Annotated in this window: 412 protein-coding genes, 1 tRNA gene and 24 pseudogenes (2 of these 437 cut by a window edge); 205 read left to right on the plus strand and 232 right to left on the minus strand. The window is 58.7% G+C overall.

What is annotated here, in order from left to right; translation table 11 throughout:
* On the minus strand, positions 1-177 hold the 5' portion of the coding sequence (locus MO767_RS00265) for a response regulator transcription factor (RefSeq protein WP_282478897.1). 507 nt of this gene lie to the left of the window's left edge; only the first 177 of its 684 coding nucleotides appear in the window; its start codon is at positions 175-177; its stop codon lies beyond the left edge, outside the window.
* Between the two features lie 279 nt (positions 178-456).
* Between MO767_RS00265 and MO767_RS00270 the strand changes: the two genes are divergently transcribed.
* A complete protein-coding gene (locus MO767_RS00270) occupies positions 457-1,383 on the plus strand; it encodes a hypothetical protein (protein ID WP_282478898.1) in 927 nt (308 codons plus the stop codon).
* A gap of 176 nt (positions 1,384-1,559) precedes the next feature.
* On the opposite strand, the gene MO767_RS00275 is transcribed toward MO767_RS00270, so the two are convergent.
* Both MO767_RS00275 and MO767_RS00280 read right to left on the minus strand, forming a co-directional pair.
* Positions 1,560-2,171 (minus strand): glutathione S-transferase, encoded by a 612-nt coding sequence (locus tag MO767_RS00275; RefSeq protein ID WP_282478899.1) that lies wholly within the window; start codon positions 2,169-2,171, stop codon positions 1,560-1,562.
* 76 nt (positions 2,172-2,247) lie between these two features.
* On the minus strand, positions 2,248-3,168 hold the full coding sequence (locus tag MO767_RS00280) for a MurR/RpiR family transcriptional regulator (protein WP_282478900.1): 921 nt from the start codon (positions 3,166-3,168) through the stop codon (positions 2,248-2,250).
* A gap of 311 nt (positions 3,169-3,479) precedes the next feature.
* On the opposite strand from MO767_RS00280, the gene iolC reads away from it, so the two are divergent.
* From iolC to MO767_RS00350, 14 genes are all read left to right on the plus strand, one after another.
* On the plus strand, positions 3,480-5,417 hold the full coding sequence (gene iolC, locus MO767_RS00285; RefSeq protein ID WP_282478901.1) for a 5-dehydro-2-deoxygluconokinase: 1,938 nt from the start codon (positions 3,480-3,482) through the stop codon (positions 5,415-5,417).
* Between the two features lie 157 nt (positions 5,418-5,574).
* Positions 5,575-6,468, plus strand: coding sequence for a myo-inosose-2 dehydratase (gene iolE / locus MO767_RS00290; RefSeq protein ID WP_282478902.1), 894 nt, complete (start codon positions 5,575-5,577; stop codon positions 6,466-6,468).
* Entirely contained in the window at positions 6,465-7,274 is an 810-nt protein-coding gene (iolB, locus tag MO767_RS00295; RefSeq protein WP_282478903.1) for a 5-deoxy-glucuronate isomerase, read from the plus strand. Before iolE ends, iolB begins: the two co-directional genes overlap by 4 nt.
* A gap of 44 nt (positions 7,275-7,318) precedes the next feature.
* Positions 7,319-8,821, plus strand: coding sequence for a CoA-acylating methylmalonate-semialdehyde dehydrogenase (locus MO767_RS00300; protein ID WP_282478904.1), 1,503 nt, complete (start codon positions 7,319-7,321; stop codon positions 8,819-8,821).
* Between the two features lie 25 nt (positions 8,822-8,846).
* Positions 8,847-9,668 carry a TIM barrel protein gene (locus tag MO767_RS00305; protein ID WP_282478905.1) on the plus strand — a complete coding sequence of 274 codons (822 nt, stop codon included), beginning with the start codon at positions 8,847-8,849 and terminating at the stop codon, positions 9,666-9,668.
* Between the two features lie 161 nt (positions 9,669-9,829).
* Positions 9,830-11,761 (plus strand): 3D-(3,5/4)-trihydroxycyclohexane-1,2-dione acylhydrolase (decyclizing), encoded by a 1,932-nt coding sequence (gene iolD / locus MO767_RS00310; protein ID WP_282478906.1) that lies wholly within the window; start codon positions 9,830-9,832, stop codon positions 11,759-11,761.
* 39 nt (positions 11,762-11,800) lie between these two features.
* A complete protein-coding gene (locus MO767_RS00315; protein ID WP_282478907.1) occupies positions 11,801-12,811 on the plus strand; it encodes a Gfo/Idh/MocA family oxidoreductase in 1,011 nt (336 codons plus the stop codon).
* A gap of 144 nt (positions 12,812-12,955) precedes the next feature.
* A complete protein-coding gene (locus MO767_RS00320; RefSeq protein ID WP_282478908.1) occupies positions 12,956-13,816 on the plus strand; it encodes a sugar phosphate isomerase/epimerase in 861 nt (286 codons plus the stop codon).
* 36 nt (positions 13,817-13,852) lie between these two features.
* Entirely contained in the window at positions 13,853-14,905 is a 1,053-nt protein-coding gene (locus MO767_RS00325) for a Gfo/Idh/MocA family oxidoreductase (protein ID WP_282478909.1), read from the plus strand.
* A gap of 156 nt (positions 14,906-15,061) precedes the next feature.
* Positions 15,062-15,988 carry a sugar ABC transporter substrate-binding protein gene (locus tag MO767_RS00330; protein WP_282478910.1) on the plus strand — a complete coding sequence of 309 codons (927 nt, stop codon included), beginning with the start codon at positions 15,062-15,064 and terminating at the stop codon, positions 15,986-15,988.
* A 70-nt stretch (positions 15,989-16,058) separates the two neighbouring features.
* Complete coding sequence (locus MO767_RS00335) at positions 16,059-17,624, plus strand: sugar ABC transporter ATP-binding protein (RefSeq protein WP_282478911.1); 1,566 nt, start codon at positions 16,059-16,061, stop codon at positions 17,622-17,624.
* Positions 17,625-17,681: 57 nt separating this feature from the next.
* The gene (locus MO767_RS00340; RefSeq protein ID WP_282478912.1) at positions 17,682-18,704 is read left to right on the plus strand and encodes an ABC transporter permease; all 1,023 of its coding nucleotides are present in this window, start codon (positions 17,682-17,684) and stop codon (positions 18,702-18,704) included.
* Between the two features lie 328 nt (positions 18,705-19,032).
* Positions 19,033-19,437, plus strand: coding sequence for a TraR/DksA family transcriptional regulator (locus MO767_RS00345; RefSeq protein WP_007907888.1), 405 nt, complete (start codon positions 19,033-19,035; stop codon positions 19,435-19,437).
* A 200-nt stretch (positions 19,438-19,637) separates the two neighbouring features.
* Positions 19,638-21,242: a methyl-accepting chemotaxis protein gene (locus MO767_RS00350; protein WP_282478913.1), complete on the plus strand. Its 1,605-nt coding sequence runs from the start codon at positions 19,638-19,640 to the stop codon at positions 21,240-21,242.
* A gap of 115 nt (positions 21,243-21,357) precedes the next feature.
* Here the strand turns inward: MO767_RS00350 and MO767_RS00355 are convergent, their stop codons facing one another.
* The 3 genes from MO767_RS00355 to MO767_RS00365 form a co-directional block, all read right to left on the minus strand.
* The gene (locus tag MO767_RS00355) at positions 21,358-21,597 is read right to left on the minus strand and encodes a DUF2789 domain-containing protein (protein WP_282478914.1); all 240 of its coding nucleotides are present in this window, start codon (positions 21,595-21,597) and stop codon (positions 21,358-21,360) included.
* A 131-nt stretch (positions 21,598-21,728) separates the two neighbouring features.
* On the minus strand, positions 21,729-21,959 hold the full coding sequence (locus MO767_RS00360; protein WP_008151675.1) for a hypothetical protein: 231 nt from the start codon (positions 21,957-21,959) through the stop codon (positions 21,729-21,731).
* Positions 21,960-22,115: 156 nt separating this feature from the next.
* Positions 22,116-22,364 carry a hypothetical protein gene (locus tag MO767_RS00365; protein ID WP_282479336.1) on the minus strand — a complete coding sequence of 83 codons (249 nt, stop codon included), beginning with the start codon at positions 22,362-22,364 and terminating at the stop codon, positions 22,116-22,118.
* Between the two features lie 413 nt (positions 22,365-22,777).
* On the opposite strand from MO767_RS00365, the gene MO767_RS00370 reads away from it, so the two are divergent.
* From MO767_RS00370 to MO767_RS00385, 4 genes are all read left to right on the plus strand, one after another.
* Positions 22,778-23,248: a hypothetical protein gene (locus tag MO767_RS00370; protein ID WP_282478915.1), complete on the plus strand. Its 471-nt coding sequence runs from the start codon at positions 22,778-22,780 to the stop codon at positions 23,246-23,248.
* Complete coding sequence (locus tag MO767_RS00375; protein WP_282478916.1) at positions 23,248-23,451, plus strand: hypothetical protein; 204 nt, start codon at positions 23,248-23,250, stop codon at positions 23,449-23,451. Before MO767_RS00370 ends, MO767_RS00375 begins: the two co-directional genes overlap by 1 nt.
* Positions 23,452-23,569: 118 nt before the next feature.
* Positions 23,570-24,586 (plus strand): ABC transporter substrate-binding protein, encoded by a 1,017-nt coding sequence (locus tag MO767_RS00380; protein ID WP_282478917.1) that lies wholly within the window; start codon positions 23,570-23,572, stop codon positions 24,584-24,586.
* A gap of 129 nt (positions 24,587-24,715) precedes the next feature.
* Positions 24,716-25,153, plus strand: a complete 438-nt coding sequence (locus MO767_RS00385) for a DUF3995 domain-containing protein (protein ID WP_282478918.1) — start codon at positions 24,716-24,718, stop codon at positions 25,151-25,153.
* A gap of 28 nt (positions 25,154-25,181) precedes the next feature.
* Here the strand turns inward: MO767_RS00385 and MO767_RS00390 are convergent, their stop codons facing one another.
* The 7 genes from MO767_RS00390 to MO767_RS00420 form a co-directional block, all read right to left on the minus strand.
* Positions 25,182-25,544: a Na+/H+ antiporter subunit G gene (locus MO767_RS00390; RefSeq protein ID WP_282478919.1), complete on the minus strand. Its 363-nt coding sequence runs from the start codon at positions 25,542-25,544 to the stop codon at positions 25,182-25,184.
* Positions 25,541-25,819, minus strand: coding sequence for a K+/H+ antiporter subunit F (locus MO767_RS00395; RefSeq protein ID WP_008151692.1), 279 nt, complete (start codon positions 25,817-25,819; stop codon positions 25,541-25,543). Before MO767_RS00395 ends, MO767_RS00390 begins: the two co-directional genes overlap by 4 nt.
* Positions 25,816-26,304, minus strand: a complete 489-nt coding sequence (locus MO767_RS00400; protein WP_282478920.1) for a Na+/H+ antiporter subunit E — start codon at positions 26,302-26,304, stop codon at positions 25,816-25,818. Before MO767_RS00400 ends, MO767_RS00395 begins: the two co-directional genes overlap by 4 nt.
* The gene (locus tag MO767_RS00405) at positions 26,301-27,983 is read right to left on the minus strand and encodes a monovalent cation/H+ antiporter subunit D (RefSeq protein WP_282478921.1); all 1,683 of its coding nucleotides are present in this window, start codon (positions 27,981-27,983) and stop codon (positions 26,301-26,303) included. Before MO767_RS00405 ends, MO767_RS00400 begins: the two co-directional genes overlap by 4 nt.
* The gene (locus MO767_RS00410) at positions 27,980-28,324 is read right to left on the minus strand and encodes a Na+/H+ antiporter subunit C (protein ID WP_007986256.1); all 345 of its coding nucleotides are present in this window, start codon (positions 28,322-28,324) and stop codon (positions 27,980-27,982) included. The genes MO767_RS00405 and MO767_RS00410 overlap by 4 nt, the downstream gene beginning before the upstream one ends.
* Positions 28,324-31,242 carry a monovalent cation/H+ antiporter subunit A gene (locus tag MO767_RS00415; protein ID WP_282478922.1) on the minus strand — a complete coding sequence of 973 codons (2,919 nt, stop codon included), beginning with the start codon at positions 31,240-31,242 and terminating at the stop codon, positions 28,324-28,326. The genes MO767_RS00410 and MO767_RS00415 overlap by 1 nt, the downstream gene beginning before the upstream one ends.
* Positions 31,243-31,478: 236 nt before the next feature.
* Positions 31,479-32,483, minus strand: coding sequence for a DMT family transporter (locus MO767_RS00420; protein ID WP_282479337.1), 1,005 nt, complete (start codon positions 32,481-32,483; stop codon positions 31,479-31,481).
* 15 nt (positions 32,484-32,498) lie between these two features.
* On the opposite strand from MO767_RS00420, the gene MO767_RS00425 reads away from it, so the two are divergent.
* The 7 genes and pseudogenes from MO767_RS00425 to MO767_RS00455 all read left to right on the plus strand — a co-directional run bounded on the left by MO767_RS00425 (position 32,499) and on the right by MO767_RS00455 (position 36,702).
* The gene (locus tag MO767_RS00425) at positions 32,499-33,062 is read left to right on the plus strand and encodes an XRE family transcriptional regulator (protein WP_282478923.1); all 564 of its coding nucleotides are present in this window, start codon (positions 32,499-32,501) and stop codon (positions 33,060-33,062) included.
* A gap of 155 nt (positions 33,063-33,217) precedes the next feature.
* On the plus strand, positions 33,218-34,420 hold the full coding sequence (locus MO767_RS00430; protein ID WP_282478924.1) for an SfnB family sulfur acquisition oxidoreductase: 1,203 nt from the start codon (positions 33,218-33,220) through the stop codon (positions 34,418-34,420).
* 10 nt (positions 34,421-34,430) lie between these two features.
* Positions 34,431-34,868 carry an acyl-CoA dehydrogenase gene (locus MO767_RS00435; RefSeq protein ID WP_282478925.1) on the plus strand — a complete coding sequence of 146 codons (438 nt, stop codon included), beginning with the start codon at positions 34,431-34,433 and terminating at the stop codon, positions 34,866-34,868.
* A pseudogene (locus tag MO767_RS00440) lies at positions 34,819-34,974 on the plus strand (hypothetical protein); the annotation flags it as partial. The gene MO767_RS00435 and the pseudogene MO767_RS00440, both read left to right, overlap by 50 nt.
* Positions 34,975-35,023: 49 nt before the next feature.
* A pseudogene (locus MO767_RS00445) lies at positions 35,024-35,167 on the plus strand (acyl-CoA synthetase); the annotation flags it as partial.
* Positions 35,168-35,251: pseudogene (locus MO767_RS00450) on the plus strand (ABC transporter ATP-binding protein); the annotation flags it as partial.
* Between the two features lie 23 nt (positions 35,252-35,274).
* The gene (locus MO767_RS00455) at positions 35,275-36,702 is read left to right on the plus strand and encodes an FAD/NAD(P)-binding protein (protein ID WP_282478926.1); all 1,428 of its coding nucleotides are present in this window, start codon (positions 35,275-35,277) and stop codon (positions 36,700-36,702) included.
* A 76-nt stretch (positions 36,703-36,778) separates the two neighbouring features.
* On the opposite strand, the gene MO767_RS00460 is transcribed toward MO767_RS00455, so the two are convergent.
* The 8 genes and pseudogenes from MO767_RS00460 to MO767_RS00495 form a co-directional block, all read right to left on the minus strand.
* On the minus strand, positions 36,779-37,003 hold the full coding sequence (locus tag MO767_RS00460; protein WP_282478927.1) for a hypothetical protein: 225 nt from the start codon (positions 37,001-37,003) through the stop codon (positions 36,779-36,781).
* A 174-nt stretch (positions 37,004-37,177) separates the two neighbouring features.
* Positions 37,178-37,384: pseudogene (locus tag MO767_RS00465) on the minus strand (transporter substrate-binding domain-containing protein); the annotation flags it as partial.
* A gap of 145 nt (positions 37,385-37,529) precedes the next feature.
* Positions 37,530-37,832 (minus strand): phage infection protein, encoded by a 303-nt coding sequence (locus tag MO767_RS00470; protein ID WP_282478929.1) that lies wholly within the window; start codon positions 37,830-37,832, stop codon positions 37,530-37,532.
* Positions 37,833-38,187: 355 nt separating this feature from the next.
* Positions 38,188-39,161 (minus strand): annotated as a pseudogene (locus MO767_RS00475) (IS5 family transposase).
* Positions 39,162-40,061: 900 nt separating this feature from the next.
* A complete protein-coding gene (locus MO767_RS00480; RefSeq protein WP_282479338.1) occupies positions 40,062-40,688 on the minus strand; it encodes a glutathione S-transferase in 627 nt (208 codons plus the stop codon).
* A gap of 1,517 nt (positions 40,689-42,205) precedes the next feature.
* Positions 42,206-42,610, minus strand: coding sequence for a hypothetical protein (locus MO767_RS00485; RefSeq protein ID WP_282478930.1), 405 nt, complete (start codon positions 42,608-42,610; stop codon positions 42,206-42,208).
* Positions 42,611-42,977: 367 nt separating this feature from the next.
* Positions 42,978-43,229: a glutaredoxin 3 gene (grxC, locus tag MO767_RS00490; protein ID WP_282478931.1), complete on the minus strand. Its 252-nt coding sequence runs from the start codon at positions 43,227-43,229 to the stop codon at positions 42,978-42,980.
* Between the two features lie 27 nt (positions 43,230-43,256).
* Positions 43,257-43,775, minus strand: a complete 519-nt coding sequence (locus tag MO767_RS00495) for a carboxymuconolactone decarboxylase family protein (RefSeq protein WP_282478932.1) — start codon at positions 43,773-43,775, stop codon at positions 43,257-43,259.
* Between the two features lie 129 nt (positions 43,776-43,904).
* Between MO767_RS00495 and MO767_RS00500 the strand changes: the two genes are divergently transcribed.
* Positions 43,905-44,723: an AraC family transcriptional regulator gene (locus MO767_RS00500; RefSeq protein ID WP_282478933.1), complete on the plus strand. Its 819-nt coding sequence runs from the start codon at positions 43,905-43,907 to the stop codon at positions 44,721-44,723.
* A gap of 265 nt (positions 44,724-44,988) precedes the next feature.
* Here the strand turns inward: MO767_RS00500 and MO767_RS00505 are convergent, their stop codons facing one another.
* From MO767_RS00505 to MO767_RS00530, 6 genes are all read right to left on the minus strand, one after another.
* A complete protein-coding gene (locus tag MO767_RS00505; protein WP_282478934.1) occupies positions 44,989-45,129 on the minus strand; it encodes a DUF2256 domain-containing protein in 141 nt (46 codons plus the stop codon).
* A complete protein-coding gene (locus tag MO767_RS00510) occupies positions 45,126-46,664 on the minus strand; it encodes a cryptochrome/photolyase family protein (RefSeq protein WP_282478935.1) in 1,539 nt (512 codons plus the stop codon). Before MO767_RS00510 ends, MO767_RS00505 begins: the two co-directional genes overlap by 4 nt.
* A 26-nt stretch (positions 46,665-46,690) precedes the next feature.
* On the minus strand, positions 46,691-46,996 hold the full coding sequence (locus MO767_RS00515; RefSeq protein ID WP_282478936.1) for a DUF6482 family protein: 306 nt from the start codon (positions 46,994-46,996) through the stop codon (positions 46,691-46,693).
* Positions 46,997-47,009: 13 nt separating this feature from the next.
* Positions 47,010-47,720 carry an SDR family NAD(P)-dependent oxidoreductase gene (locus MO767_RS00520; protein ID WP_282478937.1) on the minus strand — a complete coding sequence of 237 codons (711 nt, stop codon included), beginning with the start codon at positions 47,718-47,720 and terminating at the stop codon, positions 47,010-47,012.
* A 37-nt stretch (positions 47,721-47,757) separates the two neighbouring features.
* A complete protein-coding gene (folE, locus tag MO767_RS00525; protein ID WP_282478938.1) occupies positions 47,758-48,318 on the minus strand; it encodes a GTP cyclohydrolase I FolE in 561 nt (186 codons plus the stop codon).
* Positions 48,319-48,472: 154 nt separating this feature from the next.
* Positions 48,473-48,937, minus strand: coding sequence for a DUF393 domain-containing protein (locus MO767_RS00530; protein ID WP_282478939.1), 465 nt, complete (start codon positions 48,935-48,937; stop codon positions 48,473-48,475).
* Between the two features lie 238 nt (positions 48,938-49,175).
* Between MO767_RS00530 and MO767_RS00535 the strand changes: the two genes are divergently transcribed.
* Positions 49,176-49,769 carry a KUP/HAK/KT family potassium transporter gene (locus MO767_RS00535; RefSeq protein WP_282478940.1) on the plus strand — a complete coding sequence of 198 codons (594 nt, stop codon included), beginning with the start codon at positions 49,176-49,178 and terminating at the stop codon, positions 49,767-49,769.
* 39 nt (positions 49,770-49,808) lie between these two features.
* Here MO767_RS00535 and MO767_RS00540 read toward each other — a convergent pair whose 3' ends face one another.
* Positions 49,809-50,705, minus strand: coding sequence for a LysR family transcriptional regulator (locus MO767_RS00540; RefSeq protein ID WP_282478941.1), 897 nt, complete (start codon positions 50,703-50,705; stop codon positions 49,809-49,811).
* 291 nt (positions 50,706-50,996) lie between these two features.
* Here MO767_RS00540 and MO767_RS00545 point away from each other — a divergent pair, with 291 nt between their 5' ends.
* Positions 50,997-51,908, plus strand: coding sequence for an SDR family NAD(P)-dependent oxidoreductase (locus MO767_RS00545; RefSeq protein ID WP_282478942.1), 912 nt, complete (start codon positions 50,997-50,999; stop codon positions 51,906-51,908).
* Between the two features lie 4 nt (positions 51,909-51,912).
* Positions 51,913-52,269 carry an NAD(P)-binding domain-containing protein gene (locus MO767_RS00550; RefSeq protein ID WP_282478943.1) on the plus strand — a complete coding sequence of 119 codons (357 nt, stop codon included), beginning with the start codon at positions 51,913-51,915 and terminating at the stop codon, positions 52,267-52,269.
* 200 nt (positions 52,270-52,469) lie between these two features.
* Here the strand turns inward: MO767_RS00550 and MO767_RS00555 are convergent, their stop codons facing one another.
* Complete coding sequence (locus tag MO767_RS00555; protein ID WP_282478944.1) at positions 52,470-53,210, minus strand: response regulator; 741 nt, start codon at positions 53,208-53,210, stop codon at positions 52,470-52,472.
* 184 nt (positions 53,211-53,394) lie between these two features.
* On the opposite strand from MO767_RS00555, the gene MO767_RS00560 reads away from it, so the two are divergent.
* Entirely contained in the window at positions 53,395-53,658 is a 264-nt protein-coding gene (locus tag MO767_RS00560; RefSeq protein WP_282478945.1) for a DUF2790 domain-containing protein, read from the plus strand.
* A 114-nt stretch (positions 53,659-53,772) separates the two neighbouring features.
* The gene (locus tag MO767_RS00565) at positions 53,773-54,831 is read left to right on the plus strand and encodes an alpha/beta hydrolase (RefSeq protein WP_282478946.1); all 1,059 of its coding nucleotides are present in this window, start codon (positions 53,773-53,775) and stop codon (positions 54,829-54,831) included.
* Between the two features lie 68 nt (positions 54,832-54,899).
* On the opposite strand, the gene ppnN is transcribed toward MO767_RS00565, so the two are convergent.
* On the minus strand, positions 54,900-56,273 hold the full coding sequence (ppnN, locus tag MO767_RS00570; RefSeq protein ID WP_282478947.1) for a nucleotide 5'-monophosphate nucleosidase PpnN: 1,374 nt from the start codon (positions 56,271-56,273) through the stop codon (positions 54,900-54,902).
* A 211-nt stretch (positions 56,274-56,484) separates the two neighbouring features.
* On the opposite strand from ppnN, the gene MO767_RS00575 reads away from it, so the two are divergent.
* Positions 56,485-57,012 (plus strand): DUF3087 domain-containing protein, encoded by a 528-nt coding sequence (locus MO767_RS00575; protein WP_282478948.1) that lies wholly within the window; start codon positions 56,485-56,487, stop codon positions 57,010-57,012.
* A 209-nt stretch (positions 57,013-57,221) separates the two neighbouring features.
* On the opposite strand, the gene MO767_RS00580 is transcribed toward MO767_RS00575, so the two are convergent.
* The gene (locus MO767_RS00580) at positions 57,222-58,175 is read right to left on the minus strand and encodes a LysR substrate-binding domain-containing protein (RefSeq protein ID WP_046048144.1); all 954 of its coding nucleotides are present in this window, start codon (positions 58,173-58,175) and stop codon (positions 57,222-57,224) included.
* A 121-nt stretch (positions 58,176-58,296) separates the two neighbouring features.
* On the opposite strand from MO767_RS00580, the gene MO767_RS00585 reads away from it, so the two are divergent.
* From MO767_RS00585 to MO767_RS00610, 6 genes and pseudogenes are all read left to right on the plus strand, one after another.
* Positions 58,297-59,466 carry a M20 aminoacylase family protein gene (locus tag MO767_RS00585; RefSeq protein WP_282478949.1) on the plus strand — a complete coding sequence of 390 codons (1,170 nt, stop codon included), beginning with the start codon at positions 58,297-58,299 and terminating at the stop codon, positions 59,464-59,466.
* Between the two features lie 39 nt (positions 59,467-59,505).
* Positions 59,506-60,294: an ABC transporter substrate-binding protein gene (locus MO767_RS00590; RefSeq protein ID WP_282478950.1), complete on the plus strand. Its 789-nt coding sequence runs from the start codon at positions 59,506-59,508 to the stop codon at positions 60,292-60,294.
* A gap of 92 nt (positions 60,295-60,386) precedes the next feature.
* Positions 60,387-61,076: pseudogene (gene hisQ, locus MO767_RS00595) on the plus strand (histidine ABC transporter permease HisQ).
* Positions 61,073-61,786: an ABC transporter permease gene (locus MO767_RS00600; protein WP_282478951.1), complete on the plus strand. Its 714-nt coding sequence runs from the start codon at positions 61,073-61,075 to the stop codon at positions 61,784-61,786. Before hisQ ends, MO767_RS00600 begins: the two are co-directional and overlap by 4 nt.
* 21 nt (positions 61,787-61,807) lie before the next feature.
* Positions 61,808-62,575 (plus strand): ATP-binding cassette domain-containing protein, encoded by a 768-nt coding sequence (locus tag MO767_RS00605; RefSeq protein ID WP_282478952.1) that lies wholly within the window; start codon positions 61,808-61,810, stop codon positions 62,573-62,575.
* A 178-nt stretch (positions 62,576-62,753) separates the two neighbouring features.
* Positions 62,754-64,331 carry a sensor domain-containing diguanylate cyclase gene (locus tag MO767_RS00610; RefSeq protein ID WP_282478953.1) on the plus strand — a complete coding sequence of 526 codons (1,578 nt, stop codon included), beginning with the start codon at positions 62,754-62,756 and terminating at the stop codon, positions 64,329-64,331.
* Positions 64,332-64,333: 2 nt separating this feature from the next.
* Here the strand turns inward: MO767_RS00610 and MO767_RS00615 are convergent, their stop codons facing one another.
* The 3 genes from MO767_RS00615 to dapA are packed head-to-tail and all read right to left on the minus strand — an operon-like array spanning position 64,334 to position 66,584.
* Entirely contained in the window at positions 64,334-65,251 is a 918-nt protein-coding gene (locus tag MO767_RS00615; protein ID WP_282478954.1) for a LysR family transcriptional regulator, read from the minus strand.
* Between the two features lie 22 nt (positions 65,252-65,273).
* Complete coding sequence (locus tag MO767_RS00620) at positions 65,274-65,648, minus strand: DUF2784 domain-containing protein (protein WP_282478955.1); 375 nt, start codon at positions 65,646-65,648, stop codon at positions 65,274-65,276.
* Between the two features lie 60 nt (positions 65,649-65,708).
* Entirely contained in the window at positions 65,709-66,584 is an 876-nt protein-coding gene (gene dapA / locus MO767_RS00625; RefSeq protein WP_282478956.1) for a 4-hydroxy-tetrahydrodipicolinate synthase, read from the minus strand.
* 418 nt (positions 66,585-67,002) lie between these two features.
* On the opposite strand from dapA, the gene MO767_RS00630 reads away from it, so the two are divergent.
* From MO767_RS00630 to MO767_RS00640, 3 genes are read left to right on the plus strand one after another with little or no spacing between them, the layout of a single operon-like run.
* Entirely contained in the window at positions 67,003-67,701 is a 699-nt protein-coding gene (locus tag MO767_RS00630; protein ID WP_282478957.1) for an AzlC family ABC transporter permease, read from the plus strand.
* Positions 67,701-68,012 carry an AzlD domain-containing protein gene (locus MO767_RS00635; protein ID WP_165353329.1) on the plus strand — a complete coding sequence of 104 codons (312 nt, stop codon included), beginning with the start codon at positions 67,701-67,703 and terminating at the stop codon, positions 68,010-68,012. The genes MO767_RS00630 and MO767_RS00635 overlap by 1 nt, the downstream gene beginning before the upstream one ends.
* Before the next feature lie 60 nt (positions 68,013-68,072).
* Positions 68,073-68,231 (plus strand): hypothetical protein, encoded by a 159-nt coding sequence (locus tag MO767_RS00640; RefSeq protein WP_170206228.1) that lies wholly within the window; start codon positions 68,073-68,075, stop codon positions 68,229-68,231.
* 58 nt (positions 68,232-68,289) lie between these two features.
* Here the strand turns inward: MO767_RS00640 and MO767_RS00645 are convergent, their stop codons facing one another.
* The 3 genes from MO767_RS00645 to MO767_RS00655 form a co-directional block, all read right to left on the minus strand.
* Positions 68,290-68,517: a DUF6555 family protein gene (locus MO767_RS00645; protein WP_140682244.1), complete on the minus strand. Its 228-nt coding sequence runs from the start codon at positions 68,515-68,517 to the stop codon at positions 68,290-68,292.
* Positions 68,518-68,608: 91 nt separating this feature from the next.
* Positions 68,609-68,878 carry a hypothetical protein gene (locus tag MO767_RS00650; protein ID WP_282478958.1) on the minus strand — a complete coding sequence of 90 codons (270 nt, stop codon included), beginning with the start codon at positions 68,876-68,878 and terminating at the stop codon, positions 68,609-68,611.
* Positions 68,879-69,139: 261 nt separating this feature from the next.
* Positions 69,140-69,820, minus strand: coding sequence for an SOS response-associated peptidase (locus MO767_RS00655; protein WP_282478959.1), 681 nt, complete (start codon positions 69,818-69,820; stop codon positions 69,140-69,142).
* A 265-nt stretch (positions 69,821-70,085) separates the two neighbouring features.
* Between MO767_RS00655 and MO767_RS00660 the strand changes: the two genes are divergently transcribed.
* From MO767_RS00660 to MO767_RS00670, 3 genes are all read left to right on the plus strand, one after another.
* Positions 70,086-71,033, plus strand: coding sequence for an ABC transporter substrate-binding protein (locus tag MO767_RS00660; RefSeq protein WP_282478960.1), 948 nt, complete (start codon positions 70,086-70,088; stop codon positions 71,031-71,033).
* A 99-nt stretch (positions 71,034-71,132) separates the two neighbouring features.
* Positions 71,133-72,032: a polysaccharide deacetylase family protein gene (locus tag MO767_RS00665; RefSeq protein ID WP_282478961.1), complete on the plus strand. Its 900-nt coding sequence runs from the start codon at positions 71,133-71,135 to the stop codon at positions 72,030-72,032.
* A gap of 119 nt (positions 72,033-72,151) precedes the next feature.
* Positions 72,152-72,394, plus strand: a complete 243-nt coding sequence (locus MO767_RS00670; protein WP_282478962.1) for a DUF1652 domain-containing protein — start codon at positions 72,152-72,154, stop codon at positions 72,392-72,394.
* Here the strand turns inward: MO767_RS00670 and MO767_RS00675 are convergent.
* The gene (locus tag MO767_RS00675; RefSeq protein ID WP_008154539.1) at positions 72,391-73,275 is read right to left on the minus strand and encodes a LysR family transcriptional regulator; all 885 of its coding nucleotides are present in this window, start codon (positions 73,273-73,275) and stop codon (positions 72,391-72,393) included. The genes MO767_RS00670 and MO767_RS00675 overlap by 4 nt on opposite strands.
* A 127-nt stretch (positions 73,276-73,402) precedes the next feature.
* Here MO767_RS00675 and MO767_RS00680 point away from each other — a divergent pair, with 127 nt between their 5' ends.
* The 8 genes from MO767_RS00680 to MO767_RS00715 all read left to right on the plus strand — a co-directional run bounded on the left by MO767_RS00680 (position 73,403) and on the right by MO767_RS00715 (position 80,859).
* Positions 73,403-74,551 (plus strand): muconate cycloisomerase family protein, encoded by a 1,149-nt coding sequence (locus tag MO767_RS00680; RefSeq protein ID WP_282478963.1) that lies wholly within the window; start codon positions 73,403-73,405, stop codon positions 74,549-74,551.
* Between the two features lie 10 nt (positions 74,552-74,561).
* Positions 74,562-74,852, plus strand: a complete 291-nt coding sequence (gene catC, locus MO767_RS00685; RefSeq protein ID WP_282478964.1) for a muconolactone Delta-isomerase — start codon at positions 74,562-74,564, stop codon at positions 74,850-74,852.
* A 55-nt stretch (positions 74,853-74,907) separates the two neighbouring features.
* A complete protein-coding gene (gene catA, locus MO767_RS00690; protein WP_282478965.1) occupies positions 74,908-75,837 on the plus strand; it encodes a catechol 1,2-dioxygenase in 930 nt (309 codons plus the stop codon).
* Between the two features lie 109 nt (positions 75,838-75,946).
* Complete coding sequence (locus MO767_RS00695) at positions 75,947-76,906, plus strand: AraC family transcriptional regulator (protein ID WP_046053499.1); 960 nt, start codon at positions 75,947-75,949, stop codon at positions 76,904-76,906.
* Positions 76,907-77,187: 281 nt separating this feature from the next.
* Positions 77,188-78,552, plus strand: coding sequence for a benzoate 1,2-dioxygenase large subunit (benA, locus tag MO767_RS00700; protein ID WP_282478966.1), 1,365 nt, complete (start codon positions 77,188-77,190; stop codon positions 78,550-78,552).
* Positions 78,549-79,037, plus strand: coding sequence for a benzoate 1,2-dioxygenase small subunit (gene benB, locus MO767_RS00705; RefSeq protein WP_282478967.1), 489 nt, complete (start codon positions 78,549-78,551; stop codon positions 79,035-79,037). Before benA ends, benB begins: the two co-directional genes overlap by 4 nt.
* A gap of 10 nt (positions 79,038-79,047) precedes the next feature.
* Positions 79,048-80,061, plus strand: coding sequence for a benzoate 1,2-dioxygenase electron transfer component BenC (gene benC / locus MO767_RS00710; RefSeq protein ID WP_282478968.1), 1,014 nt, complete (start codon positions 79,048-79,050; stop codon positions 80,059-80,061).
* 24 nt (positions 80,062-80,085) lie between these two features.
* Complete coding sequence (locus MO767_RS00715; RefSeq protein ID WP_282478969.1) at positions 80,086-80,859, plus strand: 1,6-dihydroxycyclohexa-2,4-diene-1-carboxylate dehydrogenase; 774 nt, start codon at positions 80,086-80,088, stop codon at positions 80,857-80,859.
* Positions 80,860-80,864: 5 nt separating this feature from the next.
* Here MO767_RS00715 and MO767_RS00720 read toward each other — a convergent pair whose 3' ends face one another.
* Positions 80,865-81,227 carry an NUDIX hydrolase gene (locus MO767_RS00720; protein ID WP_282478970.1) on the minus strand — a complete coding sequence of 121 codons (363 nt, stop codon included), beginning with the start codon at positions 81,225-81,227 and terminating at the stop codon, positions 80,865-80,867.
* A 211-nt stretch (positions 81,228-81,438) separates the two neighbouring features.
* Between MO767_RS00720 and MO767_RS00725 the strand changes: the two genes are divergently transcribed.
* The gene (locus MO767_RS00725) at positions 81,439-81,642 is read left to right on the plus strand and encodes a DUF2188 domain-containing protein (protein WP_282478971.1); all 204 of its coding nucleotides are present in this window, start codon (positions 81,439-81,441) and stop codon (positions 81,640-81,642) included.
* Positions 81,643-81,700: 58 nt separating this feature from the next.
* Here MO767_RS00725 and osmE read toward each other — a convergent pair whose 3' ends face one another.
* Positions 81,701-82,057, minus strand: a complete 357-nt coding sequence (osmE, locus tag MO767_RS00730) for an osmotically-inducible lipoprotein OsmE (RefSeq protein WP_282478972.1) — start codon at positions 82,055-82,057, stop codon at positions 81,701-81,703.
* A 13-nt stretch (positions 82,058-82,070) separates the two neighbouring features.
* Positions 82,071-82,310, minus strand: a complete 240-nt coding sequence (locus tag MO767_RS00735) for a hypothetical protein (RefSeq protein WP_149630398.1) — start codon at positions 82,308-82,310, stop codon at positions 82,071-82,073.
* 170 nt (positions 82,311-82,480) lie between these two features.
* Between MO767_RS00735 and MO767_RS00740 the strand changes: the two genes are divergently transcribed.
* Both MO767_RS00740 and MO767_RS00745 read left to right on the plus strand, forming a co-directional pair.
* Positions 82,481-82,699, plus strand: a complete 219-nt coding sequence (locus MO767_RS00740) for a hypothetical protein (protein ID WP_129443501.1) — start codon at positions 82,481-82,483, stop codon at positions 82,697-82,699.
* Positions 82,700-82,769: 70 nt separating this feature from the next.
* Positions 82,770-83,105 (plus strand): hypothetical protein, encoded by a 336-nt coding sequence (locus tag MO767_RS00745; RefSeq protein ID WP_282478973.1) that lies wholly within the window; start codon positions 82,770-82,772, stop codon positions 83,103-83,105.
* 3 nt (positions 83,106-83,108) lie between these two features.
* Here MO767_RS00745 and MO767_RS00750 read toward each other — a convergent pair.
* Positions 83,109-83,291, minus strand: a pseudogene (locus MO767_RS00750) (transcriptional regulator); the annotation flags it as partial.
* A 1-nt stretch (position 83,292) separates the two neighbouring features.
* Between MO767_RS00750 and MO767_RS00755 the strand changes: the two are divergent.
* The 4 genes and pseudogenes from MO767_RS00755 to MO767_RS00770 form a co-directional block, all read left to right on the plus strand.
* A pseudogene (locus MO767_RS00755) lies at positions 83,293-83,613 on the plus strand (NAD(P)/FAD-dependent oxidoreductase); the annotation flags it as partial.
* 158 nt (positions 83,614-83,771) lie between these two features.
* Entirely contained in the window at positions 83,772-85,061 is a 1,290-nt protein-coding gene (locus MO767_RS00760) for an FAD-binding oxidoreductase (RefSeq protein WP_282478974.1), read from the plus strand.
* Positions 85,062-85,086: 25 nt separating this feature from the next.
* The gene (locus MO767_RS00765; protein ID WP_008154577.1) at positions 85,087-85,641 is read left to right on the plus strand and encodes an XRE family transcriptional regulator; all 555 of its coding nucleotides are present in this window, start codon (positions 85,087-85,089) and stop codon (positions 85,639-85,641) included.
* Between the two features lie 24 nt (positions 85,642-85,665).
* Positions 85,666-87,012 (plus strand): glutamine synthetase family protein, encoded by a 1,347-nt coding sequence (locus MO767_RS00770; RefSeq protein WP_282478975.1) that lies wholly within the window; start codon positions 85,666-85,668, stop codon positions 87,010-87,012.
* Positions 87,013-87,348: 336 nt separating this feature from the next.
* Here MO767_RS00770 and MO767_RS00775 read toward each other — a convergent pair.
* The 5 genes and pseudogenes from MO767_RS00775 to MO767_RS00795 all read right to left on the minus strand — a co-directional run.
* Positions 87,349-88,368 (minus strand): annotated as a pseudogene (locus tag MO767_RS00775) (cytosine permease); the annotation flags it as partial.
* Positions 88,369-88,373: 5 nt separating this feature from the next.
* On the minus strand, positions 88,374-89,051 hold the full coding sequence (locus MO767_RS00780) for an isochorismatase family cysteine hydrolase (RefSeq protein ID WP_282478976.1): 678 nt from the start codon (positions 89,049-89,051) through the stop codon (positions 88,374-88,376).
* Positions 89,052-89,142: 91 nt separating this feature from the next.
* Positions 89,143-89,295, minus strand: coding sequence for a hypothetical protein (locus MO767_RS00785; RefSeq protein WP_282478977.1), 153 nt, complete (start codon positions 89,293-89,295; stop codon positions 89,143-89,145).
* A 63-nt stretch (positions 89,296-89,358) separates the two neighbouring features.
* Positions 89,359-90,402 carry an LLM class flavin-dependent oxidoreductase gene (locus MO767_RS00790; RefSeq protein WP_282478978.1) on the minus strand — a complete coding sequence of 348 codons (1,044 nt, stop codon included), beginning with the start codon at positions 90,400-90,402 and terminating at the stop codon, positions 89,359-89,361.
* A gap of 102 nt (positions 90,403-90,504) precedes the next feature.
* The gene (locus MO767_RS00795; protein WP_128872071.1) at positions 90,505-90,990 is read right to left on the minus strand and encodes a flavin reductase family protein; all 486 of its coding nucleotides are present in this window, start codon (positions 90,988-90,990) and stop codon (positions 90,505-90,507) included.
* A gap of 324 nt (positions 90,991-91,314) precedes the next feature.
* On the opposite strand from MO767_RS00795, the gene MO767_RS00800 reads away from it, so the two are divergent.
* On the plus strand, positions 91,315-92,721 hold the full coding sequence (locus MO767_RS00800) for a cytosine permease (RefSeq protein ID WP_282478979.1): 1,407 nt from the start codon (positions 91,315-91,317) through the stop codon (positions 92,719-92,721).
* A gap of 164 nt (positions 92,722-92,885) precedes the next feature.
* Here MO767_RS00800 and MO767_RS00805 read toward each other — a convergent pair.
* From MO767_RS00805 to MO767_RS00820, 4 genes and pseudogenes are all read right to left on the minus strand, one after another.
* Positions 92,886-93,035 (minus strand): annotated as a pseudogene (locus MO767_RS00805) (glutathione-dependent formaldehyde-activating protein); the annotation flags it as partial.
* Positions 93,036-93,358: 323 nt separating this feature from the next.
* On the minus strand, positions 93,359-93,787 hold the full coding sequence (locus MO767_RS00810; protein WP_282478980.1) for a hypothetical protein: 429 nt from the start codon (positions 93,785-93,787) through the stop codon (positions 93,359-93,361).
* Positions 93,788-93,874: 87 nt separating this feature from the next.
* Entirely contained in the window at positions 93,875-94,360 is a 486-nt protein-coding gene (locus MO767_RS00815; RefSeq protein ID WP_282478981.1) for an adenosine-specific kinase, read from the minus strand.
* A 137-nt stretch (positions 94,361-94,497) separates the two neighbouring features.
* A complete protein-coding gene (locus MO767_RS00820; protein WP_282478982.1) occupies positions 94,498-97,986 on the minus strand; it encodes a hypothetical protein in 3,489 nt (1,162 codons plus the stop codon).
* Between the two features lie 123 nt (positions 97,987-98,109).
* Between MO767_RS00820 and MO767_RS00825 the strand changes: the two genes are divergently transcribed.
* From MO767_RS00825 to MO767_RS00835, 3 genes are all read left to right on the plus strand, one after another.
* A complete protein-coding gene (locus tag MO767_RS00825) occupies positions 98,110-99,042 on the plus strand; it encodes a GlxA family transcriptional regulator (RefSeq protein WP_282478983.1) in 933 nt (310 codons plus the stop codon).
* Positions 99,043-99,145: 103 nt separating this feature from the next.
* Complete coding sequence (locus MO767_RS00830) at positions 99,146-100,114, plus strand: nitrilase-related carbon-nitrogen hydrolase (protein WP_282478984.1); 969 nt, start codon at positions 99,146-99,148, stop codon at positions 100,112-100,114.
* A gap of 2 nt (positions 100,115-100,116) precedes the next feature.
* Complete coding sequence (locus MO767_RS00835) at positions 100,117-100,401, plus strand: hypothetical protein (RefSeq protein ID WP_282478985.1); 285 nt, start codon at positions 100,117-100,119, stop codon at positions 100,399-100,401.
* 63 nt (positions 100,402-100,464) lie between these two features.
* Here MO767_RS00835 and MO767_RS00840 read toward each other — a convergent pair whose 3' ends face one another.
* The 4 genes from MO767_RS00840 to MO767_RS00855 are packed head-to-tail and all read right to left on the minus strand — an operon-like array spanning position 100,465 to position 102,651.
* Complete coding sequence (locus tag MO767_RS00840; protein ID WP_282478986.1) at positions 100,465-101,163, minus strand: dienelactone hydrolase family protein; 699 nt, start codon at positions 101,161-101,163, stop codon at positions 100,465-100,467.
* A 37-nt stretch (positions 101,164-101,200) separates the two neighbouring features.
* On the minus strand, positions 101,201-101,824 hold the full coding sequence (locus MO767_RS00845) for a glutathione S-transferase family protein (RefSeq protein ID WP_282478987.1): 624 nt from the start codon (positions 101,822-101,824) through the stop codon (positions 101,201-101,203).
* Positions 101,825-101,874: 50 nt separating this feature from the next.
* Positions 101,875-102,390, minus strand: a complete 516-nt coding sequence (locus MO767_RS00850; protein WP_201187607.1) for a DoxX family protein — start codon at positions 102,388-102,390, stop codon at positions 101,875-101,877.
* A gap of 57 nt (positions 102,391-102,447) precedes the next feature.
* Positions 102,448-102,651, minus strand: coding sequence for a hypothetical protein (locus MO767_RS00855; protein ID WP_282478988.1), 204 nt, complete (start codon positions 102,649-102,651; stop codon positions 102,448-102,450).
* A 278-nt stretch (positions 102,652-102,929) separates the two neighbouring features.
* Between MO767_RS00855 and glsB the strand changes: the two genes are divergently transcribed.
* Complete coding sequence (gene glsB, locus MO767_RS00860; protein WP_149630625.1) at positions 102,930-103,838, plus strand: glutaminase B; 909 nt, start codon at positions 102,930-102,932, stop codon at positions 103,836-103,838.
* A 2-nt stretch (positions 103,839-103,840) separates the two neighbouring features.
* On the opposite strand, the gene MO767_RS00865 is transcribed toward glsB, so the two are convergent.
* Positions 103,841-104,632 (minus strand): N-acetylmuramidase domain-containing protein, encoded by a 792-nt coding sequence (locus MO767_RS00865; protein WP_282478989.1) that lies wholly within the window; start codon positions 104,630-104,632, stop codon positions 103,841-103,843.
* A 166-nt stretch (positions 104,633-104,798) separates the two neighbouring features.
* On the opposite strand from MO767_RS00865, the gene MO767_RS00870 reads away from it, so the two are divergent.
* Together MO767_RS00870 and MO767_RS00875 are read left to right on the plus strand one after the other, a co-directional pair.
* On the plus strand, positions 104,799-106,301 hold the full coding sequence (locus tag MO767_RS00870) for an aldehyde dehydrogenase family protein (RefSeq protein WP_282478990.1): 1,503 nt from the start codon (positions 104,799-104,801) through the stop codon (positions 106,299-106,301).
* Between the two features lie 169 nt (positions 106,302-106,470).
* Positions 106,471-106,821 carry a BON domain-containing protein gene (locus MO767_RS00875; RefSeq protein ID WP_282478991.1) on the plus strand — a complete coding sequence of 117 codons (351 nt, stop codon included), beginning with the start codon at positions 106,471-106,473 and terminating at the stop codon, positions 106,819-106,821.
* A 78-nt stretch (positions 106,822-106,899) separates the two neighbouring features.
* Here MO767_RS00875 and MO767_RS00880 read toward each other — a convergent pair whose 3' ends face one another.
* Together MO767_RS00880 and cynS are read right to left on the minus strand one after the other, a co-directional pair.
* On the minus strand, positions 106,900-107,562 hold the full coding sequence (locus MO767_RS00880; protein WP_282478992.1) for a carbonic anhydrase: 663 nt from the start codon (positions 107,560-107,562) through the stop codon (positions 106,900-106,902).
* A 204-nt stretch (positions 107,563-107,766) separates the two neighbouring features.
* The gene (cynS, locus tag MO767_RS00885; RefSeq protein ID WP_008043963.1) at positions 107,767-108,234 is read right to left on the minus strand and encodes a cyanase; all 468 of its coding nucleotides are present in this window, start codon (positions 108,232-108,234) and stop codon (positions 107,767-107,769) included.
* 124 nt (positions 108,235-108,358) lie between these two features.
* Here cynS and cynR point away from each other — a divergent pair, with 124 nt between their 5' ends.
* Positions 108,359-109,264: a transcriptional regulator CynR gene (gene cynR, locus MO767_RS00890; RefSeq protein ID WP_282478993.1), complete on the plus strand. Its 906-nt coding sequence runs from the start codon at positions 108,359-108,361 to the stop codon at positions 109,262-109,264.
* Here cynR and MO767_RS00895 read toward each other — a convergent pair.
* From MO767_RS00895 to MO767_RS00920, 6 genes are all read right to left on the minus strand, one after another.
* Complete coding sequence (locus MO767_RS00895) at positions 109,250-109,552, minus strand: hypothetical protein (protein ID WP_056741688.1); 303 nt, start codon at positions 109,550-109,552, stop codon at positions 109,250-109,252. The two genes, cynR and MO767_RS00895, sit on opposite strands and share 15 nt — an antisense overlap.
* A 126-nt stretch (positions 109,553-109,678) precedes the next feature.
* On the minus strand, positions 109,679-110,008 hold the full coding sequence (locus MO767_RS00900; protein WP_282478994.1) for a hypothetical protein: 330 nt from the start codon (positions 110,006-110,008) through the stop codon (positions 109,679-109,681).
* 519 nt (positions 110,009-110,527) lie between these two features.
* Positions 110,528-111,031 carry a GNAT family N-acetyltransferase gene (locus MO767_RS00905; protein ID WP_282478995.1) on the minus strand — a complete coding sequence of 168 codons (504 nt, stop codon included), beginning with the start codon at positions 111,029-111,031 and terminating at the stop codon, positions 110,528-110,530.
* Between the two features lie 48 nt (positions 111,032-111,079).
* On the minus strand, positions 111,080-111,709 hold the full coding sequence (locus MO767_RS00910; RefSeq protein ID WP_282478996.1) for a glutathione S-transferase: 630 nt from the start codon (positions 111,707-111,709) through the stop codon (positions 111,080-111,082).
* A 78-nt stretch (positions 111,710-111,787) separates the two neighbouring features.
* Positions 111,788-113,737 carry a DNA topoisomerase III gene (locus MO767_RS00915; protein ID WP_282478997.1) on the minus strand — a complete coding sequence of 650 codons (1,950 nt, stop codon included), beginning with the start codon at positions 113,735-113,737 and terminating at the stop codon, positions 111,788-111,790.
* A 118-nt stretch (positions 113,738-113,855) separates the two neighbouring features.
* Positions 113,856-116,087 carry a C1 family peptidase gene (locus MO767_RS00920; protein ID WP_282478998.1) on the minus strand — a complete coding sequence of 744 codons (2,232 nt, stop codon included), beginning with the start codon at positions 116,085-116,087 and terminating at the stop codon, positions 113,856-113,858.
* Between the two features lie 317 nt (positions 116,088-116,404).
* Here MO767_RS00920 and MO767_RS00925 point away from each other — a divergent pair, with 317 nt between their 5' ends.
* Complete coding sequence (locus tag MO767_RS00925; RefSeq protein WP_282478999.1) at positions 116,405-116,773, plus strand: DUF427 domain-containing protein; 369 nt, start codon at positions 116,405-116,407, stop codon at positions 116,771-116,773.
* A gap of 786 nt (positions 116,774-117,559) precedes the next feature.
* Here the strand turns inward: MO767_RS00925 and lldD are convergent.
* The 3 genes from lldD to MO767_RS00940 form a co-directional block, all read right to left on the minus strand.
* The gene (gene lldD / locus MO767_RS00930; RefSeq protein WP_282479000.1) at positions 117,560-118,702 is read right to left on the minus strand and encodes an FMN-dependent L-lactate dehydrogenase LldD; all 1,143 of its coding nucleotides are present in this window, start codon (positions 118,700-118,702) and stop codon (positions 117,560-117,562) included.
* Between the two features lie 95 nt (positions 118,703-118,797).
* Positions 118,798-120,420, minus strand: coding sequence for an MFS transporter (locus MO767_RS00935; protein ID WP_282479001.1), 1,623 nt, complete (start codon positions 120,418-120,420; stop codon positions 118,798-118,800).
* Between the two features lie 80 nt (positions 120,421-120,500).
* On the minus strand, positions 120,501-122,150 hold the full coding sequence (locus MO767_RS00940) for a GMC family oxidoreductase N-terminal domain-containing protein (RefSeq protein WP_282479002.1): 1,650 nt from the start codon (positions 122,148-122,150) through the stop codon (positions 120,501-120,503).
* Between the two features lie 121 nt (positions 122,151-122,271).
* On the opposite strand from MO767_RS00940, the gene MO767_RS00945 reads away from it, so the two are divergent.
* Entirely contained in the window at positions 122,272-123,168 is an 897-nt protein-coding gene (locus MO767_RS00945) for a LysR family transcriptional regulator (RefSeq protein ID WP_282479003.1), read from the plus strand.
* A gap of 89 nt (positions 123,169-123,257) precedes the next feature.
* Here MO767_RS00945 and MO767_RS00950 read toward each other — a convergent pair whose 3' ends face one another.
* Complete coding sequence (locus tag MO767_RS00950) at positions 123,258-124,361, minus strand: DNA alkylation repair protein (protein WP_282479004.1); 1,104 nt, start codon at positions 124,359-124,361, stop codon at positions 123,258-123,260.
* On the minus strand, positions 124,358-126,181 hold the full coding sequence (locus tag MO767_RS00955; RefSeq protein WP_282479005.1) for a monovalent cation:proton antiporter-2 (CPA2) family protein: 1,824 nt from the start codon (positions 126,179-126,181) through the stop codon (positions 124,358-124,360). The genes MO767_RS00950 and MO767_RS00955 overlap by 4 nt, the downstream gene beginning before the upstream one ends.
* A gap of 155 nt (positions 126,182-126,336) precedes the next feature.
* Here MO767_RS00955 and MO767_RS00960 point away from each other — a divergent pair, with 155 nt between their 5' ends.
* Entirely contained in the window at positions 126,337-127,242 is a 906-nt protein-coding gene (locus MO767_RS00960; protein WP_282479006.1) for a LysR family transcriptional regulator, read from the plus strand.
* Here MO767_RS00960 and MO767_RS00965 read toward each other — a convergent pair.
* Complete coding sequence (locus MO767_RS00965; protein ID WP_282479007.1) at positions 127,232-128,008, minus strand: substrate-binding domain-containing protein; 777 nt, start codon at positions 128,006-128,008, stop codon at positions 127,232-127,234. The genes MO767_RS00960 and MO767_RS00965 overlap by 11 nt on opposite strands.
* Before the next feature lie 20 nt (positions 128,009-128,028).
* Positions 128,029-129,333 (minus strand): MFS transporter, encoded by a 1,305-nt coding sequence (locus MO767_RS00970; RefSeq protein WP_282479008.1) that lies wholly within the window; start codon positions 129,331-129,333, stop codon positions 128,029-128,031.
* Between the two features lie 212 nt (positions 129,334-129,545).
* On the opposite strand from MO767_RS00970, the gene MO767_RS00975 reads away from it, so the two are divergent.
* The gene (locus tag MO767_RS00975; RefSeq protein WP_282479009.1) at positions 129,546-129,854 is read left to right on the plus strand and encodes an RcnB family protein; all 309 of its coding nucleotides are present in this window, start codon (positions 129,546-129,548) and stop codon (positions 129,852-129,854) included.
* A 12-nt stretch (positions 129,855-129,866) separates the two neighbouring features.
* Here the strand turns inward: MO767_RS00975 and MO767_RS00980 are convergent, their stop codons facing one another.
* A complete protein-coding gene (locus MO767_RS00980; protein WP_282479010.1) occupies positions 129,867-130,940 on the minus strand; it encodes a sensor domain-containing diguanylate cyclase in 1,074 nt (357 codons plus the stop codon).
* Positions 130,941-131,105: 165 nt separating this feature from the next.
* Here MO767_RS00980 and MO767_RS00985 point away from each other — a divergent pair, with 165 nt between their 5' ends.
* Positions 131,106-131,444, plus strand: coding sequence for an FKBP-type peptidyl-prolyl cis-trans isomerase (locus tag MO767_RS00985; RefSeq protein WP_282479011.1), 339 nt, complete (start codon positions 131,106-131,108; stop codon positions 131,442-131,444).
* Positions 131,445-131,550: 106 nt separating this feature from the next.
* On the opposite strand, the gene MO767_RS00990 is transcribed toward MO767_RS00985, so the two are convergent.
* Complete coding sequence (locus tag MO767_RS00990; RefSeq protein ID WP_282479012.1) at positions 131,551-131,790, minus strand: pyocin S6 family toxin immunity protein; 240 nt, start codon at positions 131,788-131,790, stop codon at positions 131,551-131,553.
* A 15-nt stretch (positions 131,791-131,805) separates the two neighbouring features.
* Positions 131,806-133,038, minus strand: coding sequence for a colicin E3/pyocin S6 family cytotoxin (locus MO767_RS00995; RefSeq protein ID WP_282479013.1), 1,233 nt, complete (start codon positions 133,036-133,038; stop codon positions 131,806-131,808).
* A 136-nt stretch (positions 133,039-133,174) separates the two neighbouring features.
* Here MO767_RS00995 and MO767_RS01000 point away from each other — a divergent pair.
* Positions 133,175-133,327 (plus strand): annotated as a pseudogene (locus MO767_RS01000) (FKBP-type peptidyl-prolyl cis-trans isomerase); the annotation flags it as partial.
* 96 nt (positions 133,328-133,423) lie between these two features.
* Here MO767_RS01000 and MO767_RS01005 read toward each other — a convergent pair.
* On the minus strand, positions 133,424-133,732 hold the full coding sequence (locus tag MO767_RS01005) for a hypothetical protein (RefSeq protein ID WP_282479014.1): 309 nt from the start codon (positions 133,730-133,732) through the stop codon (positions 133,424-133,426).
* Between the two features lie 240 nt (positions 133,733-133,972).
* Positions 133,973-135,004 carry a D-cysteine desulfhydrase family protein gene (locus MO767_RS01010; RefSeq protein WP_282479015.1) on the minus strand — a complete coding sequence of 344 codons (1,032 nt, stop codon included), beginning with the start codon at positions 135,002-135,004 and terminating at the stop codon, positions 133,973-133,975.
* Between the two features lie 158 nt (positions 135,005-135,162).
* On the opposite strand from MO767_RS01010, the pseudogene MO767_RS01015 reads away from it, so the two are divergent.
* The 3 genes and pseudogenes from MO767_RS01015 (at position 135,163) to dmeF (ending at position 137,310) form a co-directional block, all read left to right on the plus strand.
* Positions 135,163-135,988, plus strand: a pseudogene (locus MO767_RS01015) (LysR family transcriptional regulator).
* A gap of 116 nt (positions 135,989-136,104) precedes the next feature.
* Positions 136,105-136,380, plus strand: coding sequence for a metal/formaldehyde-sensitive transcriptional repressor (locus MO767_RS01020; protein ID WP_033054491.1), 276 nt, complete (start codon positions 136,105-136,107; stop codon positions 136,378-136,380).
* Positions 136,381-136,392: 12 nt separating this feature from the next.
* On the plus strand, positions 136,393-137,310 hold the full coding sequence (gene dmeF / locus MO767_RS01025) for a CDF family Co(II)/Ni(II) efflux transporter DmeF (RefSeq protein WP_282479016.1): 918 nt from the start codon (positions 136,393-136,395) through the stop codon (positions 137,308-137,310).
* A 7-nt stretch (positions 137,311-137,317) separates the two neighbouring features.
* Here dmeF and MO767_RS01030 read toward each other — a convergent pair whose 3' ends face one another.
* The gene (locus MO767_RS01030) at positions 137,318-138,439 is read right to left on the minus strand and encodes a cytochrome P450 (RefSeq protein WP_282479017.1); all 1,122 of its coding nucleotides are present in this window, start codon (positions 138,437-138,439) and stop codon (positions 137,318-137,320) included.
* Positions 138,440-138,521: 82 nt separating this feature from the next.
* Here MO767_RS01030 and MO767_RS01035 point away from each other — a divergent pair, with 82 nt between their 5' ends.
* Complete coding sequence (locus MO767_RS01035; RefSeq protein WP_282479018.1) at positions 138,522-139,286, plus strand: winged helix-turn-helix domain-containing protein; 765 nt, start codon at positions 138,522-138,524, stop codon at positions 139,284-139,286.
* Here MO767_RS01035 and MO767_RS01040 read toward each other — a convergent pair.
* Positions 139,283-139,891, minus strand: a complete 609-nt coding sequence (locus tag MO767_RS01040) for a LysE family translocator (protein ID WP_282479019.1) — start codon at positions 139,889-139,891, stop codon at positions 139,283-139,285. The genes MO767_RS01035 and MO767_RS01040 overlap by 4 nt on opposite strands.
* A 105-nt stretch (positions 139,892-139,996) precedes the next feature.
* Between MO767_RS01040 and MO767_RS01045 the strand changes: the two genes are divergently transcribed.
* A complete protein-coding gene (locus MO767_RS01045) occupies positions 139,997-140,914 on the plus strand; it encodes a LysR substrate-binding domain-containing protein (RefSeq protein ID WP_282479020.1) in 918 nt (305 codons plus the stop codon).
* Here MO767_RS01045 and MO767_RS01050 read toward each other — a convergent pair.
* The 6 genes from MO767_RS01050 to MO767_RS01075 form a co-directional block, all read right to left on the minus strand.
* A complete protein-coding gene (locus tag MO767_RS01050) occupies positions 140,899-141,426 on the minus strand; it encodes a serine acetyltransferase (protein WP_282479021.1) in 528 nt (175 codons plus the stop codon). The two genes, MO767_RS01045 and MO767_RS01050, sit on opposite strands and share 16 nt — an antisense overlap.
* 163 nt (positions 141,427-141,589) lie before the next feature.
* The gene (locus MO767_RS01055) at positions 141,590-142,609 is read right to left on the minus strand and encodes a branched-chain amino acid aminotransferase (protein ID WP_282479022.1); all 1,020 of its coding nucleotides are present in this window, start codon (positions 142,607-142,609) and stop codon (positions 141,590-141,592) included.
* A 188-nt stretch (positions 142,610-142,797) separates the two neighbouring features.
* Positions 142,798-144,180 carry a dihydrolipoyl dehydrogenase gene (gene lpdA / locus MO767_RS01060; protein ID WP_282479023.1) on the minus strand — a complete coding sequence of 461 codons (1,383 nt, stop codon included), beginning with the start codon at positions 144,178-144,180 and terminating at the stop codon, positions 142,798-142,800.
* A gap of 3 nt (positions 144,181-144,183) precedes the next feature.
* On the minus strand, positions 144,184-145,455 hold the full coding sequence (locus MO767_RS01065; RefSeq protein WP_282479024.1) for a dihydrolipoamide acetyltransferase family protein: 1,272 nt from the start codon (positions 145,453-145,455) through the stop codon (positions 144,184-144,186).
* A complete protein-coding gene (locus tag MO767_RS01070; protein ID WP_033054499.1) occupies positions 145,456-146,514 on the minus strand; it encodes an alpha-ketoacid dehydrogenase subunit beta in 1,059 nt (352 codons plus the stop codon).
* 1 nt (position 146,515) lies between these two features.
* A complete protein-coding gene (locus MO767_RS01075; protein ID WP_134421677.1) occupies positions 146,516-147,751 on the minus strand; it encodes a 3-methyl-2-oxobutanoate dehydrogenase (2-methylpropanoyl-transferring) subunit alpha in 1,236 nt (411 codons plus the stop codon).
* A gap of 185 nt (positions 147,752-147,936) precedes the next feature.
* Here MO767_RS01075 and bkdR point away from each other — a divergent pair, with 185 nt between their 5' ends.
* On the plus strand, positions 147,937-148,425 hold the full coding sequence (gene bkdR / locus MO767_RS01080) for a Bkd operon transcriptional regulator BkdR (protein ID WP_033054503.1): 489 nt from the start codon (positions 147,937-147,939) through the stop codon (positions 148,423-148,425).
* A 140-nt stretch (positions 148,426-148,565) separates the two neighbouring features.
* Here bkdR and MO767_RS01085 read toward each other — a convergent pair whose 3' ends face one another.
* Positions 148,566-149,429 (minus strand): MBL fold metallo-hydrolase, encoded by an 864-nt coding sequence (locus MO767_RS01085; protein WP_282479025.1) that lies wholly within the window; start codon positions 149,427-149,429, stop codon positions 148,566-148,568.
* A 160-nt stretch (positions 149,430-149,589) separates the two neighbouring features.
* Between MO767_RS01085 and MO767_RS01090 the strand changes: the two genes are divergently transcribed.
* The 4 genes from MO767_RS01090 to nahK all read left to right on the plus strand — a co-directional run bounded on the left by MO767_RS01090 (position 149,590) and on the right by nahK (position 155,796).
* Positions 149,590-150,396 carry a sulfite exporter TauE/SafE family protein gene (locus MO767_RS01090; protein ID WP_282479026.1) on the plus strand — a complete coding sequence of 269 codons (807 nt, stop codon included), beginning with the start codon at positions 149,590-149,592 and terminating at the stop codon, positions 150,394-150,396.
* A gap of 210 nt (positions 150,397-150,606) precedes the next feature.
* Complete coding sequence (locus MO767_RS01095; protein WP_282479027.1) at positions 150,607-151,791, plus strand: porin; 1,185 nt, start codon at positions 150,607-150,609, stop codon at positions 151,789-151,791.
* 272 nt (positions 151,792-152,063) lie between these two features.
* Entirely contained in the window at positions 152,064-153,230 is a 1,167-nt protein-coding gene (gene nosP / locus MO767_RS01100) for a nitric oxide-sensing protein NosP (protein ID WP_282479028.1), read from the plus strand.
* Positions 153,199-155,796, plus strand: coding sequence for a hybrid sensor histidine kinase/response regulator NahK/ErcS' (gene nahK, locus MO767_RS01105; RefSeq protein WP_282479339.1), 2,598 nt, complete (start codon positions 153,199-153,201; stop codon positions 155,794-155,796). Before nosP ends, nahK begins: the two co-directional genes overlap by 32 nt.
* A gap of 163 nt (positions 155,797-155,959) precedes the next feature.
* On the opposite strand, the gene MO767_RS01110 is transcribed toward nahK, so the two are convergent.
* The 6 genes from MO767_RS01110 to MO767_RS01135 form a co-directional block, all read right to left on the minus strand.
* Complete coding sequence (locus tag MO767_RS01110; RefSeq protein WP_282479029.1) at positions 155,960-156,622, minus strand: response regulator transcription factor; 663 nt, start codon at positions 156,620-156,622, stop codon at positions 155,960-155,962.
* Between the two features lie 56 nt (positions 156,623-156,678).
* On the minus strand, positions 156,679-157,236 hold the full coding sequence (locus tag MO767_RS01115; protein WP_282479030.1) for a PQQ-dependent catabolism-associated CXXCW motif protein: 558 nt from the start codon (positions 157,234-157,236) through the stop codon (positions 156,679-156,681).
* A gap of 136 nt (positions 157,237-157,372) precedes the next feature.
* Entirely contained in the window at positions 157,373-158,164 is a 792-nt protein-coding gene (locus tag MO767_RS01120) for an ABC transporter permease (RefSeq protein WP_282479031.1), read from the minus strand.
* Positions 158,161-158,892 carry an ABC transporter ATP-binding protein gene (locus tag MO767_RS01125; protein ID WP_282479032.1) on the minus strand — a complete coding sequence of 244 codons (732 nt, stop codon included), beginning with the start codon at positions 158,890-158,892 and terminating at the stop codon, positions 158,161-158,163. The genes MO767_RS01120 and MO767_RS01125 overlap by 4 nt, the downstream gene beginning before the upstream one ends.
* The gene (locus tag MO767_RS01130) at positions 158,889-159,863 is read right to left on the minus strand and encodes a YVTN family beta-propeller repeat protein (protein ID WP_282479033.1); all 975 of its coding nucleotides are present in this window, start codon (positions 159,861-159,863) and stop codon (positions 158,889-158,891) included. Before MO767_RS01130 ends, MO767_RS01125 begins: the two co-directional genes overlap by 4 nt.
* A 30-nt stretch (positions 159,864-159,893) precedes the next feature.
* Positions 159,894-161,078: an ABC transporter substrate-binding protein gene (locus tag MO767_RS01135; protein ID WP_282479034.1), complete on the minus strand. Its 1,185-nt coding sequence runs from the start codon at positions 161,076-161,078 to the stop codon at positions 159,894-159,896.
* Positions 161,079-161,406: 328 nt separating this feature from the next.
* On the opposite strand from MO767_RS01135, the gene pedF reads away from it, so the two are divergent.
* The 13 genes from pedF (at position 161,407) to MO767_RS01200 (ending at position 174,772) form a co-directional block, all read left to right on the plus strand.
* A complete protein-coding gene (gene pedF / locus MO767_RS01140; RefSeq protein ID WP_282479035.1) occupies positions 161,407-161,868 on the plus strand; it encodes a cytochrome c-550 PedF in 462 nt (153 codons plus the stop codon).
* A gap of 3 nt (positions 161,869-161,871) precedes the next feature.
* Positions 161,872-162,747 (plus strand): transporter substrate-binding domain-containing protein, encoded by an 876-nt coding sequence (locus MO767_RS01145; RefSeq protein WP_282479036.1) that lies wholly within the window; start codon positions 161,872-161,874, stop codon positions 162,745-162,747.
* The gene (locus MO767_RS01150) at positions 162,747-163,508 is read left to right on the plus strand and encodes a quinoprotein dehydrogenase-associated SoxYZ-like carrier (RefSeq protein WP_282479037.1); all 762 of its coding nucleotides are present in this window, start codon (positions 162,747-162,749) and stop codon (positions 163,506-163,508) included. The genes MO767_RS01145 and MO767_RS01150 overlap by 1 nt, the downstream gene beginning before the upstream one ends.
* A gap of 16 nt (positions 163,509-163,524) precedes the next feature.
* Positions 163,525-164,463 (plus strand): quinoprotein relay system zinc metallohydrolase 1, encoded by a 939-nt coding sequence (locus MO767_RS01155; protein WP_282479038.1) that lies wholly within the window; start codon positions 163,525-163,527, stop codon positions 164,461-164,463.
* Positions 164,464-164,739: 276 nt separating this feature from the next.
* Entirely contained in the window at positions 164,740-166,518 is a 1,779-nt protein-coding gene (locus MO767_RS01160; RefSeq protein WP_282479039.1) for a PQQ-dependent methanol/ethanol family dehydrogenase, read from the plus strand.
* A gap of 264 nt (positions 166,519-166,782) precedes the next feature.
* Positions 166,783-168,303 carry an aldehyde dehydrogenase family protein gene (locus tag MO767_RS01165; RefSeq protein ID WP_282479040.1) on the plus strand — a complete coding sequence of 507 codons (1,521 nt, stop codon included), beginning with the start codon at positions 166,783-166,785 and terminating at the stop codon, positions 168,301-168,303.
* 192 nt (positions 168,304-168,495) lie between these two features.
* Entirely contained in the window at positions 168,496-168,567 is a 72-nt protein-coding gene (gene pqqA / locus MO767_RS01170) for a pyrroloquinoline quinone precursor peptide PqqA (RefSeq protein WP_003253598.1), read from the plus strand.
* A gap of 55 nt (positions 168,568-168,622) precedes the next feature.
* Positions 168,623-169,537 (plus strand): pyrroloquinoline quinone biosynthesis protein PqqB, encoded by a 915-nt coding sequence (gene pqqB / locus MO767_RS01175; RefSeq protein ID WP_282479041.1) that lies wholly within the window; start codon positions 168,623-168,625, stop codon positions 169,535-169,537.
* Between the two features lie 127 nt (positions 169,538-169,664).
* A complete protein-coding gene (gene pqqC / locus MO767_RS01180; protein ID WP_282479042.1) occupies positions 169,665-170,417 on the plus strand; it encodes a pyrroloquinoline-quinone synthase PqqC in 753 nt (250 codons plus the stop codon).
* The gene (gene pqqD / locus MO767_RS01185; RefSeq protein ID WP_282479043.1) at positions 170,414-170,686 is read left to right on the plus strand and encodes a pyrroloquinoline quinone biosynthesis peptide chaperone PqqD; all 273 of its coding nucleotides are present in this window, start codon (positions 170,414-170,416) and stop codon (positions 170,684-170,686) included. The genes pqqC and pqqD overlap by 4 nt, the downstream gene beginning before the upstream one ends.
* Complete coding sequence (pqqE, locus tag MO767_RS01190; protein ID WP_282479044.1) at positions 170,664-171,806, plus strand: pyrroloquinoline quinone biosynthesis protein PqqE; 1,143 nt, start codon at positions 170,664-170,666, stop codon at positions 171,804-171,806. The genes pqqD and pqqE overlap by 23 nt, the downstream gene beginning before the upstream one ends.
* Before the next feature lie 91 nt (positions 171,807-171,897).
* Positions 171,898-173,061, plus strand: a complete 1,164-nt coding sequence (gene ercA, locus MO767_RS01195; protein ID WP_282479045.1) for an alcohol dehydrogenase-like regulatory protein ErcA — start codon at positions 171,898-171,900, stop codon at positions 173,059-173,061.
* Positions 173,045-174,772, plus strand: coding sequence for a NahK/ErcS family hybrid sensor histidine kinase/response regulator (locus MO767_RS01200; RefSeq protein ID WP_282479046.1), 1,728 nt, complete (start codon positions 173,045-173,047; stop codon positions 174,770-174,772). The genes ercA and MO767_RS01200 overlap by 17 nt, the downstream gene beginning before the upstream one ends.
* Here MO767_RS01200 and MO767_RS01205 read toward each other — a convergent pair.
* The 5 genes and pseudogenes from MO767_RS01205 to MO767_RS01225 form a co-directional block, all read right to left on the minus strand.
* Positions 174,757-175,632: an aldose 1-epimerase gene (locus MO767_RS01205; protein ID WP_282479047.1), complete on the minus strand. Its 876-nt coding sequence runs from the start codon at positions 175,630-175,632 to the stop codon at positions 174,757-174,759. The genes MO767_RS01200 and MO767_RS01205 overlap by 16 nt on opposite strands.
* Positions 175,629-176,513, minus strand: coding sequence for an SMP-30/gluconolactonase/LRE family protein (locus tag MO767_RS01210; RefSeq protein WP_282479048.1), 885 nt, complete (start codon positions 176,511-176,513; stop codon positions 175,629-175,631). Before MO767_RS01210 ends, MO767_RS01205 begins: the two co-directional genes overlap by 4 nt.
* Before the next feature lie 53 nt (positions 176,514-176,566).
* On the minus strand, positions 176,567-177,391 hold the full coding sequence (locus tag MO767_RS01215) for an NAD(P)-dependent oxidoreductase (protein WP_282479049.1): 825 nt from the start codon (positions 177,389-177,391) through the stop codon (positions 176,567-176,569).
* Between the two features lie 275 nt (positions 177,392-177,666).
* Positions 177,667-178,962, minus strand: a complete 1,296-nt coding sequence (locus tag MO767_RS01220) for an OprD family porin (RefSeq protein ID WP_282479050.1) — start codon at positions 178,960-178,962, stop codon at positions 177,667-177,669.
* A gap of 165 nt (positions 178,963-179,127) precedes the next feature.
* Positions 179,128-179,268: pseudogene (locus MO767_RS01225) on the minus strand (copper resistance protein CopD); the annotation flags it as partial.
* A gap of 205 nt (positions 179,269-179,473) precedes the next feature.
* Here MO767_RS01225 and MO767_RS01230 point away from each other — a divergent pair.
* The gene (locus MO767_RS01230) at positions 179,474-180,094 is read left to right on the plus strand and encodes a TetR/AcrR family transcriptional regulator (protein WP_008149783.1); all 621 of its coding nucleotides are present in this window, start codon (positions 179,474-179,476) and stop codon (positions 180,092-180,094) included.
* A gap of 107 nt (positions 180,095-180,201) precedes the next feature.
* On the opposite strand, the gene preA is transcribed toward MO767_RS01230, so the two are convergent.
* From preA to hydA, 3 genes are read right to left on the minus strand one after another with little or no spacing between them, the layout of a single operon-like run.
* Positions 180,202-181,476, minus strand: a complete 1,275-nt coding sequence (gene preA, locus MO767_RS01235; RefSeq protein ID WP_282479051.1) for an NAD-dependent dihydropyrimidine dehydrogenase subunit PreA — start codon at positions 181,474-181,476, stop codon at positions 180,202-180,204.
* Positions 181,477-182,844: an NAD(P)-dependent oxidoreductase gene (locus MO767_RS01240; protein WP_282479052.1), complete on the minus strand. Its 1,368-nt coding sequence runs from the start codon at positions 182,842-182,844 to the stop codon at positions 181,477-181,479. It lies immediately after the preceding gene.
* A 59-nt stretch (positions 182,845-182,903) separates the two neighbouring features.
* A complete protein-coding gene (gene hydA, locus MO767_RS01245) occupies positions 182,904-184,343 on the minus strand; it encodes a dihydropyrimidinase (protein WP_282479053.1) in 1,440 nt (479 codons plus the stop codon).
* Between the two features lie 554 nt (positions 184,344-184,897).
* Between hydA and MO767_RS01250 the strand changes: the two genes are divergently transcribed.
* Together MO767_RS01250 and MO767_RS01255 are read left to right on the plus strand one after the other, a co-directional pair.
* Positions 184,898-186,382, plus strand: coding sequence for an NCS1 family nucleobase:cation symporter-1 (locus MO767_RS01250; protein ID WP_282479054.1), 1,485 nt, complete (start codon positions 184,898-184,900; stop codon positions 186,380-186,382).
* 63 nt (positions 186,383-186,445) lie between these two features.
* Positions 186,446-187,729, plus strand: coding sequence for a Zn-dependent hydrolase (locus MO767_RS01255; protein ID WP_282479055.1), 1,284 nt, complete (start codon positions 186,446-186,448; stop codon positions 187,727-187,729).
* 79 nt (positions 187,730-187,808) lie between these two features.
* Here the strand turns inward: MO767_RS01255 and MO767_RS01260 are convergent, their stop codons facing one another.
* Both MO767_RS01260 and MO767_RS01265 read right to left on the minus strand, forming a co-directional pair.
* Positions 187,809-188,222, minus strand: coding sequence for a DUF6691 family protein (locus MO767_RS01260; protein ID WP_282479056.1), 414 nt, complete (start codon positions 188,220-188,222; stop codon positions 187,809-187,811).
* A 2-nt stretch (positions 188,223-188,224) separates the two neighbouring features.
* The gene (locus MO767_RS01265) at positions 188,225-188,659 is read right to left on the minus strand and encodes a YeeE/YedE family protein (RefSeq protein ID WP_282479057.1); all 435 of its coding nucleotides are present in this window, start codon (positions 188,657-188,659) and stop codon (positions 188,225-188,227) included.
* A 172-nt stretch (positions 188,660-188,831) separates the two neighbouring features.
* On the opposite strand from MO767_RS01265, the pseudogene MO767_RS01270 reads away from it, so the two are divergent.
* A pseudogene (locus MO767_RS01270) lies at positions 188,832-189,110 on the plus strand (carboxymuconolactone decarboxylase family protein); the annotation flags it as partial.
* Positions 189,111-189,113: 3 nt separating this feature from the next.
* Positions 189,114-189,500 (plus strand): annotated as a pseudogene (locus MO767_RS01275) (RNA polymerase subunit sigma-24); the annotation flags it as partial.
* 141 nt (positions 189,501-189,641) lie between these two features.
* Here MO767_RS01275 and MO767_RS01280 read toward each other — a convergent pair.
* Positions 189,642-190,100: a hemerythrin domain-containing protein gene (locus tag MO767_RS01280; protein WP_282479059.1), complete on the minus strand. Its 459-nt coding sequence runs from the start codon at positions 190,098-190,100 to the stop codon at positions 189,642-189,644.
* Positions 190,101-190,532: 432 nt separating this feature from the next.
* On the opposite strand from MO767_RS01280, the gene MO767_RS01285 reads away from it, so the two are divergent.
* Together MO767_RS01285 and MO767_RS01290 are read left to right on the plus strand one after the other, a co-directional pair.
* Positions 190,533-192,029 (plus strand): helix-turn-helix transcriptional regulator, encoded by a 1,497-nt coding sequence (locus MO767_RS01285; RefSeq protein WP_282479060.1) that lies wholly within the window; start codon positions 190,533-190,535, stop codon positions 192,027-192,029.
* Positions 192,030-192,158: 129 nt separating this feature from the next.
* The gene (locus MO767_RS01290; protein WP_282479061.1) at positions 192,159-192,407 is read left to right on the plus strand and encodes a DUF1652 domain-containing protein; all 249 of its coding nucleotides are present in this window, start codon (positions 192,159-192,161) and stop codon (positions 192,405-192,407) included.
* Positions 192,408-192,822: 415 nt separating this feature from the next.
* On the opposite strand, the gene MO767_RS01295 is transcribed toward MO767_RS01290, so the two are convergent.
* The 7 genes from MO767_RS01295 to MO767_RS01325 form a co-directional block, all read right to left on the minus strand.
* Positions 192,823-193,938 (minus strand): Gfo/Idh/MocA family oxidoreductase, encoded by a 1,116-nt coding sequence (locus tag MO767_RS01295; protein ID WP_282479062.1) that lies wholly within the window; start codon positions 193,936-193,938, stop codon positions 192,823-192,825.
* 151 nt (positions 193,939-194,089) lie between these two features.
* Positions 194,090-194,857, minus strand: a complete 768-nt coding sequence (locus tag MO767_RS01300; protein ID WP_008149805.1) for an SDR family oxidoreductase — start codon at positions 194,855-194,857, stop codon at positions 194,090-194,092.
* A gap of 32 nt (positions 194,858-194,889) precedes the next feature.
* Entirely contained in the window at positions 194,890-195,957 is a 1,068-nt protein-coding gene (locus MO767_RS01305; RefSeq protein WP_282479063.1) for a phosphotransferase family protein, read from the minus strand.
* Between the two features lie 144 nt (positions 195,958-196,101).
* Positions 196,102-197,061 (minus strand): 2-hydroxyacid dehydrogenase, encoded by a 960-nt coding sequence (locus MO767_RS01310; RefSeq protein WP_282479064.1) that lies wholly within the window; start codon positions 197,059-197,061, stop codon positions 196,102-196,104.
* Positions 197,062-197,315: 254 nt separating this feature from the next.
* Positions 197,316-197,933 carry a TetR/AcrR family transcriptional regulator gene (locus MO767_RS01315; protein WP_282479065.1) on the minus strand — a complete coding sequence of 206 codons (618 nt, stop codon included), beginning with the start codon at positions 197,931-197,933 and terminating at the stop codon, positions 197,316-197,318.
* A gap of 81 nt (positions 197,934-198,014) precedes the next feature.
* On the minus strand, positions 198,015-198,935 hold the full coding sequence (locus MO767_RS01320; RefSeq protein WP_282479066.1) for a DMT family transporter: 921 nt from the start codon (positions 198,933-198,935) through the stop codon (positions 198,015-198,017).
* Positions 198,936-198,990: 55 nt separating this feature from the next.
* The gene (locus MO767_RS01325) at positions 198,991-199,374 is read right to left on the minus strand and encodes a tautomerase family protein (protein ID WP_282479067.1); all 384 of its coding nucleotides are present in this window, start codon (positions 199,372-199,374) and stop codon (positions 198,991-198,993) included.
* A gap of 270 nt (positions 199,375-199,644) precedes the next feature.
* Here MO767_RS01325 and MO767_RS01330 point away from each other — a divergent pair, with 270 nt between their 5' ends.
* Both MO767_RS01330 and MO767_RS01335 read left to right on the plus strand, forming a co-directional pair.
* Entirely contained in the window at positions 199,645-200,925 is a 1,281-nt protein-coding gene (locus MO767_RS01330; protein ID WP_282479068.1) for a serine/threonine transporter, read from the plus strand.
* Between the two features lie 222 nt (positions 200,926-201,147).
* Positions 201,148-202,809: a SulP family inorganic anion transporter gene (locus MO767_RS01335; protein ID WP_282479069.1), complete on the plus strand. Its 1,662-nt coding sequence runs from the start codon at positions 201,148-201,150 to the stop codon at positions 202,807-202,809.
* A gap of 171 nt (positions 202,810-202,980) precedes the next feature.
* Here MO767_RS01335 and acnB read toward each other — a convergent pair whose 3' ends face one another.
* Entirely contained in the window at positions 202,981-205,590 is a 2,610-nt protein-coding gene (gene acnB, locus MO767_RS01340) for a bifunctional aconitate hydratase 2/2-methylisocitrate dehydratase (protein ID WP_282479340.1), read from the minus strand.
* A gap of 408 nt (positions 205,591-205,998) precedes the next feature.
* On the opposite strand from acnB, the gene MO767_RS01345 reads away from it, so the two are divergent.
* Positions 205,999-206,469: a DUF1289 domain-containing protein gene (locus MO767_RS01345; RefSeq protein ID WP_123364374.1), complete on the plus strand. Its 471-nt coding sequence runs from the start codon at positions 205,999-206,001 to the stop codon at positions 206,467-206,469.
* A 23-nt stretch (positions 206,470-206,492) separates the two neighbouring features.
* Here the strand turns inward: MO767_RS01345 and MO767_RS01350 are convergent, their stop codons facing one another.
* The gene (locus MO767_RS01350; protein WP_282479070.1) at positions 206,493-207,356 is read right to left on the minus strand and encodes a universal stress protein; all 864 of its coding nucleotides are present in this window, start codon (positions 207,354-207,356) and stop codon (positions 206,493-206,495) included.
* Positions 207,357-207,515: 159 nt separating this feature from the next.
* On the opposite strand from MO767_RS01350, the gene miaE reads away from it, so the two are divergent.
* Entirely contained in the window at positions 207,516-208,124 is a 609-nt protein-coding gene (gene miaE, locus MO767_RS01355) for a tRNA isopentenyl-2-thiomethyl-A-37 hydroxylase MiaE (protein ID WP_282479071.1), read from the plus strand.
* Here miaE and MO767_RS01360 read toward each other — a convergent pair.
* Positions 208,121-208,609, minus strand: coding sequence for a GFA family protein (locus MO767_RS01360; protein ID WP_282479072.1), 489 nt, complete (start codon positions 208,607-208,609; stop codon positions 208,121-208,123). The genes miaE and MO767_RS01360 overlap by 4 nt on opposite strands.
* A 120-nt stretch (positions 208,610-208,729) precedes the next feature.
* On the opposite strand from MO767_RS01360, the gene MO767_RS01365 reads away from it, so the two are divergent.
* From MO767_RS01365 to MO767_RS01375, 3 genes are all read left to right on the plus strand, one after another.
* A complete protein-coding gene (locus MO767_RS01365) occupies positions 208,730-209,614 on the plus strand; it encodes a LysR substrate-binding domain-containing protein (protein WP_282479073.1) in 885 nt (294 codons plus the stop codon).
* A gap of 100 nt (positions 209,615-209,714) precedes the next feature.
* Positions 209,715-210,839, plus strand: coding sequence for an agmatine deiminase (aguA, locus tag MO767_RS01370; protein ID WP_282479074.1), 1,125 nt, complete (start codon positions 209,715-209,717; stop codon positions 210,837-210,839).
* 3 nt (positions 210,840-210,842) lie between these two features.
* Positions 210,843-211,940: an extracellular solute-binding protein gene (locus tag MO767_RS01375; protein WP_282479075.1), complete on the plus strand. Its 1,098-nt coding sequence runs from the start codon at positions 210,843-210,845 to the stop codon at positions 211,938-211,940.
* Here MO767_RS01375 and MO767_RS01380 read toward each other — a convergent pair.
* The 8 genes from MO767_RS01380 to MO767_RS01415 form a co-directional block, all read right to left on the minus strand.
* Entirely contained in the window at positions 211,915-212,565 is a 651-nt protein-coding gene (locus MO767_RS01380) for a DNA-3-methyladenine glycosylase (protein WP_282479076.1), read from the minus strand. The genes MO767_RS01375 and MO767_RS01380 overlap by 26 nt on opposite strands.
* A 4-nt stretch (positions 212,566-212,569) precedes the next feature.
* Positions 212,570-213,382 carry an isocitrate lyase/phosphoenolpyruvate mutase family protein gene (locus MO767_RS01385; RefSeq protein WP_282479077.1) on the minus strand — a complete coding sequence of 271 codons (813 nt, stop codon included), beginning with the start codon at positions 213,380-213,382 and terminating at the stop codon, positions 212,570-212,572.
* Between the two features lie 41 nt (positions 213,383-213,423).
* On the minus strand, positions 213,424-214,506 hold the full coding sequence (locus MO767_RS01390; RefSeq protein ID WP_282479078.1) for a bifunctional transcriptional activator/DNA repair protein Ada: 1,083 nt from the start codon (positions 214,504-214,506) through the stop codon (positions 213,424-213,426).
* A gap of 80 nt (positions 214,507-214,586) precedes the next feature.
* Complete coding sequence (locus MO767_RS01395) at positions 214,587-215,627, minus strand: DMT family transporter (RefSeq protein WP_282479079.1); 1,041 nt, start codon at positions 215,625-215,627, stop codon at positions 214,587-214,589.
* A gap of 146 nt (positions 215,628-215,773) precedes the next feature.
* Positions 215,774-217,129, minus strand: coding sequence for an ATP-binding protein (locus MO767_RS01400; RefSeq protein ID WP_282479080.1), 1,356 nt, complete (start codon positions 217,127-217,129; stop codon positions 215,774-215,776).
* Positions 217,105-217,770, minus strand: coding sequence for a response regulator (locus MO767_RS01405; protein ID WP_282479081.1), 666 nt, complete (start codon positions 217,768-217,770; stop codon positions 217,105-217,107). The genes MO767_RS01400 and MO767_RS01405 overlap by 25 nt, the downstream gene beginning before the upstream one ends.
* A gap of 108 nt (positions 217,771-217,878) precedes the next feature.
* Positions 217,879-218,316, minus strand: a complete 438-nt coding sequence (locus tag MO767_RS01410) for a hypothetical protein (protein WP_282479082.1) — start codon at positions 218,314-218,316, stop codon at positions 217,879-217,881.
* A gap of 28 nt (positions 218,317-218,344) precedes the next feature.
* Positions 218,345-219,109, minus strand: coding sequence for a hypothetical protein (locus tag MO767_RS01415; RefSeq protein WP_282479083.1), 765 nt, complete (start codon positions 219,107-219,109; stop codon positions 218,345-218,347).
* Between the two features lie 406 nt (positions 219,110-219,515).
* Between MO767_RS01415 and MO767_RS01420 the strand changes: the two genes are divergently transcribed.
* Entirely contained in the window at positions 219,516-220,103 is a 588-nt protein-coding gene (locus MO767_RS01420) for a LysE family translocator (RefSeq protein ID WP_282479084.1), read from the plus strand.
* Positions 220,104-220,113: 10 nt separating this feature from the next.
* On the opposite strand, the gene MO767_RS01425 is transcribed toward MO767_RS01420, so the two are convergent.
* The 3 genes from MO767_RS01425 to MO767_RS01435 form a co-directional block, all read right to left on the minus strand.
* Entirely contained in the window at positions 220,114-223,779 is a 3,666-nt protein-coding gene (locus MO767_RS01425; protein ID WP_282479085.1) for a hypothetical protein, read from the minus strand.
* A gap of 235 nt (positions 223,780-224,014) precedes the next feature.
* A complete protein-coding gene (locus tag MO767_RS01430; protein WP_282479086.1) occupies positions 224,015-224,848 on the minus strand; it encodes an AraC family transcriptional regulator in 834 nt (277 codons plus the stop codon).
* Positions 224,849-224,883: 35 nt separating this feature from the next.
* The gene (locus MO767_RS01435; RefSeq protein WP_282479087.1) at positions 224,884-225,387 is read right to left on the minus strand and encodes a VOC family protein; all 504 of its coding nucleotides are present in this window, start codon (positions 225,385-225,387) and stop codon (positions 224,884-224,886) included.
* Between the two features lie 180 nt (positions 225,388-225,567).
* Between MO767_RS01435 and MO767_RS01440 the strand changes: the two genes are divergently transcribed.
* Both MO767_RS01440 and MO767_RS01445 read left to right on the plus strand, forming a co-directional pair.
* Entirely contained in the window at positions 225,568-226,926 is a 1,359-nt protein-coding gene (locus MO767_RS01440; protein WP_282479088.1) for an FG-GAP repeat protein, read from the plus strand.
* Between the two features lie 159 nt (positions 226,927-227,085).
* Positions 227,086-227,334 (plus strand): transmembrane sensor/regulator PpyR, encoded by a 249-nt coding sequence (locus MO767_RS01445; RefSeq protein ID WP_282479089.1) that lies wholly within the window; start codon positions 227,086-227,088, stop codon positions 227,332-227,334.
* Positions 227,335-227,344: 10 nt separating this feature from the next.
* On the opposite strand, the gene MO767_RS01450 is transcribed toward MO767_RS01445, so the two are convergent.
* Complete coding sequence (locus tag MO767_RS01450) at positions 227,345-228,265, minus strand: LysR family transcriptional regulator (protein ID WP_282479090.1); 921 nt, start codon at positions 228,263-228,265, stop codon at positions 227,345-227,347.
* A gap of 114 nt (positions 228,266-228,379) precedes the next feature.
* Here MO767_RS01450 and MO767_RS01455 point away from each other — a divergent pair, with 114 nt between their 5' ends.
* From MO767_RS01455 to MO767_RS01475, 5 genes are all read left to right on the plus strand, one after another.
* Positions 228,380-229,225, plus strand: a complete 846-nt coding sequence (locus MO767_RS01455; protein WP_282479091.1) for an oxidoreductase — start codon at positions 228,380-228,382, stop codon at positions 229,223-229,225.
* A 322-nt stretch (positions 229,226-229,547) separates the two neighbouring features.
* Entirely contained in the window at positions 229,548-230,003 is a 456-nt protein-coding gene (locus MO767_RS01460; protein ID WP_046048854.1) for a (2Fe-2S)-binding protein, read from the plus strand.
* A gap of 25 nt (positions 230,004-230,028) precedes the next feature.
* Positions 230,029-232,197, plus strand: coding sequence for a xanthine dehydrogenase family protein molybdopterin-binding subunit (locus MO767_RS01465; RefSeq protein ID WP_282479092.1), 2,169 nt, complete (start codon positions 230,029-230,031; stop codon positions 232,195-232,197).
* Between the two features lies 1 nt (position 232,198).
* Entirely contained in the window at positions 232,199-232,777 is a 579-nt protein-coding gene (locus MO767_RS01470; protein WP_282479093.1) for a hypothetical protein, read from the plus strand.
* A 74-nt stretch (positions 232,778-232,851) separates the two neighbouring features.
* Positions 232,852-233,451: a GGDEF domain-containing protein gene (locus MO767_RS01475; protein ID WP_282479094.1), complete on the plus strand. Its 600-nt coding sequence runs from the start codon at positions 232,852-232,854 to the stop codon at positions 233,449-233,451.
* Here MO767_RS01475 and MO767_RS01480 read toward each other — a convergent pair.
* Positions 233,420-233,845, minus strand: a complete 426-nt coding sequence (locus MO767_RS01480; RefSeq protein WP_282479095.1) for a VOC family protein — start codon at positions 233,843-233,845, stop codon at positions 233,420-233,422. The genes MO767_RS01475 and MO767_RS01480 overlap by 32 nt on opposite strands.
* A 111-nt stretch (positions 233,846-233,956) precedes the next feature.
* Between MO767_RS01480 and MO767_RS01485 the strand changes: the two genes are divergently transcribed.
* Entirely contained in the window at positions 233,957-234,817 is an 861-nt protein-coding gene (locus MO767_RS01485; RefSeq protein WP_282479096.1) for a LysR family transcriptional regulator, read from the plus strand.
* A 172-nt stretch (positions 234,818-234,989) separates the two neighbouring features.
* Here MO767_RS01485 and fabI read toward each other — a convergent pair whose 3' ends face one another.
* From fabI to gloB, 8 genes are all read right to left on the minus strand, one after another.
* Entirely contained in the window at positions 234,990-235,784 is a 795-nt protein-coding gene (gene fabI / locus MO767_RS01490) for an enoyl-ACP reductase FabI (RefSeq protein ID WP_008152082.1), read from the minus strand.
* Positions 235,785-235,805: 21 nt separating this feature from the next.
* Positions 235,806-237,416 carry an ABC transporter ATP-binding protein gene (locus MO767_RS01495; RefSeq protein WP_282479097.1) on the minus strand — a complete coding sequence of 537 codons (1,611 nt, stop codon included), beginning with the start codon at positions 237,414-237,416 and terminating at the stop codon, positions 235,806-235,808.
* Between the two features lies 1 nt (position 237,417).
* Positions 237,418-238,437, minus strand: coding sequence for an ABC transporter permease (locus tag MO767_RS01500; RefSeq protein ID WP_282479098.1), 1,020 nt, complete (start codon positions 238,435-238,437; stop codon positions 237,418-237,420).
* 1 nt (position 238,438) lies between these two features.
* A complete protein-coding gene (locus tag MO767_RS01505; protein WP_282479099.1) occupies positions 238,439-239,512 on the minus strand; it encodes a microcin C ABC transporter permease YejB in 1,074 nt (357 codons plus the stop codon).
* A gap of 4 nt (positions 239,513-239,516) precedes the next feature.
* Positions 239,517-241,358, minus strand: a complete 1,842-nt coding sequence (locus tag MO767_RS01510) for an extracellular solute-binding protein (protein ID WP_282479100.1) — start codon at positions 241,356-241,358, stop codon at positions 239,517-239,519.
* Positions 241,355-243,187, minus strand: coding sequence for an extracellular solute-binding protein (locus MO767_RS01515; RefSeq protein WP_282479101.1), 1,833 nt, complete (start codon positions 243,185-243,187; stop codon positions 241,355-241,357). The genes MO767_RS01510 and MO767_RS01515 overlap by 4 nt, the downstream gene beginning before the upstream one ends.
* A gap of 189 nt (positions 243,188-243,376) precedes the next feature.
* A complete protein-coding gene (locus MO767_RS01520) occupies positions 243,377-244,831 on the minus strand; it encodes a transglycosylase SLT domain-containing protein (RefSeq protein ID WP_282479102.1) in 1,455 nt (484 codons plus the stop codon).
* 99 nt (positions 244,832-244,930) lie between these two features.
* Positions 244,931-245,698, minus strand: a complete 768-nt coding sequence (gene gloB / locus MO767_RS01525) for a hydroxyacylglutathione hydrolase (RefSeq protein WP_282479341.1) — start codon at positions 245,696-245,698, stop codon at positions 244,931-244,933.
* A gap of 65 nt (positions 245,699-245,763) precedes the next feature.
* On the opposite strand from gloB, the gene MO767_RS01530 reads away from it, so the two are divergent.
* The 5 genes from MO767_RS01530 (at position 245,764) to MO767_RS01550 (ending at position 250,957) form a co-directional block, all read left to right on the plus strand.
* The gene (locus MO767_RS01530) at positions 245,764-246,522 is read left to right on the plus strand and encodes a methyltransferase domain-containing protein (RefSeq protein ID WP_046054809.1); all 759 of its coding nucleotides are present in this window, start codon (positions 245,764-245,766) and stop codon (positions 246,520-246,522) included.
* A gap of 92 nt (positions 246,523-246,614) precedes the next feature.
* Positions 246,615-247,067, plus strand: a complete 453-nt coding sequence (rnhA, locus tag MO767_RS01535) for a ribonuclease HI (protein WP_008152099.1) — start codon at positions 246,615-246,617, stop codon at positions 247,065-247,067.
* A 120-nt stretch (positions 247,068-247,187) separates the two neighbouring features.
* The gene (gene dnaQ / locus MO767_RS01540; RefSeq protein WP_282479103.1) at positions 247,188-247,946 is read left to right on the plus strand and encodes a DNA polymerase III subunit epsilon; all 759 of its coding nucleotides are present in this window, start codon (positions 247,188-247,190) and stop codon (positions 247,944-247,946) included.
* A gap of 126 nt (positions 247,947-248,072) precedes the next feature.
* Positions 248,073-250,328: an Orn/Lys/Arg decarboxylase N-terminal domain-containing protein gene (locus MO767_RS01545; protein ID WP_282479104.1), complete on the plus strand. Its 2,256-nt coding sequence runs from the start codon at positions 248,073-248,075 to the stop codon at positions 250,326-250,328.
* A gap of 14 nt (positions 250,329-250,342) precedes the next feature.
* A complete protein-coding gene (locus tag MO767_RS01550) occupies positions 250,343-250,957 on the plus strand; it encodes a GNAT family N-acetyltransferase (protein ID WP_282479105.1) in 615 nt (204 codons plus the stop codon).
* Here MO767_RS01550 and MO767_RS01555 read toward each other — a convergent pair.
* A complete protein-coding gene (locus MO767_RS01555; RefSeq protein ID WP_282479106.1) occupies positions 250,923-251,816 on the minus strand; it encodes a LysR family transcriptional regulator in 894 nt (297 codons plus the stop codon). The genes MO767_RS01550 and MO767_RS01555 overlap by 35 nt on opposite strands.
* An 88-nt stretch (positions 251,817-251,904) precedes the next feature.
* Positions 251,905-252,165 carry a hypothetical protein gene (locus MO767_RS01560; protein WP_046048837.1) on the minus strand — a complete coding sequence of 87 codons (261 nt, stop codon included), beginning with the start codon at positions 252,163-252,165 and terminating at the stop codon, positions 251,905-251,907.
* A gap of 176 nt (positions 252,166-252,341) precedes the next feature.
* Between MO767_RS01560 and MO767_RS01565 the strand changes: the two genes are divergently transcribed.
* Entirely contained in the window at positions 252,342-252,902 is a 561-nt protein-coding gene (locus MO767_RS01565) for an NAD(P)H-dependent oxidoreductase (protein ID WP_282479107.1), read from the plus strand.
* 104 nt (positions 252,903-253,006) lie between these two features.
* Positions 253,007-253,134: pseudogene (locus MO767_RS01570) on the plus strand (IS110 family transposase); the annotation flags it as partial.
* Positions 253,135-253,220: 86 nt separating this feature from the next.
* Here the strand turns inward: MO767_RS01570 and MO767_RS01575 are convergent.
* On the minus strand, positions 253,221-254,171 hold the full coding sequence (locus MO767_RS01575; RefSeq protein WP_282479108.1) for a DUF1853 family protein: 951 nt from the start codon (positions 254,169-254,171) through the stop codon (positions 253,221-253,223).
* A 115-nt stretch (positions 254,172-254,286) separates the two neighbouring features.
* Here MO767_RS01575 and MO767_RS01580 point away from each other — a divergent pair, with 115 nt between their 5' ends.
* Genes MO767_RS01580 through pepN form a run of 6 tightly spaced genes read left to right on the plus strand, consistent with a single transcriptional unit; the run spans position 254,287 to position 260,803 of the window.
* Entirely contained in the window at positions 254,287-255,177 is an 891-nt protein-coding gene (locus tag MO767_RS01580; protein WP_007906781.1) for an NAD(+) kinase, read from the plus strand.
* Complete coding sequence (locus MO767_RS01585; RefSeq protein ID WP_282479109.1) at positions 255,177-256,148, plus strand: metallophosphoesterase; 972 nt, start codon at positions 255,177-255,179, stop codon at positions 256,146-256,148. The genes MO767_RS01580 and MO767_RS01585 overlap by 1 nt, the downstream gene beginning before the upstream one ends.
* Complete coding sequence (locus tag MO767_RS01590) at positions 256,145-257,014, plus strand: rhomboid family intramembrane serine protease (protein WP_282479110.1); 870 nt, start codon at positions 256,145-256,147, stop codon at positions 257,012-257,014. The genes MO767_RS01585 and MO767_RS01590 overlap by 4 nt, the downstream gene beginning before the upstream one ends.
* Before the next feature lie 33 nt (positions 257,015-257,047).
* Positions 257,048-257,308, plus strand: a complete 261-nt coding sequence (locus MO767_RS01595) for a DUF1315 family protein (RefSeq protein WP_282479111.1) — start codon at positions 257,048-257,050, stop codon at positions 257,306-257,308.
* Positions 257,305-258,135, plus strand: coding sequence for a DUF2797 domain-containing protein (locus tag MO767_RS01600; protein ID WP_134421605.1), 831 nt, complete (start codon positions 257,305-257,307; stop codon positions 258,133-258,135). The genes MO767_RS01595 and MO767_RS01600 overlap by 4 nt, the downstream gene beginning before the upstream one ends.
* 10 nt (positions 258,136-258,145) lie before the next feature.
* Complete coding sequence (pepN, locus tag MO767_RS01605) at positions 258,146-260,803, plus strand: aminopeptidase N (protein ID WP_282479112.1); 2,658 nt, start codon at positions 258,146-258,148, stop codon at positions 260,801-260,803.
* Positions 260,804-260,943: 140 nt separating this feature from the next.
* Here pepN and MO767_RS01610 read toward each other — a convergent pair whose 3' ends face one another.
* Entirely contained in the window at positions 260,944-264,042 is a 3,099-nt protein-coding gene (locus tag MO767_RS01610; protein WP_282479113.1) for an efflux RND transporter permease subunit, read from the minus strand.
* A 15-nt stretch (positions 264,043-264,057) separates the two neighbouring features.
* Positions 264,058-265,215, minus strand: coding sequence for an efflux RND transporter periplasmic adaptor subunit (locus tag MO767_RS01615; protein ID WP_282479114.1), 1,158 nt, complete (start codon positions 265,213-265,215; stop codon positions 264,058-264,060).
* 267 nt (positions 265,216-265,482) lie between these two features.
* Here MO767_RS01615 and MO767_RS01620 point away from each other — a divergent pair, with 267 nt between their 5' ends.
* On the plus strand, positions 265,483-266,184 hold the full coding sequence (locus tag MO767_RS01620; RefSeq protein WP_008155184.1) for a response regulator transcription factor: 702 nt from the start codon (positions 265,483-265,485) through the stop codon (positions 266,182-266,184).
* A gap of 4 nt (positions 266,185-266,188) precedes the next feature.
* On the plus strand, positions 266,189-267,490 hold the full coding sequence (locus tag MO767_RS01625) for an ATP-binding protein (RefSeq protein ID WP_282479115.1): 1,302 nt from the start codon (positions 266,189-266,191) through the stop codon (positions 267,488-267,490).
* 176 nt (positions 267,491-267,666) lie between these two features.
* On the opposite strand, the gene pncA is transcribed toward MO767_RS01625, so the two are convergent.
* The 4 genes from pncA to MO767_RS01645 form a co-directional block, all read right to left on the minus strand.
* Positions 267,667-268,296, minus strand: coding sequence for a bifunctional nicotinamidase/pyrazinamidase (pncA, locus tag MO767_RS01630; protein ID WP_282479116.1), 630 nt, complete (start codon positions 268,294-268,296; stop codon positions 267,667-267,669).
* 50 nt (positions 268,297-268,346) lie between these two features.
* Positions 268,347-269,123 carry a transcriptional regulator gene (locus MO767_RS01635; protein ID WP_282479117.1) on the minus strand — a complete coding sequence of 259 codons (777 nt, stop codon included), beginning with the start codon at positions 269,121-269,123 and terminating at the stop codon, positions 268,347-268,349.
* Positions 269,120-269,578 carry a sigma-70 family RNA polymerase sigma factor gene (locus MO767_RS01640; RefSeq protein WP_282479342.1) on the minus strand — a complete coding sequence of 153 codons (459 nt, stop codon included), beginning with the start codon at positions 269,576-269,578 and terminating at the stop codon, positions 269,120-269,122. Before MO767_RS01640 ends, MO767_RS01635 begins: the two co-directional genes overlap by 4 nt.
* Positions 269,579-269,671: 93 nt before the next feature.
* Positions 269,672-270,208: a tetratricopeptide repeat protein gene (locus MO767_RS01645; RefSeq protein WP_282479118.1), complete on the minus strand. Its 537-nt coding sequence runs from the start codon at positions 270,206-270,208 to the stop codon at positions 269,672-269,674.
* Between the two features lie 206 nt (positions 270,209-270,414).
* Between MO767_RS01645 and MO767_RS01650 the strand changes: the two are divergent.
* Positions 270,415-270,519, plus strand: a pseudogene (locus MO767_RS01650) (SAM-dependent methyltransferase); the annotation flags it as partial.
* Positions 270,520-270,530: 11 nt separating this feature from the next.
* On the opposite strand, the gene MO767_RS01655 reads toward MO767_RS01650, so the two are convergent.
* The 5 genes from MO767_RS01655 to MO767_RS01675 all read right to left on the minus strand — a co-directional run bounded on the left by MO767_RS01655 (position 270,531) and on the right by MO767_RS01675 (position 275,686).
* Positions 270,531-271,484 carry a D-2-hydroxyacid dehydrogenase family protein gene (locus MO767_RS01655; protein ID WP_282479119.1) on the minus strand — a complete coding sequence of 318 codons (954 nt, stop codon included), beginning with the start codon at positions 271,482-271,484 and terminating at the stop codon, positions 270,531-270,533.
* A gap of 13 nt (positions 271,485-271,497) precedes the next feature.
* Positions 271,498-272,523 (minus strand): alpha/beta hydrolase, encoded by a 1,026-nt coding sequence (locus MO767_RS01660; RefSeq protein WP_282479120.1) that lies wholly within the window; start codon positions 272,521-272,523, stop codon positions 271,498-271,500.
* A gap of 85 nt (positions 272,524-272,608) precedes the next feature.
* Positions 272,609-273,043, minus strand: coding sequence for a YqaA family protein (locus MO767_RS01665; RefSeq protein ID WP_282479121.1), 435 nt, complete (start codon positions 273,041-273,043; stop codon positions 272,609-272,611).
* Positions 273,043-273,489: a DUF411 domain-containing protein gene (locus MO767_RS01670; RefSeq protein WP_008155198.1), complete on the minus strand. Its 447-nt coding sequence runs from the start codon at positions 273,487-273,489 to the stop codon at positions 273,043-273,045. The genes MO767_RS01665 and MO767_RS01670 overlap by 1 nt, the downstream gene beginning before the upstream one ends.
* 205 nt (positions 273,490-273,694) lie before the next feature.
* A complete protein-coding gene (locus MO767_RS01675; protein ID WP_282479122.1) occupies positions 273,695-275,686 on the minus strand; it encodes a methyl-accepting chemotaxis protein in 1,992 nt (663 codons plus the stop codon).
* A 166-nt stretch (positions 275,687-275,852) separates the two neighbouring features.
* Between MO767_RS01675 and MO767_RS01680 the strand changes: the two genes are divergently transcribed.
* Positions 275,853-276,383 carry a hypothetical protein gene (locus MO767_RS01680; protein ID WP_282479123.1) on the plus strand — a complete coding sequence of 177 codons (531 nt, stop codon included), beginning with the start codon at positions 275,853-275,855 and terminating at the stop codon, positions 276,381-276,383.
* A gap of 46 nt (positions 276,384-276,429) precedes the next feature.
* On the opposite strand, the gene MO767_RS01685 is transcribed toward MO767_RS01680, so the two are convergent.
* Entirely contained in the window at positions 276,430-277,425 is a 996-nt protein-coding gene (locus tag MO767_RS01685; RefSeq protein ID WP_282479124.1) for an aldo/keto reductase, read from the minus strand.
* 118 nt (positions 277,426-277,543) lie between these two features.
* Here MO767_RS01685 and MO767_RS01690 point away from each other — a divergent pair, with 118 nt between their 5' ends.
* The gene (locus MO767_RS01690; RefSeq protein WP_282479125.1) at positions 277,544-278,470 is read left to right on the plus strand and encodes a LysR family transcriptional regulator; all 927 of its coding nucleotides are present in this window, start codon (positions 277,544-277,546) and stop codon (positions 278,468-278,470) included.
* Between the two features lie 12 nt (positions 278,471-278,482).
* Here MO767_RS01690 and MO767_RS01695 read toward each other — a convergent pair whose 3' ends face one another.
* The 6 genes and pseudogenes from MO767_RS01695 to MO767_RS01720 form a co-directional block, all read right to left on the minus strand.
* On the minus strand, positions 278,483-279,412 hold the full coding sequence (locus MO767_RS01695) for a GNAT family N-acetyltransferase (protein ID WP_282479126.1): 930 nt from the start codon (positions 279,410-279,412) through the stop codon (positions 278,483-278,485).
* On the minus strand, positions 279,412-280,701 hold the full coding sequence (locus MO767_RS01700; RefSeq protein ID WP_282479127.1) for a phenylacetate--CoA ligase family protein: 1,290 nt from the start codon (positions 280,699-280,701) through the stop codon (positions 279,412-279,414). The genes MO767_RS01695 and MO767_RS01700 overlap by 1 nt, the downstream gene beginning before the upstream one ends.
* Before the next feature lie 68 nt (positions 280,702-280,769).
* Positions 280,770-283,172, minus strand: a complete 2,403-nt coding sequence (locus tag MO767_RS01705) for an aldehyde dehydrogenase family protein (protein WP_282479128.1) — start codon at positions 283,170-283,172, stop codon at positions 280,770-280,772.
* A gap of 1 nt (position 283,173) precedes the next feature.
* Positions 283,174-284,399, minus strand: a pseudogene (locus MO767_RS01710) (acyl-protein synthase).
* A gap of 21 nt (positions 284,400-284,420) precedes the next feature.
* Positions 284,421-285,662, minus strand: a complete 1,242-nt coding sequence (locus MO767_RS01715) for an MFS transporter (protein ID WP_282479343.1) — start codon at positions 285,660-285,662, stop codon at positions 284,421-284,423.
* A gap of 249 nt (positions 285,663-285,911) precedes the next feature.
* On the minus strand, positions 285,912-286,049 hold the full coding sequence (locus MO767_RS01720) for a hypothetical protein (protein ID WP_008155215.1): 138 nt from the start codon (positions 286,047-286,049) through the stop codon (positions 285,912-285,914).
* 150 nt (positions 286,050-286,199) lie between these two features.
* On the opposite strand from MO767_RS01720, the gene MO767_RS01725 reads away from it, so the two are divergent.
* Complete coding sequence (locus MO767_RS01725; RefSeq protein ID WP_008024801.1) at positions 286,200-286,388, plus strand: hypothetical protein; 189 nt, start codon at positions 286,200-286,202, stop codon at positions 286,386-286,388.
* A gap of 19 nt (positions 286,389-286,407) precedes the next feature.
* On the opposite strand, the gene MO767_RS01730 is transcribed toward MO767_RS01725, so the two are convergent.
* Positions 286,408-286,779: a fe2+ zn2+ uptake regulation protein gene (locus MO767_RS01730; protein WP_282479129.1), complete on the minus strand. Its 372-nt coding sequence runs from the start codon at positions 286,777-286,779 to the stop codon at positions 286,408-286,410.
* 207 nt (positions 286,780-286,986) lie between these two features.
* Between MO767_RS01730 and MO767_RS01735 the strand changes: the two are divergent.
* A pseudogene (locus MO767_RS01735) lies at positions 286,987-287,583 on the plus strand (penicillin acylase family protein); the annotation flags it as partial.
* An 8-nt stretch (positions 287,584-287,591) separates the two neighbouring features.
* Here MO767_RS01735 and MO767_RS01740 read toward each other — a convergent pair.
* The gene (locus tag MO767_RS01740; protein WP_282479130.1) at positions 287,592-288,593 is read right to left on the minus strand and encodes a FecR family protein; all 1,002 of its coding nucleotides are present in this window, start codon (positions 288,591-288,593) and stop codon (positions 287,592-287,594) included.
* A 98-nt stretch (positions 288,594-288,691) separates the two neighbouring features.
* A pseudogene (locus MO767_RS01745) lies at positions 288,692-293,460 on the minus strand (DUF6543 domain-containing protein).
* Positions 293,461-293,691: 231 nt separating this feature from the next.
* On the opposite strand from MO767_RS01745, the gene MO767_RS01750 reads away from it, so the two are divergent.
* The gene (locus MO767_RS01750) at positions 293,692-294,732 is read left to right on the plus strand and encodes an Ldh family oxidoreductase (RefSeq protein WP_282479131.1); all 1,041 of its coding nucleotides are present in this window, start codon (positions 293,692-293,694) and stop codon (positions 294,730-294,732) included.
* 94 nt (positions 294,733-294,826) lie between these two features.
* On the opposite strand, the gene MO767_RS01755 is transcribed toward MO767_RS01750, so the two are convergent.
* Positions 294,827-295,144: a DUF883 family protein gene (locus MO767_RS01755; protein WP_282479132.1), complete on the minus strand. Its 318-nt coding sequence runs from the start codon at positions 295,142-295,144 to the stop codon at positions 294,827-294,829.
* A gap of 165 nt (positions 295,145-295,309) precedes the next feature.
* On the opposite strand from MO767_RS01755, the gene MO767_RS01760 reads away from it, so the two are divergent.
* Complete coding sequence (locus MO767_RS01760) at positions 295,310-295,561, plus strand: hypothetical protein (RefSeq protein WP_282479133.1); 252 nt, start codon at positions 295,310-295,312, stop codon at positions 295,559-295,561.
* Here MO767_RS01760 and MO767_RS01765 read toward each other — a convergent pair.
* Positions 295,536-296,471 carry a LysR family transcriptional regulator gene (locus MO767_RS01765; RefSeq protein WP_282479134.1) on the minus strand — a complete coding sequence of 312 codons (936 nt, stop codon included), beginning with the start codon at positions 296,469-296,471 and terminating at the stop codon, positions 295,536-295,538. The two genes, MO767_RS01760 and MO767_RS01765, sit on opposite strands and share 26 nt — an antisense overlap.
* 85 nt (positions 296,472-296,556) lie before the next feature.
* Here MO767_RS01765 and MO767_RS01770 point away from each other — a divergent pair, with 85 nt between their 5' ends.
* Entirely contained in the window at positions 296,557-297,477 is a 921-nt protein-coding gene (locus tag MO767_RS01770; protein WP_282479135.1) for a carbon-nitrogen hydrolase family protein, read from the plus strand.
* On the opposite strand, the gene MO767_RS01775 is transcribed toward MO767_RS01770, so the two are convergent.
* From MO767_RS01775 to MO767_RS01790, 4 genes are all read right to left on the minus strand, one after another.
* Positions 297,470-298,015 carry a GNAT family N-acetyltransferase gene (locus tag MO767_RS01775; protein WP_282479136.1) on the minus strand — a complete coding sequence of 182 codons (546 nt, stop codon included), beginning with the start codon at positions 298,013-298,015 and terminating at the stop codon, positions 297,470-297,472. The genes MO767_RS01770 and MO767_RS01775 overlap by 8 nt on opposite strands.
* A 27-nt stretch (positions 298,016-298,042) precedes the next feature.
* Positions 298,043-298,516, minus strand: coding sequence for an LEA type 2 family protein (locus tag MO767_RS01780; protein WP_282479137.1), 474 nt, complete (start codon positions 298,514-298,516; stop codon positions 298,043-298,045).
* A 57-nt stretch (positions 298,517-298,573) separates the two neighbouring features.
* Positions 298,574-300,046, minus strand: a complete 1,473-nt coding sequence (locus MO767_RS01785; RefSeq protein WP_282479138.1) for a nucleobase:cation symporter-2 family protein — start codon at positions 300,044-300,046, stop codon at positions 298,574-298,576.
* Positions 300,047-300,138: 92 nt separating this feature from the next.
* The gene (locus tag MO767_RS01790; RefSeq protein ID WP_282479139.1) at positions 300,139-301,032 is read right to left on the minus strand and encodes a LysR family transcriptional regulator; all 894 of its coding nucleotides are present in this window, start codon (positions 301,030-301,032) and stop codon (positions 300,139-300,141) included.
* Positions 301,033-301,134: 102 nt separating this feature from the next.
* Between MO767_RS01790 and MO767_RS01795 the strand changes: the two genes are divergently transcribed.
* Positions 301,135-302,226, plus strand: a complete 1,092-nt coding sequence (locus tag MO767_RS01795) for a polyamine ABC transporter substrate-binding protein (RefSeq protein ID WP_282479140.1) — start codon at positions 301,135-301,137, stop codon at positions 302,224-302,226.
* A gap of 13 nt (positions 302,227-302,239) precedes the next feature.
* Positions 302,240-303,199, plus strand: a complete 960-nt coding sequence (gene speB / locus MO767_RS01800; protein WP_282479141.1) for an agmatinase — start codon at positions 302,240-302,242, stop codon at positions 303,197-303,199.
* 50 nt (positions 303,200-303,249) lie between these two features.
* Here speB and MO767_RS01805 read toward each other — a convergent pair whose 3' ends face one another.
* Positions 303,250-304,302, minus strand: a complete 1,053-nt coding sequence (locus MO767_RS01805) for an aldo/keto reductase (protein WP_282479142.1) — start codon at positions 304,300-304,302, stop codon at positions 303,250-303,252.
* Between the two features lie 205 nt (positions 304,303-304,507).
* Here MO767_RS01805 and MO767_RS01810 point away from each other — a divergent pair, with 205 nt between their 5' ends.
* The 5 genes from MO767_RS01810 to MO767_RS01830 all read left to right on the plus strand — a co-directional run bounded on the left by MO767_RS01810 (position 304,508) and on the right by MO767_RS01830 (position 307,966).
* On the plus strand, positions 304,508-305,224 hold the full coding sequence (locus MO767_RS01810; RefSeq protein ID WP_282479143.1) for a YafY family protein: 717 nt from the start codon (positions 304,508-304,510) through the stop codon (positions 305,222-305,224).
* Positions 305,225-305,276: 52 nt separating this feature from the next.
* On the plus strand, positions 305,277-305,618 hold the full coding sequence (locus tag MO767_RS01815; protein WP_282479144.1) for a nuclear transport factor 2 family protein: 342 nt from the start codon (positions 305,277-305,279) through the stop codon (positions 305,616-305,618).
* Positions 305,619-305,644: 26 nt separating this feature from the next.
* Complete coding sequence (zapE, locus tag MO767_RS01820) at positions 305,645-306,763, plus strand: cell division protein ZapE (RefSeq protein ID WP_282479145.1); 1,119 nt, start codon at positions 305,645-305,647, stop codon at positions 306,761-306,763.
* A 16-nt stretch (positions 306,764-306,779) separates the two neighbouring features.
* Positions 306,780-307,361, plus strand: a complete 582-nt coding sequence (locus MO767_RS01825; RefSeq protein WP_282479146.1) for a DinB family protein — start codon at positions 306,780-306,782, stop codon at positions 307,359-307,361.
* A gap of 113 nt (positions 307,362-307,474) precedes the next feature.
* Positions 307,475-307,966, plus strand: a complete 492-nt coding sequence (locus MO767_RS01830; RefSeq protein WP_282479147.1) for a GNAT family N-acetyltransferase — start codon at positions 307,475-307,477, stop codon at positions 307,964-307,966.
* A 47-nt stretch (positions 307,967-308,013) separates the two neighbouring features.
* On the opposite strand, the gene MO767_RS01835 is transcribed toward MO767_RS01830, so the two are convergent.
* On the minus strand, positions 308,014-308,220 hold the full coding sequence (locus tag MO767_RS01835) for a hypothetical protein (RefSeq protein ID WP_282479148.1): 207 nt from the start codon (positions 308,218-308,220) through the stop codon (positions 308,014-308,016).
* A gap of 401 nt (positions 308,221-308,621) precedes the next feature.
* Positions 308,622-308,804 (minus strand): DUF6026 family protein, encoded by a 183-nt coding sequence (locus tag MO767_RS01840; RefSeq protein ID WP_056739988.1) that lies wholly within the window; start codon positions 308,802-308,804, stop codon positions 308,622-308,624.
* 270 nt (positions 308,805-309,074) lie between these two features.
* Here MO767_RS01840 and gnd point away from each other — a divergent pair, with 270 nt between their 5' ends.
* The 3 genes from gnd to MO767_RS01855 are packed head-to-tail and all read left to right on the plus strand — an operon-like array spanning position 309,075 to position 312,393.
* Positions 309,075-310,055 carry a phosphogluconate dehydrogenase (NAD(+)-dependent, decarboxylating) gene (gene gnd / locus MO767_RS01845; protein WP_282479149.1) on the plus strand — a complete coding sequence of 327 codons (981 nt, stop codon included), beginning with the start codon at positions 309,075-309,077 and terminating at the stop codon, positions 310,053-310,055.
* On the plus strand, positions 310,052-311,575 hold the full coding sequence (zwf, locus tag MO767_RS01850) for a glucose-6-phosphate dehydrogenase (RefSeq protein WP_282479150.1): 1,524 nt from the start codon (positions 310,052-310,054) through the stop codon (positions 311,573-311,575). Before gnd ends, zwf begins: the two co-directional genes overlap by 4 nt.
* Positions 311,572-312,393 (plus strand): HAD family hydrolase, encoded by an 822-nt coding sequence (locus MO767_RS01855; protein ID WP_282479151.1) that lies wholly within the window; start codon positions 311,572-311,574, stop codon positions 312,391-312,393. The genes zwf and MO767_RS01855 overlap by 4 nt, the downstream gene beginning before the upstream one ends.
* A 16-nt stretch (positions 312,394-312,409) precedes the next feature.
* Here the strand turns inward: MO767_RS01855 and nhaB are convergent, their stop codons facing one another.
* From nhaB to MO767_RS01870, 3 genes are all read right to left on the minus strand, one after another.
* Positions 312,410-313,912: a sodium/proton antiporter NhaB gene (gene nhaB / locus MO767_RS01860; RefSeq protein ID WP_282479152.1), complete on the minus strand. Its 1,503-nt coding sequence runs from the start codon at positions 313,910-313,912 to the stop codon at positions 312,410-312,412.
* A gap of 78 nt (positions 313,913-313,990) precedes the next feature.
* A complete protein-coding gene (locus MO767_RS01865; RefSeq protein ID WP_282479153.1) occupies positions 313,991-315,280 on the minus strand; it encodes a hypothetical protein in 1,290 nt (429 codons plus the stop codon).
* 238 nt (positions 315,281-315,518) lie between these two features.
* Positions 315,519-315,788, minus strand: a complete 270-nt coding sequence (locus MO767_RS01870; RefSeq protein WP_282479154.1) for a hypothetical protein — start codon at positions 315,786-315,788, stop codon at positions 315,519-315,521.
* 341 nt (positions 315,789-316,129) lie between these two features.
* On the opposite strand from MO767_RS01870, the gene MO767_RS01875 reads away from it, so the two are divergent.
* A complete protein-coding gene (locus MO767_RS01875; RefSeq protein WP_282479155.1) occupies positions 316,130-317,455 on the plus strand; it encodes a sigma-54 dependent transcriptional regulator in 1,326 nt (441 codons plus the stop codon).
* 81 nt (positions 317,456-317,536) lie between these two features.
* Here MO767_RS01875 and MO767_RS01880 read toward each other — a convergent pair whose 3' ends face one another.
* The 9 genes from MO767_RS01880 to MO767_RS01920 all read right to left on the minus strand — a co-directional run bounded on the left by MO767_RS01880 (position 317,537) and on the right by MO767_RS01920 (position 326,136).
* Positions 317,537-318,817, minus strand: coding sequence for a hypothetical protein (locus tag MO767_RS01880; protein ID WP_282479156.1), 1,281 nt, complete (start codon positions 318,815-318,817; stop codon positions 317,537-317,539).
* A 46-nt stretch (positions 318,818-318,863) separates the two neighbouring features.
* A complete protein-coding gene (locus tag MO767_RS01885) occupies positions 318,864-319,604 on the minus strand; it encodes a hypothetical protein (RefSeq protein WP_282479157.1) in 741 nt (246 codons plus the stop codon).
* A gap of 34 nt (positions 319,605-319,638) precedes the next feature.
* Positions 319,639-320,319 (minus strand): C39 family peptidase, encoded by a 681-nt coding sequence (locus MO767_RS01890; protein WP_282479158.1) that lies wholly within the window; start codon positions 320,317-320,319, stop codon positions 319,639-319,641.
* Between the two features lie 62 nt (positions 320,320-320,381).
* On the minus strand, positions 320,382-321,794 hold the full coding sequence (locus tag MO767_RS01895; RefSeq protein WP_282479159.1) for a heme utilization protein: 1,413 nt from the start codon (positions 321,792-321,794) through the stop codon (positions 320,382-320,384).
* 51 nt (positions 321,795-321,845) lie between these two features.
* On the minus strand, positions 321,846-322,418 hold the full coding sequence (locus tag MO767_RS01900; RefSeq protein WP_282479160.1) for an adhesin: 573 nt from the start codon (positions 322,416-322,418) through the stop codon (positions 321,846-321,848).
* Position 322,419: 1 nt separating this feature from the next.
* Complete coding sequence (locus MO767_RS01905) at positions 322,420-322,857, minus strand: hypothetical protein (RefSeq protein ID WP_282479161.1); 438 nt, start codon at positions 322,855-322,857, stop codon at positions 322,420-322,422.
* Positions 322,858-323,186: 329 nt separating this feature from the next.
* Positions 323,187-323,711: an AAA family ATPase gene (locus MO767_RS01910; protein ID WP_282479162.1), complete on the minus strand. Its 525-nt coding sequence runs from the start codon at positions 323,709-323,711 to the stop codon at positions 323,187-323,189.
* Positions 323,708-324,271 carry a nicotinamide riboside transporter PnuC gene (pnuC, locus tag MO767_RS01915; RefSeq protein ID WP_282479163.1) on the minus strand — a complete coding sequence of 188 codons (564 nt, stop codon included), beginning with the start codon at positions 324,269-324,271 and terminating at the stop codon, positions 323,708-323,710. The genes MO767_RS01910 and pnuC overlap by 4 nt, the downstream gene beginning before the upstream one ends.
* Before the next feature lie 230 nt (positions 324,272-324,501).
* Complete coding sequence (locus MO767_RS01920; RefSeq protein WP_282479164.1) at positions 324,502-326,136, minus strand: methyl-accepting chemotaxis protein; 1,635 nt, start codon at positions 326,134-326,136, stop codon at positions 324,502-324,504.
* Positions 326,137-326,429: 293 nt separating this feature from the next.
* Between MO767_RS01920 and MO767_RS01925 the strand changes: the two genes are divergently transcribed.
* Positions 326,430-327,260: an undecaprenyl-diphosphate phosphatase gene (locus tag MO767_RS01925; protein ID WP_282479165.1), complete on the plus strand. Its 831-nt coding sequence runs from the start codon at positions 326,430-326,432 to the stop codon at positions 327,258-327,260.
* On the plus strand, positions 327,257-327,685 hold the full coding sequence (locus MO767_RS01930) for a DUF1294 domain-containing protein (protein ID WP_282479166.1): 429 nt from the start codon (positions 327,257-327,259) through the stop codon (positions 327,683-327,685). The genes MO767_RS01925 and MO767_RS01930 overlap by 4 nt, the downstream gene beginning before the upstream one ends.
* Here the strand turns inward: MO767_RS01930 and MO767_RS01935 are convergent.
* Both MO767_RS01935 and MO767_RS01940 read right to left on the minus strand, forming a co-directional pair.
* Positions 327,682-328,041 (minus strand): MmcQ/YjbR family DNA-binding protein, encoded by a 360-nt coding sequence (locus MO767_RS01935; protein ID WP_282479167.1) that lies wholly within the window; start codon positions 328,039-328,041, stop codon positions 327,682-327,684. The genes MO767_RS01930 and MO767_RS01935 overlap by 4 nt on opposite strands.
* Positions 328,038-328,946: a LysR substrate-binding domain-containing protein gene (locus MO767_RS01940; RefSeq protein WP_282479168.1), complete on the minus strand. Its 909-nt coding sequence runs from the start codon at positions 328,944-328,946 to the stop codon at positions 328,038-328,040. The genes MO767_RS01935 and MO767_RS01940 overlap by 4 nt, the downstream gene beginning before the upstream one ends.
* A gap of 129 nt (positions 328,947-329,075) precedes the next feature.
* Between MO767_RS01940 and MO767_RS01945 the strand changes: the two genes are divergently transcribed.
* Positions 329,076-329,687 (plus strand): FMN-dependent NADH-azoreductase, encoded by a 612-nt coding sequence (locus MO767_RS01945; protein ID WP_046055117.1) that lies wholly within the window; start codon positions 329,076-329,078, stop codon positions 329,685-329,687.
* A gap of 169 nt (positions 329,688-329,856) precedes the next feature.
* Positions 329,857-330,894, plus strand: a complete 1,038-nt coding sequence (locus MO767_RS01950; RefSeq protein WP_282479169.1) for a dienelactone hydrolase — start codon at positions 329,857-329,859, stop codon at positions 330,892-330,894.
* A 125-nt stretch (positions 330,895-331,019) separates the two neighbouring features.
* On the opposite strand, the gene MO767_RS01955 is transcribed toward MO767_RS01950, so the two are convergent.
* Positions 331,020-332,207 carry an MFS transporter gene (locus tag MO767_RS01955; protein WP_282479170.1) on the minus strand — a complete coding sequence of 396 codons (1,188 nt, stop codon included), beginning with the start codon at positions 332,205-332,207 and terminating at the stop codon, positions 331,020-331,022.
* A 203-nt stretch (positions 332,208-332,410) separates the two neighbouring features.
* A complete protein-coding gene (locus MO767_RS01960; RefSeq protein ID WP_282479171.1) occupies positions 332,411-334,000 on the minus strand; it encodes an ABC-F family ATPase in 1,590 nt (529 codons plus the stop codon).
* A gap of 496 nt (positions 334,001-334,496) precedes the next feature.
* Here MO767_RS01960 and lpxO point away from each other — a divergent pair, with 496 nt between their 5' ends.
* On the plus strand, positions 334,497-335,396 hold the full coding sequence (lpxO, locus tag MO767_RS01965) for a lipid A hydroxylase LpxO (RefSeq protein ID WP_282479172.1): 900 nt from the start codon (positions 334,497-334,499) through the stop codon (positions 335,394-335,396).
* 64 nt (positions 335,397-335,460) lie between these two features.
* Here the strand turns inward: lpxO and MO767_RS01970 are convergent, their stop codons facing one another.
* Complete coding sequence (locus tag MO767_RS01970) at positions 335,461-336,309, minus strand: Ku protein (RefSeq protein ID WP_282479173.1); 849 nt, start codon at positions 336,307-336,309, stop codon at positions 335,461-335,463.
* Between the two features lie 203 nt (positions 336,310-336,512).
* Here MO767_RS01970 and MO767_RS01975 point away from each other — a divergent pair, with 203 nt between their 5' ends.
* The 4 genes and pseudogenes from MO767_RS01975 to MO767_RS01990 all read left to right on the plus strand — a co-directional run bounded on the left by MO767_RS01975 (position 336,513) and on the right by MO767_RS01990 (position 339,719).
* Complete coding sequence (locus MO767_RS01975) at positions 336,513-336,869, plus strand: hypothetical protein (protein WP_282479174.1); 357 nt, start codon at positions 336,513-336,515, stop codon at positions 336,867-336,869.
* Between the two features lie 51 nt (positions 336,870-336,920).
* Positions 336,921-338,072 carry a PQQ-dependent sugar dehydrogenase gene (locus tag MO767_RS01980; protein ID WP_282479175.1) on the plus strand — a complete coding sequence of 384 codons (1,152 nt, stop codon included), beginning with the start codon at positions 336,921-336,923 and terminating at the stop codon, positions 338,070-338,072.
* 50 nt (positions 338,073-338,122) lie between these two features.
* A pseudogene (locus tag MO767_RS01985) lies at positions 338,123-338,788 on the plus strand (RimK family alpha-L-glutamate ligase); the annotation flags it as partial.
* 7 nt (positions 338,789-338,795) lie between these two features.
* Positions 338,796-339,719 (plus strand): magnesium transporter CorA family protein, encoded by a 924-nt coding sequence (locus MO767_RS01990; protein WP_282479176.1) that lies wholly within the window; start codon positions 338,796-338,798, stop codon positions 339,717-339,719.
* A gap of 145 nt (positions 339,720-339,864) precedes the next feature.
* Here MO767_RS01990 and MO767_RS01995 read toward each other — a convergent pair whose 3' ends face one another.
* Entirely contained in the window at positions 339,865-340,200 is a 336-nt protein-coding gene (locus MO767_RS01995; RefSeq protein ID WP_282479177.1) for a DUF2834 domain-containing protein, read from the minus strand.
* A gap of 358 nt (positions 340,201-340,558) precedes the next feature.
* Between MO767_RS01995 and ilvA the strand changes: the two genes are divergently transcribed.
* Positions 340,559-341,569 carry a threonine ammonia-lyase, biosynthetic gene (gene ilvA, locus MO767_RS02000; RefSeq protein ID WP_282479178.1) on the plus strand — a complete coding sequence of 337 codons (1,011 nt, stop codon included), beginning with the start codon at positions 340,559-340,561 and terminating at the stop codon, positions 341,567-341,569.
* Positions 341,570-341,575: 6 nt separating this feature from the next.
* On the opposite strand, the gene MO767_RS02005 is transcribed toward ilvA, so the two are convergent.
* Both MO767_RS02005 and eco read right to left on the minus strand, forming a co-directional pair.
* Positions 341,576-341,881 carry an NIPSNAP family protein gene (locus tag MO767_RS02005; protein ID WP_033055038.1) on the minus strand — a complete coding sequence of 102 codons (306 nt, stop codon included), beginning with the start codon at positions 341,879-341,881 and terminating at the stop codon, positions 341,576-341,578.
* A 29-nt stretch (positions 341,882-341,910) separates the two neighbouring features.
* Positions 341,911-342,393, minus strand: coding sequence for a serine protease inhibitor ecotin (gene eco / locus MO767_RS02010; RefSeq protein WP_282479179.1), 483 nt, complete (start codon positions 342,391-342,393; stop codon positions 341,911-341,913).
* 305 nt (positions 342,394-342,698) lie between these two features.
* On the opposite strand from eco, the gene MO767_RS02015 reads away from it, so the two are divergent.
* The gene (locus MO767_RS02015) at positions 342,699-342,968 is read left to right on the plus strand and encodes a DUF1652 domain-containing protein (protein WP_282479180.1); all 270 of its coding nucleotides are present in this window, start codon (positions 342,699-342,701) and stop codon (positions 342,966-342,968) included.
* Here the strand turns inward: MO767_RS02015 and MO767_RS02020 are convergent.
* Together MO767_RS02020 and MO767_RS02025 are read right to left on the minus strand one after the other, a co-directional pair.
* A complete protein-coding gene (locus MO767_RS02020) occupies positions 342,965-343,360 on the minus strand; it encodes a hypothetical protein (RefSeq protein WP_134419984.1) in 396 nt (131 codons plus the stop codon). The genes MO767_RS02015 and MO767_RS02020 overlap by 4 nt on opposite strands.
* 91 nt (positions 343,361-343,451) lie before the next feature.
* Positions 343,452-343,721 (minus strand): DUF2790 domain-containing protein, encoded by a 270-nt coding sequence (locus tag MO767_RS02025; protein WP_046047138.1) that lies wholly within the window; start codon positions 343,719-343,721, stop codon positions 343,452-343,454.
* 509 nt (positions 343,722-344,230) lie between these two features.
* Here MO767_RS02025 and MO767_RS02030 point away from each other — a divergent pair.
* A complete protein-coding gene (locus MO767_RS02030) occupies positions 344,231-344,527 on the plus strand; it encodes a hypothetical protein (RefSeq protein ID WP_282479181.1) in 297 nt (98 codons plus the stop codon).
* Positions 344,528-344,592: 65 nt separating this feature from the next.
* On the opposite strand, the gene MO767_RS02035 is transcribed toward MO767_RS02030, so the two are convergent.
* From MO767_RS02035 to MO767_RS02140, 22 genes and pseudogenes are all read right to left on the minus strand, one after another.
* Positions 344,593-346,380 (minus strand): DUF2235 domain-containing protein, encoded by a 1,788-nt coding sequence (locus MO767_RS02035; RefSeq protein ID WP_282479182.1) that lies wholly within the window; start codon positions 346,378-346,380, stop codon positions 344,593-344,595.
* A complete protein-coding gene (locus tag MO767_RS02040; RefSeq protein ID WP_282479183.1) occupies positions 346,377-346,859 on the minus strand; it encodes a hypothetical protein in 483 nt (160 codons plus the stop codon). Before MO767_RS02040 ends, MO767_RS02035 begins: the two co-directional genes overlap by 4 nt.
* A gap of 138 nt (positions 346,860-346,997) precedes the next feature.
* Positions 346,998-347,405, minus strand: coding sequence for a DUF3304 domain-containing protein (locus MO767_RS02045; protein ID WP_282479184.1), 408 nt, complete (start codon positions 347,403-347,405; stop codon positions 346,998-347,000).
* On the minus strand, positions 347,402-348,241 hold the full coding sequence (locus MO767_RS02050; RefSeq protein WP_282479185.1) for a DUF4123 domain-containing protein: 840 nt from the start codon (positions 348,239-348,241) through the stop codon (positions 347,402-347,404). The genes MO767_RS02045 and MO767_RS02050 overlap by 4 nt, the downstream gene beginning before the upstream one ends.
* On the minus strand, positions 348,238-350,331 hold the full coding sequence (locus MO767_RS02055; RefSeq protein ID WP_282479186.1) for a type VI secretion system tip protein VgrG: 2,094 nt from the start codon (positions 350,329-350,331) through the stop codon (positions 348,238-348,240). The genes MO767_RS02050 and MO767_RS02055 overlap by 4 nt, the downstream gene beginning before the upstream one ends.
* Before the next feature lie 234 nt (positions 350,332-350,565).
* Entirely contained in the window at positions 350,566-351,219 is a 654-nt protein-coding gene (locus tag MO767_RS02060) for a DUF2931 family protein (protein WP_282479187.1), read from the minus strand.
* Positions 351,212-354,694 (minus strand): type VI secretion system tip protein TssI/VgrG, encoded by a 3,483-nt coding sequence (gene tssI, locus MO767_RS02065; RefSeq protein ID WP_282479188.1) that lies wholly within the window; start codon positions 354,692-354,694, stop codon positions 351,212-351,214. The genes MO767_RS02060 and tssI overlap by 8 nt, the downstream gene beginning before the upstream one ends.
* 371 nt (positions 354,695-355,065) lie before the next feature.
* On the minus strand, positions 355,066-356,010 hold the full coding sequence (locus MO767_RS02070; RefSeq protein WP_282479189.1) for a carbohydrate kinase: 945 nt from the start codon (positions 356,008-356,010) through the stop codon (positions 355,066-355,068).
* Positions 356,011-356,023: 13 nt separating this feature from the next.
* Positions 356,024-357,520 (minus strand): xylulokinase, encoded by a 1,497-nt coding sequence (gene xylB / locus MO767_RS02075; RefSeq protein ID WP_282479190.1) that lies wholly within the window; start codon positions 357,518-357,520, stop codon positions 356,024-356,026.
* A gap of 49 nt (positions 357,521-357,569) precedes the next feature.
* Positions 357,570-359,045: a mannitol dehydrogenase family protein gene (locus MO767_RS02080; RefSeq protein ID WP_282479191.1), complete on the minus strand. Its 1,476-nt coding sequence runs from the start codon at positions 359,043-359,045 to the stop codon at positions 357,570-357,572.
* Between the two features lie 16 nt (positions 359,046-359,061).
* Positions 359,062-360,165: a sn-glycerol-3-phosphate ABC transporter ATP-binding protein UgpC gene (gene ugpC / locus MO767_RS02085; protein WP_282479192.1), complete on the minus strand. Its 1,104-nt coding sequence runs from the start codon at positions 360,163-360,165 to the stop codon at positions 359,062-359,064.
* Between the two features lie 165 nt (positions 360,166-360,330).
* Complete coding sequence (locus tag MO767_RS02090) at positions 360,331-361,161, minus strand: carbohydrate ABC transporter permease (RefSeq protein WP_033055010.1); 831 nt, start codon at positions 361,159-361,161, stop codon at positions 360,331-360,333.
* A gap of 10 nt (positions 361,162-361,171) precedes the next feature.
* Positions 361,172-362,071 carry a sugar ABC transporter permease gene (locus MO767_RS02095; protein WP_282479344.1) on the minus strand — a complete coding sequence of 300 codons (900 nt, stop codon included), beginning with the start codon at positions 362,069-362,071 and terminating at the stop codon, positions 361,172-361,174.
* A gap of 169 nt (positions 362,072-362,240) precedes the next feature.
* Positions 362,241-363,551, minus strand: coding sequence for a sugar ABC transporter substrate-binding protein (locus MO767_RS02100; protein ID WP_282479193.1), 1,311 nt, complete (start codon positions 363,549-363,551; stop codon positions 362,241-362,243).
* 228 nt (positions 363,552-363,779) lie between these two features.
* Positions 363,780-364,685, minus strand: coding sequence for an AraC family transcriptional regulator (locus tag MO767_RS02105; RefSeq protein WP_282479194.1), 906 nt, complete (start codon positions 364,683-364,685; stop codon positions 363,780-363,782).
* 78 nt (positions 364,686-364,763) lie between these two features.
* Positions 364,764-365,645: a phospholipase gene (locus MO767_RS02110; RefSeq protein WP_282479195.1), complete on the minus strand. Its 882-nt coding sequence runs from the start codon at positions 365,643-365,645 to the stop codon at positions 364,764-364,766.
* 191 nt (positions 365,646-365,836) lie between these two features.
* A complete protein-coding gene (locus MO767_RS02115; RefSeq protein WP_282479196.1) occupies positions 365,837-366,700 on the minus strand; it encodes a phospholipase in 864 nt (287 codons plus the stop codon).
* Positions 366,701-366,843: 143 nt separating this feature from the next.
* Positions 366,844-368,139: a glycosyltransferase gene (locus MO767_RS02120; protein WP_282479197.1), complete on the minus strand. Its 1,296-nt coding sequence runs from the start codon at positions 368,137-368,139 to the stop codon at positions 366,844-366,846.
* A 108-nt stretch (positions 368,140-368,247) separates the two neighbouring features.
* A complete protein-coding gene (locus MO767_RS02125; protein WP_282479198.1) occupies positions 368,248-372,018 on the minus strand; it encodes a hypothetical protein in 3,771 nt (1,256 codons plus the stop codon).
* Between the two features lie 199 nt (positions 372,019-372,217).
* Positions 372,218-372,301: pseudogene (locus MO767_RS02130) on the minus strand (response regulator); the annotation flags it as partial.
* A 63-nt stretch (positions 372,302-372,364) separates the two neighbouring features.
* Complete coding sequence (locus MO767_RS02135; RefSeq protein ID WP_282479199.1) at positions 372,365-373,555, minus strand: PhoPQ-activated protein PqaA family protein; 1,191 nt, start codon at positions 373,553-373,555, stop codon at positions 372,365-372,367.
* Between the two features lie 165 nt (positions 373,556-373,720).
* On the minus strand, positions 373,721-374,080 hold the full coding sequence (locus MO767_RS02140; RefSeq protein WP_282479200.1) for a response regulator: 360 nt from the start codon (positions 374,078-374,080) through the stop codon (positions 373,721-373,723).
* A gap of 261 nt (positions 374,081-374,341) precedes the next feature.
* Here MO767_RS02140 and MO767_RS02145 point away from each other — a divergent pair, with 261 nt between their 5' ends.
* From MO767_RS02145 to MO767_RS02165, 5 genes are all read left to right on the plus strand, one after another.
* Positions 374,342-377,812 carry a response regulator gene (locus MO767_RS02145; protein ID WP_282479201.1) on the plus strand — a complete coding sequence of 1,157 codons (3,471 nt, stop codon included), beginning with the start codon at positions 374,342-374,344 and terminating at the stop codon, positions 377,810-377,812.
* A complete protein-coding gene (locus MO767_RS02150; RefSeq protein ID WP_282479202.1) occupies positions 377,812-378,645 on the plus strand; it encodes a protein-glutamate O-methyltransferase CheR in 834 nt (277 codons plus the stop codon). Before MO767_RS02145 ends, MO767_RS02150 begins: the two co-directional genes overlap by 1 nt.
* Entirely contained in the window at positions 378,642-379,235 is a 594-nt protein-coding gene (locus tag MO767_RS02155) for a chemotaxis protein CheB (RefSeq protein ID WP_282479203.1), read from the plus strand. The genes MO767_RS02150 and MO767_RS02155 overlap by 4 nt, the downstream gene beginning before the upstream one ends.
* Entirely contained in the window at positions 379,229-380,410 is a 1,182-nt protein-coding gene (locus MO767_RS02160) for a hybrid sensor histidine kinase/response regulator (protein ID WP_282479204.1), read from the plus strand. The genes MO767_RS02155 and MO767_RS02160 overlap by 7 nt, the downstream gene beginning before the upstream one ends.
* Positions 380,411-380,487: 77 nt before the next feature.
* Complete coding sequence (locus MO767_RS02165; RefSeq protein WP_008146959.1) at positions 380,488-380,865, plus strand: response regulator; 378 nt, start codon at positions 380,488-380,490, stop codon at positions 380,863-380,865.
* Between the two features lie 39 nt (positions 380,866-380,904).
* Here MO767_RS02165 and MO767_RS02170 read toward each other — a convergent pair whose 3' ends face one another.
* From MO767_RS02170 to MO767_RS02185, 4 genes are all read right to left on the minus strand, one after another.
* On the minus strand, positions 380,905-381,837 hold the full coding sequence (locus tag MO767_RS02170; RefSeq protein ID WP_282479205.1) for a halovibrin HvnA: 933 nt from the start codon (positions 381,835-381,837) through the stop codon (positions 380,905-380,907).
* Positions 381,838-382,041: 204 nt separating this feature from the next.
* Entirely contained in the window at positions 382,042-383,712 is a 1,671-nt protein-coding gene (locus tag MO767_RS02175) for an ATP-binding protein (protein WP_282479206.1), read from the minus strand.
* Positions 383,709-385,211: an ATPase domain-containing protein gene (locus MO767_RS02180; RefSeq protein ID WP_282479207.1), complete on the minus strand. Its 1,503-nt coding sequence runs from the start codon at positions 385,209-385,211 to the stop codon at positions 383,709-383,711. Before MO767_RS02180 ends, MO767_RS02175 begins: the two co-directional genes overlap by 4 nt.
* A gap of 116 nt (positions 385,212-385,327) precedes the next feature.
* Positions 385,328-386,383 (minus strand): tetratricopeptide repeat protein, encoded by a 1,056-nt coding sequence (locus tag MO767_RS02185; protein ID WP_282479208.1) that lies wholly within the window; start codon positions 386,381-386,383, stop codon positions 385,328-385,330.
* A 203-nt stretch (positions 386,384-386,586) separates the two neighbouring features.
* On the opposite strand from MO767_RS02185, the gene MO767_RS02190 reads away from it, so the two are divergent.
* From MO767_RS02190 to MO767_RS02200, 3 genes are read left to right on the plus strand one after another with little or no spacing between them, the layout of a single operon-like run.
* Positions 386,587-388,734: an FUSC family protein gene (locus MO767_RS02190; protein WP_282479209.1), complete on the plus strand. Its 2,148-nt coding sequence runs from the start codon at positions 386,587-386,589 to the stop codon at positions 388,732-388,734.
* A complete protein-coding gene (locus MO767_RS02195; protein ID WP_149628059.1) occupies positions 388,724-388,924 on the plus strand; it encodes a DUF1656 domain-containing protein in 201 nt (66 codons plus the stop codon). Before MO767_RS02190 ends, MO767_RS02195 begins: the two co-directional genes overlap by 11 nt.
* 4 nt (positions 388,925-388,928) lie before the next feature.
* Complete coding sequence (locus MO767_RS02200; protein WP_282479210.1) at positions 388,929-389,966, plus strand: HlyD family secretion protein; 1,038 nt, start codon at positions 388,929-388,931, stop codon at positions 389,964-389,966.
* 4 nt (positions 389,967-389,970) lie between these two features.
* Here MO767_RS02200 and MO767_RS02205 read toward each other — a convergent pair whose 3' ends face one another.
* The 4 genes from MO767_RS02205 to MO767_RS02220 all read right to left on the minus strand — a co-directional run bounded on the left by MO767_RS02205 (position 389,971) and on the right by MO767_RS02220 (position 397,020).
* Complete coding sequence (locus MO767_RS02205) at positions 389,971-391,392, minus strand: TolC family protein (protein WP_282479211.1); 1,422 nt, start codon at positions 391,390-391,392, stop codon at positions 389,971-389,973.
* Positions 391,389-394,571: an efflux RND transporter permease subunit gene (locus MO767_RS02210; protein WP_282479212.1), complete on the minus strand. Its 3,183-nt coding sequence runs from the start codon at positions 394,569-394,571 to the stop codon at positions 391,389-391,391. The genes MO767_RS02205 and MO767_RS02210 overlap by 4 nt, the downstream gene beginning before the upstream one ends.
* A gap of 12 nt (positions 394,572-394,583) precedes the next feature.
* Positions 394,584-395,837: a multidrug efflux RND transporter periplasmic adaptor subunit MexE gene (gene mexE, locus MO767_RS02215; protein ID WP_282479213.1), complete on the minus strand. Its 1,254-nt coding sequence runs from the start codon at positions 395,835-395,837 to the stop codon at positions 394,584-394,586.
* Positions 395,838-396,102: 265 nt separating this feature from the next.
* Positions 396,103-397,020 carry a LysR family transcriptional regulator gene (locus MO767_RS02220; RefSeq protein ID WP_282479214.1) on the minus strand — a complete coding sequence of 306 codons (918 nt, stop codon included), beginning with the start codon at positions 397,018-397,020 and terminating at the stop codon, positions 396,103-396,105.
* Positions 397,021-397,288: 268 nt separating this feature from the next.
* Between MO767_RS02220 and MO767_RS02225 the strand changes: the two genes are divergently transcribed.
* From MO767_RS02225 to pgm, 4 genes and pseudogenes are all read left to right on the plus strand, one after another.
* Positions 397,289-398,311 carry a zinc-dependent alcohol dehydrogenase family protein gene (locus tag MO767_RS02225; protein ID WP_282479215.1) on the plus strand — a complete coding sequence of 341 codons (1,023 nt, stop codon included), beginning with the start codon at positions 397,289-397,291 and terminating at the stop codon, positions 398,309-398,311.
* A 579-nt stretch (positions 398,312-398,890) separates the two neighbouring features.
* Complete coding sequence (locus MO767_RS02230; RefSeq protein ID WP_282479216.1) at positions 398,891-400,378, plus strand: hypothetical protein; 1,488 nt, start codon at positions 398,891-398,893, stop codon at positions 400,376-400,378.
* 67 nt (positions 400,379-400,445) lie between these two features.
* Positions 400,446-401,846, plus strand: a pseudogene (locus tag MO767_RS02235) (PLP-dependent aminotransferase family protein).
* A gap of 111 nt (positions 401,847-401,957) precedes the next feature.
* Positions 401,958-403,604 (plus strand): phosphoglucomutase (alpha-D-glucose-1,6-bisphosphate-dependent), encoded by a 1,647-nt coding sequence (gene pgm, locus MO767_RS02240; RefSeq protein ID WP_282479217.1) that lies wholly within the window; start codon positions 401,958-401,960, stop codon positions 403,602-403,604.
* Positions 403,605-403,666: 62 nt separating this feature from the next.
* Here the strand turns inward: pgm and MO767_RS02245 are convergent, their stop codons facing one another.
* On the minus strand, positions 403,667-404,362 hold the full coding sequence (locus MO767_RS02245) for a pirin family protein (protein WP_282479218.1): 696 nt from the start codon (positions 404,360-404,362) through the stop codon (positions 403,667-403,669).
* Positions 404,363-404,643: 281 nt separating this feature from the next.
* Here MO767_RS02245 and MO767_RS02250 point away from each other — a divergent pair, with 281 nt between their 5' ends.
* Positions 404,644-407,118, plus strand: coding sequence for a UvrD-helicase domain-containing protein (locus MO767_RS02250; RefSeq protein WP_282479219.1), 2,475 nt, complete (start codon positions 404,644-404,646; stop codon positions 407,116-407,118).
* 66 nt (positions 407,119-407,184) lie between these two features.
* On the opposite strand, the gene MO767_RS02255 is transcribed toward MO767_RS02250, so the two are convergent.
* Positions 407,185-407,457 (minus strand): DUF1652 domain-containing protein, encoded by a 273-nt coding sequence (locus MO767_RS02255; protein ID WP_008156356.1) that lies wholly within the window; start codon positions 407,455-407,457, stop codon positions 407,185-407,187.
* 274 nt (positions 407,458-407,731) lie between these two features.
* On the opposite strand from MO767_RS02255, the gene MO767_RS02260 reads away from it, so the two are divergent.
* From MO767_RS02260 to MO767_RS02325, 14 genes and pseudogenes are all read left to right on the plus strand, one after another.
* Positions 407,732-408,547 (plus strand): helix-turn-helix domain-containing protein, encoded by an 816-nt coding sequence (locus MO767_RS02260; RefSeq protein ID WP_282479220.1) that lies wholly within the window; start codon positions 407,732-407,734, stop codon positions 408,545-408,547.
* Positions 408,548-408,597: 50 nt separating this feature from the next.
* Positions 408,598-410,001: an FAD-dependent oxidoreductase gene (locus MO767_RS02265; RefSeq protein ID WP_282479221.1), complete on the plus strand. Its 1,404-nt coding sequence runs from the start codon at positions 408,598-408,600 to the stop codon at positions 409,999-410,001.
* Positions 410,002-410,044: 43 nt separating this feature from the next.
* Entirely contained in the window at positions 410,045-410,386 is a 342-nt protein-coding gene (locus tag MO767_RS02270; RefSeq protein ID WP_282479222.1) for a cupin domain-containing protein, read from the plus strand.
* Positions 410,387-410,433: 47 nt separating this feature from the next.
* Positions 410,434-411,519 (plus strand): polyamine ABC transporter substrate-binding protein, encoded by a 1,086-nt coding sequence (locus MO767_RS02275; protein ID WP_282479223.1) that lies wholly within the window; start codon positions 410,434-410,436, stop codon positions 411,517-411,519.
* Between the two features lie 26 nt (positions 411,520-411,545).
* Positions 411,546-412,003 (plus strand): annotated as a pseudogene (locus MO767_RS02280) (transposase).
* 477 nt (positions 412,004-412,480) lie between these two features.
* On the plus strand, positions 412,481-413,938 hold the full coding sequence (locus tag MO767_RS02285; RefSeq protein ID WP_282479224.1) for a serralysin family metalloprotease: 1,458 nt from the start codon (positions 412,481-412,483) through the stop codon (positions 413,936-413,938).
* Positions 413,939-414,005: 67 nt separating this feature from the next.
* Positions 414,006-414,431 (plus strand): AprI/Inh family metalloprotease inhibitor, encoded by a 426-nt coding sequence (locus tag MO767_RS02290; protein WP_282479225.1) that lies wholly within the window; start codon positions 414,006-414,008, stop codon positions 414,429-414,431.
* Positions 414,432-414,618: 187 nt separating this feature from the next.
* On the plus strand, positions 414,619-416,394 hold the full coding sequence (locus MO767_RS02295; protein WP_282479226.1) for a type I secretion system permease/ATPase: 1,776 nt from the start codon (positions 414,619-414,621) through the stop codon (positions 416,392-416,394).
* Complete coding sequence (locus MO767_RS02300; RefSeq protein ID WP_282479227.1) at positions 416,391-417,725, plus strand: HlyD family type I secretion periplasmic adaptor subunit; 1,335 nt, start codon at positions 416,391-416,393, stop codon at positions 417,723-417,725. The genes MO767_RS02295 and MO767_RS02300 overlap by 4 nt, the downstream gene beginning before the upstream one ends.
* A 2-nt stretch (positions 417,726-417,727) precedes the next feature.
* Complete coding sequence (locus MO767_RS02305; RefSeq protein ID WP_282479228.1) at positions 417,728-419,089, plus strand: TolC family outer membrane protein; 1,362 nt, start codon at positions 417,728-417,730, stop codon at positions 419,087-419,089.
* 202 nt (positions 419,090-419,291) lie between these two features.
* Complete coding sequence (locus tag MO767_RS02310; RefSeq protein WP_282479229.1) at positions 419,292-422,249, plus strand: autotransporter serine protease; 2,958 nt, start codon at positions 419,292-419,294, stop codon at positions 422,247-422,249.
* Between the two features lie 212 nt (positions 422,250-422,461).
* On the plus strand, positions 422,462-425,506 hold the full coding sequence (locus tag MO767_RS02315) for an autotransporter serine protease (protein WP_282479230.1): 3,045 nt from the start codon (positions 422,462-422,464) through the stop codon (positions 425,504-425,506).
* Between the two features lie 23 nt (positions 425,507-425,529).
* Positions 425,530-427,218 carry a polyurethanase gene (locus MO767_RS02320; protein WP_282479231.1) on the plus strand — a complete coding sequence of 563 codons (1,689 nt, stop codon included), beginning with the start codon at positions 425,530-425,532 and terminating at the stop codon, positions 427,216-427,218.
* A 95-nt stretch (positions 427,219-427,313) separates the two neighbouring features.
* A complete protein-coding gene (locus tag MO767_RS02325; RefSeq protein WP_282479232.1) occupies positions 427,314-429,167 on the plus strand; it encodes a polyurethanase in 1,854 nt (617 codons plus the stop codon).
* A gap of 133 nt (positions 429,168-429,300) precedes the next feature.
* On the opposite strand, the gene MO767_RS02330 is transcribed toward MO767_RS02325, so the two are convergent.
* Positions 429,301-429,525 (minus strand): YgdI/YgdR family lipoprotein, encoded by a 225-nt coding sequence (locus MO767_RS02330; protein WP_282479233.1) that lies wholly within the window; start codon positions 429,523-429,525, stop codon positions 429,301-429,303.
* 208 nt (positions 429,526-429,733) lie between these two features.
* Here MO767_RS02330 and MO767_RS02335 point away from each other — a divergent pair, with 208 nt between their 5' ends.
* The 4 genes from MO767_RS02335 (at position 429,734) to MO767_RS02350 (ending at position 436,724) form a co-directional block, all read left to right on the plus strand.
* The gene (locus tag MO767_RS02335) at positions 429,734-431,401 is read left to right on the plus strand and encodes a VRR-NUC domain-containing protein (RefSeq protein WP_282479234.1); all 1,668 of its coding nucleotides are present in this window, start codon (positions 429,734-429,736) and stop codon (positions 431,399-431,401) included.
* Complete coding sequence (locus tag MO767_RS02340) at positions 431,398-433,677, plus strand: ATP-dependent DNA helicase (RefSeq protein WP_282479235.1); 2,280 nt, start codon at positions 431,398-431,400, stop codon at positions 433,675-433,677. The genes MO767_RS02335 and MO767_RS02340 overlap by 4 nt, the downstream gene beginning before the upstream one ends.
* A 128-nt stretch (positions 433,678-433,805) precedes the next feature.
* Positions 433,806-434,714, plus strand: a complete 909-nt coding sequence (locus tag MO767_RS02345; RefSeq protein ID WP_282479236.1) for a zeta toxin family protein — start codon at positions 433,806-433,808, stop codon at positions 434,712-434,714.
* Between the two features lie 87 nt (positions 434,715-434,801).
* Positions 434,802-436,724 carry a PAS domain-containing sensor histidine kinase gene (locus tag MO767_RS02350; RefSeq protein ID WP_282479237.1) on the plus strand — a complete coding sequence of 641 codons (1,923 nt, stop codon included), beginning with the start codon at positions 434,802-434,804 and terminating at the stop codon, positions 436,722-436,724.
* Positions 436,725-436,734: 10 nt separating this feature from the next.
* Here the strand turns inward: MO767_RS02350 and MO767_RS02355 are convergent, their stop codons facing one another.
* The 5 genes from MO767_RS02355 to MO767_RS02375 all read right to left on the minus strand — a co-directional run bounded on the left by MO767_RS02355 (position 436,735) and on the right by MO767_RS02375 (position 441,045).
* Positions 436,735-436,980 carry a hypothetical protein gene (locus MO767_RS02355; protein WP_282479238.1) on the minus strand — a complete coding sequence of 82 codons (246 nt, stop codon included), beginning with the start codon at positions 436,978-436,980 and terminating at the stop codon, positions 436,735-436,737.
* Positions 436,981-437,083: 103 nt separating this feature from the next.
* Positions 437,084-437,560, minus strand: a complete 477-nt coding sequence (locus MO767_RS02360; RefSeq protein WP_282479239.1) for a hemerythrin domain-containing protein — start codon at positions 437,558-437,560, stop codon at positions 437,084-437,086.
* Between the two features lie 332 nt (positions 437,561-437,892).
* On the minus strand, positions 437,893-438,189 hold the full coding sequence (locus MO767_RS02365) for a hypothetical protein (protein ID WP_282479240.1): 297 nt from the start codon (positions 438,187-438,189) through the stop codon (positions 437,893-437,895).
* A 188-nt stretch (positions 438,190-438,377) separates the two neighbouring features.
* Positions 438,378-439,721 carry a sodium:proton antiporter gene (locus MO767_RS02370; protein ID WP_282479241.1) on the minus strand — a complete coding sequence of 448 codons (1,344 nt, stop codon included), beginning with the start codon at positions 439,719-439,721 and terminating at the stop codon, positions 438,378-438,380.
* A gap of 169 nt (positions 439,722-439,890) precedes the next feature.
* Positions 439,891-441,045, minus strand: coding sequence for a PatB family C-S lyase (locus MO767_RS02375; RefSeq protein ID WP_282479242.1), 1,155 nt, complete (start codon positions 441,043-441,045; stop codon positions 439,891-439,893).
* A 313-nt stretch (positions 441,046-441,358) separates the two neighbouring features.
* On the opposite strand from MO767_RS02375, the gene fdnG reads away from it, so the two are divergent.
* From fdnG to MO767_RS02410, 7 genes are all read left to right on the plus strand, one after another.
* A complete protein-coding gene (gene fdnG, locus MO767_RS02380; protein WP_282479243.1) occupies positions 441,359-444,424 on the plus strand; it encodes a formate dehydrogenase-N subunit alpha in 3,066 nt (1,021 codons plus the stop codon).
* On the plus strand, positions 444,425-445,360 hold the full coding sequence (fdxH, locus tag MO767_RS02385) for a formate dehydrogenase subunit beta (RefSeq protein ID WP_129444178.1): 936 nt from the start codon (positions 444,425-444,427) through the stop codon (positions 445,358-445,360).
* The gene (locus MO767_RS02390; protein ID WP_149628027.1) at positions 445,357-446,010 is read left to right on the plus strand and encodes a formate dehydrogenase subunit gamma; all 654 of its coding nucleotides are present in this window, start codon (positions 445,357-445,359) and stop codon (positions 446,008-446,010) included. The genes fdxH and MO767_RS02390 overlap by 4 nt, the downstream gene beginning before the upstream one ends.
* Positions 446,011-446,016: 6 nt before the next feature.
* Complete coding sequence (gene fdhE / locus MO767_RS02395) at positions 446,017-446,943, plus strand: formate dehydrogenase accessory protein FdhE (protein ID WP_282479244.1); 927 nt, start codon at positions 446,017-446,019, stop codon at positions 446,941-446,943.
* Between the two features lie 77 nt (positions 446,944-447,020).
* On the plus strand, positions 447,021-448,445 hold the full coding sequence (selA, locus tag MO767_RS02400) for an L-seryl-tRNA(Sec) selenium transferase (RefSeq protein ID WP_282479245.1): 1,425 nt from the start codon (positions 447,021-447,023) through the stop codon (positions 448,443-448,445).
* Positions 448,442-450,349: a selenocysteine-specific translation elongation factor gene (gene selB, locus MO767_RS02405; protein WP_282479246.1), complete on the plus strand. Its 1,908-nt coding sequence runs from the start codon at positions 448,442-448,444 to the stop codon at positions 450,347-450,349. Before selA ends, selB begins: the two co-directional genes overlap by 4 nt.
* A gap of 6 nt (positions 450,350-450,355) precedes the next feature.
* Positions 450,356-450,451, plus strand: a tRNA-Sec gene (locus tag MO767_RS02410).
* A gap of 6 nt (positions 450,452-450,457) precedes the next feature.
* On the opposite strand, the gene MO767_RS02415 is transcribed toward MO767_RS02410, so the two are convergent.
* The 5 genes from MO767_RS02415 to phbB all read right to left on the minus strand — a co-directional run bounded on the left by MO767_RS02415 (position 450,458) and on the right by phbB (position 456,438).
* A complete protein-coding gene (locus MO767_RS02415; RefSeq protein WP_282479247.1) occupies positions 450,458-451,798 on the minus strand; it encodes an OprD family porin in 1,341 nt (446 codons plus the stop codon).
* Between the two features lie 63 nt (positions 451,799-451,861).
* The gene (locus tag MO767_RS02420; protein WP_282479248.1) at positions 451,862-452,515 is read right to left on the minus strand and encodes a hydrolase; all 654 of its coding nucleotides are present in this window, start codon (positions 452,513-452,515) and stop codon (positions 451,862-451,864) included.
* Between the two features lie 140 nt (positions 452,516-452,655).
* Entirely contained in the window at positions 452,656-454,359 is a 1,704-nt protein-coding gene (gene phaC / locus MO767_RS02425; protein WP_282479249.1) for a class I poly(R)-hydroxyalkanoic acid synthase, read from the minus strand.
* A 96-nt stretch (positions 454,360-454,455) separates the two neighbouring features.
* Positions 454,456-455,634, minus strand: coding sequence for an acetyl-CoA C-acetyltransferase (locus tag MO767_RS02430; protein WP_282479250.1), 1,179 nt, complete (start codon positions 455,632-455,634; stop codon positions 454,456-454,458).
* Between the two features lie 57 nt (positions 455,635-455,691).
* The gene (phbB, locus tag MO767_RS02435; protein WP_282479251.1) at positions 455,692-456,438 is read right to left on the minus strand and encodes an acetoacetyl-CoA reductase; all 747 of its coding nucleotides are present in this window, start codon (positions 456,436-456,438) and stop codon (positions 455,692-455,694) included.
* Positions 456,439-456,790: 352 nt separating this feature from the next.
* Between phbB and MO767_RS02440 the strand changes: the two genes are divergently transcribed.
* Positions 456,791-457,828 (plus strand): AraC family transcriptional regulator, encoded by a 1,038-nt coding sequence (locus tag MO767_RS02440; RefSeq protein WP_349016911.1) that lies wholly within the window; start codon positions 456,791-456,793, stop codon positions 457,826-457,828.
* 24 nt (positions 457,829-457,852) lie between these two features.
* Here the strand turns inward: MO767_RS02440 and MO767_RS02445 are convergent, their stop codons facing one another.
* On the minus strand, positions 457,853-459,674 hold the 3' portion of the coding sequence (locus MO767_RS02445; protein ID WP_282479253.1) for a DUF3141 domain-containing protein. 716 nt of this gene lie beyond the right edge of the window; 1,822 of the gene's 2,538 nt are visible here — the last part of the coding sequence; its start codon lies beyond the right edge, outside the window; the stop codon is at positions 457,853-457,855.

The raw sequence follows: 459,674 nt of genomic DNA on the forward strand, positions 1-459,674 counted from the left end.
ATCGAGCTCGGGCAGCATGCGGTCGAGGGTGATCAGGTCGTAGTTGCCGCTGACGGCGCGCGCAAGGCCTTCGCGGCCGTTGTCGACCCAGTCCACGTCGAGGCCGTGGCTGCTCAGTTCGGCGACGATTTCCCGGGCGGTCACGGCGTCGTCTTCGATGGTCAAGATGCGGGTCATAGGGCGGGCCTGATTAGGAGTACTCAACGTTGAGCGGCAGTTTGCCAAGAAATGGGTGCAGGCTTTCTAAATAAAACTTCATGCAGGTACCTTTTTAGTCAATGCATAAAACCCGCTCCTACATACCGCTTCCTTGCAAATTGCATGGCCATTGGAAGTTCAAACTTTCTAAATCACTGAAATTCAAAGATTTATTAAAAGTCAGCGACTGGCACGGTGACTGCAATTCCTCGGTTGAAGAGTTGTAACACCATCTTTCCTGCCTGGAGCGATATAACAATGAATAGATCCTCTGATGGTTTCTATCCCGCCGCAGAAGAAGCGAGCACGCTCTCTGGCGTGTCCTGGGGGGCGATCTTCGCGGGGGCCGCTGCAGCGGCGGCGTTGTCGCTGATCCTCGTGCTGCTCGGCTTTGGCCTCGGCTTTTCGGCGGTGTCGCCGTGGGCCAATGAAGGGGTGAGCGCCAAGGGCCTGGGCATTTCAACGATTGTCTGGCTGGCGGCGACGCAAATCGTGGCTTCCGGGCTTGGCGGTTACATCGCCGGTCGGCTGCGGGTGAAGTGGGCGAACATGCACGGTGATGAGGTTTACTTCCGTGACACCGCCCATGGCTTTCTAGCCTGGTGCGTGGCGACACTGGTGACGGCGACGCTGGTGGTCGGCTCAGTCAGCAGCATTGTCAGCGGTGGCGTGCAAGCCGGGGCGAGCGTGGTTGGCGGCGCCGCGAGTACCGTGGCTCAAGCTGCCGGCACCACTGACAGTGACCAGTACGGTTACTTCGTCGACAGCCTGTTCCGCGATGATCGCCCGGCGGCGATCAGTGATGACGCCGTTCATGGCACCGTGACGCGCATCTTTGTGCGCAGCCTGAGCAACAACGGTCAACTGGCTGCCGAAGACCGCACCTACCTGGCGCAACTGGTCGCCCAACGGACCAACCTCACTCAAGCGGACGCGGAGCGTCGCGTTGATGAAGTGTATGCCCGCACGCAAAAAGCCGTGGCCGACGCCAAACTCGCCGCCCAACAAGCCGCCGACACCGCCGCCAAAATCGCTGCCTGGACTTCGCTGTGGATGTTCGTTGCGCTGCTGATCGGTGCGTTTTTCGCCAGCCTCGCTGCAACCTTTGGCGGCCGTCGTCGGGATGCCGTGGTGTATCTGGAATCCGACGCTTATGTGACCACCACTTCACTGCCTGTTCGCTAACCCAGGAGAACTACCATGCGCTCATTACTGCTGTTCTTTCTCGGCGTACCGATCCCGATCATCATCCTGATCGCCCTGTTCATGCACTGACTTACGCTGGGGCACATGCCTCTGCCGCTTCTGCCTCGGGTAGAAGCGGCGTTTTGCGTTTTGAGGGGCGGAGCAAAGTCAAAAGCTCATTCAATCGGTGTACTGACGAAATCCTCAAGCCCCTCGGCATACTCGGTAAACGCACTAATCTGTGGAAACCGATTCACATCCACCTGATCCGGCACCACCAGATTGGTGAAACTCCACGCCACCGCCAACGTAATCCCGTCTTGAGCAATCGTCCCGTCAGTCTTCAGCGGCTGCATTTCCAGCTCCCGCTCCAGCGCCGAATAGGCTGCCGCCAGTTGCCCTTCGACCCGCTCCACCCACGGTTCAAACTGAATCTCCGCTGGCCGCAGGTTGCGTTCGTAGTAGAGCTGCACGGACTTTTCGCACGCCGCCAGCCCCAGGCCGATCAGGCGCAACGAGCGCAAGCGCTGCTTCAGGTCACTGGGCATCAGGCTGTTGCCAGGACCGGCCAAGGCTTCGAGGTAGTCGAGGATCAACGTCGAGTCGATCAACACCTCGCCGTCGTCCAGCACCAGGGTGGGCGCCTTGACCACCGGGTTGATCTGCTGGAACTGCTCGAAATGCCGAAACACCGAAACCGACTGGTGTTCCAGTGGAATGCCAAGGCGTTTGGCGGAGATGGCGACGCGCCGCACATAGGGTGAATCCAGCATGCCGATCAGCTTCATTGAACCGCTCCTTCAGATGTCCATTTCGGGATGGACAACCTTAGTCTAGCTTCAGCGAGCTGCAAACGGCGTGCTGCTAATCCTCGAAGCCGACCTGTTCGTGAATCTCATCGACCTTCAACTCCAGCCGATACGCCACGGCAATAAACAACGCCTGGCACAGGCACAGCGTCGCACTCAACGAACGGAACGCAAACGAACTGCCTTCGTTGACCAGCAGCACGGTGTTGGCGCGTTTGGCCAGGGGCGAGAGGTTGCTGTCGGTGATGATCAGGGTTTTGGCCTGATGGTGCTGGGCAATTCGCAGGCAGTGCTGGGTTTCCTTGCCGTAGGGCGTGAAGCTGATAGCGATCACCAGGTCATTGGCGCGCACGCTGCGCATCTGCTCGCGGTAGCTGCCGCCGAGCCCCGAAACCAGATGGATGCGCTTGTTGGTGTGTTGCAGGTTGTAGACCAGGTAGTCGGCCACCGCGAACGAACGGCGCACCCCGACCACGTAGATATTGTCGGCATTCACCACCAGGTCGACAGCTTTGTCGAAGGCTTGGTCATCGAGTTCCAGCCCCAGCCGTTCGATGCCCGACAGGGTCGCATTGATGCACTCGCGCGCCAGGTCGCCGCCGCTGGCCTTCTGCGACTTGTTGGCGATCATGCTGCGAATTCGCTGCTGGTAGTTCTGCACCGGCGTGGTCTTGTGGGTATAGGCCTCGCGGAACAGCGCCTGCATTTCGCTGAAGCCACTGAACCCGAAGCGCTGGGAAAACCGCACGATCGCCGACGGGTGCACTTCGCACTCGCGGGCGATGTCGCTGATGCGGTCGACCATGATCCGGTCGCTCTGCTGGCTCATGTAACTGGCGATGCGTTTGAGCTGGCGCGGCAGGCTTTCGTATTCGTCGGTGATCAGTTGCAGCAGACGCTCGGCATTGATCGGGGGGCTGGCGAGATCGCTGTCGGGCGTGCTCTCGGTCGTCGCCGGCTGATCGGTGCGGGTCATAAGGAATCCTTCTGGCTTGTTCTTATAGGGACGACAGAGAGCGTCATCCCCTGACAATAGGTTGGCTGTGCGCAGTCTACAGGGTAGGCCGGAATAAAATCTTGAGCTTGCGGTCAGTGCGAGGTGTGCTGAAACGATGCACTGCCACTGGAACGCTTGTACCGAAGCTTATTGGAAAAAATATTCCACGTAAAAAATATTTAGAATAATTATTGATTGTTCGGTCCCGGACGTTTTAGTCTGCATCCACCAAGCGTGTTCGGCGCGACCATTGCCCCGAACGCAGGCTGATAAAAATAACAGGAGCCAACATGGGCCAGACTCGTTTTGCCAGTGGGCGTCAATTGGATCTGATTTGCCTGGGGCGCCTTGGCGTCGACCTCTATGCGCAGCAAGTCGGGGCGCGGTTGGAAGATGTTTCAAGCTTCGCCAAATACCTCGGCGGGTCGTCCGCCAACATCGCTTTCGGCACGGCTCGGCTGGGCCTGAAATCGGCGATGCTGAGCCGGGTAGGGGACGACCATATGGGCCGCTTCCTGGTCGAATCCCTGGCCCGCGAAGGTTGCGACGTCAGCGGCGTCAAGGTCGATCCGGAACGCCTGACCGCCATGGTCCTGCTCGGGCTCAAGGATCGCGAAACCTTTCCTTTGGTCTTCTACCGCGAAAACTGCGCCGACATGGCACTGCGGGCCGAAGACATCAGTGAAGCCTTCATTGCCTCCAGCAAAGCCTTGCTGATCACCGGCACCCATTTCTCCACCGACGGCGTCTACAAGGCGAGCATCCAAGCGCTGGATTACGCCGAGAAGCACAACGTCAAACGGGTGCTGGACATCGATTATCGCCCGGTACTCTGGGGCCTGGCCGGCAAGGCCGACGGCGAAACCCGTTTCGTCGCCGACCAGAACGTCAGCCAGCATGTGCAGAAAATCCTCCCGCGTTTCGACCTGATCGTCGGCACTGAGGAAGAGTTTTTGATTGCCGGCGGCTCCGAGGACTTGCTCACCGCGCTGCGCAATGTGCGGCGCCTGAGCGCAGCGACCCTGGTGGTCAAGCTCGGCCCGCAGGGCTGCACGGTGATTCACGGGGTGATCCCGGCACGTCTTGAAGACGGTGCCATTTATCCCGGCGTTCGGGTGGAAGTGTTGAATGTGCTGGGGGCTGGTGATGCCTTCATGTCGGGCTTCCTCGCCGGTTGGCTGGAGGATGCGAGCGACGAGCGCTGCTGCCAGTTGGCCAATGCCTGTGGCGGCCTGGTGGTGTCGCGCCATGCCTGCGCCCCGGCCATGCCGACCCGCGCCGAACTCGACTATCTGTTTAACAGCCCGGTGCCGATTACCCGGCCGGATCAGGACGCGGTGTTGCAGCGTTTGCATCAGGTCAGCGTGCCGCGCAAACAGTGGAAGCAACTGTTCATTTTTGCTTTCGACCATCGCGGGCAACTGGTGGAGCTGGCGCACAAGGGCGGTCGCGAGCTGAACGCCATCGGCGAACTCAAGCAACTGTTTATCAAGGCTGTGGAACGAGTCGAAGCCGATTTGCGCAAGCAAGGCATCGAGGCCGATGTCGGGCTGCTGGCCGATCAACGCTTCGGCCAGGACTCGCTGAACGTCGCCACCGGTCGTGGCTGGTGGGTGGCGCGTCCGGTGGAAGTGCAAGGTTCGCGGCCATTGGCCTTCGAACATGGGCGCTCCATCGGCAGCAACCTGATCGCCTGGCCGCAGGAACAAATCATCAAGTGCCTGGTGCAATTCCATCCCGACGACGAGCCGCTGCTGCGACTGGAACAGGAAGCGCAGATCAAGGGTTTGTACCAGGCCTCCCAGGTCAGTGGTCATGAACTGCTGCTGGAAATCATCCCGCCCAAGGATCACCCGTCGACGCATCCGGACGTGTTGTATCGCGCCCTCAAACGCCTCTACAACCTGGGCATCTACCCGGCGTGGTGGAAGATCGAAGCGCAGAGCGCCGAGGAATGGAAACAGCTCGATGAGTTGATTCAGGAACGTGATCCGTACTGCCGAGGCGTGGTGTTGCTGGGGCTGAATGCACCGGCAGCGGCACTGGCCGAAGGGTTTCAACAGGCCAGCCAGAGCCAGACTTGCCGCGGGTTTGCAGTCGGCCGGACGATTTTTCAGGAGCCGAGCCGCGCGTGGATGGCCGGTGAAATCGACGATGAGACGCTGATCCGTCTGGTGCAGGGCACGTTTGTCGAACTGATCGATGCCTGGCGCAGTGCCCGCGCATGACGCAACACCGCAATACCTGTGGGAGCGAGCTTGCTCGCGATGACGGCGGCACATTCAACATTAATGTCGCCTGATACACCGCCATCGCGAGCAAGCTCGCTCCCACAGGGTTTTGTGTCGTTCTTACTGGTTAGGTAAAACAATAAAAGGTGCAGCCATGCCCGCTATTCGAATTGGCATCAACCCGATCTCCTGGAGCAACGACGACCTGCCGTCCCTCGGTGGCGAGACGCCGCTGAGCACCGCCCTGAGTGAAGGCAAGGAAATCGGCTACGAAGGTTTCGAACTCAATGGCAAGTTCCCCAAGGATGCCAAAGGCGTCAGTGACGTGCTGCGGCCATACGACTTGGCCCTGGTGTCCGGGTGGTATTCCAGCCGTCTGGCCCGCCGCTCGGTGGCCGAAGAAATCGACGCCATCGGCAGCCATGTCGAGCTGTTGGCGAAGAACGGCGCCAAGGTGCTGGTGTACGGTGAAGTCGCCGACTCCATTCAAGGCCAGCGCATTCCGCTGGTTGAACGCCCACGTTTCCACACCGAACACGCCTGGCAGGAATACGCCGACAAACTCACCGAACTGGCGCGCTTCACCTTGTCCCAAGGTGTGCGCCTGGCCTACCACCACCACATGGGAGCCTACGTCGAATCCCCGGCCGACATCGACAAGTTGATGGCGCTAACCGGCAGTGAAGTCGGCCTGCTGTTCGATTCGGGCCATTGCTACATGGGTGGCGGCGAGCCGTTACAGGTGCTGCGCAAACACATCGAACGCATCTGCCACGTGCATTTCAAGGACGTGCGCAAACCGGTGGTGCAACTCGCGCGCAACAACCTGTGGAGCTTCCCGGACTGCATCATCAACGGCACCTTCACCGTGCCCGGTGATGGCGACATCGACTTCGGCGCCTTGCTCGACGTGCTGCTGGCGGCCGGTTACCACGGCTGGCTGGTGGTCGAAGCCGAACAGGACCCAGCGGTGGCACCAAGTTATGTCTACGCCAAAAAAGGCTACGACACCCTGCGCGCGTTGCTCGACGAGAGGATTAAGAGATGAGCCTGCTGGTCAAAAGCAATGCCCGTGGCCGGACCATGGTTGAGCTGGGCAAAGGTGAGCTGGAATACGTCGGCTTCGCCGCTTATCGTTTGAGCCTGGGCGAGACCTTGCCGGTGTCGGCCGGTGATAAAGAACTGTGCCTGGTGCTGCTCAGCGGTCGAGTCAGCATCAAGGGTGAAGCGCCAGAGCAGGGTGCGTTCGACTGGGACAACATCGGCGATCGTCAGTCTGTATTCGAAGACAAATCACCCTTCGCCGCGTACTTGCCACCCGGCAGTCAGGCGCAAGTGGTCGCGCTCAGCGATGTGCAAATCGCCGTGTGCGCCGCCCCCGGTTCAACGAGTAACGGCCTCGGCCCACGGCTGATCAAACCCGACACCATGAAGCGCAGCGTGCGCGGCAAAGGCGCCAACACCCGTTACGTCTGCGACATTCTGCCGGACACCGAGCCGGCCCAGTCGCTGCTGGTGGTGGAAGTGCGCACGCCGTCGGGTCACTCGTCGAGCTACCCGCCGCACAAGCACGACACCGACGATTTGCCGCACCAGAGTTTTCTTGAAGAAACCTATTACCACCAGATCAACCCGCCCCAGGGCTTCGTGTTCCAGCGGGTGTACACCGACGACCGCAGCATCGATCAGGCCATGGCCGTGGAAAACAGCGACCTCGTGGTCGTGCCCAAGGGCTATCACCCGGTCAGCGTGCCGTACGGCTACGAGTCGTACTACCTGAACGTGATGGCCGGACCCAAACGCGTCTGGCAGTTCCATAACGATCCGCAGCACAGCTGGCTGCTTGATCTCTGAACTAAAAAGCCCGAATTCCAACCTCTGCACGGAGAACACGATCAATGAGCGACGCCCCGATCATCGGCCATTACATCCACGGTCAAGTGCAAGACAGCAGCAGCGAACGATTCAGTAACGTCTTCAACCCGGCCACCGGCAGCGTCCAGGCACGCGTCGGGCTGGCCAGCCAGAAGACCGTCGACGAAGCCGTCGCCTCGGCCCTGAAAGCCTTTCCGGCCTGGTCCGAACAATCGTCCCTGCGTCGTTCGCGGGTGATGTTCAAGTTCAAGGAATTGCTCGACCAACATCACGATGAACTGGCAGAAATCATCAGCCGCGAACACGGCAAGGTGTTTTCGGACGCCAAGGGCGAAGTCACCCGGGGCATCGAAATTGTCGAGTACGCCTGCGGTGCGCCGAACCTGCTGAAAACCGAATTCAGCGACAACATCGGCGGCGGCATCGATAACTGGAACCTGCGTCAGCCGCTGGGCGTGTGTGCCGGCGTGACGCCGTTCAACTTCCCGGTGATGGTGCCGCTGTGGATGATCCCGCTGGCGCTGATCACCGGTAACTGCTTCATCCTCAAGCCGTCCGAGCGCGACCCGTCCGCCAGTGTGCTGATGGCCCGTCTGTTGAGCGACGCCGGTTTGCCGGATGGTGTGTTCAACGTGGTTCAGGGCGACAAGACCGCCGTCGACGCGTTGCTGCAACACCCGGACATCGAGGCGATTTCCTTTGTCGGCTCGACGCCGATTGCCGAATACATCCACCAGCAAGGCACCGCTCTCGGCAAGCGCGTGCAAGCGCTGGGCGGGGCAAAGAACCACATGATCGTCATGCCCGACGCGGATCTGGATCAAGCGGCGGATGCCTTGATCGGCGCGGCTTACGGCTCGGCCGGCGAGCGCTGCATGGCGATTTCGATTGCCGTGGTGGTGGGCGATGTCGGCGACCAGTTGATTGCCAAACTGCTGCCGCGTATCGATCAACTGAAAGTCGGCAACGGCTTGGAGGCTGACAGCGACATGGGGCCGCTGGTGACCGCCGAGCACAAGGCCAAAGTCGAAGGGTTCATCGACGAAGGCGTGGCCCAGGGCGCGCAGCTGATTGTCGATGGCCGCCACTTCAAGGTGCCGGGCGCCGAGAACGGCTTCTTCGTCGGTGCGACCCTGTTCGATAACGTCACGACCGAGATGAGCATCTACCAGCAGGAAATTTTCGGTCCGGTGCTGGGCATCGTTCGGGTGCCGGATTTCGCCAGCGCCGTCGCGTTGATCAACGCCCACGAGTTCGGCAACGGCGTGTCCTGTTTCACCCGCGACGGCGGCATCGCCCGAGCCTTCGCCCGCACGATCAAAGTTGGCATGGTCGGCATCAACGTGCCGATTCCGGTGCCGATGGCCTGGCACTCTTTCGGCGGCTGGAAGCGCTCGCTGTTCGGCGATCACCATGCTTACGGCGAAGAAGGCATCCGCTTCTACAGCCGCTACAAAAGTGTGATGCAGCGCTGGCCCGACAGTATCGCCAAGGGCCCTGAATTCAGCATGCCGACGGCCAACTAATTCACCGGTGCGGAGAACAACAATAATGAGCAAACCCCTGCGTTTCGCCCTGAACCGTATGGTCGCCCCACGTTTGTCCCTGCCCGCGTTCATCGAGCTGGCGGTGACCCTCAAGGCCGACGCCATCGAAATTCGCAACGACCTTAAAGGCGTCGAGATCGAAGACGGCACCGCACCCGAGCGCGTCCGTGAATTGTGTGCCGCCAAAGGCATCACCGTGCTGTCGATCAACGCGCTGTATCCGTTTGATGTATGGAATGACGAGCGCCGTGCACAGGCCTTGAAGCTGGCCGCTTATGCCCGTGATTGCGGCGCTCAAGGGTTGGTCATGTGTCCGCTCAATGACCGTGCCGACCCGCGTAACGAGGCTGCACGTGCTTCAGGTTTGCGCACAGCGTTGAGTGAGCTGGCGCCGATCCTGCGCGAACACGGCATTCTCGGTTTCATCGAACCGCTGGGTTTCGAAGAGTGCTCGCTGCGCCGTAAACGCACGGCGGTAGACGCGATCAAGGCCATTGGCGGGCTGGATGTGTTCCGTCTGGTGCATGACACCTTCCACCATCACCTGGCCAGCGAACATGAGTTCTTCCCCGAGCTGACCGGGTTGGTGCACATCTCCGGTGTCGAAGATGCCGAGGCACCGTTGGCGAGCATTCGTGACGGGCATCGGGTGCTGGTGGGCGAGGGCGACATCCTGGGCAACGCGGTGCAAATCGACACCTTGCTCAGCAGCGGTTACAGCGGCTACCTGTCGTTCGAACCGTTTGCCGACAGCGTCCATGGCCTGGCGGATATCCAGCAGGCGATCGGCGCGAGCATGGATCACCTACAGAAATCCCTGGCCTGACACCGTTATCAGGCTGATGGAGATCCAATGTGGGAGCGAGCTTGCTCCGGGCGGCGTTCCGACGATGACGGCGGCACATTCAACATTGATGTCACCTGACACACCGCCATCGCGAGCAAGCTCGCTCCCACAAGGTTTCTTCGTTTATTGAAGGATCGGTTATGACCACAACAAGACTGACCATGGCCCAGGCCCTGGTGAAATTCCTCGATAACCAGTACATCGAGGTCGATGGGGTTCAAAGCAAATTCGTCGCCGGGATCTTTACCATTTTCGGCCACGGCAATGTGTTGGGCCTGGGGCAAGCCCTGGAGCAGGACAGCGGCGACCTGATCGTTCATCAAGGTCGCAACGAGCAAGGCATGGCCCACGCGGCCATCGGTTTTGCCAAGCAACACTTGCGGCGCAAGATCTACGCCTGCTCTTCATCGGTAGGGCCGGGCGCGGCGAACATGCTGACCGCCGCCGCGACGGCGACCGCCAACCGTATTCCCTTGCTGCTGTTGCCCGGCGACGTTTACGCCTGCCGCCAGCCGGACCCTGTGTTGCAACAGATCGAGCAGTTCCACGACCTGAGCATCAGCACCAACGACGCGTTCAAGGCCGTGAGCAAATACTGGGACCGCATCAACCGTCCCGAGCAACTCATGACGGCGGCGATCCACGCCATGCGTGTGCTCACCGACCCCGCCGAAACCGGCGCGGTGACCCTGGCCTTGCCACAAGATGTTCAGGCCGAGGCCTACGACTACCCTGATTACTTCCTGCAAAAACGCGTGCACCGCATCGAGCGTCGTCCGGCGACTGAAGCGATGCTGGGTGATGCGCTGGCGCTGTTCAAAGGCAAACGCAAACCGCTGATCATTTGCGGTGGCGGGGTCAGGTACTCCGGCGCCAATGCCGCCTTGCAGGCATTTGCCGAGCGCTTCGATATTCCCTTCGCCGAAACCCAAGCCGGCAAGAGTGCGGTGGTATCCAGTCACCCGCTGAACGTTGGCGGGATCGGTGAAACCGGCTGTCTGGCGGCGAATCTGTTGGCCCGGGATGCGGATCTGATCATCGGTGTCGGCACTCGCTACAGCGATTTCACCACTGCGTCGAAATCCCTGTTCCAGCACCCGGACGTGCAATTTCTCAACCTCAACATCAGCCCCTGCGATGCCCTGAAACTCGACGGCGTGCAATTGCTGGCGGACGCCAAAGTCGGCTTGCAAGCCTTGGCTGAAGCGTTGGGTGATTACCGTTCTGCGTGGGGTGATCAACCGCGTCAGGCCAAGACGCAATTGGACGAGGAAGTCGACCGCATCTATCAGGTCGAATACCAGAGCAAAGACTTCATCCCGGAAATCAACGACCACATGGACCCGGCGGTGCTGCAAGAATTCATCGAGCTGACGGGTTCCTGCCTGACCCAGAGCCGCGTGCTCGGCGTGCTCAATGAAACCCTCGCCGATGACGCCGTGATCGTCGCCGCCGCCGGCAGCCTGCCCGGCGACTTGCAGCGCAGCTGGCGCAGCAAGGGCGTGAACACCTATCACGTCGAGTATGGCTATTCCTGCATGGGCTACGAGGTCAACGCCGCGCTGGGCGTGAAACTCGCCGAGCCGGATCGCGAGGTCTATGCGCTGGTCGGCGACGGTTCTTACATGATGCTGCATTCGGAGCTGGCGACCTCGATCCAGGAGCGCCGCAAGATCAACGTCGTGCTGCTCGACAACATGACCTTCGGTTGCATCAACAACCTGCAGATGGAACACGGCATGGACAGTTTCGGCACCGAGTTCCGGTTCCGCAACCCGCAAACCGGCAAGCTCAACGGCGGTTTCGTGCCGGTGGATTTCGCCATGAGCGCGGCGGCCTATGGCTGCAAGACCTACAAGGTGAACACCGTTGAAGAGCTGCAAGCTGCATTGGCCGATGCGCTATTGCAGACGGTGTCGACGCTGATCGACATCAAGGTTCTGCCCAAAACCATGATTCACAAATACCTGTCGTGGTGGCGGGTCGGCGTGGCGCAAGTCTCCACCAGCGCCCGCACCGATGCGGTGGCCAAGACACTGAATGAACGACTGGCCAAGGCCCGTCAGTACTGATTGCCCTGAACGAACAACAACTAATCTAGGAGTCATTAAATGTCTGTGAAGCTTGGAGTCATCGGCACCGGGGCCATCGGCCAGGACCATATCCGTCGTTGCAGCAAGACCCTGCTCAATAGCCAGGTCGTTGCTGTAACAGACATCAACTTGCAGCACGCGGCGAAGGTCGTTTCCGACCTGAAGCTGACCGCCGAGGTCTATCCCGACGGCCACGCGCTGATCAAGGCGCCGGAGGTCGAAGCGATCCTCGTCACCTCCTGGGGTCCGAGCCACGAAGCGTTCGTGCTGGCGGCGATTGCGGCGGGTAAACCGGTGTTCTGCGAGAAGCCGCTGGCCGTCACCGCTGAAGGCTGCCGCAAGATCGTCGAGGCCGAAGTGGCCCACGGCAAACGCTTGGTCCAGGTCGGTTTCATGCGCCCGTATGACGAAGGCTATCGGGCGCTGAAAGCCGTGATCGACAGCGGTCAGATTGGTGAGCCATTGATGTTGCACTGCGCGCACCGCAACCCGAGCGTGGTTGAAAACTACAAGACCGACATGGCGATCACCGACACACTGATCCATGAGCTGGATGTGTTGCGCTGGTTGCTCGACGACGATTACGTGTCGGTGCAAGTGGTGTTCCCGCGCAAGAGCAGCAAGGCGCTCGCGCATCTGAAAGACCCGCAGATCGTGCTGCTGGAAACCGCCAAGGGCACGCGCATCGACGTTGAAGTGTTCGTTAACTGCCAATATGGCTACGACATCCAGTGCGAAGTGGTAGGGGAGACAGGCATCGCCAAATTGCCCGAGCCGTCGCAGGTGCAGTTGCGCAGCGGGGCGAAGTTGTCCAATGCGATTCTGATGGACTGGAAGGATCGGTTTATCGCTGCGTATGACGTTGAGTTGCAGGCATTCATCGATAGCGTGCGGGCCGGGCAGGTGGGTGGCCCGTCAGCGTGGGATGGCTTCGCCGCTGCCGTCGCCGCAGACGCGTGCATTGAAGCGCAGAACAGCGGGGCGATCGTAAAAGTCGGTCTGCCAGACCGCCCAAATTTCTACGGCTAACGATGATCCCCTGTGGGAGCGAGCTTGCTCGCGATGACGGCGGCGCATTCAACATCTATGTGACTGTCAGATCGCAATCGCGAGCAAGCTCGCTCCCACAGGGGGAGTGTTACGGCTCAGGTATTGATGAAGGAGAACAAAAACATGCGCATCGCACTAGACCCCTACATGTACCGCACTTTGTCCCTGGGCAAGATGGTCGATAAGGTCGCCGAGCTCGGTTACGAACACATCGAACTCTCGCCCCGGGAAGATTTCCTGCCGTTCTACAAAGCACCTCGCGTCGACAAGGCGCGGCTCAAGGAGTTTCGCAAAGCCCTGAGCGACACCGGCGTCAAGCTCTCTTCCCTATTACCGATGTACCACTGGGCCGCTGCTGATGAAGGCCTGCGTGTTGCCGCCGTACGCAATTGGAAACGGGCGATCCAGATTGCCGTGGAGATGGACTGCGAGCTGGTCAACACCGAGTTCACCGGCCAGTCAGACAACCCGCTGGTGTGCGAGAACCAGTTCATGCGCTCCATGGACGAGTTGATCCCGGAGTTCGAACGCGAAGGCATCAAGCTGGATATCCAGGCGCACCCTTACGACTTTTGCGAGCGCAACAATGAATCGGTGGACATCATTCGTGGCCTGGATCGTGAGTGGATCAACTACCTTTACGCGGCGCCGCACACCTTTTTCTATGACGATGGCAAAGGCGATATCGCCTCGATGCTCAAGTATGCCGGGTCGAAGCTGAGCCACCTGATCATCGCCGACACCTACAACCACAAGGCTTCTTCCGGGTTGCGCTACATCGTCAACCCGCCGGGTGTCGTCGCTACCGTGCACCAGCATCTGGACATCGGTCAGGGCGAAGTCGATTGGGAGGCGTTTTTCGGCACCCTGCGCGAGATTCGGTTCGACGGCATTGCCACGGTCTCGGTGTTTGCCTGGGAAGACCGGCCGGATGAATCCAACCGGATGATGCTCGAACGCGTCAAAAGCGAACTCTGTCGCTAAGACCCACAGGGTCCGCGACTATAAGGAGAATATTTCATGCGTATCGGACTTGCCGGTTACGGCCATGGTGGCCGGTTTTTCCATGCTCCGCTGATCAGCAGTTTGCCGGCGGCGACGTTCGTCGGTGTGGTCACCCGTTCACCGGAACGCCGACAATTGCTGGCGGCCGAGCACCCAGGGGTGCCAGCGTTCGACAGCATCGGCCAACTGGTGGAGGCCGGGATCGATGTACTGGTGGTGTCCACGCCGCTCAAGGGGCGTCCGGCGCTGGTGCTCGATGGCATCGAACACGGGGTGGCAGTGGTCAGCGACAAACCGTTCGCCGCTGATGCGCAGCAAGCCCAAACCCTGATCACCATGGCCGAGCGCCAGGGTGTGCAGCTCAGCGTCTACCAGAACCGTCGCTGGGATTCGGACTTCCTGACCGTGCGCAAACTCATCGAATCCAGTGCGTTGGGCCAGGTCACCCGTTTCGAATCGCGGATCGAGCGTTACTCACCGCAGGCGGTGAACAACGGCAGTGGCGGTGGTTTCCTGCGCGATCTCGGTAGCCATCTGGTGGATCAGGCGATGCTGTTGTTCGGCCCGGTGACTCGGGTCTACGCCGAGCTGGATTATCTGGAAAAAGGCCAGGTCTTCGATAACGGCTTCTTTATGGTCCTGACCCATGCCAGCGGCGTCACCTCCCACCTGGGCGGCAGTTGCCTGCAAAACACTCCCGGCCCGCGCTTTCGGGTGACCGGCACCCAAGGTTGTTACAGCGTCGATGGTCTGGACGGACAAGAAGCATCGGCACTCGCCGGGCTCTCGCCGAAATCCGAAGGTGAGCGCTGGGGTGTCGAAGAACATCGCCGCTGGGGCTGGTTCGAACAGGGTGAGGTGCGTGAGCGGGTTCCCTCCGAGCGCGGTTGCTGGAATCAGTTCTATTTACAGCTACAAGCCGCGTTGCAGAGCGGTGGCCCACTGCCTGTGGACGCCCGTGATGCACTGGCGACCACCCGCGTGCTAGACGCTGCGCGACTGAGCGCCGAGCGGCATCAAGTGGTGGAATTGAGCCCGTTCAAAAGCCATGGAATAAAATCAGAATAAAATTCTAAAATGAGTTGATATAGAAATTATTTTCTAATAAAGTCATTTTTAGCGACCTGCCTCGCAACCTGTTTCAACCCTTTTCCCGCTTGCCTGCTTACTGAAATCGTCACGCCTCATCCATAAAACCAACAAGAATGTGGAGAAAGACTTTTCATGAAGACCAAGACCCGCTTCGCCTCACTTGCCTTGTCCCTGATGTTCGCCAGTGGCGCGGCGCTCGCCGATATGAAGATCGGCGTCAGCATGTCCCAATTCGATGACACCTGGCTGACCTACCTGCGCGAATCCATGGACAAGAAAGCCAAGTCCTATCCCGATGGCGTGCAGCTGCAGTTCGAAGACGCCCGCAGCGACGTGGTCAAGCAGTTGAGTCAGGTCGAAAACTTCATCAGCCAGAAGGTCGATGCCATCGTGGTCAACCCGGTGGATACCGCTGCCACCCGTAAAATCACCGAAGCCGCCGTCAAGGCCGGCATCCCGCTGGTCTACGTCAACCGCCGCCCCGATGACCTGAAGCTGCCCAAAGGCGTCGTCACTGTCGCCTCCAACGATATGGAGGCCGGTGAAATGCAGATGCAATACCTGGCCGACAAAATGGGCGGCAAGGGTGACATCGTGATTCTGCTGGGCGACCTCGCGAACAACTCCACCACCAACCGCACCAAGGGCGTCAAAGACGTTCTGGCCAAATACCCGAACATCAAGATCGAGCAAGAGCAGACCGGCATCTGGTCACGGGATAAAGGCATGACCCTGGTCAACGACTGGCTGACCCAGGGCCGCAAGTTTGACGCGGTGGTGTCCAATAACGACGAAATGGCCATTGGTGCCGCGATGGCCTTGCAACAGGCCGGCGTCGACAAGGGCAGCGTACTGATCGCCGGTGTCGACGGTACGCCGGACGGCTTGAACGCAATCAAGAAAGGCAACATGACGGTGTCGGTGTTCCAGGATGCCAAGGGTCAGGCGGACGGTTCGATCGACACCGCCGTGAAAATGGCCAAGAACGAGCCGGTTGAACAGGCCGTGTGGGTGCCATACCGCTTAATCACCCCGCAAAACGTCGACACGTTCAAATAGCCCGTCGGTTCAATAAAAACAATAAGCACGCAAGGTTGCGACCGCGACCTTGCTGATGGAGTACCTGATCATGTTCGCTTCAGCGACTGCTTCGAGCACCCCGTTGGTGGGTATCCAGCCAACTGCAACACCTGTCGATGAGCCGTACCTGCTGGAGATCATCAACGTCAGCAAGGGATTTCCCGGTGTGGTGGCCTTGTCCGATGTGCAGCTTCGGGTACGCCCCGGTTCCGTGCTGGCCTTGATGGGCGAAAACGGCGCCGGCAAATCCACCCTGATGAAAATCATTGCCGGCATCTATCAGCCGGACGCCGGTGAACTGCGCCTGCGGGGCAAACCGGTGGTCTTCGAAACGCCATTGGCCGCGCTCCAGGCCGGGATCGCGATGATCCACCAGGAACTCAACCTGATGCCGCACATGAGCATCGCCGAGAACATCTGGATCGGCCGTGAGCAGCTCAACGGTTTCCACATGATCGACCACCGGGAAATGCACCGTTGCACCGCGAAACTGCTGGAACGCCTGCGGATCAACCTTGATCCGGAAGAGCAGGTCGGCAACCTGAGCATCGCCGAACGGCAGATGGTCGAGATCGCCAAAGCGGTGTCCTATGATTCCGACATCCTGATCATGGATGAACCGACCTCGGCCATCACCGACAAGGAAGTTGCCCATCTGTTCTCGATCATTGCCGACCTCAAGAGTCAGGGCAAAGGCATCATCTACATCACCCACAAGATGAACGAAGTGTTCAGCATCGCCGATGAAGTGGCGGTGTTCCGTGACGGCGCCTACATCGGTTTGCAGCGGGCCGACAGCATGGACGGCGACAGCCTGATTTCGATGATGGTCGGCCGCGAACTGAGCCAGTTGTTCCCGGTGCGTGAAAAGCCGATCGGCGATCTGCTGCTGTCGGTGCGCGACCTGAAACTGGACGGCATTTTCAAGGATGTTTCCTTTGACCTGCACGCCGGCGAAATCCTCGGTATTGCTGGGTTGATGGGCTCGGGACGGACCAACGTTGCCGAAGCGATTTTCGGCATCACCCCGAGCGACGGTGGCGAAATTCGTCTCGACGGCGAAGTGGTGCGCATCAGTGATCCGCACATGGCGATCGAGAAGGGCTTCGCGTTACTGACCGAAGATCGCAAGCTCAGCGGCCTGTTCCCGTGCCTGTCGGTGCTGGAGAACATGGAAATGGCAGTGTTGCCGCATTACGCCGGCCACGGTTTCATCCAGCAAAAAGCCCTGCGCGCCTTGTGCGAAGACATGTGCAAGAAGCTGCGGGTCAAAACCCCGTCGCTGGAGCAGTGCATCGACACCTTGTCCGGCGGTAATCAGCAGAAGGCATTGTTGGCTCGCTGGCTGATGACCAATCCACGGATCCTGATTCTCGACGAGCCGACCCGCGGTATCGACGTCGGCGCCAAGGCCGAGATCTACCGGCTCATTTCCTACCTCGCCAGCGAAGGCATGGCGGTGATCATGATTTCCTCGGAGCTGCCGGAAGTGCTCGGCATGAGCGACCGGGTGATGGTCATGCACGAGGGCGACCTGATGGGCACCCTCGACCGCAGCGAAGCGACCCAGGAACGAGTGATGCAATTGGCCTCGGGCATGTCCGCGGTTCACTAATGGATGCCGGCGCTGGTTGTGGCCAGCGTCGGCGACGCGATAGAAGGGTGAGTGTTTATGAACGCGATACTGGAAAACAAGCCAGCAATGGCACCGGTCAAGAGTCGCCGGCGCTTTCCGACCGAATTGAGTATTTTCCTGGTGCTGATTGGTATCGGCCTGGTCTTTGAAGTGTTTGGCTGGATCGTGCGCGACCAGAGCTTCCTGATGAACTCCCAGCGTCTGGTGCTGATGATCCTGCAGGTGTCGATCATCGGTCTGCTGGCGATCGGCGTGACCCAGGTCATCATCACCACGGGTATCGACCTGTCTTCCGGTTCGGTGCTGGCGCTGTCGGCGATGATCGCTGCCAGTCTGGCCCAGACGTCTGACTTCGCTCGGGCGGTGTTCCCCTCGCTCACTGACTTGCCGGTATGGATTCCGGTGATTGCCGGGCTCGGGGTGGGACTGCTGGCGGGAGCGATCAACGGCAGCATCATTGCCATTACCGGTATCCCGCCATTCATTGCCACCCTCGGCATGATGGTCTCGGCCCGTGGCCTTGCGCGTTACTACACCGAAGGCCAACCGGTGAGCATGCTCTCGGATTCCTACACGGCGATCGGACACGGCGCGATGCCGGTGATCATTTTCCTGGTGGTCGCGGTGATCTTTCACATCGCCCTGCGTTACACCAAATACGGCAAGTACACCTACGCCATCGGCGGCAACATGCAGGCGGCGCGTACCTCGGGGATCAACGTCAAGCGGCATCTGGTGATCGTCTACAGCATCGCCGGATTGCTGGCAGGTCTGGCGGGTGTGGTGGCGTCGGCACGGGCCGCGACCGGGCAAGCCGGGATGGGCATGTCTTATGAGCTGGACGCGATTGCCGCAGCAGTGATCGGCGGCACCAGCCTGGCCGGCGGAGTAGGGCGCATCACCGGCACGGTGATCGGCGCACTGATCCTCGGGGTCATGGCCAGCGGTTTCACCTTCGTCGGCGTCGATGCTTACATTCAGGACATCATCAAAGGCCTGATCATCGTGTTAGCCGTGGTCATCGATCAATACCGCAACAAGCGCAAACTCAAGCGCTGAGCCGCAGATATAACAACCAATGCGCCACGCCTGACCCGCGTGGCGCAGCCGTTTGTCTTCTATATAAAGCCGCTCGATTGAATTTCTTGCTATAAACGCACTCCGATAACCATCGCAAAGACCGCCGTAGAGCACTTTCCGGGCTTGGTCGGACAAATTCGCTGTCTTTTCAGTTGCTGAGGCCTCAAGTCGGCCTTAGACTGCCGCCCCTCGTAAATTGAGTGCCGGGTGGCGCTTGGTATTAAACGGCGCCTTTCCGATGACCACCCCAGGTCCGCCGGAACGCTCCCTAATTCGCCTTAATGCACGTTTTTTTATAGAGATATCAATGACAAAGGACAAGTTGCTGGCCATGCCGGCGGATGACTACATGAATGCCGAGCAACATGCTTTTTTCTCTGAGCTGTTGCAGAACATGAAAGTCGAAACCCATGAGCGCATCGAACAGAACCGCATCGCCATCGAAAGCCTGGACACCCCGGCCGATCCGGCCGACGCGGCTTCTGTTGAAGAAGAGCGCACCTGGCTGGTGAACGCGATCGATCGCGACCAGCGCATGCTGCCTCAGTTGGAACAGGCTCTGGAACGCATCAAGGAAGACAGTTTTGGCTGGTGCGACGACAGCGGCGAGGCCATTGGCCTGAAGCGCCTGCTGATCAGCCCGACCACCAAATACTGCATCGAAGCTCAAGAGCGTCACGAACAGATCGACAAGCACCAGCGTCAGGCCTGATTTCGTAACGCCCCGCATCGCGGGCAAGCCTCACTCTTTCAGGAGCAAGGCTTGCCCGCGATGCTTTTTTTCGTCTGCGAAAAACCCGCGCACTTCTGTTGATCTGCTGCAATGCCCACTACTAATGGACCATAGATAATGGCCTTGTAGTGGCGTTTAATGCCGATACAACAATTAGAATGACTCGGGGGATGACGAAGATGACGCGTGACGGATCTGTGGTTGCAGCAGTGTCTGCACCCGTACTTTTGCCGAAAAACCTTTGGCTGACGCCGACCCTGCAAAGCATCGCCCTGATGCTCTTGTTGTGCGGCATGACGCTGGGCGGCTGGTCGCTTTACCTTGGCCTGCCATTGGCCGTGCTGATTATCTGGCTACCTCGCTTGCGCTCGCGCGCCGTCCCTGAGGCAACCCCCGTCGACAGCGCCAGCGCGATTGCCGAGTTGACTCGCGATCTTTCCTATACCACCAGTCATAACGCGTTGTCTGCCGCCGGTGTGGCCTTTTCGGTCAAGCAGCTGGCCGACAAACTGCAATCGCAGCTCGGTGCGGCGGCGCAGATTGTCAGCAGCGCCGAAGTGATGATCGCGACCGAACAAGCCACCTCGACACTCAGCCGGGAAGCCCTCAGTGCGGCCAGCGAGGCCCATCGGAGCAGCGCGGCTGGACGTACGGAGCTGATCGAGTCGATCGCCCGCATGCATCAACTCAGTCAGCGCGCCAGTAACAGCCGCGAACTGATCGAAGCCCTGAGCCTGCGCAGTGATGATATCCAGCGGGTCACCCTGGTGATCCAGTCCATCGCCAGCCAGACCAATCTGCTGGCATTGAACGCGGCTATCGAGGCGGCGCGGGCCGGCGAGCATGGTCGTGGATTTGCGGTGGTGGCCGATGAGGTTCGCGGTCTGGCCGCGCGTACCGCGACGGCCACCGGCGAAGTCGGGGAAATGGTCGCTGATATTCAGCAACGCACCGCGCAAGTGGTGGAGCAGATCCGTCAACTGTCCAGCGACCTCGACACCGGTGTCGAGCAGGTCGAGCACACCGGTCAGCACCTGGAGAACATTGCGCGTCTGGCAGCCGGCGTCGAAAGCCAGGTCGGGGAAATCGCCAAGGGCGCCGACACCAACCGCGAACAACTCGATAGCCTGTTTCACGCTATCGAACAGATGCGCAGCGACCTGGCGATCAGCGACCAACAGACCCAGCGCCTGGCCCAGGCCGCGGTGCAAATGGAAGGTCAGGCCGAAACCATCAGCGAACGCCTCGCCGAAGTCGGGCTGGATGACTATCACCAGCGGATTTATGACCTGGCCCGCGAAGGCGCGAGTCAGATCACGGCGCGCTTTGAAGCGGATATCGACGAGGGCCGCGTGAGCCTCGATGATTTGTTTGACCGCAATTACCAAACCATTCCCAACACCAGCCCGGCCAAGTACCAGACGCGCTTCGATCGCTACGCCGATCAGGTCTTGCCGGCGATCCAGGAACCCTTGTTGCCGCGTCATGAAGGCCTGGTGTTCGCTATCGCCTGCACGCAGCAGGGCTATGTGCCGACCCACAACAAGGTGTTCAGCCAGCCACTGACCGGTGATGCGCAGGTCGATACCTTGCAGAACCGCACCAAACGCAAATTCGCCGACCGCACCGGGATCCGCTGCGGCAGTCACCAGCAGGCCGTACTGCTGCAAACCTACACCCGCGACACCGGTGAGCTGATGCACGACCTCTCTGTGCCCATCATGCTCAAGGGCCGGCATTGGGGTGGTTTGCGATTGGGTTACAAGCCGGAAAACCCTCGTTGAGACCCATAGATGTAGGAGCTGTCGAGTGCAACGAGGCTGCGATCTTTTGATCTTCGCTTTTAAAACATCAAAAGATCGCAGCCTCGTTGCACTCGACAGCTCCTACAGATGCAGGCTAGTGAGTCTGATGCATCCGCAGGTTCAGGTCGTCGACCACCCGCGCCCAATCCGCGTCTTCACGCAATTGTTCTTTCAGGAATCCTGCTTGCTGCGGGGTCCAGAACGCAGCATCGATGAGTTTCTTGTCGTCGGCCAGTGGTGAATGGCTGGCGATGAAATCGTCGATGGCCTTCTCGCTGGAGTCCAGACCGAGTTGGTCGAACAAGCCTTTCAAGTCATGTATGGGTGAGTCCATGTTCATCTCCTTGAGGGTCGCGTCGAGTGCGAGATCTGAAGTGCGGCTTCATTGCATCTGAGGGAGCCGCGCTTCAGGAGTTCGATGGCGATGTTCAAAAGCAGAAGAGAGCATAGACTGCAAACCGACTATCAGGCTTTCAATGCACCTTCATCGACCGCAACCTTCAGCGCCTTGGCGGCATCCTGGGCGGCAACGGCGGCGACGTCCGAGGTCTTGAACCAGCGATCCTTCTCGACCTGGTGATACGTCACGGTGGTCAGCGGTGGTTTGGCGCGCATGATAATGACGGCCTGGAATTCGCCTTCGACTTCTCTGGCTTCGCCCCGGATAAAAAATTCACCGATATCAAATTCCGTCACGTAGCAGCCTTCCCTTGAAATAATCTGTTGTTTTGAACGCCGCCCACCCTGGGGACGGATTTCATTGGTCGGGCAGTATGGCAGTAGTTGCATGCCGGCGGCTGAGTTAAGTCGCCGGCATGACGAAGCGGCTATGGAAATGAACGGGCGGGACCGTCAACCGCGTAACTCGAGCGAGCGGGCAAGGGCGCAGGCTTCGTTATGATTGCCGCGGAAACCTCTGACGCGGCCGGTGGAAATTTCCTTGATGTGAAAAAAGGCATTGCCGGCCAGAATGACCTGAAAGCGTGGCCGGGCGAGCTCTTCAAGGTAGTATTCATGCGCTTGAAACATCCCTAAGGGCAGTGTCCTCGAGCTGTTCGTATTGGGCGCCTGAGGGTGGGCAAAATGTGTCAACGTGCACATATGAAGTCCTTTTCGTTGTTTTACCGACGTGTGTACGTGGTTTTGGGTAGTCTCGATGAGCATCGCTGCTCTAGAATCACCGTCAGTGCTTGGCGATCGATGTTCATCTAAAGCAATTTTTTGCTGGCGATATGTCGGAAAAGTGCTTTTTTTAAAGAGCTTTTTCCCTAAAGTTGGTAGTCCCGTTTTTCTGGCCGTCGGAAGGGCTTTTTCCTTCAACCTCTGACGAACGCCAGGCAAGACGACGTGAGTGTTGTTCCAGTAGTCTTCTCAAGCCTCGCGATGGATGAGTCCTCTGCTCGTTTCAGGATTTCAACCTGGGCCTTTTTGCGACACCTTCGGCATTGCCGCTTTTTTCTGCTGTGCGCTGTTTTCCTGCGTGCAGCATCATTTTCAGATGTGGGGATGTTTCCTTGGCAGTAAGTAATCTCGATATGCATGCTTTGTTCGTGCTGGGTGATTTGCGCGCAAAGCTGGTTAAACAGTTCCAGTCACGTTTCGTTTACATCACCGAACAGAACGCTGAAGGCATTTATATTGCCGAGATCGACACCGAAGAGGCGCTGGTGGTTGATGACAAACCAGGGCTTAAACTTAAGGTCGGCGATCATTTCAGCGCCTCTGTATTACCCAGTCGCGAAGGCGGCAAGCTGGACATCAAGTTCCGCGAAATCAAACTGACGGTTTACGGCCTGGGTGATTACGCGTTCGTCACCACCGTTGATGGTAACGGGATCGTGTTCAAGGAAGGTCATAGCGTGGTGATGGTGTTCGCCGCCCACCAACAGTTGCAGGAAGGCCTGACCAAAACCCTGAAAGCCGTGACCGCCAAGGCTGCCAAGTGGCGCAAAGGGGAGCTGGTCACCTTCAAGGCCAGCGAATAATGACCCTGGCCCGCGCCGACTTCCACGAACAGAACCAGGCCAGCGCGCAAGCCGACGCCCAGCGGTTGTTCGACCAGAAGGTTGTTTTGCAAGGCGCCTGGCTGGGTTGGGTGGCGTCACAGATCTATACGTTGCGTCCGGCGGAGTACGCCAGCATGGTACGAAGAGCGCTGGCGCGCTTGCAGGAACCTTCCGAAAGCTGATTGACCTCCCTCGAAATCAGGAACCTCTACTACAGTCAGTTGACTGAGTATTCAGAGGCTTTGCGGTCTTCTGCCAGGCCATCCTGCTATTGCTGTGAACAGCACGAGGTGCAAAAGCATGAACGGATTTCAACGGTTGCTGGCTGCTACTCTGGCCACTTTCGGTTTGCTGGCTTCACCCGTTCCGGTGTTCGCTGCCCAGGCGCCGATCCACTTCGCCGACCTGAACTGGGAAAGCGGCAGCCTGATCACCGATATCCTGCGGATCATCGTCGAGAAGGGCTACGGGCTGCCGACCGATACCTTGCCGGGGACGACCATCACCCTGGAGACCGCACTGGCCAACAATGACATTCAGGTCATTGGCGAAGAGTGGGCTGGTCGCAGTCCGGTCTGGGTCAAGGCTGAGGCCGAAGGCAAAGTCGCGAGTCTCGGCGATACGGTCAAGGGTGCTACCGAAGGCTGGTGGGTGCCCGAATATGTGATCAAGGGCGACCCGGCGAAAGGCATCAAGCCGCTGGCGCCGGGCCTGCGCAGTGTCAGCGACCTGCCGAAGTACAAGGACGTGTTCAGCGATCCGGAAACCCCGGGCAAGGGGCGCTTCCTCAATAGCCCGATCGGCTGGACGTCGGAAGTGGTCAACAAACAGAAGCTCAAGGCGTATGGGCTGGACGACAGCTATGTGAATTTCCGCAGCGGTTCAGGGGCAGCGCTGGATGCGGAGATCAGTTCTTCAATTCGACGCAGCAAACCGGTGTTGTTCTATTACTGGTCGCCTACGCCATTGCTCGGCCGCTTCAAACTGGTTCAGCTCGAAGAGCCGCCTTTCGACGCCGACGCCTGGAAAACCCTGACCGACGCCGACAACCCGAACCCGAAACCGACTCGCTCACTGGCCTCGAAACTGTCCATCGGCGTGTCCACGCCATTCCAGAAACAGTATCCGCAGATTGCCGAGTTCTTCAGCAAGGTCGACTTGCCGATTGATCCATTGAACAGGGCGCTGGCCGAGATGAGCGAAAAACACACTCCGCCACGGCAGGCGGCGCAGGCGTTCATGAAGGCGCACCCGGACGTGTGGCAGGCCTGGGTGCCCAAGGATGTGGCCGACAAGGTGACTGCAGAATTGAAGTAAGGGGTGGGCCATGGCGGTGCAAAGTCATCGATCATCACTGATGGCTACCCGCCATTACTGACGAATACCCTTACAAAATAGTTCAATGAAGTTCATCCTGCTGCGACATTTCACGCTGGAAGTCCGAACATGAGCCTATTGATCGCGCAATGGATGGCTGCCATCTTCCTGTTGATCAGCCTGATCCACCTGTTCTGGGCGGCAGGTGGCAAGTTGGGTAGCGAGGCGGCGGTCCCGCGAATATCCGCAGAGGGTGGCGCGGAATCCAGGCTGGCCTTCAAGCCTTCAGGCTTTGCCACGTTGCTGGTGGCGGTCGGGTTGCTGCTGATTGCGATGCTGGTGTGCTTGCGAGTGGGCCTGTATCTGCCGACGGTGCATCACTGGTCGCTGCAATGGGTGATCAGCGCGATTGCGATGCTGATGTTCGCTAGGGCGATCGGCGATTCGCATCTGATGGGGTTCTTCAAGCAGGTGAAGGATTCGAAGTTTGCCCGGCTCGACACCTGGGCTTATTCGCCGTTGTGCGTGGTGCTGGGGGCGGGGTTGTTGGCCGTCGCCTGGATTTGATCTGAGGTAATGCAAGATCTTTTAGCGTCTAACGCCCGCTCTCCGTGCGCCGACTACTCACCTCAGCCGGCACATCATCCCCCGCCATGCGCTTGCGAAACAGCGCCGCCCGCGCCAGCAACAGCGTGGTCACCGGCACCGTCAGCGACAACAGAATCGGAATCAGCCAGGCATGCAGCACCGGCCCGGACTTGAGTGCCGAAAAATAAATGATCGAGGCCAGTGCCACGCACCAGGCGCCCAAGGTCGACGCCAGCGCCGGCGGGTGCATGCGCTGGAAGTAATCTTTCATTCGCACCAGACCAATCGCGCCTATCAGCGCAAACAGGCTGCTGAGCACCAGCAGAATCGCCACCGGAATTTCAACCCATAGAGACAGTTCAGCGCTCATTCGATCACCTCGCCACGCAGCAGGAATTTCGCCAGGGCAAACGAGCCGACGAAACCGAACAGCGCAATCAGCAGCGCTGCCTCGAAGTAAGTGTCACTGGCATAACGAATGCCCAGCGCCAGCATCATCAGCATCGCGATGATGTACAGGTAATCCAGCGCCAGAACCCGGTCCTGGGCCGACGGCCCCTTGAACAGCCGGATCAGCGTCAGAATCATCGCCAGGGAAAAGATGAACAGGCTCAGCAGGATCGCGTTCGACAGCAAGGCGCTCATTCGAAGATCTCCATCAAGGGGCGCTCGTAGGTCGCCTTGAAGTGCTGGATGAACAGCGCGTCGTCATCCAGATCGAAGACGTGCAGCAACAGGATGCTGCGGTCCAGTGCCAGTTCCGACCACACGGTGCCGGGAATCACCGTGCAGATCATCGACAATGCGGCCAGGCCATTGGCGTCACGCAAGTCGAGCGGCACCTTGATGAAGCGCGAACGCGGTGGACGGCGACCGGCGTTGAGCACGCCCCAGGCCACGGAGAAGTTGGACACCACCACATCGCGACCGACAAGAAAGAACAAACCCACAATCACACCCGGCCGACGAATGCGGATCGGCAGTGGCCGCAGCCTGCGCATCATCAACGGCGCGCAAAACCCCAGCACCGCGCCCAGCAGCAGATTGCCGGGACTCATCGACAGGTTCAGCACCAGCCACAACAACCACAGTGCCAGCGACAACCAGGGAGCAGGAAACAGTCGCTTCATGGTTTGGCCTCCGCGATCGCAGCTTTGGCTTCCGGGCTCGGAACCGCACGGGTGCCGAGTACCGCCATCACGTATTGCTGCGGGTTGTTCAAAGCTTGGGCGGCCGCCTGGGTGTAGCGCAGCAGCGGTTCAGCCTTGAAGGTCAGCGTAATGCTCAAGCCCAGCAGCGCAATGATTGGCACGCATTCGAAACGTCGCAGCAACGGCGACGGCCGCTCCTCGGGTGTCCAGAACCGCTGGATGCCCAAACGCGAGAATGCGATCAACGACGCCAGCCCGGACAGGATCAGCAACGCCAGCAAGCCCCACGCGGCATTGGAAACCGGCAAATCGCTGCCATTGCCCAGGCCCAACGGATTGAGCAGGGCGCTGAGCAAGCCGAATTTGCCAATGAATCCCGAGAGCGGCGGCATGCCGATGATCAGCAGGGAGCAGGCAATGAAGCTCAACCCGAGGAACGCCTTGGTCCAGGGAATCACCTGGCCGACCACGGCTTTCTGTTCGTCATCGAGGTTGATGCCTTTGGGCGGCTGCAAGGATTCCATCGGTCGCGGCAGATCGCCGTCATCGAACAACGGCATTTCATTGGCCGAGCGCGAGCGCTCGATCAACTCGGCCAACAGGAACAACGCGCTCAACGCCAGGGTCGAGCTGACCAGATAGAACAGGGCCGCGCCGATCAGGTTGGGCTGGGCGAAACCGATGGCCGACAGCAGAATCCCGGCCGACACCAGAATGCTCAGGCTGGCCAGGCGCTCCAGTCGTTGTGCGGCCAGGATCGCCACCGCAGCGCAGACGATGGTCGCCATACCGCCGTAGATCAGCCAGTCGCCGCCAAAATACGCCGAGGCACCGGCCTGACCGGAGAACAGCAGGGTCCACAAACGCAACAAGGTATAGACGCCGACCTTGGTCATGATCGCGAACATCGCCGCCACCGGCGCGCTCGCTGCGGAATAGGCCGGCACCAGCCAGAAGTTCAGCGGCCACATCCCGGCCTTGGCCAGGAACGCCACGGCCAGAATCCCCGCGCCGGCATGCAGCAGGCCACGATCGGCTTCCGGCACCAGCGGAATTTTCAGCGCCAGGTCGGCCATGTTCAGGGTGCCGGTGACACCGTAGATCAGCGCCGCGCCGATCAAAAACAGTGACGAGGCCAGCAGGTTGATCGAGATGTAATGCAGCCCCGACGACACCCGCGCCCGACCCGAACCGTGGAGCATCAGGCCGTAGGAGGCCGCGAGCAGCACTTCAAAAAACACAAACAGGTTGAACAGGTCCGCCGTCAGGAACGCACCGTACAGGCCCATCATTTGAATCTGGAACAGCGCGTGGAAGCTCGAACCGGCGCCGTCCCAGCGGGCCATGGCGAACAGCAGGGCGCTGACGCCGATGATCCCGGTCAGCACCAGCATCAGCGCCGACAGTCGATCGACCACCAGCACGAGACCGAACGGCACCTGCCAGTTGCCTGGCAAGTACACGCCGATGGAGCCGGGGACGCCCGTCTCCTGAGTCCATTGCAGTAACAGTACGGCAATGCCCAACCCCACCAGGCTGGAAAACAGGTTGATCTTGGCCTTCAGTGGACGGTGTTTTTCCCCCAGCATCAGCATGACGGCGGCGGTCAGCAGCGGCAGCAGAATCGGTGCAGCGATCAGGTGCGGCATCAGATTCATTCTTTAGGCTCCCGGCCATCCACATGGTCGGTACCGGTCAGGCCCCGGGAAGCCAGCAGCACCACCAGAAACAACGCGGTCATGGCGAAGCTGATCACGATGGCGGTCAGCACCAGCGCTTGCGGCAGCGGGTCGGTGTAGTGCAGCAGGTCCTGCGGCACGCCGTCCTTGATGATCGGCTCCTTGCCGATAAACAGGCTGCCCATGCTGAAGATGAACAGATTGACGCCGTAGGACAGCAGGCACAGGCCCATCACCACCTGAAACGTCCGTGGCCGCAGGATCAGCCAGACCCCGGACGCGGCCAGCACGCCGATGGCGATTGCGATGACTTCTTCCATCAGACGGTTCCTTGCGTGGCGACGGATCTGGGCAGGGCAGCGGTCTTGTGACCCCGTACCGATTGGTGGGCGAGCGCGGTGAGGATCAACAGGGTCGAACCGACCACCACGGCGTACACGCCAATGTCGAAAAACAGCGCACTGGCGATGTGAATGTCGCCGAACACCGGCAGTTCGAAATGCCAGGTGTGGGTGGTCAGGAACGGATAACCGACCGCCATCGCCCCGAGCCCGGTGACCGTGGCAAACAGCAGGCCGGTGCCCATCCAGCGCAGCGGTCGCAGGCTCATTTGAGCCTCGACCCACTGCGTGCCGGCGACCATGTATTGCAGGATGAACGCTACGGACATCACCAGACCTGCGACAAAACCGCCGCCCGGTTGATTGTGGCCACGCATGAACAGGTAGACCGACACGATAAATGCGATCGGTAGCAGCAGGCGCACCAGCACCGCCGGCACCATCATGAAGCCGAGCGCGGTGTCGCTGGCGTGGCGCGGGTTGACCAGGTCAGTGACCACGTCCGGTGCCAGCAGACGCTGCTGGGCCGGCAACTGCAGGCTTTCTTTCGGAGGTCGGAAGCGTCGGAGCAGGGCGAACACGGTCAATGCCACCGCCACCAGAACGGTAATTTCACCGAGGGTGTCGAAGCCGCGGAAGTCCACCAGCATCACGTTGACTACGTTGCTGCCGCCGCCCTCGGGCAGGGCACGGCTGAGGTAGAACGAAGAAATGTCGTTCGGGGTCTGGCGCGTCAGCATTGCGTAGGCCAGCAACGCCATGCCGCCACCGACCACGGTCGACAGCAGCAAGTCGCGGATACGGCGGATGCGCGCCTTGCGCAGGCTGCTCGGCAGCGGCGACACCTCTTCGATCCGTCGAGGTAGCCAGCGCAGACCGAGGAGGATCAACACTGTAGTCACCACTTCCACGGCCAATTGCGTCAGCGCCAGGTCCGGTGCCGAGAACCAGACGAAGGTGATGCAGGTCATCAGGCCGCAGACGCTGACCATGGTCAGGGCCGCGAGCCGGTGGTACTTGGCCTGCCACGCCGCGCCGAGGGCACAGGCAATCGCCAGCAGCCAGAGGGTCACGAACACAATCGAACCCGGAATCTTCGGTCGGTCGCCCCAGCTCAGGCTGCTGTGGAGCATCGGGATCAACCCGGCCAACACGGCCGCGAGCACCACCAGGAACAATTGGGTTTGCAGGCGCTTGGTGCTAATTCGCCGCTCGAAACGACGGGCCAGGCGCATCATGATCACCAGGCTGCGTTCGAACAGGCGCTTGCCGTTGAACCGGCCGATGATCGGCGGGTACTTGAAACGCCCGTGTTTGAGCTGATTGCGCAACAGCAGATAAAGCACGATGCCGCAGGACATGGCGATCAGGCTCATGATCATCGGCGCGTTCCAGCCGTGCCAGATCGCCAGGCTGTATTCAGGCAAGGTGCCGCCGACCACTGGCAGGGCAGCAGCGGCCAGCAACGGGCCAACCACCTGCGCCGGGAAAATCCCCACGACCAGGCAGGCGAATACCAAAAACTCCACCGGCGCGCGCATCCAGCGTGGCGGCTCGTGCGGGGTGTGCGGCAGGTCGGTGGCGGTCGGGCCGAAGAACACGTCGACGGTAAAGCGCAGCGAGTAGGCGACGCTGAAGGTACCCGCGACCGTCGCGACGATGGGCAGCGTCATCTCGATCCAGGCCGTGGCATTGATGAACACGGTTTCGGCGAAGAACATCTCTTTGGAAAGGAAGCCGTTGAGCAGCGGCACACCGGCCATGGAAGCGCTGGCGACCATGGCCAGGGTGGCGGTGAACGGGATCAGCTTGATCAGGCCGCTGAGCTTGCGGATGTCGCGGGTGCCGCTTTCGTGGTCGATGATCCCGGCGGCCATGAACAGCGAAGCCTTGAACGTGGCGTGGTTGAGAATGTGAAACACCGCGGCCACAGCGGCCAGCGGACTGTTCAGGCCCAGCAGCAGGGTGATCAGGCCGAGGTGGCTGATGGTCGAGTAGGCCAGCAGTCCCTTGAGGTCGTTCTGGAACATCGCGCAGTACGCGCCGAGCAACAGGGTGCAGGCACCGGCGCCGCTGACGATGTAGAACCATTCTTCACTGCCGGACAGCGACGGCCAAAGCCGTGCAAGGAGAAACACCCCGGCCTTGACCATGGTCGCCGAGTGCAGATAGGCCGAAACCGGTGTTGGCGCCGCCATCGCGTGGGGCAGCCAGAAGTGGAAGGGGAATTGCGCGCTTTTGCTCAGGGCGCCGATCAGGATCAGAGGAAGCAGAATAGGGTAGAGAGCGTGTGCGCGAATCAGATCGCCAGCGGCCAGGACCTTGTCCAGGTCATAGCTGCCGACCACATGGCCGAGCAGCATGACCCCCGCCAGCAGACACAAACCGCCTGCGCCGGTGACCATCAGCGCCATATAAGCACCACGTCGCGCATCGGCGCGGTGGTGCCAGTAGCCGATCAACAGGAAGGAAAAGAGGCTGGTCAGCTCCCAGAAAAACACGATCTGGATCAGGTTGCCGGAGATCACCAGCCCGAGCATGGCGCCCATGAACGCCAGGAAAAACGCGAAGAACCGCGGCACCGGATCGTCCGGCGACATGTAATAGCGGGCGTACAACGAAACCAGCGTGCCGATGCCCAGCACCAGCATCGAGAACAGCCACGCGAACCCGTCCATGCGCAGGACGAAGTTCAGGCCCAGGCTGGGCAACCAGAAAAATTCTTCGCGGATCACGCCGCCATCGGCGATTTGCGGGTACAGCAGGGCGACCTGAACGGTGCCTATCAAGGCAACCAGACCCGCCAACAAAGATTCGGTATTACGCGCGTTGTGCGGCAGCAAGGCTGCCAGACAGCTGCCGATAAAAGGCAGAAGCAGTAGAACTATCAGGGACATAGGCTTCTAATCTGCGGAAGTTTGTGAAGCATCATACGTGCCAGCTCTCGGATCACCAAACGCCAAGCTGTCGCAGAATCCTACAAGGTAGACGGAAAAAACCTGATTCACATTGTTTCGAAGAACTGTGTTTGACCGGTCTGACGCCATCGCGAGCAAGCTCGCTCCCACAAGGTCCAGTGTGGGAGCGAGCTTGCTCGCGATAGCTATTTATCAAGCGCCGAAAATTTCACGGCTTAACCTTGAATTTCCCGCTCCAACTCTTCCTCAGTCGCAGCAGCCTTACCCTTGGTCTTCAACTCACTGACAATCACCGCCGCCACAATCAACCCCGCGCCCACCAACGCAATCGCCGGCAACCGCTCCCCCGCGATCCGCCCGACAATCCCGGCCCACACCGGCTCACCGGCATAAATCAGCGTTGCCCGGGTCGGCGAAACACTCTTCTGCGCCCAGTTCATCGCCACTTGAATCGCCGCACTGGCCGCGCCCAAGCCCAACGCGCTGCATAACAGCAGCCAGGAGAAGTCCGGAATTCTTTCCTGAGTCGGCACCACCATCAAAAACGCCAGCACCGAGGTGACCGCCAATTGCACCACCGTCACTCGTCGCACATCGACCTGGCCGGCATACGTGCTGATCAGAATGATCTCCGCCGCAATCGCCACAGCGCTGATCAACGTGGCGATTTCACCCGGGCTGAAATTGAACGAAGCGCCGGCCGGACCCGACAGCAACATCAACCCGGTAAACGCCAACATGATCCCGATGCTCGGCATCAACCCCGGACGCCGCCCCAGTACCAGCCATTGCAGCAACGGCACGAAGGGCACGTACAACGCGGTAATAAACGCCGACTGACTGCTGGGAATACTCTGCAAACCCACGGTCTGCAAGCCATAACCAAGCATGATCGCCACACCGATAAAGGCCCCGGCCTTGAGTTCGAACAGCGTCAGCTCCCGCAGATGACGCCAGGAAAACAGCGCAACAATGATCGCCGCCGCGGCAAAGCGCAGACCGACGAAAAACATCGGCCCGCTGACGGTCATCGCATGTTGCACCAGCAAGAAGGTGCCGCCCCAGACCATGGTGATCAGCACCAGCACGCACTCGGCCTTGCTGAACCGCGAGAAACGGGAGGAAGTGTGAGGGGTATTCACCGACGTCATGACCTTGCGCGCTACCTGAGGGGGACGCACAATGCGCCGAATGTTGCGCAGTATACTGCCCAACCCCATCAAGTGAGCAATATAGTGCACAAAGATTCTACCCAGCGGGCTTCGGTCCTCCAGCACGTCAGCCTGAACGTTCGACGCTTGCGCCACGCCGCCGACATGAGCCAGGCGACTCTGGCGGAAAAATCCGGAGTCAGCCGCCGGATGCTGGTGGCCATTGAGGCTGGCGAAAAGAACGTCAGCCTGACCACCCTCGACCGCGTGGCCGAAGCGTTGGACGTAGCGTTCAGCGACCTGATCCAGGCCCCGGACGCACGCGACCCGAGCCGCATCAACGAAGTGGCCTGGGCCGGGACGATTCCTGGCAGCAAAGCCGTTTTATTGTCCAAAGCCACCGCCACTCGTGAGGTGGAACAGTGGGAATGGTGTCTGCAACCGGGGGAAATTTACCCGTCGCAACCGGATGCCGAAGGCTGGAGTGAGCAAATCTATGTGTTCGAAGGCTGCCTGACGCTGATGCTGGGCGACACACCACAGGAAATTGTTGCCGGCGAGTTCTATATGTTTGCCAGCAATCAGCCCCACGCCTATCGCAACGATGGGCCGGTGGCGGCTCGGTTTGTGCGAAATGTGGTGATCTAACTGTTTGCGGATCAACACTGGATAGACACTTTGCTGTTTTAAAGCTGCGAGTCTTTCTTGGATAATTATTTAACCTATTGAAAATTAACTAATTTAATTTCAGGCACGACTCCTGCAAAAGCTCTGGTGCACTCACCAGATCCCGGAGTCGGCCCATGACAGCCTCAGCCCAACCCCCTCGCACCGCCCATGTGATCCGCTCGGACGCCGAGGCGATTGCCGTCGCTCACAAGCTCGCCGCACGCTTTGCCATCGAAGCCAGCGTGCGCGACCGCGAGCGACGCCTGCCAGTCGCCGAGCTCGACGAGTTTTCCGCCAGCGGCCTCTGGGGCATCACCGTTCCCAAGGAATACGGCGGCGCTGGCGTTTCCTACGTGACCGTCGCTGAGGTGATCAAGATCATTTCCGCTGCCGACTCGTCCCTCGGTCAGATCCCGCAAAACCACCTCGGCGTGCTCGACATCCTGCTGCAAACCGCTACCGAAGAGCAGAAGCGTTACTACTTCGGCAAAGTCATGCAGGGCTACCGTTTCGGCAACGCCTTCTCCGAATCCAAAAGCAAAAACGCCGGGGACTTCGAAACCCGTATCCGTTTTGATAAAGACAACGCGCAGATCGACGGCGAGAAGTTCTACTGCACCGGCGCCCTGTTCGCGCACATCGTGCCAGCGGTGGCGGTCGATGAAGAGAACAAGGCCTTCATCGCCTTCATCGAGCGCGACACTCCCGGCTTGACTGTTATCGACAGCTGGGATGGTTTCGGTCAGCGCACCACGGCCAGCGGTGGCGTCACCCTGAATGCGGTGAAGGTCTCGCTCAGTGCTGTGATCCCGGCCCACAAGGCCTTCGACGAACCCACGGCCGACGGCCCGATTTCACAAATCATTCAGGCGGCCGTGGATACCGGGATTGCCGTCGGCGCCCTGGAAGAAACCAAACGCTACGCCCGCGAAGCCCGGCCATGGATCGACAGCGGGCAGGATCACGGCTGGCAGGACCCGTTCAGCATCGCTGCGATTGGCGACCTCGAATGGCGAGTCCACGGCACCGAAGCGATCCTTAAAAAGGCCGGACGCGCAATCGACCACGCCTTGCTCAACCCCAACGAAGAAACGGTGGCCCGCGCTTCGGTGGTGGTCGCCCAGGCCAAAGTGCTGTCCGCCGAGATCGCCTTGCTTGCCAGCAGCAAACTCTTCGAACTGGCCGGTACTCGCTCTGTGCTCGGCAAATACAACCTCGACCGCCACTGGCGCAACGCCCGGACGCACACCCTGCACGATCCGGCACGCTGGAAATACCACCTGATCGGCAACTACCTGCTCAACGGCGTGAAGCCTGCGCGCCACGCCTGGAACTGAGGAGCCCACCATGAACGCTTTGACCCAACCGATTGTTGCCGGGCAGCCCCTGGCCAAAAGTCAGCACGACCTGCACAACGCTCGCAGCTTGCTTGATGCGACGTTGCGTTTCGTCCGCCAGCAGGCCCAAGCCACGGATGATCCTTTCGTTATCAGCCGTTTCGGCGATTTGCACATCCGTATTGAAGTCGCCGCCGCGCTGCTCGAACGCGCTGAAAACTTTCTGAACAGCGTGGATGACGACACAGAAATCAGCGTCGCCATCCCCGAGTCGCACCTGGCCAGCGCCGACGCGCTAAATGTTGTCAGCAACGCTGAATTCGAACTCACCGGCCAACGCACCGTGTTGCCCGGATCACTGCATGACCCGCTGCGCTGGAAACTCCACCTCATCGGCAATTTCCGCCTCAACGGCATCCATCCCCCAAGCGTTCGGAGTGCTGTTTGATGGCCCGGGTTTGTGGGCGCATCCGCGGGATCGCGCGTGGCAATACGAGGATCTGAAGTACTGGACCGATCTGGCGAAAATCCTTGAACGCGGCAGGTTTGACGGTTTTGATCGTTCCCACGCGCGAGGAAACGATCAGGATCAGAGGTAAGCCAATAAGCGTGCACGAACTCAAACGTCCGCCAGTCGCGGACACCGCCCAGTGGCGGGTCGATCTGCCCAAGGCTTTGGAGCAATTGCGCCACTGGGCGCAGGTCAGATCCTTGCAACCGGCCTTGCGGCACAAACGTCATGGCCAATTGCTGACGCGACCTACTTTGGTACTGCTTGATGAACCTTCCATGGGTTTGGCGCCTATTATCGTCCAGGAGATTTTCGAGATGAAACATTGATCAGTGAGAACGCCATGACTGAAACCCAAAGCGGACGGGCCACCGACGCCATTCGCCACGCGGACATCCTGATTGTTGGCGGCGGCCTCAGCGGCGCAATGCTGGCGGCGCAGTTGCTGCGCCTGCCGGGCAAACGTCAGGTGCTGGTGATCGAACCCCGCGCCGAGTTGGGACGGGGCGAGGCGTACAGCGCGGTCGAATTGGGCCATACGCTCAACGGCAATGCGGCGCGCATGAGCGTCGACCCGGACAACGCCGACGACCTGACCCAATGGCTGACTGAACACATCGAAGCCGGTGGCTGGCCGGAGTCGGATGAGCAGCATGTGTCGGTCAGCGAATTGTTTCCGCCGCGAGGACTGTTCGGGGTGTACGTGCAGCAGCGCCTGGCCGAAGCGCAAGCGGCGGGGGCGGTCAACGGCTCAACGGTCGAGCATGTGCGGGGCGAGGTGGTTGATCTGCAAACCCGGGCCGATTCGGTGTTGCTGAGCTTGAGTGACGGGCAACGTTTGCAAGGGGCTTACGCGGTGCTGGCCACGGGAATGTTTCCCGCTGCGCGCACGCCACAGACCGAGACCAGCGGCTTGAACGCCGCGGCGCTCGATCCGTGGGATGTTGCCGTCATGCGCCGGTTAGACCCTCAGTCGACGGTACTGATCATCGGTTCGGGCTTGACCATGGTCGATGCCGTGGTGTCGCTGGAACAGGCCGGGCATCGTGGGCCGATCGAGGTGTTTTCCCGTCACGGCTTGCTGCCGCACGTGCGTCGACAACCGCCGGTCTGGGTGGATTTTCTCGCCGATGACCCTGGCATTCGCACGCCGCGACAGCTGGTGCGCGAACTGCGTCGGCATTGCCGGGACGCCATCGCTCAAGGCATCGACTGGCAGGCGCCGCTTGACACAGTACGGGCGCACATTGGCCGGTTGTGGAATCAGGCGACGGACGTGCAGCGGCGGCAGTTCGTGCGGCATGTGCGGCCCTGGTGGGAAAGCCATCACCATCGCTCGCCGCCGTTGAGTGCCGAGCTGGTGGCGCGGTTGCACAAGGAAGGGCGGTTGCGGATTCAGGCGGCGTCGTTCAAAGGGTTGGAGCCGACGGTAGGGGGGCAAGTGAGCATCCGCATTCGGCGTCGGGGTGAGGCAGAAACCAGCGTTGTGAGCGGCGCGGCATTGATCAATTCCAGCGGCATCGAATACGACTGGCGGCGAGTGGCTCGACCGCTGCCACAGCAACTGCTGGCCCGCGGACTTGTCCGGCCGGGTCCGTTGGCGTTGGGGATTGCAGCGGCAGTCGATGGCGCGGTGCTGGGCGCCGATGAACACATCGCCAGCCGTCTGTTCGCCATGGGCCCACCGTTGCGCGGCATGTGGTGGGAAAGCACCGCAGTGACCGACGTCGCGAGCCAGGCCAAGGCCTTGGCGGCGCGGTTGGCGGGCTAAACCTTCAGAAACAACAAACCCCGGATAGATCGGATCTAACCGGGGTTTGTTGTTTAAAGCGGCGCAAAGCCGTTGGTCAATAACGCTGATACTTCGAACCGAACTCAGGGCGGTTTTCAGCGACGTAGAGTTTGCTCGCCTGACTGTCTTTGTGATCAACACTGACGGTGTTCACGTTCAGTGTGGCCGGTTGGCTGACTTTGGCGGCAGCAACGACTGGCGAGGTGGTGTGAGGGGCGGCGATGGCGGAGGTAGCGCCAAGAACCGAAAGGGCGAAACCAAGACCGATGATGCTTTTCATGATGATGCTCCAGAGCGTGGGGAGAAGATGGGCCCACTGTAGTGCTCGAGCGTCGCGATGAAAAAACACCCTGACGCATAGTTGCTATCGAGAGCGTTGATCGATTGTCAGCGGGGTATGTTGTCGCTGAGCCAGCGCTGCTTGAGTTGTTCCAGACGCCCATCGCGGTTCATGCAAGGCGCGCAGCAAAGGGACTTGTTGCAAGTGCACCTGGTCGCCGGCGCGTTCGGCCAGTGCCTGCACCACGTCCACGCCAAACCCCACCAGTTGATTACCTTGCTGAAAATGCAGGGGCGGGTGGTTGTCGGTGAGCATGTTCAGATCGGCCGCGACCGCCGTAAAGGTCAAGAAAGACAACAGGCAACTGGCAATGCGCTTCATGAATCGTCCTTGATGAAATGAATCGCAAATCTTAGTACGGGCGTGCTGAAAATATCCCGAGGAATTGTCGGGCTATTGCGTCAGATCTCAGGACTTATGGGTGTCGTGCATGGGGATCGGCGAGCTCAGCAAAAAGCCCGGGTAATCAATACCGCTGATATTTCGAGCCGAATTCGGCACGGTTTTCCGCGACAACCACACCGCCGCGTACCGCATTGCTCGGGCTGACCGATGCCACACGTTCGCGCAGTTCTTGCAGACGGTCGGCACCGCCTTCGGCCACGCGATTCTCGATCAGACGATCGGAGCCGCCTTCCACCAGCAGTTGTTGAACCTGGCCAGGGGACGCAGCATTGCCGGTGTGGGCCGACGCCAGGCTCGACAGGCCGAGACCACCAACCAGTGCCAGACCGAGTGCCAGGGACGAGACTTTCGAGAAGTTGAACATGGGTGATTCTCCGTGCGTTTAGTTTGAGTGGGTCGGTAGCTGCTGCTATCCGGTGATCACAGTTAAACGCTCGGGTGTATCGGTGATGTGTGCTTGAATGCGGCGAAATCGGCTTTTACGTATCCGTCCGGGGTTCTTATACAGACGGCTACAAAACCCTGTGAAATATCCCCTCTCGTTGTCCCCATTTTTCAGGTTTGCATGTCTTAGGGAAGGTCTGAAATACCCACCGATTTTTGATGCCCTCGCTGCTTGAGGTTCAAAAAATTCCAAGTCGGCCGAAAAACAGACCCATCCTGTCTTTAATTCACGGCTCTTTCCTCTGATCGTGCTGTTTCAGGGCGATCAGCCCGCATTACAGACGCACCTCTCCCGCATTCAACAACCGCTTTCGCACCATCCATAGATTTGACAACGCGAACAAGGTCGTTTGCTGAGCGATGTTTTTCGCCAAACAGCGAAAGCGCACTTTCGTATAACCAAACTGACGCTTGATCACGCGAAACGGATGTTCAACCTTGGCCCGCACCTGCGCTTTGGCGTATTCGATCTTGCGTCGCATGCGCCGATCAAGCTCTTTTTCCATGCTTCTTATAGCTGCTGGGCCGCGCGGCAATTGACCAGATCATGGTGCGTTCCTGATGCTCCGGGCGCTTGTCCACTCCGGTGTAACCCGCATCACCGCACACATAAGCTTCCTCGCCGTGCAGCAACTGAGCGACCTGCGTCACGTCCGCCACATTCACCGCAGTGCCCACCAAGCTATGCACCAACGGACTCAGCATCGACGCCAATGTGCGATTTTATTCCAAAAAAGTATTGGTTTCCTTTCTTGGTTTGATGCATTTCAGGATCGCGCTTACCGTCTTTATTCTTGGTCGAGCTCGGCGCATGAATGATCGTCGCATCGACTACCGTACCTTGGCGCAGCATCAAGCCACGGTCACCCAGATAGCCGTTGATGACCTGCAAGATCCCGCCCGCCAACTCATGCTTCTCCAACAAGCGCCGGAAGTTGAGGATCGTGGTTTCATCGGGAATCCGATCCAGGTGCAGCCCCGAAAACTGGCGCAGAATCGTGGTTTTGTAGAGCGCTTCTTCCATCGCAGGATCGCTGTAACCGAACCAGTTTTGCATCAGATGAACCCGCAACATCGCCATCAACGGATACGCCGGACGGCCACCTTCGCCTTTCGGATAATGCGGCTCGATCAAGGCAATCAGGCCCTTCCAGGGCACCGCCTGATCCATCTCGATCAGAAAGCGCTCGCGGCGGGTCTGCTTACGTTTGCCGGCATACTCGGCATCGGCAAAGGACATCTGTTTCATCGGGGCTCAACCGTTCAGTTTGTGCGAGGTGCGTATTTCACCAAATCTGGAAGTCTTTTTCAGAGTTTCCTTAAGCAAGCCAACCACTTCACCCGCTAATCAGTATTGCAAAAAACGGGGGTGACCATAGATTTATGGAGCGCTTACGGTGCTTTTTGGGGGCAACTGCGAAGTTGCAATCGTCTTGACTCCCTGTTTGCATTTTGGGCTGCTGAGCTCGTATGGACATCAGCAGGCCAAGAAGCAGCTGCATAGTTGGACGATTGACACTACAACTATCTTGAAAACTCCCGTTGGGATGAAGCGAAGAGAGTTTGCTAGCGGCAGTTTCGATTGCAATGGAAAATATGGCTAGGCGGCGTGCACTATTAGGCAATCCATCGCCGTCATTGATGACTGTATCCGTATCCAATGTTGTTTGTCTTGACATGCTGGCTCCGTTATAGATAAGCAATAGTACCTTGGTATGGAAGGCGACAGGGTGCTTTAGGTATTTCGCTCAGTAGTGTCATAAACAATCCCATATCGATTGTCGAAATTGACTAGGCATCTTTTGCGGGCTTGGCCTTCATATTTCTGTGCGAGTTATATAGCATTTTTATTTCTTGCCTGCGGTTATTGCTGTTACTCAAAATTTTGAGTGTGAAGTTTTTAGATTTCATATGGTCGGATTATAACCAACTAAAATATGTGACTTTGGTGTGTTAGAGCAATCGAGCCAAAAACGGAATATTAGTTTCCCGTCAATGAACTGGCCGCTTATAGTAAAATATTGAATGCGTCATTTCTGCCGGTTTTGATATTTTGGGTGTTGGTTCCCGCATTCATAACCACCTCGTACACTACGAGTTTTTAATGGTGAGGAAGGGGAACCTTTAGCAGATTCTTGGACTCGACGACTCAAGCGGTTTGCAAGCCGATAAGGGTGCGCTGCATCGGCACGAATCCCGGGAGCGCTTCGATACGGGCCAGCCAAGAACGTACGTTCAGATAATCAACCAGCGAAACATTGCCCTCTGGGGCATGAGCAATATAGGTATAACCTGCTACATCAGCGATGGTCGGCTGGTCACCCACAAGGTACATCTGGCCATCAAGGTCATGCTCCATAACTTTCAGTAACGCATGGGAGCGCGCAATGGCGTCTTCGGCGTCGCGGTTTGCCCCACGTAAAGTGATCTGTCGTGCGGTAGCCGGCCCATTGTTCATCTGGCCAGCAGCCACCGATAACCAGCGTTGAACGCGTGCTCGATCTGCTGCATCGGATGGTAGAAAGCGACCCTTACCGTATTTGGTGGTGAGGTACACGAGAATTGCATTCGAGTCAGATAGCACGACACCGCCATCGTCAATGACTGGAACCTGGCCAAACGAGTTCATCTTCAGAAAATCGGGGTGCTTATGCGCACCATTGAGCATATCAACGAATACTAACTCAGTTGATAAACCCAGCAAGGACAGTATTAGCTCGACACGATGAGAGTGACCAGACAATGGGTGATGGTACAGTTTGATGGTGTTAGACATAATAAACTCCACTGCTTTGTTGATGGTTTTTTTCAGGGTCAGGGTGACCATGGCATTATCTTGCATTATTCACTTAGTAGACTGCTGTTGCGGCTGTAACGTGGCGATCGTTAGTTTTGAGTCGTAGTGCAGTAGGCTGCAAGGACAGCACGGCAGCGAATATCACTAGCAAAGTGAACTTGTGAACATTTACTCATTGAGCGCACGTGAAACTTAGCCTTTGGCAAGACCAGATTTGAAAGCCATGAGGGCAGAAGACGAACGCCCGAGTTACCAACGGTGTGGGTAGCTTGCACAAGCGCGAGATTGGTGGAGACAGGGCGTGCTGACATGTTGTCTGATCCGATTTAAGTAAGACTGGACAGACTTTAAAGTTTGGGTCACATCAGCGCTAGACCGAATCGTATAGCTTCACTGCTAAGCTAAACTTACGAGTGATTTACTTTCTCGCCCCACTTCCGCGGATCAACACCGCCAGCCAGTCATAACTCGGCACTGTTCGAAACAATTTCGGTGCGGTTGGGGGATAGGTTGTCGAGCTGTTATTCAACGACCATGAACGGTACGTTACTGGTTGTAGAGGCTGGTAGCCTGCCGGAGGTGGAGGCATTCATCAAATACGCCCGCTATGTAAAAGCAGGCTTCTTCACGGATGTACAGTCGCGGTAGGGATGGCAGTTAACTGCTACCCCCCCGCACAAGCCCGTACGTGCGGAGCTACCGCATACGGCTCCTGCCTCTGGTGTTTGACGCAAAGCGATCCTCAGGGTAAGCATGCGTTTCTCGGTCTGCGTATGTAGAGCTCAGCAAGGCGTCCTTAGCGTGAACATTGAAGCCGATTACGCTGGCTGCTACGTTTGAAAGCTTGCCGCAATAGACGGCATACCGTCAGACGAAAACTACCAAGGCGTATAAGGTTCCCCGGAACCGCGTGGTAATTGAAATATTCCGTGACCACCCGAGTAAGCCATTGCCCCTGGATGGTCTCATGACGTCGATGTTTCAGCTTATCCAGAATAGCCATCAGCGTCGCACGCATTCGCTTCTTGGTCGTCAGTCGTAGTATTTGAAAGCCACCGCTTCTGTTGGTACTACAGCAGTGTGTGAACCCGAGGAAGTCAAAAGTCTCCGGTTTACTTATGCATCGCTTCCTACGATTTCTTGCAGCAAAACGATCAAACTCGATGTTGGGACGAGTGTTCGCCGGACACTTACAGTTATCCCGCCATGATCTCGATACGTGTTTGCCTGCGATAAAAGGCGTGAATAGCTCACACCACCCTCGACCCAACGATGGCGGAGGCGACAGGCAGCAATCGAAAGCCGTCCTTCGCGAGTGATTGTTTTGGGCGGAGGGCGTCCACTTATGTTAATGGTCAAATCTGATGTACATGACTGGTACTGGTCACGCTAAATGCAAATAGGCGGGCAAGGCCGCAATTGCCCAGTGAGTCGGCGTTTGACGCGTGTGAATCTGTCATTGGTACACGCCGTTCTCAATTTTCCATATCAGTGACTCAACGGTGCTCATCCCTACGAATGTAGAGAACAGGCTTGCCGGCGTTACTCTGCCCAGCGCGATGTTCGGCTGGGTCAGCCACCGTTGCTTGGCTATTGCCCTCGAACAACCTTAGGGCGTCCTGTATGACTAGCGCCCGGCGAAAAGCATAATCGCTCTCGCTAATGGACAGCTGCTGCGCCTTTTTCCAGCGACGTTGAACCGCGGGAGAAACGTCGAGCAAGGAGAATAGCTTTTTTGTGGATAGGCCCACGACCAGCGCCAGGTCGTCATAGAAGTTCACGTCAAGCCTGTTATGAAGAAGATCCGCGCAGGCATGCAGATCCTGCCGAAGCGCGATGGCACCGGAAAAGCGTTCAGAGGGACAGTGTGCAGGTGGAGCGGTTTCAGTAACGTTGCTCATGGTTTATTTCCCCGTCCTAAATGCCTTCATGTAGGTCGCAAGAGCCGCAGCGGCACCATAACGCCAAAAAAGCCCAAGAACGGTATCGATTTTTCGATCCCGCACAGAGGCTGCGTATTGTCGCTAGATATGTGTGTGAGGCTCCATATGCACCCCGCTAAGAAAGGCTATACCTGTATCAATTTTAGCTTCCCCTGCGCCAACCCTAACGCTGGCACAGATGCTCATATCGTGTGAGCGGTGAAGCAAAATCGCTATCGGCCTGCCGACTATGGGTATAGACAAGGGGGCATTGTAGAGAATTTGGCGGCAGCCCTAGCAAGGATTACCGCCAGTCTACGTAACTCATCAAAACAAATACCTGATCTCAGGATAACAACGACATCAACCCGCCTTTACGATCTAGCTTGGACAGGTCGTCGAAGCCGCCGATGTACGTGTCGTCGATAAAGATCTGCGGCACGGTGCGGCGCCCACTACGTTTGACCATTTCTTCACGCTTACCAGGGTGGGCCTGAATGTCGATCTCTTTCATCCTCACGCCCTTACTGGCCAGCAAGAGTTTCGCGTTGCGGCAGTAAGGGCATGTTTGCGTGGTGTACAGAGTCACAGTTTTCATGGTTGGTTCTCTGTTTTTGGCGCCTACTCAGACATCGATGGCCGGGAAGTCGATATAGGTCAATGCGACGTTGTTGAGGTAGTTGGTCAGCGTCTGCGAAGCCACGTGCGCAATCACCTCGATGATCTTGGCGTCGGTAATACCGGCGGCGCGTGCTTCGGCGATCTGTTCGTTGGTCAGATGGCCACGGCTTTCAGTGATTTGTTTTGCGAGCCGTGCGAAGGCGTCGAGCTTCCCTTCACGGGCGCTAAGTATTTCAGTATTTTTGTAACCCGCTTTACTGGCGAACAGGGTGTGTGCAGCCAGGCAGTAGTCGCAGCCGTTAGCTTGGGAGGTGGCGAGGAAAATCGATTCCTTCTCCAGATCGCTGAGGGACGTTTTGCTCAGGGCAGCCGAGCTTTGCATGTAGTTGGTCAGCACAGCAGGCGCGAGGGCCAGTACGCGGAATACGTTGGGCAGGAAGCCGATTTTCTTTTGAACGCCTTCCAGCATTGGACGGGTGGCGTCAGTAGCGTTTTCCAGGTTAAGCGGGGCAATGCGAGTCATGGTGATACTCCGATAATTGAAGCGCGATGTGCGCTGTACGGAGTCGATATTAAAGATTTATCTGGCTTATTGGGTTCTAAAAATCCAAGATAGGCAACTGATCGTCTAAATCAGTGAGGGAGATCGACCATGGATCGTTTGTCCACATTGCTGACACATTTCGGTGTCAACGCCGGCACCTTTCACAGCGGTGCTTTTTGCGGGATCACGGCTTTTGATGGCAGCCAAACAGCTGGGCATATGCACCTGCTGCAAGCCGGTGAGGTTCACCTCAAGCTGGCCGATGAGCGAGAGCTGCACATCAACCAACCTACCCTTATCTTTTTTCCCCGGCCGTACCGCCATCGTTTATCCGCCAAAGAAGGATCCGGCGCGCAGTTGGTCTGTGCGTCGGTAGAGTTCAATGGGGGCGCGGGTAATGCACTCGCTACGGCATTGCCGGATTACTTGGTGCTGAAGCTAGAAGAGATACCGACCCTGGCGAGCACGCTGCAATGGTTGTTCGACGAGGCATTTGAAGGTACCTGCGGTCGTGAAGCGGTAATGGATCGGCTGTTCGAGCTTTTGGTGATTCTGCTGCTTCGCCACATTCTGGCCAGTCGTAATCAGCAGCCTGGGATGATGGCTGGACTGGCTGATACGCGTCTGGCGCGTTCTCTAAACCTTATGCACGCTGCGCCCGCCAATGCCTGGAGTTTGGCCGAGCTTTCGGCAGCGGCCAATATGTCACGGGCCAGCTTTGCTGATCACTTCAAACGAATTGTTGGACAGTCACCGGGCGATTATTTGGTGAGCTGGCGGATAAGTCTGGCGCAGAAACTTTTACGTGAAGGCAAGCCCATAGCGCTGATTGCCGAGGAAGTGGGCTATGAAAGCTCATCAGCACTGGCTCGGGCGTTTCGTCGAAAAACCGGCGTCAGCCCACGAGAGTGGAGGGGGGAAAGCTAGGGGTTCCAGTTCAGACTGCTCTGCAATCCGTTTCGACCGGTTTTTATTGATTGGGCGTCAAATTCAAGGATTTCAGTTTGGAGATCCCAATCCAGTTCTCCCCCCATTCCGCTGCTGTAACGTGACAAACGCTACTAAAGATCATAGAGATGCTTTAACGAGCATAGAAGATGGCCAGCATTGCAGGTAAGGCACCGGGCTCAACTACCTAGATTTGAGGTTGCTAAGCGGTGTTGTGCTTAATACTCGTATCGAGTATCAAAGCTCAGCTTTCAATACGTCTGTGCCGCCGGCAACGCTCCGAGCAGTAGCGCACCTCAGCCCAGCAGCGCGTCCATTTCTTGCGCCAGGCGAACGGCAATCCGCAGACCGCACAGGTTTTGACCGGGAGTTCACTCTTGTTCAAAACGACTCCCCGGCATCCAGTTTGGCGAGCAGTTTCTGGCCGCGATCCCAGAGCGCTTGCTGCTTGGGTTTAGTCATTCGGTCGAGGTTTTTGTAGACCATGCCCATGCGCTGGTTGCTGCGTAAAAGGTCGCCGTGACGCATGAGGAAATGCCAGTAAAGCGAATTGAAAGGGCAGGCGTCGTCCGTCGTGCTTTCACTGACTTTGTACGCGCAGTGACGGCAGTAGTCAGACATGCGCTTTATGTATTGGCCACTGGCGCAGTAAGGCTTGGAGCCCAGGTAACCGCCATCCGCGTGCATGACCATGCCCAATGTGTTGGGCAGTTCGACCCAGTCGAATGCGTCCATGTAGATCGCCAAGTACCAGTCGCAAATCTGGCTCGGCGCGATGCCGGCCAGCAGCGCAAAGTTGCCGGTCACCATCAGCCGCTGGATGTGGTGGGCATAGGCATGTTTCAAACTTTGGCCGATCGCATGGCCCATGCAGTTCATCTTGGTGTCGCCTGTCCAATAGAACTCTGGAAGCTGCCGGCTGTTGCCAAACAAATTGCCACCGGCGTAATCGGGCATTTTCAGCCAGTAGACGCCCCGTACATATTCACGCCAGCCGATGAGTTGGCGGATAAAGCCTTCGGCAGCGTTTAGCGGAATCCTGTGCGCCCAATACGCCGCCTCGACATCACTGCATAACTGACGCAGGTCCAGGAGGCCGATATTCAGCGCAGCGCTGATCCGCGCATGAAACAGGAAGGGTTCATCATTGGCCATGGCATCTTGGTAGTCGCCGAAGGCTGCCAGGCCCCAATCGAGGAAGTAGTCCCACAACGCCTGGGCATCGGCGTGGGTTACCGGGTAATCAAAGGTGTCGAGGGTGCCATAGTGGTTGGAGAAGTTTTTTTCGACCAGCGACAGCACGTCCTGGGTTATCGCATCTGCCGAAAAGCGCATGGGCGAGGGGGCTCTCAAGCCTTTGGGAAGTGCCTTGCGGTTTTCGGCATCAAAGTTCCAGGCGCCGCCGACCGGGCTGCCGTCGCCGTTGAGCAACAGGCCACTCTTGCGTCGCATCTCACGGTAGAAGAACTCCATGCGCAGCTGCTTTTTGCCTTCGGCCCAGGACGCAAACTCGAGTCGGGTGCAGAGAAAACGGGTATCGGTATGCCACTGGATCGCCAAGCCACAATCTTTCAGCGACTGCTCCAGGCGCCAGTCACCGCACTCTGTGACGAGCAGTTCATCGGGTTGCAGCAGCGACTGCCAGCGCCGTAATTCGCCCGGCACCGAGCCGCTATTGTGTGGATCATCGAGGGTGACGTATTGCACGCGGATACCGCGCTGCTGCAACGCCTCGGCAAAATGGCGCATCGCACTGAAGATCAGGGCGATTTTTTGCGGGTGATGGGGTACGTGGCTGGCTTCCTCCATCACCTCGACTAACAGAACCGTATCGCGCTCAGGATCCAGTCCCTGCAATGAGGCCAGGTCGAAGGACAATTGGTCGCCCAGGATCAGGCAGAGTCGGCGAATTTTGTTCATTTCACCGGATCCCGGCGGAATGTGACTCACCTGGGCGCCGCCAGCGAGAAAGGAATGCGCAACGACTCGATGGGCCCTTCACGTGAGCCGCACATCTCGTCATGGACACATTGCTGCACGAGCGCGCAGGGAAATGGCGGGACGAGCTGCAATAACTCACGCAGGTGATTGATCGAGCGAAGGTGCATAGGCTTCGCTGCATCGTCCAGCAAAGTGAACTGTCCGTGATCCAGCCTGACTCGCGCCAGATAAAAACCGCCCTCCAGCGACAGCAGCTCCAACTCGCGTACTTCGCCATTCGCGGCCCGTTCGGTCAACGCTTGCAGATTCATGGTTCACTCCTGCCTACCAAGGTAGGCGTTCTCCGTTATAAGCAAAAAAATGGCCGCTGTCGGCAGGCGTCAAACGGTCAATCAGTGATAACAACTCATGAGCAGCATTACTTGCCGGCCTGGCTGCAGAGGCGCCATGAAAGGGTTGTGACAGGCCCGAAATGACGGTGCCGGGATGAAGGCTCAATAAGCGGGTCTCAGGACGGGTTCTTGCCAGTTCGATCGCAGCCGTTTTAATCAGCATGTTCAACGCTGCCTTGGAGGCGCGATAGGCATACCAGCCGCCCAAACGGTTATCGCCGATGCTGCCCACCTTGGCGGAGAGCACCGCCATCGCGCCGTGAGGGTCAAGCAAGGGTAGAAAGTGACGCAAAACCAGCGCCGGCCCGAGCGTATTTACTTGGAATATCGCCTGGAGCGCATCCGCTTCAATAGAGGAGTAACTTTTTTCAGGCTTGATGTCTTCGCGATGGAGCAGACCGGCAGCATGCAAAATCAACTGGTACGGGGCTTCTTCAGCTAATTCGGCGGCCGCCCTGGCGATACTGTCGGGCTTTTCCAAATCCAATCCTGGAACACTGTTGCGCCCCAGCTCACGGACAACCGAGCATCGTGGATCTTCCTTCAGCAACTCACAAAACGCCGTGCCGAGCGCTCCACTGGCGCCGATCACCAAGGCACGGTATCCATCGCCAAGGGAGTTCATCTTGATGGAACTGTTCATTTTGCCTCTCCCGCAGACAGACGCGTTTATTTTGGCGTTAACCGAGTCGGCCTATCAGTTGCAGGAACTCGAGACGCGTAGCGGACGACTCGCGAAAGGCGCCCAGCATCACTGATGAGGTCATCACCGAGTTTTGCTTCTCCACGCCCCGCATCATCATGCACATGTGCTTCGCCTCAATGACCACAGCCACGCCGGCGGCATCGGTGATGTGCTGAATGGCGTCGGCAATTTGTTTTGTGAGGTTTTCCTGAATCTGTAAGCGGCGGGCGAACATATCGACCACTCGGGCGACCTTCGACAGGCCCAGTACCCTTCCGGTGGGGATGTACGCAACATGAGCCTTTCCGATGAAGGGCAGCAGGTGATGCTCACACAATGAATACAGTTCGATGTCGCGCACGATGACCATTTCATCGTTTTGCGATTCGAACAGGGCACCGTTGGTCACGTCCTCCAGACTCATCGTGTAGCCGTTGCACAGGTATTGCATCGCTTCGGCTGCGCGCTTGGGTGTGTCCAGCAGTCCTTCACGCTCAGGGTTCTCGCCTACGCCGACGAGAATTTCACGGTAATGCTCGGCTATTGATGGGTTCATTTAGATTCCTCGCAGCCATGCTGCGCTTCATGTGACGACAATCCTTGGCAGTAGGGGCGTTTCTGCTGTGCACGATCTGACGCAGGTAACACGAGGTTCGCGAGATCACCTGTGGCTCAGGTTCTTCGTCAGGCCAATGACAAAACGAAGCTTTCTAGGGCTGCTTTGTTTTAGAAGTGGGTTGCTCGTCGGGTGCGGGTTTTGATTCCGGCACTGCGCATTGGTTATCGACACATCGACGGCGGCCATCCGGGTGAGGTAACCACGCCAAATGGGGACGTAAGCGGCAAAACAGGCGATAACCGAGTGCAAGCAGCGGTTGGAGTGCACGCCATGTCAGCGGCGTGGCCCAAAATCCCAGGCCGGCGGCACGCCAGCTCCATAGGGTGGCGTCCAGGCCGTTAACCCAGCCGCCATCGGCGAAACTGGCATGAAGCGACGCCTGCATTTGCTCGAACGTGAAACCAAGTGCTTTGGCGTGGAACTCAGCACTGTTTATGTCAACAAACAGCAGTCGGCTCTTTGCGGCGTGTCGGCGCAGGATCATAATTTCGCGCGCACACAACGGACAGTTACCGTCAAAGTACAGCGTCAGTGGCCAATGCTCTTTATTGTACATATATGATGTTCTTGTATAGGTTTTGTATAAGATAGACCCAAAAAAACCACCTGACAATGTGCGCCATGCTTGTGCGTGTTTACCACCGGCCAATGCCACCCGCAGCCCGATGCACTCATCAGCCAGACCCTTGGGGGCGGCTTAAGTAGTCTAGGGGGAACCGTGCAGGCTTGGTCATACATGGGATTTCCACGTACGCGGGGGCGCAGAAATCCAGGCCGGGAATGGCAATTAAGGATTGGATGTTTTTTGTTTTTTGTTTTTTGTTTTGAGGCAGGCGGTAAATGAATTGCGTTTGGCTTGTGTCGTGCTGCTCCTCTGGAAAACGCCGCGCTGGCTGGCCATCCCGATGTTGCTCGGTTTTCTGCTGGTAGACAGTCTGTACTTTACGGCCAATGCGCCGAAGATTTTCCAGGGCGGTGCGTTCCCAGTGATCGCCGGCATTGGCCTGTTCATCTCGAAGACCACTGGCAACGAGGGCGGAAAATCCCCGTCGAGCGGTTGGACGAGGCCGCACTGCCTCTGCCGTTGTTCATCAGCAGCGTTCGTTAGCAACCCCCCGTATCGGGTACAAGGTACGGCGTTTTTTCTGACGGCCAGGGCCGATGCCGCTCCCCATGCACTCTTGCACAACCTGTTGCATAACCAGGTGCTGCACGAGCAGGTGGTATTGCTCACCGTAGTGTCCGAAGACAGCGCTCGGGTGACCGCTAACCGAAGGTTTGAGGTAGAAGCCTATGGCGAAGGGTTCTTCCGGGCCAGTCTCTACTTCGGATTTATGGAGGAGCCTCACGTATCCTCCGACGCTGAGAAAATGTTGTACGTTGGCTGACTTCGTGTCCGCATCGTTCCCGTGCAATCCACAACTCAGCTATGGGCTAACGACTTCTCGGACGAGATTGATGAAGGCTCGTAGTCCCGCCGGCATTTGACGATTGGCTGGGTAGTAGAGGCTCAAGCCCGGATACGGTGGCGTCCAATCCTTCAATACGCGTATCAGTCTCCCCGATTCTAGATGGGAGGAGGCGGCAAACTCGTTGGTCCAAGCTATACCTGCGCCTTCAAGGGCTGCCTCTATCATTAAGTGGTGGCTGTCGAGCGTTAACGATCCGCTGACATCTACGGACTGCTCGTCACCGCGTTTCTCAAACTCCCATTTATAAATAGTGCCGCTGGGGAAGCGGACGCGGATGCAGTTATGCGCGATAAGGTCTGCCGGAACCTTTGGTTTTTTGCGGTTTTCGAAGTACTGGGGCGCTCCGACCACCGCAAAACGGAGTGGGGGGGTAATAGGGATTGCAATCATATCCTGTGGGACGCTTTCCGCCAAACGTATGCCTGCATCGAAACCGCCAGCAACGATATCTACCAGGCTTCTATCGGTGACGATGTCCACTCGCATGTCTGGATAGCGGTTCAAGTACTCCAGCACTATCGGAGTCAACACCATCTGCGCGGCACCTTCGGAGGTGTTCAAACGTAGTGTTCCCGCCGGTGTATCACGGAACTCGCCAACTGCTTCCATGGCTGCCGATATTTCGCGCAAGGCGGGTTGGACTCGAATCAAAAACTGCTCACCGGCTTCGGAAAGCGAAACGCTGCGAGTTGTCCTGTGGAACAACCTAACGCCCAGGCGCTGCTCAAGAGCGGCGATTGCATGACTCAGTGCTGATGGCGACATCCCCAGTTCCGCTGCTGCGCGACGGAAGCTGCGATGCGTCGACACTGCAACCACAGCGTTAAGTTCGAGCAGTCCCGATTTCTGCATTGTGCTAATTCCTGCATGTGTTCATACGATATTAGCTCGATTGTTTGCGTTAATGCAGGGGCTTATCTTTATACGAGCGACCTCAACGAGATCGAATCTGCAAGCTGTGAATGGTGATCCCTAGCCCGCGAAAAGTGGGATCTCCCAATCAGAACGGCCGAGATTTTCAACATCACAATGCTGTTGTCGCCCGACCGAAAAATGGCGCGATAGCAATTCCAAACACCGACGTCCGGTGTCCCCGCAGGTCAGATCGTCTTGGCGGGCAAATGCACATGCGAGGAATATTTCATGACACGTATTACGACCCCGTTTGGGTTTCATTCAACTGCGCAGGAAGTTATCGAAGGGGTCGACCTCACGGGTAAGCGGGCAATTGTCACGGGTGGGGCCGCCGGTATCGGCATTGAGACGGCGCGAGCTTTAGTCAATGCCGGTGCGGACGTCACGCTTGCCGTCCGACGCCTGGACGCGGCTGAATTGATAGCTGCCGAGCTGCGTTCGGAAGGTAGGGGCACCGTTGATGTTCGATTAGTTGATCTCGCAGATCTTTCTTCGGTGAAATCGTTTGCTGAGTCTTGGTCAGAGCCACTTCAAATCCTGGTCAATAACGCAGGCATCATGGCACTGCCCGAGCGAGAGTTGACATCGCAAGGATGGGAAATGCAGTTTGCGACCAATTTTCTTGGCCATTTTGCTCTCGTGCTTGGGTTGCAGGACGCCTTGATCAAAGCTGAGGGCGCTCGAATTGTATCGCTGAGTTCAAGCGCAAATCTGTTAGGGCCAGTAGTCTTCGACGATATCAATTTCGACTTCCGCCCTTACGAGCCTTTCGCATCATATTCTCAAGCGAAATCGGCCTGCGCGCTCATAGCCGTAGAGATCACGCGTCGCTGGGCTGATCGTGGCATTTTCGCAAATGCTGTAAACCCAGGGGCTATCGCAACCCACCTTCAGAAGCACACCGGCGGTCTCAAGACACCTGTTGAGCACCAGAAGACCGTGCAACAGGGTGCTGCAACCTCTGTACTACTTGCGGCCTCTCCACTGTTGGAAGGTCTTGGTGGTCGTTATTTCGAAGACTGTAACGAGGCGCATGTGGTCAACAAACGCCCTGCCGATTACATGGGGGTTGCGCCTTACGCCATTGATCCCGATAACGCGAAGCGGCTGTGGGAAGTTGCCACTCGAATGATCGGGTAAAGACATGTCCAAAATAAAAATCATTCGGATTGGATTTATCGGGCTTGGCGACCAGGGTGCTCCGATGGCTCAGGCGATCTCCGAGGCTGGTTTTGAGCTTCACGTTTGGGCTCGACGCCCCCAAACATTTGAGGCCATAGCGGGTACGCCTCACATCGTTGAAAAAACGCTCCAGGCGCTTGCCGCTAATTGCGATGTCGTCTGTCTGTGCCTGACCGATGATAAAGATATCGTCAATCTTCTCAATAGTGGGCTTCGGGATGGGCTTAGGACTGGCACGGTGCTCGTAAACCATGGCACCGGCGATCCGGGAGAAAGTCGCCGTCTGGCGGCTGAACTGTTGGCGCTGATGCGATTTTGACCCAGGTTACTGATTTTAGCTGACCCATTTGCAGCCTCTGAAATCCCACGCAAGGTCATCGATTGCTGAATATTCGAATGGGTCAATGATTTCCGGCGGCTTGGGGGTCAAAATCGCCTCAGCGCCAACATTCTCATGTCAGGTCATCGTGACAACGTGTCAATGCATCGTGACAAATGGGGGTTGTGTGGGGCAGCGCTTCATGACTCTGCGCCAAGCATTTCCACCGGGTAAGAGAACACATAGCCTTCGCTGCGCACGGCCTTGATGTAAGTCGACTCGCGAGAATCATCCTTCAGCCGTTGACGCAGACGGCTCACCAGCAAGTCGATGGAGCGGTCGAACAGATCGGCGTCGCGGCCCTGGGTCAGATTGAGCAGTTGATCGCGGCTGAGCACGCGTTGCGGGTGATCGAGGAACACCCGCAGCAAGCGGTATTCGGCACCACTGAGGGCAACCATCGTGTCGTCTTCGTCCAGTAAATGGCGGGCGGTGGTGTCCAGGCGCCAGCGGCCGAAACCCAGCAACCGCCCGCTTTCGGTGATCAGCAGGTTGGGTGGCAGCATCCGGGTGCGGCGCAACACGGCATTGATCCGCGCCAGCAGTTCGCGGGCGGCGAAGGGTTTGGTCAGGTAGTCGTCGGCGCCCATTTCCAGGCCGAGGATGCGATCGGTTTCGTCGTTGCGCGCGGTGAGCATCAAGATCGGCGTGGCTTTGTGTTTGCCCGAGCGCAATTCGCGGCACAGCAGTAGGCCGTCATCGCCGGGCATCATGATGTCCAGCACGATCAGGTCCACCTGATTGGTTTCCAGAAAGCTGCGCATCTGCCGGCCATCGGCGACCACGGTGGTGCGCAAGCCGTTCTTCTTCAGGTAATTGCCGACCAGTTCGCGAATCTCCCGGTCGTCGTCGACGATCAGGATGTGGTTCACATGTTCCATCGCTCAAACCTCTTGTTGTTCGCTTTGTATCGCACTGTACCTGGCGCCCTTTGAGACACCTTACGCCCTAATACGCCGGGTTCTACGACACATGGCAGATACCTCGGGCCGATTAAATGGGTTCCATCGAGACAAGACGACTTGCCTCACAACCACTACCCATTGCAACCCTGAGGAAATCACCATGAACTGGAACAAACTGATTGCCGCCAGCTTCTTCGCGGTCCTGAACGTTGCAGCGTTTTCGGCCCATGCCGATGTTCAAGCGCCGTCGCAGACAACTTCTCACGGCACCCATCTGGATATCAAGAAAGTGCTTTCCGTCGTCGAAAACGGCGGCGGCAATTGTGGAGTTGTCGATGCCCGCCTGACCTACCTCGATTCCAGCGGCACGCAGAAAGTCCTCGGTTATAGCAAATTCGCAGAGTGTAGCAATCAGGGAGGCTGATCTTTCCACTACGCTCATCGCTGTCGAATTCGACGAACGTGCAGTCGTCTGAATGTCCCACGATGGCTGACTCACGTCGTCCAGAAAACCGGTCAGGACTTGCAGGGAATCACCATGAAGATGAATGTATCTCGCAATAAAACCGCCTCACGTCGTTTCTTTGGTCCGTCGATCCTCGCGTTTGCGCTGATGCAGTTAGGTGCCCTTGGTGCTGCCAATGCGCAAGCTGCGACGCCAGAGCCAGTGGTGGCCAGCGCCGGGACACTCAAAGCGGACTCGTTCGGCCCGCTGAAGCATGTCAACGCCGGGTTGCTGAATGTGGCGTACGCCGAACTCGGCCCTGTCGATGGTCCGGTGGTGATTCTTCTGCACGGTTGGCCCTACGACATTCACAGCTATAGCGAAGTGGCGCCCTTGTTGGCGGCCAAGGGTTACCGGGTGCTGATCCCGTATGCACGGGGCTACGGCGACACGCATTTCCTGTCCGACAAGACTGTTCGCAACGGCCAGCCGGCCGCGTTGGCCAGTGACGTCATCGACTTTATGGATGCGCTCAAGATCAAGAAGGCGGTGCTCGGTGGCTACGACTGGGGCGCGCGCTCGGCGGACATCGTTTCGGCGCTCTGGCCGGAGCGGGTGGAGGCGCTGGTCTCGGTGAGCGGCTACCTCATCGGCAATCAGGCCGCCGGCAAGAATCCGTTGCCGCCCAAGGCCGAGCTGCAATGGTGGTACCAGTTCTACTTCGCTACCGAACGCGGCCAGGCCGGTTATGAAAAAAACCGCCACGACTTCGCCAAGTTGATCTGGGAACTGGCGTCCCCGAAATGGACGTTCGACGACGCCACTTTCGACCGCAGCGCTGCCGCCCTGGAAAACCCTGACCACGTCGCTATCACCATCTTCAACTATCGCTGGCGGTTGGGCATGATTCAGGGCGAACCTCAATATGAAGCGCTGGAGCAGCGGCTGGCCAAGGCCCCGGTCATTACGGTGCCGACCATCACCATGGAAGGTGATGCCAACGGGGCGCCACATCCGGCTGCCGAGGATTATGCCAAGCGCTTCACCGGCAAATATGAGTATCGGTTGATCAACGGTGGTATCGGCCACAACTTGCCGCAGGAAGATCCGCAGGCTTTTGCCAAAGCGGTGATCGACGCTGATCAGCTTTAAGTAGTGGAAACAACAGCGAGCCAAAGCATTAGCTTCGGCTCGCGACGTTACAACTCACATTAGCTTTATTACGCAACCACCTCATAACACGGTACATACGCCGCGCCACCTGGCAGTTTCATCCGGTGCTGGGCGACGAAGGCCTTTAGCAGTTGATCCAGCGGTTGCATCACCGCCGCGTCGCCACGGATCTGGTACGGCCCGTGCTCTTCGATCAGGCGGATGCCCTTGTCCTTGACGTTGCCGGCGACGATGCCGGAGAACGCGCGGCGCAGGTTGGCGGCCAGTTCGTGGGCCGGCAGGTTGCGGCTCAGTTTCAGGTTGGCCATGTTTTCGTGGGTCGGGTCGAAAGGGCGCTGGAAGCCTTCGTCGATCTTCAGCAGCCAGTTGAAATGGAACGCATCATTACGCTCGCGGCGGAACTGTTTGACCGCCTTGAGGCCTTGGGTCATTTGACGCGCGACTTCAGCCGGGTCGTCGATGATGATCTCGTAATGTTGCTTGGCAGCGTCACCCAGCGTCGCGCCGACGAACGCGTCCAGTTGCTCCAGGTACGGCGCGGCATGTTTCGGTCCGGTGAGGACCACGGGGAAGGGCAGGCCGGCGTTGTCCGGGTGCATCAGGATGCCGAGCAGGTACAGGAACTCTTCGGCCGTGCCGGCGCCGCCCGGGAAAATGATGATGCCGTGACCGACGCGGACGAAGGCTTCCAGACGTTTTTCGATGTCCGGCAGGATCACCAGTTCGTTGACGATCGGGTTGGGCGCTTCGGCGGCGATGATGCCCGGCTCGGTCAATCCGAGGTAGCGGCCGCCGTGGATACGCTGTTTGGCGTGGGCGATGGTCGCGCCTTTCATCGGGCCTTTCATCACGCCGGGGCCGCAACCGGTGCAGATGTCGAGGCTGCGCAGGCCCAGTTCGTGGCCGACTTTCTTGGTGTATTTGTATTCTTCGGTGTTGATCGAGTGGCCGCCCCAGCACACCACGATCTTCGGCTCGACGCCGGGGCGCAGGGTGCGGGCGTTGCGCAGCAGGTGGAAGACGTAGTCGCTGATGCCCTGGGAGGTGCTCAGGTCGATGCGTTGGGCGTCGAGTTCGTTTTCGGTGTAGACGATGTCGCGCAGGGCGCTGAAGAGCATTTCGCGGGTGCTGGCGATCATTTCGCCATCAACGAAGGCGTCGGCCGGGGCGTTCAGCAGTTCCAGGCGTACGCCGCGGTCCTGCTGGTGAATGCGGATTTCGAAGTCCTTGTAGGCTTCGAGGATGGTTTTTGCGTTATCGACATGGGCGCCGGTATTGAGGATGGCCAGGGCGCACTGGCGGAATAAGGTGTAGGTGCTGCCGGATCCGGCTTCGCTCAGTTGCTGTACTTCACGTTGAGAAAGGGTTTCCAGGCTGCCTTTTGGGCTGACCGAGGCGTTGATTACTTGTCGTTGGGTCATTCAATGATCCTTAAAACGATGCCATTCATACAGGCAAATGGCATCCGAATAGTATGGTTCCATGAAAGAAGATGGCACGAACTGCGCTGTATCGCCATTTCCCCGTTTGACGATGAAAAGATGAAAAGGAGCCCCAGCATAGCTAAATCCCCTGCAGAGGCGATAATGCCCCGCAGCCTTTTTACCCATGCCCTCAAGGAACCCCGTCGCGATGTTCGAAATCCAGCCGCAGAACCCCGAACGCTATCGAAGCCAGACGCGACGCAGCACGATAATCATAGCCTTGATTTTCCTGGCCCTGGCGATGGTGGTGTCCACCACGGCGGTGGCGTTGTTCGGTGAAGCCGACGGCGACAATCTGCGATTTAACGTCGGCGGCGTATTTGTAGCGGTGCTGCTGATGGCAGCGCTGATGCGCGGCACGTTCTGGACCCAGCCATGGATGGCCCCGGCGGTTTACGGTTGGCAGCTCAAGCGCAGCCTGATGAGCATCACCAACGTCATGCATCAGGTGACGGCGGCGGTGGAGAAGGAGGATCCGACGGCCATGAAGCTGCTGCGTTTCTACCATCTGGGGTTGAGTCAGATGCACGAGTTGGACGGTAACTCCAGTGATCACAGCCAATTGACCCGCGAGATGGATCAGCACAAGGCGCGGATGGAAGCGCTGGGCATCGACACCGAGCAGACCCAATTGAATCCCGCCTGGATCGCGGCCGTGAAGCAGACGCCTCGGTAAGACCTGTGGGCAGAAACCTAATGCCGATCAGTTAAGCCACTTCAGCCGCAACGCATACCATGTAGCAGCCTGCGTCCGGCTGCGCAGCAGTCGTAAAACCTGAGTGCGAGGTTTTTCTGAAACACCGCGTCGTCTGATTTCACGACTGCTGCGCAGCCGAACGCAGCCTCGCAAGCTCGACAGCTGCTACAGGGATAGTGTTGTGGCGCTTAAACCCGCAGACGCAGGGTTTCAAAGAGTTCCCTGTCTTCCTTTTTGGCCGAGCGCGCATGGCGTCGAATGACCTGCAACAGGCAATCGGTAAAGCACAGCGCTGCATTGCTCAGGGAGCCATTGCGGCGGGTCACGATACTCAGCTGCCGGGGTTCAAACTGCTCAGCCAGCTCCAGGGCAACCACCCGGCCGAGGAAAGGCGGGGCAACGCTCACAATGGACGGTCCCCAGGTACACATGTCGGCCCGCTCGACCATCATCTGCAAGATGGCCAGCGAATGAGCCCGAACGATTCGGTTCTCATCGATCTGCGCACCGTGTTTCCAGAACAACGCCTGCATCAGCCCATCGTGTCCGTCCGGCGCGTAGTTCAGCGTCCAGTTCTGCTCCAGTAACTCATGGATTGACCGAGCGTCCTGCCGAGCATGACCCTGACGAACCAGCACCGACGTCTGGTAATCGAGCAAGGTTTCGCAGGCAAACTCCTGGGTCGATTGCGCCGGGTGCAACTGGCCAATCGCAAAATCCATGCTGCCATCACGCAACAACGGCTGGGCCACGGCCATCAGGCTTTCGTACAGCTCCAGGCGGATTTCCGGCATGCGCTCGCGAAACGCCAGGACCACCTCGGGCAAGAAGGTCAGCGCGATCCAGGGCGTGACCCCGACACAGAGCCGCCCCTGGGCTTTGCCGCGCATGTGATCGAGCTCGGTCTGTGCATGCTCCAGTTGCTTGATCACGAGCCGGGCGTGAGTCAGCAATACTTTGCCGTATTCCGTGAAGTTCAGGCCGCTGGGGGTTCGGGTGAACAGCGGTAACTGCTGACTGGTTTCCAGTTCGCGTAGCGCTTTGGTCACGGCGGCCTGGGAGATGTCCAGCGAACGTGCCGCCGCGCGGATGCTGCCGGTTTCGGCGCTGGCAATCAGTGCTTGTAATTGATGGAGTTTCATCTGTTAACTCTAGTGACAACCTAGGGTTGTCATCATAACCAAACTGGGCCTCCCCAGCCCAGAGCCCGTTCCCTAAGATCGGACTCAGCAACCGCTCAGGTCTTATCGAAGGAATACAACAATGATCGCCGACCCAGTCTTGCCGGGTATTGCAGCCATCCAAGAGGAAATGATCGCGTTGCGTCACAGCATTCACGCTCACCCCGAGTTGGGCTTTGAAGAGTTCGCCACCAGCGAGCGGGTTGCCGCGTGTTTGACCCAGTGGGGGTTTGAAGTCTGCACGGGTGTAGGCAAGACCGGCGTCGTCGCCACCCTGAAAAATGGCGAGGGCCGGTCCATTGGTCTGCGCGCCGACATGGATGCACTGCCGATTCAGGAAACCACCGGTTTGCCCTATGCCAGCCGGATCGACGGCGTCATGCATGCCTGCGGCCACGACGGCCATACGGCAACACTGCTCGCAGCCGGCAAACACCTGGCGCAGACCCGGGCATTCAACGGCACTGTGCACCTGATTTTTCAACCGGCTGAAGAAGGGCTGGGCGGTGCCCGGAAAATGCTGGAGGAGGGCCTGCTCGAACGGTTCCCGTGTGACGCAATCTTTGCCATGCACAACGTGCCGGGTTATCCCGTCGGGCATCTGGGGTTCTATAGCGGCCCGTTCATGGCGTCTGCCGACACGGTGAACATCAAAATCATCGGCAACGGTGGTCACGGCGCGGTGCCGCACAAGGCGGTCGACCCGGTGCTGGTCTGCTCCTCGATCGTGATCGCCCTGCAAAGCATCGTCTCGCGCAACGTCAATCCGCAGGAAATGGCGATCATCACGGTGGGCTCCCTTCATGCCGGCAGCGCTTCGAACGTCATTGCGTCCAGCGCCGAGATGAGCCTGAGCGTGCGCGCCCTGACCCCCGAGATTCGCCACTTGCTCGAAGTCAGAATTACCGAATTGGTCAACGGTCAGGCGGCCAGTTTTGGCGCCCGGGCCGAAATCGATTATCAGCATTGTCATCCGGTGTTGATTAACCATCCCGAGCAAACCGCCTTTGCCCGTGAAGTCGCCCGTGACTGGTTGGGAGAAGGGCGGCTGATCGACGATTTGCGGCCCTTCACCGCGAGTGAGGATTTTGCCTTTGTCCTGGAAAAATGCCCCGGCAGTTACCTGGTGATCGGCAACGGCGAGGGCGATAGCGGGTGTCTGCTGCACAACCCCGGCTACGACTTCAATGATGCCTGTCTGCCAATCGGCGCGAGTTACTGGGTCAAGTTGGTCGAACGTTTTCTGGGTTGAGTCGCCGTATTTTCGTTGGGCCTGAGAGGAACAAAAATAATGAACAAGATGATTGCGGCTGTTTCACTGGTGTTGTTGACGGCCACGGGACTGGCCGGCGCGGCTGACTGGTCTGGCAAAGTCCTGAAACTGGGGGTCGACCCCACGTATCCACCGCTGGAATACAAGAACCAGGATGGCACGCTGACCGGTTTCGGGGTCGACATCGCCGAGGCGCTGTGTGCCGAACTGAAGGCCCGCTGCATTTGGGTTGAAAGCAGCTGGGACGGGATGATCCCTGCGCTGCTGGCGCGCAAGTTCGACGCGGTGGCGTCGTCGATGACCGTGACGCCCAAGCGCCTGGAGCAGATTGCGTTCACCGACAAGGTCTCCAATGCGCCGGCCCGGTTGGTCGTCAAGCGTGGATCGGGCCTGCTGCCCACCCTCGAGTCGCTCAAGGGCAAGCGCATTGGTGTGGAGCAGGGTTCGACTCAGGAGGCGTTTGCCAAAGCCGTCTGGGGTTCGAAAGGCATCGACGTGCTCTCCTATCAAAATCAGGACCAGGTGTATGCGGACCTGGTGGTGGGCCGACTCGATGCCTCGTTGCAAGGGGCCATTCAAGCCAACTACGGCTTCCTCACCACCGCGCAGGGCAAGGACTATGAATTTGCCGGTGCCACCCTGGATGCCCCAGCCTTTTTCGGCGTCGGTGACGGCATCGGTTTGCGCAAGAGCGATGTCGAGTTACGCGAAGACTTGAACAAAGCCCTGGCGACGATTCTGGCCAATGGCACGTACGCGCGGATCAATAAAAAATACTTCGATTTCGACGTTTACGGCGCGAAGTAACGCCCCTTCGACCCTTGAAACCGAGCGGTCGCCTGGCCGCTCCATCGCAGCATCCCCCTTCACCTCGACCTAATAAGAACAAGGAGAGTGAAATGCTTCTGGAAGGCTTTGGCCCGCAGATCCTGCTGGGCACCCTGGCCACTATCAAACTGGCGTTATGGTCATTGTTGATCGCGGTCCTGGCCGGGCTGCTCGGCGCCAGTTCCAAGTTGTCTTCCAACCGTTTGTTGCGAGCGCTGGCCATCGGTTATACGACGGTGATTCGCAGCATGCCGGACCTGGTGATCATGCTGTTGCTGTTCTTCAGCCTGCAAATGCTGCTCAACCGGATGACCGATTGGCTGGGCATCGCTCAGATCGACATCGACCCGTTTCTGGCCGGTGTCATCACCCTGGCTTTCATTTATGGGGCTTACTTTACCGAGACGTTTCGCGGCGCTTTCCAGGCGGTCCCGGCTGGCCAGATCGAAGCGGCAAGGGCCTACGGCATGACCCGTGGCAAAACCTTTTGCAAAATTCTTTTCCCGCAAATGCTCCGTCACGCATTGCCGGGCATTGGCAATAACTGGCAGGTGTTGATCAAGTCGACCGCGCTGGTATCGATCATCGGCCTGACCGATGTCATCAAAGCCACGCAGGATGCGGGCAAGGGTTCCCTGTAGTTCTTCTATTTCACGCTGGTCGGCGGCCTGATCTACCTCGCCATCACCACGGTGTCCAACGTTGTCTTGATGTGGCTTGAGCACCGCTACTCGGTGGGTGTCAGGAAGGCTGCGCTATGACCGGCATTCTCGACAATTACTGGCAGGCGTATCTGTGGAGTGACGGGTCACACTTTTCCGGGCTGGCGGTGACCTTGTGGCTGCTTATTCTTTCGGTGGTGACGGGCTTCCTGCTCGCGGTGCCGTTGTCGATTGCCCGTGTCAGCCGCAACCCGCTGATCCGTCTGCCGGTCTGGTGCTACACCTACGTGTTTCGCGGCACCCCGTTGTACATCCAGCTGCTGTTTTTCTACACCGGGGTGTACAGCTTGCATGTGGTTCGATCCCAGGATTTTCTCAATGCGTTTTTCCGTGACGGGTTCAACTGCACGGTGCTGGCGTTCGCGCTCAATACCTGCGCCTACATGACCGAAATTTTCGCCGGTTCCATCCGGGCGACTGCCCATGGCGAAATCGAGGCCGCCAGCGCCTACGGCATGAGCCGGTTCACCCTCTATCGCCGCATCGTTTTGCCGTCGGCGTTGCGCCGGGCCCTGCCGTTTTTCAGCAATGAAGTGATTCTGATGCTGCATTCCACCTCGGTGGCCTTTACCGCCACAGTCCCTGATTTGCTGAAGATTGCCCGGGACGTCAACTCGGCGACTTATGCATCCTTTGCCGCGTTCGGGATCGCCGGGGTGCTGTATGCCACCAGCGCGTTTTTCCTGATCTGGCTGTTTCGTCGTGGCGAACTGCATTGGCTCGGCTACCTCAACCCGCGGACGCACTGACCCCTAACTGGACATGCTCGAATGTATAAATTGATCGTTGAAGATGTGCATAAGAGCTACGGCAGCCATGAGGTATTGAAGGGGGTCTCACTCAAGGCCAGGGCGGGTGACGTGATCAGCATCATCGGCTCTTCGGGGTCGGGAAAAAGTACCTTCTTGCGCTGTATCAACCATCTCGAACAACCGTCCGCCGGGCGCATCATCGTGAATGCCGAAGAGCTGCTCACACGCAAGAACTCAAGGGGGGATTTGTGTGCGGTCGACTCCGTGCAGTTGCAGGGCATGCGCAGCAAGCTGTCGATGGTGTTCCAGCACTTCAATTTGTGGAGCCACATGACGGTGCTGGAAAACATCATCGAGTGCCCGATGAGCGTGCTGGCTGTCAGTCGGGCGGAGGCTCTGGAGCGGGCGCGGCATTACCTCGCCAAGGTAGGTTTGCCGGCAAAGGTCGAGACGCAGTATCCGGTGCAGCTGTCCGGCGGCCAGCAACAGCGCGTCGCCATTGCGCGTGCGCTGGCCATGGAACCGCAAGTGATGCTGTTCGACGAACCAACCTCCGCCCTGGACCCCGAGCTGGTGGGCGAGGTGCTCAAGGTCATGCAGCAGCTGGCAGAAGAGGGGCGCACGATGGTGGTGGTCACCCATGAGATGGCGTTTGCCCGGCAGGTGTCGAACCACGTCATGTTTTTGCATCAGGGCCGGGTGGAGGAACAGGGGGCACCGAATACCGTGCTGGAGCAGCCCCGGAGCGAGCGGTTGCAGCAGTTTTTGGCTGGAAGTCTCAAGTAACGACAAACACTGAATCGTAGCCCTGGCGAGCCGGGGGGTGAGAATAGTTCTCGCGCAAATCACATATCCGGTGTTTGATGAGGCATAGTCGCCTGGCACCAGGCGGCTCATACCCGTCAGGGGTCATAAAAAGGGCGAACGGGAAGATTCGCCGTGTGATCAGCATTCAGGGAGCGTCATGGGTCATCCGTCCGTTAACAATCGAATAGAACAATCCCGTCACGGCGTGCCTTGGGTCGCCGAGCAAGCCGGGGCCACACTCAAGGTTCGCTCTGCGGTGATTCTGCTGGTCGCGGTGTGCCTGTGCATGACGGCTATCGTGATTTGGGAAGCCTGGAACTCGCGTCAATACCATCTGCACGACAAAGAAGTGGCGATGTCCAACCTTGCCCAGACCCTGGCCTCGCAAGCACAGGCGTCGATCAAGCAAGCCGATACGCTGCTGTTTACCCTGGTGGATCGCCTCGAAAACGACGGTATCGACCAGGCCCGAGGAGCCCGTTTGGAGCGTTTGCTCGGTGCCCAGCGCAGTGAACTGAGTCAGATCCATGGCTTGTTTATCTATGACGAAGATGGGCGCTGGGTTGCCAATTCCAACGGCGCCGTCCTGCCCAATGCCAACAATTCCGACCGCGAATATTTCATTTTCCATCGTGATCATCCCGATCGTGGGCCTCACATTGGCCCGTCGATCAAGAGCCGTTCGAGCGGTGAATGGGTCATGACGGTTTCCCGCCGGATCAATCATCCGGATGGCAGCTTTGCCGGCGTGGCGCTGGCAACGATTTATCTCAGCCATTTCCTCGGGCTTTACGACAGCATCGACATGGGCCGTAACGGCGTGATCAATCTGATCGCCGACGACGCCACCATCGTCGTTCGCCGACCGTTCAAAGAAACTGAAGTCGGCATCAGTGTTGCCAAGGGGCCGCTGTTCACGCAACTGTTGCCCAAGGGCAATTCAGGCACGGCAACGGTTACGTCCTATGTGGATGGGGTCGAGCGTGTGGTCGGTTTTCGCAGGGTCGACGGTTATCCGCTGATCATCTTTGCGGCGCTGAATAAAGATGAAGTCCTGGCAGCCTGGCGTAAGGAGGTACTGCTGAGTGCCGGGATCGTCTCGTTATTCCTGGGGTTTCTGGGCGTCCTCGGTTATCGCCTCATTCGCCTGATGAAGCAGCAGAATCATGTGCAGAGCGTGTTGCTGGATGCCCAGGAAAAGCTGATTGAGGTCAACCGCAGTCTAGAGTTGCTGGCGCTAGAGGACGCACTGACCGGACTGTCCAACCGGCGTCAGTTCGATCTGTTCATCCTCGCTGAAATGGGCCGCGCCAGGCGCAACCAGACCCACCTCGCGCTGCTGATGATCGATGTCGATCACTTCAAGAGCTTCAACGATCTTTACGGCCATGTGGCCGGCGATGAGTGTTTACGCAACATCAGCACGATCATCAGGGACAACATCAAGCGTCCCGGCGACCTGACTGCGCGCTATGGCGGCGAAGAGTTTGCGGTGGTACTGCCCGGCACCGACTATGTGGGGGCGTTTCTGGTGGCGGAAAAAATCCGCCGTGCGGTTCAGCAGGCCGGCATCCAGCACAGTCAAGGGGCTGAAGGCACGGTGACGGTTAGCCTGGGCGTCGCCGCTTACAATCCGGCGTCACAAGCCCAGCCCAGCGACCTGGTGGGGGCCGCCGACAAGGCGCTCTACGTGGCCAAGGCCAGCGGTCGGAACATGAGCGTCATTGCCAACTGAATTCAAACAAACCGGTCACTGCCCTGAACCAGTTTGGTGGACAGGTACGATTGCTTGAGTTTTTCCAGCCACCAGCCCAGGGCGCGTCCGTCATGATCGCCACGCCAGCCGGCATACAAAATGTTCGGCTCGCGCGGATCGGCCATCTGTTTTTCAACCAGCGTGCCGTTTTTCAGTAACGAGCCGACCCGATGCTTTGGTAACCAACCCACGCCCAACCCGTCACACTGGGCGAGGATCTTGGCACGCATGGTCGGCACGGCGAGCACTGGTTGGCCGCCGGAGACGCCGTAAGTGCTGCCCTCGGTAACCCTGGACGAATCGGCCACGACAATCGCCCGGTGCTGCGCAACCATGGCGCGTGAAATCGGCTCCTGGGCCTTGGCCAGCGGGTGCCTGGGCGACACCGCGAACACCCATTCCATTTCCCCCAGTTGCATCCAGCGCAAAGTGGGGATGGCTGGTGGTTCGTTGGTGGCGCCGATGATCAAGTCCGCGCGGCCTTCACGCAGGGCTTCCCAAACACCTTTGAGGACTTCCTGAGTGATGCGCAACGGCACGCCGGACTCCAGCGCATCGAACTCGTGAATCACCGGGATCAACGCTTCGAATTCGAGCAACTCATCGGTGACGATCCATAGCCGGCTCTCCCAGCCATTGGCCACTTGCTGCACTCGTTGGGTCAGCCGCGAGACGTCTTGCATCAGTCGCGCCGCCTCGTTCACCAGCAACTCACCCGCCGGGGTCAGCTGCAAGCGGTAGCGACGACGGTCGAACAGCAAGGCGTCAAAGCGTTCCTCCAGTTGCCGCGCCGCGTAGGACACCGTCGAGGGCGCCTTGCCCAAGTGGGCCGCGGCCCGGGAGAGGCTGCCGGTTTCCCGGATGGCTTCCAGCAAGGTGAGATCTTCAATCGACAACATGGGCGCAATCCTCGAATCGGCTTCAGGTTGCCCGACGTAACTTCCACAACCTGATCAACCGAAGGTAGACCAGCACGTTAATCGCCAGCACCACGCTGCCCAGTCCCAGCTGAATTGCCGGTGTCAGGCCCGCCGGATAGATGACCGGCCACACATAATGTTCGATGAAACCGCCGCTATAACCGGTTTGCCCGGCCGCGTCGCGCATGAGGTTTTCCCACTGCGTCAGCGGGCAGGTCAGGTGGAAGACTTCCACCGACACGCCCCACGCAGCCGCGGGCAGGTGCCACCAGATCAGGGGGCGCCATTTGAGCACCAGCAGCCCGCCGAACAGCACGAACAGAATGAACAAAAGGTGAAACAGCACCAGCCCGTCGGCGGCGATTCGGTACAGCATGTCGACTCCCTGACGCGTTATGCGAATCGCTCCATGGTACTCGGGCTGGTTGCTGGCGCTCTATTGATTGTTGCTGTTCAACGCCGCCAGCACTTCCTTCAGACGCACCGCCGTGGTTTCGCTGCTGCGTTGCATCGGCGCGCGCAGTTCGTCGTCGATCAAGCCTTCAATGGCCAGGGCGGTTTTCACCGGGGCGGGGTTGGGTTCGATGAACAGGCTGTGAATCAGCGGCAGCAGCTGGAAGAATGTCGCTCGACCAGCCGCTAACCGGTTGTCGCGGATCTGTTGATACAGCGCCACGAACAGCTCTGGATGAACATGCGCCGAAGCGGCAATGGCGCCTTTGGCGCCCAGACACAAGGCGCTGAAGATCTGGTTATCTTCGCCGCACAGCACGTCGACCTTGCCACTGCCTAGCAGGGCCAGGGTGTTGGCCTGATTGCCACCGCAATCCTTGATCGCGACGATTCGCTCATGGGCGACGATGTTGAGCAGGGTTGCCTGCTCGAACGCCACGCCGGTGCGGTAAGGAATGTCGTAAAGAATGAGCGGAACGCTGGAGGCATCGGCGACGGTTTTGAAAAACGCTTCGAGGCCCGCTTGGGAAGGGCGGATGTAATACGGCGGCGGTACCAGTAAACCGGCCAGTGGACGCTTCAGGATCTCGCTCTGTAATTGCAGCAGCTCGGTCATATTGTTGCCGGCCAGGCCCATGACCACCCGTTCCGCCGGCACCTGCGCCAGCACCGCATCGAGTACCGCCAGTTGCTCGAGTTTGCTCAGTGCCGCCGCTTCCGCCGTGGTGCCGCAGACCACAACGCCATCGACGCCTTTTTCCAGCAGATGACTGACCAGCCGACGCAAGCCGACGAAATCGATCGCACCGTTGCGAAACGGCGTAACGAGGGGAACCCAAATACCTTGAAACGATGACATGCACTGACTCCTGAAGGTTGACCGATTTCGTCACCGTCAGAAGCGTAGAAGGCAGTAAGCAAGGGGAGGGTATCCGTCGCGCTCAATGTCCTGTCAGCTCATCTGACGGGACAGCGCGCCCCGGTCACATGAGCGACTGTTTCTTCGATTTGAGGGCGTGCGCAACGCAACCTTGCGCCTTGGCATTCAAGCCAATGACGACAGTGTTGAGGTTGAAGGTTGCGGACATACTTGCTTACACCCTGAATGAGGCGCTCAGTTTTAAAAGCCGGCGCGGTTTTTGTCAATCGCGAAAATCAGCGAGCTCCGCACGCATCCTGCCGTTGTGCCTGGCCGCGGACCAAGTGCGCAAGATTGTTCAAGCCTTCGGCCATGACTGCTGGCACAGTCTGAAGTCTTTCCCTGGTTGTAGAGCGTTATGTCCAATTCACTCATGCCGCGCAGTGCCTTTCTTCGCGGCGCTGCGGCGATCATGCCGTTGTCCCTGGCCACCGCGCCTTGGGGCCTGCTGGCCGGCTCCATGGCCATCGAGGCCAATCTCACGCCCCTGCAAGGCCAGGGTTTGTCGAGCATCGTATTCGCCGGTGCCGCGCAACTGGTGGCGATCGGCATGCTCAAGGGCGGTGCCGGGATCTTTTCGATTCTGCTGACCACGCTGCTGCTGACCTCCCAGCATTTGCTCTACGGGATGAGCCTGCGTTCGGTGATTTCGCCGTTGCCGGGGCGCTGGCGTCTGGGGTTGGGCTTTTTGCTCACCGACGAGCTGTTCGCCCTGATCAGTGCGCATGACAAACAACAGTTCAACCGCTGGTACGCGTTGGGTGTCGGCCTGACGTTTTACATCGCCTGGAACCTCTTCACGCTGGCCGGCATCGTGCTGGGCAGCAGCATTCCGGGGCTGGAACATCTGGGGTTGGATTTCTCCATCGCGGCGACTTTTATCGCCCTGATCACCCCGGTGGTGCGAAACGTGCCGACCGTGGTGTGCGTGGCGGTGTCGCTGTTCTGCTCGGTGCTGTTCAGCTACTGGCAATGGGGCTCGGCGCTGGTGCTGTCGGGGTTGGCGGGCATGACCGCAGGTTTTATCTGCAACAAATTCTACGGTGAACGCACATGATGGTTTGGGCAGTGATTTTCGGCATGGGGCTATTGGTGTTCCTCAACCGCTATGTGTTTCTGGAGCCGCGGTTGCCCGTGCGCTTGAGCAGCAATGCGCGGCAGTTCCTGGGTTTTGCGGTGCCGGGCATGCTGACGGCGATCTGTGGGCCGATCGTGTTCATGCCGGACAAGCAGCTGAATCTGCAGTGGGATAACCCGTACCTGATCAGTTCGCTGGTGGCGGTGGGGCTGGTGCTTTACACCCGTAATACCTTGCTCAGCATGTTGTTGAGCATGGGGTTCTTCTTTTTGCTGCGTTGGTGGCTCTAAGTCGTTCCCGTCGAAATTGTTCTACGCTTAAAGGAGATCCCTTCAGGAAGAGAGGTGTGCATGGCTAATGATCCAAAGCGTCCGGACCCGGATGAAGAGGTAGATGAACCCACGGAAGAGGAGATCGAGCGGCAGAAGCATGAGATACCGGACTGGAAACACCCCGATGACGGCAAAAGCCTGTCAGACCGCGATGTAGAGATTCCGTTGAAGCCCTGACAGCACATACAAAAAGCCCCGCTATTAAAGCGGGGCTTTTCATTGGGCGATTATTAAATCAGATCGCTTCATTCCAGCGAATGTGCGTAATGCCCAATTGCTGCGCTTTGGTACGCGCGGTTTCGAGGTTGGCGTGTGCGGCGATTTGACGACCGGAGTCGGGATAAGCATGGGCGGAAGCCGAATGTATCGCATCGACATCGGAAAACTGTTCAGCCAGTTTGAAAAAGTGCTGACGAACGCCGTCGAACATATAGTGCACGGCATAGGGGACGAGTTTGCTCATATATTCCTCCTCGGGCCGAAGCTCAGTTATTGAGAGTGGTTCGAGGTCGGGTTCGTTCAGTTCTTTGACTGAATGAACCCGGTCCATCAACTCAAACGTCTTCCAGCAGGAAATCGGGGTGGGAGGCCCTAAAACCAAGGGTTTTGTCAATCCAGGCGTTCAGCTCGTTGACCATGATCGGAGGTTTGCCCGGATAGTTTTCCAGGGTTGCATGAAGAAGATTGCTGATAATTGGGGTTGAACCCAGGTTGCGGGTCTGTATGTATTGCCCGATAAAACAGTCGAGGGGGTAATGTTCTGTCTTCGAAAGATAAACATGCACCGGGACACCGACTTGATTAATTACAAAATCGTCGCGCAATTTAATACTCGGAAAGGATTGTTGTAGGTATTTCCTTGGGTTATTGACTCTTCAGTCAATAGGAGGGTGCCGAGGAAAACGCGGCGCGCATGCTATCCATAGTTATTCGAAATGTATTGAGGTGTCAGACAGGCGGTTGTCAGATTAAATCGCAAATAACGCAAAGTGGTTCTTGGATGAATCAACATGTCTAACGATCAAATACTCAATATGTATCTGTAACTGTTACTTATTTCCGTATTCATGTTGGTATTGATGCGTTTATGGGATTTCATCAATCAGGGCAGCGCCTTGATTTCTTGAATTGCCCACCGCCTTGCCCACCTTGTACCACTCGAAAACCTCGCTGACTTCACCTTGCAACAGCGCCATTTGCTCAGCGCGTTCCTTGGGAGTGGCCGGGTCAAGCCATTCCCGCGCCAGCGACGCCGACAACACCACTGGGCGCCGGTCATGAATGTCGAGCATGCCGCCCGCACTGTCGGCGGTGATGATCACAAAACCATCGTCGGCCCGCGGTTCGCCACCCGGGCCGGGAAACTGTCCGATCGCCGCGCATAAAATTGGCGCCCGGTCCCGTCGGCGGATGAGCCACGGTTGCCTCGTCGAATCCCCGGCGTCGACCCATTCGAACCAGTTGTCGATCGGCACAATCGTGCGGTGCGGCCAGATCGCCCGGAAGAACGGGCCGTGGGCGACTTTTTCGACCCGCGCATTGATCGGAGCCGCACGATCTTTCGCCCAGTGCGGCCGCCATCCCCAGCGCTGAAAATCGGCGTGCAGGCCGCTGCTCTCCAGATGCAGGAGGGCGAGTTGCGTGGTGGGCGCAGCGTTGTAGCGGGCCAGCGGTTCATCACCGACGTGGTTGATCAACGCGTCGGGGATGCTCAGCGCCGCCACGAAATCGTGAATGCCACGGTACTGCGACAGGCGTCCGCACATAGGCTGATTCTCTGATTGAAGAGCTCTGATTGAAGAGCGCTGGCTGGAGATTTCAGCTTAGTTGCTCAGATCACATGGGCGCGCTGCAACTCGGTCAACGCTTTGTGCAGGGGCAGAGAAATGTTCAAGGGAAAACAGTCTGTTTAGTCGCTGTTGCTGGGCAAACACTGTGCGCGGCTGGTCATTAGCTTATGCATTAATCGAATTTTAAAAGCTTCTTGTAAGAGCGTTATGGTCTATCGCAATAACCCTCAAGGAGCCCCCGATGAACCTGTCCCGATTCGTGCGCAGTCTGCTGACCAGCGCACTGTTCGCCGCACCACTGGCTTACGCCGCCGAGCCCGTCGTCCTGCACGTCGGTGATCAGAACTACTACAACATTCGCGCTTCGGTGGAGGCCTCGGGCGTACTGAAAGACGCGCCATATACCGTCGACTGGAAGCACTTCCAGGCCGCCGCGCCACTGGCCGAAGCGCTGAACACCGGCGCGCTGGATCTGGGTTTTCTCGGCGATTCGGGTTTTCTGTTCCTCGCCGCCAAGCAGGCGCCGGTGAAGCTGATCGGTGTGTCGCGGCAGAACCCCGACACCATCGCCTTGCTGGTGCCCAAGGATTCACCGGTCAAAACCATCGCCGATCTGAAGGGTAAGAAAGTCGCTTACTGGCCCGGTGCCTGGAGCCAGCAACTGACCCTGCGCGCCCTGGAAAAAGCCGACCTGCCGGAAGACTACGTCGACTTCATCAAACTGATGCCGATCGATGCCGCCGCTGCGTTGCCGCAGGGCAGTATCGACGCGTTCCCGGTCTGGGAACCTTACATCTCCCAGCAAATTCTGTTCTCCGGCGCCCGGCCGATCCTCACCGCCAAGAACCTGATGCCCGGCCTAAGCGCCATCGCCGCCTCGACACCGTCTATCGACAGCAAACGCGAAGCCATTGCCGACTTTCTGGTGCGTCTGAAAAAGGCTCGGGCCTGGGTCGACAGCCACACCGACGAGTACGCCGATCTCTGGGCGAAGAAAGCCAACCTTGACCAGAACGTCTCGCGCCATTGGTTGCGCCAGGCCCACATGACCGTCGGCCCGGTGGATGCGCAGGCAGCAAAGGATCTGCAAAGCACGGCGGACTTCCTGTTCAAGGTAAAAGCGCTATCGGCTGCGCTGGCGACTGCGCCGATTATCGACAGCTCGTTTCAGCAGGCGTTTGCCCAGTAACCCACGATGCCGGGCAGCACCGGAACCAAACACTGTGTACCCTTATCCAACCTCGGCCCGCAGCGACCTGCGGGCCGACGAAGGATAAATGGGCAAAACATGAAACAGCTGTTCAAGATTTTATCTGCACTCATCATCGCCACAGGGCTGGTTGGGTGCATCGCTTCTCCCATCGAAATGACGCCGCAGACCGAACAGCGTCTGAGCGCGCAACCACCGATCCGTTTCCTGCTGACCTTCGACGACGGTCCCAGCGCCTCGAGTTTCTGGAATCCGACGATGACGGTGCTCGACAGTCTGGCGACGAACCCGGTGCAGCCGAACCTCAAAGCGGTGTTCTTCGTGCAGACCCGTGCCTCACGGGCGGGCGGCAGTGAAATAGGGCGCCAGGTCATGCAGCGCGAACAGGCCGAAGGTCAGATCCTGGGCTTTCACACGGCCACGCCCGGGCACACCAATCATCGCTCCCTGGACCCACAGGAACTGGAACAGTCCCTCACCAACGGCAGCGCCGACATCGCCGCGATCACCGGTGCTCCACCGACCCTGGTGCGCCCGCCATTCTGGAACTACGACAAACGCACTTTCGCGGCCTATCAGCAACACGGCATGCATGTGCTGCTGACCGACCTGAGCGCCAATGACGGCAAGATCTGGGGCTTCAACGCCAGTCCCCGGCGGCGGGCTCACTTCTTGCGCACAATGTCCGAAGTGCGCGAGCGCATCGCCCTTGGCGAGTTGCCGGTGGTGGACGGTGTGATTCCGGTGGTGGTGACCTTCCACGACCTCAATCGCTACACCGCCCGGCATACTCGCGAGTACCTGCAAATCCTGCTCGACAGCGCACAGGCTAGCGGTGTGAAAATCGCCGAAAAGCCGTTTTACGACGACACGGCAGCGCTGCAACGGGCCGCCATGGCGCGCACTGTGCGCGACAGTTCACAGCCGGTTAAATTACCGGGGCTCTGGAATTGGATCTGGGGTGGGGATTCTCACTGAAAGGTCGCCAAAGTGAGAAACAGCTAACACTTATTTTCAGCATTGGCGGGCGCAGGATGGGAAAAGCCCATCTATGCTGAGCAAGTTGGATCCGATTAATGGCCACGGAGGCGCCTGTCATGGTTTCAGTTCCTGAGCTTTGCCGCATTGTTGAATCCGGTTTTCAACCGCTTTCCTGTGCCTGCACGGTGAATCCGGACGGGACGTTACGGATCAAAGTCTACGAACCCGCCAGCGGGCGAATTGATCTGTTGATTACCGGTGTATCGCCCGAACGGCTGACCAGCGTTCGCGATATCTCCAATCTGATTGGCGAGTTGCGCATCGAGATGCGTGCCGGTCGTCGGGCGTTTGCCGGCTAGGCCCGCGGCTGCAGTTCATCAATCATCTGCAAGCAATGATTCAACCCCGGCGATACGTCGCCCACGCGCCTGCTGAGAATAATCGGCGAGGTCGCGTTGTCTTCCAGCAGCGGCGTGAAACCAATGTCGTCGCGGTGCAGCAGTTGCACCGAGGCCGGCACCAGGGTGACGCCGATTCCCGCTCCCACCAGACCGATGGCTGTTTGCAGCTCATTGGTCCATTGCGCCACATGGATGCTCACGCCATAGGATTCGAATAACGCGATGACGTGATCGGCATAGCTGGGCCGCGGGTTGCCGGGGTACAGCACGAACGGTTCTTTCGCCAGTTCGCGAAGACTGATCGGCCCAGCCAGTAATGGGTGACCGGCGGGCAGGGCGGCGACCAGTCGGTCTTCAGTCAAAACAGTCTGGATGATCGCCGGGTCGTCGATGCGGATTCGGCCGAAACCGATATCGATGCGCCCGGCCTTCAGCGCCTGCACTTGCTGCAGCGTGGTCATTTCCGAGAGCCCCAGTTCAAGCTCCAGGGGCTCGCCGCTGCGCAAACGGCGAATCAGTTCCGGCAGCACGCCGTACAGCGTGGACGGCGCGAAACCGATGCCCAGCCAGGTCTTTTCGCCCAGACCGATCCGTCGCGTGTTGTCGCACACCTTGCTCAGTTGCTCGAGCAGGGCGGTGGAGTGCTCATGGAAAAACCGCCCGGCATCGGTCAGCTTCAGCGGCCGCCCGCGTTCCAGCAACAACACCCCGAGTTCATCCTCCAGTTGCTGCATCTGCCGGCTCAGCGGTGGTTGGGCAATGTGCAGAAGTTCGGCGGCACGGGTGAAGTTGAGGGTTTGAGCCAACACCTGAAAATACCGCAGGTGACGCAGTTCCATGGAGCCTCCACATGCAAGTCGGTTGCATACCTTAAAGGTATCAAGTCAGACCAATTCTATATTGGCTTCCCGAAAAAAGCCGTACCAGAATCGGTTCCAGAACTTTAAGAACCTGATGGGTATCGACATGCTTGCAACAGCCATTGAATCGATCGAGACGATCATCGTCGATCTGCCGACCATCCGCCCGCACAAGCTGGCGATGCACACCATGCAGAACCAGACCCTGGTGATCATTCGCGTGCGTTGCGCCGACGGCATCGAAGGCATTGGCGAATCCACCACCATCGGTGGCCTGGCCTACGGCAACGAAAGCCCTGACAGCATCAAGACCAACATCGACAAACACTTCGCGCCGCTATTGCTGGGCCAGGACAGCGCCAACGTGAATGCCGCTATGTTGCGCCTGGAGCGCAGCATCCGTGGCAACACCTTCGCTAAATCGGGTATCGAAACCGCCTTGCTCGACGCTCAGGGCAAACGCCTTGGGCTGCCGGTCAGCGAGTTGCTGGGCGGCCGAGTTCGCGATGCCCTGCCAGTGGCGTGGACCCTGGCCAGTGGCGACACCGACAAGGACATCGCCGAAGCGGAAAAAATGCTCGACCTGCGCCGCCACCGGATCTTCAAACTGAAAATCGGTGCCGGTGAGGTCAACCGGGACCTGGCCCACGTCATTGCGATCAAGAAAGCGCTGGGCGACCGCGCCAGCGTGCGGGTCGATGTCAATCAGGCCTGGGATGAAGCGGTCGCGTTGCGTGCTTGCCGGATCCTGGGAACCAACGGCATCGATCTGATCGAACAGCCGATCTCGCGCAACAACCGCGCCGGCATGACACGCCTGAACGCCATGAGCCCGGCGCCGATCATGGCCGATGAATCCATCGAATGCGTGGAAGATGCGTTCAATCTGGCCCGGGAAGGCGCGGCCTCGGTGTTCGCCCTGAAAATCGCCAAGAACGGCGGCCCACGCGCCGTGCTGCGAACCGCGGCCATCGCCGAAGCGGCCGGTATCGGCCTGTACGGGGGCACCATGCTCGAAGGTGGCATCGGCACCCTGGCCTCGGCCCATGCCTTTGTCACGCTGAACAAACTGGCGTGGGACACCGAGCTGTTCGGACCGCTGCTGCTGACTGAGGACATTCTCAGCGAGCCGCTGGTCTATCGCGACTTTGAGCTGCACGTGCCGAAAACACCGGGGCTGGGCCTGAACCTCGATGAAGAACGTCTGGCGTTCTTCCGTCGTGACAAAACGTCTACTGCCATTCATCAAGCCTGAGGAGAGCATTATGCTGTTCCACGTAAAAATGACCGTAAACCTGCCGGTCGATATGAATCCGCAAGCCGCCGCCAACTTGAAGGCTGACGAAAAAGCCCTGGCCCAGCGACTGCAAGAGCAAGGCAAGTGGCGTCACCTGTGGCGCATCGCTGGGCACTATGCCAATTACAGCGTTTTCGACGTCGACAGCGTGCAGGAACTGCACGACCTGCTCATGCAATTGCCGCTGTTTCCGTACATGGCGATCGAGGTCGACGCGATGTGCCGGCATCCTTCTTCCATTCGCGAAGATGACCGCTGAACCCAGCCTGTTCAGTTCGCTACGCTAATAATTACAAGATGAGGAACCCACCAAAATGAACGTCAAGATTTCCCACACTGCCAGTGTCCAGAAGTTTCTCGAAGAGGCCAGCGGTCTGCTCAATGACGCCGGCGACCCGCGGGTCAAGGCCCTGGTCTACCGCATCCTGCGTGATTCGGTGAACATCATCGAAGACCTGGCCGTAACGCCAGAAGAGTTCTGGAAAGCCGTCAACTACCTCAACGTGCTGGGTGCGCGTCAAGAGGCCGGATTGGTGGTGGCCGGGCTCGGTCTTGAACATTATCTCGACCTGCTGATGGACGCTGAAGATGAACAGGCCGGCAAGGCTGGCGGCACACCGCGGACCATCGAAGGCCCACTGTATGTGGCGGGTGCACCGCTGTCGGAAGGCGAAGCGCGACTGGATGACGGCGTCGATCCGGGTGTGACGCTGTTCATGCAAGGTCGGGTGTTCAACACCGCCGGCGAACCGTTGGCCGGCGCGGTGGTGGATGTTTGGCACGCCAACACCGGCGGCACTTACTCCTATTTCGATACCACTCAATCGGAGTTCAACCTGCGTCGTCGTATCGTCACCGATGCCGAAGGTCGTTATCGCTTGCGCAGCATCGTGCCGTCGGGCTATGGCTGCCCGCCGGACGGTCCGACCCAGCAACTGCTCGATCAACTGGGCCGTCATGGTCAACGGCCGGCGCACATTCACTTCTTCATTTCTGCGCCGGATCATCGTCACCTGACCACCCAGATCAACCTCGATGGCGATCAATACCTGCACGACGATTTCGCCTATGCCACCCGTGACGAGCTGATTGCCAAAATCACCTTCAGCGACGATCAAGCACGTGCGGCGGCCCATGGTGTGAGCGGTCGTTTTGCCGAAATCGACTTCGATTTCACCTTGCAGACCTCCGCGCAACCCGACGAGCAGCAACGCCACGAGCGGGTCCGCGCACTCGAGGACTGATATCCTCGAACAGCGGAACCGGGCCACGAGAAACCGACCGTTTATCTCGTGGCCTTCTGTGTTTCTGGAATGGCCCGACGCAACCTATAACAACAATGAGAGTGACCCGATGATGCAAGCGCAACTGTTGAGTCAGCGCAGCACCGTATTCGACCACGCCGACCCTTACGCGGTGTCGGGCTACGTCAATCAGCATGTCGGTAACCATTGCATTCTGATGCCCCGGGCCGGGCGACCGCTGGCCAGCCTCAATCACCGCAAGTTTGCCAGCCTCGACCTGTGCCGCATCAGCTATGGCGGCAGCGTACGGGTCACCTCCGGTGCGCTGGAAAGCATCTATCACCTGCAAGTGCTGCTGCGCGGCAACTGCCTGTGGCGCGGTCACGGCCAGGAACACTACTTTGCGCCCGGCGAGTTGCTGCTGATCAATCCCGATGATCCGGTGGACCTGACGTATTCCGACGATTGCGAAAAATTCATCCTCAAAGTTCCCACCCCGTTGCTGGAATCCGTGTGCGATGAACAGCGCTGGCGCTATCCGGGGCAGGGCGTGAGGTTTCTGGAGAACCGCTATCAGCTCGATGAGCTGGAAGGCTTTGTCGGTCTACTGGCGATGATTTGCCAGGAAGCCGAGGCCACCGAGCAGATTCCCAAGGTGCAGGAGCACTACGCGCAGATCATCGTCAGCAAGATGCTCAGCCTGATGAAGACCAACGTCAGCCGGGTCAGTCTCGGCTCGCAGACGGCTACATTCGAGGTGATTGCCGACTACATCGCGGGCCATCTCAAACAGGACATCGACAGCGAAGAACTGGCGCGCCAGGCGCGGATGAGTCTGCGGTCGTTGTATGGATTGTTCGAACGCAACGCCGGCACCACGCCGAAAAACTACATCCGGCAAAAACGCCTTGAGCGCATCAACGCCTGCCTGAGCGACCCGACCTGCAACGTGCGCAACGTCACGGAAGTGGCCATGGATTACGGCTTCCTGCATCTGGGCCGGTTCTCCGACAGCTACCGCAAGCAGTTCGGCGAACTGCCGTCCGACACCCTCAAACGCCGCCACTGAAATCCCGCAAAGCACCTGTAGCAGCTGCCGAGCCCGCGAGGCTGCGTTCGAGTGCGCAGCGCTCGCAAAATGGCTCGCAGGGTATGTCAGGCAGACCGAATTGTTCCTTAGCGAGCGCTTCGCACTCGAACGCAGCCTCGCAGGCTCGACAGCTGCTACGTGTGCGTGCGTATTAAGCTGATTGCACTAAACGGATAAAGGTCTGCACCCAGCGGATAGTCCGCCACTTCCCCCCGTCCTAGCATGGCCCTGCCTGAATAAAAACAATGGAGGCGGCGGCCATGACCCTGCGACCCGAATACCTTCACTCCCTGCTCGAAGATGACAAAGAACAGGGCATCTATCGCTGTAAGCGCGAGATGTTCACCGACCCTCGGCTGTTCGATCTCGAGATGCAGCACATCTTCGAAGGCAACTGGCTGTACCTGGCCCACGAAAGCCAGATCCCCAACAAAAACGACTTCTACACCACCACCATGGGGCGCCAGTCGATCTTCATCGCGCGCAACAAGGACGGTGAGCTCAATGCGTTCCTCAATGCCTGCAGCCATCGTGGCGCGACGCTGTGCCGGCACAAGTCTGGCAACAAGAACTCGTACACCTGCCCCTTCCACGGCTGGACCTTCAACAACTCCGGCAAGCTGCTCAAGGTCAAGGATCCGGCCGAAGCGGGCTACCCGGCGAGCTTCAACTGCGAAGGCTCCCATGACCTGACCAAGGTTGCGCGTTTCGAGTCCTATCGCGGCTTCCTGTTTGGCAGCCTCAAGGCTGATGTCGTGCCGTTGGTTGAACACCTGGGCGAGTCGGCAAAGATCATCGACATGATCGTCGACCAGTCCACCGATGGCCTGGAAGTGCTGCGCGGTTCCTCGAGCTACATCTACGAAGGCAACTGGAAACTCACCGCCGAAAACGGCGCCGACGGCTATCACGTCAGCTCCGTGCACTGGAACTACGCGGCCACCCAGAACCAGCGCAAGCAGCGCGAGGCCGGTGATTGCAACCCAACCATGAGTGCCGGCAGTTGGGCCAAGCAGGGCGGTGGCTTCTACTCCTTCGACAAGGGCCACATGCTGCTCTGGACCCGTTGGGCCAACCCTGAAGATCGCCCGTTGTACGAGCGTCGCGATGAACTGGCTCAGGACTTCGGCAAGGCCCGTGCCGACTGGATGATCGAAAACTCGCGCAACCTGTGCCTGTACCCGAACGTGTACCTGATGGACCAGTTCAGCTCGCAGATCCGTATCGCCCGGCCGATCTCGGTCGACCGCACGGAAATCACCATTTACTGCATCGCCCCCAAAGGCGAAAGCGACCACGCCCGTTCGAGCCGGATTCGTCAGTACGAAGACTTCTTCAACGTCAGCGGCATGGCCACCCCGGACGACCTGGAAGAGTTTCGCTCCTGCCAGACCAGTTATCAGGGCAGCGTGACCGCCTGGAACGACATGTCCCGTGGCGCCGAACACTGGATCGAAGGCGCCGATGAGGCGGCCAAGGAAATCGACCTGCATCCGCTGCTCAGCGGTGTGCGCACCGAAGACGAAGGTCTGTTCGTGCTGCAACACAAGTATTGGCAGCAGACCATGCTCAAGGCTCTGGCCGCCGAGCAGTCCGACCTGATTCCTGTGGAGGCCGTGCAATGACCATCACCTATGACGCCGTACGCGATTTTCTCTACCGCGAAGCGCGCTACCTCGATGACCGGCAATGGGACGAATGGCTGGAGTTGTACGCCCCGGATGCAACGTTCTGGATGCCGTCCTGGGACGACAACGACGAGTTGACCGAAGACCCGCAGCGGGAAATCTCGCTGATCTGGTACGGCAACCGCACCGGTCTGGAAGACCGCGTTTTCCGCATCAAGACCGAACGTTCCAGCGCGAGCATTCCGGACACCCGCACCTCGCACAACATCAGCAACATCGAGCTGCTCGAACAGGCCGACGGCTTCTGCAAGGTGCGCTTCAACTGGCACACCCTGAGCTTTCGCTACAAGACCGTCGACAGCTATTTCGGCAGCAGTTTCTACACCCTCGATGTGCGCGGTGAAAACCCGCTGATCAAGGCCAAGAAAGTGATCCTGAAGAACGATTTCGTTCGCCAGGTCATCGATGTCTACCACCTGTGAGGCAGCGGTCATGACTCATTCCATCGCATTCAATTTCGAAGACGGCGTCACCCGATTCATCGACGCCAATGTCGGCGAAACCGTGGCCGATGCCGCGTATCGCCAGGGCATCAATATTCCACTGGATTGCCGCGACGGCGCTTGCGGTACCTGCAAATGCTTCGCCGAGGCCGGCCGTTATGATTTGGGCGAGGAGTACATCGAAGACGCGCTCAGCGCGGAAGAGGCCGAGCAAGGTTTCGTCCTGACCTGCCAGATGCGCGCCCAGAGCGATTGCGTGGTGCGCGTGCCGACCTCATCCGAAGTGTGCCGCACCCGTCAGGCCAGCTATGACGCGACCATCAGTGCCGTGCGCCAGTTGTCCGACAGCACCATCGCGCTGTCGATCAAGGGCGAAGCCCTGAGCAAACTGGCGTTCCTGCCGGGGCAATACGTTAACCTCGGGATTCCCGGCAGCGAGCAGACCCGCGCCTATTCGTTCAGCTCGTTGCAGCGCGACGGCGAAGTCAGTTTTCTGATCCGCAACGTGCCCGGCGGCTTGATGAGCAGCTTCCTTACCGGCATGGCCAAGGCGGGCGACAGCATGAGCCTGGCCGGGCCGTTGGGCAGCTTCTACCTGCGCGATATCCGCCGTCCGTTGTTGCTGCTGGCCGGCGGTACGGGGCTGGCACCGTTCACCGCGATGCTGGAAAAAATCGCCGAACAGGGCAGTGAGCATCCGCTGCATTTGATCTATGGCGTGACCAACGATTTCGATCTGGTGGAACTCGATCGACTCGAAGCCTTCGCCGCGCGAATCCCTAACTTCAGCTTCAGTGCCTGCGTCGCCAACCCGGACAGTCAGCACCCGCTCAAGGGCTACGTGACCCAACACATCGAGCCGCAGCATTTGAACGAAGGCGACGTTGATGTCTACCTGTGCGGCCCGCCGCCGATGGTCGAGGCGGTCAGCCAGTTCATCCGTGAAAAAGGCATCGCGCCGACAAACTTTTACTACGAGAAATTTGCCGCCAGCGCGGCCTGAGCCGTGCTGTTGTGGGAGAGAGACATGAACAGATTCCACGAAAAAGTCGCGCTGATCACCGGCGCTGCCCAAGGCATCGGTCGGCGCGTTGCCGAGCGCATGGCGGCGGAAGGTGCGCGGTTGATTCTGGTCGATCGCTCCGAGCTGGTGTTCGAGGTTCAGCAGCAATTGGGACAAGGCAGTCAGGTGCTGGCGCTGACCGCCGATCTTGAGCAATACAGCGAATGCAGCCGCGTCATGCAAACCGCCGTCGAGCGTTTCGGGCGTCTGGATGTGCTGGTCAATAATGTGGGCGGGACGATCTGGACCAAGCCTTTTGAGCATTACGAAGCGTCGCAGATCGAGGCCGAAGTGCGCCGCTCGCTGTTCCCGACGCTGTGGTGCTGTCATGCCGCGCTGCCGTTCATGCTTGAACAGGGGAGTGGCGCTATCGTCAACGTTTCGTCCATCGCCACGCGCAGTGTCAATCGCGTGCCGTACGGTGCGGCGAAGGGTGGGGTCAACGCATTGACCGCTTGCCTGGCCTTCGAAACCGCCGGTCGCGGGATTCGGGTCAATGCCACCGCGCCCGGTGGCACCGAAGCGCCGCCGCGGGTCATTCCGCGCAACAGCGCCGATCAGAGCGCGCAAGAGAAGGTCTGGTATCAGCAGATTGTCGACCAGACCCTCGACAGCAGTTTGATGAAGCGCTATGGCACGCTGGATGAACAGGCAAGCGCTATTCTGTTTCTGGCCAGCGACGAAGCGTCCTATATCACCGGCATGATCATGCCGGTCGGTGGCGGCGACCAGGGCTGAGCAACTTATAGGCGACGCTGAAACGCTTTGATGATTCTGAGCGTGGCGTCGCTTGTGTTCAGGTTGTGGACCGCGTTCAGCGGATACCAGATGCAATCGAATATTTCGTTTTGCGGGCGGGCCTCATCCGCGTTCGCCACTGAGGCCTCGTACACATGGTGTCGGGTGCTGCCCGTTTGCAACTCCATCAGATACAGCAACCCGTCGACCCCAAGCCCTGTCTCTTCCTGAAGCTCTCGCGTGGCGGCGTCGGCAATGGCTTCGCCACGCTCAACCTTTCCGCCGGGCAGCATCCAGCGACTCCTTGGCTTGCGCACCAGGAGAATGTGCCGGTCCTGCTCGCAAATAACGGTCGCGCGTACTTTCATGTGTTACCTGATTGCCGTTTGTCATGAAACAGTCATAAAAATGCAATATTCGAGCCGAGGCGCCTGTCTCAAGGGTTGGAGTGATGGACGAAGTTGAAAGTGCAACCGGATGTCGGAACCCTGGCGCGACGTCTGGTCCGCACTTCATGGAAGGTCGGGTGTAAGGTATTCAAGTGAATCCAGGATCAACACTGCCGAAATGGAGGTGACTATGAGCGTTCCGATGCTGACCAAAATGCACATGAACGGTTATGACGTACTCAGCGTGAACAACGGCCCATGGCGGGTGTGCACCAAAGGTGACCGGCTTGGAGCCTTTGGCAGTAGAGAGGAAGCATTGGCCTTTGCGGCCGCTCTTCCCGGCTACAAGACCAGAGCAAGTAGGCCTGCACGCAGCCAGAAGTCAGATAAATAGCGCACTTGCAGCCCCGGTTCGCCGGGGCTTTTCTTTGGTTGGGCGCTGAGGTCCGGGGCTAATAACCCCCACCACCACCGGTACTGCGGGAGGGCTCGCGGGCTTTTTGCTGCGCGTTACTCCATTCCGCGCAGGTCATGAAACTTTTATGGTCGACCTTGCCCCTGCCATCGAAACTGACGTTGTACGTCTGCTGATGGCCGGCCTGCGTCAGCTTGTAGTCAAAGCAAGTGCCAGGCTCAACGGTGCGATCCGTTATGGATAAAGGCTGGCCGCCAATCTGCTGGACTTGATCCTTGCTCATGCCGGTCTCGACCTTTGCGACCAACGGCTGATCCCGGTAGACACGCGATTCGGTGCTGCAGGCACCCGAAGCGGCCAGTGCAACGACCAGCGCGCATAGAGCCTTGTGCATCCCAGTGCTCCTGCTATTGAGCTTTCGTTCGAGTGATAATCTTGGCTTTCACTTCCTCGGCATAACCCTTCAGTCGTTCTTCATCTCCCTGAAACAACTCGCACAGCTTTAGGGTTGCTTGCGCATCCACATCGTTGCCGGCCAGGCGTAGCTGCTCTGCGATGCGCAAAAGCTCTACCGCTGACCATCTCAAATCCGACGCAACGCTTTGCAGGTTACGCCGAAGTTCGTTTTCAGATTCGTTAAGCCACATGATGACCTCCTGCCAATCTCTGCTACGAAATTTTAGTCCCATTTCCCGGGTCAGGGCGTTTTGTTCGTCTGAGCCGTTGGTGCAGCCTTTTGTCGGGAAAATGAACGCGAATCCGTAGATCTGATGTCTTAGTGAGGTAGTGACATTTCGCTAGGGCGAGGCAACTTCAAATGACGGCTACTGATGACTTTAGATTTCATGCCCATGAGCTGATGGTTGATCTGGACGCGGCCACCACGGAAATGATGAAACTGATCTCTGCACATCAGTTGAGCGGCCCGGAATGGGAGCGGGTCACTCAATGGCAGCATGAAGCGTATGAAAGATGGATGACTTATCTGAACGAGAGGTCGTATCCGGATCCCGGAGATCACAACGCCCCTTGCTGAGTTCAGTGCAATGGATGGATGTCTGGACAGCGACGCGCTACATTCCCCTTTTTCGGGATAAGGAAGCGTCATGCGCAAATTGATTGGGGGAGTAGGGTTGGCGTTGCTGGCGGGCTGTTCGTTGCCCGCGTCCCTGGTGCCAGGTGAGCCCAATCTCAGCAAGTACAGCAACAAGGCGCCTAAAGACTATGCCGCGTGCGTTCTGCCGGCCTGGCAGCGGGAGATACCCCATACCACCCAATCGGCGATTTCCAATGGCTACAGGGTCACGGCGCCGAGCATCATCACGGCCGACGAGATCGTGGACATCGTGAAATCCAAGGATGGCAGTCACGTATCGCTTTATCAGGGGCCGCCTTGGGCGAAATCCGGGGTGTTGCGCCAGGCAGTGCGTGATTGTCTGTAAGGTTTAGTCGGTGATATTGGTCACCTGGATGATCGGGCCGTCGCTTGCCGGAGTGCTCGCACTGGTTTTCTTTTCCCGACGATCGTTCATCCAGTTGTCCACCTGAGTATTGAATTGTGCCGGCGCTTTTCGTCCGACTTTCCTGGCGAGATCAAGAATGGTCTGCTGGGCGAGGGCGTCTTCCATCGCCGCCAGCGATGACATCGGCAACTTCGCACTGATGACCTGCCAGCACGCTATCTCGCTGGGTCGTCATGCCGGCAACAACGTTGCCGCACAGATTCTGGGCGTGGACCCGACCCCGTACAGCCAGCCTAAATACGTGACCTGTCTGGATCTGGGTGCCTGGGGAGCGGTCTACACCGAAGGTTGGGACCGGCAGGTGAAATTGATCAAGGAGGAAGCCAAGGCGTTGAAGACCCAGATCAACACGATGTGGATCTACCCGCCCGCGGCTGATCGTGTCACTGCGCTGGCTTCGGCGGATCCGATGATTCCTGTCGCCTGAAACGTCGGCAGCGTTGCTTCGATAACGCTGCCGCTTAGAAAAAATCCCGCCCGGGTTTTCCTGGGCGGGATTTTTTTTGTGCCTTGACCGGTTGCTGTTGTGAAATTTAACGTGTACTTTTTCATGAAAATATAAGTATAAAAATTCACGAGGCCTGCATGTTCCAGCAATCTACCCAGCACGTCGCCAGCTATTACGCCCACACCTGCGCCGATCGCTTGGTGGATCGAGCTGTTCTTGAGGGCGAGCAGGATACCGAAGTGTTGATCATCGGGGCTGGCTTCAGTGGGTTGCATACGGCGTTGCGCCTGGCCTTGGCCGGTAAGCGCGTGACGTTGCTCGAAGCCAGTCGGGTGGCCTGGGCCGCCTCGGGGCGCAATGGCGGTCAGGCGATTCTCGGTTGGTCGTGTGACATGCCACCGTTGGAGGCAGCGCTGGGTTATGAGCGCGCTCGCCAGTTGTGGGACAGCATGCGCTGGGCTGCACGGGAGTTACGAGATTTGCCCGCCCGCCATGGTTTTGATTGTGACTATCGGCCCGGCCACCTCTGGACGTCGGTGATGCCGCGTCGGGTGAGTCTATTGACAGACTGGCAACACGAGGCCAGCCACAAGTGGGGCCACGATGGTTTGCAGTTGATTTCGCGCGAGGCGTTGCCTGATTGGGTCGCCAGTGAGCGTTACCAGGCAGGGCTGTTTGATCCTGAAGGCGGGCATTTGAATCCGCTGAAACTGGCGCTCGGCCTAGCCGCTGCGATTGAACAGGCTGGTGGACGTATTCATGAACAGAGCAAGGCATTGAGTTATCACGAAGAAGGCGATCGTTACGTGGTCACCACTGAGCGCGGTCGCATTCGCGCTGACGTGCTGGTGCTGGCGTGCAACGCCTACCTTGATCGGCTCGATCCGAAGCTTTCGAGTTGCGTGTTACCGGTTGGCACTTATCAGGTGGCCACCGCGCCACTTTCAGAGCAACAGGCGACCGCGCTGCTACCCAGCAATGTGTGCGTCACCGACAACCAGTTTGTCCTCGATTATTTCCGCCGCACGCCGGACAACCGCCTGCTGTTCGGTGGTGGTTGCACTTACCTGGGCGGCATGCCGAAGGACATCGCCGCTGCGACACGGCCCTATCTGGAGCGCGTGTTTCCCCAGCTCAAAGGCGTCGAACTGGACTTTGCCTGGGGAGGTCACATCGATCTGACCCTCAAGCGCACGCCTGACATCGGTCGACGTGGCGATCTGTACTGGCTACAGGGTTACTCAGGTCATGGCGTGCTGCCGACTTTGGCCGGGGCGCGCGCCGTGTCCGACGCGATACTTGGCCAGCCGGATGAGCTGGTGTTGTACCAGGGTTTGATCAACGGCAGTTTTCCCGGTGGAAAGTATTTGGCAGCACCATTGGAAGCCATCGGCAAGGCCTGGTATCGGCTGCGCGACTGTATTTGAAGCATCAATTTCTGGAAGCCTTTAGATGGACATGCAAGAAGAAATCTCGGCACTGGCGATCCTGATTCAGGACCTGCGCAAACACAAAAAATACACGTTGAAAGAGCTGGCGGACAAAATCGGTCGTTCGGTCGGCTTTCTCTCGCAAGTCGAGCGGGGGTTGTCACGTCCCACGGTGGCGGACTTGACCGCCATCAGCGAAACCCTCGGCGTGCCGACCACCTATTTCTACAGCTTGCCCAAGCCCATGGCATTGCCTTGGGTGACGCGTCCGGATGAGCGACGCACGCTGTATTACGCCGACGGGATTACCGACATCCTCGTCTCTCCGAAGATGAGGGCGTCCTTTTCAATGCTTGAAAGCCAACTGGAGCCTGGCGCCAGCAGTGGTGATCGGCACATGAACGACAGCTCGGAGCAGGGTGGCTATGTCCTCGAGGGTGAGCTGACGCTGTGGCTGGATGACGATAAACCGGTGACATTGCGCACCGGCGACAGTTTTCAATTGGCCAGTCACACACATTGTCGCTACGGCAACCTCTCGGATCAGCTCGCCCGGGTGCTTTGGGTTTACACCTGATAAAAACAACAAGGAACACTAACGATGGATGCTGTCTGCTCTGATCTGGTTGCTGAGGTTCGCGCGTTTCGTCAGCGCTTCCCGCAGGTGCGTTACGTTGATCTGATTTCCCTGGATATCCCCGGGCATTTTTACGGTAAGCGCTACCCGATAGAAATGCTCGAGAAGGTCGCCGCCGGCAGCGCGCTCAAGCTGCCGCAAAACTGTGTGTTGCTCGGCACGCAGGGTGGCCTGTTCAAAATCGGCGACTACTGTTTCAACGACGGCGACCCGGATGCTCCGCGCCGCCTGGTACCCGGTACGCTAAAGCCCGTGAGCTGGGAAAAACAACTGCTGGGGCAAATGCTGATTACCTCAAGCGGTACTGAAAAGCCTATCGTTTTCGAGCCGCGTGAAGTGTTGGCTCAGGTGCTCGAGCGACTTGGCCGAAAAGGGATTTTCCCCGTAGTCGCGTTCGAACTGGAGTTCTATCTGTTCGATCGCCAGCTTCGTGACGGCTTGCCACAGTTCCCTCGCGATCATCTGACCGACGATGCCGATGATCAGCCGAATATGCACATCGAACGGCTTTCGAGATTTTCACCGGTACTCGATGACATGGTCGAGACGGCGCGGGCGCAAGGCATTGATGCCACGGTAATCACTGCGGAGCTGGGCCCGGGCCAGTTCGAGATCAATTTCGGTCACCTTGACGACGGTCTGCGTGCGGCCGACTGGGCGGCCCTGTTCTGCCGCAGCACACGGGGGGTGGCTCTCAAGCACAACCACCGCGCCAGCTTCATGGCCAAACCCTACTTGCAGCACCCCGGTAGCGGCATGCATGTGCATGTGAGCCTTTACGACGAGGCGGGAACCAACCTGTTGGCGGCTAACGGTCAGCAGGCGCTGCGCCATGCAGTGGCCGGTTGCCTTGAAGTGTTGCCGCATTGCATGCCGATCTTTGCACCGAATCACAACGCAATGCGGCGCTTGAGCGGCACGGTAAATGTCGCGACGCGCGCCAGTTGGGGCTTTGAAGATCGTGACGCCTGCCTGCGGGTGCCTGAGTCGGACGCCAAGAATCTGCGCATCGAACATCGCCTGGCGGGCGCGGATGCCAATCCTTATCTCGTGTTGGCGGCGATTCTGGTCGGGCTGGAGCAAGGGCTGGAAGTGGGTCGTGAACCGATTGCACCCCTCAACGAAGATCGTGGCAGCGGAATCGACTTCCCGCTGGAGATGCTGGAGGCCGTGCGTTCGATGCAAAACAATGCGCAGCTGCGCGAGGGGTTGGGGGCAGAGTTTGTGGATGTCTACTGCGAAAACAAGCGCCAGGACCATTTGGCGTTCCTGCAGGACATCAGCGCGAGGGAGTATCGCTGGTACCTCTAAATCAGTCCTTGTCGTTGCTCGCCCATATAAAATGTGTGGATATTTAATGAGTTAGACGTTTTAGTAACTGAATAGTTAACCAAAACATATTGTTACAGGCGGAAATATTAAGTAATATTCGCCCCGCGTTCACCACCACGGTTTATGCATTTTGAGTCCCAGGCGTCCATCAGCTGCCTGGGATTTTTTTTGCCTGAAATTCGGCTTTATTGATTCGAGCAGCACAACGCCGACCGTGACCGGCGTTGTGCTTCTCAGCGATTTACCGCGACGTTTGACCCACCATCGGCACTCGCTTGGCGAGTTTCATCAGCCAGTAGTAGCTGAGGGCGGGCAGAAGTTGATGAAGTCGTCCTGACTGATGGTGCACAAGGCTGTGGCCACCAGGCTGATCACCAGCATGAACAGGCCGCGTACCCGAGGCGTCACCTTAAGCCGGGCAAAGGGTTCGATCACGGTAATGGTCGACATGAAGGCGCCGTACAGGTTGAACACATTGATCGACACCTGGCCATAGACGATGAAGGCGAACAGCAGCAGCGCGCCGCTGCCAAACAGCCCGGCGACATGGCTGCCGACGTTGCTTGAAAAGTCGGTGATGCCGACGCTGAGGATCGCCCCGAGAATCATCATCCAGGCACCGCCGCTGACCGTCCCGGCATAGCCGTACCAGAACACCTTTGCGGTAGGCGTGCTGCTGGGCAGGTAACGCGAGTAATCGGCCACGTAAGGCGCATAGGACAGTTGCCAGGTCACGGCAATGCTCACCGCCACCAGAAACTTCGACAACGAGAAACCCGTTGGCAGCCACTGTTCGGCCGGAATCGGCAGCTGTAAGGCGAGCACCGTAGCGGCGATGAACACCAACAACGAAAGCAGCGACAGCACTTTCTGCAGGCGATGGATCAGGCGATAACCATAGAGCGCGACAACAAAGCACAACGCCCCGATCAGGTAGATATTGCCGGTGGCCGGCAACGGGCTGACGGACTCCAATGCCTGCGCGGCGAGCAAGGTGTTGCTGACGAAAAATCCCAGGTAGATCAGCATCACGAACAGCAGTGGCAACACCGCCCCCAGCACGCCGAATTGCGCCCGGCTCTGGATCATTTGCGGGATGCCGAGTTTCGGCCCCTGGGCAGAATGGGAGGCCATGAAAATCGCCCCCAGCAGCGAACCGATGATGATCGCCAATGCGCTCCAGAACAGATTGAGCCCCATCACCACTGGCAACACACCGGACGCGATGGTTGTGATGTTCATGTTGGCGCCGAACCAGATGAAAAACAGCGAGCCGGGCTGGCCATGGCGTTCAGTCTCAGGGATGAAATCGATGCTTCTTTTTTCGACTTGCATGGCGATTACTCCTGAGTCCGGACGAGGTGGGTTTGCAAACGGGCGATGGTGCTTTCCAGCTCATGGGGCTGGTGGGCGAACAGGTCCGGGTGCTCGGGGATCAGGCTGAGATACTCGCGATTGTCCAGTGCTCGCAGGCATTCGGCGCAGGTCAGGATCTCCAGGGCGTAGACCCAGTTGGCCATGATCAGCAGCGCTGAGTAATGTCCCGCCCGCGTGGTCGTGGTGCAGGCATCGCTGACCAGGCGAATGTGATAACCCAGGGCGAAAGCATCGAACACCGTGCTGAGTACGCAGACATCGGTCAGCACGCCGCAGACGATCAGGGTATCGACCCCGAGCGCCTTGAGTCGGGCATCCAGGTCGGTGCGATGGAAGGCGCTGTAACGGCCCTTGTCGATAATGAGTTCATCAGGCTGCGACGCCAGACGTTCGATGATTTCCACTTGCCGGGTGCCGGCGCGATAACTGCTCGGGCCGCCATCGGCCGCTCGTGGTTCGCCGCGCGGCAAATCACTGCCGTCGGCCTGATTGATGTGGCGGGTATAGATAACAGGCACCCGCTGACGGCGGGCAGTCTCGAGCAGGGCAGCGATGTTGGCCACCACGGTGTCGAAGTGTTCCAGGACGAAACCGTCCTCCTGTTGCATGTCGATGATCAACAGCGCGTTTTTATTGTTCATTGAGCAAACCTGATCATGGGCCGAAGCACAAAGCACCGGGCACGCCTCGCGATGATGAGACGTGGGTGCGTGAATTCCAGTTCGGATGGGCTCAGTGAACTATTTGCCAGAAACCGTTCTGCTTGGCAGTAACGCTGGCGCGCAGGCGCTTGAAATGCAGATGCGAAGCGGTCCATTCGCCGCGCAGATAAGCCTGCTCGGCGCCGGAGGGAAGGGCGAGTGATGGGCGGCGATCATTGATCATTGGAATCGACCCTACACGTCAGTCTGCCCCCCGGCTTCGCGTCCGAGGGGCAGGGCGGTGGACTCAGCGGAACGCCGGGACCACGTGTTTGATAAACAGCTCCAGGGATTTTTTCTTCTCCGCGTGGGGCAGGCTGTTATCGCACCAGAAGCTGAATTCGTCGACACCCAGTTCCTGGTAATACTTGATGCGCGGGATGATTTCTTCCGGGGTGCCAATCATGGCGGTCTTGTGCAGACTCTCCAGTTCGAACTCCGGACGAGCGGCGAACTTTTCTTCCGGGCTCGGCGCCAGGAAGCCATTGACCGGCACTTCCTTGTTGCCAAACCAGGCATCGAAGGTGCGATAGAACCTGGAGATCGCCTTGGCCCCGACTTTCCAGCCTTCCGGGTCATCGACCGCGTGGACGTGGGTGTGACGCAGCACCATCAGTTGCGGGCGTGGTACGTCCGGGTTGTTGTCCAGGGCAGTCTGGAACTTGTTCTTCAGGTCGAGGACTTCTTCGTCGCCCTTCATCAGTGGCGTGACCATGACGTTGCAGCCATTGGCCACGGCGAAGTTGTGCGAGTCCGGGTCGCGGGCGGCGATCCACATCGGCGGATTGGGCTTCTGGATCGGCTTCGGCACGCTGGTGGAGGTCGGGAATTTCCAGATATCGCCATCGTGGGCGTAATCGCCTTGCCACAGGGCACGCACCACCGGAACCATCTCGCGTAACGCCTGGCCGCCGGAGGAGGCAGGCATGCCGCCGGCCATGCGGTCGAACTCCACCTGATAGGCACCACGGGCCAGACCGACTTCCATGCGACCGTTACTGATCACGTCCAGCAGCGCGCATTCGCCGGCGACCCGCAGCGGGTGCCAGAACGGCGCAATGATGGTGCCGGCGCCGAGGTGAATGGTGGTGGTTTTGGCGGCCAGGTAGGCCAACAGCGGCATCGGACTCGGCGAGATGGTGTATTCCATGGCGTGGTGTTCGCCGATCCAGACGGTGCTGAAACCGCCGGCTTCGGCCATCAGGGTCAGTTCGGTCAAGTCTTCGAACAGCTGGCGGTGGCTGACGCTTTCGTCCCAACGTTCCATGTGCACGAACAGGGAAAACTTCATGACGCTTACCTCGGATCTTTTATTGTTGGCCTGTCGATCGGGAGTCGGCTGGCTGATTATTGGAGTATCGAAATTCGCACTATGCGCAAAATATTATCTGGATCAGGCGAGTACGGGCAGGGCGCCCATCTTGCCGTGGCAATACACCAGTGGCCCGGCGTTGTGCTGGGGCACGATCAGGTTCTTCACCGCGCCGACCATGATCGCGTGGTCGCCCCCTTCGTATTCGCGCCACAGCTCGCATTCGATCACCGCCGTGGCGTTAGCCAGAATCGGGTTGCCCAGCTCGCTCAAGGTCCATTCGATGCCTTGCGCCTTGTCTTTGCCTTTGCGCGCGAAGGCATAGGCTTCGCTCTGCTGGCCGCCAGACAGGACGTGAATGGCAAAGCGTTTGTTCTTGATCAGTACGGGATAGGAGTCGGAGCTGTAGTTGGGGCAGAACAGCACCAGGGCCGGGTCCATGGACAGCGAGCTGAAGGCGCTGGCGGTCAGGCCGACGATTTGGCCGTCGTCATCCAGCGTGGTAATCACAGTCACCCCGGAAGGAAACGAACCCATCACTTGTTTGTAGATGGCGGCATCGATCATGGGACGGTCCTCTGGCGGTGTAATGCGGGTTTTATGTGTTTGTAGGTCTGATGGTATACCGTAATACATAGTTTGCAAGGGCTTTTTTTTTGACCCGATAAACGTACGCCTTCGCTCTTTAAGTCAATGTTTACGGGGCTTTTCGCTAGGTTGTGGGCACGTTTATGCAGTGTGATTGCGGATCAGATGGGCTCTCAAAGACCGGATCAGTCTTGTTAAAAACTTGGAATACCATAATATGGCCTGCATCTGAGGGGCGGCCAAAGAGCTCCCCCGGTTTGGCTTCGTACAACTATAAGATCAGACAAACTAGAGTTCATGCACATGTCCCAGATGTCCCGGCAAGACCCCCTGATCGAGAATCACACGGTCGACTACGTCCCACTCGCGGAACGCCACGGGAAGGCCCGCGACCTTTTCACTTTATGGTTCAGTACCAACATTGCACCGCTGCCCATCGTGACCGGCGCCATGGTGGTTCAAGTGTTCCACCTCGACCTGTTCTGGGGGCTGTTGGCGATTGCGCTCGGGCATATGGTCGGTGGTCTGGTGATAGCCCTGGCGTCGGCTCAAGGTCCGCGCATGGGGATTCCGCAGATGGTGCAGAGTCGCGGCCAGTTCGGCCGTTATGGTGCGCTGCTGATCGTGTTCTTTGCGGCGATCATCTACATCGGCTTTTTCATCTCCAACATCGTCCTGGCCGGCAAGTCCATTGTCGGCATCGCGCCTTCGGTTCCGGTGCCGGCGAGCATCGTTATCGGCGCCCTGAGCGCCACCGCGATCGGGGTGATCGGTTACCGCTTCATTCACACCCTCAATCGCATCGGGACCTGGGTCATGGGCAGTGCCTTGCTCGCCGGCTTCCTTTACATCTTCGCCCACGACCTGCCGGCGGACTTCTTCACTCGGGGCGGTTTCAACCTGTCAGGCTGGCTGGCAACGGTGTCGCTGGGAATCATCTGGCAGATCAGCTTCTCGCCTTATGTGTCGGACTACTCGCGTTACCTGCCGGCGGATATAGGGATCGCCCGTCCATTCTTCGCCACGTATCTGGGCGCGACCCTGGGCACCATTCTGTCGTTCACTTTTGGCGCGGTGGCGGTGCTGGCCACTCCGGAAGGCACCGAAGCGATGGCGGCAGTGAAGCAGTCCACCGGTTGGCTGGGGCCGATCCTGATGGTCCTGTTTTTGCTCAACATCATCAGCCACAACGCTTTGAATCTGTATGGCGCGGTGCTGTCGATCATCACCTCGATCCAGACCTTCGCCAGTCAGTGGACACCGAGCATCAAAGTGCGTGTGATGTTGTCGAGTATTGTGCTGGCGGGTTGCTGCATAGTCGCGTTGGGTGCTTCGGCGAATTTCATCTCGCAGTTCATCGGGTTGATTCTGGCGCTGTTGCTGGTGCTGGTGCCTTGGGCGTCGATCAACCTGATCGATTTCTACCTGATCAAGCGCGGCCATTACGATATCGCCTCGATCTTCCGTGCAGACGGCGGGATTTACGGGCGTTTCAACCTGCATGCGATCGTTGCGTATTTCATCGGGATTATCGTGCAGCTGCCGTTTGCCAATACGTCGTTGTATGTCGGGCCGTACGCCAATCTGGTTGAAGGTGCGGACCTGTCGTGGTTGGTGGGGTTGGTGGTGACTTGTCCGTTGTATTACTGCCTGGCGACGCGTGGACAGGCGCAAGAGAGCAAGGCCGCGAAACTGGGTTACACAAACTAGCGCCCGACTTGAGCTCGTCTGGAATGCCCGGCCTCTGCCGGGCATTTTAATTTGTGGGAGGTTGTGTGTGTATCCGTTTCTTCGGTAATGGCTGATTACGGTTTCGCTTTTACAGCGAGTCACTTTGGAAGAGCCCCAAAGTAACCAAAAGGCTTTGCCCCTCAGCCGCACGCGTGGTTATGCAGAGTTCGTGCGTCGATCTTGACCTCAACCTTGTCGGTCGCACACAGGCATTGCAGGGTGCCACCTGTGAAATTCGCGGCAGTGGGTTGGATACCATTGACCAGTGCAGGGTGAAGTTGCAAGGTGCTCATGCTGGCGTCTCCGTTTCAGGGTGTCAGACAAAAGTGCCTGGGCCGTGCCCCAGACCGGTAGTTCATCGGAACTCGATGACGGCGCGGATAGATTGGCCTTCATGCATCAGATCGAACCGCGGCGGATTTCGAAAAGGACACAGTGCATAAACGAGTGACCTCCTTCGGTGCGACCGGTCGGTTACCCAGATCAAGAATAGTCTGCGATGACGCCTCGAGCGCGGCTCGGGCCAGTGCATGGACATGTGAAGGCAAAGCGGCACGTTTTGCGATTACCCACTATCGGTGGTGTGGCGTGCGAAACAGGCCGGAACTGTCTGGGCTCAACGTGCATATTCAACGTAGGGGCCCAAGTAGAAACCTTGCGTATCCCAGTTGATTCGATAAATCACTTCTTTCCCTGGCTTGATGTTGGCTGCGACAGTTTTGATCGCGACACCCGCACATAATCCAGACTCGGCGAGCCCGGTGCCGAGGTTCACTTCACCGGCAGGCAAAACGAAAGATGCCTTTTGACCGGGACCTATCTTGGCTGCGCGCTGACCATCAATGTAGAACACGATGTCACATCCCGAACCGTCAAAGCCGTCATCACGGAGAACGGTCAGGCGTCCCGGATCGTTCGTATCCTGGCTTTTGAACGCGTACATCGCATTGGCCGGCACAGGCCGCGCTTCAGAAACCCGCATAGGTGACGTTGCGCAACCGCACAAGGCCAGCAAGAGCGCCCCCGTTACGATAATTCTTCGCATAATTTTCCCCGCCAAAAAGCCTCTCGGGCGCAAGGTGTGAGGCGCTGAACGGTGTGGTGTTCAGCGCCCGGTTGTAACGGAAGGTGCTCAAAGCTTGTAGCCGATCTGCCGCAACAGGTTCTTGCGCCAAACGATGTCTTCCTCGCCTTCAATGCCACGGGCACAGAAGCCATCCACCACCCCCAGAATCGCTCGCCCTTGATCTGTCTCGGCGAGAATCACCTCAGTCGGGTTGGCCGTTGCACAAAAAATGCGGCACACCTCTGGAACCATTTTGACGGCGTTCAACACGTTTACGGGATAGAAGCCATCGTCGAGGACAATGATGAAGCTATGGCCCGCACCGATGGCTTGGGCATTGCTCCGGGCCAGTTCGATCATGGCGGCATCGGTGCCAGACCAGCGCACCAGGCATTTGCCGGAAGCTTCGCAAAAGGCCACGCCAAAGCGGATACCTGGCACGGCATTGACCAACGCTTCGTGGATGTCCTCGACGGACTTGATGAAGTGCGTCTGACCCAAAATGAAGTTCGTCGCTTCCGGTTTATCGATTTTCAACGTGATGAGTTGCATCTCGAACGCCTCCTTTCACGATGTCGTTACTCTTCAGCCTAGCGTGAGAACGAACCGGGTGTTGAGCATCGATGCGTTTGATACTTGAACATACAAAGCGCCCGTTTCGGCCGTGGGAAATGTAATACCCGTTGCTGCTAGAACTTCGCATAGTTCAACGCATCGACGATGGCCGAGCCGCCGATGCCGGTCAGTGACAGCAGCAGCGCCCGGATCAGCGGGTCTTCAGCGTAACGTGAGAACGCGCCGGTGCTGAGCGTCGCGACCCGCTCACGGATCATCTTGAACTTGCCGTAGCAGGCCGTCGTTTCAGGTGTTTGCAGCAGGTAGGCGTCAAGTCGTTGTAGTGCAAGCGTGCGGGATTTTTCCGCGGCACGGCGCAGCGATAGCGCTGCGACCAGCAGTACCAGCGCCGTCAGCAGGTAGGAAATGACCAGGCTGGGCGGTGTCGGCCAGTTATCGAACAGGCTGCTGCGCGATGCGAACAGGATCAACATGACCACCGTCGGCGCATAGATCAGACGGTTGACGGCCGAGGTGCGCTTGGCGATCAGTTGCAAATCCACCCACTCGTCGATACACGGGTGCCGAAGCATGCCAAAGGTCTTCTTGTGCTCCATCTGCAACGTGCCTGGCCAGATCGCATGATGTTCGCTGAGATGGCGGATGAATCGCGTCAGCAGCAGGTTGGCATCCATGACCCAAAACACCAGCACCTGGAAAATCAGGGAAGGGATCAGCCAACTCATCATCCACCACATCGATTCGCCGCGAACGGGCATGCCCTCCATGGGCCAGATGACAAACAGCACGCTGGTGACCACGACATAAACCCACGTGGCGAGCATGGCCCGCAGCATTCGGGCGCCGAAGGAGCCGCAGACGCAGTGCTCACCCCAGAAACGTGCGATGACGATCATCTTGCGCCCGTCCGTGCAAGTGACCTGTGCCGGTGCGCAGGACTTTGACCATTCGTCGCTGGCGGTCAGCAGCGGGAAGAAAATCTTCAGCAGGCAGTGCCCCAGTTCGTTGCACCAGTGACGAAACGTCCAGCCTTTACCCCGGCGAATCAAGCGTCGAACCTGTCCCCACAGAGTCATCTCGTATTTGCGCATGTGCAGGCGCAAATGGTACGTGGCTTCGATCTCGGTCCGGTTAATGCGCAGGTTGCGCCAGCCCCATGCCAGTGCCGAGAGGGAGATCAGCACCGCCAGCAGCCGCAGTGCCACGGTTGGCCAGGCACTGATGCCTTCAAACAGAAACATCGGTTCACCCAGTCCGTTGTCCGTCAATGTGCTGCGCATCTGGTACGCCAGCATCAGCGCGAGGATGAACATGACAAGAGGGACCACGATGTACCACGCCCGGGAGTCGTATAAGCCCGTGCCCATGCTGGCTGTCGAGTCCTTGGCCATCGCCAGTTGCCTCGCGGAGCGCCGGGTCAGGTTCGAGGAAATGATCCCCAGCAATATCAGCACGAACGTGAACCAGAGAAACTCCGCATGCCAGAACCGCGTGGCGATGAATGCGCAGGCCGCCGCCACCATGAACAGCGTCATTGGCACGCCGCGAACCCAGGCCAATCGTGCGTCATGCTCAGCTTTGGGACCCTCGATCCGCCACCAGACGATGAACCCTCCGAGTACCAGCAAGGTGACGGTCAGTGGCCCGGCCCAGAAGAATGATTGGGCTTGCTTGAAGCGGTCGCGGATCGACTTGGAGGGTTCAGGGTAGGGCGGTGGTGAAGGATCTTGGAGGCAGCGCAGGGCCATAAGGTCGTGTGGGCGTACGCCCTGATCGGACTGCGATTGGGTCGGTGCTTCGCAATTAGCGGGGCGTGAGGCGGTCAACCGGCTCGCCAGGGGAATGAAGCCGCTGATCCCCACTTCATAGATGCCCGGCGACAGCAGCTCCGATTTGGAATAGTCGAACTTCGCGCGCTTGGCATCGTAGGATTGCGGCGCCAGCGCCGCCAGCACCGAGATGAACACCGCGCTTTGCAAGCTGTCGCGGAACGGCGGCACGTCCTGTTGCAGTGCGCGTGTCAGCGTGAGTCCGTAGGGGGCGGCGAGTATCAGGTTGCGCGTGGTTTGTGCCTGGCCCCGTTGCAACATGCGGGCATCGAGGTCGGTGGAAAAGTACAGTTTGTACGGCATCCGGCTCTTCAGCGCTTGCAGCACCAGGAGCTTGTCGTAGGCATCGACGCCCAGTACGCCAATCGCGCCAATGCCGCTTTCGCCGTTGCGTCGATAGGCCGCGTCCTCGCTGGCGATATGGTCGGCGAGGCGCCGCAGGTAGTCGAGTTGGGAGTTGCCGTCGGATTTCTCCAGTGGACTGAGATCAAGTGGGGTAGGGTCTTTGTTTTTACCGGGATCGGTACTGGCGCTCTTGTCGTTGCTCGCGGATTCTTCCGGGAGGCGTCCGTCCAGGCCGCGCAGATAGCTGAAGCGCAAAATCCACTGATCGACCACATCCCGATGGTTTTTTTCGTCACTGCCCAGGCGGGCATCCCTAGCCACCTGTGTCTTGAAGCTCTCGATCAGTGCGCGGCTGTAGAAACTGTCCCACTCGGAAATCAACGCGATACGGTGACCGCTGCGGCGAAGGTCTCGGGTGCACGGTGAGCCGATCCGTTGCAGCTTGTCTTCGCTGCAACGCACGCCCGTGGCCGGATCCACGCGGCGCAACTTCAGCTCTTCCAGCATCAGTTGCGTCATGGTGCCGTCGTCGCTGACGGTGCGCAGCAACTTCATGGATTGTCTGCTCGCAAGCGGTGGTGAAAGCTTTTGGTACCCGCGATCCAGCGTCTCGTTATCGGCCGTGGCCAGTGGGGAGTAGATTTCGACCTTCGGCGTGGCCTTGCCGATGTCCTGGTCCTGGAACATGTCGCGCAGGACGGTTGAAGTAGAAGGGCCGATGACCTTCAGGACAGCCGTGTCGGGTGGCTCGGAACACGGTTTTGGAGCGCACGCCAAAGCTACTTTGGTTTTCAGGGTCTCGCGCAACGTTTCGAGCAGCTGCAGCGGCGTTGAGCCGAGCGCGTCCTGTTTGAACCAGAACACGATCGTTCGGTCAGGCGGCGGTGGCGCGCCCTCAAGTGCTGTCGGTGGATCGAAGGGGTTGGAGACGAACACTTCATAGGGCGCGTCGACGAAAGCGGTTTTCTGCGGGGTATCCAGCGACAGGTTGGCGGCGAGTCTCAAGCAATGGATGTACTGCTCCTGATCCGGCACCCGGTGGGAATTCTTGAACCCTGCGAGCAGCGCATAACGAATACGCCGGCGCCGTTCGACTTCGTCGGCGTAAGGGCCGCCTTCGACCAGCGCCACCATGATGTCGGGCGCCGGTTTGTCGCCGGACAGGGGAGAAATGGCCGGGCTGCAAACCTGCTCGGCATCCGGGTTCTTGCTGTCCGTGAGCTTCTTGCGATAACGCTCGACCGCGTCGAAAGGGTCTTGCCATAACCGGGCTTCGATGGGCAGTTGCGCCTGGAACTGTGCGCCGATCGGCCGCGGTTCAAGGAACGGTTCGCGGTTGAGGGCGAACATCGATACCACCAGACTCAGGATGACCGCACTGCCTGGCAGCCAGAAGGCCAGGTTAGTGCCAGAACCCTTGTTGTCCATGGCCTGTGCCTCTTGTTCTCGGCCAACTGATTACACTTATGTATAGACCCATTAAGGGCATACAGTGCAAAGTCGATGGCCGTAAATATGTTATGCCACCTTTAAGGTCAAAGAGGTCGCCGAATGCACACCATTGGACTCATCGTTTACCCCGGGTTTCAGGTGTTGGGCCTGGCCATGTGCGCCACGTTCGAGTTGGCCAACATGGCCACCGACGAACCGGCGTACAACATTGCCTTGCTGTCCGAGCGCGGCGGTACGGTGCAGACCTCCGCCGGGTTTGGTGTGGAAACCTCGGCGTTCGACCAGCGCTCGTTCAACACGCTGTTGGTGATGGGCGACAACCTGATCCGTCCGGTATCACCGGGCATGGTGGCGTTTTTGCGCAACGCCAGCCGGACCACCCGGCGTCTGGGCTCGATTTGCACCGGCGCGATTGCGCTGGCCGAAGCCGGTTTGCTCGATGGGCGGCGCGCGACCACGCACTGGTGCCATGCCCCGGCGCTGCAGAAGGCGTATCCGAAGGTGAAGGTCGAGGAAGACCGGATCTTCATCAACGACGGCAACATCTGGACGGCTGCGGGCATGAGCGCTTGTGTCGATCTGGCATTGGCGCTGGTGGAAAAGGATCTGGGCGCGGAAGTGGCGCGGCGGGTCGCCCGGCAATTGGTGGTTTACCACCGGCGCGCGGGAGGGCAGTCGCAGTTTTCGGTGATGCTCGAACTGGAGCCCAAGACCGATCGCATCCAGGCCGCGTTGGCCTATGCCAAGCAGAACCTGAAATCCGCGCTGTCGGTCGAGGAATTGGCTAACGCCGCCAACCTCAGCCCTCGGCAATTCAGCCGTGTGTTCCATGCCGAAACCGGCCAATCACCGGCCAAGGCCATCGAAAACCTGCGGGTTGAAGCGGCGCGTCTGATGATGGAAACCGGTCGGCACCCCATCGACGTGGTGGCGACTGATACCGGTTTTGGCGATCGGGAGCGGATGCGTCGGGCGTTTATCCGGGCATTTGGGCAACCGCCGCAAGTGATTCAGCGAGCCAATCGAGGCTGATGTTCGTTACGTCCTAAAAGGTGGTGTATACGACATTTAAGTCTAAATATTATTGGCGTAATTTGATCTCGTCGAAGTCCACTCCCTCAATGAGATCGCCGCCATGACCATCGTTAAAGCCGCTGCTGTCCAGATCGCACCTGTTCTCTACAGCCGTGAAGGCACTGTAGAAAAGGTCGTTAACAAGATTCGTGAACTCGGCGAGAAAGGCGTGCAGTTCGCCGTTTTCCCCGAAACCATCGTGCCGTACTACCCATACTTCTCCTTTGTACAGTCCCCTTTCAAAATGGGGGCCGAGCACTACAAATTGCTGGATCAGGCTGTGGTTGTACCTTCTGCGACCACCGATGAAATCGGCAAAGCGGCCAAAGAAGCCAACATGGTGGTTTCCATTGGCGTCAACGAGCGCGATGGCAGCACCTTGTACAACACTCAGTTGCTGTTTGATGCTGATGGCACCTTGATTCAGGCACGTCGCAAGATTTCGCCGACCTATCACGAACGCATGATATGGGGCATGGGCGACGGTTCTGGTCTGCGCGTCACCGACAGCGCGGTAGGGCGTATCGGTCAACTGGCCTGCTGGGAGCATTACAACCCGCTGGCTCGTTACGCTTTGATCGAAGACGGCGAACAGATTCACGCCTCGATGTACCCAGGCTCGTTCGCAGGTGCCTTGTTCACCCGACAAATGGAAGTCAGCATCCGCATGCATGCTCTGGAATCGGCTTGCTTCGTGGTTAACTCGACGGCTTGGTTGTACCCGGAACAGCAAGCCCAGATCATGGCCGACACCGGTTGCGAGATCGGTCCGATCTCCGGCGGCTGCTACACCGCGATCATCGATCCACAAGGTGAAGTCGTCGGTGCACTGACCGAAGGCGAAGGCGAAGTGATCGCTGACATCGATCTGTTCCAGATCGAAATCCGTAAACGTCAGATGGACGGCCGCGGTCACTACAGCCGTCCGGAAATACTGAGTCTTAACATCGACCGTACGCCTCATCGCCATGTTCACGAACGCACAGTTCAGCCGAAGCCGGCCGTCATTGCGCAACCGGAAGAGGTGTGATCATGAAAATCATGGCGATCGGAACACTCAAGACCCTGACCCCCGAGCAGCGCGTGGCTTACCTGCCCGCTGAAGTACCCGCGACGTTGCAGCTGTACCTGGATGGCAAGATGGAGCAGTTCTGGATGCGCGACAACGAAGCGGGGGTGATTTTCCTGATGACCGTCGAATCGGTCGAAGAGGCCGACAGGTTGCTCAAGGCACTGCCGCTGGGCGAGGTCGATCTGCTGACGTTTGAACTGATGCCGATCGGGCCGCTGAGTCCGCTGGGGATGCTGATCAAGTAAGCGTCGCACACAAAAAAGGCACCTTTATCGGTTGATGAAGGTGCCTTTTGCATTTGTGTGGCCTTACAGCTCCATGCCCAAAAAGATCAACGTATTGCCATGGGCCTCAGCTGCTGCGCGCTGGTTGTAGCTGTCGCGATGCGAGCAGTTGAAGCCGTGTTCGGCCTCCGGATACACGACAATTTCCACGTTATCGTTGGTATCGAAACGCTCGGCGATTTTCTCCACGGCTTCCAGTGGGATGTGGCTGTCCTGTTCACCGAAGTGCATCAGCAGCGGCACTTCGATTTCATCGGCGCGGTCCAGCTGGTTCTGAATCCCGCCGCCGTAATAGGCGATCGCCACGTCCACCAGCCCATTGGCGGCGGTGTGGTACGAGAGCAAACCACCGAAGCAGTAACCAATCGAGGCGATCCCGCCGTCCAGACCCGGCTGGGCTTTCAAGGCGTCGATGGCCAGTTCGATGTCGGTCTGTGCCTTGCCAACATCGGTGGCGTTCATCAACTCGACGGCACGTTTCCAGCCGGCCTCGTCGTAGCCCAGTTCTATGCGCTCGCCGCTGCGCCAGAACAGGTCCGGTGCGATCACCAGATAACCATCGGCGGCGTATTGTTCGGCGACCGAGCGGATGTGTTCATTCACGCCGAAGATTTCCTGGATCAGCACGATCCCCGGGCCTTTGCGGGTGTGTGGAATGGCCAGGTAAGCGCCAAATTTACCGTCGGCACTGTCGATCTCGATCCATTGGGTGGTCACGCTCATGGTGGCTCCTGTCTACACAAGTGAGTTGGGTTGAAGCTTATTTCGGCTGCGTGGCCTTGAAGCTTGGCAGAGACTGCATACGTTTCCACCATCCGTCGAAACCGTCCACCGAAAATACCTGCGGTGCATCCGGGGTCATGGCGATGTAGGCGCAGCCCGGCGCCAGGTAAAAGTCGCCGATGCTGGGTTCAAGACCTGCGATAAACGGATCGGTGCCTTTTATTTTCATCAGTTCGCGCAGCACCCGTTTTGAGTTCTCGATGCCTTTGCGGCGCGAGTCTTCATTCTGTCCGCCAATGAAGTCAGGAAAAAGATGGTAGCCGAACACTTGCACAAGGTTGCCGTAGCCATAGGAATCATAAATGCCCTGAGCCATGTGGGTGCGCGCACGGTCGTGGGCATTGTCAGGGGTGATGGATGGGCCTGGCAGGACTTCGTCCAGATAGGCCACGATCGCACCGGTTTCGATCACCCGGAACCCGTCGTGGTCGATGACCGGCACCTTGCCGAAAGGGTGACGCACCAAATGCTCTGGCAGGTGCGGCTCGCCTTTGATCACGTTGACCTGCACCTGGTCGAATTCGGCGTCTTTTTCCACGAGCAGCATCTTCACGGTGCGCACATAAGTACTGCCGTCAAAACCATAGAGGGTGAGACTCATGACGATTGCTCCACTATTGAACCGAGGGACGTTATCGAGTCCCTGGCGCTTTAGCGGTTATCGCGACGCCAGAAGACTCGAGCCAGCAGCGCATCGAGGCTGAGCTTGCCGGCACCGGAGAGCAACAGCGGCATAAAGGCCGCGAGGTAGATCAGCGGCAGTTTGAAGTTGCCGTGACCCTTGTTGCTGATGGCGTAACCCTGAGCAAGCTCACTCAATGTAGACCAATCGGCCGGCCAGTGAACGGCGGCGGTCGCGACGGCGGTGACGACGATCAAAATGATGGCCGAGATCCGCGTTCCCAGGCCGACCAGTATGGCCAGGGCGCAGATCAGTTCAGCCCACATCGACAGTTCCCAGTTCAGCGTGGTCGGCACGTGGTTGAAGGGAAACGGGAAGCTGTCCTGAATATCGGCGAACCAGTTCTCGCCATTGAATTTTTCCAGGCCTGATTCGAAGAACTCCCAGGCGAGGAACACCCGCAGAGTCAGCGGCGCGATCCAGCTGCCGGCACGGTCGAGGTTCAGGTGCAGGCCTTTCACGGCCGATGAGAGTGAGGTGGTCATGGGCTTGATCTCCGTTCAGACAGGGAAGTGGGGCAACGCGGTGCCCCACGCAAAGGGTTACTCGCTGGCGCCGCACTTGCCTTCGCCACATTTGCCTTCCGCCGGTTTTCCCGCGGTGTCGGCCTGGACCTGGCTGTAGCCGTGGGCCAGTTGTTTCATGCTGAACGCTTCGGACTCAGAGGCTGAAGCCACGTTGGACAGGGCCAGGCCGCCAGCGATGATGAGGCCGAGGGTCAAGGAAGAAGTCGAGAGCTTGAACATGGTGATACTCCGTAGCATTGAGTGAGTTGAGTGCTTTGATCGGCGTGGCCAATCGACAGGCACAGTTCATCAAGCAGGTGTATCTGCGATGTGTCTTTGGCGTGGGGTTTTAGGAGCAGGGTGTGTCGGGAGGGCAGCTGTACACACTCCGATACACAGCCAATGCAAATCAAAATGTGGGAACGCGGTGTTTTTGAGATTGTGTGATCCGGCCCCGACCAGTAGCGTCTAGCGTCTGTGTCCCCGCAATCCCATGGGGCGAGACTTCGGAACCCGGCATGCAAGCGCTGTTGAACGAGATCCTAGACGCAGTTCGTCCCCTGATCGGCCAGGGCAAGGTGGCTGACTACATTCCCGCCCTCGGTACGGTGCCGGCCGATCAGCTGGGCATCGCGGTGTATGGCAACGACGGCGAACTGTATTGCGCCGGCGATGCCCATACGCTGTTCTCGGTGCAGAGTATTTCCAAGGTGTTCAGCCTGGTGCAGGCCATCGGGCACTCCGGCGAAGCCATTTGGGAGCGCCTGGGTCACGAGCCCTCCGGCCAGCCGTTCAATTCGCTGGTGCAACTGGAGTTCGAGCGCGGACGCCCGCGCAACCCCTTCATCAATGCCGGTGCGCTGGTGATCTGCGACATCAACCAGTCACGCTTTGCCGCGCCGGCACTGTCGATGCGCGACTTTGTGCGTCGGCTGTCCGGCAACCCGCAAGTCATGGTGGACGGCAAGGTCGCCGAGTCCGAATACCAGCACCGCGCGCGCAACGCTGCGATGGCTTATCTGATGCAGTCTTTCGGCAATTTCCACAACGACGTCGAAGCGGTGCTGCGCAGTTACTTCAGCCATTGCGCGCTGCGCATGAGCTGCGTGGATCTGGCGCGAGCGTTCTGTTTTCTGGCCAATGACGGCTTCTGCAAGCACAGCGGCGAACAGATTCTAACCGCCCGCCAGACCCAGCAAGTCAACTCGATCATGGCCACCAGCGGCCTCTACGATGAAGCCGGCAACTTTGCCTATCGCGTCGGTTTGCCCGGCAAGAGTGGCGTGGGCGGGGGGATTGTCGCGGTGGTGCCGGGGCAATTCACGGTGTGCGTCTGGTCACCGGAGTTGAACACCGCCGGCAACTCCCTCGCGGGCATGGCCGCGCTGGAGTTGCTGAGTCAGCGGATTGGCTGGTCGGTGTTCTAGGGTCAGAGCGGCAACGCCTCGACTCGGCTGCGCATAGACGCCAGCGTTTCATCGTCCAGCACGGTGGTGATATCCAGGTGCTCTTTTGCCTGAAAGAGATTCATCGCATCCCGGGTCTGTTTGCCGACGATGCCGTCGACGGGGCCGGGATGCCAGCCCAGGTACGTCAAGTAGGTTTGCGCCATACGGATTCTCAGGTCCGGCGTCCCTCCATAGGAGAACTTCTGATACGCCGCGCTGAGCCTCACATCGTAGTTGTTGATCGCGTAGTTGGGGCCGTTGTAGCGGCGTGCGAAGTTGGCCCAGTCCTTGGCCCGTAATGCCGCGACTGAGCCGCCTTCGATCAACGTGCCAACGGTGCACAGCAGTTGTTGGTTTTCGGACTCGACCATTCGCCTGATCATCGTCTCGACATCCGCCGAACGGGTCTGCGCGAAATTGAATCCCATGATCTGCCCCAGCCCCCAGGAGGTACTTTGCAAGGCTGCTTTCCTGTTCAGGCCGACGGCCAGGTTCAGACGGTCATACTGATGCGGCCCTGTTGCACCATAGTTGCCGGGGGTTTTGCTGCTGATATCCGGGTGTTGCGCGTCAAACGTCTGGTGGGTCAGCCGACTGAATACGTGGCGCTCGTAAAGGATTTTCGGACGGCGATCGGGATAGAACCCGTTGCCGGAGGTTTCTACTGCCAAAACAGCCCAGAGTTGCGCTGCACTGACTTTGGCAAGGTCCAGCGCCTGCGCCAGACCTTCATCGTCAAGGGCCGCTCCATGGCTTGTGAATTCATCGCTCATGACGGCCTCCTCGGAAAACAGGAAACGCTGATGTACCTCTTTTAGCGTAGGAGGGCCGGGTGAAGGGGCGCCGGGTTTTCGATCACCGGTCAGGCGTGCGGTTAATGACGCTCCAGGGTTTTTCCTATACATTTTCCGGCCGCCCACTGCATGGTGAAACCGCTTAATGTCTCTTGCGCTCGAACGTCTAGTCGCTGGCACGCCGATCCCTTTCGCTGGTAACCGCGTCACTGTGGTCAGCCCCGAATTGGCCGCGCGCTTTCAGCCCGGGGACCATTTGCTGGTGGAGCAGGTCAGCGGCGAATTGTTGCTGATTCCGGTGGCTGACCAGCAAGCGGCGGCCATTGCAATCGAGCGTGCCGAAGCGGCTTTCGGCGCAATGTCCGCGGTCTCCGATCAAGCCATCAGCGAGTTCTTTGATCGCTTCGCCCAACGCCTGGAAAACCCTGACTGCTGGGCCTTGATCGAGGCCGCCAACCTGGCCGACATCGAGCGGGCCAAGGCCCGCGGGCGCTCCACCACACGCCTTCTGGCGGATGAACGCATGCGCCGCGACATGATCGCCGGCCTCAGGGCCTGGCGCGATGCGCCGGCCACGCGCGGCAAAGTGGTCAGTTGCATCGAGCATGACGGCTGGAAAGTCGAGCAAGTGGTCTCGCCGCTGGGTATCGTCGCGTTCGTCTTCGAAGGTCGACCGAACGTCTTCGCTGACGCCGCCGGTGTGTTGCGCACCGGTAACACGGCGGTGTTGCGCATTGGCAGCGATGCGTTGGGCACGGCGCAAGCCATCGTCACCCACGCGCTGAATCCGGCACTGAGCGACGCCGGGTTGCCGACCGGCGCGGTGTCGCTGGTGGAAAGCGTCAATCACGCGGCCGGTTGGGCGATGTTCGCCGACCGGCGCCTGTCGCTGGCGGTGGCCCGTGGTTCGGGTCGCGCCGTCAGTCAATTGGGCAGCATCGCCCAACAGGCCGGCACCGCCGTCAGCCTGCACGGCACCGGTGGTGCCTGGCTGATCGCCGACAAGGACGCCGATGCCAACCGCTTTGCCGCGGTAGTGCGCAATTCGCTGGATCGCAAAGTCTGCAACACGATGAACGTCTGCCTGATTCACCGTGACCGTGTCGCGCAATTGCTGCCGCTGTTCCTGGACGCACTGCAACAGGCCGGCACCGCACGGGGTCAGGGCTGCAAATTGCACATCGTCGAAGGCAGCGAGCAGTACTTGCCGACCGATTGGCAGACCGCCAGCGTTGAGGTGTATCGCGCCGAAGGCTATCAAACCGAAGCATTGGCCGAACCGCTGCCCGAGGATCAGTTGGGCCGCGAGTGGGAGTGGGAAGAAACCCCGGAAGTCAGCCTGAAGATTGTCAACGACCTGGACAGCGCCATCGCGTTGTTCAATCGCTATAGCCCGCAGTTCACCGTGTCATTGATCAGTGAAGATGCCGCGGCTCAGGAACGCTTCTACAGCGCCGTCAACGCACCCTTTGTCGGTAACGGGATTACCCGCTGGGTCGACGGACAGTACGCGCTGAACAAGCCGGAGTTGGGGCTTTCGAACTGGGAGAGCGGTCGCCTGTTTGCTCGCAGCGCGATTCTCTCGGGAGATGGGGTGTTCACGATCCGCAGTCGCATGACCCAAACGGATCTGTCGGTCAAACGCTGATCCAGCGCCACGACCCCAGTCAACGGCCGCACTATACTTAATGTGCGTCCGTATGGGCGTGGCGAGCACTCCAAAACGAATCAGATGTCCCTAACGCTCGCCTGAGAGTCAGAAGGCAGCACAGCCAATGGACGGGCAGTGCATCTGATGACGCAGAGAGGGTTACACCATGAAACTTCATTCCTTTCAACAATACTCTCATGATCTGGAAAGGGGCGTTCACGACACCTGGATTACCACGAGGGTGAAGTCAGCCCTGGCAATGGCTGAACCCAGCCTTGGCCTGCAAATCCATGTCAAAACTCACGGGGGCACGGTGGCGTTGAGCGGTCGTGTCAACACTCATAAACAGTGTGAGCAGGCTGTTGCTCTGACCCGTTCGGTTCAGGGGGTCGTCGACATCGATGCCAAAGACCTGCTGACTCACGTCTTCACGCCCGGCAGTATTCCACAACCCCCCAACGCCGAAGAGAGCGCTGAAATTCGGCCACAATCTTCAGCAAAGATGGACGATAAATAACTCGGTCGATTGTGTCAGTGCAGCGCGCCCGTGAGCCGGGAGCGCTGCGTCGATCGTCTCTGCCAGTGGATACACGCTTCAGGCTGCTGCTTCTATGGGTCGGGCTTGAAGGGCGCAGGTGTCCGGATACTCGGCGAGCGCCACAAAACGGTGGCTGTTGGCATCTAGCGCATCGACCGAACCGGTCTCGATGTCGTAAACCCAACCATGCAAATTCAGCAGGCCTTTCTCCTGAGCCAGGCGCACGCTCGGATGCGTCTGGATATTGGCCAGTTGCGCGATGACATTCTCCCGAACCATTGAACTCACCTTCGCCGCTTCATTGGCGTGAGGGCGGGATTCGTTGATGACTTTCGCTGACTCGGCGTGTTGCAACCAGCCGCTGACGGCGGGCAGGTGGTCCATGCATTTGCACTTGGCGACGGCAGTCATGGCGCCGCAGTCCGAGTGCCCGCAGATCACGATATCGGTGACGCCGAGCACTGCGACCGCATATTCGACCGTGGCCGACACACCGCCGGGGTGAGGGCTGTAGGAGGGCACGATGTTGCCGGCATTACGGATCACAAACAGTTCACCGGGTTCCTGTTGGGTCAGCAGTTCCGGCACGACACGGCTGTCGGAACAGGTGATGAACAGCGTGCCCGGATGCTGGGTAGTGGCCAGGTGCTTGAACAGGTCGGTCCGTTGCGGAAAGGCGTCTTTCTGGAACTTCAAAAAACCTTCGATGAGCGCTTTCATGATGATGTCCTCATACGTGAATCAAATGATTATTTTGTAGCAGCTGCCGAGCCCGCGAGGCTGCGTTCGGCTGCGCAGCAGTCGTCTGGATCTGCGAGGACTTCGGTCGAGCGCGACCCCGGCTCGAACGCAGCCTCGCGAGCTCGGCAGCTGCTACAGGGGATCGAGTGTCACAGGTGGAAATTCGACTGGCCTGTCATCCACTTAAAAAGGACGCAGTGGCAGGAACTTGCCATCGAGTGTGATCACCGCGCGGGAGCCGCCTTCCGGGTCTTCGACTTTCTTCATGTCGAGCTTGAAGTTGATCGCACTGATGATGCCGTCGCCGAATTGCTCATGAACCAGGGCTTTCAAGGTGGTGCCGTAAATCTGGATCATTTCGTAGAAGCGGTAGATGGTCGGGTCGGTCGGGACACCGGAGAGGCTGCCGCGTAACGGGATGATCTGCAGGCGGGCCACGGTGTCGGCGTCCAGGTCCAGTTTTTCGCCAATCACTTTGGCGGCGCTTTCCGGCAGCGGGTGCTGACCGAGCAGGGCGGCAGTGACGTAGGCCAGACCGAGGCCGGTGCCGTCGGTCAGGTCCTGCCAGGACAGGTTTTTGCGCGCTTTTGCATCGAGGATCGACGTGGTCAGGGCCAGGCTTGGGTCGTTGTAAGCGTGGGACTGTTGCATGGTATTTCTCCTGTCGGGAGTGATGTTGCTTGGGTGTGGAGCAATCTTCTGCCGATCGATCCATAGCGTCCAAGACCTATATACAATGCAACGCATAAGCACAGCCTATAGATGGTGATTCCCCATGCTGCTCCGACATTTGCGCTATTTGCTGGCGGTCGCCGACCACGGCGGTTTCACCCGCGCCGCCGAGGCGCTTCACGTCTCGCAGCCGACCTTGTCCCAACAGATCCGGCAACTGGAAGAAACCCTGGGCGTGAGCCTGTTCGACCGAACCTCGCGCACGGTGAAACCCACCGATGCGGGAGAGGCCTACATCGAATGTGCTCGTCGGGTGCTGGTGGAACTGGAGGCAGGCAAACGTGCGCTGCATGACGTAAAGGACTTGTCCCGCGGCACCTTGCGGCTGGCCATGACCCCAACGTTCATGGCGTACCTGGTGGGGCCGCTGGTGCGCGATTACGTGGCGCGGTATCCGAACATCCATCTACAGATTTTCGAGCTGTCGATGGATGACATCGAGGCCGGCCTGGTGGATGACTCACTGGACATCGCCATCGCGTTTACCCAGGTCAGAAATGCCGACATCGAGTCGATCCCGGCGTTTACCGAGACGTTGGGCGTCATGGTGGGGCGCGATCACCCGTTATACGAAAGCCAGGTCGCGTTGTCCGCGCAAGAGGTCGCGCAGCTGGAGTTTGCGCTGCTGGCCCCGGACTTCGTCACCCGCACCCGCATTGATGAGTACTTTGCCCAGGAGCAGATCACGCCGAAGGTGGTGATCGAGGTCAACTCGGTGAGCACCTTGCTGGAAGTCATTCGGCACACCGCCATCGCCACCATCCTTCCGGAGCCCATTGCCACCGAGGACCGGGCGTTGCGCAAAATCCCGTTGTTGGGGGAGGCGCCCAAACGAGGGGCCGCGCTGCTGCGACGCAAAAACAACTATCACAGCGCAGCGTCGGTGGCTTTTATGGAACTGGTGTTGGGTGCGGCTGCAGGTGAGTCGACGGCATCAGTCTTCGATTAATTGGCACACCCCATTGGGCGCCTTGCCAGTGGAGGACACCGTGACCGAGTCGTCATCGGAGAGGAGGATCGAGATGACGACGCCCGAACCCTTGGCTTCGAATCGGCGATCGTCAATGGCTTTGGTCTCGGCTTCCTTGCTGTTGATCAACACCGGTCCGTCCTGATCCGCGTGGACGATGATTTTGCCGGGGCAGTCCGCATCGAACAACGGAACGCCGGTGATACTGTTTGCATGGGCAGCACTGGCCATTACGAGCAACAGCAAGCCTGTCAGTTGTATGTTCATCACAAAACCTCCAATGATCCAGTGCACACGGTTAACGATAGCGTTGTTTGGTGCGCACGAGACGAACAAAAAAGGCCCCGCTCGATGTGACGAGCGGGGCCTTTTTATGGATGGGGTGTGGAGGTATCAGGAGAATCGGTCAATCACCCGAACTTCGTTCTGGTTCTGCATCGAGGCCCATGCCTGTTTCAGCGTTTGCAGAACATGACCGATGAAGTCCTTGTCAGCCGCGGCTTTCTTGCCGACATAGCCTTGGCCGCGACGGTACATCTTCAGTCGGGCGAGCAGGTTCTGGTTGTTCTTGTCGAACTCCGCTTCATGGGCGTGAGGCGACAGGCAGTCGATTTGCACCTGGCCCGACTTGCTGATCCACAGAATATGGCTGTCATGGCTGTCTTTTTGCGCAGCGAACAGATGAGCCAGTTCATCGATAGTGGGTTGATTGTTCAGATTCATAGTAAGCCCCTTGACCATTTGGTGATCTTTCAAAGTTGATTCGCTAATACAGGTAGCCCATCGGTTAGTTGATCCCTGGCACCGAAACCAGGACGTCAGCGGTCGGCCGCCAAATTGACGGGTCCCGCGTCTGTTGCATGTAGTCGTGTTGAATAACTGCTACGCAATAGCGTCACAACGAGGAGAAGCGGCGAAAACCTTTTGGCCACTGCCGACATTTTCAGGGTCGGCCACAAGCTTCATGAGGATTGATCGCCAGCGCTTCTCGTCTTTGTACTGGACGTTCAGGCCAGGTCAGCTTCTTCAATCTGCCTTGTGGGCAGCGTGTATCCGGGAAAAACAGCTCGGCGGTCAGACGAGCTTGCTCAAACGTGTTGCCTGTACTCCCGATCAGGGAGACGTCTGCATCATGCAAGGGCAAATCGGAGGCGTCAACGGTTTTGTAGTGATTATTTTTAGTCACTACATATTGTCGGACAAAGTCGTTTGGAATTAAAAAGAGGAATCGGAAAGCGCCAGTCAGGACGATGGCAACGATGTCTGGAATCGGTAAATGGTGCAGGGATAACCGTCTACCGGCAGCTGATGCAGGGTGAACTCGCCATGGGTGAGATCAGCCAAGACCCGGGCCCAGAACCGCTGCGCAGGCTGATTCACGTCGAGGTGGAAAATTTGCCATTGACCGGGGAACCGGCTCAAGAGGGTGGAAACGACAAACTTCGCGACGCCTTGGCCGCGAAAGCGTCGACTGACAAAGAAGTAGCCGATGTTGTACTCGGCGCCGTGCAGATGGGTTTCGTCATCCACAGTCACGAAGCCGGCCAATTCTCCGTCGACCTTGATCAGAAACGGCCGGGTTGCGGGGTTGCGCCAGTAACCCGGTTTGGGCTGGGCGTTGAAGAAACCGTGCTCACCAAGCTTAAGCGGCAGCCACTCGCTGAATTCATACATGTAGAACTGCATCAGGTTTTCAATCGTTTCCAGTTCGTCGCGCTGGGCGGTGTGCAGTTCGATCAAGGGCATGTTGATAGCTCCTGAGGTGCAGGCCATCCCTGGCCCCGGCATGATCACTCAGTGGGGGGCGAAATCGTATTTCCCACCTTTTTTCAGTGCGGCTTGATAGGCCGGACGAGCCTGAAAGCGTTCAATCCAGGCCGCTATATGAGGATAGTCACCGAGCTTGCCTTGGGCTCTGGCGATCTCGCCGATAAAACTCATCTGGATGTCGGCGGCGCTGAACTCATCGCCCAGCAGGTAATCGGACTGGCTCAAAGCTGTGTCGAGGTAGCCCAGGTAGTTGTCCACCTCCGAATTGATCCGCGGATGCAACGGTGCGCCGGCTTCACCCAGACGCCCCACGTACAGGTTCAACATCAGCGGCAACATCGCTGAACCCTCGGCGAAATGCAGCCACTGCACGTATTCGTCATAGGCGGGGGTGGACGGATCGGGTTGCAGGCGACCGTCGCCATGACGGCGAATCAGGTAGTCGATGATCGCCGAGGACTCGATCAGCTTCTGCGCGCCGTCTTCAATAACCGGTGATTTACCCAGGGCATTGATCGCTTTCAATTCCGGCGGTGCCAGGTTGGTCTTCGGGTCGCGCTGATAGCATTTCAGCTCGTAAGGGATGGCCAGTTCTTCCAGCAACCAGAGAATCCGCTGGGAACGGGAGTTGTTCAGGTGATGCACGATAATCATGGTCGATGCCTTCTCAGAAAATGGGGCTGCCGCTGGGCTTGAAGAACACTAGACCCTTTTGGCTTGCTCGAAGTGCCCTCAAGCCTTGCTCGTCGGTTTTGCCGCGCGCTTGGTGCCCGTCGAGGGCTTGCGTTTGGCGGGCTTGCGTTTGTTTTTCCATGGCGTGGCCCCGCGCCCGGCGGGGCTTGCCGGCCCACTGATGGTCAGGCTCAGGCCGGCGCAACGGGCGACCTGTTTGCTCATCCACGCGGCCTGTTTGGTGACGAATTCTTCCAGGCTCATCTCGCCGCTCTGCACCATGTCCAGGGCCTGCTCCCAGATTGCCGTGGTCCCGGGGTCGGCGATGGCACGCGGCACGGCATCGATCAGGCTGAACGCGGCCGGGGTGGCGGCCAGGGCCTTGCCGTTCTTGATCAGATAACCACGGTCGAGCAGGCCCTGGATGATCGAGGCGCGGGTCGCTTCAGTGCCTATGCCGGTGGTGTCCTTGAGTTTCTGCTTGAGCAGGGGATCTTCCACCAGTTTGGCGACGTTCTTCATCGCCTTGATCAGATCGCCTTCGGTGAACGGTTTGGGCGGTTGCGTCCAGAGGTCCTTGAGCTTTACGTCGGCCACTGCGCAATCACGTCCTTCGGCCAATGCCGGCAGCGTTTGCGGCGCCGGTGCTTCGCGGCCCTTGGCCGGGGCAAGGGCCTCGGGCAAGGCGCGCTTCCAGCCGGGTTCGACGATCTGCTTGCCGACGGCACGCAAGGCTTCACCGGCGCAGTCAAAGTCGGCCTGGGTCCGGTCGTATTCATGGTTGGGTAGAAACTGCGCCAGATAACGCGCGCGGATCAGGGTGTAGACCGCCCGCTGCTTGCCCGCCAATCGCTCGAGGTTTTTCGCCGCAGCGGTGGGGATGATGCCGTGGTGAGCGCTGACCTTGGCGTCGTTCCAGGCCCGTGAGCGGCGCTGAGGCTCCAGGAAATCGTTCAAGGCATTCAGTGCCGGATCAGCCTGCCTCAGCGCGGCCAGAATGCCCGGTGCTTCGCTGTGCTGACTCACGGGCAGGTAACCGCAGTCGCTGCGGGGATAGGTGATGACCTTGTGGGTTTCGTACAGGGCCTGGGCGATGTCGAGGGTTTCCTGGGCGCCGAGCCCGAGCTTCTTCGAGCAGACTTCCTGCAAGGTGCCCAGATCGAAGGGCAGGGGTGCCACTTCGCGCATTCGCTCGGTACGCAGTTTGATCACCCGGGCACTCGCCGCACTGCCAATGGCTGCCGCTGCATTTTGCGCCAACGCCTGATTCAGGCAGCGATCCTGATCGTCGCAAACCTCGGAGGCCGCACGCCACTGGGCGGTGAACGTGGTGCCGTCGTGCAGCAGTTGCACATCGATGGCCCAATAGGCGACCGGCACGAAATCGGCGATGCTGCGGTCGCGATCCACCACCAGGCGCAGGGTCGGTGTTTGCACCCGACCGACCGGCAATACGCCCTGATAACCCGACTGACGCCCTAGCAGCGTGAATAGCCGACTCATGTTCATCCCGATCAACCAGTCGGCCCGCGAGCGCCCGAGTGCCGAATGGTACAGGCTAAAGGTCTCGGCCCCCGGCTTCAGGGCGGCCAACGCCTTGCGGATCGACGCATCGTCCAGCGCCGACAGCCATAGCCGCTGGATCGGCCCGCGATAACGGCAATGCTCGACCAGTTCCCGGGCGATCATCTCGCCTTCACGGTCGGCGTCGGTGGCGATCACCAATTCATCGGCCTCGCCGAGCAGCCGCTTGACCGCTTTGTACTGGCTGGCCGTGCGTGGTTTGACGGTCATCTTCCACTTCTCTGGAATGATCGGCAGATCCGCCAGCACCCATCGCTTGTAACGCGCGTCATAGGCGTCGGGCGGCGCGGTTTCCAGCAGATGGCCGATGCACCAGGTCACCGTGACGTCCGTTCCCAGCCAGCAGCCGTCGCCACGACGCCTGGCGCCGAGGACGGCCGCAATGTCTTTGGCCTGGGAAGGTTTTTCACAGAGGTACAGCCGCATAACCACCATCGCTCATCAACTGTCGAGAGGCGGACAGAATGGCGGCTGACGAGCGATGGAGCAATCTTTATCTGTATGGATGTACAGTCGGTGCGTTGCGATTCATTGCACAGACGCCTCAGTAGTTTAGGTTAACCACCGGTTGGTCCAGCTTCGCGCCGGGCTCTCGCCTGAGAATGGTCAGCAACGCTGCGGTAATCACGTTCACATCATTATCGAAGCCTCCGTGGGAGGTGTCTTTTTTGGTGCCTGCGCCATAGTTCATTTTCGGATCGTTGAAGATATGCAGGGTTTGCGCGAACGCTTCGGGAAGCCCGCGACCCGTGGCGGCAAACCCGGTCGGAATGGTTTTCCCGAAGTAAAACTGGTTCCACTGTTCGGTCATGTTTTTGGCGGCGATGTTCCACTCCGCCAGATCGGGATTGCTGAAGTCCTGACACTGCTTGTCCAGACTTTTGGCCATGCCCAGCAGTGGCATGCGTTGCAGTTCTTCATAGGCCCGGGAAACGAGGTACAGCAGGGATTTGTGGTACACGCCGATGACGTTGTCATCCTGTTCACGACTGTCGGACATGAGGTGAATGTGGAAGTCCTTGCGCTTGAGGCCTCCACCTTCGATGACTTTGCGGTAGGTCTGGTTGGCGAAATCAAGGGTGCAGGCCGGGGCCATCAGCGTCGACGTTTCGGTAGGCAAACTCCTGGCCCACAGCAGTTGAATCAAGTGGCCATTGATCAGGGAGCCCGCAGAATGGCCGATCAAATGCATTTCGACGTTTTTCTTGCCCATGTCGGCGACCAGTTTTTTCAGGTTCTCCGCCATTTCCACCAGCCCGCGCGGGGTAAAGCCTGCGACTGAGGCCGCTTCGGCGTTCTGCTTCATCTGACTCCACTGATCGCCGCCGAGTTTTTTGGTGGCCAGTTCCACCGTGCGATCAAAACCTTCCAGGGCCTTGTCCTTGAGGGTCTTCAACACATCGCTGATGCCGCCAGCCTCGGGAAACAGCCCCGGGAGGGCGTCCTTGACGATGTCGGCAAATGTCTCCAGCGCCCCGGTTCGCCAGGTGACAAACAATGGATAGATGCCGTTTTCAAGAAAGTACGGCGCCATCGCACAGATTCGATTGATGGAGTCCTGCTCGGAGTTGAGCCCGCCATGGGCGATGACGGCGATGCGCAGCACGGCGGGTTTGTTGGCTGCCGAGAGCTTGTCGTACCAGGCGCGCGGTGACTCGTAGACGATTCGCTTGACGCCCGCGCGGACGTTTTCGACGTCGGTGAGGCGGGGGCCGATACTGCCGTTGTTTTCCATCACGATGGTCAGGCCATACGCCTGATCCATGGTCAACAGGGGAGGTCCTTTGCGACCGGTATCGCGGGCACCGGCGGTGAACAGCGAGAAACCTTCACGCTTGGCGCTGGAGCTCGACAGCGCGTTGCGAAACGCTGATTGAACATCGGCCCGGGAACGTGAAGGCCGCGCGTTGTGCGATAACGCGCCGTGTTCAATCGGCACACCGAGGGCCACGGTCCAAGCGTCGGTGCCGTTGGCCAGCCAGTCCTCGAACGTCAGGATGGCGAAGCCCGAGAATCCCCAGTCGGTTGACCAGGAATTCTGCACGATGAACCCCTGATGGGTGTAGCCGATCAAGGCAAAGGCGTGACCGCCCTGGCTGGTTGTCGGCCATTTGATGACGGGCAGCTGAGACATGCTCTGGAACACCGCCGGCGGACGTTTTTTGCCTTTGGGCTGCATCAGTGCCCAACCCTGATGCACATTGGCGGAAACGTAAAGCGCACCCGCTTCGTACAGCGCCGCCATCATGGCGGTGATGTCGTCTTTCTCGACGCGGTAGTAAACCCCCAGCGGCCGGGTCACGGCGTCTGTTGCCCAATTTTCGGCGGGCGCTTCAAACGCCGGAACCGATCCGTCGGGCTTGACGGTATAGGGCCACAGTTCCTCCGCGCAGACTCCGTGCTTATGCCATCCCTTCAACGCGCCGCGACAACTGGAACCGGTGTAGTCCTCTCCTGGCCATTCGTCATAGAGTTTGGCCAAATGATAAAGCTGACGCGGGCTCGTCTTGATGGACGCCCGGTCCCGCAGCCACAACAAATAGTTGACCACCGCCGCCAGCCCGAACCCTGTGCACGCACCTTCGTTGCCTTGGTAGAGCACCAGGCCCTTACCCAGGTAGGCAGAGAGTTCGGTGGCGATGTCTTTGTCGGCGGGCCAGGAGGGCGGCAGTGACTGGACCCGTGGGGTGAAAATCCGATCGCGCAGGTCGAGGCGATCGGGGCGGGCATCCAGGGTGATGATTTTCTGATCGAGAGAAAACTTCGTGGCGGGCATGTGGGGACCCTCAAGTTTCTGAGACTCGAACCCCCACGCCACGACTGCCTGACTGCGCAGTAGGGGTGACAACGGTGCTATTGATCGTAGACGATGTTTCGCCGACTTCGAATATTCAATTCGGTGGAAGGACCAAGAACTTCGCCGTGCAGGGACTTGGCATCAGCGATGCCGTCGAGGAGGCTCGTCGGAACGCCGCACCATCCCGTTCGGCTGCGAAGCCGTCATGAGTGCAAAATCTGGGTTATACCTGAAAGTCGTGGTCTCAGGTTTTGGGGCTGCAGCGCAGCCCATCAGCATCATGAGGAACGTATTTCATGAAAAGCACCGGTCCTAGTCCTGTCATCACCATCGCAGAGCAGCCGGGCTGCCTGCTGGTAAAGTTTCACGGTATTCAGGTGGCCGCGTCCTCGCGCGCCCTTGTGCTGCTTGAGGCCAACTATCCTCCGGTGTATTACGTACCGCAGGAGGATATCGATGAAAAGTACTTTGCCCGCACCGATCACACGAGTTATTGCCCCTACAAGGGCGATGCCAGCTATTTCAGCTTGCAAGTCCCGGGGCATGAAGGCGCTAACGCGGTGTGGAGCTATGAAGACCCCAAAGTGTCGGTGGAGCAGATTCGCGGTTACATGGCGTTTTATCCCGATCAAGTGACCTTTGAAGTTCTCAAAGACGTTGAGTGAGGGGCGCTTTTCAGGCACACATGTGTATTGAGAGGGCGGTGGATCAAGGGCCGACCTGTGTTTTGTTGATCGTGTGCATATCCGTTTCTTCGGTAACGGCGGCTGGCGGTTTCGCTCTTACAGCGAGTCACTTTCGAAAAGCGCGAAAGTAACCAAAGCGCTTCTTCCCCTTTCGTTCGGTGCCTCGCGTAGGCGCGGCATGCCCTCGCTCCGGTCCTGCTCCGTGGGCCCGCCGCCATCGGCCATCCATGGCCGGGGGCGGCTAACCCGGCATCCATGCCGGGTTGCCCACTGCGCAGAACCTCCACTCGGCCTCTTGAGGGGGCGGTGCATCAAGCTCAAAAGCAGCAGGCGAGCTAACGCTCGGCCTGTTGAGTGGTGAGAAGCAAAAGCTGTACGCCGATCTGCTTTATGTGGGAGCGGGCTTGCTCGCGAAGCTGTTGATCTTGCTGTTGCCGTTGCCGTTGCCGTTGCCGTTGCCGTTGCCGTTGCCGTTGCTTTGGCTTTTGATCTGCTTGCCCCTTTCCCAGAGGCCGAACGCAGGTATTGCGCAGGGGGCGCCGCGGCAAGGATGCCGCGGTAGCCGCCCCCGGCCATGGATGGCCGATGGCGGCGGGCCCCCGGAGCAATGCCTTCTTTACGGCATACCGAGCCTGGGCGAGGCACCGAATGGCGGGGCAAGAGCCCTTGGTTACTTGGGGCTTTTCCAAGTGACTCGCTGTAAAAGCGAAACCGCCAGTAGCCATCACCGCAGAAACGGATATGTACCCCAACCTTGCGCTCAACTCATCGAACACCATCCACCAGCGTGGATTCATCAATCTGGCTAATCGAGGTCACCCCGGTCAAGGTCATGGCAACGCGCATTTCCTTGGCGAAGATATCCAGCATATTCTCCACCCCGCGTTGACCATCGGCGGCCAGTGCGTAGGCCATGGAACGCCCCAGCAATACGCCTTTTGCGCCCAGCGCCAACATCCGTACGACATCAAGCCCCGAGCGGATTCCCGAGTCGACCAGCACCGTCAGATCATTACCGATGGCTTGCATGATGGGCGGCAATGCCTTGGTGGTGGAGAGCACGCCGTCCAGCTGCCTCCCACCGTGGTTCGACACGACAATGCCGTCCGCGCCAAAGCTGACAGCGTCCCGGGCGTCCTGAGGATCGAGAATGCCTTTGATGATCATCGGGCCTTTCCAGAACTCACGAATCCACTCCAGATCGCTCCAGCTGATCGAAGGGTCGAAGTTATTGGCCAACCACCCCATGTAGTCTTCGAGGGTTACGGCTTTGCCAAGGTACTTCGAGATATTGCCCAGGTCGTGTGGACGCCCCATGACGCCGACGTTGAATGCCCAGTCGGGTTTGGTCATGGCCTGAAGCATTCGCCGCGATGATGCAAAAGGACCTGACATGCCCGAATGCGCATCCCTGTATCGGGCGCCGGGCGTGGGCATGTCCACGGTGAACACCAGGTTTTTCACACCGGCGGCCTTCGCCCGCTCCAGTGCATTTCTCATGAAGCCTCTGTCTTTCAACACATACAGCTGAAACCAGATGGACTGTTTGCTTTGTGCCGAGACCTCTTCGATCGAACACACCGAAACCGTTGATAGGCAAAGCGGGATGCCTTTGTTTTCCGCCGCTTTAACCGCCTGCACCTCACCACGACGGGCGAACATTCCCGTGAGTCCGACCGGGGCCAATATGATCGGCATTGAAAGCGGTTGGTCGAAGAGGGTGGTTTCAAGGCTCAGGGTTTCGACGTTTTTCAGAATGCGCTGACGCAGGCTGATGCTGGTCAGATCAGCGCTATTGGCCCTCAGCGTGTGTTCTGCATAAGCTCCGCCATCAATGTAATCAAACAAAAAACGCGGGAGTTTGCGACGTGCTGCCTCGCGATAGTCAGATGCGGATGAAATGATCATGGTGCCTCGGTCTGTGGAATGGCGGGGCTGCCGATGTCGTCGAGCTTACCTGTGGCGAGGGGATAAATCCCCTCACCACGGGGATTGTGGTGAGCTCAATTTTTATCCAAATCCACGTTTTTGGTCTCACGCAAACAGATCATCCCGACGACCAGGCTCACCCCGGTTATCACCACCGGGTACCACAGCCCGTAGAAGATGTCCCCGGTGTACACCACCAAGGCAAACGACACCGTTGGCAGGAAACCGCCGAACCAGCCATTACCGATGTGGTACGGCAGGGACATCGAGGTGTAGCGGATACGGGTCGGGAACAGTTCGACCATCAGCGCTGCCAGCGGGCCGTAGCACATGGCGGAGATGATGATCAGCGCGACGATCAGCGCCACGATCATCGGTTTGTTGATCAGTTGGGTGTCGGCTTTTGACGGATACCCCGCCAGGGTCACGGCGCCTCGCAGGGCCGCTTCATCGTAACCATCGAGTTTCACTTCACCGACGCTCACCTGCACGGCGCTGCCGGCAGGTAGAGCTTCGCTGCTGTAAGGAAGGCCCTGTTTCACCAGGAAGGTTTTGACCTTGTCGCAAGGGCTATCAAATTTCGCCTTGCCGACCGGGTCGAACTGGAAGGTGCAGGTGGCCGGGTCCGCCAGCACGGTGATCGGTGCCTGACGGCTGGCCTGGTCGATGGCCGGGTTGGCGTAGTGGGCGATGGATTTGAAAATCGGAAAGTACAGCGCGGTGGCCAGCAGCAGGCCGATCATCAGCACCGGTTTGCGCCCGACCTTGTCCGACAGCCAGCCGAAGAAAATGAAGAACGGTGCGCCGATGATCACGCTGACGATCAGCAGACTGTTGGCCAGGGCCGGGTCCATTTTCAGGAACTGGGTGAGGAAGAACAGCACGTAGAACTGCGCCGCGTAGAAGGTCACGGCTTGCCCCGCGTTGATGCTGAACAGGGCGATCAGTACGACTTTAAGGTTTTCCCATTTGCCGAAGGAATCGCGCAGCGGCGACTTGCAGAGCTTGCCTTCCTCTTTCATTTTCACGAACGCCGGCGACTCGTGCAGGCTCATGCGAATCCAGGTCGAGATGCCCAGCAGAATGATCGAAAACAGGAACGGAATCCGCCAGCCCCAGACTTCGAACTGGTCACCGGTGAAGTAGCGGCAACCGAGCACCACCAGCAGCGATAGCAGCAAACCGAGGGTTGCGGTGGACTGAATCCAGCTGGTGTGGAAGCCGCGTTTACCCATCGGTGCATGTTCGGCCACGTAAGTGGCAGCGCCGCCGTATTCACCGCCCAGGGCCAGGCCTTGAAGCATGCGCAGCAACACGAGGATGATCGGCGCGGCGATGCCGATACTCGAGTAGGTCGGCAGCAGCCCGACGCAGAAGGTCGCCAGGCCCATGAGGATGATGGTCGCGAGGAAGGTGTATTTACGCCCGATCATGTCCCCCAATCGGCCGAACACCAAGGCGCCGAACGGCCGCACGATGAAGCCGGCGGCGAACGCCATCAGCGCAAAGATGAACGCCGTGGTGTCGTTGACCCCGGCGAAAAACTGTTTGCTGATCACCGCCGCGAGGGCGCCATAGAGGAAAAAGTCGTACCACTCGAAGACCGTCCCGAGCGACGAGGCGAAGATGACTTTCTGGGTTTCCTTGCTGGTGCCCGCGCTGCGCACGGCTTCCAGAGGCTGAACATGTTCTGACATATCGGTATCCCTCACAGTGATTGTTTTTTTTGTTCCACTGTCGGCGCCGGCCTTATGGGCTGGCGTCGCTATTCCTTTGCTCAAGAGACTGCGGTCAGTGCTTTTTCGTCGGGTGCAAAACTCCTTGTGGGTGTTTCCAGGATCAGTTGTGCTGCCTTTTCGGCAATCATCAGCGTAGGCGAACAGGTGTTGCCCGAGGTGATGCGCGGCATGATCGAGGCGTCGGCGATGCGCAGGCCGGGGATGCCGTGGACCTTGAGCTGCGCATCGACCACTGCGTCCGCGTCGTTGCCCATGCGGCAGGTGCCGACCGGATGGAAGATGGTGGTGCCGATGCGGGCGGCGGCTTCGTGCAATTGTTCTTCGCTCTGAAAGCTGTCGCCGGGCAAGTACTCCACCGGTTTGAACGCTTGCAGGGCCGGTTCGGCGACGATGCGGCGGGTCAGGCGAATGGCATCCGCTGCCACCCGCAAGTCCTCCGGATGGCTCAAGTAATTGGGCTGAATCAGTGGTGCTTCCTGCGGATCGGTGGAGTGAATCTCGACGCGGCCACGGCTTTGCGGGCGCAGATCGCACACCGACGCCGTGAAGGCGGGGAACGGATGCAACGGCTCGCCGAAACGCTCCAGCGACAGCGGTTGAACGTGGTACTCGAGATTCGCCGATGTCTGCTCCGGTCCCGAACGGGCGAAGGCTCCGAGTTGGCTCGGCGCCATGGACAGCGGGCCGCTGCGGTCATACAGGTAACGCAGGCCCATGCCCATCTTGCCCCACAGACTGCCGGCGATTTGATTCAGTGTGCGGGCGTTTTCCAGTTTGTAGATCAGGCGCAGTTGCAGGTGATCCTGCAGGTTGCCACCCACGCCGGGCAGTTCATGGGCAACGCCGATCCCCAATCGTTGCAGCAGCGGACGAGGGCCGATTCCGGAACGTTGCAGGATGCTCGGTGAGCCGACGGAACCGGCGCACAGCACGATTTCCTTGCGCGCCTTGAAGGTTTTCGCCTGACCCTGCCAACGCGCACTGACCGCTGACGCACGGCCATTTTCCAGCAGCACGCGGTCGACTTCGACGTCAGTCAGCACGGTGAGATTGGGGCGGTTGCGGATCGGTTTGAGAAACGCCTTGGCCGCGTTCCAGCGAATCCCGGCTTTCTGATTGACCTGAAAGTAGCCGCAGCCTTCGTTGTTGCCCTGGTTGAAGTCATCGATGCTGGCGATGCCGCTTTGCTCGGCGGCCCTTTGGAAGGCATCGAGAATCGGCCACGACAGTCGCTGACGTTCGATCCGCCATTCCCCGGCGGCGCCGTGAAATTCCGAGTCGCCGGCAAAATGGTTTTCGCTCTTTTTGAACAACGGCAGCACGTCTTGCCAGCTCCAGCCGGGATTGCCCTGGGCCGCCCAGCCGTCATAGTCATCGGCCTGGCCGCGCATGTAGATCATGCCGTTGATCGAGGAACAGCCGCCGAGCACTTTGCCACGCGGATAACTCAGGGCGCGGCCTTGCAGGCCGGGTTGCGCTTCGGTCTTGAAGCACCAGTCGGTGCGCGGGTTGCCGATGCAGAACAGGTAACCCACGGGAATGTGAATCCACGCATAGTTGTCGCGGCCGCCGGCTTCGAGCAGCAGCACGCGATGTTGCGGGTTGGCCGACAACCGATTGGCCAGCAAACAACCGGCCGGGCCGGCCCCGACCACGATGTAGTCGTATTCATCCAGGGAAGTCTGCATCCGTGACCTCATGTTGTTGTTCTTGTTGTCGGTCATCCTAGTTGTTAGCTTTCGTCAAAAGAATGTTAGTTTTTGCGCAGCCGCTGTGCGTTTTTAAACAGCCTCACTTCAAGGACGGTTCATGTTCGACTGGAATGACCTGCGGTTTTTTCTCGAGTTGCAGCGCAGCGGGCGTTTGCTCACCGCCGCCCGCCGTTTGAACACCACCCACGCCACTGTGGCCCGGCACATCGAGGCCATCGAAAAGAGCCTCGGCACCGCGCTGTTTGTTCAGCATGCGCAGGGTTATGAGCTGACCCCGGCGGGCGAAGCGTTGCTCAAACATGCCGAAGCCATGGAAAACGTCGCGTTGCTGGCGCAGGAAGAAATTACTCAGTCCACGGCACCGCTGGGCAAGATCCGTGTCGGCGTAACGGAAGGGCTAGGCATCATGTTCCTCGCCAGCCGCATGAACGGCTTGTTCGAACGTTATCCGGGGCTGGAAGTGGAACTGGTGGCGGTGCCGCGCTTTGTCAGCATCCTCAACCGCGAAGCGGAAATCAGCATCCACCTCGAGCGCCCGGCCGCCGACATGCTGGTCACGCGCAAACTGACTGACTATCGATTGGCGCTATACGCCAGCCAGGACTATCTGGACCGCTCGCCACCGCTGCGCAGCCGCGAAGACCTCGGTCGCCACGCCTGGATCGGCTATGTCGATGACCTGTTGTTCAGCCAGGAGTTGATGTTCCTCAACAGCTTCTGCCGCAATCCGCAGGTGGTCTTCCACAGCACTAGCGTCATCGCCCAGCAACAGGCCGCTCGTTCCGGGTTGGGGATCGCCGTGCTGCCGTGTTACATGGCCAGCGCCGATCCTGGCCTGGTGCCGTTGTTGCCGGATGAGAGCATTCAGCGCAGCTATTGGATCAGCACGCGGCGTGAGCTGCACAAATCCGTGCGGTTGCGGGTGTTGTGGGATTACGTGGTGCAGCTTTGTGAGAGCGAGCAGGATTTATTGCTGGGCCCCAATCCCCTGTAGGAGCAGAGCTTGCTCGCGATGGCGTCAGGTCTGACACACCGCGTTTTCGTTCATCGCGAGCAAGCTTTGCTCCTACAGGGGTTCGTGTTTCAAGGGATAATTTCGAATGCGGTACTGGCCAGGCGCTCTCCATTCACCAGCACGTGTACGGCGTGTTTGCCCACGTAGTGTTTGCGGGTGGTGAGTTCCTTGATCTGCTGGCTACGGGCGATGGTCTCGGTCGCCTTGCCGGGAAGCGTCAGCACTTTGAGCTTGAACACCTTCGCTGATGTGCTGCCGTTGGCTTTGACGTAATCGATGGCGTAGTCAATCACCAGTCGCTGACTGTCCTGCACCGTGGATTTCACGGCGAAGGACAGGGTGATTTTTTCACCCAGGCGAATCACCGCCGGTTGCACCTTCACATCGATGATCTGGACCTCAGGCTTGCCCCCCGCGCCAATGATCGCCAGCGCTCGTTGGTTGCCCTGTTTGATCAGGCTGCGCAGGGCATGTTTGGCGATCCAGGCCGTGTGTTTGTTGTCCAGCGACCAGCCTTCGATCAGGTCCAGCACCCATTCGGGATGATCCTTGGTGATGTCGTTGAGATGGTTGGCCACGGACTTGCGCACGTAGAGGCTGTTATCGGCCTTGAGGTTATCGAGGATCACCGCCGCCAATGTTGGGTCAGCCTGAATCTGTTCCAGTCGAAACGACCATGGCAGGCGCGGTCGGCTGCCTTCGCTGGCCAGGCGGCGGACGTGTTCGTTTTCGTCCAGGGACCAATCGTGCATGACCGCCAGGGAGCGTTCGATGTCGCTGCGCAAGAAATAGCGGATCGCGAACTCCGAGGAGCCGAACGCAGTGAAGTATTTGAGGGCGTCCATGGATTGTTCGAAGGCATGTCCGCCGTACGTCGCGACGTAATGCGGTAATGAAATGCTGACGAAACCGCTGTTCAGCCGCGGAGCGAGGGCGCGCAGCACTTCAAGCGTTTCTTCATAGCTCAACGGCAGGACCGCGTGCAGGCACTCGCTGACCCGGGCCATGCGCTGCATGATTGATAAACCGGCAAGCCCGTCGTTGGCCAGTTTCAGGAAGGCCTTGGCGTTGAACGCGGGATAGATTGCGGTCATCTCGGTGGCGATGTGTTTGAGGCGCTCGGCGTTGAAGATTTCCTTGAGGGCAGGGGCGGGTTGGTCTGCATTGCTCATCGAGGTGTCCTTATGATCGTTCCCGATTCTTCTTCCAGTTGATCCGACTCAAACAATCTCGCCAGTTCCACCCGGGCTTCCTGCGCCGTCTGCAATACCTTCGCCGCATCGTCATAAATCGCATGCTGGGCTTCCAGCACTTGCTCGTCGTGATGCTTGAAACGTTTGATCCGCGCATCCGCCTGGGCCTGGGTCAGCCCCAGGCCGACCAGCGTGCGCCGGCTCATTTCCAGACTCGAATAATAGGTTTCCCGAATGGCCTCGGCGCCAAGGTCCACCAGCCGATGCACATGCTGACGGTTACGGGCCCGGGCGATGATTTTGATGTGCGGGTAGAGTTTGTGCACCAACTCGGCGGTCTTGATGTTGGTGTCCGGGTCGTCGGTGGCAATGACAAAGTATTCCGCCTGCTCGACCTTGGCCGCACTGAGGATCTCCGGGCGCATCGGGTCGCCGTAGAACACCGGCACACCGCCAAAACTGCGGGACAGTTCGATGGTTTCCACCGAGGTGTCGAGGGCGACGAATTTGATGTTCTGCGCGCGCAAAATCCGCGCAACGATCTGCCCCATACGGCCCATGCCAGCGATCACCACGCGTGGCGTGTCGGTATCGATCTCGCGGAATTTCTCCGGCACCACCACCGGTTGAACCTTGGGGCTGACCAGTCTCGCGCACACCAGCAACAGCAGCGGCGTTACCGCCATGGACAAGGTGATGGTCAGCACCAGCAAGTCATACAGGCGCGGTTCGAACAGTCCCTGGACGCGGCCGATCTTGAACACCACAAACGCAAATTCACCACCGGCCGCGAGCACGATGCCGAGGCGAATTGCACTGACCTTGCCCAGACCACCCGCCAGCCGACCGACAACAAACAGCAGCGGCAGTTTGATTGCGATCAGCAACAGGGTCAGGCCCAGCACCGTGATCGGCGCGCTCAGGAGCAGACTCAAGTTGGCGCCCATGCCGACACTGATGAAAAACAGCCCCAGCAGCAATCCCTTGAACGGCTCGATTTGCGCTTCCAGTTCGTGGCGGTATTCGGAGTCCGCCAGCAGCAAGCCTGCGAGGAACGCCCCCAGCGCCATGGACACGCCGACCAGGTCCATCAGCCACGCCGTGCCGATCACCACCAGCAACGCAGTGGCGGTCGAGACTTCCGCCAAACCGGTCTTGGCCACCACCCGGAACACCGGGCGCAGCAGATATCGTCCACCGATCACCACCACCGCGATGCTGCCCAGCACGCGCAAGCCGTGATTGAGGCCTTCGCCAGCGCTGCTGCTGTGATCGCCGCCCGCCAGCAACGGCACCATGGCGATCAACGGGATAGCGGCGATGTCCTGGAACAACAGAATCGCGAATGCCAAGCGCCCGTGAGGGCTGGTCAGTTCCTTGCGCTCGGCCAGGCTTTGCAAACCGAACGCCGTGGACGACAGCGCCAGGCCCAAGCCCAGCACGATCGCGCTGTTCAACGGCTGGCCGAACACAAACAACGCCAACATACCAATCACCGAGCCCGTCAGCAGCACCTGCGCCAGGCCGACGCCGAACACCGATTTGCGCATCACCCACAGCCGTCGCGGCGATAGTTCAAGGCCAATGATGAACAGCAGCAACACCACCCCCAGTTCGGAAATGTGGCTGACGCTTTGCGGATTGCCGATCAGGCCCAGTACCGATGGCCCGATGATCACGCCAGCAAACAGATAACCCAGCACCGCCCCCAGTTGCAGGCGCTTGGCCAAGGGAACGGTGAGCACGGCCGCGAACAAAAACACGACAGCGGCTTGCAACAGGTTGCCTTCATGGGGCATGACTTACTCCAGAACTCGGTACGGCGAGGGCGACAAGGATAAAGGCTGGCGCTTGATGCGTCAGCCACGAACGCTCAGTGTGAGGTTACATTTAGCATCAATTGGTTACATTCATAGGATAAGCTGATCAATCTGCCTGTTCCCGAGTACGCATTATGGCCATCAACTTCGACCTGAACGACCTGCAAGCCTTTCGCGCCGTGGTGGAGCAGGGCAGCTTTCGCAAGGCGGCCGACGCGGTGCGCATTTCCCAACCGGCGCTGAGCCGGCGCATCGAAAAGCTCGAAGACGCCCTCGGTGTGAGGTTGTTCGAGCGCACCACACGCAAGGTCAGCCTGACCCAGGCCGGACGCGGTTTCATGCCGAGCGTCGAGCGTCTGTTGGACGATCTGGACGTGGCGCTATTGGGCATCAGCGAAGTCGCCTCGACCCGTCTCGGTCACGTCACCGTGGCCTGCGTGCCTTCAGCGGCTTACTACTTCATGCCGCGAGTGATCGCCCACTACCATCGGCAGTTTCCACGGATCAAGGTCAAGGTCCTCGATTCCAGCGCCCACGAAGTGCTGAGTGCGGTGGTCAACGGCGAGGCGGATTTCGGCCTGAGTTTCATGGGCACCCTCGAGGCGGAAGTGGAGTTCGAGCCGCTGGTACAGGAAGGTTATGTGGTGGCGTGCCGGCGCGATCATCCGTTGGCCGGACGCGCCAGCGTGACGTGGGACGAGTTTTATCAGCAGGACTACATCTCGCTGGACAAGACGTCCGGCAATCGCTTTCTGCTGGATCAGGCGCTCACGGGCATCGTGCCGCAGCGGTCGAGCATCTGCGAAACCCGGCATGTGACGACGATGATTGGTTTGGTCGAAGCGGGGTTGGGCGTGGCAGCGGTGCCCTTGATGGCAAAGCCGGCGGCGGATCACCCGATCCTGACGCGGGTGCCGCTGACCGATCCGCAGGTGATGCGCAGTGTCGGCTTGATCAAGCGCCGGGGTCGTACCTTGACCCCGGCGGCACTGGAACTGGAACGGCTGGTGGTGGAAATGAAAGTCCAGGTCAGCGACTGACTGAGTCCAGCCCAGTGGCTTTCACATCCGGTTGAGCGGCGGTGGAGGCCAGGTAATCCAGCAATGCCTTGGCTTGCGCCGGGTGTTGTGCGCCCACCGGAATGCCAGCAGCAAAACGCGTGACCGACTGCACCGATTCTGGAATCTTCGCCACAAAACTCACGCCCGGCACCGGCAGCAACTCGCTGACCTGCTGAAAGCCCAGTTGATAGTCGCCAGTGGCAACCACCGAGCCCACCGGGATTTTCGCAACCATCGTCGACTTGGGTTTGAGCTGGTCTTCGATGCCCAGCCGTTTGAACAATTGTTCCTCGATGTACACGCCACTGGCGCTGTCGGAATAGGCCACGGACTTCGCCTCGAGCAAGGTCTTTTTCAGGCCGTCGACAGAGCTGATGTCCGGTTTCGGCGCGCCTTCACGTACCACCAGGCCGATCCGCGAGTCCGCCAACTCGACCCGTGAGGCGGGATCGACTTTGCCTTGCTTGATCAGGTCATCGAGGGCGTAGCCGACCATGATCACTACGTCAGCTTTTTCACCGCGAGCCAGACGATTGGGAATCGCTTCCGGCGCCTTGCCCATCGACGGGCCGAGGGCGGTGTCCAGTGTGTTACCCGTGGAGGCGGCGAATTTCGGGCCGAGAATTTTGTAGGCAGCGGTGAAACCGCCGGAGGTCATCACGCGGATCTCTTCGGCCTGGGCGACGGTGCTCAGCCCGAGACCGGCCAGCAAAGCCAGGGCAGCAAAATTGAATAGCTTCTTCATGGTCATGTGCTCTCAAGGGGTCAGGACATCGCCGGTTGCAGGCGACCGGTCGAACGGCGATAGAGATACAGCGTCGCGCACAACGCACAGAGCGCGGCAAAACTCATCCAGTAACCGGGCGCAGCCTTGTCGCCGGTGTACTGGATCAGGAAGGTTGATATCGCCGGCGTGAAACCACCGAACACCGCCGTGGCCAGGCTATAAGCCAGGGAGAAACCGGCGACCCGAACTTCGACCGGCATGATTTCCGTCAGCGCGGCGATCATCGCGCCGTTGTACAAACCGTAAATGAACGACAACCACAGCAGCACCAACAGCATGTTGATGAAGCTCGGCGCCTGCACCAGATACGTCAGCGCCGGATACGCCGTGGCCAAGGTCAGCAGGGCCATGGCAATCAGCACCGGGCGACGGCCGATGCGATCCGACAGTGCACCGCCAATCGGCAGCCAGAAGAAGTTCGAAACGCCCACCAGCAAAGTCACCAGCAGCGCATCAGATGTACTCAGGTGCAGCACGGTTTTGCCAAAGGTCGGTGCGTAAACGGTGATCAGGTAAAACGCGGTGGTGGTCAGGGCGACCATCATCATCCCGGCGAACACGATCACCCAGTTCTGCGCCAACGTGCGGAACACATCGCCCATGCTCGGACGGTGTTTGCGGGCGGCGAACTCTTCGGTTTCCTCAAGGTTGCGACGCAGGAAAAAAATGAACGGCACGATCATGCAGCCAACGAAAAACGGAATCCGCCAGCCCCAGTCGGCAATCATCGCCGGCGCCATCCATTGGTTCAGGCCATAGCCCAACGCTGCCGCGACAATGATCGCCACTTGCTGGCTGGCCGACTGCCAACTGGTGAAGAAGCCTTTGTTGCCCGGCGTGGCGATTTCCGAGAGATACACCGAGACGCCACCCATTTCTGCGCCGGCCGAGAAGCCTTGCAACAAGCGGCCGATCAAGACGATGGCCGGGGCGAAGAGCCCGATGGTTTCGTAACCGGGCACCAGCACAATCAAAATCGTGCCGCTGGCCATGATCGACAGGGTGACGATCAACCCTTTGCGCCGGCCCACCTCATCGATATAAGCACCGAGCACCACGGCGCCCAACGGTCGCATCAGAAAGCCTGCGCCGAACACCGCGAAGGTCATCATCAGGGAGGCGAACTCGCTGCTGGCCGGGAAGAACACGGCAGCGATCTGCGTGGCGTAAAAGCCGAAAAGGAAGAAGTCGAATTGTTCGAGGAAGTTGCCCGAGGTGACCCGGAAAATCGCACTGGCCCGGGAGCGACCGGAAGTCGCGGGCCGTTGGGTTGATGCTGTCATAGACGTGTACTCCACCGCTTTTATGACGTGCACCGCCTGGACGCGGCGCACGGTTCTTATTGGGGCGGATAGTGGAGCAGGGTGATCGATATGTTAATTGCATTGTTGGCATGCATTGATGTGTGAAACGGATCAATGCAATCCGTAAGGAATGATTCGCTGCCTATGCAGTCGGAGTTCTGGTACCGCGACATCACAGGAGGATCACCCCCATGAACAACAAATCCCTCATCGCCGCCTTGGCCATCGCCGCCGGCGTTGCCGGTATCAGTCCCATTGTTCAAGCAGATGACCCACCGCAAAAAACCGTCCAGCCGGGGGTTAACAACGCCCGCGAACTGGTGAAGGGCGATCGTGCCCCCGACGTTTACCAGCGCAGCGAAAAAGCCTTGGTCAACTGGAAGCAGAAAGGCCTGAAGGCGCCGAAGGCTCAGGCGCAGTGGGTGCAGATCAATGACAAGTACATGATGGTGATGATTACCAACGGGACGATTGTGGATATCACGCCAGTGGAGCGTTAAACCGTCGAAGGGCTATTCGCTGTGAGCGCGTACGGGGCTTTCAGTGCCCAACCGATACTGATTATTCCCACTGCGCTTCGCCTCATACATCGCCAGATCCGCAATATGGATCAACCGGTCCATGCTCGGCGCATGGTCCGGGAACACCGCGACCCCCAGGCTGGTGCCGATGTGTCGTTGATCATTACCGATGGTCACCGGTGGCGACAGTTCGACGAAGATTTTCTGGCAGATGCTGCGGGCTTCGTCTTGCAGGCTGTTGCCCTGGGACAGGCCTTGAAGGATGACCACAAACTCGTCGCCACCGATCCGGGCGACGGTATCGGTTGAGCGCAGGATTTTCTTCAGTCGGGTGGCGGTGGTGATCAGTACCCGGTCGCCGGCGGCATGGCCGTAATGATCGTTGATTGCCTTGAAACCATTGAGGTCGACAAACACCAGCGCAACCCTCGTGGCACTGATGCGCGCCTGTTCCAGCGCCTCGGACAGACGCTCCTCGAGCACCAGACGATTGGGCAGACCGGTCAGCGGGTCGAAGTGGGCCAAGTGTTGCAGGTAGCTGGCGGAGGCTTTTTCCTCGGTGATATCGCGTACCACGCCCATCATCTTGATCGTTGCATCGTGGTCGTTCTTGACCACATTGCCGGTTTCCCGAAGCCAGCGGATCGTGCCGTCGGGCCAGACCACCCGATATTCCTCGTCATGGTTGTCGCCGGTTTCCAGGCAACGCAATTCCCCGGCCCGGACCTTGGCCCGGTCGTCCGGGTGAACACATGAGCAAAACAGCGCGTAGGAAGGCGTTACTTCGTCGATCTTGAAGCCGAACATGCCGTAGATCGCGTCCGACCAGTAGAGCTTGTCGGTGTCGACATCCCAGTCCCACGTGCCGATACGGGCGAAATACTGGCTACGCTTGAAGCGTTCGACGTCGCCATCCTGGCGGATGTTTTGTCCGTCCGTCAGGCTGGTGATCAGCACGCGATACTCGGCCAGCTGCTTTTGTAACGAGTGCTCGCGACAGATCAATGCGACGATCAAGGCAAGCATCAGTGAGCCGATGGTTGCGCTGGTCCAGTCGAGATTCATTCAGGGGTTGCCGTCATGGCGTGTTGATCCGTGGGGGTTAGGTGTTGCTTATCTTAGTTCACGGTTAATGCCAGAAACAGATCGAATCGGTTGCCAATCGGGCGCATTTCTGGGAAAACGGCGCCCATAACGCCTATCGGGCAAACGAACACACGAGTGCATGCAATGAATGATGAGCTTCAGGTAATCGACATCCAGGTGGGCGACGGCAAAGCCGCCGTAAAAGGCGCTCTGATCACCACGCAGTACCGCGGCTGGCTGGAAGACGGTACCGAGTTCGATTCTTCCTACAGCCGTGGCAAGCCTTTTCAGTGCGTGATCGGCACGGGTCGGGTGATTAAAGGGTGGGATCAGGGGATTATGGGCATGCAGGTTGGTGGCAAGCGCAAGTTGTGGGTGCCGGCGCATTTGGCCTACGGTGAACGGACCATGGGCAAGATCACGCCGAATTCGAACCTGATTTTCGAGATTGAATTGCTGGAAGTGCTGACGCGCGATGATTGATTGATTGTTGTTTTGGGGAAGTCAAAAGATCGCAGCGTGCGATCTTTTGATGTTGATTTGGCATGTTAAGTGAACGTCTTGATATTAACGAGCGTGTCAGCCGTGCCTACTCCCGCACCCCTATGAAGAGGTCCAGATCAGTCGGTAACTGCTCATTGAGAGCTTTAGCGACTTGTTGGACTTGCTCGCCGGTCAGTAGCCATTCTCCATCCGCGCTTTCATCAAAATTTTTCCAGCCTAGAACATCCATTACCGCGACTTCAAACTCAGGCAGAATTGTAAGATCGTATTTTAAGGAGTCGTCCTCGTCACTATCTTTTAAAAATCCACTAATCCATAAAAACATAAATAGCCTCTTAATTTACTTTTCGGTGGTTCTGCCAGGTATTGCGGGGTCTATCTGTTCACCTGTTTCGTGGTTAAACTCGCCAAGATGCTTACCTTGCTTGTCATAGATCTCTATTGCGCCTGTCTTGCTGTCCCATTCATATATTCGCCCCTTTCGGTCTTTCCACCGACTGCGCTTACCCCCGCCGCCCTGAACACTGCTTTTTGATTTAACAGGAAGGGCATCAGGGAATGCAGGTAATGCCCGCGGCGGCCTGTGGTACTTTATATCACCGTTACCAGCAGGTCTTGAAACCACCACATACAGCGGCTGCACACCGGAGTCAGACGGAAAAACAAGAATGAAGTCCTTGTATTCTGGGGGGTAAATCGGGTTGACGATGATGTTATCTGCCTGTTCAGTAGGCGGATAAATCAAGATTTGCGGGGCTTGCGGGCCGCCCTCTAGCGGAGGGATACCTGAAGTGCTCGACGGATCAACCGCTGGCGTCCATATCAGTGTTACGCCATCACCAAAATCAGCCACTTGCTGAGAGCCTTGTGCGAGGAACTGCACTACAGGAATCATTTCCCAGTCGCGGCGCTTCTGGGTGTTGTACCCGTAGGCTTTCAAGGTGCCATCGGCTTGTTGCTCGACGTATAGTCGAAGACGTGTACGGCCTTGCTTGAGCGATTTGAGTTGTTCGTCTGTATACAGGCTGCTGTCGCCGAGACTCGACGGCCACAACAGTGCAACCACTCCCACCAATGCACCGGTAACAACACTAGCCGTCACGATGCTTGCACCACCAGCAGCACCCGCTGCAGCAGTCCCGGTACCAGCAGGACTAGCCCCGCCTAAGAGAAGCGTTCCCAGTGCAGCAGGCAACGTGCTGCCACTGATTTGTTTGAGAGGAATGTTCCCCGCTGCATCCCTTTCACGGCCACCCAGCAGGGAGAATTCCCCATAGTCGGCCAGCTTTTCAACTGGAACAAACCCCGCCGCGTTGTCGTGATTGATTACACCGTTTGGGAGGTTAAAGCTTTTGGTGAATACACACCCCATGGAACTGGGACGGTTCTGCTGTTGAGGCTTGCTGATAAAACGGTCTTCATACGCCTGTTGTCGAGCCAGCATGTCGTCGTAGGATTTTTGTCTGGCGTCTCGCTCTGCTAATTCGGTGGCGGTCATGTAGCGGCTGGTTATGTGGTGCCCGTCCCCTGACGGTGGGTTTTGCACCCGCGGTATGTCTTTATTGCGAGCCATTAGCGTCCTTTCAAGTTCCAGCGTGAGGCTGGGGCAACGGGACATTACACGGGGGCTCCAACGCTGGATGTAGGACATGTCCTAATTGCCATGTTCCAGTTTCCTGCGTCTATGTCATTGTCGAAATACCTGGGGGCAGGGGATGATGGGCATGCAGGTCGGTGGTAAACGTCAGCTGTTTGCGCCTGCGAATTTGGCCTATGGCGAGCGGATGATGGGTGCGATCACACCGAATTCGAACCTGATCTTCGAAATTGAATTGTTGGAAGTGCTGACGCGCGACGATTGATTGGCATATGAGCTGAAATGACAAAAACCTCCCTATCTGCTCACAGAAAGGGAGGTTTTTTTTGGAGCATTGATCAAGCCACCACGCCACAGTGATTCAGGTGAATGCGTCGATGTCGTCAAGGGTGTCCATAACAACTCCTTCCAAGGAGGGGAATTTGTACTTCACACTTTCGAGTGCCGGGAGCACCATTTTCGTATCCAGACCGCCATGCCTGCGGGCTATGTGACCAAGCGCGGTGATGGCGGTTGCTGCAATCGATTCGATCTCACTTGCGAGGTACTTGAGGCAAGTGTTCTGAGCCCAGGTTTTGTCCTGTTCATTCAGGCCTATTGAAACCAATGCGGCAATAACGTTCGTTTCTACATCGCTAGCAAGGAGCCTCGTCGCTTCCTCGTGGCTCATTGATGGATCCTGGTAGAGAAGGCCCACTTTTTTACTCCTGGAACGTTGCCCTTGTTATCGATTTTTTTAGCTTTAATCAGAGCGTTTTTCATATCTTGGTGAGAACTCAGGATTGCATCCTATGGCTGTAGGACGGGTCTGAAACTGGTCCTGTTGGTACAAATGCACGTGTTTCTCTCAATAGGAAAATCAATCGAGAGAAGTGAATGGCAGGAAGTACTGACCCGCGACGATTAACCGCTAAGACTGAAAGGTCTCCCGGTAGGCATAGAGGCCCGGTGTTCCACCGGTCATCACGAACAGCACGTTGTCCCCGGAACGGTAGCGTCCTTGCCTGAGATCGGCCAACAGCCCGGCAAACGCTTTGCCGGAGTACACAGGGTCGATCAACAGGCCTTCGGCGCGAGCCATCAGGCGCACTGCTTCCTGCATGGCTGGCGTCGGCAGACCGTAACCGTCGCCCAACTGACTGCCGTCGATGGCGATCTCTTCAGCCTGCACAATGGCGCTACTGCCCAACAGCGCCAACGCGTCCTGGGTCAATTGCCGGGTTCTGGCCGCTGAGGTGCTTTGATCGGATAAAACCGAATAGGACTTGACGATCGAGGTGCCTCGGCCCAGCAACTGGAAGCCCGCCGCGAGCCCGGCGTGAGTGCCAGCGCTGCCGTTGGGCACCACGACCTGATTGAAGGCGAGGCCGAGTTCCGTCTCCTGCTGCGCGATCTCCGCCGCGCAGCGCGCATAACCGAGACTGCCCAGAGGCGTTGAGCCACCGGTGGGAATCACCAGTACGTTGCGCCCTGAATCCCGAAGTTGCGTGGCCCGTGTTTCGGCCATGGCGAGTGAGTCGCTGCCCCCGGCAAGCACCTGTAGCTGTGCGCCGAACAACTGGTCGAGCAGAACGTTGCCGTTGAGTTCGTAATCGACATCGGTTTTGGGTACCGCGCGGGTCAGGATCAGTTCACAGGCAAGGCCCAGGCGAGCACACACCGCGGCGGTCAGGCGCGCATGGTTGGACTGAATGCCGCCCACGCTGATCACCGTGTCGACTCCGGCCGCCAGCGCTGCGCCGATATGGAATTCGAGTTTGCGCAGTTTGTTACCGCCACCGCCAATCAGCATATGATCGTCGCGCTTGAGAAACAGGCCGACTCCCTGCGGTTTCAAGCCCAGCAGTTGTTCGAGGCGTTCGGCGCGCTGAATGGGCGTAGGGCCTTGCAGAAGGTCTGCCCGCGCAAAAGAACTCAGTGACGTGTCCAGTAGGGTTTGCATCAATGGAGCCTCGTTGTTCACATTTAATAATGTGACTCTATGGAGAACGCCCTTCGTGATAAACGCATTGCCGGTTATTACTCCTTTAACCTGATGTACTTAATCAAGCGTTCAGTTTCCTCCCCTCACAAGGCATGGTCATGAGCAAACTCAGGCAAATGGAAGTTTTCGTCGCCGTGGTCGAGGCGGGCAGCTTCGCCGATGCGGCCAGTGACATCGGGATGTCGGCGGTCATGGTTGGACGGCATATCCAGAGCCTGGAGACAATCCTCAATACCCAGCTCATTCAACGCACAACCCGCCGGCAATCCATCACCGGGGAAGGGCGGTTGTTTTATGAAGAAGCCAAGCGGGCACTGGAACAGGTGAAATACGCGTTCAGCCGGGTGGAAGCGTCGAGCCCGGAGCCCAGCGGCCTGTTGCGAATCACCGCACCGATGACCCTCGGCGTGTCATTGGTCGGTCCTCTGGTGTCGGAGTTCATGAAGTGTTATCCGCAGGTCCAGGTCGAGCTGATTCTGAGCAACGAAGTGGTGGACCTGTACGAGACGTCTTTCGATCTGGCGTTCAGGATTTCCGCCGTATCGAATGGTGATCTGCGCATCGCCCCGGTACCTGGAAAAATGGCAGGAACCCCAATCTCCCGAAGACCTGCACCGACACAGAATCCTCACCCACACGTCCTGGAACAACCGGTTTGCCTGGCCTTTGCAAAACGGCGCCAGCGAGGTTGCCTGGCCCGAAGGAGCGGTGCTGAAAAGCAATGACGGCCAAGTGCTGCTGCAGGCGGCCGTGGCTGGAGAGGGGATTTTGATGCAGCCCGATTTCCTGGTGTCGGCTGCCATGGCGAATGGCGAACTCGTGCGGATCCTGGACGCCTATGCTCCGCCGCCCAAGCCGGTGCAAATGGTGTATCCACGCTCGCGCAAATCACTGCCAAAATTGAAAGCCTTTATCGATTTTGTTGCGCTGCGACTGGCGTGACCGTTGCGGATGCGGATTTTTCAGCAGGGTTTCGATAGGCCCTCGCTGATTGTCGTCTTGCCAGTTCTACCGGGATCAGTGACTATGTGCGCAACATAGGGGTAGGGGGTATAGGTATGGCGCACATCCACGAACACAAAGATGACTTGCTCAACCGGGTTCGGCGCATTTCAGGTCAGGTGCAGGCCATAGAGCGGGCGCTTGAGTCCGACGCTGATTGCGCCAAGACCTTGCATCTGGTCGCGGCTGTCCGCGGTGCGGTTAACGGTTTGATGGATCAGTTCATCGACGCCCACGCCCGTGAACACGTCGCACGTCCTGGCCTCAGCGACGAAGAGCGCGCCGAAGGCCTGGAAGAGTTGCTGCAAGCCATTCGTCGCTACTCGAAATAGAGATCCGGACACATGACACAAACGCCGCAAGCTTTGAATTTTTCTCACGACCACATGTTTCTCGCCGCCTCCCATGATGAAAACGCCCGCCGCACTTTGTGGGTGGTGGCGCTGACCTTCGTCATGATGATTGGCGAGATTACTGCCGGTTACATCACCGGCTCCATGGCACTGCTGGCCGATGGTTTTCACATGGCGACCCATGCCGGTGCCTTGGGCATTGCGGCAGCGGCGTACGGTTTTACCCGACGCAATGCCAACAATGCCCGTTACAGTTTCGGTACTGGCAAGGTCGGTGATCTAGCCGGTTTTGCCTCGGCCATGGTGCTGGGGCTGGTGTCGCTCGGTATCGCCGGTGAATCCATCCTGCGCCTGTTTCAGCCGACCACCGTGGCCTTTACGGAGGCGACGATGATTGCGGTGGTGGGGCTCGCGGTAAACATCGTCAGTGCGTTTTTGCTGGCGGGCAATCATGGGCACGGCCATGATCATGGCCACGGCCATCACCACCATCACGACAACAACCTGCGCTCAGCTTATGTCCATGTACTCGCCGACGCCTTGACCTCGGTGCTGGCCATCGCCGCCTTGCTGGCCGGCCGTTACCTCGGTTGGGTCTGGCTGGACCCGGTGATGGGCATCGTCGGCGCCATCGTCATCGCCAAGTGGGCCTATGGTCTGATGCGCACCAGTGCTGCGGTGCTGCTCGACACCACCGATGAGCACGTGGCTGCTGAAATTCGTGAACTGCTGGAGTCGTCGGGTGACGTGCACATCAGCGACCTTCACGTCTGGCAGGTCGGGCCTGAGGCGCGGGCAGCGATTGTCAGCGTAGTGGCGGCAGCGGGAGTGAGTGCCGACAACGTTCGCGAACGTCTGGCGCCGGTTCATGAGTTGTCTCACCTGACCGTCGAGTATCGCAATGCTTGATACCTCTTTAGGGGCAGTCGCTGAATAGCGGAATGCGGCCGTTGAGGGAAGGGCGGTAGTGCCAGGCCAATCGGTCCAGTGAGGGTTTCATTGCCAAAATCTGACGCAGCGTTGCACTGGCTATCCCCAGCGCCAATTTCTGCCCCGGACATTGATGCCGCCCCGCACCAAAGGTGAAGCTGCGCCGGTCTGGACGATCAAGAAGAAAGACGTCGGGATGGTCATTGAGCTGCGGATCGCGATTGGCCGAAGCCAACAGCACCAGAATCATGTCGCCGGGGTTCAGGCGCACTCCCTCGATTTCACAAGGCGCAGCGATAAACCGGGGGGTGTTCTGCACCGAGGGATCGAAGCGCTGAACTTCAGCGATCAAGTCGTCCACGGGTGTTGATTCGCTGTGCAACGACGGGTTTCGAATTAACGCCAACAGCGCATTGCCGATCAGCCCGGCGGTGGCTTCATAGGTCTGGGAAAACAACCCGATCAGGTTGGCGATCAGCATTTCAGAATCGCCAGATATTGCCGCGAGCCGATGGCGGATCCCGGCGAGCAGGGTGCTCTGATTGTTCGGGTCATCCAGCAGCTCAACGAAATAGCCGCTCAATTGTTCTGCTGTAACGTGCGCCACCTTCAGTTGCGCTTGATCGCTCAGCGGCGACAGGCACGCGACGAAGTCCGCCGTCAGCTCGCTGATAACCCGGCCCTGAGCCGGGGAGAACCCCAGCAATGCAGCCACCACGCACACCGGCCCACGGAACATCGCCTTGTACAACCCATCGGCGCCGGGAGTGATCAGACGCGCACCGACCAGTGCATTGACTTCATCGACATCAATCAACGCCAACCCTGGCTGAATTGCCGACCTCGGGCAACGCTGCCGCTCGCCCTCATTCATCCGCATCAACTGACTAAAGACCTTGCCGGCCATCCCGCCAACAATCGCCTTGGGCACCGGCTCGTATGACGGCCGGACATGACAGTCAGGATGCGCCAGCACGGACGCAACGGCGTGGGCGCTACTTGCCACCCACACTTTCAGTCCTTGGTGAAAAAACAGCCCACCCTCGGCACGCAGCTGCGCGTAATAGGGATAAGGATCTGCATGAGTCGCAGCGATGATCGGGTCCATGGGTCGCAGCCTTGTTCGTGGTTGGAAAAGTGTTGCTACTATCTCCAGTCCGAAAGGGCCTTGATTCGTCCGGGAGCGAAATATGAACGTAGAACAGCACGACATCGGCGTCTCTCAGGTGGCTGCGGCGATCGCGGAACCGGCCCGGACGAAAATCCTCTGTTCGCTGATGGACGGCCACGCCCGCACCAGCACCGAGCTGGCAGCGATTGCCGAGGTCAGCGCCTCCACGGCCAGCGCGCACCTGGCCAAACTCAAGGAATTGGCGCTGGTGCGGCTGCACGTGCAGGGCCGACATCGCTATTACAGCCTGACGGACAAGCGCGTCGCCCAGGCGCTGGAAGCGTTGATGGTGATCGGCCAGAACGCCGCGCCGACCTTCAATCCGCGCACCCCGGATCGCCTGCAATTCGCCCGTACTTGCTACGACCACATGGCCGGCACGTTGGCCGTGCTGCTGCATGACCGGATGATCGAAGCGGGGTGGCTGCTGGAAACCGATGAACAGGTCTATCAGCTGAGCGACGGCGGCGAGGCGTTGTTTGAAGGGTTGGGTATTGAGGTCAAGGACTTGAGCACGCTGCGCCGCCGCTTCGCCTGCCCATGTCTGGACTGGAGCATGCGTCGGCCGCATCTGGGCGGTTCGTTGGGGGCGGCGTTAATGCAAACGGCGATCAAGCGCAAATGGGTGACCCAGGACCTGGACAGCCGCGCGCTGGCGTTGACGGCGACGGGGCGAAAGGAACTCAGCAGCCGGTTTGCCGTTGAACTGCCGGTTCAGGTATCGACAGCACAACCCGGATTCACCGAGACCCGGCGTCGCGCGAACGCCAGTTCTGCGCCTTAGCGACTGGCCGAGGCCATCAGCACGCCGAAACCGGCGAAGGTCACGCCCGAGACTTTCGCCGCCAGCCAGGAACCCTTCGGGCTGGATAACCAGCCTTTGGCGGCATTGGCGAGCAAGGCATAGCTGCCATGCACGAGGATCACCAGTACGCCGTAGGACGCGACCAGCTTGAAAAACTGGGTGGTGAAGTGCGCTGAGGTGTCGATGAATTGCGGGAACACCGCCAGAAAGAAAAACACGGCCTTGGGGTTCAAAAGCTGGATCGAAGCCGCTTCAAGGAAGCGGTAGCCCGGGCTTGAGGGGCGTGTTTCAAGCAGCGTATTGAAACCAGCCGAGCGCCAGCTTTTGTAGCCCAGGTACAACAAATAGGCGGCCCCTGCGTACTTCAACGCGGTAAAGGCGTTGGCGGAGGTGCTGAGGATCAGGCCGACACTGGTGGCGCTGATGGCGGCGACGATAAAAGCTCCCGACGCGATCCCCAGAATGCCCGGCACTGCCCCGGTCCAGCCGTGGCGTACCGCGTTGGACAGGGTCAGGACCACGCCAGGCCCCGGACTCAAAATGGTCAGGGTGGCAAACAGTAGAAAGAGTCCATAGCTGTTCATGTCTTGCTCCGTCAGGTGGCGCTGGCTGCGTGCGAGCAGATTGGCGTGACGACGTGGGCCTGACAAACGCTTTAATTGCGCTGCATATGTGACTAAATTAGACGCATGATAAATCCACTACCGCCGCTTAATGCTGTTCGCGCCTTCGCCGTTGCTGCTCGTCATCAGAGTTTCAGCCTGGCGGCCGAAGAGCTGCATGTCAGTCACAGTGCCGTCAGCCGGCACATCAAATTGCTTGAGGAGCACCTGGGTGTGCTGCTGTTCGAGCGGCGTATCCGGCAATCGGTGCTGACGCCGGCCGGTCAGCGCTTTTATGAGCAGGTCAGCGCCGGGCTGGCGCAGATTGCCAACGCCGCCGCTGCGCTTAAGCAACATGCCTCGCTGCCGACCGTGAAGATTAATGTCCGTCCGTCCTTTGCGATGCTTTGGCTAGCGCCCAGACTGGAGGATTTCATTGCGCAGCACCCGGACATCAAACCGCAAGTGATTACTCAAACCCAGGCGCCCGATCATTCGCGCGACGGATTCGACATCGTCATTCGCCGTGGTCGTGACGACTGGGCGCCGGCGATTGAGGCGCGAGCCCTCTTCGAAGACGAACTGTTGCTGGTCGCGGCACCTTCGCTGATCGAACGCCAGGCCCTTGAAGACCTCACGTCCCTGAGCCAGCACACGTTACTGACCGCCAAGGCGCGTCGCGAAGATTGGCACAACTGGGCACTGCATTTTGGTCAAACCCAGTCAGCCACTCAGGTCACCCGGCAGTTTGATCACATGCACCTGGTGCTGGAGGCCGCCGTGGATGGACAGGGCATTGCCTTGTGCCCGACCTCTTTGCTGGGCACCCATCTCTCGAGCGGTCGCCTGATCTGCCCGTTGCCCGAATTGCGAATGCCGTTGCCGCGTTATTACTACGGTGTCGCGCCGGATGTGACGGTGCAGACACGGGTGTTTTTGGAGTGGTTGTTTGCTCGGATTACTCAGGACACCCTCCAGAGACCTCACGATTATCTGGCGTTATAAAAAGTTGCGCCTTCAGGGATGTTTTTATTGACGAAGGACATGGCCCCGATAGTAACGTTATCACCAATTGAGAGGGTGTTCGCGATGATGCAACTATTTGCCCCAACACTTACGTTATCGCCGATCTTGAGATCATATACAGACAACCCCATGGTTTTTATGCCAATGGTGGTATTTTGACGGATAAAGAAATTTCGGCCGATCTGAACATGGCCAGTGATGACGACCCTAGGCAAATGGCCGATACGAAAGCCGGGCCCTATCTTGGCATCAATACTTATTTCAACCCGGTACTTTAGATTGATCTTCCTTTCCAATCGTTTCGCATAAACGCGGAACAAACCGTTTCGAGAATTTAAATACTGCGCAAGTCTAAATACAAACAAGTACCTAAGCGTGTTGTTCTTTCTGGTTCGTTTAAGAATGTTGGTTATCAGGCCGAAGTGACTTCCCGGTTTGTTCTTGTTTGAAACTTCCGATTTCCAATGCATCGTCAAAGTTTCTAAATTCACGGCGCTGCCCCTAGCCTTACGGCTCTGAAAAATGGGCTAGTTTAACAAGTGAGCTATGGAATGGTTACGGACCCTGAATCGCTATTCTTTTTGCAATAAAAAACCCACCCATCGCCAAAGCGATGAATGGGCTATGTGCCGCGTGGGGACAGGCCCCGTCAAATCAAACCTTGACAATCCAGCCCGCTGGCGCTTCGATGTCGCCGGTCTGTACGCCCGTCAGCTCTTTGTAGAGCTTCTGGGTGACCGGGCCGACGTCAGTTTCGCTGTGGAACACGTGCAGTTTGTCGTTGTAGCTGATGCCGCCGATCGGGGTGATCACCGCGGCAGTACCGCAAGCACCGGCTTCCTTGAAGTCGGACAGCTTGTCGATGAGCACGTCGCCTTCGACCACTTCCAGGCCCAGACGTGATTTTGCCAGCTCGATCAACGACAGACGGGTGATGCCCGGGAGGACCGAGGGCGAGTTCGGGGTCACGAACTTGTTGTCGTGGGTGATCCCGAAGAAGTTGGCCGAACCGACTTCTTCGATTTTCGTGTGGGTCATCGGGTCCAGGTAGATACAGTCGGCGAAGTGGGCTTTCTTGGCCTGGGAACCTGGCATCAGGCTGGCCGCGTAGTTACCACCGACCTTGGCTGCACCGGTGCCTTGTGGGGCGGCGCGGTCGTAGCTGGAGATCAGGAAGTTGTGCGGGGTCAGGCCGCCCTTGAAGTAGGCACCGACCGGAATGGCGAAGATCGAGAAGATGAACTCGGGGGCAGTACGCACGCCGATGTTGTCACCCACGCCGATCACGAACGGACGCAGGTACAGCGCGCCGCCGGTGCCGTAAGGCGGGATGAAACGCTCGTTGGCGCGGACAACTTCCTTGCAGGCTTCGACGAACTGTTCGGTGGACACCTGTGGCATCAGCAGTCGCGCGCAGCTGCGTTGCATGCGTGCGGCGTTCTGGTCCGGGCGGAACAGGTTGATCGAACCGTCCTTGCAACGATAGGCCTTCAGCCCTTCGAAGCATTGCTGCCCATAGTGAAGGGCAGTGGATCCTTCGCTGATGTGCAGCACATTGTCTTCGGTCAGGGTGCCTTTATCCCACTCGCCATTACGCCAGTGCGACAGATAGCGCTTGTCTGTCTTGATGTAGTCAAAACCCAACTTGTCCCAATTGATGCTTTCGTTACCCATGACACCCTCTATCGCTTAACAACCGCCGAAACGGTTCAAGGCTTCTGACGTTTTTCTGGATGGGGACAACAATACTTCATTCCGGGCCCATTTCGCAGCCGGAATTCAATCTCTGCGACCATCGATGCACCCGATGTAGCGGCTGCCTCGCGTTGCTCGACAGCTGCTACTAGGGTTTGCGTCTGGTTTTAGAGATGCAGCGCGTGGCCAAGGGCTCGCAGCGCCGCTTCCTGTACCGCTTCGCCGAGCGTCGGATGCGCGTGGATGGTGCCGGCAATGTCTTCCAGTCGGGCGCCCATTTCCAGGCTCTGACCGAACGCCGTCGACAATTCCGACACGCCCACACCGACCGCCTGCCAGCCGACAATCACGTGATTGTCCCGACGAGCGACAACCCGCACGAAGCCGCTTTTCGATTCCAGCGTCATCGCCCGACCATTGGCCGCAAACGGGAAGCTGGAAACGATGCAGTCCAGACCCGCTGCCTTGACGTCGTCCGGAGTCTTGCCGACCACCACCAATTCCGGGTCGGTAAAGCATACGGCGGCGATGGCAGTCGGGTTGAACTCGCGGGATTTACCACTGATCAGCTCGGCAACCATCTCGCCCTGAGCCATGGCCCGGTGCGCGAGCATCGGTTCGCCGCTCAGGTCGCCGATGGCATACACATTGCGCATGCTGGTCTGGCAACGGTTGTCGATCTTGATCGCCGAGCCGTTCATGTCCAGGTTCAAACCTTCGAGGTTCCAACCCTGGGTGTTTGGTTTGCGGCCGACGGCCACCAGTACCTGATCGGTTTCCAGGTTCAGGGTGTCGCCATTCGGGTCAAGCACTTGCAGTGTATTGCTAACAGAATCAAAGCCTTGGACGCTGTGCTTCAAGTAAAGCTTCATGCCGAGCTTTTTCAGTTCGTCATGCACAGGCTGTGTGAGTTCGGCGTCGTAGGCCGGCAGGATGCGATCCTGAGCCTCGACCACGCTGACCTCGGCGCCGAGCTTGCGATAGGCAATCCCCAGCTCCAGACCGATGTAACCGCCACCGACCACGATCAGGCGTTTCGGCACGGACGTCGGCGCCAAAGCTTCGGTGGAGGAGATGATCGGGCCACCAATCGGCAGCATCGGCAGGTTCACGCTTTTCGAACCGGTGGCCAGCACCAGGTGCTCGCACTGAATGCGCGTGTCGCCGACTTCTACGGTTTTACCATCAATGACTTTCGCAAAACCTTGAATAACCTGAATTTTGTTCTTTTTCAGCAGCGCCGAAACGCCCGTGGTCAGGCGATCGACGATGCCGTCCTTCCACTCGACACTCTTGCTGATATCGAGGGTCGGCGCCGAAACGCTGATGCCCAGCGCCGAGTGCAGGCTGTGGTGCTGCGTCTGGTGAAACTGTTCGGCGACGTGGATCAACGCCTTGGACGGAATGCAACCGATGTTCAGGCACGTACCGCCCAGGGATTCGCCTTCAACCAGAATGGTCGAGATGCCCAGCTGGCCGGCACGAATCGCCGTCACATAACCGCCAGGTCCGCCGCCGATGATCAGCAGCGTGGTGTTCAGAGTTTGCATGACTTACTCCACAAACAGGGTGGCGGGTTGTTCGAGCAAGCCACGAATGGCCTGGATGAATTGCGCCGCGTCCATGCCATCGACCACGCGGTGATCGAAGGAGCTGGAGAGGTTCATCATCTTGCGAATCACGATCTGGCCTTTGACGACCATCGGGCGTTCGACGATTTTGTTGACGCCCACGATCGCCACTTCCGGCAGGTTCAGCACCGGGGTGCTGACGATACCGCCCAAGGCGCCGAGGCTGGTCAGGGTGATGGTCGAACCGGACAATTCATCGCGGCTGGCCTTGCCAATGCGCGCGGCGGTGGCCAGACGGGAGATCTCGGCGGCGCTGTCCCACAGGCTGCGGGTTTCGGCGTGACGGACCACCGGCACCATCAAACCGATGTCGGCTTGGGTGGCGATGCCCACGTGCACCGCGCCGAGGCGGGTGATGACCTGCGCTTCGTCGTCGTAACGGGCGTTGATTTGCGGGAAGTCGCGCAGGGCAACGACCAGTGCGCGGACCAGGAATGGCAGCAAGGTCAGCTTGCCGCGGGTCGCGCCGTGTTTTTCGTTCAGATGAGTGCGCAGTTCTTCCACGGCGGTGACGTCGATTTCTTCGACGTAACTGAAGTGAGCAGCGCGCTGAGTGGCGTCCTGCATACGCTGGGCGATCTTGCGGCGCATGCCGATGACCGGGATTTGTTCTTCGTCGTTACGCTGGGTGTAAGCGGCGGAAATGGTCGATTGCGGCTGCTGACCCTGGGCCAGATAGGCGTCGAGGTCTTCGTGCAGCACGCGACCGGCAGGGCCGGTGCCACGCACCAGACGCAACTGGATGCCGAGGTCCAGTGCATGTTTGCGCACGGCCGGGGAGGCCAGCGGACGCTCATCAGCATCGCGAGCAACCATCGGACCTTGGCATACGGCAGCTCGCGGTGCCGGAGAAACGACCGGTTTGCTTTCAACTACGGCTGCAACTTTCGGCGCCGCAACCGGCGCTTCTTTAACAGGCGCAGGCTGAGCCGACTCTTTAACGTTGCCCGCGCCTTCGACTTCAATGCTGATCAGGATGCTGCCAACCGCCATGACTTCGCCGGGCACACCGCCCAGCGCAATCACCTTGCCGTTCACCGGCGACGGGATGTCGACCATTGCCTTGTCAGTCATGACATCGGCGAGTACCTGATCTTCGACGACCATGTCGCCAACTTTGACGTGCCAAACCGACAATTCAACTTCTGCAATGCCTTCACCAATGTCCGGCATTTTAATAACGTGCGTGCCCATTCAGACCTCCATAACCCGATGCAAAGCCGCGCCCACTCGGGACGGGCCAGGGAAATACGCCCACTCTTGTGCGTGCGGGTAGGGAGTGTCCCAACCGGTGACGCGTTCGATAGGCGCTTCCAGGTAGTGGAAGCAGTGCTCTTGCACCAAGGCGACCAGTTCGGCGCCGAAACCGCAGGTGCGGGTCGCTTCATGAACGATCACGCAGCGGCCGGTTTTCTTCACTGACTTGACGATGGTGTCCAGGTCCAGCGGCCACAGGCTGCGCAGGTCGATGACTTCAGCGTCGATGCCGGTTTCTTCAGCCGCAACTTGCGACACGTAAACGGTGGTGCCGTAAGTCAGGATGGTCACGTCCTTGCCCGGACGGGTAATCGCGGCGACGTCCAGCGGCACGGTGTAGTAACCGTCAGGCACTTGTGCAGCCGGGTGTTTCGACCACGGGGTTACCGGACGTTCGTGGTGACCATCGAACGGGCCGTTGTACAGGCGTTTTGGCTCGAGGAAGATCACCGGGTCATCGTTTTCGATGGAGGCGATCAACAAGCCTTTGGCGTCGTAAGGGTTGGACGGCATGACCGTGCGCAAACCGCAGACCTGGGTGAACATCGCTTCGATGCTCTGGCTGTGGGTCTGGCCGCCGTAGATGCCGCCGCCGCAAGGCATGCGCAGAGTCATCGGTGCTGTGAACTCGCCGGCCGAGCGATAACGCAGGCGGGCGGCTTCGGAAATGATCTGGTCCGACGCCGGGTAAACATAATCGGCGAACTGAATCTCGGCCACTGGCCGCAGACCGTAGGCGCCCATGCCGACGGCGACGCCGACGATGCCGCTTTCGGAGATCGGCGCATCGAACACCCGGGAAGTGCCGTACTTGTTCTGCAGGCCTTCGGTGCAACGGAACACGCCGCCGAAGTAGCCGACGTCCTGGCCGAACACCACGACGTTGTCGTCACGCTCAAGCATCACATCCATGGCCGAGCGCAGGGCCTGGATCATGGTCATGGTGGTCGTGGTCATGGCGGTTTCCAACTCGATTTTATTGTTGTGATCGTTCATGTCAGATCCCCAACTCTTGACGCTGGCGCTTCAAGTGCTCCGGCATCTCTTTGTAGACGTCTTCGAACATGGTCGCGGCGCTTGGAATCTGGCCGCCGGCGAGGGTGCCGTACTGCTCGGCTTCTTTTTGCGCGGCGATCACTTCGGCTTCCAGTTCGGCGCTGACGGCGACGTGTTCCTCTTCGGACCACTGACCGATTTTCACCAGGTGCTGTTTCAGGCGTGCAATCGGGTCGCCCAACGGGAAGTAGCTCCAGTCGTCGGCAGGACGGTATTTGGACGGATCATCAGAAGTCGAGTGCGGACCGGCGCGGTAGGTGACCCATTCGATCATGGTCGGGCCGAGGTTGCGGCGGGCGCGTTCGGCGGCCCAGGCAGAGGCGGCGTATACCGCGACGAAATCGTTGCCATCGACCCGCAGGGACGCAATGCCGCAACCGACACCACGACCGGCGAACGTGGTGGCTTCACCACCGGCAATCGCCTGGAACGTGGAGATTGCCCACTGGTTGTTGACCACGTTGAGGATCACTGGCGCACGGTAAACGTGGGCGAAGGTGAGGGCGGTGTGGAAGTCGGATTCAGCGGTAGCGCCGTCGCCGATCCAGGCCGAGGCGATTTTGGTATCGCCCTTGATCGCCGAGGCCATGCCCCAGCCCACGCCTTGTACGAATTGGGTGGCGAGGTTGCCGGAAATGGTGAAGAAACCGAAATCTTTGACCGAATACATGATCGGCAGCTGGCGGCCCTTGAGCGGATCGCGCTCGTTGGACAGCAATTGGCAAATCAGGTCCACCAGCGGTACTTCACGCGCCATCAAAATGCTTTGCTGACGGTAGGTGGGGAAGCACATGTCGTCGATGTTCAAGGCCAGGGCCTGGGCGCTGCCGATGGCTTCTTCGCCAAGGCTCTGCATGTAGAACGACATTTTTTTCTGACGCTGGGCGACCACCATGCGGTTGTCGAAGATCCGCGTCTTGAGCATGGCGCGCATGCCTTTACGCAGGATCTCGGCCGGCACGCCTTCGCCCCAAGGACCGAGGGCATTGCCCTCGTCATCGAGCACGCGAATCAGGCCCTTGGCCAGATCAGCCGTGTCGGCCGGTTCAACGTCGATTGGGGGTTTGCGCACCGTGCCGGCGTCGGTCAGACGCAGGTAGGAGAAGTCGGTTTTGCAGCCAGGACGGCCCGATGGTTCGGGAACGTGCAGTTGCAGCGGTTCGTACGCTTGGTTCATGGCTTCTACGCTCGATCTTGTGAATTTCTTGTAGTGAGCTGACCGTCATTCTTCGATAAAAGAATTCTTGTCCTACAACAATCATAGGCCGGGCCAAGAAGAATATTTCTCTCTGTTTCGTTGCGTTGGCGATCATTTGAGGATAAAAAATCTGCATAAACATAAAAAACAGGTGGTTTTGTCTCATGCGCAAACTGGACCGTACCGATATCGGCATTTTGAACAGCCTTCAGGAGAACGCGCGCATCACCAATGCCGACCTCGCACGCTCGGTCAACCTGTCTCCAACCCCGTGCTTCAACCGGGTCAAGGCGATGGAAGAGTTGGGCTTGATTCGTGAGCAAGTGACGCTGCTGGATGCCGAGCTGCTGGGGCTGCATGTGAACGTGTTCATTCACGTCAGCCTGGAAAAACAGGTGGAGGAGGCGTTGCAGCACTTCGAGGAAGCGATCTCGGATCGCCCGGAAGTGATGGAGTGCTACTTGATGGCCGGCGACCCGGACTATTTGATCCGGGTGCTGGTGCCGACCATTCAGTCGCTGGAGCGCTTCATGATGGACTTCCTCACCAAAGTCCCCGGCGTCGCCAACATCCGTTCGAGCTTTGCACTCAAGCAGGTGCGCTATAAAACTGCGCTGCCGTTGCCGGCCAACGGGCTGACCCTCAACAACTAAACGCAAACCCCCTGTAGCAGCTGTCGAGCACCGCGAGGCAGCGTTCGGCTGCGAAGCAGTCGTAGAACCTGAAAACCCGTTCCTTCAGGTAAACCTCGGACGCAGCCTCGCGGTGCTCGACAGCTGCTACGAGGGGAAACTCAGAGTCTGTTGATCGGGATTTTCAGGTAAGTCACGCCATTGCCCTCGGCCGGCGGCAAATTTCCCGCCCGCACATTCACCTGGATCGCTGGCAGCAACAGCGTCGGCATGCCCAACCCCGCATCGCGCTGGGTGCGCATGGCGACGAACGCGGCTTCGTCGATACCGTCATGCATGTGAATGTTGCTTTTGCGCTGTTCGCCCACCGTGCTCATGCACTGCGGTTCACGACCCTCAGGCGGGTAATCGTGGCAGACATAAAGTCTCACGCCGGCAGGGAAAGCCAGCAATTTGCGAATCGAGGCAAACATCTGGTTGGCGTTGCCGCCGGGAAAGTCGCAGCGCGCGGTGCCCACGTCCGGCATGAACAGCGTATCGCCCACCAAAATCACATCGCTGTCGATCAGATAGGCCATGTCCGCTGGCGTATGGCCGGGAACATGCAGCGCCGTGGCTTTCAGATTGCCGATGCGGAACGATTCGTCCGGCGCGAACAGATGGTCGAACTGCGAACCATCACTGCGAAATTCCGGCTCAAGGTTGAACAGGGTCTTGAACACGCCCTGAACCTTGCTGATCGACTGACCAATCGCAATCTTCCCGCCCAGTTCCCGACGCAGATAAGGCGCGGCGGAAAGGTGATCGGCATGGGCGTGGGTTTCCAGCAGCCATTGCACTTGCAACTGATGCTCACGAACGAAGGCGATGATCTTGTCGGCCTGGACGGTGGCGGTCCGTCCGGCGGCGGGGTCGTAGTCGAGCACCGGGTCGACGATCGCGCATTGACCGCCATCGTGTTCGTAGATCACGTAGCTGTAGGTCGACGAGGCAGGGTCTAAAAAAGCTTCAATCAAGGCGGACATGGTGGCCGTTTCTTTCTGGACAAGTCATGAGGGTAGTTTCATTTTCCCTACGCTGACCAGCCCGCATCAATTCAATTAATGAAAAAAGCTGTGCGGGATCTATCCTGTCAGTCATCGATACCGGGCGCTCCCGGCTTTTTTCGCAGATCACGAGTGTTTTATGTTGCTGGCGAGTTTTTTTGGCGTGGTGATGGGGTTGGTACTCGGTTTGACCGGGGCCGGTGGCGGCATTCTTGCGGTGCCGGCGCTGGTATTGGGGTTGGGCTGGACCATGACGCAAGCCGCGCCGGTCGCACTGTTCGCGGTGGGCAGTGCGGCGGCTGTCGGCGCCATTGACGGGTTGCGCCATGGCCTGGTGCGCTACCGCGCAGCGTTGCTGATCGCCCTGCTGGGGGCGATTTTTTCGCCGATCGGCATCTACTTCGCCCATCAGTTGCCGGAAAAAATCCTGATGATCCTGTTCAGTCTGCTGATGGTCATGGTGGCCTGGCGGATGCTGCGTCGTGAGCGCCAGGACGAAGGTCCAAGCGACCACGGCCACGCCAATTGGGGCCAGAAGAACTGCATGCTCGATCAACAGACCGGGCGTTTCTCCTGGACCGCCAAGTGCACCGCGACCCTCGCGGCTCTGGGCGCTGTGACCGGTGTGGTCTCCGGGCTGCTCGGGGTGGGCGGCGGCTTCCTGATCGTTCCGGCGTTCAAGCAGCTGACCGATGTGCAGATGCGCGGAATCGTCGCCACTTCCTTGATGGTGATCAGCCTGATTTCCGCCATCGGCGTGATCGGCGCGCTTCACGCCGGGGTGCGAATCGACGGTTTGGGCGTGGCGTTTATCGTCACAAGCATCGTCGGCATGATCATTGGCCGAAAGCTTTGCGCGCGAGTCCCGGCCCGAGGATTGCAAATCAGCTTCGCCAGCATCTGTGTCGTGGTCGCCGCTTACATGCTGTTCAGAGCGGGCGTCTAGCGAGTACCGGTTCCTGTGGACGCCAGTCCGTTCCACAGGCGTACACCTTAAGTTCCGGGCCTCGCCGACGGACGGTCTTACACCGAACTTGCCGCGCATCACCGGCCACTCCAAAGCACTTCAAAACCGCCTCCAAGGCAGCGTATGACGCCGCCGGTCAGGTTTCGATAATCGCCTCCGACATCCAGTCCCCCCGCTGCGGAGCGCGTCATGCACAACAATAAGAACTTCAAGCATCGTTTCTTGCCTGCCTTCATCGCCAGTCTGTCGACCCTCGGTTTGAGCTCGATGGCCCAGGCCGAGATCGTGCTGTACGACAAGGACCAGACCACGTTTTCCACCGACGGCTACATCAACGCCTTCTATGTGAACAGCAAAGTGGACCGTGCCGGCGACCAGTTCGACCGGCGACAGGCGCGTGTGAAGATGGGGTTTCTGCCCAACTATCTGGGCTTCAACATGAGCAAGCAGGTCGATGACCTCAAGCTCGGCGCCCGATCCTCCTTCTGGGTGACCATTAACGACAGCCAAACCAACGGCACCGACACCGCCATCGACGTGCGGCAGTTCTACGGCACCGTGGCCAACCCGGAGTGGGGCGAAGTGCTGATCGGCAAGGACTTCGGCCTGTTCGCCCGTTCCAACATTCTGCTGGATGAAATGCTCGCCGGTTACGGCCAGGTCAGCGATACCCTGGGGCTGGTGGACGGTGGCGGGGTGTCGTTCGGCAACATCGGCACGGGTTATCCCTATCCGTTCCCGACTTCACAGATCACCTACCGCACGCCGGTGATGGAAGGTTTGAGGGTGGCCGTGGGGATCATGGACCCGGTGGACACCAACGACAGCAGTCCGACAGGCAAGGCTTACCAGGAGAACCCGCGTACCGAGAGCGAGATCACCTATCAGTTCGACCTCGCCGGGGCAAAGATCTACAGCTGGGTCAACGGCAGCTACCAGACGTCGGACAATACCGATTCCACCGTCCAGTCCGTCACCTCCAAAGGCGTCGGCTACGGTGTGCAAGCGAAGATGGGTGGGCTGTCGCTCACCGGCTCCGGCTTCCAGGCCAAGGGCATCAACCCGTTCTTCACCAACAACGCCGGCGAACCGACCCTGCGCAACGTCGACAGTGACGGTTACCTGCTGCAGGGCTCCTACAAACTGGGCAAGAACCGGCTGGCCTTGTCTTACGGCAAGACCAACGACGATGGGAATGGCGTGGTCGGCAGCGGCGCGGACTACGAAACACGCGGCATCGCGCTGTTCCATGACGTCAACGACAACCTCAAGCTGGTGGCCGAGTACAACCAGTTCGCGATTAACGGCCATGACACCAATGCCCAGAACGAAGACACCGACACCTTTGCGGTGGGGGCGGTACTGACCTGGTAACCCTGTAGCGACGCCGCTTACCCGTGGCGAGGGGACTTGTCGGAACGCCGCATCGCCCCGTTGGGTCGCGCAGCGGCCCCCTTCGGTTGCGCATCGACCGCAGGGGCCTGCTGCGCAGTCCAACGGGGACAAGTCCCCTCGCCACAAGGGTTCGACCGTCACAATTGTACTCATCCCATCGAAGCGCCTACCCGCTACCCAAGTAGCATACGTCGCAGCTCACAGGCTTCGTACACTCGTGCCTCATACATGCGCACCTGCGGGAGGCGACGATGCAGCAGGTCCAGAGTGATGAAGGTGTGGTCAGTGCAATGTCCCAGGCCACCGATGCCCAGCAAGTGGCGCAGGAGCTGGCGCGACAACTGTTGCACCCGCACTTGGGCTTCGTGCTGTTCTTCTGTTCCGCCGAGTACGATTTGCAGGCGCTGGGCCAGGCCTTGCAGCAAAGCTTCGGTGGTATTCGCCTGGTCGGTTGCACCAGCGCCGGGGAAATCACGCCCTTGGGCTATGGCCGCAACTGCGTGACGGCGGTGGGCTTCGACCATCGGCATTTCTCCATCGACGCCGAACTGATCTCTGAGATGGAGCGCTTCAGCCTGATCGACGCCCAGCAAATGGTCGAGCGACTGGTCGGTGGCTGTCGCAGCAACACCCAGGCGCCGATCAAGGGCAACAGCTTTGCCCTGACCCTGCTCGATGGCTTGTCCAGTCGTGAAGAAATGGTCCTCGCGGCCCTGAGCGCGGCGTTGGGCGATATCCCGCATTTCGGCGGTTCGGCCGGCGACGACAATTACCTGACACACACCCATGTCTATTTTAATGGCGAGTTCCACAGCGGCGCGGCGGTGGTGGTGCTGGTCAATACCTGGCTGGATTTCGAGGTGTTCACCACTCACCACATCCTGCCTCGGGCGGAAAAACTGGTGGTCACCGGAGCCGACAGCGCCTCGCGCCGGGTATTCGAACTCAACGCCGAACCCGCCGCCGAGGAGTACGCCCGGCACATCGGTGTACCGGTGGCGGAGCTCGATCATCGGATCTTCGCCGCGCACCCTTTGGCCGTGCGGATCAACGATCAGTATTACGTGCGGGCAATCCAGCAGGTTCACCCGGACCTGAGCCTGAGTTTCTACTGCGCGGTGGAAAACGGCATCGTCCTCACCGTCATGACGCCCGGCCCGATGCTGCCGAATCTGCAAACCCTGTTCGAAGGCTTGCAGGAGCGCCTCGGCGATCTGTTGCTGACCATCGGCTGCGACTGCTTTCTCAGGCGTCTGGAACTGGAAGACGGCGGCAATCTGGAGCAGATCGGAACGTTTTTGCGTGACCAACGGGTGATGGGTTTCAACACCTACGGAGAACAGTTCAATGGCATGCACATCAACCAGACCTTCACCGGGGTTGCCATTGCCCGAGGCCGGTCCCCTGGACATCGCTGATCTTCAGGCGCAGATCGCCAGCCTGCAGCGCGACAACCACAAACTGCAGCGCATCAATGGCGCGCTGATCGAGCGGATCGAGTCGGGCATCACCCGCGGCAATGACCCCTACGCGGCGTTCCAGCATTCGGTGGTGCTGGCCGAGCAGGTGCGTGAGCGCACCGACGCCTTGAACCAGGCCATGGCCGAACTCAAGTCGGGCAATCACTTGCTCAGCGAGGCGCGCCTGCGGGCGGAAACCGCGCATCAGCATTTGATCGATGCCATCGAGAGCATTTCCGATGCGTTTGTGCTGTTCGATGCGGACCAGCGAATCGTCTTGTTCAATAGCCGTTTCAAGGCGTTCTGGGGCAACAGCCGGGTGCGGATCAACGCCGGCATGCGCCTGGCCGAGGTCAAGCGGCTGATGTCCGCCACCGGGCTGTTCACTGAAGAGCCGCGCGGGCATGCCGACGAAAACCTGCTCTATCGTCTGCAGGACGGTCGCTGGTTGCAAGTCAGCGAAAGGCCGACCCAGGAAGGCGGGCGGGTGATCCTGTTCACCGACATTACCGACGTCAAACTCAGCGAAACCGTGCGCCGAGAGCAGGCGGTGGCGCAGAAATCCCATTTGTTGCAACGGGCGGTCGACAACCTGTCCCAAGGCGTGGCCATGGTCAACGCCGAGGGCATTCTGGAGTTGTGGAACCGGCGTTTCCTTGAACTGAGCGGCCTGGCCCCGGTGGCGGCTCATCGACCGTTTGCCGAAGTGATCGGCGACAGCGAGTTGAACCTGCTGACCCCGGCCAGTCGGGATCTAAACGGGCGGCACGTGCAGGAATGCGAGCAGCGTCTCTACGATGGCCGGGTGCTGGAAATCCGCACCCATCCGTTGCCTACCGGCGGCTTCGTCAACACCTTCACCGACATCACTGAACGCTACCAACACGCCGAAGCGCTGAGCGAAAGCGAGCGCTGGATTCGCCTGATCACCGACCATGTGCCGGCGCTGATTGCCTACCTCAATGCCGACCTGGTCTACGAGTTCACCAACAAGGTGTATGAAGAATGGTACTGCTGGCCTCGGGGCGTGATGCTTGGGCAGAGCCTGCGCGAAGTCCACAGCGAACAGCATTACCAGCGCCTGGAAGCCTACGTGGCCCGGGCCCTGGCCGGTGAGAGCGTGACGTTCGAGTTCGCCGAAACCAACATCAACAACCAGGAGCGCTACATGCTGCGCTCCTACGTACCCAATCGCCTGGCCACCGGGGAAGTGGTGGGGATTTTCGTGTTGATCCGCGACATCACCGAACGCCGCCGCACCGCTGAAGCGCTGCACCAGGCCTATCAGAATCTAGAGTTGCGGGTGCGCGAACGGACAGCGGAACTGACCACGCTCAATGACCAGTTGCTGCGCGAGATCGATGAGCGTAGGCGGGCGGAATCTCGCCTGCGTGAAGCCAAACTCGAAGCCGAACAGGCCAACCTGTCGAAAACCAAGTTTCTCGCTGCCGTCAGTCATGACCTGCTGCAACCGCTCAACGCTGCGCGGCTGTTTACCAGCGCGTTGCTTGAACGGCGGGAGCCGGTGGCCAATGCGATTTTGGTGCGTAATGTCAGCAACTCCCTGGAAGACGTGGAGAACCTGCTGGGCACCCTGGTCGATATCTCCAAACTGGATGCCGGGGTGATCAAGGCTGACATTGCGCCGTTCGCCCTGAGCGAATTGTTGGAAAACCTCGCGGCCGAGTACACCCAGGTGGCTCGCAGCGAAGGCCTGGAGCTGCATTTCATTCCCTGTTCGGCACTGGTGCGCAGTGACATTCAGTTGCTGGCGAGGATTCTTCGAAATCTGCTGAGCAACGCCATTCGCTACACCTACAGCGGTCGCGTGGTGCTGGGTTGCCGGCGTCATCACCAGCGCCTGTCGATCGAGGTTTGGGACAGCGGCATGGGCATTGCCGAAAACCGCCTCGAGGAGATTTTTCAGGAATTCAAACGCGGTGACGTGCAGCGTCCGGATCAGGATCGCGGGTTAGGTCTGGGCCTGGCGATCGTCGAAAAAATCGCCGGGATTCTCGGTCACCGCATTCACGTGCGTTCGTGGCCGGGCAAGGGCTCGATGTTCTCGGTTGAAGTGCCGCTCAGCGCCACGGCACCCAAGGCGCTGCCGAGTCTGCTGATGAGTGAGCCGATGCTTGAACGTCTGCGTGGGGCGCGGGTGTGGGTGCTGGACAACGACGCGGCCATTTGCGCCGGTATGCGCACGTTGCTCGAAGGGTGGGGGTGTCTGGTGGTCACGGCACTGTCGGAGCAGGACCTGGCGCGGCAAGTGGACAACTATCACGAAGAAGCCGATTTGCTGATCGCCGACTATCACCTCAATGACGATCAGAACGGCGTCGATGCCGTCGCCCGAATCAACGCCCGTCGCGGTTCAGCCATTCCGGCAATGATGATCACCGCTAATTACAGCAATGAACTCAAGCAGCAGATCCGCGAACTGGGCCACACCCTGATGCACAAACCGGTGCGGCCGATGAAGCTCAAGACGGCGATGAGTCACTTGCTCGGTCAATCCCGATAACCTGAGCCAATCCTGAACCTGTAGCAGCTGGCGAAGCCTGCGTTCGGCTGCGAAGCAGTCGTGAATTCAGACACCGAGGTTTGTCAGGAGGACTGCGCCGCCTGGATTTACGACTGCTGCGCAGCCGAACGCAGGCTTCGCCAGCTGCTACAGAGGGTGCATTTCAGCGCCGCAAATACGATCCGAAATCTATGTCGCCGGCACTCAAGATCGCCTGCACCCGATTGTGCACATTGAGTTTGCGCAGGATTGCCGAGACGTGGGCCTTGACTGTGGTTTCGGCGATTTCCAGGGTGTAGGCGATCTGTTTGTTCGACTCGCCCTTGGTCATGCGTTCGAGCACCAGCAACTGCTTGCGGGTCAAGGCCTGGAGCAGTTCAGGTGGGAAGCTCGGGGCATCGTTCATGCGCCTTGTACCGCATTTTTGTGTGCGGATGATGTCCGGCGGCAAGTAGACATTGCCGTTGAGGATCTGCTGGATGGCCTCGGTCATCTGCACCCGTGGCGAGGATTTGGTGATGAAACCCACCGCACCATAAGTGATGGCTTGCAGCACAACTTGTTTGTCCTGTTCGGCCGAGACGATCACCACCGGAATGGTTGGCGCCTCGTTGCGCAGGTTGATCAGGCCATTGAGGCCGTGCATGCCGGGCATGTTCAGGTCGAGCAGGATCAGGTCCAGATCGTCGTGTTCCTGCGTCAGCAACAGGGCGCTGTCCAGGTCGGCGGTTTCCATCACCTCGCTGCCGGGGAAACCGTCGCTGATGACGTTATGAATGGCTTCGCGAAACAGCGGGTGATCGTCGGCAATCAGAATTTTGTACATAGCCTTTCACCTCATTATTTTGATTAGGGTGTGGCAACAACTCGCACGCGTAAAGGTCAGGGGAAGGGCTCGGGCTGGGCGGGCGTCACGGGCAGGTTGGCGGCCTGCCAGGCGTCCAGGCCGTCGCGATACCAATACAGCGTCTTATAGCCCATGGCGGCGGCGCGCTTCACGGCGTTCCAGCTCAGCCAGCAATCGGCGCGGCAGTAGAAGACCAGCGGTTGCGAGAGATCACCTGCAGTCAATGTGTTCAGCTTACGCGCAAAATAGTCCTGCCAGTCGGGCGTCAGGTCACCGTCGCCGGTATTGGCCAGCCAATGGCTGCCGGGGAGGTTTTCGTGGGGCTGGTCCTCGATGAAACGTCCTTGCAACCACTGGCGGCGGTAGACGTCGATCAGCACCGGACGCGGTGTCTGGGTCAGCAGGGTTTGCAGGGCCGCGGTATCGATGATGCCGGCGCCCTGGACTTGATTCGGGGTCGGGCTGCGGTACAGACCGATGCGATAGCCGTCAGCGGAAAACAGCGGTGTTTCGGCCTGCGCGGCGCCCAGTAACAGGCTCAGCGACAGCGCAACGAGAGAAGGGCGTAGCAGACGACGTCGGGCACGCGGCATGGGGTTCAATCCTTATAGTTATGAACCTATTACATGCCAGTCTCGGTGCGATTGGAATGCGACGATAGACAGGAAAACCAGTACTAAAGTAGTAATTTCAGCCTGTTCAACACAAATCCCCTGTGGGAGCGTGTTGTTAGGTGGATTTGCGTAAGGCGGCGTGTTGCGGGTTGAAGGTGAGCACGGCGAGTAGCGCGAACACCAGCGTCAGCCCCACACACACCGCCAGCGCCAACGGATTGAAGCGTTCATACAAGGCAAATCGCACCAGTTCCACCGCATGGGTGAACGGGCTCAATGTGCACAACCAGTACAGCCACTCGCTGGACTCGCGCATTTTCCACAGTGGATACAGCGCCGACGACAGGAAAAACAGCGGGAAGATCACGAAATTCATCACCCCGGCAAAGTTCTCCAGCTGGCGGATGGCGTTGGACAGCAACAAACCCAGCGCGCTGAGCATCAACGCCACCAGCAGCAACGCCGGCAAGGCGATCAACAGCCCCATGGCCGGTGGTTGCACGCCGTACACCCAGGCAATCGCCAGAAAGGCGTAGACCTGCAACAGCGAGATCAGCGAGGTGGCCAACAGTTTGCTGCACAGCAGGAAAGTGCGGGGCAGGGGGCTGGTCAGCAGTACGCGCATGCTGCCCATTTCCCGGTCGTAAACCATCGACAACGAACCTTGCATGCCGTTGAACAGCAGGATCATGCAGGCAAGACCAGGGATGATGTACACCTCATACGGAATGTAGGTGTCATAGGGCTCAATGATCGCGATCCCGAGTGCGGCGCGAAAACCGGCGGCGAACACCAGCAGCCATAGCAGTGGCCGTACCAAAGCGCTGAGAAACCGCGTGCGCTGCAACACAAAACGCAGCCATTCACGCAGCACGATGCCGCTGAAACATTGCCAATAGGCGTTCATTGGGCAGCTCCTGAGGTCGTCAGTCGAGTGAAGGCCGAACCCAGGTCCCCGCCGTGCTCCAGGCTAAGGGCGTCCGCTTGTCCGCTGGCGACCAGCCGGCCCTGATGCAGGATCAACAAGTCATCGCTGGGCTGCACTTCATCCAGTAAATGGGTGGTCCAGAGCACGCTGATATTCTGCTCACGGCATAGGCTGCGAATGTGTTGATTGAGCGCCAGCCGACTGGCCGGGTCGAGGCCGACGCTGGCTTCGTCGAGCAACAGCAGGTGTGGCTCATGCAGCAAGGCGCGGGCGATTTCCACCCGGCGGCGGTGACCGCCATTTAGCTCACGGACCCGCTCGCGACGGCGTTCGGTCAAGGCTTGGCGGGCCAGTTCGGCGTCGACCCGCAGGCCGGTCTGACGCCGGGACATTCCATGCAGCGCGGCGTGATAACGCAGGTTTTGCTCGACGCTGAGGTCCAGGTCCAACGTGCTTTGCTGAAACACCACCCCCAATTGTTTGAGCGCCGGACGCGCCGCGTTGCGCAACGAACAACCGCCGACGCGGATGTCACCGCGCTGCAAATCGTAGAGTCGAGTGAGCAGGGCAATCAGCGTCGATTTGCCCGCGCCGTTCGGTCCCAGCAATGCAGCGAAACGGCCAGGTGCCAGGCTGAAACTCACCTGACGCAATGCCTCTTTCGCACCATAAGCAAAGCTCAGCTCGCTGACTTCCAGTGCGTTCATGGCGTCACCACCACGCCCCACGGATAGCGCCCGACCTTGATCGACTTGGTGACCTTGAGGCTGTCGACATCAATCACCGACACATCGCCGCTGACGCCGTTGGTGGCCAGTAATTGCTTTTGATCGGGGGTAAACGACATCTGCCAGACACGCCGGCCGACCAGCAGGTAATCAAGGATTTCGAAGGTCTTGGCGTCGATCACCGCCACATGATTGGCCGGGCCGAGGGCGACGAAACCGTACTTGCCGTCGGCGCTGAGCTTGATCCCCACCGGCTGCACTTTGTCCGGGTGCACGCCCTTGATCTGGAAGGTCAGGGTCTTGAGGACCTTGCGGGTGGCGACGTCGAGAATGGTCACCGTGCCGCCGATTTCCGCCGAGGCCCAGAGTTTGGAGCCATCCGGCGTGAACTCGACGAAGCGCGGCCGCTGATCCACCAGGGTGCTATCGGCCAGGGTCTGGGTGCTGGTGTCGATCCAGTGCAGCATATTGGTGGTTTCGCTGGTGTTCACCGCCCACTTGCCGTCGGGGCTGACGGCCATGCCTTCGGGTTCGACGCCGACGTTGATCTGGCTCAGCACCTTGGAGGTTTCGGTGTCGATCACTGTCACCAGTGCATCGTCTTCGTTGGAAACGTACAGCCAGCGATTATTCGGGTGCAGGGCGAACTGCTCAGGGTCTTTGCCCGAGGGCAGCTCCTTGATGATTTTGCGCGTGGCAACGTCCATCACCTGGACCCGGTCCGAGTCACTGGCGCAGATGTACAGCAGCTTATTGTCGTGGGACAGCAGCAGACCGCGCGGGCGCTGGCCGACGGGCAGGGTGTCGGTGACCTGCAGGGTCTGCAGGTCGATCAGGCTCAGGCTGTTGTCCTTTTCGTTGGAGACCCAGGCGGTGCTGGCCGCGGCCTGCCCGGCGGCGAGCAACAGGGCCCAGAAAAGCAGGGAGCGGCAGAGCAGGGTGCGACGCATGGCAGATTCCTTGTTGTTTTAATTATCGGGTCAGGGAAAGCGGCAGCTCACCTCGGGTTTGTCGTAGCCCAAGCTGTCCATTTCGTTGAACGGGTGCAGGAAACCGTCTTGGGGCGACGTACTGACCAGCGCCCGGGGCTGCACGATGGGAATGGGTTGGCGCAACTGGCCGTTCCACGGCCGATAACTGAGCTTGCGACCCTTGAAGCCGTCCAGCGGCAATTGATCGCTGATCTCAAGCGTACGGATCGCGATCGGATCGACCTGACGCAGTTTGCTCACGGCACTGGCGATGCTGCGCACGGCGATCCACGCGGCGAAATCGCGGTCATTCATCCAGCGCCCCGTCAGGGCTTCGAAGCGTTTCTGCAATTGGGCGGCGCCGTAGGTTTCCACGGTTTTGTGCCAGCCCACCGGGGTCAGACCCTGAGTGCCGGCGACCGGCCGTGGGTACCAGGTCTGATAGGGCACGTATTCGCCGAAATCGCCGCGTTCATCCGCGACCAGCACCACGTCGTACTCGGCGGTCTGGGTGAACAGCGGCATGTCGGCCTGGGCGCTGCGACGCTGATCATTGTCGAAACTCCAGGCTTTTTCCGCGACCAGTTTCAAGCCGAAGCGTTTGGCCGCGCGGCCCAGCGCGGCGGCATAGGCTTGATCGTCCGGGGTCGGGCCGACGATCAGCAGCGCCCGTTGCCATTTGCGCACCACCAGAAATTGCGCCAGCGCATCGGCCAGCATCGCCCGGCTCGGCAGGCTGTGCAGCACGTTTGGCAGGCAGTCGGTGGTGCGCAGGCTGTCGTCGGGGCTGCCGGCGTTGAACAGCAAGCTGTCGGGCAGTACGGCGCTGAGTTGGCGCAGGCTGGCGGCCGGTGCGTTGACGACAAACAGGCGCAGCCCTTGTTCATGCTGAGCCTTGGCCTCTTCGACCAAGGCATCCGGATTGTCGACGTTGGCGCTGACCAGGCTGTAGCTCTGGTTCAGGAAACGCCCGGTGCTGTTGCTGTCAGTAATCGCCAGTTCGGCGCCACGCAGCCCGGCATCCACCGGCTCGGGAATGACGTTCGACAGCAACGGGCCTGGATCAGGGCGATAGCCCAGGTAGCCGATCTGCACCTGCAACGGCGCATCGGCGGCCTGGCTCTGGGTCGCCAGCCCGGCGGCACAGGCAATCGCCAACAGGTAGATCAGGGCGTAAGGGGCAAGCTGGCGCATAAGGCACTCCATTACAGGTAGCGCCAGCATAGGAACGCTGTGAGGCAGAAGGAAATATGCAGAAAGTACCAGTGAGCCAGTACCAAGGTAGTAACTCGCCCGCGCCGTTGTTGGTCTTGCCCGCGCCATCGGGGCGATCAGTGTTGCACCCGCGGTTGCCGGGAATACTTGCCGTACGGCACCTGATTCAGCTGTGCGTCACAAGCCCTACTACCAAGGAACTAGACGGCGAACACCAAAGCAGCATGGGGCTTGCGCGAAGCCGTTCCTAAGATGGGTGCCATAGCCTCTGCCAAGAGGTTTTGCGTGCAATCAAGAGGGCATAACAATGACAACAAAACGCAACGCCTTACTCGTTGCCGGTCTGCTGGCCGGTCTTATCAGCGCAGGTTCCGTCTGGGCCCACGGTAATGTGGTGCCGCAAGCGGTGGAAACTCCAGGCCTGACTCCGATCAAGGACGCTGGCGTGCCGGTCGATGAAGATGGGTGGGCATCGGTGAACCCTTACCGCGCCTCGCCGGAACATGATAAGGCCCTGGAAATCGGCTCCTCGGCGTACAACCAGAACTGTGCGGCCTGTCATGGCCTGGAAGCCAAATCCGGCGGCATCGCCCCCGATTTGCGCATGCTGGATGTCGCTGATGCCGGTGATGAGTGGTTCGTCCAACGCGTGCGCCATGGCGCCGTGCGTGACGGCCGGGTCTACATGCCGAAGATGGCCGACTACCTGAGCCAGGAAGCTTTGTGGGCGGTACGCACCTATCTGGACAGCGTTCACGTCGAGGAGTAACCCATGCGCCTGCTCGCTGTGTTGATCAGTGCTGTGTTGCTGTGCTGCCAGGCAGTGCAGGCGCAGGTCCGTACCTATGACGAAATGATCGCCGCCGGGGAACTGAAAGTGGCGGTCTACAAGGACTTCGCCCCCTACAGTTTTGAAGGCGCCGGCCAGGCCCGTGGCGTTGACGTCGAACTTGCCGAGGCCTTGGCCAAGGCCCTCGGTGTGCGCCTGACGTTGATTTGGGCGCCGGCCGGCGAGAAGCTCGATGACGACCTGCGCGATTACATCTGGCGCGCCAGTCAGTTGCACGATCTGCAACTGGCCGACCTGATGATGCGCGTGCCGTACGACCGCGACTACGCGCAGAAACGCAATGAACTGGGTGAGCTGGAAAACGGCCATGTGGTGATGTTTGGGCCGTACCAGAACGAACAATGGCAGGTCGCCTATGACCGTCGCCGGCTGGAGTCGGTGGGCAGCGTCGCCGTGTTCGAGCACCACCCGATCGGCGTCGAAGTCGACAGCGTGCCGTCGTTCTACCTGACCTCGGTGTTCAGCGGCATGCTCGCCGCCAAAACCCACCACTATCCCGGTGTACCTCAAGCGTTCGCTGCCATGAAGGCCGGTGAAGTCGACGCGGTCATGGCCATGCGTGGCGAGATCGACTGGCAAGTTCACGAAGCCAACGATCCGCAAGTGGCTCTGGCGGAAAACGCCTACCCGAACATGGGCAAGCAACTCTGGGAGATCGGCATGGCGGTGCACGAAAGCAACCGTCAACTGGCCTATGCCGTGGAAGAGGCATTGGAAGCCTTGATCCGCGAGGGCGCTGTCAAAACCATTTATGGCCATTACGGCCTGCGCTATGACGTGCCCGAGATGTATCAATAGTGAACTGGCGAGCGGCTTGTCTGTTGGCCTGTTGGTTACCCATCGCTGCGCACGCCGTGGACATCGACCCGGGCAAAGACCCAGTGCCCTCGGTGATGTGGGCCTTCTATCACAAGCAAATGCTCGGCGATGCGCCGTTCGTGTTCGACGAGCGGGTCAAGCTGCTGGCGCCGCCGTTCGCCGAAGACGCCCGGCAAGTACCGCTGGAAATCGATGCGCGAGCGTTCAAGGGCGAAGTGGTAAAAATCCTCGCCTGGGCAGAACTCAACCCTTTGCCGAAAATCGTCGATTTCCAGCCGCTGGACCGGGTGCTGCCGTGGCTGTCGATCCGCATCCGTATCGAACAGGCCACGCCGTTGCGCGCGGCGGTACTGACCCGCGATGGGGTCTGGCATGTCGGCTCGACGCTGATCGATGCGGCGGGCGGCGGTTGTACGGCGCCGAGTGTGGTGCGCACTCAGCCAGGCTGGGAAGAGCACATCGGCGAAGTGCTGGGCGGTCGTTATCCCCGTGGCGAATTCAGCCGCGTGCGCTTGCAGGTGGCGCACCCGATGGACAACGGCATGGTCAGCGGCATCCCGGAATTCTTCATCAACCATGCCGAACTGCGGGATCAGAACGATCAGCTGCTGGCCCGTCTGGAGCTGTTTCCCGCCGTCAGCGAAAACCCCAGCCTGGCCTTTGATATCGAAGGAGCAGGGCAGACGCGTCTGTTGCTACGCGACAACAGCGGCAATCAATTCGATGCGGCCATACCCTGAACCAAAGGAGCGCGTGATGCGCTGGATGCTGCTGTTGTTTATGAGCCTGAGCCTGCCGGCCCTGGCCGATCTCGACTACTCACTCAGGCCCCGGCAGATCGCGGAAGACACCTGGCTGCTGGAAGGCAGCACCGACAATTTCGCCAAGGCCAACGGCGGCAACATCGTCAACACGGCGTTCATCGTCACCGAGCAGGGGGTGGTGGTGATCGACACCGGGCCGTCGAAACGCTACGGCGAAGCGATGCGCAAGGCGATTGCCTCGATCACCGACAAACCGGTGATCGAGGTGCTGCTGACCCATCATCATCCTGATCATGTGCTCGGCAACCAGGCCTTCAGTGACGTGCCGATTGGTGCGCTGGCCGGCACTACTGAGCTGCTGCATCAGCAGGGCGATGCCATGGCCGAGAACATGTATCGCCTGGTGGGCGACTGGATGCGCGGCACTGAAGTGGTGTTGCCGACAGAGACGCTGATACCTGGCGTGCGAAGTTTTGGGAATCACGATTTGCGCCTGCTGAGCCTGGGTGGGCACACCGGTGCGGATCTGGCTATTCTCGACCAGAAAACCGGCGTGCTGTTTGCCGGGGACCTGGTGTTTTACCAGCGGGCACTGACCACGCCCAACAGCCCGGGGCTGGCGGTGTGGCTGGCGGACATCGCCACCCTTCAAGGCTTGCCGTGGACGCTGATCGTCCCCGGTCACGGCCCCGTGGCCAGCGATCAACAACCCTTCGAGCAAATGCGTGACTACCTGAGCTGGCTCGATCAGCTTATGCGCGATGGCGCCGCCAATGGCAGCGACATGGCCGAGATGATCCGCAGCCCCATTCCCGAACGGTTTGCCGGGATCACGCTGAGCCGTTACGAGTTGATCCGCAGCGTCAGCCATTTGTATCCCCGCTATGAGCGCGCACAGATGCCCCGGATCGATTCCGCCGCGAACAAATGACCCACACAAATCCCCTGTGGGAGCGAGCTTGCTCGCGATAGCGGTCTGACAGTCGACATCAATGTTGAATGTACTGGCCTTATCGCGAGCAAGCTCGCTCCCACAGGGAATCGGTGTGGACCACAGTATTGATGATGTTCGTCTTTTCCGACCCGGTACTAAGGAACTAGCAATCTCAGCACTGCGGGCAATTGTTCCAAGGGCGGCGGCGCCCAAGAATCTGCACCAGACCGGGAAAATTTTCCGGGTATAACAAAAACTGCAGAGGTAGCCGTCATGACCCAACCCGCACGTCGCCAACCCTTCGTCTTGAGCGTGCTGCTCAGTGCCATGCTGTTGTCCGGCACCGCGCTGGCCGGCGTCACCGATCAAGACATCCTCCAGGACCCCAAGAACCCGGAGCAGATCGTCACCAACGGTCTGGGCGTCCAGGGTCAACGCTACAGCCCGCTGGACACGCTCAACGTCAACAACGTGAAGGATTTGCGGCCGGTCTGGGCATTCTCCTTCGGCGGTGAAAAACAACGCGGTCAGCAAGCACAGCCGATGATCAAGGACGGCGTGATGTACATGACCGGATCCTACTCGCGGGTGTTTGCGGTGGATGCGCGCACCGGCAAGAAGCTCTGGCAATACGATGCGCGCCTGCCCGATGACATCCGTCCTTGCTGCGACGTGATCAACCGTGGTGTTGCGCTGTACGGCGACCTGGTGTTCTTCGGCACCCTCGATGCCAAGCTTGTGGCCTTGAACAAAGACACCGGCAAGGTTGTCTGGAGCAAGAAAGTCGCCGACCACAAGGAAGGCTATTCCATCAGCGCCGCGCCGTTGGTGATCAACGGCAAACTGATCACCGGTGTTGCCGGTGGCGAGTTCGGGGTGGTCGGCAAGATCGAAGCCTACGACCCGAAAAACGGCGACCTGCTGTGGACCCGGCCCACCGTCGAAGGCCACATGGGCTACACCTACAAGGACGGTAAAGCGATAGAGAACGGTATCTCCGGCGGTGAAGCGGGCAAGACCTGGCCCGGCGATCTGTGGAAAACCGGTGGCGCTGCCCCTTGGCTCGGTGGTTACTACGACCCGGAAACCAATCTGCTGCTGTTCGGCACCGGCAACCCGGCGCCGTGGAACTCGCACCTGCGTCCTGGCGACAACCTCTACTCGTCGTCGCGTCTGGCGCTCAACCCGGACGACGGCACCATCAAGTGGCACTTCCAGAGCACGCCTCACGACGGCTGGGACTATGACGGCGTAAACGAGCTGGTCTCGTTCAACTACACCGAAGGCGGCAAAGAGATCAAAGCCGCCGCGACCGCTGACCGTAATGGTTTCTTCTACGTGCTGGACCGCACCAACGGCAAATTCATTCGCGGCTTCCCGTTCGTGGACAAGATCACCTGGGCCACAGGGCTCGATAAAGACGGTCGGCCGATCTACAACGAAGCCAGCCGTCCAGGTGCGCCCGGCACCGAAGCCAAAGGCAGTTCGGTATTCGTAGCACCGGCATTCCTCGGCGCGAAAAACTGGATGCCGATGGCCTACAACAAGGACACCGGGCTGTTCTACGTGCCGTCCAACGAATGGGGCATGGACATCTGGAACGAAGGCATCGCCTACAAGAAAGGCGCGGCGTTCCTGGGTGCCGGTTTCACCATCAAACCATTGAATGAAGACTACATCGGCGTGTTGCGCGCCATTGACCCGAAAACCGGCAAGGAAGTCTGGCGCCACAAGAACTACGCGCCACTGTGGGGCGGCGTGCTGACCACCAAGGGCAACCTGGTATTCACCGGTACGCCGGAAGGTTTCCTGCAGGCGTTCAATGCCAAGACCGGCGAGAAAGTCTGGGAATTCCAGACCGGCTCCGGCGTACTCGGCTCGCCTGTGACGTGGGAAATGGACGGCGAACAGTACGTTTCGGTCCTCTCCGGTTGGGGTGGCGCTGTTCCGCTGTGGGGCGGCGAAGTGGCCAAGCGCATCAAGGACTTCAACCAGGGCGGCATGCTCTGGACCTTCAAGCTGCCCAAAGACCTTGTGGTGGCGAAGCACTAACCCTGAATCCACCGCATAACCCCTGTAGGAGTGAGCCAGCTCGCGATAGCGGACTTCCAGTCAAAAGTGATGCTGACTGACACTCCGTCGTCGCGAGCAGGCTCACTCCTACAGGGAGATTCGCCACAGATAGATTCGCGATCATCTACTACCAAATAACGAGAGTCCTCCTGCCAACGGCGCATTCGTCTGACGCGCGGGGCTCTCTACTATCGGTTCATCGCCTGTTTGCCCGACAGGCATCGACCCAGACAGAGGCCCACCATGATCTACGCACAACCTGGTACACCTGGCGCCGTCGTTACGTTCAAACCGCGCTACGGCAATTTCATCGGCGGAGAGTTCGTCGCCCCGGTCAATGGTGAGTACTTCACCAATACTTCGCCGGTCACCGGCGAAGTGATCGCCGAATTCCCTCGCTCCAGCGCCGCCGACATCGAAAAAGCCCTCGACGCGGCGCATGCTGCGGCTGACGCCTGGGGCAAGACCTCGGCGCAGGACCGCTCGCTGGTGCTGCTGAAAATCGCCGACCGCATCGAGCAGAACCTGGAAATCCTCGCCGTCACCGAATCCTGGGACAACGGAAAAGCTGTGCGCGAAACCCTCAACGCCGACGTGCCACTGGCTGCCGACCATTTCCGTTACTTCGCCGGGTGCATCCGCGCTCAAGAGGGCGGTGCCGCCGAGATCAACGAGCTGACCACGGCTTATCACTTCCACGAGCCATTGGGCGTGGTCGGACAGATCATTCCGTGGAACTTCCCGCTGCTGATGGCCGCCTGGAAACTCGCCCCGGCCCTGGCCGCCGGTAACTGCGTGGTACTCAAACCCGCCGAACAGACGCCGCTGTCGATCATGGTCTTCGCTGAGCTGATCGCCGATTTGCTGCCGGCCGGTGTGCTGAACATCGTCCAGGGCTTCGGTCGCGAAGCGGGTGAGGCGCTGGCCACCAGCAAGCGCATCGCCAAGATCGCCTTCACCGGTTCCACCCCGATTGGCGCGCACATCATGAAATGCGCCGCCGAGAACATCATTCCGAGCACTGTCGAACTGGGCGGCAAGTCGCCGAACATCTTCTTCGAAGACATCATGCAAGCCGAGCCGCAGTTCATCGAGAAAGCCGCTGAAGGTTTGGTGTTGGCGTTCTTCAACCAGGGCGAAGTATGCACCTGTCCTTCGCGAGCGCTGGTGCAGGAGTCGATCTACGACGATTTCATGAAAGTGGTGATGCAGAAGATCGTCAAGATCAAGCGCGGCAACCCGCTGGACACTGAAACCATGGTCGGCGCCCAGGCGTCCGAACAGCAATACGACAAGATCCTCTCGTACCTGAAAATCGCCCAGGAAGAGGGCGCCGAGTTGCTCGCCGGCGGCGCGGTCGAGCGTCTTGAGGGCGACTTGTCGACGGGTTATTACATCCAGCCGACCCTGCTCAAGGGCCACAACAAAATGCGTGTGTTCCAGGAAGAAATCTTCGGCCCGGTGGTGGGTATCACCACCTTCAAGGACGAAGCCGAAGCCCTGGCGATTGCCAACGACAGCGAGTTCGGTCTCGGCGCCGGCCTGTGGACCCGCGACATCAACCGTGCCTACCGCATGGGCCGGGCGATCAAGGCCGGGCGTGTCTGGACCAACTGCTACCACCTGTACCCGGCCCACGCCGCGTTCGGTGGCTACAAGAAATCTGGTGTCGGCCGTGAAAACCACAAGATGATGCTCGACCACTATCAGCAGACCAAAAACCTGCTGGTGAGCTACGACATCAATCCAATGGGGTTCTTCTAACCTCCGCAAGAACACTGAAGAACCTGTGGGAGCAAGCTCGCTCCCACATTGGTTTTGTGTGTTTGTGAAGATCGCCGCACACCCCCTACCAATGCACGCCGCCACCTCGTTCGAAAGTAGCATTCGGGTGCCTGGCGCCCCGTGCATTAATGGCTTTACCGGAATCGTCCGGCACAAGAAGAGGATTGACCCATGTGGACTAAACCCGCGTTTACCGATCTGCGCATTGGCTTCGAAGTGACGATGTATTTCGCCAACCGTTGATTGTTCACCCGGCCAGCCGACGCGTTGGCCGGGCCTGCCTTCTGGAGCATTGCCCATGCACATTCGCGTTCTCGGATCCGCCGCTGGCGGTGGTTTTCCGCAATGGAATTGCAACTGCCGTCAGTGCGCCGCGATGCGCAATGGCAGCCTGCGGGCCCAACGGCGCACACAATCCTCGATTGCCCTGAGCGACAACGATGTGGATTGGGTGCTGTGCAATGCTTCACCGGACATTCGCGCGCAACTCGAGAGTTTCGCGTCGCTGCAACCGGCGCGCCGGGTGCGTGACACGGCGATTGCCGGCGTCGTCCTGTTGGACAGCCAGATCGACCATTGCACCGGCCTGTTGAGTCTGCGCGAAGGTTGCCCGCATCAGGTCTGGTGCACCGAACGGGTTCATGAAGACCTGAGCAGCGGCTTCCCGTTATTCACCATGCTCAAGCACTGGAACGGCGGGCTGCAGTGGCAACCGATCGGGCTCGATCGCGAGCCCTTCAGCATTCCGGCTTGCGCGCACCTGAGATTTCGCGCGATCCCCTTGGTCAGCAACGCACCACCGTATTCGCCCAATCGCGGCAATCCGCAGCCGGGCGACACCATCGGCTTGTTTATCGAAGATCGGCGCAGCGGTGCTTCGCTGTTCTACGCGCCGGGCCTGGGACAGGTAGACGACGAGGTTCTGAGCTGGATGCAACGCGCCGATTGCCTGTTGCTGGACGGCACCTTGTGGCGCGATGACGAGATGCGAGTCTGCGAAGTCGGCCAGAACCTGGGTCGTGAAATGGGTCACCTGTCGCAAAGCGGCCCTGGCGGCATGCTCGAAATCCTTGAAGGCTTCACCCGCCAGCGCAAGGTGCTGATCCACATCAACAACACCAACCCGATCCTCGATGAAGACTCGGCCGAGCGAGCGCTGCTGGAGCGGCGCGGGATTGAAGTGGCTTATGACGGCATGAGTATTGAGCTGTAGCGGAGGGCCTCATCGCGAGCAAGCTCGCTCCCACAGGGGATCTGTTGCGAACTTGAGTCCCCTGTGGGAGCGAGCTTGCTCGCGATGAGGCCAGACCAGACACAGCAGAGCTTCCAGGAGAACCGCAATGACCAGCACCCCAATGACCCCAGCCGAATTCGAAGCAGCCCTGCGCGCCAAAGGCGCCTATTACCACATCCATCATCCGTTCCACCAAGCCATGTACGCCGGCCGATCAACCCGCGAGCAGATTCAAGGCTGGGTCGCCAATCGCTTCTATTACCAGGTGAACATCCCCCTGAAAGACGCGGCGATTCTCGCCAACTGCCCGGACCGCGACATGCGCCGTGAATGGTTGCAACGGATACTCGATCACGACGGCGCGCCCGGCAGCGAAGGCGGGATCGAAGCCTGGCTGCGGCTGGGCGAAGCGGTGGGGCTGGATCGCGAGCAAATCCTCTCGCAGGAACTGGTGCTGCCCGGTGTCCGTTTCGCCGTGGACGCCTACGTCAATTTCGCCCGTCGCGCCTGTTGGCAGGAAGCCGCCAGCAGTTCGCTGACCGAACTGTTTGCGCCACAGATCCACCAATCCCGGCTCGATGCCTGGCCGGCCCATTACCCGTGGATCGACGTCGGCGGTTACGACTATTTCCGGACTCGCCTGAGTCAGGCGCGACGGGATGTCGAGCATGGCTTGCGCATCACCCTGGCGCACTACGTCACGGTCGAAGGCCAGCAACGCATGCTGGAAATCCTGCAGTTCAAACTTGACGTGCTGTGGAGCATGCTCGACGCCATGAGCATGGCCTACGAGCTGGAGCGCCCGCCGTATCACACCGTCACCACCGAGAACGTCTGGCACCGGGGGATTGCCCTGTGAGCCTGATCCACCGCGAGCAATCACCGTCACTGCGTCAGGGTTTTCGTCTGCAATGGGAACCTCGTCAGGACTGTCACGTGCTGCTGTACCCCGAAGGCATGATCAAACTCAACGTCAGTGCCGGGCAGATCCTTGATCTGGTAGACGGCCAGCGCAGCGTTGCGGCGATCATTGATCGACTGTCTGAGAGTTTCCCCGGCGTACCGGGGATCGACGAAGATGTGCTGGCGTTTCTGGAGGTGGCCCATGCTCAATTCTGGATCGAGTGACTCGCGTCCGGGGCCACCGCTGTGGCTGTTGGCGGAGTTGACCTACCGTTGTCCGCTGCAATGCCCGTATTGCTCCAATCCGCTGGACTTTGCTCAATCAGGCGAAGAGTTGAGCACCGAGGAATGGATCCGGGTGTTCCGCGAGGCCCGGGAGATGGGCGCCGCGCAACTGGGCTTTTCCGGCGGCGAGCCGTTGGTAAGACAGGACCTGGCCGAACTGATCAAGGCCGCCCGGGACATGGGTTACTACACCAACCTGATCACCTCGGGCATTGGCCTGACCGAGCAGAAAGTGCACGACTTCAAGGTCGCGGGGCTGGACCATATCCAGATCAGCTTCCAGGCCGCCGACGAAGCGGTGAACAACATGCTCGCCGGTTCGCGCAAGGCCTTTGCCCAGAAACTCGCCATGGCCCGTGCAGTAAAGGCCCAGGGCTACCCGATGGTGCTGAACTTCGTCACCCATCGGCACAACATCGACCAGATCGAGCAGATCATCGACTTGTGCCTGGAGCTGGAAGCGGATTTCGTCGAATTGGCGACGTGCCAGTTCTACGGCTGGGCCGAGCTCAACCGGGTTGGCCTGTTGCCCACGCGCGAACAATTGCAGCGTGCGGAGCGCATCACCAACGAATATCGCGAGCGTCTTGAAGCGCAGGGCCACCCGTGCAAGCTGATCTTCGTCACCCCGGATTACTACGAAGAACGCCCCAAGACCTGCATGAACGGTTGGGCCAATCTGTTTCTCGACATCACCCCCGACGGCACGGCGTTGCCTTGCCACAGCGCCCGCCAGTTGCCGGTGCAGTTTCCCAATGTGCGCGAGCACAGTATCGAGCACATCTGGACGGATTCTTTCGGTTTCAATCGTTTTCGTGGCGATGACTGGATGAAGGAACCGTGCCGCTCCTGCGATGAAAAGCACAAGGATCTGGGCGGCTGCCGCTGCCAGGCATTCATGCTGACCGGCGACGCCGCCAACGCGGACCCGGTGTGCAGCAAATCCCCGCACCACGGTGTGATTCTCAAGGCCCGCGAGGAAGCCGACGCACCGGGGCTGGGCATGGAACACCTGACGTTGCGTAACGAGAAGGCTTCGCGACTGATCTATCGAGGGTGAGCCCGGGGCTACCCATTGGTCTGATTGCATTCACAGCCGGATGCTTTAGTGTGGGCGTTACCTTCCAAAAACTATAAAAACAGGCTTTCCAATGAGCCAGAGTCTCAGCCAGCTGCGTAAATTCGTTTCGCCTGAAATCATCTTTGGTGCCGGCTGCCGGCACAACGTCGGCAATTGCGCCAAAACCTTTGGTGCCCGCAAGGTGCTGCTGGTCAGCGATCCCGGTGTGATTGCTGCCGGTTGGGTCGCCGATGTCGAGGCCAGCCTGCAAGCCCAGGGCATCGAGCACGTCCTGTACAGCGCGGTCTCGCCCAACCCAAGGGTCGAAGAAGTGATGCTCGGCGCCGATCTGTACCGGGAAAACCATTGCGATGTGATCGTGGCCGTCGGTGGCGGTAGCCCGATGGATTGCGGCAAAGGCATCGGCATTGTCGTCGCCCATGGACGCAGCATCCTCGAATTCGAAGGCGTGGACACCATCCGTGTCCCCAGCCCGCCGCTGATCCTGATTCCGACCACCGCCGGGACGTCGGCCGATGTCTCACAATTCGTGATCATTTCCAACCAGCAAGAACGCATGAAGTTCTCCATCGTCAGTAAGGCGGTGGTCCCGGACGTGTCGCTGATCGACCCGGAAACTACCCTGAGCATGGACCCGTTCCTGTCCGCTTGTACCGGCATCGATGCGTTGGTGCATGCCATCGAAGCGTTTGTGTCCACCGGTCACGGGCCGTTGACCGATCCCCACGCACTCGAAGCGATGCGCCTGATCAACGGCAACCTGGTGCAGATGATCGCCAACCCGAGCGACATCGCCCTGCGCGAGAAAATCATGCTCGGCAGCATGCAGGCCGGGCTGGCGTTCTCCAACGCGATCCTTGGCGCGGTGCATGCGATGTCCCACAGCCTGGGCGGCTTTCTCGACTTGCCTCATGGGCTGTGCAACGCGGTGCTGGTGGAACACGTGGTGGCGTTCAACTACAGCTCGGCGCCCGAGCGCTTCAAGGTGATCGCCGAGACCTTTGGCATCGATTGCCGGGGCTTGAATCACCGGCAGATTTGCGGGCGTCTGGTGGAGCATCTGATTGCGTTGAAACACGCCATTGGTTTCCACGAAACCCTGGGACTGCACGGGGTCAGCACTGCGGACATTCCGTTCCTGTCGCAACACGCCATGCACGACCCGTGCATCCTGACCAACCCGCGCGAGTCCAGTCAGCGTGATGTCGAGGTCGTCTATGGCGAAGCCCTCTGACGAACATCAACGGGCGCTGGCGGGGTTACTGGGATTAGGCAGCCACTCGGCGCGCAAGAGTCATTACCCGGAACTCTCCGCGCGCCTCGACGAGCTGGAAGCGGAGCGCAATCGCTACAAATGGCTGTTCGAAAACGCGGTCCACGGGATCTTTCAGGCCAGCCTCCTGCAAGGCATGCGCGCCGCCAACCCGGCACTGGCGCGGATGCTCGGTTACGACAATCCCCAGGAGGTGCTGTTTTCCTTGGCGGATCTGGCGAGCAATCTGTTCATCGGTGGCGCACAGGAGCTGGAGAATATCGGCGAAATCCTCAGGCACCAGGGCAGCCTGCACGGCTATGAAACCCAGTTGCGACGCAAGGACGGCAGCAGCCTCGACGTGCTGATGAACCTGTTGCTCAAGCCCGATCAGGAAGGGCTGGTGGAGGGGTTTGTCGCCGACATTACCGAACGCAAACTCGCCCAGCAGCGCCTGCAGCAACTCAACGACGAACTGGAGCAGCGCGTCACCGCGCGCACCGACGAGTTACTGGAAGCCAACCGCAACCTGCAACAGCAGATCACCCAGCGTAAGCAGATCGCCCAGGCCTTGCGCGATGCCCGGGACGCCGCCGAGGCCGCCAATCGCAGCAAGGACAAATACCTCGCCGCCGCCAGCCATGACCTGCTGCAACCGCTCAATGCCGCGCGTTTGCTGATCTCGACCCTGCGCGAACGCAAACTGCCCGACGTCGAACAGGTGCTGGTGGAGCGGACTCACCAGGCGCTGGAAGGGGCGGAGGATTTGCTCACCGATTTGCTGGATATTTCCCGGCTAGATCAGGCAGCGGTGAAACCGGACATTGCGCTGTACCGCCTCGACGAATTGCTCGCGCCGCTGGTGTCGGAATTCCAGTCAGTGGCCCAAGCCGAAGGGTTGAACCTGCGGGTGCACTTGGGCGATTACGCCATCAGCACCGACTTGCGCCTGATGACGCGGATCCTGCGCAACTTCCTCAGCAACGCCTGCCGCTACACCGACGAGGGCAGCATCCTGCTGGGTGCCAGACGCCGGGGTGAAATGCTGCGCCTGGAAGTCTGGGACACCGGACGCGGGATCGCGGCGGACCGACTGGATTCGATCTTCCTCGAGTTCAACCAGCTGGACGTCGGACGCGCCGCCGACCGCAAGGGTGTGGGCCTGGGACTGGCAATCGTTGAGCGCATCGCCAAGATCCTCGGCTATAAAGTCGGGGTTCATTCGTTACCGGGGCGCGGTTCGATGTTCAGCATCGACGTGCCGATTTCCCATGAGGTTCCGCTGCCGATCAGCCTGGCGGCACCACAACCCGGCGCCGGCAATCCATTGCCGGGCCGGCGTTTGCTGGTGCTGGACAACGAAGTGAGCATCCTCGAAAGCATGAGCGCGCTGCTCGGGCAATGGGGCTGCGAGGTAGTCACGGCCACTGATGAATTTTCCGCATTGGCCGCCTTGCAGGGGCGAGCGCCGGAACTGATTCTGGCGGACTACCACCTCGATCACGGGGTGGTGGGCTCTGATGTGGTCAGGCATTTGCGCGAGCATTACCGCCAGGCGATTCCGGCGGTCATCATCACCGCAGACCGCACGGATCAGTGTCGGCGTTCATTGCAGCGACTCGACGCGCCGCTGCTGAACAAACCGGTGAAACCCGGCAAGTTGCGCGCGGTGCTGAGTCAGTTGCTGGGGTAGCGATAGTGCAGGCTGAAACCGAGCTCGGCTGACTCGCCTTGCTCCAGCAGCCGCAACCCCGGTCGACCGGGCAGGTGATGCGCGTTGATCGGGTGGCTTACCGGTTCGATACAGAAAAAATCCAGGCCCACCGGGCAGTAGAGCAGGAAGTAATCGCTGCCGGTGGCCTGGCATTCCAGCTCATAGCCCAGCGCTGGCTGGCGGATCAGGCAGTGGCCGTCCCATTCGCAGAAGCCGTTGTCGACCAATGTGTCGGGCAACGTCTTGAGTGACTGGAAATCCCACTCGGCGGGCAATGGGCTGAGGTGTGTCGGCAGTTTGGTCCCGTCACACAACCATACTTGCCGGGCTTGCGCCTGCAATTGGGTGCCCGTAGTACGCGGAAAGTAAGGATGCAAACCGAGCCCATGCCAGGCAGGTTTTTCGTCCAGATGGGTGACCTTAAGATCAATGCTCAGCTTGCCGTCGCTCAGATGGAATCGTTGCCGGGCGCGATAGGCGAAGGGCGTCGTGCTGTCGAGTTGCAGGATGACTTCATCGTGGGTCTGCGAAACCACCTGCCACGGCTGTTGCCAGGCGCTACCGTGAATCGGCAGGGGATCGGTGAGGCTGTTGGGTGTCAGGGCCAGCCATCCCTCGGGGCAGTCGAACCCCCCTTCGGCAATACGGTTCGACCACGGCACCAAGGGAAAACAGCCGAGCTTGCCGGGCAGGCCGGTGTTCAGCGCGTGAGCGTCACTGTGGCGCAACAGCGGCAGACCCGTGCCGCGCACGCTCCAGTTGACGATGCTGCCACCGAGTTGCGGGGCGAGGGTGAGGTGGGTGAATTCGTCTTCGAGTTCAAGCAATGTCGGCGTCATATTACCTTCGGCTCCGGCAAGCCTTTCACCCCGGGATTGAGGGCGAACACACCGCCGGCCAGTGATTGTTCGTCATGGTCGTCACCGGGGCGGATCGAGGTCACGAACAGGGTGTCCAGACGACTGCCACCGAAGGCGCACATGCTCGGTTTTTTCACCGGTACGGCGAGGGAACGGTCCAGTCGGCCGTCGGGGGTGAAACGGTGAATCAGCCCGGCGTCGTTGGCGCAAATCCAGTAGCCGCCTTCGGCATCGACCGCCGCCCCGTCGGGACGACCAGGGAATTGATGCATGTCGACAAACAGCCGACGGTTGGACGGCGTGCCGCTGTCGATGTCGTAATCAAAGGCCCAGATTTGCTGGACCAGGGGATGCGAGTCAGACAGGTACATCGTTCGCCCGTCCGGGCTGAAACCCAGGCCGTTGGGTACGATAAACCCGCTGAGTTGCGCCTCGAGTGGCCCGCGTTGCCCGGTGCTGTAGCGGTAAAGCGTACCGTCGGCAGCGTTGGCGCCCATGTTCAGCACCATGCTGCCGGCCCAGAAGCGCCCCTGACGATCGCAGCGACCATCGTTCAGGCGCATATCTGTGCGGGCGTGTTCGACCGTTGCCAGAAGGTTGCTGTCGAGGCTGCCGTCGTTATGCGGGTGCAGATGAAAGAACCCGTTTTCCATCCCGGCAACCCAGCCACCGTCGCGGTGACGCGCAATGCAGGCGAGCATTTGCGGCGCCTTCCAGGCGTGAACATGGCCGGTTTCGGCGCTCCAGCGCTGAAGTCCACCGGCAGGAATATCCACCCAATACAGGGCGTTTTCTTCGGGGACCCAGACCGGGCATTCACCGACTGCGTTGCGGGCATCGACAATCAATTCGGCTTGCATGACAGCTCATCCCCTCGGGTTTTTGTTGTCGGGATCAAGTGAGGTACGCGGGTTCAGTCGCCGAAGGGGCCGGACGCGACAAACGCACCACCCTGGTAGACCCTAGCCGGGTCATCAGCGGCTGGCATCGGTTGGGCTTCGACTTTTTCGCGGAACACTTCGGAACTGTCCTGAGGTTCATAACCCAGGCAGGTGGCGAAACGGTTGTCCCACCAGACGTTCTTGTTGTCAGACACGCCATATACCACGGTGTGCCCGACATTAGGGGCGTACAGCGCGCATTCGAGCAATTGAGTCAGGTCGCCGAAGCTCAACCAAGTGCTCATCATGCGGCGGTTCAGTGGCTCCGCGAACGAGGAGCCGATGCGCACGCTGACGGTCTCGATGCCATAGCGATCAAAGTAGAAACTGGCCATGTCTTCGCCGTAGGACTTGGACAAGCCGTAGTAGCTGTCCGGGCGGCGAGGGGAGTGGGCGTCGATGACTTCATCCTGTTTATAGAAGCCGATCACGTGGTTGGAACTGGCAAAAATCACCCGCTTCACACCATGGCGGCGAGCGGCTTCATAGATGTGGAACACGCCGCAGATGTTGGCGCCGAGGATCTCTTCGAACGAGTGCTCCGTCGACACGCCGCCGAAGTGCAGAATTGCGTCCACGCCTTCAACCAGCTGATGGACCGCTTGTTTGTCTGCCAAGTCGCAGGGCACGACTTCTTCACGGTCATCGATGGCCGGGGCGATGTCGGCGATGTCCGACAGGCGAATCACATTGGCGTAGGGCCGCAGGCTTTCACGCAGGACTTTGCCGAGGCCACCGGCGGCACCGGTCAGCAGCAGACGATTAAAAGGGGCGCGGGCTGTAGGAGTGGTTGTCATGGAGGTCCCTGCATAAGCAGTAATTGTTATTTAGTTCGTTATAGGTTGTCGTACGACTAGGCCGAAGTATTGTTAGGGTCTCGGGTCGTTGTCAACGCGTCATCGGTTGAAATTGACGGAGGGTCATCCCTGCATCCGCTGACACTGCAAAGCACTTTGTGGGAGCGAGCTTGCTCGCGATGGCTTTATGTCAAATACATTGATGTTGGATGTAACGCCGCCATCGCGAGCAAGCTCGCTCCCACAGGGCTCGTGTTGATCCCCCGCCCCTCGGCTTACAGCAACGAGATCGGGTAGTTGATGATAATGCGGTTTTCGTCGAATTCATTGGTGCTGAAGTCCTTGCGAATGCTCGCATTACGCCATTTGACGTTGAGATTCTTCAGCGCGCCGCTCTGCACCGTGTAAGCCAGTTCTGACTCGCGACCCCATTCCTTGCCGTCGGTGATGGTGCCTGTGTGCACGTTATCGCCGCTGATGTAACGGTTCATCATCGTCAGGCCGGGAATCCCGAGCGCCACAAAGTTGTAGTCGTGGCGCAGCTGCCAGGATTTTTCCTTGGCGTTGTCGTAGCTGGAGTTGTAGCTGTCGTTGGCCAGGGTGCCGCCGCTGGTGCCGTTGACCCGCATCCAGACATTGTCGCCAGTGAGTTTTTGCAGGCCGACATAGAAGGTGTTGCCGCCGTATTTTGCCGAGAGCATGGCGAACGCGGTTTTGTTGTCGAGGTCGCCGGCGAGGGCGCTGCCGTCTTCCTTGCCGATGAAGTAGCCAAGGTTGGCACCGAGGGTCCAGTCGCCGATGGGCTGGCTGTGGCTCAGGTTGAAATACTGCTGCTGATAAATGTCGCTGAGTTGCGCGTACCAGACGCCGACCTGGGTGCGCTTATCGTTGAACGCATATTCACCGCCGCCAAAGTTGAAACGGTCGGAGGTGAAGGCGGTTTTGCCGTTCATGAACATGTCTTCCATGCTCGCATCGTTACGCGGGCTGTTGGCGCGGAACTGGCCGCCGTAGAGCGTCAGGCCGCTGATTTCGGAAGACGTTACCTGACCGCCACGGAAGGTTTGCGGCAGGGAGCGGCCGTCGTCGGAACGAAGGATCGGCAGCACCGGCATCCATTCACCGACCTTCAATTCGGTTTTCGAAATTTTGCCTTTCAGCGCCACACCCAGGCGCCCGAAATTGTCGGCTGGTCGGCCGTCGTCATGAATCGGCAGCAATGAGGTGCCGCCCGTGCCTTTGCCTCCGTCGAGTTTTTCCGAGTACAGGCCCAGCACATCCATGCCGAAACCGACGGGGCCCTGGGTGAATCCGGATTTGGCATCAAGGATGAAGCTTTGCGTCCACTCTTCAGCCTTGCCCTGCGGGTAGGCCGGGTTCGTGAAGTTGCGGTTGATGTAGAAGTTGCGCAAGTTCAGCGTGGCTTTGGCGTCATCAACGAAACCTTCGGCATGACTGGCCATGGGCAGTGCAAGGGCCAGGCTACTGCAACCGATCAGGCTCAGGGCATGGCGGAGTGCGAAGGTTGGGCGAGGGGTGCAGACGGAGGAATTGCGGACGAGCTTGCTCACAGTGACGCTCCCGTGTTTCTTGTTGTTTTTATTTTTTGTTATACGTCGTCGTACAACATCGGAACGAATTATTTGCAAGTGTAACGGGGAATGTCAATCAGAAGTTGTACGATGACTTGGTGCGATCAGGAGTATGTCGATTATTCGTAGGCGCGCGGCGCCCCGCACAATCTTGATCAACAGAATCAGCGCAAACCCGGACAGCAACGGTGTCGGCCAGAACTGCCCGGTGAGTATCCGCACGTTGATCAACCCGGTCATCACCAACCTCGCCACCCATACGTAACCAACGTCGTTGAAGCAACGGTGCGGCCAGCGGCGAACAACGAGCCGAGCAGGGCGACGGTGGTCAGGGTTTTGTTGAGCCGCATCGTGGAATACCTCTGAGGCGGGTTCGAAAAGGCGGTCAGATTAACTGCGAGCAGCTGGGTGTACGAAGTTTCGTTTTCCCTTGTCGCCCCGAGGTAGAGCGGATGCTAGTCTTGAGCAACGCTGTTGTCAGGGAGCCCTCATGGGCAATCACAAGATCGAGATTCGTCGCAGTAACGTCGAGAAAATTCTGTTGGGGGCCGAAAAGGTTTTCGCCGAAAAGGGTTTCGGCGGCACCGCCATGGCCGACATCGCCGCCGAAGTGCAACTGCCGCGCTCCAACCTGCATTACTACTTCAGCACCAAGAGTGAGCTGTACAGTGCGGTGCTGTTGGGGTTACTGGAAGTGTGGAAACAGGACGCGCTGTGCTTCGAGATGTTCGACGACCCGCGCGTGGTGCTCAGCAGCTACATCCGCGCCAAGATGAACCACTCCCGCAGCCGGCCTTATGGCTCCAAAGTCTGGGCCAACGAAATCATCCATGGTGCGCCGACTCTGGGTGAGAAACTGGACGTCAGCCTGTACGACTGGGCCAAGATGAAAGAAGCGAAAATTCGCCAGTGGGTGGATGACAAACGCATCCTGCCGGTGGAACCTTCGAGCCTGCTGTACATGATCTGGGCGTCGACCCAGCACTACGCCGACTTTGATCATCAGGTGAATATTCTGAATGACCATCAACCGTTGTCGGACATGCAGTTCGAGCGGGCGGTGCAGACGGTGACGAGTGTGATCTTGCGGGGGATCGGGTTGGAGCCGTGAATCAAAAGATCGCAGCCTCGTTTCACTCGACAGCTCCTACAAGGGATTGCATAACCCTGTAGGAGCTGTCGAGTGAAACGAGGCTGCGATCCCTTGAACTTCAACGATCAAACAGCGACGTGGTAGGGATTGCGCGGATCATGATTCCAATCCAGAAATGGCTTGCCCGTATCCATCGGCACCATCTCAATACAATCCTGTACCGGACACGTGATCTGACACAGATTGCACCCCACGCACTCATCATCAATCACTTCATATTTATGCGTCCCGTCTGCCTGCTTCAGGCTCGCAATCGCCTGGTGCGAAGTGTCTTCGCAAGCAATGTGGCAACGACCGCAACCAATGCAGGCCTCCTGGTCAATCTTGGCAATCACTTGATAGTTGATGTCCAGGTACTTCCAGTCCGTGGTGTTGCCCACCGCCCGCCCGGAAAACTCTGACACGCTGGCGTAGCCCTGACTGTCCATCCAGCGCGATAAACCGTCCTTCATCTCCTCGACAATCCGGAAGCCATGCAGCATTGCCGCCGTGCACACCTGCACCGAGCCGCTGCCCAACGCGATGAATTCCGCGGCGTCGCGCCAGCTGCCAATGCCGCCAATGCCGGAGATCGGCAGGCCTTGCGTCAGCGGGTCGCGGGCGATTTCGGCGACCATGTTCAGCGCAATCGGCTTCACCGCTGAACCGCAATAACCACCGTGGGTGCTTTGGCTGCCCACGGCGGGATTGGCGACCATGCGCTCCAGGTTGACGCTGGTGATGGAGTTGATCGTGTTGATCAGCGACACCGCATCCGCTCCGCCGCGATGGGCCGCTCGGGCCGCGACGCGGATGTCGGTGATGTTCGGCGTGAGCTTGACGATCACCGGCAGCGAGCAATACGTCTTGCACCAACGGGTAACCTGCTCGACATATTCCGGTACCTGGCCGACTGCCGCGCCCATACCGCGCTCCGGCATCCCGTGCGGGCAACCGAAGTTCAGTTCGATGCCGTCGGCGCCTGTGGCTTCCACCAGCGGCAAGATGAACTTCCAGGATTCTTCGACGCAGGGCACCATCAGCGACACGATCAGCGCACGGTCCGGCCAGTCCTTTTTGACCTGGGTGATTTCCCGCAGGTTGATCTCCAGCGAGCGGTCGGTGATCAGCTCGATGTTGTTGAAGCCCACCACTTCGCGGTTGGCACCGAAGTGCGCCGAGTAACGCGACGATACGTTGACCGCCGCCGGGTCTTCCCCCAGGGTTTTCCAGACCACGCCACCCCAACCGGCCTCGAAGGCGCGAACCACGTTGTAGGCCTTGTCGGTGGGTGGCGCGGAGGCCAGCCAGAACGGATTGGGGGCTTTGATGCCGGCGAAGACAATCGAGAGATCGGCCATTTACGCAGCCTCCACGTTGAGCATGAGTTGGGCGTTGATGGCCTCGGCGGCTCGTTTGCCGTGCTGCACCGCCTGCACGGTGAGGTCCTGATCGAGACTGGTGCAGTCGCCGCCGGCATACACGCCGGGGATGCTGGTGCGCAGGTTTTCGTCCACTTGAATCCGATCGCCCTGACGCTTGAGTTCACGGGCCAGCGGATCGGTGAGGGCGCTGGCGTCGAAGGCCTGGCCGATGGCTTTGAAGATCGCATCAGCGGCCAGTTCGAACGTTTCGCCGGTGGTTTGCAGGCGACCTTCGGCTAACCAGGTCCGAGCGAAGCGCATGCCGCGTACTTGGCCTTGAGCATCGAGCAGGACTTCTTCGGGTTGTGCCCAAGTCAGCAAACGCACTTGATTGGCTTTGGCGATGTCCTGCTCGTGGCCGGTGGCGCCCATTTCCTCGACACCGCGGCGGTACACCAGGTTGACGTCGCGTGCCCCGAGGCGAGCCATTTGCACCGCCATGTCGATGGCGGTGTTGCCGGCGCCCAAAACGATGCAACGGTCAGCGAGGGGGAGTTGGGTCAGGTCATCGGCCTGACGCAGTTCGCGGATGTAATCGGTGGCGGCCAGCAGGCCGGGTGCATCTTCGTGAGGCAGGCCCAGCTGTTTGCTGGCGGCCAGACCCAGCCCAAGGAACACCGCATCGAATTGCTGATGCAGCTCGCTTAAGGTCAGGTTCTCTCCAAGTTTTTGCCCGTGGCGGATTTCGATGCCGCCGATGTCTAGCAGAAAATCGAGTTCCTTCTGCGCGTAGTCGTCCACCAGTTTGTACTTGGCGATCCCGTATTCGTTGAGGCCTCCAGCCTTTTCCCGTGCCTCGAAAATCACCACGTCATGACCGTGCATGGCACTGCGGTGAGCGCAGGACAAACCGGCCGGACCGGCGCCAACCACGGCGATGCGCTTGCCGGTTGATACAGCACGCGTGAAGGGGTGTTCGCTGAAGTGTGCGTTATCGACGGCGTAACGCTGCAACAGGCCGATCAGCACCGGTGCGCATTCATGGTCGTTGTTGCGTACGCAGGCTTGCTGGCAAAGCACTTCCGTCGGGCACACCCGGGCGCAACTGCCGCCGAGGATGTTTGCCGAGAGAATTTTCTGAGCGGCGCCCTGAACGTTTTCCTGGTGGATATTGCGGATAAACGACGGAATGTCGATCTCGCTCGGACAGGCATTCACGCACGGCGCGTCGTAGCAGTACAGGCAACGCGAGGCTTCCAGATGGGCCTGGCGGTCGTTGAGCGGTGGCGCCAGATCGGTGAAATGGCTGGCGAGGGCGGCCGCATTCTCGTGCGGATGCGGGAGGTGGTTCAGTGTCTTGATCACGGTGTTGGCCTCACGGTTATTTGAGGTGCTGCCTCTGATGGGCAGATCATTGGTACGGATCAGCGTTTCACAGCTGTCGGCTTATTTAGCTCAGCCCGTTTGCTCAGCAAATCAAACACCGCCGGATACGCCGGCCGCTCGACATACCGCCCGGCACCACGCTCGGCGCGCAAATCACCATCGGCCCATACCACCCGGCCCTGGCTGACGGTGTGGCTTGGTACACCGCGCACGGTCTTGCCTTCAAAGATGTTGAAGTCGACTTGCTGATGGTGAGTCTTCGCCGAAATCGTCCGCGTACCTTCCGGATCCCACAGCACCAGATCCGCGTCCGCACCGACGCGAATCGCGCCTTTGCGCGGGTAGAGGTTGAAGATTTTCGCGGTGTTGGTGGAGGTAAGCGCCACGAAGTGCTGCATCGACAAACGCCCGGTGTTCACCCCTTCATCCCAGAGCACCGCCATGCGGTCTTCGATACCGGCCGTGCCATTGGGGATCTTGCTGAAATCGTCACGGCCAGCCGCTTTTTGCTCGGCGCAGAAGCAGCAATGGTCGGTGGCGGTGGTGTGCAGGTTGCCCGATTGCAGACCGTGCCAAAGCGCCTCCTGATGGCCGCGCGGACGGAAGGGCGGGCTCATCACGTAACCGGCGGCGGTTTGCCAGTCCGGGTGTTGGTAGACGCTGTCGTCCAACAGCAAATGCCCGGCCAGGACTTCGCCGTAGACTTGTTGGCCCTTGCTGCGGGCGTAGGTGATTTCGTCGAGGGCTTCCTTGGTCGAGACATGCACCAGATACAGCGGCGTGCCCAGGGTTTCGGCGATGCGGATCGCCCGACTGGCCGCTTCACCTTCTACCTGCGAAGGGCGCGACAACGGATGCGCTTCCGGCCCGGTCATGCCCTGGGCCATCAACTTGCGTTGCAGGTGATAGACCAGCTCGCCGTTCTCCGCATGCACGGTCGGCACCGCGCCCAATTCCAGGCAGCGCTCGAAACTCGCCACCAGGGTGTCGTCGGCGGCCATGATCGCGTTCTTGTAGGCCATGAAGTGCTTGAAGCTGTTGACCCCGTGCTGGCTGACCAGCTCGGCCATTTCCTCGCGGACCTGTTCGCTCCACCAGGTGATCGCGACGTGGAAACCGTAATCCGACGCCGATTTCTCGGCCCAGCCGCGCCACTGATGAAAGGCTTCCATCAAGGATTGCTGCGGGTTGGGAATCACAAAGTCGATGATCGACGTGGTGCCACCGGCAAGTCCCGCCGCAGTACCGCTGAAGAAGTCTTCACTGGCCACCGTGCCCATGAAGGGCAGTTGCATGTGCGTATGCGGATCGATGCCGCCGGGCATCAGGTATTGGCCGCTGCCGTCGAGCATTTCGGCATCCGCCGGAACATCAAGATTTTCGCCGATGGCTTTGATCACGCCGTCGGCGCAATAGACGTCGGCGCGATAACTTTCATCATGGGTAATAACGGTGGCGCCACGGATCAACAGAGACATTCCGAGTTCCTCGCAGGCAATGACCGACTTGTGCCGGTTCTAAATGTTTTATATGAAGCCGGCGCAAACAGGTGTATTCCTGTCAACGCTGTCAGGAATAGAAACTAGTCTGAGTTTATGGAATGAGCAAGAATATTTTTTATAAGCTTATTACTATTTTAACGTATTGATAAATAACGATTAAAACTGACAATCACCAAAATGGTGTGGCCTCGAACCATTTTGACGCACTTGACAGGTTCTCAAAATGAACGAGATTTCTTATGTGAAATCAGCTGCTTGAGGATGGTCTATGGTTGATGCGCAAGTTTGAAAAAAAAGACCCATGCACCAGATTGAGTCCTGACGGTTCGGACAACTTGCCTGGCATTCAGCCTGAGTGAACAGGCAAGTCACCGGGGACTTATCGGAGCGATATATAAAAACTGATTAACATCAGTGAGTTGTAATGTTTTTGTGGAACTGCCCGATGCGCAGACGGGGTGCCCGGCACGCTTATTGATGCCGCCAGCCCCTGATGAGCAAAAAATAATTCAAAGAACAGTGGAGCGGCCATGCAACAGATCAGATCGCAAGTGACCGAGCGCGACGGCTTGTTTGAGCTCGAAGCCGGCAGTGACGTCCTCGACAGCCCCCGTTTCAACCACGACATGGCACCGACCAAGGTACACGAACGAACCTGGAACAAATGGCACATCACCGCCTTGTGGATCGGCATGGCGATCTGCGTGCCGACCTACACCCTCGGCGGCGTGCTCACCGCGTATTTCGGACTGAGCGTCGGTGAAGCGCTGCTGGCGATTCTGTTCGCCAACATCATCGTACTGATCCCGCTGACCCTGAACGCTTTCCCCGGCACCAAGTACGGTATTCCGTTTCCGGTGTTGCTGCGTTCGTCTTTCGGCATCCTCGGTTCGAACATTCCGTGCCTGATCCGGGCGCTGGTGGCGTGTGGCTGGTTCGGCATTCAGACGATGTTCGGCGGACTGGCCATTCACCTGTTTCTCGGTTCGGTGTTCGATGGCTGGAAATCCCTCGGCGGTACCGGTGAGGTGATCGGCTTCATGGTGTTCTGGGTCTTGAACCTGTGGGTGGTGATTCGCGGCGCGGACTCGATCAAATGGCTGGAAACCCTTTCGGCGCCGTTGTTGGTGCTGGTGGGCGTGGGCCTGTTGGTATGGGCGATGCCGAACGTGTCGATGACCGAGTTGCTGGCGATCCCGGCCAAACGTCCGGAAGGCGCGAGCGTGGTCAGTTACTTTGCCGCCGGGCTGACCGCCATGGTCGGGTTCTGGGCCACCTTGTCCCTGAACATTCCGGATTTCAGCCGCTATGCGAAAAGCCAAAAGGATCAGATCGTCGGGCAGATTATCGGCTTGCCCCTGACCATGTTTCTGTTCGCCTCCCTCGGTGTGGTGATGACGGCCGCCTCGGTAAAACTGGTGGGCGTCAGCGTCTCCGATCCGGTCACCCTGATCGGTCATATCCAGAGCCCGGTCTGGGTCGCACTGGCCATGGCGCTAATCATCATCGCCACGCTGTCGACCAACACGGCGGCCAACATCGTTTCCCCTACCAATGATTTCCAGAACGTCGCCCCCAAGTACATCAACCGCACCACAGCGGTGATGCTCACCGGCCTGGTTGGCTTGGCGCTGATGGCCCATGAGCTGTTGAAGAAGCTCGGTTTGATCGTCTCGGATTTAAGCCTGGAGACAGTGTATTCCAACTGGCTGCTGGGCTATTCGAGCCTGTTGGGCCCGATCGCCGGGATCATGGTGGTGGACTATTTCCTGATCAAGAAACAGCAACTGGACTTGGCCGGCCTCTATCGCGATGACGTTTACCCGGCGTGGAACTGGTTCGGATTCATCGCGTTCGGTGTGCCGGTGGCGCTGACGCTGTTGTCGCTCGGTAGCGATGCATTCAGCTGGTTCTACAGCTATGGCTGGTTTACCGGATCAGCGCTTGGTGGACTGATTTATTACGGGTTGTGCTCGATGCGGCCGAGCCCGTCTGTTGCGAAAACTGCGGTGTGACGGCCTCAATTTCACCGAAGCATTGCCAGAAGAAACCGATAACAACTGCCTGAGGAGATCAACATGAACGCTGCCGTAGACGTTCTGCAGTCCACCCATCAGCACATCAATCGCGACCGCTTGTGGCAGTCGCTCATGGACCTGGCCAAGCTCGGCGCCACGGTCAAGGGCGGCGTCTGTCGCCTGGCCCTGACCGACCTCGACCGCCAGGCCCGGGACATTTTCGTGAACTGGTGCGAGGAGGCCGGTTGTACCGTCAGCATCGACGGCGTCGGCAACATCTTCGCCCGCCGCCCCGGCCGCAACCCGAACCTGCCACCGGTGATGACCGGCAGCCACATCGACACCCAGCCCACCGGCGGCAAGTTCGACGGCTGCTTCGGCGTACTGGCCGGCGTCGAAGTGCTGCGCACCCTCAATGACCTGGGCGTGGAAACCGAAGCGCCGCTGGAGGTCGTGGTCTGGACCAACGAGGAAGGCTCACGCTTCGCTCCGTGCATGATGGGCTCCGGTGTATTCGCAGAAAAATTCACCCTCGAAGAAACCCTGGTCAAGGTCGATGCCGAGGGCGTCACGGTCGGTGAAGCCTTGAACGCCATTGGCTATGCTGGCGAGCGCAAGGTCAGCGGCCATGCCGTCGGCGCGTATTTCGAGGCGCACATCGAACAAGGCCCGATCCTTGAAGACGAACACAAAACTATCGGCGTGGTGATGGGCGCTCTCGGCCAGAAATGGTTCGACCTGAAACTGCGCGGCGTCGAAGCCCACGCCGGCCCGACGCCGATGCACCTGCGCAAAGATGCTCTGGTCGGCGCTTCGGTGATCGTCGGAGCGGTCAACCGCGCCGCCCTCGGCCATCAACCTCACGCCTGCGGCACCGTCGGATGCCTGCAAGCCTATCCCGGCTCACGCAACGTCATCCCGGGCGAAGTGCGCATGACCCTGGACTTCCGTCATTTGGAACCGGCGCGTCTGGACTCGATGATCGCCGAAGTCCGCGAAGTCATCGAAACCACCTGCGAGGAACACGGCCTGACCTTTGAACTGACACCCACTGCGGATTTCCCGCCGCTGTACTTCGACAAAGGCTGCGTCGAAGCGGTACGCGGCGCCGCCCAAGGCTTGGGCCTGTCGCACATGGACATCGTCAGCGGAGCAGGGCACGACGCAATCTTCCTCGCCGAACTTGGCCCCGCCGGGATGATCTTCGTACCGTGCGAAGGCGGCATCAGCCACAACGAAATCGAAAATGCCGCGCCGGATGACCTGGCGGCCGGGTGTGCGGTGTTGTTGCGGGCGATGCTGGCGGCTTCGGCGGCGATTGCCAGCGGAGAATTGGCGGCCTGAAACGCAAAAAACCGTAGCCTTCGACAATGACTGCACCGCCGAAGGCTACGACCTCTAGGCATTGACCTGGCGAGGCGACTTAACGACGCGCTTGCAACATGCTGAATACCCACATCCCCGCCAGCATCGCGATTGCAAACACCCACGCCTGCCAATGCCCCGTCGGCAACAGCACCAGCGCCGGCCCGGGGCAGATGCCCGCAATGCCCCAACCGACCCCGAACAGCAGGCTGCCACCGATCAGGCGTCGATCCAGTTCACGACTGACCGGCAACTGCATCGGCGCCCCCAGCAACGACGTGGATTGTTTCATGGCCCAGTGAAACGGCCCCCAGGCCACGGCAATCGCCCCGATCATGACCAACGCCAGAGAGGGGTCCCACACACCGGTGATATCGAGAAACCCCAGCACTTTGGCCGGGTTGGCCATGCCGGCCAACAGCAGGCCGATGCCGAACAACAGACCAGCAAGGAAAGCCGTGAGTTTTTTCATGTTCAAAACCCCAGCAGATGACGTAGGACAAACACAGTCACAAAGCCCGCGCACATGAAGCTCAATGTCGCGACGATGGAGCGTGGTGAAAGCCGCGAAATACCGCACACCCCGTGGCCACTGGTGCAACCAGAGCCATAACGGGTGCCGATCCCGACACACAATCCGGCGATGATCAGCCCCACGGTACCGGTCTTGAATTCAATGGTCGGCCACACCTGAAACAGCGCCCACAACAGGGGGGCCGCCAGCAGTCCGAGGAGGAACAAGGCTTTTTCGCCTCGCCCCGAATCACCTGGCGCTAGCAGACTGCCGAGTAATCCGCTAATCCCGGCGACCCGTCCATTGGCCACGACCATCACGCTGGCCGCCAAGCCGATCAACGCACCGCCTGCCAATGCGGACCAAGGTGAAAAGTGCAGCGTATCCAGCATCATGGCAACTCTCCAGGCAGGTAAGGGACAGCATTAAATCACTCTTCGACTTGAGCTTAGGGCAGCCGCCGCGAAAAGGTTCTACGACCAAAAGATCAAAGCTGTTGTCGGCGCGTCACAAACCATAATGCTGAATCGTCATCTCGTTGAATCCCCCAAACAGTGGAGCCACACGATGTCGTCCAACACCCAGCCGATCAACCTGCTGCAATCCATTCCTCACGTCTTCGAAAGCCTGACCCAGGTGCATGTCACCCTCGACCATCACGACCTGCCTGCAAGCCTGAAGCATTTGATCCACCTGCGCGCCTCACAGATCAATCAATGTGGTTTCTGCGTGAAGATGCACACCCGCGAGGCCCGTTAAGCCGATGAAACCAACGAACGGCTGGGCCGCCTGATCGTCTGGCGCCACGTCAGCGATTTCACTCCCGCTGAACGCGCCGCCATTGCCACGCCGGAGCCGGCGCGTCAGGACCCATTGCTCAGCGCTTTCCATAGCGCCATCGTCAGTGGCTCGACCGCTTCCTTGACCGCGATGCTGAGCGAAGACGTCGAACACTGCGCCGACAGCGGCGGCAAGGCCTCGGCGATCCGCGAAACGTTGTCTGGCATTTCCAGCGTGCTGGATTTCATTGGCCAGTCGTTGCACGCCTATTGGCAGACGTGCGAATGGCTGCCCAGCGAAATCAATGGGGCACAAGGCGTGATCATCAAGGCGGACGGCGTCATCAGCGCGTCGATGACCTTTGGTTTTGACGAAGCGGGGCGGGTGAGCCGGATTTTTATCATGCGTAACCCGGAGAAGTTGGCGGGGTTGCGGGGTTTGTTGGATGTGCAGTGACGCAGTGCATCGTTGCCATCACACAAAGCGGTCCCGTTTATTTTGGTCAGTTCTCCTGACAATTCGGACCGCAATCATAAATCTTGTTGCTATTGATCGTTCCTACACGGGGAGCCAATGAAACTCGGGGCAATTTTCCAATTAATGCCATTGACGCTTTATTTCCTGCCACTGATCGACTGACAGCCACTTATCTGCCACCGGAAAGAAAATATTTTCCTCCGAGTCCATATGATCGAAATATTTTTTGATGAAGTCATCGATAGTGTCAGCAATTACTCTCGTTTCCTGAGTTGTGTCCTCCAACATCTTTAACTGTCCAGCAATGCGCCCAAATGCTTGATGATCTCGCTCGATATCCTTCACCCGTTGGTGGATAGGTGCTTCAGTCGCTAGCAAAGCCAGCCGAATAAGTTCTTCATTTTCATGGTGGTGTCGCTCTGCGTCACCATGCATGGCTTCCAGCATCTTGAACAATAGCTTGCAGTCATCAGCACCATCGGATTCATGCTTCATCTTCCTCAGCAACTCTTTGATCTGAGTAATTTTTATAGCCACCTCATGATGATAGGCCTGAAGTTCTTTCAACAAGACGTTCATATCAAATCCTCGTCACGACACCAAACCATCACAGAGAAATATCTTTTAACCAGCAACCTCCAAGGCAACTCATACCTTTAAATTTCCATATTTTTCAATGCTTTGCCAAACGAGCTCACCAGCACTATTCAACTTTTTAGTATAGGCGAGCACAAAGATCTCACCCCGGGAAATTTGCAGCCCTCGCCTCCGGTCGTGGGCACCTGGGCGCTCGACCTGGCTATTTTCGGGCTCGCTACGCAGTGGCAAACGTGCGGCTACGATCATGAGCCTGATCCCGTCAGCGCGCCCCAACGCAAGCAAGTACCCTCGCCACAGGGGATCGCGTTCGCAAGGCCGGGCAGGGTGAGCCATCTGCACTATCCCACCCCCCCGCGGTCGTAATCTTCACAGGGCGGCGCATGAAGGCGTCGCCGTACGCGTGGAGAGCCAATGAGCCAGGACGTCCTGACCACCGAAACCAATCGCCGTCAGTTGCAGCAGATCATCGCCGGCCTGTCCGATGGGGTGATTCTGCTGGAGCTCGACCAGACCCTACTCTGGGCCAATGACGCCGCGTTGGCCATGCACGGCGTCGGACAACTCAGCGAGTTGGGGGCGAATGCCAGGGAGTACGCCAAGCGCTTCGCCTTGCGTTATCGCAATAATCACCCGGTTCAGGCCGACAATTATCCGATCAGCCGCGTCGCCCGAGGCGAGACCTTCAGCGATGTGTTGGTTGAGGTGACACCGGCGGACGACGAAGAACGCACTTGGGTCCACAGTGTGCGCAGCATGGTGTTGGCCGACAGCGCTGGCAAGCCGGAGTCGCTGGTGCTGATCATGAACGATGTCACGGAGTGGGCCAGCGCCGAACAGCGTTTCGAAAAAACCTTCAATGCCAACCCGGCCCCGGCGGTGATCTGTCGCCTAAGCGATTTGCGCTACATCAAAGTCAATCCGGGCTTCCTGGAGATGACTGGCTATCCCCGTGATCAGGTGATCGGCCGTTCGACCTATGAACTGGACGTGCTGGAGGGGGCCGAAAACAGAGACCTGGCCAAGCAGCGTTTGCGCGAAGGGGCGACCATTCCGCAAATGCAGGCTCAGCTGCAGTTACACGAAGGTGGCAACAAACAGGTGGTCGTCGCCGGGCAGCCCCTTGAGCTGAACGACGAAGCCTGCATGCTGTTTTCCTTTGTGGACATCGAGCCTCGACATAAGGCCGAAGTCGCCCTGCGCCAGAGCGAGGAACGTTTCGCCAAGGCCTTTCGACTGACCCCTGTGCCGATACTGGTGTGCAACGCCGGCGATCAGGTGGTGATGGACGTCAATGAAGCTTTCCTCGATACGCTCGCGTATGCCAGTGAAGAAGTGCGCGGCCAATCGGTGACGCAGATCGATTTTATCGATGACACCGGCGCCCGCGCGCGACTGTTTGCGGCACTGGAAAAAACCGGAAGCGTGGATCGTGTCGATGTTCGGGTACGCAAGAAAGGCGCCGGGCTGATTGATTGCGCGGTCTCGGCCGACACCGTGAACATTCAGGACAACCCCTGCTACCTGCTGGTGTTTATGGACATCACCGAGCGTAAACGCACGGAGCTGGAGTTGGTGTCGGCGATCGAAGAGGTCATGAAGGACGCCTCCTGGTTCAGCCGCACGCTCATCGAGAAACTCGCTAACGTGAAAAACGTCAACTCGCCGCAGTTACCTAGCGTGTCGTTCACCGACCTGACTGCCCGCGAACGTGATGTGCTTGGCCTGATTTGCGAAGGCCTGGCCGACAAGGAAATCGCCGCACGGCTCAAACTCGCACCCAACACGGTGCGCAACCATGTGTCGACGGTGTATTCCAAGCTCGATGTTCACAGCCGTAGCGAGGCGATTGTCTGGGCTCGCGAGCGCGGTTTGTTCTCCAGCGAGTGGCGGCCCAAGGCCCAGCGGTAGGTGCAAATGCACTACTGGAGGGGGTGCAAATTCATGTTCTGGCCGAGTGCGGCAGTTCTTAGGCTGTAAGGGTGCGATACAGGTCTTCAAGTATCGCGTCCCTTTCAAAACAGCTACAGGAACCGCGGGATGATTTATATGGCGCAATTGCGTATGCAGCTGGAGCGGAGCTTTTCGCCGTTGGCCTGTGACTGCACTGTTACGGGTGATCATTCACTGACGGTGAAGCTTTATCATCCGGTGTCGGGTCAGGTGGATCTGGTAGTCACTGGGTTGAGTGTGGTCAACCTCAGAACATCGGAGGCGGTGGCAGCGTTGATCGAAGAGCTGCGCTATGAACTCGAGAGCAACACGTTGCATCGTCGCGAGATGTCCTAGGAACTGTCGGGTTTTGCCGGCGGTCGTATAAAGAATACGAAAGTATTTTTTCTGTGACCGGTCCGCGGGTTCGCGGTGAAGCAGTTGGGTCGCGGAAATATGTCGATCACTTACCGCGAGTCAACCTATGAAAAGTCTTGGGAAACGCATTTTTGCAACACTGTCGTTCGCACTCTGGCTAGCGATTTTGGGTGGTTGTGCGAGTCCGCCACCGCCACCTCCCGCCGCACCGCCTCCACCGCCTGTGCGCACCTGCCAAACCACTGAAAACACCGATGTGCAAGGCGATATGAGGGCTGAGGGGCAGGTCACCCGGGACACGACGCTTACTCGTTGCGTCACTCAGTAAGCGTCCATCTACTCACGTTGAACCGCCAGCGGCGCTGTGCTGCTGGCGGGTTTCCGCGCGTTTCGCTCAGACGTCCTCGATCCTGACCCAACGCGATTCTTGCGCTGCCAGTCGAATGGCCGTCGCCAGGCGCTCGACTTCCCACGCCTGTTCGAAATCTGTTCCACCCTGAGATAAGCCTGCCAGCGCCATCACCAGATCATGGACTTCCAGTGTCTTGAGTTCGTTGTAGCCGAGCTGATGCCCTGACGCCGGACTGAACGCCGCATAACCCGGCAGATTCGGCCCTGCCAGCAAACGCTGGAAACCGTCCTGACCGGCACGAAACAGACGCAGTTCATTCAGGCGTTCCTGATCGAACACCAAAGTCCCTCGGGTGCCGCTGATTTCAAAGCTCAGGTGATTCTTGTAGCCGTGCTTGAGCCAACTGCTGCTGAACGTGCCCCGGGCGCCGTTGGCAAACCGCAACAAGGCGTGGACCTGATCGTCGACCGCGATACTGCGTTGTTCCGGGCTGCCAGCCGTGGCGGGTCGTTGCCGGTGCACGGTCTGGGTGTCGGCGCTCACTGCCTCGACATCGCCCACCAGATAGCGGGCCATGGCCAACAAGTGACTGCCCAGATCGGCCAGTGCGCCACCGGCATGATCGGCATCGCAACGCCAGGACCAGGGTGACGCGGGATCAGCCATGAAGTCTTCGCTGAATTCACCCTGGAAACTGATGATCTGACCCAAGTCGCCGTTTTCAATGAGTTGCCGGGCGAGTGCGATCATCGGGTTGTGCTGATAGTTGTAACCCACCCGCGTCACCACGCCTGCCGCTTTGGCCGCCAGTCGCATGGCGTCAGCCTGTTGCAGATTCACCGCCAACGGCTTTTCGCAATACACCGGTTTGCCGGCGGCGAGGGCGGCCATGGCCATGGGGTAGTGCAGGTGATTCGGCGTGGTGATGGCGATCAGATTGACCTTGGGGTCATCGATCAGTTGCTGCCAGTCGCTATGAGCGGTGTCGAAACCCCAGGCATCGGCGCAGTGGCGGGCACGCAGCGGATCAGCATCGGCCAGGGCGGCGAGTTTGAGCTTGAGGGGCAGTTCGAAAACCGCACTGACGTTGCGAAACGCCAAGGCATGGGCGCGGCCCATGAAACCTGTGCCGATGAGTCCGATACCGAGTTCGCGCATAGCCGGGGTCCTTTTGAAATTTTGTTTTCAGGAGGGGCTATTAATGGAATAAATATTCCTTATTTGCAAATGGTGGAATTAAAATTCTTTAGCGTGAGGGCAAAAAAGAAGGCAGCCCTGAGGCTGCCTTTTGTTCATCCGGTAAATCGGATCAGGACAAGAACCCACCATCCACATTCAACGAAACCCCAGTGGTGTAACTCGACGCATCGCTCGCCAGATACAACACCGCTCCCGCCATCTCACTCGGATCCGCCACACGCTTGAGCGGAATCTGCTGCAATGCGGTGTTCAAAATTGCCTCGTTTTTCACCAGCGCCGAAGCAAATTTGGTGTCGGTCAGGCCCGGCAGCAGGGCGTTGCAGCGGATGCCGAACTGCGCGCATTCCTTGGCGAACACTTTGGTCATGTTGATGACCGCCGCTTTGGTCACCGAGTAGATGCCCTGGAAGATCCCCGGCGAGATGCCGTTGATCGAGGCGACGTTGATGATGCTGCCTCCGCCGTTTTCGCGCATCAGTTTGCCGGCTTCCACCGACATGAAGAAGTAGCCACGGATGTTCACGTCGACGGTTTTCTGGAAGGCACTGAGGTCGGTGTCCAGTACGTTGCAGAACTGCGGGTTGGTCGCCGCGTTGTTGACCAGGATGTCCAGGCGCCCGAACTGTTCGCGGATGCCGGCGAAGACCTGGCTGATCTGCTCCATTTCACCGATATGGCAAGCCACGGCAGTGGCTTTGCCGCCGGCGGCGATGATCGCGTCAGCCACGTGCTGGCAGCCGTCGAGTTTGCGGCTCGAGACGATCACGTGGGCGCCTTGCTGGGCCAGCAGTTTGGCGATGGCTTCACCGATACCACGGCTGGCGCCAGACACGAATGCGATTTTGCCGTCGAGGTCGAACAACTGAGTCTTGGACATGGTTTTTCCTTGTTATTGGGCCAGTGGCGCGATCAGAGGCTGGATTTCTGGATGACCTGCAAGCTCATCTGCTCCAGCAGTTTGTTCATGTGAATGAACTGCGCGAAGCGTTTGTCCTGGGTCTGACCATGGAAGAAACGGTAGTAGATCTGCTGCACGATGCCGGCCAGGCGGAACAGGCCGTAGGTGTAGTAGAAGTCGAAGTTGTCGATCTGGATGCCTGAACGCTCGGCGTAGTAATCGACGAACTCGCGGCGGGTCAGCATGCCCGGTGCGTGGCTCGGCTGGCGACGCATCAACTGCACCGGTGCCGGGTCGTCGGCTTCGATCCAGTAGGCGAGGGTGTTGCCCAGGTCCATCAGCGGGTCGCCGAGGGTGGTCAGTTCCCAGTCGAGCACGCCGATGATGTCCATCGGGTTGTTCGGGTCGAGGATCACGTTGTCGAAGCGGTAATCGTTGTGGACGATGCTGGAGGTCGGGTGATCGGCCGGCATCCTGTCGTTGAGCCAGGCTTTGACCGCTTCCCACTTCGGCGCGTCCGGGGTCAGGGCTTTCTCGTAGCGATCGCTCCAGCCTTTGATTTGCCGCGCGACATAACCTTCGGGTTTGCCAAGATCGCCCAGGCCATAGGCCTTGTAGTCGACCCGGTGAAGCTCAACGAATTTGTCGATGAAGCTCTTGCACAGCGTTTCGGTTTTCGTCGAATCCAGACCCAGTTCCGGTGGCAGTTCGGAGCGCAGTATGATCCCCTTGACCCGTTCCATCACATAGAACTCGGCGCCGATCACCGATTCATCGGTGCAGTGCACGTAGGCTTTGGGGCAGTACGGAAATCCATCACGAAGCTGATTGAGGATGCGAAATTCGCGGCCCATGTCGTGGGCGGACTTGGCCTTGTGGCCAAAGGGCGGTCGACGCAGCACGAACTCCTGTTCGGGGTATTCCAGCAAGTAGGTGAGGTTCGACGCACCGCCGGGAAACTGGCTGATCTGCGGCAAACCACTGAGGCCCGGAATGTGGGCCTTGAGGTACGGATCGATCAGGCTGGCATCGAGTTCTTCGCCGGTGCGGATACGGGTGGACTGGTCAGTAAGCGCCATGCTTATCCCTTCTGCTTATTTTGGAGGCCTGAGACTATTGGCTAATCTAATGCGCGCACCCGCCACCCACAACCACGAAACGCCCTTATAGGTGAGCGTGTTGCCGGGCAATCATTGTTTTTGATACACCTGTTTGAATGGTGGTCAGATCATGCTCGTCGTCGATGGCAGAGCAATCGGGGTCAATACCGGATGGCCGGTGAAGAACGCCACCAGATTGCGACCTACCAGTTCCACGGTGCCTTGAGTGGCTTCCGGGGACAAACCGGCGACATGCGGGGTGAGGATCACATTGGCCAACGCCTTGAAGGCATTGGGTACTTGGGGTTCTGTGTCGAAGACATCCAGCGCAGCGCCGGCAATCCGGCGCTGCTCAAGCGAGCTGATCAGGTCTGCGGTGACGATAACACTCGCTCGGGCGATGTTGACGATGAATCCCTGGGGGCCCAAGGCGTCGAGTACTTGTCGGTTGATCAGGTGTTTGGTGCCCAGCCCGCCAGGGGTGGCGACGACCAAAAAGTCTGATTTTCGTGCCAGCTCCGTGGGCGTCGAGCAGAAGCTGTACGGCACATCACTGCGATGCTGGCGGTTGTGGTAACTGACCGTCATGTCGAAGCCGTGGGCGGCGCGTTTGGCGATGGCCATGCCGACCGCACCGAGACCCAGGATGCCCAGGCGCTTGCCGGCCAGGGACGGGCGCATGATTTTCGGCCACTCACCCCGGCGCACAGCGGCGTCGCAACGGGGAATGTCACGTACCAGAGACAGCAGCATCGCCATGGCATGGTCGGCGACTGAAGAGGCATTGACTCCGGCGCCATTGGTGACTGTTATGCCCCGGTTGGCGGCGGCTTGCAGGTCGACATGTTCGTAGCCGGCGCCGATCACGCAGATGATCTTGAGATGGGGCAGGTCGGCGATTTCGTCGGCATCCAGGCCCAATGGGCCGCGGGTCAGCACCGCATCGATCTGTGCGCCATGGCGTGTAATGGCATCGGCGCGCTCGGCAGGTGTGGGCGCCAGAATCAGATGAAAACCCTGATGTTCGAGAATCGGCAGGTAATCATTGATGGTTTCAACCAGTACCAGAACGGTTGCAGGCATGCTGGGCTCCTGTAAGCATCGGAAAGTCGGGGCTCGAAAGTTGCTTTAAAACGTTGCTTCAAATGGCTGATTGCGCAACGGTTTGGCATTTACCAAAGATAGCAGGCTTGTGGCTTTCGACCTCAGTGTAGGAGCGTTCCGTAGCGCTTACATATCCACGGTGTTCAACATCTTTGCGAATGCACCGTTCGGGAGAAACAACAAGGCCCCATCCATTGCGAACGGGGCCTTGGGTACGCTGCGCTGTGTTTATCTCAGCCAGACGGTGTTGCGGCCTTTTCAACGGGCGTGTCCGAGGTGAGAAACGTTCGGGCTGCGTCAAGAATTTCATCGGACAAGGCGTCACCTCGGGTTGCACGGGCCAGGGTCAGGGCGCCAACCATCAGTGAATAGTCCACCAACGCTTTTTGCCGATTGGTTTCGGGCTGATCCGCGCCCATCAATGGTGCCAGCATCTGCAGCAATGCTTCCAGCCCTTGGGTGTAGGTCTGGTGCAAACCGCTTTCAGCGGTTTCATGGCACATGTCGCCGGCAAACGCGGTCACCGGGCAGCTTTCGCCCGGATTATCGCGATTGGCCGCTGACAGGTAGGGGGCGATGATGCTCTCGCGGGCCGAGAGGCTGTCGTCATTAGCCTCTATTTTCTGCTTCCAGCGTTCCATCGATTGGGTGAACGCCCGGGTGCAGGCCTCTTTCGCGAGTGCTTCCTTGGATTCGAAGTGACCATAGAAGCCGCCATGGGTGAGGCCGGCCGCGCCCATCACATCGACGACACTGATCCCGTGCAGGCCGCGTTCGCGAAACAGACGCGTGGCGGCCTCAACGATGATCTCGCGGTTGAGTTCAGCTTGTTTGCGGGAGACTCGGGGCATTGTTGGCTCACAGGTTTTGCAACGTATAGATGACCGGCATCATAGGGAACTGCCGGTGCCGTGTCTTCCTGGCGGTGGGGTTCAGGGACTCTGTTTGACCGCCACTGTTGGCCCCGGCGTAGGGTTTTTCTTCCCGGATTGCAGGACATAGACCCCACCCAGAATCAGCAGCATCGCCAACAGGTCCAGGCTCTTGATCGGCTCGCCCACCAACAGCGTGCCAATCAGCAGCGCAATGACAGGGGGAATGTAAGTGACGCCCGAAGCAGCGAGGGCACCCAGTCGCTGCACGATGAAGTAATAAAGGATGTAGGCGATGCCGGTCCCGGCCAGGCCCAGGCCCAGGATCACACCCACCAGCGCCACGGGATCAGCAGAGATCCGTGCCATGCCGTGCATGTCGGTGATCAGTGTGATCAGCACCAGCGCCAAGCCGATCTGATAGGTCGAGAGCGCCAGCGGCGACAAGCCCAATGGCGTTATGAAGCGTCGGGCATAGACAAAGGAACAGCCCACGCTCAGCGAACCGGCGATCATGTACAGCACGCCGCTGACATCGACACCGGCCGCGAGGCTGTTCCACGGTCGGGCGATCAGAATCACCCCGACAAACCCCAGGAAAATGCCGAAAGCCGTGCGGGAATTCAACGGCTCTGCGCGCAGAAACAGCCACGCGGTGACGAAGGAAAACAGCGGGATCGCACCGCTGAGCATCCCGGCCACGCTGGATAAGAGCAACGAGGTGCCTTTGGCGAAGGCGTAGTAGTAAATCACCGTTGCCAGCAGTGCCATGACCAGAAAGTGGTGGCTATGACGCAGGTGCGACCAGATAAGGCTGCGGCGCAGGAGGGCGAAAATCAGAATCGGCAGGAACCCGAACAGCACCCGCAGAAAGACGATCTGTGTCGGTGAAATCCACGCTGCAGCCCACTTCATGAAGATGAAGTTGGTGCCCCAGATCAGGCCGAGCAATGCGAACGCGATATACGCGGCCTGTTTCATGGTTGGTCTCCCGGGGCCGTTGCAAAGGGCAAAGGCGTATCGAATGTTAGACCGCTCAAACAGCGTATTGAGCGATGCCGTTGCCAAACGACCAGTTCTCTTTCTTGACCTCCACCAGATTGATGAACACATCTTCCAGCCGCACCGCCAGTTCCGCGTTAAGGCTCTCGGCGATGGTTTTGTAGAGGAGTTTCTTCTGCTCGATAGTGCGGCCTTCGCTCAAGGTGATCTGAATCACCACCAGATTGTCGGTGCGATTGATGCCCAGGTAGCCGGGGTCAAAGATGAAATGCTGTTCATCGTGCTCGGCAAGAATCTGGAAGTTATCGTTTTCCGGCACGCCAATGGCGCTGTGCATGGCGGCGTAGATCAACTTCCCGACACGTTTGGCGTAAGTCGGGTCTTGATGCTTCTTGATATCGACGCGAACGAGTGGCATGAGAGGGCTCCGCAAGTAAGGGCTGCCGGTCAGCAGTCAGGATCGAAATTACATGACGCTAATCCTTTATTAAATAGATTTTTTAAAACATCTATTTAATAACGGGGGCCAGAGGATCTGATCCGCACAACCACTCCTCAGCTAAGTCTTTGCTTCTGCTCATTAATCCCGGACAATCGCGCCCCTGTTTCGGACAGGGCGCTGCCTGTCGGATTTTTCCGACTCGTCCTGACCGAGTAGCAACTGACCGGAATGCGGAGATCCCACCGGATGAATGATCAGGCCAATAGCGTCGACGAACGCTATGTATCGGCGACACCAGCGACGCTTTCAAGCTGGAATCGCCATGACACTACCTGGATGCTGGGCCTGTTTGGCACGGCCATTGGGGCTGGCACGCTGTTTTTGCCGATCAACGCGGGTCTGGGCGGCTTCTGGCCGTTGTTGGTCCTGGCGGTGTTGGCATTCCCTATGACGTTTTACGCACACCGTGGCCTGACACGCTTTGTGTTGTCCGGACGCGAAGGTGCGGACATCACTGAAGTCGTGGAAGAGCACTTCGGGATCAAGGCTGGCGCGCTGATCACCTTGCTGTACTTCTTCGCGATCTTCCCGATCCTGTTGATCTACAGCGTGGCCCTGACCAACACCGTGGGCAGTTTCCTCGAGCATCAACTGCACATCATGCCGCCACCACGTGCCGTGCTGTCGCTCGTGCTGATCCTCGGCCTGTTGGCGGTGGTACGTTGCGGCGAGCAGGCGATCATCAAGGCCATGAGCCTGATGGTTTATCCGTTCATTGTTGCGCTGCTGTTCCTCGCGGTGTTCCTGATTCCCCACTGGAACGGCGGCATTCTCGCCACCGCGTCGACGCTGCCAGAACCGTCAGCACTGCTGCACACGCTGTGGCTGGCGATTCCGGTGATGGTGTTCTCGTTCAACCATTCGCCGATCATCTCGGCGTTCGCGGTGGACCAGAAGCGTCGTTATGGCGATCACGCCGAAGAGCGTAGCTCGCAGATCCAGTCCCGCGCCCACGCCTTGATGGTGGTGATGGTGCTGTTCTTCGTGTTCAGTTGCGTGCTGACCCTGTCACCGGCGCAATTGGCGGAAGCCAAGGCGCAGAACCTGTCGATCCTGTCGTACCTGGCCAACCACTTCAGCAATCCGACCATCGCCTTCGCGGCACCGTTGATTGCGTTTGTGGCCATTTCCAAGTCGTTCCTGGGCCACTACATCGGCGCCAGCGAAGGTCTGAAAGGTCTGATCGTGAAGAGTGGCAAGCGCCCGGCACCGAAGACCCTGGATCGCATGACTGCCGCCTTCATGCTGGTAGTCTGCTGGATCGTTGCCACGCTGAACCCGAGCATTCTCGGGATGATCGAAACCCTGGGTGGCCCGATTATCGCCGCGATCCTGTTCCTGATGCCGATGTACGCGATCCGCAAGGTTCCGGCCATGGCGCGTTATCGCGGTCAGGCTTCCAACGTCTTCGTGACGGCGGTGGGCCTGGTGGCGATTTCAGCGTTGATCTATTCGCTGACTGCCTGACCAACACACCGATCATTCCCACTAGTGGGAAGGATCGGTGGAGGAAAAACGCCGCTCATCTCACGATGGGCGGCGTTTTTTATTGCGTTGGAAATGCTCAACACCTGACCCAGGACCGACATTCCTTGCGCTTAGCGATTAAGCTTGAGGTTGCATAAACGCGGCATAGAGCGTTTGCCGAGGACTTTCCCCGGCCAGTCTATCTTTCTCTGGAGACGCTTCATGGCTCGTGCCCACGGCGCATCGGCGCAACCCCGTGCCGACAGGCCAAACCGCTGGCTGGACGTATTGGCCGGGTTGTCGATTGCCGGTTTGTTATTGCCCGAGGCGGTCGCCTATTCAAGCATTGCCGCGTTACCGCCACAGGCGGGTGTCATTGCGTTATTTGCCGGTCTGCTGTGCTACGGGCTGTTCGGCACCAGTCGCTTTGCCATCGTTTCTGCTACGTCGTCTTCAGCGGCGGTACTGGCCGCCGCCACAGCCACGTTGGCCAATGGTGACTCGGGCCTGCGCATGTCCCTGGCGATTGGTCTGGTGCTGGTGACGGGTGGGTTTTTCCTGCTGGCCGGACTGTTCAAACTCGGCAGCGTGACGTCATTTATTGCCAAACCGGTGCTGCGAGGCTTTGCCTTTGGCCTGGCAGTGACGATCATCCTCAAACAAGTAGCGAGCATCGTCGATGTGCACTTGAGCAATGGCAACCTGATCCGTTTCGTGCCGCAACTGCTTGAGCAATTACCGCAGTGGAACCGGGTCGGCGCGCTTGTGGCGGCCGTGTCCTTGCTGGTGCTGTGGCTGTGCGCGCGGGTCAGGCGTTTGCCGGGCGGATTGCTGGTGGTGGCGCTCGGCATCGCAGCCGGCCAATGGCTGAACTTGCCAGCTTATGGGGTGAAACTGATCGGCGTGATTGATCTGAGCCTGGAAGTGCCTCGTCTTCCTGTGTTGCCGTTTGCCGACTGGTTGCGCCTGGGCGAATTGGCATTTGCCATGGTGATGATTCTATATGCCGAGTCTTACGGATCGATCACCTCGTTTGCGCTCAAGCACGGCGACCGGGTCTCCTCGAACCGCGATCTGCTGGCACTCGGCGCAGCCAATCTGCTGTCGGGCCTGTTCCACGGCATGCCGGCAGGCGCCGGTTACTCTGCGACGTCGGCCAATGAGGCGGCGGGAGCCGGCTCGCGTCTCGCGGGCGCGGTAGCGGCGGGGGTGGTGCTGCTCATCGTCTTGACGGTGTTGCCCTGGATTGCCCTGACCCCCGAGCCGGTGTTGGCGGCCATTGTCATTTACGCATTGGCGCGTGGCTTGAGCCTGCAGCCCTTGGGCCGGTATTTCGTCTGGCGTCGCGATCGTCTGCTGGTGATTTGCGCGGTGGCGGCAGTGCTGGTGTTGGGGGTGCTGGACGGTCTGTTGGTGGCGGTGGTGATCAGTGTGGTGCTGATGTTGAAACAGATGTCATCGGCGGATATTCAGGTGCTGGGGCAAATGGGCGGTGGCCATGATTTTGTCGACGTGCAACGCCATCCCCAGGCCAGTGAGATTCCCGGTGTGCTGATCGTCAGGCCGAGCGAGGCGCTGTTTTTTGCAAACGTGGAGCGGATTCTGGGCGGTGCACTGCGCCTGGCCCGGCATGCATCGCCGCCGATTCATACGATCATTCTCAGTCTGGAGGAGTCTCCCGACCTGGATGGCACCAGCATCGAGGCGCTGGAAGCGTTCTTTATGCAAGTGAGAGCCGAGGACAAGCTGCTGATTCTGGCGCGGCTCAAACACGAGGCTAAAGCGGTTCTCGCGCAGTTACCGGCGCAGGAGCTGGAGCAGGTGAGTCTTAGCGGTTTGAGCGTTGACGGAGCGGTGCAACAAGCACTCAAGTCATCCGCATAACCTGTGGGAGCGAGCTTGCTCGCGATAGCTGTATTACATTCAACATCAATGCTGAATGGCACACCGCCATCGCGAGCAAGCTCGCTCCCACAGGGTTTAGTGCAAACCTTGCAGGCATAAAAAAACGCCGCTCATCTCACGATGGGCGGCGTTTTTTATTGCGTTGCAGCGTTAGGCTTGAACGACCGGGATGTTGGCGTTCGCAGCAGCTTCACGGAACTCGGCGATCTGGTCGAAGGACAGGTAGCGGTAAACATCGGCGGCCATGCTGTCGATCTTGCCAGCGTATTCCATGTACTCCTCGACGGTCGGCAGGCGACCCAGGATGGAAGCAACAGACGCCAGCTCGGCCGAAGCCAGGTAGACGTTCGCGCCATCACCCAGACGGTTCGGGAAGTTACGGGTCGACGTCGACACAACAGTCGAGTTCGGCTCTACACGTGCCTGGTTGCCCATGCACAGCGAGCAGCCCGGCATTTCCATGCGCGCGCCGGCCTTGCCGTAGATGCCGTAGTAGCCTTCTTCGGTCAGCTGGTGAGCGTCCATTTTGGTCGGCGGCGACAGCCACAGACGAGTTGGAAGCTGACCTTTGACCTGCTCCAGCAACTTACCGGCAGCGCGGAAGTGGCCGATGTTGGTCATGCACGAACCGATGAACACTTCGTCGATCTTCTCGCCAGCAACGCTGGACAGCAGACGGGCGTCGTCCGGATCGTTTGGCGCGCAGAGCACAGGCTCTTTGATGTCGGCCAGGTCGATTTCGATGATTTCAGCGTATTCGGCGTCAGCATCGGCAACCATCAGCTCAGGGTTGGCGATCCAGGCTTCCATCGCTTGAGCACGACGTTCCAGGGTACGCGCATCGCCGTAGCCTTCGCCGATCATCCAGCGCAGCAGGGTGACGTTGGAGCTCAGGTACTCGGTGATCGACTCTTTCGACAGCTTGATGGTGCAACCGGCAGCCGAACGTTCGGCCGAGGCGTCGGACAGCTCGAAAGCTTGCTCGATGCTCAGGTTGTCCAGGCCTTCGATTTCCAGAATGCGGCCGGAGAAGGCGTTCTTCTTGCCTTTCTTCTCGACGGTCAGCAGGCCAGCCTGAATCGCGAAGTAAGGAATGGCGTGAACCAAGTCACGCAGGGTGACGCCTGGTTGCATTTTGCCTTTGAAGCGCACCAGGATCGATTCCGGCATGTCCAGCGGCATAACGCCAGTGGCTGCGGCAAACGCTACCAGACCGGAACCGGCCGGGAACGAAATGCCCATCGGGAAACGGGTGTGGGAGTCACCACCGGTACCGACGGTGTCCGGCAGCAGCATGCGGTTCAGCCAGCTGTGGATGATGCCGTCGCCCGGACGCAGGGAAACGCCGCCGCGGGTCATGATGAAGTCTGGCAGGGTGTGGTGGGTGGTCACGTCGATCGGCTTAGGGTAAGCCGCGGTGTGGCAGAAGGACTGCATTACCAGATCGGTCGAGAAGCCCAGGCACGCCAGGTCTTTCAGTTCGTCACGGGTCATAGGACCGGTGGTGTCCTGAGAACCTACGGTGGTCATTTTCGGTTCGCAGTAAGTACCTGGACGAACGCCTTTGCCTTCTGGCAGACCGCATGCCTTGCCGACCATTTTCTGTGCCAGGGTGAAGCCTTTGCCAGTGTCGACAGGTGCTTCAGGCAGTTTGAACAGGTCGGTAGGGCCCAGGCCCAATTCGGCACGGGCCTTGTCGGTCAGGCCGCGGCCGATGATCAGCGGGATACGGCCGCCAGCACGAACTTCGTCCAACAGCACCGGGGTCTTCATTTCGAAGGTGGTCAGGACTTCTTCAGTGCCGTGTTTGCAGACTTTGCCAGCATGCGGGTACAGGTCGATCACGTCGCCCATGTTCATGTTGGTAACGTCGAACTCGATTGGCAGTGCGCCGGCATCTTCCATGGTGTTGTAGAAGATTGGAGCGATTTTGTTGCCGAAGCAGAAACCGCCAGCACGCTTGTTCGGGATGAACGGAACGTCGTCGCCGAAGAACCACAGCACCGAGTTGGTAGCCGATTTACGCGACGAACCGGTACCGACCACGTCACCGACGTAGGCGATAGGGAAGCCTTGACCGCGCATTTCTTCGATCTGCTTCATCGGACCGGTGGCGCCCTGGACGTCAGGCACGATGCCTTCACGGGCCATTTTCAGCATGGCGAGGGCGTGCAGCGGGATGTCCGGACGGGACCAGGCATCAGGAGCAGGGGACAGGTCGTCAGTGTTGGTTTCGCCGGTAACCTTGAACACGCGCAGGCTGATCTTGTCGGCCAGGACTGGGCGGTTTTTGAACCACTCGCCGTCAGCCCAGGATTGCAGCACGCCTTTAGCGTGAACGTTGCCGTTCTTGGCTTTTTCAGCGACGTCGTGGAAAGCGTCGAACATCAGCAGGGTGTGCTTGAGTTCTTTGGCGGCGACTGGCGCCAGTTCGGCGTCGTCCAGCAGATTAACCAGGGTCACGATGTTGTAGCCGCCCTGCATGGTGCCGAGCAGTTCAACAGCGCGTTTCTTGTCGATCAGAGGGGATTTTGCTTCGCCTTTGGCGAGGGCAGACAGGAAACCGGCCTTGACATAGGCTGCTTCGTCCACACCTGGCGGAATGCGATTGGTGATCAGGTCAACGAGGAAAGCTTCTTCGCCAGCCGGGGGATTCTTCAGCAGCTCGACCAGGCCTGCAGTTTGTTCGGCGTTTAGCGGCTGGGGAACGATACCCAGTGCTGCACGCTCTTCGATATGTTTGCGGTAGGCTTCAAGCACAGTTATTACCCTCATCAGTGGTCCCAAATGGGTGTCCGGGACGCTCATCCCGAAATTGCCGTACTCATGCGCTGCGTGGCGTTGTGGGCCACTTAGCCAGAATTACCGACAATTCCTTACAGAAGCTGCTTTCAAAGTTTTACGCCTGCAGAACGGGGAGCTGATGAGGGTTGGCGTTGGGCTTTTCCCCGCTGGAAAAACCCTTCGCCAACACCGCTCTGAAGGAACGACTGTGCTCGTGACGCTTTGAAAACAGCTTCTAACGGACATTGGCGCCTTAAAAGGCTGGCTGATTCTACGGCAAAAAAAAATTAAAGGTAAGTTAGGCCCTCAAGATTGAGGGGTGATGAATGTTAGACAAAGGGCTAATATGCCGACCTGTTCTGCTTTCCCGTGCTCTGCCAACCTATGCCCAATCAGACCATCAAGACTCCTTGCGTCGGCCTTTGCTCCACTGTTTACGGTGATTTGGTGTGCCGTGGCTGCAAGCGTTTCCACCATGAAGTGATCAACTGGAATGGTTACAACGAGGAGGAGAAGCGCGCGGTGTGGCTGCGTCTTGAGCTGCTGCTGTCCCAGGTGATGGCCAGCAAGCTGGAGATTTTCGATCCCCAGCGCCTGCGTCTGCAGCTGGAGCAGCGCAAGATCCGCTTTGTGCCGCATCAGTCGGAATATTGCTGGGCGTATCAGTTGATCGCCCGGGGGGCGCGGGTCATCAATAACCTGGAAGCCTACGGGATGGTGCTGATGCCGGAGTTTCGCGACTGGAACCTGCCGGAACTGCGGGATGCCATTGATCGGGAGTTCTTTTTGCTCTCCGAGGCGCATTACCAGCGCTACATCGCGCCGGGGTTCCTCAAGGACGCCTTTGGCGGCTGATTTTTAAAGTCAAAAGATCTTGCTTAATGCTGGGTCACGATCTCTTCCAGATGATCCATGATCGTATCCGGCTTCAGCACCAGCACATCGCTCTCCACCGCATCCAGCACCACCTCCGCCGTATTCCCGATCAACGCCCCTGACAACCCGGACCGAGCCACGGTACCGATTACCGTCACCGCCGCCTGCAGCTTGTGGACCATGAACGGAATCAACACATCCGCGGGGCCTTCCTCGATATGCAGGTGCTCGTCATCGATGTCGAACTCGGCCTGAAACGATTTGCACTGTTCGCGATAGCGCGCCTCGATGGTTACGCTGAGCTGCAACGTCGGATCGGCCGCCGACAGCATCGGCGACGGATGGGCGCTGACCACGTGCAAATGGGCCTTGGCCAGGCTGGCAATGTCGTAACCGTGATCGACAATGCAAGAGTGCAAGGTGCGGTGTTCGCCATCGGTATTACCGACATCGATCGCCGCCAGAATGACGCCGCCAGCCCAGGGTTTTGAGGTTTTGACCAGCAGCACCGGCGTCGGGCAGTAACGCAGCAGTTTCCAGTCCGCCGGGGTCAGCAGGGCTTTTTTCAGCGGACTGTCGGGGTAATGCTGCTTGACCACCAGTCCGCAGCCTTCAGCCTGCTGCACATCGACAATGGTTTCGTGCAGGCTTTCGTTCCAGGCCTGCTCGGTGGTGACGCTGTAGCCGTCCTCGATTAGTGCAGCCTTGAGCACGCCCAACATGCCGCTGTGGTCATGTTTGCGGTCGCAGACCAGCAGATGCAGATGAGCCTGGGTCACGCCGGCAATCAGTTTGGCCCGTTTGAGCGCCAGGCTTTCCGAGTGTTCAGGTTCGAGGACCACCAGAATGCTGCGAATGGCTTGCATGATCGGGATCTCCATGAAGTAAAAAATACTGCGTTGGACAACTATAGTTGCTGGCTGGCCATTCGGGACTTGATGTATATCAACGGTCGCGACTGGTGGTCTGCCGGCAGGCCGGTATAATCGGCGCCCTTCGATTTGAACCTCTTATCCGTGAGCCCCATGATCCTTCCCGAAATTCACGAGTTCCTCGGCTGCCGCACCCCCGATGGCTGGGTTCAGGCCGCGCTGGCTGATCAGGAAACCCTGCTGATCGATCACAAAAACTGTGAATTCAAGGCCGCCAGTACCGCGTTGAGCCTGATCGCCAAGTACCACTCCCACGTCGATCTGATCAACCTGATGTCGCGTCTGGCCCGGGAAGAGTTGGTGCATCACGAACAGGTCATGCGCCTGATGAAAAAGCGCAAGATCGAGCTGCGTCAGCTATCCGCCGGGCGCTACGCATCAGGCCTGCGCAAAGTGGTGCGCAGCCACGAGCCGGTCAAACTGGTGGACACTCTGGTGGTCGGCGCCTTTATCGAAGCCCGTAGCTGCGAGCGTTTTGAAGCGCTGGTGCCGCATCTGGACGAGGAGCTGGGCAAGTTCTACTTCGGCCTGCTGAAGAGTGAGGCCCGGCATTTCCAGGGTTACCTGAAACTGGCCTACCAGTACGGAGACGCCAAGGACATCGCCCAGGTGATCGACAAGGTCCGCGCCGCCGAGCAAGAGCTGATCGAGTCGCCGGACGTGGAGTTTCGTTTCCACAGCGGTGTGCCAGCACGGGCTTAGCGGTTCAAACCCAGGCGCTCATGCCACTCGGCGATGGATTCTTCGGGATAAACGTCGAACTGCTGATCCCCAGGATGCGCCTCGACTTCCACCCACGGCGCTTTGGAACCGAGCATCAAATGCGTGTGTTCCGGCGGCACCGGCAGCGGTGTATCGATGGCAGAGGCAAACGGGTGAATCAGCTCCGGCCATTGCGGGGTGAACAGCCACAAACCTGAGCCACACAGAGAACAGAAGTGCCGCTCGGCGGTGCTGCTGTGGGCGCGTTTATCGCCTTCTTCCTTGAGTCGCGCGTGATAAATCGCAATGTGCTTGCGACCGCGCACCTTCAGGCTGCCTGCATCGCCACCCAGGTTGATCGCGTAGCCGCCACCGCCCTGGGTCTTGCGGCAGATTGAGCAGTAGCAGCGCTGATACGGATAGGGGTGGGCGCTGGTCAAACTGAACGACACCGCGCCGCAATGGCAGGAACCTTCGAGCTGCATGGGAACCTCCGACAGGGTATGAACCGATCCATGACAGCCTAGACCAACAAGTAAACGGTCCCACTGGACGCCCGCCGCAGGCCGGGTCAGCATGGGCGCCTTGAAATCGGGGCTCTATTCATGCGACGACTACCCTCCCTGGCGGCACTCAGAACCTTCGAATGCGCCGCCCGTCACGCCCATTTCGGCCGGGCGGCGGCGGAGTTGTGCGTCACCGACAGCGCGGTGAGCCATCAGATTCGCCAGCTCGAAGAGCAATTGGGCGTGACGTTGTTCATCCGTGAAGGCCGGCAAGTTCGCCCGACGATGGCCGCTGGCCGGCTGATGCAAAGCCTGCAGCAAGCCTTCGAGCTGATCGGCGACGCCTGCGATGAACTGCGTGACCCGTCATCGCTGGCAGTGTTGCGCCTGGCAGTTACCGCCGAGCTGGCGCAAAAGTGGTTGATGAGTCGCCTGACGGATTTTTACGCGCGCTATCCGCACATTACCTTGCACCTCTACGAACAACCGATCGACGCCACGGCGCCGGGCGAAGACATCGACCTGGCGATCACCTACGGCACCGGTCCGGTGGACAGCAGTGCGTACTTCGTCAGGCCCTTGCCGGCATTGCAGTTCTTCCCGGTGTGCAGCCCCGGCCTGTTCAACCAGGGCACGTTGAAAACCCCGAAGGATCTGGCCCGTCACTGCCTGCTGCACGACGATCAGGACGGCAAGACCTGGACTGCCTGGCTCACCAGCCATGCCGGCGATCAGCGTCCGGAACGGCAGTTGTATTTCGCCCACGCCGGTTTGGCGCTGGAAGCGGCGGCGCAAGGGCAGGGCGTGGCCATGGGCGATAACTTGACCGCGCAGGAGGATTTGCAAAGTGGTCGTCTGGTCCGGCCGTTCACCTCGAGCATGACTGCACTCGGCCAATATGCGCTGGTGTGTGAGCGGGTGCGGCTGGAGCGCCCGGCAGTGGCGCAGATGCTGGAATGGTTCAACGATCAGCTGATCGATTGATGAATTGAATTCAAGTATTCCGAAATAATCATCGTTGGCGAGGAGGGCGCCGGCGACCGTAGCCTGTGGTCATTCCAATCCCCGCTAATGAGGTTTGACCATGGCACGTCTGCTCGACTCCACCCCCAAACTCGATGGTTTCCGTTTGCCCGGCGAGTTCGAAACCAAGTCCGGTTGCTGGCTCGGCTGGCCGGAACGCACCGACGTCTGGCGCAATGGTGCCAAGCCTGCGCAGAAAGTCTGGGTGCAAATCGTCACCGCCATTGCCCAAAGCGAACCGGTCACCGTATGCGCCTCCGCCGCGCAGTTCGCCACCGCTCGCCGCCAATTGCCACCTCAAGTGCGGGTGGTGGAAATGACCTGCAACGACACCTGGTTTCGCGACAGCGGCCCGTGCTTTGTGGTCAACGACGACAGCGGTGAGGTGCGCGGCGTGGACTTCGAGTTCAACGCTTACGGCGGCCTCGACGGCGGCTTGTACTACCCGTGGGACAAGGACGATCAGATCGCCAGTAAAATCCTCGAAATCGAAGGGTTCGACCGCTACCGCGCGCCGCTGATTGCCGAACTGGGCGGTATCCAGAGTGACGGCCAGGGCAGCGTTCTCACCACCGAACAGTGCCTGCTCAACCGCAATCGCAACCAGCATTTGGGCAAGGAAGAAGTCACCCGGCGATTGACCGATTACCTCGGCGCCGAGCAAATCATCTGGCTGCCACGGGGCTGCAAATTCGACGAAACCGACGGCCATGTCGACGATCTCGCCTGCTTCGTGCGCCCCGGTGAAGTGGTGCTGCAATGGACCGATAATCGCGATGATCCGCAATGGGAAATCTACCAGGAGGCCTACGACATTCTGCGCAGCACCCGCGACAGTCGTGGCCGCGAGCTGAAAGTGCACAAGCTGCCGCAACCGGATGTGCTGGAATGGACCGCCGAGGAAGCCGAAGGCCTGGATCAGCAAGACAGCACGCACACCCGTCAGGCCGGGACGAAAATCTGCGCGTCGTATATCAACTATTACGCCGGCAATTCCTCAATCGTGGTGCCGCTGTTTGGCGATCGCCATGATCAGGCGGCGCAAGCGACCCTCGCCGAACTGTTCCCGCAACACAAAATCGTCGGTATCGAAAACTCCCGGGAAATCCTCCTCGGCGGCGGGAACGTCGCGTGCATCACCATGCCGCAGTACGCAGGCAGTGCCTGCAACAAAAAGGGAGTTTGAACAATGGGCCTGCACAAACTGACTCACGCGTTATTGCTGGTGCTTGCACCCTTGTGTGTGCAGGCCGCCGACACCGCCAAACCGGTGGTCAATCTGTACATCTGGGGCGAGTACCTGGCCCCGGACACCCTGACCAATTTCGAGAAGAAAACCGGCATACATGTGGTGGCTGATCACTTCGACTCCCTGGAAACCGTCGAGACCAAACTGCTCACCGGACGTAGCGGCTATGACCTGGTGCTGACCGCCGGCCAGCATTTGTCCCGAGCGATCCAGAGCGGTGCGATTCAAACGCTAAACCCGCAACAGTTGCCGCATTTTGCCGGCGTGGGTGACGAGTTCCGCCAGCACATGGCGGTGTTCGACCCGGGCAATCGATACGCCGGGATCTACGCTTGGGGCACCACTGGCGTCGGCTATCAGGAAGAGGCAATCAAGCAGCGCCTGCCCGACGCTCCACGGGACAGTTGGGCGATGCTGTTCGACCCGAAAGTGGTCTCGAAATTTGCCGATTGCGGGGTGAGTTTGCTCAACGATCCCAACGAAGTGTTCGCCGCGGTCATGAAGTACATGGGGCTGGACATCAACCGCCAGAACCTCGATGACCTGAAACGGGCCGAACAGCAACTGGCCAAGATTCGGCCCTATATCCGCTACTTCGACAATGACCTGAACATCAGCGACCTCGCCAATGGCAACACCTGCGTCGCGATGTCATGGAACGGCAACGTGGCCATCGCCGCCGGACAGGCCGAGGCTGCGAACAAGCCGTTCACGCTGAGTTATCGGATACCGAAGGAGGGCACGTTGATCTGGTTCGACGCGATGGTCATTCCCAAGGATGCGCCCCACCCGCAGGCGGGACTGGCCTTGATGGATTATCTGATGACGCCGGAGGTGATTGCGCCGATCACTGACACCATCCATTACGCCAATGCCATTACAGCGGCGGACGGCTTGATTGATCCGGCGATTCGCAATGACCCGGGGACGTATCCGTCGGCCGAGGTGAGGGCTTCGTTGTATAGCAAGAATGACAATGGCAAGGCGTTTAACCGGGCTTTGATTCGGGCGTTCAGTCGGTTGAAGTCGGGGCTATGACTGGAACAGGCGGCTTTGGAACACGCCACAAATACCACGCCGCCACCGTCCGAAACGGACGCCATCCCAGCCCGATCTCAATCATCTGCTTGCGATTGGGCTGCACCTCCAACCCCTTCATCCGCCGATACCCTTCACGCACGCCAAAGTCATCGGCCGGCAAAATATCCGGCCGTTCCAGGCTGTAGATCAGCAACATCTCTACCGTCCAGCGCCCAACCCCACGCAGCGTGATCAAGCGCTCGATCAAGGCTTCATCATCCATCGCCAGTGCCGTGGCGTAATCCGGCACCACACCGTCCAGCGCCGCTTGGGCAATGCCCTGAATGGTCGCGATCTTGCTGGCGGAAAAGCCGCAACTGCGCAGTTGATCGAACTCAGTCGCGACTATCTGCTCAGGCCTCGGGAACGCGCCCGTCCCAAACAATGCCAGCAGCCGACCGACAATCGCATCCCCGGCCTTCGCATGCAGTTGCTGGTAGGCAATCGCCCGCACCAGCGACTCATAAGGATCGCGAGCCGCATGGGGCTGATGCAGGCAAGGGCCGATGGCGGCGATGTGGCGGCGCCAGTCCTCATCGATGGACGATAGAAACTCGGTGGCGGGCAGATAGGCGTCGGGCATGGGGTCAAGCTTTCCCGGACGGCGCCAACAGGGCGTTCACTTCGCCATAGGTGAAGGCCTTCAGTTCACGGCTGTCGAGTGTCCCTGTTTCCAGAAAGCTCTTGGCCAGTGCGCTCATGGCGCCATAAAGAAACTCGGCGATGCGTGAACCCGCGCTCAAACGGCGTACGCCGAGCGCTTTCAGCTCTTCAGGCGATGGCAATCCGGGGAGCCCGAGCACGTTCACCGGCAGCGTGGTGCCCAGGCACAGCGCAGCGATTTCGTACTCAGCCGTGACGCCAGCCGCGAACAACCCATCGGCACCGGCCGCCTGATACAACGCGGCGCGCTTGAGCGTCTCGGCTACACGGTCTTCGGCGGGCACCATGCTCTTGAGGTACACATCGGTCCGGGCATTGATGAATAGCTTCACGCCGCGACGTTCGGCCACCTGACGAGCGACTTCGATCTTGCGCACCAACAGCTCGGGCGGGGAAGCACCGTCCTCGATGTTGATCCCCACCGCGCCGGCCGCGATGACGGCATCAATCACTTGGGCCACCCGCGTCAGGTCATCGGAGTAGCCGGCCTCGATGTCCACGGTCAACGGCACCGAGATCACCCGGGCGATGGACTCGACCGTTGATATCAGGCGCTCAAGGGGCAGGGCGTTGCCGTCCGGATAACCGTGAGCCCAGGCGACTGCCGCGCTGCTGGTGGCGACGGCTTTACAACCCAACTGTTCCACGATGCGCGCCCCGGCGGCATCGCCGACGTTGGTGAGGATCAGCAAGCCGTCGTGGTGGAACTGATGAAATTGATTGTCGAGCGTGTCCATCGAATGCCCTTCCTTATGACTTTTGAGAAACCTGCAAGTAATCAGAATGCGAGTTGTTGCGTGATCTGCACCGCCGCTGTTTCCAGCCTGAGCAAGAACGCCTTGCGCGGTTGTCCTCCACCATAGCCGGTCAGCGAGCCGTCGGCGCCGATCACCCGGTGACAGGGCACGACAATCGAAAGACGGTTATGCCCGTTGGCCAGGCCTACGGCGCGACTGGCGCCGGGCTTGCCCAATAACGCCGCAATCGCGCCGTAGGTGCTGGTCTGGCCGTACGGGATCTTCGCCAGTTCGGCCCAGACCTGTCGGGCGAAATCGCTGCCAGGCAAGTGTAGTGGAACGTTGAAGTCAGTGAGTTTGCCGGCGAAATACTGCGTCAGCTCGGCTTCAATCTGCTGCAAGTGCGCGTTATGTCCTGGCGCTACCGCATAGCCGTATCGATTCTGCAATGCTTCGACTTCCCTGGTCAGCGCTGGCCGATCAAGAAACTCCAGCAGCACCAGCCCGCGTCGTTCGGCCATGGCGATCATCGGCCCCAACGGTGTGGTCAGGCGAGTGAACAGCAGCGGCTCGCTGTTGGCGGCACGGCCGGGCGTGATGTTGAAGGACTTTTGAAACGCATCGCGAAACCCGCTCAGGGACTCGTAGCCCGAATCGAATGCGGCGTTGTCGATGGAGTCGCCCTGTTTGATCCCGCCCAACGCCATGCCGAGGCGTCGGGTGCGCAGCCAGGCGTGAAAGGTCATGCCGAAATGCTGCTTGAACCAGCGGCGCAGTTTCAGCGGCTCGATGCCCTCGGCCAGCAGTTGGGCATCGGTCCAGCGCTGGTCAGAATCGGTGTCTACCGATTTGAGCAGCCGCTGCACCCAGTCCGGTGCAATGGCCGCCGCGTCCAGCGGTTTGCAGCGCAAACAGGCGCGATAGCCCGCGGACATGCACTCATCGGCATGGGCGAAGAACTCGACGTTCTCCGGTTTCGGCTTGCGCGCCGTGCAACTGGGGCGACAGAAGATGCCGGTGGTTTTGACCGCGGTAAAGAACACCCCCTCGTAGGCGGTGTCTCGTTCGAGCATGGCGCGAACCATCTCGGCGTGGGGCGGAAGCAAAGCGTTTTGTAGGTTCATGAGGTGAGCATAAGACGCGTCGCCCAACGCCTCCACCGCAAAATCGACAGAGAATTCCAGTCATTCGTCATGAGGATTGTTTAATGCTTATGTCGGTGATGGATGTCCGGAAAATGTGGATGGCTGTGGTGCAGCGGCGTGTGTTGATGTTCGTGACTGTGGGGCTCGGTACCGTCCCACTGGAACGAATGTTCATGTTGATGGTGCTCGTCATGCACGTGGCGATGACCATGCTTGAGCGCCTCATGTTGATGCTCATGGGCATGACTTTCCTTGAGGTGAATCCAGACTCCAAGGCCCATTAACAGTGAAGCGGCCCAAAACGTCAGCGTGACGGGTTCACCCAGCAGCAGGATGGCGATTGCCGCGCCGAGGAAAGGCGCCGTGGAAAAGTAAGCGCCGGTACGCGCAGTGCCCAGACCACGAAGTGCCAGAATGAACAACACCAGGCTGATGCCATACCCCAGGAAACCGACGATCAACGTAGGCCCCAGAACCATCATGTGCGGCAGTGTTGCGCCGAGCAACAGCGCCAGAGAACAGTTCACCACCCCGGAGACCAACCCCTTGATGCCGGCAATAAACAGCGCATCCGAAGCCGACACCTTGCGCGTCAGGTTGTTATCGATCGCCCAGCAGACGCAGGCCAGCGCTACCGCCAACGGTCCGATCCAGCCCTGTGACTGCGCCGGGTTCTGGGGCCAGGCCAGTAACAAGCCACCGGCGACGATTGCCAGCATTCCGGCGACGATGCGTCGGTCAGCGTTCTCCTTGAATACCACCCAGGCCAGCACGGCGGTCAATACCGATTCGAGGTTGAGCATCAACGAGGCCGTGGCGCCGGAGGTCAGGGTCAAACCGAACATCAGCGCCACTGGCCCGAGCACGCCGCCAAACGCGATGGCACCGATCAGCCAGGGCCACTCTGACGATTTCAGTCCGCTGGACTGCCAGCCCCGGTCACGCAACAGTCTGATGAGTGTCAGGCCCAGTCCGCTGCCCAGGTACAACAGCCCGGCCAGCAGGACCGGCGAAAGGTTCAGGCCCAGCAATTTGGCCAATGGCGTACTCGCGCCAAAAAGAGCGGCAGCGCCAAGGGCGTAGACAATGTTCAGGTTCATTCACGGCTCGTGGGATATTGATACGGGTTGTAACGCAGTGTGAACCTGTGTTGCATTCAGTCAATCGATAACCTCAAGCCCGCCGCGCCATCAGCAATACCGAAGCTGCCGCCGACAACAAACCTGCGCAACCCAGCACAAAAGCTTCACGTTTTACCTCTTTTTAACCAGACCGAAACACATAATCCGCTCTTCTTCATCTCATCCGAAAAACTCAATCGAATGTGCGCCCCCGTACGATCGGCGATCGCCTTGACGATGGATAAACCCAGCCCGGAGCCTGTTTCATCGGTTCCCAAACTGCGGTAGAACGGATCGAACACCAGCATTTGTTCTTCTGCGCTGATGCCTGGGCCGGAGTCCTTGACTTGAAGGATCACTGTCTCCTGCACCAACTCGACCGTCAGGTCGACTCGTCCGCCAACCGGGGTATAACGGATAGCGTTGTCCACCAGATTCTTGACCAGGACTAACAGATCCATTTCGTTGATAGTGACCTGTACGTCCTCGATGCTTTCAACACCGATATCGATGCGTTTGTGCTCTGCCAGCGGCAGTAAGTCCTCCAATACCCGTCGATAGACTTCATGGACTGAAACTGATGTCTGTGATCGATCCGAGCTCGATTGTGCAGTCGCCAGGGTCAGCAGTTGATCGATTAGTTTTCTACTGCGTTCTATTCCGCGTGACAACGGCAGCAAACGTTCATAGGCTACCGCCGACATTTCTGTAGCCGAAAGTCGCTCGGCTTGTAGTGATAGGGCCGTCATCGGAGAACGCAGTTCGTGGGCTGCGTCGGCGATGAAGCGACGCTGGGCTTCCATGGACTGCGCGACGCGCGTCAGCAATCGATTGATGGCTACGACGAAAGGACGGATCTCGGTCGGCAGGTGGTTTTCATCGATAGGGTGCAGCGCCTGTTCATCGCGCTGATCGATTTCGTCCGAGAGGGCCGCTATGGGGCGGAACAGTTTGCGCACCAGATCGCCCACCACCAGCAACAGCACCGGAAACAGAATGAGAAACGGCAACAGACTGCGCCAGGCGCTCTCGCGCGCCTCTTTGTCGCGCACGTCGGCTTCTTGGGCGACAACAATGCGTTCGCCACGGAATGTGGTTCTGACCAGCACGCGAAAGTTTTCGCCTGCGATGTTCATGGTCGACAAGCCATCGGGCAGTGTTGTGGGGAAGGGCAGCGGTATTGTTACGTCGTCATTGCCGGTCGCTTTGCTGCTGTCAGTCAGGTATTGCACGATTACCCTGGATTCTTCGTCGTCGCCAACGATCTGTTCTCCCGAGGGATAGCGCAGGGTCATCTGCTGCCGTTCAAAAAGAACGGCCACTTGACGCAGGGTCTCGTCCTGCATTTCGTGTGCCTCGTTGAGCGCAGAGACGAAAGCGAAAAAACCGGCCAGCACCGCCACGATCAGGATGGCCAGCGACAGCGTTACAGAAAGTCGTAACTGTATCGAGTCGCTCAAGTGCTTTTTGAAACCATCCATCCCATTCCCCTGACGTTTTTGATGACATGGTTCCCCAATTTGCGCCGCAGTGCGTGAATCAGAAACTCCACCGCGTTGCTTTCCACTTCATTGCCCCAGCCGTAAATACGGTCTTCAAGTTCGCTGCGAGAGAGAATGGCGCCAGGCCGGATCAACAGGGCCTGCAGCAGGGCGAACTCACGGCTCGAGAGCTGAACATCGGAATTTTCGGCGGTGGTGGCTTGTTTGGATACCAGATCCAGCGACACCACGCCGTTGTCCAGCAATGACTGGGCGCTGCCGCCTTTACGGCGTAACACAGCGCGCATGCGGGCCAGCAGCTCCGCCATGGCGAAGGGTTTGAGCAAGAAATCGTCAGCGCCGCCGTCGAGGCCGCGCAGGCGATCATCAAGGCCATCCCTCGCGGTGATGATCAGCAGTGGCACCGGGTTGTTGCGGTCGCGAATGCCATCGAGTACATCGAGCCCGTCTTTGCCGGGCAACCCGAGATCAAGCAGCACCAGGTCATAGGCTTGGGTTTCCAGTGCCGCAAGGGCGGTGAGTCCGTTTTTCACCCAGTCGGTGGCGTAGCTCGCATCGTTCAGCGCGCCCTGGATGGCATCACCAATCATCGGGTCATCTTCGACCAGCAAAATCCGCATGTCCCGCTCCGAAAAAAAAGGCGCGGCGGTCATGACCGTCGCGCCTGTATTGAAGCACCTGAGCCGGCGTTTGTCCGCCGCCGGATCAACGCAATGTGCGGCTGTTGGTCACAGCTTGCCCTTCATCGAATCGAAGGCTTTCAACAGATCATCCATCGCTGCTTTGCAATCGTCCTGCTTCGGCGTGCTGGCGCGCAGGGCGGCGAGTGCCCGGTCAATGGCTTTGTCCAGCACATGCCAGTCACTGGCAGCGCGGGGTTTGATGCCGGCTTCGGCGGAGTCCCAAGACGTTTCCAGATCCTTGATGCGGGTTTTCGCCCCGGGCAGGTCGGTTTTATCGACGAGCGCGGCGACATCGGCGGCGATGTTGCGGAACTCGGACAGATCACCCAGTTTTGAACCGGACTGGGCGGATGCGCTCACCGAAGTGGTCGGCGTGCCAGCAGCAGGTTTGTCGGCAGGTTTCGAGCAGCCGGCGGCGACGCTGAGCAACAAGATCGACGAGACGATGGCAACGTGGCGAATGACAGTTTGAAGTGGACGCATGAAAAATCCTTGATTGGCTTTTGAAGGGCTACTGAGTGACGGTTTTACGGGTGCCGACGCTGATTTGCGCGACCGCAACCAGAAGAACAATGACGCACAGGAAGATAGCGCTGGTCCAGGCGGCACCCATGCCGAGGCCGCCGTAGGTTTTGGCCTGGGTCAGCAAGTCGCCGAGGGAGGCGCCAAACGGACGGGTCAGGATGTAGGCGATCCAGAAGGTAAGCACCACATTGCCGCCCAAGCGCCAGGCCACCAGGGTCGCGGCGATCAGCCCACCGAAAATCACGGCGCCGAGGGTGAAGCCCAGGCCCAGCGCTTCAGTAGCCAGGTCGCCCGCTGCAGTGCCGAGGGCAAAGGTGCAAAGCACGGTAGTCCAGTAAAAAAGCTCCCGTCGCGGGGTGACAATTTCGCGGATCGACAAGTTGTGCTCCACCCGGTACCAGACCAGGAAGTTGATCGCCAGTAGAACGGAAAAAACCGCCGTGCTGGTGTACAGGCTGATGTCGAGCATGTCGGTCATGATGTCGGTGATCTGTGTCCCGACGATGCTCACCAGCACCACGGTCAACCAGTAAATCCAGGGCGTGTAGGCTTTGGTGCGCAGTTGAAAGCACAATGCGAGCGCCAGCAGGACGGCCATGCCGATGCTGGTCCAACCGGCGCCGAAACCGGCATCTACGGCCAGAAAGTCCGCGCCAGTTTCACCCACCGTAGTGGACAAAATCTTGATCACCCAGAATGACATCGTCACCTCGGGTACTTTATTGAGCCATCCGGCTTTTTCGGGATTCATGTGCGGGTAGCCTCTCCTGAGCGGCGCTGAACTTGCGCAGGGGAGAAGATACGCAGCGAAACTTAGCTGAGACTGAGGGACGGTGATGCGATTGCTACAGTTCCTTTGCCGGGTAGATCGGTGGAGGCGTTACTCCGGATTTGGGGACGCTTTTTATTACTTGCGCAGCCTACTAAGGGCGCCATGTTCAAGGCGAAGCAGGCCGGCAGAAACAGGGTGAGGGTGGCGAGGTCCATGGCGGGGCTCCAAAAGCAGGACCGGTATTTTTATCACAGGCCTGGGGTGGCTTGACCCATACAGTGGTGGACGGCGGTCGCGGTACAGCTGAGGGGTGTTTTGTTCAATACAGCCGTCAGGTCGCGATTTACCTTGAGGCCTCGTTCAACTGATTTGAAGAAGGTCTGTGATGAGTCTGATTATCTCGATGGCGGCGTTTGCACTGGTGGCTTCGATAACGCCAGGGCCGGTGAATATCGTGGCGTTGAGTTCCGGCGCGCAGTTTGGTTTTCGCGCCAGTCAACGGCATGTGGCCGGGGCGACGCTGGGTTTCGTCGTGTTGTTGGTGTTGATGGGATTAGGGCTGCATGAAGTGTTGCAGCGATGGCCAGCGCTGACGCAGGTCGTGCAATGGGCGGGTGTGTCGTTCCTGTTGTACATGGCCTTCAAGTTGGCGGCCGACAAAGGGCATCTGGATGCGAAGGAGTCAGGCCGGGCGCCGTCGATGCTGTATGGCGCGGCCATGCAATGGCTCAACCCGAAAGCCTGGCTGGCCTGCGTGGCCGGCATGGGCGCTTTTGTGGCGGATGGCGAGGCGCGGCTGGTCTGGCAGTTTGCGGCGGTTTATCTGGTGATTTGCTACGTGTCGGTCGGCTGTTGGGTCTACGCCGGGACGTTTTTGCGCGGGTATTTGAGCAACGCCAAAGGCATGCGGTTGTTTAACCGAAGCATGGCGTTGCTCTTGGTGGTGTGCGCGGGATATTTGATCCGGGCTTAGGCGCTGCGCATCAACCCAGGCCGCTCAGTGCATTTTCTACCGGTAGCGGCAGAGCGTTGAACCGATTGGCTCGCAGTTCCGTGATGGCATAGATGGCGCGCGCCGTGCGGCCATTTCCGTCGACAAAACTGTGGTAGCCCAGGAATGCACCCAGCATCTGTTTGCCGAAGTGCTCATGAGCCGAATCCAGGGCTGCCAGGTGTTTTTCCAGCATCGCTGCGCCCGAAACGTTGGACGGGTAACGCGCTTGAGCAGTAGGGCTGCGCAAGGCATCTGTAGCTTCGGGCACCAGACGCCGATGCAGTTCTTTGTAGACGGCAGGGTCGGTCAGGGACTTGCCATTACCGCTGAACTCGCGAAGCACGGTCCTGATGTTATCAACCTCGTTTCGAGAGCTCGACGCTTTGAGAATCCAGGCAGCGGCTCGATCAGCGTTGTCGGTCAAGCGGTCCGGATTAAAGGACAGATCGTCGAGAACGCCGCTGTAGGGTGCTTTGCCAAGGTCCGAAGCGAGCAATGTTTTTTGATGTTGATTCATGGCCGACAGGTTTTTGTACTCCACCTCCAGAAGGTTGTTGAACAGCTCCGGCAGCGTTGTGTGATCCTTGAACTGTCGCAGGTTATCCAGGGAAAACTTTTGCGCTTGCTGGCGTATCAACGAATCGACAATGTCCGAATCCAGAACCTTCTTCAGCGATTGAGCGGTGTCAGACTGGCGTGCGAGGTCGGTCAACGAGCCTTCAAACAAATGCTGAAACTCCGTTTGGGGAACGTTCTTGAGCAACTTTGCATCATTGGCTTGCAGGTGCTTGAGCACATGTTCAGCGGTTTCGAGCCCATCGCTTTTAAACAGCGCCCGCGCATGCGCTACGGTGTCGAGGCTCATGCGGATTCGCGCGGCTGCACCGGTGTGGTCGAGGGCTCGCAGCAGGTCGTATGAATGGGCGCCTGTCAGGCGATACAGCTGCGCCCTGACGATATGCGCCGCAGGAGCAGTATGGCCGGCGAGTTTTATCGCGCCTCTGCCAATCAGTTTTGCACCGCCCTGGATCAGGGTGGGTATTCCATCCAGCGGGTTAAACAGGGAAGCGACGGTGCGCGCGCCAATCCGGGACGCGGAAAACAATTTTGTGGCCAATGACGCGCTCTTTCCAACAGCCTTGCCCACTTGTGCCGGCACGCTGGCGAAGACAAAGGCAACCGCCGCCGCGTCCATCACGCAACTGGCGATCGCGTCCCGCTGCCTGGCCGGAACACCGGAAGACAAACCCTCGATGCATTCCTTGAACGGAATGATCAAATTCAACAGCGTATTAAAGATGACATCGAACTTTTCCGACGCCAGTTCCTGTTCCGTGCTGTCACGGCCCATGTCCGCCAGTTCACTTTCGGTCAGGAAGGGATGCTGCTCAGCGATCAGGTCGCTGATAGCTTTTATGCGCTCGGCGTTGAAGTAAGCCATCGGTTTATTGGAGTGGGTCCGGTGCGACGCACTGTCGAATTCACCTATCTTGCGCACGAATACCGAAGACTTCGTATCACTGCGGGGCGCAGCGTTTTTAAAGTAGGCATCCAGATCCAGTGGCGTATCCAGAAGGCCGTTGTCTTCGACAAATTTGTACCGTGTGCCGTCCTTTTCATAACTAAACAGGTATTGACCGACTGTCTCCCTGAGTTCCGGCGTGCTCCGGCATTCAGAGCGCAACGGGAACAACTCGAAGCAGCGAACCAGCATGCCTTGATATTCCGCACAAATAATCACGCCGTAACGGGCGGTTCGCTCCCGTGTCGCCTCGGGTATTGATCCTACGTTGAAATGCTGTTTGTAGGCTTCTAAGCGGTAGATAGCCAATCGGCCATGTTCGATAAATCTTCTGTTGGATTCCTCCAACTGTGAAAACACATAGCGAATCGTGGTCGAGAGGCCGGATATCAGATCGTTGTAGTGATTGTGCACGGCTGTTTCATATAGGTCGGCAACCGGGTACAGCCTCTTGAGCCTGGGGAATTCCTGATAAATATCGCGGCCCCTGGTACGCCCCCAGTCCTGCGTGTGAAGTTGGTCGCTCATGTACAAGTCCAAAACCGACACTCTGCTTGCGCCACCGCCACCGGAGCCCCGGTGTTTGACCAGCCGTTCATGAGGGTCGCAAGTCGGTACGTTCGATGTCAGCTCTTTCAATGCGAGGGCTTTGCGTCGGGGAATTGGCTTGTTGATCGCGTTAAGCGCGGTAGACAGCGTCTCGACATACTCGTTATAGGCCTTGATGCCTTGATTGATCGTTTCGAGGTTAAGGTTGCCGTCCGCGTCGCGTTGGACCAGTCCATTCATCAATGCCCACGTAACGACCGGGTCAATCCCCGCCGTGGCGTGCAAATCGTTGAGTTGCGGGCTGAGCCCCGAGATCGGGCTAAAGCCCAGCAAGTGTTCATAGGTCATGCGCCGGGAGCAACCTGGAACAATGCTTTCGGCCAGGCCCACGGCTTGGCAGAGGATGACCCAGCCCGGGGTTCCAACCTTCAACGACGGGGGTAGTTCGCGCACCAGAAACTCCGGTGCCATACCCGCCAATGCCAGTTCGGCCACCAGGGGGGCGATGAGTTTATCGAGCTTGAAGCGCTGAATCAGATGCGCTTCCAGGTCGTTGCGGACATCGGAAGGCTGGCGCTGAACCTGGGCGGAGGAGTAAAGGTTGAACCCTGCAAACGTCGTGTTGGCCGTGTCCACCTCGGGATCGAGGTCCAGCAGCATGGCGGCGATCAGCAACTGATCGACAAATTGCTTCGACGCCTTGGGGCCTGACTCGTCGGTGAACCAACCCAGCGCATCAATGTAGTTTTGCCCGGTTTCATCCAGCAGGCGCGCGTCGCTGATCAGCCGATGCAAGCGGTACTCGAGGCTCTGCGGCTGCTTGTCCGATCCTGCGTTTTCCATCACCAGCGAGGCGCCAAAGTATTCGGCCAACGGCATTTCGTTGCCGGTCAGTTGCGCGGTGATGTCACGAATAATCGCGCGTTTGCTCTTGGTTAACTCGAAGGGCGAATCCTCCGGAGCGTCCAGCAGCTCCCAGTAGTTACCCGTGTCCGGCATGTCCGGCATAACGGCGAAGTTCAGCAGGTCAATTAGCGCTTTGGTACTTTCTTCATCGGTGGGCAGTGGCAAGTTGTGAAAACGCAACCATTGGCCAACAGCAATTCGATTATTGGAAGATATGAAACCGCCCATTTGCCTGGCCATCTTTGCCAGCAACGCCAGATTCTGTTTGAACTCGGCAACGTCGGTAATATGAGAGGTGATGTCGACGCGCGCGAAGAAACGGTTGGTGACCTGTTCAGCTCCATCGCCAGGGGGGCCGAAAGAGCTGATGTCTTCCCGGACGTAATAGAGACGGCCTTCTTGGTCAACATGGAAAGTGGCGTGTTCGCGGATAAATTGTTCGGTGCGGATGTTCATGAAGTCGGGCTGTCGAATCATTCTCGACAAAAGAAAGGCGCTGCTGTGATGAACTTCATGGAAGGCGGAGTTGGGCACGCAGGAAACGGCCAGTCGATCCCACGCCCACGCCAAGGCTTGGTAAAACAACTCATCCCCCATGGCGTTGGTGAGCGCTTCGGTAATCGCCATTCGTTGGCGTTCATTGCCGGAAGTCAGGTTGGCCTGTTCTTGCAATTGCATGATTTAAGTTCCATCTTCGAGTGAGTGAGCAAGTTGCCTGGTTGGCGGAAACTTGCCCATTACGTTAATTGAACTGATGCGCATTGTTGTTTTGGCTATATGTCCATATATGTATAAAGCAGGCGTGGGGTGAGCAAGGTGTCGGGTGGCGTGCCAAATACCTTAGTGGGGCGATGTATTGCAGTATGTATATGCGAAAGTTTGCCGCGGGTTCTTTTATTGATGACGGCTGATGTCAACTCCGGTATTGCCCCGGCGTCGCCGCCAAATGCTGTTTAAATACCCGTTGAAAGTGCGCCTGATCGGCAAACCCGGCTTCAAGTGCCACATCGGCAATCAATTTGCCGCTACGCAACCGCTCCCGGGCGAACTGAATTCGCTGGTTGAGCACAAACGCGTGGGGCGTCATGCCGTAACGCTGCTTGAACGCGCGGATCAGGTAGGAAGGCGACAACTGTGCGGCCGCGCAAATGTCTTCGAGCTTGAGCAGTTGCGTGCAGTTGTCGCGGATGTATTCGGCCGCCCGTTCCAGTTTGAAATTGGGTTCGCGCAGTGGTTGATCACCCGGGTTGAGGCGCTGTTGCACATCGGTGAAAAACTCCACCGCGGCGCTGTGTTTGCGCAGGATGTCGTGCTGATCATCGACCAACACTTCATACAAACCCTTGAGCCCGGCAAACAGATCGGCGTCGTGCAAGTGAGTGATGGAAAACCGCCGAAATGCCTGGTCCTGGCCAAACCCCAACTGATGCTGCAAGTCGGTCAGCCACGGCGTCTCGACGTACAGCATCAGGTACGACCACGGCTGGTCATCGATGGGGTTGCAGGCGTGGACATCACCGGGATTCATCAGGACCACGGTGCCGGCGCTGACCTGAAATTGCGATTGCTCGTGAAGGTAGGTACTGCGCCCGGCCGTAATTGCACCGATGGAGAAGTGCTCATGAGCATGCCGGGTGTAACAGACCTCGCGGCCGTCGGCGATGGAACGGGCTTCGATGAAGGGCAGGGCGTCGTCGCGCCAGAAGCGCGGGGCTTTGTCAGCGTCTTTGGCAACGGCGGGCTTCATGGTCAGCGTCCTCGGCAGGTCAGCGTCGAAGTGTATTAGCTCTCGCCGTCAAAGGCTCGTTGCAGCGCAGCGATATCGAGTTTTTTCATCTGCAACATCGCCGTCATGGCGCGTTGGGATTTTGCCGTGTCAGGGTCTTTCATCATGTCCATCAGGGCAACCGGTACGATCTGCCAGGACACACCGAATTTGTCCTTGAGCCAGCCGCATTGCTGGGCCTCAACGGGCCCGCCCGCGGACAGGCGCCCCCAGAAGTGGTCGACTTCTTCCTGAGTATGGCAATTGACCTGAAATGAAACCGCTTCATTGAACTTGAATACGGGGCCGCCGTTGAGGCCGGTAAAACTCTGCCCGTCCAGTTCGAAACTGACCGTCATCACCGAGCCGTCGGGCCTGCCGTGTGTCTCCTGACCGGCCTTGCCATAGTGGGTGGTGGCGCTGATTTTCGAATGATCGAAGATCGCACAGTAGAACTTCGCGGCCTCCTCGGCCTGATTGTCGAACCACAGGCAGGGCGTGAGTTTTTGAACGCGGTGCATGGTGTAGCTCCTCTACGGATCTCTCAGGCTGGACTTTCAGCGTAGTCAGCCTCGGGTCGTCTGGCCGTACCGTAGATCGACAAGTTGAAAGAGTTTCCTTTCGACGGAATCAACGATGTCGGCATGACCCGATAGCCGCTAGACTTGCCGACCTGGTTTGCCGCAAGGACGCTCTGCATCATGGTTGTCACTCGTTTATTGGCTGTTTCCTGTCTGCTGACCGCCGCCGCGGTGAGCGCCGAACCGCTGACGTATCACCTCACGGACCCCGCGCAGAAATACGTTATCGACGTGCTGTTTGCACAGCCGCCCACCCAGACTTTCGACAGCGCCCCTGCGCTGATTACGTTGCGCGAAAGGACCGGCGGGCAAGTGCTGCAGCGTATCGAGTCAGCCGAAGCGTTCACGCTGTTCAAGCCAGGCCGCAAAGCTTCGGAATTCGACCGCAACCTGGCGTATGCCGACCAAAGTCTGCTGTTGTTCGGCGATTTCAATTTCGACGGGCAGCAAGATCTTGCCGTACGCAATGGCAATGATGCGGGCTATGGCGGCCCTTCCTACGACATCTATCTGTTCGACCCCGAGAGCCCGACGCTCGTGTTGAACTCGTCCTTTTCCGCTCTGACCCGTGACGAAAATCTGGGCATGTTCGACATCGACCCGGTCACCAAGCGCTTGCATACCCAGTCCAAAAGCGGCTGCTGCTGGCGCCAGAGCGCGACCTGGCAAATACAGGACCACCGCCCTGTGAAGGTGGCCGAGAAAACAGAGGTGGTGCAAAAGCCGTCGCAAGCCAACCCGTTCATGCCTTATGGCTATGTGGATGTTACCAATCGTGAACTGAAATCCGGTCAGTGGACGGAGCATCGTCGCCTCGAGGGTCCCGTTGGTGAAGCGCCCGTCATGTTGCGCGGCACCCTCGATGACAAGATCCCCGTTGAGCTATGGTGGCAACTTCAGGGTGATGTCTACGTCGGGGAAGTTCGCTACAGCAAAACCGGCAACGGTAAACCGATCCGGCTGGTAGGCAATACCTACGAAGATGGAGGAATCGTTCTGCGTGAACTGGACGACGACGGTCAGATGATCGGCAACTGGTTCGTCGAAAGCACGCCGAACGAGCAGGGCAGCCAGACCGGCACGTGGATCAACGGCTCTCGTCGATTAAGCATCAATGTGAGGCCGACTGCGTTCAAGGTTGCCGCGCAAAAACTTGAGCCGGTAGCAGACAGTCAGCGAGAAGGGCGCTACCTCGTGAGCAATGTCCAGGATCGGCGTGTCGGCGAGTTGACCCTCAAAGTATTGCCGGGGATCGACAATGGCCCCGAGATGGCGGACATCAACCTGAGCATTTTTCAGCTCAAGGATCCACCTGTTGAAGTCCATCATCAGTACCCATTGCTCGCCGGCAACCTCGTCATCGCACTGGACCCCCAGGGCGATCCGCTGTTTCGCCTGCAGTTGCTCAACGGCGCCGCAGAAGTGACCGGTTTTGGTGAGTATCAGAAGTACAGCGCGGCTTACGTGAAACAACCCTAATGTAGTCGTATTGACTTTTTGTAGGGTCGATATGACTACTGTTGAAAGTAGTCATATCGACTTGTATGAATCCAACAGATTGATATTTATCGGTTTTTAATCTGGCACGCGACTTGATACATCCAACGTACAACTGATCTCATTCAGGAGTACGGAAAAATGTTCGAGTTCTTCAGCAATCCTCAGAATGTTCTGCACCTGTCGAGCCGGGTACTTGGTGCCGGTCTCGCGCTGCTGGTGGCGGGTGTCTATGGCGCTTATCTCTACGACGGTCATTTGCCGATCGTGGTGCTGGTGTCAATGCATGCGATGACCATCATCGGGCCGACCTTGCTCAAGATCGGCTATGTGATGCGGCTTTTGGCGCAGCATCGGCTGGGTAAAAATCTGGTCGGCGCTGTGGCCTGACGGCGACGGTTCAGCGACGGCCCAAGCCTCCTTTTTCAACGATCCAGCGGGTGGCCAAATCAATAAAGGCCCGTAGTTTCGGCTGTGTCTGAGTGCGGCTGGGAAAGTACAGGTACAACGCCGAACTGAGTGGCACAAAGGGTTGCAGCACCCGCTCCAGGCGTCCATCCGCCAACTCGTCAGCAATCTCCAGGTCACAGGCATAGGCCAGACCCGAACCGCTGCGTGCGGCCGCCACCAACAACCGGCGGTCATTGACGATCACGCCGCCCTCGACGCCCACGGTGAAGTCCCGGCCCTCGCGGCGAAACTCCCAGCGATGCGCGCTGCCGGAGGTCGAGAAGCGAAAGCCGATGCATTCGTGTCGGGTCAGGTCTTCCGGGATGACTGGTTTTCCCGCCTTGGCGAAGTACGCCGGGGAGCCCACCACCGACCATTGCAGGTCAGGTGTCAGGCGCACCGCGATCATGTCTTTTTCAATCGACTCTCCCAGGCGAATCCCGGCATCGAAGCCGCCGGCCATCAGGTCGACCGTAGCGTCGTCCAGGGAAATATCGAGCGTGACTTGCGGGTACGCCTCGCGGAACAGTGGAATCAGTGGCTCCATCAACAAGGCCCCGGACAATCGCGGTGCCGTGAGTCGAAGCGTGCCCATGGGCTGATCGCGGAAACCACTGAGCACCGCCAGGGCTTCATCGATTTCACTGGCCGCCGGACGCAAGCGGGCAAACAGACTGGCGCCGGCTTCAGTCAGTGCCACTCGGCGCGTGGTGCGCTGAAACAGCAGCACGCCGGTGCGGCGTTCCAGCAGTTTTATCGCATGGCTGACGGCGGTGGGCGTAACGGCTAGCCGAGTCGCGGCCAAGGTGAAACTTTTGTGCTCGGCGACAGCGAGAAACTCGGTCAAACCGTCGAAAGGGTCGTGATTCATATCGGCGCCATTATGAAAGAGCATTTCATAGTGCTTGTAACATGAGGGCATTTTTCCGACCAATGTTCCTGCGTACCTTGTGCCTACCCCAACTGCCTACAAGGATTCGCGATCATGACCACTTCCCAAAACTTCAAACGTGTCTGGCTCATCACCGGCGCTTCTCGCGGTATCGGCGCCAAGATCGCTGCCGCCGCGCTGGCCAATGGTGACGCCGTGGTCGCCACCGCCCGTGACGTCAGTAGCATCACCCAACGTTTTGGCGAGCAGCCAGGTTTGCTTGCCGCCACCCTTGATGTGACCAACGAAGCCCAGGGCATCGCGGTCGCCAAGACGGCCATCGACCACTTCGGGCGCATCGACGTGCTGGTCAACAATGCCGGTTTCGGCGTGCTCGGCGCGGTGGAAGAAGCCAGCGCCGATGAAGTGCGACGCGTGTACGAAACCAACGTCTTCGGCTTGCTGAATGTCACGCGCGCCGTCCTGCCGCACATGCGCGCCGCTCGCCGTGGACATGTGATCAATGTCTCCTCCGTGGGCGGCTACAGGTCGGGGCCGGGCTTCGGCGTCTACTGCTCGACCAAATTTGCCGTCGAAGGCTTGAGCGAGGCGCTGCACGCCGAGTTGGCACCGCTGGGCATCAATGTGACCATTGTCGAGCCGGGTTACTTCCGTACCGAATTCCTCGAAGGTAATTCGCTGGTCGAATCCCCGGCTTCGATTGCCGACTACGACAGCACGGCTGGTGAGGTACGCAAAATTGCCAAGGCTGTAACCCTGAATCAGCCTGGCGATCCGGACAAGCTCGCCCAGGCCATGATCACCCTCGTGGACGCGGAAAAGGCCCCGCTGCGCTTACCGCTGGGCAGCGACTGTGTCGCGGCGATCGAAGCCAAGAACACCTTCGTCGCTGACGAGTTGCAGACGTGGCGTGAGTTGTCGGTGTCCACCGACTTCTAAGCCCCCAACCGCGCCATGTAGCAGCTGCCGAGCAGCGCGAGGCTGCGTTCGGCGACGAAGTCGTCGTGAAGTCAGGCTATGCGGTGTGCCAGGAAAACCGCGTTCGCAGGGTTTACGACGACTTCGTCGCCGAACGCAGCCTCGCGGGCTCGGCAGCTGCTACAAAGCGATCCTGATCTCCTTCATCGTGTGACCGGTGGTCGATGAACCGGTCTCGCTCGGCAATTTGCGCTTAGCTGAAGGGATAACCCGAGGCGCGCGTAGGCTCTGCACCGTCACAGCGACGCCCCTTCAGAACACCGTGAGTCTGAGGACATTCGCAATGCTGACCCTCAACATCAATGGCAAGGACCAGGCGCTGGATGTCCCCGCAGACATGCCGCTCCTGTGGGTCCTGCGCGATGTCGCGCACCTGACCGGCACCAAATTCGGTTGCGGCATCGCCCAGTGCGGCGCCTGCACCGTGCATGTCGATGGCGCGCCACTACGTTCGTGCATCACGCCCGCCACAGCGGTGGCCCACGGGCAAAAAATTCTCACCATCGAAGGCCTGTCCACCGACGGTTCGCACCCGGTGCAACAAGCCTGGGCCGAACTCGATGTGGTGCAGTGCGGTTACTGCCAGTCCGGGCAGATCATGTCGGCCGCCGCGTTGCTGGCGAAAATTCCCAAGCCCACCGACAGCGACATCGATCAGGCGCTCTCCGGCAACATCTGCCGTTGCGGCACCTACCCACGGATCCGCGCAGCGGTCAAACGCGCCGCCGAGATCGGTTGATGCCACGTTGACGGGAGTCCGAGCAATGAACAGCCTCAATCCTCTGTCACGCCGCGGTTTCCTCAAGGGCAGCGCGGTGCTGGGCGGTGGTCTGGTGGTGGCGTTTGTCATCCCCGGTGCCCATCGCTTTGCCGTCGGCGCCGAGAATCAAGGCAATGTTTTCGCGCCCAATGCGTTTTTACGTATCGGCAATGACAACAGCGTCACCATGCTGCTCGGCCATTCCGAAATGGGCCAAGGCATCTGGACCGGCCTGACCATGTTGATCGCCGAAGAACTGGACGCCGACTGGTCGAAGATTCGCGTCGAACATGCACCGGCTTCGGCCGCCGAGTATGGCCTGGCCGGGTTTGGCGGGATGCAAATTACCGGCGGTTCGACCTCGACCTGGATGGAGTTCGACCGCTACCGTCAGGCCGGTGCAGCCGCACGTTTGATGTTGATCGACGCGGCGGCCAAGCGTTTCAACGTTGCGCCCTCCGAAATTCGCACCGAATCGGGTGTGGTGATTGCCGGCGACCAGCGCGCCACCTACGGCGAACTGGCCGATGACGCCGGCAAGCTGCCGGTGCCGGATCCAGCGTCGATCAAGCTCAAGGAGTCCAAGGACTGGAAAATCATCGGCAAACCGACCAAGCGCCTGGACACCCCGGAGAAAATCACCGGCCGCGCCAAGTTCGGCATGGACGTGCAGTTCGACGGGCTGATGACGGCCATGGTCGCGCGCTCGCCGGTGTTCGGTGGCAGCGTCAAATCTTTCGAAGGCGCCGAAGCGCTGGCGATTCCGGGCGTGCACAAAGTGGTGCAGGTGCCCACCGGGGTGGCGGTGATTGCCGAGCATTACTGGGCGGCGAAACTGGGGCGCGATGCGTTGAAGATTGATTGGGACCTGGGGCCGAACACCGGGCTCGACAGTCAGACGCTGCTGGAAAGCTTCCGCAAACTCGCCGCCACCCCTGGCACGTCGGCCAGTCAGGCCGGTGATGTCGCGGCGGGTCTGAGGAAAGCGGCGAAGACCATCGATGTCGAATACAGCGTGCCATACCTGGCCCACGCGCCGATGGAGCCGCTCAACTGCACCGTGAAAATCACCCAGTACAAATGTGAAATCTGGACCGGCACCCAGTTCCAGACGCTGGATCAAATGGTCGCCGGGAAAATCACCGGGCTCAAACCTGAGCAGGTGGAGATTCACACCGAGTTTCTGGGTGGCGGTTTTGGGCGCCGGGCCAATCCGACCTCGGACTTTGTCGCTGAAGCCGTGGAAGTCGCCAAGGCAGCGGACGCGCCGGTGAAAACCGTCTGGTCCCGGGAGGACGACATTCGCGGTGGCTACTACCGCTCGGCGTTCCTCCATCAGGCCCGCATCGGCCTCGATGCCGGTGGCCTGCCGATCGCCTGGAAGCATGTGATGGTCGGGCAGTCGATCATGGCGGGCACGTCATTTGAGGCGACCATGGTCAAGAATGGCATCGACAAGACCTCTGTCGAAGGGGTCGCCGACAGTCCGTACCTTGAGGGGTTGGCGAATCACCAGGTGGAGCTGCATTCTCCGCAAACCGGCATCCGCGTGCTCTGGCTGCGTTCGGTGGGGCACACCCACACCGCGTTCGTGATGGAGTCGCTGATCGACGAACTGGCAGAGGCGGCCGGCAAGGATCCGGTCGAGTACCGACGAACCTTGCTCAAGGACCATCCGCGGCATCTTGGCGTGCTGAACCTGGCCGTCGAGAAAGCCAACTGGAAGGCGCCACTGCCGGACGGCCATGCGTTGGGTGTCGCGGTGCATGAGTCTTTCGGCAGCTATGTCGCCCAAGTGGCGGAGGTGTCCCAGGACAACCTGGCGATCCGCGTCCATCGGGTGGTGTGTGCGGTGGATTGCGGCATTGCGGTCAACCCGATGAGCATCGCGGCGCAAATGGAATCGGCCATCACCTTCGGCCTCGGATTTACCTTGCACAGCAAACTGACCTTCAAGAACGGGCAAGTGGTGCAGTCCAATTACCACGACTATCAAGTGCTGCGGCTCAACGAAATGCCGGTGGTGGAGGTGCATATCGTGCCCAGCAGCGACAAACCCGGCGGCATCGGCGAGGCCGGTGTGCCGCCCACGGCTCCGGCAGTGGCCAACGCGGTGTTCGCCCTGACCGGCCAACGCCTGCGGGAACTGCCGCTGCAACTGTCGGGGGTGTGAGATGAGACGACATCTGATTCTTGACGCAGTGGTGTTGATCGGTCTGATCGGCTACGCCGAGCAACTGTTTGCTGACGATAAGGAAGCCATCAAGGCGTTCGATACGGTCCAAAAGGTCTTCCAGAGCCCGCGCTGCCAGAATTGCCATATCCCCGGTGATTCGCCGCTGCAGTTCGACGCAGGGATTCCCCACGCAATGAACGTCGTGCGGGGCATGGACGGCAAGGGTGCCGCGGGTTTGCCCTGCGCTACCTGCCACGCCGAGAGCAATCCGCCGGCCAGTTACGGCGCTCACGCACCGCCAGGGGCGCCGCACTGGAGCTTGCCGCCAGCCGCGCACAAAATGGCCTGGATCGGTCTGCCGGCCGACCAGTTGTGCGCAATGATCAAGGACCGTTCCAGCAACGGTGACCGCGATTTCGCCGCGCTGATCAAGCATGTCAGCGACGACAAATTGGTGCTTTGGGGCTGGAATCCGGGTCAGGGAAGGGCGCCCGTGCCGGTCCCACACGACATTTTCGTCACCCAGTTCAAGCGCTGGGCAGACGCGGGAGGGCCATGTCCGGTAGTGGGTAGCTGACCGGCGGTCCGTTAACAGGGAGTCAAACCGGGTATGGACGACTCTAAGAAATATACCCGCCAATGGAGTGAGTAATGCTGATACCAGGCAAACCGGTAAAACCAGGCGCATGCGCCAACCTGTTGCGCACGCCACTGCAGGAGCGCGAGCTGCTGCGTGACCTGGCCCGCAAGGCCGAGGAGGAGTTGATGGGCGTGCAGATGGCGAGCATGGACGAGTTGACGCTGCTCTCCAACCGACACGGTTTTACAGCGCTGGCCCAACAAGGGCTGGGTGTCTGCCACCAGCTGAAAAAGCCAGCAACGCTGCTGCTTTTCAATATTGATGACTTCAAACACATCAACTATCTCTATGGTCGTGCCGAGGGCGACAACGCTTTGAAAACCTTCGCTGATGTGCTGCGCATTGCCTTTCGCGAGAGCGATGTGATCGGCCGGTTGGGCAGTGACAAATTCGTCGCGTTGCTGACCGGCTCAAGCGTTGTGGAAATACCCGCGATCAGGGCGCGACTCGAAGAAATACTCGAAGAGCGCAATGCCACAGTGCATCGCGGTTATGACATCCGCTTCAGCATCGGACAGATCGAGTGCAACCCTCAGCTTCCCGGTTCAATCGAGGAGCTGCTGACACAGGCCGATGCGTTCACTTGGCAAACAGCTGAGACACATCCTTGAATGCCTTGAACTCAAGCGCGTTGCCGCATGGATCGAAGAGAAACATCGTGGCTTGCTCACCCACCAATCCCTGAAAGCGAATGCCCGGTTCAATCACGAATCGGGTATCGAGGGCTTTCAACCGTTCGGCCAAAGCCTCCCATTCGTTCATCCCCAACACCACGCCGAAATGCGGCACCGGCACGTCATGACCGTCAACGGCATTGGTGTGCGCGGCTTCTTGTGAAGCGTTTTTCGGCGCCAGGTGAATGACCAGCTGATGGCCGAAGAAGTTGAAATCGACCCAATGATCGCTTGAGCGACCTTCTTCCAGGCCGAACACTTCGCCATAAAAATTCCGCGCGGCAGTCAGGTCGTAGACCGGGATGGCCAAGTGAAAAGGGAAGAGTTGCATCGGATGTACCTCGGTTGTGTGGATTCGGATTGAGTTTAGCCCTGTGCTTTTTGATTAAAAGACGATAATTTTTGCAACGAGCTCAAATTATTTCGATCAATTGAGAAGGCCATGTTGCGAGAACTGAAAACCTTCATTGCGGTGACGCGCTACGGCACTTTTGCCGCCGCCGGGATGCACATCGGCCTGACCCAGTCGGCCGTCAGCGCGCAGATTCGCAATCTGGAACAGGCCCTGGGTATTCGCTTGTTCGACCGCACCGGACGTCAGGCGCTGCTCAATGCGGCAGGCCAGCGGGCATTGCCGATGGCCAGGGAAATGCTGGAGACCTTCAGCCGCATGGCGGTCAGCGATGATGTCAGTGAGTATCGCGGCGAGTTGAAAATAGGCGCGGTGGCCACGGCCCAGACTGGACTGCTGCCCCAGGCATTGTTGCGACTGAGGCAACAGGCACCGTTGCTGGAGCCGAAACTGGTGCCGGGCGTGTCGCTTAACCTGTTGAGCCAGGTGGACACCGGTGAGGTGGATCTGGCGATCCTGATCAAGCCGCCGTTCGAGTTGCCCAAGGAACTGTCAGCGCAGCTCATCCGCAAGGAACCGTTTGTATTGATCGTGCCAGCGGACCTGGAAGGCGACGAGCCGTTGCAGATCCTCGCCAGCCATCCGCATGTGCGCTACGACCGCAATTCGTTCGGTGGACGGTTGGTGACGCGGTTTTTGCGTGAGCAGCAGATTGATGTGCAGGTGGCTTTGGAGCTGGATGAGCTGGAAGCCATCGTGAAGATGGTTGAATGCGGGCTCGGCGTTTCACTACTGCCCAAGGCTGGGTTATGGCTTGAGCATGGGGCGAAGGTTCGGATCATCCCTTTGGGTGAGCTGACGTTCTACCGCGAGATCGTCCTGCTTCAGCGTTACAGTCAGCGCACGCAACCGATCCAGCAGCTATTTGCGAAATGTCTGGGCGCCCAATAACCCTGTGGGAGCGAGCTTGCTCGCGATGACTGACTGACATTCAAAATTGATGTCGACTGAGACGCCGCTATCGCGAGCAAGCTCGCTCCCACAGGGGATTTGCATCAGGCCTCAAATCGCTGGCATAAAAAAACCCGCCTAACCAGGCGGGTTTTTCGTTGGAGCCCGAAGATTACTCTTCGAGGCTGCCCATGGCCGTGGTGTTGAAGCCACCGTCCACGTACATGATTTCGCCGCTGATGCCGGACGCCAGGTCCGAGCACAGGAAGGCGCCGGCGTTGCCGACTTCGTCGATGGTGACGTTACGACGCAGCGGGGTTTGCGCTTCGTTGGCGGCCAGCATCTTGCGGAAGTTCTTGATGCCGGAAGCAGCGAGGGTGCGGATCGGGCCAGCCGATACGCAGTTGACGCGGGTGCCGTCCGGGCCCAGGGAGCCTGCCAGGTAACGAACGCCAGCTTCCAGGGAAGCCTTGGCCATGCCCATCACGTTGTAGTTCGGCATGGTGCGCTCGGCGCCCAGGTACGACAGGGTCAGCAGGCTGCCGTTGCGGCCTTTCATCATTTCGCGACCGGCTTTGGCCAGGGCCACGAAGCTGTAGGCGCTGATGTCGTGAGCGATGCGGAAACCTTCACGGGTGGTGGCTTCGGTGAAGTCGCCGTCCAGTTGGTCGCCCGGGGCGAAGCCGACGGAGTGCACGATGCAGTCCAGGCCGTCCCACTTCTTGCCCAGCTCAACGAAGACCTTGGCGATTTCTTCATCGCTGGCCACGTCGCACGGGAAGCACAGGTCAGGGTTGGAACCCCAGCTCTGGGCGAACTCTTCGACACGACCCTTGAGTTTGTCGTTCTGATAAGTGAAGGCAAGCTCAGCGCCCTCGCGATGCATGGCGGCAGCGATGCCGGATGCGATGGACAGCTTGCTGGCGACACCGACGATCAGTACGCGCTTACCGGCGAGAAAACCCATGTGTTGCTCCTCTCTTTCAGGTTATTGCGCAGTGGCTGGGGCCAGGAAAGCGGCTTCCAGCAACTGCTGTGTATACGGATGTTTGGGGGCCGCAAAAATACTTTGCGCGTCTCCCTGTTCGACCACTTGGCCTTGCTTGACCACCATCAGCTGGTGGCTCAGCGCTTTGACGACAGCCAGGTCATGGCTGATAAACAGATATGTCAGGTTGTATTTGGTTTGCAGTGAACGCAAAAGCTCCACCACTTGGCGTTGCACTGTCCGGTCGAGGGCCGATGTCGGCTCGTCCAGCAGAATCAACGCCGGTTTTAGCACTAATGCCCGGGCAATGGCGATTCTCTGCCGTTGCCCGCCGGAAAATTCGTGGGGGTAGCGGTTCCGGGTTTCCGGGTCCAGACCTACCTCCTTGAGTGCCGCAATAATCGCTTGTTCCTGTTCCGCCTCGGTACCCATCTTGTGGATCCGCAGGCCTTCGCCGACGATCTGGCTCACACACATCCGTGGGCTCAGGCTGCCGAACGGGTCCTGAAACACCACCTGCATCTCCCGACGCAGCGGTCGAACCTGTTGCTGCGTCAGGCAGTCTAGCTGCTTGCCTTCAAAACGGATGGCACCTTTGCTGCCGATCAGCCGCAAAATCGCCAAACCCAGTGTCGACTTGCCCGAACCGCTTTCTCCCACAATCCCCAGGGTCTGGCCCTGACGCAGGCTGAAGTTGATTCCGTCCACCGCTTTGATGTGGTCGACGGTCTTTTTCAGAAAGCCTTTCTTGATCGGGAACCAGACTTTCAGGTCCTCGACCTGCAGCAACGGCGGGCCGATAACGTTAGTTGCCGGCTTGCCGCTGGGCTCCGCTGCCAGCAGTTCCCGAGTGTACGGATGCTGGGGTGCGCGGAACAACTCTTCGCACGATGCCTGTTCGACGATGCAACCGCGCTGCATGACACATACGCGATGCGCAATTCTTCGTACAAGATTCAAATCGTGACTGATTAGTAGCAGCGCCATGCCCAACCGGGCCTGTAATTCCTTGAGCAATTCGAGGATTTTCAGCTGAACGGTCACGTCCAGCGCGGTGGTCGGTTCGTCGGCGATCAGCAGTTCCGGCTCGTTGGCCAGGGCCATGGCGATCATCACCCGCTGACGCTGGCCCCCGGACAATTCATGGGGCAGCGCCTTCAGGCGCTTCTCGGGCTCCGGGATGCCGACCATTTCCAGCAGCTCCAGCGTGCGCTTGGTCGCGACTTTGCCGATCAGGCCTTTGTGGGTGCTCAACACCTCGTTGATCTGCTTTTCGATCGAGTGCAGCGGATTGAGCGAGGTCATCGGCTCCTGGAAGATCATCGCGATCCGGTTGCCGCGGATGTGGCGAATGGTTTTCTCTTTCAGGCTCAGCAGGTTTTGCCCGGAGTACTCGATGGTCCCGGACGGATGCCGGGCGAGCGGGTAGGGCAGCAGCCGCAGGATCGAGTGGGCGGTCACCGATTTGCCGGAGCCACTTTCGCCCACCAGCGCCAGGGTTTCACCGCGTTTGATATCGAAGCTGACGCCTTCGACGACGCGCTGACAACGTTCGCCGACGACAAATTCGACGGCCAGGTCGCGCACTTCGATCAGATTGTCCTGATTCATTTCACTTCCTCGGGTCGAAGGCATCGCGAGCGGACTCGCCGATGAACACCAGCAAACTCAACATCAACGCCAGCACGGCAAACGCGCTCATGCCGAGCCACGGCGCTTGCAGGTTGGATTTGCCCTGGGCCACCAGTTCACCGAGGGACGGGCTGCCTGCCGGCAAACCGAAGCCGAGGAAATCCAGGGCGGTCAGGGTGCCGATGGCGCCGGTCAGAATGAACGGCATGAAGGTCATGGTCGAGACCATGGCGTTGGGCAGGATGTGACGGAACATGATCGCCCCGTTTTGCATTCCCAACGCCCGCGCAGCGCGCACGTATTCCAGATTACGCCCTCGCAGGAATTCAGCGCGGACCACGTCCACCAGGCTCATCCACGAGAACAACAGCATGATCCCCAGCAGCCACCAGAAGTTCGGTTGTACGAAGCTGGCGAGAATGATCAGTAGATACAGCACCGGCAGCCCGGACCAAATCTCTAGAAAGCGCTGCCCGGCCAAATCCACCCAGCCGCCGTAGAAACCCTGCAAGGCTCCGGCAATCACGCCGATGATCGAGCTGAGAATAGTCAGCGTCAGGGCGAACAACACCGAAATCCGGAAGCCATAAATTACCCGCGCCAACACGTCGCGGCCCTGATCGTCAGTGCCCAGCAGGTTGTCGACGGAGGGGGGCGCCGGGGCCGGGACTTTCAGGTCGTAGTTGATGCTTTGATAGCTGTAGGGAATCGGCGCCCACAGCACCCAGGCATCTTTGGCCTTGAGTAGTTCGCGGATGTACGGGCTCTTGTAGTTGGCTTCCAGCGGGAATTCGCCGCCGAAGGTGGTTTCCGGGTAACGCTTGAGCGCCGGGAAGTACCAACCGTTGTCGTAGTGCACCACCAGCGGTTTGTCGTTGGCGATCAGCTCGGCGCCGAGGCTCAGCCCAAACAGCAGCAGAAACAGCCACAACGACCACCAGCCACGCTTGTTGGCCTTGAACAGTTCGAAACGTCGGCGATTGAGAGGGGACAGATTCATCTCAATGCTCCCGGCTTTCGAAGTCGATGCGCGGATCGACAAAGGTGTAGGTGAGGTCGCCGATCAGTTTCACCACCAATCCCAACAGGGTGAAGATGAACAGCGTGCCAAAGACCACCGGGTAATCGCGATTGATCGCCGACTCGAAACTCATCAGCCCAAGGCCGTCGAGGGAGAAGATCACTTCCACCAGCAACGAGCCGGTGAAGAAGATGCCGATAAACGCCGACGGGAACCCGGCGATCACCAGCAGCATCGCGTTGCGGAACACATGGCCGTAGAGCACGCGGTGATTGGTCAGGCCCTTGGCCTTGGCGGTGACCACGTACTGCTTGTTGATTTCGTCGAGGAAGCTGTTTTTGGTCAGCAGCGTCATGGTCGCGAAGTTGCCGATCACCAGCGCGGTGACAGGCAATGCGAGGTGCCAGAAGTAATCGAGAATCTTGCCACCCATGCTCAACTCGGCGAAGTTGTTAGAGGTCAGCCCTCTGAGCGGGAACCAGTCGAAATAGCTGCCACCGGCGAACACTACGATCAGCAGGATGGCGAACAGGAACGCCGGAATCGCGTAGCCGACGATGATCAACGAACTGGTCCAGACGTCGAAGTGGCTGCCGTGTCGCGTCGCCTTGGCGATCCCCAGCGGGATCGACACCAGGTACATGATCAGCGTGCTCCACAGCCCGAGGGAGATCGACACCGGCATCTTTTCCTTGATCAGGTCGATGACCTTGGCGTCGCGGAAGAAGCTGTCGCCGAAATCCAGGGTGGCGTAGTTCTTGATCATGATCCACAGCCGTTCCGGCGCCGATTTATCGAAGCCGTACATGTGCTCGATTTCCTTGACCAGCGCAGGGTCCAGGCCCTGGGCGCCGCGATAGGCGGACCCCGCCACCGAGACTTCGGCACCGCCGCCGGCAATGCGACTGGTGGCCCCTTCGAAGCCTTCGAGCTTGGCGATCATCTGTTCCACCGGCCCGCCGGGGGCGGCCTGGATGATCACAAAGTTGATCAGCAAAATGCCGAGCAAGGTCGGGATGATCAGCAGCAGTCGCCGAAAAATATACGCCAGCATCTGATTACTCCGTGCCCGCAGGGTCGGCTTGCAGTTTGGTTTCGACTTCTACCGCCGGTTTCGCATCGGGTTTGACCCACCAAGTGTTGATGCCGATGTCGTACTTGGGTGAGATTTTCGGGTGACCGATGTGGTTCCAGTACGCCACGCGCCAGGTTTTGATGTGCCAGTTGGGGATCACGTAATAGCCCCATTGCAGCACGCGGTCCAGCGCGCGTGCATGGGCCACCAGGTTTTTGCGCGAATCGGCGTTGATCAGTTGCTCGACCAACAAGTCCACCACCGGGTCTTTGAGGCCCATGGAATTGCGGCTGCCGGGTTTGTCGGCGGCGGCGGACATCCAGAACTCGCGTTGCTCGTTGCCCGGCGAGTTGGACTGCGGGAAGCTGCCGACGATCATGTCGAAGTCCCGGGAACGTACGCGGTTGATGTACTGCGAGACGTCGACGCGGCGGATCACCAGGTCAATCCCCAGGTCGCTGAGGTTGCGCTTGAACGGCAGCAGCACCCGCTCGAATTCGGTTTGGGCCAGCAGGAATTCGATGGTCACCGGTTTTCCGGTGGCGTCGACCATCTTGTCATCGACGATCCGCCAGCCCGCCTCTTGCAGCAGTTGATAGGCTTTGCGCTGCTGGGTGCGGATCATGCCGCTGGCGTCGGTCACCGGGTTCTGGAACGCCTCGCTGAATACCTGCTCGGGAACCTTGCCGCGGAAAGGGTCGAGGATCGCCAATTGATCGGCGTCCGGCTGACCGCTGGCCGCCATTTCCGAATTCTCGAAATAACTGCGGGTGCGCGCGTAGGCGCCGTTGAACAGTTGTTTGTTGGTCCACTCGAAGTCCAGCAACAGCGTCAAGGCCTGACGTACACGTACGTCCTGGAAAACTGGGCGGCGCAGGTTAAACACAAAACCCTGCATGCCGGTGGGGTTGCCGTTCGGGATCTGCTCCTTGATCAACCGGCCCTCGGTGACGGCCGGAATGTTGTAGGCGTTGGCCCAGTTCTTTGCGGCCATTTCGAGCCAGTAATCGAACTGCCCGGCCTTGAGTGCTTCCAGGGCCACGGTGTTGTCGCGGTAGTAGTCGGTGGTCATCACGTCGAAGTTGTAGAACCCGCGGTTGGCCGGCAGGTCCTTGCCCCAGTAATCCTTGACCCGCTCATAGCGCACCGACCGCCCGGCCTTGACCTCGCTGACCTTGTACGGGCCACTGCCCAACGGTATTTCCAGGTTGCCCTTGGTGAAATCGCGCGTCGCCCACCAATGCTTGGGCAGCACCGGCAACTGCCCGAGGATCAGCGGCAGCTCACGGTTGTTGTTGTGCTTGAACTTGAACAGCACCGTCAGCGGATCTTCAGCGACCACTTCCTCGACATCGCTGTAGTAACCGCGGTACAGCGGCGCGCCGTCCTTGATCAGGGTCTGGAAGCTGAACACCACGTCCTCGGCGCGCATCGGATGCCCGTCGTGGAAGCGCGCTTCGGGGCGCAGGTAGAAACGCACCCAGCTGTTGTCCGGGGATTTTTCGATCTTGCCGGCGACCAGGCCGTACTCGGTGAACGGTTCATCCAGGCCCTGTTTGGCCAGGGTGTCGTAGATCATGTTGATGTCGTCGGCCGCGACACCCTTGTTGATGAAAGGATTGAGGCTGTCAAAGCCGCCGAAACCGGCCTGACGGAAGATCCCTCCCTTGGGTGCGTCGGGGTTCACGTAATCGAAATGTTTGAAATCGGCCGGGTACTTCGGCGGCTCGTTGTACAGGGTCAGGGCATGTTGCGGGGCGGCACAGGCCAGCCCGGCGAACAACAGACCGCTGGCCTGCAAGAGCAGGGTGCGTACGGGTTTCATCGATCTTTCTCCGAAGATTTCAGCCACCATGCGCTCAGGCCCAATGTGTAGGGCGGCGTGGTGACGAAGGCGAACCGGTTGCGGTAGGCCAGGCGGTGATAATTAAGGTACCAGTTGGGAATGATGTAGTGCTGCCACAGCAACACCCGGTCGAGGGCCTTGCCGGCGGCGACCTGTTCATCGCGGGTCTGGGCGGCGAGCAATTGTTCGAGCAGGTGATCGACCACAGGGTTGGCGATGCCAGCGTAGTTTTTGCTGCCCTTGACCCCGACCTGGCTGGAATGAAAGTACTGCCATTGTTCCAGGCCCGGACTGAGCGTCTGGTTGAGGGTCATCAGGATCATGTCGAAATCGAACTGGTCCAGGCGTTGCTTGTACTGGGCGCGATCGACTGTGCGCAGCCGAGCGTCGATGCCGATGCTGGCGAGGTTCTCGACGTAAGGCTGAAGGATGCGTTCCAGGTTCGGGTTGACCAGCAGGATCTCTAAACGCAACGGTTGCCCGGCAGCGTTCTGTACGTGTTGGCCATTGAGCTTCCAGCCGGCCTCGGCAAGCAGGCCCAGAGCCTTGCGCATGGTTTCCCGGGGGACGCCGCGCCCTTGGGTCTGCGCCAGGCTGAATGGCTCCGTGAAGAGCTTGGCGGGCAACTGCTCGCGATACGGCGCAAGCATCAGCCATTCATGGCCGACCGGAAGGCCAATCGCGGAGAACTCGCTGTTGGGGTAGTAGCTCATGGCGCGTTCATAGGCGTCGCTGAACAGCGTGCGGTTGGTCCACTCGAAGTCGAACATCAGGCCTAGCGCTTCACGGACTTTGGTCTCGGAGAAGGCCGCGCGCCGGGAGTTCATGAACAGACCCTGGCTCTGGGTCGGGATCTGATGCGGGATTTGCGCCTTGATGACGTCGCCGCGTCGCACCGCCGGGAAGCTGTAGCCGTTTTCCCAGTTCTTCGCCTGATGCTCGATATAGATGTCGAATTCGCCGGCCTTGAAGGCTTCGAACGCGACGTCGCTGTCGCGGTAGAACTCGACTTCCATTCGATCGAAGTTGTACTTGCCGCGATTGACCGGCAGGTCCTTGCCCCAGTAGTCCTTGACCCGTTCGAAAATGATCTGGCGCCCAGGCGCTACCGACGTGATGCGATACGGCCCGCTACCCAGTGGCGGTTCGAAGGTGGTGGCCTTGAAGTCACGACCTTTCCAGTAATGCTGGGGCAGCACCGGCAATTCGCCCAGGCGTAGGATCAGCAACGGATTGCCGGCGCGCTTGAAGACAAAACGAATGCGCTGCGGATTGAGGATGTCGACCCGCGACACCTCCTGAAGGTTGGTGCGGTATTGCGGATGGCCTTCCTTGAGCAGCAAGCGGTAGGAAAACGCCACGTCATAGGCGGTAATCGGCGTGCCATCGTGGAACCGCGCTTCGGGGCGCAGGTTGAACACCACCCAGCTGCGGTCCTCGCTGTATTCCACGGATTGAGCGATCAGGCCATAGCTGGAGGTTGGTTCATCGCCGGACGGTGCGTACTCGCCGGTGCCGACCATCAACGGTTCGTTGAGCTCGTTGATGCCGTACTGCAGGAAATTAGGTGTAGAAACCGGACTTGACCCCTTGAACGTATAGGGGTTGAGCGTATCGAAGGTGCCAAACGCCATCACCCGCAACGTACCGCCCTTGGGCGCTTGCGGGTTGACCCAGTCGAAGTGGGTAAATCTGGCCGGGTACTTGAGCGATCCGAACTGCGCATAACCATGGCTTTCGCTGATCGTCGCGCTTGCGGGGGAACTCAAGGCCAGGCTGATCAGGAGCAGGAGGAGGGGACGCTTCAAGTCAGGGATCCGATCCAGGCGGCTTGGGCTTTGTGGCCCGTACAGTAACAGCTTGTATCGACAGGAAAAAGACGGGGGCTGAAAGCGGTGTCGGGGCATAAAAAAAGATCGCAGCCTTCGGCAGCTCCTACCTGTATTTACATCCGTAGGAGCTGCCGGAGGCTGCGATCTTTTTCGGTTCCACATCAATCAGCGTGGGGAAGCAACCGTCAGCATCTGGCCCGGCTTCAGCGCCTGGCCAACCCGAGGATTCCAGCGTTTGAGGTGCTGCATTTCAACGTTGAAACGCTTGGCCACCATGTACAGCGAGTCGCCTTGCTGGACCTTGTACTGGGTCTGGGGCTTCTGTTTGTCAGCTTTGCCGGTTACTTTGCTGTTCGCCGCCACGACGGTGTTGACCCGACCGCCGCTGCGTTTGGTGGCGTCCTGCATGACCAGCGCCTGGCCGGCCTTGAGATTCTTGCCGGTCAGCTTGTTCCAGCGTTGCAGGTCCTTGACGTCGACCTTGTTGGCCTTGGCGATGGCGGCCAGGTTGTCCCCGCGTTTAACGCGGTAAACGCGTTTGAGACTGGCGAGTTCGGAGTCGTCCGAGCCTTCGAATACCGGCTTGAGCGGCTTGCTGCTGATCAACTCTTCAGGACGCATGGTCGACAGGCTGGCCGTCAGCAGTTGCGCCTTGGACGTTGGCACGAGCAAATGCTGGGGGCCATCGATGGTGGTGCGCTGCTTGAAGGCCGGGTTGAGCTGGAACAGTTCGTCTTCGTCGATGTTAGCCACTGCGGCGACCTTGGACAGGTCCATGCGCTGGTTGATTTCGACGACCTGGAAGTACGGTTCGTTGGCGATCGGGTTCAGGTTCACGCCGTAGGCTTCAGGTGCCAGCACCACTTGCGACAGGGCCAGCAACTTTGGCACGTAGGCCTGGGTTTCGGCCGGCAGCGGCAGGTTCCAGTAATCGGTCGGCAAGCCGAGCTTTTCGTTGCGCTCGATGGCCCGGCTGACCGTGCCTTCGCCGGCGTTATAGGCCGCCAGGGCCAGCAGCCAGTCGCCGTTGAACATGTCGTGCAGGCGGGTCAGGTAATCCATGGCCGCGGTGGTCGAGGCGGTGATATCGCGACGGCCATCATAGAAACGGGTTTGACGCAGGTTGAAGTAACGCCCGGTGGAAGGGATGAATTGCCACAAGCCAACTGCGTCGGCCCGGGAATAGGCCATCGGGTTGTAGGCGCTTTCAATCACTGGCAGCAGCGCCAGTTCCAGCGGCATGTTGCGTTCTTCAAGGCGTTCGACGATGTAATGAATGTAGAGGCTGCCGCGTTCGCCGGCGTTTTCGAGGAAGGACGGGTTGCTGGCGAACCACAGGCGCTGTTGCTCGATGCGCGGGTTGACACCCAGGTTGTCCTGCAACTGGAAGCCCTGGCGCATGCGCTCCCAGACATCTTGTGGAATTTGTGGAGTCGGTTTTTCGCTGAGCCAGATAGGCTTCTGTTTGGCTCGGGCGGCGATATTCGGAGTGTGTGTCGCGTCGGTCTGCGGCACATGGCTTGAGCAGCCCGCCAGAGTGGCGGACACAGCCACCGCGATGGCTTGAGCCAAGCGGGTCAATGCGTCTGAATTGATGGCTTTACGAATAGATGACGACATTGGCTGGAAGTAAGTTCCGGGCAAAAATGTCGGGCGATTCTAGAAAGCGCACCCCCTGCGGTCAACCATTCAGAATTTTTGTACCAGCGTGATGGCTACTTAGAACTTATCTTTCCAAGCACGCAGAGCAGCAAAAACCGTACTCGGAGCCTGGTTTTGGGTTCCGTTCCGTTCGTCCAGTTTTTCTTTAACGGATGTTTCGTCGACACGCAAAAACGGGTTGGTAAGCTTTTCAAGCGCCAGAGTAGAGGGCAGCGTCATGATTCCGGCTTCACGTTGTACGGTGACTTTTTCCAGACGTGCGGCAGTGTCAGGATTGCCCGGTTCGACCGCGGCGGCAAACTTCAGGTTGCTCAGGGTGTATTCGTGAGTGCAGTAGACCAGCGTATCTTCAGGCAGCGCCGCGAGGCGCGTCAGTGAGGTATGCATTTGCTCCGGCGTGCCTTCGAACAAACGTCCGCAACCGGCCGCGAACAGGGTGTCACCGCAGAACAGCAAACCATGATGGTAATAGGCGATATGCCCCAGGGTGTGGCCGGGGACGGCAAACACATCGAAGTCCCAGCCCAGCACGCTGACGCGGTCGTTGTCCTTGAGGGCCACGTCCCGCAGCGGGATGGTTTCGCTGGCCGGACCGTAGACTGTCGCGTCTGTCGCTTTTTTGAGCTGCTCGACGCCGCCGACGTGGTCATGATGATGGTGAGTGATCAAAATATCACTCAACACCCAACCCGGATGCGCGGCGAGCCAGGCCTGTACCGGCGCGGCATCGCCCGGATCAACCACCGCGCAGCGCTGGGTGCGGTGGTCTTGTAATAACCAGATGTAGTTGTCGGTGAAGGCGGGCAGGGCACTGATCTGTATCATCGTCGGATTCGCCAAGCGGAAAACATTGGCGCATCTTAGAACTTCCTGACGCGTTGGAGAATGCAATGACCGATAAAGCGTTCGCTCAGGCTGATCCTGAATGGCTGACATTGATCAGCGCGGCCCGTGAATGGCTGTCCGGCCCCATCGGGCAATTTCTGCTGGACGAAGAACGTCGCATGCTCGAAGACGAGTTGGGACGGTTCTTCGGTGGCTACCTGGTGCATTACGGCCCGTCGGCCCAAACGCCACCGTCGGCGCCGCAAGTCCAGCGCAATGTGCGACTCGGCGCGCCGTTGCCGGGTGTCGAGATCGTCTGCGAAGAGCAGGCGTGGCCTTTGAGCGAGCATGCCGCCGATGTGGTGGTGTTGCAGCATGGGCTGGATTTCTGCCTGTCGCCCCACGGTTTGCTGCGTGAAGCGGCGAGCAGTGTGCGGCCCGGCGGGCATCTGCTGATCGTCGGGATCAACCCCTGGAGCACCTGGGGCTTGCGTCACGTTTTTGCTCACGACGCCATGCGCAAGGCTCGCTGCATCTCCCCGTCGCGAGTCGGTGACTGGCTGAACCTGCTGGGCTTCGCGCTGGAGAAACGCCGCTTCGGGTGCTATCGTCCGCCGCTTGCGTCACCCGCCTGGCAGGCTCGTCTGGCCGGTTGGGAGCGCAAGGCCGGTGACTGGCAACTGTCGGGTGGCGGCTTCTATTTATTGGTTGCGCGCAAGATCGTGGTGGGCCTGCGGCCCGTCCGCCAGGAGCGGCGCGAACCGATGGGCAAGCTGATTCCATTGCCGATGGCCAAGGTCAATCGTCGCCGCATCGATCCGTAATACACCTTTTATTTTCCCGGCCGGGTTTGCCCCGGCCTCGGGCATCGTCGATCACCGATCGGCGAGCCACCGCATTTTCTGGATAGATTGGCATGAGCGATAGCGTAGAACTCTTCACTGACGGCGCTTGTAAAGGCAACCCTGGCCCAGGCGGCTGGGGCGCTTTGCTGGTGTGCAAGGGCATTGAAAAAGAACTGTGGGGCGGCGAAGCCAACACCACCAACAACCGCATGGAGCTGATGGGTGCGATCCGTGGCCTCGAAGAGCTTAAGCGCTCCTGCGACGTGCTGCTGGTCACCGACTCGCAGTATGTGATGAAAGGCATCAACGAGTGGATGGACAACTGGAAGAAGCGCGGCTGGAAAACCGCTGCGAAAGAACCGGTGAAAAACGCTGACCTGTGGAAGTTGCTGGATGAGCAGGTCAATCGCCACAACGTCACCTGGAAATGGGTGCGCGGGCACATCGGTCACCATGGCAACGAACGCGCCGACCAGTTGGCCAACCGTGGCGTGGATGAAGTGCGCGGTTACAAACAAGCCTGATTCAGTTTCTGCCAATACACCGCGTCGCGATGAACGATGACGCGGTGCACCTGAAAGACCCCGGCGGGCGTGTTAACATCGCCGCTTTTGCACGAATGTCCCGTTGAGAGCTGAGCACTGATGGCCACCAGATCCGTTGTACTCGATACCGAAACCACCGGCATGCCGGTGACCGACGGCCACAGGATTATCGAAATCGGTTGTGTCGAGTTGATCGGTCGGCGCCTGACGGGCCGGCATTTCCACGTTTACCTGCAACCGGACCGCGAGAGTGATGAAGGCGCCATTGGCGTCCACGGCATCACCAACGAATTTTTGGTCGGCAAGCCGCGCTTCACTGAAGTGGCCGATGAATTCTTTGAATTCATCAAGGGTGCGCAGCTGATCATTCATAACGCGGCGTTCGACGTTGGCTTCATCAACAACGAATTCGCCCTGATGGGCCAGCACGATCGTGCGGACATCACGCAGCACTGCTCGATCCTCGACACCCTGATGATGGCCCGGGAACGTCACCCGGGGCAGCGCAACAGCCTCGATGCCTTGTGCAAACGCTATGGCGTCGACAACTCCGGTCGTGAACTGCACGGCGCCTTGCTCGACTCCGAGATCCTCGCCGACGTTTACCTGACCATGACGGGCGGTCAGACCAGCCTGTCCCTGGCTGGTAATGCTTCCGATGGCAACGGTTCCGGGGAAGGTGCGGACAATTCCGCCACCGAGATCCGCCGCCTGCCGGTCGATCGTCAACCGACGCGTATCATCCGTGCCAGCGAAGATGACCTGGCCCAACACGTGGCACGCCTGGAAGCCATCGCCAAATCCGCCGGCGCGGCGTCACTCTGGCAACAACTGGCCGAGGCCAAGGCTCAAGCCTGATTTTTCGCCACACAATGGTGCGCCCGATGACCTGCTTCGGGGCATCGCACTCGCCACATGCGCTCGAACCCTCTACCCTGAGGTGATTGGCGGACCACGGTCTGCCGCCTCAGGACACTGAGCCCCATGTATAAAGATTTGAAATTCCCGGTCCTGATCGTCCATCGCGACATCAAGGCCGACACCGTTGCCGGTGATCGCGTGCGTGGCATCGCCCGGGAGCTGGAGCAGGAAGGCTTCAGCATTGTCTCGGCGGTGGATTACACCGAAGGGCGTCTGGTTGCCTCGACCCATCACGGTCTTTCCTGCATGTTGATTGCGGCCGAAGACGCCAGCACCCACTCTCATCTATTGCACAACATGGCCGAGCTGATTGGCCTGGCGCGGGTGCGCGCGCCCGACTTGCCGATCTTCGCACTGGGCGAGCAGGTGACCCTGGAGAACGCTCCGGCCGACGCCATGGCCGAACTCAATCAGCTGCGCGGGATTCTTTATCTGTTCGAAGACACCGTGCCTTTTCTGGCCAGACAGGTCGCTCGAGCGGCACGCAAATATCTGGATGGTCTGCTGCCGCCGTTTTTCAAAGCGCTGGTGCAGCACACGGCTGATTCGAATTATTCCTGGCACACGCCCGGCCATGGCGGCGGAGTGGCGTACCACAAGAGCCCGGTGGGCCAGGCGTTTCACCAGTTCTTCGGGGAAAATACCCTGCGTTCCGATTTGTCGGTGTCGGTGCCGGAACTCGGTTCTTTGCTCGATCACACCGGTCCGCTGGCAGAAGCCGAGGCCCGTGCTGCCCGCAATTTCGGCGCCGATCACACCTTCTTTGTGATCAATGGCACCTCGACCGCGAACAAAATCGTCTGGCATTCGATGGTCGCTCGCGATGACTTGGTGTTGGTGGATCGCAACTGCCACAAGTCGATATTGCACTCGATCATCATGACCGGCGCCATTCCGCTGTACCTGTGCCCGGAGCGCAATGAGCTGGGGATCATCGGCCCGATTCCATTGAGCGAATTCAGCCGCGAATCGATTCAGGCCAAGATCGACGCCAGCCCGCTGACCAAGGGCCGGGCGCCCAAGGTCAAGTTGGCGGTGGTGACCAATTCGACGTACGACGGCCTCTGCTACAACGCTGAGCTGATCAAGCAGCAGTTGGGCAACAGCGTCGAGGTCTTGCACTTCGATGAGGCCTGGTACGCCTACGCGGCGTTTCACGAGTTCTTCGCCGGACGTTACGGCATGGGCACTTCCCGCAGTGAAAACGGCCCCCTGGTGTTCACCACCCATTCCACCCACAAACTGCTGGCGGCGTTCAGCCAGGCGTCGATGATTCACGTCCAGGACGGCGGCGCGCGGCAGCTGGATCGGGATCGCTTCAATGAAGCGTTCATGATGCACATCTCTACCTCGCCGCAGTACAGCATCATCGCTTCGCTGGATGTGGCTTCGGCCATGATGGAAGGCCCGGCCGGGCGTTCGCTGTTGCAGGAAATGTTTGACGAAGCGCTGAGTTTTCGCCGGGCGCTAGCCAATTTGCGCCAGCACATCGCCGCTGACGATTGGTGGTTTTCCATCTGGCAGCCGCCATCGGTGGAAGGCATCAACCGTGTGGTCACCGATGACTGGCTGCTGCAACCCGACGCCGACTGGCACGGCTTTGGCGGCGTGACCGACGACTACGTACTGCTTGATCCGATCAAGGTCACGTTGGTGATGCCAGGCCTGACGGCAGGTGGCGCCCTCAGCGAGCGCGGGATTCCGGCGGCAGTGGTCAGCAAATTTCTTTGGGAACGGGGGTTGGTTGTTGAAAAGACCGGTCTGTATTCGTTCCTGGTGTTGTTCTCCATGGGTATCACCAAAGGTAAATGGAGCACGCTGCTGACCGAGTTGCTGGAGTTTAAGCGCAGCTACGATGCCAATGTCAGCCTCGCGACTTGTTTGCCGTGCGTGGCACAAGAGAATGTCGCGCGCTATCAGGGCATGGGCTTGCGGGATCTGTGCGATCAACTGCACGCCTGCTATCGCCGCAATGCCACGGCCAAACATCTCAAGCGCATGTACACCGTGTTGCCGGAAGTCGCCATGAAGCCATCTGACGCCTATGATCAATTGGTGCGTGGCGAAGTTGAAGCGGTGTCGATCGATGCTCTGGATGGGCGGATCGCCGCTGTCATGTTGGTGCCGTACCCACCGGGTATTCCTTTGATCATGCCTGGCGAGCGTTTTACCGAGTCGACCCGCTCGATCATCGATTACCTGGCATTTGCGCGCACGTTCGATAGCAGTTTCCCGGGATTTGTCGCTGATGTGCACGGATTGCAACACGAAGACGAGGGCAATGGACGGCATTACACCGTTGATTGCATCAAGGAATGAGGACCTTTCCCAGTATGCAACCGATCATGAATCCGAAATACCCAGGGCTGTCGGTGCGCGTTGCCGACGATGGTTTTGCGGCCTATATCTGGGGCAGCGATTTCAGTTTTGAAGTCGCGGCCTACGGCGCAGCTGAAATCGGCAAACCGGTGGAGCAGTGGTCGGTGACGCCGATCACGCCCTATCGCAAGTGCTACGGCATTGATCCCGAAGAGTTCAGCAGTTTCCGCGATGCCGCTGACAGCGCGATTTTCATGGCTTATCTCGATGATGAGCCGGTGGGTCACCTGGTGGTCAGCACCAACTGGAACGGCTTTGCTCATATCGACGAGTTGGCGGTGCATGCGCCGGCGCGCAGTCATGGCGTGGCCAAGGCGTTGCTGGATGTGGCGCAGTTCTGGAGCCGAAAAAAGAAACTGCCGGGCATCATGCTTGAAACCCAGAACAACAACCTGGGTGCCTGCCGGCTCTATGAGCGCAGCGGGTACGTCATAGGAGGAATCGATCATCTGCGCTATCGCGGGATCGATCCGAACACCGCCGAAGTGGCGTTGTTCTGGTATCGATTGTTCGATAATCCGCTGGAAACCCCGCTCAGTTCGCCAACATCGCCACGGCTTGTTCCGTGATGATGCCCAGCAATGCCTGAACCGCCTGTGGTGGCTCGCCGTTCTTGAGGGTCAAGGCATAAAGGCTGATCGGCACGGCCGGCGCCAGCGGGCAGGCATCCAGCCCGGCCGATTTCGCCCCGAGGGCAGTGAAAGGGTCAACGATGGCCAGGCCTTCGCCGGCCTCGACCATGCTGCGCATCATCTGATGAGTCTGTACCCGGGTTTGAATGACCGGGGCAGGGCGCAGGGCATGCAGCTTGTTTTCCAGCGCCGGGCTCAGCGGATCATGACCTTCCAGGCCCACCATCGATTGGCCAGCCAGGTCCTGTAGCGAAATGTACTTTTGTTTGGGTTGCAACCAGCCATGGGGCGCGAGCAACTGAAGTTTCCCCTGAGCGATCATCTGGCAATGAATGTCGGCGTGATCGGGGTCATGCAGGCTCAGGCCCAGATCGCTTTCACGCAGCAGCAGGTTTCTGACGATCTCGCGGGTAGGTTCACTCAGAAGGGTGCACGGCGCGTCAGGAAGGCGTCGGCGCAGGGCGGCAATGCTCTGGGGCAATAGCTGCTGTGCCAGGGGCGGCGTGCAGACGATCCGCAAGGGCGGAGCCTGATATTGCTTGAGGCTGTTGGCCAGCCGCTGAACCGGCTCAAGCGCTTCATAGACGTGGGCGATCTGGACCTGCAACTCCCGCGCCTCACGCGTGGCCTGCAAGCGTCCACGCACGCTGGAAAACAGCATGAAACCCAACTGGTCCTCGGCGTCGCGCAGAATCCCTTCGACTTCGGCCACAGGCAACTGCAGCCATTCGGCGGCGGTGCCCAGGTGACCGGTCTGCAAGAGCGCCTGGATCACTTCGATATGACGTAAACGCATGCGTGAAGTCCATGTTCAGCAGGTGAGGGAGTCAGTGGCTGAATCCTAACTCAAGTGCGCGCATATGACTTCTGCTCATAACACGGGGTTATGAAGCGACGTTGGTTTCCGGCCGGCTGCCGACATAAGTGTCGGGCTCGCGCACGATAGTGACGTCCGATTGCACCAGCAAAAACTGGTTGTCATCGAGCTTTTTAACGCGATCGCCAATGGCCAGCTTATAAGTGGTGACAGGCACCGAGCCAGTGAGACCGTCTGCCGACGGGGTGGATTCCTGGAACTCATGCACGGAATAAACGCGGCCTTCCGCGTCTCTTGCATGGAACTGACCGACGAGTACTGCTGCCATCTGCTTAGAACCTCTGGGGATAAATCACTCAATTTGCGGCTCTGTAGACCGTGGTTGGGCGAGGTAAGTTTTCCTACAGGAAAAAAATAGTCAGGGGCGGCGTTTTTCAGTCGCCCACTAATTGAATCGTGATCTATAACTACAAGCTCTTTCCATCGGACAGTCGAGAATCTTCCATGAGCAACGTCTATACGATCGCTGTACTGGTCGGCAGCTTGAGAAAGGAATCGATCAATCGCAAGGTGGCGCTGGCCCTGGCCGAACTGGCGCCTGCCAATCTCAAACTGGTTATCGTCGAAATCGGCGATCTGCCGCTCTACAACGAAGACATCGATGGTGCTTCACCGCCGGCAGCCTACAGCACTTTCCGGCAACAAGTGAGCTCATCCGACGCGGTGCTGTTCGTGACCCCCGAATACAACCGTTCGGTGCCTGCGCCAATGAAGAACGCGATCGATGTAGGTTCGCGCCCCTATGGCAAGAGTGCCTGGAGCGGCAAGCCTGGTGCCGTGATCAGTGCCTCGCCGGGCGCTATCGGCGGATTTGGCGCCAATCACCACCTGCGCCAGTCCCTGGTGTTTCTGGATGTGCCGTGCATGCAACAACCGGAAGCCTATCTGAGCGGTGCCGGTTCAGCGTTCGACGAGGCGGGTAACCTGTCCGAGTCGCTGAAACCGTTCCTGCAAAAATTCATCAATGCTTATGGTCTTTGGGTCGAACAACATAAGAAAGCGTGACAAATCCTGTGTAGGAGCAAAGCTTTGCTCCGCTGTCGGTTGTGCGGGCAAGTCCTCGCAAGGCTTCCTTGTTAGGGAAATAGTCATACAGCCGGTATTCGGCAAGAGGCTTCTCGAAAACCCAGGCATTGGTGGCCCTTGCCCGGAAACTCTGCCGGGTGGCATTTGCCCTGATGAAAAATCAGAGCGAATACCAACCGGCCTGAAGTTGCAGGGTTGCCCTGCAACATAGAATCTCCCACAAGGGGCTTCGCCAAAAGGAGATCAAATGTGGGAGCGAGCTTGCTCGCGATAAGGCCAGCCCAGACGCTACAAAACTCAGCCATTACCCGGCACATTCGGCCAAAGATCCGCCACCAGAAACAACCGCTCTGCTTCTTCCCAATCCCCGTCGGCATTCTCTATCAATCGCACCAGCAACTGCGCCGGGGCCAGAGGGTCAAGATCGCTGAGCCAGGCATTCAGCTGTTCAGTGCTCCAGGTCTGCTCCACCGGATAATGCGCCGGTGCCAGCCAGGCATGGCGGGGCAGGGGTTGCCAGCGACCGAACGGGCGTTGCACGACAAAGTCTGCCCAGTCCTTCTGGTGCAGCCAGCTACCGCGTAAATGCTGGGGATGTGCACCATTCGGTGGCTCGGCCGGTCCCGGCCACGGATACAGCAAATAGCCGCCCAGCCACAAATGCGCACTGAACTGCTGGATATCCAGCGCCGCCAATACTTCGCGGCTCTCCGGGCGCGCCGAAATCGGCAATTGATGCTGAGTCAGATGGGCCAGTTTGCGGTCCAGCCGATCATGGCAGCCGGGGCCTAGCCACTGCGCCGTGTCGTGTCCGTCGCCATTTTGCGGGCCAAGGTAAAGTTTGATCGCCAGTTCCAGATGGTGCACGCCGTCACGATCGCGCAGCAGCATGTCCAGCTCGCCCAGCGTGTGGCCTTCGCGGCGGATCGGCATGTTGGCGGCAATCAGGTCGATACCCGGCGCGTGCCGCACGGCGTATTGCCAGAGGCGTTCGTAGTACAAGCCCAATCGCCGGGTTCGGGCCTGCGCCAGCCAGTGCAGCAAGTCATAACTGTCGTGATCGAGTTGCCGCAGCCACCGTTCCAGCCGCTCCGGCGCTTGTACCCAGTCACTGCCGGTCAGCGGATGGCGCTGCGGCCACGTCGTGACGCCAAGCATCGGCGGCGCGAGGATGACCCAAGCCAGGTCGCGCACTTCGGGGTGGCGCAACTGGTGGGGTAACTGCAGCAAATCGGGAAATAGGATCATCTTGCGAGCATAGCCTCAATCGTGAGTACACCGTTGTGGCTGAAAGGATTTTGTCTATCCTGCGCTTTCGCCCATAATCGTGTTTTTCGCCGCCGCGCCCTTCACTAGGAGCCCCATGGAGCAATTTCGTAATATCGGCATCATCGGTCGCCTGGGCAGTTCTCAGGTGCTGGATACCGTCCGCCGACTGAAACGGTTTCTGCTCGATCGCCACCTGCACGTGATCCTCGAAGACACCATCGCCGAAGTCTTGCCGGGTCATGGCCTGCAAACCTCGTCGCGCAAGATGCTCGGCGAAGTATGTGACATGGTGATTGTGGTCGGTGGTGACGGCAGCCTGTTGGGCGCTGCGCGGGCATTGGCCCGGCACAATATTCCGGTGCTCGGCATCAACCGTGGCAGCCTGGGCTTCCTGACCGATATTCGCCCCGATGAGCTGGAAGTCAAAGTCGCCGAGGTGCTCGACGGCCACTATCTGGTAGAAAACCGCTTCCTGCTGCAAGCCGAAGTCCGCCGCCACGCCGAGGCCATCGGTCAGGGCGACGCGCTGAACGACGTGGTGCTGCACCCCGGCAAGTCGACGCGGATGATCGAATTCGAACTGTACATCGACGGCCAGTTCGTCTGCAGCCAGAAGGCCGATGGCCTGATCGTCGCCACGCCTACCGGTTCGACGGCCTACGCACTGTCGGCGGGCGGGCCGATCATGCATCCCAAGCTCGACGCTATTGTGATTGTGCCGATGTACCCCCATACCTTGTCGGGCAGGCCGATTGTGGTCGATGGCAACAGTGAGCTGAAAATCGTCGTGTCTAAAGATATGCAGATTTACCCGCAAGTCTCCTGTGACGGGCAGAACCATTTCACCTGCGCGCCGGGTGACACCATCACCATCAGCAAGAAGGCCCAGAAGCTGCGGCTGATTCACCCGCTCGACCACAACTACTATGAAGTCTGCCGGACCAAACTCGGCTGGGGCAGCAAGTTGGGTGGTGGAGGCGACTGATGCTCGATCCCGCGCGAAGCTACGACCTGATCGGTGACGTGCACGGTTGCGCTCTGACCCTTGAGCACTTGCTCGACCGGCTCGGTTACCAAAAACACGGTGGCGTCTGGCGGCACCCGTCGCGCATGGCGGTGTTCGTCGGCGACATCATCGACCGCGGTCCGCGGATTCGCGAAGCGCTGCACATTGTTCACGATATGGTCGAAGCCGGCCAGGCGCTGTGCATCATGGGCAACCATGAATTCAACGCCCTCGGCTGGAGCACCCCGGCGCCTCCGGGCAGCGGCAAGCAGTTCGTGCGTGAACACACCCCGCGCCATGCCCGTTTGCTGAACGAAACCCTGACTCAATTCGAAGACCATCCGGCTGACTGGCATGACTTCCTGCAATGGTTCTATGAGATGCCATTGTTCGTCGATGCCGGGCGTTTCCGTGTGGTGCATGCCTGCTGGGATGCGGGCCTGATCGAACCATTGCGCGCGCTATTCCCCAACGGTTGCGTCGATGAACATTTTCTCCAGGCCTCGGCCGTACCGGGCAGTTTCGCCTGCACCGTGTTCGACCGCCTGCTGCGCGGCACTGACATGCGCTTGCCTCATGGTCTGACAATGACCAGCGGCGATGGCCTGACGCGTTCGTTCTTCCGCACCAAGTTCTGGGAAGACGACCCGCAAACCTACGGAGACATTGTGTTCCAGCCCGACGCCTTGCCCGAACCCGTGGCCCGGACGCCGCTGTCGTCCACTGAAAAAAACACCTTGCTGCGCTATGGCGTCGACGAGCCAGTGTTGTTCGTGGGCCATTACTGGCGCAGCGGCAAACCGGTGCCGATCCGGCCGAATCTGGCCTGTCTGGATTACAGCGCCGTGCTCTACGGCAAACTGGTCGCCTACCGTCTGGACCAGGAAACCCGTCTCGACCCGCATAAATTTGTCTGGGTCGATGTCGAGCGGCCGGAGGTGCTGCGATGAGTGCCGTTGCTGTTTTACGGCTGCCGCTGGCGGTGGACTTGAGCGGGTTCGTCAAACTGTTGCAGCGCATGCAGGTGCCGCATCGGGTCAGCGAAGAGGCGGGCGAGCAGGTGCTGTGGGTGCCGGCCAACATCAGCGAAGACGTGCGCTCGTTGTACGAACGCTTCCCGGCGGGTGATCCCGATCAACAGCTGGACATTCCGGTGGCGCAAACCATCAAGCGCCCAAGTTTCGCCGAGCAACTGCGCCACGCCAAGGCGACAGCCTTCGTGTTGCTGCTGAGCCTGCTTGTCGGCGCGGTGACGCTGCTGGGCGAAAACCTCGACTCGATGCGCTGGCTGACCTTCCTCGATTACCGCATTGTCGGCGAGTACATCCACTTTGTGCCCTTGGCTGACAGCCTGGCGGCGGGGCAATGGTGGCGTCTGGTGACACCGATGCTGATCCACTTCGGCATCCTGCACCTGGCCATGAACGGCATGTGGTACTGGGAACTGGGGCGACGCATCGAGTCGCGCCAGGGCAGCATCAACCTGATTGGCCTGACGTTGCTCTTCAGTCTGGTGTCCAACTACGCCCAATATTATTTCAGTGGCCCGACCCTGTTTGGCGGGTTGTCCGGCGTGCTCTATGGCCTGCTCGGGCATTGCTGGATTTTCCAGATGATTTCGCCGAACCGTGCTTATAGCCTGCCGCGTGGCGTGCTGGTGATGATGCTGGTGTGGCTATTGCTGTGCCTGTCCGGGCTGGTCTCGATGATCGGCTTCGGTGAAATTGCCAATGCGGCCCACGTCGGCGGGTTGCTCGTCGGATGCTTGACCGGCTTGTTGGGTGGTTTGTACAACCGCCGTAAACTGGCCGCCTAAAACTGTTATGTATTAAAGAGCGCGGAGCCCTTGATGTCCTCTTTTCACGAAATGATCAACAACATCACCCCTGATATCTACCAAAGCCTGAAACTGGCGGTGGAAATCGGTAAATGGTCCGACGGTGGCAAACTCACCGCCGAACAACGCGAACTGTCGCTGCAAGCGATGATCGCCTGGGAAATCCAGAACCTGCCCGAAGACCAGCGCACCGGTTACATGGGCGTGCAGGAGTGCGGCTCCAAGTCGATCGAAGTGCCGAATATCCTGTTCAAATCGGATGCCGTCCATTGATCGAGATTGGCCGCGGTGCAATCAGCAAAATGTCGGCGCGCCTTGACGGGCCGAACGTGCAATACGCGTTTCGTCTGGACGACGTCGAGGTGCCGGTCAATCCTTTGATCGGGACCACGGTGCGCCTGGAATACCTGGGAGCGATTCACTGCACCCATTGCGGACGCAAGACCAAAACCAGTTTCAGTCAGGGTTACTGCTACCCGTGCATGACCAAACTGGCCCAGTGCGACATCTGCATCATGAGCCCGGAGCGTTGCCACTATGACGCTGGCACTTGCCGTGAGCCGGAGTGGGGCGAGAAGTTCTGCATGACCGATCACATTGTGTATCTGTCCAACTCTTCGGGGGTGAAGGTCGGGATTACCCGCGCCACCCAGCTGCCGACCCGTTGGATCGATCAGGGCGCCCGTCAGGCCTTGCCGATCATGCGGGTTTCGACCCGTCAGCAGTCGGGCTTCGTCGAAGACCTGTTCCGCAGCCAGGTCGCAGACAAGACCAACTGGCGTGCTTTACTCAAGGGCGACGCGGTGTCGGTCGACCTGGCGCAGGTTCGTGATCAGTTGTTCGACAGTTGCGCCGAAGGATTGCAAGGTTTGCAGGAACGATTCGGCCTACAAGCGATCCAGACTATTGCCGATGTAGAAACGCTCGAAATCCGCTATCCGGTCGAGCAATACCCGGCCAAAATCGTCAGCTTCAACCTGGACAAGAATCCGATCGCCGAAGGCACCCTGTTGGGAATCAAAGGCCAGTACCTGATTTTCGACACCGGCGTAATCAATATTCGTAAATACACGGCCTACCAGCTCGCCGTGCATCAGTAAGGACTCCAGCATGCGCACCGAACAACCGAAGATGATCTACCTGAAGGACTATCAGGCGCCCGAGTACCTGATCGACGAGACGCACCTGACCTTCGAGTTGTTCGAGGACCACAGCCTGGTCCATGCGCAACTGGTGATGCGCCGCAATCCTGAACGTGGCCCGGGCCTGCCGCCGCTGGTGCTGGATGGCCAGCAGCTTGAATTGCTGTCGGTGACCCTGGCCGACAGCGAGTTGACCGCTGGCGACTACCAGTTAACCGAGAATCACCTGACCCTGCACCCGACCAGCACCACCTTCACGGTCGACACAAGCGTCAAGATCCACCCGGAAACCAACACCGCGCTGGAAGGCCTGTACAAATCCGGCACGATGTTCTGCACCCAGTGCGAGGCCGAAGGCTTTCGCAAGATCACCTATTACCTCGACCGTCCGGACGTGATGAGCACGTTCACCACCACAGTGGTTGCGGAGCAGCACAGCTATCCGGTGTTGCTGTCCAACGGCAACCCGATTGCCAGCGGTCCGGGCGAAGACGGCCGGCACTGGGCGACCTGGGAAGATCCGTTCAAGAAGCCTGCCTACCTGTTCGCACTGGTGGCCGGTGATTTGTGGTGCATCGAAGACACCTTCACCACCATGACAGATCGCTCCGTGGCACTGCGCATTTATGTCGAGCCGGAAAACATCGACAAGTGCCAGCACGCCATGAACAGCCTGAAGAAATCCATGCGCTGGGACGAAGAGGTGTACGGTCGAGAGTACGACCTGGACATCTTCATGATCGTCGCGGTCAACGACTTCAACATGGGCGCCATGGAGAACAAGGGGCTCAATATCTTCAACTCCAGCGCCGTGCTGGCCCGCGCTGAAACCGCGACCGACGCCGCGCACCAGCGGGTCGAGGCGATTGTTGCCCACGAGTACTTCCACAACTGGTCAGGCAACCGCGTGACCTGCCGCGACTGGTTCCAGTTGTCTCTGAAGGAAGGCTTCACCGTGTTCCGAGATTCGGGCTTCTCCGCCGACATGAACTCGGCCACGGTCAAGCGCATCCAGGACGTGGCGTACCTGCGCACTCACCAGTTCGCCGAAGATGCTGGTCCCATGGCTCACGCCGTGCGCCCGGACAGCTTCATCGAGATTTCCAACTTCTACACCCTGACCGTGTACGAAAAGGGTTCGGAAGTGGTCGGCATGATCCACACCTTGCTCGGCGCCGAAGGTTTCCGCAAAGGCAGCGACCTGTACTTCGAACGCCATGACGGCGAGGCCGTGACTTGCGACGACTTCATCAAGGCCATGGAAGACGCCAACGGTGTTGACCTGACCCAGTTCAAACGCTGGTACAGCCAGGCCGGCACGCCGCGTTTGGCGGTCAGCGAGTCCTATGACGCGGCGGCGAAAACCTACAGCCTGACGTTCCGTCAAAGCTGCCCCGCAACCCCGGACAAGGTTGAGAAGCTGCCGTTCGTGATTCCGGTCGAATTGGGCCTGCTGGACGCCAAAGGAGCGGCCATTGCGTTGCGTCTTTCCGGTGAAGCCAGCGCTCAGGGCACCTCACGGGTCATTTCGGTGACCGAAGCCGAGCAGACGTTCACCTTCATCGACATCGCGGAACAGCCATTACCTTCGTTGCTGCGTGGCTTCTCGGCGCCGGTGAAACTGAGCTTCCCGTACAACCGCGATCAGCTGATGTTCCTGATGCAGCACGACAGCGACGGTTTCAACCGTTGGGATGCGGGTCAGCAATTGTCGGTTCAGGTGCTGCAAGAGCTGATTGCTCAGCAGCAAAAGGGCGAGAAACTGGTGCTGGATCAGCGTCTGATTTCTGCCTTGCGTACCGTGCTGTCTGACGAGACGCTGGATCAGGCCATGGTCGCGGAAATGCTCTCGCTGCCGGGCGAGGCATATCTGACCGAGATCAGCGAAGTGGCTGACGTTGACGCCATTCACATCGCTCGCGAGTTTGCTCGTAAACAATTGGCTGAAGGTTTGTTCGAAGCGTTGTGGCTGCGTTATCAGGCCAATCGCGACTTGTCGAAGAAAACCCCGTATGTAGCCGAGGCCGAGCACTTCGCTCGTCGCGCATTGCAGAACATTGCGCTGTCGTACCTGATGCTCAGCGGCAAACCGGAAGTGTTGGCGGCAACGCTTGAGCAGTTCGAGACCAGCGACAACATGACCGAGCGCCTGACAGCTTTGGCGGTGCTGGTGAATTCGTCGTTCGAAGTAGAGAAGGCCACGGCACTGGCGAGTTTTGCCGAGAACTTCAAGGATAATCAGCTGGTCATGGATCAGTGGTTCAGCGTCCAGGCGGGCAGCGTGTTGCCCGGTGGTCTGGCGCGGGTCAAGGCGTTGATGCAGCATCCTGCGTTCAACATCAAGAACCCGAACAAGGTGCGGGCACTGGTTGGCGCGTTTGCGGGGCAGAACCTGATCAACTTCCATGCGGCTGATGGTTCGGGTTATCGGTTCCTGGCGGATCTGGTGATCGAGTTGAACGGGTTCAATCCACAGATCGCTTCTCGGCAGTTGGCGCCGCTTACGCGCTGGCGCAAGTATGACGATGCGCGTCAGGCGTTGATGAAAGGTGAGCTGGAGCGGATTCGCGCTTCGGGTCAGTTGTCCAGCGATGTGTTCGAGGTGGTGAGCAAAAGCCTGGCTTGAGTTTGGTTTCGCTCTCACAGGGGGCACTTGGATTCCTGTGCGAGCTTGCTCGCGATGAGGCCATATCAGTCAGTATCTATGTTGACTGTAGGGCCGCCATCGCGAGCAAGCTCGCTCCCACTGGAGGTCGGTGGTGTGGGTTAGATTTCCTTATGTCGCTTTCGCACGAGTTTCATCACCACCACAAAAAACACCGGCACAAACACCACCGCCAGTGTCGCGGTGATCATCCCGCCAATCACCCCGGTGCCGATAGCTTGCTGGCTAGCCGAACTGGCCCCGGTGGCAATCGCCAGCGGCACCACGCCAAGGATGAACGCCAGCGACGTCATCACAATCGGCCGCAGTCGCAGACGTGCGGCTTGCAGCGTGGCGTCGATCAGGTCATGACCTTCGTCGTACAGGCTCTTGGCGAACTCGATGATCAGGATCGCGTTCTTCGCCGACAGCCCGATGATGATAATCAATCCAACCTTGAAGAACACGTCGTTGGGCATCCCGCGCAAGGTCACGGCCAGTACCGCGCCGAGTACGCCGAGCGGCACCACCAGCAGCACCGAGGTCGGAATCGACCAGCTCTCATACAACGCGGCCAGACACAGGAACACGATCAGCAACGACAAACCGAGCAGGATCGGAGCCTGACTGCCGGACAAGCGTTCTTGCAACGACAACCCGGTCCATTCCTGCCCCAATCCCGCCGGGCCAAGTGCAACCAGACGTTCGACTTCGGCCATGGCTTCGCCGGTGCTGTGACCGGGCGACGGTTCGCCGGAAATGCTGATCGCCGGGTAGCCGTTGTAGCGAGTCAATTGCGCCGGGCCCTGGGTCCATTTGGCCTGGACGAAGGCCGACAACGGCACCATTTTCCCGGCGCTGTTGCGCACGTGAATCTTCAGCAGATCGGCGACCTGGCTGCGCTGATCGCCTTCAGCCTGCACCACTACCCGCTGCATCCGCCCCTGATTGGGGAAGTCGTTGATGTAGGCCGAACCGACGGCGGTGGACAGCACGTTGCCGATGTCGGGAAAGGACACGCCCAACGCGTTGGCCTGTTTGCGGTCGACTTCAAGTTGCACCTGCGGCGCTTCGGCCAGGGCGCTTTCGCGCACGTTCATCAGAATCGGGCTTTTCTCGGCCGCAGCGAGCAATTCACTGCGCGCCTGCATCAACGTGGCATGGCCAAGACCGCCACGGTCCTGCAAGCGGAACTCGAAACCACTGGAGGTGCCCAGGCCATCCACCGGCGGCGGCAGTATCGAAAACGCCATGGCTTCCTTGATCTGACTCAACGCGATGTTGGCGCGATCGGCAATGGAACTGGCTGAGTCGTCGCTACCTCGATCAGACCAGTCTTTGAGCGTGGTAAACGCCAACGCGGCGTTCTGCCCGCTACCGGAAAAACTGAAACCGAGAATCACCGTGCTGTCGCCGACGCCGGGTTCAGTGGCGTTATGGGCTTCGATCTGCTCGACCACCTGCACTGTTCGGTTCTTGCTTGCACCCGGTGGCAGCTGAATGTCGGTGATGGTGTAACCCTGATCCTCCACCGGCAGGAACGAGGAGGGCAGTCGACTGAAGCACACGCCCAATCCGATCAGCAGCACGCCGTAGATCAGCAGGTAACGGCCAGTGCGTTTCAGCGCATAGGCGACCCAGCCCTGATAACGCTCGGTCAGTTGCTCGAAACGCCGGTTGAACCAGCCGAAGAACCCCCACTTTTCGTGATGTTCGCCCTTGGCAATCGGCTTGAGCAGTGTCGCGCACAACGCCGGGGTCAAGGTCAGGGCGAGGAACGCCGAGAACAGAATCGAAGTCGCCATCGACAAGGAGAATTGCCGGTAAATCACCCCGACCGAACCCTGCATGAACGCCATCGGAATGAACACCGCGACCAGCACCAGCGTGATGCCGATGATCGCCCCGGTGATCTGCTTCATCGCCTTGCGCGTGGCCTCTTTGGGCGACAGGCCTTCGGTGGCCATGATTCGCTCGACGTTCTCCACCACCACAATCGCGTCATCCACCAGAATGCCGATCGCCAGCACCATGCCGAACATGGTCAGCACGTTGATCGAAAACCCGAGGGCCAACATGGTCGCAAAGGTGCCCATCAGCGCTACCGGCACCACCAGGGTTGGAATCAGCGTGTAGCGAATGTTTTGCAGGAACAGGAACATCACCGCAAACACCAGCAACATCGCCTCGCCGAGGGTGTAAACCACTTTGGTGATCGAGACTTTGACGAAGGGCGAGGTGTCGTACGGGATCTTGTATTCCACGCCAGCCGGGAAGTAGCGCGCCAGTTCGTCCATCTTCGCCCGCACCAGGGTCGCGGTACTCAAGGCGTTGGCGCCCGGTGCCAACTGCACGCTGACGGCGGTCGACGGTTTGCCGTTAAGGCGGGTGGAAAACTGATATTCCTGACTGCCGATCTCGACGCGCGCCACGTCTTTGATGCGCACAGTTGAGCCGTCGGGATTGGCTTTCAGGACGATGTCGGCGAATTCTTCCGGCGTCGACAACTGACCTTTGACCAGTATGGTCGCGGTGATTTCCTGAGTGGTGCGGGTCGGCAAGTCGCCGATGCTGCCGGCCGACACTTGTGCGTTCTGCGCGACGATGGCGGCGTTGACGTCAGCCGGGGTCAGGTTGAAACCGATCAGCTTTTGCGGGTCGATCCAGATTCTCATCGCCCGTTCGGCACCGTACAGCTGCGCCTTGCCGACGCCGTCCAGGCGCTTGATCTCGTTCATCACGTTGCGCGCCAGGTAATCGCTGAGCGCCACATCATCAAGCTTGCCGTCACTGGAGGTGAGGGTGATCAGAAGCAGGAAGCCGGCGGAGACTTTCTCCACCTGCAAACCCTGCTGCGTCACTGCTTGAGGCAGGCGGGACTCGACCACTTTCAGGCGGTTTTGCACATCGACCTGAGCCATTTCTGGGTCAGTGCCCGGCTGGAACGTTGCAGTGATGGTGGCACTGCCGAGGCTGCTCTGGGATTCGAAATACAGCAGATGGTCAGCGCCGTTGAGTTCTTCCTCGATCAGGCTGACCACGCTTTCGTCCACGGTTTGCGCCGAAGCACCGGGGTACACGGCGTAGATTTCGACTTTCGGCGGCGCTACGTTGGGGTATTGCGCCACCGGCAACTGTGGAATGGCCAGGGCGCCGGCCAACAGGATGAACAGGGCAACCACCCAGGCGAACACCGGGCGATCGATAAAGAACTGCGGCATAAAGAAGCGTCCTGCTTACTGACCAGAAGCCTGGGCAAGTGGAAGAGGGGTGTCGTCGATCTGCACTTTTTCGCCGGGACGGGCGTGCTGCAGGCCTTCAGTGACGATGCGGTCACCAGGCCTGAGCCCGGCGGTGACGATCCAGCGATCGTTCTGCACGGCGCCCAGTTCGACCGGTTGCTGGCCGACCCGCTGTTCGGCGTCGAGCAACAGCACTTGGGCGATACCGGCGCTGTCACGCTGGATGGCCCGTTGCGGCACGCTGATGCCTTGCTGATTGACCGCTTGCTCCAGACGTACGCGCACGAAGCTGCCCGGCAGCAAGTCGAGGTCCGGGTTGGGGAACTCGCTGCGCAAAATGATCTGACCGGTGCCGGGGTCGACGGTGATGTCGGCGAACAGCAACTTGCCCGGTAACGGATAGAGACTGCCGTCGTCCTGGATCAGCGTGGCTTTGGCCTGGTCCTGACCGACCTGCTGCAACTGGCCGGAACGGAACGCCCGGCGCAGGTCGTTGAGTTCGCGGGTCGATTGGGTGAGGTCGGCGTGGATCGGGTTCAGTTGCTGAATCAATGCCAGCGGCGTGGTTTCGTTCTGCCCGACCAGTGCGCCTTCGGTCACCAGCGCGCGGCCGATGCGCCCGGAGATCGGCGCCGTGACCGTGGCGTAACCCAGGTTGAGTTTCGCCCGTTCCACGGCGGCTTTGTTCGCGGCGACGTCAGCAGCCGTTTGCCGGGCACTGGCCCGGGCGTTGTCATAATCCTGACCGCTGATGGCATTGCCTTCGATCAATTGCGCGTAACGCTGCTCTTGCAGGCGCGCCTGAAAGGCATTGGCTTCAGCCTTGCGCAGCGCCGCTTCAGCGCTGTCCAGGTCAGCCTTGAACGGCGCCGGATCGATACGGAACAACACTTCGCCTTTTTTCACATCACTGCCTTCACGGAATGCGCGTTGCAACACCACCCCGGCAACCCGGGCGCGGACTTCGGCAATGCGTGGCGCGGCAATCCGCCCGCTCAGTTCACTGGTGATCGACAGGGGGCTGGCTTGGATGGTCTCGATGCGAACCGTGGCCAGAGGCGCCTGTTCTTCGGCCGTCGAGGCCTTGTCACAAGCGCTCAGCGTCAGCGCCAGTGCAATCAGGCTGAGCCTGGCAAGCAGATTCATTGACATTCAAATACCCCAATAATGACCTCCCGCATCCTACGGGGAGGCGACGAGGGTAGCGGTGAAGCTTTGTAGGCGCTGTGTGAAATTGTGTAAGGGTTTTACTCAGGCACGGGCGAGGGCGTATATCCTTCACGCCTCGATTTCTATTGCGACTGTTAGATTGCTTTCGCGAGCAGGCTCGCTCCTACAGTTGAAAGGCGGTCCCCTGTGGGAGCGAGCCTGCTCGCGAAAGCGGTCTGTCAAACGCCACTGCACTTTCTGGAAACACCCATGCCCAACATCCTCCTGGTCGAAGACGACACCGCGCTCTCCGAACTGATTGCCAGTTACCTGGAACGCAACGGCTATAGCGTCAGCGTGATCAGCCGTGGTGACCATGTGCGCGAACGTGCGCGGGTCAATCCGCCGGACCTGGTGATCCTCGACCTGATGCTGCCGGGGCTCGACGGCCTACAAGTCTGCCGCTTGCTGCGCGCCGATTCGGCCACGCTGCCGATCCTGATGCTCACCGCCCGCGACGACAGTCACGATCAGGTGCTGGGCCTGGAAATGGGCGCCGACGACTACGTCACCAAACCCTGCGAACCGCGGGTGTTGCTGGCCCGGGTGCGGACGTTGCTGCGGCGCAGCAGCCTCACCGAACCGCAGACGGCCAACGACCGCATTCTGATGGGCAATCTGTGCATCGACCTGTCCGAGCGCACCGTCACCTGGCGCGAGCAATTGGTCGAACTGTCCAGCGGTGAATACAACCTGCTGGTGGTACTCGCTCGGCATGCCGGCGAAGTGCTCAGTCGCGACCAGATTCTGCAACGCCTGCGCGGCATCGAGTTCAATGGCACCGACCGCTCGGTGGACGTGGCGATTTCCAAGCTGCGGCGCAAGTTCGACGACCACGCCGGCGAGGCGCGCAAGATCAAGACCGTGTGGGGCAAGGGTTACCTGTTCAGCCGTTCCGAGTGGGAATGCTGAGTCGATGTTCAGAATCCTGTTTCGCCTGTACCTGGTGACCATCGTTTCGTACAGTGCGGCGATCTATCTGGTGCCTGACGTGGTGATCAAGGTCTTCCAGGAGCGCTTTGTCACCTACAACCTCGATTACTCGCGCGGGCTGCAAACCCTCATCGTCAAACAGTTTCATGCCGTACCCCCGGAACAATGGCCGGCATTGGCCGCGGAGATGGACAAGGAATTCCAGCCGCTGCACATCGTACTGACCGGTAACGACGATGCCGATTTCACCCCTGATGAGCGCAAGCGTTTGCAGCGTGGCGAGAACGTCGTGCGCATTGGCGACTGGGGCTGGCGCACCCTGGCGGTGTCGCCGCTGAACGAGCGGACGGTGGTAGAGATGGTCGTGCCGCCGGACCCGATGGACGTCAGCCTGTTGTACTGGAGCATCAACGTGCTGATCGGCGCGACCATGCTTGCCTGCCTGTTGCTGTGGCTGCGCCCGCACTGGCACGACCTAGAGCGCCTCAAAGGTACGGCTGAACGTTTCGGCAAGGGCCACTTGAGCGAGCGCACTCAGATTTCCCAAAGCTCCAACATCGGTAGCCTGGCCAACGTCTTCGACACCATGGCTGGCGATATCGAGAACCTGTTAAACCAGCAGCGGGACCTGCTCAATGCAGTCTCTCACGAATTGCGCACGCCCCTGACACGACTGGATTTCGGCCTGGCGCTGGCGTTGTCCGACGATTTGCCAGCCGCCAGTCGTGAGCGTCTGCAAGGTCTGGTCGGGCACATTCGCGAGCTCGATGAGTTGGTGCTGGAACTGTTGTCCTACAGTCGCCTGCAAAACCCGGCGCGACTGCCGGAGCGGGTCGAGGTGTCGCTGGATGAGTTTATCGACAGCATTCTGGGCAGCGTCGACGAAGAACTGGAATCCCCGGACATCGTTATCGATGTGATGCTTAACGGCCAACTTGAACGCTTTGTTCTCGATCCACGCCTGACCGCTCGCGCTATTCAGAACCTGCTGCGCAATGCCATGCGCTACTGCGAAAAGCGCATTCAGATTGGCGTACAGGTCTGTCCAAAAGGCTGCGAAATCTGGGTCGATGACGACGGCATTGGCATTCCGGAGGATGAGCGGGAACGGATATTCGAACCGTTCTATCGGCTGGATCGCAGTCGCGACCGGGCAACGGGCGGGTTTGGTCTGGGGCTGGCAATCAGTCGGCGGGCGCTGGAAGCCCAGGGCGGCACACTGACCGTGGAACCGTCGCCATTGGGCGGCGCACGGTTCCGTTTGTGGCTGCCCACCTCAGCCTGACGCACTCTGTGTAGCAGCTGCCGAGCCTGCGAGGCTGCGTTCGAGTCGGGCCGCGTTCGGACGCAGCACTTGTAAAACCAGGCAACTGGTTCTTTCAGGAACACCGCATCCGCCGGACTTGCGAGGACTGCGTCCTCGAACGCAGCCTCGCGCTGCTCGACAGCTGCTACAGGGGGCTAACCTGGCACTTCGGTTGATGGAATCAACCCAACCCCAGCCACCTGCATCCGCTCGATCGCTGCCGCCAATGAACCCTCCAGATCAATCGCCCGACACGCATCCGACACCACAAACACGTTAAACCCAGCCGCCCGCGCATCCAGCGCAGAGAACATCACGCAGAAATCGAGTGCCAGCCCAACCAGATAGACCGTGTCGATACCGCGTTCCTTCAAGTACCCGGCCAAGCCTGTGGTGGTCGTTCGGTCCGCCTCCAGAAACGCCGAGTAACTGTCGATGTCCGGGTTGCAGCCCTTGCGGATGATCAGTTGGGCGTGGGGCAGGTCCAGATCCTTGTGTAACTCGGCACCGGGTGTGGCCCGCACGCAATGGTCCGGCCAGAGCGTCTGCTCGCCATAAGGCAGTTGAATCACGTCGTAAGGTGCGTGGCCCGGGTGGCTGGAGGCGAAGGACGCATGTCCGGCCGGGTGCCAGTCCTGGGCGATGATGACTTGGGTGAACCGGGCGCCAAGGCGATTGATCAGCGGGACGATCTGGTCGCCCTCCGGCACCGGTAGATGGCCGCCGGGGAAGAAGTCGTTCTGTACGTCGATGACCAGTAAGGCTGTGCGTGAAGCTATCGGCATGGATAGGTTCCGACTTGGAAATGAGGCACCCAGCATAGTGACAAAACGGATCACGCGCTAAGCCGGCCTCTCAACAATTTCGCCATGTCCTCCAGATCCGCCACCGGGTTATGCCCGATCAACATCCAGGCATGTTGCATGTCGGCCCAATAAACAATGTTCATCCCGTACCGGCGTTCCTGGGCGAAATGCCGGCTGCCGCTGTTGGAGCGGGTGACGCACAGCGCCATGGGGCCGTGCGCCGGGTCCAGATAGGTGATTTGGGCAATGGCGACGCCGTCGTACTCGAGGATTTGCGCGCGCTTGAACTCGGAGCGTGGCAGGGTCAGTTGTGTCGGCACAAGATTCAGTCCCAGACGCGCATCGATGGTCCGCAGTTGCGCCCGCTGAGCGGCTTCGTCAGTGGGCAAGTGGTCCAGGGTTTGCGGCACGTAAAGCGACATGTACTCGGCCACCAGCCCGCGCCAGTTGTTAGTTTGCTGACTCAACTGCCAACCGAGGAACAGCCGGTCCGCCACTACGCCACTGATCACCAGCCCGGCGGCCGCTGCGAGAAACCAGCGTCGATTCATGGTCGGGCGTTCAGGTGAAGGCAGGGTGTCGAGCATCGATTGCAAGCGGTCCACGGGCGCCTGTCGGCCCAACTCGTCGTAGGCCTCCTTGAACGGCAGGCTGCTGCGGGCCAGCCATTGCAGGCGCAGGTTGAGTGTTGGGTCTTCAAGGATGGCCGCGTCGATGCGGGTGCGCTGTTCGCTGTCGAGCTGGTTGTCGAGGTAGGCCACCAGTTGCTCATCCGAGGGGACCGTCGGGCGTGCGTGATCGTTCATCGACGTTCTCCAGTGGAAGGGTTCGGCACGGTGTGCAATGGCGGGTACTCGGCCAGTTTCGCGCGTGCAGCGGCCAGGCGACTCATGACGGTGCCGATGGGCACGTCCAGCACGTCGGCCACTTCGCGGTAGGACAAACCTTCGACATAGGCGAGAAACACCGTTTCGCGCTGGGTTTCGGGCAGGGCATCCACACGCCTGATCACCTGAGCCGCGAGGACATGGGTTTGCGCTGCGTATTCACCATCGAACGACAAAGCGTTGTCGGCATCCACCACCCCTTGTCCATGACGCACTCTTCGGGAGCGAACTTCGTTGAGCCAGATCGAGTGCAGAATGCTCAGCAACCAGCGGTCCATGCGGGTGCCCGGGACAAACTGCCCGGCACGCTCGAGCGCCCGCACGCAGGTGGCCTGCACCAGGTCTTCGGCGACATGCCGTTGCCGGGAAAGCAGCAGGCCGTAGCGCCATAAACGCGCCAGGTGCTGGCCCAGTTCTGCCCGTATTGCCTGATCGCTGGCGATGGCGCCCTCCGTCTGCTCGGTGTGTCAGGTTTTCGATGAATTGTTGATGGCCTCAGCCAGGTCCTGGTATTCCTCGCAGGTGGTGCTGCCGCAGATGGATTTGATCTGCTGCAACTGTTCCTGAGCGAGGTCTAACCGACCTTTGACCACATACGCTTCGCCGAGGTATTCGCGTACTTGCGCGTATTGCGGGTCAAGTTTGACCGATTGCAGGTAATAGCCGATACCTTCGTCGGTGCGCCCCAGTTTACGTGTAGCGTAGCCGCGATAGTTCAAGGCCTTGGCGGTGTTTGGCTGTTTGAGGGTGTCGAGCAGGGCCAGCGCTTCCTCATAACGACCGTCCTTGGCCAGGCGATAGGCGTAATTGGTGCGGTCGGCGTCCGGCAGCAGGCTGCTGGTTTGCTTGAGGCATTTTTGCGACCGGGAGTCGAAGACCTGGCCTTTAGGGCAATTGGGGCTTGCGGGGGCGTCATCGCCGCCACCATTGGCGAATGCAAGCGAACTGGACAAGGCGGCCGCCAGCAGCAACTGGACAGTTAACACAGCGAAACGGGTGTTCATGGGCGATGCTCCACAGGTTAATTCGCTTCAGTTCGTACCACGCCCCGGCTTCAGGTTTGGGTTTTTCATGGTCAATTCTCAGGGGCGATGAAAGGTGAACACCACAGGGTGAACAATTATTCATTTCTTACTGGCGGTCTGTGCAAGGAAAGCTCAAATCGAGGCGCTTTGCTCGACAGCATTCGTTGTCGATCTGGAGCTCGGCCCTGAAAGATCAGGTCCATCACTCGGCGGCCGCTGGCTATAAAACCGGGGATGATACCTACGTTCGCGGTCGTCCGGATTATCCGCCGCCAGTGGCCGATTGGCTGGGCGAGGGCGGTTAGCCCAACAACCGAATCGGATTTCCTGCAGACCAGGCTTGAATGTCCTCGATCATCTGCGAGAAAAACTGGTGGTAGTTCTGCTGGCTGACATACCCGACGTGGGGCGTGGCCAGCACATTGTCCAGGGTTCTGAACGGATGATGAGGTGGCAAGGGTTCTTGCTCGAAGACGTCCAGCGCAGCGCCTGCCAGTCGCCGTTTTTGCAACGCCTTGATCAACGCGGACTCATCGACAATCGGACCACGGGCCGTGTTGACCAGCAGCGCCGTGGGCTTCATCCAGTCCAGCGCCTGCGCGTTCACCAAGCCTTGGCTACGATCGCTGAGCACCAGATGGACCGACAGCACATCGGCCTGTTCGAACAGCTCCTGTTTGCTGACGCAGGTCACGCCGACTTCGGCGGCACGTTCGGCGGTCAGGTTCTCGCTCCAGGCAATCACCCGCATGCCGAACACCTGGCCGAATTGGGCAACGCGAGTGCCGATGCTGCCCAGACCCAGGATCGCCAAGGTCTTGCCGTGCAGGTCGCCACCCAGGCTTTGCTGCCAAAAACCGGCGCGCAGGGCGTTGGCTTCGACCACCAGATTGCGGGTTGCCGCCATGATCAGCGCCCAAGTCAGTTCCGGTGCGGCGTGCTTGTAACTGTCGGTGCCACAGACCTGGATACCGTGTGCGGTGGCGGCTTTCAGGTCCAGGGCGGCGTTACGCATGCTGCCGGTGACCAGCAGCTTGAGTTTCGGTAAGCGCCGCAGCAGGTCCTCATCGAACCGGGTGCGCTCGCGCATCACGCAGATCACCTCGAACTCGCGTAACCGTGCCGCCAGGGTGTCGTTGTCGGCAGGGTAGTCATGGATGAAGCTCACCTGGCCGATGTGGTCCAGCACCGACCAGTCCACCACGTCACGGGCCACGTCCTGCCAGTCATCAATCACCGCAATCTGCACAGCCATCAGCCTTACCTCATCAATGAACGGGGTTGGTTTTGTTCAGCCAGGCGAGCAGGGCCTGGTGGAATTGCGCCGGTTCTTCCATTTGCGGCGCGTGGCCCATGCCGGGGAATTCGACCAGTGTCGACTGGGGTATCAGTTTCGCCACTTGTTTGCCGAGTACATCGTAATGACCGATTTTCGCCTTGACCTCCGGTGGTGCAATTTCTTTGCTGATGGCCGTGGTATCGGCGGTGCCGATCAGCAACAGCGTTGGAACTTTCAGGTCCTTGAACTCGTAGTACACCGGTTGGGTGAAGATCATGTCGTAGATCAGCGCCGAATTCCACGCCACCTGCGTATGCCCAGGTCCTTTGTTCAGCCCGGCGAGCATGTCTACCCAGCGATCGAATTCCGGCTTCCAGCGGCCGCCGTAATAGGTGTTGCGTTCATAGGTGCGGATGCTGTCGGCGGTGAGTTTGAGCTCGCGTTCGTACCATTGATCAACCGTGCGATAGGGAACGCCGAGGGCTTTCCAGTCTTCCAGGCCGATGGGGTTGACCAGTGCCAGTTGTTCGACTTGGTCGGGGTATTGCAGCGCATAGCGAGTGGCGAGCATGCCGCCGGTGGAATGCCCGAGCAAACTGGCCTTCTGGATGCCCAGGGCCTTGAGCAGTTGCTGAGTATTAGTCGCCAGTTGCTGGAAGCTGTACTGATAGTTGTCCGGTTTACTGGAGGTGCAGAAACCGATCTGATCCGGGGCGATGACCCGGTAACCGGCCTCACTCAGGGCCTTGATCGAAGTGTCCCAGGTTGCACCGCAGAAGTTCTTGCCGTGCATCAGCACCACGCTGCGTCCATTAGCCTTGCCGTGAGCGGCGACGTCCATGTAACCCATTTGCAGGGATTTGCCTTGGGACTCAAAGGCGAAATGCTTGACCGTGTAGGGGTACTCGAAGCCTTGTAGCTCTGGCCCGTATTCCGGGCCTTCGGCGTGGGCGATGACAGGTAATGCAGCGGTCAGCAGCAGGCCGGGCAGCCAGCGGGAGCGGGTGAGGGGCATGGGTAAACTCCATTGGAAATCGGCCGATGCTGGATCGGCATGATTAGGGCGACATTAAACACAGGCAATCGCCGTGGATAATTGTTCAACCCATCCAACCCACTGTGGCCAAGGCCAACACACCATAACGGGCGCCTTTGGCAAGGGTCACGATCAGCAGGAATCGCCCCAACGGCTCACGCAACACGCCGGCCACCAGGGTCAGCGGATCACCAATCACAGGCACCCAGCTCAGCAGCAACGACCAATGACCGTAGCGCTGATAATGGACTCGGGCTTTTTCCAGATGGCGCGGGTTGACCGGAAACCAGCGCCGATCACGAAACCGTTCAATGCCGCGACCCAGCCACCAGTTCACCAGCGACCCCAGAACGTTACCCAACGTTGCCACGGCGAGCAGCGACCAGAGCCAGTACTTGCCGCTGATCAACAGCCCCACCAACACCGCTTCGGACTGCAAGGGCAGCAGGGTGGCTGCGCCGAATGCGGCGAAGAACAGCCCGATGTACGCACCGAACATCAATGGGCAGGGTAGTCCGCCACCACGACGTCAGTGCCGTCTTTTTTCAGGCCGATCACTTGATACGCATCGCTCATGCCGTCCATTTCCATGCCGGGTGAACCCATGGGCATGCCGGGGGCGGCAACGCCCAACAGATCGTCGCGCTTGCTCAAGGCCAGCACCTGATCGGCGGGGACATGACCTTCAACGAATTTGCCGTTGATCAAACCGGTGTGGCACGACGCAAGACGCGGAGGCACGCCGTGCTGTTGCTTGAATTCACTCATGTTGGCTTCGACGTGATCGTCGACTTTGAAGCCGTTGGCTTCTAAATGGCTGATCCATTTTTTGCAGCAACCGCAATTGGCATCGCGGTGCACCTCGATCGGGATCAGGTCGGCGGCCTGGGCCAGGGAGGAAATGAACAGGGCGCTCAGGGCGACCAGACGCAGGTGGGTTCGCATGGGGAATCTCGTTTCGAATGGCGGCCAAAAAAATGCATTCTGACCATTTTTTTTGGCTAGGCATTCAAGGAATGTTTCGAATTAATACAAAACTGGGCAGCCTTGATCATCGTAGATCATAGCTGTCAGTCAGATGAGGCGCACATTACAAGATTGTCAGGTTGGCCGCTGAGTACCGGGGGGCGGCACTCAGGGTAGAGCAGAATTAACGAACCTTGAACCGTCCCATGATCGCGCTCACACGACTGTTGGCTTCCAGCAGTTGTTGGGTATTGAGCTCGCTGGCGTGACCGCTTTTCACCAGTTCGTCGACCATGTGGCGGATTTGCACCATGCTGCGGTTGATCTCTTCGGTCACCGCGCTTTGCTGCTCGGCGGCCGTGGCGATCTGGGTGCTGAGGCTGTTGATGTGGCTGACGTTGCCGGCCATTTCATCCAGACCGGTGTTGACCCGTGCCGTGGCATCGGCGGCCGACTGGCAACTGGTCTGGGTGTTTTCCATGGCGGTTACCGACGAACTCACACCCTGCGTCAGTCGGGTGAGCATTTCATTGATTTGCGACGTACTGTCCTGGGTGCGGGCGGCGAGGGCGCGGACTTCATCGGCGACTACGGCGAAACCGCGGCCCTGCTCGCCGGCGCGGGCGGCTTCGATGGCTGCGTTGAGGGCCAACAGGTTGGTTTGCCCGGCAATGGCGCCGATGACCCCGAGAATCTCGGTGATGCGTTGAGCGTCCTGTTGCATGCTTTCGACTTTATGGGTGGCGCTGGCCACTTCGTCGATCAGCGCAATCACGCTGTTCGACGCTTCGCCCACCACGACCCGCGAACGGTCAGCGTTTTCGTTGGCGCGTTGGGTAAAGGCAGCGGTTTCGGCGGCATTCTGCGCGACGCTTTCGGCGGTCGAACTCATCTCGGTGATGGCGGTGACGGTCTGATCGGTTTCCGAGGCGTGACGCACCAGAATCTGGCTGGTGTGGGCGGAGGTGCGTTGCAGGTTATCCAGGCTGGAGGCCATGGCGCCGGTGGCCAGGGTGACTTCGCCGATCATGTTCTGCAAGTAGGCGATGAAGGCGTTGACCGAGTGGCCGATGGCGCCCAGTTCGTCTTCGGCGCGAATGGTAATGCGTTTGGTCAAGTCGGCGTCACCGGCTGACAGTGCGTCGATGTTGGCCTTGAGGGCTTTCATGCGCTGGACCAGTTGGCGAATCGCATAGATCTGTAGCAACACCAGAAGGATCACCATCGGGATTTGCAGCAGGCTCAGCGTGCTGAGCACGTCGTCGCGCTGGGCGGTGATCAGCTTGGTCGGCAGGGCGGTGGCGAGGAACCAGGGCGTGCCTTCGATCGGGCGCATGAAGAAGGTGCCGGCTTCGCCGTTGTTGTCGAACTCGACCCGCTGTGACTGGTCACGGTTTTGCAAGCCGGCCTTCACCTGGCTAGCGAACGGCGAGTTGCCGGCCAACTCACTGATGTTCTTCAGGACGATCGGCCCGCTGATGCGCGAGCTGTTGCTGATGATCTTGCCGTCGGCTTCGACGATCAGCATTTCGGCGCCGAGGTCTTTCTCCTTGCGTGCCACCAGGTCATTGAAAAATCCCAGGGTCACGTCGATGGTCGACACGCCGTAGGCCGCGCCATTCTTCTGGATGGCCATGGCGCAGTTGGTGCGTGGCTCGGCGCTGGCGTCATCTTTATAGGCAGCCGCCCACGCGCATTGGCCGCGCGGGGTTTGCATGCCGCCTTGGTACCAAGTCTGGTCGTAGTAGTTGGGCGCGGCATCGCTGTTCCAAAAGGTGTTAACGGCCAGTTTACCCGAGGCATCCCGGTGCCAGAACGTGCTGAACTTGTTGCGCCCGGCTTCGCGCTGACCGGGCAGCGGCCAGATCCCGCCGCCGAAGACTTTCAGCTCGCCGTACTGGTCGACCAAGCCTGGCAGGACGGTGTCGATGGCGGCGCTGTCGAGCAGGGGAATGGTCTGTGTGATGCTTCGCTGTTGCGCCTGAACCTTGTTCAGTTCGCCCTGGATTTGCTCGGCGACTTCGGCGATTCGGTTGAGGGCCACTTGTTCTTCGGTGTGACGCAGCTTCGGTGCGACCAACTGGCTGATGCCGACCACTGTCAGCACGGACAACAGCAGGATGAACAGGACCAGAAACAGCGTGTAACGAGCCTGAATGGTACGGAATGCGGGCATGGGACCGGTCCTTAGTGCTGCGTTCTTGTTGTGGTTGTCGGTATGAAGTCGACGCTTTCAAGGGCTATCGGCTCGAGAAAGCCGAGCTTTAGGTACGATCGTGCAAGAGTGGCGCGAGGTGACCACACGGACGTCTGCATCAGGTAGTGCAGTCGGGAGTTCGGTCATGACTATCGGCTATACCGGGGTCTGGACTTCCAAGGCAGGTTTGCTGGTCAAGGACACGGGCGCCGGAAAGCCTGTGACGCAAAGCGCCAAGGTCAAGCAAATGCTGGCATTGGTGGGAAGCGATCCCAGCGTGTTCAACATGAAGTTGATGGATGAGCAGAAACTGCACAGAAACATCAAAGGCTTCGACCCGGAAAACGTCACCTCCAAACAACTGGGCAATCTCAGTGCCTGCTTGAAAGCCAAAGGCCTGATTTCTGATATTACGTCGATGACGCTAATGAACGCCGGTGACAAGTTTGACCGGTTTGGGATACAGAAAGACCCGGATGCGAAATTCAACGCGCTGGAGTATTTCGCCACCCAGCTGGACACCATCCAGAACAACAGTATCAAGGGTGACAAGTACGCCACGGGCCTGATCCCGGAATACAAGAAAGCGATTTACGTACTGCAGAATTTACAAGCTTACGGCAAGGGTAATGGCACATCAGTGCCGACTGACAAGGGCGTCACCTCGAAGGCGTGACGGGTTGTCCTGGCCCAATCAAATCGTCGAATGGGCCAGGTGTCGGTTAGCGGTCAAGTAACTCCATGACTTCTTCCGGGTAACGTAAACCGGCCGTGGCATTGGCCGGGAATATCGCTTCCAGCGCTTGCAAGTCTTCGCCGCTGAGTTTCACATCCAGCGCGGCCACATTTTCTTCCAGGTATTTTCGTTGTTTAGTCCCCGGAATCGGGATCACGTAATCGCCCTGAGCCAATACCCATGCCAGCGCCAGTTGGCCGGCAGTCACGCCTTTTTCTGCGGCCAGGTCCTGCACTTGCTGCACCAGCAACAGATTCTTGGCGAAGTTCTCGCCCTGAAAACGCGGGCTGAAACGACGGTAGTCGTCTGCGGCGAAATCATCAGGGCTTTTCAGCGCTCCGGTAAGAAAGCCACGACCCAAAGGGCTGTAGGGGACGAAGGCGATCCCCAGACGCTGACACGCGGCCAGACAACCGTTTTCCTCCTGATCACGGCTCCACAACGAATACTCGCTCTGCAGCGCACTGATCGGATGAACCTTGTGTGCTCGCTCAAGCGTTGCGACCGAGGCCTCGCTCAAACCCAGGTAACGCACCTTGCCGGCTTTCACCAGGTCGGCCATGGCGCCGACGGTTTCCTCGATGGCTACCTGCGGATCGATGCGGTGCTGGTAGTACAAATCCAGGGTCTCGACACCGAGGCACTTGAGGGTGCCGTCGATAGCGGCGTGAATGTAATCCGGTCGACCGTTGACGCCCCGCGCAACCGGATCGGCCGGGTCGCGGACGATGCCGAATTTGCTGGCCAGAAACACCTGGTCCCGTTTGCCGGTGATGGCTCTGCCGATCAGTGCTTCGTTGGTGTGCGGGCCATACATATCGGCGGTGTCGAGCATGTTGATCCCCAACTCCAGCGCGCGGTGCAGAGTCGCCGTGGCTTCGCGGATGTCCACGCCAGTCGTGTAGAAATCGGTCATGCCCATGCAGCCCAGACCCATCGCGCTTACTAGTGGACCGTTTTTGCCCAGTTGACGTGTTTGCATGAAATCAGCTCCCTGTGAATGTGGAGTCCATTGTTGGCCTCGACAGAAACAAGATAAACCGGCTAAAACTGCTATCACTGTTCGTAATTTCTAAATAATCAGTCGGTAAGCAAAAGCAATGGACCGTTTTAACGCGATGCACGTATTCACTCGAATCGTCGAACTGGGCGGCTTTGCCAAGGCGGCGGACAGCCTGCAATTGCCCCGGGCCTCAGTGACCATTCTGATCAAGCAGCTGGAGGCGCATCTCGGTGTGCAGCTGCTGCAACGCACGACGCGCCAGATCAGCCTGACGCTCGACGGTGCGGCCTATTACCCTCGTTGCGTACGGTTGCTGTCGGACCTGGAGGAAACCGAAGCGGTGTTCAGCGCTGCACGCAACAACCCCAAGGGGCTGTTGCGCGTGGACATGCCAGCGGGCGTGGGACGCTTGATGGTGATCCCGGCATTACCGCAATTTACTGCTCGATACCCCTTGATAGAGCTGGAAATCGGCTTGAATGACCGGCCAGTCGACCTGATACGCGAAGGCGTCGATTGCGTGCTGCGGGCCGGCGACTCACTGGACGATTCACTGGTGGCGCGGCCGTTGGCCATGCTGGACCAGGTCACGTGTGCCAGCCCCGACTACTTGAAGCGATTCGGAACGCCCCAGTGTCTGGCTGACCTTGAGGGTCATCGGATGGTGGAGTACTTCTCCAGCAGCAATGGCAAGCGTTATGGGCTGGAGTTCATGGTCAATGATCAGGTTCAGATCATTAATCTACCCAAGCAAGTCTCGGTCAACAGCGCCGATGGTTACCTGGCCGCTTGTGAGGCGGGGTATGGTCTGGTCCAGACCCCGTATTACCACGTTGCCCGCCAGGTGAGCGAAGGCCGTTTGTGTGAAGTCCTCAGGACGGTGGCGACACCGGGGATGCCGCTGACAGCGCTCTACCCGCCACACCGCCAGTTGTCCCGGCGGGTGAGGGTGTTTGTCGATTGGCTGGTTGAGCTTTGCGCGCAGCCGGGCAATGACTTTTATCGAAAAGACTCACGCGGCTGAGCGGTCCCTGTTTCATGCCACGGCGCTGCTGCGGGTGTTGCCGTTTTGCTGTAAGTCGTCATGCAACCGTTGCATGTGCGGGCAGTGCAGGTCGAGGTGCCGAGGCTCGGTCCCTCGATGAAATAGCGCGAACCACCCTTTACTGTATTGCGTGGGCATCAGTCCGGTGAAGGTGAAACCAAGGGCTGACAAATTGCGTAAATCTTCGGCAAAGTGCCAGGACAGTTCGAGTTTGACCGAGATCAGCCAGTGCCTGGGCAGGTGCCGAATTTGATCAAGGAGATGTTTGTTCACGCGCGGTATGAGCATTTCGAACAGTTCATGGTGCTGTTCGATTTGCAGGGGTAGATTGAGGCTAGGCGCCATGCCCTGGTGAGTGCCAAACACTGAATTTAGGCGCTGCATGAACGCTCGGCAACTCTCAGGCCATGGGATATCGGGAAGCGGGCGTTCGTGTCCTTCATTGATGTGACAACCCAGCACCATGGTTTCCCGTAACGGTTCAGTGAGCGGCGACGCGATGTAGTCGGGAAGCAAACCTGTGCTATGGAAACCGATTTTTTCTGCCATGCGTTGAGTGTACGGGTGGTGAGTCACCTGCTTGATCGAGAGGCTTTTGAGTTTCAAGGATTTTGAAAGCTCGATGAGTTGCGAACCAAGAAGCGTTGCGACACGTTGTCCCTGAGCGGAGGGATGCACCGCCATGAGCGCCAGTTCAGCGGTTAATGAAATCGCATCGAGGCACAATGCGGCGTGCCCCAGTACCAGCTTGTCGTCCACCGCAACGATGGATTGCCAGCGGCCCTCGGCATTGTGCTGACTGATCATGGTCGGTAAGTAAATGTCTGGCCTGGCGTAATGATCACCGTAGATCTGCCGAAATAACTGGCTCACGGACTGTGCGTCGGATGGCTGGTAGCGCCGAAAAATCAATTGGCTCATTACGCGGGCTCCGGCAAGGGGGTGTCATACACGCGTAAGTCCAGGACCCGCGGTTGTTTGCCAGAGCGGGGATGCAGGCTCAGGTCGGTGACTGCGCAGGGCAGGACCCGCAACTCGAGCAGTCCATCGCGACTCAGGTCGTCGATGCCGGGGTATTGGATGACCAGCGCTTCCTGTAATGCCCGAAGCGTTCGCTCGACATTCTGTTGCTGGGCCCCGGGTACCCATTTCACACTCAAAATGTCCTTGTAACCGGTATTTTCGATCAGCAACTGCCATTGGTTGCTGTTGGCAATCCGTTGGACGATCTCGCTTATTTCGTCGGGAAACAGCGACAGCACACCGACCCGTATCCTCCGACTGTGGGCACTTCGCCCCTTAAGAGCAAATTTACGCCTCGGGGTCTCGCTGGGTTCACGCCAGCAGGCAAGGTCACCCACCGGATAACGCAGCAAGGGCATGAGCCGACGAGCGAGATTGGTCACCACTATCAAGCCGGTGCGATCGCATTCTTCGATGACTTCACCGGTAAGCTCATCGACGATTTCCAACAGGGTATGTTGGTCGAACACCCGGTGTTCGCCCAAGGCACAGTCGCGATCGGAGGCCCCGATGAGGCCGGCGTCAACGCTGGCATAGCCAATTGAAGCGATACGGGCGTTTGGGAACACTTCGGCGAAGATTGCCAGTTGCGCAGCAAACAGGCTTTCTCCTGCATAAAGCAGCGTTTCGACCCTGCATAGCACTTGCTGATGATGCGCAAGGTAAGCAGCGAATCGCAGTAACTGTGCCGGCATCCCGGCCAGAACATTGATTTGATACCGGGCAATGGCCTCTGCCAGTCCACACAGTTCGACTTGGCCGGTAAACGGAAATTCACAGATGGATTTCCCGACATGAGCCAATGAGTGATGCGCGAACAGAAAGCTGGCGTAAAGATCTCCAGAAAAAAACAGATTCGCGACCCGGTCACCGTGGTTCAGTTGAGTCGCGAGACTTTGACCAAACGTACTGACCATGGCGTGCCATTCTTCGCGGGAGTAAACCGAGAGTTTGCCCTGGCTAGTCGATCCGCCGGTTTTAAACACCAGCGCATCGTCGACCTTTGCGGTCAGGACCGGCCAATGACTCAAGTCATGGCTGTCAGCCCAATAGTCCGCCGCATTGGTCAGCGGTAGATCTTGTAACGTAATGCCCTGCGGCGGTAAGTGTTCCAGTTGCTGGCGGTAGAAGTTTGAATGTTGCCGTATATAAGGCAGCAGTTGTTTGAGCGAATAAGTTGCTTTCATTGGATTCTCTTTTTTATATCAGGCGTCTAGAAGATTAAAAAACAAGTTGTGAGTGGTTGGCGGTATTTCTATTTTCTTTTATCAATAACCAACGGTGTTTTGCCGCTGTGTTTGTTTCGAGTGAACGCTTGCTCCGTACACACTTGAACTTCGACAGTTAACAGTTTGGCGTTTACGGCATTGGCCAGCGCTTCATGGCTCAGCAATGCGTTGCGAACCTGGTTGATGTCTGCATCCGTTAGAACGTTGAGTCGCTCGACGCCATCAGGGGCGTGGTCGAGAACAATCTGAATGGGGGCGCCGACGCTATCCTGCAGAGCCGAAGGCGAAATGAACTCCGTGCCCATCCGCACCAGGTTACCGTGGCGCTGGAGCAGTTCGAATCGCGGTGAGTCCAGCCCGCACGGACAGACACCGGGCATCCAGCGGCCGGTATCTCCAACGTCATATCGGCGCACGGTTTGGCCTTGCCGCGCTCGTGAAGTAAACAGCAAGCGACCGATCTCATTAGCCCGAACCGGTTCATCCTGTCCGATCTGCACAATTTCCAGATGCTGGGTATCGCACATCAAGTGAAACACCCCGTTCTCAGTGGCTGCGCACGCATGCCCCAAGGGACCTGCGTCGACGGAACCATAGATCGCCGAGCGGATCATCGAGACCCCGCAGCTTTCCATGAGACTCAGGCTGGTTTGGCCCGGATGCTCGCCGCCGAGGAACACTTTGCTGATACCTGCGTACGCGCGGAGTCGGGCCTGCTCGTTGAAGAACAGACGATGCAAGGTGCTCGGCATGCCAATCAGCACGGTGACTTGCTGGTCGACGATCAGTTGGGCGATTTCGCTGAAGTCATCGTCCAGGGGCGCGCCCATGGGGAAATGTGTAACGCCCATCTGTTCCAGTATTTTGGTAAAACTGAGGAAACCTCCGTACAGGCTGCCGCCGTAAAACAGGTTCATGACCCGGTCCTGTGAAGGATCGAGTCCGGCGGCGAACAGGCCGTCTGCTGCGGCGCGCATCTGCCGTTGAAAGTCGCGATAGCTGAAACCGGCGAGGGCCGGAGTGCCGCTGCTTCCTCCAGAGCGAAAATATAATTGCGCCGCGGCGCTCATCGGCTGGGTCGTGAAGGTGTTTTTGTCCATGATCGGCTCATGGGCGTTGTCGGGGGCGGGCGGGACCGGGTCGAGCGTTGCACGGCTTGTCAGCACATCAGGTGCCAGACTCACTGAAAGGCGGCGACTCAGACGCGTCAGCGCGTAGACGCCATCATGGGGCTCGCCGGCATAACCGTCATGAATCCCCGCGCAAGGCACAATACGGGTGACCCCAGCGTTGACCAGCGTACGCACAAGTCCTGGCGTTTCTGCCGCAGAGCAAATCAGCGCGCAGCTTTGCAGGACCGTGCGCCAAGGCAACAGCGTCTCAGCGATCAAGTGTTGCGGCACGGGCTTGAGCAGCACCGTACGAAACAGCGGCGACGGTGCGAGCGTCTGATGGTGTTCCCAGATGATCCGCCATCCGTGGCCAGCCCAGACCTGGCCGGTCTGGTTCGCAAAACAGTAGCCCAGTTGCGCCATGGCCGTGCGGGTGGTGATCTCGCACGCTTCCAGATCCGTGGGCACCAGCGCCGGCCAGTGCGATGCACGACGCTTGAAGGCTTCGCTCAAACGCTCACCCAGGTCCTGCAGGATGGCTGGATCATTGCTGTCCACCAGCACCCATTGCGGACTGGAACACGCTTGTTGATCCAGACTGCACACCTCATCCACCAACGCATCCAGCGCCGAAGGGCTGGCCGCGTCAGGCGACAGATAAGCGAAACTGATCCGGTGCCCCCAATCGATCCAGCGACATCCGGTGGGGATCTGTTGACGAATCGCCTTGAGCGCCTTTTCACCGCCCCAGGCTGACACGCCATCGGCCTGGGCGCAGAGTTCGGCAATCCAAGCGGTGCCCACGGGCAGTACGGCGACGAATTCGCCAAGCCTGCCGGTGGTGTCGGACCGCACAAGGGCGGCCAGCAATTGCGCGGTCAAACCCGCATCGCTGGCGCTGGGGCGTAACCAATTGATGTTGCCGGCCAGCAGGCTTTCGAGAACCGCGCAGAACGCCAGCATCGGCGCATTGCCTGGCGTCACATGCACCACCAGTCCCAACGGGTGCCAGCTTTCAAAGTGCGAATGCTGGTAGTCGATACGCCTCAGCGATCGGGGTTGCGAACCCAGTTCCCGCTCAAGCTTCGTGCTCAGGTTGCTGCGTTGGCAGAACTCGATCAGCCCCTGACATTGATCGTCGTCCAGAGGCAGGTTCAGGCTGCGAGTCTGTAGTTGCGTGGCGAAACGAGCCGCGGTTTCGATAACGGTCTCGCTGTCGATCGGTGCAGCAAGCAACCTGGGCAATTGTTTTCGAAGGCGGTCGAGGGCGCTTTCCGGGGTAACGTCGTCACGCAGTTGGCCATTGATGAGGTACATCTCAAGCCCCTCCCAGCAATTCGGAAGCAGCCATGGCGCAGCTGCGACTGGCGGCGGTGCCGGCACGTCCGTGCAGCTCGAACCAATCGGTCGTCAGGCCGCATCCGCAATGTGCGCCGGGGTGTAATGTCGCCAGATCGCCCATGACCACAGCGTGAGCAGGGCTTGACGAAATGTACGGGGAGACGAATTCCAGCAAGCCGCGCTGGCCGTATGGCTGGACCGTGAAATCGGATGGGTTGCGCACGAAAACCTTCGAGTAAATGGGGGCATGAAAATGATGGCGGGCACATTGGATATAGGGCACGGCATGCTCGACGGCACCGTAACCATCCCGGCATCGGGACAGGTCGATACCCAATTGCCGATTGATTCGGGCATACAACTCAAGCAAGGGAATCTCTTGTGCTGCCTGGGTTTTCCAGCCGCCGCCCAAAAACACCAATGACTGAGCGGATAGCTTGAGATTCGGTGCGCAGGTGTTTTCCATGTGCTGTAGCGCATGGGAAAGAAACGCAGGAAATCCGAGTATCCGCACGGGCAAACCCTCGTCGGCAAACTCCTGCAAGGCGCGAATCACGCCAAACAGGTCGAATTCGTGACCTTTACCCATCCGGCGCAATCCGTAGACGACTCGATTGACGGGCGCATAGCTACAGAGAAACTGGTCGGTGTAAGCGGTGCCCAAGGTGATGGCCGCCTCGGGCTCGTAGCTCAGGAGCAAATAGTTGCAGGGGCTGTCCGGAGTATCCCAGCCGTAGTGCCGGAAAATGTGGCTCAACATGCCTTGAGCCGCGGCCATGCTGCGAGGGTCATAGCGCATGCGACTCTTTTGGCCGCTGGTGCCAGACGATGTCAGCTCCAGCGCGCCTTCGCCGGTGGGGCCGAACAACAAGTGACGTTTGAAATAGTTGGCGAAAATTGGTGGCAACCTGGACCAGTCATCCAGTGTCTCCAGGTCCTGGGCATCGAGCCCGTTGGCGTTTAGCCAGCGTTCGTAGCCAGGCGTGTGGTGACAATGAATAACCTGGACCAGTCATCCAGTGTCTCCAGGTCCTGGGCATCGAGCCCGTTGGCGTTTAGCCAGCGTTCGTAGCCAGGCGTGTGGTGACAATGAAACAGACTGATTTCCCCCATCGCCTGGTCGAACAGGCCCTCGGGTACGGAATCCAGGCAATAGGGTTGCGTTAACGCGCAGAGCGCATCGGTATAAGGTAAATGGATCATCAAAAGACCTACTGTGTGGTGTTAGACGGCAAGCGCGATGTGAGAGTGCCGCAGAAACAGGCGTAGCGGCGCCAGGCTCAGAAGCCCCGCGATACCCGCCATCAAAGCGAAGGATTCGTGGCTGTCACCGGCACCGGCGGCCGCAATAAGTGAGCCGCCACCGCCCATGACGGCGATCGAGATCATGCCGATCATGGCCGAGACCAGACCTTTGCTGTCGTCGCTGGCGAACAGCGCAAGCCGGTACAGCGCCGCATTGCTCATGCCAAGCCCAACGGCGTAAAGCACCAGGCAACTGATCAGCACGGCTGTCGAAGCACCGTAGAAGCTGACGGCGACTAGCACGATCAGCCCGCCGCAAAACGGCCAAAGCGCGTATCGAATCAGTTGTGGCAATTCAGCGTTGGCAATCAGTCGGTTGAGGATCAGATTGCCGAGAATGACGGCCGCGAACACCGGGATTTGCCACAGGCCGTAGTGCAGCGTTGAAAGCCCCTGGTTGTGGATCAGCAAGAGCGGCGCCAACCCGATCCAGGCAATCAAGGGCAGGCTCATCACGCCCAGCGCGACTGCGGCGCAAAGGAATCGCGGGTTAGTCAGCAACGCGACATAGCGGCGCACGGTGCCGTGCCATTCAAAGCGCACGGCGACCAGTCGCTGACCGTCGTGGCGCAAGGTGCCCACGGTTTCCGGCATGAACAGGTAAAGCCCGAACCAGACCATCACGCCGCCGAGACCCAGCAGTAAAAACAATTCCCGCCAGGACAACCATTCCAGCAGCAGACTGCCGAGCAAAGGCCCCAGAAGCGGGGAGAGCAGTGCAACGTTCCCCAGCAACGCCATGATTTTTACCGCGTCGGTTTCGCAGAAAACTTCTTGCAGGGCCGGGTAGCTGACCGCGATGACAAACCCCAACCCCATGCCCTGAATCAGTCGCAAGCCGTTGAACGCATAAATGCTTTGCACGTTGAACGCGGCGGCACAGGCCAGGGCGAATACCGCGCAACCGATGAGCAACATCCGGCGGCGGCCAAAATGATCGGACAGCGGGCCAATCAGCCATTGCAGAAGAATGCCGCCTGCCAAATACAGATTGAAGGCGTAAGGGACATGTTCAGGACTGGCATCTAGTTGATGGGTGATGGTCAACATGGCCGGCATGATCATGTCGCTGGCCATATACGTCAGAAGTTCGAATAAAGTTATTGCAAGGCCAAAGCCAAACAAATAGTGGGGGCTGATATTGATTAAAGGCTTGTGAATAGTATTCATATTTTTGCTCGAAGTTTAATGACGGGTTTATTGCGATGCTTCGAGGCTAATCATTGAGTATGAATAGCTCCAATGAACTATTGAGACTCAAGGTTTCGATTATTTTCGCTATGTTTCGATATTCGATGGGCAGTAAGAAGTGAATGTGCACGTACGAAAAATGCCCGCGACAGGGCGGGCATTTAATTAATAGTTATCGGATTGGTATTTAACTTACGAATGAAGGTTCAATTATTCACGTTATCGATGCTGGTAATAACCCGGCCCACCACGGTCGTAATGGTGACCGCCGTGCCAGCCGCCGTGGGGGAAAACGATGCAGCCGCTCAGTGTCAGGAGAGCGAGCAGGGGAATCAGCAGTGTGATTCGACGGAACATTTCAAAATCCTCATGGGGCAATAAAGCCAAATCTCTTGATCGGCTGTAACATGAGACCCCGTTTGTAGCGTCCCATCCCCGGAGAAAGGTAGGGGCTTGGCATGCGTTCTGATACAAATCGGATACATTTTTCAGGTTCAGGAACTCGCAATGACTCAGTCGCAACGTTTGAAATACTCGATTCTGATCTCCCTCGTAGTGTTGGGGATCATGTTCGGCCTTTCGTATCTGCAAAACGCAGGCGTCATCAGCGAGAAGCTGTTTCAGTACATCGCCATCGGCGTGGCGGTGATCGTGGTGGTGATCAATGGCGTGATGCGCCGCAAGGTCAAACCCTGAACGACGTACCTTAAGCGGATTACTCGCGATGGAGCATGGCTACAGCGTCCGGATGCAGGCTGTAGCTTTTGTCCGGATTGAGCGTGATCACGCCTTCGCTGCACAAGCGTTTCAACACTTCCCGCACACTGAGAAAGGACAGGGGAATATCCAGGTCCAGCAAGTGGCTGTGCACGCCACGCACGCCAAGGCTACGGTCGCTTTCGGCGGCGCTCAGCAAGGCGTCGATGACTTTGAGGCGGATCAGACTGGTTCGCAGACCATAGCTTTTGAGCAATAACCTGATCCGCTCGTTGCCATTGCGCTCACTGCGTTGACTGAAAACACCGGAGCCCACGGCAGAGCCGTTTGGCGCATTGCTACCGTCCGTTGGCAGTTGCGAGTTGTACATGCAAAAACTCCTTTTCCGAGCCGGCCAGGAAATGTGATGGGGGCTCTCACTCAATAAGACGTACGAGCAGGGCAAATAATGAAGCCCCAAATGTAGAAATTTTGTCGCCATCACGTCAGTGGCCTGTGAGATGGCCATGGAAAGCGCCTTTCAGGGCCTAAATTTTTGTCTTTTGTTTCGTTCCAAGTGGCTGCCTCCCGCATGCAGCGTTTTGCGCTGGATCGCTTGAACACGCTGAACAAGGCCGGCCCGATAGCAGCGAAGGATCTGCAACGCATGGTGATGGACGACCAGGTGTATCAGGCAGCACAAGTGATGCCGGGCCTGCTGCAGTTCTGTGCGGCGGCACTGGGTACCGATGCGCCAGCGCTCACGCCACTGTGTGCCAGTCTCAAGGCCTGGGATCGCAGTGCCAATCTGGTGAGTGGTCTGGGGTTTGTGCATTTGCGGAATGTCATGGAGTCGCTACAGCAAACGCCTGACCTCTGGCGTGTGGCGTTCGATCCGAAAGACCCGCAACACACCCCGCGTGGCCTGGCGGTCGATCGCCCGGACGTCGCAAAGGCGATTCGCGAATCGATGCTGGCATCGGTAGATCAGGTGAAAAAGATGGGGCTTAAGGCCGATTGCCGCTGGGGTGATATCCAGGTGGTCAGCAGCGGCGGCCAGCAGACGCCGATTCACGGTGGACCTGGCACTCTGGGGGTTTATAACGCCATTCAGAGCGTGCCGAGAACCGACGGTAAACTCGAGGTCGTCAGCGGTACCAGCTATTTGCAGGTGGTGACTTTCGATGTCAAGGGTCGCGGCCTTCAGCTTTTTGGGGCTTGTTGCGGAATGGAATTGAGGACCGGATTGCCGTCCTTGTTGCGGGTCAGGTAGACCGGCAATACCTTGGGCAGGGAAGCCACCAGGTTGTTGAGCTCTTTGATGTTGTAGATGCCGCCGATACGAATCGAGCCGGTGCTGTTGTCGGCCACCATCACCGGTTTGCTCAAGTAGCGATTGATCAGTGGCAATGCGTCGGTCAACGCCAGATCATCGAGCAGCAGTTTTCCGCTGCGCCAGGCCAGCGAGTTGTCATTGTCGTAGGTCTGACTGATCCGTGGAGTGAAGTCGCCGCGTCTATAGCTCGCCTGCATCGCTGGCTCGAGGCGCAAACCGTCGCCCGCAACGGCGTCATTACTGCTCACCAGCACCGAACCTTCTATCAGGTTCACGCGTACCTGATCTTCATACATCCAGACGTTGAATTTGGTTCCAGTGACTCGAATCCTGCCTTCGGCCGCTTTGACAATGAAGGGGTGCCGAGTGTCGTGGCTGACGCTGAAGAAGGCTTCGCCTTTTTTCAGGGTGATCCGACGTTGATCCTTGTAGTTGCTGAACGTCAGCTCACTGCCCAGGTTCAGTTCCACCTGACTGCCATCGCTCAGAGTGACCTGGCGGACATTGTCGTTCGCCTCGAAATGTTGGTAGGAATCGGGTAGCCAGCCCAGGTTCCAGCCGCTATAGGCTGCCAGTGGCAACGCCATGGTGCAAACCGCGGCCGCGATACCGAAGGTGCGCCAAGGCGTAGCAGGTTTGGCGCGGACCATCGGGACCACGGTTTCCGGACGTGGCAGGTCACCCGCGACATCCCAGATCTCCAGCATGGCTTCGTACTCGAACGCGTGAAGCGGATGAGCGTCATGCCATTGCTCGAACGCAAGCCGCTCTTCAGCAGTGCAATCGTTGGCGTGCAAACGCATGCACCAATGCGCAGCGGCATCGGTGACAGCGTCATATTCGGCTTGCGAGAGAGGGTTGTCGGTCATTGACTCATCCTGATTTCCCGCATTCTAACCTTGTGAGGAAGTCTGCAAGAACAACCGTCATGGCAATTACCCATCAAATGGGAATTAATTTTTCTGATTCACGGGGTGCTGGTGTGCAGTTGGCGCCCCATATGGCTGATGAGCCATGCAACGCTGTCGGCGTTGCCGAGTTTCACCTTGAGTCTGACCAGTGGATCTCTTCTGAAGATTTTGCGGGCACCGCTCAGGTTTTCTCCGCCGGTCAAGGTCAATATCTGCGCTTTTGCCCGATTAGTATTCTCATATGAAGTACTGCCCAGCTCCTCCCACTCACCGGTATCAGGATCCAGGGTCATGAACAGCTGAGTCAGGGGTGTCTTGATCGAGAGTGCGGTGTCCTGAAGGGTGGTCAACGCCTCTTTCATGTCATAGCCGGTTGTGCTGCTCGTATCGATCAGATGGGAGAATGGTCTGCTGGGATCGAGGTAAGCAATGTCTTCGGTTTTGCAGAAGAGGTGGGAAAGCTCATGAATAAGGGTGACTGCTCGAGCATGGGTGTTGATTGGAAAAACGGGGTCGCAAAGATGTGGGCGGTAGGTGTCGTAACCGGTGTTGAAGAATTTTTCTGCCAGATAAATTTTCCGCTTTGCATCCGTTGGAACGGTGAAAGCGAATGAGGTTTCCGCGTCACTGACCAGCCTGCCGGTTACAAAACGACTGCTATTCGGCTTTCTGAGTGAGGGGTCCAACAAGGCCGTGAAAAGGTCGCCCAAGACTTTTTCAAACTGCTCCACATGTGCGGACTGCACCTGCGGCACATCAATAAAATCCATGACGAGTTGATGCACGGGGGTAACCTTGTTGTCTGAAGACTTCAGCAATTGCAGGTTTTGAAAGCAGTTCCAGGCATAGGTGGTTGCCAGGTCCAGCGCTTCGTCAATCTGACGAGCCTTTTGCGGAAACAGTCGACGGATTGCGGGCATTCCATTGGCATCGACGTTCATGCCTTCCCAAACCGAAAGTGCGGTTTTCAACCGATTGCCGATGCTGAAACGGGGCGCTGGCGTTTGCCTATCCAGAACCCATTGTTTCGACACGTTCTGACGCAGCCGAGGACCGCGAATGTTTGTGTCGCCGATGCGCCAGCGTGTGCCGCGCTTTGCGACCGGATATACCTTTCCTTCAACCGGTGCGTAGGTTTTTTTTGTCGTCGGATGGGTATAGAGCCCAAGGCTTGAGTTTAATGTGAGCGAATTCAGATCGACGTCGATGCTTTCATGACGCTTGAACTGCGTACGTTCGGGGGCTGTAATGGCAACGTTCTGCCATTTGAACCGGGTATCGGGTGTTTCTGGCGCGGGTGCACTTGGCGTAGAAGATGGCTTCGCTTGCGCTTCCAGCGATTGTCGCAACGTGGCGAGTTGTGCGATGCCGCTGATGAATTCTTTTAGCGCGGGCCCCCATTTGTGCGTTTGAAGGTCTTCGGCGGATTGCTTGATGTCGCGGTAACTGCGCCACACTGTGATGGGGTAGGCGAGTTTGCCGATGAAGAACGAGTATGACGCGCGCAGGTCTTCGCCCAGCACGTGCTTGATGGTTGCCCATTCGCCCTGCTTTTTGTCATCGAACTGGCAACCGAGCAATCGGGCCAACAGCGCGGCGTTATCATCGAACAACTGCTTGAACAGGCTCCCCTTGATCGGGTTGGACGCCAATGTGACATTGGTTTCGCGATTATCGTTGGCCGGCGGTGCGGCTCTGGCGACACGGGTGTTGCTGGTCGCCATCCGGTTTTCCAACAGTATCCGGTCAGGTTGCGGCAGATTCATGAGTACCCAATCGAGCAGCGAACCGCGGGTCTTCAGCTCTGTCAGCAGTTGTTTCTCGTTTTCATATTCTTTCACCCCGTGCCGAGGGCTATGAGGCGCGACAAGGACCTGTAGCGCGGTGCTATCGGCCGATGAGCCGATCAGATAGACGCCAGGCACTTTGACCGCCTGTTCACTCTTGATGCCCAGGAGCTCAAGTGGGCGGATGATCGCGTGGGCACCGTCGACTGCCGCGCGGGCGATAGCGTCAGGCATGTCCATGACTTGGCGTATCAGATCAAACCCCGTCTCGCTCAGGCGCTCCTGCAGTTTTTCCGTGTGGGCGTAATGCATCAACTGCCAGGGTAATTGCCTGTAAAACCGCTTCCTGCGGTCCGTTGCGTTCGCCTGGGTGTCTGCAAAGGCTTCGTTCAATGTTTTCTGCTGATGTTCGCCAAGCTTCAAGTTTCGTATCAGTTCTCTGATGTAGCTTTGGTCCATGTCCTCGGGAATCTTGGTGGTATCCAGCGACACCAGTCTGAAATGGGTTTTGTCCAGATCCTTGAAATGGGTCAGTGCAAAGTCGGTCAGGGTTTGGGTGCTGGCCGCAGAGCTGGAACGTCTGTCGATCTGTATCTGGACTTTGTCCGGATCGATGTCGAAGGTGTCAGCCTTGAGTTGTTTTTCAAGTTCATAGTGCGCCGTGCGCGCCAGGGAGCGTATGCCGGTTAGGTAGTCCTGGTCGTCGGTGACGTTGTCGAGGTATTGCTGAAGCAACTCCCCATGCAGTATCTGATCTTTAATGGACGCCTTGGCCAGCCATGTCGGCAGTTTTTGCTGAGTGGTCAGGGATTGGGCGATGTCCGTCGCGCGGTCTAACCCGGTCATCGGTTGGCGTAACGCCACCAGCTTCAGAAGACTGGCCAGGATCGTCGCGGGGAGCTTCGTGGCCAGCGCACGGGTGACGCACGCCTGGTCCAGCTGGACATAGGGTTTTTGCACCTGATCGAGAAAGTGCTCATCTATTCGCTTTAGCGGCGCCAGGGTGTAAGTCTGCCCAGCCACTCTCTCGCTACGTCCAAGGTTCTCCAGAAGGGTGGTGCGATCATCGGCGTCCTTGAGTCGTCGATCCAGCTCGGTCAGCAACGGAGTCAATGCCCTGAAGGCTTCAAATCCCGACGCAGGCGTCCACAAAATCGCCGTGCCCGAATGCTTCGGATCCAGGCCTCCACGTTCAGTCAGCACAAAACAACTAGCCAGTTTCAACGGGTCCGTGGCTTCGCCTGCCCTCAACGCCAAGGAAAATTTAACGTCGTGTCCGGGATTAGTTGACCACTACAGTGCAGCTTCAATTCACTGCGCAATGCCGTTGACAGGGTCTGAGTGAAACGCGATTGCAAGCTTCCGAGTGACGAATCGACGGTGCGCTGCGCCTCGGTAATCGTGCGGGTTGTTGCGGGAATGACCGGGAGGTTTTCGAGGAGTAGGTCGAGCGGCTGCTTAACGGTGGAGAGAAAGGCCAGATGCTTTTTGGCCAACTCGCCACGAACGTTGGTTGGGTGCGCGCTCAGGCGCCGGTCTGCGTGCGTACTCCAGCGTCCTTTGGCATCGGCCGCCAGCAGTCGATCGTCGATCAGTCGGCGGATATCCAGTGCCTTGTCGAACAAGGCACGGGAATCCTGTATGCCTTCGCTTTCACGGTAATGGCTCAGCGCATGGGACAGATTCTCTCGTTGCTTGCCAAGGATGTCGTTCATCAACTGTTCAAACACCGGGCCGATGATCGGTTCACCGACAATCACTTGTTCTTCCGGCTCCATTGAAAGAAACGTAGCGCGTTCGTCCAAGGACAAGAAGTTGAGCAGCGTGTCTTCATGCCCTTCGTTTTTCAACATCTGCGAGACGATTTCCCTGACGGCGGGCAAGTCGCTCGTTGCCTCGATGCCTCTGGACGGGGTGTACAGAAAGCCCAGCGTGTCGCTGCTGCCGATCATCACGGTCGAGGCGAGCTCCACGTAATGCTTGAAGGGGGCGGTGACACGTACTTTTTCGATACGAAGAGGATCGTCGGTGTCAGGTTCGAGGTTGAGATTCATCAGTCGCAGGTATTCCTGCGACGTTAGAGCACCTTGCTGACGCTGTAGCAAAAGCTTCACGTGAAAGGTATCGCGCAAACCCTCGGCAAATAACTCCCAGCGTGACTGCCCATTGTCCATCGGTGTGTTCCAGAACGTCTTGAGCAGGCCTTGCAAGTGAGGGGTAAAACTTTGCGCAATCTCTTTGACTGCGCTTTCCCAGACCTGGTTATCGGCGTCGCTGCTCACACTGTGTTGGGGATTGGAAAAGGCTCTGGAATCGCCAGTCGGCCACTCGTTGGTCAGGTAGTAATGCAGCAGGGCATCGCTCAGAGAATGCGAGGAAAGCAATTGTTGGTCATCGCTGTCGATGACGAAGCTATTCAGTCGGGTAAGGCGCTGGTCCAGTTTTGGGAACGGTTTGTGCAACGCGTTCTTGAGGGTATCGTCCAGCATCGATTGCAGCGTTGGCAGCTTGACCAGCTCATCCATCATCGTCCTGATGTTCTGAGCCTGATTGCGCTCGAGGGTGAGCTCCTGGTCCTGGAACACCGCGCCTTCGATTATTTGCGTGGCAATGTTTGGCGCAGTGGCGGCGGGTAAAGCGCTGCGTTGTTCGAAGGAGAGAAAACGCAGTAGCTCACGCCTTCCAGTGGCCTGCGCCAACCATTCCTTGAGTTTGCTTTTGAGGTGATTCATGTCCGTGAATTTGATCAGGCCTTTCCACGGTGTGTAGAGCGTGACTTCTCCATCGTTGGGCCGGCTCATGGAAAAAGCGCCGGCCAAGGGGATGCCTGGCGCATCAGGTACGCTTAAAAGCAGCTGGTTTACGTGCATGGGCTCGCTATTGGCGATACGGGCTTGATGCGTCGCCAGATAAACAGCATTCAACCACTTCAAGTCATCCAGCGTGAAGGACAGTGCCTTTTCGCGTTCACCGGGTTGTTTGGCTTTGGATGCAAGTACTGCTTCGTCGAAAAAATACGGCAGCGGGGGAGCAATCATGGTTTTTCCTCGATGTGCTGCAATCGGCGGGTAATCGCAGGCTGTTGGATTGAGGAAAAACAGTACGGTCAGTGGAAGGCACGAGTGCGGTACATATTGCTTGAGCCGAACAGGCGGTCGAGACTTGACAGGAAGCCGGTAGAACAGCGCTTAATCGGCAACTGTTTTGGGTTGCCCTGCAACCTCGCTTCACCCTGTTGCCCGTACTCAATAATAAAACTGGAGCTTCAGATGACCGCAACGCCCGAAGTGGCCGTCAGTTCGAACACTCAAACGCTCGATTTCGACGCGCTCGTTCTTTTGCTTGAGCAGATTTTTCAACGCCATGGCACCTCCGCCGAGGTAGCCAGGACACTGGCCCTCAACTGCGCCGGCGCCGAACGCGATGGCGCCCATAGCCATGGCGTGTTCCGCATTCCCGGTTACGTGTCGACGCTCCAGAGCGGCTGGGTCAATGGCCAGGCCGTGCCGGTGGTCGAGGACGTGGCTTCGGGCTTTGTCCGGGTCGACGCCGGTAATGGTTTCGCCCAACCGGCCCTCGCCGCCGCTCGCGGTTTGTTGGTGGAAAAAGCCCGCAGTGCCGGCATTGCGGTGCTGGCGATTCGTAACTCCCACCATTTCGCTGCCTTGTGGCCGGATGTCGAGCCCTTCGCCTATGAAGGCCTGGTGGCGCTGAGCGTGGTCAACAGCATGACCTGCGTGGTGCCGCACGGTGCCGATCGTCCGCTGTTCGGCACCAACCCGATTGCTTTCGCCGCCCCTCGGGCTGACGGCGATCCGATTGTCTTCGACCTGGCGACCAGCGCCATTGCTCACGGCGATGTGCAGATCGCCGCGCGCAAGGGCGAGCGTTTGCCGCCGGGCATGGGGGTGGACGGTCTCGGCCAGCCGACCCAGGACCCGAAAGCGATTCTTGAGGGCGGGGCGTTGCTGCCGTTTGGCGGGCATAAAGGTTCGGCGCTGTCGATGATGGTCGAGTTGTTGGCAGCGGCGTTGACCGGCGGCAATTTTTCCTTCGAGTTCGATTGGTCGAACCATCCGGGGGCCAAGACGCCTTGGACGGGCCAACTGTTGATCGTGATCGACCCAAGCAAGGCGGCCGGGCAGAATTTTGCCGAGCGCAGTCAGGAACTGGTCCGGCAGATGCACGGTGTGGGGCTCAGGCGTTTGCCGGGGGATCGACGTCACCAACAACGGGCCAAGGCCAGCACCGATGGCATCCCGCTCGACGCGCAGACGTTGGCGAGTTTGCGGGAATTGGCCGGGCTCTGAGTCCTGCATGCTCTGAGTCTGCATAAAAGCCTGGCATGAAAAAGGCGAGCTGCGTGCTCGCCTTTTTGCTGGGTACTGATTAAAACCGGGTCGCTTAACGCCGACCCAGTAACAACCCGACTACCAGGCCGAAACCGGCAGAGATCGCCACGGTTTGCCACGGATGACCACCGATGTAGGTTTCAGTGGCTTCAACCGCAGGTTTGGTTCGGTCACGAACGCGGGTGACGGAGTCCCGAGCCTGCTGAAGTTTCTGAGCGATTTGCCCACGAAGTGTGTCCGCTTCCTCACCCACCAGTGAGGCGCTGCTATTCAGGAGTTTTTCCGATTCTTCGATCAGAGCCTGAAGTTCGCTGAAGGCCTGATCCTTGATTTGATCTTCGGCGACTTGTGCGGCGGTTTTTCGGGCCATTGGGGTACTCCTTGCAGATAAATGGACAGTGAACAATGGAGTCTGTCGTCAGCGAAAAAGTTGCAGCGAATTTGCCTGCCGACGCAATCCTGATCAAAAATCCAGAGCAGGACATTTCCTCCTACAGTGTAAGATGTCGCCTATTTTACGCAGCAGGTAACTCCCATGAGCTTCAATCTGGCCGACAAACCCCTTGCCGAGCGCGCTGCGCTGGAAGATGAGAAATCCCGTCTGTTCGATCTATGGCAAAGCAATCTGGGCAAGTCCAAGGGCGAAGCCGCGCGGTTGTTCGGTGAGCGCGCCAAGCGCAAAGGCAAATGGGCCGAGTGGGTCCGTGCCGAACTGGACGTCATGTCGCCCCCGGAATTCGCGAACATGGTCCGCAGTGAAGTCAATCGCCTGATGGCTGCCAAGTAGCGCTCGCAAAACTCGCGACAATCGCTTCCCTTACTTTCAGCACCACCGGATCGAGCTGCGTACTGGTGCGCCAGCCCAGTTCGATCGGGTATCGCGGCAACGCCAGAGGGCAGGGCAGCAGTGTCAGTCCGCTGAGCGCAGCAATGCTTTGTGCCGCATGGGCCGGAATGGTCGCCACGGCCTGACTGCCCTTGAGCAAGTGCGGCAACGCGGCAAAGTGCGTGGTCGAAACGCATACCCGCCGAGTCAACCCCAGCGCCGCCAGCCCCTCATCGGTGATCCCGATAAAGCCGCCCGACGACACCAGAATGTGCTCGCGCTCGACGAACTCATCAAGGCTGAGGGTCTGTTGTCCCTCGGCCAGGCTGAGCGGGTCCACCAGGCACAGATAACCGCCTTCCCCCAGCACCTGACGGCTGAGCAAGCGCTCGGCAAACCCTCCGGCGGTGATCGCCAGATCGATGCTGCGTTCCATCAACGCTTGCGCGACGATCTGACTGTGGGTCTGACGAAAGATCAGCCGCAGCTTCGGCGCCACGCGGGCGATTTCCTCGATCAGCCGGCGCCCATAAGCGATTTCGAAATCATCGGACATGCCCACGGTCACCGAGCGACCGTCGTACTGGTGGGCGGTCGGATCGACCATCGCCAGGCTCTGCCGGCATTTGTTCAGGGCATCGCTGACTACCGGTTTCAACTGGTTGGCCTTGAGCGTGGGCGCGAGTCCGCGGCCGGTGCGCACGAACAACTGATCGCCATACACCTCGCGAAGCCTTCGCAGTGCCGCGCTGACCGCCGATTGCGTCACGCCCAGACGCAACGCGGCCCGGCTGGCGCTGGACTCCTCGTGGAGTGCTTCGAAGACTTTCAGCAGGTTGAGATCGACGGTGGCGATATTCATTTGGTTCATATCATTCAGCAGCAAACGGGGCTTTATTCATGATCCCGTGGCGCCGGAGAATGAGCAACACCTCATTGCTTTCGGAGTTGATGCGATGCCCAAGTCAATCGTTGCTGCACTGCAAATCGGCGCCTTGCCCGGCGGCAAGGCCGAGACCCTGGAACAGATCCTTTCCTGGGAAAACGCGATTATCGAATCCGGCGCGGCGCTGGTGGTCATGCCCGAAGCGTTGCTCGGCGGTTACCCCAAAGGCGAAGGCTTTGGCACTCAACTGGGTTATCGACTGCCGGAAGGGCGTGAAGCCTTTGCCCGGTACTTTGCCAATGCGATCGACGTGCCAGGCGCGGAAACCGAAGCATTGGTCGGGTTGTCAGCGCGCACCGGCGCCAATCTGGTGATCGGTGTCATCGAACGCGCCGGCAGCACTTTGTTCTGCACTGCGTTGTATTTCGATCCGCAGGCCGGGCTGGTCGCTAAGCACCGCAAACTGATGCCAACCGGCACCGAACGGTTGATCTGGGGCAAAGGCGATGGCTCGACATTGCCGGTGATCGACAGTCAGGTCGGGCGGATCGGTGCGGTGATTTGCTGGGAAAACATGATGCCGCTGCTGCGCACCGCGATGTACGCCAAAGGCGTGGAGGTCTGGTGCGCGCCAACGGTGGACGAGCGGGACATGTGGCAGGTCAGCATGCGCCATATCGCCCATGAAGGACGCTGCTTTGTGGTCAGCGCCTGTCAGGTTCAGGGTTCACCGCGCGCCTTGGGCGTGGAGATCGCCAACTGGCCGGCGGACCGTCCATTGATTGCTGGTGGCAGTGTGATCGTCGGGCCGATGGGCGACATTCTGGCGGGGCCGCTGCGTGACAGCGCCGGTTTGCTCACCGCAGAAATCGACACCGATGACTTGGTCCGCGCCCGTTACGACTACGACGTGGTCGGGCACTACGCGCGCCCGGACGTGTTTGAGTTGACGGTGGATGAGCGGGCGAAACCGGGTGTTCGATTTATCTGAGAGCACGCCACTCTTCACGGGTGATTTCCCAGAGGTCTCTGGGGAATCGCCCGCTGACGAAGTCGCCTTCATCGCTGCGGATCAAGCGCATGCTCGTACGTTCCGAGAGTTTGCGCGAGCCGATGTTGGGCGCCGCTTTCGGTACCCGCATCACGGGCCGGCCGAGGGTTTCGAACCAGTACTCGGTGACCGCCGCACAGGCTTCGGTCATCAAGCCCTGGCCTTGCCATTTTGGCCCGAGCCAGAAGCCACGGTTGTTGTCCTGTTCATCCATCAGGCTGACATTACCGATCAGTTGCTCTGGCGCCGACTTCAAACGAATCGACCAGTGCCATTCTTTGCCGGCGGCAATCGCCGGCAACGCGATGTCACGCAGATAGATCAGTGCGCCGTCAGCAGGGTACGGCCAAGGGACCAAGGCGTTGAGATAACGCACCACTTCCCAATGCGGGAACTGTTGCTGGATGGCGCCGGCGTCGGCCAATTCCAGCGGACGAAGGATCAGGCGTTCGGTGTACAGCGTGGGTGTGGCTTCCATGTTCTTTGTCGCTCCTTGAGTCGTGATTTACCAGGTGCCGGTCGTCGATGTTGGCAGTCTGAGTTTGCCACTGTCCACGAAACGCATGGTGCCGAACAAGCCGCCCGCGAGTTTGCCGTGCAGGACGTAGGGCAGGTTGTCGAGGGTTTGGGTTTTGCTCAGGCCCAGTGTCTGGCGCAACACGGAGAACGCCGAAACACTCACCGGAACGGTCAGCACGGTTTCGGAAAAGCGTGCAATCGAGCCCGATTGATCGCTGACGCCAGAGGCGAGTGGCTGGCCATTGACTTCCAGGTCCATGGCCACGCCGTTGTAATTGATGGTGGTCTCGTTGGGATTTTGCACGCGTATTTTCACGGCAAAGCGTACTTCCATGTCCTGGCTTTGCAACGGTTCGATGCCGACGACATTGATGTTCAGCGGGTCGCGATTGGGGAACAGGGCACAGGCGCTCAGGGAGAGCAAAAGCAGGGAAAGGATAACGGCGTGGACACTGCGCATGAACGTGCTCTCTTAAAGAAAAGGCCGAACCTCCAGTGGCTCGGCCTCGAGCATTTTCTAGCGGTTCAAGGGTGCGACAGCGGCAGGCGAGACGGGTTCACCCTTGGCCGGGACATCCGGGTTTTCCATGACCCGCAGGATGGACGCTTCCGGATCGAAATCGTCTTCTTCCAGCTCAATGAACTCTTCGGGCAGGAAGATATTCAGCACGATAGCGCACAACGCGCCGACGGTGATCGGCGATTCAAAGATGTTGTGCAGCGTCTTGGGCAACTCGCGCAGCACTTCCGGAACCGCCGCTACACCCAGGCCCATGCCCAGCGAGATAGAAACGATCAGCATGTTGCGCCGGTGCAGGCCGGCTTCGGCGAGGATCTTGATCCCGGCGACGGCGACGGTGCCGAACATCACCAGCTCAGCACCACCGAGTACCGGTTTGGGCATCAGTTGCAGCACCGCGCCGATCATCGGGAACAACCCCAGCACCACCAACAAACCGGCAATGAAGAACGCCACGTAGCGGCTGGCCACGCCGGTGAGCTGAATCACGCCGTTGTTCTGGGCGAAGGTCACCATCGGCATGCTGTTGAACACGGCGGCCATGGCCGAGTTGAGGCCGTCGGCGAGCAGGCCGGACTTGATCCGGCGGATGTAGATCGGGCCTTTGACCGGCTGCCGGGAAATCATCGAGTTGGCGGTCAAGTCACCGGCGGCTTCCAGCGGCGACACGAGGAAAATCACCGCCACCGGCAAAAACGCCACCCAATCGAAGTTAAAGCCGTACTTGAACGGCACGGGTACGCTCATCAGCGGTACTTGGGGCAGGCTGGCGAAATTGACGTCACCCATCAGCCAGGCCACGACATAACCGAGGGTCAGGCCGATGACGATCGCACCGAGACGCAGGAACGGCACATCGACCCGGTTCAACACCACAATCGTTCCGAGCACCAACGCCGCCAGGGCCAGGTGACTGGCCGCGCCGAGGTCCGCAGCACCGAAACCGCCGGCGATGTCGGTCATGGCGACTTTGATCAGTGACAGACCCATCAGCGTGATGATCGTGCCGGTCACCACCGGGGTGATCAGCATCCGCAATTTGCCGATGAACTGGCTCAACACCACTTCGATGAAGGCAGCGAAAAAGCACACTCCAAAGATGGTCGACAGGATTTCATCGGTGCCGCCGCCCCGGGCCTTGACCATGAAACCGGCACTGAGAATCACGCTGATGAATGAGAAGCTGGTGCCTTGCAGACACAGCAGGCCGGAACCGATCGGGCCGAAACGTCGTGCCTGAACAAACGTGCCCAGCCCCGAGACGAACAGCGCCATGCTGATCAGGTACGGCACTTCGCTTTGCAGCCCGAGGGCGCCGCCCATGATCAGGGTAGGGGTGATGATGCCGACGAAACTGGCGAGCACGTGTTGCAGGGCGGCGAAGACGGTGGCGGTCAGATGCGGCCGATCGTCGAGGCCGTAAATCAGGTCGTTATCGCGCGGGGCAGGGGCTTTTTCAGAGGCGGTCATGGTGGTGTGCATGCCAAAAGGCGGGCCGGGTCAAAAAATGGAGGCGCAGGATGCCAGAACAGTAGGGCCACGGCAAAAAAACGACCGAAGCTTTAGGTAAACGCCGCCAGCAAATCCTCTTCAAAGGCCTTTTGCGCATCCCCCGGTACCTGGGCGCGATGCCGGGCCAGATGAAACGCCACGTCGAAACTCATGTCCTCTCGACGCACGGCCCGGAGCAGGCTTTTGTCTTCCCAGCTCCGGGCAAAGTGGCTGGGCAGATAACCAACGTGTTTTCCCGAAAGAATGAAGGCGAGGGTCCCTTCGACTTGCTCCGAGCGCGCCGAACACATCTTCCCCTGGAAGGGCTCGTCACTGCGCAGGAAACGGTAAGGGTGATCGACCCGATCACAAGCCTGTAGCGCTAGATCATCAGGTGCATCGTCGGTGAACAGCGGATGGCCGGGGGCGCAATACAGGTGCTGGGTTTCGGTAAACAGTTCGCGGTAGTCAAAAGCGCTTTGCACTTGTGAGAAGTAGCCGATCGCCAGGTCCAGTCGTTGTTGCAGCAGCAACCGTTCCATTTCGCCGGGCATGGCGCTGATCAACTCGATACGTACCGATTCGTCCCGTTCACGAAAGCGCCGGATCGCATCGGCCACCTGTTGCAACACGGATTGATCGAGTGCTTCGGACAGCCCCAGACGAACCTCGCCGATCAAGCGCCCGGCCACACCATTGGATTGATGGCGGAAGGCTTCGATGGACTCGAACAGGCTGCGAGTTGCGCTGAGCAGTTGTTCGCCCTTGGGCGTGATTTTGAAGCCCCCCTTGCCGCGACTGCACAGCCGATAACCGAGTCGGGTTTCCAGTTTGGCCATTTGCTGGCTGATGCTCGACTGGCTCAAGCCCAACTCACCTTGGGCTGCACTGAAACCGCCGCACTCCACCACGTTGACGAACAGGCGCAGCAGTTGCAGATCGAGATCGTGGAGTTGGCTGAGCATCAAACATTACTCCGGGATAAAGTCAGGATAACTAACTTGGTATTTTTCCAATGTATCCGACGGCGCATTCTGAATCCACTTCATCTGGTCAGGTGTTCCGTCATGGCTCCCATGTTCAAGCTGTGTGTACACGCGCTGTTCCTTGCCATGGCCGTATCGGCTCAGGCCGAGGAAAAAGTCCTCAATCTCTATAGTTGGGCCGATTACGTGGCGCCGGAAACCTTGCAGCGGTTCGAGCAGGAAACCGGTATCCATGTGCGATACGACACGTTCGACGCGCCGGAAGTGCTCGAAACCAAACTGCTCACCGGTGGCAGCGGTTATGACGTGGTGGTGCCGTCGTCCAGTGTTCTGGCCCGAGGGTTGGCGGCCGGTGCGCTGAAGGCCATTCCTCACGAAGGCCTGAAGGGCTACGCCAACCTTGATCCGGATCTGTTGGAAAAACTCGCCGCGGTCGACCCGGGCAATCTCTACGGTGTGCCCTATACCTGGGGCACGCTGGGGCTTGGGATGAATGTCGAAGCGGTGCAAAAACGCTTGCCGAACGTGCCGCTCAACAGCCTGGACCTGCTGTTCAAGCCGGAATACGCCAGCAAACTGAAGGACTGCGGCATCGCGATCATTGACTCGCCGCAGGAGGTGATCGGTCTGGCGTTGCACTATCTGGGTAAAGATCCCTACAGCACGGACAAGAACGACCTGGAGGCGGCGCAAGCGTTGCTGCATCAGTTGCAGCCTAACGTGTTGTACGTCGCCAGTGGCCGACAGATCAATGATCTGGCCAACGGCAGCGTCTGTCTGGCCCTGGCCTATAACGGTGACGCGAGCATGGCCGCCGATCAGGCGCGCAAGGCCAACAAACCCTATGAAATCGTCTACCGGATTCCCAAGGAAGGCACGATCGTGTGGCAGGACAACCTGGCGATCCCCAAGGACGCGCCTCATCCCGAAGCCGCACGCCAGTTCATTGAATTCATGTTGCGTCCGGAGTCCGTCGCGGCGCTGACCAACACACTGTTCTTTGCCACAGCCAACCAGGCAGCAACGCCGTTGGTCGATGAGGCTGTGCGCACCGACCCTGACATTTACCCTCCCGCCGACGTGCGTGACCGGCTATACGCCGACCGCAGCATGAGCCTCAAGGACATGCGTCAACGCACCCGCTTGTGGACCACTTTCCGTAGCCGCCAATAATAAGGAACCTGAGATGGACGTCCCGATGCAAAACGATCAGGCCATGACCCGTGACAGCCTCTATGGCACTGCCGCCGAAAGTACCTACGCCGGTATCACCAGTTTCATGCGTCGTCGCTACAGTCGCGACTTGCGCGGCGTCGACGTAGCGGTCAGCGGTGTCCCGTTCGACACCGCCACCAGCAATCGCCCCGGTGCGCGCTTCGGACCACGGGGCATTCGTGCCGCGTCCACCGGGATTGCCTGGGAACGCCACTGGCCGTGGACGTTCGACCCGTTCGACCATCTGGCGGTCATCGACTACGGCGATTGCGACTTCGATTACGGCACACCGCAGTCGGTGCCGGAAAGCATCGAAGCCCATGCCGAACACATTCTCAACGCCGGTAGCGCGATGCTGACGTTCGGCGGGGATCACTTCATCACGTACCCGCTGCTCAAAGCCCATGCGCGTAAACATGGTCCGCTGTCGTTGATCCACTTCGACGCCCACAGCGACACCTGGCCGGACGAAGATGGCAAACGCGTCGATCACGGCACGATGTTCTGGCACGCGGCCAAGGAAGGGTTGGTGGACCCGTCGCGTTCGGTACAGATCGGATTGCGCACCACCAATGACGATCACCAGGGTTTCCAGGTGCTGGATGCGCGGCAAGTGCATCGACGTGGTGCTGATGAGATTGTCGAGGCCATTCGGGCGCGGGTGGGTGATAACCCGGTGTACCTGACGTTCGACATCGACTGCCTCGATCCGGCCTTCGCTCCAGGCACCGGAACGCCGGTGTGCGGTGGCCTGAGCACGGTGCAGGCGCTGGAGATCCTGGGCGGTTTGCGCGGGATTAATCTGGTGGGTATGGACGTTGTGGAAGTGGCGCCGGCCTACGACAGTGCGGACATTACCTCACTGGCGGCGGCGACGTTGGCGATGGAAATGCTGTGTTTGTATGCGGCTAAACATAAGGTCGATAAGTAATACGCGGGCCAATGTGGGAGCGAGCCGGCTCCCACATTATTTGATCTGTGTCAGGCCACTGGGATGATTGGCAGGTCCAGGGTTTCAGCCCCGGTAAATCGCGCCATCGACCCGGCAATGGATTCATGGGGCACGCCCATTGCCACAGCACTGACACCCTCAAGCCGCGACAGTTGATCCCCGCTCAATTGCACATTCAACGCCCCCAAGGTCGCATCCAGTTGCTCACGGGTGCGTGAGCCGAGAATCGGAATCAATGCCGTGGTCGAACGCTTGGCTTTTTCTCGCAGCCAGGCAATGGCCACGTGCGTCGGGCTGGCGCCCAGTTCCGCGGCAACGGCCAGCAAAGTGTCGAGCAGGGCGGTTTCACGGGCACTTTTCTCGGCGTGGATCAGCATGCCGAGTTTGGCGGCGCGGTTGTCGCCATCGTTGGTGCGGTACTTGCCAGTGAGGAATCCGCCACCCAGCGGCGACCACAACGTAGCGGCCAGGCCCAGGGCTTCGGCCATCGGCAGTTGTTCACGTTCGGCGGTGCGTTCGGCGAGGCTGTATTCCACCTGAATCGCCGCAATCGGTGAGAAGCCGCGAATCTCGGCCAGCAAATCGGCCCGAGCGATGCGCCACGCCGGGAAGTTTGACAGCCCTGCGTAGTGAATTTTGCCAGCGCGCACCAGATCGTCGAAACCGCGCAGTATTTCTTCCATCGGCGTCACGCCATCGCTCATGTGGGCCCAGAACAGGTCGATGTGGTCAGTGTTAAGTCGTTTCAGGCTTTCTTCCACGGCGCGAACCATGTTCTTGCGGTTGTTGCCGGTGTGGGAAATGCCCTCATCCGGCGTGGTCCCCAGGGTGTATTTGGTGGCGATGACCAAGCGATCCCGTTCCGCTGCGATGAACTCGCCGAGCATGGCTTCAGACTGGCCTGCCTGATAGCCGTTGGCGGTGTCGATGAAGTTGCCGCCGGCCTCCAGGTAGCCATCAAAAATGCGTTTGGCTTCGTCGCGCTCGGCGCCATGGCCCCAACCGGTGCCGAAATTGCCCGCGCCCAGCGCCAGTTCCGAGACCCGCAAGCCGGTTTTGCGGCCAAAGACTTTGTAATGCATGGGATGACTCCTGAGGGGAAAAGCGTTGGGGGTCGAATATAAATGTCTAGCGACATGTATTTAATATTATGCGAGTAATATTCGCCGTCAAGGCGCTTTTCCGTTTGCAAGAGAAAGGCCGACCACCGGCCTCATTGCTACTGCCACTTTCTGACAGGGTCCTCTGCTAAACTCCGACAACTTTTACGGACAGAGCCTGCCGATCGTGTCGCGTACCACTCGTTTACTGACCTTGTTGCAAGTGCTTCGCGGCAAAAGTCGTCCGGTGACCGCGGCGACGCTTGCCGGCGAATTGGAGATTTCCGAGCGCACGCTGTACCGCGACATCGCCGAACTCACAGCCCTTGGCGCGCCTATCTACGGCGAAGCGGGGATCGGCTATGTGCTGCGCAGCGGTTTGTTTCTGCCGCCGTTGATGCTCAACGCCGATGAAACCGAAGCCATCGTGCTGGGGTTGCGCTATGTGGATCAGCGCGGGGATGAGGTGTTGAGCAAGGCTGCGGCGGATGCGCTGGCCAAGATTGCGGCGGTATTGGCGCCTGAAGCGCTGGACGCGTTACGCAACCCGACGGTGTTGCCGGGACCGCCCGGCTATGGCTTTGCGCCCAACGCCGTGCCACTGAGTGTGTTTCGCCAGGCCATCCGCGATCAGGCCAAGCTGCACATCGATTACGCGGACGCCAACCAGGTGCCGAGTCAGCGGCTGATCTGGCCGCTGGCCCTGGGGTTTCTAAACGAGGTGCGAATCATCGTCGCCTGGTGTGAATTGCGCAGCGCCTATCGCACCTTTCGCACTGACCGGATCTCGGCAGCGAACGAGCAGGGCGAGCGTTATTCGGGGCGGCGCAGCGACCTGCTGCGCACCTGGCGCAAGCAGATGCAACTGGATGAAGCAGGGCGCTTCACTCCTGACAAGAACTGACACAGGCTTGTTTTAGCATGGCTCCAAAATCAACAAACAAGGAGCCGTAACCATGTCCAATTCCGCCTCTTCACTGGCGCCCGCCATCGCTGCCTACATTGCTGCCGCCAATGCCCGCGACACCTCGCGGGTCGCCAGTTTTTTCGCTGAGGATGCCAATGTGTTCGATGAAGGCCAGCACCAGGTCGGCACTCACGCCATCGCGCAATGGATGCAAGACACTGCCCAGCGTTACCAGCCACGGGTCGAAGTACTCGACGTGCAATTGCGCACCGGAAAAGTGCTGGTGCATAACCTGATCTCCGGGACGTTTCCGGGCAGCCCTCTGGAATTGCGCTACATGTTTCGCCTGAATGAACAGGGCAAGATCGCCCGGCTAGACATCTCTCTCTAACCAGACCGCGTGGCATACTGCCGCGCATGAATATCGACTCTCCCTTAAGCGCCTGGCAACACGCCATCGAACAGAAGGGCTTCGTCCAGGACGAAGCCCAGGAACATGCCGTGTGGGCGCTGCAGAAATGCTACGAGGCGCTGCATGAAGGGCGCACGCCGATCACTGGCGTGTACCTCTGGGGCCCGGTCGGGCGCGGTAAGACCTGGTTGATGGACCAGTTTTACCAAAGCCTGAAGGTCCCGGCCCGCCGCCAACACTTTCACCACTTTATGGGCTGGGTGCATCAGCGTTCGTTTCAACTGACCGGCACCGCCGACCCGCTGAAGGCGCTGGCTCGTGAACTGAGCGAGGAGGTGCGGGTCCTGTGCTTTGACGAATTGTTCGTCAACGACATCGGCGACGCGATCATTCTCGGACGTTTGTTTCAGGTGATGTTCGAGCAGGGCGTGGTGGTGGTTTGCACCTCCAATCAGCCACCGGATCAGCTGTACGCCGATGGCTTCAATCGCGACCGGTTCGTGCCCGCCATCGAGGCGATAAAGCAGCACATGCAGGTGATTGCGGTGGATGGCGGCGAAGATCATCGCCTGCACCCAGGCAAAGGTTTGCAACGTTACTGGGTGGCAGCACCGGGGCAACCCAGCGCTCTGGGTGAAGTGTTCAAGCCATTGACCGTCGGCCAGTCGGTGTCCAGTGACCCGATCAAGGTGGGCTACCGCTCACTCAATGTCGTGCAGGCCAGTCCAACCGTACTCTGGACTCGTTACGCCGATCTCTGTGAACAGCCTTTTGCCGCCATGGATTTCATCGCCCTGTGCGACACCTTCAGCGCTATTCTGTTGAGTGACGTGCCCAACCTCAGCGCGCAAAAGCGCGAAGGGCGCATCGCCCGAGGCACTGAAGACGGCGTCGAACGGGTGGTGGCGGGCGATCGCGAGTTGCCACAATTGTCGGTGCATGACGACGGTGTACGGCGTTTCATCGCCCTGGTGGACGAGTGCTACGACCGCAAGGTGCCGCTGTGCCTCGAAGCGCAGGTGCCCATGGAATCGTTGTACACCGAGGGTTATCTGGAGTTTCCGTTCCGCCGCACCCTCAGCCGTTTACAGGAAATGCAGATGCAACGTTTCGCCGAAGCTTGAACAAGGAGCCGCGAACATGAACCAGCCTCTGTCACACCATTTGCTGACCATGGCTTATCAGAACGCTTGGGCCAATCATCGCCTCGCCAAGGCCTGGAGCCAGCTGAGCCCGGCCGATCTGGCGGCACCGCGGGTCAGCTTCTTTCCAAGTCTGCGCGCCACCCTCAATCACATCCTGACCTGCGACTGGTTTTACCTGGATGCGCTGGAGCGGGAGTTGCGCGGCGATGACCCGCATCCCGAATGCTATGTGTTTTTCAACCAGGACGAGCCGTTTACGCACGCAGTAGACCTCAAGCGCGAGCAAACGCTGGTAGACCGGCGACTGATCGCCTACTGCGAGCAAATGCGCGATGCCGACCTCGGGAAGATCGTGACCATCGCCCGGGACACGCCGCAACATGAGAGCCGCGTACGCATGCTCTCCCATCTGTTCGAGCACCAGATTCATCATCGCGGGCAGGTTCACGCCATGCTCAGCAGCACCTCGGTCAATCCGCCGCAACTGGACGAGTTTTTCTGTGCCGGGGAGTCAGGCTTGAGGGCTGAGGATTTTGCCGAACTGGGGTGGACCGAGGCGCTGATCTGGGGCGCTTGAGCGAAAAATTACAGCAGGATCCGGTTGTCGACACGGCTGTGCCCGCGATATTGTCGGTCGGCCTTTCAGTGCGAGATGTGCTGGGGCAACTTAATGTGTGAACGAGGGTGGAAATGGAATCCGCAGAAATTCTTGTGCTTCAGGCCAGTTACACCAATTCGGTGCATGCCGAGGCAATTGGACTGGTGCTAAATGCTTACGCTGAAGACCCGATGGGTGGCGGCCACTCGTTGCCCGCCGACTTGTTGAAGCAACTGCCGGCGGAACTGGCCAAACGTCCCCACGCGTTCAGCGTTCTGGCCTTCGTCGGTGGCGAGCCGGCCGGGCTGGTCAATTGCTTTGAAGGTTTTTCGACTTTCGCCTGTCGACCGCTGGTCAACGTGCACGATGTGATGGTGGTGAAGAAGTTTCGCGGCTTGGGGTTGAGCCAGAAGATGCTGCAAAAGGTCGAGGACATCGCTCGCCAGCGCGGTTGCTGCAAAATCACGCTGGAGGTGCTGGAAGGTAATGCAGTCGCCCAGGCTTCCTATGGCAAGTTCGGTTTTGCCGCAGGCATGTTCGACCCGGCGCACGGTCGGATGCTGTTCTGGACCAAGGCGCTTTAAGGTAATACGAGCAAAGAAAAGGGCGTCCATCAGGACGCCCTTTGTCGTTACGGTTTGTAGGGCTCTGTCACTTGCGCGGTTTGATCATCCGGAACTCTGATTTCCTTGGTGTTGCTGGCGTTACTTTGATTCGCCTCTTGGCTGAGCCGCAGGCTCTCAAAGTAATACCGCATGCGTTCAGCGCCACCTTCGGCCAATGCAGCGGTTGAACTGAACATCATCAGGCCGGCGAGGATCATGGTTGTACGTTTCATGGTGTGCCCCACTACGAGTTGTCGGGTCCTTTCGTCCATGAAGCAATGTCGAAGGGACATTATCCGCCGATTCCGATAAATGGGAATTACCTGAGCCTAGAGCTTCCAGTCCAGGCTCAGGGTCACCGTGCGCAGGCCCCTGAAATGATTACTTCTGAACGACTGCCGGAGCACCTGGCAGCGCTTTGGGTTTCATCAGGCTGAAGTCGATCAATGCCTTTTGCTCGCGCTCATAAGGATTGCCGATCATCAATGGTCGTGGCTTGAAACTGTCACTTTCCAGAATGCACGACGATCAGCTCGCGCGGTGCCGCGTCGGCCAAGGGGGGAGTTGTTGGGTTTGTAAAGGGGGATGGCAGGTCGGAAACAGCAGTGGGCTGCTTCCGAATCAAGCGAGGGGATCAGGCGTGAGGCACACGGTGAGTGACGGGCAAAGGCTGGGCCTGATTGCTTTGTGTCAACAAGCGCAATTGCGCGAGCTCCTGCTTCAACTGGTCGCGCTCGTCTTTCAACTGGCGCAATTCATCGCGACGGATCGTGACGTAAAGGGTTTGTGCTGGCAGTGCTGCGTGTACTGTGCCCATTGCTCACCTCGCAAATGGCTGTCTCAACTGTAAATCCGCCCCGACATCGGTGCTTATTTACTATCGGCTGCGATTTTGATTTCTTTTGCCCCGGAAGGGAACTTTTTTATTTTTTATGGTCGTTGTGTCTTCGGCGCGATTACCGACGTTATCAATCTGGATCGGGCACAATGCCCGGAAACTATGTGCCCCAACGCTGGACTAAGTCGAATGAGTCGCGTTGGGCTATAACCTTTGACACACATTATTTGTAGTAGGGAGCATCAGCACATGCAACTCGGGATTATTGGACTGGGCCGCATGGGCGGTAATATTGCGCGGCGTCTGATGCTCAACGGGCATACCACCGTTGTTTACGACCGCAATACCGCCTTTGTCGACACCCTGGCCGCAGAAGGCGCCTCTGGCGTCATCGACCTGCCGGCGCTGGTCGCTGGCCTGGCCAAGCCACGTGCGGTGTGGGTCATGCTGCCGGCCGGCGCACCGACCGAAGACACCATCGACACCCTGAGCACCTTGCTTGAAGCTGGCGATACCATCATCGACGGCGGCAACACCTTCTATAAGGACGACATCCGCCGGGCGAAAACCCTCTCGGAAAAAGGCCTGCACTACGTCGACGTCGGCACCTCCGGCGGCGTCTGGGGCCTGGAGCGGGGCTACTGCATGATGATCGGTGGCGAAGCCGAGGTGGTTAAACGCCTCGATCCGTTGTTCGAGAGTCTCGCACCGGGCCTGGGCGACATCCCTCGCACCAAGGACCGCAAGTCCGAAGACGATCGTGCCGAGCGCGGTTACATCCACGCAGGCCCGGCCGGTTCGGGCCACTTCGTGAAAATGATCCACAACGGCATCGAATACGGAATGATGCAGGCCTTCGCCGAAGGCTTCGACATCCTCAAGACCAAGGCCAGCACCAACCTGCCGGAAGATCAGCGTTTCGAACTGAACGTAGGCGACATCGCCGAAGTCTGGCGTCGTGGCAGCGTCGTGTCGTCCTGGCTGCTCGACCTGACCGCCGACGCGCTGGCCAGCGATCCGAAACTCGACGGTTACACAGGCGAAGTGGCTGACAGCGGTGAAGGTCGCTGGACCATCGAAGCCGCCATGGAGCAATCGGTGCCTGTACCGGTGCTGTCGAACTCGCTGTTCTCCCGCTACCGTTCGCGCGGGCAAGGCACCTTTGGCGACAAGATTCTCTCGGCCCAGCGCTTCGGCTTCGGCGGCCACGTGGAGACTTCGAAAAAATGACCCGTCTGATCCGCAATAAATCCAAGGCAGAACCTGCACCACCAACCACGCTGTTTTTGTTCGGTGCCCATGGTGATCTGGTCAAGCGTCTGCTGATGCCGGCGCTGTACAACCTGAGTCGCGACGGTCTGCTCGACGATGGACTGCGGATCATCGGCGTCGACCACAACGCCATTACCGACGAAGCCTTTGCCCGCAAGCTCGAAGATTTCATTCGAGCCGAAGTGGCGAGCAAGGTGGGCAAGGGCGATCAAGCCCTTGATCCGGAACTGTGGGCCAAACGGGCCAAAGGCATCAGCTACGTCCAGGGCGATTTCCTGGACGACAGCACTTATCAAGCGCTGGCGGCGAAAATTGCCGCCAGCGGTACTGGCAACGCCGTCTTCTACCTGGCCACCGCGCCACGTTTCTTCAGCGAAGTGGTGCGTCGTCTCGGCGCCGCCGGCTTGCTGCAAGAGTCGCCAGAAGCGTTCAGAAGGGTGGTGATCGAAAAACCCTTCGGTTCCGATCTGCATACTGCCGAAGCCTTGAACGCTTGCTTGCTCAAGGTGATGACGGAAAACCAGATCTACCGAATCGATCACTATCTGGGCAAGGAAACCGTGCAGAACATTTTGATCAGCCGGTTTTCCAACAGCCTGTTTGAAGCGTTCTGGAACAATCACTACATCGACCACGTACAAATCACCGCCGCCGAAACCGTTGGCGTGGAAACCCGTGGCAGTTTTTATGAACACACCGGCGCCTTGCGGGACATGGTGCCCAATCACCTGTTCCAATTGCTGGCGATGGTCGCAATGGAGCCGCCGGCCGCTTTTGGCGCCGATGCGGTACGCGGCGAGAAAGCCAAGGTGGTCGGTGCGATTCGCCCCTGGTCGGTCGAGGAAGCGTTGGCCAACTCGGTGCGCGGCCAATACACGTCCGGCGAAATCGACGGCAAGCCGTTGCCGGGGTATCGTCAGGAAAACAACGTGGCGCCCGACAGCAAAACCGAAACCTACGTCGCGCTGAAAGTCATGATCGACAACTGGCGCTGGGTCGGCGTGCCGTTTTACCTGCGCACCGGCAAGCGCATGAGCGTGCGCGACACCGAGATTGTCATCTGCTTCAAACCGGCGCCGTATGCGCAGTTCCGCGATACCGAGGTCGATGAGTTGCAGCCGACCTATCTGCGAATCCAGATTCAACCCAACGAAGGCATGTGGTTCGATCTACTGGCCAAACGGCCCGGTCCGGCCTTGCAAATGGCCAATATCGAACTGGGCTTTGCCTACAAGGATTTCTTTGAAATGCAGCCGTCCACCGGCTACGAAACCCTGATCTACGATTGCCTGACCGGCGATCAGACGCTGTTCCAGCGCGCCGACAACATCGAGAACGGCTGGCGCGCCGTGCAGCCTTTCCTTGATGCCTGGCAGCAGGACGCGAGCGTGCAGAGCTATGCCGCTGGCGAAGACGGCCCGCAGGCTGCAGAAGATCTGTTGACTCGCGACGGTCGCGTCTGGCACGGCCTCGGATGAGTGATACAACGCCGCAACCCATCCGTTTTCTGCTCAGTGACATGGACGGCACCTTGTTGCTGCCCGATCACAGCCTCAGCCAACGGACCCTCTCGGCGGTCCGTTCCTTGCGCGAGGCGGGCGTGTTGTTCAGCCTGGCCACCGGTCGTCCACCCAAAGCCATGTTGCAGCAGATTGAAGCCCTGGGCGTCGACCTGCCAACGGCAGCCTTCAATGGCGGCACTATCGTCAACCCGGATGGCAGTTTGCTGGTCGCGCATTACTTGCCGGCCACGGCGGCGTTGACGGCATTGGCGCTGTTTGCCGACCGGCCGGACATCGAAATCTGGGTGTTCAGTGGTGGCGACTGGTTGCTGAAAGATCCGAACGGCCCAATGGTGCCTCGTGAACAGCACGGCCTGGGTTATCCGCCAGTGGTGGTCGAAAGTTTTGAGCCGTACCTGGAGCGCATCGACAAGATCGTCGCCACCAGCAACAACACGCAGTTGTTGATTGAGCTGGAAGCGCGCCTGCTGCCCAAAGTGGAAGGCCAGGCACAGGTCTCCCGTTCACAGCCGATTTATCTGGACGTGACCGCGATGCAAGCCAACAAGGGTGCAGCGCTGGCGACACTGGCCGAGTTTCTCGGTGTACCGCTGGAGCAGACCGCGGCGCTGGGCGATGGCGGCAACGACCCGGCGATGTTTCACCGCGCAGGCTTGTCGATCGCCATGGGGCAGTCGGAAGAGGCGGTGAAGCGCCAGGCTGATGTGGTGACGGGCGCCAATACCGAGGACGGTGCGGCCCAGGCAATCGAGCGCTACATCCTCCCTCGGTAAGTCCCGAATGGGTGGGTTATAGCCAGAAGCTCACGGCATACCACCCCAGCACACCCATCACCACGGTGTACGGCAACGCCATCCACACCATCCGCCCGTACGACAGTCGAATCAGCGGTGCAATCGCCGAGGTCAGCAGGAACAGAAACGCAGCCTGACCATTGGGCGTCGCCACGCTCGGCAGGTTGGTGCCGGTGTTGATCGCAATCGCCAGCGTCTCTAAATGCTCACGGCTCATGTGGCCGGAGATGAAGGCCTGTTTGACTTCGGTGATGTAAATGGTCGCGACGAACACGTTATCGCTGATGGCCGACAGCAGGCCGTTGGCAATAAACAGCATGCCCGGCTGTTGATCCGCTGGCAGCGCCAACACCCACTGGATCAAAGGCGTGAACAGTTGCTGATCGTGAATCACCGCCACCACCGCGAAAAACACCACCAGCAGCGCTGTGAACGGCATGGCGTCCTTGAACGCGTTGCCGATACGGTGCTCGTCGGTGATGCCAGTGAATGCGGTGATCAGCACGATCACCATCAAGCCGATCAGGCCGACCTCAGCAATATGGAACGCCAACCCCGCAATCAGAATCAGCGCTGCCAATCCCTGCACGATGAGCGCTGCCCGTTGGCGCGAGGTGCGTTCGGTATTGTCTTCTGCAGCGTAATTGGCCAGCACCGCACGCACGTTGTCCGGCAACAGCGTGCCGTAACCGAACCAGCGAAGCTTCTCCAGCAGGACGCAGGTCACCAGGCCCGCCACCAGGACCGGCAATGAAACCGGGGCGACTTTCAGAAAGAACTCAGCGAAGTGCCAGCCCATCTCGTGGCCGATCAGCAGGTTCTGCGGCTCACCGACCAATGTGCAAACACCGCCCAGTGCGGTCCCCACGGCACCGTGCATCAGCAGACTGCGCAGAAAGGCGCGGAATTGTTCGAGGTCGGTGTGATGGAGGGTGGGCAGGTGCTTGTCATCGCCAAACTCGCTGTCCTGACGCGGATCGTTGCCGGAGGCGACGCGGTGGTATACCGAGTAAAAGCCGACGGCTGCACTGATGATCACGGCGGTCACGGTCAAGGCATCGAGAAACGCCGACAGAAACGCCGACAGGAAGCAGAACATCAACGCCAGCAGCGCCTTGGAGCGAATCCCGAGCAGCAGCCGTGAAAACAGAAACAGCAGCAGGTCTTTCATGAAGTAGATGCCGGCCACCATGAACATCAGCAGCAGGATCACCGGGAAGTTGTGCACCAGCTCGTCGTAGAGTGCCTGGGGCGTGGTCATCTTCAGCAACAGTGCTTCGATCAGCAGCAGGCCACCAGGCATTAACGGATAACACTTGAGCGCCATGGCCAGGGTAAAGATGAACTCCAGCACCAGCAGCCAGCCGGCCACCACCGGGCCGACGGTCCACAGCGCCAATGCGTTGAGAATCAGGAAGCCGACAATGCTTACCTTGTACCAGCGGGGTGAATGCCCGAGGAAATTGTGCGCGAACGCCTGAGCCATTGAGCCGGGCATCGGCTACTCCTTGTATTAAGAAGCGCGCAACTTGCCGTAAACGGGAGGGAAGATCAAGTGTAGGAAAACTGTGCAGGCCTACCCCAGATAGCGTGCGACGATCGCTCGATAGTTGCCGTCCAGTGAATAGCCTCCGACGACGATGTTTCCATCGGCCTGCATGACCACTGAAGTCGCGGTATCCAGGCTGCGGCCAAGGCGGGTGCGAACCCAGCCAGCGCCATTGCCGAAGCTGCGATCGCGTTGCCCGTCGGGTAGATGCCGCGCCAGAATGAAATCCGCCTCGACGCCGCCGATCGTGGCCCCGACCGTCACCACGCAGCCGTCCGGCAGTGCCTTTGCGTCGGTCCACTGGCAGCCACTGTGACCGATTTCCAGCAATTGGGCCTGGCCTCCATTGCAATGAATGTCCGGGCGGCCGTTGCTGTGTACTTTCAGTGCCAGGCAATGCATCGGGTCGCGGCTGCTGCCAAAGCACTGCACATCGCCATTTTCCTGTTGGACGATCTGGCTGACCTGAGCGCTATATCCCCGTGCCTTGAAGGTCATGAAACCATCCACGGCGAAACTTTCGTCGAGTCTGCCGTCGGTGTGATAGCGGGCCAGCAAACCTTCTTCAGGGAAGTTGATCGACCCGCCCACCAGGATCCGGCCGTCTCGTTGCACCACCAGGCTGCTGAGCCAGGTGTTCATCAACAAGTGCCTGACAATCACGAAGCCACGGCCGTTGAAGGAGTCGTCCAGTGAACCGTCGGTGTTGAGTCGTATCAGCATGCCGACATGATCGGCCAGTTCGAAGTGATGATTGGCCTGCAGCAGGATTCGACCATCCTCCTGCACGCAGACATCGCAGGCTTCTGCGCCCGGTATGCCAGGTGGTAGCCAGGTGTCACGCACCCCTTGGGAAAGACCGCCCGGCAGACGCACGACGCAGCGGCCATTGTCGCCAAAACATTGAGCCGGCCGACCATGCTGATCAAACAGGGCGAGGGCGGGCAGTGTCCGGTGAGCATTTTCGTAGTGCAGGCCGGCTACCAGAATGTGCCCATCGGCCAGTACGTGGACTTTGCCGGCCATAGCCTCGAAGCCGTGTTCAAATTGCCCGATGACGCTGCCTTGAATGCCAAACGTCAGATCTGCCGAGCCGTCCTCGAGCAAGCGTGCCACGCCGAAGCGGCTACCGCCTGGCTTTCCTACCTTCGCCGCGACTAACAACCTGCCACGTGAATCAAGCGCGACCCCGTTGGCCATGCTTGAGAGGCTGCCAGCGAAATACACCTGGGTTTTGCCAGACGAGGCAAAGGTTGTATCAAGATTGCCGGCGTTGTTCAGGGTTGCCGGTAGTGCAAACGCAGTCTGGATTGACATGCACGCAGCTCCTTGCGAGTCGTCCTGAACCAGGAGTTTGGGTGGCGACTGTATAAGGAAACATTCAATCCCTGAACGCCTGGTTGCACAACTGTCATAACTAACAGGCGGAGGGTCGCTGTGTGCCAGAACAGTGTCTTTTCGAACCATTGACAAGCCTGCCAAGTAATTGGGCACGTGCAAGTTCGAATAATAATCGGGGAGGGTGCGGGTTACCGTTTAGTAACCCGCAAAACGCTTAGTGTGGCATCGACCACGATAGGAGTTTGTAACCCTCCTCACTCAATTCCGCACGTGCTGCTTCAAGCAGGCATTCAAGTTGCGCAGGATCGGTATAGGCACTGCTTGGAATCTGCTTACGGCCGATGCTGCGGGTGTTGGTGCGATCGATAACGGTCAGGCTGAGTTCGCCATTGCCGTCTTGTGGGGCCCAGGCCACGCATTGGAACGGTTGGAATGCGCGGTCGGCAATCAAAAGAGCTTCGTTGATGCGCAGCGGAGCGTTCATGGGGGTTTCTCTCTGTATGCCCAATCAAATGATGTGCCGTCGGTTGGGCTTACCGTTCGGCTGGTTACTTGTACTGATGCCCGCAACCGGGGGGCGGGTCACATACAATTAAAAGAAATATCAACTTTCTTTCATTGGCTCAAGGTTCGGACAGGGTTTAAAGCTGAATGAAAGGCAGGACTCGTTAGGTAACTAACTAAGTCGCTTCTTATAACTAATAACGCAACTGCTCTATAGTCAAACGGTACAAGGTCACGTCAAATTATTGCTAACGTTACAGCCAGGTCCGCCAAACGACTGTTTTTAATAATATTTCATAAATTTGGCGCCAAGGAACAGCCATGATCGAAGCGCCTGCCTTACGACGTCTGTTAGTAGTGGACCCTTGCGACGACTGTCATCGTCTGCTGCCGGTTTTGCGCTCTGTGGATTGGGATGTTGACAGCTGTAGCCTGGAAAATGCTGCCGACAAAACCTGCGATGTCGGCCTGTTGCGTTTGCAGCCTTTCCACCTCGAACACCCGGAAGCCGTCAAAGAGCTGATCAGCCGTAGCGGTACCGAGTGGATCGCCGTACTCAACCAGGAAGTCCTGCGATTGCAGAATGTCGGGGACTTTGTTTGCGAATGGTTTTTCGATTTCCATACCTTGCCATTTGATGTGTCCCGGGTTCAGGTGACGCTGGGCCGGGCATTCGGGATGGCACGCCTGCGTGGGCAGGGCACGGTTCACATTGATCAACCTGAGCACGAGCTGCTTGGCGACAGCAAGCCGATTCGCGAACTGCGCAAGTTGCTGAGCAAGCTGGCGCCCACGGAGTCTCCGGTATTGATCCGGGGTGAAAGCGGTACCGGTAAAGAACTGGTCGCCCGCACGCTCCATCGACAATCCCAACGTCACAGCAAACCCTTTGTCGCGATCAATTGCGGCGCAATTCCCGAACACTTGATCCAGTCCGAACTGTTTGGCCACGAGAAGGGGGCCTTTACTGGCGCCCATCAACGCAAAGTCGGGCGGATCGAAGCGGCTAACGGCGGCACGCTGTTTCTCGACGAAATCGGTGATCTTCCCCTGGAGCTGCAGGCCAACCTGTTGCGTTTCCTCCAGGAAAAGCACATCGAGCGGGTGGGTGGCAGTCAGCCGATTCCCGTGGATGTGCGGGTGTTGGCCGCGACCCATGTCGATCTTGAGGCTGCGATCGAGAAAAAACGCTTTCGTGAAGACCTGTATTACCGCCTGAACGTGTTGCAGGTCGCGACCGCACCCCTGCGTGAGCGCAATGGCGATCTGTCGATGCTGGCCAACCACTTTTCCCATTTCTACAGCCATGAAACCGGCCGCCGTCCGCGCAGCTTCAGTGAAGACGCCTTGATTGCCATGGGCAAGCATGACTGGCCGGGCAATGTGCGCGAGCTGGCCAACCGGGTACGTCGCGGGTTGGTACTGGCCGAAGGCCGGCAGATCGAAGCGCGAGACCTGGGGCTGATCAGCCAGCAGGCCATTGCCGCGCCGATGGGCACGCTGGAAAACTACAAGCACCGGGCAGAGCGCCAGGCCTTGTGCGATGTACTTAACCGCCACAGCGATAATTTGAGCATCGCCGCCAAGGTGCTGGGGATATCCAGGCCTACCTTCTACCGTTTGTTGCATAAGCATCAGATACGTTGAGCTGCAAGTAAACGCTCTGAAAATTTGGAGCAATAAACAACAAAAAACCCGCCGAAAAGCGGGTTTTTTGTGGGTGCCGGGTTAGAAGTAGTACGGGAATTTCAGGCTGAAGGAAAAGTCTGGCGAGTCGTCGGTCAGGCCGATGGCCAGGTTGGGTACGATCGTCAGGTTATTAGTGGCTGCCAGGGTCATGCCGATGTTGAAGTTGGCCGAGTTGTAATCGCTGTTGGTAATCGATTGCCAATCGCCACCGTCCGGTTTGATCTTGCTCTTGCGAGCGAACTGGTCGGTGAACGAGAACGACATACTCATCTTCTCGTTCAAGGCGAATGCAATACCGGCGCCGACCTGCCAGGAATTACCCAGTTTCACGTCCCCGGGCACCTTGGAGTTGACCTGAGGGCTGATGTCGCTGAAAGAGTCTTCAAGGTTGTAGGTGTAGGCCAGGCTGCCGAACAGCACGGCCGGGTCGTAGGTTTTGACCAGCGAGATACCCGGGGTGATCGACCAGACACCGTTGCCAGTAGGCAAGTCCTCGGGAATCGCAAGGTTATCGTTGTTCGGTTCCTGGACCAGCTTGATGCCGTATGGATCCTTACCGGTCGGCGCCTTGACGCGCAATGTAACGACTGCATCGGGCAGGTTGGCCGACTCATCCAGAAACTTATAAGCAACACCAAAGTTCACATCGCCGATGGTCGGGTCGCGGGTAACGGTGGCGTCCGACGTCACCGGTCCTGCGCCACCGGCGCCACCGGAGGAATACGTTGATTCGCGATAAACCACAGGAACGTTAATGTCGAACTGCCAGCGTTGTCCCGTGTTGTAGCGCGCGGTCAGGTCCAAGGTCCAGTTATCCGCCTTGATACGGTCGATGTTGATGTTGCCAAGAAAAATCGAGTCCAGTGCCAGAAAGCCATTGAGCGTCAGCGCACGGGTATCGTAGTGCGTGTAGGTCACGCCGGTTTCGAGGCTGAACTTGCCACCACCGAAGAAGCCGCTGGCTTCGTCATACAGATTGGAAACGCTTTGCGCAGGTTCCGAATCATCCTTGAGTGATTGGCCGTACGAACTGCCTGTGGTTCCCGGCGCACCGGCGGCCACCGTCTGGCCACCCTTGGGCGTTTCGGCAGGGGATTTGGTCAGGCGTTTGGGAACCGGTGTCGCAGGTGTTTCTTCGACTTGGCGAACGCGTTGCTCGAGTACCATCAGCGCGTTCTGTTGTGCTTCGTAACGCTGTTTCAACTCCATGAGTTCTTGTTTTAATAATTCGACCTGGGGGTCCGGTGCTGCGTATAGCAGTGGGGCCGGGGCCAGGCTACTCAAACAAACGATAGCTCTGAACGTTAACGATCGGTGCATGGGTTAGGCGTCCCTTCTGACTTCATCTGATGAGACTGAGCGTAGATCAGAATCCTTGAGTGCGAAGACCTTTGAGTTGGTCCAGGTTGCCGTTCAGGGACCCGCCTGTTGGCCCGTTGTCGCGCAGCACGACATTGAGGGACGTGAGGTTGCTGACATGGTTGCCACCGCCGAGCAACGTCGTGTTCTGCATCAGCCCACCCTGGGCCAGACGTTGTACGGTACTGCCCTGGTTATTGTTGGCCACGATGTTGAGTTGCACACCCGTACCGGTCGAGGAAATGCTCAGCGAGCCAGCGCCATTGGCGCCGGACAACGTCGAGCCTGCGGCCAATGCCTGGCCCTGCTGTTGCGTTGCTGGCGCTTGGCTAGCCTTTGTGACGTTGATCTCAACGTTGTTGTAGGCAGTGTTATTGTCGCCGGCAGCACGCACGACTTGAGTGACGCCTTCGGTGCTGTTGAGGCCGCTGCCGCCAGTGACGGTACCGGAGCCTTGCGAATTCGCTGAGCCACTACCTTTTTCGTTGATTATCGACACATAGAACTGTGGCGTGATGGTCGATTGTTGAATTTGCATCGAGGAAGTTGCCCCGATCACTTCACCGTTGGCATTTTGCCAAGTGCTGGTCATGACAAGGCCGAAACTTATGATTCGTCCCGGCATGACATAGCGGCCTCGCAGGGTTGCCAATTCCTGATCGTTCAGTTCAATGGGTTTGAATATCTGTGCCTGGGTCGGCAGGCTGGCGGCCAGGCAAACCACGGCCAGCCAGATTGGAGTCTTCATTGGAATGCTCCCGGAGCGTCGTGCTCCCTTGTTATTAGAAGAAGTCGCTTTGGATGAATCCGAAATCCATCAACTCTGCGTCTTGCACCGGGCTGAAGGTGTTGATGCGGTTCTTGGCGCTCAGTGGCAGGGGTGGATCGAGCAACACATTGGCTTTGTCATAGCCCTGGCCGATGACGGCAAAGATGATGCCGTTCCAGCCTTTGACAAAGTCGTCGACTTTGTAGCGTTTATGACCGAGTACCGGATCTCCGATATATACCCAGCCCTTATGGACTCTTTGCATGACCACAAAATGTTTGTAGCCACGGATATCCATGAGCACCACCACCGGAATTTTGATTTCGCTCAAGGTTTCCGTCGCTACCCGGTAGCCACGGGCGCGCATGCCGATACTTTCCACGTAGCGCTTCATGTCGAGCATGGAGAAGCCCTGGACGCGGACAAGATCCTGATCGGAATGTGACAGCATGCCTTCGATGATTTGTTCTTCGTTCACGTCCAGCCAATAGGCCTGGCGCAAAATGGTCGCTAGCGCAGCTGCGCCGCAACTGAAGTCGGTTTTCTGTTGCACCAGATCGGAAAATTTGCGCTCACGCACGCTTTGGATCGGCTTGAACACCACCGCGCCGCCCGGCAGGACGGAAAACGGCAGTTGTGCAGCCTCGCTCACACTGGCCAAGCAAAGCAAAAATGCCAAGGCGATAATGCGCATAGAGGGACGCCTTCTGGTTGTGTTGAAAAAGGCCCCCAAAAGGGGGCCTCCAGAGACAACAATTAGAACGATTGGTTGGCAATGGACAGCGAGTTGCTTTGTTGGTTACCCACACCGGCAGCTACGTTGACGCCCAGGTTGCCACTGCCACCATTCACCGAACCGCTCAGGGTTGCAGTGTTGGTTACAGGGTTTGCCCAGCCAGTTGGAGTCAGCACTTGATAGGAGTAGGTGTTGCTCAGATCATATGAGCTGCTTTCACTGTAGCTTTTCGCTTTGTCATACGCAGATTCGGACGACTTGCTGCCCGATTTATCGTACGAGGAGGAGGACGATTTATCGTAGGATTTATCGTACGATTTTGCGAACGAGGAATCGCTCGATCTGTCGTACGAGGAATCGTGCGATCTGTCGTACGAGGAATCGCGCGATTTGTCGTACGATTTGTCTATCGATGCATTGAGCGTTGCGTCGACCGATGCGTTAAACGATGCGTCGGAAGACCTGCTGCGGGTGCGATCGCCATTACCGTTATTAAAGGTAGTGGAACTGGAAGCCGCCGCAGCAGCGTCCAAAGTAGCGTTCAAGGAAGCACTCAAAGAAGCACTCGAAGAACCGCTTGCATTACTGCTGTTGGAACCGCTTGAATTACTGCTGTTGGAACCGCTCGCATTACTGCTGTGAGAACCGCTTATATCAACGCTTGTGGAACCGCTGGCTGCAGAGTTCTTGGAGCCGGCCGCGGCCCAACTCGAAGAAGCGCTTTCACTGCCGCTAGCCGAGAACGACTTATCCTTGGAAAAACTACCGCTGGCCGTGTTGGTAACGGTGATCGTATCCACACGGTAGGTCCGATCAGCGTCGTTATTCACTGTCAGGCCAGGACTGCTTTGGTTGGCAGAGGCGGTGGCGTGTGCGTTACCCAACGGGGAGTTGGAGTTGGCAATTGCCATGGTGTTTTTCTGTTGGTTAAGGTCGCCGCCAGCAACGTTGACCCCCATATTGCCGTTGCTGCCATCAGCCGATCCGCTCATCACAGCAGAGTTTGTGGTGCCGTAGTTGTGGACCTTGTTGTTGTTGCTGTATTGCATGACTTTAGCGCTGGCGTCGGCATTGCCGAACACGAAGCTGTTATCGAGGCTGGAGGAGGAACCAGCGTTTGCGATGGCGGCCGCGTTGTCTTGTTGGTTGCCGGCGCCTGCTGCCACGTTGACGCCGACGTTGCCGCTCGAGCCCGAGGCAGAACTGCTCATCTCGGCTGAGTTCTGAGTCCCTTGGTTGTAGATGCTGTTGCCGGTATTGGTCTGCTTATCGTTCGCATTGGCGGTCGCGTCAGTATGGATCCATGTTGGAGGAGGGGTGTGGTTATCGTTGTTATGGTGACCACGTCGATCGTTCTGTCCAGCTTGAGCAGCAACAGCCAAGACCGCAGCGATTGCAAAAACCAGAGGTTTTATTGCCATCGAAGGTTTCATGGTGATTCTCCGTACTTATTTTAGGTTAAGTGTTGTACCTACCTGTTTGGGTCAATCCGTGACCCGTACGCTCAGGGTATTGGCCGTTCGGTTTCCCACCCCGGCGCTCTGATTCAACTGGATCACCCCACGGCTACCGGTGAAGGCCTGATCGCTGGTAGCGACTTGGCGATAGCCTGGTGCAGAGTCAGTTGGATCGGAGTTAGTGATCAGCGTCACGTTCTGTTGCCTTAGGACGCTGTCGTCGATGCTTTGCGGCTGAGTACTGATGCTTATCCTCAGGGCATTGGCTTGCTGGTTGCTGGCCCCCGCGCTCTGGTTGACGCCCAGTACGCCGTTGCCGTGGCTGAAGGAGTCGCCTTGAATGCTGGATCGAGCATCGATTCTGGGGTCGACCACCGTACGCAACCGTTGGCGAATCTGTGTGGTCGCGCTGGCTCCGTGGCCAACGGCAATGGCTCGGGCGTTAGCCTGTTGCTGTAGATCGCCGGCAGCCTGGTTGACCGTGAGGTTGCCGTTGTACTGCATGCCCGAACCGTCGATGTCGGCGTTATTGATGACGGGAGGTTGGGCAAAGGTCGATGCACTGCAAAACATGGCGATAATCAGCAGCGTACGATTCATCTTAACGGTCTCCCGTTATGACTTTCAGAGCACCCAGGCCTTGCTGGACGCTTGAATTGACCATGTTGGCAATACCGTTGCCCGAATTTCCCGAACGTCCAGCGGGGAGGTTGGAAAGCTGGGTCTGGTTGGTGATATTGCCGCTCAGGTTGTTAGAACCTTGAGCAACCAGGCGTGTGATACCTGCACCACTGGCGACGTTGGCAAAGTCACCGTCGCTCAATTCGCTCGTTTGACTGAGGACGTATTTGGACGGGTTGGCATTGGCGGTCGTGGGGCTAGGATCGGGAATCATCGGCGCACGCGTTGCCATGCGCGGTTGGACATCACGTTTGATAATGATGATGCCGTTGTCAGCTTGTACGGGCAGACAGACACTTGAGCCCAGTGCGCATCCGATCAGCAGGAGGCTATAGAAGTTGTTTTCAAGTTTCCCCACGGCGGCAATTCCTTCTGTAAGTGGAACGCTGGCCCTTATCAGCGTTGCGAGGAAGAGAGCAGAAGGTGTGCCGGTTTTGGTTTTTCTTTTAAAAACAGTTGGTTGGCTTTAATTGTCGAGGTGGTTAATAAATTTTGTAACGCCACTGAGACAGAGCCGCGCAAAAACGCCGTCCATGCAGGCGGTATTGCTCGCTAGGGGCGCTGAAGGCAGGTTGTATCAGTGGCTTAACATTTTTATGCTGGATGGCTTGAGCTGCTTTAGCTCGCTTGTTTGCGCAGAGGTGGGTGTTTCAGGAATGGACATTTTCGGCAGAATGGGGGGCCGTTTCAGGTCTTGAACAAGTGTGTCACAGCCTCGAATGCCGCGTCCTTGCGCTGTTTCCAGTCACCTTGCAGCACCTGGCAAGGCTGGCGGTGCAGGTCAAGCCATTGGCGGCTGGCCTGGAAAAATGCCTGGCGTTCTGCCAGTTGCGGTTGGCAACGCTGCCCGTCGTCATGCCAGGCCACGGTTTCGGGGCTCAGCAGCAAATGCAGGTCGTAGTGCCGTGTCAACAATGCTTGCTCGACCCACGTCGGGCAAGCGCCAAACAAGGTCTGGCTCCAGAGGATGTTGCTCAGCAAGTGAGTGTCGAGAATCAGCAAATGCGGCTGCCGGGCGCGTGCCTCGTCCTCCCATTTCAGCTGCCCTCGGGCGATTTCCGGAATGTCGGTCAGGCAGGTGTCTCGTGGGTTTTGTTCGATGAACCAGCGTACATATTCGTCTACCAGGACCCCGCCGAAATGCTGTTGTAACTCGGCTGCCAGCCAACTCTTGCCGCTGGATTCGGGGCCTGTGAGTACCAGAACCTTCATGTGCGCAACGCCGGATCGGCCCGCCATTCCCGCCAGCCTTGCACGGCAATCAGGGCGAACAGCGCGTAGAGCCCAGCAGTCAGGTACAGGTCTTTGTAGATAAACAGCCCGACGAAGATCACATCCAGGGTGAACCACAGCGGCCAGCATTGAACGCGTTTTTGCGCCATCCATAGCTGCGCCACCAGGCTGAAGCCAGTCAGTGCCGCATCGAGCCAGGGTTGTGCGGCATCGGTCCAGTTCGCCATTGCAGCGCCCAGCAACAGACTGCCGACCGCTCCAATGACCAGACTGATAGCGACCGATTTACCATCGAGTCGGCTAACCTGCCGACCATGGCGCGCGCCCCCCGCATGCGTCCACTGCCACCAGCCATAGAGCTGCAATGCGGCGTAGATCACCTGCAGGAGCATGTCCGAGTAGAGCTTTACCTCAAAAAAGATCCAGCTATAAAGCAGCACCATGACCAGACCGATCGGCCAGCACCAGGGGTTCTGTTTGACCGTCAACCAGACGGCAATGACACCGAGGGCAGCGGCAAACAGTTCAAGCCCGGACATGGAGGTTCCTTGGGGAAGTCGAAGAGGGTGCGGATTGTAACGGCAGTCGCTGCCAAGTAGAACCGGCGTGCGCCGCCCTTTGTAGCAGCTGCCGAGCCTGCGAGGCTGCGTTCGGCTGCGAAGCAGTCTTCAATCCTGTCAGCAAGATTTTTCTGACACGCCGTGGAGTCTGATTTCACGACTGCTTCGCAGCCGAACGCAGCCTCGGCAACTGCTACACAGGGCTGTGGTTACACCCGGAACTGCTTGAGCAGCCCGTTCAACTGCTCACTCAATTCCTTCAGATGAACGCTGGCCACGCTCGACTGCTCGGCCGCCAGTGCCGTGCTGTGGGACAAACCGGCCGCCTGGGTGACGTTCTGGTTGATGTCCTCGACCACATGTGCCTGTTGCAAGGTTGCGCTGGCGATGGAGGCGTTCAACACGTTGAGGTTGCGCAGCGCCTGGCCAATGGCATTCAGGCTTGCACCGGCCAGGCCAGCCTGCTCGATGGTCAACTGCGATGCAACGCTGCTGTCGCCGATCACTTTGACCGCCGCTTCGGAGTGGCTTTGCAGGCGTTCTATCATCGACTGGATCTCGGCCGTGGACTTCTGGGTACGCTGGGCCAGCAGTCGCACTTCATCGGCCACCACCGCAAAACCCCGACCTTGCTCGCCGGCCCGGGCGGCTTCGATGGCTGCGTTGAGGGCCAGCAGGTTGGTTTGCTCGGCAATGGAACGGATCACTTCGAGAACGCTGCCGATCTGCGTGCTTTCGGCGGCCAGGGTACGGATCACCTCCACCGCCTGATCGATGGTCGACGACAGCTTGTCGATCTGTTGCAGGCTGCCATCGATGTTGACCTGGCCTTGCTGCGCCTGAGACTCGGCATCGCGCATTTCGCTGGCGGCGTGCTCGGCGTTTTTCGCGACGTCGTGTACGCCATACGTCACTTCATTGATGGCAGTGGCCACCAATTCCATTTGCTGGGACTGTTGCTGACTGCGTTGCTGGGCCTGGACGGCGTCGTTGCCCAGTTCGCTGGAAGACTGGCCCAGGGCACTGGCGGACACTTGCAGTTCTTTGATCACCCGTCGCAGCTTGGCGGTGAAGGCGTTGAAGTGGCGTGCCAGTTGCGTGACTTCATCCTGGCCATGAGTGTCGAGGCTGCGGGTCAGATCGCTCTCGCCGCTGGCGATGTTGGCCATGGCGTTCACGGTTTCCTGCAGTGGACGCACGATGCTGCGGGCAATCAGGATGACCAGCAACGCCATGATCAGGGCAATCACCAGCCCCACGAACGAGGCCTTCCAGACCTGGCCATAGAACTCGGCCTGCATGTCATCGATATACACGCCCGAACCGATCACCCAGCCCCAGGGTTCGAAGAGTTTGACGTAGGAGGTTTTTTCTACCGGTGCGCTGGCGCCCGGTTTCGGCCAGCGATAGTCGATGGTGCCGGCCCCCTTGGACTTGGCGACGGCGACCATTTCGTTAAACAGGGCAAAACCGTCCGGGTCGCGGATCGCCGAGAGGTTCTGGCCATCGAGTTTCGAGTTGGCCGGGTGCATGATCATCACCGGCGTCAGGTCGTTGATCCAGAAGTAGTCGTTCTGGTCATAGCGCAGACCGCGAACGGCGCTCAGTGCCTGCTTCTGCGCAGCATCGCGGGTGAGCGTGCCGGCGGTTTCGAGGTCGTGGTAATAGGTCAGAATGCCACTGGCGGTTTGCACCACGTGCTGGGTTTTCTGGGCCTTGGCGTGGTACAGGTCATCGTGAATCTGCTTGAGCATCAAGACGCCCAACGTCATTAGCATCAGGACGGCCACGATCAAGATGAGCCACAAACGTCGGCTGATCGACATACTGCGCAAGCTGTTCATAACGCTGTCACTCCGAATTCTTTTTCTTGTAATAAATGATCGCCAGCATCCAACCACACTTTGCCAATCTGCCATATCCGACCCAAGTCCAATAACGCGGCAGCGCTAATCAAGCTTGTCTGATAGGATTTCGGCCCCGCACGGAAAAACCTGAATCCAACTTGATTTTTCACGGAATTTTTACGGTTTCGTCTGGATCCTGTGCGCGCGGGACTTCAGCTACGCTGATCGCATTGAAACGCTCAGACAAATATTAATGGGGCATGCTTTTGCGCGTCGCCTTTGGGGGATTGATGGATCTTTGGACGGCCTTGCAGGCATTGATTTTAGGGGTTGTAGAAGGGCTGACGGAGTTTTTGCCCATTTCCAGTACCGGGCACCAAATCATTGTGGCGGACTTGCTCAACTTCGGTGGCGAGCGGGCCATCGCTTTCAACATTATTATTCAGCTGGGGGCGATTCTGGCGGTGGTGTGGGAGTTCCGCCGCAAGATCATCGATGTGGTGACCGGTTTGCCAACACAGCCCGGCGCTCGCCGCTTTACCGCAAACCTGTTGGTTGCCTTCATGCCGGCCGTGGTTCTGGGGGTGATTTTTTCCGATTTGATCCACGAATACCTGTTCAACCCGATCACCGTCGCGACGGCGTTGGTGGTAGGCGGGATCATCATGTTGTGGGCCGAAAAGCGTCAGCATGAAGTGCATGCCGAAACCGTTGATGACATCACCTGGAAAGACGCCCTGAAAGTCGGCTTCGCCCAGTGCCTGGCGATGATTCCCGGGACGTCACGCTCCGGCTCGACGATCATTGGTGGCTTGTTGTTCGGGCTGTCTCGCAAGACCGCTACCGAGTTTTCGTTCTTTCTGGCAATGCCGACCATGGTCGCTGCGGCCGTTTACTCGGGCTACAAATACCGCCACCTGTTCGTCCCGTCGGATTTTCCGGTGTTCGCGATCGGCTTCGTCACCGCGTTCATCTTTGCAATGATTGCCGTCAGGGGGCTGCTCAAGTTCATCGCCAACCACAGCTACGTCGCGTTCGCCTGGTACCGCATTGCATTCGGCCTGGTCATCCTGGCCACCTGGCAATTTGGCTGGGTTGACTGGGCCGCGGTCAAGCCATGAATGACGCCAGCGCGCGCAACAACCCCGGACGCAAACCCGCAGGAGAGATTCGCAATCTTCAGCTGAAATTGTTGGTGTTTGCGGTCCTGTGCGCGCTGCCGCTGTACGGCTCGATGTCGTTGTGGTTGCGCGGGGTTTCCGTTATTCCCCTGGCGGCGTACGGGCTCGTCAGTCTGCTGGCATTCTTGCTGTACTGGAGCGACAAGCGCAGGGCGCGCGCCGACCATTGGCGCACACCGGAGAACGTGTTGCATGCGGTGGAACTCGCCGGAGGCTGGCCGGGCGCCTTACTGGCGCAGCAGCTGTTTCGGCACAAGACGCGCAAAGTGTCGTTTCAGCTGTTGTTCTGGATGATTGTTCTGCTGCACCAGGTGTTCTGGATCGATCAATTGTTTCTGGGTGCAAATCTGCTGGCGCTGCTTTAAAGCAGCAGTCCCACCTGGGTGCGCTTGGGCAACTTGCTCACCACCAATTGATGGGAACGCCGCAACAAGCCTTGCAGCTCTTCAGGGCCCAACGGGTAGGGCGTTTCCAAGATGATCCACTGAGCCCGCGCCAGATACGGCGCCGGGCGAATTCCCGGGCGGTCGCAATGACCGAGAAACAAGTCCTTGTCGACCTTGAAGGCCAAGGATTCGCCCCGTAGATTCTGCAAGGCGAACATCTTGTTCCCCGCGATCGAAAACACCCGTACGCCACCCCACTTGTAGTCTTCCCGCGCACCCGGCAGCGCGAGACAGAATTGCGCGACATCCTCTTCGCTCATACGTCCAGCCTTCATATCAGTCGGTCCCCACAGGCATTGAATGATTCGATCAAATGGTCGAGCCAGGCGCGTACGGCTGGCATCACCCCGCGCCGATGAGGGTAGACCGCTTGCAGCCAGCCACCAGGCAACGACCAGTCGGGCAGCAACTGTACCAGCGAGCCGTTTTCCAGTTCCTGCTCGCAATACATCATCGGCAGCATGGTAAAACCCTGGCCGGCGAGGGTGCAGGCCTTGCGCACGATAAAGTCATCGATGCCCAATCGCGCTTCGAGGGTGAGATCGCAGCTTTTGCCCTGTTGGTCGAGCATGCGGATATGCACCAGGCGGTCGGCCTCCAGAGCTCCGAGCACGGGAAGGTTTTTCAGGTCTTCGGGGTGGTTGATTTCACGTCCGTGCAAAAATCCGGGGCTGGCGACCATCGCCATCTGCGCCTGGCGCAAACGTCGGGTGACCAGCAGCGGATCCTCATCGCCCAACTCACGCACCCGCAGCGCCACATCGACGCCCTCGGTCACCAGGTCGACGCGGCGGTTGAGCAACATGACTTCCAGTTGGACCTGAGGATACTTCTCAAGGAAATCGCTGATCACTGTCGGCAGAATTTCGTGGGCCAACCCGACGGGGCAGGACACCCGCAAACGCCCACGAGGTTCGCTGGACATACTGGCAACGGCTTCGTCGGCCATTTCGGCTTCCAGCAGCATTGCCTGACAGTGCCGCAAGTAACGTTCGCCCACGGCGGTCAACTTCAGTTGTCGGGTGGTGCGTTGCAGCAGGCGCGCGCCGAGACGCTCTTCCAGTTCGGCGATGCGCCGCGACAACCGCGACTTGGGAATTCCGAGCAAACGCCCGGCCGCGGCGAAGCCACCGGCTTCAACCACCTTGGCGAAGTAGTAGAGATCATTGAGGTCTTGCATGGTGGGAGCTCGATTGTTCTATCAGTGGGACGAACTATCGCATTGTTGCAGTCTAATCAGCTATTGGTTTCGCCTGTAGGATTCTCCCCATCAGATCGCCTCGTAGCGATCCTCACCTGGAGATCCCACATGAAACTGCTGCATATCGATTCGAGCATTCTTGGTGACAACTCGGCTTCCCGTCAGCTGAGCAGCGAAGTCGTTAAAGCCTGGCAAACCGCCGAGCCGACTGCCGTGGTGACCTACCGCGACCTGGCTGCCGATGCCATCAGCCATTTCTCCGCCACAACCCTGGTTGCCGCCGGTACCACCGCTGAACTGCGCAACGCCGCACAGCAGCACGAAGCCGAGCTGAGCGCCACCACTCTGGCCGAATTCCTCGCCGCCGATGCCGTGGTGATTGCAGCCCCGATGTACAACTTCACCATCCCGACCCAACTCAAGGCCTGGATCGACCGCATCGCCGTTGCCGGTCAGACCTTCCGTTACACCGAAGCCGGCCCTGAAGGCCTGTGCGGTGGCAAGAAAGTCGTGATCGTCTCGACTTCCGGCGGTCTGCATGCGGGTCAGGCGACCGGTGTTGCTCACGAAGAGTACTTGAAGGTGCTGTTTGGCTTCATCGGTATCACCGACATCGAGTTCGTCCGTGCCCATGGCCTTGCCTACGGTGACGAAGTCCGCACCAAAGCCATGAGCGACGCTCACACGCAAATCAGCGAGCAGTTGTTCGCCGCCGCGTAAGGCGTGTGTAAAGAAAATCAAACAGCTCGGGCAATACCCAAAAAACTCTGTATTCTGATCACGCAAGTGCCAGATACGGAGTTTTTTGTTTCTGGCTATTTCATCTCCTGGCCCGAGTTATGCAGTCGAGGGTTACCGTCTCCGGTCAAGTAACAAGGTGGGGCATCCCATGGTGCGTCTTTGTGCAACCTTACTGATTTGCCTGTTCAGCAGCCTGAATTCAGTGCACGCCGCGCCTGCGCCGCATTTTCACTGGAGCGTCGGCTTCCATGAGATGAGTTTTCTTGACCCTTTGGACTTGCAGCCGATGCGCGCCATCGCCTTCTATCCCTCCAGCGAGAAGGAGCACTCCAGCATCCTCGAGGGCTACACAGTCGAGGCGGGCGAAGACACCCGAGTCGCCATCGGTCGTTTCCCGATGTTGATGCTGTCCCACGGCAACACCGGAACCCCGCTGGCCTTGCATGACCTCGCCACGTCGCTGGCACGCAAAGGGTTTGTGGTGGTGGCGGTGATCCATCCCGGTGACAACTCCAAAGACCACAGTCGCCTCGGTACGTTGAGTAACCTTTACGGTCGGCCCATCCAGATTTCCGAAGCCATTACCGCGACACTTGGTGATCGAATGCTCGCGCCCTTCGTCAATGCCGATCAGGTCGGTGTCATCGGTTATTCGGCGGGCGGGGAGACGGCGCTGATTCTGTCCGGCGCGACGCCAGACCTGGACCGCCTGCGCCGCTATTGTCAGGAACGCCCGGACGACCGCGACGCCTGCAACACCCATGGCGAATTGATTGCTGACCGCGATGACTTGCAACCAGTGGCTGACCCTCGGGTTCGCGCCTTGTTGCTCATGGCGCCGCTGAGCCTGAAGTTTGGCCGCCATACCCTGGCCGAAGTGCATGTGCCGGTGCTGCTCTACAGCGGCGACGGCGACAAACTGGTGGCGTTCGACAAGAATGCCGCCGCCCTTGCGCGCAAACTGCCGATCGCACCGGACTTCAAATTGCTGGCCGGGGCAGGGCACTTTGTATTCCTGGCGCCTTGCAATGAAGAACAGATCCTCGCCATGCCGGCGCTCTGCACCGATGCCGATGGCGTCGATCGCAAAGACATCCATCGCACTATGGTGTCCGAAGCCGGGCGTTTCTTCGCTCATGCGCTTGGCAAACCGACCCGGGCCGGAATGCAGACCGCCGATCAATGATTTTGTGACCACCACTAATCCCTGTGGGAGCGAGCTTGCTCGCGATAGCGCTCTCAAATTCAATATGGATGTTGGCTGACAGACCGCTATCGCGAGCAAGCTCGCTCCCACAGTGGATTGCAGTGTCAGGCCATGGCGCGGCGTTTCAGTAACAGGGTCAAACCGAGGCCAGTCACCGACAACAACGCCGCGCTGAAGAAAATCCACGTGTACCCCAGGTTCAACGCCACCGCGCCCATCAACGGCCCGGCAATCGCCAGCGCCAGATCGAAAAACACCGCGTAAGCACTCAATCCCGCCCCACGACTGGAGTTGGGCACTTGCTTGATCGCTTCGACCCCCAGCGCCGGATACACCAGCGACAGACCGAACCCGGTCAGGCCTGCGCCGATCAGCGCATAACCGGTCGAAGGCGCGAGCCACAGCAACACCAGGCCCACCGTTTCAATGCTCATACAGGCAATGGCCGAGGTGAACCCACCGAAACGGCTGATGCTGGAGATGAACAACAGTCGCGCCAGAATGAAACACACGCCGAACACCGTCAGGCAATAAGCCGCGCCGGCCCAGCCACGGCTGACGTAATACAAGGTAATAAAAGTGGTCAGCGTGCCGTAACCGATGGAGGCGAGGCTCAGGCTCGCGCCGAACGGCGCAATGCGCCCGAACACCGCCCAGAACGGCAGGCGTTCGCCGCGAATCACCGGCACCGAGGGTTTGTTTCGGATCAGCAACAACGCCGCCAGCGCCAGCACCGACAGCGCGATCCCAAGACTGGCGAACCCCAGCTCGCCAACCATCACCACGCCCAGCGGCGCACCAATGGCGATGGCGCCGTAGGAGGCGATGCCGTTCCAGGAGATCGATCGCGCGGTATGTTCCGCGCCCACCTGACCCATGCACCAACTGATGGTGCCGACCCCGATCAATCCCTGGGCAATCCCCAGCAACAAGCGTCCGGCAATCAGAATCAACAGGCTCAGCAAGGGAAAACTTTGCAGCAGCGTTGAAATCAACGTCAGCACGCCGCTCAACACTATCCCCGATAACCCATAAACAATCGCCCGCTTGGTGCCGATGGTGTCCGACAGGCGTCCGGCCATCGGGCGGCTGAGCAGAGTGGCCAGGTATTGGGAGCCTATGGCCAGCCCCGCGATGATCGCGCTGAAACCGAGCTGTTCGTGGACATAGCCCGGCAACACCGCAATCGGCAGGCCGATGCAAAGGAAGGCAATAAAGGTATAAAAGACGATGGAGACGATCTGCAGGGTGATCGCCATGGAGCTTTGGGGTGGCAGTTGCTGCACAGACATGACGGCTCGTTCGCGGGCGGCGGTAGGAGAGCTGCATCATGGCGCGGGTTGCAAATAAAAGGAAGCAGGCTAACTATATTCATAGGGTTTGAGGGCCTCTTCGCGATCAGGCCCGCGAAGGTTTCGGAACCAAAGTTTCCCTTGACCCTTGAATGCAAAAAGCCCCGTCGCAAGGACAGGGCTTTCAGTTGCTGCAGGGCTATTTAGAACACAACGCCCTGGCTACGCAGGTAGTCGTCATAGGTGCCGCTGAAGTCGATCACGCCGCTGGCGCTCAACTCGATGATGCGGGTGGCCAGGGACGATACGAACTCACGGTCGTGGCTGACGAAGATCAGCGTGCCCGGGTAGTTCTCCAGCGCCAGATTCAGCGCCTCGATGGATTCCATGTCCAAGTGGTTGGTCGGTTCGTCCATGATCAGCACGTTCGGCTTTTGCAGGATCAGCTTGCCGAACAGCATGCGACCTTGCTCACCACCGGAGATGACCTTGACCGACTTGAGGATCTCGTCGTTGGAGAACAGCATCCGGCCGAGGGTACCGCGAACGATTTGCTCGCCGCCCTGGGTCCACTGGCCCATCCAGTCGAACAGGTTGCAGTCGTCTTCGAAGTCGTGCGCGTGGTCCTGGGCGTAGTAGCCCAGTTCCGCGGCGTCGGTCCACTTCACGGTACCGGCATCCGGGGTCAGTTCGTTGACCAGGGTGCGCAGCAAGGTGGTTTTACCGATACCGTTCGGGCCGATGATCGCCACGCGCTCGCCAGCTTCAACCTGGAAGCTGAAGTCCTTGAACAGCGGCTTGCCGTCGAAGCCTTTGGCCATGCGCTCGACGATGACCGCCTGACGGTGCAGCTTCTTGGTTTGTTCGAAACGGATGAACGGGCTCACACGGCTCGAAGGCTTGACCTCGGCCAGCTGGATCTTGTCGATCGCCTTGGCGCGGGACGTGGCCTGCTTGGCTTTCGAGGCGTTGGCCGAGAAGCGGCTGACGAACGATTGCAGTTCCGAGATCTGTGCTTTCTTCTTGGCGTTGTCCGACAGCAGTTGCTCGCGGGACTGGGTCGCCACGGTCATGTACTCGTCGTAGTTGCCCGGGAACAGGCGCAACTCGCCGTAATCCAGGTCAGCCATGTGGGTGCACACGCTGTTCAGGAAGTGACGGTCGTGAGAGATGATGATCATCAGGCTGGAGCGCTGGGTCAGGATGTTTTCCAGCCAGCGGATGGTGTTGATGTCCAGGTGGTTGGTCGGTTCGTCGAGCAACAACACTTCAGGATCGGAGAACAGCGCCTGAGCCAGCAATACGCGCAGTTTCCAGCCAGGGGACACTTCGCTCATCGGGCCGAAGTGTTGCTCGATGCCGATACCCAGGCCCAGCAACAGTTCGCCAGCACGGGACTCGGCGGTGTAGCCGTCCATTTCGGCGAATTCGGTTTCCAGTTCCGCAACGGCCATGCCGTCTTCTTCGGTCATTTCCGGCAGCGAGTAGATACGGTCGCGCTCGGCCTTGACCTTCCACAGCTCTTCGTGACCCATGATCACGGTATCGATCACGGTGAATTCTTCGTAGGCGAACTGGTCCTGGCGCAATTTACCCAGACGCACGTTCGGCTCGAGCATGACCTGGCCGCCGGACGGCTCGAGGTCGCCGCCGAGGATTTTCATGAAAGTCGACTTGCCGCAACCGTTGGCGCCGATCAGGCCGTAGCGGTTGCCCGCGGCGAATTTGACCGAAACGTTTTCGAATAGCGGCTTGGCGCCGAACTGCATCGTGATGTTAGCTGTAGAGATCAAAGGTTTTTCCTGCGAAGCATTCAGAGTAGCTAGGGTTGCGGCAGTACCGATTCAGTACCCGTTTCCGGTATTCGAACCACAGGAAATGCATCCCGGTCAGAAGCGGAAGGTCCATCTGGCAATAAGTGGACAGCAGCATATGAAGCGCTTGGCCCGAGTCGAAGTGCGCTGAGACGGGGTTCATTCCCGTCGTCAACCAAGGGGGGCGCGTAATGTTTGGCGGCGATTGTACTGGTCTGGCTCTTTAAACGATAGGGCGTTAAGGCCGCACGGCCACTTTGGCAGCATCAGCGGACATATTTTCACAGTTGAAGGTTAACTATTGGTTACAAGCTGTGGCTAAAATGCCATCTATCACCCGATGCCGACAAGCGGCATAGGCTCAAGGACGCGCCATCCGGGCCGTAGTTTCGTATTCAGACACTGCACAAGACCCTTGGGCCGATTCGCCGGCAAGGGACGCAGTTTGTTCATTTCTGACGTGTGACGATTTTTTGTGAAATTGATCATTGCCGCTATTTACGTTGTATCCATTGCGTACGTTCACTTGCGCGGACGCGTGCGTCACAAGCTGGGCCGCCAACTGAGCGACCACTCAACGTTTCTGGCACCGATCAACTGCTTCCTTTATCTGTTCTCGAAAATCCCCAACAAGCCTTTTCTGAACCCGGCCGATTTTCCTGAGCTGAGTCCGTTGCAGGACCATTGGGAAGACATTCGTGCCGAGGGCCAAAACCTGCTCAGGGCCGGGGAGATCAAGCGCTCGAGTCAGTACGACGACGTCGGTTTCAATTCATTCTTCAAGACGGGCTGGAAACGTTTCTACCTGAAGTGGTACGGCGACAGCCATCCTTCAGCCATGAAGCTCTGTCCGCGCACCTCCGAACTGCTGCAAAGCATCGGCTCGATCAAGGCTGCGATGTTCGCCGAGTTGCCACCGGGTTCGAAATTGGTCCGTCACCGCGATCCGTATGCCGGTTCCTATCGCTATCACCTGGGCCTGGAAACACCGAACGATGCCGGTTGCTACATCAACGTCGATGGCGAGAACTACCACTGGCGCGACGGTGAAGCGATCATGTTCGATGAGACCTTCATTCATTACGCCGAAAACACCACCCGGCAGAACCGTATCATTCTGTTCTGCGACGTAGAGCGGCCGATGAAGTATCGCTGGGCGGCGGCGTTCAATGGCTGGTTCAGCAATAACGTGATGTCGGCGGCGGGCGCACCGAACGATGCGGGTGACAAGACCGGCGGTATCAACCGCTTGTTCGCCAAAATCTACAAGATTCGCTTGCGCGGCAAAGCACTGAAGAAGCGCAACCGCAAGCTCTATTACCTGGAGAAGTGGGCTATTTTCGGTGGCCTGTTGGCGATTATCGTTTTGATCTGAATTTTGTGTTTCGGCGTGCGAAGCCTTCGTGAGCAAGCCATAACATCCACCGCAAAACCCTCAATCAGCCACGAGAAGTCTTCGTGGATTTTTTGCGTGCGGCGGGTTTGGTTTTACCGGCACTCTTGCCACCCAGGCTGCGTTTAAGCAACTCGGTCAGATCGATAACATCCGCAGTTTTACGCTCATCTTCGCCAGTCGCCGTTTCGACATCTTCGATTTTTCCTTCGTTGGCCTTTTTCTCCACCAAGGCCATGATCTTGTCTTCAAAACTGTCGCGATAATCCTCGGGTTTCCAGTCTGCGCTCATGTCCTGAACCAGTCGTTCGGCCATGTCCAGTTCGCCCTTGGCCAGTTCGGGCTTGGTGACTTCACTGCCGAGCTCAAGCGTATCCAGACTTCGCACTTCGGCGGGCCAGCGCAGCATCACCAATACCATCGCCGATTCCAGCGGCATCAGCGCGGCGAGGTGCTGGCGCGTGTGCAGCACAACATGAGCCAGGGCGACTTTATTGGTTTTGCTTAACGTTTCGCGCAACAGCGCATAGACCTTGCCACCTCGTTTGTCCGGCGCGAGGTAGTAGGGCGTATCGATGTTTTGCAGGGGGATCTGCTCGCTGTCGACAAAGGAAAAGATGTCGATGGTCTGAGTGGACAGCGGGTGCGCCGACTTGATTTCCTCTTCGCTGAGGACCACATACCGACCCTTTTCATACTGCACACCTTTAACGATGTGTTCCTTGGTGACTTCCTTGCCGGTGACCTTGTTGACGCGCTTGTAGCCCACCGGGTCCATGCTGCGGCTGTCGAGCCAGTCGAAATCCACCCCTTGCGAGGACGTCGCCGAGACCAGCGCCACAGGAATATGCACCAGACCGAAACTGATCGCGCCTTTCCAGATTGCCCGTGCCATGGTCGTCTTCTCGCCAGTGATGTTCAGGTGACCTGTGACGCTGTGCGAAAGTTTCAGCGGGCTGCGAACCGGCCCTGCGGGCGTATCGGCGGTCGGGTCAACTCGTGTTACATCTTGTGAAGGAGGTTTTAGTTAACAAATCCGAACCCCGGGCGTAGCGTGATATCGAAGTTCCTATACACGCTGATGTCGAGAGGTTCCCCATGAACAGATTTGTGCTCGGCTGCACCGCGTTGGCGTTGAGTGGTGTGCTGAGCAATCTGGCGCAGGCTGACACCGCATCGCCACCTTCTTCATTGCTGTTGGCCCAGAGCCCGACGGGCCACACCAGCAATCCTTACAACAGCCCGATTCGCCGGGCCAATCCCAACAGCATGCAAGGCACGCAACCCAGCGCGCCGGCCATTCGCGGGCCGAACACAGTGCCCGTGCCGCGGCCACCGACGCTGGATAATGGTGGCATCGGCAACCGCTATCCTCAGGACCGGCCGCCTCCCGCCACCCCACCGAAATTCATTCCCAACCCACCTCATCGGGACGCAGACACCAGCAACCGTTGAACGGCACGACAGCGATCTTGCCAGCCATTCGAACGACAAAAGGAATCGTGCATGTTGCGTAAAACCCTTCTGGCCACACTGTGTGCCAGCGCACTGCTCACCGTCACGGCGCCCGTTTTCGCAGCGCCAACCCAGGATTTTAAAAGCGAACAGGGCCCCCTTGAGGTGACGACAATGATCAAGGGGCTCGAACATCCTTGGGCTTTGGCGTTTCTTCCCGATCGCCAAGGGATGCTGGTGACCGAACGGCCCGGCAACCTGCGGGTGGTCAGCGCCGACGGTAAACTTTCCGCACCGCTCAGTGGCGTGCCAAAGGTTTGGGCCAAGGGGCAGGGCGGTTTGCTGGATGTAGCGTTGTCGCCCGACTTCAAGCAAGACCGCACGGTCTATCTGTCGTATGCCGAAGGTGGCGGTGAGGGCGACAAGGCCGGGACGGCAGTCGGTCGCGGACGTCTGTCTGACGACCTGACGGCCCTCAAGGATTTCAACGTGATCTTTCGCCAGGAGCCCAAGCTTTCGGTCGGTAACCACTTTGGTTCGCGCCTGGTGTTCGACCGCGACGGCTATCTGTTCATCACCCTTGGCGAGAACAATGACCGGCCGACCGCCCAAGACCTCGACAAGCTGCAAGGCAAGGTTGTGCGGATCTACCCGGACGGCAAGGTGCCGGATGACAACCCCTTTGTCGGTCAGACCGGCGTACGCCCGGAAATCTGGTCCTACGGTCATCGCAATCCACAAGGCGCGGCACTCAATCCCTGGACCGGCACCCTCTGGGAAAACGAGCACGGTCCCCAGGGTGGCGATGAAATCAACATCATCGAGCGAGGCAAGAACTATGGCTGGCCGATGGCAACCCATGGCATCAACTATTCCGGCCAGCCGATACCGGAAGCAAAGGGCAAGTCTGCCGAAGGCACCGTCGCCCCGCATCACGTGTGGGAAAAGTCCCCCGGTCTCAGCGGCATGGCGTTCTACGACGCTGACCGCTTCAAGGCCTGGCAGCACAACGTGTTTATAGGCGCGCTGGTGAGCCAGGAGTTGATCCGCTTGCAGTTCGATGGCGACAAGGTCGTTCACGAAGAGCGATTGCTGGGTGAACTCAACAAGCGCATTCGCGATGTGCGGCAGGGGCCGGACGGGTATTTGTATGTGCTGACCGATGAAGACGATGGTGCCCTGTACAAGATCGGACTGAAGTAACCGACACCTGTAGCAGCTGGCGAAGCCTGCGTTCGGCTGCGCAGCAGTCGGACGACCCGGCCTCGATTCTGCGTTGCACCAACAAGGTGTACCTGACCGATCTGCTCAAGAGCCATCAGCTGGGCATGCCCGCCACCGAGATTCTCTACAAAGAGCGACCGGAAGACTTCGAGCGGGTTGGCGAGCGCCTCGGTTTCCCGTTGGTATTGAAGATCCCCGACGGCTGTTTCTCTCGGGGTGTGATCAAGGTCGAAAGCCAGCAAGCCTTGCTCGACGCCACGGCCGAACTGTTCGAGCATTCGGTGCTGTTGCTGGCCCAGGAGTTCTTCTACACCGAATACGACTGGCGCATCGGCGTGCTCAACCGCAAACCCATCTTTGCCTGCCAGTACTTCATGTCCAAGGGCCATTGGCAGATCTACAACCACAAGGCCAAGGGCCAGGACATCAATGGCGAATGCCGCACCCTGGCGGTTCACGAAGCACCGCGGGCGGTGGTGGAGTTGGCGGTGAAGACTGCGAACCTGATCGGCGATGGCCTCTACGGCGTCGACCTCAAGCAGTCCGGCGACAAAGTGGTGGTGATCGAGGTCAACGACAATCCGAACATGGACGCCGGCATCGAAGACGCTTACTTGCAGGACGATCTGTATTCACTGGTGCTGGAAGAGTTCGTCCGTCGCCTGGAACTCAAGCGCCGCGGCCAGGCCTGGTGAACGGCCGATGATCAAGAGCTTTCAACTGATCCACGGCGCCCTGCACAAAGTCGAACGGCTGGATGCCGAAGTGATGTTGTTCAGTAATCCCGGTGCGGCCGAACGGGATCTGCTGCACAGCCATTTCAAAGTTGATGAACACGCCCTGGCCTCGGCCCTGGACCCCGATGAGGTGTCACGCATCGAGTTTCACCCCGACAACCTGTTCCTGATCTGGAAACGCCCGGAAAACTATTCCGGCGCCGGCAGCCTGGCCTTCGAAGTGTCGTCCTGCGGTTTGCTGTTTTCCGAGCATCGTTTGCTGGTGATCGCCACCGACGATTCGCCGCTCAGTGGCCTCGGCATGCGCCAGCCCCTGAACAGGCCGCTGGATGTGTTGCTCGACCTGCTGTTCAACAACATCCATCACTACTTGGGCCACCTGAAGGTGATCAAGCTGGTTGCCCGGGAGTTGCAGCAGAAATTCAACGCGTCGATGCAGAACCAGCACCTGATCCAGATGTTCAACCTCAGCGAAAGCCTGATCTATTACATCAACGCGATTCACAGCAACGGCGCAGTCCTGACCCGGTTGCGCAATCACGCCGCAAAGGAACATTTCAGCGCCGAAGCCATTGGCCTGATCGACGACCTGATCATCGAAAACAACCAGTGCTACAAACAGGCGGAAATCTACTCCACGGTGTTCTCCGGGCTGATCGACGCCCGGGGCAACCTGATGAACAACAGCATGAACAACCTGCTGCGCAAACTGACGTTGATCAATGTGGTGTTTTTGCCGCTGAACCTGATTGCAAGTATCGGCGGCATGTCCGAGTTCAGCATGATGACGGCGGGCGTGCCGTGGTGGGTTTCGTATCCGCTGTTTCTGACTGCGATGATAATGGGGGCTGGAGTGATGGTGCTCGGGCTCAGACGGTTGGCGAAATAACTTTGGCGGCTGTCAGATCGCTTTCGCGAGCAAGCTCGCTCCCACATTTTGATCAGGGTGTACGCAAGTTCCGAGTCCTCTACAGAACCCTTGTGGGAGCGGGCTTGCTCGCGAAGGCAATCTCAACAGCACTACAAATTCAGGATCAGACTTCTTGATGGACGGTTACGGATTTCTTCCGATCCTGCAGCCCACGCACCACCAAGTACAACAACGGCCCGATGGACACAAATATTGCGGTAAGCAAAAGATACGGCACCACCGACAGCCCTGACTGCCCACGCTTGCGCGCATCCGTGTACATCCAGATGCCCGCGAGCGTCGCCAGCAGGTACAAATCAATCACTACCTGCGCCGTGTCGGGGCGCGACATCAGGCTGAGGCCGAAGTCGATCAATGACTGTTCGGCCTGAAGCATCACCGAAACGGTGTAGCCGGCGAACGCGATCAGGGCAATGAGGGGCAGGGCGACAGACTTCATGGTTTCCTTCCTTGGGACAATGAGCAGAGTCGTCAGCCTACAGAGGCCGAGGAAAATTGGCCATTGACTTGCCATCAGCGCCCGGCTAATTTTCGGACATGACTTCCACTGTATTGCGCTGCCAGCCAAGCATTATTACCGCCATTCCTTATTTGGCGGGCTAGCTCACGACTGCAGCACCCAACCCGCCCTAGAGGCGGGTTTTTTACTTTCTGTCTCCTGGGTCTTGAACCAACGCCGACCGGCGTAGGAGCTGCCGAAGGCTGCGATCTTTTGATCTTGGCGTCCGCAAGATAGATCAAAAGATCGCAGCCTTCGGCAGCTCATACACACAGTCGGTGTACGACAGGAGACAACCATGAGCACCACCGCCCAGCAGACCTTGCTTGAGCACTACGTGAAAAAGATCCTCGCCGCGCCCGTGTATGAGCTCGCGGTGCGTACGCCGTTGCAGGTAGCACCGGCACTGTCCGAGGTTTTGGGTAACCAGATCCTGCTCAAGCGCGAAGACCTGCAACCGACCTTTTCCTTCAAGATCCGCGGCGCCTACAACAAACTGGTGCAGTTAAGCGATGAGCAAAAGGCACGCGGGGTAATCACCGCTTCCGCAGGTAATCATGCTCAAGGCGTGGCATTAGCGGCCCGTGAACTGGGAATTGCGGCGACCATCGTCATGCCGCGTACGACGCCGGAACTGAAGGTGCTGGGTGTGCGCAGTCGGGGCGCCGATGCCGTGCTGCATGGCGAGAGTTTTCCGTTTGCGCTGGACTATGCACTGAACCTGGCGCGGCAAACCGGTCGCACCTTTGTCTCGCCCTACGACGACCCGGACGTGATCGCGGGGCAGGGCACCGTTGCCATGGAAATCCTGCGCCAGCATCAAGGTCAACTGGACGCGATCTTCGTCCCGGTGGGTGGTGGCGGCCTGATCGCCGGCATCGCGGCGTACGTCAAATACCTGCGACCAGAAGTCCGCATCATCGGCGTCGAGTCGGAGCATTCCGCCTGCTTATATGCGGCATTGCAGGCCGGCGACCGAGTTGTCCTGCCAACCGTAGGTACGTTCGCCGACGGTGTGGCCGTCGCCCAGATCGGTGCGTATGGTTTCGAAGTCTGCCGGTTCTGTGTCGATGAGGTGTTGACGGTCAGCAACGACGAACTCTGCGCCGCCATCAAGAATATCTACGACGATACCCGCTCGATCACCGAACCTTCCGGTGCCTTGGCGGTGGCCGGAATCAAGAAATACGTGGCGCAGACCGGTGCCCGTGATCAGACACTGGTAGCGATCAACTCAGGCGCCAATATCAATTTCGACAGTTTGCGCCATGTGGCCGAGCGCGCCGCATTGAGCGGCGCCCCGGCGTGAGCGGTGTCAGGCCAGCAGCGGGCGAAGGAAGGTCCGCTCATAACTGACGATAAACTTCTTCTCGACCAGCGAAGCTACGAGCGCGGTGCTTTCGGCGTCAGTCATCGCGATATGCCGGTAACTTTCGTAGTCCGCCAGCGAAGGAAAGCTGAACAGGCAGTAGGCGATATTGCTCGCGCCCTCGGAAGGCAGGAAATACCCGTGGTGCGTACCGCCCAAACGCTCGACGATGCCGAGCCAGGCTTTGGCGTAGGCTTCGAATTCGCTGAGTTGATACGGATCGATCACATATTTGACGTGGCAGGTAATCAAAATGGCGCTCCTGTAACGGGATAGAACGGTTATTCCTGGACGGCGTTCTCGACCTTGCTCGACGCCGACCAGATCCGGTAGCGGACTTCGACGTCTTTGGGCACGTAGACCACGATCGGCAGTTTGCTGTTGTAGCGCAGCATGAAACCGTCACCGACCACTGGCACGAAGTCCTTTTTACTTTTGCCGTCCGGGCAGGCCATCAGCGTACTCATCGGGCCGATGACTTTTTCCAGTCGGTAGAACGGGTAGCCCCAGCCTTCGAGGTTTTTCTCCTCGAGAATGCCGCCCAGGCGTTGGCGATTGCAGTCGACGGTCAGGGTTTTGCCCGCGAGGATTTCGACCTGGTAGCCGTCTTCCTGAGCCTGTGGGGCAAGGTGAATGACCTGGCGGGTGAAACCGCTCTCGGGCTTCGGGAACGGCGCAACCTCTTCGAGTTTCGCGGCGTGAGCGATGGTCGACAGCCCGGCAAGAATCAGCCCGACGGTAGTGATATAGGTCAAAGAACCCATGATGCCTCCTTGCTTGCGAGTGGGGTCAGCGGATACTGATTTGATTGGCCGCATTCTTACTGGGGTGGTCGGCCAATGCAAACTTGTCGCTGGATGTATGCAAATTGCAGGGGCACCATAACGCCTTTCTTGCATATTGCAGGGGCTATTTACGTGCGGTTTCGCTAAATCGTTGATTTACCGATGAGCTGCAGTGCGAAATCCAAGGCATGTTTTATGCTCAAGCTGGTCTTAAGCTGACCGGGGATTTCATTGCGTCAGTATCGATAGTTGATCGGCAGTCTCACATTAAGGAGAGGGTCGCCATGTTTCTTTCTGCCTTGGAACTTCGCAATATCATTGAAAGCAGTTTTTTGCCGAAACGTTGTCAATGCACGCTGTCGCCGGACCTGTCGATGACCGTAAAGGTGTATTCCGATCGTCAAACCAATCACCTCGATCTCATGGTGACCGGAATAAATGCCAAACAGCTAAATGGTTGCCGAGAAATCAACGACCTGATTGCCGGACTGCGCTCTGACATGCATCAGCAAACCATTGCCCAGACTCTGCATACAGACAGAAAAGCGCTTTAACCCACGGTTTCGAGCTCCACCGACACGCGCTTGGTCTGGAGAAACGCCAGACCCAGCGCCAGCTCAACCACCACCGCAAGCAATATGCCCGGACCGGCATGGCCATTGAGCCATTCGCCGAAGCCCAGTGCTGCCAGCCCCCAGCAGCCGACCATGAAACCATTGGTCAGCGCATGGCGGGTGATCGAAGGCGACTCGTTTCGAACCAGATAAAACATCACGCCCAATGCCGCGAACAGCATTGCGCTGCGCCGCGCGACAACGCCCACCGCCAACGAGTACTCGATACTCCAGATTGACAGCAACCTGTCCGGCATCAAACCCCAGACCAGGGCCAACAGAAAACACAGCGCGGCGGTAAAAGTCGACAAGGTACGAAACGATAACTGCATGGCGAATCCTTGCGGCAGTGGGGAGAGGCGCTGAGCATAGCGCCAGAACCCCTCACAGGAATACCGCAAAGTATTGAATCAGACCTTTCCGTCAGTTTTGATAACTGCAAGCGTCGGAAAGCTTCCGATAGGAGATTTCCGCAGGCTTGCCCGAGGTGCTGTCGATGTACTTCATGTCGGCTGTGACCACTTTGCAGTCCAGCGTCGACGGTTCGGTCAAGGTGATGACCTTGCCCACGTGCAGCGGCATGCCGTAGTGATAGGGCACGGCCTGGGAGGATGAAGTGTCATTGGCCTGAGCCAGACCGGCAAACGCGGTGCAGGCGAGGGCGGTGGTGATCAGCAAGGTGCGCATGTTCATGAACGATCTCCGATGCAGGCTTAATGTCAGCTCGACGTTTAGGCGTCGAACCTGCCGCACTGGGCGTCAGAGAACTCTGAGGGCGTGCGGTCCAGTAAAGTTTTGGACCGCGGGGTTAAGCGATGGTTAACCCGACTGAATGCCGCCTGTCGTGAGGAGGTTTCTGACAGAGGTTTCATGTAGGTAAAAAAACTGAGGGAGGTTCGGCCCGTTCCTACACGGTCGGACTCTTTGTCGTCTTTCGCCGGCAAGCTACCAGCGTTTACTGTTTGACCTCGCTGCAAAATCAGCGAGCAGGTTTGGTCACCTGATATCCCGCATACATATGTGCCATCATTCGCCCCGCGGACATCTTTGTCTTCGTTGTGCGTTGTTATGGCGGCTGTGTGCTGGACGCCTTCGGGCGAGCCGATTTGCGGGTTATCGGTTGACCAAGCCTGTACACAGTCCGCCTCCCATCGTTTGGTCACGGTGCTGGCGGTTACTTAACTGACGTTCGAGTAATCCTAATGACAACGTTTAATCCGTTTCCTGATCGTTATCGTTCAATCAAAAGTAGCGTTACCGACTCAAACCCCATGGTCATCGATACAGAGGCCAATCCCCAAGACATTCTCGAAGCCACTTTACAGCGTGTCCGAGCCGCCAGCCACTTGCTTGAAACGCTCCATTGCCAGTGTTTCAAGAACGGTGATGTTCAAGACATTCCGCACATTACTCATGCGCTTTATCTGCTTACGCAGGATGGGTGCGATTTGCTGCTGGTTGCGCAGCAGCAGATGATGGGGTGGAAGGCGCCGGTCTGACGCCACACTTTCACAAACAAGCCAGGCTCTTGTGGGAGCCTGGCTTGTTTGTGAACTGTGCAGAGTCAGCCTTTGATCTGCTCCAGGTAATCCGGAGCCATACCTTTGGTTTTGGTGAGATCGGGGCTGTCGAACTCTCGCACCAGGAAGTACTTGATGGTGGTTTGAGTTTGCGGCATCTGACTCATCATGAACTGGTCGTTGAGGTACAGCTCAAGCAAGTCCTCGATATCGAAGCTCAAATTTTTGGGCTTGGGCGCGAACCATTCATCCAGCAGCGCCTTTTCCGGTGGAGAGGCAAATCCCGTACGCAACCGCCAGGCCTCGCGGTCTACCTGCTCGAGCCATCCCAGGTCAGCACGAAGACCGGCCTTTCTCTCGCGCGTTTGTTTCAGTGCATTGTCACGCTTGGCAGCCTGAGCCTCGGTTTCGCTGCCCATGCCTAGCATCCGTTTCAGCGAGCCTTGGTCGCCAAGAATGGGGCGCTCAAGGCGCTCCTCCTCGTCGCTATAAGCTCGGTGTTGCTCGCTGTAGATTTCCCAAAGCCCGCGCAGGCGCTGGATGTATAGGCGGCGGTGGGCAAGAAAGGATTCGGCGGACACCTTTTGATTGCCTGCCTTGCTCATGTAGCGCTTGCTGGCATCGAGGGCACTGGTGCCGTTGATGTGGTCATTTAGTTCGAATAGCTTGGAGATCTTAACCCCTATATCCGGAAGCTTCTCCATTTCCGGGAATGGAACGCCTGCTCGAAACGCTGCACGATACATCTCGTGCAAACTTGCCAGATGCAGTTCACGACTGTGGAGAGAGTCTTCCTTTTTCAGGCCGCCGCCTACATCGTAGCTCGTACCGGGTACCAGCCGCTCTTCCCAACGTGGAGTAAGCGAGCCAGTGCCGATCAGACGGGAACGCCGGACACTTCTGCACTCATGCGCAGCTACCAAATGTAGTGCGGCCTTAACTGGACCGGGGAGGCACTCACCATCATCTACATCATTCGTGAACGGCAACAGGAAGTCGCGCACGACGGAAGCTTCCATGCTTCGATCCACTGCGTCGAATAGACCTGCGAATACCACCTCCAGAGTGGCGTCTTTGTAGGTATTGGTACCTGGATCGCATTCTTCAAACAGTTTATGCGCGAAAGCCCGGGCCAGCGTAGCGCCATAGTCGTAACCGAACACAGATACCGAGATCCGCTTGATTGGAACAGAGCTGGTCTTGCTTATCTCGTCAACTAGCTTTTCGAATCGATCCCACGCAGCCTCAAGTCTTGTGTCTACACCCGTTTTGAGAAGATCGGCCACTAACTCGTTGTCTCGAACGATGGGAACAGCCTCGATAGACGCCTTGGCCGCAGCGTTCAGTGCAGAGGCAACCGCGTTTTTGAGTTTCAGATTATGAACCAGGCGTTCCCACCAGTTTTTGCCAGTCAGAATGTCCTTGCCTGCTTCCAATGCGGTGTCTGTAGCGGTGTCCTTTGGTAGCTCAGAAATATCGTCTTTGGTTTTATTGATGGCTCCTTTTAGACCAGACGCCGGCGTTTCAGCACCGGTGCCCAATGTGTCATCGAAGGGGGCGCCCAGGCCGGAAATGTAAAACTTCTGAAACTGCCTGACTGGATCGGGAGGAGGAGTTGTTTGGTCATAAGGGTGGGCCAAAAATAATCGACCCACATTGCTCAGCCGATCCTCTCGTAAGTCATCCTCGAGGTTGCGGCTAAAACCATCGAAAAAGAAACCAATATGCAATGACGCGTTGCAGGGTAGCGCCGCAGTATTTTTGGTTCCGGCTGCTGCACTTGAGCGAGCGCTGATTGCTTGGGCGTTGTCGAGATTGGCCGGACTACTCATAGACGACTTCCTTGTTCATTAATGTTGTCACCGGCGGGAACTCCGTTCGGGTAGTGCAACGGACTCAGCATCGTTGAGGCCCATATCAACTCGATACGATTATCGGGAAAAAAATACACATGCAACGTATCGTCGCCCGATTTGCGCGGAGGCATGGGGACCGTTATTTCATGACGCTCTTCTACCGCTCCCTCTAACTGCTGTTTACGTGTCATATCGAGGATCCAGACAACCTTCGCGACTGATCCATCCAAACGCCAACAGCAGGTGACGCCGCCGTTTCCACCCCAGTTATCATTGACCCAGTAACTAAACACGGGTCGATCCGTATAGTTGTGGGACATTAATGCTGCACCTGGCGTGCGGAATAGTTTGTAAAGATAAAAACCCAAGGCAGGTGCCAGCAGAATCAGAACGGTAATGATCAGGATGCGCCGGTTCCATCGAGGTTGCCGAGACGTATTCATTGTCAGGCTCATGCGGAGAAGTTCCTTGTGCATCGAAATCGGTCAAGGATAAGTGTGCCAGTCATTAGCGACTTCCTTCTGCATTAGGTGCTGGGTCAGCGAGTGAAGAGGTTTGAAATAGCAATGGGCTTTGCATCGTAGAAGCCCAGATTAATTGAATCTTGCTGTGTGGAAAAAAACATGCAGTGTGTCATCGCCAGTTTTGCGTTCTGGCATCTGCACTTCTATTTCATGGCGTTCAATTTTCATTCCTTGATTTTCTTGAGCTTGAGACATACTTAGAATCCAGACAACTTTCGCTTTAGACGCGTCTATATTCTGGCAGCACATCACGCCCCCACCACCCATTACGGCGAGATTACCTCCCCAAAAATCATTTACCCAAAAGCTTCCTATTGGTCTGTCTGTGTAGTTATGCGAGATCAACGCGGCACCAAGTGTACGCAGTACTCCATAAAGATAGGAGCCAATAGTAGGAAGTAGAAGAACTAAAAAACCAATGACAAGACTGCGACGACACCAACGGCGTTGCGCAGGTGAGTCAAGCGTAATGCTCATTCCGAAAGCTGCCTCATCGCGATCCCCAGCGGCAGCTTCTCGTCGCGAACAAGGTCTTTCGCCTGCGGCCACTGTGGCCAGGTCGCCGGAAACTCATGGTCCATCAACTGAAGGGTAGCGAACAGGCTGACGTCTTCAGACTCTTCAAACCCTTCGTCTCGACCGGTAGCCAAGGCCTGTTTGACTTGTGTCAGGCGGTCGTCATGGCAGGTGCTGGTAAAGACTTCCGGTGCGGATTTTTCGAGTTCGGTGGTCAGGCTATAGGCCAGCGGATCTACTTCCATGGCTTTCCACAGATCGGCATCCAGGGTTATCGGCTGGTAATCCGTGGGCTGTTCAAACCCTGAACCTTTCAAACACTGCCAATCAACGTTGGTGGTTGGTAACCACCACTCGTGCATTGGGCCGAATAGCCATGGGTGCCAAGGCATGTCGTTGCGGGCGTAAAGCAGGGGGAGCACTTCGGGGGCGTAACTGCGTATCAGCAACACTTCGCCCGCGTCGTTTTTGGCCAGCAATGCATCGCTCAGATGTGTCGCGAGCTTGTCGGGGGGGCAATGGGTCCGTATCCAGCCCGTCACCGCTTCGCAGCCGGTGAAGTATTCGTGCGCCAGAAACGCCTCGAAGTCCAGATGGCTGACATCAAGAAGCCATGGACCATGATTGCGCAGTTCTGCGAACTCGGGTTGCAGCATCAGGGGGCGACGAGTGAAGTCGGACTGTAGAAGCTGCAAGCGTTTCTGGTCGGGTAGCAGGCCCACCTCAACAATAGCGAAACATGACTGGTTGCTTTGCCTGGCTTCGCTCCACGCCTGTGCGCATGTATCGAGACTCATGCCGCGGCCCCAGACTGCAGCGCCAGTTTTTCACGCATCGCTTTTTTCAAACACTCCACGCAAATACCTTTTGGTGCCTGCAACTTCGGTACTTTTGAAACCGCTAGCGGCTTCGCTTGACCTGGAAGCGTTTGCATCAGCTTGCCTGCATTGTCCACAGCGGCAGCACCGGGGATCACCGGAGGAAGAATCTGGATGCCAGTGCCGGCACCCGGCCTACCGCCCGAATTAACCTTCACCTCAGCCCCGCTGATGGTCACGCCACCCGCATCAATCTTCACAAAGCTCCCGCCAGCCTTGGCCGTCAGCTCCATGCCGCCCTCAACCACAACCTTTTCCCCAGCGTTGTAGTGAATCTCCTGACCCGCCTCAACAAACTGCGCCGTCCCCACCTTCACATGCTGAGTAACGGTAACTGTCAGGTGATCATTAGCCCGGGTCTCAGTCTTGCGATCCAGATGGGTAATCCGATGTTCTTCAACCTTAAACTCACTGAAAACATTGGCCTCAACAGTGTCGTGCCGCTCATTGCCGATGCGAATCTTCTGGTCATGCTCAATGTTTTCATCCCAATCGCGCTGGGCGTGCAGATAAATCTGTTCCGCACCTTTCTTGTCTTCAATCCGAAACTCGTTGTAACCCTTGCCGCCCGGTGAGCTGAGCGTCTTGAAGGTGCTGCGGGTTTTGTTCGCCGGCAGGTCGTAGGGGACGACGTTTTCCTTGTGGTACAGGCAGCCGGTGATCAGTGGTTGGTCGGGGTCGCCTTCCATAAACGACACCAGCACTTCCATGCCGATGCGCGGGATGGCGATGCCGCCGTAGGCGCTGCCGGCCCAGCCAGTGGCGACGCGCAGCCAGCAGCTGGTGTTGTCGTCGGCCTGGCCTTCGCGGTCCCAGTGGAACTGGACTTTGACGCGACCGTACTCGTCGCAATGGATTTCTTCACCCGCAGGGCCGGTGACGATGGCCGTCTGGCTGCCCAGGACTTTGGGTTTCGGGTGTTCGAGGGCAGGGCGGAAGTGCGCGTCCCACGGGGTGGCGAGGAAGCGGTTGCGGTAGCCCTGGTGGAAATCGTCTTTGTTCTGGGTGACGTCGCTGGTGACGTTTGCGCCGAGCACTTGCGGCTGTTTGCCTTCGTGCACCACTTCCAACAGTAGCCAGAGGTCGTTCCACTCGGCGCGCGGGTGTTCGCTCAGGGCCATGAAGTGGCCGCTGACCAGGGTTGGCTCGTCGCTTTTGCCTTCAGCAAGTTTGTAGTCGCTGCGGTGGCGTTCCAGGGCGCGGGTTGCCAGCTGTTTGCCGCGTTCGCGGTCGGTGAAGCGGCCGGGGTAGTCGTAGTCTTCCAGGTCCGGGGCGAACGCTCTTTTGGCGGCGCCCTCGGGCAGGATGCGCGGTTTCTCGAAGTCGTAATCGCGGCGGCTGACGCGGGTGGTGCGGGTTTCCAGGCGCAGGTTGAAGCGCTTGATCACCGGTTTCTCGGCGGCCATGCCGGAGTCTTGCTGGTAGGCCACGGGCGCGAGTTTGCGGAACACTGTCTGGTCATCACCGAACACCAGTTTGTGGCCGCTGGACGAGTGCTGGAAGTGGAAGTGAATGCCTTCTTCTTCGCACAGACGCTGGATGAAATGCAGGTCGGATTCGTCGTACTGCACGCAGTAATCGCGTTCCGGGTAGATCGCGCCGAGCTGGAAGCTGTAGGCATCGGCCAGAATGCCGCGCGCTTCGAGGACCTCAGCGATGATCTTCGGCACACTTAAATGCTGGAAAATCTGCTGGTCATGGTTGTGGCGCAGGTAGGCGAGTTGCGGCACCAGGCTGATGCTGTAACGGGTCAGGCTTTTGCCGGAGTCGCCTTGCTCGATGCGGTACACCAGGCCGTGGATGATGCCTTTGCCGGTGGCGCCGAAGGTCAGGCAGCCGGGCTTGTGCAGCAACTCTTCGAGTTTCAGGTCGGGGCGGGCGCTGACCAGTTCGATGTCGAAGCAGAACGGCTGATAGAGGGTTTCGCGACCGACGAAGCTGAGTACCTGAAGGTCAACGGAAACGCCCTCGAGCGTGAGGGAAATATGGGTTGCGTTCGCGTCCAGCATGCCTTTAATTCAGTCCTTTGAATAAGCTGGGGCGGATGGTGCAGGATTAAAGCGCCTCGTTCAAGGAAACGAGCCGTCAGATCCATCCCCGCCTCAACCACCACTTTGTCGCCTGCGTGGTAGTGAATCTCCTGACCCGCCTCAACAAACTGCGCCGTCCCGCGCATGTTCAATTGGAGGATGTGCAGCGCGCTAGCCCGTCACCTCCAGGAAACTTTAAGGGCCAGCTCTGACTTACTTCCAAGAGTCGTACGGCACACCAAACTTCTCGACATAGGCTTTGGACACATCAGAAAGTGAATCGTACTCACCGCCAGACTTACCTTCATACGGGCCGCGCGGATCAATCACGGCTTTTACCGTAGTTACCTCAATCGGTGTCATGCAAGGGCCGCCTACCCAGACTCTGGCGATACCTCCGGGGACCAGCCTTATGCCGATTGAATCACGATAACCTGTGATCCATTTCCCATCGGCCGCGCAGAACACTTTCTCCCCCTTGCGCATGATCTCTCGAGTGGCTTCGGGGATTTTTATCACCATCAGGTAGGTTTGCGGTTCGACCAGCGATTGCCAGCGGACATAGATCTGTTGGGGCAAGTCCGCCCCTGTCACACGTTTTCCGCCTCCGGCTGGCCCTCTTTTCGGCCAACCACGCGGATTGCCGGCGTTGTTGGGAGGCGCTTGCATTGACGCGATGCCACTCGCCGCACGTTGAAACACATGGTCCTGAATGTCGACGACATCGGCTGTTTCGATCCAGACCTCCATGTAATCAGGAGCCGAGAACCCCAGAGTCCATGCTTTGTAAGGCATTGAGCTGCTGCTAGCAAATGTGCAGCCACTGAGCAGAAAAACGACAAGAGCGATACGGATAAAATTACTCATTAGGATGCACCGTGCGCACAGAGTTTTCGTCTGGTCGATTAATGAAGACGATATTCAGATCGCTATTATTTCGACTTTTAGCGGCGTTCCAGTTATCGGAGATATGAACGTAACGTTGGAACAGCAGTTCCTCCTCCTGCGGAGTCAGCCCGGTTGATTTGCTTTTCCCCTGAGCGTAGGCCATCAGTTTTTCGGAGATGGGAACGAGGTCCGCGGGTAACGCAAGTCGCGGATTTTTTTCGGGGATCTGTCGAAAAGGCACTCCATTTTCCACGGCCAGTTCGCGCATGATCCGAAAGTAGATCAAGGACAGCTCACTGCGGACTTCGCGTTGGCTGCTGACGGCGGCATACACGTATTTCATGTTTTTTTGATCGTCTTTGTCAGTGCTACGAAACGGCACCTCCCAAGTCCGGATTTCCAACGGAAGGTTATATTGGGCCAGTTGATCTTGAAACCGTCTCAAGTCCTGCTGGGCAACCTTGTAACTGTTGGCTTCAGCGAAAGTGGTCCTTTCTTCGACCGGGCTTTTACGCGGTTTGCTGAGTAGAATGCGCTCCATCGCCTTGGGTAAATAGCCACCACCCAGGTCTGAATGCACGCCAGGCAGGACAATATCGGCCGCGCCAAGACTGTTGAGGGCAAAGTTATAACGGCGTTCATTTCGAGCCACCAATTGGACGACCTTCTTGGCCGCCTCGGGTGCCAGATGGATATTGATCCCCGGGTTATAAGCATTATTACCAGTCCAGTCCCCCACCAGCGGATTGGCAATAGCCGCGACGGTGTCGTAAACGCCAATGAAATTTATGGACACATCAGAATGCGGTGTCCAGGCAAAGCTATCCGACAATATCGGAGCCCCCATCGGCAACACTTTGGCGAGGATACTTTTGTTCCCCTTTAATACCTCATTGGCAAAGTCCCTTGCCGCTGCGGAGCCACGGCTGAATCCGAAGATATCGAACTCGATTTTCGCCACCCGCTTATCGGGGTTGTTGTCTTGAAAGGTTTGGATAGCCCTGAGAATAAGCGGCGGAGTTTCTTCAGCTCGCGCCCGGACGCCCTGGGCACCAATGCCTGTACCTTGCGAAAAGGTGGAGTCAGCTTCGGTACTGCTAGTACCGATGCCATCCACGTAAACGCGCAGGCTGGCTGTCCTAGCATCAATCGGCAGAGTTATGTCCCTTTGGTCTAAGTAAAGGTCATAGAGCCGGGCGACGTTGCTGACATCATTGCCATAACTGTTATCCGGGCTACTTCCCTTTCCGTCATAACCGTGAGCCGCACAGAACTGACGAATATCTTCAGCTGCTTCCTCCAGGTTCACGTCCGGCGCAAAGCAGCCAAAGACACGCTCGCTGTTGTTGCGGTTGTTGCCCGTCCCATCGAAGAACATCCCAACACGTAAGGTGATGTCTTCCAGCTCGACCTCTTCTTCCTCTTCCTCAAACTCTTCTTCCACCGCAGGTGGTGCCGAGTCAGGAGCGACACTGAGTTTCCCAACCGGTGGCGCACTCAACAGTTGCCCCGCAATGGCAGCGGCGGCGGCACCAGGGATTAATGGAGTGAGAATCTGGATGCCAGTGCCGGCACCCGGCCTACCGCCCGAATTAACCTTCACCTCAGCCCCGCTGATGGTCACGCCACCCGCATCAATCTTCACAAAGCTCCCGCCAGCCTTGGCCGTCAGCTCCATGCCGCCCTCAACCACAACCTTTTCCCCAGCGTTGTAGTGAATCTCCTGACCCGCCTCAACAAACTGCGCCGTCCCCACCTTCACATGCTGAGTCACGGCAACTGTCAGGTGATCATCCGCCCGGGTCTCAGTTTTGCGATCCAGGTGGGTAATCCGATGCTCTTCAACCTTGAATTCGCTTAAAACATTGGCCTCGACCGTGTCGTGTCGCTCGTTGCCGACGCGAATCTTCTGGTCATGCTCAATGTTTTCATCCCAATCGCGCTGGGCATGCAGGTAGATCTGTTCCGCACCTTTCTTGTCTTCAATCCGAAACTCGTTGTAGCCCTTACCGCCCGGTGAGCTGAGCGTCTTGAAGGTGCTGCGGGTTTTGTTCGCCGGCAGGTCGTACGGGACGACGTTTTCCTTGTGGTACAGGCAGCCGGTGATCAGCGGTTGGTCGGGGTCGCCTTCCATAAACGACACCAGCACTTCCATGCCGATGCGCGGGATGGCGATGCCGCCGTAGGCGCTTCCGGCCCAGCCGGTGGCGACGCGCAGCCAGCAGCTGGTCTTGTCGTCGGCCTGGCCTTCGCGGTCCCAGTGGAACTGGACTTTGACGCGCCCGTACTCGTCGCAGTGGATTTCTTCACCTGCAGGGCCGGTGACGATGGCGGTCTGGCTGCCCAGGACTTTGGGTTTAGGGTGTTCGAGGGCAGGGCGGAAGTGAGCGTCCCACGGGGTGGCAAGGAAGCGGTTGCGGTAGCCCTGGTGGAAATCGTCTTTGTTCTGGGTGACGTCGCTGGTGACGTTTGCGCCAAGCACTTGCGGCTGTTTGCCTTCGTGCACCACTTCCAGCAGCAGCCAGAGGTCGTTCCACTCGGCGCGCGGGTGTTCGCTCAGGGCCATGAAGTGGCCGCTGACCAGGGTGGGTTCGTCGCCTTTGCCTTCGGCCAGTTTGTAGTCGCTGCGATGGCGTTCCAGGGCGCGAGTTGCCAGTTGCTTGCCGCGTTCGCGGTCGGTGAAGCGGCCGGGGTAGTCGTAGTCTTCCAGGTCCGGGGCGAACGCGCTTTTGGCGGCGCCCTCGGGCAGGATGCGCGGTTTCTCGAAGTCGTAATCGCGGCGGCTGACGCGGGTAGTGCGGGTTTCCAGGCGCAGGTTGAAGCGCTTGATCACCGGTTTCTCGGCGGCCATGCCGGAGTCTTGCTGGTAGGCCACGGGCGCGAGTTTGCGGAACACCGTCTGGTCGTCGCCGAACACCAGTTTGTGGCCGCTGGACGAGTGCTGGAAGTGGAAGTGAATGCCTTCTTCTTCGCACAGACGCTGGATGAAATGCAGGTCGGACTCGTCGTACTGCACGCAGTAATTGCGTTCCGGGTAGATCGCGCCGAGCTGGAAGCTGTAGGCGTCGGCCAGGATGCCGCGCGCTTCGAGGACCTGAGCGATGATCTTCGGCACACTTAAATGCTGGAAAATCTGCTGGTCATGGTTGTGGCGCAGGTAGGCGAGTTGCGGCACCAGGCTGATGCTGTAACGGGTCAGGCTTTTACCGGAATCGCCTTGCTCGATGCGGTACACCAGACCGTGGATGATGCCTTTGCCGGTGGCGCCGAAGGTCAGGCAGCCAGGCTTGTGCAGCAACTCTTCGAGTTTCAGGTCGGGGCGGGCGCTGACCAGTTCGATGTCGAAGCAGAACGGCTGATTGAGGGTTTCGCGACCGACGAAGCTGAGTACCTGAAGGTCAACGGAAACGCCTTCCAGCGTGAGGGAAATATGGGTTGCGTTCGCGTCCAGCATGCCTTTAATTCCGTCCTTTGAATAAGCTGGTGCGGATGGTGCAGGATTAAAGCGCCTCGTTCAAGGCGCAAATGCCGTAGGCGTGGACGCCTTGTGCTATCAGGAAAACCCCTAGATAAACGGTTTCGGCCAATGAATGCGGGGATGTTTCGTCATCCGTTCCTGGACATGACAGCGTCATACCCTTGCGGCGACCGTGAATTGACAGTCATATTCAGACTTTTGGAGTGGTGCCCCTGATGTTAGCGGTGTGTGTTGCACCGCCATCGCGAGCAGGCTCGCTCCTACAGTGGATCGTTGTTGAGCACAAAACCTGTGTTCACTGATGATCCACTTTGGGAGCGAGCCTGCTCGCGATGAGGGCCTTACATTCAGCGCATTTCCAACTGCTGCCGATACGGCAAATCCGGCCCGGTCTTGCTGCATGTCAGCGCCGCTGCCTGCACTGCAAATTTCAACATCCCGTCGATTTGCCCGCGCTCAAGCGATTGCACACCCTCAACCGAATCCAGCTGCTGCTCGGTCAGCCAGGTAATCAACGCCGCCTGGAACGTATCACCCGCGCCCACGGTATCGGCGATTTTCACTGAGCTTGCTGGCACCGACCATGAGCCATGGTTGCGGCTGAACACCGTAGCCCCCTCACCACCCCTGGTCAGGAACACCAACTGACAGCGATGCTGCAGCCAACCTTCAATCACCCGCTGCGGGTCCTGCTCGGGATACAACAGGCTCAAATCCTCATCGCTGACTTTGATCAGGTCGGCCAGCTCAACCAGGGTGGCAATTCGCGAACGCCACAGGTCGATATTCGGCTCAGGATTGAGCCGCACGTTGGGATCAAGGCTGATCAAGCGTTTGCCGCTTTCGCGCTGCACCAACGCCAGCAGCGTGTCGGCAATCGGTTGCACCACCAGCGAAAACGAACCGATGTGCAAGCCGCGCACCTCAGGGCCCAGTTCCGGCAGATGCTCGGCTTTCAGCTGACGATCTGCGCAGCCTTCACCCCGGAAGCTGTAATGCGGCGAACCATTGGTACCGACGGCCACCATGGCCAGGGTCGTAGGCGCAGCGAAATCCACCAGGTAATCCGCGCGCACGCCTTCATCCTGCAGGACCTGCTGCAAGCGCCGACCGAGATAGTCGGTGGACAGGCCGGCAAACAACGCAGCCTCCACCCCCAAACGGCGCAAACCCACCGCCACGTTGAACGGCGAGCCGCCGGCAATCGCCTTGAAATTCACTTTTGAAGCCAGGCCGCTGGCGTCGTCTTCACTGAAGAAATCGAACAGCGCTTCGCCACACACCAGGTACATAGTTATTCACTCTTTAAAGGGTTGCGACATGTTGTTGATAGCGTTCGTAGGCCTGCTGACAGGCCGCCACATTGTCTGCGATCGGCAAGGTTTGGCTGGCTGGATCGAGCTTCACGCAACGCTCGCATAGGTCCGCCAGGCTGTCATCATGCCCGCTTTCCCAGGACCTGCACCACGCCGCCTGAATCGCGGCGCCAAGGGCCGCGGCTTCGCTTTGTTCGGTGCAGATGACTGGGGTATTCATGATGTCCGCGACGATCTGCCGCCACACCGGGCTTTTCGAGCCGCCGCCGATCAGGCAAATGCTGCGGCTTTGTAGGCCATTCTGGCGCAGCAGGTCCAGCCCATAACGCAAACCGAAGGTGGTGCCTTCGACTACCGCGCGGCACAGGTTGGCCTGAGTCAGGTTGGTCATCGTCAACCCCAGCAAGCTACCGGTGGCATGGGGCAGGGCGGGGACGCGCTCGCCGTTGAGGAACGGCAGCATGCACACGCCTTCGGCACCGATGGGTGCTTGCTCAACGAGGGTGTTGAACTGCTCGATATCCAGCTCGAACAACTCGCGAATCACCCCGGTCGCGTTGGTCAGGTTCATGGTGCAGATCAGCGGCAGCCAGCCACCGCTGGAGGAACAGAAGGTTGCGACGCAAGCGTCCGGACTGACTTTCGGTTGATCCGCATAGGCGTACACCGTCCCCGATGAACCGAGGCTCATGGTAATAGCGCCGGGCTTGATATTGCCGGTGCCGATGGCGCCCATCATGTTGTCGCCACCGCCGCTGGAGACCAGCGCCTGCGGGTTGATGCCCAGGTGTTCGGCGATGCTCGGCAGGATCGTGCCGACGGCTTGATGAGCGTCGATCAGCTCCGGCAGCGCAGCTTGCAGTCGTCCGGTGGGATCGATGTCACGCAGCAGCTGCAAATCCCACTGGCGGGTGCGCACGTTGAAATAGCCGGTGCCCGAGGCGTCGCCGTACTCGCTGCAACTGCGGCCGGTGAGCCAATAGTTGAGGTAGTCATGGGGCAGCAGGATGCGGGCGGTGCGAGCGAAAATCTGCGGGTGTTGTTCTTTGCTCCAGAGCAGTTTGGAGACTGTGTAGCCCGGCGCGATCACAACGCCGAGGCGTTCCAGCGAGCCTTTTTCGCCACCCAGATGGGCCAGCAGACGGTCGTTTTCCGGGGTGGATTCGGTGTCACACCAGAGTTTGGCCGGACGCAGCACCTGGCCCTGATCGTCGAGCAGCACCAACCCATGTTGCTGGCCGGAAACGCCGATGCCGAGGATGTCCTGGCCGTCGACCTTTGCCGCGAGCAATGCGCGGTGGGTGGCAAGCGCGAAGGCCTCCAGCCATTGCGAGATGTCTTGCTCGCGGCGGCCATTGGCGCCACTGATCAGGCTGTGCGCGGCGGCACCCTGGCCCAGCACCTGACCGCTGACGGCGTCGAGGATTATGGCTTTGGTGCCTTGGGTGCCGCAGTCGATGCCGAGGAATAGTTGCTGGTTTGTCATGAATGCATGCTCTGCGTGGGAATGCCTCAATGGACGCTCTACGTCCGCATCAGTTGGCGAGTACTCGTTCGAGGGTTGTTGTCACGCCGACGTCACGCAAGCTGTTACAGCACCATTCAAACGCCGCCACAAACTCGGGCGAATGCGGGATCGCCGTACCAAAAATCTCCTCAACTGCCAGCAACCGCTGCGTGATCAACGCATCATCCGCCACCAGCGCCTGACAGAACGCCGCCCGCGGATCAGGAATGCTGTAGGTATCGCCATTCTCGTCCACGCCCTTCAAATACAACGCCCAAGCCGCTACTACTAATGCCGCCCGTTTGGTCTCCTGCCCATCAGCAATCAATCGAGTGATCGTCGGCACAGTGAACTTCGGAAACTTCGACGAACCGTCCGAACACACGCGCTCCAGCTGATCGGCAATCGCCTGGTTGGAGAAGCGCGCCTCCAGCGTGTTTTTGTATTCGGTCAGGTCAATCCCCGGCACGGGTGACAGTTGCGGTGTGACGTCCAGGTCCATGTAGGCACGCATGTAGCGCACGAACAGCGGGTCGTTCATGGTTTCGTGAACGAAGCGGTAACCCTTCAAAAAACCCAGATAAGTGAGTGCGAGGTGACTGCCGTTGAGCAGTTTGATCTTCATCTCTTCATAAGGCGTGACGTCGTCGGTGAACTGGACGCCGACCTTTTCCCAGGCCGGACGACCGTTGACAAACTTGTCTTCCAGCACCCACTGCACGAAGGGTTCGCAGACCACCGGCCAGGCGTCGTCGACGGCATGTTTGTCGGCCAATTGCAGGCGATGTTCGGTGCTGGTCATCGGCGTGATGCGGTCGACCATCGCGTTGGGGAAACTCACGTTGGTGGCGATCCAGTCCCGCAGATCGGCATCGCGCAGGGCGGCAAACGCAAGCAACGCTTTGCGAGTGACCGCGCCGTTGTGCGGCAGGTTATCGCAGGACATCAAGGTGAACGCGGGCGTGCCGGCTGCACGACGTTTGGCCAGCGCGGCGCAGAGAAAACCGAACACGGTTTTCGGTGCGTTCGGGTGTGCCAGGTCGTGCTGGATTTGCGGCAGCTGGGCCATGAACTCGCCGTTGCTGTCGTCGATGCAATAGCCGCCTTCGGTAATGGTCAGCGAAACGATACGGATCTCGGGGCTGGCGAGTTTGTCGATCAGCGCTGCCGCGCCATCTTCGGCCAAAAGCATGTCGCGAATCGCGCCGATGACCTTAACTTCGGTGTCGTCGGTATCACCCAGTTCAAACAACGTGAACAGATAGTCCTGTTCCTTTAAGTCGTCCCGGGCGCGGCGGTCTTCGGCGCGCAGGCCGACGCCGCAAATGGCCCAGTCCAGGGCTTCGCCGGCATTCATCAACGCATCGGTGTAATACGCCTGATGCGCCCGGTGGAAACCGCCGACGCCGATGTGCGCGATGCCTTGGCGGGTGTCGCTCAGGGCGTAGGCGGGCAGGACCACCTCGGGGGCGAGGCGGTTGAGGTTCTGTTTATTGAGTTTCATCACATGCTCTCTAAAATCAGGCCGCAGCGCGCAACGGGCGGGTCAGCGCCACACCGTCGGCATCGAATAAATGGCAGTGCTCGGCGTCCAGGTGCAGGCTCAGCGACTCGCCATAACGGCTGGCCAGGTCGCCGCGAACGCGCATGGTCAGCGCTTCACCGGACGAGGTCACCACGTGGCAGAAGGTGTCGCTGCCCAGGCGTTCACTGACGTCGGCGGTGACCTGCAAGGTGCGGTCGCCGGTTCGCGCGAGGTTCAGGTGTTCCGGACGAATGCCCAAGGTGACCGCGCCACCGACACTCAGGTTGGCGCCGCTCAGCGGCAACGTGATGCGGGTGCCGGCGTCCAGCAGCACTTCGCAGCTCTGGCGCTCAATGCGGGTGACTTTGCCCTTGAGGAAACCCATTTTCGGCGTGCCAAGGAATCCGGCGACAAACAGATTGGCCGGTTGGTGATACAGGTCCAGGGGCGAGCCGACTTGTTCGACTTTTCCGCCATTGAGTACGACAACCTTGTCGGCCATGGTCATGGCTTCGACCTGGTCGTGGGTCACGTAGATCATCGTGGCTTGCAGTTCTTTGTGCAGGCGCAGCAGTTCCAGGCGCATCTGTACGCGCAGGGCGGCGTCGAGGTTGGACAGCGGTTCGTCGAACAGGAAAATTTTCGGGTTGCGCACGATGGCCCGGCCGATGGCCACGCGCTGACGCTGGCCGCCGGACAACTGTTTCGGCTTGCGTTCGAGCATCGGCCCGAGTTCGAGGATGCGTGCCGCTTCGCCGACTTTCTTCTCGACTTCGGCTTTCGGTACGCCAGCCAGGTCGAGGGCAAACGACATGTTTTTGCGCACGCTCATGTGGGGGTACAGGGCGTAGGTCTGGAACACCATCGCCAGGTCGCGCTTGGCCGGGCTGACTTCGGTGATGTCGCGGCCATCGAGTTCGATGGTGCCGCCGCTGACTTCTTCCAGGCCGGCGATCAGCCGCAGCAAGGTGGATTTGCCGCAGCCCGACGGGCCGACGAACACCACGAATTCCTTATCGTTCACTTCCAGGTCGATGCCTTTGATGATGGAAAAGCCTTCGAAGCCTTTTTGCAGATTCTTGATTTTCAGGTTGGCCATGATGATGGGCCTCCACTTGTTGTTATTCAGTTGAGCCGTGCGGGCTTTTTTGTGGGAGTGAGCCTGCTCGCGATGAGGCCGTGTCAGTCAACATCACTGTTGAATGACACTCCGCCATCGCGAGCAGGCTCACTCCCACAGTGGATCGCGTTGAGTCGGCGATCTTCATTTCACGGCGCCGAACGACAGGCCGCGGACCAATTGTTTCTGGCTGATCCAGCCGAAGATCAGGATTGGCGCGCAGGCCAGCGTCGACACCGCCGACAACTTGGCCCAGAACAGACCTTCGGGGCTTGAGTAGGAGGCGATCAACGCGGTCAAAGGCGCGGCTTTCGACGAAGTCAGGTTCAAGGACCAGAACGCCTCGTTCCAGCACAGGATCAGCGACAGCAGCACCGTGGACGCCAGGCCGCCCTTGGCGATCGGCAGCAGCACCCGGACCATTTCCTGCCACAGCGTGGCACCGTCGAGGCGCGCGGCTTCGAGGATGTCCTTGGGGATGTCTTTGAAGTAGGTGTAAATCATCCAGACCACGATCGGCAGGTTGATCAGCGTGTAGATCACGATCAGCGCGATGCGCGTATCGAGCAGGCCGAAACTCTTGGCCAGCAGGTAGATCGGCATCAGCACGCCCACCGGCGGCAGCATCTTGGTGGAGAGCATCCACAGCAACGTGCCTTTGGTGCGCTTGGTTTCGTAGAACGCCATCGAGTACGCCGCCGGCACCGCAATCAGCAGGCACAGAGCGGTAGCGCTGAACGAAATCACCACCGAGTTCCAGGCGAAACTGAAGTAGTCGCTGCGCTCGTTGATGTGCAGGTAGTTCTCCAGCGTCGGCGTGAAGATGAACTGTGGCGGCGTGGCGAACGCATCGATTTCGGTTTTGAAACTGGTCATCACCATCCAGAAGATCGGGAAGAAGATCAGGATCGCGATGGCCCAGGCCAGGGTGCCGAGCAGCAGGCTTTGCAGGCGGCGGGATTGTTGAAGGGTCATGGCGCAGGCCTCAGGCTTTGTCTGTCAGGTTTTTGCCGATCATCCGCACCAGCACGATGGCCGCGATGTTGGCAATCACCACCGCGATCAAACCACCGGCGGACGCCATGCCGACGTCGAACTGCACCAGCGCCTGGTTGTAGATCAGGTAGGCGAGGTTGGTCGAGGCGTAGCCGGGGCCGCCGTTGGTGGTGGTGAAGATTTCGGCGAACACCGAGAGCAGGAAGATGGTTTCGATCATCACTACCACCGCAATCGGCCGCGCCAGGTGCGGCAGGGTCAGGTGCCAGAAAATCGCGATCGGCCCGGCGCCGTCGAGGCGCGCGGCTTCTTTCTGTTCCTGGTCGAGGGACTGCATGGCGGTCATCAGGATCAGGATCGCGAACGGCAGCCATTGCCAGGACACAATGATGATGATCGACAGCAGCGGGTAGTGCGCCAGCCAGTCCACCGGCTGCGCGCCGAACAGCTTCCAGACGTAGGCGAGAATCCCCGACACTGGATGGAAAATCAGGTTCTTCCAGATCAGCGCACCGACGGTGGGCATGATGAAAAACGGCGAGATCAGCATCACCCGCACGATGCCGCGACCGAGAAACTCACTGGCCTCCAGCAACGCACTGATCAACACGCCGAACACCACGCTGATCAGCAGCACGCTGCCGACCAGCAACAAGGTGTTGGTGGCGCCGGGCAGGAACCCCGAGTCGCTGAGGAAATAGGTGAAGTTCTCCAGCCCGACGAACTGGTTTTCACCGGGATAGAGCAGGTTGTAGCGGATCAGCGAGAAGTAAACGGTCATGCCCAGCGGCACGATCATCCACAGCAGCAACAACGCCACCGAGGGACTGACCAGGAACCAGCCGGGGTTGGCCAACCGGCTTTTACGCACCGGTTGGGCAATGTCCATGTGAGCTTTGGCAGTTGAAATATTCATGGCTTCAAACCGATTAGGAACAGACAAAATGAAGATCAACTGTGGGAGCGAGCCTGCTCGCGATAGCGATCGTTCAGCCGACATAGATGTTGAATGTCATGGCCTCATCGCGAGCAAGCTCGCTCCCACAGGGGGACGCGGGTTACTTGGGGTAACCGGCGCGCTTCATCTCACGTTCGGTGGTTGACTGGGCAGCGGTCAGGGCCTGGTCAACCGTGGTCTGGCCGATCAGCGCTGCCGAGAACAATTTGCCGACCTGGGTGCCCACGGCCTGGAATTCAGGAATGGTCACCAACTGGATGCCGATATACGGCACGGGCTTGAGGGTCGGCTTGCTCGGGTCCGCGGCTTTTAGCGACTCGAGGGTCACCTTGGCGAACGGCGCAGCCTTCATGTACTCATCGCTGTACGTCGAAGCGCGGGTACCTGGCGGCACGTTGGCAATGCCGTCTTTCTCGGCGACCAAAGCGCCATATTCTTTGGAAGTGGCCCAGGCGCTGAAGGTTTTCGCCGCGTCCTTGGCCTTGGAACTGGTCGGAATTGCCAGCGCCCAGGAATACAACCAGGCCGAGCCCTTGTCGGTGGTCTCGTGCGGTGCGTAGGTGAAGCCGACGTGGTCGCTGACTTTGCTTTGGGTTTTGTCTGTGACGAAGGAGCCGGCGACGCTGGCATCGACCCAGATCGCGCATTTGCCGCTGTTGAACAGCGCGAGGTTTTCGTTGAAACCGTTGCTCGATGCACCCGGTGGACCGGATTTCTTCATGGTGTCGACGTAGAAATTCAGCGCGTTCTTCCACTCGGGGCTGGTGAACTCCGGTTGCCACTTCTCATCAAACCAGCGCGCACCATAAGCATTGGCGACGGTGGTGATCAGCGCCATATTCTCTCCCCAACCGGCCTTGCCGCGCAGGCAAATGCCGTACTGTTCTTTATCCTTGTTGGTGAGTTTGCTGGCGAATTCGCTGATCTGGGTCCAGGTCGGATGCTCGGGCATGGTCAACCCGGCTTCCTTGAACAGATCGGTGCGGTAATAGGTGATGGAGCTTTCGGCGTAGAACGGCAAGGCATACAGCGAACCCTTGACCGACAGGCCTTCACGCACCGATGGGAACACGTCGTCGAGGGCGTAACTGGCCGGCAAATCCTTCATCGGCTCCAGCCAACCCTTGGCACCCCAGAGTGCGGCTTCGTACATGCCAATGGTCAATACGTCAAACTGTCCGCCCTGAGTGGCAATGTCGGTGGTCAGGCGTTGGCGCAGGACATTTTCTTCCAGTACCACCCAATTGAGCTTGATGTCCGGGTGCTCGGCTTCGAAGGTTTTCGAGAGTTTTTGCATGCGGATCATGTCGCTGTTGTTGACGGTGGCGATGGTCAGGGTCTGGGCGCCGAGGCTGACGCTGCTGAGGGTCATGCAGGTGAGGGCAAGCAGAGCTTTTACAGAAGGTTGCATCGTGCACTCCTTTTCTGCACCCGGCGGGTTACAGAAGGACAGTTATTGTTTTTGTGTCTTCCGACGGCAGGAAGAATGTGCACTGATTACAGCCTTCAATTGATGACGTGACAAATCATCCGTCGCACTTGAATCGATACTTTTTTGCACTCATGTTTGGAGGGAGAGGTGCAGGGAACGGCTTTTTAGCGGTTAGACCCTATGGAATCCGTACAGGTTTCCAGGCGTTTAACCCAGATTTTGCTCAGTCAACCGCTGCACCGCCAACCGCCGGTAATGCGACGGCGTCATGCCCTTGAGTTGCTGAAAACGTCGATTGAAATTGGAAATATTGTTGAAGCCCGATTCGAAACACACATCGGTTACCGGTTTGTCACCGTCGGCCAACAGCTCACAGGATTTGCTGATGCGCAGTCGATTGACGAATTCGATGAAGCAGCGGCCGGTGGCTTGCTTGAACACTCGACTGAAATAAGTCGGCTTCATGCCCAGGTGCTCGGCGACTTCCTCCAGTGGTAGCTCCCGCGCGTAATGCGCAAAGATGTAATCCACCGCCCGGTTGGTGCGATCGATATTGTGCTCGTCGGCCAACTGCGGTGTCGTGGCCCCAGACAGCAACTGAAAGTCGTCAGAGGCGGCAAGCAACTCCAGCAGTATGAAAAAGTGCCCGAGGCGCGTCACGCCTTTGGTGTCGGCGATGCGCTGCATCAAGGTCATGGCCTGGCGGATGGTGCGCTTGCAGCGAAACTCGATGCCGTACTGGGCGCGCTCCAACAACGGCGCCAACGCTTTGAGTTCGGCAAACACCAAGTGGCCGCTGTCGAATAACTCATCCGTAAAGTTGACCAGCATGTCGCGCTTGGGCACTACTTCGTCTTCGGCCACCTGACTGATCCAGTTGTGGGGCAGGTTGGGGCCGGTGAGGAATAGCGATTCCGGATAGAAGTTACCGATGTAGTCACCGATGAACACTTTGCCGGAGCTGGCGACGATCAAGTGCAGCTCGTATTCCTTGTGAAAATGCCAACGCACCAACGGGCAGGGGAATCCGTGCTGACGATAGATGATGGACAACCCGTTGTGGTCGTCCATCAGTTCGTAGGAGGGGTCTGTTACACGGGCTGTTCGAGTCATGTCGGGGCGCTTTTCTGTTATCGCTACCCGATCATGCCTCTTTTGGCGCCGGCTGTACCAGCCTGCCAAGACTTTCGCTTAGACCCGCGCGCGCAACCTGTCTCCGTAAACCGCCTTCATGCTGCTGGCGACCGAGCAGTAGCGGACAATATCCGACTCGTCAAAGAAATCGGTGCTGATGATGCTGCACCGGGTGCCCCAATCGCGACTGGAATGAAACCAGTCGTTGATCTGGTTTTTGATGTGCTGCGGGCCACCCAACAGCGAATAGCACGTCGCCGGCAAAGACCAGAGAAATCTATCGTAAGGCGCCTCCACAAGGGTGGTCTGGATATGCGATTGCAGATCGTTGGTGTCGGTGAATACCTTGCCATTCCACTTGTGAGGGATTTGCGGCCAGAAATACTCACTGTCGAGTCCGCGCTTCGCCTGTGCTGCCATGACAATACGGCGCTGCGAACTGGCGCTCTTGAGCTGTTCCACGGTACTGAATGCAGCTGAAGAGGGGATCAAGCGCGACCCCAGGCGGCGCATCAGAAGATCATTGAGTTGTTGGTAGTCGAAAGGCTTAGCTGCATCCCCTAACTGGTGGAAGTCGAGGACGATGAACTCATCCGGGTTTCGGTCGAGGAATGTCGTCACCGCGTCGATCAGTTCATCAAGAATGCGGTGGGACTGATAGCCGTTGTGATGGAAGTAAAACACCGGCACTACCGGGCCGGCGGTACAGCCAAGCCGGATATCGAACGCCCGTGCACCGTTGGCCAGTTGCCAGGCAAATGAGTCGTTCTGGCACGTCGTCCAGTTGCCGAGCACCACTTCATAGTTCGGCGCTTTTTTGTCCATGCCGGCGTTGTGCGTGCCGGGCCAGACGATGTCGGTCAGCCTCAACCGGTCGATTTCCAGTACGTTGCTCATCCATTTCTGTTTGTCGAGTGTGGTTGCTGTATTGCGGGTCATGACAGTTCCTTGTCGTTGATTCGCCCCATCCGTGGGGAGAAGAAGTTCATGTGTCGGATGTGGCTGGGTGCCACATCCGTATCACTCGCCTGAGACAAAAGGCTTTCATGACCCAGCATAGAAGTGCGTGGCAGTATTGCCAGCGTCGGAAACACTTACACAAGAATAGCTATTTGATGGCGCGAAAATTGTTAATTTCGCTCGCTCGCTTTCGTCAGGTTTGCACTTCGGCAATAAGAGACAATGTTGGACTCTTCAATAAAATCGACATTGATGATGTTGCACTTTGACGCCCAGTCGCTTTTCTTCGGATCGAACCAGAAATTAAGCTCGTCATGAATATCCACGGGGCCGCCGAGAGCGCTGTAACTGGTGGCGGAAAGCGACCACGGGGCCCATGTGCCTGGCGGGTTTTTTAGCACATTAATAATGTGCTGTTTCAAATCAGCGGCGCTGGTAATACCGTTGCCAGACCATTTGTGCCCGATCTGCTCGACAAATACGTTTTGATCGAGTGCCCTGTTCCAAGGGGCCGCGACCAAAATTCTTTGTACAGAACTGATTTGTTTGAGTTGACGGAGGCTCAGAGACCGGTTTTTGGTGGGGATTATGCGATGGCCGAGAAAGTGCATCATCATGCTGTTGAAGTAAGCGAAATCAAACTGATCCCCCTTCAGTTCATGAAAGTCCAGGATGATGAATTCGTTGGGGTTCTCCCGAAGAAATTTTTCCACGTCGGTTACCAGGTGCCCCAAGGTGCGACCATTGCGATAACCGTTGTGATGAATGCTGAACTTTCCGAGTCCCTGCGGGCCAGCGTCGTACATCAAACGGATATCGAGTGCTCGAGAGCCGTGGCTCAGTTGGGCATAAAAGGATTCGTGCTGACAGGCGAGCCAGTGGGCGCCTGGAATCAGCGGCCAGGATGCTTTCCAGTCGCAGCCCGCGTTATGGGTGCCTGGCAGCGTCAATTCGAAGAGCGACAATTTATCAATTGCCGGAGTAGCGGTCATCCAGTTGTTAAGTGTGTGATTATTCTGAACAAAGTTGTCCATTTAATGCATCCTTGCATTGATTTATTAGGGGGGTCACCAAATTTAACCAATAAAGTTAAAGCTCGGCTGGGTATTTATAATGCGTGGTATTAAGCTTGGTCAATAACAGTGATAATGCAAAATGTTTGTTGTTGGAATAAGTGCTATAGCGGATTTCGATTCTTTGCCTCAATCCATTGCGCCATGTATTGCGTACTTTTGTGATAGTGATGACGCAACATGCTGCCCGTAAAATTATCGCTTCTAAGTTGCGCTAAATTATGTTGGCAGTACAACAACTTTTCGATCAGTGCCGGGCCATGTTCGGACTGACGATAACGACCAGCCAGTAATGTCTGCCCCTGGGACTGGGCATCTGTCCAAAGTGCTTCATCCTTGTACAACTGAACCGCGCAATCGGCGAACGCCTGTGCTGTGCTGGCGATCGCGCCGGGCCAAAGATGTTCGCCGTGCATCGCTTCTGCACCGATTGGCGTTGTGATCGTGGGCGTGCCGCACAACATGGCGTCGACAATCTTGCCTTTGATTCCGGCACCGAAGCGCAAAGGTGCCAGGCAAATCCGTGCACCAGACATGACCTCTAACGCATCTTCCGCCCAGTTCATCACATGAAAACCCTGGCCGGGGTTGTGCAACGCAGTCGCTTTGGGCGGTGTGTAAGCACCGTAAATGTGCAATTGAGCCTTTGGCAGCTGCTCGCGGATCAGCGGCCAGATAGTGGTTTTCATCCAGAGCACTGCATCCCAGTTGGGCGCATGACGGAAGTTGCCGATGCTGAGAAAGTGCGTGCGGTCTTCAAAAGAAACCGGTGGCACGCTCGGGAGATCGACCATCAGCGGGCACCAGTGCAGCAAGTAGCGCGGCAGCTTGAATTGCCCGACCAGCAACTCGATTTCCACTTCAGAAATCATCAGATTCAAGTCGCAACGATAAATCGCTGCGATTTCCCGTTTGGCCAGATCGGTCTCGGCCATGAGCTCAAACTCTTCACGTAACGCCGGCGCGAACAGTTCATTGAAGTCATTGACGTCGTCACTGGCCTTCAAACGTTGCTTGAGGCGTTGATGGCGGGCATCTCGCAGGCTTTGCAGGTCGGAGGTCTCAAGCACGCGCAAGGCATCGGGGCAGTGCTTCTCAACTCGCCAGCCGAACTGTTCTTCCATCATGAACCGATCGAACAGAACGATATCCGGGGCCAGTTCGCTGATGAACGTGTCGAAACTGCTGTTGTTCAATTCGATCGGGACTTCGCGAATGCCCAGCACCGTCAGGTCTGCCCGGTGTTCACCGGTGCCGGCCGGGCTACTGAACGTAATGTCCCAGCCTTGCTGCAAGAAGGTCTCGAGAATTTGCATCATGTGCCCACCGGCCGCTGAAGAGCGGGGCTCGGGCCAGACGTAACCAATGACTAGGACTTTGGTTGCGTGGGGCTGAGTCATGAACAGTGATCCTTTGCAGCAAGCGAGGGGGCAAAAAAGGGCGCAATTAAACCACAGTACAGTAGTGGTCGCATGCGCCCGGCTTCAGTAACTCGGTATGTCTGAAACTCAGAGAATGTTGATTTTTACCAGTGTCTGCCCACTGATGTATCCATGGTTGGCATTTTTGAGTGCCGCTTTCATGGTCGCTATATTCTGCTGATACGCTTGCTTGTTGGTCTTTAATTGGCTTAGCAGCGATGTCGTTAATGCAAACGAGTCGGCATTTTTAAACGCCATGCCGCGGTTGTAGTTGGTATTTGGAAAACTCGGCAGGCCCATGGATATCTTGCCGTTGGCGAGATTCAGGAGTGGACTTACGTCCAATTGCTGAGAACCGCGTTGAAATATTCCGCTGTGTTCGGCGTAGGTGAAATCTTTGGTTTTCGGCGCGCCGTGGAAAATTTCATGAACGAAAGTATCGGCAGTGAACCCCGGGTTGAAATGATCCCTGTGATAAGCATCGTTGAAGTTGTTGCTGTAGACCCGGATGAATTCGTTATTGGCATTTTGCGCCTTGTTGCCGGTCTTCCAATCGTTGTAGAGCCCCCAATGCAGCTCGGCTATTGCGTCACTTTTTTTACTGCTGTCGAGGATGAAGTTGCCGGGTTTGATATTTGAAAGATCCTCTTTGACTGCAATCAGGTAGTCGCGGTAAGTACTTCGGGCAGCGGAAGAGTCATTCGCAAGCAGAAGGTCAAGAACCGCATTCGCCTCCTGAATCAGCGTGGGGTCATTCAATACGTTGATGGCATCGTCTACTTTTTTGCTGGCGAGTGGTAAACCTTCTTTGATCACTGTACGAGCGTAGCTTTTAGGCATGACTTTATGCCAGTGTGGGGTGGGCAGTTTAAGTTTGAAATCAAAACCCTTCAGTTTGGCTCCCCAAGGCTGGCCAAATCGGTTCAGAGCGTACCATTCGTCGTTCTGGCGTATACCCCAGACCCGGAAAAGATCTTTCGAAGAATCCACGGGGCGCCAGGTTCCAAGACGAATGATGTCTGAATCGACGGTTCTGGCCAATTGCTCGAATTGAGTTTGGCCCGTCAACTGGCGAAGATCGGAAACGGCGTTTTCCAAGGCCGCAACACTCCCGTTAAAACCTTTGCGCAACAGTTTTGCGCCACCTGTAAGCAAATCCGGAACGCCATCCAGCGGATTTAGCAAGCTGCTCACCAGGCCCAGGCCAGTCTTGGCCATGGCGCTGGCTTTCGTTGCAACGGTCATGCTTCTGGCGGCAATACTGGCTATCTTGCCGATGGCCCCGACCACCAACAAAAGTGTCATCGCAGCTTCCAGGGTGCAGGCAGCTACTCCTTGGAACTGTCGATCCAGATCGTCTGAACTGATGTCTTCGATGCATGATTTGAACGGCACGACAATATTGAGAAACGTGTTCAAATCTTCTTCACGTTTTGCGCGCAATGTCTCCAGCCGGGTTTGCCCCCTGCATTCTTTTACCAACTCATCGTAGGTTGCGATTGGCCGGTGCTTGAGCACGAAGTTTACGAGCGGATCGAATTCACTTGAATAGAAATTTTGGTAATAGCCTTTACTTTCAGTGTTCGAAGGCAGGCGTGCCGCTGATAGTTCACCGATCTTTTCAATGACGCCACGACTGGTATTGACGAGGCCAGGTGTGACTCCATGGGTGTAGCACTCGATGTCGGTGGGCAGTTGATGCACCGGTGCCGGGTGGGAGTGGTTTTTCCCACTGCTGGGGCCTGTATGTAACAGGTTCTCCCTTTCGATCAGCTCGGCCAGTTCCGTGTTTTCACGGCAGACTCCGTGCAAGGTGAATAGCTCATAACAACTCAGTCGTCCTTCCAAGTAGGTACACATCACGACGCCGTAACGACCGGTGGCCTGCTCTTTGTCTTTCTGACTCTCCATGGGAACCCGATTCTGCACTTTCAGTATGGCGTCAAGGGTTGACGATAATGGATTCATGGGGAAGCGGGTGATTGGATGAAGAGTAGCGACTGAAGGCCGTACAGAGAATATCGTCACCTGTCCGCGTAGCAGCCGCGCCCGATCAGGAAGCGGCAAGGATGAAAGGGCCAGTTTCAAATGCGTACTCATAGCCTGCGTCTGTGACACATAGTGCCGATTGAATTGGCGGTAAAACTCTCCATCCGGAGAAATCAGATTGGGGAGCATCTTTGGAAACGCTTTATAAATACTCTCTCCATGCTTCAAGTCCCAATCACCTGTCAGCAGGTCGTTGGACATGTGCAGTTCTACAGGGGATATGAGAAACGGTTTGACATAGGCGTCTTCCAGTGATCGATTGCTCTTTTGGTGAAGGACGTCATCTTCAAGATAGGTGCATCCCTTGGCGACTTGCTTGAGGATGTCCAGGGCGACGCTCTTGCGGGTCGGCAAGGGGCGAGACAACGTTTCAGCCGTTTCAGCAAAGGTTTTCGCATGGCGGGCGTAAGCGGCCACTGCCACTTCAAGCGAGTCCTTGGTCGACCGGTTCACTTCATTATGGGTGACGATACCGTTGAGCAACGCCCAGTCGATCACTGGATCTACAGCAGCCAAGGCATTGAGTGTCTGTTGCGACTCGGTGACGGAGTCCGACTTCATCAGGTGTTGTATCTGCGCATGAGTCATTGAGCGCGACGATCCCGGTGAAATGATTTCCTGCACCTCGATGGTCCGGCAGTAATCAACCCATTGCGGGGTGCCGATTAGCAGAGTAGGCGGCAAGTCCTTGACCAGGAACTCCGGCGCGGTGCCGGCCAGCAATAAATGCGAGGCCAGTGCCGCGTTCTGTTCAGAGATCCGGTGGTTATCGATCAGATGTCTTTCGAATTCCGTTTGAACACTGGCGAAAGACTTCTCTATGTGTTGGGCCGCATAGAGATCGAAACCGGCAACTTGATTGCGCGGCTCTTGCTCCCCGACCATCGGGTGGAGATCCAACAGTAGCGCAGTAAAAAGTATTTGCTGGAGAGACTCATCCGATAAGGGCTGATTATCTTGCGCACCATACCAATCCAGGTCCCGTACAATACCTTTTGCCCAGATTAGAGCAATGGAACTGGAAACAAGCTTTTGCAGGAAATACTCCGCATCAGACCGTTTGAAGTGAGTGGATCGTCCACCCAGAATAGTGCCTGACAGATATTCCAATAATGGCCGGCCCTTGATGTATTCCTTGATAAGTGCTCGAAGCCGACTGCGCTGTGCTGATGACATAGTAAGCGGATTGTTTTCCCCGGCCTTTATCATTTCCCAATAGTTGCCGAATGGCGGACTGACGGGCTGTGGCTGTTCCAGGAATGCAATCAGGTTCTGGGCGTCGATGACCGTCCGAGGGAGGAGGTAACGATGGAATCTCAACCATTGAGTCATGCTGACTTGGTCATCAAGGGTGACGACGCCACCGGTCAATTGCGCCATTTCAACCAATGCAACAAGATCATCGTCCAGATCCGGAGCCAGTTTGAATGCACTCTCGAAACTCAGGGTTCTGCCTGCGTAGTGAGCCTTGACCTGACCATCAGCGGTGATTTCAAACAGTGAATCTTCGGATAGCTGGAGTTTCATCAGAAGTTTTTTGAAAGAGTCTTTTTTGACCATCTTTCGCAACATGGCTCTTGCAGGCTGGAGAGCTTCTTCTAACGATGAGCCAGACTCCAGGGAGATGGAAGCACCTTCCAGACTGACTTCCTTGGAGTGACTGTAGTCTTGCGCGCGACGCTTTAATTTGCTGAGGAATTCCTGGCGTTCGATATTGTCTTTTTGACTGTTGTGATTTTGCGGTGGGACATAAGTTGAAGGCCTTGATAACTGTCGTTTAAAGGTAATGTCTGTATTTTTAATGGTCATGGTAAGTCCATTTATTTTCTCGGCGATATGTTGGCGGCATCCTCTTTGAATGTTTGAATGCTGGCAAGCTGGCGTATGTAAGTGTGTGTTGCATTTGCCTGCCAATCATTAAGGCTTTAGTTGGCTGCTTTGTTGTTCGATTGCAAAGACCTCTTCGCCGTAACTGGCAAGAGGTCAGGTGACTTATCTCAGTTTTAAATAATGTTTTGACTTTATTCCGCAACTGATCAATGGAAAACGGCTTGCCGATCGCATGCAGCTCATCAGGCACGTCGATGCTTTCGGCACAATCAAGGAAACACGACAACCCCACAGAGCAAAAGGGTTGAGATTGTCGTGTCTTGATTTACTGACCCAGGGTAGCGGGTAGCGTTCTGCAAAACGCCTCATCGGCGGGTGGCGCCTGATTCGGATACGTATCCGGAAGAACCTTGACCATCGTCGTCTCGACAACGCCGTCCGCGTGCTCACCTTCGAAGTACTCTGCGGCCCAACCCACTTTGGGAGCACGGAGAGTTGTCTGGACGTCCATTGAGGCCGGCAATTGTGCTGCGGTGTAGCGCACGCCGCAGTTGTACCGGAAGTCCCGGGCTTTCGGGTTGTGGGCTGTCCACTGTGTCATCCTGATCGGTATTTCGGACAAGGTCAGGTGCAACTTGGTCGATGTGGCGTCCAGGCGCTGTTCCTGTGCCTTTAACCTCGGTGCGGTATTGCCGGTCTGCCGCCGCTCGATATAAGGAATCAGGTTCGCTTCAACAAACGCCCGCACATCGTGGGCGGAATTGGGAATGACCCGAAGTGTATTGTCACCCGGCAGGTCCGCAAGATACTGGCGTGAAGCATCCGGGATGAAGAAGTCATCGCCACTGGCATTGACGATGTATTTCGGGATCTTCAAGCGGTCGGTGTAGCCGGGCAGGTTCCGATAGGTCATTGGATCTTCGACTTGCATCAGCTTCTTGAACGGCTCGGTCTTGCGTTGGGCGATCACACCTTGCAAGTAGTAGCCGATGTACGCCAGTGGCCAGTTACCGCCGTAGGTCAAATACTGGTTGGGGACATTGCTGACAGCCACGACGATCAAATCGGTTTGCCGGGCAATGTTGAGCAGTGTTTGCTGCGAAAAGTTGTTGGGTGCTCCCGCAGACTCTCCGGGCAAAGGATTGTTGACGCCGTCGTTGGCGACCAGCACGGCGCGCGTCCCCTTGACGTTGTCGGGAATGTACAGATCGACTCCATGAATCCAGTCTGCCGGGGCGACTTGACCGCGCTGGCCCCAGGACTGTGACCTCAGCTCGAAGCGTCGGATGTTGACGCCGGGTTGTTGCTCTTGTCCTTTACTGATGTAGCGCAGCGGTTGCGTCGCTTCGGCTTTGCGATAGCAGTTCAATACTTCGCTGAACGCTTGTCCGCTCTGTTCAAAGCAGTGCTGGGGATTGTCGGAAGAAGCTGACTGGCAACCATATCCGGCGATGAGCATCAGCAATAATCCGCTGATTTTCAAACAACGTGCGTAGCGTTCGGTTCGACTCGGCATGGACTCGGTTCCTTATGAGTGGGATCACCGGTCCAATCAAACGCCAGGCGGGCGGCCTCTTTTACTGTCAAAATTGACAGGTCAGAGCCCAAAAACGCCAAAAAATGCAGCCTTACGTCGGTTTATGCAGAAAAGTGGTGAGGCCAGGATGTCCAGTCAACTGTCTCAGGCCAGCATGCCTTTGACCTTGTCGCGCAACTGATCAATGGAAAACGGTTTACCAATTACGTGCATACCTTTGGGCACATCAATACTTTCGGCATAGCCGCTAGCAAACAAAATGGGCAACTCAGGGCGCAGCATCCGCGCCTGGGTGGCCAATTCGCGACCGTCCATGATTGGCAGCCCCACATCGGTCATCATCAAATCGATGTACTGACCTTCATCGTTGAGAAACTCCAGCGCTTGTTCGCTGCCATCGGCCTCGAGCACCTTGAACTCGAGTTCCTCCAGTACATCGACAATCAGCATGCGCACGATGGCGTCGTCTTCGACTACAAGGATGATGGACGCGGTGGCGGACATAGTGGGGGTCTCAGAGATTGGATTCGCGATTGGCGGTCGATCGAAATCGCCGGGCTCTTGCTTGAATAAGTGGCGGAACCTGACAAGTTCCCACGCGGTAGGAAAAAGAATAGCCGCACAAGTGCTGGCAAGGATAACCGCTCCTTTGCGGTGGAGCAGTGGAATGTAGGATTTTGCGCGAAAACGCGTCAGAAAATTGGATCACTCCGCCGCTTTTGGGGCAAACTCCTTGGTTTTCAACAGCTCGACAAGGTTTCCCCCATGACATCCGCGTCTTCGGTTGATGAGCAACGATTCCGTAAACTCCTGAGCCGCAACGTCAGCCTGCCGTTGGGTGTCGGCGTGCTCAGTGCAGTGTTCTTTGTTTCGCTGATTACTTATCTGCTGTCGATGATCCAGTGGGTTGAGCACACCGACCGGGTGATCAATAACGCCAATGAATCGATCAAGCTGACCGTCGATCTGGAAACCGGTATGCGCGGCTTCCTGCTCACTGGCGACGAGCACTTCCTTGAACCGTACGAAATGGCCAAGCCGCGAATCGCTGTCGCCCTCAATACCTTGCTCGAACTGACCGCGGACAACCCGGTGCAGACCGACCGTCTGCACCGGCTCCAGGCCTTGCAGAATGAATGGGCCACTTACGCGCAGGCAATAATTGAATTGCAGCGATCCAGCGGCGATTACCGCAGCGCGGTAAAGGCCGGGCGCGGCAAGCGGCTGACCGATGAGATCCGCAAGCAATTCGAAGACGTGATCGACATGGAGCAACAGTTGCGCACCACGCGCAACGAGGAAGTGCGCCGCACCACGATCTGGAGTATCAGCCTTTATCTGTTGTTCATCGCCGGGATCAGCGCCTTGCTGGCCTACATTGGCCGTCGGGACTTGCTCAACCTTTCACAAAGTTACAGCGCCAACCTCGCCGCACAACAAGCCAGTGCTCATCGCCTGGAGCAGCAAGCCTGGCTGCGCAATGGCCAGACCGAACTGGCCGAGCAAGTACTGGGGCAACTGTCGCTGAATCTGCTGGGGCGCAACATTCTGCAGTTTTGCGCGCAGTACCTCGGCACCGTCGTAGCAGCCATTTATGTCCGCGAAGACCACGGTGGTCTCAAACGCATTGCCTCTTACGGTTTCTCTCGCGAGCAGGAAGCGCGCGAACAGCAGATTTACAGCGATGAAGGCATTGTCGGCCAGGTAGCGAATCAGGCTCGCTTGATTCGTCTTGAGGACGTACCGAGCGATTACTTCAAGGTCAGCTCCGGTCTGGGCGAAGGTCTGCCCCATAGCGTGTTGGTGGTGCCGACCAGTGACGACGATCGGGTCAACGGTGTGATCGAACTGGGCTTCCTGCGCCCGCTGACGGACCGCGATGTCGAATTGCTCGAACTCATTGCCGGCAACATCGGCACGTCCATCGAGGCCGCTCGCTATCGCCAGCGCTTGCAGGAAGTGCTGGCCGAAACCCAGCAGCTCAATGAAGAACTGCAAGTCCAGCAGGAAGAGCTCAAGACCGCCAACGAAGAGTTGGAAGAGCAGTCGCGGATTCTCAAGGAATCTCAGGCGCATCTGGAGACCCAGCAGGTTGAGCTTGAACAAACCAATGAGCAGCTCGCCGAGCAGCGAGACGCGATGGACTTGAAGAACACCCAGCTCAATCAGGCCCAGACCCAGCTCCAAGAACGCGCCGAAGAGTTGCAGCGCTCGAGCAAGTACAAATCTGAATTCCTCGCCAACATGTCCCACGAGTTGCGCACGCCGCTGAACAGCTCATTGATCCTGGCCAAGTTGCTAGCGGAAAACCCCCAGGAAAACCTCAGCGCCGAGCAGGTCAAGTTCGCCGAGTCGATCTACTCCGCCGGCAATGATTTGCTTAACTTGATCAACGACATTCTCGACATTTCCAAGGTCGAGGCCGGCAAGCTTGAGATACGACCGGAGAACACCAGTGTCGCGCGTCTGGTGGATGGCTTGCGCGGGTTGTTCCAACCCCTGGCGACCGACAAGAAACTGAATTTCCAGGTCGAAGTGCAGGCCCGGGCGCCGATGATGATCTTCACCGACCGCCAACGTCTGGAGCAGGTCATCAAGAACCTGCTGTCCAACGCGGTGAAATTCACCGAAAGAGGCGAGGTCAGCCTGACAGTCGCCAATCATCCCGGCGACGGTATCGCCTTTATCATTCGCGATTCGGGGATTGGCATTGCCGCGGATCAGCAGGAAAGCATTTTCGAAGCCTTCCGCCAGGCCGATGGCACCACCAATCGCCGTTATGGCGGTACTGGCCTGGGCTTGTCGATTTCCCGTGACCTGGCGGCCTTGCTCGGCGGTTCCATCAGTGTCACCAGCGAGCCGGGGCAGGGCAGTGTGTTCACGCTGGTTTTGCCGCAGCAATACGTTGAACCGGGCGAGGAGCCTGTCGAGCCGATGAGAGCCACGCCGGTTGCCATTGCGCCGAGAGTGTCTACCGCTGCGCTGGTGCCGTTGATTGCCGAAGTCGATATCCCGCGTTTCGACGACGATCGCACCAAAGCGCCATTCGCCACTCGTTGCATTCTGGTGGTGGAAGACGAGCCGAATTTTGCCAATATTCTTTATGACCTGGCGCATGAGCTGGGGTATCAGTGCCTGGTGGCGCACGGCGCGGACGAGGGTTATGACCTGGCCAAGGAATTCATCCCGGACGCCATTCTGCTGGACATGCGTCTACCGGATCATTCCGGGTTGACTGTGTTGCAACGCCTGAAGGAGCACGCTGAAACCCGGCACATTCCGGTGCATGTGATTTCCGTGGAAGACCGGGTCGAAGCCGCGATGCACATGGGCGCCATTGGTTACGCGGTCAAGCCGACCACCCGCGAAGAACTCAAGGACGTGTTTGCCCGCCTTGAAGCCAAGCTGACCCAGAAGGTCAAACGCGTCCTGCTGGTCGAAGACGACGATGTGCAGCGCGACAGCATTGCCCGGCTGATCGGCGACGATGACATCGAGATCACTGCCGTGGGCCTGGCACAAGATGCGCTGGACCTGCTGCGCACGACGATTTTCGATTGCATGATCATCGACCTGAAACTGCCGGACATGCTCGGCAATGACCTGCTCAAGCGCATGTCCACGGAAGACATCTGCTCGTTCCCGCCGGTGATCGTCTACACCGGGCGCAACCTGACCCGGGACGAAGAGGCCGACCTGCGCAAGTATTCGCGTTCGATCATCATCAAGGGGGCGCGCTCGCCAGAGCGTTTGCTGGATGAGGTCACACTCTTTCTGCACAAAGTCGAATCCAGGCTGTCCCATGAACGCCAGAGGATGCTCAAGACCGCGCGCAGCCGCGACAAGGTTTTCGAGGGTCGTAAGGTGCTGCTGGTGGACGACGATGTACGCAACATCTTCGCCCTCACCAGTGCCCTGGAGCAAAAGGGTGCAGTCGTGGTCATCGGCCGGAACGGCCGTGAAGCGATTGAAAGACTGAATGAAGTCGAGGACATCGATCTGGTGTTAATGGACGTGATGATGCCTGAGATGGATGGCTACGAAGCCACCATCGAGATCCGCAAGGACCCGCGCTGGCGCAAGCTGCCAATCATTGCGGTGACGGCCAAGGCCATGAAGGACGATCAGGAGCGCTGCCTGCAAGCGGGCTCCAATGATTACCTGGCCAAGCCCATCGACCTGGATCGCCTGTTCTCGCTGATTCGCGTGTGGTTACCGAAGATGGAACGAATTTAGTGGAACGTAACTTTTCAGTGGAGCGCAATAGCGAAATCGAATTGCGCTTGTTGATCGAGGCGATCTACCTCAAGTACAGCTATGATTTTCGCGACTACTCCGGCGCTTCGATCAAGCGCCGGGTCAATCACGCGTTGAGTCAGTTCGAGTGCGCCACCATTTCGGCGTTGCAGGAGAAGGTGCTGCACGATCCGACCGCATTCATGCAGTTGCTGCAATTGCTGACGATCCCGGTCAGCGAGATGTTTCGCGATCCTTCGCACTTCCTGGCGATCCGTAAGGAAGTGGTGCCGCTGCTCAAGACCTATCCGTCGATCAAGATCTGGATTGCCGGTTGCAGCACGGGGGAAGAAGTTTATTCGATGGCCATTGTGCTGCGCGAAGAAGGCTTGCTCGATCGCACCATCATCTACGCCACCGACATCAATCCGCGCTCGCTGGACAAAGCCAAGCAAGGGATTTTCTCCATGGAGAATGTCCGCGCCTACACTCATAACTACCAGCAGGCAGGTGGCCAGTGTTCGTTCGCCGACTACTACACGGCGGCTTACGGTTACGCCATTTTCGACAAGACGCTGTGTGAGAACGTGACCTTCGCCGATCACAGCCTGGCGACTGACAGTGTCTTTTCAGAAACTCAATTAATTTCGTGTCGTAATGTTTTGATTTATTTCAACAAAAAACTTCAGGATCGTGCGTTCGGTTTGTTCCATGAATCCCTTTGCCATCGAGGGTTTTTGGTGCTGGGCAGTAAGGAAACCCTGGATTTTTCGGCCTACGGCAACCAGTTCGAACCGTTGGTCAAACAAGAACGGATTTACCGTAAATCATGAACAGTGCAGCGGATTTACCTTCTATAAAGGCCATCGTGATTGGCGCCTCGGCCGGCGGTGTGGAGGCATTGTTTAATATCTTCAGCCCACTGCGAGAAGGCTTCAAGCTGCCGATCATCGTGGTGTTGCACCTGCCGGACGAACGTCGAAGCCATTTGGCCGAGGTGTTCGCACGGCGAGTCTCCATGCCTGTACTGGAAGCCCGCGACAAGACGCAGGTCGAAGCGGGAACGCTGTATTTCGCGACACCGGGTTATCACTTGTCGGTGGAGCAGGACCGCAGTTTTTCCTTGAGCCTGGAAGCCCGCGTGCATTATTCGCGACCGGCCATTGATTACCTGTTCGAGTCGGCTGCCGATGCCTACGGTTCAGCTCTGGCGGCGGTGTTGTTGACCGGCGCCAACCGTGATGGCGCCCGCGGCTTGGCCCAAGTCAAGCGTCGTGGTGGCATGACCATCGTTCAGGATCCGGACGAAGCCCAGGTCGCGACCATGCCTCAGGCTGCGCTTGATATACACCAGCCGGACCACATTCTCCCTATACGCGGCATCGGCCGTCTGCTTGTCGAGTTGGAACGAATCGCATGCTAAGTACTGTCCAAGCCAAATTGCTGATCGTCGACGATCTGCCGGAGAACCTGTTGGCGCTCGAGGCACTGATCAAGCGCGAAGACCGTATCGTCTATAAAGCCTTGTCCGCCGACGAAGCCTTGTCGCTGTTGCTGCAACATGAATTCGCCATGGCCATTCTCGACGTGCAGATGCCGGGCATGAACGGTTTCGAGCTGGCCGAGCTGATGCGCGGCACGGAAAAGACCAAGAACATCCCGATCGTGTTCGTCAGTGCCGCCGGTCGTGAGCTGAACTACGCGTTCAAGGGCTACGAAAGCGGCGCCGTGGATTTCCTCTACAAGCCGCTGGATATCCACGCGGTCAAGAGCAAGGTCAACGTGTTCGTCGAACTGTTTCGCCAAAGCAAGGCGATGAAACGGCAGGTCGAGGAGTTGGAGCAAAGCCGCCGCGAGCAGGAAGCGCTGCTCAAGCAGTTACAGAGTACTCAGCTGGAACTGGAGCAATCGGTGCGCATGCGCGATGACTTCATGTCCATTGTTGCCCACGAAGTCCGCACGCCGCTCAATGGCCTGATCCTCGAAACCCAGTTGCGCAAGATGCACCTGGCCCGGGATAACGCCGCGGCGTTCACCCTGGACAAGATGCACGCGATGGTCGACCGCGACGAGCGGCAGATCAAAAGCCTGATTCGCTTGATTGAAGACATGCTCGATGTGTCACGCATTCGCACCGGCAAGTTATCGATCCGGCCGACGCGCTTCGATCTGTCGGCTCTGGTTCGCGGTTTGTTGCAGAACTTTGCACCGCAGATCGATGCTGCCGAGTCCTCGGTCACCCTGGATGCCGGGCAACCGGTGGTGGGCAGCTGGGACGAATTTCGCATTGAACAGGTGATTTCCAACCTGCTGACCAATGCTTTGCGCTACGGCGCCAAGAGTCCGATCACCGTTAAGGTGTACAGTGAGAGCGGTCAGGCTCGGGTGGAAGTGCGCGATCTAGGGATTGGTATCAGTGAGGAGAACCAGAAGCGTATTTTCCAGCAGTTCGAACGCGTCACGGCCAAACATGCTGTCGCTGGGTTGGGCCTGGGCTTGTTTATTTCAGAGCAGATTGTGGCCGCCCATGGCGGTTCCATTACCGTCGAAAGCCGGATTGGCGAAGGCGCCTTGTTTCGCGTTTGTCTGCCGCTGTAGGAAAACAGCCAGATAAACGCAACCTCTGATCGACCCCACTGTCGTATCAGCAGCTATTGACCGAACAAAGGCTTCCCATGAGTGAAGATGCACAAGACGTGGTATTGATCGTCGAAGATGATCCCTCGATTTTGATGGTGCTGTCGGCCTATCTTTCGGGTGAGGGCTACCGGGTATTGCAGGCCGAAAACGGCGAGCAGGCCTTCGAGATTCTATCGAGCAAACCGCACCTGGACATGATGATCACCGACTTCCGTCTGCCGGGCGGAATCTCTGGTGTCCAGATCGCTGAACCTGCCGTAAAGCTGCGACCGGAACTCAAGGTGATCTTTATCAGCGGTTATCCGCAGGAGATCCGCGAGACGGACAGCCCGATCACCCGTAAAGCACCGATCCTGGCCAAGCCGTTCGATCTGGATGTACTGCAAGAGCTTATGCAGGAAATGCTTTCCTGATGCAGGACGCCGTTCGTTGACCGGCGCCCTTTCAGTGGCTCAACGTTTTACCTGATCCGCTGCAATGTAGGTGAATACAGCATCAGTCGTTGCGGTAGGCATCGTAAGTTTTATGATCGGAACCACCGCTCCACCGGTTTTGGCGAAGTAGTCTGTCTGATCATGTTGTGCGCCAGGCAGCCCACCCGAGACGTAGAAAAACGCTTCGATGGGAAGTTCGCGTGGGATGTTTTGCGGCCAGGTGGCAAGGATCAACTCGATGTACTCATGCCGGCCTGCCATGAATTTACCCAGGTTATGGGCTCGAATGGTTTGATAGAACGAGTCGGCACCCAGATTATTCATCGAATCGCGCACATCAAAACTGCACAGCGCATTGTTTGTTCTGAAGTTGGCCAGCCATTGATCGCCGGTAGTTATGCCTTGTGATTGGCAGCGATTGCTGCGAGCGGGCCTTGGTTTGTAAAGACCGCAGCCTGGATCCTCTCGTTGGTCCGTTGCACCGTCTATAGGAAACGAACATAACACTTCGATCTGCCGTGTACCGGTGGGTCTTGCCAGTACCGGGGCCAATATGAAGCCATTTTTGTACAGGTACACCATGGTGGCGAACTTGGCGTCCTTCCTCAAATATGAAAAAGATACGCCTCCGCTGGTTTGTGAGCGTGGGCTAGGGTTCCAGCTCGAATACTGGGTCGATGGCACTGTTGCGCGCAGCATTATGCCTGCGCACAGAAACGCGGGCATCGAAGCCTTGCCACAATTTTGGCGAGTGTCGTTGTAACGACTGGTCAGGTTGGCTGCGACCGATGCACCACTGGCCGTTGCTGCGGATGAATACGTTTCTACGCTGGACCCCGATTCCAGGGTTCCTATGGAGGCCCGTTCGACTGGCGGTGCTGGTTCTTGTTTTTCGTGGACCTGGCAGCCCGCGAGGGCAACCGTCAGTGCAAATGCGATTATCTTGTTCATGAGTGTTCATCCCTTGAATGTTGACCTGCCCGTGGCAGGCGAGCGCAGAGTCGCCTGCGAGTAGGCACGCTGCGTACTTCAGGGGGGATTGAACCCAGAAAAACATACCGCGAATAGCTGTCAGAGTTGACAGGTGACAGGCTTCTAAACGAAGCCTAGGCTTAGCTGTCGTGTGGTGACGCTCAATGAAACAGGGCTTGCGGATTATTGGCGGATCATCTCCCGCACCTTCGCCGTCAGCAGGTCGAAGGTGAACGGCTTGGTGATCATCTGCATGCCAGGATCAAGGAAACCGCCGCGCACTGCGGCGTGTTCGGCGTAGCCGGTGATGAACAACACCTTGAGGTCCGGCCGGTATTGCCGGCCGATTTCCGCCAGTTGCCGGCCATTCATGCCGGGCAATCCAACGTCGCTGATCAACAGATCGATACGCTGCCCGGAATCGAGAATCGGCACCGCGCTGCCGGCATCGCCAGCCTCGACGAAGGCATAGCCCAGATCACTCAACACCGTACTGACCAACACCCGTACCGCCGGATCGTCCTCGACGATCAGTACCGTTTCGCCGTTTTGCGCGAACGGAGCGTGCTGGACGTCCACCGGGCTGTCCTGAGGCACGTCGCCGCCGAATCGCGGGAGAAACAGACTCACCGTGGTGCCTTCGCCCACTTCACTGTGAATGGCGACGTGGCCGCGCGATTGTTTGCTGAAGCCATAAATCATCGACAGGCCGAGGCCTGTGCCTTGACCGATAGGCTTGGTGGTAAAGAACGGGTCAAAGGCCCGGTTGATGGTGCTTTGCGGCATGCCACACCCGGTGTCTGTGACGCTCAGCACCACGTAATCACCCGGTTGAAGGTTGCTCTGGGCCTGGGTGAAGCCAATGTCCAGATACTGATTGCTGGTTTTCACCACCAGTTTGCCGCCATCGGGCATCGCATCCCGAGCATTGATCACCAGATTGAGCAGGGCGCTTTCCAATTGGTTGGGATCGGCTTCGGCCACCCAGAGTTGCTCGTCTAGCTGCATGTCCAGCTGAATGGTTTCGTTGATGCTGCGCTGAAGCAACTCGCCCATGGAGACCACCAGGGTGTTCATCTCCACGGGTTTGGAATCCAGCGACTGACGCCGGGAGAACGCCAGCAGACGGTGGGTCAGGCCTGCCGCGCGGTTGGCTGAGGTCACGCCCAGGTCGATAAGACTGTCCAGATCCTCGGTGCGCCCACGGGCCAGACGTCGGCGCAGTAGCTCCAGGCTGCCGATGATGCCGGTCAGCATGTTGTTGAAGTCGTGGGCAATACCGCCGGTGAGCTGGCCGACCGCTTCCATCTTCTGCGATTGGCGCAGAGCTTCTTCATTGTGTCGCAGCTGGGCAGTGCGTTCCTCGACCTGCTGTTCGAGGGTTTCGAGGGTGTTTTGCAACCGCAGTTCGCTTTGACTCAGATCGATCAGCCGGTCCCTGGCTTCGTACTGTCGTCGACGTCCGCGCAGCGCGGTGGTCACCAGGCTGATCAACGTGACCGGGTGAAAAGGGCGCTCAAGAAAGGTCACGTTCCCCAACTGTGGGCCGTAGCGCGATGCCGGGTTTTGTTCCGGGCCGCCATGGTAGGTCATCAATACAATCGGAAGGTCCGACCAGGCCGGTTGTTGCTCGATCAGACCGAGCAGCGGTTCAAGATCACCGCCCAACAAGGCCTCGGAAGAAATCAGCAGCAAGCCTGCCCCTTGCTCCAGCTCGCTGCACAAAGCCACCAGGTCCCGAGTAATCACCCCGTCGTAACCCGCTTCATTGAGCATCATCAGCGCAATCTGGCTGTCACGACCCAGCGGCGCGAGAATGATCGCGCGCTCGGACATTGCTTCCTTGGCAATCACGGGCTTTGTTCCTCAAGCAAGGGGTTGCTGGCACCCAGATAGGTCGGGACGCCGCGCAATACACCTTGAAATGCATCCAGCGGTTCACCAATGGTCATGCCCTGAGCGCTAATGCGGTATTCGCGAATGGTCGATTCATGGCTGCCCGTGCGTTTCTTGATGATCGAGATCGCCCGGCGAACCTTGCCCAATGCCTCGAAGTAGCGCAGCAGAATGACCGTGTCGGCCAGATAGGTGATGTCCACGGGGGCTTGCATGTCACCGACCAGTCCGTGCTGGGCGACGGTCATGAAGGTCGCGGCACCCTGGCGATTGAGGTACAGCAGCAACTCGTGCATGTGCAGTACCAGCGCGTTTTCCTCTGGCATCGCCGCCTGATAGCCATTGATGCTGTCAATCACCACGGTCTTGATATCGCCCTCATCGACACAGCGACGAACCCGGTAGGAAAACTCTCCGGGGGACAACTCGGCCGCGTCCACTTGCTCGATCAGCAGGTTGCCAGTGTCTTGCAGCGCCTGCAGGTCGATGCCGATGTTCTTCATGCGCTCGAACAGCAACCCGAGCTCTTCATCGAAAATAAACAGCGCGGCTTTTTCGCCGCGGGCCACGGCGGCCGCGGCGAAGATCATCGAAATCAGCGATTTGCCGGTACCGGCCGGGCCGAGGATCAACGTGCTGGAACCGGTCTCGATCCCGCCACCGAGCAAGGCGTCCATGGCCTTGATGCCGCTGGTCAACTGCTGGCGGATATAGCGACCACGATGCTCGGCGGCCACCAGACGCGGAAACACATGCACGCCATCGCCCATGATGGTGAAGTCGTGAAACCCGCCTCGGTACTTCTGTCCACGGTACTTCACCACACGGATCCGCCGACGCTCGGCGCCATAGTTGGGGGTCAGTTCCTCAAGGCGAATGACGCCGTGGGCCACACTGTGCACGGTTTTGTCGAGGGATTCGGTGGTCAGGTCGTCCAGCAACACCACCGTGGCGTCATAGCGCACGAAGTAATGTTTGATCGCGAGGATCTGGCGACGGTAGCGCAATGAGCTTTGGGCCAGCAGACGGATCTCGGAAAGACTGTCGAGCACCACGCGGGTCGGCTTGACCCGTTCGACCACTTCGAAAATCTGCTTGGTGGCTTCGCCCAGTTCCAGGTCCGAGGAATACAACAAGCTCTGCTGATGCTCGGCATTGAGCAGGCTTTCCGGGGGCGTCAGCTCGAAGATGTGGATGTTCTCACCCAGCTCCCAACCGTGGGACAACGCACCCTGTCGCAGCTCCCGCTCGGTTTCCGACAACGTGATGTACAACGAGCGCTCGCCGGCACGAGCGCCGGCCAACAGGAAATGCAAAGCGACGGTGGTTTTGCCGGTTCCGGGCTCACCCTCCAGTAAAAACACATGCCCGCGGGACAAACCGCCGGCCAGGATGTCATCCAGACCTTCAATGCCGGTGGCGGCTTTTGCACTGATCAACTCGTTTGATGTAGACAAAAAATGCCCTCTCATGACTAGGGGGAACGAGGCAGCAGGCTGTAAGTACCTGAATGGACTACCTGTTCTCTTGACCCTTGGCCGAGACGACGAGTTCAACGAAATTTTTGCTGGTGTTAAAGCCCTTGCTGCAAGGCGGGGTCGTCGGGATTGAGTTGTTCGAGTTGCGCCAACAGAATCTGCACGTTCTGCAGCTGGCCGCTTTCTTTCCAGTAGTTGATCAACAATACCCGGGCTTTCCGGTCGGCCGGGTGCCGCTGGACAATCTCCTGCAACTGTTTCTGCGCCGCTTCCAGCTCCTGTTCATCGTGAAGTGTGGTGGCCAGGTCGTAGCGGTAATCCTTGTTGTCCGGATCCAACTCCACGGCTTTGGAAAGGCCGAGCAGGGCGAACTCACTTTGCCCGTGATGCAACAGCCAAAGTCCCAGGGCATGTTGCAGGTAGGCCGAGTCGGGCTGAGCCTTTAGCTGCTTGGCCAACAGTTGCCGGGCAGCATCGTTTTGGCCCAGGCGATCCAGCACGTCGATTTGCATCACCAGCGCGGGCAGGTTGCCGGGCGCAAGACGCAAGGTGTTCTCCAGTGCCTGCTGCGCCTCTTTCAATTCGGCATTGTGCAGATGCAGCCGAGCCAATTGATATTGGTTGTCGGCGCTTTCCGGCTGACTCTTCAGGTCCTGTTCCCAGGCATCGATGGCTTGCTCCAGCGGCCCGAAGTACAAACCGAGATCGTCCGGCGATAGCCCCAGCAGCGCGTTCACGGCGACATAGCGCACGCGCTGTTCGCTGTCATCGAGCAGCGGGCCCAGCAGCAGACTGCGCTGACCGCTGGGCACCAGACCGCTGATGCTTTTGATCGCCGCGATGCGCACGTCCGGCGATTCATGCTGCAAGTCCGCATCCGCCAGTTTCAGGGCCACGGAGCTGGGGTAGTTAGGCAGTTCGGCATGCAACCAGACGCGGCGTTTGGCCGATATATCAGAGCGCCCCAGTTGCTGGTAGAGGACCCGCGCTGCGCCCGGTTGGCCTGCGCGAGCCTGGTTCAGCGCCTCGCTGTAGCCACGCTTGATCGCCTCCGGCACGGCGGGGGTTGAACTGCGCAGGAAAAACCAGGCAACGCCGATGACAAACAGGACGCAGAGGCTGATGAGCAGGAAACGGCGGGACTGGGGCATGCAGGAATCCGGGAGCTGGCAAGCTGTTGCAAAGTTGCCAGCTTCGGTCAGGCGGGGCTTTGAGTCAAACCCGGACTCAGTTCTATTCGTTAGTCAGTCAATTCGAGGCAGTCTGGCCTTTCAATGATTTTGCCTACAGGTTGCGTCGACATCGAAACCCATCAGGCGCCGTAGCAGTGACTACGCTTGCTGGAGATGACTCGATGAGCGCTCCCATGCAACCGCTGCTGCAGTACTTCAAAGCGATACTCAACCCCGGACCCGGAGTGGCGTTATTCGCCCTGCGGACCATCGCGGCCGGGCTGCTGACGTTGTATCTGGCGTTCCTGTTCGACCTTGAGCAACCCAAGTGGTCGATCATGGCGGTGGTCATCGTCAGCCAGCCATTGGGCGGCATGGCCCTGGCCCGAAGTTTCGGCCAGGTCATCGGCACCACGCTCGGGGCGGTCGTGGCGGTGTTGATCATGGCGATCTTTCCCCAGGCGCCCCTGCCTTTCATCCTCACCCTGGCCTTGTGGCTGGCGCTGTGTACCGCCGGCGGCACCTTGTTGCGCTACACCAGTTCCCAGGCGTTTGTTCTGAGCGGGTACACGGCGGTGGTCGTGGCACTGCTGGCGGTGCCCGATCAGGACGGCACGTTCCTTCTCGCGGTCACCCGCGTGACCGAGACGCTATTGGCGGTGGCTTGTGTGTGCGTGGTCAGCCTGCTTACCGCACGTCCGGAGGCTGTGGCCCGGGATTACTTCGCCAAGATCGATCAGGTCATCAAGCTGCTCGCGACCCACGCTGCAGCCGTCATCCGAACCGAGGAAAGCGAGGCCGATTTCCATCGGCGGCAGATGCAACTACTCGGCGCGATCAGCGCCCTGGAAGGCGTACGGCGGCATTTGTATTTCGATGCGCCACGGTTGCGCAGCGCCAATGGCCTGGTGCAACTGCTGGGCAATCAGCTTGTGTTGCTGACCTCGCGGCTGACGGCGCTACGCCACCAGCGGCAGCTGCTGGCCGAGCGCTGGAAAGGTGATTTGCCCGAAGAGATACAGCGTTTGCGGGCCGAAGAACTGGTGTTTCTCGATGATTTGGCCCTGCAAGGGCGCTCACTGTCGACCGAAGCACGGCACCATTTCGCCGCGCTGCAACAGCGCTTCGATGACCAGGCCTACAAGGCCGAACAACTCACCGAGACGATGCCTGCCACGCTGCGCTCACTGGCCTGGGCACTGCGCTGGGAGCAGGCACGGATGCTGGAGCAACTGGGGCAGACTCTGGAACTGAGTGACGCGATCCAGGAAGGACGTGAAGCCAGTTGCGTGTTCCGCGGCCAGGACAATCCACTTCATCTGGACTTCACGTTGGCGGCAATGAACGCGATCCGCGCATTTACCGCATTGGTGGTGGCCGGCCTGATCTGGATCGAAACCGCTTGGGACGGGGCTCGTGGCGGGATGATCGTGGCGGGAATTCTCTGTTCGCTGATGGCGACTTTTCCCCGGCCGTTGCTGGCCAGCCAAAGTTTTGCCAGGGGGCTGGGTCTGGCTTTGGTGGTATCGGCGCTGTATCTGTTCCTGCTGATTCCGAAGATCAGTGACTTCGAGTTACTCGCCTTGTTGTTAACACCATTGCTATATGCCGTCGCGGTGGGGTTGTCCAGTCCGCCAACCACGGGCACAGGCATTGGTCTTGGACTAACGACAATGCTGTTGTTGGGCCCGCAAAACACGGAAATCGGCCAAAACAGTGCCATTCAGTGGTTCGAGTTTGCCGGTTCCTATATCTGCGCCGCCGCGCTGGCGCTCAGTGTCTACGCCTTGATCTTCCCGTTCAGGCCCGTTTTGCGGATACGCCGGCTGTTCAATGAGAACTGTGAGCAGGTCTACGCTTTGCTGAAGACGCCGGCCACCGATGAGGAGCAATTTGCGTTTGAAAGCCGCATGGTCGATCGCCTGACCATGATGTTGGGATTATTGCCGGCTACCAACGACAAGCAATCCAGCGAGCTGTTCGAAGTCAGCCTTGGGTGCATGGCACTGGGTGTGGCGTTGAACCAACTCAGGCAACAGGGGCAAAGCAACACGTTGCTCAGTACTGAACAGCAAAACCGTTTGCTGGCTGCCGTCCGTGAGACAGGACGATTGATCGCCGGGCGGCCCGGGATTGACCTTGAGCAGTTGCTCGGAAACCTGCGTGTCTTGGGCGATGAAATGGACGACTTGCATTTAGACGTTCATGAACACCTGTGGTCGGTATTCCGGATGCGCGTGGCGTTGTTGATCGTGGTGTCGTTTCTGGAGCGACATCGCAAACACTTTCAACCCGCAGAAACGGAAGGAGTGCAGGCCCTTGCCCATTGATTTTGAATTAGGTGGCGTCTACTTGCCGCCGATTGCTCAGGCGTTACTGCTGGCCCTGCCGATTTACCTGCTGCTGGACTGGGTCTTGCGCCGCCTTGGCGTGCTGCGGTTCGTCTGGCATGAGGCCTTGTTCGAAGGCGCGTTGTACGCCTGCGTTTGCGCAACGCTGATTCTGGTGATGGGAGCTTGATGCTTTGAAGAAGATCCTTGCCCGACTTGCGACGGTGGCGGTGGTGTTGCTGGCCTTTGTTCTCGGCTGGTTTGCCTGGGAACATTACACCCGCGCCCCCTGGACCCGGGATGCACGGGTGCGTGCCGATGTGGTGACCTTGTCCGCCGATGTCTCGGGGCGCATCGTTGGCCTGGGCGTGCAGGACAACCAGCATGTGGAGAAAGGCCAGCTGCTGCTGGAGATCGACCCGGCACGCTATGTCCTGGCGGTTGAGCATGCCAAGCGTTCGGTGGAAGTGGCGAAAGCCACCCTTGGCCAGTCCGAGGCAACGATTGTTGCCAGTGAAGCGTTGCTCCGCCAGCGTCAGAGTGAAGAGCGCCGACGGCGCACGCTCAAGCAGCGGTTCGCAATTTCTGGCGAAGAATGGGAAAAATCCAGCACGGAAGTGGCGGTGGCGCAGGCCGAGTTGCTGCGCAACCAGGCCAACCTCGGTTTGGCCCAAGCCAACGTGCAACTGGCCATCGCTGCGTTGACCCAGGCCGAACTGGACTTGCAGCGCACGCGGGTCGAAGCGCCCGTGACGGGTTACGTCACCAACCTGCTGACCCGTCAGGGTGACTATGCCGCGGCCGGTGGCGCGCTGTTGGCGCTGGTGGACAGCGACTCGTTTTATGTCAGCGGCTACTTTGAAGAAACCAAGCTGCCGCGAATCGAGGAGGGCGACCGGGTCAGGATCGAATTGATGAGCGGCGAAACCTTCGGCGGTACTGTGCAAAGCATTGCCTTCGCCATTTCCGACCGGGAGAACCTGCCCGGCGGTCGCCTGCTGGCCAACATCAACCCCAGTTACACCTGGGTCAAACTGGCGCAACGGGTGCCGGTGAGGATACAGATCGACGCCGATTACGCGGCCAAAAACCGATTGCGTGCCGGGACAACCGCCACCGTCACAGTCCTTGAGTCCGAACAGAGTAAAAACCAGGCCAAAAAAGCCCCGCGACCGAATGAGGCGCAGGGCAAAGGAATTGGTTGGTTGCGGCCAACCAAAGGAGCTCGTTAAAACTTTACTTGCTAGCGACCGTCTCTGGTTGCCAGCCACCGCCCAGGGCTTTGTAAATCGCGACAATGCCGCGATACAGATCGACTTCGGCCTGGGCCTGAGTGTCTTCAGCCGCCAGGCGCTCACGCTGAGCGTCGAGCAGGACGAGGAAGTCCGCAGTGCCTTCGCGGTAGCGAATTTCGGCCAGGTCAGCCGCGGCGCGGCTGGATTCGCTCTGACGGATCAGCGAGATCAAGCGTTGTTGACGTTTGCCGTAGTCGCTAAAGGCGTTTTCCGATTCTTCCAACGCCAACAGTACTTGCTGCTCGTAGGTCGCCAGGGCGCCTTCGGCATCAGCATCGGCACCACGTAGACGGGCGCGCACGCTGCCAAGGTCGAACGCCGCCCAGGTAATGCTTGGACCCAGTGCCCAGGCGTTGGCCGCCGAGGAACCGATTTGCGAACCGCGCCCGGCGGTGAAGCCAAGGAAACCGCTGAGGCTGACCCGTGGGAACAAATCCGCCTTGGCCACGCCGATACGGGCGGTGGCGGAGGCGAGTTTGCGCTCGGCGCTGAGAATGTCCGGGCGACGTTGCAGCAGTTCGCCCGGATCACCGATCGGCAGGGCCTTGGCGATCGCCGGCAAGTCTTTTGGACTCAGGTCGACGGTCAGCTTATCCGGCCGCTCACCCAACAGGGTGGCGATGCGGTTTTTCTGCCGAACCTGTTCGGCCTGCAATTGCGGCACGCTGGCTTCGACGGACGCCAGGCGCGCATCGGCGCGAACCACATCGAGCTGATCACCGACGCCGGCATCACGCAGGCTGACGGTGATCTTACTCGATTCCTGCTGGTTGTTCAGGTTGGCCAGGGCGATCTTTTCCCGCAACTGCGCGCCGCGCAGTTGACCGTAGGCATCCACCAGTTCAGCAATCATCGAGACTTGCAGTTGGTACAGATCGGCTTCGAGCGCTTGCTGTTCGGCGTCGGCGGATTCCAGATTGCGCTGGATACGCCCAAACAGGTCGATCTCCCACGCCATGTCCAGGCCCAGGTCGTAGCGTTCGCTATTGACCCGCTTGGTGGTCTGGCCCGGAATCTGACCCTTGGCCAGGTCACTGCTGACCCGGCTGGTGATGGTCGGCATGGCGTCATTGCTGACGTCATCGCGAATTGCCCGGGCGGCTTTCCAGCGAGCGAAGGCGACGCGTAAATCACGGTTGCCTTTCAGCGATTGAGTCACCAACTGGTTGAGGGTCGGATCTTCGAACTGCTGCCACCAGATGCCTTCGAAACGCGAGCGGTCGAAGTTTTTCTGGCCGGCGCTGCCATCGGTGGCGGTGGTGATGTTGGCCGGCTCAGTGGCTGGGGTCTTGTAGTCCGGGCCGACGGCACAGGCACTCAGGGCCAGCACCAACAGGCTCGGCAGGAAGGCTTTCAGGCTCATTGTTGTGCCTCCAGTTTCAGGGCCTTGGCCGCTTTGCGCTTTTCACCGCGCTCCACAAAGTTACGAATCAATACGTAGAACACTGGCGTCAGCAACAGACCGAAGAAGGTCACCCCGAGCATCCCGGAGAACACCGCCACACCCATGGCATGACGCATTTCGGCACCGGCACCGCTGGAGAAGACCAGAGGCACAACACCCATGATGAACGCGAAGGAAGTCATCAGGATCGGACGCAGACGCAGGCGGCAAGCTTCCAGTACCGCGGCGAGTGGGCTGAGGCCTTCGTCCTGCTGTTTATCCTTGGCAAACTCGACGATCAGAATCGCGTTCTTACAGGCAAGTCCCACCAGTACGATCAAGCCGATCTGAGTGAAGATGTTGTTGTCGCCTCCCGAAGCAATCACACCGGTGATGGCCGACAGCAGGGTCATCGGTACGATCAGGATCACCGCCAGTGGCAGACTCCAGCTTTCGTATTGAGCCGCGAGTACCAGGAACGCCAGCAGTACGCAGAGCGGGAACACGAACAGTGCGGTGTTACCGGACAGAATCTGCTGGTAGGTCAGGTCGGTCCACTCGTAGGTCATGCCGTTCGGAAGTTCTTCCTTGAGCAGTTTCTCGATGGCTTTTTCGGCCTGGCCGGAGCTGTAGCCGGGGGCTGCTGCACCGTTGATTTCAGCAGTGATGAAGCCGTTGTAGTGCATCACGCGGTCCGGGCCCGAGGTGTCGCTGACCTTGATGAAGGTCGCCAGCGGGATCATCTCGCCTTTGTTGTTACGCACTTTCAGCTGACCGATCTGGTCCGGTTCGAGACGGAACTGCTGTTCAGCCTGAACGTTGACCTGGTAGGTGCGACCGAAGCGGTTGAAGTCGTTGGCATACAGCGAACCCAGATAGATCTGCAGGGTGTCGAAGATGTCGCTGACGGCCACGCCGTGGGTCTTGGCTTTTTCGCGGTCGATAGCTGCATCGACTTGCGGCACGTTCACGGTGTAGCTGGTGAACAGGGCGGCCAGTTCCGGCACGTTGTGGCTTTTGTTGATGATGTTCATGGTTTCTTTGTACAGCTCGTCGTAACCCAGGTTGCCCCGGTCTTCGATCTGCAGGCGGAAACCGCCAATGGTGCCCAGGCCTTGTACCGGCGGCGGCGGGAAGATCGCCATGTAGGCTTCCTGAATCCCGGCGAACTGTCCGTTCAATGCACCGGCAATCGCACCGGCGGACATGCTCGGGTCTTTGCGCTCGTCGAACGGTTTCAGGGTGACGAACACGATGCCGGCGTTAGGGCTGTTGGTGAAACCGTTGATCGACAGGCCCGGGAAGGCCACCGCACTTTCGACGCCAGGCTGTTTCAGGGCCAGGTCGGACATGCGTTTGATCACGTCTTCGGTACGGTCCAGGCTCGAGGCATCCGGCAGTTGCGCGAAGGCCACCAGGTATTGCTTGTCCTGGCCGGGTACGAAACCGGTCGGGGTGCTGGAGAAACCGAAGAATGTCAGCACCATCAGGCCTGCGTACAGCAGCAGGGCGATACCGCTGCTGCGGATAACCCGGCCTACCGTGCCGACATAACCGTGGCTGGCCTTGTCGAAGAAGCGGTTGAACGGACGGAACAACCAGCCACCGAAGATCTTGTCGAGGACCTTGGAGAAACGGTCTTTCGGTGCGTCGTGACTTTTGAGCAACACCGCAGCCAGTGCGGGTGACAGGGTCAGCGAGTTGAACGCCGAGATAACGGTCGAGATCGCAATGGTCAGGGCGAATTGCTTATAGAACTGTCCGGTCAACCCGGAGATGAAGGCCGCCGGGATAAACACCGCACACAGCACCAGCGCCGTCGCGATGATCGGACCGGTCACTTCACGCATGGCCCGCTTGGTCGCTTCGACCGGAGTCAGTCCCAGTCCGATGTTTCGCTCGACGTTCTCCACCACCACGATGGCGTCGTCCACCACAATACCGATGGCCAATACCAGACCGAACAGTGACAGGGCGTTCAGCGAGAAGCCGAACAGGTGCATCACGGCAAACGTACCAATCAGCGAAACCGGCACCGCCACCAACGGGATGATCGAGGCGCGCCAGGTTTGCAGGAACAGGATCACCACCAGGACAACGAGGATCAGTGCTTCGAAGAGAGTGTGAACCACCGCCTCGATGGAGCCGCGCACGAAGATCGTCGGGTCATAGACGATGCTGAAATCCATGCCTTCCGGGAAGCTCTTTTTCAGCTCCGCCATCTTGTCGCGCACTTCGTTGGAGATTTCGATCGCATTGGAGCCAGGGCGCTGGAAGATCGGGATCGCCACTGCCGGCTGGTTGTTCAGCAGCGAACGCAAAGCGTATTGGCTGGAACCCAACTCAATGCGAGCGATGTCTTTGAGGCGAGTGATTTCACCGTTCTCGCCGGAGCGGACGATGATGTTCTCGAACTCTTCTTCAGAAACCAGACGACCTTGCGTGTTGACGGACAGCTGGAAAGCAGTGGCATTCGGCGCGGGTGGCGCACCCAAGGCACCGGCGGCCACCTGACGGTTCTGTTCACGAATCGCGGTCACGACATCGGTGGCGGTCAGGTTACGCGAAGCGGTCTTGTTCGGATCGAGCCAGACACGCAGCGAGTAATCGCCCATGCCAAACAGCTGCACATCACCGACACCGCCCAGACGCGCCAGCTCATCCTTGATGTTGAGCAAGGCGTAGTTGGACAGGTAGAGCATGTCGTAGCGTTTGTCCGGCGAGGTCAAGTGCACAACCATGGTCAGGTCGGGGGAAGCCTTGTCCACGGTGATACCGATGCGCGTCACTTCCTCGGGAAGTTTCGGCTCGGTCCGGGTCACACGGTTCTGCACCTGTACCTGTGCGTTGTCCAGGTCAGTGCCCAGCGCAAAGGTGATAGTCAGGGTGATCTTGCCGTCAGCGGTGGATTGCGAGGACATGTACAGCATGTTCTCGACGCCGGTGATGGCTTGCTCCAACGGAGCAGCCACGGTTTCACCAATGACTTTTGGGTTGGCACCCGGGAAGTTGGCGCGGACCACAACGGTCGGCGGAACCACTTCCGGGTATTCGCTGATCGGCAATTGGAACAGCGAGATGGCGCCAGCGATCAGGATCAGCAGCGAAAGTACCGCTGCAAAGATCGGCCGTGAAATGAAGAATTGGGAAAAATTCATCGTAGAGATCCCTTAACCACGTGGAGTCGCAGCAGCGAGTTTCACAACCGAACCCGGCGCGACCTTGGCAGGGGCGACTTGGGGCAGGTTGCTGGCTTCCAGCGCTTGTCGTTGTTGAGCCAGAGCGGCGAGGGTTTGTTCGCTGGCCATCGGGATCACTTCAGGGGTGACCGGCGAGCCAGGGCGAACCCGTTGCAGCCCCTTGACGATGACGGTGTCGTCCTTGTTCAGGCCGCTGCGCACGATGCGCAAACCTTCAATCTTCGGACCCAGTTCGACCGAGCGATACACCGTCTTGTTGTCGGTATCCATCACCAGCACGAACTTTTTACCCAGATCGGTACCGACCGCTTCGTCGTTGATCAGCACGGCGGAATAGGTGCCGCTACCGACCAGTTTCAGACGGGCATACAGGCCAGGGGTGTAGGCGCCGTCGCTGTTATCGAACACGGCACGACCGCGGATGGTGCCGGTTTTCGGGTTGACCTGGTTGTCGACGAAGTTCATCACGCCCTGGTGCGGGTTACCGTCTTCGTTGGAGAGACCGAGGTAAACCGGCGTGGTCGCACCGCGTTTGCCCTGGCGAGCGAGCTGGGTGTATTTGAGGAACACACGCTCGTCGGCGTCGAAGTAGGCGTAGACCTTGTCGGTGGACACCACACTGGTCAGCGCGGTGGTATCGGCGGTCACCAGGTTGCCGGCGGTGATTTCCGCGCGGCTGGCGCGACCACTGATCGGCGCGGTGACACGGGTGAAGCTCAGGTTCAGTTTGGCCAGGTCCAGTTGTGCCTGAAGGGCACCGACGGCGGCGCGGGCTTCTTGAGCAGCGCTGGTGCGCGAATCGGCCAGCTCGGCGGAGATTGCGTTGCTGGTGCGCAGACGTTCGCCGCGCTGGGACTCGTTTTCGCTGCGGGTGGCGTTGGCGCGGGACTGGGCAACCAGGGCTTCGAGGCGGCGGACCTCGGCCTGGAATGGACGCGGGTCGATCTGGAACAACAGGTCGCCTTTCTTGACCAAAGCGCCTTCAGTGAAGGCCACTTCATCGATCTGGCCAGAGACCCGTGGACGAATTTCTACGGTTTCCGGCGCTTCGAGGCGCCCAGTGAATTCGTCCCACTCGTTAACCGGTTGTTCCAGCACCTTGGCCACGCTGACCTTGGCTGCGGGCATAGTGGCGGCCGTGTCCGGAGTCTTGCCGCAGGCGCTCATCACCAGTACGGCCAACAGGGCCAACGGGAAGCGTAAATGTTTGAGTGATTGTTCCATGGATGCATCCGCCAATGTATTGAGAATGGACGGATGATGCTCGGCGAGGATGTATCGCACGAATCGAATGAGGCAAAGGTAACTATCATTCGGAATGATATAAGCCCCAGCCAAGCTCTCTAGCGTGCACCTTTCGTTAGGCGGCGATCAATAGATTGATGACAATTCTGTGTTGCGGGGAATGCAAAGATAAGGCGGTAGATCGAGTCGCTCCCATCGCGAGGTTGCTCGCGATGGGACCAGAAGCCCTCACACATAATCAGGATCAGGTCAAACTATCCGGATCCCCAAAGAACATTTGAATCCGCGACCTTAACCAACGCTCGCCCGGATCATTATCCTGCGACCCGCGCCAGGTCATGTGCAATTCAAAACTGCGCACCGGCAACGGCGGGTCTTCAGCCCGCACACCACCGGCCGCCGTCAACGCTTCAGCTGTGTAGTCCGGCACAGTCGCGACAATATCGGTCCCGCTGATGAGTGTGCTGAGTCCGTTGAACTGTGGCACTGCGAGCACCACATGTCGTTTGCGTCCGAGCTTTTCCAGCTCTTCATCTATAAAGCCGCTCAGGTCACCGGCGAACGACACCAGCGCATGAGGCCGTGCGCAGAAATCATCCAGGCTCAACGGCCCCGGCACCGTGTCGGCCCGTAATAGCTTTGGCATGCTGCGGCGCAGTACTTTGCGCTTGGCGTTGGCCGGCAGGTCGGCGGTGTAGCTGACGCCGATGGAAATTTCGCCAGAAGCCAGCAGGCTCGGCATCAGGATGTAGTTGGCCCGACGCACCACCAGCACGATCCCCGGTGATTCGGCGCGCAGGCGCTTGAGCAGCATCGGCAGCAGGGCGAACTCGACATCGTCCGACAGACCGATGCGAAACACAGCGTTGCTGGTGGCCGGGTCGAATTCCGCCGCACGACTGACCGCGGTGGAAATCGAATCCAGTGCAGGCGAGAGCAGGGCGAAGATCTCCACCGCCCGGGCGGACGGCTCCATGCTGCGGCCGGTACGCACGAACAACGGATCATCGAACAGCCCACGCAGGCGCGAGAGAGCCGCACTGATGGCCGGCTGGCCGAGGAACAGTTTCTCCGCAGCGCGGGTCACACTGCGTTCGTGCATCAATGTTTCGAAAACGATTAACAGGTTCAGGTCGACACGACGCAGGTCATTACGATTCATCTGGAGTCCTGGCAGAGTCATCAAGCTTGACGAGAGCGGCCATATGAGAACAATGGCCGGCATGAATATTACGGGGAAAGGCTGCTACTCTGCACCGAGTAATTCAGTTTTCATGAAAAGGCTGCTTCGGTTTTTACGGCATTTGACGATGTCGCCGGCGCTGCGGAATCAATGACAGGCATGTCGACTATTAATAGCCACTGATAGTCTTGGGTAGAAAGCCCAGATAGAGTTCAGGGCATTAGAGGTTTCTTTGACGAGGTTTGCGATGTCCCGCACGATCCGTTTTCACAAGTTTGGTCCAGCCGAGGTGCTCAAATGCGAAGAGCATGCGGCCGCTCTCCCTGCGCCGGGCGAAGTGCAGGTGCGCGTCGAGGCGATTGGCATCAGCTGGTACGACATTCTCTGGCGCCAGAACCTGGCCTCGTCCCATGCTCGCCTGCCTTCAGGTCTTGGCCATGAAATGTCCGGCGTCGTGACGGCGGTTGGCGAGGGCGTCGATGATCTGGCAGTTGGCGACAAGGTCGCCAGCTTCCCGGCTGAAAGCCCCAACGATTATCCGGTCTACGGCGAGCAGATCGTTCTGCCGCGCTCGGCACTCACCCGTTACCCGGACGTACTCAGCCCGATCGAAGCCAGCGTGCATTACACGCCGCTGCTGATCGCTTACTTCGCTTATGTCGATCTGGCACGGGTCAAACCCGGGCAGTTCGCTCTGGTGACTGACGCCAGTCACTGTGCCGGTCCGTCCTTTGTACAACTGGGCAAGGCTCTGGGTATCCGGGTCATTGCAGCGACCAAGACGGCGGAAGAGCGTGAGTACCTGTTGTCCCTGGGTGCCGAGAAAGTCATCGTCACCGAAGAGCAGGATCTGCTGATGCAGATCAACAAGATTACCGACAACCGTGGCGTGGACGTTGTGTTTGACGGTCTCGGCGGTCCACAGATGTCGTTGCTTGGCGATGTGCTTGCACCTCGCGGCAGCCTGGTGCTGTATGGCCTGCAAGGTGGCAACCAGACGCCATTCCCGGCCTGCGCAGCGTTCCAGAAGAACATCCAGTTCTTTGTGCACTGCATCGGCAACTTCACCGGCAAGCCTGAACTGGGCATCATCCAGGACCAGGTCGCACTGAAACGCGCTTTGCGCGACATCAACCAGATGACCGCCGACCGCGTGTTGCTGCCGCTCAAGACTCGGGTCTTCCCGTTTGCCCAGTTTGTCGAAGCACACCGCTACATGGACGAATGCCCATGCCGCGAACGAGTCGCCCTCCAGGTCGAACCTGCATAAGCCCTTCATGTAAGCCCCTTTGCAAGAGTCCGTGCCCCCCACGGACTCTTCTGATTTCGGCACCTGCCAAAATGAGACGTCCCATTGCCCCATCAATGGGTCAGTTCAGCAACTGAACTGGTTTTTGCTCTCAATCTGTATCTTCTAATCATCATATAAGCCTTGATAATTGAATGATTACTTTCATCTCAAGGAATGAGTCATGGCTGGGTATCGGCTTGATACTTTTCAATATGCACTGTTAATACATATCCGACCAATAGTTCGTTGTTGCGCAGTTACCAAAAAAACATGGGTGACTTCTTTCTCTATTTCTTGTGCTAATTGTCTGTGGGACGTTGTCGGACATTTCCTAGGATGTCGCTCGCAGCCGTTAGAGGTAGGTTCTATAGGGGCATGCGGCCACCTGCCTCTGGACGGGGCGGGGGAGTCTTCTAGTTATTTCAAATAATTACTAAAAGCTTAAGTGCTAGCATTTGGCAATAACGCCCAGTACTTCAATCGTGGCAAGCAACCCATGGCGCAACGCGTGTCGTTGTTGGCGCGATATCGAACTTACAAGCATCAGGTAAACCAAAGATGACCAATATCCATGACCAAGCGATGAACTATGTCTACCAGCAAGTACTGCAGAGATTGCTGAGTTTCTTCTCGCGCGCCGAACGCACGGCATTGCAGCTGATGATTCAACGACTGGTGGTGGCCGCCGGGGGTATGGAGCGTATTGGCGATTACAAGGTGCTGGCGATTCAGTCCGGGTCCCGCGACAGTTGTTACACCCTGGCGCTGCTGCGCGCTGCACAGCTGAGTATTGCCGGCCGGGCCCCTGCGACGTTCAAGTTGCGAGTCGCATCCTTGCGCTTGAACGGCGCAAGCCAGACGGCTCTGGAAAACATCCATCGCAGCTACAGCGCCTTGTTCCTCTACGACGATCCTCGGGTCGAAGTGTTGATGGTTGATGACCGGGAAGTCCTGCCGTTCAACCACCTGACGCCGATTTCCGAAGGCGGCCGTGAGTCGAATCGGCTCAATCTTTTGATGGTGGGCCATTGTCGCGCCTGGAACGGGCCGCTTGATCTGTGGGACGACGGGTATCTGGCCACCGGCGAGTTCTATGGGCAAATAGCTCGTTGGGACAGCGGTGTTGATGCATTGATCAGCAGCGACTCACCTCGTCAGCAGAAGCAATTTCTCGACGGGTTGAAGCGTGCAGCCGCCAAGGCCGGGCTCAAGACCTCGAACCACCACGAAACCGGCTACGAGGAGCTTTTCGCATTGCTCGATGAACTGGGCAGCGACTGCTACCGCGCTTTTTATGCTGAGCATGGCCAGGTTGCGTGGCGTCCGGCCGAACGATTTGAGGCCTGTCGTCGCGCCACGTACATCGATATTCACGACATGCTGGTCAGTAACCTGGAAGACCGTTGGCCTCTCCTTACAGAGTTTCTAGGTTTTCAACCTGACGAGTTGGCGGCTCAGCTCAGCGACAACGAGTACGTCAGCCTTTCTATCTCTGCACACATGCGGGGTTTGCAATCGTGCTTCATGCATGACCACGGCTACGAGACGGGTGTCGCCGAATACTTGCAACGGGCATTGGTGATGATGCGGCGCAAACAACTGGCGGAACGGTTGTGCGAGCAAGCGGTAGAGGCGTTCGGCAATCCGGCGACGTTCGCCGAGCAGCGCGTGCTGGCAACGGCCGAGGCTCAAAAAAACCTCGGCCTGAGCGAGGCTCAATTGGTGTGCCTGCTCTTTTCACCTTTCGTCGAAAATGGCGCGGCGCTTGAGCGTTTTCTGCGCCAGTGCCACCCCGGCATGCTCGTGGCGATGCCTGATTTGCACCGTGCAATGCAGGGCAATCCGGTGCCGGAGCAAGTTCTGCAATGGATAACCGACGTCAGCGGGTTGCCTGTCAGCTTGATCGGCAAGCTTTACCGCATGGGCCGTGTGTCTGCGGATGAGGGTAGGGCAGGCACGCTGGAAATCGACGGCGCGGGTGTGCAAGCAGCAGCCGACTATGACGATGACACGGCGGTGGCGGATGAATGGTTAGCGGGGCGCTGAAAATGCGTGGCTTGACAGATTTCTTGACGATGCATGATGACGTTCACACAGCATTCGGCCCTCGCCCATGAAAGGGCCACGAGAAACTGACTTCGCGTATCAGGCGGTGTATCGATATCTGACTAACCTGATCAACGAACCGGTCAGTGACACGCGAGTCCGTCTGCCTTCGTTGCGACAGTTGGCGGAGCGTCTGAGCGTGTCGATCTCGACCATTCAGTACGCTTATTCGCTGCTGGAGAAGGAAGGGCGCGTTTATTCGGTGGCCAAGTCCGGATATTACGCGTTACCGGTGTCCTCCATCAGCACGCTCAGCAGTGGTAACGACCTGCTCGAAACCGTTTATGTCAACGCCAGACGCCCAGGAATGCTGGTCTTGAGCGCAGATGAGCCGGCGTTGTTGCAACCCCTCGACAGTCCGTTGTTACTGCTGGAACGAGAACTGCTGCGCCAGTATCCGCGTCAGCCACAACCGACATCGCAACCTTGCGGCGAACTGGAGTTGCGTATTGCCGTGGCAGCGCGTTACACCACCTCGCCGCTGCGCTGCTGGCATGCCGACGATGTCTATATTGGCGCCGACCTGCGTGGAGTGCTGGAAATACTGATCGCTGTGTTGAATCTCAAGGACGCCACTGTATTGGTCGAGTCGCCGTGCGACTGGGCGATTCTGCGGTTGCTCCAGGCTGCGCAGGTGCGAGTGATCGAGCTGGCGGTGCAATCCAGCGGTGGCCTGGACGTCGAATGGCTCAAGGAACTGTTGGAGACCCAGCCGGTGCGGCTGGTGATGGTTTCATCCGGGCTGAACATGCCGCGAGGCAGCCTGGCACCCGACGACAACCGACAAGTCGTCGCGCAGTTGCTGGAGCGACATGGCAGTTGAGTGTTGGAAAACGACTGCTACGGCGAACTCGGATTCGAACCGGAAGGCCATCGGTTTCGCGACCTGCTGGACCCCGATCGGCTGATCGTGTTTTCCACCTTCGAGAAAATCATCGGACCGGAGGCGCCATACGGCTATCTGCTGTCGCGGCATTTCAGTGCTGAACTGCAACGGTACTTTCTGCTGCGTTCGTTCCGCTTGTCACCGATTCGCCAGAAAGCCATCGCTCGCTTGTACGGCAACGGACGTGTCGATCAGCACCTTCAGGTATTACGGCGGATGCTCAAGGACCGCAAGGTGCAGATGACGCAGCTGTTGCAGGAGCGTCTGGGAGATGCCTTGCACTTTGTCGAACCCCAGGGCGGTGCAACCATCTGGGTTCGTTCGCTACGCCAGGTCGATGTACGTCGGGTGTTCCAGCGCCTGCTCAAGCACCATGTGGTGATCGCACCGGGAGAACTGTTCAGTCTCCAGGGCTTGCATGCGCAACACTTGCGCCTGAGTCACACCTTCGGCGGCGATCACGATCTTGGCGCGGCAATGGGCTTGTTAGGGGACGCCTTGCGTCTGGAGTCGATCGATTGAACGGGGTTACACACCCTGCGTGAGACTCATGGATCGATCCCATCGCGCTGCGGTCAAACTGCCAGTAAACTGCGTTCCTATTCCTGAACCACTCGACTTCAGAGGTTTTGCATGACACTCAGTCCTTTTGCGGGCAAACCGGCACCGGTAGAACTGTTGGTCGACATCCCGCGACTGGTAACGGCCTATTACACCGGCCAGCCCGATGCCGCCATTTCGACCCAGCGCGTAGCTTTTGGCACGTCCGGGCACCGAGGCAGCTCGTTCGACTTGAGTTTCAACGAATGGCACGTTCTGGCGATCAGCCAGGCAATCTGCCTGTACCGCGAAGCCCAAGGCATTGACGGCCCGCTGTTCGTCGGCATCGACACCCACGCGTTGTCCACCCCGGCCGGCGCCAGTGCCCTTGAAGTGCTGGCCGCCAACGGCGTGACGGTAATGATCGCCGAGGGTGACGAATACACCCCGACACCGGCCATTTCCCACGCCATTCTCTGCTACAACCGCGGACGCACGTCAGGCCTGGCGGATGGCATCGTCATCACGCCGTCCCACAATCCGCCGCAAAGCGGTGGCTACAAATACAACCCTACCAACGGTGGCCCGGCCGATACCCACATCACCAAGTGGATCGAAGCCAAGGCCAACGAACTGCTGAGCAACAAGCTCGCCGGCGTCAAACGCATCAGCTACGAACAGGCGCTGAAGGCCAACACGACCCATCGTCACGATTACCTCAATACCTACGTCGCCGACCTGATCAACGTGATCGACTTCGACGCCATCCGTGATGCCAAGCTGCATCTGGGTGTCGATCCGCTGGGCGGAGCCGGGGTACGCTACTGGTCGGCGATTGCCGAGCATTACCGCCTGGATCTGGAAGTGGTCAACAAACAGGTCGATCCGACCTTCCGCTTCATGACCGTCGACTGGGATGGTCAGATCCGCATGGACCCATCGTCCACTCACGCCATGCAGGGCCTTATCGGTCTGAAAGAGCGTTTCGACGTAGCATTCGCGTGCGACCCGGACCATGATCGCCATGGCATCGTGACCCCGTCCGGTGGTTTGCTGGCGCCGAATAACTACCTCGCCGTATCGATCGATTACCTGTTCCAGAACCGTCCGCAATGGCGCGCCGATGCGGCCGTGGGTAAAACCGTGGTCAGCAGCGGCTTGATCGATCGCGTGGCAAAACGTTTGGGTCGTCGCCTGTACGAAGTGCCGGTCGGCTTCAAGTGGTTTGCTGACGGCCTGTTCGACGGCTCTCTGGGCTTTGGCGGCGAAGAAAGTGCCGGTGCTTCGTTCCTGCGCAAGGATGGCAGCGTCTGGTGCACCGACAAGGACGGCTTGATCCCGGCACTGCTGGCCGCAGAAATGACCGCCCGCACCGGCCGCGACCCAAGTCAGGCCTATCGCGCCTTGACCGATGAGCTGGGCGAACCGTTCTCGGTGCGCGTCGATGCCAAGGCCAACCCTGAGCAGAAGGCACTGCTGAGCAAATTGTCGCCGGACCAGGTCACCTCGACCCAACTGGCGGGCGAAGCGATCCAGAGCATCCTCAGTCACGCACCGGGTAACGACCAGGCGATCGGTGGTCTGAAAGTCATGACCGAGAACGGCTGGTTCGCGGCGCGTCCGTCGGGCACCGAAGACATCTACAAGATCTACGCTGAAAGCTTCGTCAGTGACGAACACCTCAAGCAATTGGTGGCAGAAGCTCAAACACTGGTGGACGGCGCGATCTCTGCGAAGTAATCCAGAATGTAAAAAGGGGCGGCCATGACGGTCGCCCCTTTTTTTGTCCCGCATTTATCCGATCAAGCCAGGTCCACCAAGACGATCTCACTGTCTTCGATGGCGGTTACCCGCAACACTTGCTCATCGGCAACCGCAATACCGTCTCGAGCTTGTGCACGCAAGCCATTGACTTCAATGACACCAGTCGCCGGTACCAGATAGGCGCGACGGCCATTGTCCAGGCGATACTCGGCGGTTTCACCGGCCTTCAGGTTTGCGGCCACCAATCGGGCGTCGGCTCGAATCCGCAGGCTTTGATCGTCGCCTGCCTTACCGCTCGCCAGCGTTACGAAACCTTCGCGCTGGCCTTTTGGAAAAGGCTTGGCGCCCCAGGACGGTGCCAAACCGGTTTCGTTCGGGATGATCCAGATCTGGAAGATCCTGGTCTCGGACGCTTCCAGGTTGTATTCACTGTGGGCGATCCCGGTGCCGGCGCTCATGACCTGAACGTCGCCCGCTTCGGTACGACCCTTGTTGCCCAGGTTGTCTTCGTGAGTGATTGCGCCTTCACGGACATAAGTGATGATTTCCATGTCTCGGTGCGGGTGTTTCGGGAAGCCGGTGCCAGAGGCAATCACGTCGTCGTTCCACACCCGCAGGTTGCCCCAGTTCATGCGCTTTGGGTCATGGTATTCGGCGAACGAAAAGTGGTGATGAGCATCCAACCAGCCATGGTTGGCGCCGCCCAGGGATTTGAAAGGTCTGAGTTCAAGCATGATCGTCTCCTGAAAAGGTTCGTCATGGGGGCAGAGCGCCTGAGCCACGAAACGCGAACCGGTGGTTGATGGCGAGCATCATCTATCAGGCACTGATCGATAAAAAGCGTAAAAAATGCCTCAATACAATCGAATAATTTGATATCAAATGACCTCGAAATATTCTCACCCAACCTTCACTTCATCGCATAAGCCAATGACCTGTAAGCATTTCACTAGAACTGAACGGCAAATGCAGACACCATAGCCCTCAACAGCCTCACACCCTGGAGTCAGCCCGCGTGCCGCAACACACCCCCGATCTTCCTCCTGAACTTCGTCCCTTGGCCGAGATGCCGCTGCTCAAGCGTCTGGCCGCCCGTTTCTTTGGTCACGGCCTGACGCGTCTGCGCGCACAGCACCGGGCATCCTGGCTGCACGGCCAGGCCGACGGCTTTCGCAGTGGGCACAGCGCCGGGGTGGATTACGGCTATAAGGAAGGCAAGCTTGAAGGGTTGGAGGAAGGCCGGCAGGTATTACTGATCCGTGACTCGCGCTCGACCGAACACCGGCCGCCCACCGTTGACGAGAATCTGTTCGACGATTGGCGTCTGATGTTGAGCGCTGAGTTGAAGAAGCGCATGAAGACGGATGTCGCTCGACTGCTGCCACCGCACGCCCAGCCCAGCGCCGCGCAGTGGAAAATGATCTTCAGTGACACACCCTCGACCTCGGTGATTGCCGGCGCGGGTGCGGGCAAGTCGACCACGTTGGTGTTGCGTATTTTGCTGCTGACCCACTATCTGGGGTTCGAGCTGAGTTCGATGACGGTAGTGACCTTTACCCGTGAGTCGCGCAAAGATTTCATCAACAAACTGATCGAGCTGTTTGCACTCTGGGGCCGGTCACTCAGTTTCAAAGAGGCGCGAGATCTGGTGCGCACCTTCCATTCGCGAATCCTGCCGATGGTTCGCAGTCTACCGGGCTTCGAGCGGCTACAAGCCTTCGAAAACCTCAGTCATCGTGCGCAAAACGGCGACGAGGAGGTCGACAGCAATCCTTTCGACCTGCGCATCAACGACGCCCAGCGCCAGCAACTCAACGCTTGTTATCACAGCCTGCACACTCGCAATGAGCGCTTTCGCGAATTAATCAAGCCATTGTCCCGTCACGCGCTGCAACTCAAGGAACTGGAGCGCGATCACCCGGACGTGCAGAAGCGCATGGCCGTGACCGAACTGGCCGCCAAGCGAGATGAAGAGCTCTGCGACGCAATCGAAGATTTGTGGTTTCGCGCGGGCGCCTGGCCAATCAAAGGCATCGAACCGAAGCGCCAGGCGTTCGATATCAACGGCTCAACGTTTCATTGTCATGGCTATATTCCGAGCCTAGACGCTTGGGTGGTGCTGGGATTCGATCCCCGGGAAAACCCGCAGGTCAGCCGCCCGAATGCCAAATTGAGCGTGCGCGCGGAATGGGCGGTAAAGCGCACTCTGTTTCAAGCTTTCTGTCGTAAGCCGTTGATATGGTTGGATAGTTACGAGTCATCAAAACGTGTATTGGCGTCTCTTGGAGGCGATGCCAGTGCCGGGCCGGGCTTCGATTACAAGGTCAAGGGCGAGCTCAGCTCTGCACCGTTACTGGACTGTTTTGTCGCTGCCGCCGGGTTTATCGAGAATCTTGGCCTGGATGTACCCAATGCCGTGGGCCAGATGAATTTTGCCAAGGACGACCCGGACCGGTTTTTCTTCGAGGCCTTGAGCCTGTACTGGCGAGCGCTGGAAGATCACTTGCTCGATCAGAAACCACCGGTGATGACCTACAACCGGATGTTCGCCTTGTTCAGCGAACATTCGCCGGAAAACCTGAAACTGCTGAACGATGAGTTGCTCAGGCCGATGTCGCACCTGATGATCGACGAATTTCAGGACGTATCGCCGCAGATTGTTTCCTGGATCCGCGCGAGCCTGACGGAAATCCGCAGTCGCGGCCCGGCCATGCACGTGGGGCGCGGCGCACAACGTTCCTCTTTGCTCTGTGTTGGCGATGACTGGCAGTCCATTTATGGCTGGCGGGGCAGTTCGCCGACGTACTTCATGGAATTCAGCAAGGAGTTTCCGTCGCCGAGCACGACCAAAGTCATGCTCAGCGACAACTATCGCAGCCATCAGCACATCATTGATGCCGCCGAACATATCGTTCGTGCAGCGCCAGCGATCGCTGGCAAGAAGGCCAAGGCCAGTGGCGAGCCGAAGTCATTGCTGCCGGTTAACGTTCTCGATCGTGACGATCCAGGCATGGCCAAACGCCTGATGGAGCATTACAGAAAGGGCGACTCAATCTTGATGCTTTATCGAAAAAGTAGCGATAAGTTATTGATAGAAGAACATATTCAGTCTGTAGTTGATGTGGATTCTAGCTTGCCGTACGAGGCGCGACGCCTCAAGCAACTGACTTATCACAGCGCCAAGGGACTTCAGGCTGACGCCGTGTTCCTGCTGGGTGATTGTCAGCACCTGACCAGTTCACCGTACAAGAACCAGATCTACCGCATGGCAGGTCTTGGCAAGACAGGCGACAGCGAAGCGTATGACAGCGCACAGAAAGACGAGATCCTGCGACTGGCTTACGTCGGCATCACTCGGGCGGTGAGTCATTGCTATTGGTATGTCGATGGGCAAGACACCCAGGCAGCCAACCTGCCTAAAGCTTCCGATCGGATCGGCAAAGGCAAGGCGTTCTTTGCCGATCACCGACTGGGCAAGACATCGGCGTGAACCGTCAAAGATCGTCGCGTACAAAAAAGCCCACTTGACGTGGGCTTGTTGTTGAGTGTTCAGCCTTCAGGCATAGCTCCTGAGGGCGGCGGGTGGAATGAAAGCCTCAAGCTCGTCTTCCACCGCTTCGATTATTCGTTCTACATCCGCAGCATTCATTACCGTCGCGCAAGGAATGCCGGCGATGGCGATCATGGTCTCGCCACTGGCACGGTCAAATAGACGGGCAATCATGCTGCCCGGCGCATCCATGCTCGCCTCGAAACCCATGGGATGAAAATGCCAGCGCATCAGCTGGCAGGCGTTTGGAAAGGTGACTTTACTAAACCCTTTATTCATATGTAGCCCGCCTTATTCATCGAGCGCTTCCTTTAGCTCATGTTAGGAGGGAAGAGCCCTCAATGGCTCAACCGGTGACTGCCTTTAAAAGTAGCATCCAGATGTGAAGATAATGTGGATTTTTCAGGCCATTTGGCGATTGGTTCAGTTTTTTTGATGCAGGTCACGAGAATGGTGGGTTTCCGGCAATTGGCTACCACTGGTTGGCCATTCATTGGCCATTGAAGCCGAGATGGAATTTCGGCAAGCTCGGCTTTTTCTCGCCGAGTCCTTTATGCACGCCGATGATGATGGTCCACTGCAAACCCAGGCCACGGGTGACACGGTGATGCGTTATCACTTGCGCTGGAAACACCGGGACCTGGACGGGGTGATGGCGCTCTATCACCCAGAGATTCAGTACTGCGATTTTTTCCAGAACCGTGTGATGGGGCTGTCCGAATTACGTGAATACGTGCGCAGCAGCATGCCCCGAGATCCCGATGAGGCCCTGGAGCACTCGGACCGTATTCGTCTGGACGGCAACACGGCATTCATTCAGTACCGTATAACCCTTCGCGGCGGCGAAGGCCTGGTATCGTTCCGGGCCAGCGAGGCGATTACCGTCCGTGACGGACTGATCTGGCGGGTCAACGAATACGCCTCGCTGATGCATGAACAGCCCGTCAGCAAAGCCGCCAGCAGCCAACGCCCGGCAGTCAGTCGACTCGGGCTGTCTGCACGCCAGTTGAGTTTCATGGCTGAAGACTTGCAGCAGTATTTTCAGCGCCAACAACCTTATCTCGATCCCGAACTCGACCTGCAACGGGTGGCGAAGGAGTGCGGGTATAGCCGCAATCAGATTTCCTACCTGCTGAATCAGGTGCTTGGCCAGAGCTTCTATCGATACGTTAACCAGGCACGCCTGCAGCATTTGCTCGCGGGACTGGATACCGCCACGCCGCCACTGCGTATCGACGAACTGGCGTTTGCCGCCGGGTTCAATTCGCTGTCGGCGTTTTACAGCTGCTTCCGTCAGCACACCGGCCAGTCGCCCAAAGCCTACGTAAAACAAATTTCTTTGCGTGCACGCGCGCAAGACAGCCCCTAAGTCCACGCACTAGGATCGACGCCATCGAAGTTTGAGTGGCGGAGTCTTGCATGTCGGCGTGGCGCACTATCAGTTTGTGGATGGATCAACTCGACGAGCCATTGTTGGCGCGTCCGGCGCTGGAACAGAATCTGGACGTCGACGTCGCCATCATTGGCGCGGGGTACACCGGGCTCTGGACCGCGTACTACCTCAAACGCCAGGCGCCCGACCTGAACATTGCCATCGTTGAAGCGCAAACCGCCGGTTTTGGCGCCTCGGGGCGTAACGGTGGCTGGCTGATGGGCAATGTGCTGGGCGAAGACCGCTTGCTCGCCGACTTGCCGCCCGAACAGCGCCGGGCTTCTTTCGATTTGCTGCACGGCATTCCGGATGAAGTCGGGATTGTCCTCAAGCGTGAAGACATCGACTGCGATTACCGCAAAAGCGGGGTGCTGTATTGCGCTGCCCGCTATCCGGAACAGGAAGCCAGCCTTCGTCACTATCTCGACACGCTCTATAGCCAGGGATTGACCGAAAGTGATTACCGCTGGCTCAGCCCTGAGCAGTTGGCGCAACAGATCAGAGTCGCCAAACCTTATGGCGGTATCTATGCACCGCACGTCGCGACCATTCACCCGGCAAAGTTAGTGCGAGGTCTGGCTCGGACGGTGGAGAGAATGGGCGTCAGGATTTACGAGAACAGTCCGGTCACCCAATGGCAATCGGGTGGCCTGCGCACGGCGAAAGCCTCGGTTCGCAGCCATTGGATCGTGCCGGCGGTCGAAGGTTATTCGGTCACCTTGCCACCTTTGGGCCGTTATCAGCTGCCGGTGCAAAGCTTGATCGTGGCCACCGAGCCGCTATCCGCTGCCACGTGGGATGAAATCGGCCTGAGTCGCGGCCAGGCCTTCAGCGAAAGCAGCCGCCAAGTCACTTACGGTCAGCGCACGGCTGACAACCGGCTGGTGTTCGGCGCGCGGGGCGGTTATCAGTTTGCTGCCAAGTTGCGCCATGACTTCGACTTGACCACCAGCGAAGTGGAGCTGCGGCGTTATCTGTTTGGCGAACTCTTCCCGCAGCTCAAGAACGTGCGGATTACCCATGCCTGGGGCGGCAATCTGGGGATGTCCCGGCGTTTCAAGCCGCACATGCTCTGCGATCAGGCCAGCGGCATCGCCTTGTCGGGTGGCTATGGCGGGGAGGGCGTGGGTGCCAGCAACCTCGGTGGCCGTACTCTGGCCGACCTGATTCTGCAGCGCGACACCGAGCTGGTTCGCCAGCCGTGGGTCATCCAGGGAGGGCTCGACGCGCTCCGGGCCTGGGAGCCGGAGCCCTGCCGCTGGCTTGGTTACAACGCGATCATCCGCAGCTTCGCCCATGAAGACCAGACCCTGGCCAACCCGGCCACCGCACCATGGCGTCGCAAACTGGCCAGCGGTATTGCCGGCTTCATGGAAGGTTTCATGCAGTAAATGGCGCGCTTTTTATCTATAGGCTCAATCGACAGGTACTCCCATGAGCATCACGCAATTCAAGAACACTGCAACCCTGAAGCTGGAAGAGTCGAATCCAGTCGCCGTACCACTGGGCATGCCCGTGGCGGTGGCCTCGACCACCAGCGTTGAACGCGACGATGGCGTTGAAACCGGCGTCTGGGAATGCACCCCCGGTCGCTGGCGGCGGCAGATCGTCGCCCAGGAGTTCTGTCACTTCATCCAGGGGCGCTGCACGTTTACCGCGGATGACGGTGAAACCCTGCACATAGAAGCCGGCGATGCACTGATGTTGCCAGCTAACAGCCTCGGTATCTGGGATATCCAGGAAACCGTGCGCAAGACCTACGTTTTGATTTTTTGATCCTCTGATTGCCTGCCAACAACAACAAACCCATCAGGAATCGACTCATGATCCGAAAGACTCTGACTCTGGCTCCACTTGCGCTGTTCGCGACCCTCGGCCACGCGGCCGAGACCGTCAAGATCTACAACTGGTCGGAATACATCGCCCCGGACACCACCAAAAACTTCCAGAAAGAAACCGGCATCCCGTTCAGTTACGACGTCTTCGACAGCAACGAAACCCTCGACGGCAAATTGATGACCGGCAAATCCGGCTACGATGTGGTCTTCCCGTCCAACCACTTCATGGCGCGACAGATTCAAGGCGTGGCGCTGAAGAAACTCGACAAGAGCCAACTGCCGAACTGGAAAAACCTCAACCCGGCGCTGCTCAAGGCCTTGCAAACCAACGATCCGGGCAACGAACACGGCTTCCCGTACCTCTGGGGCAGCACCGGCATCGGTTACAACATCGCCAAGGTCAAGGCCGTGTTGGGTGATAACGCGCCAGTGGACTCCTGGGATCTGATTTTCAAACCCGAAAACATGCAAAAGCTGCAGAAGTGCGGCGTGGCCATCCTCGACAACGGCCCCGAATTGTTGCCGGCGGCACTGAACTACCTGGGCCTGCCGCATCACAGCAAGAACCCGGAAGACTACAAAAAGGCTGAAGCGCTGCTGATGAAAGTCCGCCCGTATGTCAGCTATTTCCACTCGTCCAAGTACACCAGCGACCTGGCCAACGGCGACATCTGCGTGGCCGTCGGCTTCTCCGGTGACATTCTGCAAGCCGAAAACCGAGCGAAAGAAGCCAAGAACGGCGTCGACATCGGCTATGCGATTCCCAAGGAAGGCGCCGCGATCTGGTTCGACATGGTCGCCATGCCGGTAGACGCTCCGGACGAAAAGGCCGGCTACGCCTTCATGAACTACCTGCTGCGCCCGGACGTCATGGCCAGCATCAGCAATTATGTGCACTACGCCAACGGTAACGAGCAGGCCGACAGCCTGATCGACCCTGCGATCAAGAATGACACCAAGGTCTATCCGAGCCCGGACATGATGGGGAAATTGTTTGCACTGGAGGCGATGCCGCTGAACATCGACCGAGTGCGCACGCGGGTCTGGAACAAGATTCGTACCGGGAGCTAAGGCTCGATGGAACAGGGGGCAATGGAATGCCTGTTTATACAAATGCGGGTCAGCTACGCGTTGGTCGCTTCTCTGAGTCCGGACGTATTATTTGCTAACGGCTGTCGTTGACCAACGGCAGCCGTTTTTTGTTGATTGGCGATTGGGGAGGTTGGTTGTTCAGGAGTTGCGTCAGGCGCAGGAGGAGGGTTGGGCGGGTTTTTTGACGTGGGTTGTGATGCCGGATCATATGCACTGCCTGGTACAGCTGCATGACAAGACGCTGGCGGAGCTGATGTGTCGAATCAAATCCCGGAGCGGTTTGGCGGTTAATCAGGCGTTAGGGCGGCGAGGGAGGTTGTGGCAGAAGGGGTATCACGATCGTGCGGTTCGGCGGGAGGAAGATGTGAAGGCGCTTGCCCGGTATGTCGTGGCCAACCCAATACGAGCAGGACTGGTGACACGCGTTCATGATTATCCGCTGTGGGATGCGTGTTGGTTGTGAGTATCTGACGACTGCTGCGCAGCCGAACGCAGCCTTCGGCAGCTGCTACAGGTTTCGCGTACACCGCAATCCTTGTAGCAGCTGGCGCAGCCTGCGTCCGGCGGCGCAGCAGTCGCCAAAATCTAAAACCCAACAAATCTCTAACTGATATCAATGCGCTGGCACTCATATTAATAACTCACACAAAGTGAGACCCCATCGACAAAAAACAACTTACCTCTATTTAATAATTAAATAACAAATTGTCCGACAATTTGCGCAAACCCTCATCTAACAAACAATATTTCGACAGCACAGGCATTGTTTTCGGGTACTTGCAGGAACAACTCAATTTGACGTCAAAAAAAATGTAGACGTTTGATTTCGAATTGTGTCAGTTTTCTTTCGCCTTCATTGGGCGAGTGATAGGACGATCTCGCCAGAGATTGTTGCTGTCTGACAAAAAACTGTTCCATAGCTAAACAAGGAAGTGTGTTTATGTCGAAAGTAAAAGACAACGCTATTGATACCGCCGAACAGGCGTTCCAGCCACTGCAAGCATTGGCTGCATCCAGTTCTGCGTTCAACCAGATCAATAGCTTCAGCCATCAGTATGATCGGGGCGGTAACCTTACGGTCAATGGCAAACCCTCCTTCTCCGTCGACCAGGCAGCTACCCAGTTGCTGCGCGATGGCGCTGCCTACCAGGACAAGGACGGCAGCGGCAAAATCGAACTCACCTACACGTTCCTGACCTCGGCGTCGTCGAGCACCATGAACAAGCACGGGATTACCGGGTTCAGCCAGTTCAGCGCTCAGCAGAAAGGCCAGGCCGTGCTGGCCATGCAATCCTGGGCCGATGTAGCCAATGTCACGTTCACCGACAAGGCTACGGGCGGCGACGGTCACATGACCTTCGGCAACTACAGCGGCGGTCAGGACGGTGCGGCGGCCTTCGCCTATCTGCCTGGCACGGGCGCGGGTTACGACGGTACTTCCTGGTACCTGACCAACAGCAGCTACACGCCAAACAAGACGCCGGACCTGAACAATTACGGCCGGCAAACCCTGACTCACGAAATCGGTCATACCCTGGGCCTTGCCCATCCTGGCGACTACAACGCCGGCGAGGGCGCGCCGACCTACAACGACGCGTCCTACGGGCAAGACACCCGCGGTTACAGCGTCATGAGCTACTGGAGTGAAAGCAATACCAGCCAGAACTTCAGCAAGGGCGGCGTCGAAGCCTATTCGTCCGGTCCGCTGATGGACGATATTGCGGCGATCCAAAAGCTCTACGGCGCCAACACCAGCACCCGTACCGGCGACACCACTTACGGCTTCAACTCCAACGCCGGGCGCGACTTCCTGAGCGCGACTTCGTCGTCGGACAAGGTTGTGTTTTCGGTTTGGGATGCGGGCGGCAAGGACACCCTGGACTTCTCCGGTTTCACCCAAAACCAGAAGATCAACCTCAATGAGGCTTCGTTCTCCGACGTTGGCGGCCTGGTGGGTAACGTGTCCATCGCCAAGGGCGTTACCGTCGAGAACGCTATCGGCGGTTCGGGCAAGGACCTGCTGATCGGCAACAGCGTGTCCAACGAACTGAAGGGCGGTGCCGGCAACGACATCCTCTTCGGCGCGGGCGGTGCGGACAAACTGTGGGGTGGCGCCGGTTCGGACACCTTCGTGTTCGCCGCCAGCAGCGATTCCAAACCCGGTGCAGTCGACCAGATCCTCGATTTTGTCAGCGGTCTGGACAAGATCGACCTGACCGGCATCACCAACGGCGCGGGCCTGCATTTCGTGAACGCGTTCACCGGTGCGGCAGGCGATGCGGTGTTGACCTCTTCGGGTGGCAACAGCCTGTTGTCGGTGGACTTCTCCGGGCATGGCGTGGCTGATTTCCTGGTCAGCACCGTGGGTCAGGCGGCTTACTCCGACATCGCTGCGTAATGTGAGGTGAAAAGGAGGGCGGCGCAGACGCGCTGCTCTCTGCCCTTTGAAATGAGTAAAGCGCCCTATGATCCATAACGGCTTCACCTACAGAACAACCGCGTGGCTATTGGCGACGTTCATGATGATTTTTGGAGATGTAGCCATGGCGAGCAGCCTGAAATTAGCAGACCCCTCGGAACTGGCCGGCAAATGGCAGGCGACCCTGATCGCCAAAGATGACTCGCCAGAGTCCCAGGCGTTGCAGGACAAACCGTCCAACGTCTGCGTCATCGACTTTCAACCGAAACAGGCGCTGGGTGAGGGCGCCGATTGTCTCAGCGCCTGGCTGGACGGCGAATCTGCGATTGGCTGGTTCCCTGAGCCGGATGGCCTGGCGATCACCGGCAAAGAAGGTTCGAAGATTCTGTTTCTCAGCCGCCAACGCGACGGATCGTATAAAGCCACATTGAAATCCGATCTGGTCATAACACTTGTGCGCCAGGTGCAATAACACGATTCGAATATAACGTTGGTCATTACCGGCATAAGCACAGCACAACTAATCGAAGCGCCCTGTCGCCCACGAAAAGTTGTTATTAGTTTGTAAGCACTCCCGCAAAGCCTATATCCGCCCCTGCGCGGACAGTTAATGGAAACTTCGCCAGACAGGGCGAGGAATAACACCTCAGGAATAACCCATGAAGATGGCAAAGAGCCCGGTCACCGCACCCTTATTCAAAGCGCTGGGCGACTACAAGAGCGTCCTGATCAGCGTCGGTTGTTTTACCGCGTTAATTAACGTGCTGATGCTGGTCCCGTCGATTTACATGCTCCAGGTCTACGACCGCGTATTGTCTTCGCAAAATGAAACCACCCTGGCGATGCTGTCGTTGATGGTGGTCGGGTTCTTTGCCTTCATCGGTTTGCTTGAGATTGTGCGTAGCTTCATCGTTATCCGCATCGGCAGCCAACTGGAGCGCCGCTTCAACCTACGGGTTTATCAGGCCGCATTCGAGCGCAACCTGTTTCGGGGCGAGGGCAACGCCGGGCAAGCCTTGGGGGACCTGACGCAAATTCGCCAATTCGTCACCGGTCCTGCGTTGTTCGCGTTCTTCGATGCGCCGTGGTTTCCGGTCTACCTGTTCGTGATCTACCTGTTCAATGTCTGGCTCGGCGTGTTTGCGACGGTGGGCGCGGTGGTGCTGATTGGCCTTGCTTGCCTCAACGAGACAATGACCAAAAAGCCCTTGGGCGAAGCCGCAGGGTATTCCCAGAAATCCAGCCAACTGGCCACCAGTCACCTGCACAACGCCGAAACCATTCAGGCCATGGGCATGCTTGGGGCATTGCGTAAACGTTGGTTCCAGGTCCATTCACGTTTCCTCGGCTTGCAGAATCAGGCCAGCGACACCGGTGCCGTCATCAGCTCTCTGAGCAAAACCCTGCGCCTGTGCCTGCAATCATTGGTGCTGGGTCTGGGTGCATTGCTGGTGATCAAGGGTGATATGACGGCCGGGATGATGATCGCCGGCTCCATTCTGATGGGCCGCGTCTTGAGCCCCATCGATCAGTTGATCGCCGTGTGGAAGCAGTGGAGCGGCGCCAAGCTCGCTTACCGTCGTCTTGATTCGTTGCTGCAAGCCTTTCCACCGACTGACGAGGCCATGGCGCTGCCGGCGCCGAAAGGCCAGATCAGCTTCGAGCAGGTCAGCGCCGCGCCGCCGGGGCAACGGGCCGCCACGCTGCACCTGGTCAATTTCAGCCTCGGTGCCGGGGAAGTGCTGGGGGTGCTCGGGGCATCCGGTTCCGGCAAATCGACATTGGCCCGGGTGCTGGTCGGCGTCTGGCCGACGCTGGGCGGTACGGTGCGGCTCGACGGCGCGGACATTCATCGCTGGAACCGCGACGATCTTGGGCCCTACATCGGTTATCTGCCACAAGACATCGAGCTGTTCAGCGGCAGCATCGCCGAAAACATCGCCCGGTTCAGCGAGGCGGACCCGCAAAAAGTCGTTGAAGCCGCACAACAGGCCGGTGTTCACGAGCTGATTCTGCGCATGCCGCAAGGCTACGACACCGTGCTCGGCGAGGACGGCAGCGGCTTGTCCGGGGGGCAGAAGCAGCGCGTGGCACTGGCGCGCGCATTGTATGGCAACCCGCGCCTGGTGGTGCTGGATGAACCCAATTCCAACCTCGACACCGTGGGCGAAGCAGCATTGGCCAGCGCCATTGCGCAAATGAAAGCCCAAGGCACCAGCGTGATTCTGGTGACCCATCGCTCCTCGGCACTGGCCCAGGCCGACAAGTTGTTGGTGCTCAACGAAGGACGCTTGCAAGCCTTCGGTGCAAGCCAGGACGTGCTCAAGGCACTCGCAGCCAATCAGGAGCCGCAGCGGGAGAAAACCGCGCAAGCACCGGGCGGGCTCAGCATGAGCCGGCAGTATCAGCCCTCGACAAGGAATTCAGGCGTATGAGCAACATCAGCGAAGCCACCATGGAACACGACTACATCACAGAACGCCCTGAGCGCGACGCGCGTTTCTTCGTCCGCATGGGCTGGATTCTGGCGATCGTCGGCGCCGGCAGTTTCTTCACCTGGGCCAGTCTCGCGCCGCTTGACCAAGGCATTCCCGTGCAAGGCACAGTCGTGGTGTCGGGCAAGCGCAAAGCCGTGCAATCGATGAGCAGTGGGGTGGTCAGCCAGATTCTGGTGCGCGAGGGTCAACTGGTGAAGCAGGGCCAGCCATTGTTCCAGCTCGACCAGACGCAAGTCGCCGCTGACGTGCAATCGCTGCAAGCGCAATACCGCATGGCCTGGGCCAGTCTGGCGCGGTGGCAGAGTGAACGGGACAACCTCAAACAGGTGAGTTTCCCCGCTGAACTGAGCAACAATCCTGACCCGCGCCTGGCCTTGGTGCTGGAAGGTCAACGGCAGTTGTTCAGCAGCCGCCGTGAAGCGTTTTCCCGCGAGCAGGCTGCCTTGCGCGCCAGCATCGAAGGCGCCAGCGCGCAACTGTCCGGCATGCGCCGCGCCCGCACCGACTTGACTGCTCAGGCCAGCTCTCTGCAACAACAGCTCAGCAACCTTCAGCCCCTGGCGGATAACGGCTACATCCCGCGCAATCGGTTGATGGAGTACCAGCGTCAGCTGTCGCAAGTGCAGCAACAACTGGCGGAAAACACCGGCGACAGCGGCCGTGTGGAGCAGGGCATCCTCGAATCGCGGCTGAAACTGCAACAGCACATCGAGGAATACCAGAAAGAAGTCCGTACCCAACTGGCCGACGCGCAATTGAAAAGCGTGACGCTGGAAGAGCAACTGACCTCTGCCGGGTTCGATCTGCAACACAGCGAGATCATCGCCACCGCCGATGGCATTGCGGTCAACCTCGGGGTTCACACCGTGGGCGCGGTGGTGCGTCAGGGCGAAACCCTGCTGGAGATCGTGCCTCAGGGGACGAGTCTGGAGGTGGAAGGGCACCTGCCGGTCAATCTGGTCGACAAGGTCGGCACGCATTTGCCGGTGGACATTTTGTTCACTGCGTTCAACCAGAGCCGCACGCCGCGCGTGCCCGGCGAAGTCAGCCTGATCTCCGCCGACCAGATGATCGACGAGAAAACCGGTGCGCCCTATTACGTACTGCGCAGCAGCGTCAGCGATCAGGCCATGGAAAAACTCAACGGTCTGGTGATCAAGCCTGGCATGCCGGCGGAAATGTTCGTGCGCACCGGTGAACGTTCACTCCTCAACTATTTGTTCAAGCCGCTGCTCGACCGGGCAGGTTCCGCGTTGACTGAGGAATAAGGATGTTCCGCTGTATGAATAAGCTTTCCATGCTCGCCGCGACTCTGGCGTTGCTGACCTGCAACAGTGTGCTGGCGATGGGACCGTTCGACATCTACGAACAAGCATTGCGCAATGATCCGGTGTTTCTCGGCGCCATCAAGGAACGCGATGCAGGCCTTGAAAACCGCGCCATCGGCCGCGCCGGGCTGTTGCCCAGGATCGGTTACAACTACAACAAGGGACGCAACTCCTCCAAGGCCACCGCCCTCAATGAGCGCGGGCAGAACCGCACTGATGACCGCAACTACAGCAGTTACGGCTCGACCCTGACCCTGCAACAACCGCTGCTCGACTACGAGGCTTACGCGTCGTACCGCAAAGGCGTGGCGCAATCGCTGTTTGCCGACGAAGCCTTTCGCGGCAAGAGCCAGGAATTGCTGGTTCGGGTGCTGGAGAATTACACCCACGCGCTGTTCGCTCAGGATCAGATCGACATCGCGCAGGCCAAGAAAAAGGCTTTCGAGCAACAGTTCCAGCAGAACGAACACATGTTCCGACAGGGCGAGGGCACGCGTACCGACATCCTTGAGGCCGAGTCCCGCTATGAACTGGCCACGGCCGAGGAAATCGAAGCCCGTGATGAGCAGGACGCGTCGTTACGAGAGCTGGGCGCGCTGATTGGCGTGCAGGCGATCGACATCGGGGATTTGGCGCCGCTGGATCAGAGTTTCCAGACGTTCACCCTGCAGCCGGCCAATTACGACACCTGGCACGAGATCGCGGTGGCCAACAACCCGAACCTGGCTTCGCAGCGCCATGCCGTGGAAGTCGCGCGTTATGAAGTCGAACGCAACCGCGCCGGACACCTGCCCAAAGTCAGTGCCTACGCCTCGGTGCGCCAGAACGAGTCGGAAAGCGGCAATACCTACAACCAGCGTTACGACACCAACACCATCGGGATTGAAGTCAACGTGCCGCTGTACGCCGGCGGCGGGGTTTCGGCCTCGACTCGCCAGGCCAGCCGCACCATGGAGCAGGCCGAGTACGAACTGGACGGCAAGACCCGGGAAACCCTGATCGAGCTGCGTCGGCAGTTCAGCGCCTGCCTGTCGGGCGTGAACAAGTTGCGGGCTTATCAGAAAGCCCTGAAGTCTGCCGAAGCGCTGGTGGTTTCGACCAAGCAAAGCATCTTGGGCGGTGAGCGCGTCAACCTCGATGCGCTGAACGCCGAACAACAACTATTTACCACCCGCCGCGATCTGGCACAGGCACGCTACGACTACTTGATGGCCTGGACCAAGTTGCATTACTACGCCGGGACATTGAATGAGCAGGATTTGGCCAAGGTTGACGAGGCGTTCGGCCAAGGCCCGAGGAGTTAATGATTTGAACCTGTAGCAGCTGGCGCAGCCTGCGTTCGGCTGCGTAGCAGTCGCCATTCGGTCTATCTGACAAACCGTGTTGTCAGGTTTTACGACTGCTTCGCAGCCGAACGCAGGCTGCGCCAGCTGCTACAGGGAGATGCGTTGCTGCCCGTTTTGGGTGACCAGAATTCTAAAAACGCCAAAAAAGCGAGAAGTAGACATGGATGTACAGATCAAGCCGATGTCGGTCGGCACGCTATTACTCCTGGTGTCAGCAATGCCCGGCTCGGTGCAAGCCGCTTACCTGGAAACCGGCACACCCGGTGATGCCGCCAGTTGGCGCTCGGCGGAGTTCCAGCGCGACTGGGGGCTTGCCCGCATGCAAGCCGATCAAGCCTACGCCGCCGGCATCACTGGCAAAGGCGTGAAAATCGGCGAGCTCGATTCAGGCTTCGATGCTGCCCATCCCGAATTCGCCACCGACCGTTACCACGCGGTGACCGCCAGCGGCAGTTACGTTGACGGCTCCCGGTTCAATGTCGACGGCACACTCAACGCCAACAACGACTCCCACGGCACGCACGTCGCCGGCACTATCGGTGCCTCGCGCGATGGCACCGGCATGCACGGCGTGGCCTACAACGCGCAGGTCTACGTCGGCAACACCAACAAGAACGACAGCTTCCTGTTCGGCCCCAACCCTGATCCACGCTACTTCAAAGCGGTCTATAACGCGTTGGCGGATGCCGGTGTGCGAGCAATCAACAACAGCTGGGGCAGCCAACCGCCGGACGTCAGCTATCGGACCCTCGACGATCTGCATGCGGCCTACGCCCAGCACTGGAACAAAGGCACCTGGCTCGATGAGGCCGCAGACGTTTCCCGACGCGGCGTGATCAACGTGTTCAGCGCCGGTAACAGCGGTTACCCCAACGCCAGCGTGCGCTCAGCTTTGCCTTATTTTGAGCCGGACCTGGAAGGCCACTGGCTGGCGGTGTCGGGGCTGGATCAAGGCAACCAGCAGAAATACAACCAGTGCGGAATCGCCAAGTATTGGTGCATCACCAGCCCCGGCGCAAAGATCGACAGCACCATTCCCGGCGCAGGCTATGCGATCAAGTCCGGCACCTCCATGTCCGCGCCGCATGCCACCGGTGCCTTGGCGCTGGTGATGGAACGCTATCCGTACATGACCAACCAGCAGGCGCTGGAAACCCTGCTGACCACCGCCACCCAACTCGACGGTTCGATTACCGAGGCGCCCAATACCCGCGTCGGCTGGGGCGTGGCCAACCTCGAACGGGCGATGCGCGGGCCGGGGCAATTACTTGGACGTTTCGACGCTAATCTGGGAGCAGGGCAGAGCGATGTCTGGAGCAACGACATCGCCGACAAGGCGCTGATTCAGCGTCAGAGTGAAGACGCGGCGGAACACAGTGCCTGGCAACAGACACTGAAGACCAAAGGTTGGGAGAACGGTGTACCTGTCGGTGCCAGCCAGCAGGATCAGACCGACTATGCGGTGGGCTCGGCACGCGATCTCGCCGCCTCCACTCGGGTCTACGAAGGCAGCCTGATCAAGTCCGGTGCCGGACGCCTGATGCTGACCGGCAACAGCACTTATCGCGGGCCGACCACGGTGAATGGCGGTCTGTTGTCGGTCAACGGTTTGCTGGCATCGCAAGTGACCGTCAATGACAGCGGCACGCTGGGTGGGTCGGGACGCGTCGGCTCACTGACCGCCAACCGCGGCGCTACGGTTGCGCCCGGCAATTCCATTGGCACCTTGCAGGTCATCGGCGACGTCACGTTTGCGCCGGGCTCGACTTACGCGGTGGAGCTATCACCGACCGATAGCGACCGGATCGTCGCGGGCGGCACGGCCATGGTCAGCGGCGCGACCGTCAGCCTGTCACTGGAAAATAGCCCGACCTTGCTCAGCACTCAACAAGTGCAAAGCCTGCTCGGTCATCAGTACAACATCCTGCAAGCCGCCGGCGGCGTTCAAGGTCAGTTCGGCGCGGTGCTGCCCAACTACCTGTTCATCGGCGGCAGCCTCGATTACGCCGCCACCGGCATTCAACTGAGTGTCGAGCGCAACGACACGACCTTCGCCAGCGTCGGCCAAACGCCGAACCAGCACGCCGTAGCCTCCGCCGTGGAAGGCCTAGGGGCGGGCAATCCGGTTTACGAAAGCCTGCTGCTGTCGCCCACCGCGACGTCCGCCCAACAGGCGTTTCAGCAGTTGTCGGGGGAAATCTATCCGGCGCTGGGATCGGTACTGATCAATGACAGCCGCTACCTGCGTGATGCTGTCGGCGAGCGACTGATTGACGCCCAAGGCACTCAAAGCAATGGCTGGATCAAGGCGCTGGGCGCCTGGGGAAAAACTGATGAGCGCCATGACACCGCCGGTTACACCACCTCGATTGGCGGCTTGCTCGCCGGTGTCGACGGAGCGCTCGATGAGCAAACCCGGATCGGTCTGGTCACCGGCTATAGCGACAGCTCGGTGAGCATGGGCTCTGGCACTCACTCATCTGCCAAGGTCGACAGCTATCACCTGGGTGCTTATGCCGGCCGCGAGTCAGGTGCCTGGCGTCTGAGTGCCGGCGGTGCCTACAGCTGGCATCGCGCCGACGTCAAACGTGACCTGCAATACGGCGACGTCAGCGCCAAACAGAAAGCCAAGGTCGATGCCGGGACCACCCAAGTGTTTGGTGAAGCGGCGTATCGCCTGAACCTGCCACCGCTGGCGCTCGAACCTTTCGCGAATCTGGCTTACGTGCACCTCGACACCGAAGGTTTCACCGAGAAAGGTGACGCCGCCGCACTGAAAAGCAGTGGTGACACGCGTGACGCGGTGCTCAGCACGTTGGGCGTGCGCGCATTGAAAACCGTGAACCTCTCCGGCCAGCAGAAACTGGACCTGAGCGGCAGCCTCGGCTGGCAGCACAACCTGAGCCATACCGATTCTGAAGAGCACCTGGCGTTTGCCGGCGACAGCACAGCATTTTCCGTGGAGAGTTCGCCAATGGTGCGTGATGCGGCGCTGCTGGGCGCCCATGCCAGCCTCGCCCTGAGCCGGGACATCCGCTTGAACCTCGATTACATCGGCCAACTGGCCAGCCGCGAGAAAAGCCATGGAGTAGGCCTCAGCCTCAATTGGCAGTTTTAACCCGAACCCTGTAGCAGCTGCCGAAGGCTGCGTCCGGCTGCGTAGCAGTCGCAAAATCAGGCACTGCGGTCCGTCAGATACACCGTGCATGCAGGGTTTACGACTGCTGCGCAGCCGGACGCAGGCTGCGCCAGCTGCTACAGGACGTGTGAATTTGAAGGGTGCTTATCAGGCACAGGGATTTTGGCAACACAACTAAGGACGGTAGCTGGATGAATAACAAGCACAACAACCTTGCCATGCTCTGCGCATTGGCCACCCTCGGTACCGCGCAAGCGGCGCCTTACGTGGAAAACGGTAGAGCGGGCGATCCCAACAGTTGGCGCAGCACTGAATTCAATGCCGATTGGGGGCTGGGAGCGGTCAACGCACAAGAGGCCTACGCCGCCGGTTACACCGGTAAAGGCGTGAAGCTGGGGATCTTCGATCAACCGGTCTACGCCGCGCATCCGGAGTTTTCCGGCCCGAACAAAGTGATCACTCTGGTCACCAGCGGCATCCGCGAATACACCGACCCGTACATCCCGGTGAAAGCGGGAGACGCCTTTCGCTACGATGGCTCGCCCTCGATCGGTTCCGACGGCAAGCTGGGTGCCCACGGCACCCACGTTGGCGGAATCGCTGCCGGCAGTCGCGATGGAGGCCCGATGCATGGCGTGGCGTTTGGCTCGCAGATCATCAGTGCGGACAACGGAGATCCGGGCCCGGAAGACGGCATCATTCGCGGCAACGACGGCGCGGTCTACAAGGCCGGTTGGGATGCCTTGATCGCCAGCGGCGCGCGGATCATCAACAACAGTTGGGGCATCGGCATCACCGATCGCTTCGACCTCGGCGGACGCAACCCCGCCTACCCGCATTTCACCGTGCAAGACGCGCAATTGCAGTTCAACGAGATCCGACCGTTGCTCGGGACCAAACCGGGTGGAGCCTACGATGGCGCCATCGCGGCGGCCCGCAGCGGTATCGTGACGATCTTCGCGGCCGGCAACGACTACAACCTCAACAACCCGGACGCCATCGCAGGCCTGGGCTATTTCGTCCCGGACATCGCGCCGAACTGGATGACCGTGGCGGCGTTGCAGAAGAACCCGGACCTCAACAGCCCGGACCTCTACAACATCAGCACCTTCTCATCGCGCTGCGGCTACACCGCAAGCTTTTGCGTGTCCGCACCGGGCAGCAAGATCTACAGCTCGATCATCAGCGGTACCAACGCCGACAACCTGACCACCGACTACAAGAATTACAACGGCACCTCGATGGCGGCGCCGCATGTCGCCGGCTCCATGGCCGTGCTGATGGAACGCTTCCCGTACATGACCGGCGCCCAGGTCGCCAGCGTGTTGCGCACCACGGCCACCGACCTCGGTGCGCCAGGTGTCGATTCGCTCTACGGCTGGGGCATGATCAACCTGCGCAAAGGCATCGATGGCCCGGCGATGTTTGTCACCGAGCAAGACATTCCCGAGGAGTTCCGCATCCAGGGTGCCTACGGTTCGAGCCAGTTTGTGGCGGACTTGCCGGGGATCGGCGCGATCATCGACGCGGGCAAACCGACTGAACGCGTCTGCAATGATGTGCACTGCGGCCTCGACACGTGGCGCAACGACATTTCCGGCCATGGTGGCCTGACCAAGCAGGGCATCGGCACGCTGGTGCTGACCGGCGCCAACACTTACGCCGGCCCGACCCTGGTCAATCAGGGCCGCCTGGCAATCAACGGCTCGCTGCTATCGGCGGTCACCGTCAACGACAGCGGGATCCTCGGCGGTAATGGCCGCATCGGCGCATTGACCGCGAAAAGCGGTGGCACCGTGGCGCCAGGTAACTCAATTGGCACCTTGCAGGTGGCGGGCGACGTGACCTTCGAACCTGGCTCGACGTACGCCGTGGAGTTGTCGCCGACCAGCAGCGATCAGATCGTGGCGGGCGGTAAAGCCGTGATCGACGGCGCTACCGTCAGCCTGTCTCTGGAAAGCAGCCCGACCTTGCTGACCACCAGCGAAGTGAAATCCCTGCTCGGCCATCAGTACAACATTCTGCAAGCGGCCGGCGGGATCGAAGGGCGTTTCGGCGCCGTGCTACCGGATTATCTTTTCATCGGAGGCACACTCGGTTACTCGGCCAATGGCATCCAACTGGCGGTTGAGCGCAACGCAGCGTCTTTCGCCAGCGTCGGCCAAACCCCGAATCAACGCGCCGTCGCCGCGGCCGCCGAGCAACTGGGCGCGGGCAATGCGCTCTATGAAACCTTGCTGCTTTCACCGACCGCGGCCGTCGCGCAACAAGCCTTCCAGCAACTGTCTGGTGAAATTCACCCGGCGATCGGCACGCTGCTGATCAACGACAGCCGTTACCTGCGCGATGCCGTCGGCGAACGCCTGCGTGAGCGTGATCTGTTCAACGCTGCGGCACCCACCGATGACCGTAGCAACGCCTGGGTCAAAGTCCTCGGCGCCTGGGGCAAGAGCGATGGCGGGCATGACAACGCCAGTTCCAACAGCTCCATCGGCGGCTTGCTGGCCGGTGTCGACGGTCTGATCACTGAAAATACGCGGCTGGGTTTCGTGACCGGTTACAGCGACAGTTCGTTGAGCATGGGCGATGGCACGCATTCGTCCGCCTCGGTCGACAGCTACCACTTGGGCGCCTATCTGGGCCAAGAAATCGATGCGCTGCGTCTGAGCGTCGGCGGCGCATACAGCTGGCATCGCATTGACGTGAAGCGTGACCTGCAATTCGGCGACGTCAGCGGTAAACAGAAATCCAAACGCGATGCGACGACTGCGCAACTGTTTACCGAAGCGGCGTATCGCCTGGACCTGCAACCGCTGGCGCTGGAACCGTTCGCCAACCTGGCTTACGTGCACCTGAACAGCGACAGCTTTTCCGAGAAAGGTGATGCCGCAGCGCTCAAGGGCGGCGAAGACAACCGCGACGCCGTGCTTTCGACCCTCGGTCTGCGGGCGAGTAAAGCGATTGCCCTGTCGGACAAGCAGCTGGAACTGTCCGGCACGCTGGGCTGGCAGCACAACCTGAGCAACACCCGTTCCGAAGATCACCTGGCCTTCGCCAACGGCAACACCGCGTTCAGCGTGCAGAGCGTTTCCCTGGATCGTAACGCCGCCGTTGTGGGTGCGCGGGCCGGTTTGGCGGTGGCGCAAGACGTTCGTTTGAGCCTGGATTACAACGGACTGCTTGGCTCCAACGAGAAAGACCACGGTGTGGGTCTGACACTCGACTGGCAGTTCTGATTTGACGCAAAGGAAGCAAACCTATGGGACTGTTTGATTACAAAAATGCTGACGGCAAGGCGGTGTACAGCGACGCCATCGCGCTGACGCTGTATGCGTACACGCCAACAGGTAAACCGTTGCCGGCGACTGGTTGGGCGCCGATTGGCGCCATGCAGCTGGGTTATCAAGGCAAGGTCGGCGCACAAGGCACCTTCTATGGCGAGAAGGACGGCTTCACTAGCGCCGAAGCCGAAGTGCTCGGCAAGTACGATGCGGCGGGCAAGCTGATCGGTATCGGCATTGCCTTCCGAGGCACCGGCGGCCTGGGTTACAGCGACACTTTCGGCGACATGAAAAACAATCTGCTGGCCGCCGTCGGCCCGATAGATTACGCGACGAACTACGCGAAAAACGCTTTCGACAATTTGCTCAAGGACGTCGCTACGTTTGCGATCGGTCATGGCCTGAGCGCCAGGGATGTGCTGGTCAGCGGACATAGCCTGGGCGGGTTAGGGGTCAATAGCCTCGCCGAACTGAGCGGCAACAACTGGGGCGGTTTCTTCAAGGAGGCCAACTACGTTGCCTTCGCCTCGCCGACCCAGAGCGCTACCGGCAACAACGTGCTGAACATCGGTTACGAGAACGATCCAGTGTTTCGGGTACTCGACGGCACCACGTTCAGCAGCGGTTCCCTGGGCAAGCACGACGGACATCAGGACTCGGGGACCAACAACATCGTCAATTTCAATGACCAGTACGCGTCCACCTCACAGAACCTGGTGCCGTTCAGCATCCTCAACCCGCTGAACTGGTCGGCTCACGGCTCGCTGGGGTATGCCGACGGGTTGAACCGGGTGATCGACTCGCGTTTCTACGACCTCACCGACAAGGACTCGACGCTGATCGTGTCCAACCTGGCGCAAGCGTCCCGGGGCAAGACCTGGGTCGAGGACCTTGGACGCAGCGGCGAACCTCACACCGGCAGCACATTCATCATCGGCACCGACAGCAACGACCTGCTCAAGGGCAGTGCCGGCAATGACTTCATCGAAGGCCGCGATGGCAATGACCGGTTCCGCGATGACGGTGGCTACAACCTCCTGCTGGGCGGCAAGGGCAGCAACACCTTCGAATTGCAGAAGTCGTTGCAGAACTTCAGCTTTGCCAACGACGGCGACGGCACGCTGTACGTGCGTGATGCCTATGGCGGCATCAGCATGACCCGCGACATTGGCGCGCTAGTCAGTAAAGAGTCGGGCTCATGGTGGGGGAGCAAGGAGGTGACTTACAGCGTCACCGCCAACGGTTTGCTCAACGGCAGTGAACTGACCCACTACAACCACTCGCTTAACGGTGATGCCTACGGCAACACACTGGCAGCCAGCGTCGACGGCGACTGGTTGTTCGGCAATGCCGGCAACGATCTGCTGCGCAGTGACAAAAGCCACGTGACCTTCGTCGGTGGCGCGGGCAATGACGTAATGCAGGCCTCAGGTGGCAACAACACGTTCCTGTTCAGCGGCGCCTTTGGTTTCGACGTAATCAATGGCTACCAGAGCAACGACAAACTGCTGTTCATGGGCGTTCAGGGCGCGGGGCAGGGTTATGACTACAAGCAACACGCTTCGCAGTCGGGCCATGACACGGTGCTGAAGATTGGCGACTTTGCCGTGACGCTGGTGGGAGTGGGACTGGATAACCTGTCGGCTTCAGGCATTACGTTTGCCTGAGGCTGCATGCACTAAATGCTCCGGGGCGCCTCATGATCGGGCGTCCTGGTTGTGAGCTATCTCTAACAATTCCAACAAAGAGAGAGGCAATACCAATGGGTGTGTACGACTACAAAAACTTCGGTACAGCCGATTCCAAAGCGTTATTTACCGACGCGATGGCGATCACGCTGTATTCCTATCACAACCTGGATAACGGCTTTGCCACCGGCTATCAGCACAACGGCTTCGGCCTTGGCTTGCCGGCGACACTGGTGACCGCACTGATCGGTGGCACCGACTCCCAGGGCGTCATTCCCGGAATCCCATGGAATCCCGATTCGGAAAAAGCCGCACTGGACGCGGTGCAGAAAGCCGGCTGGACGCCCATCACCGCCACGCAACTGGGCTATGACGGCAAGGTCGACGCACGCGGAACGTTCTTCGGCGAAAAGGCCGGGTACACCAGCGCTCAGGTGGAAATCCTCGGCAAGTACGACGCGCAGGGGCATCTTAGCGAAATCGGTATCGCCTTTCGCGGCACTAGCGGCCCACGAGAAAGCCAGATCAGCGACTCCATCGGCGATGTGATCAATGATCTGCTGGCGGCGCTAGGGCCCAAGGATTACGCCAGTAACTACGTCGGCGAAGCCTTCGGCAACCTGCTTGGCGACGTTGCGGCCTTTGCCCGGGCCAATGGCCTGTCGGGCAAGAACGTGCTGGTCAGCGGTCACAGCCTCGGCGGGCTGGCGGTCAACAGCCTGGCGGATTTGAGCAACGACAAGTGGGCCGGGTTCTACCAGGATTCCAACTACATTGCCTACGCCTCGCCGACCCAAAGCGGCACCGACAAAGTGCTGAACGTCGGTTACGAAAACGACCCGGTGTACCGCGCCCTCGACGGTTCATCGTTCAACCTGTCGTCGGTGGGCGTGCACGATGCCGCCAAGGTTTCGACGACCGATAACATCGTCAGCTTCAACGACCACTACGCCTCGACAGCGTGGAATGTGCTGCCGTTTTCGATCCTCAACATCCCGACCTGGATCTCGCACTTGCCCACCGCCTATGGCGACGGCATGAACCGGGTGATCGAGTCGAAGTTCTACGACCTCACCAGTAAAGACTCGACGATCATCGTCGCCAATCTGTCGGACCTGGCGCGCGCCAACACTTGGGTTCAGGATCTGAATCGCAACGCTGAAACCCACAAGGGCAGCACCTTCATCATCGGCAGTGACGGCAACGATCTGATCCAGGGTGGCAAGGGCAATGACTACCTGGAAGGCCGCGATGGCAACGACACCTTCCGCGACGGTGGTGGTTACAACATCCTGTTGGGCGGCAAGGGCAACAACGTGCTGGACTTGCAGCAATCGGTGAAGGACTTCGACTTCGCCAATGACGGCGCCGGAAGCCTGTACATCCGCGATGCCAATGGCGGCATCAGCATGACCCGCGACATCGGCAGCATTGTGACCAAAGAGCCGGGGTTTCTCTGGGGGCTGTTCAAGGATGACGTGACCCACAGCGTCACTGCCGAAGGCCTCAAGGCGGGCAACAACCTGACTCAGTACGCGTCAACGGTAAAGGGTGGCGCCGGCGCCGATACGCTCACGGCTCACGCGGGTGGCGATTGGTTGTTGGGGCTGGACGGCAACGACCATTTGCTCGGCGGCAAGGGCAACGATGTGTTTGTCGGCGGGGCCGGTAATGACTTGCTGGAATCGGGAGGCGGGATCGATACGTTCCTGTTTAGCGGCGCGTTTGGTCAGGACCGGGTGGTTGGCTACCAGGCCAGCGACAAACTGATATTTCTCGGGGTTCAGGGGGTGACGCCGAACGACGACTATCGGGCGCATGCCACGGCGGTGGGGCACGACACGGTGCTGACGTTTGGGGGGGATTCGGTCACGTTGGTCGGGGTTGGGCTGGATAGCTTGTCCAGCTCAGGGGTGGTTATCGTCTGACGGTGATGGGCTGACTGTTAAGGCCCCATCGCGAGCAAGCTCGCTCCCACATTGGATCTGTGGCGTTCACAAATCCCCTGTGGGAGCGAGCTTGTTCCGGGCGGCGTTCCGACGATGAACGATAACGCGGTATTTAGTCTTCCTGCCGAATCGTGGTCACTTCATCGGCCTTGACCTTCACTTTCGCCCCGGAAATATCTTCGAATTCAAAGAAGCCGTCCTTGGTCTTGGTTTTCGGCATGTCCTTGGTCAAATACTGGGTGCCGTTCTGCAGCGTCACAACCGTTGGTGTCGAGCAACCGGCCAGGGCCAGAAAGGCCACTACCGCCAGGGGCAAGCCCAGAGTCTTGATATTCATAACCACCTCTCATCCTTCAAAAAAAACAGCGCGACTGCCACGAGCGAAATCAATCGTCACTGCACCTCTAACGCGGTTAGGTGCGATGGATCGGCAGAAAGTTCATAGACACTCGAAAAATCACCGATTAACGCCGCCGCTTATCCTTTTCCGTTTGCCCGGGCAGGGCGTAGCTGGTATCTGTACGCATAACCAGTACTCGCTCGCCATGGCCTTTTTTCCTGTGACTGCAAATCCTCTCGACGATCCGTTCTACTACTTGAACAACTTCATGCAAGTGCTTGATTGGCTTGAGCTTCGCTATGCCGATGTGCTGAGTGTCGAAGAGCAACACTTCATTCGCGAGTTCAAGCGGTTGCCCCGTGAGTCCAGGGCGCTGCTGGTCAGGATGGTGATGCGCAAGGGGAATCACTTCCGGGCGAGCAAGCTGCATTACGTCGAAATCGGCGACATCGCCATCGCCGCCGGCCCATTGCTGGCGCTGGGCTGGATCGATGAGCAATCGCCGCTGTCGATCGAAGCGCTATTCGGGGTGTTGCTCAAGGCGGAAATTCTCCAGTGTTTTGGCGCCACCATCGATCAACCCAAGGGAAAAAAGACCGATTGGCTGCCCGCACTGAGCGAACGGTTTCCGCAGGCTCACAGCTTCGGCCAGTGGTGCCCGTCGCTGGATGACCGATTGTTCAGCCTGACCATCATGGACCTGTGCGACCGGCTGCGCTTGATGTTTTTCGGCAACCTTTACCAGGACTGGTCCGAGTTCGTACTGGCTGACCTGGGCATCTTTACCTATGAAAAAGTCGAGTTCTGCGCCGACTCCCGAGGCCTGCGCAGCCGTGACGACGTGGACGCCTGCCTCTTCCTTCATGAGTGTCAGCAGCATTTCGAGGCCGGCGAAGCAGTAGAAGACATTGTCGAGCAGATCAAAGGGCTGGCGCTGAGCAATCCCTGGCTGCAAAGACGTCGCGGCAAACTGTTGTTCCAGATCGGTCAGCACTGCGAGCGCCTGGCGGATTTCTCTACCGCACTGACGATCTACCGCGAGTGTGCCTATCCCGGCGCACGCCTGCGGTTGATTCGAGTATTGGAGCGCTGCGGTGAATACCAGCTGGCCATGGAGCTGGCCGTCGCGGTGGAGCAATCGCCGGAAAGTGCCGCCGAACAGCAACAAGTGTTGCGTGTGCTGCCCAGGCTGCGGCGCAAGTTGGGCGGACCGGTGATGAAGCGCTCGTCCCCACGGGAGATGCTGCGCCTGGACCTGCAACTGCCCCGGACCGATCCGGCATTGTCGGTGGAGTCTTACGTTCAGGCACATTTTGCGCAAGAGTCGGCACCGGTGCATTACGTCGAAAACAGCCTGATCAACTCGCTGTTCGGACTGCTGTGCTGGCCGGCGATTTTCGCGCCGTTGCCGGGGGCGTTTTTCCACCCGTTCCAGCGTGGGCCGGTGGATCTGCTCAGTGAGGACTTTCACGAACGCCGCGCGGAGCTGTTCCAGGGCTGCCTGGCTGAACTCGATGACGGGCGTTACCACCAGACGATTCGGGAACGCTATGCCAGCAAGTGGGGCGTGCAGTCGCCCTTTGTGTTCTGGGGTGTGCTGAACGAAGAATTGCTCGATCAGGCACTCGATTGCCTACCGGCCGAACACCTCAAGCACTGGTTCAATCGACTGCTGTCGGACATCAAGGCCAATCGCGCCGGTATGCCGGACCTGATCCAGTTTTGGCCGCAGGACAAAACCTACCGGATGATCGAAGTCAAAGGCCCCGGTGATCGCCTGCAAGACAATCAATTGCGCTGGCTCGAGTTCTGCCATGAGCACCAGATGCCGATTGCCGTCTGCTATGTGCAATGGGCGGAGCAGAGCGCTTGAGTTACAGCATCGCGGTGCGGGCGCTGTGTGAATTCACCGCCAAGGTCGGTGACCTCGACCTGCGTTTTACGCCCTCGCCGACCGCGCTGGAAGGGATTGTCGGGCACCGTACGGTGGCGTCCCGGCGCAGCGAGGGCTACCAGAGTGAAGTCGCGCTTGAAGGCCTGTATCAAACGTTGACGGTAAAGGGCCGGGCCGACGGCTACGACCCCGCGCAAAATTGCCTGGAAGAAGTCAAAACCTATCGCGGCGACTTGAGCAAGCAACCGGCCAACCACCGTCAGCTGCACTGGGCGCAGGCGAAGATTTACGGCTGGTTGATGTGCCAGAAACTGCAGCTGGCGCAGATCAATCTGGCCCTGGTGTACTTCAACATCGTCAATGAAAAGGAAACCTGCCTGGTCGAGGCTTTCAGCGCCGCGCAACTGCGGCTGTTCTTCGAACAACATTGCGCCTTGTTCCTGCACTGGGCCGAACAGGAAATGGCTCATCGCGAAGGGCGTAATCGGGCGGCGCAACAACTGGCGTTTCCCCATGCCGACTTTCGACCGGGGCAGCGTCATCTGGCGGAGTCGGTGTTCAAGGCCGTCAGCACCGGTCGTTGCTTGATGGCCCAGGCGCCCACGGGGATCGGCAAGACCGTCGGCACGCTATTCCCGATGCTCAAGGCCCTGGCGCCGCAGCAACTGGACAAGGTGTTCTTCCTCACGGCGAAAACCCCGGGGCGCAAACTGGCGCTGGACGCCGCGCAAGTGATCCTCGACAGCGCCGACGCGCCACCCTTGCGGGTGCTCGAGATGATTGCCCGGGACAAGGCCTGCGAGCATCCGGACAAGGCCTGTCACGGCGAATCCTGCCCGCTGGCCCAAGGTTTTTATGATCGCTTGCCCGCCGCTCGCCAGGCGGCCAGCAAGTTGTCCCTGCTGAACCAGAACGCTTTGCGCGAGGTCGCCCTGGAGCACGACGTCTGTCCTTACTACCTGAGCCAGGAAATGGCCCGTTGGGCAGACGTGGTGGTCGCCGATTACAACTACTATTTCGATTTCAGTGCGCTGCTGTTCGGGCTGGCCCAGGCCAATAACTGGAAAGTCGCGGTGCTGGTGGACGAAGCGCACAACCTGGTGGAGCGTGGCCGGCAGATGTACAGCGCCAGCCTCGACCAATCGACCCTCAACGGTGTACGAAAAACCGCGCCTGAGGTGTTGAAAAAATCCTTGCAACGGGTCAACCGTGAGTGGAATGCCCTGCATAACCTGCAACTCGGCGCCTATCAGGCCTATGACAAGGCGCCGGAAAAACTGCTCCAGGCGTTGTCGTCGTGCAGCGCGAGCATCGGCGACTACCTGAACGATCATCCTCAAGGCCTGGACGGAGCGTTACAGAACTTCTATTTCGACATGCTGCAGTTTTGCCGCGTGGCCGAGCTCTTTGATGAACAGTTCCTGTTCGACATCAGCAAGCGCGATCTCGACCGCCAACGCAACCTGTCGCAGCTTTGCCTGCGCAACGTGGTGCCCGCCGGCTTCATCCGCCCGCGCTTGACGGCTGCACGCAGCACCGTGCTGTTTTCCGCGACCCTGAGCCCTCGCCACTACTATGCCGACCTGCTGGGTACACCGGTGAACACGGTGTGGATAGACGTGGAATCGCCATTTCACGCCGATCAGCTGCAAGTGCACATCGTCAGCCAGATCTCCACGCGGTTCGTCCATCGCCAGTCATCCCTTGCGCCAATCGTCGAGCTGATCGCCGGGCAGTTCAGTCAACGTCCCGGAAACTACCTGGCGTTTTTCAGCAGTTTTGACTATTTGCAGCAAGTGGCGCAGTTGCTGGCCGAGAAACATCCACACATCAATCTGTGGTCGCAGTCCCGGGGCATGGGGGAAGGGCAGCGCCAGGACTTCCTCGATCAGTTCACCGCCGAGAGTCAGGGCGTCGGTTTTGCGGTGTTAGGCGGGGCGTTTGGCGAAGGCATCGACTTGCCGGGCGCGCGACTGATCGGGGCGTTTATCGCCACCCTCGGACTGGCGCAACTCAACCCGGTCAACGAGCAGTTGAAACGGCGCATGGCAGCGATTTTCGGCGCCGGTTATGACTACACCTACCTGTTTCCAGGTGTGCAGAAAGTGGTGCAGGCGGCGGGGAGGGTGATCCGCACCCAGCAGGATCAAGGGGTGGTGATGTTGATCGATGACCGGTTTGGCGATAGCAAGGTCAAACAGCTACTGCCGCGTTGGTGGTCAATTGCTCCGAGGCTTTTGTACGCTGCCGAGTAGGATTTTTTACTTTAAAAACATCTACATATCTTGAAAGAAACACCCATTTGAACAAGCAGCGAATGCCGTCTTTATTCAAAGAACCAGTCATCACTTTCAAGCTGAATCTTTGATAAGGAAATCAAGATATGTCAGTAGCACCGAAATACACGTACACCCCTGAGCAGGTCTCCGCAGCATTCAATGAAATAAAAGCGAGGCTGTTCAGCGGCATCAAGGCCGAGGCAACCCCAAAAATTCTGATCGTTGCCGGGCTGCAAGGGTCAGGCAAAACCTATCTGCTGGAAAAGAACCTGCTGCCTTCAAAACGCTACGACAACTATGTTCGCCTGTACCTGCCCGACTACCGCAAGAAACACCCCCAATATGCAGAAATGATCAAACTTGGCGTCTTGCATGCGTATGAGCATACCGAGGCATTTGTTCGTGAAGTCAGCACGAAGATCCATACGCAGGCCTTCACTGGCAAATTCAACATCATCATGGAATGTGCGTTCGACAGTGTCGATTTCGCGGCCTTCCCGCCGTTGGCGACCGCCGCCGGTTATCAGTTCGAAACTCACATCGTGGGCTGCACTCAAGAGTTTGCTCATGTGTCGAGCATTAAACGAGCGTTCAAAAGCCTTGAAGACCAGGAAATGGAACGGTTTCTCACGGTATCGAAGCTGGATGCCAGCATGAGTTATGCGCCTGCGATCATCCTGGCCTTCGAGACGGCTGCAAAGGCGGTTAGCGGCTCGCAAATCAATTTGTACGAGCGCGGGTTCGGTGGGTTGAACGAGCGAACCTTGATTGCTCAGAGTACCTACTCCAAAGCTGCCGACGGTTCCGTCAGCACAACCACAACCAAAGTGGATTTTGCATACAGCGTCTACTCCAGCATTATCGACAACCACGTCTTCGCGGTGAGCGATCGCGACGAAGTCATCAAAGAGTGCCACCTGGCACTGCTCAAGATGGCGACTCATGCTTCGCATGTTCCGAAATTCGTCTACAACGATCTATACGCCTACATCGTCAAACACGTGAATCGATAACGCTGGGCGACGAGTACCGTTTTTCCGACTTTCCAAATGCGTGGTTTGTCGCATACTCCAAAAAAACGGTAATACCCAGAGGGATCAATGAACGAGGATCGGACCAAAGCCAGCGCCATCGACGACAGTCGTTTTCGGTTGTTGATCGATGCTGTCGTTGATTACGCGATTTACATGATTGATCCCGATGGAATCATCACCAGCTGGAACGCCGGCGCCAAGCGTTTCAAGGGGTATGAAGAAGCCGAAATACTCGGCCAGCACTTTTCGCGTTTCTATACCGAAGCGGATCGCCTTGCCGGTAAGCCCCAGCGAGCGCTGGACACGGCGATTCGGGAAGGGCGTTTCGAGGGAGAAGGCTGGCGGGTTCGCAAGGACGGTACGCGCTTCTGGTCCCACGTAGTGGTCGATCCAATTCTCGATCCGTCGGGCAAGCTGCTCGGGTTTGCCAAGATTACCCGCGACCTGACCGACCGCAAAATGGCCGAAGAAGTCCTCAAGCAAAGCGAGCAGCAGTTCCGCCTGCTGGTTCAAAGCGTCACTGACTACGCCATCTACATGCTCGCCCCGGATGGCCGCGTGACCAACTGGAACCTTGGGGCTCAGCGCATCAAGGGCTACTTGCCCGAAGAGGTCATCGGCCAGCACTTTTCGATGTTTTACACCCCGGAAGACCGCGAGGCCGGCCAACCGCAACGGACCCTGGACATTGCGCTACGTGAAGGGCGATTCGAAAACAAAGGCTGGCGCGTGCGCAAGGACGGTACGCGGTTCCTGGCCAATGTCGTGGTCGATCCGATTTGGGGCGAAACCGGCACGCTGCTCGGTTTCGCCAAGATCACCCGTGATATCACCGAAGCCACACAAGCCCAGCAGGCGCTGGAGCAAACCCGCGAAGCGCTGTTTCAGGCGCAGAAAATGCAGGCCATCGGCCAACTCAGTGGTGGCATCGCCCACGACTTCAACAATTTGCTGACCGTTATCCTCGGCAATCTGGAAATCGTCCGCAAACGCGTGGGGGACGATCCGAAAATTACCCGTTTGGTGGACAACGCCACTCAGGGGGCCTTGCGGGGCGTAACCCTGACCCAGCGCATGCTGGCGTTTGCCAGACGTCAGGAACTCAAGGCCGAACCCGTCGAGATTCCGACGTTGGTGCAAGGAATCACCGGACTGTTGCGCAGCTCTCTCGGGCCTTCCGTGGCGCTCGAAACGTGCTTTTCGCCAGAACTTGAACCGATCATGGCCGACGTCAATCAGCTCGAACTGGCGGTACTGAACCTGGTGACCAACGCTCGAGATGCAATGCCCAATGGCGGAAAAATCGTGATCAGTGCTCAGACAGATGCTGTTCTGGACAAGACACAGCTTTCCCTGGCGCCCGGTCGTTATGTCTGCCTGAGTGTCACCGACAACGGTGAGGGCATGGATGACGCGACGCTGGCATCGGCAACGGACCCTTTTTTCACCACCAAGGGAGTTGGCAAAGGTACTGGCCTGGGGCTGTCGATGGTTCATGGTTCTATTGAGCAATTGGGCGGCCGATTCGTTCTCAAGAGCCTTAAGGACAAAGGCACAACCGCCGAATTGTGGATACCCATTGCGGCCGCTGGTTCAGTCGCCAAACCTGTTGCCGAGGAGCAAGCCGCACCACCCGTACCCCGACTGTGTGTGTTGGTGGTGGACGACGACAGCCTGGTATTGACCAGTACCTGCCTGTTGCTCGAGGACCTTGGGCATCGAGTGATCAGTGCAGTGTCCGGTGCACAGGCGCTAGCCATGTTCGACAGCGAACAGGCGATTGATCTGGTCATCACCGACATGGCCATGCCACAGATGAATGGCGCGCAACTGGCGCAGGCTATCCGGATCATCAAGCCGAACCTGCCGATCATCCTTGCCACCGGTTACGCCGAGCGCCTGGAAGGTTTCGCAACCAAACTTCCGCGCCTGTCCAAACCCTTTACCCAACTCAATCTGGTGGAAATCATCGCCACCACCATGAAATGACAACGCGAGCTCAATGTTCGGCCGCTGATCCCGCGTTCTTCTTGAAACCACGCAGGTTCATGGCGCAGAGGCAAAACTGCAACACGATCAGTGCATAGGCCTGGGTGTGGTAACCCCACGTTACCCATAAAACATTGCTGACGATAAAACAGACGAAGCCCGAGACCCTGCGCCTGGGGTTTTGCGAACCGATCAACCACGCTGCCAGCACCGTAACCAGCATCGCCGGCCATTGCACCCAATCGAGATAGTCCATTGCAGGCCTCCGTGTATTGTCATTCCGGCTGAATGTATCGCGTGAACCGAACAAGCAAAAAGGCCCGGCATATGCCGGGCCTTTTGTGTTCCCGCCACCTGCATCAAGCCGCCAGATTGGCTGCACTCATTTCTTTCTTGTACTGGGCTTTTAAACTTTCCATTTGCGCGCCCAGTTCTTCCAGTGTGGCTTTGCCCAGCAGTTTTTTCGCCTGAGGGAACATCTCGGTTTCTTCTTCCTCGATATGGTGTTCCAGCAGTTCCTTGACCACTTTCACGCGACCGGCGAATTCCGGGGTGGAGGGGTCGGTGACTTTCAAGTCTGGCAGCACCAGGGAATCAACGGTGCGATGTTCTTCCTTGGCTTCGTAATACATGACGTCTTGTTCCTTGCCCCCGGCTTTCTTGTACGCCGGGTACAAGACTTCCTCTTCGAGACGGGTGTGTATGGCGATCTCCATTTCCAGTTTGGCCAGCAGCTCGCTACGTTTTTTAACACCACGTTCGGTGGATTCGCTGAGTTGGGTCAGGATGCCTTTTACGCGTTCATGGTCGGCTTTCAACAAGTCTATGGCGTTCATGGTCGAGTCTCTCCAACGAGTCAGGGGTGAGCGCGAACGGTCTCAAGGCCGAAAGTCGCTCATTGTCCTTGAGCATTTGTCGTGCCGATTTTTCAGTGCGACAAAGTTCATATAAAACAATTAGTTGAAGTGGCTGATGGCAAACTGAAGTCATGCAGCCTGCATGAGTCCGGAAATTGACTCATGCAGTTCGCAGTGGAGCATTGATGTTCCAGACAATAAAAAGCCCAGCGATTGTGCCTAATGCCGGTCGGTTAAGGGTGTGAACACCGCTCCCACAGGTTTTGCACCTTAACTGACCGGCATTAGGCGACTGTGCCGGGCTTTCAAGTTCAGGCTCTGGATTCGGGGTGCTGGAGCAAACGACGAGCGGTTTGCGTGGACATCGAGACAGGCGGGAAATCTTCGTTGAGCAGCCGCAAGTGCTCGATCGCTTCCTCGAACTTCAAGTCAGCCTTTCTGCGCATCGCCTGATAGCAATCAAACAGCTCCGCGTCCATGTCACTGCCCTCAAGTAATGCAAAGGCGCTGCGGCTCAATGCCTGGGCGTCTTCAAACATTTGACAATTACGTTCCAGGGCGAAGGCCCGGCAGGCTTTGATTTCTTCGGAGGTGGAATAGTGAATCATGACCAGCACCTGATTTTTCGAGGTTCCTTTTGATAGGTATCGATGCCGTAGGGGAATCGAACCTGGTAAGTCCCGCCGTACAAAAAGCCGGGCAGGATTAAGGTTGTGACCTGCTGGATCGCAAAAGAATTTCAAATTTATGAGCGTGAAAATTCGATAATTCGGACCCTGAACGCACAGACATCAAATCAAATATCCCGTTTTTTATGCTGTTCATATCGAGCCAGCATCGGTTGGGTGCTGATCCCGTGGATGAGGATGCTTAGCGCGACCACGCACAAGGTCAAATCCATGCAGAGCGTTGCAATCGACGGGGCCAGCCCGTGGTTCAGGGCATAAAACAGGTAGTACAGACTGCCGATGCCGCGTATGCCAAACCAGCCAATCAACATTCGCTGCTGACCGTTGAGCAAACTGCCCCAAGGCATGGCGACGACGCTCAGGGGTCGTATCAGGCAAAACAACACGCCGGCGATCGGCAACGCACGCCAGTCCCAGTGCGCCATCAGCACCACGCCGAGCAGCGTCACCAGAAAGACTTCCATGGCCCGTTCCACCAGGCTGCCGAAGGCGAGCATGTCGCCCATCATGATTCCCGCCGCGACCTGGGTGTCTTCAAGGTTCTCGGTATCGCCATGAACGGCGTCTTGCGGCTCGACGTTCTGATGGCCCACAACAGGCTGAACCAGATGCTCGGCGGGAAGTTCGTCGTCACCCGTGGATTTGACTTCTTCGTGGCGCAAACCCAGGCCGGCAGCAAACACCGACAGAAAGCCGTAACCGTGAATCGACTCGGCCCCGACATAGGCCAGGGCAATCAAGGCGAGGGCGAGGTAATCATTTGGGGAAAGGGTGCTGTCGTCATTTTTGATGCGCATTAACAAGGTCAGGCGACCAATGCCGCGTCCCATCCAGTAGCCGGTGAGCAAACCGGCCGGGACTGCCCACAATAAACTGCGCAGCACCCAGTCACTCAGCCAGCCGGGGTTGCCGTCGTGTTGCACCAGCAGCAGGCCAAGGATGACAAACGGGAAGGCGATCCCGTCATTGAGCCCGGCTTCACCCGACAGCCCGAAACGCACGCTGTCGTCATCCCGGGCGTCGTTGACTTGCACCAGGGCGGCGAGTACCGGGTCGGTGGGCGCCAGAATCGAGCCGATCAACACGGACGCGCCCCAGGACAATTCGAAGCCGTAATGCAGCAACAGGCTGACACCGGCAATGGTCAGCACCATGACCGGGCCGGCCAGGCCGTAGGCAATGCGCCAGTTTTTGTCCCTGAGCGGCAAGCGCAACTTCAAACCACAGACAAACAACGAAAACAGCACCGCGACTTCCGTCAGGTGCTCCATCCAGGTGGACGCATCTTCGGTGTCCAGTTTCAACAGCCCCAGCCCTGCGGGCCCGATGGCTACACCCAGCACCAGGCACACCGCCGACGTAGTCACCGGCATCCAGCGCAGGTACGACGACGTCAGTGCCAGCGTCAGCAGCACGGCACCCAACACCGCCACCCACAAAATGAAACTCATGCTCGGTACTCGACGGGTGCGTGCGGTGATGTAGAGCCTCTGGCGATTAACTGACAGTGGCGCGCAGGTATTCAGGCGTCAGTACGTTGAACCATAGCAGGATGCTCTGGAAATGGCGGCGGGTTCAATTTAAAGCATCGGCTTGCCGCCAATGATTCCATACCGCTGGTCAGGACTTGCGATTGAGCAAACTGCGCTCCATCCGCGCGATGCCTTCTTCCAGCAACGACCGTGGGCAACCGAAATTCAGGCGCACGAACTGTTTGCTGTCATCGCCGAAATCCAGACCAGGGCTCAGCCCGACCTTGGCTTGCTCAAGAAAAAACTGCTGAGGGTTATCCAGTCCCAGCGCCGAGCAATCGAGCCACGCCAGATAGGTGCCTTGTGGGATATTCATGGTCACACCCGGCAGTCGCGTGTTGACTGCTTCCACCAGATAATCCCGATTGCTTTGCAGATACGCCTTCAACCCGGCCAGCCAAGGGCCGCCTTCGCTGTAGGCGACGCGCGTCGCTTCCATGCCCAACGGGTTGACGCTGTCGACCATGCCGCAGCGGGCGTGGTTGACCTTTGCACGCAACGCCGAGTCCTGAATGATCATGAAAGACGTCTTCAGCCCGGCAATGTTGTAGGCCTTGCTCGCCGACATCAGCGTGATGGTGCGTTTAGCGATCTCGGGGCTCAGGGAAGCCGTCGGAATGTGCACGCGCCCGTCGAAACACAGCTCGGCATGAATCTCGTCAGAGATGATCCAGGCGTCCTGCTCCACGCAGATGTCGGCTACCGCTTGCAGTTCTTCTCGCGGGAAGACTTTGCCCACCGGGTTGTGCGGGTTGCTCAGTAGCAGCGCACCGCCACCGGTCAGCGCCTGATTCAGGGCATCGAGTGGCGTGGCGTAAGTGCCGTCCGCCAACGCGTCGAATTCGAGTTCAACCTTGTTCAAACCCCAGTGACCCGGCGCATGACGCAGCGGCGGGTAGTTCGGAACCTGAACCACAACGTTCTGCTGCGGCTGGACCAGCGCATTCAGCGCCATGTTGAAACCCGACTCCACGCCCGGCAGGAAAATCAGTTCCTCAGGCAATACGCGCCAGGCGTACTTGTTCCAGAGGTCGGCGACGATGGCATTGCGCAAGTCATCCTGGGCCACGCTGTAGCCGAGCATCGGGTGTTCCAGACGTTTTTGCAGGGCCTGGATGATCACCGGCGGTGCGGAGAAGTCCATGTCGGCCACCCACATCGGCAACACGTCGGCCGGGTAACGGCTCCATTTGGTACTGCCGGTGTTGTGGCGGTCGAACACCTGATCAAAATCGAAAGTCATGCTCAGTCTCATAAAAAGCGTGGTTGAACGTGGGGCCATGATAAACGCCAAGCCCCTGTGGGAGCGAGCTTGCTCGCGATGGCGGCACAACAGTCAACATCTATGGTGACTGACACTCCGTCATCGCGAGCAAGCTCGCTCCCACAGGGGGTGTGTGGTGGCTGAGACCGCGGTATTGCCCGACGGTCGGTTTTCACACAGTCAGTTCTAACATTGTCTACAGTTTTAAGTGTCGGCAGCCAGACTGCCGCAAACATGATTGTCCAGAAAAACCCGGCAAAAATACCGGGTCTCCACCTGACAGGAGTGCACGATGGACCTCAACCGTCGTCAGTTCTTCAAGGTCGCTGGTATCGGCCTTGCGGGCTCGAGCCTCGGCGCGCTGGGCATGGCCCCCGCGACTGCCTTCGCCGAGCAGGTGCGCCACTTCAAGCTTGCCCACACCCATGAAACCCGCAACACCTGCCCGTACTGCTCGGTCGGCTGCGGCGTGATCATGTACAGCCAGGGCGATGCTGCCAAGAACGTCGCGCAAAACATCATCCACATCGAAGGCGATGCCGACCACCCGGTCAACCGCGGCACCCTGTGCCCCAAAGGCGCCGGCCTGCTGGACTTCATTCACAGCCCCGGTCGTCTGCAATACCCAGAGGTGCGCAAACCCGGCACCACTGAGTGGACACGCATCTCCTGGGATGAAGCGCTCAATCGCGTCGCCGACCTGATGAAGGCCGACCGCGACGCCAACTTCATCGAGAAGAATGCCCAGGGCCAAACGGTAAACCGCTGGCTGACCACCGGTTTCCTCGCGGCCTCGGCGGCGTCCAACGAAGCGGGTTACATCACCCACAAGGTCGTTCGCAGTCTCGGCATGCTGGGGTTCGATAACCAGGCGCGTGTCTGACACGGCCCGACGGTGGCAAGTCTTGCCCCGACGTACGGCCGTGGTGCCATGACCAATACCTGGACCGATATCGGTAACGCGAATCTGATTCTGGTAATGGGCGGCAACGCAGCAGAAGCGCACCCGTGCGGCTTCAAATGGGTGACCGAAGCCAAGGCGCACAACAAGGCTCGCTTGATCGTGGTCGATCCGCGTTTCACCCGGACCGCCTCGGTGGCCGACTATTACGCGCCGATTCGCACCGGCACCGACATCGCCTTCATGGGGGGGCTGATCAACTACCTGCTGACTGAAGACAAGATCCAGCACGAGTACGTGCGCAATTACACCGACGTGTCGTTCATCGTCAAAGCCGGTTATGGCTTCGAGGATGGAATATTCAGCGGCTACGACGCGGCCAAACGCAGCTACACGGACAAGTCCGGCTGGGGTTATGAACTCGGTGAAGACGGCTTCGTCAAGGTCGACCCGACCCTGCAAGACCCGCACTGTGTCTATCAATTGATGAAGCAGCATTACAGCCGCTACAACATCGAACTGGCGAGCCAGATTTGCGGCATGCCGGTGGATGCCATGCAGAAGATCTGGGTAGAAATCGCCACTTGCTCGCAACCGGGCAAGACCATGACGATTCTCTACGCACTGGGCTGGACGCAGCACTCGATAGGTTCGCAGATCATTCGCAGCGCGGCCATGGTGCAACTGCTGCTGGGCAACGTCGGCATGCCGGGCGGGGGCGTCAATGCCTTGCGCGGGCACTCCAATATTCAGGGGCTGACTGACCTCGGTTTGCTGTCCAATTCGCTGCCGGGCTACCTGACCCTGCCGGGCGATGCGGAGCAGGATTACGACGCCTACATTGCCAAACGGGTACAGAAACCGTTGCGGCCGGGGCAGCTGTCCTATTGGCAAAACTACGGCAAGTTCCACGTCAGCCTGATGAAAGCCTGGTACGGCGCGAATGCCACGCTTGAAAACCGCTGGGTGTATGACTATCTGCCGAAACTGGACATTCCCAACTACGACATTCTCAAAGTGTTCGACCTGATGGGCCAGGGCAAGGTCAACGGCTACATGTGCCAGGGCTTCAACCCCATCGCCGCGTTGCCTGACAAAAACCGGGTGATGGCGGCGCTGGCCAAGCTGAAATGGCTGGTGGTGATGGACCCGCTGTCCACCGAAACCTCGGAGTTCTGGCGCAACGTCGGGCCGTACAACGATGTCGAAACTGCCGGCATCCAGACCGAAGTAATTCGCCTGCCCACCACCTGTTTCGCCGAAGAAGACGGTTCGCTGGTCAACAGCAGTCGCTGGCTGCAATGGCACTGGAAAGGTGCCGACGGCCCGGGGCAAGCGCGTACCGATGTGCGGATCATGAGCGAGCTGTTTATCCGTCTGCGCCAGCGTTACCAGGCCAACGGCGGCGCTTATGCCGAGCCGATCCTCAAACTGTCCTGGCCGTACAAAATTGCCGAGGAGCCTTCGCCGGAAGAATTGGCCAAGGAAATCAACGGCTATGCCACCACGGACTTCACTGACGCTACCGGCGCGGCGATCAAGGGCAACGCGCAACTGGCCGGTTTTGGCCAGCTCAAGGACGACGGCAGCACCGCTTCCGGTTGCTGGATTTTCTGCGGCAGCTGGACTGAGGCGGGCAACCAGATGGCCCGGCGCGACAACAGCGACCCGTACGGCATGAAACAACATCTGGGCTGGGCCTGGGCCTGGCCGGCGAACCGACGGATTCTCTACAACCGCGCTTCGTGCGACCCGCAAGGCAAGCCGTGGGACGAGAAAAAACGTCTGGTGTGGTGGAACGGCAAAGTCTGGGGCGGCACGGATGTGCCGGACTTCAAGGCCGACTCGCCACCGGAAGCCGGGATGAATCCGTTCATCATGAACCCCGAAGGCGTGGCGCGGTTCTTTGCCGTCGACAAGATGAATGAAGGACCTTTCCCCGAGCACTATGAACCGTTCGAAACGCCGATCGGCATCAACCCGTTGCACCCGGAAAACAAGAAAGCCACCAGCAACCCGGCGGCGCGGATCTTCGATTCGGTATGGGATTCCTTAGGCGTGGCCAAGGACTATCCATATGCCGCGACCAGCTACCGGCTGACCGAGCACTTCCACTTCTGGAGCAAGCATTGCAAGCTCAATGCGATTGCCCAACCCGAGCAGTTCGTCGAGATTGGTGAGGTGCTGGCCAAGGAGAAAGGCATCGTGGCCGGCGACCGGGTCCGTGTCAGTTCCAAGCGCGGACATATAGAAGCGGTGGCGGTGGTGACCAAGCGGATTCGTCCGCTGCAGGTCAACAATCAGGTGGTGCACCAGATCGGTATCCCGCTGCACTGGGGTTTTACCGGGCTCACGCGTCACGGTTACCTGACCAACACCTTGGTGCCGTTCCTCGGCGATGGCAACACTCAGACCCCGGAATCCAAGTCATTCCTGGTCAACGTGGAGAAAGTCTAAATGGCCAGCCAAGACATCATCGCCCGTTCGGCCACCACGACCGTCCCGTCCTCGGTACGCAATCAAGAGGAAGTGGCCAAGCTGATCGACACCACCAAGTGCATTGGCTGCAAGGCTTGTCAGGTCGCCTGCTCGGAATGGAACGAGCTGCGCGACGAGGTCGGCCACAACCTCGGCACCTACGACAACCCTCAGGACCTGACCGCAGAAACCTGGACCTTGATGCGCTTCACCGAGCACGAAACCGACGCCGGCAATCTGGAGTGGCTGATTCGCAAGGACGGCTGCATGCACTGCGCCGAGCCCGGTTGCCTGGCGGCGTGCCCGAGCCCGGGGGCGATCATCAAGCATGCCAATGGCATCGTCGACTTCGACCAGGACCATTGCATCGGCTGCGGGTATTGCATCACCGGTTGCCCGTTCAATATCCCGCGAATCTCGCAAAAGGATCACAAGGCTTATAAATGCACGTTGTGCTCAGACCGGGTGGCGGTGGGGCTGGAGCCGGCCTGCGTAAAAACCTGCCCGACGGGCGCCATAGTGTTCGGCACCAAGGACGACATGAAGGAACACGCGGCCGAAAGGATCGTCGACCTCAAGAGCCGTGGCTTCGAACACGCAGGCTTGTACGACCCGGAAGGCGTCGGTGGTACTCACGTGATGTATGTGCTGCACCATGCCGATGAGCCCCGGTTGTATGCCGGTCTGCCGGACCACCCGACCATCAGTCCGCTGGTGGAACTGTGGAAAGGCGTGAGCAAACCCTTGGGGTTGCTGGCCATGGGCTTGGCGGTGCTGGCCGGGTTCTTCCACTACGTGCGCATCGGGCCGCAGCTGGTCGAGGAGGACGAACACCCGAGCATCCCCGATCCCGCCGTGCATGAAATCGATCCGTCGGTGCATACCTATGATCCGAAGGGGGAGGACAGGCCATGAACGACAAACCGATCCTTCGTTACACCAGCAATCAGCGCACCAATCACTGGCTGGTGGCGATCCTGTTTTTCATGGCTGCGCTATCCGGGCTGGCGCTTTTCCACCCGGCGCTGTTCTGGCTCAGCCACCTGTTTGGCGGCGGCCCGTGGACGCGCATCCTGCATCCGTTCATGGGCGTGGTGATGTTTGTGCTGTTCCTTGGGCTGGTGATCCGTTTCTGGCGGGCGAACTTCTTTATCACCAACGATCGGCTGTGGCTGAGGCGAGTCGGGCGGGTGATCAAGAATGAGGAGGAGGGCGTGCCGCCCATCGGCAAGTACAACCCTGGGCAGAAGCTGCTGTTCTGGACCTTGCTGATTTGCATGCTGGTGCTGCTGTTCAGCGGGCTGGTGATCTGGCGCGAGTATTTCAGCGAGTACTTCGGCATCACCAGCATTCGTTGGGCCATGCTGCTGCATGCGTTGGCGGGTTTAATCCTGGTGCTGAGCATCATCGTTCACATCTACGCCGGCATCTGGATCAAAGGCTCGGTCAACGCCATGTTGCATGGCTGGGTCAGCCGCGCCTGGGCGAAAAAACACCATGAACTGTGGTACCGCGAAGTGACCCGCGACGAGCACCCCGACCGGCCGATCAGCAAAAAAGGATAACCCCCCTTGGCGACGATTCTTGAGCCTGGCGAGATCGAAGCGGCGGCGAGTTCACCGCCGTTTCTCTACCTGCCTCCGAAAAACCTGTTCACCTTGCGCGCCTTGCGCCTGGAGCGTCTGGTCGTCGGCCATCCACTGGCCGATTACCTGCGGCTGGTGACCGGCCTATGCCACGTGCAGCAGGGTCTGATGGACGATCCACCCGTGGCCGCCATGCCCGATGCCCAACGCATGCGCGTGTGCCAGCAACACGGCTTGCCGCCGTTCGCCGCCGACAGTCTGGTGCGTGAGGACCATTGGCTGCCGTACCTCGAAACTCTATTGCAGCGTTACCAGCCACCACCGCAACCTGCTGTGGAAAAAGCCGTGGCGACCTTGCGCAGCGCCCACGTCGGGCAACTCAAGGCCTGGGCGATTGCGCTGGTCAGCGGCCAGTTCACCATGCTGCCCGCCGCCGTGGTGCCGTTTCTCGGCGCGGCGTTGCAGGTGGCCTGGAGTCATTGGTTGCTGAGTACACCGGACCTTGCGCTGAAACCCGGCGACAGTCTCAGCCAATGCCCGGCCTGCGGTTCGCCGGCCATGGCCGGGGTGATTCGCCATCGCGGCAAGTACAACGGCTTGCGGTATCTGGTGTGCTCGCTGTGTGCCTGCGAATGGCATGTGGTGCGGGTCAAATGCGTGTATTGCGAACAGAGCAAAGGCCTTGAATACGTCAGCCTCGATGACGACCGCCATGCCGCCAATCAGGCACCGTTACGCGCGGAGGTCTGTCCTGGCTGCGGCAGCTACCTGAAACTGCTTTACCTGGAAAACGACGCCGAAGCTGAAGCGCTCTCGACCGACCTGACCAGCCTGCTGCTGGACATGCGCCTGGAGCAGGAAGGCTACCAGCGTCCAGCGCCTAATCTTCTGCTTGCACCCGGAGGTGGCTGAGCTACCCCTTTGAGCTCTGCCTTTAAACTCAGCGGCTACACTCAGGCGCTACGATCATTCGTAATCAGGAGCGCCTGATGTCCTTCAGATCCGCCAGCCAGGCTCTGCGGCTGCCTTCCATCGACAGTCTGCTGCGCCATCCCGCCTGCCAGCCGCTGGCCGAGCGTTATGGGCGTGACGCGTTGCTGGCGAATTTGCGGCAATTGCTGGATGACTTGCGTGAACAGGTGCTTTCAGGGCAACTCGACGCCATTGAGATCACGCCTGAAGTGTTGGCGGGCAGGGCGGGTGAACGCCTGGCCACCCAGCATCGCAGCAACGTGTGCCGGGTGTTCAATCTCACCGGCACAGTGCTGCACACCAATCTGGGGCGAGCGTTGTTGCCGGAGGAAGCCATCGACGCCGTGCAGAGGGCGGCCCGTTATCCACTCAATCTGGAATTCGACCTGCACAGCGGCAAGCGCGGCGACCGTGACGATCTGATCGAAGGCCTGATCCGCGAGTTGACTGGCGCCGAGGCGGTGACGGTGGTCAACAACAACGCCGCAGCGGTGTTGCTGACGCTCAACAGCCTGGGCGCGCGCAAGGAAGGCATCATTTCCCGGGGCGAACTGATCGAAATCGGCGGCGCCTTCCGCATTCCCGACATCATGGCGAGAGCCGGGGTCAGGCTCCACGAAGTCGGCACCACCAATCGCACCCATGCCCGCGATTACGAGGCGGCCATCGGCCCCCGTAGTGGTTTGGTGATGCGCGTCCATGCCAGCAACTACAACATCGAAGGCTTCACCGCTCGGGTGCCGACCGCCGAGTTGGCGCAACTCGCGCATAAACACGGTTTGCCATTGCTTGAAGACCTCGGCAGCGGCAGCCTGCTGGACCTGACGCGCTGGGGCTTGCCCGCCGAACCGACGGTGCGCCAGGCGCTGAGCGATGGCGCCGACATCGTCACCTTCAGCGGCGACAAGTTACTGGGTGGCCCCCAGGCCGGGTTGATTGTCGGCCGCAAAGACCTGATCGCGAAGATCAAGAAGAATCCACTCAAGCGCGCCTTGCGGGTCGACAAACTGACCTTGGCCGCCCTCGAAGCGGTGTTGGGCCTGTACCGCGACCCTGATCGACTGGCCGAGCGGTTGCCGAGTTTGCGTCTGCTGACCCGGCCGCAGGCGAAGATCCTCGCCCAGGCTGAGCGCCTGCAACCCTCGCTGGCCAAGGTACTGGGCGACGGCTGGAGCGTCAGCGCAGTACCGGCGCTGGGCATGATCGGCAGCGGCAGCCAACCGGTGGCGCGCTTGCCGAGTGCGGCTTTGTGCCTGCGACCGCACGCGTCCAAACGTCTTCGCGGACGGCAGCTGCACAATCTGGAAGCGACCCTGCGAGCGTTGCCGATTCCAGTGCTCGGACGCATTGATGACGATGCGTTGTGGCTGGATCTGCGGCAACTGGACGATGAGCCGGCGTGGCTGGCTCAACTCGATCAAATTGCAGGAACCGTAGAGTGATCGTCGGCACCGCAGGGCACATTGACCACGGCAAGACTGCCTTGCTCCAGGCACTGACTGGCCAGGCCGGCGACCGTCGCCGGGAAGAACGTGATCGCGGCATGACCATCGACCTCGGCTACCTTTACGCGGCGCTGGAACCGCAAGCGGCCCTGACCGGTTTTATCGACGTGCCCGGTCATGAGCGCTTCACCCACAACATGCTGGCAGGTGCTCAAGGTATTGACCTGGTGTTGCTGGTGGTCGCGGCCGACGATGGTGTCATGCCGCAGACCCGCGAACACCTGGCCATCGTTGAACTGCTGGGCATCCCTCGGGCGCTGGTGGCGATCAGCAAATGCGACCGCGTCGAACCGTCCAGAGTGCAAGCCGTTCGCGAACAGATCCAGACATTGCTGGCCCCGGGACCTTATGCCAACGCGCCGCACATTGCGCTGTCGAGTGTGACCGGGGAGGGCATCGAGACGCTGCGACAGGCCTTGCTCGCGGCGCAACGTGAAGTCCTCCAACGCAGCACCACCGGCGGTTTTCGCCTGGCGATTGATCGTGCCTTCAGCGTGGCCGGCGTCGGTATCGTGGTGACCGGCACTGCGTTGTCCGGCCTGGTGGCGGTGGGCGATACGCTGATGCTCGGCCCGCAGGGCAAACCCGTGCGCGTGCGCGGCCTGCATGCACAGAATCAGGTTGCCGAGATCGCAATGGCCGGACAGCGAGTCGCGTTGAACCTGAGTGCCGAACGCTTGGCCCTGGAGCAGATTCATCGCGGCCACTGGTTGCTGGCCGAGTGGCTGTACGCGCCGACCCAGCGAGTGGATGTCGACCTGAAATTGTTAGCCAGCGAACCTAAAGCCTTCGAGCACTTTCAACCCGTGCACGTTCACGTGGGGACTCAGGACGTGACCGGGCGGGTGGCGTTGCTGGAAGGCTCCAGCCTGGCGCCGGGTGAGCGGATGTTCGCGCAATTGCTGCTGAATGCGCCAGTGCAGGCCGTCAAGGGCGATCCGTTGATCCTGCGTGACCAGAGCGCCCAACGCACCCTCGGCGGCGCACGGGTGCTTGACCCGTTCGCACCGACCCGACAACGCCGAAGCCCCGAGCGACTGGCGCAGTTACACGCCCTCGCCATATGCAATCAGTTGGAAGACAGCCTGCCAGCGTTATTGGCCAACAGCGACACAGGGCTCGACCCGCAGCGTCTGGAGCGTCAGTTCAACCGCCCCCGCAACACGTGGGTGTTGCCCGATGACGTGCGCCTGATCGACACCCGCCAAGGTCCGTTGCTGTTCAGTGCGGTCCGCTGGGAAGCACTGAAAGCACCGTTGCTGGAACACCTCGCTCGTTTTCATCAACTGGAACCGGATCAAATGGGCCCGGACCGGGATCGCCTGCGGCGGTTCACCGGCACAGCGCTGGACCGTCCGACGTTTATCAGTCTGCTCGACGAATTACTCGCCAGTGGTGCCATCGTCGCCAGCGGGCCATGGCTGCATTTGCCTGATCACCAGGTGCGTTTGAGCGAAGACGACGAAGCCCTGTGGCAACACTTGCAACCGGTGTTCGAACAGGCTGGTTTTGATCCGCCGTGGGTGCGCGACCTTGGCCATGACGAGGCGGCCGTGCGCTTGCTGCTGTGCAAAATGGCGAGGTTGGGATTGCTGCATCAAGTCGTCCGTGACCTGTTCTACACCGACACGATGATCCACCGATTGGCGGCTATGCTTGTGCAACTGGCCGCGCAAAACCCGGTGATTCAGGTCACGGCGTTTCGTGATGCGATGGGCCTGGGGCGCAAGCGCAGCATCCAGATTCTCGAATACTTCGACCGGATCGGCCTGACGCGACGGTTTGGCGACAAGCGCCATATCCGCCTCGACAATGCCTTGGCCCAACGCACCGATCACTGATTTCAAGGAAGGCAATCGCGCCCGGTGGCGCGGCCGGGCTTCAAACCCGGTTGGGGACGGCATCCGTTCCCGGGCAGGTTCGACTCCGGCTGCCTTCCGCCATTTTTGTCAGAAGTGCCCGAAGGTCAGCGGGTACTGGATAACGACGTAGATCCTGTCGATATCATCACCGGCCTGCGCGCTGTTGGCGCGATGCGACACATGGGACAGTTGCAGGGACAAGCCCTTGGCCGATCCGGATTGCACGATGTAGCGCAGGTCTATGTCCCGTTCCCAATGGCGCCCGCCGTCCCCTTGTTGAGGTACGTACTCACCGAGCGTCGCGTCGAACGGGTTGTAGGCTCCGCCCTTGGGCGCATGGGTGCCGTCGATCTGGCTGCCTTTCACATAACGGGTCATGAAGTTCAGCCCGGGAATCCCGTAGGGGCCCAGGTCAAGGTCGTAGCGTGCTTGCCAGGAACGTTCATGGGCGCCGTTGAAGTCGGCGTACTTGATCGAGTTGGCGAGGTAGATGGAGTCGCCACCGACGAAATCGAAGGGCGTGTCGCCATTGATTTTTTGATAAGCCAGCGTAAACGCGTGGGCGTCGTGAGTGTATTTGCCCGACAGGCTGAATGCCGTGTTGTCGATGGCGCCGGCCAACGCCTGGCCGGTGTCCTGCGTGTGATAGACATTGGCATCGAGGAACATGCCGGATTGTTTCAGGTGCAGGTTGGCGTAGTACTGATGCCAGGTGTCGGTCAGCTCGGAAGCGTAGAGCGCTCCGCCGACGGGACTCTGGGTGAACAGGTCAGCGCCGAGAAACGAGATACCACCCGCCTTGGTATTGGCGCCGTAGCCGTAAAAGTCGCCCTTGCTCGAAGAACTGTCCTGGTTCTTGAACGCGGTGAAGTGGCCGGCTACCAGATTCATACCGTCGATTTCACGGCTGTTGAGCAAAAAACCCGTGGCGTACTCCGGTTGCAGGCGTTTGTCCGCGGTGTCGAACACCGGGGTTTCCACCATCATTTCACCCAAGGTCACTGTGGTTAGGGAGGCCTTGATTTTCAACGCCGCGCCGCCGCTGGAGTAGTTGTCTTCACTGCGGCCATCAGCATCTACGGGCAGCAGTCCTGTCCCGGAATGACCCTTGCCGCTATCGAGCTTAAGCCCCAGAAACCCATGGACATCCAGGCCAAATCCAAATGTACCGGGTGTGAATCCGGATTCAAAAGCGCCGATAAAACCTTGAGCCCACTCCTGTTTATAGTTCTTGTCCGCAGACGAGGGTGACCGATAGTCACTGTTGAGGTAGAAATTTCGACTGAGCACCGACAACGATGCACCGTCCAGAAACCCCTGTGAGTTTTGCGTCGATTCGTCCGCCAGAGCGGCCCCGACCGAGCCCGCGAACAGCACCGCCACCCAGAACGGCAGCGCGAGTTTCAGGTCTTGCGCGTAAAGCTTCATGGCTTATTCATCACGAGGACAGCGACTCCAGGATGTCCGGAGTCGCTTGTTTTAAGACGGGGCTTAATGGCCTTCCGAGGCACCGAACATGGTCTTGGCATAGATCAGGCCCAGACCGTAGGCACCGCCATTGGCAATCGAGGTTTTCACGGTTTCGTCGTAAGTCTCGCTGCGAGCCCAGTCACGCTGCAGTTCAAGCAGGTATTGCAGGGATGTCATGGGGCGAGCACCCAGCTGGATCATGCGCTGCATGGCCATTTCATGGGCTTCGGTGGTGACGTCGCCGCAGGCATCGGCAATCACGTACACCTCGAAACCCTGGTCGATGGCCGACAGCGCCGGGCCAACGATGCACACGGACGTCCAAAGACCGGCCAGGACGATTTTCTGTTTGCCGGCAGCGTTGACTTCGACAGCGATGCGCTCGTCTTCCCAGGTGTTCATGCTGGTACGGTCAATGACGTTGTGTTCCGGGAACACTGACTTGATTTCGTCGAAGATAGGCCCCGAAAAACTCTTCTCCGCAACGGTGGTCAGGATGGTCGAGACCTTGAAGCCGCGGGCGGCCTTGGCCACCAATGCTGCGTTGTTGCGCAGGGTAACGGCGTCGATCGACTTGGTCGCAAAGGACATTTGCGACTGGTGATCGATCATGATCAGCGTGTGGTCGGTCGGGGTCAGCAGGGTTTTGCCGGGAACAGCTTTTGCGATAGCCATGGCGATGTCCTTACGGGGGTGAGTGAGGAGGACATGGTTGCCGGGATTGCCGCGAGGATATTGAGCGTATGTGCTGTTTTTACGGGGATGGGTGAAGAGAGAGCCCCCGCGCGATAGTGGTTATCGCGCGGGGTTGTCGATCATTGCATCACATAGCGCCCCGGTGCCGACTCAATCGCCGGGTATTGGGCGTTACCGGTATGCAGCACCGAGGGCTGGCGTTCCCCAGACTGTTCAGCCAGCCAGACGAACCAGTCATTCCACCAGCTACCGGAATGTTGCTGGGCGTTCTTGAACCAGGTTTCCGGGTTTTTGGTGACCCGGTTGTTGGTCCAGTAGTGGCGTTTTTCCTTGGCTGGCGGGTTGATCACCCCGGCGATATGCCCAGATGCGCCCAGCACAAAACGCTTGGTCCCGGAGAGCAACTCGGTGCTGGCGTAAGCGCTTCTCCACGGCACGATGTGATCGTCATGGGTGGCGAGGATGTATGCCGGAGCATCGATGGCGCGCAGGTCCAGCTTGACCCCGCAACAGTCCAGCTCACCGGATTTCAGGTCGTTCTGCAGGTAGGTGTGGCGCAGATACCAGCAATACATCGGGCCCGGGAGGTTGGTGCTGTCGTTGTTCCAGAACAGCAGGTCAAGGGGGATCGGTTTCTGGCCCTTGAGGTATTTGTCGACGTTGTAGTTCCACCACAAGTCGTTGGGGCGCAGCAGCGAGAAGGTATTGCCCATGTCCTCGCCCTTGAACAGGCCGATCGGGCCGTCCAGGCCGCCGATGGTGCGCTCGCGGTAGGCCACCAATTGTTCGTCGACGAAGATGTCGATCGGACCGGTATCGAGATAGTCAAGGAAAGTGGTCAACAGGCTCACGCTGCCAATATCGCGGTCGCCGCGTGCCGCCAGGACCGCCAGCGCCGAGCTCAACAAGGTGCCGCCGATGCAGAAGCCAACGCAATTGGGCCGCTGCTCGCCGCTGATTTCACGGGTCACTTGCAGGCCTTTGATGATGCCAGTTTCGATCAGGTCATCCCAAGTCGTGCCGGCGTGTGCCTGGTCGAAGTTGCGCCACGACATCAGAAACACCGGGTGACCTTGTTTCAACAGATGGGCAACCATCGAGTTGTCCGGGCGCAGGTCGAGAATGTAGTACTTGTTGATGGACGGCGGCACGACAAACACCGGGCGCCGGTACTGGGTTTCGCTTTGCGGGTAATACTGGATGAGCTGGAAGAGTTCGTTCTCGAACACCACTTCGCCGGGGGTGTTGGCGAGATCGACACCGACTTTGAAGGCGCCGGCGTCGCACTGGCGCATCTTGCCTTCTTGCAGGTCGCTGGCCAGGTGCAACAGGCCGGTGAGGAGGCTGCTGCCCTGGGTATCGACGACCCGTTGCAGTGCATCGGGATTACTGGCCAGAAAGTTGCTGGGTGCCCCGGCAGCAATGGCTTGTTCCACCAGATAGAGCAGGCGCTGGCGCGGCTTTTTCTCCGGGATCGCCAACTTTTCCAGCAGCTTCAGCAGAAACCCTGCGTTGAGCAGATAAAAGGCGGCGAGGGAGCCGAACAGTGGCTGGCTCCAGTTGCCGCTGGAAAAACGTCGATCGTCGAAGCTGAATGGCTGACCGGTCAGCAGTTGCTGGCCGAGTTCGCCCCATTGCTGTTGGTAGTCCGATTGAAGGCTGTCCAGGGTTCCGCGCGGCAGGTCAAACCACTCGTTGTAGGCTTGGCCGGTAAACCACGGATTGGTGCTGACCCAGAGGCGTAATTGTTGCACTGCAAAGGAGGCAATGAACGGAACCTGGCCTGACCAGAAGGTGTTGAAGGTATGCGCGTTATTGTCCATGGAGCTCCTTGCCCACTTACGTAAACCGGGCAGAAAAAAACCGCGGCGCCGGACTTCGGCGCCGCGTCAGCAACTTAAGCAAACACTCCTGTGTTTCTAGCGCTCGATGACCAGGCTGACGCCCTGACCGCCACCGATGCACAACGTGGCCAGGCCTTTTTTTCCGTCGCGACGAATCAGCTCGTGCAACAGCGACACCAGAATCCGCGCACCCGATGCACCGATCGGATGACCGAGGGCAATCGCGCCACCGTTGACGTTGACTTTGCTGGTGTCCCAACCCAGTTCCTTGCCGACTGCCAGTGATTGCGCGGCGAACGCTTCATTGGCCTCGATCAGGTCGAGGTCGTCCAGGCTCCAGCCGGCTTTGGTCAATGCCAAACGGGTGGCCGGTACCGGGCCGATGCCCATGATGGACGGGTCCACGCCAGCGCTGGCGTAAGCCTTGATGCGTGCCAGAACCGGCAAGCCGAGGGCCTTGGCCTTGGCGGCGCTGGCCAGCAACAGCACGGCGGCGCCGTCGTTGAGGGTCGACGAGTTACCGGCGGTCACGCTGCCGCTTTTCTGGAACGCGGGTTTGAGGTTGCCCAGTGCCTGCAGTGTGCTGTCCGGACGCGGTTGTTCATCAGTGTCGAAGACCAGCGGCTCACCCTTGCGCTGAGGGATCAGGATCGGGGTGATTTCACGCTTGAAGTAACCCGCTTCGATGGCAGCAGCGGCTTTCTGTTGCGAGGCCGCGGCGAATGCGTCCTGGTCTTCGCGACTCAGTTCGTACTTCTGCGCCAGGTTCTCTGCGGTGATGCCCATGTGGTAATCGTTGAAGGCATCCCACAAACCATCCTGAATCACGCTGTCTTGCAGTTGCGCATGACCCAGACGCAAACCGGTGCGGGCCTTGGGCAACACATACGGCGCCAGGCTCATGTTTTCCTGACCGCCGGCAATGATGAGTTCGGCGTCGCCGCAACGGATGGCCTGGACCGCCAGCTGGACAGCCTTGAGGCCCGAGCCGCAGACCTTGTTCAGGGTCAGGGCAGGGGTGGTATGGGGCAGGCCGGCCTTGATTGCCGTCTGGCGTGCCGGGTTTTGCCCCGAGCCTGCCGTGAGTACTTGGCCGAGGATCACTTCATCGATCTGCGAGCCGTCCAGACCGGTCTCTTCCAGCAGACGGCGAATGACCGCCGCGCCCAGCTCGGTGGCTGGAATCGCGGACAGGGCACCTTGAAAACTGCCAATGGCGGTACGAGTAGCGGCAACGATTACGACTTCGTTCATGCGTGACCTCATTAAGATTTTGTCGAGCGAAAGCAGGGCATCCATGCCCTGACCGGTCTACTGCATGTTCATGCCGCCGTTGACCGAGAAATCGGCCCCGGTGCTATAGGCCGACTCATCGGAAGCCAGCCAGGCCACGATGGAGGCGATTTCTTCAGGTTGGCCGAGACGCCCGACCGGAGTGGCCGCGATCATGGTGTCGAGAATGTCCGGACGGATGGCCGCGGTCATGCTGGTCTGGATATAACCCGGGGAAACGGTGTTGACGGTCACGCCCTTGCCGGACACTTCCCGGGCCAGTGCCATGGTGAAACCATGGATGCCGGCCTTGGCCGCGCTGTAGTTGGTCTGGCCGAACTGGCCGCGCTGACCGTTGATCGAGGAGATGTTGATGATTCGTCCCCAACCCTTGGTCAGCATCCCTTCAATCACCTGTTTGGTGGTGTTGAACACGCCAGTCAGGTTGGTGCCGGTGACTGCATTCCAGTCTTCTGGCGTCAGTTTGCGAAAGGACGCATCACGCGTGATGCCGGCGTTGTTGACCAAGACATCGATCGGGCCGAATTGCTCACGGGCCATCTCGAACGCTTTGCGCGTTGATTCCCAATCGCTGATGTCGCCGTAGATGCATTCGAATTGATAACCCGCCTCCAGTTGGCTCGCCATCCATTCTTTCTTGCGGGCGGAGTCAGAGCTGCAGCCCACGATGACCTTGAATCCTTCCTTGTACAGGCGCTGGCTTATCGCAGTGCCAATCCCACCCATACCACCCGTGACCAACGCAATACGACCAAGCGACTTCATAAGCTCTCTACCTTTTTGTATTTTGCGCTGCAAGATGTGGGGATTGTTCGGTATTGGCGGGGTGTGCGGAAGTGTTGAGAGGTGACGGTCTGGTGTCCAACGGTGCCATGCACGAAATGAAATAGAACTATTCGACACTGCTGTCGTCGCCTCGCAGCCCAACGGGGATAAATCCCCTCGCCACAAGGCAGCTGCTACAAGGCGACGACTGGCCTGAAAAAGTGGCTAAAAGTGAGGAGTACCTATACTGGGATCAATATTTTCAACTGAACCACCCGTTAGCATTTGATTCCACGCAGATCAGTCATGGCTCCGGACAGGACGTTCGGCTCCACAGGTCATTGAGGACGCCATGTATAGAATGAGTTCAGGCTATGCCAGCGTGCTGGTAAATACGCTCTCGGCTCAAGGACTGGATGTTGCCAGTCTGTGCCTGGAGGCTGAACTAGACATGAAGCTTGCGAACAAACCAGGAGCGTTTTGCGAGCGAAAGGCTATCTATCGACTATGGGATCTGGCCGCTCAGGCCTCGGGTGATCCGGACATTGGCTTGAAGGCTTATGGCAGTTTCCACCCCGGTAGCTTTCAGATCGTCGGTTACACCATGATGTCCAGCCTGAATCTGAAAAAAGCCCTTGAACGACTGGTCCGTTTCAGCCCGTTGATTGGCACCGGATTCAGCCTTTTCTTTACAGCGGAACAGCAGAATTACCGACTGTCCGGGCTCGATCATCAACAAAAAGGTTCGGTCAAACCTCGCCAATACACCGATGCAGCGCTGGCGTCATTGCTGGGTTTCTGCCGCAAACTGGCGGGCGGCAACTCACCGCGACCCTTGAGAGTGGAGTTCACCTATCCCGAACCTGAGGACACCTCTGAGCATCGACGGTTGTTTGGCTGCGACCTTCATTTCGACGCGCCTTACGACAGCATTTTGTTTGATGCACAGGAGCTGCTGCGGCCGTTGAGCATGGCCAATGAAGCGTTGGCGGTGCTGCATGACAGTTTTGCCGAGGCTCAAATGGATCTGCTGTTTGGTTTTTGCATTGTCGGCAGGATTCGCGCGCTGATTACCGAGCGCTTGAGTCAGGACCAGGGGCAGTGCGACATGGAGTCGATTGCCGCGGCGTTGAACATTAGCAAGCGGACGCTGCAACGCGCGCTGGAAAAGGAAGGGACTCAATTCAAGGACGTGCAGAACGCTGTGCGCCGGCAATTGGCCGATTTTTACCTGCGGCATTCTCACTTCAACATGAAGCATGTCGCGTATCTCCTTGGTTTTCATGATCACAGCAGTTTCAACAAAGCCTGTAGCCGCTGGTTTGGCATGACACCCGGTCAGTATCGGGCCGATGAATCGTTTGAAATCAAGGAAGCCGCGTCGTTCTGACGCGGTCCTCGTCGGCGTTCAACGTTATTTCACCGGAGGTTTTTTCACGCCTTTCTTGCCCTTGGCAGGTTTGCGCACCGGACTCGCAACCTTGGCGATGGGGTCTGGGGTCACTGCGGGTATTTTCTGCTTGATTGGCTCAGGGGTTACTGCTGGGGCTTGCTGTTTGATCGGCTCAGGGGTTACCGCCGGGGCTTTTTGCTTGATTGGCTCTGGGGCTACCACCGGGGCTTTTTGCTTGATTGGCTGTGGGGCTACCACCGGAACTTTCTCTTCGATGGCATCGGCTTCACCCGGTGGTTGGGTCAGGCTGAAACCTGGCAGCGGCACGTCGAGCAGCGTGTGCAGCTCACGCCAGAATGGGTTGTCTGCGCCGCTGGTCAGCAGTTCCGGCAGCAAATTGGCGACGGCTGCCAACACTTGCTGGCGTTCTTCGACCTCGGCAAGCATCACGGGCAGGCTGTGCAGGCTTTCTAGCGGATGGGTAGCGACCAGCAGTTTTTGCAGGCGCAGGGTTTCGCGCAAATCAAGCGGCTCGGCACTGTAGTCCTGAAGCAACACTTGCAGCTGCAGGATCAATTTTTCGACACTTTCCTTGCCCGGTTCGTCGCTGTCGCGGCCCAGCAGGAACAGGATCCGTATCAAGGCTTCCATCAGGCCGCCAAGGGGCAGGGCATCCTGCAAGCGCTCGATCAAAACCTTGTCGTGCTGCTCGGCATGTTCCTGCAGATTTCGCCCGGGTGCATTGCCGGCGAGGCTGTTGAGTACGCCATACACGCCGTAGAAACACATTTCCTGAGCCGCATCACGCAGATCCCGATAACCGTTCAAGGCGTCCTGCATCTGGTTGGAAAACAGTTCCTGCCAGACCAGTAACGGGTTGCTCTCGCTGGCGGGGTGACGATCCTTGCTCACTTGAGCGGCACTGCCGGCCAGCCACCACAGCGCCGGGTTCAAACTGCTGCAGGCCACTTGCTGCTGATGGAAAGGGTGGGCGCGGCGCAGCATTTCGGCGCTCGGTTCGTTGATCAGCTGGCGCAACCATGGGCGTATGAATTCGTCGTACACACTGTTGTTGATATCGGACGCGCGCTGGACCAGCGCAAATTCGCGATCGTCATCACGGGGCGGCTGCACCTGGCCATGGATATCGGCGATACGTCGACGTTCGAAACGCACGGCATACTGCGTCGCCGAGTTCTCCGGCAGGTCTTCGATCAGCATTTCATACAGCCCGGCCGACAGCGCATTGATCGCATCGACCGCACCGAGTAATTCACGGTGCTCACGCCGCGCCACTTCACCGGACACGAAGATGCCCAGGTGACCGATGCTCGCGTGTCGCAAGTAAACGATGGTGCGTCCGGCATTTTGCAACGCGAGATCGCTGGGATAAACGTCGGAGATCCAGTCCAGTGCCTGCTGCGGAGGGGTGATGTTGTCACCATACGAGCAGAACACCACCACCGGCACCTCAATCAGCTTGAGGTCAAGCCCGCTGCTCTTGCGACCGAGGCCACCGGACAGCCGATTGCCGATAAACAGGTCGTCGACAATCATCTCGATCTCTTCGCCATTGAGCAGGGTCGGGCTACCCCACCAGCGTTCGAAATCCAGGAAGCGTGCGGCCTCGCTGTCGACTTCGCTGAACAGGTGGTAGTACTTGCCCCACCAGGCGTTGGCCGGGTCCAGGTTTTCGAAATTGCTGACCAGCCAGGTGCCGTCGAAACGGTCATTACCCAGGTCGCTACCGAGCCGTGCCATCCAGCCACCGCCCAGCAGACCGCCGGAATAGCGCATCGGATTGCGGCCATTGACGCCGGCCCAGTACGACAACGGTGCACCG

The sequence above is a fragment of the Pseudomonas sp. UYIF39 genome (assembly GCF_029963765.1).
In the GTDB taxonomy this organism is placed as follows: Bacteria; Pseudomonadota; Gammaproteobacteria; order Pseudomonadales; family Pseudomonadaceae; genus Aquipseudomonas.

Bases quoted from the DNA above. Each gene is read 5' to 3' on its own strand.
- MO767_RS00270 (WP_282478898.1), top strand. From the start codon at position 457: ATGAATAGATCCTCTGATGGTTTCTATCCCGCCGCAGAAGAAGCGAGC.
- MO767_RS00275 (WP_282478899.1), bottom strand. From the start codon at position 2,171: ATGAAGCTGATCGGCATGCTGGATTCACCCTATGTGCGGCGCGTCGCC.
- MO767_RS00280 (WP_282478900.1), bottom strand. From the start codon at position 3,168: ATGACCCGCACCGATCAGCCGGCGACGACCGAGAGCACGCCCGACAGC.
- iolC (WP_282478901.1), top strand. From the start codon at position 3,480: ATGGGCCAGACTCGTTTTGCCAGTGGGCGTCAATTGGATCTGATTTGC.
- iolE (WP_282478902.1), top strand. From the start codon at position 5,575: ATGCCCGCTATTCGAATTGGCATCAACCCGATCTCCTGGAGCAACGAC.
- iolB (WP_282478903.1), top strand. From the start codon at position 6,465: ATGAGCCTGCTGGTCAAAAGCAATGCCCGTGGCCGGACCATGGTTGAG.
- MO767_RS00300 (WP_282478904.1), top strand. From the start codon at position 7,319: ATGAGCGACGCCCCGATCATCGGCCATTACATCCACGGTCAAGTGCAA.
- MO767_RS00305 (WP_282478905.1), top strand. From the start codon at position 8,847: ATGAGCAAACCCCTGCGTTTCGCCCTGAACCGTATGGTCGCCCCACGT.
- iolD (WP_282478906.1), top strand. From the start codon at position 9,830: ATGACCACAACAAGACTGACCATGGCCCAGGCCCTGGTGAAATTCCTC.
- MO767_RS00315 (WP_282478907.1), top strand. From the start codon at position 11,801: ATGTCTGTGAAGCTTGGAGTCATCGGCACCGGGGCCATCGGCCAGGAC.
- MO767_RS00320 (WP_282478908.1), top strand. From the start codon at position 12,956: ATGCGCATCGCACTAGACCCCTACATGTACCGCACTTTGTCCCTGGGC.
- MO767_RS00325 (WP_282478909.1), top strand. From the start codon at position 13,853: ATGCGTATCGGACTTGCCGGTTACGGCCATGGTGGCCGGTTTTTCCAT.
- MO767_RS00330 (WP_282478910.1), top strand. From the start codon at position 15,062: ATGAAGACCAAGACCCGCTTCGCCTCACTTGCCTTGTCCCTGATGTTC.
- MO767_RS00335 (WP_282478911.1), top strand. From the start codon at position 16,059: ATGTTCGCTTCAGCGACTGCTTCGAGCACCCCGTTGGTGGGTATCCAG.
- MO767_RS00340 (WP_282478912.1), top strand. From the start codon at position 17,682: ATGAACGCGATACTGGAAAACAAGCCAGCAATGGCACCGGTCAAGAGT.
- MO767_RS00345 (WP_007907888.1), top strand. From the start codon at position 19,033: ATGACAAAGGACAAGTTGCTGGCCATGCCGGCGGATGACTACATGAAT.
- MO767_RS00350 (WP_282478913.1), top strand. From the start codon at position 19,638: ATGACGCGTGACGGATCTGTGGTTGCAGCAGTGTCTGCACCCGTACTT.
- MO767_RS00355 (WP_282478914.1), bottom strand. From the start codon at position 21,597: ATGGACTCACCCATACATGACTTGAAAGGCTTGTTCGACCAACTCGGT.
- MO767_RS00365 (WP_282479336.1), bottom strand. From the start codon at position 22,364: ATGTGCACGTTGACACATTTTGCCCACCCTCAGGCGCCCAATACGAAC.
- MO767_RS00375 (WP_282478916.1), top strand. From the start codon at position 23,248: ATGACCCTGGCCCGCGCCGACTTCCACGAACAGAACCAGGCCAGCGCG.
- MO767_RS00380 (WP_282478917.1), top strand. From the start codon at position 23,570: ATGAACGGATTTCAACGGTTGCTGGCTGCTACTCTGGCCACTTTCGGT.
- MO767_RS00385 (WP_282478918.1), top strand. From the start codon at position 24,716: ATGAGCCTATTGATCGCGCAATGGATGGCTGCCATCTTCCTGTTGATC.
- MO767_RS00390 (WP_282478919.1), bottom strand. From the start codon at position 25,544: ATGAGCGCTGAACTGTCTCTATGGGTTGAAATTCCGGTGGCGATTCTG.
- MO767_RS00395 (WP_008151692.1), bottom strand. From the start codon at position 25,819: ATGAGCGCCTTGCTGTCGAACGCGATCCTGCTGAGCCTGTTCATCTTT.
- MO767_RS00400 (WP_282478920.1), bottom strand. From the start codon at position 26,304: ATGAAGCGACTGTTTCCTGCTCCCTGGTTGTCGCTGGCACTGTGGTTG.
- MO767_RS00405 (WP_282478921.1), bottom strand. From the start codon at position 27,983: ATGAATCTGATGCCGCACCTGATCGCTGCACCGATTCTGCTGCCGCTG.
- MO767_RS00410 (WP_007986256.1), bottom strand. From the start codon at position 28,324: ATGGAAGAAGTCATCGCAATCGCCATCGGCGTGCTGGCCGCGTCCGGG.
- MO767_RS00415 (WP_282478922.1), bottom strand. From the start codon at position 31,242: ATGTCCCTGATAGTTCTACTGCTTCTGCCTTTTATCGGCAGCTGTCTG.
- MO767_RS00420 (WP_282479337.1), bottom strand. From the start codon at position 32,483: ATGGGGTTGGGCAGTATACTGCGCAACATTCGGCGCATTGTGCGTCCC.
- MO767_RS00430 (WP_282478924.1), top strand. From the start codon at position 33,218: ATGACAGCCTCAGCCCAACCCCCTCGCACCGCCCATGTGATCCGCTCG.
- MO767_RS00435 (WP_282478925.1), top strand. From the start codon at position 34,431: ATGAACGCTTTGACCCAACCGATTGTTGCCGGGCAGCCCCTGGCCAAA.
- MO767_RS00455 (WP_282478926.1), top strand. From the start codon at position 35,275: ATGACTGAAACCCAAAGCGGACGGGCCACCGACGCCATTCGCCACGCG.
- MO767_RS00460 (WP_282478927.1), bottom strand. From the start codon at position 37,003: ATGAAAAGCATCATCGGTCTTGGTTTCGCCCTTTCGGTTCTTGGCGCT.
- MO767_RS00470 (WP_282478929.1), bottom strand. From the start codon at position 37,832: ATGTTCAACTTCTCGAAAGTCTCGTCCCTGGCACTCGGTCTGGCACTG.
- MO767_RS00480 (WP_282479338.1), bottom strand. From the start codon at position 40,688: ATGTCTAACACCATCAAACTGTACCATCACCCATTGTCTGGTCACTCT.
- MO767_RS00485 (WP_282478930.1), bottom strand. From the start codon at position 42,610: ATGAGCAACGTTACTGAAACCGCTCCACCTGCACACTGTCCCTCTGAA.
- grxC (WP_282478931.1), bottom strand. From the start codon at position 43,229: ATGAAAACTGTGACTCTGTACACCACGCAAACATGCCCTTACTGCCGC.
- MO767_RS00495 (WP_282478932.1), bottom strand. From the start codon at position 43,775: ATGACTCGCATTGCCCCGCTTAACCTGGAAAACGCTACTGACGCCACC.
- MO767_RS00500 (WP_282478933.1), top strand. From the start codon at position 43,905: ATGGATCGTTTGTCCACATTGCTGACACATTTCGGTGTCAACGCCGGC.
- MO767_RS00510 (WP_282478935.1), bottom strand. From the start codon at position 46,664: ATGAACAAAATTCGCCGACTCTGCCTGATCCTGGGCGACCAATTGTCC.
- MO767_RS00515 (WP_282478936.1), bottom strand. From the start codon at position 46,996: ATGAATCTGCAAGCGTTGACCGAACGGGCCGCGAATGGCGAAGTACGC.
- MO767_RS00520 (WP_282478937.1), bottom strand. From the start codon at position 47,720: ATGAACAGTTCCATCAAGATGAACTCCCTTGGCGATGGATACCGTGCC.
- folE (WP_282478938.1), bottom strand. From the start codon at position 48,318: ATGAACCCATCAATAGCCGAGCATTACCGTGAAATTCTCGTCGGCGTA.
- MO767_RS00530 (WP_282478939.1), bottom strand. From the start codon at position 48,937: ATGTACAATAAAGAGCATTGGCCACTGACGCTGTACTTTGACGGTAAC.
- MO767_RS00540 (WP_282478941.1), bottom strand. From the start codon at position 50,705: ATGCAGAAATCGGGACTGCTCGAACTTAACGCTGTGGTTGCAGTGTCG.
- MO767_RS00545 (WP_282478942.1), top strand. From the start codon at position 50,997: ATGACACGTATTACGACCCCGTTTGGGTTTCATTCAACTGCGCAGGAA.
- MO767_RS00550 (WP_282478943.1), top strand. From the start codon at position 51,913: ATGTCCAAAATAAAAATCATTCGGATTGGATTTATCGGGCTTGGCGAC.
- MO767_RS00555 (WP_282478944.1), bottom strand. From the start codon at position 53,210: ATGGAACATGTGAACCACATCCTGATCGTCGACGACGACCGGGAGATT.
- MO767_RS00560 (WP_282478945.1), top strand. From the start codon at position 53,395: ATGAACTGGAACAAACTGATTGCCGCCAGCTTCTTCGCGGTCCTGAAC.
- MO767_RS00565 (WP_282478946.1), top strand. From the start codon at position 53,773: ATGAAGATGAATGTATCTCGCAATAAAACCGCCTCACGTCGTTTCTTT.
- ppnN (WP_282478947.1), bottom strand. From the start codon at position 56,273: ATGACCCAACGACAAGTAATCAACGCCTCGGTCAGCCCAAAAGGCAGC.
- MO767_RS00575 (WP_282478948.1), top strand. From the start codon at position 56,485: ATGTTCGAAATCCAGCCGCAGAACCCCGAACGCTATCGAAGCCAGACG.
- MO767_RS00580 (WP_046048144.1), bottom strand. From the start codon at position 58,175: ATGAAACTCCATCAATTACAAGCACTGATTGCCAGCGCCGAAACCGGC.
- MO767_RS00585 (WP_282478949.1), top strand. From the start codon at position 58,297: ATGATCGCCGACCCAGTCTTGCCGGGTATTGCAGCCATCCAAGAGGAA.
- MO767_RS00590 (WP_282478950.1), top strand. From the start codon at position 59,506: ATGAACAAGATGATTGCGGCTGTTTCACTGGTGTTGTTGACGGCCACG.
- MO767_RS00600 (WP_282478951.1), top strand. From the start codon at position 61,073: ATGACCGGCATTCTCGACAATTACTGGCAGGCGTATCTGTGGAGTGAC.
- MO767_RS00605 (WP_282478952.1), top strand. From the start codon at position 61,808: ATGTATAAATTGATCGTTGAAGATGTGCATAAGAGCTACGGCAGCCAT.
- MO767_RS00610 (WP_282478953.1), top strand. From the start codon at position 62,754: ATGGGTCATCCGTCCGTTAACAATCGAATAGAACAATCCCGTCACGGC.
- MO767_RS00615 (WP_282478954.1), bottom strand. From the start codon at position 65,251: ATGTTGTCGATTGAAGATCTCACCTTGCTGGAAGCCATCCGGGAAACC.
- MO767_RS00620 (WP_282478955.1), bottom strand. From the start codon at position 65,648: ATGCTGTACCGAATCGCCGCCGACGGGCTGGTGCTGTTTCACCTTTTG.
- dapA (WP_282478956.1), bottom strand. From the start codon at position 66,584: ATGTCATCGTTTCAAGGTATTTGGGTTCCCCTCGTTACGCCGTTTCGC.
- MO767_RS00630 (WP_282478957.1), top strand. From the start codon at position 67,003: ATGTCCAATTCACTCATGCCGCGCAGTGCCTTTCTTCGCGGCGCTGCG.
- MO767_RS00635 (WP_165353329.1), top strand. From the start codon at position 67,701: ATGGTTTGGGCAGTGATTTTCGGCATGGGGCTATTGGTGTTCCTCAAC.
- MO767_RS00640 (WP_170206228.1), top strand. From the start codon at position 68,073: ATGGCTAATGATCCAAAGCGTCCGGACCCGGATGAAGAGGTAGATGAA.
- MO767_RS00645 (WP_140682244.1), bottom strand. From the start codon at position 68,517: ATGAGCAAACTCGTCCCCTATGCCGTGCACTATATGTTCGACGGCGTT.
- MO767_RS00655 (WP_282478959.1), bottom strand. From the start codon at position 69,820: ATGTGCGGACGCCTGTCGCAGTACCGTGGCATTCACGATTTCGTGGCG.
- MO767_RS00660 (WP_282478960.1), top strand. From the start codon at position 70,086: ATGAACCTGTCCCGATTCGTGCGCAGTCTGCTGACCAGCGCACTGTTC.
- MO767_RS00665 (WP_282478961.1), top strand. From the start codon at position 71,133: ATGAAACAGCTGTTCAAGATTTTATCTGCACTCATCATCGCCACAGGG.
- MO767_RS00670 (WP_282478962.1), top strand. From the start codon at position 72,152: ATGGTTTCAGTTCCTGAGCTTTGCCGCATTGTTGAATCCGGTTTTCAA.
- MO767_RS00675 (WP_008154539.1), bottom strand. From the start codon at position 73,275: ATGGAACTGCGTCACCTGCGGTATTTTCAGGTGTTGGCTCAAACCCTC.
- MO767_RS00680 (WP_282478963.1), top strand. From the start codon at position 73,403: ATGCTTGCAACAGCCATTGAATCGATCGAGACGATCATCGTCGATCTG.
- catC (WP_282478964.1), top strand. From the start codon at position 74,562: ATGCTGTTCCACGTAAAAATGACCGTAAACCTGCCGGTCGATATGAAT.
- catA (WP_282478965.1), top strand. From the start codon at position 74,908: ATGAACGTCAAGATTTCCCACACTGCCAGTGTCCAGAAGTTTCTCGAA.
- MO767_RS00695 (WP_046053499.1), top strand. From the start codon at position 75,947: ATGATGCAAGCGCAACTGTTGAGTCAGCGCAGCACCGTATTCGACCAC.
- benA (WP_282478966.1), top strand. From the start codon at position 77,188: ATGACCCTGCGACCCGAATACCTTCACTCCCTGCTCGAAGATGACAAA.
- benB (WP_282478967.1), top strand. From the start codon at position 78,549: ATGACCATCACCTATGACGCCGTACGCGATTTTCTCTACCGCGAAGCG.
- benC (WP_282478968.1), top strand. From the start codon at position 79,048: ATGACTCATTCCATCGCATTCAATTTCGAAGACGGCGTCACCCGATTC.
- MO767_RS00715 (WP_282478969.1), top strand. From the start codon at position 80,086: ATGAACAGATTCCACGAAAAAGTCGCGCTGATCACCGGCGCTGCCCAA.
- MO767_RS00720 (WP_282478970.1), bottom strand. From the start codon at position 81,227: ATGAAAGTACGCGCGACCGTTATTTGCGAGCAGGACCGGCACATTCTC.
- MO767_RS00725 (WP_282478971.1), top strand. From the start codon at position 81,439: ATGAGCGTTCCGATGCTGACCAAAATGCACATGAACGGTTATGACGTA.
- osmE (WP_282478972.1), bottom strand. From the start codon at position 82,057: ATGCACAAGGCTCTATGCGCGCTGGTCGTTGCACTGGCCGCTTCGGGT.
- MO767_RS00735 (WP_149630398.1), bottom strand. From the start codon at position 82,310: ATGTGGCTTAACGAATCTGAAAACGAACTTCGGCGTAACCTGCAAAGC.
- MO767_RS00740 (WP_129443501.1), top strand. From the start codon at position 82,481: ATGACGGCTACTGATGACTTTAGATTTCATGCCCATGAGCTGATGGTT.
- MO767_RS00745 (WP_282478973.1), top strand. From the start codon at position 82,770: ATGCGCAAATTGATTGGGGGAGTAGGGTTGGCGTTGCTGGCGGGCTGT.
- MO767_RS00760 (WP_282478974.1), top strand. From the start codon at position 83,772: ATGTTCCAGCAATCTACCCAGCACGTCGCCAGCTATTACGCCCACACC.
- MO767_RS00765 (WP_008154577.1), top strand. From the start codon at position 85,087: ATGGACATGCAAGAAGAAATCTCGGCACTGGCGATCCTGATTCAGGAC.
- MO767_RS00770 (WP_282478975.1), top strand. From the start codon at position 85,666: ATGGATGCTGTCTGCTCTGATCTGGTTGCTGAGGTTCGCGCGTTTCGT.
- MO767_RS00780 (WP_282478976.1), bottom strand. From the start codon at position 89,051: ATGAACAATAAAAACGCGCTGTTGATCATCGACATGCAACAGGAGGAC.
- MO767_RS00785 (WP_282478977.1), bottom strand. From the start codon at position 89,295: ATGATCAATGATCGCCGCCCATCACTCGCCCTTCCCTCCGGCGCCGAG.
- MO767_RS00790 (WP_282478978.1), bottom strand. From the start codon at position 90,402: ATGAAGTTTTCCCTGTTCGTGCACATGGAACGTTGGGACGAAAGCGTC.
- MO767_RS00795 (WP_128872071.1), bottom strand. From the start codon at position 90,990: ATGATCGATGCCGCCATCTACAAACAAGTGATGGGTTCGTTTCCTTCC.
- MO767_RS00800 (WP_282478979.1), top strand. From the start codon at position 91,315: ATGTCCCAGATGTCCCGGCAAGACCCCCTGATCGAGAATCACACGGTC.
- MO767_RS00810 (WP_282478980.1), bottom strand. From the start codon at position 93,787: ATGCGAAGAATTATCGTAACGGGGGCGCTCTTGCTGGCCTTGTGCGGT.
- MO767_RS00815 (WP_282478981.1), bottom strand. From the start codon at position 94,360: ATGCAACTCATCACGTTGAAAATCGATAAACCGGAAGCGACGAACTTC.
- MO767_RS00820 (WP_282478982.1), bottom strand. From the start codon at position 97,986: ATGGACAACAAGGGTTCTGGCACTAACCTGGCCTTCTGGCTGCCAGGC.
- MO767_RS00825 (WP_282478983.1), top strand. From the start codon at position 98,110: ATGCACACCATTGGACTCATCGTTTACCCCGGGTTTCAGGTGTTGGGC.
- MO767_RS00830 (WP_282478984.1), top strand. From the start codon at position 99,146: ATGACCATCGTTAAAGCCGCTGCTGTCCAGATCGCACCTGTTCTCTAC.
- MO767_RS00835 (WP_282478985.1), top strand. From the start codon at position 100,117: ATGAAAATCATGGCGATCGGAACACTCAAGACCCTGACCCCCGAGCAG.
- MO767_RS00840 (WP_282478986.1), bottom strand. From the start codon at position 101,163: ATGAGCGTGACCACCCAATGGATCGAGATCGACAGTGCCGACGGTAAA.
- MO767_RS00845 (WP_282478987.1), bottom strand. From the start codon at position 101,824: ATGAGTCTCACCCTCTATGGTTTTGACGGCAGTACTTATGTGCGCACC.
- MO767_RS00850 (WP_201187607.1), bottom strand. From the start codon at position 102,390: ATGACCACCTCACTCTCATCGGCCGTGAAAGGCCTGCACCTGAACCTC.
- MO767_RS00855 (WP_282478988.1), bottom strand. From the start codon at position 102,651: ATGTTCAAGCTCTCGACTTCTTCCTTGACCCTCGGCCTCATCATCGCT.
- glsB (WP_149630625.1), top strand. From the start codon at position 102,930: ATGCAAGCGCTGTTGAACGAGATCCTAGACGCAGTTCGTCCCCTGATC.
- MO767_RS00865 (WP_282478989.1), bottom strand. From the start codon at position 104,632: ATGAGCGATGAATTCACAAGCCATGGAGCGGCCCTTGACGATGAAGGT.
- MO767_RS00870 (WP_282478990.1), top strand. From the start codon at position 104,799: ATGTCTCTTGCGCTCGAACGTCTAGTCGCTGGCACGCCGATCCCTTTC.
- MO767_RS00875 (WP_282478991.1), top strand. From the start codon at position 106,471: ATGAAACTTCATTCCTTTCAACAATACTCTCATGATCTGGAAAGGGGC.
- MO767_RS00880 (WP_282478992.1), bottom strand. From the start codon at position 107,562: ATGAAAGCGCTCATCGAAGGTTTTTTGAAGTTCCAGAAAGACGCCTTT.
- cynS (WP_008043963.1), bottom strand. From the start codon at position 108,234: ATGCAACAGTCCCACGCTTACAACGACCCAAGCCTGGCCCTGACCACG.
- cynR (WP_282478993.1), top strand. From the start codon at position 108,359: ATGCTGCTCCGACATTTGCGCTATTTGCTGGCGGTCGCCGACCACGGC.
- MO767_RS00895 (WP_056741688.1), bottom strand. From the start codon at position 109,552: ATGAACATACAACTGACAGGCTTGCTGTTGCTCGTAATGGCCAGTGCT.
- MO767_RS00900 (WP_282478994.1), bottom strand. From the start codon at position 110,008: ATGAATCTGAACAATCAACCCACTATCGATGAACTGGCTCATCTGTTC.
- MO767_RS00905 (WP_282478995.1), bottom strand. From the start codon at position 111,031: ATGCCCTTGATCGAACTGCACACCGCCCAGCGCGACGAACTGGAAACG.
- MO767_RS00910 (WP_282478996.1), bottom strand. From the start codon at position 111,709: ATGATTATCGTGCATCACCTGAACAACTCCCGTTCCCAGCGGATTCTC.
- MO767_RS00915 (WP_282478997.1), bottom strand. From the start codon at position 113,737: ATGCGGCTGTACCTCTGTGAAAAACCTTCCCAGGCCAAAGACATTGCG.
- MO767_RS00920 (WP_282478998.1), bottom strand. From the start codon at position 116,087: ATGCCCGCCACGAAGTTTTCTCTCGATCAGAAAATCATCACCCTGGAT.
- MO767_RS00925 (WP_282478999.1), top strand. From the start codon at position 116,405: ATGAAAAGCACCGGTCCTAGTCCTGTCATCACCATCGCAGAGCAGCCG.
- lldD (WP_282479000.1), bottom strand. From the start codon at position 118,702: ATGATCATTTCATCCGCATCTGACTATCGCGAGGCAGCACGTCGCAAA.
- MO767_RS00935 (WP_282479001.1), bottom strand. From the start codon at position 120,420: ATGTCAGAACATGTTCAGCCTCTGGAAGCCGTGCGCAGCGCGGGCACC.
- MO767_RS00940 (WP_282479002.1), bottom strand. From the start codon at position 122,150: ATGCAGACTTCCCTGGATGAATACGACTACATCGTGGTCGGGGCCGGC.
- MO767_RS00945 (WP_282479003.1), top strand. From the start codon at position 122,272: ATGTTCGACTGGAATGACCTGCGGTTTTTTCTCGAGTTGCAGCGCAGC.
- MO767_RS00950 (WP_282479004.1), bottom strand. From the start codon at position 124,361: ATGAGCAATGCAGACCAACCCGCCCCTGCCCTCAAGGAAATCTTCAAC.
- MO767_RS00955 (WP_282479005.1), bottom strand. From the start codon at position 126,181: ATGCCCCATGAAGGCAACCTGTTGCAAGCCGCTGTCGTGTTTTTGTTC.
- MO767_RS00960 (WP_282479006.1), top strand. From the start codon at position 126,337: ATGGCCATCAACTTCGACCTGAACGACCTGCAAGCCTTTCGCGCCGTG.
- MO767_RS00965 (WP_282479007.1), bottom strand. From the start codon at position 128,008: ATGAAGAAGCTATTCAATTTTGCTGCCCTGGCTTTGCTGGCCGGTCTC.
- MO767_RS00970 (WP_282479008.1), bottom strand. From the start codon at position 129,333: ATGACAGCATCAACCCAACGGCCCGCGACTTCCGGTCGCTCCCGGGCC.
- MO767_RS00975 (WP_282479009.1), top strand. From the start codon at position 129,546: ATGAACAACAAATCCCTCATCGCCGCCTTGGCCATCGCCGCCGGCGTT.
- MO767_RS00980 (WP_282479010.1), bottom strand. From the start codon at position 130,940: ATGAATCTCGACTGGACCAGCGCAACCATCGGCTCACTGATGCTTGCC.
- MO767_RS00985 (WP_282479011.1), top strand. From the start codon at position 131,106: ATGAATGATGAGCTTCAGGTAATCGACATCCAGGTGGGCGACGGCAAA.
- MO767_RS00990 (WP_282479012.1), bottom strand. From the start codon at position 131,790: ATGTTTTTATGGATTAGTGGATTTTTAAAAGATAGTGACGAGGACGAC.
- MO767_RS00995 (WP_282479013.1), bottom strand. From the start codon at position 133,038: ATGGCTCGCAATAAAGACATACCGCGGGTGCAAAACCCACCGTCAGGG.
- MO767_RS01005 (WP_282479014.1), bottom strand. From the start codon at position 133,732: ATGAGCCACGAGGAAGCGACGAGGCTCCTTGCTAGCGATGTAGAAACG.
- MO767_RS01010 (WP_282479015.1), bottom strand. From the start codon at position 135,004: ATGCAAACCCTACTGGACACGTCACTGAGTTCTTTTGCGCGGGCAGAC.
- MO767_RS01020 (WP_033054491.1), top strand. From the start codon at position 136,105: ATGGCGCACATCCACGAACACAAAGATGACTTGCTCAACCGGGTTCGG.
- dmeF (WP_282479016.1), top strand. From the start codon at position 136,393: ATGACACAAACGCCGCAAGCTTTGAATTTTTCTCACGACCACATGTTT.
- MO767_RS01030 (WP_282479017.1), bottom strand. From the start codon at position 138,439: ATGGACCCGATCATCGCTGCGACTCATGCAGATCCTTATCCCTATTAC.
- MO767_RS01035 (WP_282479018.1), top strand. From the start codon at position 138,522: ATGAACGTAGAACAGCACGACATCGGCGTCTCTCAGGTGGCTGCGGCG.
- MO767_RS01040 (WP_282479019.1), bottom strand. From the start codon at position 139,891: ATGAACAGCTATGGACTCTTTCTACTGTTTGCCACCCTGACCATTTTG.
- MO767_RS01045 (WP_282479020.1), top strand. From the start codon at position 139,997: ATGATAAATCCACTACCGCCGCTTAATGCTGTTCGCGCCTTCGCCGTT.
- MO767_RS01055 (WP_282479022.1), bottom strand. From the start codon at position 142,609: ATGGGTAACGAAAGCATCAATTGGGACAAGTTGGGTTTTGACTACATC.
- lpdA (WP_282479023.1), bottom strand. From the start codon at position 144,180: ATGCAAACTCTGAACACCACGCTGCTGATCATCGGCGGCGGACCTGGC.
- MO767_RS01065 (WP_282479024.1), bottom strand. From the start codon at position 145,455: ATGGGCACGCACGTTATTAAAATGCCGGACATTGGTGAAGGCATTGCA.
- MO767_RS01070 (WP_033054499.1), bottom strand. From the start codon at position 146,514: ATGAACGATCACAACAATAAAATCGAGTTGGAAACCGCCATGACCACG.
- MO767_RS01075 (WP_134421677.1), bottom strand. From the start codon at position 147,751: ATGAACCAAGCGTACGAACCGCTGCAACTGCACGTTCCCGAACCATCG.
- bkdR (WP_033054503.1), top strand. From the start codon at position 147,937: ATGCGCAAACTGGACCGTACCGATATCGGCATTTTGAACAGCCTTCAG.
- MO767_RS01085 (WP_282479025.1), bottom strand. From the start codon at position 149,429: ATGTCCGCCTTGATTGAAGCTTTTTTAGACCCTGCCTCGTCGACCTAC.
- MO767_RS01090 (WP_282479026.1), top strand. From the start codon at position 149,590: ATGTTGCTGGCGAGTTTTTTTGGCGTGGTGATGGGGTTGGTACTCGGT.
- MO767_RS01095 (WP_282479027.1), top strand. From the start codon at position 150,607: ATGCACAACAATAAGAACTTCAAGCATCGTTTCTTGCCTGCCTTCATC.
- nosP (WP_282479028.1), top strand. From the start codon at position 152,064: ATGCAGCAGGTCCAGAGTGATGAAGGTGTGGTCAGTGCAATGTCCCAG.
- MO767_RS01110 (WP_282479029.1), bottom strand. From the start codon at position 156,622: ATGTACAAAATTCTGATTGCCGACGATCACCCGCTGTTTCGCGAAGCC.
- MO767_RS01115 (WP_282479030.1), bottom strand. From the start codon at position 157,236: ATGCCGCGTGCCCGACGTCGTCTGCTACGCCCTTCTCTCGTTGCGCTG.
- MO767_RS01120 (WP_282479031.1), bottom strand. From the start codon at position 158,164: ATGAACGCCTATTGGCAATGTTTCAGCGGCATCGTGCTGCGTGAATGG.
- MO767_RS01125 (WP_282479032.1), bottom strand. From the start codon at position 158,892: ATGAACGCACTGGAAGTCAGCGAGCTGAGCTTTGCTTATGGTGCGAAA.
- MO767_RS01130 (WP_282479033.1), bottom strand. From the start codon at position 159,863: ATGCGTCGCACCCTGCTCTGCCGCTCCCTGCTTTTCTGGGCCCTGTTG.
- MO767_RS01135 (WP_282479034.1), bottom strand. From the start codon at position 161,078: ATGCGCCAGCTTGCCCCTTACGCCCTGATCTACCTGTTGGCGATTGCC.
- pedF (WP_282479035.1), top strand. From the start codon at position 161,407: ATGACAACAAAACGCAACGCCTTACTCGTTGCCGGTCTGCTGGCCGGT.
- MO767_RS01145 (WP_282479036.1), top strand. From the start codon at position 161,872: ATGCGCCTGCTCGCTGTGTTGATCAGTGCTGTGTTGCTGTGCTGCCAG.
- MO767_RS01155 (WP_282479038.1), top strand. From the start codon at position 163,525: ATGCGCTGGATGCTGCTGTTGTTTATGAGCCTGAGCCTGCCGGCCCTG.
- MO767_RS01160 (WP_282479039.1), top strand. From the start codon at position 164,740: ATGACCCAACCCGCACGTCGCCAACCCTTCGTCTTGAGCGTGCTGCTC.
- MO767_RS01165 (WP_282479040.1), top strand. From the start codon at position 166,783: ATGATCTACGCACAACCTGGTACACCTGGCGCCGTCGTTACGTTCAAA.
- pqqB (WP_282479041.1), top strand. From the start codon at position 168,623: ATGCACATTCGCGTTCTCGGATCCGCCGCTGGCGGTGGTTTTCCGCAA.
- pqqC (WP_282479042.1), top strand. From the start codon at position 169,665: ATGACCAGCACCCCAATGACCCCAGCCGAATTCGAAGCAGCCCTGCGC.
- pqqE (WP_282479044.1), top strand. From the start codon at position 170,664: ATGCTCAATTCTGGATCGAGTGACTCGCGTCCGGGGCCACCGCTGTGG.
- ercA (WP_282479045.1), top strand. From the start codon at position 171,898: ATGAGCCAGAGTCTCAGCCAGCTGCGTAAATTCGTTTCGCCTGAAATC.
- MO767_RS01200 (WP_282479046.1), top strand. From the start codon at position 173,045: ATGGCGAAGCCCTCTGACGAACATCAACGGGCGCTGGCGGGGTTACTG.
- MO767_RS01205 (WP_282479047.1), bottom strand. From the start codon at position 175,632: ATGACGCCGACATTGCTTGAACTCGAAGACGAATTCACCCACCTCACC.
- MO767_RS01210 (WP_282479048.1), bottom strand. From the start codon at position 176,513: ATGCAAGCCGAATTGATTGTCGATGCCCGCAACGCAGTCGGTGAATGC.
- MO767_RS01215 (WP_282479049.1), bottom strand. From the start codon at position 177,391: ATGACAACCACTCCTACAGCCCGCGCCCCTTTTAATCGTCTGCTGCTG.
- MO767_RS01230 (WP_008149783.1), top strand. From the start codon at position 179,474: ATGGGCAATCACAAGATCGAGATTCGTCGCAGTAACGTCGAGAAAATT.
- preA (WP_282479051.1), bottom strand. From the start codon at position 181,476: ATGGCCGATCTCTCGATTGTCTTCGCCGGCATCAAAGCCCCCAATCCG.
- hydA (WP_282479053.1), bottom strand. From the start codon at position 184,343: ATGTCTCTGTTGATCCGTGGCGCCACCGTTATTACCCATGATGAAAGT.
- MO767_RS01250 (WP_282479054.1), top strand. From the start codon at position 184,898: ATGCAACAGATCAGATCGCAAGTGACCGAGCGCGACGGCTTGTTTGAG.
- MO767_RS01255 (WP_282479055.1), top strand. From the start codon at position 186,446: ATGAACGCTGCCGTAGACGTTCTGCAGTCCACCCATCAGCACATCAAT.
- MO767_RS01260 (WP_282479056.1), bottom strand. From the start codon at position 188,222: ATGAAAAAACTCACGGCTTTCCTTGCTGGTCTGTTGTTCGGCATCGGC.
- MO767_RS01265 (WP_282479057.1), bottom strand. From the start codon at position 188,659: ATGATGCTGGATACGCTGCACTTTTCACCTTGGTCCGCATTGGCAGGC.
- MO767_RS01280 (WP_282479059.1), bottom strand. From the start codon at position 190,100: ATGAACGTCTTGTTGAAAGAACTTCAGGCCTATCATCATGAGGTGGCT.
- MO767_RS01285 (WP_282479060.1), top strand. From the start codon at position 190,533: ATGAGCCAGGACGTCCTGACCACCGAAACCAATCGCCGTCAGTTGCAG.
- MO767_RS01290 (WP_282479061.1), top strand. From the start codon at position 192,159: ATGATTTATATGGCGCAATTGCGTATGCAGCTGGAGCGGAGCTTTTCG.
- MO767_RS01295 (WP_282479062.1), bottom strand. From the start codon at position 193,938: ATGCGCGAACTCGGTATCGGACTCATCGGCACAGGTTTCATGGGCCGC.
- MO767_RS01300 (WP_008149805.1), bottom strand. From the start codon at position 194,857: ATGTCCAAGACTCAGTTGTTCGACCTCGACGGCAAAATCGCATTCGTG.
- MO767_RS01305 (WP_282479063.1), bottom strand. From the start codon at position 195,957: ATGGCGCTTACTGACCAGTCCACCCGTATCCGCACCGGCGAAGAACTC.
- MO767_RS01310 (WP_282479064.1), bottom strand. From the start codon at position 197,061: ATGCCTGCAACCGTTCTGGTACTGGTTGAAACCATCAATGATTACCTG.
- MO767_RS01315 (WP_282479065.1), bottom strand. From the start codon at position 197,933: ATGCCCCGAGTCTCCCGCAAACAAGCTGAACTCAACCGCGAGATCATC.
- MO767_RS01320 (WP_282479066.1), bottom strand. From the start codon at position 198,935: ATGAAACAGGCCGCGTATATCGCGTTCGCATTGCTCGGCCTGATCTGG.
- MO767_RS01325 (WP_282479067.1), bottom strand. From the start codon at position 199,374: ATGCCACTCGTTCGCGTCGATATCAAGAAGCATCAAGACCCGACTTAC.
- MO767_RS01330 (WP_282479068.1), top strand. From the start codon at position 199,645: ATGAATGATCAGGCCAATAGCGTCGACGAACGCTATGTATCGGCGACA.
- MO767_RS01335 (WP_282479069.1), top strand. From the start codon at position 201,148: ATGGCTCGTGCCCACGGCGCATCGGCGCAACCCCGTGCCGACAGGCCA.
- MO767_RS01345 (WP_123364374.1), top strand. From the start codon at position 205,999: ATGCCCAATCAGACCATCAAGACTCCTTGCGTCGGCCTTTGCTCCACT.
- MO767_RS01350 (WP_282479070.1), bottom strand. From the start codon at position 207,356: ATGCAAGCCATTCGCAGCATTCTGGTGGTCCTCGAACCTGAACACTCG.
- miaE (WP_282479071.1), top strand. From the start codon at position 207,516: ATGATCCTTCCCGAAATTCACGAGTTCCTCGGCTGCCGCACCCCCGAT.
- MO767_RS01360 (WP_282479072.1), bottom strand. From the start codon at position 208,609: ATGCAGCTCGAAGGTTCCTGCCATTGCGGCGCGGTGTCGTTCAGTTTG.
- MO767_RS01365 (WP_282479073.1), top strand. From the start codon at position 208,730: ATGCGACGACTACCCTCCCTGGCGGCACTCAGAACCTTCGAATGCGCC.
- aguA (WP_282479074.1), top strand. From the start codon at position 209,715: ATGGCACGTCTGCTCGACTCCACCCCCAAACTCGATGGTTTCCGTTTG.
- MO767_RS01375 (WP_282479075.1), top strand. From the start codon at position 210,843: ATGGGCCTGCACAAACTGACTCACGCGTTATTGCTGGTGCTTGCACCC.
- MO767_RS01380 (WP_282479076.1), bottom strand. From the start codon at position 212,565: ATGCCCGACGCCTATCTGCCCGCCACCGAGTTTCTATCGTCCATCGAT.
- MO767_RS01385 (WP_282479077.1), bottom strand. From the start codon at position 213,382: ATGGACACGCTCGACAATCAATTTCATCAGTTCCACCACGACGGCTTG.
- MO767_RS01390 (WP_282479078.1), bottom strand. From the start codon at position 214,506: ATGAACCTACAAAACGCTTTGCTTCCGCCCCACGCCGAGATGGTTCGC.
- MO767_RS01395 (WP_282479079.1), bottom strand. From the start codon at position 215,627: ATGAACCTGAACATTGTCTACGCCCTTGGCGCTGCCGCTCTTTTTGGC.
- MO767_RS01400 (WP_282479080.1), bottom strand. From the start codon at position 217,129: ATGGATGGTTTCAAAAAGCACTTGAGCGACTCGATACAGTTACGACTT.
- MO767_RS01405 (WP_282479081.1), bottom strand. From the start codon at position 217,770: ATGCGGATTTTGCTGGTCGAAGATGACCCGATGATTGGTGATGCCATC.
- MO767_RS01410 (WP_282479082.1), bottom strand. From the start codon at position 218,316: ATGCGTCCACTTCAAACTGTCATTCGCCACGTTGCCATCGTCTCGTCG.
- MO767_RS01415 (WP_282479083.1), bottom strand. From the start codon at position 219,109: ATGAATCCCGAAAAAGCCGGATGGCTCAATAAAGTACCCGAGGTGACG.
- MO767_RS01420 (WP_282479084.1), top strand. From the start codon at position 219,516: ATGAGTCTGATTATCTCGATGGCGGCGTTTGCACTGGTGGCTTCGATA.
- MO767_RS01425 (WP_282479085.1), bottom strand. From the start codon at position 223,779: ATGCAATTGCAAGAACAGGCCAACCTGACTTCCGGCAATGAACGCCAA.
- MO767_RS01430 (WP_282479086.1), bottom strand. From the start codon at position 224,848: ATGAAGCCCGCCGTTGCCAAAGACGCTGACAAAGCCCCGCGCTTCTGG.
- MO767_RS01435 (WP_282479087.1), bottom strand. From the start codon at position 225,387: ATGCACCGCGTTCAAAAACTCACGCCCTGCCTGTGGTTCGACAATCAG.
- MO767_RS01440 (WP_282479088.1), top strand. From the start codon at position 225,568: ATGGTTGTCACTCGTTTATTGGCTGTTTCCTGTCTGCTGACCGCCGCC.
- MO767_RS01445 (WP_282479089.1), top strand. From the start codon at position 227,086: ATGTTCGAGTTCTTCAGCAATCCTCAGAATGTTCTGCACCTGTCGAGC.
- MO767_RS01450 (WP_282479090.1), bottom strand. From the start codon at position 228,265: ATGAATCACGACCCTTTCGACGGTTTGACCGAGTTTCTCGCTGTCGCC.
- MO767_RS01455 (WP_282479091.1), top strand. From the start codon at position 228,380: ATGACCACTTCCCAAAACTTCAAACGTGTCTGGCTCATCACCGGCGCT.
- MO767_RS01460 (WP_046048854.1), top strand. From the start codon at position 229,548: ATGCTGACCCTCAACATCAATGGCAAGGACCAGGCGCTGGATGTCCCC.
- MO767_RS01465 (WP_282479092.1), top strand. From the start codon at position 230,029: ATGAACAGCCTCAATCCTCTGTCACGCCGCGGTTTCCTCAAGGGCAGC.
- MO767_RS01470 (WP_282479093.1), top strand. From the start codon at position 232,199: ATGAGACGACATCTGATTCTTGACGCAGTGGTGTTGATCGGTCTGATC.
- MO767_RS01475 (WP_282479094.1), top strand. From the start codon at position 232,852: ATGCTGATACCAGGCAAACCGGTAAAACCAGGCGCATGCGCCAACCTG.
- MO767_RS01480 (WP_282479095.1), bottom strand. From the start codon at position 233,845: ATGCAACTCTTCCCTTTTCACTTGGCCATCCCGGTCTACGACCTGACT.
- MO767_RS01485 (WP_282479096.1), top strand. From the start codon at position 233,957: ATGTTGCGAGAACTGAAAACCTTCATTGCGGTGACGCGCTACGGCACT.
- fabI (WP_008152082.1), bottom strand. From the start codon at position 235,784: ATGGGTTTTCTCGCCGGTAAGCGCGTACTGATCGTCGGTGTCGCCAGC.
- MO767_RS01495 (WP_282479097.1), bottom strand. From the start codon at position 237,416: ATGAATCAGGACAATCTGATCGAAGTGCGCGACCTGGCCGTCGAATTT.
- MO767_RS01500 (WP_282479098.1), bottom strand. From the start codon at position 238,437: ATGAATCTGTCCCCTCTCAATCGCCGACGTTTCGAACTGTTCAAGGCC.
- MO767_RS01505 (WP_282479099.1), bottom strand. From the start codon at position 239,512: ATGCTGGCGTATATTTTTCGGCGACTGCTGCTGATCATCCCGACCTTG.
- MO767_RS01510 (WP_282479100.1), bottom strand. From the start codon at position 241,358: ATGAAACCCGTACGCACCCTGCTCTTGCAGGCCAGCGGTCTGTTGTTC.
- MO767_RS01520 (WP_282479102.1), bottom strand. From the start codon at position 244,831: ATGTCGTCATCTATTCGTAAAGCCATCAATTCAGACGCATTGACCCGC.
- gloB (WP_282479341.1), bottom strand. From the start codon at position 245,698: ATGATACAGATCAGTGCCCTGCCCGCCTTCACCGACAACTACATCTGG.
- MO767_RS01530 (WP_046054809.1), top strand. From the start codon at position 245,764: ATGACCGATAAAGCGTTCGCTCAGGCTGATCCTGAATGGCTGACATTG.
- rnhA (WP_008152099.1), top strand. From the start codon at position 246,615: ATGAGCGATAGCGTAGAACTCTTCACTGACGGCGCTTGTAAAGGCAAC.
- dnaQ (WP_282479103.1), top strand. From the start codon at position 247,188: ATGGCCACCAGATCCGTTGTACTCGATACCGAAACCACCGGCATGCCG.
- MO767_RS01545 (WP_282479104.1), top strand. From the start codon at position 248,073: ATGTATAAAGATTTGAAATTCCCGGTCCTGATCGTCCATCGCGACATC.
- MO767_RS01550 (WP_282479105.1), top strand. From the start codon at position 250,343: ATGCAACCGATCATGAATCCGAAATACCCAGGGCTGTCGGTGCGCGTT.
- MO767_RS01555 (WP_282479106.1), bottom strand. From the start codon at position 251,816: ATGCGTTTACGTCATATCGAAGTGATCCAGGCGCTCTTGCAGACCGGT.
- MO767_RS01560 (WP_046048837.1), bottom strand. From the start codon at position 252,165: ATGGCAGCAGTACTCGTCGGTCAGTTCCATGCAAGAGACGCGGAAGGC.
- MO767_RS01565 (WP_282479107.1), top strand. From the start codon at position 252,342: ATGAGCAACGTCTATACGATCGCTGTACTGGTCGGCAGCTTGAGAAAG.
- MO767_RS01575 (WP_282479108.1), bottom strand. From the start codon at position 254,171: ATGATCCTATTTCCCGATTTGCTGCAGTTACCCCACCAGTTGCGCCAC.
- MO767_RS01580 (WP_007906781.1), top strand. From the start codon at position 254,287: ATGGAGCAATTTCGTAATATCGGCATCATCGGTCGCCTGGGCAGTTCT.
- MO767_RS01585 (WP_282479109.1), top strand. From the start codon at position 255,177: ATGCTCGATCCCGCGCGAAGCTACGACCTGATCGGTGACGTGCACGGT.
- MO767_RS01590 (WP_282479110.1), top strand. From the start codon at position 256,145: ATGAGTGCCGTTGCTGTTTTACGGCTGCCGCTGGCGGTGGACTTGAGC.
- MO767_RS01595 (WP_282479111.1), top strand. From the start codon at position 257,048: ATGTCCTCTTTTCACGAAATGATCAACAACATCACCCCTGATATCTAC.
- pepN (WP_282479112.1), top strand. From the start codon at position 258,146: ATGCGCACCGAACAACCGAAGATGATCTACCTGAAGGACTATCAGGCG.
- MO767_RS01610 (WP_282479113.1), bottom strand. From the start codon at position 264,042: ATGCCGCAGTTCTTTATCGATCGCCCGGTGTTCGCCTGGGTGGTTGCC.
- MO767_RS01615 (WP_282479114.1), bottom strand. From the start codon at position 265,215: ATGTCAATGAATCTGCTTGCCAGGCTCAGCCTGATTGCACTGGCGCTG.
- MO767_RS01620 (WP_008155184.1), top strand. From the start codon at position 265,483: ATGCCCAACATCCTCCTGGTCGAAGACGACACCGCGCTCTCCGAACTG.
- MO767_RS01625 (WP_282479115.1), top strand. From the start codon at position 266,189: ATGTTCAGAATCCTGTTTCGCCTGTACCTGGTGACCATCGTTTCGTAC.
- pncA (WP_282479116.1), bottom strand. From the start codon at position 268,296: ATGCCGATAGCTTCACGCACAGCCTTACTGGTCATCGACGTACAGAAC.
- MO767_RS01635 (WP_282479117.1), bottom strand. From the start codon at position 269,123: ATGAACGATCACGCACGCCCGACGGTCCCCTCGGATGAGCAACTGGTG.
- MO767_RS01645 (WP_282479118.1), bottom strand. From the start codon at position 270,208: ATGAACACCCGTTTCGCTGTGTTAACTGTCCAGTTGCTGCTGGCGGCC.
- MO767_RS01655 (WP_282479119.1), bottom strand. From the start codon at position 271,484: ATGGCTGTGCAGATTGCGGTGATTGATGACTGGCAGGACGTGGCCCGT.
- MO767_RS01660 (WP_282479120.1), bottom strand. From the start codon at position 272,523: ATGCCCCTCACCCGCTCCCGCTGGCTGCCCGGCCTGCTGCTGACCGCT.
- MO767_RS01665 (WP_282479121.1), bottom strand. From the start codon at position 273,043: ATGTTCGGTGCGTACATCGGGCTGTTCTTCGCCGCATTCGGCGCAGCC.
- MO767_RS01670 (WP_008155198.1), bottom strand. From the start codon at position 273,489: ATGCGAACCCACCTGCGTCTGGTCGCCCTGAGCGCCCTGTTCATTTCC.
- MO767_RS01675 (WP_282479122.1), bottom strand. From the start codon at position 275,686: ATGCCCGCATTCCGTACCATTCAGGCTCGTTACACGCTGTTTCTGGTC.
- MO767_RS01680 (WP_282479123.1), top strand. From the start codon at position 275,853: ATGACTATCGGCTATACCGGGGTCTGGACTTCCAAGGCAGGTTTGCTG.
- MO767_RS01685 (WP_282479124.1), bottom strand. From the start codon at position 277,425: ATGCAAACACGTCAACTGGGCAAAAACGGTCCACTAGTAAGCGCGATG.
- MO767_RS01690 (WP_282479125.1), top strand. From the start codon at position 277,544: ATGGACCGTTTTAACGCGATGCACGTATTCACTCGAATCGTCGAACTG.
- MO767_RS01695 (WP_282479126.1), bottom strand. From the start codon at position 279,412: ATGAGCCAATTGATTTTTCGGCGCTACCAGCCATCCGACGCACAGTCC.
- MO767_RS01700 (WP_282479127.1), bottom strand. From the start codon at position 280,701: ATGAAAGCAACTTATTCGCTCAAACAACTGCTGCCTTATATACGGCAA.
- MO767_RS01705 (WP_282479128.1), bottom strand. From the start codon at position 283,172: ATGTACCTCATCAATGGCCAACTGCGTGACGACGTTACCCCGGAAAGC.
- MO767_RS01720 (WP_008155215.1), bottom strand. From the start codon at position 286,049: ATGTTCCGTCGAATCACACTGCTGATTCCCCTGCTCGCTCTCCTGACA.
- MO767_RS01725 (WP_008024801.1), top strand. From the start codon at position 286,200: ATGACTCAGTCGCAACGTTTGAAATACTCGATTCTGATCTCCCTCGTA.
- MO767_RS01730 (WP_282479129.1), bottom strand. From the start codon at position 286,779: ATGTACAACTCGCAACTGCCAACGGACGGTAGCAATGCGCCAAACGGC.
- MO767_RS01740 (WP_282479130.1), bottom strand. From the start codon at position 288,593: ATGACCGACAACCCTCTCTCGCAAGCCGAATATGACGCTGTCACCGAT.
- MO767_RS01750 (WP_282479131.1), top strand. From the start codon at position 293,692: ATGACCGCAACGCCCGAAGTGGCCGTCAGTTCGAACACTCAAACGCTC.
- MO767_RS01755 (WP_282479132.1), bottom strand. From the start codon at position 295,144: ATGGCCCGAAAAACCGCCGCACAAGTCGCCGAAGATCAAATCAAGGAT.
- MO767_RS01760 (WP_282479133.1), top strand. From the start codon at position 295,310: ATGAGCTTCAATCTGGCCGACAAACCCCTTGCCGAGCGCGCTGCGCTG.
- MO767_RS01765 (WP_282479134.1), bottom strand. From the start codon at position 296,471: ATGAACCAAATGAATATCGCCACCGTCGATCTCAACCTGCTGAAAGTC.
- MO767_RS01770 (WP_282479135.1), top strand. From the start codon at position 296,557: ATGCCCAAGTCAATCGTTGCTGCACTGCAAATCGGCGCCTTGCCCGGC.
- MO767_RS01775 (WP_282479136.1), bottom strand. From the start codon at position 298,015: ATGGAAGCCACACCCACGCTGTACACCGAACGCCTGATCCTTCGTCCG.
- MO767_RS01780 (WP_282479137.1), bottom strand. From the start codon at position 298,516: ATGCGCAGTGTCCACGCCGTTATCCTTTCCCTGCTTTTGCTCTCCCTG.
- MO767_RS01785 (WP_282479138.1), bottom strand. From the start codon at position 300,046: ATGACCGCCTCTGAAAAAGCCCCTGCCCCGCGCGATAACGACCTGATT.
- MO767_RS01790 (WP_282479139.1), bottom strand. From the start codon at position 301,032: ATGCTCAGCCAACTCCACGATCTCGATCTGCAACTGCTGCGCCTGTTC.
- MO767_RS01795 (WP_282479140.1), top strand. From the start codon at position 301,135: ATGGCTCCCATGTTCAAGCTGTGTGTACACGCGCTGTTCCTTGCCATG.
- speB (WP_282479141.1), top strand. From the start codon at position 302,240: ATGGACGTCCCGATGCAAAACGATCAGGCCATGACCCGTGACAGCCTC.
- MO767_RS01805 (WP_282479142.1), bottom strand. From the start codon at position 304,302: ATGCATTACAAAGTCTTTGGCCGCAAAACCGGCTTGCGGGTCTCGGAA.
- MO767_RS01815 (WP_282479144.1), top strand. From the start codon at position 305,277: ATGTCCAATTCCGCCTCTTCACTGGCGCCCGCCATCGCTGCCTACATT.
- zapE (WP_282479145.1), top strand. From the start codon at position 305,645: ATGAATATCGACTCTCCCTTAAGCGCCTGGCAACACGCCATCGAACAG.
- MO767_RS01825 (WP_282479146.1), top strand. From the start codon at position 306,780: ATGAACCAGCCTCTGTCACACCATTTGCTGACCATGGCTTATCAGAAC.
- MO767_RS01830 (WP_282479147.1), top strand. From the start codon at position 307,475: ATGGAATCCGCAGAAATTCTTGTGCTTCAGGCCAGTTACACCAATTCG.
- MO767_RS01835 (WP_282479148.1), bottom strand. From the start codon at position 308,220: ATGAAACGTACAACCATGATCCTCGCCGGCCTGATGATGTTCAGTTCA.
- MO767_RS01840 (WP_056739988.1), bottom strand. From the start codon at position 308,804: ATGGGCACAGTACACGCAGCACTGCCAGCACAAACCCTTTACGTCACG.
- gnd (WP_282479149.1), top strand. From the start codon at position 309,075: ATGCAACTCGGGATTATTGGACTGGGCCGCATGGGCGGTAATATTGCG.
- zwf (WP_282479150.1), top strand. From the start codon at position 310,052: ATGACCCGTCTGATCCGCAATAAATCCAAGGCAGAACCTGCACCACCA.
- MO767_RS01855 (WP_282479151.1), top strand. From the start codon at position 311,572: ATGAGTGATACAACGCCGCAACCCATCCGTTTTCTGCTCAGTGACATG.
- nhaB (WP_282479152.1), bottom strand. From the start codon at position 313,912: ATGCCCGGCTCAATGGCTCAGGCGTTCGCGCACAATTTCCTCGGGCAT.
- MO767_RS01865 (WP_282479153.1), bottom strand. From the start codon at position 315,280: ATGTCAATCCAGACTGCGTTTGCACTACCGGCAACCCTGAACAACGCC.
- MO767_RS01870 (WP_282479154.1), bottom strand. From the start codon at position 315,788: ATGAACGCTCCGCTGCGCATCAACGAAGCTCTTTTGATTGCCGACCGC.
- MO767_RS01875 (WP_282479155.1), top strand. From the start codon at position 316,130: ATGATCGAAGCGCCTGCCTTACGACGTCTGTTAGTAGTGGACCCTTGC.
- MO767_RS01880 (WP_282479156.1), bottom strand. From the start codon at position 318,817: ATGCACCGATCGTTAACGTTCAGAGCTATCGTTTGTTTGAGTAGCCTG.
- MO767_RS01885 (WP_282479157.1), bottom strand. From the start codon at position 319,604: ATGAAGACTCCAATCTGGCTGGCCGTGGTTTGCCTGGCCGCCAGCCTG.
- MO767_RS01890 (WP_282479158.1), bottom strand. From the start codon at position 320,319: ATGCGCATTATCGCCTTGGCATTTTTGCTTTGCTTGGCCAGTGTGAGC.
- MO767_RS01895 (WP_282479159.1), bottom strand. From the start codon at position 321,794: ATGAAACCTTCGATGGCAATAAAACCTCTGGTTTTTGCAATCGCTGCG.
- MO767_RS01900 (WP_282479160.1), bottom strand. From the start codon at position 322,418: ATGAATCGTACGCTGCTGATTATCGCCATGTTTTGCAGTGCATCGACC.
- MO767_RS01910 (WP_282479162.1), bottom strand. From the start codon at position 323,711: ATGAAGGTTCTGGTACTCACAGGCCCCGAATCCAGCGGCAAGAGTTGG.
- pnuC (WP_282479163.1), bottom strand. From the start codon at position 324,271: ATGTCCGGGCTTGAACTGTTTGCCGCTGCCCTCGGTGTCATTGCCGTC.
- MO767_RS01920 (WP_282479164.1), bottom strand. From the start codon at position 326,136: ATGAACAGCTTGCGCAGTATGTCGATCAGCCGACGTTTGTGGCTCATC.
- MO767_RS01925 (WP_282479165.1), top strand. From the start codon at position 326,430: ATGGATCTTTGGACGGCCTTGCAGGCATTGATTTTAGGGGTTGTAGAA.
- MO767_RS01930 (WP_282479166.1), top strand. From the start codon at position 327,257: ATGAATGACGCCAGCGCGCGCAACAACCCCGGACGCAAACCCGCAGGA.
- MO767_RS01935 (WP_282479167.1), bottom strand. From the start codon at position 328,041: ATGAAGGCTGGACGTATGAGCGAAGAGGATGTCGCGCAATTCTGTCTC.
- MO767_RS01940 (WP_282479168.1), bottom strand. From the start codon at position 328,946: ATGCAAGACCTCAATGATCTCTACTACTTCGCCAAGGTGGTTGAAGCC.
- MO767_RS01945 (WP_046055117.1), top strand. From the start codon at position 329,076: ATGAAACTGCTGCATATCGATTCGAGCATTCTTGGTGACAACTCGGCT.
- MO767_RS01950 (WP_282479169.1), top strand. From the start codon at position 329,857: ATGGTGCGTCTTTGTGCAACCTTACTGATTTGCCTGTTCAGCAGCCTG.
- MO767_RS01955 (WP_282479170.1), bottom strand. From the start codon at position 332,207: ATGTCTGTGCAGCAACTGCCACCCCAAAGCTCCATGGCGATCACCCTG.
- MO767_RS01970 (WP_282479173.1), bottom strand. From the start codon at position 336,309: ATGGCACGGGCAATCTGGAAAGGCGCGATCAGTTTCGGTCTGGTGCAT.
- MO767_RS01975 (WP_282479174.1), top strand. From the start codon at position 336,513: ATGAACAGATTTGTGCTCGGCTGCACCGCGTTGGCGTTGAGTGGTGTG.
- MO767_RS01980 (WP_282479175.1), top strand. From the start codon at position 336,921: ATGTTGCGTAAAACCCTTCTGGCCACACTGTGTGCCAGCGCACTGCTC.
- MO767_RS01990 (WP_282479176.1), top strand. From the start codon at position 338,796: ATGATCAAGAGCTTTCAACTGATCCACGGCGCCCTGCACAAAGTCGAA.
- MO767_RS01995 (WP_282479177.1), bottom strand. From the start codon at position 340,200: ATGAAGTCTGTCGCCCTGCCCCTCATTGCCCTGATCGCGTTCGCCGGC.
- ilvA (WP_282479178.1), top strand. From the start codon at position 340,559: ATGAGCACCACCGCCCAGCAGACCTTGCTTGAGCACTACGTGAAAAAG.
- eco (WP_282479179.1), bottom strand. From the start codon at position 342,393: ATGGGTTCTTTGACCTATATCACTACCGTCGGGCTGATTCTTGCCGGG.
- MO767_RS02015 (WP_282479180.1), top strand. From the start codon at position 342,699: ATGTTTCTTTCTGCCTTGGAACTTCGCAATATCATTGAAAGCAGTTTT.
- MO767_RS02020 (WP_134419984.1), bottom strand. From the start codon at position 343,360: ATGCAGTTATCGTTTCGTACCTTGTCGACTTTTACCGCCGCGCTGTGT.
- MO767_RS02025 (WP_046047138.1), bottom strand. From the start codon at position 343,721: ATGAACATGCGCACCTTGCTGATCACCACCGCCCTCGCCTGCACCGCG.
- MO767_RS02030 (WP_282479181.1), top strand. From the start codon at position 344,231: ATGACAACGTTTAATCCGTTTCCTGATCGTTATCGTTCAATCAAAAGT.
- MO767_RS02035 (WP_282479182.1), bottom strand. From the start codon at position 346,380: ATGAGTAGTCCGGCCAATCTCGACAACGCCCAAGCAATCAGCGCTCGC.
- MO767_RS02040 (WP_282479183.1), bottom strand. From the start codon at position 346,859: ATGAGCCTGACAATGAATACGTCTCGGCAACCTCGATGGAACCGGCGC.
- MO767_RS02045 (WP_282479184.1), bottom strand. From the start codon at position 347,405: ATGAGCATTACGCTTGACTCACCTGCGCAACGCCGTTGGTGTCGTCGC.
- MO767_RS02050 (WP_282479185.1), bottom strand. From the start codon at position 348,241: ATGAGTCTCGATACATGCGCACAGGCGTGGAGCGAAGCCAGGCAAAGC.
- MO767_RS02055 (WP_282479186.1), bottom strand. From the start codon at position 350,331: ATGCTGGACGCGAACGCAACCCATATTTCCCTCACGCTCGAGGGCGTT.
- MO767_RS02060 (WP_282479187.1), bottom strand. From the start codon at position 351,219: ATGAGTAATTTTATCCGTATCGCTCTTGTCGTTTTTCTGCTCAGTGGC.
- tssI (WP_282479188.1), bottom strand. From the start codon at position 354,694: ATGCTGGACGCGAACGCAACCCATATTTCCCTCACGCTGGAAGGCGTT.
- MO767_RS02070 (WP_282479189.1), bottom strand. From the start codon at position 356,010: ATGTACCTGGTGTGTGGCGAAGCGCTGTTCGATTTCTTCAGTGAAGAC.
- xylB (WP_282479190.1), bottom strand. From the start codon at position 357,520: ATGACAAACCAGCAACTATTCCTCGGCATCGACTGCGGCACCCAAGGC.
- MO767_RS02080 (WP_282479191.1), bottom strand. From the start codon at position 359,045: ATGAAACTCAATAAACAGAACCTCAACCGCCTCGCCCCCGAGGTGGTC.
- ugpC (WP_282479192.1), bottom strand. From the start codon at position 360,165: ATGGCCAACCTGAAAATCAAGAATCTGCAAAAAGGCTTCGAAGGCTTT.
- MO767_RS02090 (WP_033055010.1), bottom strand. From the start codon at position 361,161: ATGACCCTTCAACAATCCCGCCGCCTGCAAAGCCTGCTGCTCGGCACC.
- MO767_RS02095 (WP_282479344.1), bottom strand. From the start codon at position 362,071: ATGGACATTGCCCAACCGGTGCGTAAAAGCCGGTTGGCCAACCCCGGC.
- MO767_RS02100 (WP_282479193.1), bottom strand. From the start codon at position 363,551: ATGCAACCTTCTGTAAAAGCTCTGCTTGCCCTCACCTGCATGACCCTC.
- MO767_RS02105 (WP_282479194.1), bottom strand. From the start codon at position 364,685: ATGACTCGAACAGCCCGTGTAACAGACCCCTCCTACGAACTGATGGAC.
- MO767_RS02110 (WP_282479195.1), bottom strand. From the start codon at position 365,645: ATGACCCGCAATACAGCAACCACACTCGACAAACAGAAATGGATGAGC.
- MO767_RS02115 (WP_282479196.1), bottom strand. From the start codon at position 366,700: ATGGACAACTTTGTTCAGAATAATCACACACTTAACAACTGGATGACC.
- MO767_RS02120 (WP_282479197.1), bottom strand. From the start codon at position 368,139: ATGACTCAGCCCCACGCAACCAAAGTCCTAGTCATTGGTTACGTCTGG.
- MO767_RS02125 (WP_282479198.1), bottom strand. From the start codon at position 372,018: ATGACCATTAAAAATACAGACATTACCTTTAAACGACAGTTATCAAGG.
- MO767_RS02135 (WP_282479199.1), bottom strand. From the start codon at position 373,555: ATGCCGAGTCGAACCGAACGCTACGCACGTTGTTTGAAAATCAGCGGA.
- MO767_RS02140 (WP_282479200.1), bottom strand. From the start codon at position 374,080: ATGTCCGCCACCGCGTCCATCATCCTTGTAGTCGAAGACGACGCCATC.
- MO767_RS02145 (WP_282479201.1), top strand. From the start codon at position 374,342: ATGACATCCGCGTCTTCGGTTGATGAGCAACGATTCCGTAAACTCCTG.
- MO767_RS02155 (WP_282479203.1), top strand. From the start codon at position 378,642: ATGAACAGTGCAGCGGATTTACCTTCTATAAAGGCCATCGTGATTGGC.
- MO767_RS02160 (WP_282479204.1), top strand. From the start codon at position 379,229: ATGCTAAGTACTGTCCAAGCCAAATTGCTGATCGTCGACGATCTGCCG.
- MO767_RS02165 (WP_008146959.1), top strand. From the start codon at position 380,488: ATGAGTGAAGATGCACAAGACGTGGTATTGATCGTCGAAGATGATCCC.
- MO767_RS02170 (WP_282479205.1), bottom strand. From the start codon at position 381,837: ATGAACAAGATAATCGCATTTGCACTGACGGTTGCCCTCGCGGGCTGC.
- MO767_RS02185 (WP_282479208.1), bottom strand. From the start codon at position 386,383: ATGCCCCAGTCCCGCCGTTTCCTGCTCATCAGCCTCTGCGTCCTGTTT.
- MO767_RS02190 (WP_282479209.1), top strand. From the start codon at position 386,587: ATGAGCGCTCCCATGCAACCGCTGCTGCAGTACTTCAAAGCGATACTC.
- MO767_RS02205 (WP_282479211.1), bottom strand. From the start codon at position 391,392: ATGAGCCTGAAAGCCTTCCTGCCGAGCCTGTTGGTGCTGGCCCTGAGT.
- MO767_RS02210 (WP_282479212.1), bottom strand. From the start codon at position 394,571: ATGAATTTTTCCCAATTCTTCATTTCACGGCCGATCTTTGCAGCGGTA.
- mexE (WP_282479213.1), bottom strand. From the start codon at position 395,837: ATGGAACAATCACTCAAACATTTACGCTTCCCGTTGGCCCTGTTGGCC.
- MO767_RS02220 (WP_282479214.1), bottom strand. From the start codon at position 397,020: ATGAATCGTAATGACCTGCGTCGTGTCGACCTGAACCTGTTAATCGTT.
- MO767_RS02225 (WP_282479215.1), top strand. From the start codon at position 397,289: ATGTCCCGCACGATCCGTTTTCACAAGTTTGGTCCAGCCGAGGTGCTC.
- MO767_RS02230 (WP_282479216.1), top strand. From the start codon at position 398,891: ATGACCAATATCCATGACCAAGCGATGAACTATGTCTACCAGCAAGTA.
- pgm (WP_282479217.1), top strand. From the start codon at position 401,958: ATGACACTCAGTCCTTTTGCGGGCAAACCGGCACCGGTAGAACTGTTG.
- MO767_RS02245 (WP_282479218.1), bottom strand. From the start codon at position 404,362: ATGCTTGAACTCAGACCTTTCAAATCCCTGGGCGGCGCCAACCATGGC.
- MO767_RS02255 (WP_008156356.1), bottom strand. From the start codon at position 407,457: ATGAATAAAGGGTTTAGTAAAGTCACCTTTCCAAACGCCTGCCAGCTG.
- MO767_RS02260 (WP_282479220.1), top strand. From the start codon at position 407,732: ATGCACGCCGATGATGATGGTCCACTGCAAACCCAGGCCACGGGTGAC.
- MO767_RS02265 (WP_282479221.1), top strand. From the start codon at position 408,598: ATGTCGGCGTGGCGCACTATCAGTTTGTGGATGGATCAACTCGACGAG.
- MO767_RS02270 (WP_282479222.1), top strand. From the start codon at position 410,045: ATGAGCATCACGCAATTCAAGAACACTGCAACCCTGAAGCTGGAAGAG.
- MO767_RS02275 (WP_282479223.1), top strand. From the start codon at position 410,434: ATGATCCGAAAGACTCTGACTCTGGCTCCACTTGCGCTGTTCGCGACC.
- MO767_RS02285 (WP_282479224.1), top strand. From the start codon at position 412,481: ATGTCGAAAGTAAAAGACAACGCTATTGATACCGCCGAACAGGCGTTC.
- MO767_RS02290 (WP_282479225.1), top strand. From the start codon at position 414,006: ATGATCCATAACGGCTTCACCTACAGAACAACCGCGTGGCTATTGGCG.
- MO767_RS02295 (WP_282479226.1), top strand. From the start codon at position 414,619: ATGAAGATGGCAAAGAGCCCGGTCACCGCACCCTTATTCAAAGCGCTG.
- MO767_RS02300 (WP_282479227.1), top strand. From the start codon at position 416,391: ATGAGCAACATCAGCGAAGCCACCATGGAACACGACTACATCACAGAA.
- MO767_RS02305 (WP_282479228.1), top strand. From the start codon at position 417,728: ATGTTCCGCTGTATGAATAAGCTTTCCATGCTCGCCGCGACTCTGGCG.
- MO767_RS02310 (WP_282479229.1), top strand. From the start codon at position 419,292: ATGGATGTACAGATCAAGCCGATGTCGGTCGGCACGCTATTACTCCTG.
- MO767_RS02315 (WP_282479230.1), top strand. From the start codon at position 422,462: ATGAATAACAAGCACAACAACCTTGCCATGCTCTGCGCATTGGCCACC.
- MO767_RS02320 (WP_282479231.1), top strand. From the start codon at position 425,530: ATGGGACTGTTTGATTACAAAAATGCTGACGGCAAGGCGGTGTACAGC.
- MO767_RS02325 (WP_282479232.1), top strand. From the start codon at position 427,314: ATGGGTGTGTACGACTACAAAAACTTCGGTACAGCCGATTCCAAAGCG.
- MO767_RS02330 (WP_282479233.1), bottom strand. From the start codon at position 429,525: ATGAATATCAAGACTCTGGGCTTGCCCCTGGCGGTAGTGGCCTTTCTG.
- MO767_RS02335 (WP_282479234.1), top strand. From the start codon at position 429,734: ATGGCCTTTTTTCCTGTGACTGCAAATCCTCTCGACGATCCGTTCTAC.
- MO767_RS02345 (WP_282479236.1), top strand. From the start codon at position 433,806: ATGTCAGTAGCACCGAAATACACGTACACCCCTGAGCAGGTCTCCGCA.
- MO767_RS02350 (WP_282479237.1), top strand. From the start codon at position 434,802: ATGAACGAGGATCGGACCAAAGCCAGCGCCATCGACGACAGTCGTTTT.
- MO767_RS02355 (WP_282479238.1), bottom strand. From the start codon at position 436,980: ATGGACTATCTCGATTGGGTGCAATGGCCGGCGATGCTGGTTACGGTG.
- MO767_RS02360 (WP_282479239.1), bottom strand. From the start codon at position 437,560: ATGAACGCCATAGACTTGTTGAAAGCCGACCATGAACGCGTAAAAGGC.
- MO767_RS02365 (WP_282479240.1), bottom strand. From the start codon at position 438,189: ATGATTCACTATTCCACCTCCGAAGAAATCAAAGCCTGCCGGGCCTTC.
- MO767_RS02370 (WP_282479241.1), bottom strand. From the start codon at position 439,721: ATGAGTTTCATTTTGTGGGTGGCGGTGTTGGGTGCCGTGCTGCTGACG.
- MO767_RS02375 (WP_282479242.1), bottom strand. From the start codon at position 441,045: ATGACTTTCGATTTTGATCAGGTGTTCGACCGCCACAACACCGGCAGT.
- fdxH (WP_129444178.1), top strand. From the start codon at position 444,425: ATGGCCAGCCAAGACATCATCGCCCGTTCGGCCACCACGACCGTCCCG.
- MO767_RS02390 (WP_149628027.1), top strand. From the start codon at position 445,357: ATGAACGACAAACCGATCCTTCGTTACACCAGCAATCAGCGCACCAAT.
- selA (WP_282479245.1), top strand. From the start codon at position 447,021: ATGTCCTTCAGATCCGCCAGCCAGGCTCTGCGGCTGCCTTCCATCGAC.
- MO767_RS02415 (WP_282479247.1), bottom strand. From the start codon at position 451,798: ATGAAGCTTTACGCGCAAGACCTGAAACTCGCGCTGCCGTTCTGGGTG.
- MO767_RS02420 (WP_282479248.1), bottom strand. From the start codon at position 452,515: ATGGCTATCGCAAAAGCTGTTCCCGGCAAAACCCTGCTGACCCCGACC.
- phaC (WP_282479249.1), bottom strand. From the start codon at position 454,359: ATGGACAATAACGCGCATACCTTCAACACCTTCTGGTCAGGCCAGGTT.
- MO767_RS02430 (WP_282479250.1), bottom strand. From the start codon at position 455,634: ATGAACGAAGTCGTAATCGTTGCCGCTACTCGTACCGCCATTGGCAGT.
- phbB (WP_282479251.1), bottom strand. From the start codon at position 456,438: ATGAAGTCGCTTGGTCGTATTGCGTTGGTCACGGGTGGTATGGGTGGG.
- MO767_RS02440 (WP_349016911.1), top strand. From the start codon at position 456,791: ATGTATAGAATGAGTTCAGGCTATGCCAGCGTGCTGGTAAATACGCTC.